This is a genomic window from Turneriella parva DSM 21527, assembly GCF_000266885.1.
GTDB lineage: Bacteria > Spirochaetota > Leptospiria > Turneriellales > Turneriellaceae > Turneriella > Turneriella parva.
The window spans coordinates 3,203,328-3,660,208 of sequence record NC_018020.1 but is presented as its reverse complement, the minus strand read 5'-3'; the positions used below and the strand labels follow the sequence as shown (position 1 = coordinate 3,660,208).

Annotated in this window: 443 protein-coding genes, 1 tRNA gene, 21 pseudogenes and 1 riboswitch (1 of these 466 only partly in view); of the genes and pseudogenes, 203 read left to right on the top strand and 262 right to left on the bottom strand. The window is 52.1% G+C overall.

Annotated elements, in window-relative coordinates:
* Positions 1 to 150: 150 nt before the first annotated feature.
* The 3 genes from TURPA_RS17700 to TURPA_RS17690 all read right to left on the bottom strand — a co-directional run bounded on the left by TURPA_RS17700 (position 151) and on the right by TURPA_RS17690 (position 2,685).
* Positions 151 to 768: a hypothetical protein gene (locus TURPA_RS17700; protein WP_014804634.1), complete on the bottom strand. Its 618-nt coding sequence runs from the start codon at positions 766 to 768 to the stop codon at positions 151 to 153.
* A 228-nt stretch (positions 769 to 996) separates the two neighbouring features.
* Positions 997 to 1,794: a hypothetical protein gene (locus TURPA_RS17695; RefSeq protein ID WP_014804633.1), complete on the bottom strand. Its 798-nt coding sequence runs from the start codon at positions 1,792 to 1,794 to the stop codon at positions 997 to 999.
* 255 nt (positions 1,795 to 2,049) lie between these two features.
* Positions 2,050 to 2,685 (bottom strand): hypothetical protein, encoded by a 636-nt coding sequence (locus tag TURPA_RS17690; protein WP_157210575.1) that lies wholly within the window; start codon positions 2,683 to 2,685, stop codon positions 2,050 to 2,052.
* Positions 2,686 to 3,129: 444 nt separating this feature from the next.
* On the opposite strand from TURPA_RS17690, the gene TURPA_RS17680 reads away from it, so the two are divergent.
* The 3 genes from TURPA_RS17680 (at position 3,130) to TURPA_RS24455 (ending at position 4,420) form a co-directional block, all read left to right on the top strand.
* The gene (locus tag TURPA_RS17680; protein WP_041948668.1) at positions 3,130 to 3,351 is read left to right on the top strand and encodes a hypothetical protein; all 222 of its coding nucleotides are present in this window, start codon (positions 3,130 to 3,132) and stop codon (positions 3,349 to 3,351) included.
* Positions 3,338 to 3,712, top strand: coding sequence for a type II toxin-antitoxin system VapC family toxin (locus tag TURPA_RS17675; RefSeq protein ID WP_041948667.1), 375 nt, complete (start codon positions 3,338 to 3,340; stop codon positions 3,710 to 3,712). Before TURPA_RS17680 ends, TURPA_RS17675 begins: the two co-directional genes overlap by 14 nt.
* A 213-nt stretch (positions 3,713 to 3,925) precedes the next feature.
* Positions 3,926 to 4,420 (top strand): hypothetical protein, encoded by a 495-nt coding sequence (locus TURPA_RS24455; RefSeq protein WP_014804630.1) that lies wholly within the window; start codon positions 3,926 to 3,928, stop codon positions 4,418 to 4,420.
* Positions 4,421 to 4,472: 52 nt separating this feature from the next.
* On the opposite strand, the gene TURPA_RS17665 is transcribed toward TURPA_RS24455, so the two are convergent.
* From TURPA_RS17665 to TURPA_RS17635, 7 genes are all read right to left on the bottom strand, one after another.
* Complete coding sequence (locus tag TURPA_RS17665; RefSeq protein ID WP_014804629.1) at positions 4,473 to 4,871, bottom strand: putative toxin-antitoxin system toxin component, PIN family; 399 nt, start codon at positions 4,869 to 4,871, stop codon at positions 4,473 to 4,475.
* Complete coding sequence (locus TURPA_RS17660; protein WP_014804589.1) at positions 4,868 to 5,137, bottom strand: AbrB/MazE/SpoVT family DNA-binding domain-containing protein; 270 nt, start codon at positions 5,135 to 5,137, stop codon at positions 4,868 to 4,870. The genes TURPA_RS17665 and TURPA_RS17660 overlap by 4 nt, the downstream gene beginning before the upstream one ends.
* 351 nt (positions 5,138 to 5,488) lie before the next feature.
* Positions 5,489 to 6,211, bottom strand: a complete 723-nt coding sequence (locus tag TURPA_RS17655; RefSeq protein ID WP_041948666.1) for a hypothetical protein — start codon at positions 6,209 to 6,211, stop codon at positions 5,489 to 5,491.
* Positions 6,212 to 6,545: 334 nt separating this feature from the next.
* A complete protein-coding gene (locus tag TURPA_RS17650) occupies positions 6,546 to 7,304 on the bottom strand; it encodes an SH3 domain-containing protein (RefSeq protein ID WP_014804627.1) in 759 nt (252 codons plus the stop codon).
* A 249-nt stretch (positions 7,305 to 7,553) separates the two neighbouring features.
* Positions 7,554 to 7,769 (bottom strand): DUF6290 family protein, encoded by a 216-nt coding sequence (locus TURPA_RS24450; RefSeq protein ID WP_014804626.1) that lies wholly within the window; start codon positions 7,767 to 7,769, stop codon positions 7,554 to 7,556.
* Positions 7,760 to 8,035 (bottom strand): type II toxin-antitoxin system RelE family toxin, encoded by a 276-nt coding sequence (locus TURPA_RS17640; RefSeq protein WP_217157593.1) that lies wholly within the window; start codon positions 8,033 to 8,035, stop codon positions 7,760 to 7,762. Before TURPA_RS17640 ends, TURPA_RS24450 begins: the two co-directional genes overlap by 10 nt.
* Positions 8,036 to 8,385: 350 nt before the next feature.
* Positions 8,386 to 8,742 carry a hypothetical protein gene (locus TURPA_RS17635; protein WP_014804624.1) on the bottom strand — a complete coding sequence of 119 codons (357 nt, stop codon included), beginning with the start codon at positions 8,740 to 8,742 and terminating at the stop codon, positions 8,386 to 8,388.
* 758 nt (positions 8,743 to 9,500) lie between these two features.
* Between TURPA_RS17635 and TURPA_RS24445 the strand changes: the two are divergent.
* Positions 9,501 to 9,978, top strand: a pseudogene (locus TURPA_RS24445) (hypothetical protein).
* Between the two features lie 509 nt (positions 9,979 to 10,487).
* Here TURPA_RS24445 and TURPA_RS24440 read toward each other — a convergent pair.
* Positions 10,488 to 10,775: a CPBP family intramembrane glutamic endopeptidase gene (locus tag TURPA_RS24440; RefSeq protein ID WP_014804622.1), complete on the bottom strand. Its 288-nt coding sequence runs from the start codon at positions 10,773 to 10,775 to the stop codon at positions 10,488 to 10,490.
* Positions 10,776 to 10,896: 121 nt separating this feature from the next.
* On the opposite strand from TURPA_RS24440, the pseudogene TURPA_RS17605 reads away from it, so the two are divergent.
* The 4 genes and pseudogenes from TURPA_RS17605 to TURPA_RS24435 all read left to right on the top strand — a co-directional run.
* Positions 10,897 to 12,169, top strand: a pseudogene (locus TURPA_RS17605) (IS3 family transposase).
* 599 nt (positions 12,170 to 12,768) lie between these two features.
* Positions 12,769 to 13,680: an SH3 domain-containing protein gene (locus TURPA_RS17590; RefSeq protein ID WP_014804621.1), complete on the top strand. Its 912-nt coding sequence runs from the start codon at positions 12,769 to 12,771 to the stop codon at positions 13,678 to 13,680.
* Between the two features lie 347 nt (positions 13,681 to 14,027).
* A complete protein-coding gene (locus TURPA_RS17585) occupies positions 14,028 to 14,618 on the top strand; it encodes a hypothetical protein (RefSeq protein WP_157210572.1) in 591 nt (196 codons plus the stop codon).
* 185 nt (positions 14,619 to 14,803) lie between these two features.
* Positions 14,804 to 15,109: pseudogene (locus tag TURPA_RS24435) on the top strand (hypothetical protein); the annotation flags it as partial.
* A 238-nt stretch (positions 15,110 to 15,347) separates the two neighbouring features.
* Here the strand turns inward: TURPA_RS24435 and TURPA_RS17570 are convergent.
* From TURPA_RS17570 to TURPA_RS17545, 5 genes are all read right to left on the bottom strand, one after another.
* Positions 15,348 to 15,611 (bottom strand): type II toxin-antitoxin system RelE family toxin, encoded by a 264-nt coding sequence (locus TURPA_RS17570; protein ID WP_014804617.1) that lies wholly within the window; start codon positions 15,609 to 15,611, stop codon positions 15,348 to 15,350.
* A 1-nt stretch (position 15,612) separates the two neighbouring features.
* Entirely contained in the window at positions 15,613 to 15,855 is a 243-nt protein-coding gene (locus TURPA_RS17565) for a hypothetical protein (protein ID WP_014804473.1), read from the bottom strand.
* 356 nt (positions 15,856 to 16,211) lie between these two features.
* Entirely contained in the window at positions 16,212 to 16,757 is a 546-nt protein-coding gene (locus TURPA_RS17555) for a hypothetical protein (protein ID WP_014804616.1), read from the bottom strand.
* A 240-nt stretch (positions 16,758 to 16,997) separates the two neighbouring features.
* Positions 16,998 to 17,618: an MORN repeat-containing protein gene (locus TURPA_RS17550; RefSeq protein WP_014804615.1), complete on the bottom strand. Its 621-nt coding sequence runs from the start codon at positions 17,616 to 17,618 to the stop codon at positions 16,998 to 17,000.
* Between the two features lie 228 nt (positions 17,619 to 17,846).
* Positions 17,847 to 18,503 (bottom strand): MORN repeat-containing protein, encoded by a 657-nt coding sequence (locus tag TURPA_RS17545; protein WP_014804614.1) that lies wholly within the window; start codon positions 18,501 to 18,503, stop codon positions 17,847 to 17,849.
* Between the two features lie 178 nt (positions 18,504 to 18,681).
* Between TURPA_RS17545 and TURPA_RS24430 the strand changes: the two are divergent.
* The 5 genes and pseudogenes from TURPA_RS24430 to TURPA_RS17520 form a co-directional block, all read left to right on the top strand.
* Positions 18,682 to 18,942, top strand: a pseudogene (locus TURPA_RS24430) (hypothetical protein); the annotation flags it as partial.
* A gap of 231 nt (positions 18,943 to 19,173) precedes the next feature.
* Positions 19,174 to 19,359, top strand: a complete 186-nt coding sequence (locus TURPA_RS17535) for a hypothetical protein (RefSeq protein WP_157210537.1) — start codon at positions 19,174 to 19,176, stop codon at positions 19,357 to 19,359.
* 273 nt (positions 19,360 to 19,632) lie between these two features.
* Positions 19,633 to 19,818 (top strand): hypothetical protein, encoded by a 186-nt coding sequence (locus TURPA_RS23690; protein WP_157210571.1) that lies wholly within the window; start codon positions 19,633 to 19,635, stop codon positions 19,816 to 19,818.
* A 428-nt stretch (positions 19,819 to 20,246) separates the two neighbouring features.
* Positions 20,247 to 20,882, top strand: coding sequence for an ankyrin repeat domain-containing protein (locus tag TURPA_RS17525; RefSeq protein WP_014804613.1), 636 nt, complete (start codon positions 20,247 to 20,249; stop codon positions 20,880 to 20,882).
* Between the two features lie 90 nt (positions 20,883 to 20,972).
* A complete protein-coding gene (locus TURPA_RS17520; protein ID WP_041948656.1) occupies positions 20,973 to 21,731 on the top strand; it encodes a DUF6602 domain-containing protein in 759 nt (252 codons plus the stop codon).
* 1,508 nt (positions 21,732 to 23,239) lie between these two features.
* Here the strand turns inward: TURPA_RS17520 and TURPA_RS17515 are convergent.
* The 3 genes from TURPA_RS17515 to TURPA_RS17505 all read right to left on the bottom strand — a co-directional run bounded on the left by TURPA_RS17515 (position 23,240) and on the right by TURPA_RS17505 (position 26,847).
* Positions 23,240 to 24,085, bottom strand: a complete 846-nt coding sequence (locus tag TURPA_RS17515) for a hypothetical protein (RefSeq protein ID WP_157210568.1) — start codon at positions 24,083 to 24,085, stop codon at positions 23,240 to 23,242.
* A gap of 237 nt (positions 24,086 to 24,322) precedes the next feature.
* The gene (locus tag TURPA_RS17510) at positions 24,323 to 25,366 is read right to left on the bottom strand and encodes a hypothetical protein (protein ID WP_014804611.1); all 1,044 of its coding nucleotides are present in this window, start codon (positions 25,364 to 25,366) and stop codon (positions 24,323 to 24,325) included.
* A gap of 791 nt (positions 25,367 to 26,157) precedes the next feature.
* Positions 26,158 to 26,847, bottom strand: coding sequence for an ankyrin repeat domain-containing protein (locus TURPA_RS17505; protein WP_014804610.1), 690 nt, complete (start codon positions 26,845 to 26,847; stop codon positions 26,158 to 26,160).
* A gap of 216 nt (positions 26,848 to 27,063) precedes the next feature.
* Here TURPA_RS17505 and TURPA_RS23685 point away from each other — a divergent pair, with 216 nt between their 5' ends.
* The 3 genes from TURPA_RS23685 to TURPA_RS23825 all read left to right on the top strand — a co-directional run bounded on the left by TURPA_RS23685 (position 27,064) and on the right by TURPA_RS23825 (position 28,239).
* Complete coding sequence (locus tag TURPA_RS23685) at positions 27,064 to 27,249, top strand: hypothetical protein (protein WP_157210570.1); 186 nt, start codon at positions 27,064 to 27,066, stop codon at positions 27,247 to 27,249.
* 464 nt (positions 27,250 to 27,713) lie between these two features.
* Entirely contained in the window at positions 27,714 to 27,968 is a 255-nt protein-coding gene (locus tag TURPA_RS22225) for an addiction module protein (protein ID WP_014804608.1), read from the top strand.
* Positions 27,934 to 28,239 carry a type II toxin-antitoxin system RelE/ParE family toxin gene (locus tag TURPA_RS23825; RefSeq protein WP_014804607.1) on the top strand — a complete coding sequence of 102 codons (306 nt, stop codon included), beginning with the start codon at positions 27,934 to 27,936 and terminating at the stop codon, positions 28,237 to 28,239. The genes TURPA_RS22225 and TURPA_RS23825 overlap by 35 nt, the downstream gene beginning before the upstream one ends.
* A 290-nt stretch (positions 28,240 to 28,529) precedes the next feature.
* Here TURPA_RS23825 and TURPA_RS17490 read toward each other — a convergent pair whose 3' ends face one another.
* Positions 28,530 to 29,177, bottom strand: coding sequence for an MT-A70 family methyltransferase (locus TURPA_RS17490; protein WP_014804606.1), 648 nt, complete (start codon positions 29,175 to 29,177; stop codon positions 28,530 to 28,532).
* Complete coding sequence (locus TURPA_RS17485) at positions 29,174 to 30,001, bottom strand: BglII/BstYI family type II restriction endonuclease (protein ID WP_217157591.1); 828 nt, start codon at positions 29,999 to 30,001, stop codon at positions 29,174 to 29,176. The genes TURPA_RS17490 and TURPA_RS17485 overlap by 4 nt, the downstream gene beginning before the upstream one ends.
* Before the next feature lie 260 nt (positions 30,002 to 30,261).
* On the opposite strand from TURPA_RS17485, the gene TURPA_RS24265 reads away from it, so the two are divergent.
* The 8 genes and pseudogenes from TURPA_RS24265 (at position 30,262) to TURPA_RS17445 (ending at position 36,702) form a co-directional block, all read left to right on the top strand.
* Positions 30,262 to 30,738 (top strand): hypothetical protein, encoded by a 477-nt coding sequence (locus TURPA_RS24265; RefSeq protein ID WP_014804604.1) that lies wholly within the window; start codon positions 30,262 to 30,264, stop codon positions 30,736 to 30,738.
* Positions 30,720 to 31,196: pseudogene (locus TURPA_RS24425) on the top strand (hypothetical protein). Before TURPA_RS24265 ends, TURPA_RS24425 begins: the two are co-directional and overlap by 19 nt.
* A gap of 15 nt (positions 31,197 to 31,211) precedes the next feature.
* Entirely contained in the window at positions 31,212 to 31,397 is a 186-nt protein-coding gene (locus tag TURPA_RS23675) for a hypothetical protein (RefSeq protein ID WP_083847899.1), read from the top strand.
* A 1,421-nt stretch (positions 31,398 to 32,818) separates the two neighbouring features.
* A complete protein-coding gene (locus TURPA_RS23670; protein WP_157210541.1) occupies positions 32,819 to 33,004 on the top strand; it encodes a hypothetical protein in 186 nt (61 codons plus the stop codon).
* A gap of 738 nt (positions 33,005 to 33,742) precedes the next feature.
* On the top strand, positions 33,743 to 34,366 hold the full coding sequence (gene merTP / locus TURPA_RS17460; protein WP_014804602.1) for a mercuric transport protein MerTP: 624 nt from the start codon (positions 33,743 to 33,745) through the stop codon (positions 34,364 to 34,366).
* The gene (gene merA, locus TURPA_RS17455) at positions 34,363 to 36,021 is read left to right on the top strand and encodes a mercury(II) reductase (protein ID WP_014804601.1); all 1,659 of its coding nucleotides are present in this window, start codon (positions 34,363 to 34,365) and stop codon (positions 36,019 to 36,021) included. The genes merTP and merA overlap by 4 nt, the downstream gene beginning before the upstream one ends.
* A gap of 9 nt (positions 36,022 to 36,030) precedes the next feature.
* The gene (locus TURPA_RS17450; RefSeq protein ID WP_014804600.1) at positions 36,031 to 36,231 is read left to right on the top strand and encodes a flagellar FlbD family protein; all 201 of its coding nucleotides are present in this window, start codon (positions 36,031 to 36,033) and stop codon (positions 36,229 to 36,231) included.
* Between the two features lie 81 nt (positions 36,232 to 36,312).
* Positions 36,313 to 36,702, top strand: a complete 390-nt coding sequence (locus tag TURPA_RS17445) for a MerR family transcriptional regulator (RefSeq protein WP_014804599.1) — start codon at positions 36,313 to 36,315, stop codon at positions 36,700 to 36,702.
* A gap of 438 nt (positions 36,703 to 37,140) precedes the next feature.
* On the opposite strand, the gene TURPA_RS17440 is transcribed toward TURPA_RS17445, so the two are convergent.
* The 3 genes from TURPA_RS17440 to TURPA_RS23665 all read right to left on the bottom strand — a co-directional run bounded on the left by TURPA_RS17440 (position 37,141) and on the right by TURPA_RS23665 (position 39,607).
* Entirely contained in the window at positions 37,141 to 37,911 is a 771-nt protein-coding gene (locus TURPA_RS17440; protein WP_014804598.1) for a hypothetical protein, read from the bottom strand.
* 245 nt (positions 37,912 to 38,156) lie between these two features.
* On the bottom strand, positions 38,157 to 39,260 hold the full coding sequence (locus tag TURPA_RS17435; protein WP_014804597.1) for a reverse transcriptase domain-containing protein: 1,104 nt from the start codon (positions 39,258 to 39,260) through the stop codon (positions 38,157 to 38,159).
* A 131-nt stretch (positions 39,261 to 39,391) separates the two neighbouring features.
* Positions 39,392 to 39,607, bottom strand: a complete 216-nt coding sequence (locus TURPA_RS23665; RefSeq protein ID WP_157210569.1) for a hypothetical protein — start codon at positions 39,605 to 39,607, stop codon at positions 39,392 to 39,394.
* 23 nt (positions 39,608 to 39,630) lie between these two features.
* Here TURPA_RS23665 and TURPA_RS17430 point away from each other — a divergent pair, with 23 nt between their 5' ends.
* On the top strand, positions 39,631 to 40,680 hold the full coding sequence (locus TURPA_RS17430) for an IS481 family transposase (protein ID WP_014801227.1): 1,050 nt from the start codon (positions 39,631 to 39,633) through the stop codon (positions 40,678 to 40,680).
* A 30-nt stretch (positions 40,681 to 40,710) separates the two neighbouring features.
* Here TURPA_RS17430 and TURPA_RS17425 read toward each other — a convergent pair whose 3' ends face one another.
* On the bottom strand, positions 40,711 to 41,700 hold the full coding sequence (locus TURPA_RS17425) for a phosphoribosyltransferase-like protein (protein WP_014804596.1): 990 nt from the start codon (positions 41,698 to 41,700) through the stop codon (positions 40,711 to 40,713).
* A gap of 173 nt (positions 41,701 to 41,873) precedes the next feature.
* On the opposite strand from TURPA_RS17425, the pseudogene TURPA_RS24420 reads away from it, so the two are divergent.
* Positions 41,874 to 42,186: pseudogene (locus TURPA_RS24420) on the top strand (hypothetical protein); the annotation flags it as partial.
* Between the two features lie 214 nt (positions 42,187 to 42,400).
* Here the strand turns inward: TURPA_RS24420 and TURPA_RS17415 are convergent.
* Positions 42,401 to 43,246, bottom strand: coding sequence for a hypothetical protein (locus TURPA_RS17415; protein ID WP_157210568.1), 846 nt, complete (start codon positions 43,244 to 43,246; stop codon positions 42,401 to 42,403).
* A 532-nt stretch (positions 43,247 to 43,778) separates the two neighbouring features.
* Here TURPA_RS17415 and TURPA_RS17410 point away from each other — a divergent pair.
* Positions 43,779 to 44,300 carry a hypothetical protein gene (locus tag TURPA_RS17410; RefSeq protein ID WP_014804593.1) on the top strand — a complete coding sequence of 174 codons (522 nt, stop codon included), beginning with the start codon at positions 43,779 to 43,781 and terminating at the stop codon, positions 44,298 to 44,300.
* Positions 44,301 to 44,399: 99 nt separating this feature from the next.
* On the opposite strand, the gene TURPA_RS17405 is transcribed toward TURPA_RS17410, so the two are convergent.
* A complete protein-coding gene (locus tag TURPA_RS17405; protein ID WP_014804592.1) occupies positions 44,400 to 45,011 on the bottom strand; it encodes a hypothetical protein in 612 nt (203 codons plus the stop codon).
* A 1,103-nt stretch (positions 45,012 to 46,114) separates the two neighbouring features.
* Between TURPA_RS17405 and TURPA_RS17400 the strand changes: the two genes are divergently transcribed.
* Positions 46,115 to 46,405: a hypothetical protein gene (locus TURPA_RS17400; protein ID WP_014804591.1), complete on the top strand. Its 291-nt coding sequence runs from the start codon at positions 46,115 to 46,117 to the stop codon at positions 46,403 to 46,405.
* 376 nt (positions 46,406 to 46,781) lie between these two features.
* On the opposite strand, the gene TURPA_RS17395 is transcribed toward TURPA_RS17400, so the two are convergent.
* The 7 genes from TURPA_RS17395 to TURPA_RS17375 form a co-directional block, all read right to left on the bottom strand.
* Positions 46,782 to 47,180, bottom strand: coding sequence for a putative toxin-antitoxin system toxin component, PIN family (locus TURPA_RS17395; RefSeq protein ID WP_014804590.1), 399 nt, complete (start codon positions 47,178 to 47,180; stop codon positions 46,782 to 46,784).
* Entirely contained in the window at positions 47,177 to 47,446 is a 270-nt protein-coding gene (locus TURPA_RS17390) for an AbrB/MazE/SpoVT family DNA-binding domain-containing protein (RefSeq protein ID WP_014804589.1), read from the bottom strand. The genes TURPA_RS17395 and TURPA_RS17390 overlap by 4 nt, the downstream gene beginning before the upstream one ends.
* A 367-nt stretch (positions 47,447 to 47,813) precedes the next feature.
* Positions 47,814 to 48,287: an SRPBCC family protein gene (locus TURPA_RS17385; RefSeq protein WP_014804545.1), complete on the bottom strand. Its 474-nt coding sequence runs from the start codon at positions 48,285 to 48,287 to the stop codon at positions 47,814 to 47,816.
* A gap of 336 nt (positions 48,288 to 48,623) precedes the next feature.
* Complete coding sequence (locus TURPA_RS17380) at positions 48,624 to 49,352, bottom strand: hypothetical protein (protein ID WP_041948652.1); 729 nt, start codon at positions 49,350 to 49,352, stop codon at positions 48,624 to 48,626.
* Positions 49,353 to 50,280: 928 nt separating this feature from the next.
* On the bottom strand, positions 50,281 to 50,859 hold the full coding sequence (locus TURPA_RS23655) for a hypothetical protein (RefSeq protein ID WP_014804587.1): 579 nt from the start codon (positions 50,857 to 50,859) through the stop codon (positions 50,281 to 50,283).
* Positions 50,860 to 51,130: 271 nt separating this feature from the next.
* Complete coding sequence (locus tag TURPA_RS24415) at positions 51,131 to 51,463, bottom strand: type II toxin-antitoxin system PemK/MazF family toxin (RefSeq protein ID WP_014804586.1); 333 nt, start codon at positions 51,461 to 51,463, stop codon at positions 51,131 to 51,133.
* Entirely contained in the window at positions 51,444 to 51,644 is a 201-nt protein-coding gene (locus TURPA_RS17375) for a hypothetical protein (protein WP_041949526.1), read from the bottom strand. Before TURPA_RS17375 ends, TURPA_RS24415 begins: the two co-directional genes overlap by 20 nt.
* A gap of 483 nt (positions 51,645 to 52,127) precedes the next feature.
* On the opposite strand from TURPA_RS17375, the gene TURPA_RS17370 reads away from it, so the two are divergent.
* Complete coding sequence (locus tag TURPA_RS17370; RefSeq protein WP_014804555.1) at positions 52,128 to 53,084, top strand: SH3 domain-containing protein; 957 nt, start codon at positions 52,128 to 52,130, stop codon at positions 53,082 to 53,084.
* Positions 53,085 to 53,442: 358 nt separating this feature from the next.
* Here TURPA_RS17370 and TURPA_RS17365 read toward each other — a convergent pair whose 3' ends face one another.
* Together TURPA_RS17365 and TURPA_RS24410 are read right to left on the bottom strand one after the other, a co-directional pair.
* A complete protein-coding gene (locus TURPA_RS17365) occupies positions 53,443 to 53,739 on the bottom strand; it encodes a type II toxin-antitoxin system RelE/ParE family toxin (RefSeq protein WP_014804584.1) in 297 nt (98 codons plus the stop codon).
* Entirely contained in the window at positions 53,736 to 53,963 is a 228-nt protein-coding gene (locus TURPA_RS24410) for an addiction module protein (RefSeq protein WP_014804583.1), read from the bottom strand. The genes TURPA_RS17365 and TURPA_RS24410 overlap by 4 nt, the downstream gene beginning before the upstream one ends.
* Positions 53,964 to 54,424: 461 nt before the next feature.
* Between TURPA_RS24410 and TURPA_RS17355 the strand changes: the two genes are divergently transcribed.
* Together TURPA_RS17355 and TURPA_RS23650 are read left to right on the top strand one after the other, a co-directional pair.
* Complete coding sequence (locus tag TURPA_RS17355) at positions 54,425 to 54,655, top strand: addiction module protein (protein WP_014804582.1); 231 nt, start codon at positions 54,425 to 54,427, stop codon at positions 54,653 to 54,655.
* A complete protein-coding gene (locus TURPA_RS23650; RefSeq protein WP_014804581.1) occupies positions 54,639 to 54,962 on the top strand; it encodes a type II toxin-antitoxin system RelE/ParE family toxin in 324 nt (107 codons plus the stop codon). The genes TURPA_RS17355 and TURPA_RS23650 overlap by 17 nt, the downstream gene beginning before the upstream one ends.
* 229 nt (positions 54,963 to 55,191) lie before the next feature.
* Here the strand turns inward: TURPA_RS23650 and TURPA_RS17350 are convergent, their stop codons facing one another.
* The 10 genes from TURPA_RS17350 to TURPA_RS17305 form a co-directional block, all read right to left on the bottom strand.
* Positions 55,192 to 55,764 (bottom strand): hypothetical protein, encoded by a 573-nt coding sequence (locus TURPA_RS17350; RefSeq protein WP_041948651.1) that lies wholly within the window; start codon positions 55,762 to 55,764, stop codon positions 55,192 to 55,194.
* A 248-nt stretch (positions 55,765 to 56,012) separates the two neighbouring features.
* Positions 56,013 to 56,420 (bottom strand): hypothetical protein, encoded by a 408-nt coding sequence (locus TURPA_RS23645; RefSeq protein WP_014804579.1) that lies wholly within the window; start codon positions 56,418 to 56,420, stop codon positions 56,013 to 56,015.
* Positions 56,421 to 56,786: 366 nt separating this feature from the next.
* Positions 56,787 to 57,143: a hypothetical protein gene (locus tag TURPA_RS17340; RefSeq protein WP_014804624.1), complete on the bottom strand. Its 357-nt coding sequence runs from the start codon at positions 57,141 to 57,143 to the stop codon at positions 56,787 to 56,789.
* A 418-nt stretch (positions 57,144 to 57,561) separates the two neighbouring features.
* Complete coding sequence (locus tag TURPA_RS22215; RefSeq protein WP_014804577.1) at positions 57,562 to 58,605, bottom strand: adenylate/guanylate cyclase domain-containing protein; 1,044 nt, start codon at positions 58,603 to 58,605, stop codon at positions 57,562 to 57,564.
* A gap of 144 nt (positions 58,606 to 58,749) precedes the next feature.
* Positions 58,750 to 59,343 (bottom strand): class I SAM-dependent methyltransferase, encoded by a 594-nt coding sequence (locus TURPA_RS17330; RefSeq protein WP_157210567.1) that lies wholly within the window; start codon positions 59,341 to 59,343, stop codon positions 58,750 to 58,752.
* A gap of 26 nt (positions 59,344 to 59,369) precedes the next feature.
* The gene (locus TURPA_RS17325; protein ID WP_014804574.1) at positions 59,370 to 60,281 is read right to left on the bottom strand and encodes a sterol desaturase family protein; all 912 of its coding nucleotides are present in this window, start codon (positions 60,279 to 60,281) and stop codon (positions 59,370 to 59,372) included.
* The gene (locus TURPA_RS17320; RefSeq protein ID WP_014804573.1) at positions 60,278 to 61,048 is read right to left on the bottom strand and encodes a sterol desaturase family protein; all 771 of its coding nucleotides are present in this window, start codon (positions 61,046 to 61,048) and stop codon (positions 60,278 to 60,280) included. The genes TURPA_RS17325 and TURPA_RS17320 overlap by 4 nt, the downstream gene beginning before the upstream one ends.
* Positions 61,049 to 61,187: 139 nt before the next feature.
* Positions 61,188 to 62,252 carry a helix-turn-helix transcriptional regulator gene (locus tag TURPA_RS22210; RefSeq protein WP_014804572.1) on the bottom strand — a complete coding sequence of 355 codons (1,065 nt, stop codon included), beginning with the start codon at positions 62,250 to 62,252 and terminating at the stop codon, positions 61,188 to 61,190.
* Positions 62,253 to 62,272: 20 nt separating this feature from the next.
* Positions 62,273 to 62,623 (bottom strand): DUF3147 family protein, encoded by a 351-nt coding sequence (locus tag TURPA_RS17310; protein WP_014804571.1) that lies wholly within the window; start codon positions 62,621 to 62,623, stop codon positions 62,273 to 62,275.
* A 16-nt stretch (positions 62,624 to 62,639) separates the two neighbouring features.
* Complete coding sequence (locus tag TURPA_RS17305) at positions 62,640 to 63,305, bottom strand: ArsR/SmtB family transcription factor (RefSeq protein ID WP_014804570.1); 666 nt, start codon at positions 63,303 to 63,305, stop codon at positions 62,640 to 62,642.
* Between the two features lie 67 nt (positions 63,306 to 63,372).
* Here TURPA_RS17305 and TURPA_RS17300 point away from each other — a divergent pair, with 67 nt between their 5' ends.
* From TURPA_RS17300 to TURPA_RS17290, 3 genes are read left to right on the top strand one after another with little or no spacing between them, the layout of a single operon-like run.
* Positions 63,373 to 63,933: a class I SAM-dependent methyltransferase gene (locus tag TURPA_RS17300; RefSeq protein ID WP_217157588.1), complete on the top strand. Its 561-nt coding sequence runs from the start codon at positions 63,373 to 63,375 to the stop codon at positions 63,931 to 63,933.
* Positions 63,921 to 64,838 (top strand): YeeE/YedE thiosulfate transporter family protein, encoded by a 918-nt coding sequence (locus TURPA_RS17295; RefSeq protein WP_014804568.1) that lies wholly within the window; start codon positions 63,921 to 63,923, stop codon positions 64,836 to 64,838. The genes TURPA_RS17300 and TURPA_RS17295 overlap by 13 nt, the downstream gene beginning before the upstream one ends.
* 46 nt (positions 64,839 to 64,884) lie before the next feature.
* Positions 64,885 to 65,628: a sterol desaturase family protein gene (locus tag TURPA_RS17290; protein WP_157210566.1), complete on the top strand. Its 744-nt coding sequence runs from the start codon at positions 64,885 to 64,887 to the stop codon at positions 65,626 to 65,628.
* 321 nt (positions 65,629 to 65,949) lie between these two features.
* Here the strand turns inward: TURPA_RS17290 and TURPA_RS24060 are convergent, their stop codons facing one another.
* Positions 65,950 to 66,798 carry a hypothetical protein gene (locus TURPA_RS24060; protein WP_041948648.1) on the bottom strand — a complete coding sequence of 283 codons (849 nt, stop codon included), beginning with the start codon at positions 66,796 to 66,798 and terminating at the stop codon, positions 65,950 to 65,952.
* A gap of 50 nt (positions 66,799 to 66,848) precedes the next feature.
* Here TURPA_RS24060 and TURPA_RS23170 point away from each other — a divergent pair, with 50 nt between their 5' ends.
* The gene (locus TURPA_RS23170) at positions 66,849 to 67,034 is read left to right on the top strand and encodes a hypothetical protein (protein ID WP_157210534.1); all 186 of its coding nucleotides are present in this window, start codon (positions 66,849 to 66,851) and stop codon (positions 67,032 to 67,034) included.
* Between the two features lie 316 nt (positions 67,035 to 67,350).
* Here the strand turns inward: TURPA_RS23170 and TURPA_RS17275 are convergent, their stop codons facing one another.
* A complete protein-coding gene (locus TURPA_RS17275; RefSeq protein ID WP_014804565.1) occupies positions 67,351 to 68,178 on the bottom strand; it encodes a hypothetical protein in 828 nt (275 codons plus the stop codon).
* 774 nt (positions 68,179 to 68,952) lie between these two features.
* Here TURPA_RS17275 and TURPA_RS24260 point away from each other — a divergent pair.
* Both TURPA_RS24260 and TURPA_RS17260 read left to right on the top strand, forming a co-directional pair.
* Positions 68,953 to 69,267 (top strand): annotated as a pseudogene (locus TURPA_RS24260) (hypothetical protein); the annotation flags it as partial.
* Positions 69,268 to 69,696: 429 nt separating this feature from the next.
* Positions 69,697 to 70,921 (top strand): annotated as a pseudogene (locus tag TURPA_RS17260) (IS3 family transposase); the annotation flags it as partial.
* A gap of 48 nt (positions 70,922 to 70,969) precedes the next feature.
* Here the strand turns inward: TURPA_RS17260 and TURPA_RS17255 are convergent.
* The 6 genes and pseudogenes from TURPA_RS17255 to TURPA_RS17225 all read right to left on the bottom strand — a co-directional run.
* A pseudogene (locus TURPA_RS17255) lies at positions 70,970 to 71,218 on the bottom strand (BrnT family toxin); the annotation flags it as partial.
* A gap of 355 nt (positions 71,219 to 71,573) precedes the next feature.
* On the bottom strand, positions 71,574 to 71,870 hold the full coding sequence (locus tag TURPA_RS24405; RefSeq protein WP_014804563.1) for a type II toxin-antitoxin system RelE/ParE family toxin: 297 nt from the start codon (positions 71,868 to 71,870) through the stop codon (positions 71,574 to 71,576).
* Positions 71,855 to 72,049, bottom strand: a complete 195-nt coding sequence (locus TURPA_RS17245; RefSeq protein ID WP_014804562.1) for a hypothetical protein — start codon at positions 72,047 to 72,049, stop codon at positions 71,855 to 71,857. The genes TURPA_RS24405 and TURPA_RS17245 overlap by 16 nt, the downstream gene beginning before the upstream one ends.
* Before the next feature lie 385 nt (positions 72,050 to 72,434).
* Positions 72,435 to 72,833, bottom strand: a complete 399-nt coding sequence (locus TURPA_RS17235) for a putative toxin-antitoxin system toxin component, PIN family (protein WP_014804561.1) — start codon at positions 72,831 to 72,833, stop codon at positions 72,435 to 72,437.
* Positions 72,830 to 73,099 carry an AbrB/MazE/SpoVT family DNA-binding domain-containing protein gene (locus TURPA_RS17230; protein WP_014804560.1) on the bottom strand — a complete coding sequence of 90 codons (270 nt, stop codon included), beginning with the start codon at positions 73,097 to 73,099 and terminating at the stop codon, positions 72,830 to 72,832. The genes TURPA_RS17235 and TURPA_RS17230 overlap by 4 nt, the downstream gene beginning before the upstream one ends.
* 362 nt (positions 73,100 to 73,461) lie before the next feature.
* The gene (locus tag TURPA_RS17225; protein ID WP_014804559.1) at positions 73,462 to 74,010 is read right to left on the bottom strand and encodes a hypothetical protein; all 549 of its coding nucleotides are present in this window, start codon (positions 74,008 to 74,010) and stop codon (positions 73,462 to 73,464) included.
* Positions 74,011 to 75,391: 1,381 nt separating this feature from the next.
* Here TURPA_RS17225 and TURPA_RS17220 point away from each other — a divergent pair.
* Positions 75,392 to 75,676 (top strand): BrnT family toxin, encoded by a 285-nt coding sequence (locus TURPA_RS17220; RefSeq protein ID WP_041949521.1) that lies wholly within the window; start codon positions 75,392 to 75,394, stop codon positions 75,674 to 75,676.
* Between the two features lie 3 nt (positions 75,677 to 75,679).
* On the top strand, positions 75,680 to 75,925 hold the full coding sequence (locus tag TURPA_RS17215) for a BrnA antitoxin family protein (protein ID WP_014804557.1): 246 nt from the start codon (positions 75,680 to 75,682) through the stop codon (positions 75,923 to 75,925).
* 314 nt (positions 75,926 to 76,239) lie between these two features.
* On the opposite strand, the gene TURPA_RS17210 is transcribed toward TURPA_RS17215, so the two are convergent.
* A complete protein-coding gene (locus TURPA_RS17210; protein ID WP_014804556.1) occupies positions 76,240 to 77,232 on the bottom strand; it encodes a competence protein CoiA family protein in 993 nt (330 codons plus the stop codon).
* A 929-nt stretch (positions 77,233 to 78,161) separates the two neighbouring features.
* On the opposite strand from TURPA_RS17210, the gene TURPA_RS17205 reads away from it, so the two are divergent.
* Positions 78,162 to 79,118 (top strand): SH3 domain-containing protein, encoded by a 957-nt coding sequence (locus tag TURPA_RS17205; protein WP_014804555.1) that lies wholly within the window; start codon positions 78,162 to 78,164, stop codon positions 79,116 to 79,118.
* 288 nt (positions 79,119 to 79,406) lie between these two features.
* Here TURPA_RS17205 and TURPA_RS17195 read toward each other — a convergent pair whose 3' ends face one another.
* From TURPA_RS17195 to TURPA_RS17180, 4 genes are all read right to left on the bottom strand, one after another.
* Positions 79,407 to 80,141 carry an SH3 domain-containing protein gene (locus tag TURPA_RS17195; RefSeq protein ID WP_014804554.1) on the bottom strand — a complete coding sequence of 245 codons (735 nt, stop codon included), beginning with the start codon at positions 80,139 to 80,141 and terminating at the stop codon, positions 79,407 to 79,409.
* Between the two features lie 258 nt (positions 80,142 to 80,399).
* Positions 80,400 to 81,122 (bottom strand): SH3 domain-containing protein, encoded by a 723-nt coding sequence (locus TURPA_RS17190; protein ID WP_014804553.1) that lies wholly within the window; start codon positions 81,120 to 81,122, stop codon positions 80,400 to 80,402.
* Between the two features lie 249 nt (positions 81,123 to 81,371).
* On the bottom strand, positions 81,372 to 81,917 hold the full coding sequence (locus TURPA_RS17185; RefSeq protein WP_041948643.1) for a hypothetical protein: 546 nt from the start codon (positions 81,915 to 81,917) through the stop codon (positions 81,372 to 81,374).
* Positions 81,918 to 82,142: 225 nt separating this feature from the next.
* Complete coding sequence (locus tag TURPA_RS17180; protein ID WP_014804524.1) at positions 82,143 to 82,811, bottom strand: SH3 domain-containing protein; 669 nt, start codon at positions 82,809 to 82,811, stop codon at positions 82,143 to 82,145.
* A gap of 276 nt (positions 82,812 to 83,087) precedes the next feature.
* Here TURPA_RS17180 and TURPA_RS23635 point away from each other — a divergent pair, with 276 nt between their 5' ends.
* Together TURPA_RS23635 and TURPA_RS23630 are read left to right on the top strand one after the other, a co-directional pair.
* Positions 83,088 to 83,273 carry a hypothetical protein gene (locus TURPA_RS23635; protein WP_157210565.1) on the top strand — a complete coding sequence of 62 codons (186 nt, stop codon included), beginning with the start codon at positions 83,088 to 83,090 and terminating at the stop codon, positions 83,271 to 83,273.
* A gap of 1,393 nt (positions 83,274 to 84,666) precedes the next feature.
* Positions 84,667 to 84,927 (top strand): annotated as a pseudogene (locus TURPA_RS23630) (hypothetical protein); the annotation flags it as partial.
* 264 nt (positions 84,928 to 85,191) lie between these two features.
* Here TURPA_RS23630 and TURPA_RS23625 read toward each other — a convergent pair.
* Positions 85,192 to 85,491 carry a hypothetical protein gene (locus TURPA_RS23625; protein ID WP_157210564.1) on the bottom strand — a complete coding sequence of 100 codons (300 nt, stop codon included), beginning with the start codon at positions 85,489 to 85,491 and terminating at the stop codon, positions 85,192 to 85,194.
* A 486-nt stretch (positions 85,492 to 85,977) separates the two neighbouring features.
* On the opposite strand from TURPA_RS23625, the pseudogene TURPA_RS17160 reads away from it, so the two are divergent.
* From TURPA_RS17160 to TURPA_RS17150, 3 genes and pseudogenes are all read left to right on the top strand, one after another.
* Positions 85,978 to 86,238: pseudogene (locus tag TURPA_RS17160) on the top strand (hypothetical protein); the annotation flags it as partial.
* A 534-nt stretch (positions 86,239 to 86,772) separates the two neighbouring features.
* On the top strand, positions 86,773 to 86,961 hold the full coding sequence (locus tag TURPA_RS17155; RefSeq protein WP_014804548.1) for a hypothetical protein: 189 nt from the start codon (positions 86,773 to 86,775) through the stop codon (positions 86,959 to 86,961).
* A 4-nt stretch (positions 86,962 to 86,965) separates the two neighbouring features.
* Entirely contained in the window at positions 86,966 to 87,631 is a 666-nt protein-coding gene (locus TURPA_RS17150; RefSeq protein ID WP_041948639.1) for a hypothetical protein, read from the top strand.
* 1,172 nt (positions 87,632 to 88,803) lie between these two features.
* Here the strand turns inward: TURPA_RS17150 and TURPA_RS17135 are convergent.
* Positions 88,804 to 89,277 carry an SRPBCC family protein gene (locus tag TURPA_RS17135; protein WP_014804545.1) on the bottom strand — a complete coding sequence of 158 codons (474 nt, stop codon included), beginning with the start codon at positions 89,275 to 89,277 and terminating at the stop codon, positions 88,804 to 88,806.
* Positions 89,278 to 89,682: 405 nt separating this feature from the next.
* Positions 89,683 to 90,000 carry a hypothetical protein gene (locus tag TURPA_RS17130; RefSeq protein WP_014804544.1) on the bottom strand — a complete coding sequence of 106 codons (318 nt, stop codon included), beginning with the start codon at positions 89,998 to 90,000 and terminating at the stop codon, positions 89,683 to 89,685.
* A 479-nt stretch (positions 90,001 to 90,479) separates the two neighbouring features.
* On the opposite strand from TURPA_RS17130, the gene TURPA_RS17125 reads away from it, so the two are divergent.
* The 3 genes from TURPA_RS17125 (at position 90,480) to TURPA_RS17115 (ending at position 92,055) form a co-directional block, all read left to right on the top strand.
* Positions 90,480 to 90,782: a type II toxin-antitoxin system MqsR family toxin gene (locus TURPA_RS17125; protein ID WP_014804543.1), complete on the top strand. Its 303-nt coding sequence runs from the start codon at positions 90,480 to 90,482 to the stop codon at positions 90,780 to 90,782.
* 7 nt (positions 90,783 to 90,789) lie between these two features.
* Complete coding sequence (locus TURPA_RS17120) at positions 90,790 to 91,224, top strand: helix-turn-helix domain-containing protein (protein WP_014804542.1); 435 nt, start codon at positions 90,790 to 90,792, stop codon at positions 91,222 to 91,224.
* A 375-nt stretch (positions 91,225 to 91,599) separates the two neighbouring features.
* On the top strand, positions 91,600 to 92,055 hold the full coding sequence (locus tag TURPA_RS17115; RefSeq protein ID WP_041949517.1) for an SRPBCC family protein: 456 nt from the start codon (positions 91,600 to 91,602) through the stop codon (positions 92,053 to 92,055).
* A 402-nt stretch (positions 92,056 to 92,457) separates the two neighbouring features.
* Here the strand turns inward: TURPA_RS17115 and TURPA_RS17110 are convergent, their stop codons facing one another.
* From TURPA_RS17110 to TURPA_RS17095, 4 genes are all read right to left on the bottom strand, one after another.
* A complete protein-coding gene (locus TURPA_RS17110; RefSeq protein ID WP_014804540.1) occupies positions 92,458 to 92,817 on the bottom strand; it encodes a hypothetical protein in 360 nt (119 codons plus the stop codon).
* Between the two features lie 6 nt (positions 92,818 to 92,823).
* Positions 92,824 to 93,372, bottom strand: coding sequence for a Panacea domain-containing protein (locus tag TURPA_RS17105; protein ID WP_014804539.1), 549 nt, complete (start codon positions 93,370 to 93,372; stop codon positions 92,824 to 92,826).
* 325 nt (positions 93,373 to 93,697) lie between these two features.
* The gene (locus tag TURPA_RS17100; RefSeq protein WP_014804538.1) at positions 93,698 to 94,267 is read right to left on the bottom strand and encodes a hypothetical protein; all 570 of its coding nucleotides are present in this window, start codon (positions 94,265 to 94,267) and stop codon (positions 93,698 to 93,700) included.
* A gap of 333 nt (positions 94,268 to 94,600) precedes the next feature.
* Entirely contained in the window at positions 94,601 to 94,999 is a 399-nt protein-coding gene (locus TURPA_RS17095; RefSeq protein ID WP_041948637.1) for a hypothetical protein, read from the bottom strand.
* Positions 95,000 to 95,096: 97 nt separating this feature from the next.
* Between TURPA_RS17095 and TURPA_RS17085 the strand changes: the two are divergent.
* Positions 95,097 to 96,321: pseudogene (locus TURPA_RS17085) on the top strand (IS3 family transposase); the annotation flags it as partial.
* 1,009 nt (positions 96,322 to 97,330) lie between these two features.
* Here the strand turns inward: TURPA_RS17085 and TURPA_RS17075 are convergent.
* Positions 97,331 to 97,798 (bottom strand): DUF7674 family protein, encoded by a 468-nt coding sequence (locus TURPA_RS17075; RefSeq protein ID WP_014804535.1) that lies wholly within the window; start codon positions 97,796 to 97,798, stop codon positions 97,331 to 97,333.
* A 353-nt stretch (positions 97,799 to 98,151) separates the two neighbouring features.
* Here TURPA_RS17075 and TURPA_RS17070 point away from each other — a divergent pair, with 353 nt between their 5' ends.
* Together TURPA_RS17070 and TURPA_RS23620 are read left to right on the top strand one after the other, a co-directional pair.
* Complete coding sequence (locus TURPA_RS17070; protein WP_014804534.1) at positions 98,152 to 98,673, top strand: hypothetical protein; 522 nt, start codon at positions 98,152 to 98,154, stop codon at positions 98,671 to 98,673.
* Between the two features lie 326 nt (positions 98,674 to 98,999).
* Positions 99,000 to 99,185, top strand: a complete 186-nt coding sequence (locus TURPA_RS23620; RefSeq protein ID WP_157210562.1) for a hypothetical protein — start codon at positions 99,000 to 99,002, stop codon at positions 99,183 to 99,185.
* Positions 99,186 to 99,276: 91 nt separating this feature from the next.
* Here TURPA_RS23620 and TURPA_RS23155 read toward each other — a convergent pair whose 3' ends face one another.
* Together TURPA_RS23155 and TURPA_RS24055 are read right to left on the bottom strand one after the other, a co-directional pair.
* Positions 99,277 to 99,528, bottom strand: a complete 252-nt coding sequence (locus TURPA_RS23155) for a hypothetical protein (protein ID WP_014804533.1) — start codon at positions 99,526 to 99,528, stop codon at positions 99,277 to 99,279.
* The gene (locus TURPA_RS24055) at positions 99,525 to 100,208 is read right to left on the bottom strand and encodes a hypothetical protein (protein ID WP_157210561.1); all 684 of its coding nucleotides are present in this window, start codon (positions 100,206 to 100,208) and stop codon (positions 99,525 to 99,527) included. The genes TURPA_RS23155 and TURPA_RS24055 overlap by 4 nt, the downstream gene beginning before the upstream one ends.
* A gap of 1,661 nt (positions 100,209 to 101,869) precedes the next feature.
* Here TURPA_RS24055 and TURPA_RS23610 point away from each other — a divergent pair.
* From TURPA_RS23610 to TURPA_RS17030, 3 genes and pseudogenes are all read left to right on the top strand, one after another.
* Positions 101,870 to 102,055 (top strand): hypothetical protein, encoded by a 186-nt coding sequence (locus tag TURPA_RS23610; protein WP_157210537.1) that lies wholly within the window; start codon positions 101,870 to 101,872, stop codon positions 102,053 to 102,055.
* 273 nt (positions 102,056 to 102,328) lie between these two features.
* Positions 102,329 to 102,514, top strand: coding sequence for a hypothetical protein (locus TURPA_RS24400; protein ID WP_157210536.1), 186 nt, complete (start codon positions 102,329 to 102,331; stop codon positions 102,512 to 102,514).
* A 524-nt stretch (positions 102,515 to 103,038) separates the two neighbouring features.
* A pseudogene (locus TURPA_RS17030) lies at positions 103,039 to 104,250 on the top strand (IS3 family transposase).
* Here TURPA_RS17030 and TURPA_RS17025 read toward each other — a convergent pair.
* Positions 104,233 to 104,712: a hypothetical protein gene (locus TURPA_RS17025; protein WP_014804531.1), complete on the bottom strand. Its 480-nt coding sequence runs from the start codon at positions 104,710 to 104,712 to the stop codon at positions 104,233 to 104,235. The pseudogene TURPA_RS17030 and the gene TURPA_RS17025 sit on opposite strands and share 18 nt — an antisense overlap.
* A gap of 246 nt (positions 104,713 to 104,958) precedes the next feature.
* Positions 104,959 to 105,723: an SH3 domain-containing protein gene (locus TURPA_RS17020; RefSeq protein ID WP_014804530.1), complete on the bottom strand. Its 765-nt coding sequence runs from the start codon at positions 105,721 to 105,723 to the stop codon at positions 104,959 to 104,961.
* 360 nt (positions 105,724 to 106,083) lie between these two features.
* On the opposite strand from TURPA_RS17020, the gene TURPA_RS17015 reads away from it, so the two are divergent.
* Together TURPA_RS17015 and TURPA_RS24250 are read left to right on the top strand one after the other, a co-directional pair.
* Positions 106,084 to 106,779, top strand: a complete 696-nt coding sequence (locus TURPA_RS17015; protein WP_014804529.1) for a hypothetical protein — start codon at positions 106,084 to 106,086, stop codon at positions 106,777 to 106,779.
* 242 nt (positions 106,780 to 107,021) lie between these two features.
* A pseudogene (locus TURPA_RS24250) lies at positions 107,022 to 107,337 on the top strand (hypothetical protein); the annotation flags it as partial.
* 219 nt (positions 107,338 to 107,556) lie between these two features.
* Here the strand turns inward: TURPA_RS24250 and TURPA_RS23600 are convergent.
* The 3 genes from TURPA_RS23600 to TURPA_RS17000 form a co-directional block, all read right to left on the bottom strand.
* Positions 107,557 to 107,841: a hypothetical protein gene (locus tag TURPA_RS23600; protein ID WP_014804528.1), complete on the bottom strand. Its 285-nt coding sequence runs from the start codon at positions 107,839 to 107,841 to the stop codon at positions 107,557 to 107,559.
* A 455-nt stretch (positions 107,842 to 108,296) separates the two neighbouring features.
* On the bottom strand, positions 108,297 to 108,800 hold the full coding sequence (locus tag TURPA_RS17005) for a hypothetical protein (RefSeq protein ID WP_014804527.1): 504 nt from the start codon (positions 108,798 to 108,800) through the stop codon (positions 108,297 to 108,299).
* Between the two features lie 332 nt (positions 108,801 to 109,132).
* Positions 109,133 to 109,549 (bottom strand): type II toxin-antitoxin system VapC family toxin, encoded by a 417-nt coding sequence (locus TURPA_RS17000; protein WP_014804526.1) that lies wholly within the window; start codon positions 109,547 to 109,549, stop codon positions 109,133 to 109,135.
* 642 nt (positions 109,550 to 110,191) lie between these two features.
* On the opposite strand from TURPA_RS17000, the gene TURPA_RS16995 reads away from it, so the two are divergent.
* On the top strand, positions 110,192 to 110,944 hold the full coding sequence (locus TURPA_RS16995) for a hypothetical protein (protein WP_014804525.1): 753 nt from the start codon (positions 110,192 to 110,194) through the stop codon (positions 110,942 to 110,944).
* A 295-nt stretch (positions 110,945 to 111,239) separates the two neighbouring features.
* Here TURPA_RS16995 and TURPA_RS16990 read toward each other — a convergent pair whose 3' ends face one another.
* The 3 genes from TURPA_RS16990 to TURPA_RS16975 all read right to left on the bottom strand — a co-directional run bounded on the left by TURPA_RS16990 (position 111,240) and on the right by TURPA_RS16975 (position 114,070).
* Positions 111,240 to 111,908, bottom strand: coding sequence for an SH3 domain-containing protein (locus tag TURPA_RS16990; protein WP_014804524.1), 669 nt, complete (start codon positions 111,906 to 111,908; stop codon positions 111,240 to 111,242).
* A gap of 315 nt (positions 111,909 to 112,223) precedes the next feature.
* Positions 112,224 to 113,423, bottom strand: a complete 1,200-nt coding sequence (locus TURPA_RS16980; RefSeq protein ID WP_014804523.1) for a HEPN domain-containing protein — start codon at positions 113,421 to 113,423, stop codon at positions 112,224 to 112,226.
* A 44-nt stretch (positions 113,424 to 113,467) separates the two neighbouring features.
* The gene (locus TURPA_RS16975) at positions 113,468 to 114,070 is read right to left on the bottom strand and encodes a hypothetical protein (protein ID WP_014804522.1); all 603 of its coding nucleotides are present in this window, start codon (positions 114,068 to 114,070) and stop codon (positions 113,468 to 113,470) included.
* 196 nt (positions 114,071 to 114,266) lie between these two features.
* On the opposite strand from TURPA_RS16975, the pseudogene TURPA_RS24395 reads away from it, so the two are divergent.
* Positions 114,267 to 114,827, top strand: a pseudogene (locus tag TURPA_RS24395) (hypothetical protein).
* Positions 114,828 to 115,343: 516 nt separating this feature from the next.
* On the opposite strand, the gene TURPA_RS16965 reads toward TURPA_RS24395, so the two are convergent.
* The gene (locus TURPA_RS16965; protein WP_041948627.1) at positions 115,344 to 116,093 is read right to left on the bottom strand and encodes a DUF2441 domain-containing protein; all 750 of its coding nucleotides are present in this window, start codon (positions 116,091 to 116,093) and stop codon (positions 115,344 to 115,346) included.
* Positions 116,094 to 116,329: 236 nt separating this feature from the next.
* On the opposite strand from TURPA_RS16965, the gene TURPA_RS16960 reads away from it, so the two are divergent.
* A complete protein-coding gene (locus TURPA_RS16960; RefSeq protein ID WP_014804519.1) occupies positions 116,330 to 116,728 on the top strand; it encodes a ribonuclease E inhibitor RraB in 399 nt (132 codons plus the stop codon).
* Between the two features lie 366 nt (positions 116,729 to 117,094).
* Here the strand turns inward: TURPA_RS16960 and TURPA_RS16955 are convergent, their stop codons facing one another.
* Positions 117,095 to 117,826, bottom strand: a complete 732-nt coding sequence (locus TURPA_RS16955) for a hypothetical protein (RefSeq protein WP_014804518.1) — start codon at positions 117,824 to 117,826, stop codon at positions 117,095 to 117,097.
* Between the two features lie 347 nt (positions 117,827 to 118,173).
* Positions 118,174 to 118,569: a hypothetical protein gene (locus TURPA_RS16950; protein WP_014804517.1), complete on the bottom strand. Its 396-nt coding sequence runs from the start codon at positions 118,567 to 118,569 to the stop codon at positions 118,174 to 118,176.
* 1,264 nt (positions 118,570 to 119,833) lie between these two features.
* Between TURPA_RS16950 and TURPA_RS24390 the strand changes: the two genes are divergently transcribed.
* From TURPA_RS24390 to TURPA_RS16925, 3 genes are all read left to right on the top strand, one after another.
* On the top strand, positions 119,834 to 120,349 hold the full coding sequence (locus tag TURPA_RS24390) for a hypothetical protein (RefSeq protein ID WP_014804515.1): 516 nt from the start codon (positions 119,834 to 119,836) through the stop codon (positions 120,347 to 120,349).
* A gap of 100 nt (positions 120,350 to 120,449) precedes the next feature.
* On the top strand, positions 120,450 to 120,680 hold the full coding sequence (locus TURPA_RS16930; protein WP_014804514.1) for a DUF433 domain-containing protein: 231 nt from the start codon (positions 120,450 to 120,452) through the stop codon (positions 120,678 to 120,680).
* On the top strand, positions 120,677 to 121,000 hold the full coding sequence (locus TURPA_RS16925; protein WP_014804513.1) for a DUF5615 family PIN-like protein: 324 nt from the start codon (positions 120,677 to 120,679) through the stop codon (positions 120,998 to 121,000). The genes TURPA_RS16930 and TURPA_RS16925 overlap by 4 nt, the downstream gene beginning before the upstream one ends.
* A gap of 313 nt (positions 121,001 to 121,313) precedes the next feature.
* On the opposite strand, the gene TURPA_RS16920 is transcribed toward TURPA_RS16925, so the two are convergent.
* Positions 121,314 to 121,493, bottom strand: a complete 180-nt coding sequence (locus TURPA_RS16920; RefSeq protein ID WP_014804512.1) for a hypothetical protein — start codon at positions 121,491 to 121,493, stop codon at positions 121,314 to 121,316.
* On the bottom strand, positions 121,483 to 121,962 hold the full coding sequence (locus TURPA_RS16915; RefSeq protein ID WP_014804511.1) for a type II toxin-antitoxin system VapC family toxin: 480 nt from the start codon (positions 121,960 to 121,962) through the stop codon (positions 121,483 to 121,485). Before TURPA_RS16915 ends, TURPA_RS16920 begins: the two co-directional genes overlap by 11 nt.
* 258 nt (positions 121,963 to 122,220) lie before the next feature.
* Here TURPA_RS16915 and TURPA_RS24385 point away from each other — a divergent pair.
* Together TURPA_RS24385 and TURPA_RS23595 are read left to right on the top strand one after the other, a co-directional pair.
* Positions 122,221 to 122,698 (top strand): annotated as a pseudogene (locus tag TURPA_RS24385) (hypothetical protein).
* Positions 122,699 to 122,713: 15 nt separating this feature from the next.
* Positions 122,714 to 122,899 carry a hypothetical protein gene (locus TURPA_RS23595; RefSeq protein ID WP_157210535.1) on the top strand — a complete coding sequence of 62 codons (186 nt, stop codon included), beginning with the start codon at positions 122,714 to 122,716 and terminating at the stop codon, positions 122,897 to 122,899.
* Positions 122,900 to 123,181: 282 nt separating this feature from the next.
* Here TURPA_RS23595 and TURPA_RS16900 read toward each other — a convergent pair whose 3' ends face one another.
* The 6 genes from TURPA_RS16900 to TURPA_RS16875 all read right to left on the bottom strand — a co-directional run bounded on the left by TURPA_RS16900 (position 123,182) and on the right by TURPA_RS16875 (position 128,765).
* The gene (locus tag TURPA_RS16900) at positions 123,182 to 123,841 is read right to left on the bottom strand and encodes a phospholipase D-like domain-containing protein (protein ID WP_014804510.1); all 660 of its coding nucleotides are present in this window, start codon (positions 123,839 to 123,841) and stop codon (positions 123,182 to 123,184) included.
* A 295-nt stretch (positions 123,842 to 124,136) separates the two neighbouring features.
* Positions 124,137 to 125,288: an MFS transporter gene (locus TURPA_RS16895; protein ID WP_014804509.1), complete on the bottom strand. Its 1,152-nt coding sequence runs from the start codon at positions 125,286 to 125,288 to the stop codon at positions 124,137 to 124,139.
* A complete protein-coding gene (locus TURPA_RS16890; protein ID WP_014804508.1) occupies positions 125,285 to 126,019 on the bottom strand; it encodes a class I SAM-dependent methyltransferase in 735 nt (244 codons plus the stop codon). Before TURPA_RS16890 ends, TURPA_RS16895 begins: the two co-directional genes overlap by 4 nt.
* Entirely contained in the window at positions 126,019 to 126,684 is a 666-nt protein-coding gene (locus TURPA_RS16885) for a GNAT family N-acetyltransferase (RefSeq protein ID WP_157210560.1), read from the bottom strand. Before TURPA_RS16885 ends, TURPA_RS16890 begins: the two co-directional genes overlap by 1 nt.
* Positions 126,665 to 127,765, bottom strand: coding sequence for a HesA/MoeB/ThiF family protein (locus TURPA_RS16880; RefSeq protein ID WP_014804506.1), 1,101 nt, complete (start codon positions 127,763 to 127,765; stop codon positions 126,665 to 126,667). The genes TURPA_RS16885 and TURPA_RS16880 overlap by 20 nt, the downstream gene beginning before the upstream one ends.
* Positions 127,758 to 128,765 carry a S66 family peptidase gene (locus TURPA_RS16875; RefSeq protein ID WP_014804505.1) on the bottom strand — a complete coding sequence of 336 codons (1,008 nt, stop codon included), beginning with the start codon at positions 128,763 to 128,765 and terminating at the stop codon, positions 127,758 to 127,760. Before TURPA_RS16875 ends, TURPA_RS16880 begins: the two co-directional genes overlap by 8 nt.
* Before the next feature lie 578 nt (positions 128,766 to 129,343).
* Here TURPA_RS16875 and TURPA_RS24380 point away from each other — a divergent pair.
* Both TURPA_RS24380 and TURPA_RS23585 read left to right on the top strand, forming a co-directional pair.
* Positions 129,344 to 129,529 (top strand): hypothetical protein, encoded by a 186-nt coding sequence (locus tag TURPA_RS24380; RefSeq protein WP_157210559.1) that lies wholly within the window; start codon positions 129,344 to 129,346, stop codon positions 129,527 to 129,529.
* A gap of 272 nt (positions 129,530 to 129,801) precedes the next feature.
* Positions 129,802 to 129,987, top strand: a complete 186-nt coding sequence (locus tag TURPA_RS23585) for a hypothetical protein (protein WP_157210558.1) — start codon at positions 129,802 to 129,804, stop codon at positions 129,985 to 129,987.
* A gap of 305 nt (positions 129,988 to 130,292) precedes the next feature.
* Here the strand turns inward: TURPA_RS23585 and TURPA_RS16860 are convergent, their stop codons facing one another.
* Positions 130,293 to 130,757 carry a hypothetical protein gene (locus tag TURPA_RS16860; protein ID WP_014804503.1) on the bottom strand — a complete coding sequence of 155 codons (465 nt, stop codon included), beginning with the start codon at positions 130,755 to 130,757 and terminating at the stop codon, positions 130,293 to 130,295.
* Positions 130,758 to 131,030: 273 nt separating this feature from the next.
* Complete coding sequence (locus tag TURPA_RS16855; RefSeq protein ID WP_041948619.1) at positions 131,031 to 131,312, bottom strand: hypothetical protein; 282 nt, start codon at positions 131,310 to 131,312, stop codon at positions 131,031 to 131,033.
* A gap of 610 nt (positions 131,313 to 131,922) precedes the next feature.
* Here TURPA_RS16855 and TURPA_RS24375 point away from each other — a divergent pair.
* The gene (locus TURPA_RS24375) at positions 131,923 to 132,045 is read left to right on the top strand and encodes a hypothetical protein (RefSeq protein WP_281054941.1); all 123 of its coding nucleotides are present in this window, start codon (positions 131,923 to 131,925) and stop codon (positions 132,043 to 132,045) included.
* A 287-nt stretch (positions 132,046 to 132,332) separates the two neighbouring features.
* Here TURPA_RS24375 and TURPA_RS16845 read toward each other — a convergent pair whose 3' ends face one another.
* Together TURPA_RS16845 and TURPA_RS16840 are read right to left on the bottom strand one after the other, a co-directional pair.
* Positions 132,333 to 132,734: a putative toxin-antitoxin system toxin component, PIN family gene (locus TURPA_RS16845; RefSeq protein ID WP_014804501.1), complete on the bottom strand. Its 402-nt coding sequence runs from the start codon at positions 132,732 to 132,734 to the stop codon at positions 132,333 to 132,335.
* Positions 132,731 to 132,949, bottom strand: a complete 219-nt coding sequence (locus tag TURPA_RS16840; protein ID WP_014804500.1) for a CopG family ribbon-helix-helix protein — start codon at positions 132,947 to 132,949, stop codon at positions 132,731 to 132,733. The genes TURPA_RS16845 and TURPA_RS16840 overlap by 4 nt, the downstream gene beginning before the upstream one ends.
* 412 nt (positions 132,950 to 133,361) lie before the next feature.
* Here TURPA_RS16840 and TURPA_RS16835 point away from each other — a divergent pair, with 412 nt between their 5' ends.
* The 3 genes from TURPA_RS16835 to TURPA_RS16830 all read left to right on the top strand — a co-directional run bounded on the left by TURPA_RS16835 (position 133,362) and on the right by TURPA_RS16830 (position 134,519).
* Entirely contained in the window at positions 133,362 to 133,640 is a 279-nt protein-coding gene (locus tag TURPA_RS16835; protein WP_014804498.1) for a hypothetical protein, read from the top strand.
* 253 nt (positions 133,641 to 133,893) lie between these two features.
* A complete protein-coding gene (locus tag TURPA_RS23580; RefSeq protein ID WP_014804497.1) occupies positions 133,894 to 134,067 on the top strand; it encodes a hypothetical protein in 174 nt (57 codons plus the stop codon).
* Between the two features lie 89 nt (positions 134,068 to 134,156).
* Positions 134,157 to 134,519: an Lcl C-terminal domain-containing protein gene (locus tag TURPA_RS16830; RefSeq protein ID WP_014804496.1), complete on the top strand. Its 363-nt coding sequence runs from the start codon at positions 134,157 to 134,159 to the stop codon at positions 134,517 to 134,519.
* A 501-nt stretch (positions 134,520 to 135,020) separates the two neighbouring features.
* Here TURPA_RS16830 and TURPA_RS16825 read toward each other — a convergent pair.
* A complete protein-coding gene (locus TURPA_RS16825) occupies positions 135,021 to 136,457 on the bottom strand; it encodes a hypothetical protein (protein ID WP_014804495.1) in 1,437 nt (478 codons plus the stop codon).
* A gap of 765 nt (positions 136,458 to 137,222) precedes the next feature.
* Between TURPA_RS16825 and TURPA_RS24235 the strand changes: the two genes are divergently transcribed.
* A complete protein-coding gene (locus tag TURPA_RS24235) occupies positions 137,223 to 137,699 on the top strand; it encodes a hypothetical protein (protein WP_014804494.1) in 477 nt (158 codons plus the stop codon).
* A gap of 1,211 nt (positions 137,700 to 138,910) precedes the next feature.
* On the top strand, positions 138,911 to 139,651 hold the full coding sequence (locus TURPA_RS16805; protein ID WP_041948614.1) for a hypothetical protein: 741 nt from the start codon (positions 138,911 to 138,913) through the stop codon (positions 139,649 to 139,651).
* Positions 139,652 to 141,932: 2,281 nt separating this feature from the next.
* Here TURPA_RS16805 and TURPA_RS16795 read toward each other — a convergent pair.
* Positions 141,933 to 143,153: a WD40 repeat domain-containing protein gene (locus TURPA_RS16795; protein ID WP_157210556.1), complete on the bottom strand. Its 1,221-nt coding sequence runs from the start codon at positions 143,151 to 143,153 to the stop codon at positions 141,933 to 141,935.
* 139 nt (positions 143,154 to 143,292) lie between these two features.
* On the opposite strand from TURPA_RS16795, the gene TURPA_RS16790 reads away from it, so the two are divergent.
* A complete protein-coding gene (locus TURPA_RS16790; protein ID WP_157210555.1) occupies positions 143,293 to 143,478 on the top strand; it encodes a hypothetical protein in 186 nt (61 codons plus the stop codon).
* A gap of 351 nt (positions 143,479 to 143,829) precedes the next feature.
* Here TURPA_RS16790 and TURPA_RS16785 read toward each other — a convergent pair whose 3' ends face one another.
* From TURPA_RS16785 to TURPA_RS16765, 5 genes are all read right to left on the bottom strand, one after another.
* Positions 143,830 to 144,747 (bottom strand): restriction endonuclease, encoded by a 918-nt coding sequence (locus tag TURPA_RS16785; RefSeq protein WP_014804489.1) that lies wholly within the window; start codon positions 144,745 to 144,747, stop codon positions 143,830 to 143,832.
* Between the two features lie 321 nt (positions 144,748 to 145,068).
* A complete protein-coding gene (locus tag TURPA_RS16780) occupies positions 145,069 to 145,419 on the bottom strand; it encodes a hypothetical protein (RefSeq protein WP_014804488.1) in 351 nt (116 codons plus the stop codon).
* A 22-nt stretch (positions 145,420 to 145,441) separates the two neighbouring features.
* On the bottom strand, positions 145,442 to 145,711 hold the full coding sequence (locus tag TURPA_RS16775; protein WP_014804487.1) for a hypothetical protein: 270 nt from the start codon (positions 145,709 to 145,711) through the stop codon (positions 145,442 to 145,444).
* 516 nt (positions 145,712 to 146,227) lie between these two features.
* Positions 146,228 to 146,446 carry a DUF2283 domain-containing protein gene (locus tag TURPA_RS16770; protein ID WP_014804486.1) on the bottom strand — a complete coding sequence of 73 codons (219 nt, stop codon included), beginning with the start codon at positions 146,444 to 146,446 and terminating at the stop codon, positions 146,228 to 146,230.
* Between the two features lie 11 nt (positions 146,447 to 146,457).
* Positions 146,458 to 146,709, bottom strand: a complete 252-nt coding sequence (locus TURPA_RS16765; RefSeq protein WP_014804485.1) for a DUF4258 domain-containing protein — start codon at positions 146,707 to 146,709, stop codon at positions 146,458 to 146,460.
* 370 nt (positions 146,710 to 147,079) lie between these two features.
* On the opposite strand from TURPA_RS16765, the gene TURPA_RS16760 reads away from it, so the two are divergent.
* Entirely contained in the window at positions 147,080 to 147,328 is a 249-nt protein-coding gene (locus TURPA_RS16760; RefSeq protein WP_014804484.1) for an AbrB/MazE/SpoVT family DNA-binding domain-containing protein, read from the top strand.
* Complete coding sequence (locus tag TURPA_RS16755) at positions 147,322 to 147,645, top strand: type II toxin-antitoxin system PemK/MazF family toxin (protein ID WP_014803172.1); 324 nt, start codon at positions 147,322 to 147,324, stop codon at positions 147,643 to 147,645. Before TURPA_RS16760 ends, TURPA_RS16755 begins: the two co-directional genes overlap by 7 nt.
* 259 nt (positions 147,646 to 147,904) lie before the next feature.
* On the opposite strand, the gene TURPA_RS16750 is transcribed toward TURPA_RS16755, so the two are convergent.
* Together TURPA_RS16750 and TURPA_RS16745 are read right to left on the bottom strand one after the other, a co-directional pair.
* Entirely contained in the window at positions 147,905 to 148,534 is a 630-nt protein-coding gene (locus tag TURPA_RS16750; protein WP_014804483.1) for an adenylate/guanylate cyclase domain-containing protein, read from the bottom strand.
* Between the two features lie 403 nt (positions 148,535 to 148,937).
* Entirely contained in the window at positions 148,938 to 149,531 is a 594-nt protein-coding gene (locus TURPA_RS16745) for an SH3 domain-containing protein (protein WP_157210554.1), read from the bottom strand.
* Positions 149,532 to 149,757: 226 nt separating this feature from the next.
* Here TURPA_RS16745 and TURPA_RS16735 point away from each other — a divergent pair.
* The 8 genes and pseudogenes from TURPA_RS16735 to TURPA_RS23555 all read left to right on the top strand — a co-directional run.
* Positions 149,758 to 150,982 (top strand): annotated as a pseudogene (locus TURPA_RS16735) (IS3 family transposase); the annotation flags it as partial.
* Positions 150,983 to 151,336: 354 nt separating this feature from the next.
* Positions 151,337 to 151,522: a hypothetical protein gene (locus TURPA_RS23570; protein ID WP_157210553.1), complete on the top strand. Its 186-nt coding sequence runs from the start codon at positions 151,337 to 151,339 to the stop codon at positions 151,520 to 151,522.
* A gap of 391 nt (positions 151,523 to 151,913) precedes the next feature.
* Entirely contained in the window at positions 151,914 to 152,651 is a 738-nt protein-coding gene (locus tag TURPA_RS16720; protein ID WP_014804480.1) for a hypothetical protein, read from the top strand.
* 216 nt (positions 152,652 to 152,867) lie between these two features.
* The gene (locus TURPA_RS16715) at positions 152,868 to 153,251 is read left to right on the top strand and encodes a hypothetical protein (protein WP_157210552.1); all 384 of its coding nucleotides are present in this window, start codon (positions 152,868 to 152,870) and stop codon (positions 153,249 to 153,251) included.
* Between the two features lie 245 nt (positions 153,252 to 153,496).
* Positions 153,497 to 153,973 (top strand): hypothetical protein, encoded by a 477-nt coding sequence (locus tag TURPA_RS24370; RefSeq protein WP_014804478.1) that lies wholly within the window; start codon positions 153,497 to 153,499, stop codon positions 153,971 to 153,973.
* A 15-nt stretch (positions 153,974 to 153,988) separates the two neighbouring features.
* Complete coding sequence (locus tag TURPA_RS16705; protein WP_014804477.1) at positions 153,989 to 154,174, top strand: hypothetical protein; 186 nt, start codon at positions 153,989 to 153,991, stop codon at positions 154,172 to 154,174.
* An 848-nt stretch (positions 154,175 to 155,022) separates the two neighbouring features.
* Positions 155,023 to 155,208 (top strand): hypothetical protein, encoded by a 186-nt coding sequence (locus TURPA_RS23560; RefSeq protein ID WP_157210550.1) that lies wholly within the window; start codon positions 155,023 to 155,025, stop codon positions 155,206 to 155,208.
* A 273-nt stretch (positions 155,209 to 155,481) separates the two neighbouring features.
* A complete protein-coding gene (locus tag TURPA_RS23555) occupies positions 155,482 to 155,667 on the top strand; it encodes a hypothetical protein (protein WP_041948606.1) in 186 nt (61 codons plus the stop codon).
* A 304-nt stretch (positions 155,668 to 155,971) separates the two neighbouring features.
* Here the strand turns inward: TURPA_RS23555 and TURPA_RS16695 are convergent, their stop codons facing one another.
* Complete coding sequence (locus tag TURPA_RS16695; protein ID WP_014804476.1) at positions 155,972 to 156,631, bottom strand: SH3 domain-containing protein; 660 nt, start codon at positions 156,629 to 156,631, stop codon at positions 155,972 to 155,974.
* A 397-nt stretch (positions 156,632 to 157,028) separates the two neighbouring features.
* Here TURPA_RS16695 and TURPA_RS16690 point away from each other — a divergent pair, with 397 nt between their 5' ends.
* Both TURPA_RS16690 and TURPA_RS23550 read left to right on the top strand, forming a co-directional pair.
* Positions 157,029 to 157,250 carry a hypothetical protein gene (locus TURPA_RS16690; protein ID WP_041948605.1) on the top strand — a complete coding sequence of 74 codons (222 nt, stop codon included), beginning with the start codon at positions 157,029 to 157,031 and terminating at the stop codon, positions 157,248 to 157,250.
* A gap of 343 nt (positions 157,251 to 157,593) precedes the next feature.
* Entirely contained in the window at positions 157,594 to 157,779 is a 186-nt protein-coding gene (locus TURPA_RS23550) for a hypothetical protein (protein WP_157210549.1), read from the top strand.
* 877 nt (positions 157,780 to 158,656) lie between these two features.
* Here TURPA_RS23550 and TURPA_RS16675 read toward each other — a convergent pair.
* The 3 genes from TURPA_RS16675 to TURPA_RS16665 all read right to left on the bottom strand — a co-directional run bounded on the left by TURPA_RS16675 (position 158,657) and on the right by TURPA_RS16665 (position 159,452).
* A complete protein-coding gene (locus TURPA_RS16675; RefSeq protein ID WP_014804474.1) occupies positions 158,657 to 158,911 on the bottom strand; it encodes a type II toxin-antitoxin system RelE family toxin in 255 nt (84 codons plus the stop codon).
* A gap of 1 nt (position 158,912) precedes the next feature.
* Entirely contained in the window at positions 158,913 to 159,155 is a 243-nt protein-coding gene (locus tag TURPA_RS16670) for a hypothetical protein (RefSeq protein ID WP_014804473.1), read from the bottom strand.
* A gap of 75 nt (positions 159,156 to 159,230) precedes the next feature.
* Complete coding sequence (locus tag TURPA_RS16665; protein ID WP_041948602.1) at positions 159,231 to 159,452, bottom strand: hypothetical protein; 222 nt, start codon at positions 159,450 to 159,452, stop codon at positions 159,231 to 159,233.
* 50 nt (positions 159,453 to 159,502) lie between these two features.
* Between TURPA_RS16665 and TURPA_RS24365 the strand changes: the two genes are divergently transcribed.
* Positions 159,503 to 159,655 (top strand): hypothetical protein, encoded by a 153-nt coding sequence (locus tag TURPA_RS24365; protein ID WP_157210548.1) that lies wholly within the window; start codon positions 159,503 to 159,505, stop codon positions 159,653 to 159,655.
* A gap of 354 nt (positions 159,656 to 160,009) precedes the next feature.
* Here TURPA_RS24365 and TURPA_RS23540 read toward each other — a convergent pair whose 3' ends face one another.
* Positions 160,010 to 160,204: a hypothetical protein gene (locus tag TURPA_RS23540; protein WP_014804472.1), complete on the bottom strand. Its 195-nt coding sequence runs from the start codon at positions 160,202 to 160,204 to the stop codon at positions 160,010 to 160,012.
* On the bottom strand, positions 160,194 to 160,655 hold the full coding sequence (locus TURPA_RS16660; protein WP_014804471.1) for a PIN domain-containing protein: 462 nt from the start codon (positions 160,653 to 160,655) through the stop codon (positions 160,194 to 160,196). Before TURPA_RS16660 ends, TURPA_RS23540 begins: the two co-directional genes overlap by 11 nt.
* 333 nt (positions 160,656 to 160,988) lie before the next feature.
* Between TURPA_RS16660 and TURPA_RS23535 the strand changes: the two genes are divergently transcribed.
* From TURPA_RS23535 to TURPA_RS23525, 3 genes are all read left to right on the top strand, one after another.
* Positions 160,989 to 161,174, top strand: coding sequence for a hypothetical protein (locus TURPA_RS23535; protein ID WP_157210547.1), 186 nt, complete (start codon positions 160,989 to 160,991; stop codon positions 161,172 to 161,174).
* A 504-nt stretch (positions 161,175 to 161,678) separates the two neighbouring features.
* Positions 161,679 to 162,137 carry a hypothetical protein gene (locus TURPA_RS23530; protein WP_157210546.1) on the top strand — a complete coding sequence of 153 codons (459 nt, stop codon included), beginning with the start codon at positions 161,679 to 161,681 and terminating at the stop codon, positions 162,135 to 162,137.
* A 15-nt stretch (positions 162,138 to 162,152) separates the two neighbouring features.
* Positions 162,153 to 162,338, top strand: a complete 186-nt coding sequence (locus tag TURPA_RS23525) for a hypothetical protein (protein WP_157210545.1) — start codon at positions 162,153 to 162,155, stop codon at positions 162,336 to 162,338.
* Positions 162,339 to 162,691: 353 nt separating this feature from the next.
* On the opposite strand, the gene TURPA_RS16650 is transcribed toward TURPA_RS23525, so the two are convergent.
* From TURPA_RS16650 to TURPA_RS16620, 6 genes are all read right to left on the bottom strand, one after another.
* The gene (locus TURPA_RS16650) at positions 162,692 to 163,351 is read right to left on the bottom strand and encodes an ankyrin repeat domain-containing protein (RefSeq protein ID WP_014804470.1); all 660 of its coding nucleotides are present in this window, start codon (positions 163,349 to 163,351) and stop codon (positions 162,692 to 162,694) included.
* 918 nt (positions 163,352 to 164,269) lie between these two features.
* A complete protein-coding gene (locus TURPA_RS16645) occupies positions 164,270 to 164,569 on the bottom strand; it encodes a hypothetical protein (protein WP_157210544.1) in 300 nt (99 codons plus the stop codon).
* Between the two features lie 1,804 nt (positions 164,570 to 166,373).
* On the bottom strand, positions 166,374 to 166,691 hold the full coding sequence (locus TURPA_RS16635; RefSeq protein WP_014804467.1) for a HigA family addiction module antitoxin: 318 nt from the start codon (positions 166,689 to 166,691) through the stop codon (positions 166,374 to 166,376).
* Positions 166,692 to 166,700: 9 nt separating this feature from the next.
* The gene (locus TURPA_RS16630) at positions 166,701 to 166,982 is read right to left on the bottom strand and encodes a type II toxin-antitoxin system RelE/ParE family toxin (RefSeq protein WP_014804466.1); all 282 of its coding nucleotides are present in this window, start codon (positions 166,980 to 166,982) and stop codon (positions 166,701 to 166,703) included.
* A gap of 858 nt (positions 166,983 to 167,840) precedes the next feature.
* Positions 167,841 to 168,797 (bottom strand): PDDEXK family nuclease, encoded by a 957-nt coding sequence (locus TURPA_RS16625; protein WP_014804465.1) that lies wholly within the window; start codon positions 168,795 to 168,797, stop codon positions 167,841 to 167,843.
* A gap of 261 nt (positions 168,798 to 169,058) precedes the next feature.
* Positions 169,059 to 169,952, bottom strand: a complete 894-nt coding sequence (locus TURPA_RS16620; protein WP_245536793.1) for a DUF695 domain-containing protein — start codon at positions 169,950 to 169,952, stop codon at positions 169,059 to 169,061.
* Between the two features lie 759 nt (positions 169,953 to 170,711).
* On the opposite strand from TURPA_RS16620, the gene TURPA_RS16615 reads away from it, so the two are divergent.
* From TURPA_RS16615 to TURPA_RS24360, 7 genes are all read left to right on the top strand, one after another.
* Entirely contained in the window at positions 170,712 to 171,893 is a 1,182-nt protein-coding gene (locus TURPA_RS16615; protein ID WP_157210543.1) for a hypothetical protein, read from the top strand.
* Positions 171,883 to 173,976 carry an NHL repeat containing protein gene (locus TURPA_RS22205; RefSeq protein ID WP_014804462.1) on the top strand — a complete coding sequence of 698 codons (2,094 nt, stop codon included), beginning with the start codon at positions 171,883 to 171,885 and terminating at the stop codon, positions 173,974 to 173,976. Before TURPA_RS16615 ends, TURPA_RS22205 begins: the two co-directional genes overlap by 11 nt.
* Before the next feature lie 55 nt (positions 173,977 to 174,031).
* Complete coding sequence (locus TURPA_RS16605; RefSeq protein ID WP_014804461.1) at positions 174,032 to 174,493, top strand: hypothetical protein; 462 nt, start codon at positions 174,032 to 174,034, stop codon at positions 174,491 to 174,493.
* Positions 174,483 to 174,692, top strand: coding sequence for a hypothetical protein (locus TURPA_RS22670; protein WP_014804460.1), 210 nt, complete (start codon positions 174,483 to 174,485; stop codon positions 174,690 to 174,692). The genes TURPA_RS16605 and TURPA_RS22670 overlap by 11 nt, the downstream gene beginning before the upstream one ends.
* A 259-nt stretch (positions 174,693 to 174,951) precedes the next feature.
* Positions 174,952 to 175,137, top strand: coding sequence for a hypothetical protein (locus TURPA_RS23520; protein WP_157210542.1), 186 nt, complete (start codon positions 174,952 to 174,954; stop codon positions 175,135 to 175,137).
* A gap of 272 nt (positions 175,138 to 175,409) precedes the next feature.
* Positions 175,410 to 175,595, top strand: a complete 186-nt coding sequence (locus TURPA_RS16595; protein ID WP_083847899.1) for a hypothetical protein — start codon at positions 175,410 to 175,412, stop codon at positions 175,593 to 175,595.
* Positions 175,596 to 176,442: 847 nt separating this feature from the next.
* Complete coding sequence (locus TURPA_RS24360) at positions 176,443 to 176,628, top strand: hypothetical protein (protein ID WP_157210541.1); 186 nt, start codon at positions 176,443 to 176,445, stop codon at positions 176,626 to 176,628.
* Between the two features lie 315 nt (positions 176,629 to 176,943).
* Here TURPA_RS24360 and TURPA_RS16585 read toward each other — a convergent pair whose 3' ends face one another.
* The 20 genes from TURPA_RS16585 to TURPA_RS16475 form a co-directional block, all read right to left on the bottom strand.
* Positions 176,944 to 177,339: a hypothetical protein gene (locus TURPA_RS16585; RefSeq protein WP_014804458.1), complete on the bottom strand. Its 396-nt coding sequence runs from the start codon at positions 177,337 to 177,339 to the stop codon at positions 176,944 to 176,946.
* A gap of 283 nt (positions 177,340 to 177,622) precedes the next feature.
* Positions 177,623 to 178,009, bottom strand: coding sequence for a hypothetical protein (locus TURPA_RS16580; RefSeq protein ID WP_014804457.1), 387 nt, complete (start codon positions 178,007 to 178,009; stop codon positions 177,623 to 177,625).
* Between the two features lie 279 nt (positions 178,010 to 178,288).
* Entirely contained in the window at positions 178,289 to 179,023 is a 735-nt protein-coding gene (locus tag TURPA_RS16575; RefSeq protein WP_157210540.1) for a hypothetical protein, read from the bottom strand.
* A 329-nt stretch (positions 179,024 to 179,352) separates the two neighbouring features.
* Complete coding sequence (locus tag TURPA_RS24355; RefSeq protein WP_425358591.1) at positions 179,353 to 179,568, bottom strand: BrnA antitoxin family protein; 216 nt, start codon at positions 179,566 to 179,568, stop codon at positions 179,353 to 179,355.
* A 22-nt stretch (positions 179,569 to 179,590) separates the two neighbouring features.
* On the bottom strand, positions 179,591 to 179,863 hold the full coding sequence (locus TURPA_RS22650; RefSeq protein ID WP_014804453.1) for a BrnT family toxin: 273 nt from the start codon (positions 179,861 to 179,863) through the stop codon (positions 179,591 to 179,593).
* A gap of 330 nt (positions 179,864 to 180,193) precedes the next feature.
* The gene (locus TURPA_RS16560; protein WP_014804452.1) at positions 180,194 to 180,844 is read right to left on the bottom strand and encodes a hypothetical protein; all 651 of its coding nucleotides are present in this window, start codon (positions 180,842 to 180,844) and stop codon (positions 180,194 to 180,196) included.
* Positions 180,845 to 181,164: 320 nt separating this feature from the next.
* Complete coding sequence (locus TURPA_RS16555) at positions 181,165 to 181,953, bottom strand: Lcl C-terminal domain-containing protein (RefSeq protein WP_041948594.1); 789 nt, start codon at positions 181,951 to 181,953, stop codon at positions 181,165 to 181,167.
* Between the two features lie 242 nt (positions 181,954 to 182,195).
* Positions 182,196 to 183,023 (bottom strand): hypothetical protein, encoded by an 828-nt coding sequence (locus TURPA_RS16545; protein ID WP_014804450.1) that lies wholly within the window; start codon positions 183,021 to 183,023, stop codon positions 182,196 to 182,198.
* Positions 183,024 to 183,276: 253 nt separating this feature from the next.
* Positions 183,277 to 184,005, bottom strand: coding sequence for a flagellin (locus tag TURPA_RS16540; protein ID WP_014804449.1), 729 nt, complete (start codon positions 184,003 to 184,005; stop codon positions 183,277 to 183,279).
* Between the two features lie 300 nt (positions 184,006 to 184,305).
* Complete coding sequence (locus TURPA_RS22645; protein ID WP_014804448.1) at positions 184,306 to 185,031, bottom strand: DUF4184 family protein; 726 nt, start codon at positions 185,029 to 185,031, stop codon at positions 184,306 to 184,308.
* A gap of 266 nt (positions 185,032 to 185,297) precedes the next feature.
* The gene (locus tag TURPA_RS16525; RefSeq protein WP_014804447.1) at positions 185,298 to 185,840 is read right to left on the bottom strand and encodes a hypothetical protein; all 543 of its coding nucleotides are present in this window, start codon (positions 185,838 to 185,840) and stop codon (positions 185,298 to 185,300) included.
* 332 nt (positions 185,841 to 186,172) lie between these two features.
* Positions 186,173 to 187,003 carry a hypothetical protein gene (locus TURPA_RS16520; protein WP_014804446.1) on the bottom strand — a complete coding sequence of 277 codons (831 nt, stop codon included), beginning with the start codon at positions 187,001 to 187,003 and terminating at the stop codon, positions 186,173 to 186,175.
* A 249-nt stretch (positions 187,004 to 187,252) separates the two neighbouring features.
* Positions 187,253 to 187,759 (bottom strand): hypothetical protein, encoded by a 507-nt coding sequence (locus TURPA_RS16515; RefSeq protein WP_014804445.1) that lies wholly within the window; start codon positions 187,757 to 187,759, stop codon positions 187,253 to 187,255.
* Between the two features lie 278 nt (positions 187,760 to 188,037).
* On the bottom strand, positions 188,038 to 188,751 hold the full coding sequence (locus TURPA_RS22200) for an HNH endonuclease (protein ID WP_014804444.1): 714 nt from the start codon (positions 188,749 to 188,751) through the stop codon (positions 188,038 to 188,040).
* A 341-nt stretch (positions 188,752 to 189,092) separates the two neighbouring features.
* Positions 189,093 to 189,917, bottom strand: a complete 825-nt coding sequence (locus TURPA_RS16505; protein ID WP_014804443.1) for a hypothetical protein — start codon at positions 189,915 to 189,917, stop codon at positions 189,093 to 189,095.
* Between the two features lie 432 nt (positions 189,918 to 190,349).
* Positions 190,350 to 190,811 (bottom strand): peroxiredoxin, encoded by a 462-nt coding sequence (locus TURPA_RS16495; RefSeq protein ID WP_014804441.1) that lies wholly within the window; start codon positions 190,809 to 190,811, stop codon positions 190,350 to 190,352.
* A 219-nt stretch (positions 190,812 to 191,030) separates the two neighbouring features.
* Entirely contained in the window at positions 191,031 to 192,182 is a 1,152-nt protein-coding gene (locus tag TURPA_RS16490; RefSeq protein ID WP_014804439.1) for an IS4 family transposase, read from the bottom strand.
* A 133-nt stretch (positions 192,183 to 192,315) separates the two neighbouring features.
* Positions 192,316 to 193,161: a metal-dependent hydrolase gene (locus TURPA_RS16485; protein WP_014804438.1), complete on the bottom strand. Its 846-nt coding sequence runs from the start codon at positions 193,159 to 193,161 to the stop codon at positions 192,316 to 192,318.
* Entirely contained in the window at positions 193,158 to 194,312 is a 1,155-nt protein-coding gene (locus TURPA_RS16480) for a BtrH N-terminal domain-containing protein (RefSeq protein WP_014804437.1), read from the bottom strand. The genes TURPA_RS16485 and TURPA_RS16480 overlap by 4 nt, the downstream gene beginning before the upstream one ends.
* 50 nt (positions 194,313 to 194,362) lie before the next feature.
* On the bottom strand, positions 194,363 to 194,986 hold the full coding sequence (locus TURPA_RS16475) for a TetR/AcrR family transcriptional regulator (RefSeq protein ID WP_014804436.1): 624 nt from the start codon (positions 194,984 to 194,986) through the stop codon (positions 194,363 to 194,365).
* Positions 194,987 to 195,181: 195 nt separating this feature from the next.
* On the opposite strand from TURPA_RS16475, the gene TURPA_RS22195 reads away from it, so the two are divergent.
* Genes TURPA_RS22195 through TURPA_RS16460 form a run of 3 tightly spaced genes read left to right on the top strand, consistent with a single transcriptional unit; the run spans position 195,182 to position 198,674 of the window.
* Positions 195,182 to 195,733, top strand: a complete 552-nt coding sequence (locus TURPA_RS22195; RefSeq protein ID WP_014804435.1) for a PaaI family thioesterase — start codon at positions 195,182 to 195,184, stop codon at positions 195,731 to 195,733.
* A 31-nt stretch (positions 195,734 to 195,764) separates the two neighbouring features.
* Positions 195,765 to 197,507, top strand: coding sequence for an acyl-CoA dehydrogenase family protein (locus TURPA_RS16465; RefSeq protein WP_014804434.1), 1,743 nt, complete (start codon positions 195,765 to 195,767; stop codon positions 197,505 to 197,507).
* A 54-nt stretch (positions 197,508 to 197,561) separates the two neighbouring features.
* Complete coding sequence (locus tag TURPA_RS16460; protein ID WP_014804433.1) at positions 197,562 to 198,674, top strand: ferritin-like domain-containing protein; 1,113 nt, start codon at positions 197,562 to 197,564, stop codon at positions 198,672 to 198,674.
* A 554-nt stretch (positions 198,675 to 199,228) separates the two neighbouring features.
* Here TURPA_RS16460 and TURPA_RS16455 read toward each other — a convergent pair.
* Together TURPA_RS16455 and TURPA_RS16450 are read right to left on the bottom strand one after the other, a co-directional pair.
* Positions 199,229 to 199,912 (bottom strand): hypothetical protein, encoded by a 684-nt coding sequence (locus TURPA_RS16455; protein WP_014804432.1) that lies wholly within the window; start codon positions 199,910 to 199,912, stop codon positions 199,229 to 199,231.
* A gap of 1,454 nt (positions 199,913 to 201,366) precedes the next feature.
* The gene (locus TURPA_RS16450; RefSeq protein ID WP_157210538.1) at positions 201,367 to 201,924 is read right to left on the bottom strand and encodes an ankyrin repeat domain-containing protein; all 558 of its coding nucleotides are present in this window, start codon (positions 201,922 to 201,924) and stop codon (positions 201,367 to 201,369) included.
* 203 nt (positions 201,925 to 202,127) lie between these two features.
* Between TURPA_RS16450 and TURPA_RS23510 the strand changes: the two genes are divergently transcribed.
* From TURPA_RS23510 to xerA, 5 genes and pseudogenes are all read left to right on the top strand, one after another.
* Complete coding sequence (locus TURPA_RS23510; RefSeq protein ID WP_157210537.1) at positions 202,128 to 202,313, top strand: hypothetical protein; 186 nt, start codon at positions 202,128 to 202,130, stop codon at positions 202,311 to 202,313.
* Between the two features lie 239 nt (positions 202,314 to 202,552).
* A pseudogene (locus TURPA_RS24350) lies at positions 202,553 to 203,030 on the top strand (hypothetical protein).
* Positions 203,031 to 203,045: 15 nt separating this feature from the next.
* Entirely contained in the window at positions 203,046 to 203,231 is a 186-nt protein-coding gene (locus TURPA_RS24345) for a hypothetical protein (RefSeq protein ID WP_157210535.1), read from the top strand.
* A 239-nt stretch (positions 203,232 to 203,470) separates the two neighbouring features.
* A pseudogene (locus TURPA_RS16430) lies at positions 203,471 to 203,731 on the top strand (hypothetical protein); the annotation flags it as partial.
* A 313-nt stretch (positions 203,732 to 204,044) separates the two neighbouring features.
* Positions 204,045 to 205,043 carry a site-specific tyrosine recombinase/integron integrase gene (gene xerA, locus TURPA_RS16420; protein ID WP_053332223.1) on the top strand — a complete coding sequence of 333 codons (999 nt, stop codon included), beginning with the start codon at positions 204,045 to 204,047 and terminating at the stop codon, positions 205,041 to 205,043.
* On the opposite strand, the gene pdhA is transcribed toward xerA, so the two are convergent.
* Entirely contained in the window at positions 205,038 to 205,994 is a 957-nt protein-coding gene (gene pdhA / locus TURPA_RS16415) for a pyruvate dehydrogenase (acetyl-transferring) E1 component subunit alpha (RefSeq protein WP_014804429.1), read from the bottom strand. The two genes, xerA and pdhA, sit on opposite strands and share 6 nt — an antisense overlap.
* A gap of 778 nt (positions 205,995 to 206,772) precedes the next feature.
* Between pdhA and TURPA_RS16405 the strand changes: the two genes are divergently transcribed.
* The 3 genes from TURPA_RS16405 to purN are packed head-to-tail and all read left to right on the top strand — an operon-like array spanning position 206,773 to position 208,833.
* Entirely contained in the window at positions 206,773 to 207,750 is a 978-nt protein-coding gene (locus TURPA_RS16405; RefSeq protein ID WP_014804427.1) for an NAD-dependent epimerase/dehydratase family protein, read from the top strand.
* On the top strand, positions 207,747 to 208,208 hold the full coding sequence (locus TURPA_RS16400; protein ID WP_014804426.1) for an acyl-CoA thioesterase: 462 nt from the start codon (positions 207,747 to 207,749) through the stop codon (positions 208,206 to 208,208). Before TURPA_RS16405 ends, TURPA_RS16400 begins: the two co-directional genes overlap by 4 nt.
* A gap of 4 nt (positions 208,209 to 208,212) precedes the next feature.
* Positions 208,213 to 208,833, top strand: a complete 621-nt coding sequence (gene purN, locus TURPA_RS16395; protein WP_014804425.1) for a phosphoribosylglycinamide formyltransferase — start codon at positions 208,213 to 208,215, stop codon at positions 208,831 to 208,833.
* 17 nt (positions 208,834 to 208,850) lie between these two features.
* On the opposite strand, the gene TURPA_RS16390 is transcribed toward purN, so the two are convergent.
* The 4 genes from TURPA_RS16390 to TURPA_RS16375 form a co-directional block, all read right to left on the bottom strand.
* Complete coding sequence (locus TURPA_RS16390; RefSeq protein WP_014804424.1) at positions 208,851 to 209,237, bottom strand: type II toxin-antitoxin system VapC family toxin; 387 nt, start codon at positions 209,235 to 209,237, stop codon at positions 208,851 to 208,853.
* The gene (locus tag TURPA_RS16385; RefSeq protein ID WP_014804423.1) at positions 209,234 to 209,440 is read right to left on the bottom strand and encodes an AbrB/MazE/SpoVT family DNA-binding domain-containing protein; all 207 of its coding nucleotides are present in this window, start codon (positions 209,438 to 209,440) and stop codon (positions 209,234 to 209,236) included. Before TURPA_RS16385 ends, TURPA_RS16390 begins: the two co-directional genes overlap by 4 nt.
* An 88-nt stretch (positions 209,441 to 209,528) precedes the next feature.
* Positions 209,529 to 210,494: an IS30 family transposase gene (locus tag TURPA_RS16380; protein WP_014801511.1), complete on the bottom strand. Its 966-nt coding sequence runs from the start codon at positions 210,492 to 210,494 to the stop codon at positions 209,529 to 209,531.
* Positions 210,495 to 210,630: 136 nt separating this feature from the next.
* Positions 210,631 to 211,500: an esterase/lipase family protein gene (locus tag TURPA_RS16375; protein WP_014804422.1), complete on the bottom strand. Its 870-nt coding sequence runs from the start codon at positions 211,498 to 211,500 to the stop codon at positions 210,631 to 210,633.
* Positions 211,501 to 211,628: 128 nt separating this feature from the next.
* On the opposite strand from TURPA_RS16375, the gene TURPA_RS16370 reads away from it, so the two are divergent.
* The 3 genes from TURPA_RS16370 (at position 211,629) to TURPA_RS16360 (ending at position 214,923) form a co-directional block, all read left to right on the top strand.
* Positions 211,629 to 212,276, top strand: coding sequence for a hypothetical protein (locus TURPA_RS16370; RefSeq protein ID WP_014804421.1), 648 nt, complete (start codon positions 211,629 to 211,631; stop codon positions 212,274 to 212,276).
* A gap of 316 nt (positions 212,277 to 212,592) precedes the next feature.
* Positions 212,593 to 214,356, top strand: coding sequence for a biosynthetic-type acetolactate synthase large subunit (gene ilvB / locus TURPA_RS16365; RefSeq protein WP_014804420.1), 1,764 nt, complete (start codon positions 212,593 to 212,595; stop codon positions 214,354 to 214,356).
* A 162-nt stretch (positions 214,357 to 214,518) separates the two neighbouring features.
* On the top strand, positions 214,519 to 214,923 hold the full coding sequence (locus TURPA_RS16360; RefSeq protein WP_157210533.1) for a hypothetical protein: 405 nt from the start codon (positions 214,519 to 214,521) through the stop codon (positions 214,921 to 214,923).
* 10 nt (positions 214,924 to 214,933) lie between these two features.
* Here TURPA_RS16360 and TURPA_RS16355 read toward each other — a convergent pair whose 3' ends face one another.
* The 4 genes from TURPA_RS16355 to TURPA_RS16340 all read right to left on the bottom strand — a co-directional run bounded on the left by TURPA_RS16355 (position 214,934) and on the right by TURPA_RS16340 (position 218,723).
* On the bottom strand, positions 214,934 to 215,770 hold the full coding sequence (locus TURPA_RS16355; RefSeq protein ID WP_014804418.1) for an alpha/beta hydrolase: 837 nt from the start codon (positions 215,768 to 215,770) through the stop codon (positions 214,934 to 214,936).
* On the bottom strand, positions 215,770 to 217,611 hold the full coding sequence (locus TURPA_RS16350) for an Lnb N-terminal periplasmic domain-containing protein (RefSeq protein WP_014804417.1): 1,842 nt from the start codon (positions 217,609 to 217,611) through the stop codon (positions 215,770 to 215,772). Before TURPA_RS16350 ends, TURPA_RS16355 begins: the two co-directional genes overlap by 1 nt.
* A 93-nt stretch (positions 217,612 to 217,704) precedes the next feature.
* Positions 217,705 to 218,202 carry a DUF3015 domain-containing protein gene (locus tag TURPA_RS16345; protein WP_014804416.1) on the bottom strand — a complete coding sequence of 166 codons (498 nt, stop codon included), beginning with the start codon at positions 218,200 to 218,202 and terminating at the stop codon, positions 217,705 to 217,707.
* 20 nt (positions 218,203 to 218,222) lie between these two features.
* On the bottom strand, positions 218,223 to 218,723 hold the full coding sequence (locus TURPA_RS16340; protein WP_014804415.1) for a DUF3015 domain-containing protein: 501 nt from the start codon (positions 218,721 to 218,723) through the stop codon (positions 218,223 to 218,225).
* Positions 218,724 to 218,854: 131 nt separating this feature from the next.
* On the opposite strand from TURPA_RS16340, the gene TURPA_RS16335 reads away from it, so the two are divergent.
* The gene (locus tag TURPA_RS16335) at positions 218,855 to 219,460 is read left to right on the top strand and encodes a hypothetical protein (protein ID WP_014804414.1); all 606 of its coding nucleotides are present in this window, start codon (positions 218,855 to 218,857) and stop codon (positions 219,458 to 219,460) included.
* 109 nt (positions 219,461 to 219,569) lie between these two features.
* Positions 219,570 to 221,138 (top strand): P83/100 family protein, encoded by a 1,569-nt coding sequence (locus TURPA_RS16330; RefSeq protein WP_014804413.1) that lies wholly within the window; start codon positions 219,570 to 219,572, stop codon positions 221,136 to 221,138.
* 146 nt (positions 221,139 to 221,284) lie between these two features.
* Here the strand turns inward: TURPA_RS16330 and TURPA_RS16325 are convergent, their stop codons facing one another.
* Both TURPA_RS16325 and TURPA_RS16320 read right to left on the bottom strand, forming a co-directional pair.
* Complete coding sequence (locus TURPA_RS16325) at positions 221,285 to 221,962, bottom strand: tetratricopeptide repeat protein (RefSeq protein WP_014804412.1); 678 nt, start codon at positions 221,960 to 221,962, stop codon at positions 221,285 to 221,287.
* A gap of 320 nt (positions 221,963 to 222,282) precedes the next feature.
* Positions 222,283 to 222,966, bottom strand: a complete 684-nt coding sequence (locus TURPA_RS16320) for a hypothetical protein (protein WP_014804411.1) — start codon at positions 222,964 to 222,966, stop codon at positions 222,283 to 222,285.
* 91 nt (positions 222,967 to 223,057) lie between these two features.
* Between TURPA_RS16320 and TURPA_RS16315 the strand changes: the two genes are divergently transcribed.
* From TURPA_RS16315 to TURPA_RS16275, 9 genes are read left to right on the top strand one after another with little or no spacing between them, the layout of a single operon-like run.
* Positions 223,058 to 225,127, top strand: coding sequence for a 1-acyl-sn-glycerol-3-phosphate acyltransferase (locus TURPA_RS16315; RefSeq protein WP_014804410.1), 2,070 nt, complete (start codon positions 223,058 to 223,060; stop codon positions 225,125 to 225,127).
* A gap of 42 nt (positions 225,128 to 225,169) precedes the next feature.
* Positions 225,170 to 225,937, top strand: coding sequence for an MlaE family ABC transporter permease (locus TURPA_RS16310; RefSeq protein ID WP_014804409.1), 768 nt, complete (start codon positions 225,170 to 225,172; stop codon positions 225,935 to 225,937).
* Positions 225,937 to 226,677 carry an ABC transporter ATP-binding protein gene (locus TURPA_RS16305; protein WP_014804408.1) on the top strand — a complete coding sequence of 247 codons (741 nt, stop codon included), beginning with the start codon at positions 225,937 to 225,939 and terminating at the stop codon, positions 226,675 to 226,677. The genes TURPA_RS16310 and TURPA_RS16305 overlap by 1 nt, the downstream gene beginning before the upstream one ends.
* Positions 226,678 to 226,705: 28 nt before the next feature.
* Complete coding sequence (mlaD, locus tag TURPA_RS16300) at positions 226,706 to 227,140, top strand: outer membrane lipid asymmetry maintenance protein MlaD (protein ID WP_014804407.1); 435 nt, start codon at positions 226,706 to 226,708, stop codon at positions 227,138 to 227,140.
* A 15-nt stretch (positions 227,141 to 227,155) separates the two neighbouring features.
* Positions 227,156 to 227,506 (top strand): phosphoribosyl-ATP diphosphatase, encoded by a 351-nt coding sequence (gene hisE / locus TURPA_RS16295; protein WP_014804406.1) that lies wholly within the window; start codon positions 227,156 to 227,158, stop codon positions 227,504 to 227,506.
* Positions 227,469 to 228,713, top strand: a complete 1,245-nt coding sequence (locus TURPA_RS16290) for a HEAT repeat domain-containing protein (RefSeq protein ID WP_014804405.1) — start codon at positions 227,469 to 227,471, stop codon at positions 228,711 to 228,713. Before hisE ends, TURPA_RS16290 begins: the two co-directional genes overlap by 38 nt.
* Positions 228,713 to 229,147, top strand: coding sequence for a hypothetical protein (locus tag TURPA_RS16285; protein ID WP_014804404.1), 435 nt, complete (start codon positions 228,713 to 228,715; stop codon positions 229,145 to 229,147). Before TURPA_RS16290 ends, TURPA_RS16285 begins: the two co-directional genes overlap by 1 nt.
* 1 nt (position 229,148) lies before the next feature.
* Positions 229,149 to 230,381 (top strand): CNNM domain-containing protein, encoded by a 1,233-nt coding sequence (locus TURPA_RS16280; RefSeq protein ID WP_014804403.1) that lies wholly within the window; start codon positions 229,149 to 229,151, stop codon positions 230,379 to 230,381.
* The gene (locus TURPA_RS16275) at positions 230,374 to 231,570 is read left to right on the top strand and encodes a hemolysin family protein (protein ID WP_014804402.1); all 1,197 of its coding nucleotides are present in this window, start codon (positions 230,374 to 230,376) and stop codon (positions 231,568 to 231,570) included. The genes TURPA_RS16280 and TURPA_RS16275 overlap by 8 nt, the downstream gene beginning before the upstream one ends.
* A 16-nt stretch (positions 231,571 to 231,586) precedes the next feature.
* Here TURPA_RS16275 and TURPA_RS16270 read toward each other — a convergent pair whose 3' ends face one another.
* Entirely contained in the window at positions 231,587 to 232,489 is a 903-nt protein-coding gene (locus TURPA_RS16270) for an alpha/beta fold hydrolase (protein WP_014804401.1), read from the bottom strand.
* An 82-nt stretch (positions 232,490 to 232,571) separates the two neighbouring features.
* Between TURPA_RS16270 and TURPA_RS22190 the strand changes: the two genes are divergently transcribed.
* Positions 232,572 to 234,029 (top strand): sensor domain-containing diguanylate cyclase, encoded by a 1,458-nt coding sequence (locus tag TURPA_RS22190; protein WP_014804400.1) that lies wholly within the window; start codon positions 232,572 to 232,574, stop codon positions 234,027 to 234,029.
* 129 nt (positions 234,030 to 234,158) lie between these two features.
* On the opposite strand, the gene TURPA_RS16260 is transcribed toward TURPA_RS22190, so the two are convergent.
* Positions 234,159 to 235,301 carry a phosphorylase family protein gene (locus TURPA_RS16260; RefSeq protein ID WP_014804399.1) on the bottom strand — a complete coding sequence of 381 codons (1,143 nt, stop codon included), beginning with the start codon at positions 235,299 to 235,301 and terminating at the stop codon, positions 234,159 to 234,161.
* 236 nt (positions 235,302 to 235,537) lie between these two features.
* On the opposite strand from TURPA_RS16260, the gene TURPA_RS16255 reads away from it, so the two are divergent.
* The 10 genes from TURPA_RS16255 (at position 235,538) to TURPA_RS24175 (ending at position 250,365) form a co-directional block, all read left to right on the top strand.
* Complete coding sequence (locus TURPA_RS16255; protein ID WP_041948581.1) at positions 235,538 to 237,394, top strand: hypothetical protein; 1,857 nt, start codon at positions 235,538 to 235,540, stop codon at positions 237,392 to 237,394.
* Between the two features lie 103 nt (positions 237,395 to 237,497).
* A complete protein-coding gene (locus TURPA_RS16250) occupies positions 237,498 to 238,247 on the top strand; it encodes a lamin tail domain-containing protein (RefSeq protein ID WP_014804397.1) in 750 nt (249 codons plus the stop codon).
* Positions 238,244 to 239,740 carry a hypothetical protein gene (locus TURPA_RS16245; protein WP_014804396.1) on the top strand — a complete coding sequence of 499 codons (1,497 nt, stop codon included), beginning with the start codon at positions 238,244 to 238,246 and terminating at the stop codon, positions 239,738 to 239,740. The genes TURPA_RS16250 and TURPA_RS16245 overlap by 4 nt, the downstream gene beginning before the upstream one ends.
* Positions 239,737 to 242,685, top strand: a complete 2,949-nt coding sequence (locus TURPA_RS16240) for a phospholipase D-like domain-containing protein (RefSeq protein WP_014804395.1) — start codon at positions 239,737 to 239,739, stop codon at positions 242,683 to 242,685. Before TURPA_RS16245 ends, TURPA_RS16240 begins: the two co-directional genes overlap by 4 nt.
* Positions 242,682 to 243,665 carry a hypothetical protein gene (locus TURPA_RS16235; RefSeq protein ID WP_014804394.1) on the top strand — a complete coding sequence of 328 codons (984 nt, stop codon included), beginning with the start codon at positions 242,682 to 242,684 and terminating at the stop codon, positions 243,663 to 243,665. Before TURPA_RS16240 ends, TURPA_RS16235 begins: the two co-directional genes overlap by 4 nt.
* Positions 243,662 to 244,813 carry an endonuclease I family protein gene (locus tag TURPA_RS16230; RefSeq protein WP_014804393.1) on the top strand — a complete coding sequence of 384 codons (1,152 nt, stop codon included), beginning with the start codon at positions 243,662 to 243,664 and terminating at the stop codon, positions 244,811 to 244,813. The genes TURPA_RS16235 and TURPA_RS16230 overlap by 4 nt, the downstream gene beginning before the upstream one ends.
* Before the next feature lie 80 nt (positions 244,814 to 244,893).
* Positions 244,894 to 248,901 carry a beta strand repeat-containing protein gene (locus tag TURPA_RS16225; protein WP_014804392.1) on the top strand — a complete coding sequence of 1,336 codons (4,008 nt, stop codon included), beginning with the start codon at positions 244,894 to 244,896 and terminating at the stop codon, positions 248,899 to 248,901.
* Positions 248,902 to 249,331: 430 nt separating this feature from the next.
* Positions 249,332 to 249,457 carry a hypothetical protein gene (locus TURPA_RS24180; RefSeq protein ID WP_281054939.1) on the top strand — a complete coding sequence of 42 codons (126 nt, stop codon included), beginning with the start codon at positions 249,332 to 249,334 and terminating at the stop codon, positions 249,455 to 249,457.
* Between the two features lie 302 nt (positions 249,458 to 249,759).
* Positions 249,760 to 249,987: a hypothetical protein gene (locus TURPA_RS16220; protein WP_014804391.1), complete on the top strand. Its 228-nt coding sequence runs from the start codon at positions 249,760 to 249,762 to the stop codon at positions 249,985 to 249,987.
* 255 nt (positions 249,988 to 250,242) lie between these two features.
* The gene (locus tag TURPA_RS24175) at positions 250,243 to 250,365 is read left to right on the top strand and encodes a hypothetical protein (RefSeq protein ID WP_281054938.1); all 123 of its coding nucleotides are present in this window, start codon (positions 250,243 to 250,245) and stop codon (positions 250,363 to 250,365) included.
* A 205-nt stretch (positions 250,366 to 250,570) separates the two neighbouring features.
* Here the strand turns inward: TURPA_RS24175 and TURPA_RS16215 are convergent, their stop codons facing one another.
* Both TURPA_RS16215 and TURPA_RS16210 read right to left on the bottom strand, forming a co-directional pair.
* Positions 250,571 to 252,463: an LTA synthase family protein gene (locus TURPA_RS16215; RefSeq protein WP_014804390.1), complete on the bottom strand. Its 1,893-nt coding sequence runs from the start codon at positions 252,461 to 252,463 to the stop codon at positions 250,571 to 250,573.
* 10 nt (positions 252,464 to 252,473) lie between these two features.
* Positions 252,474 to 253,784 (bottom strand): hypothetical protein, encoded by a 1,311-nt coding sequence (locus TURPA_RS16210; RefSeq protein ID WP_041949497.1) that lies wholly within the window; start codon positions 253,782 to 253,784, stop codon positions 252,474 to 252,476.
* Positions 253,785 to 253,903: 119 nt separating this feature from the next.
* Here TURPA_RS16210 and TURPA_RS22185 point away from each other — a divergent pair, with 119 nt between their 5' ends.
* A complete protein-coding gene (locus TURPA_RS22185; RefSeq protein ID WP_014804388.1) occupies positions 253,904 to 254,737 on the top strand; it encodes a hypothetical protein in 834 nt (277 codons plus the stop codon).
* 198 nt (positions 254,738 to 254,935) lie between these two features.
* The gene (locus TURPA_RS16200; protein ID WP_014804387.1) at positions 254,936 to 255,289 is read left to right on the top strand and encodes an Mpo1-like protein; all 354 of its coding nucleotides are present in this window, start codon (positions 254,936 to 254,938) and stop codon (positions 255,287 to 255,289) included.
* Positions 255,290 to 255,321: 32 nt separating this feature from the next.
* Here the strand turns inward: TURPA_RS16200 and tatC are convergent, their stop codons facing one another.
* From tatC to TURPA_RS16130, 14 genes are all read right to left on the bottom strand, one after another.
* The gene (gene tatC, locus TURPA_RS16195) at positions 255,322 to 256,140 is read right to left on the bottom strand and encodes a twin-arginine translocase subunit TatC (protein WP_041948579.1); all 819 of its coding nucleotides are present in this window, start codon (positions 256,138 to 256,140) and stop codon (positions 255,322 to 255,324) included.
* Positions 256,141 to 256,217: 77 nt separating this feature from the next.
* Positions 256,218 to 257,123 carry an NAD(P)H-dependent flavin oxidoreductase gene (locus tag TURPA_RS16190; RefSeq protein WP_014804385.1) on the bottom strand — a complete coding sequence of 302 codons (906 nt, stop codon included), beginning with the start codon at positions 257,121 to 257,123 and terminating at the stop codon, positions 256,218 to 256,220.
* Between the two features lie 245 nt (positions 257,124 to 257,368).
* Positions 257,369 to 257,989, bottom strand: coding sequence for a ribosome biogenesis GTP-binding protein YihA/YsxC (yihA, locus tag TURPA_RS22180; protein ID WP_014804384.1), 621 nt, complete (start codon positions 257,987 to 257,989; stop codon positions 257,369 to 257,371).
* A gap of 265 nt (positions 257,990 to 258,254) precedes the next feature.
* Complete coding sequence (locus tag TURPA_RS16175) at positions 258,255 to 258,710, bottom strand: NUDIX domain-containing protein (RefSeq protein ID WP_014804383.1); 456 nt, start codon at positions 258,708 to 258,710, stop codon at positions 258,255 to 258,257.
* A complete protein-coding gene (locus tag TURPA_RS23495) occupies positions 258,710 to 258,883 on the bottom strand; it encodes a hypothetical protein (RefSeq protein WP_014804382.1) in 174 nt (57 codons plus the stop codon). The genes TURPA_RS16175 and TURPA_RS23495 overlap by 1 nt, the downstream gene beginning before the upstream one ends.
* 209 nt (positions 258,884 to 259,092) lie before the next feature.
* On the bottom strand, positions 259,093 to 260,922 hold the full coding sequence (locus TURPA_RS16170) for a UbiD family decarboxylase (RefSeq protein WP_014804381.1): 1,830 nt from the start codon (positions 260,920 to 260,922) through the stop codon (positions 259,093 to 259,095).
* A 31-nt stretch (positions 260,923 to 260,953) separates the two neighbouring features.
* A complete protein-coding gene (locus TURPA_RS16165; RefSeq protein WP_014804380.1) occupies positions 260,954 to 261,691 on the bottom strand; it encodes a pyridoxine 5'-phosphate synthase in 738 nt (245 codons plus the stop codon).
* Positions 261,692 to 261,705: 14 nt separating this feature from the next.
* On the bottom strand, positions 261,706 to 262,701 hold the full coding sequence (locus TURPA_RS16160) for a CdaR family protein (protein ID WP_014804379.1): 996 nt from the start codon (positions 262,699 to 262,701) through the stop codon (positions 261,706 to 261,708).
* Positions 262,698 to 263,459 carry a diadenylate cyclase CdaA gene (gene cdaA, locus TURPA_RS16155; protein WP_014804378.1) on the bottom strand — a complete coding sequence of 254 codons (762 nt, stop codon included), beginning with the start codon at positions 263,457 to 263,459 and terminating at the stop codon, positions 262,698 to 262,700. The genes TURPA_RS16160 and cdaA overlap by 4 nt, the downstream gene beginning before the upstream one ends.
* Positions 263,449 to 264,249 carry a dihydropteroate synthase gene (gene folP / locus TURPA_RS16150; RefSeq protein ID WP_041948577.1) on the bottom strand — a complete coding sequence of 267 codons (801 nt, stop codon included), beginning with the start codon at positions 264,247 to 264,249 and terminating at the stop codon, positions 263,449 to 263,451. The genes cdaA and folP overlap by 11 nt, the downstream gene beginning before the upstream one ends.
* 73 nt (positions 264,250 to 264,322) lie before the next feature.
* Positions 264,323 to 265,369 (bottom strand): hypothetical protein, encoded by a 1,047-nt coding sequence (locus tag TURPA_RS16145; protein WP_014804376.1) that lies wholly within the window; start codon positions 265,367 to 265,369, stop codon positions 264,323 to 264,325.
* Positions 265,370 to 265,379: 10 nt separating this feature from the next.
* A complete protein-coding gene (locus TURPA_RS16140; protein WP_014804375.1) occupies positions 265,380 to 265,760 on the bottom strand; it encodes a T9SS type B sorting domain-containing protein in 381 nt (126 codons plus the stop codon).
* A gap of 15 nt (positions 265,761 to 265,775) precedes the next feature.
* Entirely contained in the window at positions 265,776 to 266,132 is a 357-nt protein-coding gene (locus TURPA_RS16135; RefSeq protein WP_014804374.1) for a hypothetical protein, read from the bottom strand.
* Between the two features lie 79 nt (positions 266,133 to 266,211).
* A complete protein-coding gene (locus TURPA_RS16130) occupies positions 266,212 to 268,260 on the bottom strand; it encodes an NADPH-dependent 2,4-dienoyl-CoA reductase (RefSeq protein WP_014804373.1) in 2,049 nt (682 codons plus the stop codon).
* 246 nt (positions 268,261 to 268,506) lie between these two features.
* On the opposite strand from TURPA_RS16130, the gene TURPA_RS16125 reads away from it, so the two are divergent.
* The 3 genes from TURPA_RS16125 (at position 268,507) to TURPA_RS16110 (ending at position 272,885) form a co-directional block, all read left to right on the top strand.
* Positions 268,507 to 269,985, top strand: a complete 1,479-nt coding sequence (locus TURPA_RS16125; RefSeq protein ID WP_157210531.1) for a carotenoid oxygenase family protein — start codon at positions 268,507 to 268,509, stop codon at positions 269,983 to 269,985.
* 3 nt (positions 269,986 to 269,988) lie between these two features.
* Entirely contained in the window at positions 269,989 to 272,127 is a 2,139-nt protein-coding gene (gene ppk1, locus TURPA_RS16120) for a polyphosphate kinase 1 (protein WP_014804371.1), read from the top strand.
* Between the two features lie 272 nt (positions 272,128 to 272,399).
* Complete coding sequence (locus TURPA_RS16110) at positions 272,400 to 272,885, top strand: Mpo1 family 2-hydroxy fatty acid dioxygenase (RefSeq protein ID WP_014804370.1); 486 nt, start codon at positions 272,400 to 272,402, stop codon at positions 272,883 to 272,885.
* A 5-nt stretch (positions 272,886 to 272,890) separates the two neighbouring features.
* Here TURPA_RS16110 and TURPA_RS16105 read toward each other — a convergent pair whose 3' ends face one another.
* The 8 genes from TURPA_RS16105 to TURPA_RS16070 form a co-directional block, all read right to left on the bottom strand.
* A complete protein-coding gene (locus tag TURPA_RS16105) occupies positions 272,891 to 274,003 on the bottom strand; it encodes a hypothetical protein (RefSeq protein ID WP_014804369.1) in 1,113 nt (370 codons plus the stop codon).
* 14 nt (positions 274,004 to 274,017) lie between these two features.
* On the bottom strand, positions 274,018 to 275,967 hold the full coding sequence (locus tag TURPA_RS16100; protein WP_041948574.1) for a TonB-dependent receptor plug domain-containing protein: 1,950 nt from the start codon (positions 275,965 to 275,967) through the stop codon (positions 274,018 to 274,020).
* Positions 275,968 to 276,007: 40 nt separating this feature from the next.
* Entirely contained in the window at positions 276,008 to 276,850 is an 843-nt protein-coding gene (locus TURPA_RS16095) for an LIC_13355 family lipoprotein (protein WP_014804367.1), read from the bottom strand.
* A 75-nt stretch (positions 276,851 to 276,925) separates the two neighbouring features.
* Positions 276,926 to 277,077, bottom strand: a riboswitch (adenosylcobalamin (AdoCbl) riboswitch).
* Positions 277,078 to 277,125: 48 nt separating this feature from the next.
* Positions 277,126 to 278,151: a quinone oxidoreductase family protein gene (locus tag TURPA_RS16090; protein WP_014804366.1), complete on the bottom strand. Its 1,026-nt coding sequence runs from the start codon at positions 278,149 to 278,151 to the stop codon at positions 277,126 to 277,128.
* Between the two features lie 2 nt (positions 278,152 to 278,153).
* Positions 278,154 to 278,579, bottom strand: coding sequence for a hypothetical protein (locus TURPA_RS16085; protein WP_157210530.1), 426 nt, complete (start codon positions 278,577 to 278,579; stop codon positions 278,154 to 278,156).
* A 25-nt stretch (positions 278,580 to 278,604) separates the two neighbouring features.
* Entirely contained in the window at positions 278,605 to 279,102 is a 498-nt protein-coding gene (locus TURPA_RS16080; RefSeq protein ID WP_014804364.1) for a hypothetical protein, read from the bottom strand.
* Entirely contained in the window at positions 279,099 to 280,016 is a 918-nt protein-coding gene (locus TURPA_RS16075; protein ID WP_014804363.1) for an ROK family protein, read from the bottom strand. Before TURPA_RS16075 ends, TURPA_RS16080 begins: the two co-directional genes overlap by 4 nt.
* A 6-nt stretch (positions 280,017 to 280,022) precedes the next feature.
* Positions 280,023 to 280,700 carry an acetoacetate decarboxylase family protein gene (locus TURPA_RS16070; protein ID WP_014804362.1) on the bottom strand — a complete coding sequence of 226 codons (678 nt, stop codon included), beginning with the start codon at positions 280,698 to 280,700 and terminating at the stop codon, positions 280,023 to 280,025.
* Positions 280,701 to 280,772: 72 nt separating this feature from the next.
* Between TURPA_RS16070 and TURPA_RS16065 the strand changes: the two genes are divergently transcribed.
* Genes TURPA_RS16065 through TURPA_RS16050 form a run of 4 tightly spaced genes read left to right on the top strand, consistent with a single transcriptional unit; the run spans position 280,773 to position 286,420 of the window.
* A complete protein-coding gene (locus TURPA_RS16065) occupies positions 280,773 to 281,708 on the top strand; it encodes an ATP-grasp domain-containing protein (protein ID WP_014804361.1) in 936 nt (311 codons plus the stop codon).
* 3 nt (positions 281,709 to 281,711) lie between these two features.
* Positions 281,712 to 282,959: a UvrD-helicase domain-containing protein gene (locus TURPA_RS16060; protein WP_014804360.1), complete on the top strand. Its 1,248-nt coding sequence runs from the start codon at positions 281,712 to 281,714 to the stop codon at positions 282,957 to 282,959.
* A 42-nt stretch (positions 282,960 to 283,001) separates the two neighbouring features.
* Positions 283,002 to 283,970, top strand: coding sequence for a hypothetical protein (locus tag TURPA_RS16055; protein WP_014804359.1), 969 nt, complete (start codon positions 283,002 to 283,004; stop codon positions 283,968 to 283,970).
* Positions 283,967 to 286,420 (top strand): hypothetical protein, encoded by a 2,454-nt coding sequence (locus TURPA_RS16050; RefSeq protein ID WP_014804358.1) that lies wholly within the window; start codon positions 283,967 to 283,969, stop codon positions 286,418 to 286,420. The genes TURPA_RS16055 and TURPA_RS16050 overlap by 4 nt, the downstream gene beginning before the upstream one ends.
* Here TURPA_RS16050 and TURPA_RS22175 read toward each other — a convergent pair whose 3' ends face one another.
* From TURPA_RS22175 to TURPA_RS16030, 4 genes are all read right to left on the bottom strand, one after another.
* Positions 286,421 to 287,644 carry an adenylate/guanylate cyclase domain-containing protein gene (locus TURPA_RS22175; RefSeq protein WP_014804357.1) on the bottom strand — a complete coding sequence of 408 codons (1,224 nt, stop codon included), beginning with the start codon at positions 287,642 to 287,644 and terminating at the stop codon, positions 286,421 to 286,423.
* Between the two features lie 11 nt (positions 287,645 to 287,655).
* Entirely contained in the window at positions 287,656 to 288,393 is a 738-nt protein-coding gene (locus tag TURPA_RS16040) for a hypothetical protein (protein ID WP_014804356.1), read from the bottom strand.
* An 87-nt stretch (positions 288,394 to 288,480) separates the two neighbouring features.
* On the bottom strand, positions 288,481 to 289,512 hold the full coding sequence (locus tag TURPA_RS16035; protein WP_014804355.1) for a hypothetical protein: 1,032 nt from the start codon (positions 289,510 to 289,512) through the stop codon (positions 288,481 to 288,483).
* A gap of 30 nt (positions 289,513 to 289,542) precedes the next feature.
* A complete protein-coding gene (locus tag TURPA_RS16030; protein WP_014804354.1) occupies positions 289,543 to 290,211 on the bottom strand; it encodes a hypothetical protein in 669 nt (222 codons plus the stop codon).
* A gap of 201 nt (positions 290,212 to 290,412) precedes the next feature.
* Here TURPA_RS16030 and bfr point away from each other — a divergent pair, with 201 nt between their 5' ends.
* Entirely contained in the window at positions 290,413 to 290,889 is a 477-nt protein-coding gene (gene bfr, locus TURPA_RS16025) for a bacterioferritin (RefSeq protein WP_014804353.1), read from the top strand.
* A 34-nt stretch (positions 290,890 to 290,923) separates the two neighbouring features.
* Here bfr and metG read toward each other — a convergent pair whose 3' ends face one another.
* From metG to TURPA_RS16010, 3 genes are read right to left on the bottom strand one after another with little or no spacing between them, the layout of a single operon-like run.
* The gene (gene metG, locus TURPA_RS16020; RefSeq protein WP_014804352.1) at positions 290,924 to 292,549 is read right to left on the bottom strand and encodes a methionine--tRNA ligase; all 1,626 of its coding nucleotides are present in this window, start codon (positions 292,547 to 292,549) and stop codon (positions 290,924 to 290,926) included.
* Complete coding sequence (locus TURPA_RS16015) at positions 292,546 to 292,983, bottom strand: type II toxin-antitoxin system VapC family toxin (RefSeq protein ID WP_014804351.1); 438 nt, start codon at positions 292,981 to 292,983, stop codon at positions 292,546 to 292,548. Before TURPA_RS16015 ends, metG begins: the two co-directional genes overlap by 4 nt.
* Positions 292,949 to 293,218: a type II toxin-antitoxin system Phd/YefM family antitoxin gene (locus tag TURPA_RS16010; protein ID WP_014804350.1), complete on the bottom strand. Its 270-nt coding sequence runs from the start codon at positions 293,216 to 293,218 to the stop codon at positions 292,949 to 292,951. The genes TURPA_RS16015 and TURPA_RS16010 overlap by 35 nt, the downstream gene beginning before the upstream one ends.
* 105 nt (positions 293,219 to 293,323) lie before the next feature.
* Between TURPA_RS16010 and TURPA_RS16005 the strand changes: the two genes are divergently transcribed.
* Positions 293,324 to 293,734, top strand: coding sequence for an FAD synthase family protein (locus TURPA_RS16005; protein WP_014804349.1), 411 nt, complete (start codon positions 293,324 to 293,326; stop codon positions 293,732 to 293,734).
* Positions 293,735 to 293,941: 207 nt separating this feature from the next.
* Here TURPA_RS16005 and ileS read toward each other — a convergent pair.
* Positions 293,942 to 296,716, bottom strand: a pseudogene (gene ileS, locus TURPA_RS16000) (isoleucine--tRNA ligase); the annotation flags it as partial.
* A 109-nt stretch (positions 296,717 to 296,825) separates the two neighbouring features.
* Here ileS and TURPA_RS23490 point away from each other — a divergent pair.
* The 10 genes from TURPA_RS23490 (at position 296,826) to TURPA_RS15950 (ending at position 305,791) form a co-directional block, all read left to right on the top strand.
* The gene (locus TURPA_RS23490) at positions 296,826 to 297,134 is read left to right on the top strand and encodes an STAS domain-containing protein (protein ID WP_014804347.1); all 309 of its coding nucleotides are present in this window, start codon (positions 296,826 to 296,828) and stop codon (positions 297,132 to 297,134) included.
* 114 nt (positions 297,135 to 297,248) lie between these two features.
* Entirely contained in the window at positions 297,249 to 297,626 is a 378-nt protein-coding gene (locus tag TURPA_RS22170; RefSeq protein WP_014804346.1) for a c-type cytochrome, read from the top strand.
* A 38-nt stretch (positions 297,627 to 297,664) separates the two neighbouring features.
* Positions 297,665 to 298,231, top strand: a complete 567-nt coding sequence (locus TURPA_RS15985) for a cytochrome c3 family protein (protein WP_014804345.1) — start codon at positions 297,665 to 297,667, stop codon at positions 298,229 to 298,231.
* Positions 298,232 to 298,257: 26 nt separating this feature from the next.
* Entirely contained in the window at positions 298,258 to 301,311 is a 3,054-nt protein-coding gene (locus TURPA_RS15980; protein WP_014804344.1) for a 4Fe-4S dicluster domain-containing protein, read from the top strand.
* Between the two features lie 9 nt (positions 301,312 to 301,320).
* A complete protein-coding gene (gene nrfD, locus TURPA_RS15975; protein ID WP_014804343.1) occupies positions 301,321 to 302,706 on the top strand; it encodes an NrfD/PsrC family molybdoenzyme membrane anchor subunit in 1,386 nt (461 codons plus the stop codon).
* Between the two features lie 9 nt (positions 302,707 to 302,715).
* Positions 302,716 to 303,267: a DUF3341 domain-containing protein gene (locus TURPA_RS15970; protein ID WP_014804342.1), complete on the top strand. Its 552-nt coding sequence runs from the start codon at positions 302,716 to 302,718 to the stop codon at positions 303,265 to 303,267.
* On the top strand, positions 303,264 to 303,833 hold the full coding sequence (locus TURPA_RS15965; protein ID WP_014804341.1) for a c-type cytochrome: 570 nt from the start codon (positions 303,264 to 303,266) through the stop codon (positions 303,831 to 303,833). Before TURPA_RS15970 ends, TURPA_RS15965 begins: the two co-directional genes overlap by 4 nt.
* Before the next feature lie 7 nt (positions 303,834 to 303,840).
* Complete coding sequence (locus TURPA_RS15960) at positions 303,841 to 305,040, top strand: hypothetical protein (RefSeq protein ID WP_014804340.1); 1,200 nt, start codon at positions 303,841 to 303,843, stop codon at positions 305,038 to 305,040.
* 40 nt (positions 305,041 to 305,080) lie between these two features.
* Positions 305,081 to 305,151: transfer RNA gene (locus TURPA_RS15955), tRNA-Gly, on the top strand.
* Positions 305,152 to 305,203: 52 nt separating this feature from the next.
* The gene (locus TURPA_RS15950) at positions 305,204 to 305,791 is read left to right on the top strand and encodes a riboflavin synthase (RefSeq protein WP_014804339.1); all 588 of its coding nucleotides are present in this window, start codon (positions 305,204 to 305,206) and stop codon (positions 305,789 to 305,791) included.
* Here TURPA_RS15950 and TURPA_RS15945 read toward each other — a convergent pair.
* The gene (locus TURPA_RS15945) at positions 305,779 to 306,057 is read right to left on the bottom strand and encodes a Smr/MutS family protein (protein ID WP_014804338.1); all 279 of its coding nucleotides are present in this window, start codon (positions 306,055 to 306,057) and stop codon (positions 305,779 to 305,781) included. The genes TURPA_RS15950 and TURPA_RS15945 overlap by 13 nt on opposite strands.
* Between TURPA_RS15945 and TURPA_RS15940 the strand changes: the two genes are divergently transcribed.
* Entirely contained in the window at positions 306,051 to 306,794 is a 744-nt protein-coding gene (locus tag TURPA_RS15940; RefSeq protein WP_053332217.1) for a polysaccharide deacetylase family protein, read from the top strand. The two genes, TURPA_RS15945 and TURPA_RS15940, sit on opposite strands and share 7 nt — an antisense overlap.
* On the opposite strand, the gene dprA is transcribed toward TURPA_RS15940, so the two are convergent.
* Positions 306,754 to 307,572: a DNA-processing protein DprA gene (dprA, locus tag TURPA_RS15935; RefSeq protein ID WP_014804336.1), complete on the bottom strand. Its 819-nt coding sequence runs from the start codon at positions 307,570 to 307,572 to the stop codon at positions 306,754 to 306,756. The genes TURPA_RS15940 and dprA overlap by 41 nt on opposite strands.
* Position 307,573: 1 nt before the next feature.
* Positions 307,574 to 309,736: an adenylate/guanylate cyclase domain-containing protein gene (locus tag TURPA_RS22165; protein WP_014804335.1), complete on the bottom strand. Its 2,163-nt coding sequence runs from the start codon at positions 309,734 to 309,736 to the stop codon at positions 307,574 to 307,576.
* A gap of 72 nt (positions 309,737 to 309,808) precedes the next feature.
* Here TURPA_RS22165 and TURPA_RS15925 point away from each other — a divergent pair, with 72 nt between their 5' ends.
* The gene (locus TURPA_RS15925) at positions 309,809 to 311,215 is read left to right on the top strand and encodes a UDP-N-acetylmuramate--L-alanine ligase (protein WP_014804334.1); all 1,407 of its coding nucleotides are present in this window, start codon (positions 309,809 to 309,811) and stop codon (positions 311,213 to 311,215) included.
* A gap of 26 nt (positions 311,216 to 311,241) precedes the next feature.
* On the opposite strand, the gene TURPA_RS15920 is transcribed toward TURPA_RS15925, so the two are convergent.
* From TURPA_RS15920 to glyA, 5 genes are read right to left on the bottom strand one after another with little or no spacing between them, the layout of a single operon-like run.
* Positions 311,242 to 312,474, bottom strand: coding sequence for a TraB/GumN family protein (locus TURPA_RS15920; protein ID WP_014804333.1), 1,233 nt, complete (start codon positions 312,472 to 312,474; stop codon positions 311,242 to 311,244).
* The gene (locus TURPA_RS15915; protein ID WP_014804332.1) at positions 312,446 to 313,948 is read right to left on the bottom strand and encodes an FHA domain-containing protein; all 1,503 of its coding nucleotides are present in this window, start codon (positions 313,946 to 313,948) and stop codon (positions 312,446 to 312,448) included. The genes TURPA_RS15920 and TURPA_RS15915 overlap by 29 nt, the downstream gene beginning before the upstream one ends.
* A 19-nt stretch (positions 313,949 to 313,967) precedes the next feature.
* Positions 313,968 to 314,933, bottom strand: a complete 966-nt coding sequence (gene lepB, locus TURPA_RS22160; protein ID WP_014804331.1) for a signal peptidase I — start codon at positions 314,931 to 314,933, stop codon at positions 313,968 to 313,970.
* Positions 314,930 to 315,361 (bottom strand): hypothetical protein, encoded by a 432-nt coding sequence (locus TURPA_RS15905; RefSeq protein ID WP_014804330.1) that lies wholly within the window; start codon positions 315,359 to 315,361, stop codon positions 314,930 to 314,932. The genes lepB and TURPA_RS15905 overlap by 4 nt, the downstream gene beginning before the upstream one ends.
* On the bottom strand, positions 315,358 to 316,620 hold the full coding sequence (gene glyA / locus TURPA_RS15900) for a serine hydroxymethyltransferase (RefSeq protein ID WP_014804329.1): 1,263 nt from the start codon (positions 316,618 to 316,620) through the stop codon (positions 315,358 to 315,360). The genes TURPA_RS15905 and glyA overlap by 4 nt, the downstream gene beginning before the upstream one ends.
* Positions 316,621 to 316,763: 143 nt before the next feature.
* Here glyA and odhB point away from each other — a divergent pair, with 143 nt between their 5' ends.
* Complete coding sequence (gene odhB, locus TURPA_RS15895) at positions 316,764 to 317,972, top strand: 2-oxoglutarate dehydrogenase complex dihydrolipoyllysine-residue succinyltransferase (RefSeq protein ID WP_014804328.1); 1,209 nt, start codon at positions 316,764 to 316,766, stop codon at positions 317,970 to 317,972.
* Between the two features lie 19 nt (positions 317,973 to 317,991).
* Here odhB and TURPA_RS15890 read toward each other — a convergent pair whose 3' ends face one another.
* Both TURPA_RS15890 and TURPA_RS15885 read right to left on the bottom strand, forming a co-directional pair.
* The gene (locus TURPA_RS15890; RefSeq protein ID WP_014804327.1) at positions 317,992 to 319,929 is read right to left on the bottom strand and encodes an LTA synthase family protein; all 1,938 of its coding nucleotides are present in this window, start codon (positions 319,927 to 319,929) and stop codon (positions 317,992 to 317,994) included.
* On the bottom strand, positions 319,929 to 321,500 hold the full coding sequence (locus tag TURPA_RS15885) for a PP2C family protein-serine/threonine phosphatase (RefSeq protein WP_041948571.1): 1,572 nt from the start codon (positions 321,498 to 321,500) through the stop codon (positions 319,929 to 319,931). The genes TURPA_RS15890 and TURPA_RS15885 overlap by 1 nt, the downstream gene beginning before the upstream one ends.
* Before the next feature lie 113 nt (positions 321,501 to 321,613).
* Between TURPA_RS15885 and TURPA_RS15880 the strand changes: the two genes are divergently transcribed.
* The 5 genes from TURPA_RS15880 (at position 321,614) to TURPA_RS15860 (ending at position 325,007) form a co-directional block, all read left to right on the top strand.
* Positions 321,614 to 322,384 (top strand): 1-acyl-sn-glycerol-3-phosphate acyltransferase, encoded by a 771-nt coding sequence (locus tag TURPA_RS15880; RefSeq protein WP_014804325.1) that lies wholly within the window; start codon positions 321,614 to 321,616, stop codon positions 322,382 to 322,384.
* A 24-nt stretch (positions 322,385 to 322,408) separates the two neighbouring features.
* The gene (locus TURPA_RS15875) at positions 322,409 to 322,900 is read left to right on the top strand and encodes a CBS domain-containing protein (protein ID WP_014804324.1); all 492 of its coding nucleotides are present in this window, start codon (positions 322,409 to 322,411) and stop codon (positions 322,898 to 322,900) included.
* 5 nt (positions 322,901 to 322,905) lie between these two features.
* Positions 322,906 to 323,481 (top strand): hypoxanthine phosphoribosyltransferase, encoded by a 576-nt coding sequence (gene hpt, locus TURPA_RS15870; RefSeq protein ID WP_014804323.1) that lies wholly within the window; start codon positions 322,906 to 322,908, stop codon positions 323,479 to 323,481.
* Entirely contained in the window at positions 323,474 to 323,887 is a 414-nt protein-coding gene (gene ruvX / locus TURPA_RS15865) for a Holliday junction resolvase RuvX (RefSeq protein WP_014804322.1), read from the top strand. The genes hpt and ruvX overlap by 8 nt, the downstream gene beginning before the upstream one ends.
* Positions 323,888 to 323,975: 88 nt before the next feature.
* The gene (locus TURPA_RS15860; protein ID WP_014804321.1) at positions 323,976 to 325,007 is read left to right on the top strand and encodes an MBL fold metallo-hydrolase; all 1,032 of its coding nucleotides are present in this window, start codon (positions 323,976 to 323,978) and stop codon (positions 325,005 to 325,007) included.
* 35 nt (positions 325,008 to 325,042) lie between these two features.
* On the opposite strand, the gene TURPA_RS15855 is transcribed toward TURPA_RS15860, so the two are convergent.
* The 8 genes from TURPA_RS15855 to TURPA_RS15820 form a co-directional block, all read right to left on the bottom strand.
* Positions 325,043 to 326,344, bottom strand: a complete 1,302-nt coding sequence (locus TURPA_RS15855; protein WP_041948570.1) for an EAL domain-containing protein — start codon at positions 326,342 to 326,344, stop codon at positions 325,043 to 325,045.
* 104 nt (positions 326,345 to 326,448) lie between these two features.
* Positions 326,449 to 327,414: an alpha-E domain-containing protein gene (locus TURPA_RS15850; RefSeq protein WP_014804319.1), complete on the bottom strand. Its 966-nt coding sequence runs from the start codon at positions 327,412 to 327,414 to the stop codon at positions 326,449 to 326,451.
* Between the two features lie 17 nt (positions 327,415 to 327,431).
* On the bottom strand, positions 327,432 to 328,859 hold the full coding sequence (locus TURPA_RS15845) for a circularly permuted type 2 ATP-grasp protein (protein WP_014804318.1): 1,428 nt from the start codon (positions 328,857 to 328,859) through the stop codon (positions 327,432 to 327,434).
* Positions 328,860 to 328,953: 94 nt separating this feature from the next.
* Positions 328,954 to 329,832: a transglutaminase family protein gene (locus TURPA_RS15840; protein ID WP_014804317.1), complete on the bottom strand. Its 879-nt coding sequence runs from the start codon at positions 329,830 to 329,832 to the stop codon at positions 328,954 to 328,956.
* Entirely contained in the window at positions 329,825 to 332,365 is a 2,541-nt protein-coding gene (locus TURPA_RS15835; protein ID WP_014804316.1) for a circularly permuted type 2 ATP-grasp protein, read from the bottom strand. Before TURPA_RS15835 ends, TURPA_RS15840 begins: the two co-directional genes overlap by 8 nt.
* Before the next feature lie 7 nt (positions 332,366 to 332,372).
* Positions 332,373 to 335,573 (bottom strand): transglutaminase family protein, encoded by a 3,201-nt coding sequence (locus TURPA_RS15830; protein ID WP_014804315.1) that lies wholly within the window; start codon positions 335,571 to 335,573, stop codon positions 332,373 to 332,375.
* A gap of 79 nt (positions 335,574 to 335,652) precedes the next feature.
* The gene (locus tag TURPA_RS15825) at positions 335,653 to 336,171 is read right to left on the bottom strand and encodes a hypothetical protein (protein ID WP_014804314.1); all 519 of its coding nucleotides are present in this window, start codon (positions 336,169 to 336,171) and stop codon (positions 335,653 to 335,655) included.
* A complete protein-coding gene (locus TURPA_RS15820) occupies positions 336,168 to 340,787 on the bottom strand; it encodes an alpha-2-macroglobulin family protein (protein ID WP_014804313.1) in 4,620 nt (1,539 codons plus the stop codon). Before TURPA_RS15820 ends, TURPA_RS15825 begins: the two co-directional genes overlap by 4 nt.
* A gap of 123 nt (positions 340,788 to 340,910) precedes the next feature.
* Here TURPA_RS15820 and TURPA_RS15815 point away from each other — a divergent pair, with 123 nt between their 5' ends.
* From TURPA_RS15815 to TURPA_RS15795, 5 genes are read left to right on the top strand one after another with little or no spacing between them, the layout of a single operon-like run.
* Complete coding sequence (locus tag TURPA_RS15815; RefSeq protein ID WP_053332215.1) at positions 340,911 to 341,696, top strand: class I SAM-dependent methyltransferase; 786 nt, start codon at positions 340,911 to 340,913, stop codon at positions 341,694 to 341,696.
* The gene (locus TURPA_RS22155) at positions 341,696 to 342,937 is read left to right on the top strand and encodes an HD domain-containing protein (protein ID WP_014804311.1); all 1,242 of its coding nucleotides are present in this window, start codon (positions 341,696 to 341,698) and stop codon (positions 342,935 to 342,937) included. Before TURPA_RS15815 ends, TURPA_RS22155 begins: the two co-directional genes overlap by 1 nt.
* Entirely contained in the window at positions 342,934 to 344,037 is a 1,104-nt protein-coding gene (locus TURPA_RS15805) for a UDP-N-acetylglucosamine--N-acetylmuramyl-(pentapeptide) pyrophosphoryl-undecaprenol N-acetylglucosamine transferase (RefSeq protein ID WP_014804310.1), read from the top strand. The genes TURPA_RS22155 and TURPA_RS15805 overlap by 4 nt, the downstream gene beginning before the upstream one ends.
* Positions 344,038 to 344,067: 30 nt before the next feature.
* Positions 344,068 to 345,648 (top strand): hypothetical protein, encoded by a 1,581-nt coding sequence (locus tag TURPA_RS15800; protein WP_014804309.1) that lies wholly within the window; start codon positions 344,068 to 344,070, stop codon positions 345,646 to 345,648.
* 12 nt (positions 345,649 to 345,660) lie between these two features.
* Positions 345,661 to 346,884 (top strand): MFS transporter, encoded by a 1,224-nt coding sequence (locus tag TURPA_RS15795; RefSeq protein ID WP_014804308.1) that lies wholly within the window; start codon positions 345,661 to 345,663, stop codon positions 346,882 to 346,884.
* A 6-nt stretch (positions 346,885 to 346,890) separates the two neighbouring features.
* On the opposite strand, the gene TURPA_RS15790 is transcribed toward TURPA_RS15795, so the two are convergent.
* The 5 genes from TURPA_RS15790 to TURPA_RS15770 are packed head-to-tail and all read right to left on the bottom strand — an operon-like array spanning position 346,891 to position 351,924.
* Entirely contained in the window at positions 346,891 to 348,939 is a 2,049-nt protein-coding gene (locus TURPA_RS15790; protein WP_014804307.1) for an AsmA family protein, read from the bottom strand.
* 25 nt (positions 348,940 to 348,964) lie between these two features.
* Positions 348,965 to 349,255 carry a DUF350 domain-containing protein gene (locus tag TURPA_RS15785; protein ID WP_014804306.1) on the bottom strand — a complete coding sequence of 97 codons (291 nt, stop codon included), beginning with the start codon at positions 349,253 to 349,255 and terminating at the stop codon, positions 348,965 to 348,967.
* A 58-nt stretch (positions 349,256 to 349,313) separates the two neighbouring features.
* Complete coding sequence (locus TURPA_RS15780) at positions 349,314 to 349,517, bottom strand: hypothetical protein (protein ID WP_014804305.1); 204 nt, start codon at positions 349,515 to 349,517, stop codon at positions 349,314 to 349,316.
* On the bottom strand, positions 349,517 to 351,334 hold the full coding sequence (locus TURPA_RS15775) for a DUF4178 domain-containing protein (protein WP_014804304.1): 1,818 nt from the start codon (positions 351,332 to 351,334) through the stop codon (positions 349,517 to 349,519). The genes TURPA_RS15780 and TURPA_RS15775 overlap by 1 nt, the downstream gene beginning before the upstream one ends.
* Positions 351,331 to 351,924 (bottom strand): DUF4178 domain-containing protein, encoded by a 594-nt coding sequence (locus tag TURPA_RS15770; RefSeq protein ID WP_041948567.1) that lies wholly within the window; start codon positions 351,922 to 351,924, stop codon positions 351,331 to 351,333. Before TURPA_RS15770 ends, TURPA_RS15775 begins: the two co-directional genes overlap by 4 nt.
* Positions 351,925 to 352,144: 220 nt before the next feature.
* Here TURPA_RS15770 and TURPA_RS15765 point away from each other — a divergent pair, with 220 nt between their 5' ends.
* Positions 352,145 to 353,341: a phosphoglycerate kinase gene (locus TURPA_RS15765; protein WP_014804302.1), complete on the top strand. Its 1,197-nt coding sequence runs from the start codon at positions 352,145 to 352,147 to the stop codon at positions 353,339 to 353,341.
* A 67-nt stretch (positions 353,342 to 353,408) separates the two neighbouring features.
* On the top strand, positions 353,409 to 354,581 hold the full coding sequence (locus TURPA_RS15760; RefSeq protein ID WP_014804301.1) for an aminotransferase class I/II-fold pyridoxal phosphate-dependent enzyme: 1,173 nt from the start codon (positions 353,409 to 353,411) through the stop codon (positions 354,579 to 354,581).
* Between the two features lie 44 nt (positions 354,582 to 354,625).
* On the opposite strand, the gene TURPA_RS15755 is transcribed toward TURPA_RS15760, so the two are convergent.
* The 8 genes from TURPA_RS15755 to efp form a co-directional block, all read right to left on the bottom strand.
* Entirely contained in the window at positions 354,626 to 355,768 is a 1,143-nt protein-coding gene (locus TURPA_RS15755) for an acyl-CoA desaturase (RefSeq protein WP_014804300.1), read from the bottom strand.
* Between the two features lie 99 nt (positions 355,769 to 355,867).
* Positions 355,868 to 357,841, bottom strand: a complete 1,974-nt coding sequence (locus TURPA_RS22150) for an NHL repeat-containing protein (protein WP_157210528.1) — start codon at positions 357,839 to 357,841, stop codon at positions 355,868 to 355,870.
* Positions 357,842 to 357,976: 135 nt separating this feature from the next.
* Positions 357,977 to 358,921: an alginate export family protein gene (locus TURPA_RS15745; protein WP_014804298.1), complete on the bottom strand. Its 945-nt coding sequence runs from the start codon at positions 358,919 to 358,921 to the stop codon at positions 357,977 to 357,979.
* Between the two features lie 81 nt (positions 358,922 to 359,002).
* A complete protein-coding gene (locus TURPA_RS15740) occupies positions 359,003 to 359,410 on the bottom strand; it encodes a hypothetical protein (protein ID WP_014804297.1) in 408 nt (135 codons plus the stop codon).
* 30 nt (positions 359,411 to 359,440) lie between these two features.
* Positions 359,441 to 360,496, bottom strand: a complete 1,056-nt coding sequence (locus TURPA_RS15735; protein ID WP_041948565.1) for a FecR domain-containing protein — start codon at positions 360,494 to 360,496, stop codon at positions 359,441 to 359,443.
* 37 nt (positions 360,497 to 360,533) lie between these two features.
* A complete protein-coding gene (locus TURPA_RS15730) occupies positions 360,534 to 361,004 on the bottom strand; it encodes a hypothetical protein (RefSeq protein ID WP_157210527.1) in 471 nt (156 codons plus the stop codon).
* Between the two features lie 223 nt (positions 361,005 to 361,227).
* A complete protein-coding gene (locus tag TURPA_RS15725; RefSeq protein ID WP_014804294.1) occupies positions 361,228 to 362,439 on the bottom strand; it encodes a hypothetical protein in 1,212 nt (403 codons plus the stop codon).
* A gap of 38 nt (positions 362,440 to 362,477) precedes the next feature.
* Positions 362,478 to 363,044, bottom strand: coding sequence for an elongation factor P (gene efp, locus TURPA_RS15720; RefSeq protein WP_014804293.1), 567 nt, complete (start codon positions 363,042 to 363,044; stop codon positions 362,478 to 362,480).
* A 284-nt stretch (positions 363,045 to 363,328) separates the two neighbouring features.
* Between efp and rpmG the strand changes: the two genes are divergently transcribed.
* Positions 363,329 to 363,487 (top strand): 50S ribosomal protein L33, encoded by a 159-nt coding sequence (rpmG, locus tag TURPA_RS15715; protein ID WP_014804292.1) that lies wholly within the window; start codon positions 363,329 to 363,331, stop codon positions 363,485 to 363,487.
* Between the two features lie 95 nt (positions 363,488 to 363,582).
* On the opposite strand, the gene TURPA_RS24170 is transcribed toward rpmG, so the two are convergent.
* On the bottom strand, positions 363,583 to 365,118 hold the full coding sequence (locus TURPA_RS24170) for an OmpA family protein (protein ID WP_014804291.1): 1,536 nt from the start codon (positions 365,116 to 365,118) through the stop codon (positions 363,583 to 363,585).
* 99 nt (positions 365,119 to 365,217) lie between these two features.
* Positions 365,218 to 366,258, bottom strand: a complete 1,041-nt coding sequence (locus TURPA_RS15705; protein ID WP_157210526.1) for a fibrinogen-like YCDxxxxGGGW domain-containing protein — start codon at positions 366,256 to 366,258, stop codon at positions 365,218 to 365,220.
* Between the two features lie 101 nt (positions 366,259 to 366,359).
* On the opposite strand from TURPA_RS15705, the gene TURPA_RS15700 reads away from it, so the two are divergent.
* Genes TURPA_RS15700 through TURPA_RS15680 form a run of 5 tightly spaced genes read left to right on the top strand, consistent with a single transcriptional unit; the run spans position 366,360 to position 370,025 of the window.
* Positions 366,360 to 367,127 carry a MotA/TolQ/ExbB proton channel family protein gene (locus tag TURPA_RS15700; RefSeq protein WP_014804289.1) on the top strand — a complete coding sequence of 256 codons (768 nt, stop codon included), beginning with the start codon at positions 366,360 to 366,362 and terminating at the stop codon, positions 367,125 to 367,127.
* Position 367,128: 1 nt separating this feature from the next.
* A complete protein-coding gene (locus TURPA_RS15695; protein WP_014804288.1) occupies positions 367,129 to 367,548 on the top strand; it encodes an ExbD/TolR family protein in 420 nt (139 codons plus the stop codon).
* 13 nt (positions 367,549 to 367,561) lie between these two features.
* A complete protein-coding gene (locus TURPA_RS15690; protein WP_014804287.1) occupies positions 367,562 to 368,803 on the top strand; it encodes a hypothetical protein in 1,242 nt (413 codons plus the stop codon).
* Between the two features lie 41 nt (positions 368,804 to 368,844).
* Complete coding sequence (locus tag TURPA_RS15685; RefSeq protein WP_014804286.1) at positions 368,845 to 369,354, top strand: hypothetical protein; 510 nt, start codon at positions 368,845 to 368,847, stop codon at positions 369,352 to 369,354.
* Positions 369,240 to 370,025, top strand: a complete 786-nt coding sequence (locus tag TURPA_RS15680) for a RibD family protein (RefSeq protein ID WP_342612522.1) — start codon at positions 369,240 to 369,242, stop codon at positions 370,023 to 370,025. Before TURPA_RS15685 ends, TURPA_RS15680 begins: the two co-directional genes overlap by 115 nt.
* Here the strand turns inward: TURPA_RS15680 and mutL are convergent.
* Together mutL and TURPA_RS24040 are read right to left on the bottom strand one after the other, a co-directional pair.
* A complete protein-coding gene (gene mutL / locus TURPA_RS15675) occupies positions 370,009 to 371,763 on the bottom strand; it encodes a DNA mismatch repair endonuclease MutL (protein ID WP_014804284.1) in 1,755 nt (584 codons plus the stop codon). The two genes, TURPA_RS15680 and mutL, sit on opposite strands and share 17 nt — an antisense overlap.
* A gap of 290 nt (positions 371,764 to 372,053) precedes the next feature.
* Positions 372,054 to 372,296 (bottom strand): annotated as a pseudogene (locus TURPA_RS24040) (RNA recognition motif domain-containing protein); the annotation flags it as partial.
* 220 nt (positions 372,297 to 372,516) lie between these two features.
* Between TURPA_RS24040 and TURPA_RS15665 the strand changes: the two are divergent.
* Positions 372,517 to 372,759 carry a hypothetical protein gene (locus TURPA_RS15665; RefSeq protein WP_014804282.1) on the top strand — a complete coding sequence of 81 codons (243 nt, stop codon included), beginning with the start codon at positions 372,517 to 372,519 and terminating at the stop codon, positions 372,757 to 372,759.
* 141 nt (positions 372,760 to 372,900) lie between these two features.
* Here TURPA_RS15665 and TURPA_RS15660 read toward each other — a convergent pair whose 3' ends face one another.
* The 3 genes from TURPA_RS15660 to TURPA_RS22145 form a co-directional block, all read right to left on the bottom strand.
* Complete coding sequence (locus TURPA_RS15660; RefSeq protein WP_157210525.1) at positions 372,901 to 373,623, bottom strand: uracil-DNA glycosylase family protein; 723 nt, start codon at positions 373,621 to 373,623, stop codon at positions 372,901 to 372,903.
* 26 nt (positions 373,624 to 373,649) lie between these two features.
* Entirely contained in the window at positions 373,650 to 374,054 is a 405-nt protein-coding gene (locus tag TURPA_RS15655) for a TraR/DksA family transcriptional regulator (protein ID WP_014804280.1), read from the bottom strand.
* 121 nt (positions 374,055 to 374,175) lie between these two features.
* On the bottom strand, positions 374,176 to 375,054 hold the full coding sequence (locus tag TURPA_RS22145; RefSeq protein WP_014804279.1) for a LysR family transcriptional regulator: 879 nt from the start codon (positions 375,052 to 375,054) through the stop codon (positions 374,176 to 374,178).
* 101 nt (positions 375,055 to 375,155) lie between these two features.
* Here TURPA_RS22145 and leuC point away from each other — a divergent pair, with 101 nt between their 5' ends.
* Together leuC and leuD are read left to right on the top strand one after the other, a co-directional pair.
* Positions 375,156 to 376,589 carry a 3-isopropylmalate dehydratase large subunit gene (gene leuC, locus TURPA_RS15645; protein ID WP_041948563.1) on the top strand — a complete coding sequence of 478 codons (1,434 nt, stop codon included), beginning with the start codon at positions 375,156 to 375,158 and terminating at the stop codon, positions 376,587 to 376,589.
* A 29-nt stretch (positions 376,590 to 376,618) separates the two neighbouring features.
* The gene (leuD, locus tag TURPA_RS15640) at positions 376,619 to 377,221 is read left to right on the top strand and encodes a 3-isopropylmalate dehydratase small subunit (protein WP_014804277.1); all 603 of its coding nucleotides are present in this window, start codon (positions 376,619 to 376,621) and stop codon (positions 377,219 to 377,221) included.
* Positions 377,222 to 377,241: 20 nt separating this feature from the next.
* Here leuD and TURPA_RS15635 read toward each other — a convergent pair whose 3' ends face one another.
* Positions 377,242 to 378,648: a hypothetical protein gene (locus TURPA_RS15635; RefSeq protein WP_014804276.1), complete on the bottom strand. Its 1,407-nt coding sequence runs from the start codon at positions 378,646 to 378,648 to the stop codon at positions 377,242 to 377,244.
* A 140-nt stretch (positions 378,649 to 378,788) separates the two neighbouring features.
* On the opposite strand from TURPA_RS15635, the gene TURPA_RS15630 reads away from it, so the two are divergent.
* Both TURPA_RS15630 and nagZ read left to right on the top strand, forming a co-directional pair.
* Entirely contained in the window at positions 378,789 to 378,950 is a 162-nt protein-coding gene (locus TURPA_RS15630) for a hypothetical protein (RefSeq protein WP_169314427.1), read from the top strand.
* Positions 378,937 to 380,304, top strand: a complete 1,368-nt coding sequence (nagZ, locus tag TURPA_RS15625; RefSeq protein ID WP_014804274.1) for a beta-N-acetylhexosaminidase — start codon at positions 378,937 to 378,939, stop codon at positions 380,302 to 380,304. Before TURPA_RS15630 ends, nagZ begins: the two co-directional genes overlap by 14 nt.
* 1 nt (position 380,305) lies before the next feature.
* Here nagZ and TURPA_RS15620 read toward each other — a convergent pair whose 3' ends face one another.
* A complete protein-coding gene (locus TURPA_RS15620) occupies positions 380,306 to 382,162 on the bottom strand; it encodes an LTA synthase family protein (RefSeq protein ID WP_014804273.1) in 1,857 nt (618 codons plus the stop codon).
* A gap of 53 nt (positions 382,163 to 382,215) precedes the next feature.
* Here TURPA_RS15620 and TURPA_RS15615 point away from each other — a divergent pair, with 53 nt between their 5' ends.
* Positions 382,216 to 382,905, top strand: coding sequence for a hypothetical protein (locus TURPA_RS15615; protein ID WP_014804272.1), 690 nt, complete (start codon positions 382,216 to 382,218; stop codon positions 382,903 to 382,905).
* On the opposite strand, the gene TURPA_RS15610 is transcribed toward TURPA_RS15615, so the two are convergent.
* From TURPA_RS15610 to TURPA_RS15590, 5 genes are read right to left on the bottom strand one after another with little or no spacing between them, the layout of a single operon-like run.
* Positions 382,870 to 383,160 (bottom strand): SemiSWEET family sugar transporter, encoded by a 291-nt coding sequence (locus tag TURPA_RS15610; protein ID WP_014804271.1) that lies wholly within the window; start codon positions 383,158 to 383,160, stop codon positions 382,870 to 382,872. The genes TURPA_RS15615 and TURPA_RS15610 overlap by 36 nt on opposite strands.
* Positions 383,157 to 383,591: a hypothetical protein gene (locus TURPA_RS15605; RefSeq protein ID WP_014804270.1), complete on the bottom strand. Its 435-nt coding sequence runs from the start codon at positions 383,589 to 383,591 to the stop codon at positions 383,157 to 383,159. Before TURPA_RS15605 ends, TURPA_RS15610 begins: the two co-directional genes overlap by 4 nt.
* Positions 383,592 to 383,636: 45 nt before the next feature.
* Entirely contained in the window at positions 383,637 to 385,202 is a 1,566-nt protein-coding gene (locus TURPA_RS15600) for an FAD-dependent oxidoreductase (protein ID WP_014804269.1), read from the bottom strand.
* The gene (locus TURPA_RS15595) at positions 385,202 to 386,047 is read right to left on the bottom strand and encodes an NAD+ synthase (RefSeq protein ID WP_014804268.1); all 846 of its coding nucleotides are present in this window, start codon (positions 386,045 to 386,047) and stop codon (positions 385,202 to 385,204) included. The genes TURPA_RS15600 and TURPA_RS15595 overlap by 1 nt, the downstream gene beginning before the upstream one ends.
* A 48-nt stretch (positions 386,048 to 386,095) precedes the next feature.
* Positions 386,096 to 387,973, bottom strand: coding sequence for an ankyrin repeat domain-containing protein (locus TURPA_RS15590; protein WP_014804267.1), 1,878 nt, complete (start codon positions 387,971 to 387,973; stop codon positions 386,096 to 386,098).
* A gap of 201 nt (positions 387,974 to 388,174) precedes the next feature.
* Between TURPA_RS15590 and TURPA_RS15585 the strand changes: the two genes are divergently transcribed.
* Positions 388,175 to 389,440, top strand: coding sequence for an MFS transporter (locus TURPA_RS15585; RefSeq protein ID WP_014804266.1), 1,266 nt, complete (start codon positions 388,175 to 388,177; stop codon positions 389,438 to 389,440).
* A 21-nt stretch (positions 389,441 to 389,461) separates the two neighbouring features.
* On the opposite strand, the gene tyrS is transcribed toward TURPA_RS15585, so the two are convergent.
* Genes tyrS through TURPA_RS15570 form a run of 3 tightly spaced genes read right to left on the bottom strand, consistent with a single transcriptional unit; the run spans position 389,462 to position 392,267 of the window.
* Entirely contained in the window at positions 389,462 to 390,712 is a 1,251-nt protein-coding gene (gene tyrS, locus TURPA_RS15580; protein ID WP_014804265.1) for a tyrosine--tRNA ligase, read from the bottom strand.
* Positions 390,713 to 390,760: 48 nt separating this feature from the next.
* Positions 390,761 to 391,195, bottom strand: a complete 435-nt coding sequence (locus TURPA_RS15575; RefSeq protein ID WP_014804264.1) for a VOC family protein — start codon at positions 391,193 to 391,195, stop codon at positions 390,761 to 390,763.
* 43 nt (positions 391,196 to 391,238) lie between these two features.
* A complete protein-coding gene (locus TURPA_RS15570) occupies positions 391,239 to 392,267 on the bottom strand; it encodes a glycosyltransferase family 2 protein (RefSeq protein WP_014804263.1) in 1,029 nt (342 codons plus the stop codon).
* A 57-nt stretch (positions 392,268 to 392,324) separates the two neighbouring features.
* Between TURPA_RS15570 and TURPA_RS15565 the strand changes: the two genes are divergently transcribed.
* Genes TURPA_RS15565 through TURPA_RS15550 form a run of 4 tightly spaced genes read left to right on the top strand, consistent with a single transcriptional unit; the run spans position 392,325 to position 395,091 of the window.
* On the top strand, positions 392,325 to 392,921 hold the full coding sequence (locus TURPA_RS15565) for an AAA family ATPase (protein WP_014804262.1): 597 nt from the start codon (positions 392,325 to 392,327) through the stop codon (positions 392,919 to 392,921).
* A 55-nt stretch (positions 392,922 to 392,976) separates the two neighbouring features.
* Positions 392,977 to 393,297 (top strand): exodeoxyribonuclease VII small subunit, encoded by a 321-nt coding sequence (gene xseB, locus TURPA_RS22140; protein ID WP_053332213.1) that lies wholly within the window; start codon positions 392,977 to 392,979, stop codon positions 393,295 to 393,297.
* Positions 393,294 to 394,271, top strand: a complete 978-nt coding sequence (locus tag TURPA_RS15555; protein ID WP_014804260.1) for a KpsF/GutQ family sugar-phosphate isomerase — start codon at positions 393,294 to 393,296, stop codon at positions 394,269 to 394,271. The genes xseB and TURPA_RS15555 overlap by 4 nt, the downstream gene beginning before the upstream one ends.
* Before the next feature lies 1 nt (position 394,272).
* Complete coding sequence (locus TURPA_RS15550) at positions 394,273 to 395,091, top strand: hypothetical protein (RefSeq protein ID WP_014804259.1); 819 nt, start codon at positions 394,273 to 394,275, stop codon at positions 395,089 to 395,091.
* On the opposite strand, the gene argH is transcribed toward TURPA_RS15550, so the two are convergent.
* The 3 genes from argH to TURPA_RS15535 all read right to left on the bottom strand — a co-directional run bounded on the left by argH (position 395,081) and on the right by TURPA_RS15535 (position 399,876).
* Positions 395,081 to 396,487: an argininosuccinate lyase gene (gene argH, locus TURPA_RS15545; protein ID WP_014804258.1), complete on the bottom strand. Its 1,407-nt coding sequence runs from the start codon at positions 396,485 to 396,487 to the stop codon at positions 395,081 to 395,083. The genes TURPA_RS15550 and argH overlap by 11 nt on opposite strands.
* A 48-nt stretch (positions 396,488 to 396,535) precedes the next feature.
* A complete protein-coding gene (locus tag TURPA_RS22135; protein WP_014804257.1) occupies positions 396,536 to 398,299 on the bottom strand; it encodes an iron-containing alcohol dehydrogenase in 1,764 nt (587 codons plus the stop codon).
* Between the two features lie 221 nt (positions 398,300 to 398,520).
* Positions 398,521 to 399,876 (bottom strand): MFS transporter, encoded by a 1,356-nt coding sequence (locus tag TURPA_RS15535; protein WP_014804256.1) that lies wholly within the window; start codon positions 399,874 to 399,876, stop codon positions 398,521 to 398,523.
* 210 nt (positions 399,877 to 400,086) lie between these two features.
* Here TURPA_RS15535 and TURPA_RS15530 point away from each other — a divergent pair, with 210 nt between their 5' ends.
* Positions 400,087 to 403,287 carry an efflux RND transporter permease subunit gene (locus TURPA_RS15530; protein WP_014804255.1) on the top strand — a complete coding sequence of 1,067 codons (3,201 nt, stop codon included), beginning with the start codon at positions 400,087 to 400,089 and terminating at the stop codon, positions 403,285 to 403,287.
* Here the strand turns inward: TURPA_RS15530 and TURPA_RS15525 are convergent.
* The 6 genes from TURPA_RS15525 to TURPA_RS15495 all read right to left on the bottom strand — a co-directional run bounded on the left by TURPA_RS15525 (position 403,280) and on the right by TURPA_RS15495 (position 409,166).
* A complete protein-coding gene (locus TURPA_RS15525; protein WP_014804254.1) occupies positions 403,280 to 403,648 on the bottom strand; it encodes a hypothetical protein in 369 nt (122 codons plus the stop codon). The two genes, TURPA_RS15530 and TURPA_RS15525, sit on opposite strands and share 8 nt — an antisense overlap.
* 315 nt (positions 403,649 to 403,963) lie before the next feature.
* The gene (locus TURPA_RS22130; RefSeq protein ID WP_014804253.1) at positions 403,964 to 404,425 is read right to left on the bottom strand and encodes a hypothetical protein; all 462 of its coding nucleotides are present in this window, start codon (positions 404,423 to 404,425) and stop codon (positions 403,964 to 403,966) included.
* Between the two features lie 31 nt (positions 404,426 to 404,456).
* Entirely contained in the window at positions 404,457 to 407,348 is a 2,892-nt protein-coding gene (locus tag TURPA_RS22125) for a PP2C family protein-serine/threonine phosphatase (RefSeq protein WP_014804252.1), read from the bottom strand.
* Positions 407,345 to 407,818 carry an ATP-binding protein gene (locus TURPA_RS15505; RefSeq protein ID WP_014804251.1) on the bottom strand — a complete coding sequence of 158 codons (474 nt, stop codon included), beginning with the start codon at positions 407,816 to 407,818 and terminating at the stop codon, positions 407,345 to 407,347. The genes TURPA_RS22125 and TURPA_RS15505 overlap by 4 nt, the downstream gene beginning before the upstream one ends.
* A 61-nt stretch (positions 407,819 to 407,879) precedes the next feature.
* Positions 407,880 to 408,227, bottom strand: a complete 348-nt coding sequence (locus tag TURPA_RS15500) for an STAS domain-containing protein (protein WP_014804250.1) — start codon at positions 408,225 to 408,227, stop codon at positions 407,880 to 407,882.
* Positions 408,228 to 408,251: 24 nt separating this feature from the next.
* A complete protein-coding gene (locus tag TURPA_RS15495; RefSeq protein ID WP_014804249.1) occupies positions 408,252 to 409,166 on the bottom strand; it encodes a hypothetical protein in 915 nt (304 codons plus the stop codon).
* Positions 409,167 to 409,264: 98 nt separating this feature from the next.
* Here TURPA_RS15495 and pyk point away from each other — a divergent pair, with 98 nt between their 5' ends.
* Entirely contained in the window at positions 409,265 to 410,671 is a 1,407-nt protein-coding gene (pyk, locus tag TURPA_RS15490) for a pyruvate kinase (RefSeq protein WP_014804248.1), read from the top strand.
* Positions 410,672 to 410,681: 10 nt separating this feature from the next.
* A complete protein-coding gene (locus TURPA_RS15485; RefSeq protein ID WP_014804247.1) occupies positions 410,682 to 411,248 on the top strand; it encodes a cob(I)yrinic acid a,c-diamide adenosyltransferase in 567 nt (188 codons plus the stop codon).
* Between the two features lie 30 nt (positions 411,249 to 411,278).
* Here the strand turns inward: TURPA_RS15485 and TURPA_RS15480 are convergent, their stop codons facing one another.
* Positions 411,279 to 412,031, bottom strand: a complete 753-nt coding sequence (locus TURPA_RS15480) for an exonuclease domain-containing protein (protein WP_014804246.1) — start codon at positions 412,029 to 412,031, stop codon at positions 411,279 to 411,281.
* A 100-nt stretch (positions 412,032 to 412,131) separates the two neighbouring features.
* Here TURPA_RS15480 and ilvD point away from each other — a divergent pair, with 100 nt between their 5' ends.
* Positions 412,132 to 413,976, top strand: coding sequence for a dihydroxy-acid dehydratase (gene ilvD, locus TURPA_RS15475; protein WP_014804245.1), 1,845 nt, complete (start codon positions 412,132 to 412,134; stop codon positions 413,974 to 413,976).
* Between the two features lie 7 nt (positions 413,977 to 413,983).
* Here the strand turns inward: ilvD and TURPA_RS15470 are convergent, their stop codons facing one another.
* The gene (locus TURPA_RS15470; RefSeq protein WP_014804244.1) at positions 413,984 to 414,475 is read right to left on the bottom strand and encodes a hypothetical protein; all 492 of its coding nucleotides are present in this window, start codon (positions 414,473 to 414,475) and stop codon (positions 413,984 to 413,986) included.
* Positions 414,476 to 414,478: 3 nt separating this feature from the next.
* On the bottom strand, positions 414,479 to 415,684 hold the full coding sequence (locus TURPA_RS15465; protein ID WP_014804243.1) for a Crp/Fnr family transcriptional regulator: 1,206 nt from the start codon (positions 415,682 to 415,684) through the stop codon (positions 414,479 to 414,481).
* Positions 415,685 to 415,814: 130 nt separating this feature from the next.
* On the opposite strand from TURPA_RS15465, the gene acnD reads away from it, so the two are divergent.
* From acnD to TURPA_RS15445, 4 genes are all read left to right on the top strand, one after another.
* Positions 415,815 to 418,433, top strand: a complete 2,619-nt coding sequence (gene acnD, locus TURPA_RS15460) for a Fe/S-dependent 2-methylisocitrate dehydratase AcnD (RefSeq protein WP_217157583.1) — start codon at positions 415,815 to 415,817, stop codon at positions 418,431 to 418,433.
* A complete protein-coding gene (locus TURPA_RS15455; protein ID WP_342612309.1) occupies positions 418,363 to 418,959 on the top strand; it encodes an SET domain-containing protein in 597 nt (198 codons plus the stop codon). The genes acnD and TURPA_RS15455 overlap by 71 nt, the downstream gene beginning before the upstream one ends.
* Before the next feature lie 75 nt (positions 418,960 to 419,034).
* Positions 419,035 to 420,438 (top strand): hypothetical protein, encoded by a 1,404-nt coding sequence (locus TURPA_RS15450; RefSeq protein WP_041948561.1) that lies wholly within the window; start codon positions 419,035 to 419,037, stop codon positions 420,436 to 420,438.
* 92 nt (positions 420,439 to 420,530) lie between these two features.
* Entirely contained in the window at positions 420,531 to 420,794 is a 264-nt protein-coding gene (locus tag TURPA_RS15445) for a hypothetical protein (protein ID WP_014804239.1), read from the top strand.
* A gap of 21 nt (positions 420,795 to 420,815) precedes the next feature.
* Here TURPA_RS15445 and TURPA_RS15440 read toward each other — a convergent pair whose 3' ends face one another.
* Positions 420,816 to 421,709: an AraC family transcriptional regulator gene (locus TURPA_RS15440; protein WP_014804238.1), complete on the bottom strand. Its 894-nt coding sequence runs from the start codon at positions 421,707 to 421,709 to the stop codon at positions 420,816 to 420,818.
* 169 nt (positions 421,710 to 421,878) lie between these two features.
* Between TURPA_RS15440 and TURPA_RS15435 the strand changes: the two genes are divergently transcribed.
* From TURPA_RS15435 to TURPA_RS15420, 4 genes are all read left to right on the top strand, one after another.
* Positions 421,879 to 422,727: an NAD(P)H-binding protein gene (locus TURPA_RS15435; protein WP_014804237.1), complete on the top strand. Its 849-nt coding sequence runs from the start codon at positions 421,879 to 421,881 to the stop codon at positions 422,725 to 422,727.
* 142 nt (positions 422,728 to 422,869) lie between these two features.
* Complete coding sequence (locus tag TURPA_RS15430; RefSeq protein ID WP_014801244.1) at positions 422,870 to 423,835, top strand: IS30 family transposase; 966 nt, start codon at positions 422,870 to 422,872, stop codon at positions 423,833 to 423,835.
* Between the two features lie 66 nt (positions 423,836 to 423,901).
* Positions 423,902 to 425,080 (top strand): 2-methylaconitate cis-trans isomerase PrpF, encoded by a 1,179-nt coding sequence (gene prpF / locus TURPA_RS15425; protein ID WP_014804236.1) that lies wholly within the window; start codon positions 423,902 to 423,904, stop codon positions 425,078 to 425,080.
* A gap of 111 nt (positions 425,081 to 425,191) precedes the next feature.
* A complete protein-coding gene (locus tag TURPA_RS15420; RefSeq protein WP_014804235.1) occupies positions 425,192 to 426,694 on the top strand; it encodes a YifB family Mg chelatase-like AAA ATPase in 1,503 nt (500 codons plus the stop codon).
* A gap of 39 nt (positions 426,695 to 426,733) precedes the next feature.
* Here TURPA_RS15420 and xerD read toward each other — a convergent pair whose 3' ends face one another.
* On the bottom strand, positions 426,734 to 427,627 hold the full coding sequence (gene xerD / locus TURPA_RS15415; protein WP_014804234.1) for a site-specific tyrosine recombinase XerD: 894 nt from the start codon (positions 427,625 to 427,627) through the stop codon (positions 426,734 to 426,736).
* Between the two features lie 121 nt (positions 427,628 to 427,748).
* Here xerD and TURPA_RS15410 point away from each other — a divergent pair, with 121 nt between their 5' ends.
* Entirely contained in the window at positions 427,749 to 429,074 is a 1,326-nt protein-coding gene (locus TURPA_RS15410) for a hypothetical protein (RefSeq protein ID WP_014804233.1), read from the top strand.
* Here the strand turns inward: TURPA_RS15410 and TURPA_RS15405 are convergent.
* The 5 genes from TURPA_RS15405 to TURPA_RS15390 form a co-directional block, all read right to left on the bottom strand.
* On the bottom strand, positions 429,038 to 430,342 hold the full coding sequence (locus TURPA_RS15405) for an alkaline phosphatase family protein (RefSeq protein ID WP_014804232.1): 1,305 nt from the start codon (positions 430,340 to 430,342) through the stop codon (positions 429,038 to 429,040). The two genes, TURPA_RS15410 and TURPA_RS15405, sit on opposite strands and share 37 nt — an antisense overlap.
* Before the next feature lie 61 nt (positions 430,343 to 430,403).
* Complete coding sequence (locus tag TURPA_RS15400; RefSeq protein WP_014804231.1) at positions 430,404 to 430,712, bottom strand: hypothetical protein; 309 nt, start codon at positions 430,710 to 430,712, stop codon at positions 430,404 to 430,406.
* On the bottom strand, positions 430,712 to 431,671 hold the full coding sequence (locus TURPA_RS15395; protein WP_014804230.1) for a hypothetical protein: 960 nt from the start codon (positions 431,669 to 431,671) through the stop codon (positions 430,712 to 430,714). Before TURPA_RS15395 ends, TURPA_RS15400 begins: the two co-directional genes overlap by 1 nt.
* Entirely contained in the window at positions 431,668 to 431,796 is a 129-nt protein-coding gene (locus tag TURPA_RS24165; protein ID WP_014804229.1) for a hypothetical protein, read from the bottom strand. The genes TURPA_RS15395 and TURPA_RS24165 overlap by 4 nt, the downstream gene beginning before the upstream one ends.
* Positions 431,763 to 433,313, bottom strand: a complete 1,551-nt coding sequence (locus TURPA_RS15390) for an SLC5/6 family protein (protein ID WP_014804228.1) — start codon at positions 433,311 to 433,313, stop codon at positions 431,763 to 431,765. The genes TURPA_RS24165 and TURPA_RS15390 overlap by 34 nt, the downstream gene beginning before the upstream one ends.
* 83 nt (positions 433,314 to 433,396) lie before the next feature.
* On the opposite strand from TURPA_RS15390, the gene TURPA_RS15385 reads away from it, so the two are divergent.
* Together TURPA_RS15385 and mqo are read left to right on the top strand one after the other, a co-directional pair.
* Positions 433,397 to 434,965 carry a PAS domain-containing protein gene (locus TURPA_RS15385; protein WP_014804227.1) on the top strand — a complete coding sequence of 523 codons (1,569 nt, stop codon included), beginning with the start codon at positions 433,397 to 433,399 and terminating at the stop codon, positions 434,963 to 434,965.
* Entirely contained in the window at positions 434,962 to 436,440 is a 1,479-nt protein-coding gene (gene mqo / locus TURPA_RS15380) for a malate dehydrogenase (quinone) (RefSeq protein WP_014804226.1), read from the top strand. Before TURPA_RS15385 ends, mqo begins: the two co-directional genes overlap by 4 nt.
* A 214-nt stretch (positions 436,441 to 436,654) precedes the next feature.
* Here mqo and TURPA_RS15375 read toward each other — a convergent pair whose 3' ends face one another.
* From TURPA_RS15375 to TURPA_RS15350, 6 genes are all read right to left on the bottom strand, one after another.
* Complete coding sequence (locus TURPA_RS15375; RefSeq protein WP_014804225.1) at positions 436,655 to 437,110, bottom strand: hypothetical protein; 456 nt, start codon at positions 437,108 to 437,110, stop codon at positions 436,655 to 436,657.
* 20 nt (positions 437,111 to 437,130) lie between these two features.
* A complete protein-coding gene (locus tag TURPA_RS15370) occupies positions 437,131 to 438,399 on the bottom strand; it encodes a PEGA domain-containing protein (RefSeq protein WP_014804224.1) in 1,269 nt (422 codons plus the stop codon).
* A gap of 40 nt (positions 438,400 to 438,439) precedes the next feature.
* Positions 438,440 to 440,227 (bottom strand): motility associated factor glycosyltransferase family protein, encoded by a 1,788-nt coding sequence (locus TURPA_RS15365; RefSeq protein WP_014804223.1) that lies wholly within the window; start codon positions 440,225 to 440,227, stop codon positions 438,440 to 438,442.
* A gap of 1 nt (position 440,228) precedes the next feature.
* A complete protein-coding gene (gene serB, locus TURPA_RS15360) occupies positions 440,229 to 441,128 on the bottom strand; it encodes a phosphoserine phosphatase SerB (protein ID WP_014804222.1) in 900 nt (299 codons plus the stop codon).
* Between the two features lie 7 nt (positions 441,129 to 441,135).
* The gene (locus tag TURPA_RS15355; RefSeq protein ID WP_041948559.1) at positions 441,136 to 443,784 is read right to left on the bottom strand and encodes a BamA/OMP85 family outer membrane protein; all 2,649 of its coding nucleotides are present in this window, start codon (positions 443,782 to 443,784) and stop codon (positions 441,136 to 441,138) included.
* Between the two features lie 164 nt (positions 443,785 to 443,948).
* A complete protein-coding gene (locus tag TURPA_RS15350) occupies positions 443,949 to 444,716 on the bottom strand; it encodes an alpha/beta fold hydrolase (protein ID WP_014804220.1) in 768 nt (255 codons plus the stop codon).
* Between the two features lie 75 nt (positions 444,717 to 444,791).
* Between TURPA_RS15350 and TURPA_RS15345 the strand changes: the two genes are divergently transcribed.
* Together TURPA_RS15345 and TURPA_RS15340 are read left to right on the top strand one after the other, a co-directional pair.
* Positions 444,792 to 446,042, top strand: coding sequence for a phosphoglucose isomerase (PGI) (locus tag TURPA_RS15345; RefSeq protein WP_014804219.1), 1,251 nt, complete (start codon positions 444,792 to 444,794; stop codon positions 446,040 to 446,042).
* Positions 446,039 to 446,950: a glycerophosphodiester phosphodiesterase gene (locus TURPA_RS15340; RefSeq protein ID WP_014804218.1), complete on the top strand. Its 912-nt coding sequence runs from the start codon at positions 446,039 to 446,041 to the stop codon at positions 446,948 to 446,950. The genes TURPA_RS15345 and TURPA_RS15340 overlap by 4 nt, the downstream gene beginning before the upstream one ends.
* A gap of 9 nt (positions 446,951 to 446,959) precedes the next feature.
* On the opposite strand, the gene TURPA_RS15335 is transcribed toward TURPA_RS15340, so the two are convergent.
* The 3 genes from TURPA_RS15335 to gyrA are packed head-to-tail and all read right to left on the bottom strand — an operon-like array spanning position 446,960 to position 450,804.
* Positions 446,960 to 447,793: a fructosamine kinase family protein gene (locus tag TURPA_RS15335; protein ID WP_014804217.1), complete on the bottom strand. Its 834-nt coding sequence runs from the start codon at positions 447,791 to 447,793 to the stop codon at positions 446,960 to 446,962.
* A gap of 9 nt (positions 447,794 to 447,802) precedes the next feature.
* Positions 447,803 to 448,309 carry a hypothetical protein gene (locus TURPA_RS15330; protein WP_014804216.1) on the bottom strand — a complete coding sequence of 169 codons (507 nt, stop codon included), beginning with the start codon at positions 448,307 to 448,309 and terminating at the stop codon, positions 447,803 to 447,805.
* Positions 448,306 to 450,804, bottom strand: a complete 2,499-nt coding sequence (gyrA, locus tag TURPA_RS15325) for a DNA gyrase subunit A (RefSeq protein WP_014804215.1) — start codon at positions 450,802 to 450,804, stop codon at positions 448,306 to 448,308. Before gyrA ends, TURPA_RS15330 begins: the two co-directional genes overlap by 4 nt.
* A gap of 137 nt (positions 450,805 to 450,941) precedes the next feature.
* Between gyrA and TURPA_RS15320 the strand changes: the two genes are divergently transcribed.
* On the top strand, positions 450,942 to 451,778 hold the full coding sequence (locus TURPA_RS15320) for a methylated-DNA--[protein]-cysteine S-methyltransferase (protein ID WP_014804214.1): 837 nt from the start codon (positions 450,942 to 450,944) through the stop codon (positions 451,776 to 451,778).
* On the opposite strand, the gene TURPA_RS15315 is transcribed toward TURPA_RS15320, so the two are convergent.
* The 6 genes in view from TURPA_RS15315 to TURPA_RS15290 are tightly spaced (at most 59 nt apart) and all read right to left on the bottom strand, a layout consistent with a single transcriptional unit that may run on beyond the window.
* Positions 451,765 to 452,775 carry a hypothetical protein gene (locus tag TURPA_RS15315; protein ID WP_014804213.1) on the bottom strand — a complete coding sequence of 337 codons (1,011 nt, stop codon included), beginning with the start codon at positions 452,773 to 452,775 and terminating at the stop codon, positions 451,765 to 451,767. The genes TURPA_RS15320 and TURPA_RS15315 overlap by 14 nt on opposite strands.
* Before the next feature lie 11 nt (positions 452,776 to 452,786).
* Complete coding sequence (locus TURPA_RS15310) at positions 452,787 to 454,637, bottom strand: tetratricopeptide repeat protein (RefSeq protein ID WP_014804212.1); 1,851 nt, start codon at positions 454,635 to 454,637, stop codon at positions 452,787 to 452,789.
* Positions 454,637 to 455,572 carry a 4-hydroxy-3-methylbut-2-enyl diphosphate reductase gene (ispH, locus tag TURPA_RS15305; protein WP_014804211.1) on the bottom strand — a complete coding sequence of 312 codons (936 nt, stop codon included), beginning with the start codon at positions 455,570 to 455,572 and terminating at the stop codon, positions 454,637 to 454,639. The genes TURPA_RS15310 and ispH overlap by 1 nt, the downstream gene beginning before the upstream one ends.
* Positions 455,573 to 455,575: 3 nt before the next feature.
* Complete coding sequence (locus TURPA_RS23480) at positions 455,576 to 456,070, bottom strand: hypothetical protein (RefSeq protein ID WP_157210522.1); 495 nt, start codon at positions 456,068 to 456,070, stop codon at positions 455,576 to 455,578.
* 3 nt (positions 456,071 to 456,073) lie between these two features.
* Complete coding sequence (locus TURPA_RS15295; RefSeq protein ID WP_014804209.1) at positions 456,074 to 456,385, bottom strand: hypothetical protein; 312 nt, start codon at positions 456,383 to 456,385, stop codon at positions 456,074 to 456,076.
* 59 nt (positions 456,386 to 456,444) lie between these two features.
* Positions 456,445 to 456,881 carry the final stretch of a response regulator gene (locus TURPA_RS15290; protein WP_014804208.1) on the bottom strand. It continues 586 nt past the right edge of the window, so 437 of the gene's 1,023 nt are visible here — the last part of the coding sequence; the start codon falls outside the window, past its right edge; its stop codon occupies positions 456,445 to 456,447.

Genomic DNA, 456,881 nt, shown 5'->3' with positions numbered 1-456,881 from the left:
GCATATTAAGCACCATCAATGTGGTCGGAGCGGCTCGCGGCGGCGCGCAAAAGCAAGCGTCCCGCTTGCGCGCCGTCCGCGATCCTTGCCGCGCAGACCCGAGCACGCGAGGAGCTACGGCACCGCAGCGAGCGCAGCGGGTAAATTTTGTTAGACGCCGTTTTGTGAGATAGGGAGTGATTTATCATAAAAGTCAACTCTGCCAATAAAGAGTATCTCGTATATCGGGTCTTGTGACCAATCTTGGCCCATTGATTTCAGGCTATTTGCCGCGGTTGCATCGCCACGCCAATATGATTCGGAAATTGTGCGAATAGTGTCGGAGTCCATAGAATGCCCTATTCTCATAAAATCAACCCAACTTGAATCATGCCTTGAGAAGGTGTAGCCGGCATAAGTCTTAACCTTTTTCAATAGCCGATTGCCGACGTGGGCCATATGTCTTTCTCGATATTTATTGGCCTCTGCTTCTGAGTCGAATAGAAAAATCGCCTGGAGCCTCGAAGGGTAATTCATAAATGAATGCTTTCTGTGGATTTCCAAATTATATTCGGCTATATAGCGTATTGTCAGCCCACTTTGAAATGGGCTAATGGCAGCCCGGAAATTCGGATTTGGGGTGAACATCAAGTTTTCTTGAGTATCAGTTGTGCCGGCGGAAGTAAAACTGCCAGCAAGCGTGACTTGATGCTTTGTCATGAAGTTGGTCGGATCGATCCAAACCCAGAAATCTCGTGTTTTGCTGTCTTTGAATATGTTGCTACTCATGTATGAAATCTCTTACATCACAAAATGGCGTCTAACGTTGATTTTACGCTGACGTTTTGACTTGCTGTGTCTTCACAGCAAGTCAAAATGTGGTCGGAGCGGCTCGCGGCGACGCGCGAAAACACACCTCCCGGTGTGCGCGTCGTCCGCGATCTTTGCCGCGGAGACCCGAGCACGCGACCCAACGAAGTGGTCGCGGCGCAGCGCGTAAAATTTGTTGTCGGCCGTTCATTTTGCAGAAAGATCTTGCGAGTAAAATACTATCATCATGGCTAAAATTTCGGAGCCCGATATTCTGCCGCGTCCAGGAATATCAAACATATCTGTGTGTGGGAATGGTTTACTTATCAAGATTACTAACTTATTATCAATGACTTTGGGATTCTTCTTGAAGCTTGAATAGGTTATGCGGTGGAACCTCTTAAACTCGTTTCTCGGCACCCAAAAAATACTGCCCGGTTCAAAAGATAATTCAATCCCAAGGTACTTCTCCGCCGCCAATAATGCTATGTGCTTTTGCTGAAATTTCACCGGGCAGGGATGTTTGTTAGCAGGCCAATCTGAGTCTTCAGTGCATAGGGTCGGAAAAAAAAAGAACACGGACGGATCTTCCGCATTCAGCAGGATATGCCCCATTTCTGGAATAGCTTCAGCAAAATGTGAAAGCGATTTTTCAAACCTTTGATTATGCGGCCCCCCAGAGGCGAAAGTAATACGGGGAGACAGTTTGAGGGCAGCCAATAAAGACTCGTCGCTTGGCATTTCGAGTAAGTCGGGATACCACATATCTATTAGTATAAATTTCGATTTCCCTTGCGCCCGCCTTAGAAACTCTGCTGAGGCGGTCCGAAAAGCGTGTCTAACAAGTCGATTTGTATCATACTCTTCTACAGATTTCAACCTTACTCCAACGTCTTGCGAAGTTATTTCGACGATAATTATGTCCTGAGGTTTTATGGGTTTTGCTGCTAGCGTTGAAATCATTAACGCTAACAGGGTTGGTGCTTTTAGAAAAGTTAATTTCATAAATGAATGGCCGACAACGTTGGTTTTACCTTGACGTTTTTGCTTGTGGCTTCTTAGACACAAGCAAAAATGTGCCCGAAGCGCCTGCCCGAGCCCGCCAATGCAGGCCCACTGGCCGGCGGGCGCAGGGCATCTTCGGCGCGGAGTGGCCGAGCACGCGAGGAGCTACGGCACCGCAGCGAGCGCAGCAGGTAAAACGTGTTCTCTGCTGTTGTCGCACCTGTGAGTGAGCGCAAGGATGCGCGAGCGCCCAATCTACTTTGCCAGATCTTCAGCCATGGGAAAAATAGTATTTGGCATTTCAGCCTGTTTCAAACATTTCCCAATATACCTGAGTATTGTATACTCTTCAATCGACGAGCAAGCAACACTTTCGTATACATTTTTTCGCCATGCGTGACCAATCGTAAATTCCTTACCGGAAATAACCTTGGCGCCCATACACCAGACGGAAACACTCGTAGTCGCTTTGCTTTCCCTCTGTAGAGTAACGAGAAAGTCAGCGAAGTACGGCAATTCCTTCCCATCTTTGACATATACCGGAGATGGCCAAAAGGGATCATAATGAGAACTTTCGAGAAAGACCCTTTCAATTTCGCCATTTTCTGAAATCATAGTTTTTTGCTTATTAATGGAAACTGAACCTGTCATGAGATTGGTAGTTTGACCTGTTTTATAGTCGGTGCTTTGCCGGCCTGAAAAGAATTCTGCCTCATTGGCCTCTATGCAATCATAAATCTGTTTTGGCGTCGCCTTGAAGGCCCAAGACATTGGGTTTAAACTTTTTAACGGCTTACGAACCATGGTGGCCCCACAGCCGATCATAATTAATATTGCTGTCCCATAAATGAGGTAGCATTTAGAAGATTTAAGTGTCATTTTTTCTCTCATCTGTTTTGTCGCAATAGTATGGACAGTTTATGCTATGCTACTCCTTCGGCAAGCAGCGGCACGGATGCCGCTGGGTATAAAAGGTGCGACAATAGCAGACAACGTTGGATTTACGAGAGGTTTTGGCGGCGCACTATGTCAATTCTTTAATATGGCAAGAGCATATTTAGCCGCCAAAATTTGCCCGAAGTGCTTGCCCGAGCCCGCCAATGCAGGCCCACTGGCCGGCGGGCGCAGGGCATCTTTGGCACGTAGGGCCGAGCACCCGAGGAGCTACGGCACCGCAGGGAGCGCAGCTCGTAAATCTTGTTGTGCGACGTTTTTGCGGCTGCACCTGCGGCCACGGACGGCCGCGGGTGCCTTAGACGCTGTTACCCTGTTGATAATTCACGGCCTCAACGCAGCATATGGTTGACAATCGAATTCTGGTCTATATTGTTACACATGGCCAAATACGCCTTAAACATCCGGGACGAAGCAAAGGGAAAGAACTTAGTGCTATTCCTCAAAACTCTGGATTTTGTTAAGGTTTCAGACGTTCAGCCCGCTAAGAAAGCTAAAAAACGGCTCCCTAAAGATTTTTTTGCTGCTCAAGGGGTATGGAAAGAACGAAAAATTACCGGCAAAGAGCTTCGGGAATTGGCTTGGCATCGTGGTAATCGTTGATACCGATGTCATGGTAGAATTCCTTCGGGATTCTGCTGATGCAGCCAAAGCGCTAAGGGTAATCAAGGCAGAAAATCTTGCGATCTCTGCTGTCACAAGAATGGAGCTTCTTGTCGGTGCATGGAACAATGCGGAGCTACGGAAAATTGAAAAGGCTCTGGATGCAATTCAAGAGTTTGCCATATCTGAGGATATTTCCACTAAAGCTGTTGACCTGATACGAAAGTATGCGAAGAGTCATGGTCTCAAGATACCTGACGCAATAATTGCCGCGACTGCAATGGACCAATCCTTTCAGCTCTTCACTTACAATGTTCGGGATTTCAAATTTATTAAAGGCCTAACCCTGTATTCTGTCTAGCGGGGCGGCGTCGGCACGGATGCCGACGCAGTACAAGCCGCAAAAATGTTCGCACAACGTTAGATTTTACTAGACGATTTGGGGTGTGCCGTCTTCGGCGCAAACCAAATTGTGTCGAAGGCGACTGCGGCGCGCCCGCCAATGAAGCTCAACCGAGCTGCGGGCGTCGACGCATCTTCGTCGCCGAGACCGAGCACGCCTTTCGCGTAGCGAATGGCGGCGCAGCTTGTAAAATCTGTTGCCCGCCGTGCCGACTCGCGAGCGCGACGTCGCATCGATCGGGCAGGGGCCTATTGCTCTCAAGCTCGCGATGCGTGGCCTGCGAAGCCGCAATACCGAATTCGAACAAATAGTAGGATTTCTGACGCTCACGAACCTCGATACCAGGAGGGCCCACCGAGCAGTCGTGCTTGCGCCAGCCGCCAAACTCTAATCTTCACCCAAATAGCAAGCCGCAAGCTCGACTGCACACAGTGCTTCTTCTATTTTTCGGCCACGCATAGGCATGGCGGGCAACGTGGATTTTACGCTGACGTTTTGACTTGCTGTGTCTTCGCAGCAAGTCAAAATGTGGTCGTAGCGGCTCGCGGCGACGCGCGAAAACACACCTCCCGGTGTGCGCGTCGTCCGCGATCGTCTGCCGCGGAGACCCGAGGACGCGACCCAGCGAAGCGGTCGCGCCCGCAGCGCGTAAAATTTGTTGTCTGAAGTTTCGCGACCATGTCGTCATATCGCCGAAGCCAGGGATGGCGAGGCGAAACTAATGTCCTCGGAAAACCTCTAATAGGAAGGTTGCCGGAGATACGATTTTAATAGGAAAATCGGAGATGGATAAAATATCCTTATCCCCAGATATTAGATAATCGGCGCTTGACGCCAACCCTAAGGCCAAGATAAAGTTATCATTGGGGTCGCGACAAACATCGACTGTTTGCGTAACTGCAACAAATGTTGCTCTCTTGATCAAAGTCTCCTGCCAATGAGAAGCCAACTCGGAGTTTTTGGAAAGGCGCTCAATTACCTCAACGTATTCAGCAAGTAGCTCTGCGGACAGTACGAGTTCAAATTCGCCACTAAGCCACTTCGATACTACTTGAGACGGTTTCCCAGACCAAATAAGACCGGCGACAAAGACGTTTGTATCAATAATGACTTTCATCGAGCGCGTTTAGCGCGTGAGGCTTTGATAGCCTTTTGTAAATCCTTAGGCGTCACTTTGCGGTTTTTCATAACTTCTCGGGTGCGGCGTATAAGGGCATCAAACTCGGCCTTGTCTGGTTCGTTTATCTTTTTGAGCAACAGATTGCTGCCGTCTGCTATCACAATGAATTTTGTACCCTCGCCGATAGATAATTGAGACCTAATACTCTTGGGGATTACTACCTGCCCTTTAGAGGAGACGCTCGTGATTTCAATAGTTTCCATATCACCCCTTGTAAGAATTTCTTACTAACGGTACGACATAATTTTTAGCATAACTTGGCAAGATATTCAGAGAGGTTTTGAATCGGCCATGGCTGGCCGAAAGTACAAAGCAAATTAAGCGAAATTTCAGACAACGTGGATTTTACGCTGACGTTTTTTGACGCCTGTGTCAATTATTCAATTTGTAAAGCCGATTTGCGTCAAAAAATGTGGTCGTAGCGGCTCGCGGCGACGCGCAAAAACACACCTCCCGGTGTGCGCGTCGTCCGCGATCTTTGCCGCAGAGACCCGAGCACGCGAGGAGCTACTGCACCGCAGCGGCGCAGCGCGTAAAATTTGTTGGCTGACGTTTTATGGGCCACAGCCCGCTGGACATGGGTTTCGACACTTCAAAACTTTTGGATTTATTGCTTCGATAGTTAGGGTTTTTCGGTTTAGATGCCAAGCTCGATCTAATGTGAGGTATTTTGCGAGCGAACGATCATACGAAGTGGATATGAGATAGAAATTTTCGGCCATTTTTTCTTCACCCTTGCACATCATTATGTACTTATCGCCGGGCTCATCTTCAGCCGGAAGAATAATGAAATCTAATATTCGATGAATGGAAAAACGATCTCGACAATAGCCGGTGATTATTTCAAAAGTTGCAACACCATACCGTTTACCATTAATTTGGAGATCAAATTTTGACCTAGAGAATTGTTCTCTGTCATTATAGAGATCAGAGATTGTTTCACCGCCACCTCGATCGCCCACCGTGTTTTCGAAAAAGCCCGTATATGTAGTACCTTTTAACCGATTCAAATCTTTGATAGTTATGTCCTTGAATTTAGCACAACTTGCATAATTATAGTAAATTTCGTCCTCTTTTGCATATAAAAGGTTCCCCTCAACTAGTGTTTCCAAGATTATTTGCCCATTCTTTTTGTCTTCATATCGCTGCCTTATCGGTAAAAAGGTCGTGATTGGCAGAACCACCTTTTTCGAATGGACTTTGCTCATCTTCGCGTCTGAATAGAATGCAAATTTCGCAGAAGCGCGCGGCTTAAAGCCTGTGTACTCATCAGACACACCAATTTTCTCGAGTGTAGTTACTCGACAAGAGAGAGTCATGGACAGTACGGAGATAAAAGCGCATTTGCGATAAGTTAATATTGTGCCCATAAAATGTCAGCCAACGGTGGATTTACCTGATGTCGATGGTGCGCCGCACAATAAATGCCGGCTTATTGGCTAAGCCGCTCTTGGCGCGCCATCGATGTGCCGCAGGTGGCTGCGTTGCGCCCGCCAATTAAGCTCGATAGAGCGCGGGCGTCAACGCATTTCAGGCCACCGGAGGCCGAGCACGCGAGGAGCTACGGCACCGCAGCGAGCGCAGCAGGTAAATATTGTTGTCTGAAGTGCGCTATTTCGTGACAGCGTAGTGTCGCATTCTCCCAAGTGGTCTTGGTGGAATATATTCAGCTTGCTCAGGTTTACGATCTGACGAAAGTATTTCATAATCAAACGAGCCGTCGCTCTGTTGCGTAAATCGCAATTTGAGATTATGGCGATTTCGGTCGACGAATGCCTGGGAAGCCCGCTCGTACGCATCCGGTCGCTTGTCATTCACAAACCCCGGGTTCTCTTCTGGTGCAAGGCAACTGTCATAGCACCCTGGCAGAATGGTTACATCAGCGGTAATTGAATTGTTTTCAATCTTCCAAACGCCTTTCGCAGAACCAAAATGGCATTCTAACGCCATATGTACCTTACCGCCAGGAATAAACCGAATGGCATCGCAAGTTTCGCAGCCATCGCGGAGGCAGCCACCAATGAATGCGTTAAGATTAGCACTGCTCGGCAGGACACTTAAGAGGCTTCCAAATATCCAGCCGCGCGTGCCGTTATGCTCCACTTCAAACCACCTATCTTTTTGATTTTCAATTTCAGCAAAATCCCCCATATCTACGAAATTGACTTTAGTATTTTGAGGCAATAGCGCCTTAATGGCTGAATTAACATTCGGCTCAGATCTCAAATTGGTCCCATTTTTTGGCAACGTGTAGTATATTTCATTCGATGCCTTTTTAGGGTTAGGCAACTCTGCAGTAGGCTGGATTCCGCCAGATTTTTTACAGTTCAAAATTAGTATTACGGAAAATATTATTGTGAGCAATCTCATAGTATCAAACTCCTGTAGCGCATTTCAGACAACGTGGAATTTACCTGACGTTTGGTGACGCTTGTGTCATTATTTCAGGCTGTAAAGCCTATTTGCGTCACCAAATGTGCCCGAAGCGCCTGCCTGAGGAGCACAAAACAAGCGTCCCGCTTGTGCGACGAAGGCATCTTTGGCGCGTAGGGCCGAGCACGCGAGGAGCCACGGCACCGCAGCGAGCGCAGCAGGTAAATTTTGTTGTCGGCAGTAGCCTTAGGAACCAAGGATTTGTTCAAAACTATGAAATTTTGTCTTTTTCTTGGATGCAGATTTCTCGAAATCAGCAATGACCTGTCGATCGACAAGATCCTCATAGGTGTCCATGATAGACTTCTTGATCACAGTTGATTGGTCAATATCCAATTCCGACGATAATTTTTTCAAGATTTTGGATTCTTTTTCATTGAATCTGACTGATATTACTGCCATTTTTTGTATACCTCATCCCGTTTCGCTATCGAAATAACATAGTAGTCTGCATTCTCGACATAAAAAATCGCCCTGTATTTACCCTTTCTCAACCGAAAATACAACCGCTCATCCCCAGCATCACCCTTCAAAGCCTTAATGTCAAATATGCTCAAGTCATGAGTCAATTCCAAGGCTTGAAAAGCATGGTGAAATTGTTCAAAAATGAGCTTCGGCAACTTGCCTTTTTTATAGGATTTCTTGACCGCATCTTCATATTGGATCACTGTTTGCAATGTATTACACATTGATTGGCCTGTCAACTGAAATCAGTTTCCAAGGATGTCAAAGTAATAAGGCTATTGCCGACAACGTTGGATTTACGAGAAGTTGATGACGCGCCGCACAATAAAAGCAGGCTTATTAGGAAAGCCGCATACTAAGCGTCATCAATTTGCCGAACCCACAGCGTTGCGCCGCACCGAATGCACGTCACGTGCGTGCGGCGTCAACGCTTCTTTGTGGGTGAGGCCGAGCACCCGAGGAGCTACGGCACCGCAGGGAGCGCAGCTCGTAAATCTTGTTGTCTGAAGTGGGCGATTGGGATGAGATAACGAGACATGGATGTCGAGTTAGATTAACAGAAAGGTGCATATATTGGATTTTTCTTGAGCTGTCTTCTCCGCTCCTGAGTATTGGCTTCGCGGAGACTTTCCTGCCAATCTCTATAGGCGGATTCGAAATCAGAATCATCTCGCTTCAAAAATTGTAAATATATGGGAATGTCGTCTCTGACTACAAGATACATATCTAGGCTATTTAAATGCAGCATGACTTCATGAGATATGCGATCACCGGCCAGCCAGCCCTCGTAGCTGTCTTCCCCTGGCAAACATCGGGCTGATGCCCAGCGCCAAACATCGTTCTCCGTCAGCTTTGCTTCAGTCCATTCTGTTAAGACCTGAATTATTTGGTTTCTGGCGGTTTCTGGCATTACCTAGCTCTGGGATAGATACTAACGATTCTTACGGCTTCAAGAATATTGTTATGCATTTGGCATGTAAAGCATTGCACAGTCTTGGCGAGCCATGGATGGCGAGCTCTTTTCGGAGAAAGTCTTTCGCCCATTTCAGACAACGCTTGATTTTACAAGACGATTTGGGGTGCGGCGTCTTCGGCGCAACCCAAATTGTGTCGAAGGCGACTGCGGCGCGCCCGCCAATAAAGCTCAACTGAGCTGCGGGCGTCGACGCATCTTCGTCGCCGAGACCGAGCACGCCTTTCGCGTAGCGAATGGCGGCGCAGCTTGTAAAATCTGTTGCCCGCCGTGCCGACTCGCGAGCGCGACGAAGCGTCGATCAGGCAGGGGCCAATTGCTCTCAAGCTCGCGATGCGTGGCCTCTGAAGCCGCAATACCGAATTCGAACGAATGCCAGGATTTCTGACGCACGCGAATCTTGAAGTCGGGAGCGCCAACCTAGCGGTCGTGCTTACGCAACTCGCCAAATTCTAATCTTCACCCAAATAGCATGCCGCAAGCTCGACTGCACAGAGTGCTTCTTCTATTTTTCGGCCACGCACAGGCATGGCGGGCAACGTTTGATTTTGCAAGACGATTTGGGGTGTGCCGTCTTCGGCGCAACCCAAATTGTGTCGAAGGCGACTGCGGCGCGCCCGCCAACAAAGCTCAACTGAGCTGCGGGCGTCGACGCATCTTCGTCGCCGAGACCGAGCACGCCTTTCGCGTAGCGAATGGCGGCGCAGCTTGTAAAATCTGTTGCCCGCCGTGCCGACTCGCGAGCGCGACGTCGCATCGATCGGGCAGGGGCCTATTGCTTTCAAGCTCGCGATGCGTGGCCTGCGAAGCCGCAATATCGAATTCGAACAAATAGTAGGATTTCTGACGCAGACAAGCCTCGAAGCCAGGAGCGCCAACCGAGCAGTCGTGCTTGCGCCAGTCGCCAAACTCTAATCTTCACCCAAATAGCAAGCCGCAAGCTCGACTGCACACAGTAACTCTTCTATTTTTCGGCCACGCATAGGCATGGCGGGCAACGTTTGATTTTACAAGACGATTTGGGGTGCGTCGTCTTCGGCGCAACCCAAATTGTGTCGAAGGCGACTGCGGCGCGCCCGCCAATAAAGCTCAACTGAGCTGCGGGCGTCGACGCATCTTCGTCGCCGAGACCGAGCACGCCTTTCGAGAAGCGAATGGCGGCGCAGCTTGTAAAATCTGTTGCCCGCCGTGCCGACTCGCGAGCGCGACGTCGCACCGATCGGGCAGGGGTCAATGGCTCACAAGCTCGCGATGCGTGGCCTGCGAAGCCGCAATACCGAATTCGAACAAATAGTAGGATTTCTGACGCTCACGAACCTCGATACCAGGAGGGCCCACCGAGCAGTCGTGCTTGCGCCAGTCGCCAAACTCTAATCTTCACCCAAATAGCAAGCCGCAAGCTCGACTGCACACAGTGCTTCTTCTATTTTCCGGCCACGCATAGGCATGGCGGGCAACGTGGAATTTACCCGACGTTGATGGTGCGCCACACAATAAAACCGGGCTTATTTGAAAAGCCGCATATTAAGCACCATCAATGTGGTCGGAGCGGCTCGCGGCGGCGCGCAAAAGCAAGCGTCCCGCTTGCGCGCCGTCCGCGATCTTTGCCGCGCAGACCCGAGCACGCGAGGGCCACGGCACCGCAGCGAGCGCAGCGGGTAAATTTTGTTGTGCGATGGGGGCTATTGGTATAATCTCCCGTATGTAACTTCATCGTATGCAGCATGCATTAACATTAGAGAAAGGAGCTTTCGACGGTAGTAATAGATAATTAAAGCCGCTAGGCCCCAGCAGAAGGTATGGATGAGGTTAACAGGTCCGTTGCACCAATGGACTGAGGCGAAAATAAATGCCCCGAATAAAAAGAAGAGCCATTTTCGTTTAAAATAAGTCTCAAAGAGTTTTGTATAGATGCCTCTGAAAATGGTTTCCTCATATACCCCGGCCGTAATTGAGTAAAACAAAACCATTGGCCAATTCACTGCTTCTTCATGATCAATGGGCCGCTGAAACGACCACAATTGCCAGTGTGTAGCGACCCCCTAAATCACCGGACACCTTATCCTGCTCCTAAGACATAGGAGTAGTGATATGAATAATGATAGTACTAAGGCTAAGGTAGAGTTAGTCACAACCGTCCAGCGGCGGCGCAGATGGTCGGTCGCGGAGAAACTGGAGATTCTGGTAGAGGCCGAACAGCCCGGTATGAGCATGTCGTATGTGGCCCGAAAACATGGAATCGCAGCGACGCAGATTTTCAAATGGAAAAAGCTGAAAGAGGCTGGCGCTCTGACGGCTGTTGGCAGCGAAGAGGAAGTATTGCCCGTATCGCAGGTCAGGCAGCTCCAAGAGCGCATCCGTCGGCTGGAGAGCATTTTGGGTCGTAAGACGGAAGAAGTTGAAATCCTCAAGGAAGCCGTGCGTATTGGACGCGAAAAAAAACTGATCTCGCACAAGCCATTGCGCGGCATCGAGGGTTTCGAGTGAATCAGGTAGCGGATGTATTGCGCGTATCTCGATCCAACCTCTATGAAAGCTTGAAATCCTCACGACGCGGAAATAAAACCGACCAGACGGTAGATGAACGAGTACTGCCGGAAATCCGACGCATCTGTGATGAAAGACCGACTTACGGGTATAGACGCGTGACAGCAATGCTCAACAAAACCCTTGAAAAACAAGGCTTTTCACGCGTGAATAAGAAGCGCGTCTACCGATTGATGAAGGTGCACCAGTTGCTGCTGCAAAAAGTTGCAAGCCGTCGCACCCTTGTGCATGATGGCAGAATCATCACGGCGAAAAGTGACGTGCGCTGGTGCATGGATATATTTGGCGTGCTTACCTGGGATGGCACTCACGTCTGGGTGGCGTTTGTTCTGGATTGCCACGATCGGCAAGTCATCAATCACTTTAGCAGCACCGTCGGCATCGACGGTCTGAACATTCGCGACATGCTGCTCGGTGCAGTCGAAGAGCGCTTTGGCAAGGCTGAATGCCCACACACCATTCAACTGCTCAGTGATAATGGCCCACAATTCACGAGCCGTGAAACGGTTCATTTTGCATCTTCCATCGGCTTTCAAGTCTGCACGACGCCTGCCTATAGCCCTGAAAGCAACGGTATGGCCGAAGCATTTGTGAAAACATTCAAGCGCGATTACGTTTACATAAATCGCCTTGAATCCGCGTGGAAAGTAATGCCGCAGATTTCAGACTGGATGCATGACTACAACCATCATGCGCCCCATAAAGGCTTGAAGATGCGTTCGCCGGTTGAATACAGGAACCTAATGGCAGCAGGTTAAGCTGTCCGGTTTTCGGGGGTCACTGCACAGTGCGGATTTGCTCGGAATATGTCTACTAAGGCCGAGCCAAAGCCTTTAAGTATGAAAAAGTAGTAGAACAAAAAATATAGAATGGCAAAAAATTCCTCGGTAATGACATCAGATATTCCAGGCCACCCAAGACCGGCCAAAGAAAGTCTATTACTTTTTCGGAGCCAAAATATCGTCAAAATCGGTACAACTAAATAAAAGAATTCGTCAAAATACACAACCCATTTTTTCTCATTTATATCTCCATAGATTATGAAAAAGTCGTTCACCAAGAGAGGCCAGATGATCAGGAAAATTATTTTGAATGGAGAGTTAATAATCTTAGCCCCTTTCGCACAACGTTGGATTTACCTGACGTCGATGGTGCGCCGCACAATAAATGCAGTCTTCTTAGCGGAGCTGCTCTTGGCGCGCCATCGATGTGCCGCAGGTGGCTGCGTTGCGCCCGCCAATGAAGCTCGATAGAGCGCGGGCGTCAACGCATTTCAGGCCACCGGAGGCCGAGCACGCGAGGAGCAACGGCACCGCAGCGAGCGCAGCAGGTAAATATTGTTGTGTGCAGTGGCTAATTCGGGATGATTTATGTTGACGAAATCACTGAATATATAGCCGAGGTTGAAGTGCCGATATGAAATACCTGTTTGCCTTCATGATACTTGGATGCGTAAATTTGCTGGCGGTCGAATTTCGCGCTGTGAATGCAATAGGTGGCGTAAACCTACGTAAGGAGCCACGGAAGAACGCGCCATTAGTAACAACGATACCTGACGCTGCAATCGTTAAGATACTGGATCAAAAGGAACAGGCAGCTGAAACTATTGATGGATTTGCAGGCAAATGGTTAAATGCCGAGATAGAGGGGAAGAGTGGCTGGGTTTTTTCTCGATTCCTGACTGAGTTTCCAGTCACAGAGGATTGTTTGAAATTCTTTGGGCGTGTGGAAGGGCAAGCGCACCCCGGTCAAAAGTTGATTTGTGGCCGCGGCAGAGATAGGCTATTGTTGAATGCACAATGGTTTGGCCGAAGAATGCTGGAAGAGAATATGAAATGGAATCCGGAAGGCTCCAGAACCCAGTTACGGCAACTCAATAAAATCATTCAGATTCATGAGATAGAAGGGAACCTGGCCATTGTGACTGTACCGGCCATAGTGGATGACGTGTTCACCTTTATTTCACCTAAATCCCTGTGGATTTTCAAGGGAAATTTCTGGCAACCAATGCACATCGGAAAGCGTCGCAGCGTCGCAACGATTGTGAAGGTAAACAATGACGAGTACGCGGATGCTATAGAGAGTTCAGGCTGTTGTGGGTGGGTGCGGGTTACAATCTACTTTGGCCAGAGTGACGGAAATCTGAAACAAGTATTCGAGAAGGCATTCGTAGACAACAACGAATTTAAACTAATGAGCAAGACTTGCCAGAATCTGCTGATTTCCGGTGCTGAGATTGATGCAAATAATCCGAATGAGAATCCGCGAAGAACGTATACATTTGACTGTCGAGATGGTCGCTTTGCGAATATGCCATTGAGAAAATAAGTTTCTTAGCCATTGCACACAACGTTGGATTTACGAGAAGTTGATGACGCGCCGCACAATAAAAGCAGGCTTGTTTGGAAAGCCGCATACTAAGCGTCATCAATTTGCCGAACCCACAGCGTTGCGCCGCACCGAATGCACGTCACGTGCGTGCGGCGTCAACGCTTCTTTGTGGGTGAGGCCGAGCACCCGAGGAGCTACGGCACCGCAGGGAGCGCAGCTCGTAAATCTTGTTGTCTGACGTAGTTGCTTGAATAGGCCCAGCCACGGACGGCTGGGCCGCAATCATGTATGAACACATTATGTCATTTACAAGCCAAATATACCACTTCAGGTTGGACGAGGAGATGGTCGCTAACCGATTCATTGTAGCTATAGGATGCTGCTTCTTAGGGCTTCTTTTTCCGGATAGCAATTTCTTGCGGAGTGAGGCAAAGGATTCAGGAGCTTCAAAGAAAAGTGCAAGTTTGCGAATAGCAAATGAGTCGGGCGCCTTCGAGTTTCAGGTTCCTCGGAAATTGGAACTCGTCTATTCGAAAAAGCAGACACCTTTGATGTTCTACGGCAGGAAAATGACGCTGGAATTCCATGAATACAAGTCAAACGACTTCTTGATTGGGTTTACAGAGATTCCAGGTGTACCACTAGCAGATCTATTCCGAGCTCATTGTGGAAATGAAAGGTCGGACCGGTATGTAATTCGTTCAGAGAAGATAACGAAACCAAGAAATGGCTATTTGCGTGAAAGCATATTTCAAGGAAGGCATTCGCTTATGATGTTCTTGGATGGAGGCAGAAGTTCTTATACTTTTGTAATTTCATGGCCGAAAGAAGATAACAATATCCCTTCAAAACCTGACACCTTATCCCGAAATGAAATCGAAGAGATCGGCCGTTCCCTCAAGGTGAAGAGCACCCGCAAGGATGCGGGTGGATGAGGACTTTTTTCTGCAACTATGTCAGACAACGTTTGATTTTGCAAGACGATTTGGGGTGTGCCGTCTTCGGCGCAACCCAAATTGTGTCGAAGGCGACTGCGGCGCGCCCGCCAACAAAGCTCAACTGAGCTGCGGGCGTCGACGCATCTTCGTCGCCGAGACCGAGCACGCCTTTCGCGTAGCGAATGGCGGCGCAGCTTGTAAAATCTGTTGCCCGCCGTGCCGACTCGCGAGCGCGACGTCGCATCGAACGGGCAGGGGCCAATCGCTCTCAAGCTCGCGATGCGTGGCCTGCGAAGCCGCAATACCGAATTCGAACAAATAGTAGGATTTCTGACGCCCACAAACCTCGAAGCCAGGAGCGCCAACCGAGCAGTCGTGCTTGCGCCAGTCGCCAAACTCTAATCTTCACCGAAATAGCAAGCCGCAAGCTCGACTGCACACAGTGCTTCTTCTTTTTTTCGGCCACGCATAGGCATGGCGGGCAACGTTGATTTTACGCTGACGTTTTGACTTGCTGTGTCTTCGCAGCAAGTCAAAATGTGGTCGTAGCGGCTCGCGGCGGCGCGCCCAAACACACCTCCCGGTGTGCGCGTCGTCCGCGATCTTATGCCGCGAAGACCCGAGGACGCGACCCAGCGAAGCGGTCGCGCCCGCAGCGCGTAAAATTTGTTGTGCGATGCACGGCGTTCGGCCCAGCCCTGATTGCCAAGGATGGCAATCAGGTATTTAGTATGCGTCTTTTCTTTGAACTGCGTGTAACATGAAAACGATTTGCTCGTCTTCATCAATTGAGTAGATCAGTCGGTAATCGCCTAACCGGTACCGATACAGCCCTGCGTAGTTGCCCTTCAGCTTCTTAATATTGTTTCCATAGTAAGGATTGTCCTTCAGCATGGAATAGATGGTTTTCTTGGCTTTGTCGAATCTTTGCTGTAATCCCAACGCTTTAAGCTCTTCCTCAAAGGTTTCAGTCTCAGCGATCTGGAACATTCTAAGCTACTATCTTGTACTTCTTCTTTTTAATGTCAGCCTGGGCAGATTCGATGGTTTTGCGAAATTTGGGATCCCTGGCGTACGAACTCATTTCTATGTCATCGACGAAATCAGACTCGAACAAGTGTTCAAGCAGATGCGTCTCAATATAGTTTGCTATAGATCGATTTTCCGACAGGGCGGCCGTTTTGACCTGCTTATATGTCTTATCGGGCAATCTAAGAGTTACGGTTCTCGGCATATATTCCTCGTGATTCATTATGAATCACAATGATGCATATTGTGTCAACTGCTTTCACTTTAAATGCAGAGCCGGCAAGAAATCAAAAGCTTTCAAGGACAGAGCTCGATCATGGATGATCGAGGAATTGAAAAATATTTCGCCGTGTTTCGCACAACGCGGATTTTACGCTGACGTTTTGCCTTGCTGGGTCTTCACAGCAAGGCAAAATGTGGTCGCAGCGGCTCGCGGCAAAGCACAAAACAAGCGTCCCGCTTGTGCTTTGTCCGCGATCTTATGCCGCGGAGACCCGAGCACGCGACCCAACGAAGTGGTCGCGGCGCAGCGCGTAAAATTTGTTGTGCGATGGGCTGCCGTCACCTAGGGATACAGACACGACTGTTGTATGCTATTTCTATGACAATTTGATTAAATCCCTGATTCGGCTCGATTGAAGACAATCCCTTCACTTTATCGTATTTACCATGAAACTTCAAAGTGATTGCGAGACCATAAGTAGAGTCCTTATATTTTTTTGCTTCCTCAGGAATCTTCTTCGTTGTGTCGGATAAACAGCCATAAAGGCTAACATATATAGCTTTCTTATTCGGGATCGGTGCATTTGCGACATAGGGAAACCTGTCTAAATCTTCATACACTGAAAGTTCTTCAAAAATTCTTATTCCGAGGATCGTTTTTCCCTGGAATGATTCAGCAATCTTTATTATTTTCTCTTTCGTGACATTGCCTTGTTCAAGCCAAAATGTGTTCCTGTATTCAGACAAGCCATGTGGTTTTTTCTCAAAAGGTTCCAGGGTTCTTATTTCTTTATCGAACGCCTCAAGTGTTTCCGGAATCTGCTCGACTGGGAATATATGTCCACTGAGTAAGAATGTCAAAAGTATTCCAATTTTTTTCGTCATAATAATCTAGGCAGCCTTTCCCACAACGTTGGTTTTACCTTGACGTTTTTGCTTGTGACGTCTTCGGCACAAGCAAAAATGTGCCCGAAGCGCCTGCCCGAGCCCGCCAATGCAGGCCCATTGGCCGGCGGGCGCAGGGCATCTGTGGCGCGGAGCGGCCGAGCACGCGAGGAGCTACGGCACCGCAGCGAGCGCAGCAGGTAAAACTTGTTGTGCGAAGTAGCCATTCGGTAGCATTCTCTAGTTCCAATCCTTCAAATCGGCGCACGTTTCATCTTTAGCGGTTGTCCAAATGCTTGTGGTCGTTATGCCAAATGTGCATACTAATTTGCGAAACTCTCGCCTATTCCTAAAAAAAGATTCTTTGCTTTGGCTATCACAGTACTTATTTATCGATGACATTTGTTTTTCATCCTTGGGTTGTATCGTTATCAGGCCAGTAGCCTTCAGGCACTCATAATCAAACAACGCTCTGCGCTCAATATCAGTTTGCTTAAATATTTTATTTCTCCATGAAAACACACCTTGCTTCGATTTTATTTGGAATGAACTTTGATCATTAAACGTGATTTTGGCAGGGCCATCATAAAGATCATTTTGCCAAAGGCCTTCATATACTATTCCATTTGAATATCTGATGATGCCTTTGCCGTGGCGCAAACCACGTCGAAAATTTCCTTCATAACTTGTCTCACCTTTCTCCATATGGAGTGCGCGCGATTGCGGGAATATTCTGATGCGGCCAAATCCGTCTTGACAGTTACCAGATTGGCATTCAGCTTCTTCTGCAAAAAGGGATTTTTCGGCTATCTGTGGAAAAAGGGCCGAACTGAGAAAAAGTATAGGTAATAATCTCTTCATGGCTATTTCGCACAACGTTGGATTTACCTGACGTCGATGGTGCGCCGCACAATAAATGCAGTCTTCTTAGTGAAGCCGCTCTTGGCGCGCCATCGATGTGCCGCAGGTGGCTGCGTTGCGCCCGCCAATAAAGCTCGACAGAGCGCGGGCGTCAACGCATTTCAGGCCACCGGAGGCCGAGCACGCGAGGAGCTACGGCACCGCAGCGAGCGCAGCAGGTAAATCTTGTTAGATGCCGTTGCAGCCTCGGATAAGTTTTGGGAAAGGGTCTTTGAAACAATCAAATGCGTCAAATCTCTCTTTGGGGTCTTCTTCTGGAGAAAGATAGCACCTTTCATACGTGCCGTCTTGCACTCTCAGGAATTTCAGTTTTGTGACCTTGCCTTTTGCATCTGATGCATGACCTGATTCGAAAGCCCCATTTCGGAGATTTATAGTCATTTTAGTCCGCCCAGAATCGTAACTCATTATAATAGGGCCGTGGAGTATACCCTTATCGTAATTTATCTCGTATTGGTCTAGCTTCTTATGTTTTGTCGATGTTATTCGAATAGTGCCGTCATATTCGCCTTCTCGTGTGTTACCAAAGATCAAAAAGTCCCAAATGCCCATTTCGAAACTACCAACCAAGCGCCCATTGATGAATGTACCTTTAACCCAGGCTTTATCTAGGCATTTGAATTCACCTTTCCCGTGGTATTTGCCGTTTAAGAATTCGCCTGTATAGACTTCGACATCATCGGTTTGCTGGATTCCGAAACCGTCATAGCAGTTTCCCCTTAAGCACCTAACCTTTTCGTCTGTGTATTTTTTCGCGTTTTCTACAAGGCTTGTACAGGACAAAGAGAGAAACATCGTGGTTAAGATCAGTTTTGGGGAATTCATATATTGCTGCAATGGCATCTAACGTTTGATTTTGCAAGACGATTTGGGGTGTGCCGTCTTCGGCGCAAACCAAATTGTGTCGAAGGCGACTGCGGCGCGCCCGCCAATGAAGCTCAACCGAGCTGCGGGCGTCGACGCATCTTCGTCGCCGAGACCGAGCACGCCTTTCGCGTAGCGAATGGCGGCGCAGCTTGTAAAATCTGTTGCCCGCCGTGCCGACTCGCGAGCGCGACGTCGCATCGATCGGGCAGGGGCCTATTGCTCTCAAGCTCGCGATGCGTGGCCTGCGAAGCCGCAATACCGAATTCGAACAAATAGTAGGATTTCTGACGCTCACGAACCTCGATACCAGGAGGGCCCACCGAGCAGTCGTGCTTGCGCCAGTCGCCAAACTCTAATCTTCACCCAAATAGCAAGCCGCAAGCTCGACTGCACACAGTAACTCTTCTATTTTTCGGCCACGCATAGGCATGGCGGGCAACGTTAGATTTTACAAGACGATTTGGGGTGTGCCGTCTTCGGCGCAACCCAAATTGTGTCGAAGGCGACTGCGGCGCGCCCGCCAATGAAGCTCGACAGAGCGCGGGCGTCGACGCATCTTCGTCGCCGAGACCGAGCACGCCTTTCGCGTAGCGAATGGCGGCGCAGCTTGTAAAATCTGTTGCCCGCCGTGCCGACTCGCGAGCGCGACGTCGCATCGATCGGGCAGGGGCCTATTGCTTTCAAGCTCGCGATGCGTGGCCTGCGAAGCCGCAATACCGAATTCGAACAAATAGCAGGATTTCTGACGCTCACGAACCTCGAAACCAGGAGCGCCCACCGAGCAGTCGTGCTTGCGCCAGTCGCCAAACTCTAATCTTCATCGAAATAGCAAGCCGCAAGCTCGACTGCACACAGTATCTCTTCTATTTTTCGGCCACGCATAGGCATGGCGGGCAACGTTGGATTTTGCAAGACGATTTGGGGTGTGCCGTCTTCGGCGCAACCCAAATTGTGTCGAAGGCGACTGCGGCGCGCCCGCCAATAAAGCTCAACTGAGCTGCGGGCGTCGACGCATCTTCGTCGCCGAGACCGAGCACGCCTTTCGCGTAGCGAATGGCGGCGCAGCTTGTAAAATCTGTTGCCCGCCGTGCCGGCTAGCGAGCGCTACAGAGCCTCGATCGGGCAGGGGCCAATCGCTCCCAAGCTCGCGATGCGTGGCCTGCGAAGCCGCAATACCGAATTCGAACAAATAGTAGGATTTCTGACGCAGACAAACCTCGAAGCCAGGAGCGCCAACCGAGCAGTCGTGCTTGCGCCAGTCGCCAAACTCTAATCTTCATCGAAATAGCAAGCCGCAAGCTCGACTGCACACAGTGCTTCTTCGATTTTTCGGCCACGCATAGGCATGGCGGGCAACGTGGAATTTACCCGACGTTGATGGTGCGCCACACAATAAAACCGGGCTTATTTGGAAAGCCACATACTAAGCACCATCAATGTGGTCGGAGCGGCTCGCGGCGGCGCGCGAAAGCAAGCGTCCCGCTTGCGCGCCGGCCGCGATCTTTGCCGCGGAGACCCGAGCACGCGAGGAGCCACGGCACCGCAGCGAGCGCAGCGGGTAAAGTTTGTTCTCTGACGTAGTTGCGCCTGTGAGCCCGGCTAGGAGGGCCGGGCGACTAGAGTGGAATTGTGTGGCAATTTATTAGATGCTCGGATTTAAGAATTTAGCTGACAATACGGCTTACTAAGACTGAATGTCGCATGAGAAAGATATTCTTGATTTTAGCCGCCTTATTTTCGCAGGTTCTGTTTGCGGATCTCAACGATGATTTGTTTGAAGCAGCAGGCGCAGGCAATGCTCAGCTCGTTGACTCACTTCTGAAAAAAGGGGCGAAGGTGAATGCGAAAGACAAGGATGGTTGGACAGCTCTTACCTTTGCAACACGGAATGGTCACACAGAAGTCGTTAAGGTTCTCATAAGAGCTAAGGCAGATATAAATGCGCAGGATAAGACTGTCGTATCGCCCCTTGTGTCAGCGGCATTTGATGGTCGCACAGAAATCGTTAAACTCCTGATAGAAGCTAAGGCAAACGTAAATGAAAGGGATCAGGGTGGTTGGACCCCTCTTATGCAAGCAGCTGGCAATGGTCATACAGAAGTTGTTAAGGAGCTTATAAAGGCCGGTGCTAACGTAAATTTTCAGGCCAGGAAGGGTGGCTGGACCGCTCTTATGTCAGCGGCTTATAATGGTCACACAGAAGTCGTTAGGCTGCTTATAGAAGCCAAAGCGAACCTAAATGTAAAAGGCGAGTTTGGTTTGACCGCTCTCGGGAGAGCGACAACGGAGGGTCACAAAGAAACTGCGGAACTGCTCAAAGCCGCGGGCGCCGAATAAGCGAAAACTCGCCGATAACACACTACTGTATTTATATGATATCCCGCATGGGAAGGGTTTATGCCGTATTTGAGTGATCATTTTGAGCGAGTGCGAGAAACGCTGCTTCGCAAAAGTGAAGAAATGCAACTCGCGAAACATACAACTGTTATTGGGACTGCGAGGGAACTCATATTAACGGAATTTCTACAAGCAAATTTGCCGCAAAATTGCAATTTCTTTTCAGGTGAAATCATTGACAGCAAAGATAAACGCTCAGGACAAATTGATATTCTTCTCGTACCTGATTACTCACCCCGATTTGTCTTAGCCCAGAATTACGCAATTGCCCTTGCCGACGCAGTGATTGCCGCTGTTGAGGTAAAATCTGTATTAACAACAGATAATGAGGGCAATGCTGGCTTTGACGCTTCGTTGAAAAATTGCAAATCAGTGAAGGAACTAACAGTCACTTGCGAGCCGTGGCCATGGACAAGCACCATGAGCCTTACCGGCAAGGAAGTCTTGCTGCCAAATATACCGTATATTGTTATCGCCTTCAAAGGACCGAAAATAAGCACACTGGAAGAGAAGATAACCAAAGCGCTTGCCGCTACGCCCCGAGAGAGCCTACCTGATGTCATCGTCGTACTTGAAGAAAAATACGCATTGGTAAGAAACAATGATTGGCATTTGGTAAATACTAATAAGGAGAATCCGGGATTATTATACTTCCGCTTATGGAATGGGATTGATTGCTTAAGTGATGTTTTCACGTACTTAATGAAGTGCATTCAGGCTTGGGACTACCACCGGCCACCTACACCGATGAGTAAATACTTGCCGCAACTGCCTAAGACTGGCGCGTAAGGTCAGGCAAAACAAATTCATCCTGAAACCATTGCTGCCGCTCCGTGCCGTATTGAGCACTCAACTTGCCCACTGAAGAACAGCGCCGCCACGGATGGCGGCGAAGTACAACGGCGCAACTATGTCAGAGAACGTTGATTTTACGCTGACGTGCGCCTGCGGGTGTAAAGTGTTTTGCATTTCAACCGTTGCGTTTTACGCGAAGCGCATGTGCCCGGAGCGCCTGCCTGAGGAGCACCAAACAAACGTCCCGTTTGTGCGACGAAGGCATCTTTGGCGCGCAGGGCCGAGCACGCGACCCAACGGAGTGGTCGCGGCGCAGCGCGTAAAATTTGTTCTATGTCGTTGCCGTCAAGCGGTCGCTTAGGGGCAGGGCTTTGGCGTGTTCGCAAAACCCGCACTTTACCCGACGACGCGCCAGAGGATTAATGAAAGCGGAGTTCGCGAGCTTTCGGTAATTCCCGCCGCGTACGAAAAAACGAAGGCTCGCGAACGTAGCGCAAGATGAAATCTGATCCATCGCGCCGACAACTCTTCGCGGGTTTTGCGAATACGCCTGGGTAAAACTCTTGCAGCGATCGCGGAGCGTCGCGATCTTCATCTGTAGCGGTCGTTACACAACTAGCGTTGAAGCCTGGAAGGAGCTTACAATGATGAGGCGCTCTTCGGCTTTTCTATCTCTTCGCGACGCTAGGCAATGACATAGAACGTGGATTTTACGCTGACGTGCGCCTGCGGGTGTAAAGTGTTTTGCATTTCAACCATTGCGTTTTACGCGAAGCGCATGTGCCCGGAGCGCCTGCCTGAGGAGCACCAAACAAACGTCCCGTTTGTGCGACGAAGGCCTCTTTGGCGCGCAGGGCCGAGCACGCGACCCAACGCAGTGGTCGCGGCGCAGCGCGTAAAATTTGTTCTATGTCGTTGCCGTCAAGCGGTCGCTTAGGGGCAAGGCTGTGGCGTGTTCGCAAAACCCGCACTTTATCTGACGATGCGCCAGAGGTTTAATCAAAGCGGAGTTCGCGAGCTCCCAATAATTCCCGCCGCGTACGAATGAATGAAGGCTCGCGAACGTAGCGCGAGACGAAACCTGATCCATCGCGCCGACAACTCTTCGCGGGTTTTGCGAATGCGCCTGTGTAAAACTCTTGCAGCGATCGCGGAGCGTCGCGATCTTCATCTGTAGCAGTCGTTACACAACCCGCGTTGAGGCCTGGAAGGAGCTTACAATGACGAGGCGCTCTTCGGCCTTTCTATCTCTTCGCGACGCTAGGCAATGACATAGAACGCGGAATTTACCCGACGTTGATGGTGCGCCACACAATAAAACCGGGCTTATTTGAAAAGCCGCATATTAAGCACCATCAATGTGGTCGGAGCGGCTCGCGGCGGCGCGCAAAAGCAAGCGTCCCGCTTGCGCGGCGTCCGCGATCTTTGCCGCGCAGACCCGAGCACGCGAGGAGCCACGGCACCGCAGCGAGCGCAGCGGGTAAATTTTGTTGTGTGCCGTGCTATTGTTCGACAGAAACCTTTGTGTATTTGCGCATCGCAGATGGAAGATCCCAAAAACCCGATTCTCTTCGATTTTTGGGCCTGATTTTCTGATATTTGTATGCAAAAAGCCCATTTCGCAGTTGATAGAAGCGGACAGTCGCACTGAAACCGTTTTGCCGAGCGTAATCTTCTGCGAAATATTCATAGCCTTTTTCAGCAACTTCAGCCACGGGAATATTTAGACCACCGACGCTTATTTCTTCATCCCTGCCGCAACTGTCGTAGCAGCTCGGCTTAAATTCAAATGTGGCTTCGATATATTTCGCCTGCGCACGCCAAGTACCTTCACCAAAGCCAAAATGACATCCTGAAGCGATTTCAAAGCGTCCGCCCGGAATAAAATCGATACGATCACACCCACCGCAGCCGTATTTTGACAGGCATCCGCCCTGAAAATTTTTCAAATTTGCATTTTGGGGTAGGATGCCGTAACTGCGAGAAGCAAGCCAGCCATCTCCTTGTTTAGTCTTCACCTTGTACCAAAAATAATTTCGCGCCTTGTGAACAACGTGAGGCATTGCCCGAAAGTAGACAAAGAATTTTGAATTGTCCGGAGCCTTCACCAGGGGCGTAGAATCAAAATTCGGCTTTGAATAGACCGTCTTTTCTGCTATCTCGTAAAAGTAGGCTTCATATTCAATTTTTTCATCTGCCGTGTATTCTTCAGATTTTTCGGCTGCCTTTTTCGTATTCTCTAATGTCGGGGCATTCTCAACCGATGGCTGTGGGGGTGACGATTGCCGCTGCATTTGGCATGCGACTAATATTGAGCAGAGTATTGTTACTGTGTAGATTGTTTTCATAGCATGGCACACAACGCGGAATTTACCTGACGTTTGGTGACGCAAGTGTCATTAATTCAAATTGTAAAGCCATTCTGCGTCACCAAATGTGCCCGAAGCGCCTGCCTGAGGAGCACAAAACAAGCGTCCCGCTTGTGCGACGAAGGCATCTTTGGCGCGTAGGGCCGAGCACGCGAGGAGCCACGGCACCGCAGCGAGCGCAGCAGGTAAATTTTGTTAGGCGAAGTGTCGATTCGGTCATAGATTTTGCAGAGATTCGACTTGATGGGTCTTCGGGTTCACTTTTGCTTGAATCTTTAAGCCGAGTTGCTCATCTGCAAAGATATACTTTTCTGGATCAATCATTTTTAGAGTCATCTCTGGAATTGCCCTCTTGTTATCTTCTTGAAGTTTTTGTGAGTTTGCCTTTATGAGACTGACAATCTGCTCTTGGATGGCCTGGTAATGCCGAAACATGAAATCTGCTTTCATCACAGAATTTACTGACGTACCTGCAGTGTTTATTCCACCGCCCGGTGGAGCATAAAATTTGCCGTTTACTTCAAGAATTGAATTACCGCCGGCCTTGCGAAGGTCTATTCTTTGTTGTGGAGTCAAAGAATTTTCAACGGCAATAATGCCATTAAATTCCCACCGTTTTAGCAGATGTTCAAATTCCAGCTGCACTAATTCCAGCAAAGTTATGTCAGCCCAAAGGCCATGGTCCCCAATTTTGAGAAGGTATGCGTTTTTATCATCAAAAACACAGTAAACAACGTCTTTAGTTCCCGCAACTAATACTGATCGCTTTGTATCCGGGCCCGTACCCAAGTGCATATGAAATATCCCGAAATCAAATAACATGCCGTCTTGAGCGGAAGGCTTGATAATTTGCCGGCTCATATAAGGCAGGAGATTCTTGCCAGATTCAATTGCCTTAGTTAAGCTATCCAGACCTGTCTGATACTCAGGCGGGCAGATAAACTGAGTTGATCGGATGATCTTTCTCGGCTTAGGGTCAGGAACTTTTTCTCGTATGTTATAAAGGGAATACACCTGAGCATCACGATATCTTTCTAACCATTCGGCTTCCGAGTACGTATTGTGTTTCTCATTAAAAGGCAATCCTTGACTCTTTAAATTCTCATTCTGCTTTTCTTTTCTTGCTATTTCTGCAGATTGCCATTCTTTCAGATTTGGAAATTGAAATCCGTGTTTTATTAGGGCATCAATTTCTTTCCAAATGTGTTCTACTATATCAGAATATAGATCAATTTTGACTTCAATTTCTGGGTGTATCATATGTTCGACATTTCGCCTAACGTTGATTTTACGCTGACGTGCGCCTGCGGGTGTAAAGTGTTTTGTATTTCAACCATTGCGTTTTACGCGAAGCGCATGTGCCCGTAGCGCCTGCCCGAGCCCGCCAATGCAGGCCCATTGGCCGGCGGGCGAAGGGCATCTTCGGCGCGTAGGGCCGAGCACGCGACCCAACGCAGTGGTCGCGGCGCAGCGCGTAAAATTTGTTCTATGTCGTTGCCGTCAAGCGATCGCTTAGGGGGTAGGGCTGTGGCGTGTTCGCAAAGCCCGCACTTTACATGACGAGGCGTTGGAGGTTTAAGCAAAGCGGAGTTCGCGAGGCCTCGGTAATTCCCGCCGCGTACGAAAAAACGAAGGCTCGCGAACGTAGCGCAAGACGAAATCTGATCCATCGCGCCGACAACTCTTCGCGGGTTTTGCGAATACGCCTGGGTAAAACTCTTGCAGCGATCGCGGAGCGTCGCGATCTTCAACTGTAGCATCCGTTACACAACCAGCGTTCAAGCCTGGAAGGAGCTTACAATGACGAGGCGCTCTTTGGCTTTTCTACTTCTTCGCGACGCTAGGCAATGACATAGAACGCGGATTTTACAAGACGTTTTGACTTGGAGCGTCTTCGCTTCAAGTCAAAATGTGGGTGGAGCGGCTCGTGGCGGCGCGCAAAAGCAAGCGTCCCGCTTGCGCGCCGTCCACGATCTTCGCCGCGCAACCCCGAGCACCCGAGGAGCTACGGCACCGCAGGGGCGCAGCTTGTAAAATTTGTTGTGCGTCGTTCACTTTACGTTAGTATCATAGTACTTCTGAAGCTTCTTAATAAGTCTATCGTTCTGAGTCTTTTGAATGCTTTTGCCGGGCTGCCAGATCTTCTCATCATGCATGTGAAAAATCTTCGGCTTGTAGCTCAATATCAGATCGATGAGTTTTTCGTCTCCTGTTTCAGCTGCGGCTGTCAAGATTTCACCCTCACTGATATCTATGTCGGCCCCATTTTGCATCAAAAAGGTGATGGCCTCTGAATTTCCATATCGGAGACAGTTGTGTATGACCGAAAAGCCATTTTGATCCGGAGTGTTAACATTAGCCCCATTTCTTACTAATGCCTTTATTCTTGGAGTATTGTTTGCATTGCAGTAGTTGCCATAAGTAGCTAAGCATTTGTGCTTACCTTGAGTTTCGCACAAATAGTCAAGAACCGCAATGCAATCAAAGATGAAAGTTCGCCCATACGGGTTAAACTTAATTTTCTGTACTTTACCATTTATTTCGCCGAGGTATTTGAAACCCCCAAGTTGCCCCCCTCTGGCTACTGCAGATTTCAGTTTTTCAACCGACCCCTTGTCGTCCAAATGGCATTTGTCAATTATGCTTACAATTTCATAATCTTCCGGAGTTGCATCTCTGTCTTTAGCGGACAAGAATGTGGGAATCGTGAAAAACAATACGCAAGTAGTAAGTGTTCGCACAAAAACCTCCAAGGGAATGACGCACAACGTTTGATTTTACAAGACGATTTGGGGTGTGCCGTCTTCGGCGCAACCCAAATTGTGTCGAAGGCGACTGCGGCGCGCCCGCCAATGAAGCTCGACAGAGCGCGGGCGTCGACGCATCTTCGTCGCCGAGACCGAGCACGCCTTTCGCGTAGCGAATGGCGGCGCAGCTTGTAAAATCTGTTGCCCGCCGTGCCGACTCGCGAGCGCTACAGAGCTTCGATCGGGCAGAGGCCAATCGCTCCCAAGCTCGCGATGCGTGGCCTGCGAAGCCGCAATACCGAATTCGAACAAATAGTGGGATTTCTGACGCACAAAAACCTCGAAGCCAGCAGCGCCAGCCGAGCAGTCGTGCTTGCGCCAGTCGCCAAATTCTGATCTTCACCCAAATAACAAGCCGCAAGCTCGACTGCACACAGTGCTTTCCTTATTTTTCGGCCACGCTTAGGCATGGCGGGCAACGTTGGATTTACGAGAAGTTTTGGCGGCGCACTATGTCAATTATTATATACGGTAAGAGCACATTTAGCCGCCAAAATTTGCCCGAAGTGCCTGCCCGAGCCCGCCAATGCAGGCCCACTGGCCGGCGGGCGCAGGGCATCTTGGGCACGTAGGGCCGAGCACCCGAGGAGCTACGGCACCGCAGGGAGCGCAGCTCGTAAATCTTGTTGTGTGACGTAGGTGCGACTGTGAGCCCGGCCAAGGACGGCCGGGCGAATAGCTCGATTAAGCACTTCTGTGAATTTCTTACTTTTTCCAGCTATTTATTCATGATTTCCATGCATAAAGCTGGTTTTTCTTAATATCATTGACAGTTTCAATCTTTTTGATATTTTCTTACCATGAGCGTCACGGAGCTAGTGGCTGAAATTCGGCAGATGAAAAGTGCTGAAAAACTAGATTTATTGGAAACGCTATGGGAAAATATAGCTCAAGAATATGATCAAACTGATATTCCACAACGACATCAGGATGAAATCCATAGCAGGTTTGATAAATATACGAAGGATAAAACTTCGGCCGTATCCTGGGATAAAGCCAAAGAAAGCATATTAAAACGTTATGAAGATCGAGATTATCCCAGAAGCTCAAGATGACATTCTTAACGGCATGTTCTGGTATGAAAGTCAGAAAAGCGGCTTGGGAATAGCCTTTTTCTCTGAGATTGAGAGCAACCTTTCGGTAATTTCTCAAAATCCACGGTTAGGACGAGAGTTTCGCTCGAAGTTTCGCAGGTTTGTCATGAAGAAATTTCCGTTTTGCATTTACTATATGGCAGAATCTGAAAAAATCGTGTTCTTGGGTTTTATTCATGCTCACCGTAATCCCAGCAAGATATCAGAGTGGCTTCGCAGTAGATTGCAATAAAACATCAGCCGTGGGAGCGCCGCCACGGAGGGCGGCGGAGTACAAAGTCGCATCTATGTCACACAACGTGGAATTTACCTGACGTTTTTCGACGCCTCTGACATTATTTCACTCTGAAAAGTCATCTTGCGTCGAAAAATGTGGTCGGAGCCACTCGCGCACGGCAGGCAAAATGCACATCATTCTTGCCCTGCCGGGCGCGATCTTTGTGGCGCAGACCCGAGCACGCGAGGAGCTACGGCACCGCAGCGAGCGCAGCAGGTAAATTTTGTTGTCGGCAGTAAGCGCTTCTATGAGACTTTCTTGTCAAAGAAAGGGAGCACCTTTGATTGGGAATGATTTTTATAGGTTTCCCAGTTTACTTCATAACTTTCAGATTGATTGCCCCAAACATGCCAGCCTTTCCGAGGGCCTCTTGCGAATAGTTCTAAAAATGGGCCAGAACTACATGATTCAATCAACTTATACTGCTCATCGGGTTTGCGACTGTGCTCGCGTTTCATAGATGAAATGAGATTTTCTTGACTACGTCCAGGAGCGAGCGTTCGGGCCTTTTTGCCTCGTACCCCAAATAAGATCATTTCAGTAACGTTTCGAAAATAGAAACCAACACCACGTCGATCTGGCCCACCATCTTTGCGGATTTTATACCAAATCAAATTGGTTTTATAAGTAAAACCCCAATGATCCATTACCTGTAATCCATCGGCCAAGAGAGCGTTGGGCACCCAGAGATACAAGTGTGCGGTATCAGCAGCAATCGCTTCTACAGGTAGATCTTTGATCTCCTGCAATGTCATAGTAGAATAACGTGACAAACGACGGTGTTCAGGGGCCATTTTGCCAGTTCGATTTTGAAATTGCCATGGCGGGTCAGCCAAGATCGTTGCAAATTTGGTCGAGCCTGCACTCTTTAGAAGATCATCTGAAGCATTCATTTTTTCCCTACCTTGCCTTTAGGCGGCCAATCAGATACGGCTTCTGCTTTGATGCCGATTACTAAAACGGGGCAACCGCCGTGACGCCCGGCATTCATTCTATATAAAAGTTTGCCCATCCACGTCGTACTAGCGCCCATTTTCTTAATACAAGGAACAATTTTCCCGGCTTCTTCTTTAAGAGAGCCGTCTTTATTTAGTTGGGGGATTTCTTTCAGCACATCATTCAGTTTTTCTGATCTCGTCATCAAAACGGCTGCGCTAATAATGCCACATTCATGAAACAGACGAAACGCATATAAATCTCGATCAAATGTTTGATCCTTGCTATTCCATTCCATATCAAGTGCAACTTTACCTTTTACATAATCAATCTTGTGCCCATCGATATAATTTTCTAGTTTGATGTCCTCTTTGGGGGGCAGAGTATGCTTTTTGGCTTTGCCGCCTTTAATCACCTCTTCGCTCTGCTCATATACTCGTATGATTAGGTCACCTTGAATACGGGTTTCGTACCACTTCTTAGGTCGCAAACTATCGGAGAGCTTTTTGGGTATGGTAGATTCGTTGCCACCCGGCAAGCCGATATCTTTGGTTGTTATTGAGAAATCTAAAAGAGCTTTTTCGATTTCTGCAAATTCTTCTGGAAATGAGTTTTTTAGAATGGAGGCTGCATTTCGATAGCTGTAAACATCATATTTTGCAAGGACTGCCTTATTTACGAATTTAGAAACTTCGCTGGCTGAATCTGCATTTCGACCGGGTTCTAAGGCGATGTCATCATGAGCGCCTTCCTCTTCTTGTTCTAATTCTTCGGCGGCCATATGGTAGGCCAACTCCTCAAAATGAGACATAATTTGCAACTACAAAACACTATTTAAGCGTCGCCATAATTTCAAGAAGAGAGTTTTAGCGCTTATTGCCGACAACGCTTGATTTTACAAGACGATTTGGGGTGTGCCGTCTTCGGCGCAACCCAAATTGTGTCGAAGGCGACTGCGGCGCGCCTGCCAATGAAGCTCGACAGAGCGCAGGCGTCGACGCATCTTCGTCGCCGAGACCGAGCACGCCTTTCGCGTAGCGAATGGCGGCGCAGCTTGTAAAATCTGTTGCCCGCCGTGCCGACTCGCGAGCGCGACGTCGCATCGAACGGGCAGGGGCCAATCGCTCTCAAGCTCGCGATGCGTGGCCTGCGAAGCCGCAATACCGAATTCGAACAAATAGTAGGATTTCTGACGCCCACAAACCTCGAAGCCAGGAGCGCCAACCGAGCAGTCGTGCTTGCGCCAGTCGCCAAACTCTAATCTTCATCGAAATAGCAAGCCGCAAGCTCGACTGCACACAGTGCTTCTTCGATTTTTCGGCCACGCATAGGCATGGCGGGCAACGTTGGATTTTGCAAGACGATTTGGGGTGCGGCGTCTTCGGCGCAACCCAAATTGTGTCGAAGGCGACTGCGGCGCGCCCGCCAATGAAGCTCGACAGAGCGCGGGTGTCGACGCATCTTCGTCGCCGAGACCGAGCACGCCTTTCGCGTAGCGAATGGCGGCGCAGCTTGTAAAATCTGTTGCCCGCCGTGCCGGCTAGCGAGCGCTACAGACCTTCGATCGGGCAGGGGCCAATCGCTCCCAAGCTCGCGATGCGTGGCCTGCGAAGCCGCAATACCGAATTCGAACAAATAGCAGGATTTCTGACGCTCACGAACCTCGATACTAGGAGCGCCAACCGAGCAGTCGTGCTTGCGCCAGCCGCCAAACTCTAATCTTCACCCAAATAGCAAGCCGCAAGCTCGACTGCAGACAGGGCCTCTTCTATTTTTCGGCCACGCATAGGCATGGCGGGCAACGTTGGATTTTGCAAGACGATTTGGGGTGTGCCGTCTTCGGCGCAACCCAAATTGTGTCGAAGGCGACTGCGGCGCGCCCGCCAATGAAGCTCGACAGAGCGCGGGCGTCGACGCATCTTCGTCGCCGAGACCGAGCACGCCTTTCGCGTAGCGAATGGCGGCGCAGCTTGTAAAATCTGTTGCCCGCCGTGCCGGCTAGCGAGCGCTACAGACCTTCGATCGGGCAGGGGCCAATCGCTCCCAAGCTCGCGATGCGTGGCCTGCGAAGCCGCAATACCGAATTCGAACAAATAGCAGGATTTCTGACGCTCACGAACCTCGATACCAGGAGCGCCAACCGAGCAGTCGTGCTTGCGCCAGCCGCCAAACTCTAATCTTCACCCAAATAGCAAGCCGCAAGCTCGACTGCACACAGGGGCTCTTCTTTTTTTGGCCACGCATAGGCATGGCGGGCAACGTTGATTTTACGCTGACGTGCGCCTGCGGGTGTAAAGTGTTTTGCATTTCAACCATTGCGTTTTACGCGAAGCGCATGTGCCCGGAGCGCCTGCCTGAGGAGCACCAAACAAACGTCCCGTTTGTGCGACGAAGGCATCTTTGGCGCGCAGGGCCGAGCACGCGACCCAACGGAGTGGTCGCGGCGCAGCGCGTAAAATTTGTTCTATGTCGTTGCCGTCAAGCGGTCGCTTAGGGTAGGGCTGTGGCGTGTTCGCAAAACCCGCACTTTACCTGACGAGGCGCCAGAGGTTTTATCAAAGCGGAGTTCGCGAGCTCTCAGTAATTTCCGCCGCGTACGAATGAACGAAAGCTTGCGAACGTAGCGCAAGACGAAACCTGATCCATCGCGCCGACAACTCTTGGCGGGTTTTGCGAATACGCCTGGGTAAAACTCTTGCAGCGATCGCGGAGCGTCGCGATCTTCAAATGTAGCAATCGTTACACAACCAGCGTTGAAGCCTGGAAGGAGCTTACAATAACGAGGCACTCTTGGGCTTTTCTACCTCTTCGCGACGCTAGGCAATGACATAGAACGTTGATTTTACGCTGACGTGCGCCTGCGGGTGTAAAGTGTTTTGCATTTCAACCATTGCGTTTTACGCGAAGCGCATGTGCCCGGAGCGCCTGCCTGAGGAGCACCAAACAAACGTCCCGTTTGTGCGACGAAGGCATCTTTGGCGCGCAGGGCCGAGCACGCGACCCAACGGAGTGGTCGCGGCGCAGCGCGTAAAATTTGTTCTATGTCGTTGCCGTCAAGCGGTCGCTTAGGGTAGGGCTGTGGCGTGTTCGCAAAACCCGCACTTTACCTGACGAGGCGCCAGAGGTTTTATCAAAGCGGAGTTCGCGAGCTCTCGGTAATTTCCGCCGCGTACGAATGAACGAAGGCTCGCGAACGTAGCGCAAGACGAAATCTGATCCATCGCGCCGACAACTCTTAGCGGGTTTTGCGAATGCGCCTGGGTAAAACTCTTGCAGCGATCGCGGAGCGTCGCGATCTTCATCTGTAGCGTCCGTTACACTACCAGCGTTGAAGCCTGGAGGGAGCTTACAATGAAGAGGCGCTCTTCGGCTTTTTCATCTCTTCGCGACGCTAGGCAATGACATAGAACGCTTGATTTTACAAGACGATTTGGGGTGTGCCGTCTTCGGCGCAACCCAAATTGTGTCGAAGGCGACTGCGGCGCGCCTGCCAATGAAGCTCGACAGAGCGCAGGCGTCGACGCATCTTCGTCGCCGAGACCGAGCACGCCTTTCGCGTAGCGAATGGCGGCGCAGCTTGTAAAATCTGTTGCCCGCCGTGCCGACTCGCGAGCGCGACGTCGCATCGATCGGGCAGGGGGCAATGGTTCTCAAGCTCGCGATGCGTGGCCTGCGAAGCCGCTTTACCGAATTCGAACAAATAGTAGGATTTCTGACGCACACAAACATCGAAGCCAGGAGCGCCAACCGAGCAGCCGTGCTTGCGTCAGCCGCCAAACTCTAATCTTTACCGAAATAGCAAGCCGCAAGCTCGACTGCACACAGTGCTTCTTCTATTTTTGGCCACGCATAGGCATGGCGGGCAACGTGGAATTTACCCGACGTTGATGGTGCGCCACACAATAAAGCCGGGCTTATTTGAAAAGCCACATACTAAGCACCATCAATGTGCCGTAGGCCACTCGCGGCAAAGCACAAAACAAGCGTCCCGCTTGTGCTTTGTCCGCGATCTTTGTGGCCGGAGTGCCGAGCACGCGAGGAGCCACGGCACCGCAGCGAGCGCAGCGGGTAAATTTTGTTCTCTGACGTAGTTGCGCCTGTGAGCCCGGCCATGGAGGGCCGGGCGACTATAGACGAGATCATTTATATAAAATGGCTTTTTGTGGACTCTGTACTATGGTACAGGCCATAGCTTCGACTCAACTCACTTTGTAGGAGGAGCATATACTATGCAAACAACCAGCGAATCTAAAAAATCGAAAATCCAAGTAGCGCGGCGCATTCTACTGGGTCTGCTCTGTTGCGCGATACCCCTGTCGATACATCTCAACCGCGAGACTTCAGAGAGCGGTTTGTTGCAACTATTATCGCCGCTAAAGGGGCACATTTTAGTTTTGGGGCTTTTGCTTCTATTAGTGCTCTGGCCACGTTTGAAGTCCGGGAGAAAACGATAATTTTTTTGGACTCTGTACCATACTACAATGTTTAACTTAAACCAGATCAAATTTCAAAGGAGATTCGTATGGAAGATAAATCTGCATCAAACAAAACACTTTGGGCTGCTTTACTGGTCGGGACAGCAGCCTCACTCTGCTGTCTCACCCCCGTTCTGGGCATTTTAGTGGGGATTGGCGGGATCGCCTCAATATTTTCGTGGATCGAGCCGGCGAGGCCTTATCTGATTGCGCTGACGCTTGGGATACTGGCGTTTGCCTGGTATAAAAAGCTAAAGCCCGTGAGGGGCGGGGAAATCGAGTGTGCGTGTGAAACCGACGAAAAACCAGCCTTCTGGCACAGTAAAGTTTTTCTGGCGATCATTTCAGTAGCGGCAGTGCTGCTATTAACTTTCCCGTCGTATTCGGGAATATTTTTCCGATCTGCCAAAGCGACACCGCTTATAATTGAAAAGGAAAATATTGCCATGGCAACACTTTCGATTCAGGGTATGACCTGTTCCGGCTGTGAACAGAGTGTCAATAAAGCGCTGAAGGATAAACCGGGCGTGATTGAGAGCAGCTCGGACCATCTGCGCGGCCTCGCATGGGTTAAGTATGACAAATCCCGAATCGGGTTTGAGGAATTTCGTAACGCCGTCGAAAAAACTGTTGGCTACAAGGTCATAGATATTCAAGGAGGCATGAAATGAATCATAAAAACGTTGAAGTACAGATCGCGGGCATGACCTGCGATCATTGCGCTATCTCGATTGAGAAACTGCTGACAAAACAGGTTGGTGTAGTTTCCGCGGCTGTTGAATATCCCAGCGCTCGTGGGATTGTTACTTACGACTCGGCTAAGACTGACGAAGGTAAAATCATCGAGGCAATAAACGGCACGAAAAACTATCATGCAAATGTCGCTGTGCCCGCTACAGTGCCGTCAGACGGTTCGAAAAATTTCGATCTCATCATTATCGGCGGCGGTTCGGCGGCATTCTCGGCGGCGATCAAGGCAGAAGAACTGGGAAAAGCCACTCTTATGATTAACGCGGGCCTCAATTTTGGAGGCACCTGCGTCAACGTCGGTTGTGTGCCGTCAAAAACGCTGATTCGGGCAGCAGAGTCGGTGCATCACGCGAATAGCTCCCGTTTTGCTGCTATAAAACCGCGCGGTGCGACCGTCGATTTTACTCAGCTTATTCGGGACAAAAAAGTGCTGGTAGCTCAGCTACAGAAGAATAAATATCTGGATGTAGTAGAGGATTTCGCCCGGCTGACGATGATAACTGGCTGGGCGCGGTTAATCGATTCCAACAGCGTTCAAGTCGACGGGAATCAGATTTATTCCGCGCAAAAAATCCTGATTGCGACGGGATCAACTACGAAAATTCCGGATATTTCCGGCCTTGCGGAGATTGATTATCTGACGCACAGAACGCTTTTTGATCTCGAAGAAAAACCCGCAAGTCTGACCATCATGGGGGCAGGCTATATCGGGCTCGAAATTGCGATGGCATACAATCGACTCGGAGTAAAGGTGAGGATCATCGAGTTTACCGATCGCGTGTTGAGAACTCAGAGTGAAGACATTAGCGCCGAACTTGAACAAGCGATGCGCTCAGAAGGAATTGAGATTCTCCCGAATTTCCGGGCCATAAAATTTGAGAAACGCGAGGCGGAGGTAATTATTCACTGTAAGTGCAAAGACGGCAGCATGACACAAATCAGGGAACGGGGCAGAGTTCTTGTGGCTTCTGGTACGCGCCCCAATACCGCGAAGCTCGGCATTGAGACCGTAGGTTTAGAAACAGATGCGAGTGGTCATATAAAAGTCAACGACCAAATGGGAACGAATGTTCCGCACATTTATGCTGTGGGGGACGTCGCGAACACCCCACCCTTTGTTTATACCGCCGCCTACGAAGGGCGCCTTGCCGTAGAAAATGCTTTCACCGAAACCGTAAACCGTGCTGATTACACTGCGCTGCCTTGGGTCGTTTTCACCGACCCGCAAGTTGCCGGCGTTGGTATGGACGAAATGCAGGCAGCACAGGCCGGATTACCCTACGATGTTTCAAAGCTGGAACTCACGAATCTACCGCGTGCGATTGTCGCAAATGATACCCGCGGCTTCATCAAGCTGATTCGCCACCGGGAAACGGATCGCTTGCTCGGTGGCCGCATTGTAGCATCTGAAGGCGGCGAGCTGGTGCAGTCTCTGGCGTTTGCAATCAAATTCGGCATTACGGTCAAACAATTATCCGAAGAACTCTATCCGTATCTGACGCTCAGTGAAGGGCTTAAGCTTGCCGCCATCGGTTTTCGCAAAGACGTGAAAAAGCTGAGCTGCTGTGCGAGTTAGGCAACCAGAATGATAAAGGTGAGGCGCCTGAACGGCAAAGTCTTTTACCTGAACCATAATCTGATCGAGACGATCGAGGACACACCGGATACAGTGGTCAAGCTCACAAATGGAACAAAGTACGTTGTGCGCGACGGTGCGGATGCATTGCTTGAAAGGGTTATTGCGTTTAATCGACAGATTTTTGCCGAAAAAATGCGGACAGAATAGTACCGATGGTGATGCCAACGGGTGTTATGCGGTGAAAAAATTGTTTGATTTGCCGCGCGCCTTTCACAATGGGGGATAAGTATGACGACCGGAAAATTAGCCGAGAAGTTCAAGATCAATCGCGAGGCAATACGCTTCTACGAACGAAAGGGCTTACTGCCCAAACCGGAGCGCACCGCCACGGGTTACAGATTGTACGACGTGAGAGCGGAAAAAACCTTATCGTTCATTCTAAACTCGAAAAAGCTGGGCTTCACGCTTGCAGAAATAAAATCCCTGCTATCCTTACGAATTGTAAACGGAGAGAATTGCTCGACGATCCGTATCAAAGCGCAGCGGAAGATTGAAGATATCGAAAACAAGATTCACCAACTCGGAAGTTTGAAAAGAGCCCTATCGTTGTTGGTTGAATCGTGTCTTAAAAAACAGACTTCGACTTACTGTCCAATTATAGACAACCTGGAGAACTGAAAATTGTTTTGGACTCTGCATTATAGTAGTCTGGTATATGTGCCCGCTCTGCGGATGAAGTAATCAGGTTTGCACAGGCCCGAAAGGGTCGGTGTTTATCGGCAGCTACTTCGGGAAAGCCAGATAGGTCAAGTCGAAAGACATGTGAGAAGGACATTCTTATTCGGCCGTCTAAAGTGCGCCGCCATGGAGGGCGGCGGATAACAAAGGCGCAACTATGTCAGAGAACGCGGATTTTACGCCGACGTTTTTTGACGCTTGAGTCAATTAATCTATTTGTAAAGCCGATTTGCGTCAAAAAATGTGGTCGGAGCACCTGCCCGACGAGCGCCAAACCAACCTCCCGGTTGTGCGAGGAGGGCATCTTCGGTGCGGAGACCCGAGCACGCGACCCAACGAAGTGGTCGCGGCGCAGCGCGTAAAATTTGTTGTGTGCCGTTATCGCATTCGGTCGCCAAATTCTTTATCAAACTCCTCAGAACCTATTGGATATTTGCTTTGAACAGGAAGTTTGGGTTTTGGCCTTAGTGAGGCGGCGAGTGTTTCCGGAGGAACCAGGCTCAGGCCTCTTAGGCACATCAGTAGTGCAATTATTGTAATAGCAGTAACCCCATAATTTCTTCGTTTGATGAGCATTCTGCCAATGCTCATAAGAATGGTGACGGGTATCAATGTCAATGCGGTCCATGCAATTGTGAAATAATAGTCAAATGCCGGGGGATAGTAAAGGAATGGTTTATATTCTCTTGCGTTCACTATAAATAGGAAATTAATCAGGCGAACTTCTATCTGTTGAGCAGCGCATATTTTAAACAGTTCATAAAGATAATAAACGCTGAGTAGAATCGTCGTACTTAGTAGGCAGTTCAAGAATGCATCAAATTTGGTGGTTCCTGTGAATACCTTCACAGAAAACAATGGGCCCGAAATCAAAAGGGTAATGAGTATAATTAGGCCGTTGAGTTCGTTAGAAAACAGCGCCTTGGACGCCGCAATAAAGGCAGCAGTCAGTATGACACTCAAGGATAACCAAAGTGCCGCACTCTGCCTTCTGACCTTTGCCAAATTTCGCAACAAATAGCTCATACCGATTAGAAGTATCGCTGAAAGTAGCCATTGAAATGAAAGACCCATGTATACCATTGCACTATCATCTGCAAAGATGGGAGCCGGTATTGCGAGCCAGGCGAGCTGAAATATACTTTTCATTACTACAATGTTTTTGCGATAATGGCACACAACGCGGAATTTACCTGACGTTTGGTGACGCTTGTGTCATTATTTCAATCTGTAAAGCCATTTTGCGTCACCAAATGTGCCCGAAGCGCCTGCCTGAGGAGCACCAAACAAACGTCCCGTTTGTGCGACGAAGGCATCTTTGGCGCGTAGGGCCGAGCACCCGAGGAGCTACGGCACCGCAGGGAGCGCAGCAGGTAAATTTTGTTGTACGCCGTTTAGGGCCAGTTAATATCATCTAGTTGTGCATAGAATTTGTCAGCCAACTTTGGATTCACGGATCGAACGAAATCAATTTTTCCTCGGATTTGGTTCCGAAAACCATCGATTTTATGATAACCCAGCTTTTTACAATGCTCCGCGACTCCGAACACTTTAGCATAATGAAGTTCCGCGCGAATTGAATACTTAAGTTTCTTCGGAATGGTTGGATTTGGGCCGTTTACGTTGAGTCCGGTGACAATCTTGCGGGCTCCTGGACTCAGGATTCGAGTCTTAAGTGAGTTTTTTTGAAAGCCACTTCGGTTCAGAATTTTAGAGATTTCTTGGATGAGCTTTGAAGCATCTTTTCTCGTGAGGGCATTGCCAGATATCACAATATCATCTGCGTATCGGGTGTATATCAACCCCATCGGTTGGATTAGTTGATGTATTTGGGCGTCTAGTTGCCTGCATACAAGATTTGCCAGAATCGGACTCGTGGGAGCGCCTTGAGGAAGATTTCCAATGAATTCCGGATATTGATGACGTTTGTTTTGCCATCGTGGTTTCTTGTATTTTTTTGCTTCGCGGCTAGCTAATCGGGTTGATAGCCGAGCAAAGCAAAAACATAAGTACTTTGAATAGCCAAGAGCTTTGAATTGAGTATAAACCTGTCTTTCGGAAATGCTGTCAAAAAAATTTTCAATATCGATTTTTATTAACCAATTTGCGCCGCAATGCGGTTGAGCGTTTCTCATAATGGAACAACCAGGATTGAATGCGGTGGAAGAGAAATGTGGTTGGATTTTGGAGAGAATATGCTTGTGCAACCATTGTTGGATTACCAATAATCGGGAGTCTGGAACGGATATTCGCCTAAAGCCCTCGGTTTTCTTGCGAATTTTGAAAGTCTTATATGGATACTCGGTTCGGTCGATGACGGCCCTCAAATACGAGTAATTGATGTCAGTTAATCTAGAAAAATGCTTAAGCGAGAAAATAACAGGTAGATTTCGTTGAGATAGTTGGTTGCCGTAGTCAATTAAGCGTGCGATATAAGGGATATCATATTTACGTTGAATGCCAGCTTTTTCGAAAAGATGTGGGGTCCAGAGTAACATCTGCTTCAACCTCGCGCCAGCGAGGACCAGTGTCGCTTTTCCGTAAGGCTCCGTGCGAGAAAAGGGACACTGGTGCTTGATGTAATCATAAGCTACTTCAGCGGTTGTGGAAATCCACTTCCAAATTGACTCTAAGAGTTCTTGCCAGAAGTCCTCTGAACCCCATCAAACTTTTCAGGGAAATAATCAGCGTAATTAGGATTTACCGTCAATCGTTTTACGGGCAGGGCTTTGGTTTTCGTGTGCTTTCTTGCAAATTCTTTTCCGAATTGAGATATCTTCCCTTTTGCGTCGATTAATGAGAATTGAACCAGTTTAGTTGTAATAGTTTTTACTTTATCTGACACTCTCTTAACAAAAAGGAGTGTTTATGACGACAGAACAGAAAATTATCAAGAACAAGGTTGGTCTGCTGAAACTGGCAGAGCAGCTGGGCAGCGTATCGAAAGCTTGCAAGGTTTTCGGTTACTCAAGAGACAGTTTCTACCGGTTTAAGGAGCTTTACGACAAGGGTGGCGAGCTCGCATTGCAGGAGATCAGCCGCAGGAAGCCTTTGCTGAAAAATCGTGTAGCTCCAGAGGTCGAGGAAGCGGTACGGGAAATTGCATTTCAATACCCCGCGTACGGTCAGGTTCGGGCGTCCAACGAGTTGCGCAAGATAGGTATCATCATCTCCCCTTTTGGCGTGCGCGGCGTTTGGCTGCGCCATGATCTTGCGACGTTTAAAAAACGGCTGAAATACCTTGAAGCGCGAATGGCTCAGGAAAAGGGGATCTTTACCGAGGCACAATTGGTTGCGCTCGAACGCGCAAAAGATGAGAAGGAAAGTCACGGTGAAATTGAAACGGAGCACCCTGGTTATTTGGGGTCACAAGACACGTTTTACGTGGGAAATATGAAGGGTGTGGGTAAAATTTATCAGCAGACCTTCATCGACACGTATTCGAAAGTCGCTTTTGCGAAACTCTATGATCGCAAGAATTCTCTGGTTTCAGCCGATATGCTTAACGACAGAGTCATCCCGTTTTTTGACGAGCATGAGATTCCGCTGTTGCGCGTTCTGACCGATCGTGGCAGCGAGTACTGTGGCAACCGGGAAGAGCACGATTATCAGCTGTATCTGGCCTTGGAGAATATCGACCACACAAAAACCAAGGCCAAGAGCCCGCAGACGAACGGCATTTGTGAGCGCTTTCACCGGACTATATTGAATGAGTTTTACAATGTTGCATTCAGAAAGAAGGTTTACACTTCTTTGGAGCAATTGCAGGCAGACCTTGATGAGTGGATTTACGATTACAACACGCAGCGCACTCATCAGGGGAAATATTGCTTCGGCAAAACGCCTCTGGCAACATTCAAAGACTCGCTCAGTATAGCGAAAGACAAAATGCTGGATTTGAAATTACAGACAGCATGAAAATGGGTGTGTCAGGTCAAGTTCAGACTTTTACAGTTTAGTTTGAATATTTTCGACTTGGCTCGATGTGAAATTGCCAATGTGCAAAGCCTTTTTCAATTTGTAGCCTTTTGTGAGTAGGTTCAATACCGATATTAAATTCAACTTATCTATTTCCTCAATTTTACGAAAATCGTCCAAAAGTTCTGAATATTTTTGGACATTTACGGTCTTTAGCCGAAATATATCCCAGAACGATTTTTTGCTTTCAAAAAGAGGGTACATATCTTTAGGAATTGCACGATCAGTAAAGAGCGCCATCCATTCCTTACTGTCTTTCACCAGAATACCTGGTAAATTATTGGGAGCACCGTGCTGAAATACTATGTTCGTATGGACGCCTTTGAAGCCAAGATACATGGTCGGGCCAGAGGCTCGGCTCCCATATCTTGTTAACAAATCGACCAGATCTTTATTCCCAAACTGAAATAAACCGTCCCGATTCATTACAGATATGAAGTTTTCTTGTTTCAAATATTTGTGCCGCCTTCGTACAAACGCCTCACCTTCGGTCGTGATAGCATACGATACAATAAAAATCTTGCACAATTTGTATGAAAGCCAGCTCTTAATGGTCGGCGTAATGGCCGTCTTAAGATAACCGTCTAATCGCTTACCAGACCCCACAATATCATCAACCAAGACGATATTCTTCACCTTTTGGGCCCGCATGGATTCAAATGATGGTTCGATGCAAAACCTTCGCTTATCTTGCCTATAGAGATTCTTGAACATATGCCGAATTCTTCCAGAGCTGTCTGGAAGAAAATCTGCGGCATCTTGCCTGACGACCGGAAATAATGCTGTTCTGCTCTTAACGTCTTTAGGAATACTAGTGATTTGCTCGGTGATTGCCCCTTCAAATTCTGCAAAACTAACCAGTTTGAGACTTCTTAGAAACAAGGCAGCCAAAAGGTAATCATTGCTGTTCTTGAATTGTTTCAACCAATTCTGTGTCCGGTGGTGTTCTAGTATATTCATCCCTAAATGGCGTACAACGTTTGATTTTGCAAGACGATTTGGGGTGTGCCGTCTTCGGCGCAACCCAAATTGTGTCGAAGGCGACTGCGGCGCGCCCGCCAACAAAGCTCAACTGAGCTGCGGGCGTCGACGCATCTTCGTCGCCGAGACCGAGCACGCCTTTCGCGTAGCGAATGGCGGCGCAGCTTGTAAAATCTGTTGCCCGCCGTGCCGACTCGCGAGCGCGACGTCGCATCGATCGGGCAGGGGCTAGTCGCTCTCAAGCTCGCGATGCGTGGCCTGCGAAGCCGCAATACCGAATTCGAACAAATAGTAGGATTTCTGACGCAGACAAACCTCGAAGCCAGGAGCGCCAACCGAGCAGTCGTGCTTGCGCCAGTCGCCAAACTCTAATCTTCATCGAAATAGCAAGCCGCAAGCTCGACTGCACACAGTGCTTCTTCGATTTTTCGGCCACGCATAGGCATGGCGGGCAACGCGGAATTTACCCGACGTTGATGGTGCGCCACACAATAAAACCGGGCTTATTTGAAAAGCCGCATATTAAGCACCATCAATGTGGTCGGAGCGGCTCGCGGCGGCGCGCAAAAGCAAGCGTCCCGCTTGCGCGGCGTCCGCGATCTTTGCCGCGCAGACCCGAGCACGCGAGGAGCCACGGCACCGCAGCGAGCGCAGCGGGTAAATTTTGTTGTGTGCCGTGCTATTGTTCGACAGAAACCTTTGTGTATTTGCGCATCGCAGATGGAAGATCCCAAAAACCCGATTCTCTTCGATTTTTGGGCCTGATTTTCTGATATTTGTATGCAAAAAGCCCATTTCGCAGTTGATAGAAGCGGACAGTCGCACTGAAACCGTTTTGCCGAGCGTAATCTTCTGCGAAATATTCATAGCCTTTTTCAGCAACTTCAGCCACGGGAATATTTAGACCACCGACGCTTATTTCTTCATCCCTGCCGCAACTGTCGTAGCAGCTCGGCTTAAATTCAAATGTGGCTTCGATATATTTCGCCTGCGCACGCCAAGTACCTTCACCAAAGCCAAAATGACATCCTGAAGCGATTTCAAAGCGTCCGCCCGGAATAAAATCGATACGATCACACCCACCGCAGCCGTATTTTGACAGGCATCCGCCCTGAAAATTTTTCAAATTTGCATTTTGGGGTAGGATGCCGTAACTGCGAGAAGCAAGCCAGCCATCTCCTTGTTTAGTCTTCACCTTGTACCAAAAATAATTTCGCGCCTTGTGAACAACGTGAGGCATTGCCCGAAAGTAGACAAAGAATTTTGAATTGTCCGGAGCCTTCACCAGGGGCGTAGAATCAAAATTCGGCTTTGAATAGACCGTCTTTTCTGCTATCTCGTAAAAGTAGGCTTCATATTCAATTTTTTCATCTGCCGTGTATTCTTCAGATTTTTCGGCTGCCTTTTTCGTATTCTCTAATGTCGGGGCATTCTCAACCGATGGCTGTGGGGGTGACGATTGCCGCTGCATTTGGCATGCGACTAATATTGAGCAGAGTATTGTTACTGTGTAGATTGTTTTCATAGCATGGCACACAACGTTGGATTTACGAGAAGTTTTGGCGGCGCACTACGTCAATTATTTAATACGGTTATTGCATATTCAGCCGCCAAAATTTGCCCGAAGTGCCTGCCCGAGCCCGCCAATGCAGGCCCACCGGCCGGCGGGCGCAGGGCATCTTTGGCACGTAGGGCCGAGCACCCGAGGAGCTACGGCACCGCAGGGAGCGCAGCTCGTAAATCTTGTTGTCTGAAGTAATTGCGCCTGTGAGCCCGGCTAGGACGGCCGGGCGAATTTCCATGATCAAGCCAGTCTTGAAGTCATTCGCGACACTTCAGTATCGTATTTGCACAGACAAGAACAGCCGCTCTGACGCCAATGCAAACTTTATGGCTTAGCCTAGAAAAACAATTGAAATTTCAGGGGCCTTAAGGACAGAAGGTGGAAACGCTAACGCGATTACGGGGGCAACACGCATGATAGCGAATCCGCAAGTCAAATGTGGTCTAATCGAAGTCTACAAAGCGGAACGGTAACCTGTGTGCATCAAGAAATAATGACAATAGAAAAGCTTAGCGAGATTCTGCAATCATTGGCGACTGAATGGGCGGGTCGCCACGTTAGCCAGAAGGATTGGACCAGCGAAATAAAGACAGTGCTCACAAAAGCCTGTACTTTGCCTTCGGAGAATATTGGTGTCTATGCGCATTCTGTTAATCCTGGTGTAAAAACGGATTGGGGCGAGTGGCTCTGGGATTTCGTGGTTGCGAAGCAAAAGCCACATGAAAATTTGATATCAGAGGGCTTGAATATAGTTGATAGATTACTACTCATCGCGGAGATAGAATGGAATACTAAATATCGTGAAATTGCATTAGATTTTCAAAAGTTGGTGTTTGGTCAGGCGGACCTGAAACTATATGTTTTCCCTAAGAGCACTAAGGAAAACAATGAGGCCATATTTGGATTCTGTCAATCACTTACAAAGGTTCAAGGCGCCTCTCAGCAGGATAAATACCTCGTAATTGGTATGCCGTACAATGAATTTGGCCCCGAGATTGTCTGCAGATCGTGGTAAACGACAAATCCGATAGGAATAGACTTTTCCATGATGATTGGCTGACATTGCCGGCCTTATTTCGGCAACATCAGCTATCAGGGAATGAATTTTGGAGCTTTACTCAGGTGTTTCAGTCTGAGGAGCACTCACTTCAGAAGATTGTTGTGCTGCCGGCTTTGCGGAAAGCACCTTAACTAAAAAATCACCGCTCATATTTACGTCGATTATCTGAAACTTAACTTCGAACCGACCCTTTTCTTGAAGCGTTGCGGCTACTTTGTCGGCGGTGATAGATTTTAACTTTGTCTTCTTGTCCCAGCCAATTCGGCCAATGTAGTCTGATTTTGTCAGAATGTGAAATTGATTTCTTATGCTCATGCTATCGAGCTCGCTTTCGATCGTCGAGGGCCAACATGTCAACGAAATCCCATGATAACCGCCTGAATACCAGGAGTAAACTGGGCATTCAGATGTGGTTGTATAAGTTTTGCCAATTTTGAACAGATCAAACCTGAGGTCCCACATTTTGTTCTTAACTTCCTTTGCCTTTACTGTGCGACCATCTGCCTCCATTTCCTCCATAGATTTCTTGTATTCGACAACTTGTGCTAGGGAATCAGCGAGTTGCTTTGTATTTACTATGCCGCCAGCAAGAATCGCTGAAGCAAATATCGTAATCATCAATAGCCCTAGAGCGTAGGACTGAATCCTTATTTTCATGTTTATCATAGTGGTATAGGGAAATATTTAATCAGGACTCGTCAAGAAAATTGTAGAACGACCTCACTTGACACACGGTGCGCTTGCTTTGTGCTTCTCAAATCGGAAACAATGAAAAGCCCGCTCTTGGCCGCACGGTGCCGGCACGGATGCCGGCAAATTACGAGGCGCAATTATTTCAGACAACGTTGATTTTACGCTGACGTGCGCCTGCGGGTGTAAAGTGTTTTGCATTTCAACCATTGCGTTTTACGCGAAGCGCATGTGCCCGGAGCGCCTGCCTGAGGAGCACCAAACAAACGTCCCGTTTGTGCGACGAAGGCATCTTTGGCGCGCAGGGCCGAGCACGCGACCCAACGGAGTGGTCGCGGCGCAGCGCGTAAAATTTGTTCTATGTCGTTGCCGTCAAGCGGTCGCTTAGGGTAGGGCTGTGGCGTGTTCGCAAAACCCGCACTTTACCTGACGAGGCGCCAGAGGTTTTATCAAAGCGGAGTTCGCGAGCTCTCAGTAATTTCCGCCGCGTACGAATGAACGAAAGCTTGCGAACGTAGCGCAAGACGAAACCTGATCCATCGCGCCGACAACTCTTGGCGGGTTTTGCGAATACGCCTGGGTAAAACTCTTGCAGCGATCGCGGAGCGTCGCGATCTTCAAATGTAGCAATCGTTACACAACCAGCGTTGAAGCCTGGAAGGAGCTTACAATAACGAGGCACTCTTGGGCTTTTCTACCTCTTCGCGACGCTAGGCAATGACATAGAACGCGGGTTTTACCTTGACGTTTTTGCTTGTGGCGTCTTCGTCACAAGCAAAAATGTGCCCGGAGCGCCTGCCCGAGCCCGCCAATGCAGGCCCACTGGCCGGCGGGCGCAGGGCATCTTTGGCGCGGAGTGGCCGAGCACACGACCCAGCGGAGCGGTCGTGCGCGCAGCAGGTAAAACTTGTTGTCTGACGTGATCGCGCCTGGGAGTCTGGGCACGGATGCCCAGACGATTGCGGCAAAGCCGTTTAGTACAGCTTTTTTCTATGGCTTTACGCGGCATCTGGTAGATTCTGGTGGAGGCTATTCTATTGGAATAGCTCTCAATAGAATTCTTGGCGAAGGCAGTTATTATGAATTGGGAAGATCTCCTTTTTGGGAATATAGGCAGCATAGGCTTCTACGTTGTGATCATTTTAGCCCTGGGCATACGGAAAATCCGGGTCAAACTGTTCCGTTGGTATAGTCTGCTTATTGGTGTTGCTCTTTGCTCCTTTGTCGGCTATAAGCTGCAACCAATTATTGGTATTTTGGCAGCTATCCCAGCAGGTCTAATGGGCCTTTTTGCCTCAAGCATTTTGGCATTCTTGATCGCAGGCATGGAAGAATTGAGAAAGCGAAATAATTCCCGCAATCAGGCTTAGAATTTTTGTTTTATTAGGAAGTCTGTGTGGCGGAAGCCACTCGAAAAAATTCCGGTATGAAGAACATGTGTCATTGGGAGAGTTCGCGTGCAAGGATGCACGCGGAGTAAAAGGCGCGATCATGTCAGACAACGCGGATTTTACGCTGACGTTTTGACTTGCTGTGTCTTCGCAGCAAGTCAAAATGTGGTCGTAGCGGCTCGCGGCGGCGCGCCAAAACACACCTCCCGGTGTGCGCGTCGTCCGCGATCTTCTGCCGCGAAGACCCGAGGACGCGACCCAGCGAAGCGGTCGCGCCCGCAGCGCGTAAAATTTGTTGTCTGAAGTTTCGCGACCATGTCGTCATATCGCCGAAGCCAAGGATGGCGAGGCGAAACTAATGTCCTCGGAAAAACTCTAATAGGAAGGTTGCCGGAGATACGATTTTAATAGGAAAATCGGAAATGGATAAAATATCCTTATCCCCAGATATTAGATAATCGGCGCTTGACGCCAACCCTAAGGCCAAGATAAAGTTGTCATTGGGGTCGCGGCAAACATCGACTGTTTGCGTAACTGCAACAAATGTTGCTCTCTTGATCAAAGTCTCCTGCCAATGAGAGGCCAATTCGGAGTTTTTGGAAAGTCGCTCAATTACCTCAACGTATTCAGCAAGTAGCTCTGCGGACAGTACGAGTTCAAATTCTCCACTAAGCCACTTCGATACTATCTGAGCCGGTTTCCCAGACCAAATAATACCGGCGACAAAGACGTTTGTATCAATAATGACTTTCATCGAGCGCGTTTAGCGCGTGAGGCTTTGATAGCCTTTTGTAAATCCTTAGGCGTCACTTTGCGGTTTTTCATAACTTCTCGGGTGCGGCGAATAAGGGCATCAAACTCGGCCTTGTCTGGTTCATTTATCTTTTTGAGCAACAGATTGCTGCCGTCTGCTATCACAATGAATTTTGTACCCTCGCCGATAGATAATTGAGACCTAATACTCTTGGGGATTACTACCTGCCCTTTAGAGGAGACGCTCGTGATTTCAATAGTTTCCATATCACCCCTTGTAAGAATTTCTTACTAACGGTAAGATACAATTTTCACCATAACTTGGCAAGATATTCAGAGAGGTTTCGAATCGGCCATGGATGGCCGAAAGTACAAAGCAAATTAAGCGAAATTTCAGACAACGCGGATTTTACAAGACGTTTTGACTTGGAGCGTCTTCGCTTCAAGTCAAAATGTGCCTGAAGCGGCTCGCGAGCCCGCCTAATGCAGCCCCAAAGGGCGGCGGGCGCAGCGATCTTTGCCGCGTAAGGCCGAGCACCCGAGGAGCTACGGCACCGCAGGGAGCGCAGCTTGTAAAATTTGTTGTCGGCCGTAATTGCGCGGCCCCTCAGCCACGGAGGGCTGAGGGGCCTTTTCAAAATGGTTTTCTACGTTCCTTTTCAGGATATGAAGCTTGCCTTGAAATCTCTATATGTGACTTTAGTATCTGAATCGCTCCGCGCCAATAGAATTGCATATGTTGGTAAACAGATTCCGTCGGAAAGTTACTGATCTTTAGTGCTAACCTGCCGCCATTCCTTGCGCCTTCAATTACAAACCGGAGGTACGTGAAATTTTCGGACTCCGCCGGCAAGTTCGAAAGAGAACTCAAATGCGAATATTCCAATAACCGAGGAGGGTTGAAGGCAATAACCTGACCCTTGTTTTGAAAATAGTGGTCATGGAACACCGAAATGATTATTTCATTGCCAATTTGCCAATCGGTCTGCACCGTGATTTCTGCTTTCGGTGGTGACATCCATTTTTGCATCAATGCAGGCTGCGTTAGAAATGCCCATATTTTTTCGACAGGAGCAGAAATGTCCACCTCTATCAAAATGGGTTGCATGATTAACCAGGTGAAATACTATAATCGCAGGGTAATGCAAAAATACCCTCAATCGGCCAGAAGGGCTCGCATGGATGCGAGCGTGGAACAAGCCGCAATTATGGCCGACAACGTGGAATTTACCTGAGGTTGAGTGACGCTTCGTTCAACTTTGTCCTCTGTAAAGCCATTTTGCGTCACTCAATCTGCCCGGAGCGCCTCGCGGCAAAGCACAAAACAAGCGTCCCGCTTGTGCTTTGTCCGCGATCTTTTGGCGCGTAGGGCCGAGCACGCGAGGAGCCACGGCACCGCAGCGAGCGCAGCAGGTAAATTTTGTTAGGCGACGAAACGAACCGGTTATTGTAGGTCTCGCGAATCTAATCTTTTTGATAATTGATCGATGTCAGAGTCAGGGTTGTTTGTATAGAAAAAATAGAGTGCTGAGGTAGGTTTATTGGGATTCAGCGCAATCTCAGGCTTGTCGAATCCCCCGAAGAAAAAATAGTCATTAAAACTGCTTTGAGTCGCATCAGTACGTTCATAAACCACGAGATCGAGCAATTTTGAATGAAACGGCGATGTCGCAGGCTGTGATAATAGAAAGTGGCCAATATCACGAGTGTGGCCATTTTCCTCTTCTCTTTTTTCAGTCAGAGTGGGGCCAACTATGCCATTAGCAAAATTTTGTTTCATTGCCGCATAATAGCGATCTTTATCATACCAATGACCGACCATGTTGATGCCATGAGTTGTACCAAGATTCAAATTACAGTTGAGTGTCTTTTGCCTCTTGGACGTTCGGCTTAGATACTTTAAATTTTCTGTCTGGCTGAAGTCCTTAAGATTAAAGGCTGTCCAGGTAAACAGATGTCCAAAATAATTCTCAGGGGTGGATACCTGCTTCCTAACGGTCGTAATGATTTTGCCGTCTTGCGAAAAATGACACTCACCATCCGGATGCCAAGAGAATTTAATATCATGATCTGTTATGAATGTATTTTCTTTCTGGAATAGACTTACGTCGTGTCGTCTTTGACCGTTGCCCGGCATGTTATAGTAGCCATAAAAACCCTTTATATAGGACATATCAGGAAAGGAAAGATACACATCGCCGCGACTCGAAAAAAGTATCGTGCTCAGAAAATATGTTTTGCCCTCATACTTCGCGCAAATGTTGAATCTGGATGATGTATGGGCAGAAGCATAATCTTCGTTTTGTCGCCTAACGTGCAATTTTACAAGACGATTTGGGGTGCGTCGTCTTCGGCGCAACCCAAATTGTGTCGAAGGCGACTGCGGTGCGCCTGCCAACTAAGCTCGACAGAGCGCAGGCGTCGACGCATCTTCGTCGCCGAGACCGAGCACGCCAATCGCGAGGCGATTGGCGGCGCAGCTTGTAAAATGTGTTCTAAGCCGTTGCCGTCAAGCGATCGCTAGAGAGCAGGGTGTGGCGTGTTCGCAAAACCCGCGCTTTACCCGACGAGCAGCGCGAGGTCTGCACGAAGCGGAGTTCGCGAGCTCTCGCTAATTCCCGCCGCGTACGAATAAACCAAAACTCGCGAACGCAGTGCGAGACGAAACCTGATCCATCGCGCCGAAAACTCTTAGCGGGTTTTGCGAATGCGCCGGGGTGAAATTCTGCAGCGATCGCGGAGCGTCGCGATCTTCATCTGTAGCAGTCGTTACACAACCAGCCTTCAAGCCTGGGAAGCGCTAGCAATGATGATCGGCTCTTAGTGATAATGCCATTCTTCGCGACGCTAGGCAATGGCTTAGAACGTTGGATTTACCTGACGTCGATGGTGCGCCGCACAATGAATACAGTCTTCTTACAGAAGCCGCTCTTGGCGCGCCATCGATGTGCCGTAGGTGGCTGCGTTGCGCCCGCCAATTAAGCTCGACAGAGCGCGGGCGTCAACGCATTTCAGGCCACCGGAGGCCGAGCACGCGAGGAGCTACGGCACCGCAGCGAGCGCAGCAGGTAAATCTTGTTGTGTGCCGTAGCTTTTCAGGGTTAAAAAGCATATGAAAAGCCAAGCGTGACCATTGTGCGGAAATAATCGAAAAAATTACCTGTTGTCCAATCAAGGTGGCCGCGCAATACCCAAGTTAAATTTAAAAGAACTGATTCTTTCAGTACAAACTTAATTGTTGGACTAAAGTTGATTCTAAGACCATTGCGCCAACCTGACGAGCAGTGCGGGAAGAAACAATAAACATATTCGCTACCTACAGAACTATGCAAGTTCAGGTATATTGTACTGGAAATGGAAAACACTCGGCCGAGACCAAGATTCGGTCGAAAATTCATGTTTGAGATTTCAAAAGGATTATTGTCATACTTCGTATAAAAGTATTCGAATGCAGAACCAGTGGACACATACCATCTTTCAAGAAAGAAATAGCCCAGTTCAGGATATAGTAGGGCTGTAACTGATTTGCTGGAATAGGCTTTTTCGTACCAACCAGAGAAATTGCCTGATATTTCGGTCATACCTTTCGTTCCATATGCCCAGGGAGTAGGATTAATTGGCTGAGGATTGATCGTAGTTGCCCCAAGTAGGATAGCGGCTATTAAAGGGATTGTTTTCATTTGGATAGACTCCTTTATTCTAAAGCTATGGCACACAACGTTGAATTTACACGAGGTTTTGGCTTGTCGTGTCTTCACGGCAAGCCAAAATCTGCCCGAAGCGCCTGCCCGAGCCCGGCAAAATACACCTCACGGTGTGCCGGGCGCAGGGCATCTTCGGCGCGTAGGGCCGAGCACCCGGTGGCAGCGAAGCGAACCGGGGCGCAGCGTGTAAATTTTGTTAGCTGCTGTTGCCGGTTCGATAGCCGAGACCACGGATGGTCGAGGCGAATTATTTGCACCCAAGTTTATTGCAGTATGCTGCTTTGATCTCTTGAGATTTTGCCTCAGACAGGGCTCCGACTCTATGGCGAATGAGCGAGGAGTGCAATGTATATATTTTATCAAATCGGGCAAAGCTCGTTCTCGGCAGGGTGCCACTCTTTAGGTCTGCCTGCTCAATTCGTATTGAATCGGGATGTCCCTGATTCGAGGTGACGGATAAGCAAATGAAATCGCCATTTCGGTCAGGTGACGCAATAACCACTACCGGTCGTTGTTTAGACCGGGTTAGATCAGAAAAAGGAAAGTTGATTGTGATTAGCTCAAACGGGCTTAAAGTCATTCCAGGCATCGTCCTCGTCATTTTCCCATGTACTTGAAAGGGATTCTGACTGCGCCAGCATCAAGTTGGCATCATCAATCCCGTGTTTTTTCTCTAAATACCCAATAAAATCAATTACTTCCTGGACGATTGGCTGAGGCAGCCTTTGCAATTCTTGGTATGCTAATTCTGCCAAGCTCATGAGATACCGCCGGCCCATATTTCCCGAAATATCTTGCGCTGTAAACCTTTATTGCCAGCAAGAATGCAACGGTGATGTTTGCTCAATATTTGCCGTGCCAATAGCTTGAAAACCCGGCATGGATGCCGGGAGATAGAATTTTACCAACCGGCAATTGCAGCTAACGTTGGATTTACGAGAAGTTGATGGTGCGTCGCACAATACAAGCTGGCTTATTAGGAAAGCCGCATACCAAGCACCATCAATTTGCCGAACCCACAGCGTTGCGCCGCACCGAATGCACGTCACGTGCGTGCGGCGTCAACGCTTCTTTGTGGGTGAGGCCGAGCACCCGAGGAGCTACGGCACCGCAGGGAGCGCAGCTCGTAAATCTTGTTCTATGACGTTGGCGCGGCATGCAAGCGAGGCCATGGAGGGCCGAGCGACCCATTTCGGAAGATTTTTGAATTTACGCGCGCTTTCGGACGCAGTTTCTTAACCCTTATGCAATGCTTCAGCTTATCTCGGCCAGTCTTACTAGCAGCATTTCTCTTCGTCAATATTTGCTGCCAGACGGAGCAACGGGGCAACGCGAAGCCCAAGGAAATTTTTCGAGGCGTTTTTGCCTTAGGCGGCTTGAATATTAGAGAAAAGCCTGCTCGAGATTCTGCGAAGCTCGGCTGGGCAGCGGAGAATGAATTCGTGCAAATACTACAATATTCAGATGCGATTACGGAAGTCGAAGGAATTTCAGGAAAATGGGCAAAAGTCTCATATAATTCTATAGAAGGCTGGGTTTTTGAGCCGTTCCTGGCGGCTCAAGAAACTGCAAAGGTCTGTATTCAAACAAAGAGTTACGAAAGCGCTCAATACAAGGCGCCTAATTGGACCTTAAAAATCATTTGTGGCTCAAATGACGAAGATTTATTGCTCAATGCTGCCTGGTACTATAGAAAATGGTGGCGAGATAGAGAGGGTAATTACTTGGAACAGCCGGATCGGAAACGGCAAAGAGAGATTATTAAGAATATTCGAGCAGACCTGAAGATTCAAGACCGGCGCGGTAATGTAGCTTTGGTAAAAAGAACGAGTACGGCCCTTGATTATGCTACCTTCACTGAAAACTCGGATATCTGGATTCTCAAGGATAATTCTTGGCAATTCTACGAAGGTGTTTATGGCTGGGGTAAATCTTTCTTATCAGATCTGAACAATGACGAATTGCCGGATGTGATAACAGAATACGGATGTTGTGGTAACACGCGTGTGAAAGTAATGGTCGGTGAGCCAACCATTGTTCTTAAAACAGTATTTGATCAACATTTCTCGGAAATTGGCGAATATAAACTTATTGCAAAAAAGTGCGAAGCCTTTCGTCTTAGAGGTCGTTTGACGAAACCAGAGGTTAATGCTGAATTTCGTTTTGATTGTGCTAAGAATATCGTCTTTAAATCAAAATAACAATGCCGCAACATCGCCCGCACGGATGCGGGCGGATAAGAGTGCCGCGCCAATGTCATAGAACGTGGATTTTACGCTGACGTTTTTTGACGCTTGTGTCAATTATTCAATCTGTAAAGCCGATTAGCGTCAAAAAATGTGGTCGTAGCGGCTCGCGGTGGCGCGCGAAAACACACCTCTCGGTGTGCGCGTCATCCGCGATCTTCTGCCGCGGAGACCCGAGCACGCGACCCAGCCGAAGGCGGTCGCGGCGCAGCGCGTAAAATTTGTTCTCTGACGTAGTTGCGCTTGTAAGCCCCGCCAAGGATGGCGGGGCGATTGAAAGAGTCTTATGCGGAAAATGCTTAAATAAAGGGCCTTATTCTTCGAGTCTCTTGCGCCAATAATCCGGTTCCCGGTGGCAGTGCATAATTGCCAGAATGAAAATTTCTTCATCTACCTTTGAATATATCACCCCATAAGGAAATCGGTTCGTTAAGCAAGATCGAATGCCGTCTCCTAATGGGTTCCAAGCCTCTGGGAATTTTAATATATTTTGTATAGAGTCATGAACTTCTATTGCAAAATCATAACCTAAGCCAATCTCGCGTTCTTCGTAGTAATCAATAGCGTGATTAAATTCGGCTTCAGCCTCAGGATGAAATGAATACGTCAATCGGCAAACCGCTTATGAATTTTCGCGAAAACTTGGTCGCCAGGTATTGGTTTCACCCTGCCAGACTTTAGCTCTGCTAAACGCCTCTTGGCGACAGCTGTCCATTGGGCTTCAATCTCAGGATTCGGTTGGTTTAGAGTTCTCAGCAGAGAATCTACGATCTTTGCCCTAGCTTCTATTGGTAGGGAAGAGGCCTCCTGAATCAATTCACTAATGCCTTGCATGCTTGTATATGTTACCAAGATCAAGGCATTTCGGCAACACTTTTGCGGTATTTGCCTAATGCCGCTACTTATGTTGCGCCGCCACGGAGGGCGGCGAGATATAAAGCGCAACTATGTCAGACAACGCGGAATTTACCTGACGTTTGGTGACGCATGTGTCATTATTTCAGCCTGTAAAGCCTATTTGCGTCACCAAATGTGCCCGAAGCGCCTGCCTGAGGAGCACCAAACAAACGTCACGCTTGTGCGACGAAGGCATCTATGGCGCGTAGGGCCGAGCACCCGAGGAGCTACGGCACCGCAGGGAGCGCAGCAGGTAAATTTTGTTGTCTGTCGTGTTCTGCCAACGGCCAATACCTTGATTTCACTATACAGATGTTGCAATTTGTCATTTGATAGCCCAGCAACGATCTGTAAATGAATATGGCTTTTCAGCCCTGCGGCCTGTGTGACGATAGCCTATGGGGATCGAACAGGCAATTGCAATGATAAAAAGTCAAGATTTGAGCACGGAAGCAGCTATTCTCGATGATATTTGGTTTGATTTGCAACAAAAAGTAATGAATTCGCCAATTCCGGCTGAACACCAACTTATTTTAGATGAACGGTTGGATAAGATTGAGGCCGGGCAAGCGATATTCACCGACTGGAAAACACTCAAATCGAAGCTACTGAATGCCAAAGCCCATTGATATTGTTGGTGAATGTGTCGACGAAATTGCGGTTGCTTACGAAACTTATGAAAAAATAAGCCAAGAATTAGGAATGAGATTTCTGGATGCCATTGACAGAACCCTAGAAAGTCTTATTTCTAATCCAGAAATTGGGCCGGTGTGCCATCGCGGAGCACGGAAAATTGTTCTTACCCGGTTCCCTTTTATCTTGTATTATATCGAACGTCCGTCAAACACGCAGTTGATTGCCTTTATACACGCGAAGCGTGACCCAAGATCAATTAGAACTGTCCTAACGGAACGAGATTATACCAGCAGAACATGACAGACAACGCGGAATTTACCTGACGTTTGGTGACACTTGTGTCATTATTTCAATCAGAAAAGCCGTCTTGTGTCACCAAATGTGCCCGGAGCCACTCGCGGCAAAGCGCAAAACAAGCGTCCCGCTTGCGCTTTGTCCGCGATCTTCGTGGCGGAGCGGCCGAGCACGCGAGGAGCTACGGCACCGCAGCGAGCGCAGCAGGTAAATTTTGTTGTCTGAAGTGCGGCGTTCAGACAGATAAGGCCTTGAAGAACTTGCGGCAACTTCGGATACTGCTCGTTATGAGCATTGTGGTTATGTAAATTGGCGATACGGTCATTATAATAGCCATGATGTTCTTGCCTGAGACTATCGGTATGGCAAAAGAGAAATCTGAATTGAACCAAATAAGCCACGGTGGTATACTCAATATGGCCCCAAAGGATAAGATATTGGTAAAATTGAGTTTGTAATCTATGACAAATGAATCTGATTCTTCACGGAGATCGATATCAACACGCCCGATGCCCCGGAAAATGCTGTTTCTTGGTATGACGGTAAAATAAATACCACCCCGAAAAGATATCCTGTGCGAGGGCAAGATAATGGGGTTCGTGACACCTTCGGCAGCCAAATTACTGATAATTTTCTGCTGAAGGGCGTTCAAGTCCTTGCTGTCACTTCTCGGTATTACGGTTTTTGAGCTGTATCGCATATGAACATTCTTCTCCTGAGCAATGGCTGCTTTGATGGAATATGAAATTTGTCGCCGCATTTCAGACAACGTGGATTTTACGCTGACGTTTTTTGACGCCTGTGTCATTTGATCAATTTGTAAAGCCGATTTGCGTCAAAAAATGTGGTCGTAGCGGCTCGCGGCGACGCGCGAAAACACACCTCCCGGTGTGCGCGTCGTCCGCGATCTTTGCCGCGAAGACCCGAGCACGCGAGGAGCTACTGCACCGCAGCGGCGCAGCGCGTAAAATTTGTTGTCTGAAGTGTCATGCCCATCGTTAACGCCTCTGACACGGCAAGGAGGGCGTGTCAGAGGCGCCCTCTCGGCATGAATGATCAGTTCGGTGAATACCCTTTATCCTTGCAGGTTCCGCTATCGCAAGATAAATTTGGCGTCATTGGTGTATCACAGGTTCCACTCATTTTACTATCTTTGACGCATTTCTCGATGATCGAATTGTAGCCATCAACTTTTTGCAGCAATTCTGTTTCATTTATATTTTTCTTAGAATAAATAAGGTAACTGCTCGGGCCACCACAATGTTTATACCCATAGGCTTTATACGCACAATCTTGTACGGTGATACAAGTCTTGTCAGAGATTATCGCCTGAATCTGTTTGTCCAAGTCTGAAGCACCAGGACATTCGCCAGAATTAATAGTGGTTGCAGTATTTTGCCAGCATGCACTTAGAATTAAAGCCGCTGAAATCGATATTGATCGGAATAGCTTGATCGGTTTCATTCCACTTTTTAAAGCCCAATATTGGTTTGTAAATCACTTCCCAAAAGGTGCTAACCCGCCATGGATGGCGGAGATAACCATGGGCATGACATTTCAGACAACGTTGGATTTACGAGAAGCTGATGACGCGCCGCACAATAAAAGCAGGCTTATTAGGAAAGCCGCATACTAAGCGTCATCAATTTGCCGAACCCACAGCGTTGCGCCGCACCGAATGCACGTCACGTGCGTGCGGCGTCAACGCTTCTTTGTGGGTGAGGCCGAGCACCCGAGGAGCTACGGCACCGCAGGGAGCGCAGCTCGTAAATCTTGTTGTCTGAAGTGGGCGATTGGGATGAGATAACGAGACATGGATGTCGAGTTAGATTAACAGAAAGGTGCATATATTGGATTTTTCTTGAGCTGTCTTCTCCGCTCCTGAGTATTGGCTTCGCGGAGACTTTCCTGCCAATCTCTATAGGCGGATTCGAAATCAGAATCATCTCGCTTCAAAAATTGTAAATATATGGGAATGTCGTCTCTGACTACAAGATACATATCTAGGCTATTTAAATGCAGCATGACTTCATGAGATATGCGATCACCGGCCAGCCAGCCCTCGTAGCTGTCTTCCCCTGGCAAACATCGGGCTGATGCCCAGCGCCAAACATCGTTCTCCGTCAGCTTTGCTTCAGTCCATTCTGTTAAGACCTGAATTATTTGGTTTCTGGCGGTTTCTGGCATTACCTAGCTCTGGGATAGATACTAACGATTCTTACGGCTTCAAGAATATTGTTATGCATTTGGCATGTAAAGCATTGCACAGTCTTGGCGAGCCATGGATGGCGAGCTCTTTTCGGAGAAAGTCTTTCGCCCATTTCAGACAACGCGGAATTTACACGACGAAATGGCTGGAGGCGTCTTCGCCGCAAGCCATTTTGTGGTCGGAGCGGCTCGCGCACGGCAGGCAAAATGCACATCATTCTTGCCCTGCCGGGCGCGATCTTTGCCGCGCAGACCCGAGCACGCGAGGAGCCACGGCACCGCAGAGAGCGCAGCGTGTAAAGTTTGTTAGGCGAAGTTCGGTCTGTATAGTATTTTGGCAAACACGAGGTTTGCCAAAAGTTAACCAAGTAAAGTGGATTTCGACGATATTGTAGTCTCAGCTGCTTCTGGCTATTGAAAAAAGCTCGATGCCGTCTGCTTTGCCCCGCAGTACGACTGGACCAAGGGGTGAGAATTGGTATTCCCTTTGTTTTTCCAAAGCATCTTTCAACTCGCCTGAAATCAGGAGATTCTGGCCGCATTCGCGGGTGTATGCGGCGATGCGTGCCGCCGTATTCATGACGTCACCGATGAGTGCAATCTCGCGTTTTAAGACGCCAACTTCACCGATAACCAACTCGCCCATGTGGATGCCGGTACGAAACTCAGGTGAATGACCGTAGCGCTTTTTGTAATGCTCCGAGTGCTCCTCGAAAAATTTCTGAATCAGCAGCGGTAGTTTTAAGCAGTTACCCTCGCGCAGGCCGCGAGGGACAGGCCAACTCAGGATAATTTCATCGCCGACATATTTATAGATTTCTGCATCAGTAGCAATAATCGCCTCCGTCAGGTCTGAAAATGTTTCCGACATAAAGTCCAAATATCTCTGGTCACCGAGCTTCTCTGTCAGCGTCGTTGAGGATTTCAAATCCATGAACAGGACGATACGCTTCTCATATATCGGGTGATGGTAGCGGCCGGTGATGAAATTTGCCATGACGCGAGGCCCCAAGAGCCGACTGTTTTGTAGAAGGAAATTTAGCAGTAGCGAGAAAATTAGGGCAGCGCCGAGGGCCTGATAAAAATGCTGGCGGGCGATATCTGTTCCTGTCGGCAACAAGACAAAATGCTCGTACTCCATAATAAAACGTCCGAGGGCTCGGCCAAACAGGATGAGAAAACTATAGGCGATAGAGTTCAGTATGAGGGTTCGTACAAAGCTCAATCTTGAGAAGAATCGCCGCAGTAAAACATCTGAAATAATGAGCTTGTAAGTGCTAAGAAAGCCCACGATGAAAAAACCATCTACCAAACCGTTAGCAAAACTGTGCCAACCGACATAGCCGTTGGCGCTGTAGTTTTGCCACGAACTGATACTCGTAGCAAACAAGGAAGCTATGACCGTGAGTTTTGCTGCAAGAATTGCGTTACGTTTGAGCATATTATCTGTTTATCCTCTCCAAGATTGTCACAACCAACGCCAATGTGTTTTTATCAATCTCCGGGTCTTGGGCAAAAAAATGATCGGTTTTGGGCGAAAGGATAGAAAGGCTATTTGGGCCAATGATGCCCGGCAGGACACGGGTCATTTAGCCTCAAATACCATGAAGCTCTGCAACGGTAGGTAATCCTCGGTTTGCACGATCTTGTACCCCGCCGCATCCATTTCATTCCGAATGGTCTCCGGTGGTGTTTGATGATCTTTTGAAACAAAGATGCGCAGCACCATGCCCATTTCCAGATGGTGGTCGATTACTGCAATACGCCCGCCGGGAGCAAGATGGGATTTTAATTTCTCAAAATACTTTATCTGCTCAGGCAAATGGTGGTAAACATTTACCGAGAAGATTACATTCACTTTTTGACCCTTAAGGTCGATCAGCGAACCGTCATAAACTGACGCATGCAGGTTTGGAATCTTCTCTTCCGCAACTCGCCCTTGAATCTTGGCGATGGCTTTCTCATCGACGTCCAGCGCAAACACCTGACCTGAAGGTGCTACTTTCTCTGCCAAAGCGAAAGTGAAGTAGCCACTGCCTGGGCCTAATTCCAGCACCTTATCATCTTTCTTTAAGTTAAGGGATTCGATAACCCGGTCGCGCCACTGCCAACCATCGCGCTTATAGATGCGCGAATACTGTAGTTTTGAGAAATTTGCGCACGAGATTAAAAGAAGCATAGTTGCGCATATGAGTATTCTGATTTTCATTTTGATTCCCCTTGAAGGCTCTTTGTTGGTTTTGCGTTAAAGAAAGAATTTGGTAACAATGGAGCGAAAAGCTGCCATAGCCAAAATTTAGGATAGAAGTCTTCGGTAATCCCCGGCTGAATCAATCTGTTATCCTGGGGAAGACGCAATGTTCCGAAGATAATGTCCATGAAAGTGAAAGCTCCCGAGAAGTTCGAGTTACGAAACTCCGGATCGATGGCATGGTGGGCATGATGGACCAGCGGCGTTACAACAACATAATGCATGAAGTGCGGCAGTTTTACGGCAATATTCGCATGCCCTAAGTTTCCCAGCGTATTCGAAAATATCCCGTAAGCAAAGACTAACTCCCCCGGAGAGCCCATAACGACAAACGGTAGGTTCAGAACCAGAATACGCACCATAATTTCGCCCGCATGCAATCTGCCCGATTTCAGGACGTGCATTTGTTCCGCGTTGTGGTGTAGCGCATGGAATCGCCAGAAGAAACTCCGATGGTGCATGCGGTGCTGCCAATAAAATACGACTTCTGAGATAAGGGCAACGAGAGCAAACTGCCATGCGATATGCCAGTGCGTCGGCCAAAGACCTGTGATGTTCTTCTCTGAAAGATATGCAGTGATCGAGATAGAGGCAGATGCGAGAATCAATCGCGGTATTCTTCCGGCAAACTCCGTCGAAAAAATCGCATGCAGAATGTCGTTCGGCGATTGCCAATCTTTGAAGAGCGACCACTCTTTGCGGAGTGGGATCGCTATCTCCGTCAGGCCAATCAGCACCATGTTCACGACGCTTGCGAGGAAGACGGACAACCCCGCAGAAAGCCCCACTTCGCGCAGATACACGTATGCGACGAGACTCAAAACGACGATCAGCGGATAGGCTACGTACCGAAGCACCGTTTTCATTTTGACGCTCCGATAGCGTTCTGGCGAAACCTTTCCGCATATTCCGGATGTTCTGTTCTCATCCAGTGATCCCACCACGTAAAATACAGCGCATAGTTATAGTTAAATGTCTCGTGATGCAGATCATGGTGTGTCGTCGCGGTACTCCAGAATGTGAATCGGCTTTTCACAAACCAACGGGGAAAAAGTTCATAGCCCATGTGCCCCCAGATGTTTCTGACGATCATGAAGATGAGATAAGCAAAGAGAATCGCGGGATGAAACGGAACCGTGAAAACCATGATGAGATAGAAGGAAGCCTGCACTACCGCTTCAGGTGGTGCGAAGGCATAGGCGGCCCACGGTGAAGGTTGCCGCGAATAGTGGTGAACCTTGTGGAAGAGTTTATACAAGGGCTTGGCGTGCATCAGGCGATGAGACCAGTAGAAATAGGTATCATGCAGTACCATCAGCAGAAAAAAGCTCGCATAATAATAGATAGCGCCATACTGCTCGCGATCCGTATAGATTTTCGTGTACCCGCCCGTGATGGCAAAGAACAGCGCCGTCCCGATGATCGAGAAGATGACTGCTGTGCTCAGTGAAAATGCAATTTCCCGGATATGCTGAGTCGCCCGCCAAGGCGTCGCCTGAATACGATACTTCTGTAATACTTTCCGCCCCAGCCAAACAAGGCTAAAGATGGCCGCCGCCGGGATCAGGTATCGAAAGAGATCGATAGCAAGAATCGCCAGCCAGATCTCCGTTAAGCTCGAATTTTCGTTCATAAATCCTCCCAATAACGCCGTTTGGAATGCCGTTTCAGCGGCTGGCGTCAGGGAGGTTTTAACCCGAAAAAAAGTGAAAATCTACTCCATTGCAGAATCAACTGATTGATTTCAAAATCAATCAGGAAAAAATCGTGTTTTAGGCGGATTTCTTGCGAAATTCCGTTGGCGTCATGCCTTTCCGTTCTCTAAAAGCCTTATTGAAGGGAGCAAGCGAGCCAAATCCCAAATCCATAGCTATGCGGATAATGGGGGTTGAAGCCTGTTCCTTATCTGCCAGAATGCGGGCAGCTGCCGTGATTCTGAGCTCGTTCAGGTAGTCGTTAAAATTGCGATACCCCAAACCAGCATTGATAAGTCGTCGCAGGATGTATTCCTGAGTTTCGAGAAATTTAGCCAACTCGCGAATCGATAGGCTTTCTTGCGTATAGATTTTGCCGGTATCCATTGCTTTTTCCAATTTTGACAAAAGCTCTTGGTTGACCGTCTCGCGTTCCGGGATAGCCGTGCTTTTCGTCACGATGGTGTTAACTTCGCCCAGGGTACCGCTGCGAACCGTAAACATTTTTGAAGCAAAATACCAAACTGTCGCAAGAATGCCCGCCGAGTGTAGCAGATCAAGCATTGGGGGCGCATGCTGGCCTTGATAAGCCAATTCGGAAATGAGGACAAGCAGCATATATGCACTCGTAATCGCTATAAATTTGATCCTAAAATTTCGCCGCGATTCTATCAGGTCTGCCTTTCTCTTCAGGAGAGTTTTGCCGAGCGCGACTAGAATAAATACAAGTGAAACAGTCTGTGGTAGGGCACGAAGCAATGTCAAGAAATCACCGTATTGTAAGTGGCCATCAGCTGCGTAAACCCTGAGATAAATGATAAGATAAAAATTCACAGCTTCTATGAAAACGAATAGAGCGAGATGATGCCAGCGAAAGCGAAATTTGTCTTCGAAGAGAGATTCGGTCAATAGGTAGAACGTCAGGGGTGCGACGAAACAGCCCAAGTGGACAAACCAAAGAAACCATTCGGAAACGCTTGAACCGTGGAAAATTTGACAACCTAAATAACCAGCGATTGACAGAGTAAATAAGCCGGACGCAAGAGCACGTGCCGAAAAACGGCCTGCGATGAAAAGTGTTGAAGATGAAAAAAGCAGAATGGCTATCGCTGCGATTTTTAAAAAAAATGAAATATCGTGCATATATCAGGGTTATCGGTTTCTTAATACAAATCAATGCCAAACTTTCTAAAAATCATCGAACAGATAACAAAGCTCAACACGGTGCCGATTGTGAATAGCACCATGGCTAGACTAAATCCGAAGCTGCGAAGCAGTATCGGAAATAGTAAAAACAGCGGAAGCGTAGGAATTACATACCAGAATGTATAGTAGGCATGGTTCGCAATTTTTTCTTCGGATTGATTTTCGGCAGAAAGCCAAAATAGGGTGAGAATCGTCATTAAGGGCAATGCTAAAATCAATGCGCCGAATTTGTCACTGCGCTTCGCAATTTCTGACGCCAATACGATGAAGCCAGCAGTTACCGCATATTTGAACAAAATGAAGCTCATGAATATACCGTAGTTCCTACGCGACCTGAATGGGCAGCCCTTTTTGCCGCCATTGCGGCAAACCTTCGCTTAAGCGACTCGCCTTGAAGCCGTGTCTTTCAAGTACGGCGACTGCTTCGACGGATAGGACACAGTATGGCCCCCTGCAATACGCGACGATTTCTGAACCCTTAGGCAAATTCGTAAGTTCTGCCTCAAGCTCCTTTAACGGAATTGAGCGTGCGCCTTCAATGTGGCCAGCGTCAAATTCGTCATGTGGTCTAACGTCGATAAGAACGATATCACGGTTCTTGATCGCAGTGATAATCTGTTCGGCATCGTAGCGAGAAAGCGTGTCTTTTTGATCGAAGTAAGAACGGATAATTTCACTTGCTGCGGGTGACGATTTGACAGCGGTATTTGCGAGTGCATCGGTTAGAGTCTGGGCAACTTCGGTTTGGGCGTAGTAAATAAAAATTCCCTCGCGACGGCTACGGACAAGCCCTGCGCGGGACATTGTTTTAAGATGTTGGGAAATATTGCCAATTTTCTGATTACATTTCTGGGCCAGAAACTCAACCGAACACTCCATTTGCGCCAAATAATCCAGCATTTCCAGCCGGATAGGGTTTGAAAGCGCCTTTGCTACCAAGCTGAACTCGGCAAAAAGGGCTTTTTTAATTGACGATACACCCGTTTTCATATATTCTATTATTTCATAGAATACTAAAATATAAAGGATTTGGCCAATGAAAGTTAGAGATAGTGGAATGCCGGATGAAGAATACTGGGAATCGCTCTTTGATATTGAGACCGCCATGCAACGAGTCGGCCCCCTGACCGGTGTGGTCGATGCTGTAGAATTTGGTTCGGGTTATGGCACGTTTTCTCTTCCCCTTGCAAAGAAAATCAGCGGTCAACTTTATGCGCTGGAATTGGAGACGGACCTGATTCATCGGCTAAAGGCAAGGGCCGAAAGTCAGAACGTAAACAACATTATCCTTAAACAAATTGATTTTGTAGCGCAAGGAACAGGCATTGCGGCGGCCAGCGTTGATTATGTCTGCCTCTTCAATATTCTGCATTTTGAAGAACCGGTAAAGTTAATAGATGAAGCAAGGCGCATTCTAAACCCCGGTGGCCTACTAGCCGTGATGCACTGGCGTTTTGACGATAAAACACCGCGCGGCCCCGCGATGGATATACGACCAACGCCGGAGAAAATGCGCTTATGGCTAAACACGGGGAAATTTCAAAACTCAGAATTTTTTGATCTGCCGCCATATCACTATGGTTTCATGGCAAAGAAGGAGGTCGAATGGAATTTATGATTCCGGGTCTTCTGTTTGGATATGCTTCTGCAAAGGGAAAGTTTTGTCTCAATTCAGGATTCGCTGATGCCGCAAAAGGAGATTTTCGCAAGTTTAATATCTTGCTCGTTGCGATTCTTGGGCAAATTATCTTACTCCCAATTTTCCTTCGCCTGGGATATGTGCCGCTTCATTTTTCAAGTTCTATAATAGGCATCTTGATTGGGGGATTTCTTTTCGGATTGCTCATGCCCGTCGCCGGCGGCTGTACCGCAGGTGCAATGTTTAAAGCAGGCTCCGGCGATACTGTTGCTGTGGCTTCAACCGTAGGATTTTTGGCTGCGATCGGCGTCGCTTACCATACACCGGCAAAAATCTGGCTCGGAAAACTTGAGCCGACACTTCTGCCAGCTCCGGATATAGAGATGCGGTATTTTTTTGCAGTCGGCAGCATTGTTTTCTTACTTTATCTGCTATTCCGTGCAAAGGATGCCAAACCCAACGGGGCCGACTGGTCGTGGAAAAGAACAGCTGGTTTAGTTTCTCTCGCCCTAACACTGCATGCAATTCTCTCCGGCTTGCGCGGCAAAGCCGTCGGCGTATTCTTCATTCCCGGATTTATCGATCTCTGGACTCTGAATCTTTCACCGGACTTATTCTTCTTACTCGCCGTACCGCTTGGCGCCATGCTAACACTGGTTGGCTCGCAAAAGCAGACTTGGCAGAGAATCAGCATTAGAAACCTTTTGTCACGTTTGCTGGCCGGTTTTGGTCTGGGGCTCGCGGCGGCCATTGCGGGTGGATGCAGTGTCGGATATAGCTTAGGATTATTGCCTTCATTGTCATTGCATGCTCTTGCTGCCATTAGCAGCATTTTTTTAGGCCGAATGGCTTCGTTACAGATGGGTAAATATTATGCAAAATGAACTTTTGAAATTTTTGATGATCTATAATTTTTGGCTAATACTTTTCGTGGGAATATTTATCGCAGCCGAAAAAATACTGCCAGCGCGGAATCAAAGTTTTTTCACTAGACCACTTATCGGACAGGATATCTTTTGGTTCACCTTTAATACCCATCTATTCGGATTCATCTATGCATTTCTTTGGAATTATGGACCACTGGACATATTCAGCAATTTCGAAGCTTATTTGCGGCCAAAATTGGCCTTTTTGTCGCTTGCAAACCGGCCTTTTTGGCTACAATTTCTAATTCTACTTTTCGTTCAGGATTTTCTGGAATGGGGGATACACAATCTTCTGCATCGCGTCCCCTGGCTGTGGAGTTTTCACAAGCTCCATCATAGCATTACAGAAATGGATTGGATCGGTAATTACCGTTTTCATTGGTTTGAGGTGCTTGTCTATCGATCATTAAAGTATCTGCCCTTGTTTTTGCTCAACGCAGATTATCTGGCCATTCTGGCCGTTGCTGTGGTTGCAACCGCTTTCGGAAATTTCAATCATTCAAATCTGAAAATTTCACTCGGGCCACTGAAGTATATTTTCAACTCACCAAAATTCCATATTTGGCATCATGCTAAAATAGAGAAACCACACAATTTTGCAATCGTGTTCTCGTTCTGGGACTACTTATTTCGAACCGCCCATACAGAAAATAGAACCCCTGAAATCGGGTTTATCGGAATGGAAAAATATCCTTCAAGCTTAGTGGAACGATTGATTTATCCGATGCTCGGCAAAAGCCGAAATTAGCATAATTGATCGATTTGCAAACTATGCGAACATAAGAAAGAATCGCGCCATGGAAGGCGCGAGATGACAAGAAATCTCTTCACCGAATTTCGCCTAACGTGGAATTTACCTGACGTTTGGTGACGCTTGTGTCATTATTTCACGCTGTAAAGCCTATTTGCGTCACCAAATGTGCCCGAAGCGCCTGCCTAAGGAGCACCAAACAAACGTCCCGTTTGTGCGACGAAGGCATCTTCGGCGCGTAGGGCCGAGCACCCGAGGAGCTACGGCACCGCAGCGAGCGCAGCAGGTAAATCTTGTTGTGTGCAGTGCTTTGTAGTGTCAGAACATGTAGCCTGCGGTGACACTAATTCGAATGCCGCTATACCGAATGGTTGGCATATTGTAGTTGTAGGTCGTCGATAGATTGTTCTCGTTAATGGCGTACGGAATAGACATGTTGGGCGTTGCTACAAAACCAAAATCGACACCCACAAACATAGGGTTTGCAAAGTAATAGATACCTGCCTCTATACCAGCATGAAAACTGAATTCTTTGCGCACGTCACTCGTAATTTGATAGTTACGATTTTCGTTTGGGGATAAGTATTTCGGATTACCTATTTCGACGCTGCTATATTGGCAGCCAATTACGGCATTTAACCCCAATAATATACTCCGATCACTTGCGAGAAGGTGAATACCTGGTAAAACACCGATATTGCCATACGACTCTTGTACTGAGAATTTCTGTCCGACGGCACCCGTATCACCCACGGCTGAGCCAATATTCCCGCCAACCCCAAGTGTATACATTAATCTGCCTTGCATTTTCAAGATGCGATGATATGAGCCACCCAATCTGGCTATATTGGGTACGCCCAGTACGACATTGGCCTTAATGATATTGCCAGCCTTGATTGGTTCAAAGTCTTCTTGTGTCTCGGTATCTGCACCATAGGCAACCGAGACGATTATCAGCGGTATAACAGCCATGAGGACTTTTCTTATCATTTCTCGGGCCACAAAATTTTCAAAGCATTGCACACAACGTTTGATTTTGCAAGACGATTTGGGGTGTGCCGTCTTCGGCGCAACCCAAATTGTGTCGAAGGCGACTGCGGCGCGCCCGCAAACAAAGCTCAACTGAGCTGCGGGCGTCGACGCATCTTCGTCGCCGAGACCGAGCACGCCTTTCGCGTAGCGAATGGCGGCGCAGCTTGTAAAATCTGTTGCCCGGCGTGCCGACTCGCGAGCGCGACGTCGCATCGATCGGGCAGGGGCTAGTCGCTCTCAAGCTCGCGATGCGTGGCCTGCGAAGCCGCAATACCGAATTCGAACAAATAGTAGGATTTCTGACGCAGACAAACCTCGAAGCCAGGAGCGCCAACCGAGCAGTCGTGCTTGCGCCAGTCGCCAAACTCTAATCTTCATCGAAATAGCAAGCCGCAAGCTCGACTGCACACAGTAACTCTTCTATTTTTCGGCCACGCATAGGCATGGCGGGCAACGTGGATTTTACCTGACGTTTGGTGACACCTGCGTCATTAATTGCGTTGTGTAAAACCGCATTGTGTCACCAAATGTGCCCGGAGCGCCTCGCGGCAAAGCACAAAACAAGCGTCCCGCTTGTGCTTTGTCCGCGATCTTCGGGCGCGTAGGGCCGAGCACGCGAGGAGCTACGGCACCGCAGCGAGCGCAGCAGGTAAAATTTGTTGTGTGCAGTGCAAGATTCGGCAAGATTTATTTTGAACTGCTTGCGGCATAAGTTTGTCCTGAGATAATGGAACCGGGGTGAGGGAGCTTGAAAAAATCATGGAAATCACTTAAAAAAGAATCAAGCTCATAGCGAGGTGGGGCTTGAAAGACTGGAGAAAGTATTTCAGTGCACGTGACACCCTTGCCGCCTGCGCCTGCTGGAGTTAGGGATATTAGACCTATACCAAAATGTTGAGAGATTTCGAGAAGGCGGCCCGCCTCTTTTGCGTACATAATATCAGGTCTTTCGTAGCAAGCCAGAATTGTCTGATGTGAAAAGCGCCGGTAATTACAAGCTTGCCATATTGCATAAACCGAAAATGAAAGCTTTACCTCAAATGTTGTTAATTCAATTTCATGACCGACAAAATTCTCAAATTCATAGACTTGCCACGCAATTAAGTCTGGATTCTCCCAGGATTTTCGTCGATGGTTATTGCCGATAATGGCCGCATCGGAAAAGCCATATTTTGGGCTATTTAAGGCCCAACTGTTAACGTACGGATAGAGAGACTCCTCTGTTTTTGTAGGCGACAGTAGTTTTTGAATCTCTGTTTCCTCGACCGTCTTGGCCTCTGAAATGGCCTTATCATCAATCTTTGGGATTGCCGTCTCGGGGGTCTTTAGTCGAATGCCGCCACCTCGCGCGCGATAAAGTATGACTTTATCTTGAGCAATGAGATATTCTTTTAGAACCTCAAAACCTTGTTCATCAAGACTGAGATTCTTCCGCAAAGTTTGTTGCCCGCGAGTGCCAGCTTGCAAATCTGCTACGGCTTTTGCTTCGAGTTCTTTTAATTCTTTCTCAGTCATATTACCTCTTCATCAAAAATCTATTTCTTGCATTGCACACAACGTTGATTTTACGCTGACGTGCGCCTGCGGGTGTAAAGTGTTTTGCATTTCAACCATTGCGTTTTACGCGAAGCGCATGTGCCCGCAGCGCCTGCCTGAGGAGCACCAAACAAGCGTCCCGCTTGTGCGACGAAGGCATCTTTGGCGCGAAGGGCCGAGCACGCGACCCAACGCAGTGGTCGCGGCGCAGCGCGTAAAATTTGTTCTATGTCGTTGCCGTCAAGCGGTCGCTTAGGAGCAGGGCTGTGGCGTGTTCGCAAAACCCGTACTTTACCAGTCGAGGCGCCTGAGGTTAAATGAAAGCGGAGTTCGCGAGCTTTCAGTAATTCCCGCCGCGTACGAATGAATGAAGGCTCGCGAACGTAGCGCGATGCCAATGTGGATTTAGCGCACCATGACTCTTTGCGGGTTTTGCGAATACGCCTGTGTAAAAACTCTTGCAGCGATCGCGGAGCGTCGCGATCTTCATCTATAGCAGTCGTTACACAACCAGCGTTGAAGCCTGGAAGGAGCTTACAATGACGAGGCGCTCTTCGGCTTTTCTACTTCTTCGCGATGCTAGGCAATGACATAGAACGTTTGATTTTGCAAGACGATTTGGGGTGTGCCGTCTTCGGCGCAACCCAAATTGTGTCGAAGGCGACTGCGGCGCGCCCGCCAATGAAGCTCAACCGAGCTGCGGGCGTCGACGCATCTTCGTCGCCGAGACCGAGCACGCCTTTCGCGTAGCGAATGGCGGCGCAGCTTGTAAAATCTGTTGCCCGCCGTGCCGACTCGCGAGCGCGACGTCGCATTGATCGGGCAGGGGCCAATCGCTCTCAAGCTCGCGATGCGTGGCCTGCGAAGCCGCAATACCGAATTCGAACAAATAGTAGGATTTCTGACGCTCACGAACCTCGATACCAGGAGCGCCCACCGAGCAGTCGTGCTTGCGCCAACCGGCAAACTCTAATCTTCACGCAAATAGCAAGCCGCAAGCTCGACTGCACACAGTGCTTCTTCTATTTTTCGGCCACGCATAGGCATGGCGGGCAACGGTGGATTTACCTGACGTCGATGGTGCGCCGCACAATAGATGCAGTCTTCTTACAGAAGCCGCTCTTGGCGCGCCATCGATGTGCCGCAGGTGGCTGCGTTGCGCCCGCCAATTAAGCTCGACAGAGCGCGGGCGTCAACGCATTTCAGGCCACCGGAGGCCGAGCACCCGAGGAGCTACGGCACCGCAGGGAGCGCAGCAGGTAAATCTTGTTGTGTGCAGTAGCAAGAATGTCACCAAATATATGTCCAATTCATTCCATAATACGTTTTGAAAACCAACCCTTGATTTAATTCGGAAAAGAAGAGGCTTCTGACAGAAATATATGGACTCAACAATACGTTTTCGTTAACTCGTATTTTTATTGTTGGATCGATGCTGTAGCGACCCCCTAAATCACCGGACACCTTATCCTGCTCCTAAGACATAGGAGTAGTGATATGAATAATGATAGTACTAAGGCTAAGGTAGAGTTAGTCACAACCGTCCAGCGGCGGCGCAGATGGTCGGTCGCGGAGAAACTGGAGATTCTGGTAGAGGCCGAACAGCCCGGTATGAGCATGTCGTATGTGGCCCGAAAACATGGAATCGCAGCGACGCAGATTTTCAAATGGAAAAAGCTGAAAGAGGCTGGCGCTCTGACGGCTGTTGGCAGCGAAGAGGAAGTATTGCCCGTATCGCAGGTCAGGCAGCTCCAAGAGCGCATCCGTCGGCTGGAGAGCATTTTGGGTCGTAAGACGGAAGAAGTTGAAATCCTCAAGGAAGCCGTGCGTATTGGACGCGAAAAAAAACTGATCTCGCACAAGCCATTGCGCGGCATCGAGGGTTTCGAGTGAATCAGGTAGCGGATGTATTGCGCGTATCTCGATCCAACCTCTATGAAAGCTTGAAATCCTCACGACGCGGAAATAAAACCGACCAGACGGTAGATGAACGAGTACTGCCGGAAATCCGACGCATCTGTGATGAAAGACCGACTTACGGGTATAGACGCGTGACAGCAATGCTCAACAAAACCCTTGAAAAACAAGGCTTTTCACGCGTGAATAAGAAGCGCGTCTACCGATTGATGAAGGTGCACCAGTTGCTGCTGCAAAAAGTTGCAAGCCGTCGCACCCTTGTGCATGATGGCAGAATCATCACGGCGAAAAGTGACGTGCGCTGGTGCATGGATATATTTGGCGTGCTTACCTGGGATGGCACTCACGTCTGGGTGGCGTTTGTTCTGGATTGCCACGATCGGCAAGTCATCAATCACTTTAGCAGCACCGTCGGCATCGACGGTCTGAACATTCGCGACATGCTGCTCGGTGCAGTCGAAGAGCGCTTTGGCAAGGCTGAATGCCCACACACCATTCAACTGCTCAGTGATAATGGCCCACAATTCACGAGCCGTGAAACGGTTCATTTTGCATCTTCCATCGGCTTTCAAGTCTGCACGACGCCTGCCTATAGCCCTGAAAGCAACGGTATGGCCGAAGCATTTGTGAAAACATTCAAGCGCGATTACGTTTACATAAATCGCCTTGAATCCGCGTGGAAAGTAATGCCGCAGATTTCAGACTGGATGCATGACTACAACCATCATGCGCCCCATAAAGGCTTGAAGATGCGTTCGCCGGTTGAATACAGGAACCTAATGGCAGCAGGTTAAGCTGTCCGGTTTTCGGGGGTCACTGCACTTGCGGCATAGTCTCGTTCTTCATCGGGCTCTGCCTTTCGAGCACTAAAGATACGTATGGTACCCCCATTTTGGGGCGTCAATGATAAATGGGCCACGAATAATACTTTAAGGGTCTTTGAAATACCAACAGAAACCCAGCGTTCTTCGGCTTCCGAGTGCTCCTCATCAGGTAAAGACAGGATATTCTTATCCGCGAAGATAGTCGCAGCTTCATTACAAGAAACTCCGTGTTTCTTGATATTTGCTCGATTCTTTGCCTCGTCCCACTCGAAATTCACTATGGCTTAGAGTTTAAGAACTAATCTGAGTGAAAAGTCATTATCAAAACGGTAAAAGTCACATATGAGTTTGCTTTGGCGATATTTCAGACAACGCGGAATTTACCTGACGTTTGGTGGCGCATGTGTCATTATTTCAATCTGTAAAGCCTATTTGCGTCACCAAATGTGTCCGAAGCGCCTGCCCGAGCCCGGCAAAACCAAGCTCCCGCTTGGCCGGGCGCAGGGCATCTCTGGCGCGTAGGGCCGAGCACCCGAGGAGCCACGGCACCGCAGGGAGCGCAGCAGGTAAATTTTGTTGTCTGATGTTTCTAACCCGCGATTGTAAGCCGGAGCCACGGATGGCGCAGGCGCACTAGTGGAAAGGCTCTTGCAAAACCCTTGCACCATGCCAAATCAGACCAATTTCCACAGTTTCTCCACGGACCCTGTATATAATTCGATAATCTTGAAAAATGATTTCTTTATAGTCTTTCTCAGGAAACTCCGGTACTTTTCTGCCCATTAAGGGATGCTGGCCAAGTTCCTTGACGCGCAAGTTAATTTCCCGGGCTAGAAGTCTGGCAAAAGGCGGGGAAAACTGTTCAATATACTGGCAGATAGCTTCAAAGCTTTGTATCGCCGGTTCTGACCACCTTATTCGGAAAGCCATTTAGCCATGCGCCTTTCAACTTCAACGTGATCGATACCGCCATTTTTATCCAAGTCGTTAAAAGCTGCATCTACACGAGCACGAAAATAGAGCTTTTCCATGATATCTGATACTGTAACGGAGTCAGGCAATGAATCTATCATTTTTACCACTTCTTCCTTCACTGTTACTTGTGCCATATGGCACCATAAACAGCCCATTTGATGCTTCAAGGATTTTTCAATTCTATGAAAAATGGCCAAAAACAAGGCGCTATTTCAGGGTGCGACCGCGGCATGGAGGCCGCGAGATTAAGATTGCGGGTTAGAAATGTCAGACAACGTTGATTTTACGCTGACGTTTTGACTTGCTGTGTCTTCGCAGCAAGTCAAAATGTGGTCGTAGCGGCTCGCGGCGGCGCGCAAAAACACACCTCCCGGTGTGCGCGTCGTCCGCGATCTTCTGCTGCGGAGACCCGAGCACGCGACCCAACGAAGTGGTCGCGGCGCAGCGCGTAAAATTTGTTGTCTGAAGTTTCGCGACCATGGGGGAAATATCGCCGCAGCCAAGGATGGCAAGGCGATATTAATGTTTTCGGATAATCTCCAGTAAGAAGGTAGCGGGAGACACGATTTTTATAGGGAAATCTAGAATAGACAATATATCTTTATCACCAATTATAAGATAATCGGCACTTGACGCCAGGCCTAAAGCCAAGATGAAATTGTCATCCGGGTCACGGCAAATATCGACTGTTTGGGTAACGGACACGAAAATTGCCTTTTTGATCAACATATCTTGCCAGTGCGAACCCAATTGCGGATTTTTTGAAAGGCGCTCGATCACCTCAACATACTCAACAAGCAGTTCCGCTGACAGTATGAGTTCAAACTCACCACTAACCCACTTGGATACTATCTGAGCAGGCTTACCAGCCCAAATAATGCCCGAAACAAAGACGTTCGTATCAATAATAACTTTCATCGAGCGCGTTTAGCGCGTGAGGCCTTGATTGCCTTCTGCAAATCCTTTGGGGTCACCTTACGGCTTTTCATGACTTCTCGCGTGCGGCGTATTAGTGCATCAAATTCTGCCTTATCTGGCTCATTAATTTTCTTGAGGAGTAGATTGCTGCCATCTGCTATCACAATAAATTTTGTACCCTCACCGATTGACAATTGAGACCTTATGCTCTTGGGAATTACAACTTGCCCTTTCGAGGACACACTCGTGATTTCTATAGTTTCCATATCGCCCCTCGTAAGAATTTCTTACCACTGGCAAGATACGATATTTGCTATAACCTGGCAAGATATTCTGAGGAGTTTTGAATCGGCCAAGGATGGCCGAAAGCACAACAAATTAAGCGAAATTTCAGCTAACGTGGATTTTACGCTGACGTTTTTTGACGCCTGTGTCATTTAATCAATTTGTAAAGCCGATTTGCGTCAAAAAATGTGGTCGTAGCGGCTCGCGGCGACGCGCGAAAACACACCTCCCGGTGTGCGCGTCGTCCGCGATCTTTGCCGCGGAGACCCGAGCACGCGAGGAGCTACGGCACCGCAGCGGCGCAGCGCGTAAAATTTGTTGTCAGACGTAGCCAATTCGTCCTCTACGGCTTCAGGCCAAAATTTCTTCGATATTTGGTTACATCTAAAACCGTTTCTTTTGTCAATTCAGTAAAGCCATTCTGTTTGCGCAGGTACCAACGATCATCAAGGATACAGTGAGAAATATTCATCCGTGCCTTTGGGCCTTTCTTCGTTTGAACGCGAGTCGATGCCAAAATAAGCTTCTGAAAAACCTTTACTGGGAAAATAAATATGTCCCCCTTATAGCCACTAGGGTGGCTTAAAACATAGGCTAAGAAAAGGTCTTTGCTGACCGGCCTGGAAAACTCCTCTAAGCTAAAAAAACGCCACGAGGTTAAGTCAAAATTGAGCTGTTCCCATTTTGAGCCACAATTGAAAAGGGTTCCATACTTGACCTGAACCTCAATATACTGAACCTGTTGACCTTGCCTTCGTCGTAAAATCAAATCTATTTTCTCTATATCCAGGTAACGACTATAGGGATTAAAGCCATGGTCAAAAAATTCAAATTTGGCTATTGTTTCTCCCTGAATTTCATAATGGCCGGCTTTTTGTTTTAGATTCTTCATGGCTTCATCCAAATATATTCTTGGCTATGTCTGACAACGTTGATTTTACGCTGACGTGCGCCTGCGGGTGTAAAGTGTTTTGCATTTCAACCATTGCGTTTTACGCGAAGCGCATGTGCCCGGAGCGCCTGCCTGAGGAGCACCAAACAAACGTCCCGTTTGTGCGACGAAGGCATCTTTGGCGCGCAGGGCCGAGCACGCGACCCAACGGAGTGGTCGCGGCGCAGCGCGTAAAATTTGTTCTATGTCGTTGCCGTCAAGCGGTCGCTTAGGGGCAGGGCTGTGGCGTGTTCGCAAAACCCGCACTTTATCTGACGATGCGCCAGAGGTTTAATCAAAGCGGAGTTCGCGAGCTCCCAATAATTCCCGCCGCGTACGAATGAATGAAGGCTCGCGAACGTAGCGCGAGACGAGACCTGATCCATCGCGCCGACAACTCTTCGCGGGTTTTGCGAATGCGCCTGTGTAAAACTCTTGCAGCGATCGCGGAGCGTCGCGATCTTCATCTGTAGCAGTCGTTACACAACCCGCGTTGAGGCCTGGAAGGAGCTTACAATGACGAGGCGCTCTTCGGCTTTTCTACCTCTTCGCGACGCTAGGCAATGACATAGAACGTTAGATTTTACTAGACGATTTGGGGTGTGCCGTCTTCGGCGCAACCCAAATTGTGTCGAAGGCGACTGCGGCGCGCCCGCCAATAAAGCTCAACTGAGCTGCGGGCGTCGACGCATCTTCGTCGCCGAGACCGAGCACGCCTTTCGCGTAGCGAATGGCGGCGCAGCTTGTAAAATCTGTTGCCCGCCGTGCCGACTCGCGAGCGCGACGAAGCGTCGATCAGGCAGGGGCCAATTGCTCTCAAGCTCGCGATGCGTGGCCTCTGAAGCCGCAATACCGAATTCGAACGAATGCCAGGATTTCTGACGCACGCGAATCTTGAAGTCGGGAGCGCCAACCTAGCGGTCGTGCTTGCGCAACTCGCCAAATTCTAATCTTCACCCAAATAGCATGCCGCAAGCTCGACTGCACAGAGTGCTTCTTCTATTTTTCGGCCACGCACAGGCATGGCGGGCAACGTTGATTTTATTTGACGTTTTGGCTTGTGTCGTCTTCGGCACAAGCCAAAATGTGTCGTAGGTGACTGCATGGCGCCCGCCAATTAAGCTCGATAGAGCGCGGGCGTCCATGCATCTTCGTCACCGGAGACCGAGCACGCGAGCCAACGAAGTGCTCGCGCGCGCAGCAAATAAAATTTGTTGTCTGCAGTGTTTAGCTTACGTTAGCCGCCGAAGCCACGGAGGGCGTAGGCGGACTTTCTTTGCAAAGCTCTAATAAAGCAGAGAAAAGGTGGACGGCAAGATTGGCTGTATGTACAATGTACTATATGAAGTTAGCGTTCACCTGGGACGAGAATAAGAACGCTTCCAATAAACAAAAACATGGAGTTTCCTTTGAGGAAGCCTCGACAATTTTTAACAGCAGTCCGCTAGAGATATTCGAAGACCCTGATCATTCGGATGCAGAAGATCGGTATATTGCCGTAGGGTTCAGTGATAAAGCTCGGGCACTGATTGTCGTCCATTGTGAAAATAATGTTGGTACTGAAATTCGCATCATATCAGCGAGGAAAGCTACGAATAAAGAAAGGACTGAAGTCTTTGGGGGTTGAATTATGAGAAAAGAATATGATTTTGCAAAATTGAAAAAGGCGAAGCCGAAATACCTGAAGCACCTGAAGGAACCAGTTACCATCCGTTTAGAGCCGCAAATTATCACGTATTTCAAAAGTTTGGCCGAGAAAACAGGGCTCCCGTATCAGTCTCTACTGAATTTTGTTTTGAGGGACTATGCGAATGAGCACAGGGTGCCCAGTGCAAATTGGGGCGTGCCTACCGTTAAGAGTGCCAAGTCAAAGTAGCAAAAAAGAAAACATTTTTGAAATCTTCGCTACCGACAGGGATGTCGGGAGCTCTTTCTCTTTGCTAAACATTGCAGACAACGTTGGATTTACCTGACGTCGATGGTGCGCCGCACAATAAATACAGTCTTCTTCGTGAAGCCGCTCTTGGCGCGCCATCGATGTGCCGCAGGTGGCTGCGTTGCGCCCGCCAATAAAGCTCGACAGAGCGCGGGCGTCAACGCATTTCAGGCCACCGGAGGCCGAGCACGCGAGGAGCTACGGCACCGCAGCGAGCGCAGCAGGTAAATCTTGTTGTGCGATGGGCTTTTGCATCACGGCACTTTGTCTATGAAAATGACAATATACTTGCCGGCTTTGGTTTTTTCAAATATTTCTTCAATGGTTTCTCGAAAGCGAAAAGCGCCATTTCGGCCAGCTACCTGCGCTTGACCTTCAACTATTACGCCCGGCGTCCTGGACAAGTCCAGAATCTCATTGTCACCACGGTAGTACAAATGGCGCACCTTTGAAGGAAAGTTCTGGCCTCTGAAACGGATTGGCATAAAATCAGACCGAGTATTTCTTGTAATTGGAGCCTTCGGATTTACGCTGGAATGAGTGCCTTCTAGATTCAGTAATGGCTGTTCAGCAGGCCATATATTAGAATTTTTTTGGGGGGATTTGTCAGGTTCGGGTCTTGGCGGAATTTGAAAACTCTCTGATGAACGGAACGAATCAAAATTGAATAATTGTGTCTGTGTCCCCTCTGGCAGATTGCCTTTTACAAGGGTTTCTATGTCAGATTCACTCTCAATTTTAACCTGTATGATCGGTATTCCTGATGCAATTTTCTCCTCCGAAACGGGATGTGTCACAAATATTTCAATAAAATAAGTTTGGGATTGGCCCTTTACGAGTATGTCTGGGACAAAACCAGCGTGGCGTTCTTCTATGGCGATGCTCGGTTGGCCGCTCAGGACATTGTAAGGATGCAAAGATTGCGTGTATTCGGTCGAAACGACCCGTTCTGTACCTGATTCAATATGTTGAAGTATTCCATATGCTAAAATATTGAATCCTTGCTGTGCGTCGGTTCGACGCTCTAATTCCTGGCCCAACGCGAGTTTAGCCGCCTGATGCAAATAGGTTTCAGGATCACAAGCGTTACCCTTGTGCGCAAAATGCCGCTGTCGAATTTCACCTGCCCTGAAAATTAGTCTTTGTCTGCAATTTGGGCAGGTATAGTTGCCGCCGCGTTGACCGACGTCCGTAGTAATGAGACGGCCATTCGGATCTAAGGCATGTTCATAAGAAATTTCTTTCATCGGAAATAATGACTTGCAAAAGCCTTTCGCACAACGTTGATTTTACGCTGACGTGCGCCTGCGGGTGTAAAGTGTTTTGTATTTCAACCATGGCGTTTTACGCGAAGCGCATGTGCCCGGAGCGCCTGTCTGAGGAGCACCAAACAAACGTCCCGTTTGTGCGACGAAGGCATCTTTGGCGCGCAGGGCCGAGCACGCGACCCAACGCAGTGGTCGCGGCGCAGCGCGTAAAATTTGTTCTATGTCGTTGCCGTCAAGCGGTCGCTTAGGGGCAGGGCTGTGGCGTGTTCGCAAAACCCGCACTTTACGTGACGAGGAGCCAGAGGTTTATTGAAAGCGGAGTTCGCGAGCTCCCAGTAATTTTCGCCGCGTACGAATGAACGAAGGCTCGCGAACGTAGCGCGATGCCAATGCGGATTTAGCGCGACATGACTCTTTGCGGGTTTTGCGAATACGCCTGCGTAAAAACTCTTGCAGCGATCGCGGTGCGTCGCGATCTTCATCTGTAGCAGTCGTTACACAACCCGCGTTGAGGCCTGGAAGGAGCTTACAATGACGAGGCGCTCTTCGGCTTTTTTATCTCTTCGCGACGCTAGGCAATGACATAGAACGTTGGATTTACGAGAAGTTGATGGTGCGTCGCACAATACAAGCTGGCTTATTAGGAAAGCCGCATACCAAGCACCATCAATTTGCCGAACCCACAGCGTTGCGCCGCACCGAATGCACGTCACGTGCGTGCGGCGTCAACGCTTCTTTGTGGGTGAGGCCGAGCACCCGAGGAGCTACGGCACCGCAGGGAGCGCAGCTCGTAAATCTTGTTCTATGACGTTGGCGCGGCATGCAAGCGAGGCCATGGAGGGCCGAGCGACCCATTTCGGAAGATTTTTGAATTTACGCGCGCTTTCGGACGCAGTTTCTTAACCCTTATGCAATGCTTCAGCTTATCTCGGCCAGTCTTACTAGCAGCATTTCTCTTCGTCAATATTTGCTGCCAGACGGAGCAACGGGGCAACGCGAAGCCCAAGGAAATTTTTCGAGGCGTTTTTGCCTTAGGCGGCTTGAATATTAGAGAAAAGCCTGCTCGAGATTCTGCGAAGCTCGGCTGGGCAGCGGAGAATGAATTCGTGCAAATACTACAATATTCAGATGCGATTACGGAAGTCGAAGGAATTTCAGGAAAATGGGCAAAAGTCTCATATAATTCTATAGAAGGCTGGGTTTTTGAGCCGTTCCTGGCGGCTCAAGAAACTGCAAAGGTCTGTATTCAAACAAAGAGTTACGAAAGCGCTCAATACAAGGCGCCTAATTGGACCTTAAAAATCATTTGTGGCTCAAATGACGAAGATTTATTGCTCAATGCTGCCTGGTACTATAGAAAATGGTGGCGAGATAGAGAGGGTAATTACTTGGAACAGCCGGATCGGAAACGGCAAAGAGAGATTATTAAGAATATTCGAGCAGACCTGAAGATTCAAGACCGGCGCGGTAATGTAGCTTTGGTAAAAAGAACGAGTACGGCCCTTGATTATGCTACCTTCACTGAAAACTCGGATATCTGGATTCTCAAGGATAATTCTTGGCAATTCTACGAAGGTGTTTATGGCTGGGGTAAATCTTTCTTATCAGATCTGAACAATGACGAATTGCCGGATGTGATAACAGAATACGGATGTTGTGGTAACACGCGTGTGAAAGTAATGGTCGGTGAGCCAACCATTGTTCTTAAAACAGTATTTGATCAACATTTCTCGGAAATTGGCGAATATAAACTTATTGCAAAAAAGTGCGAAGCCTTTCGTCTTAGAGGTCGTTTGACGAAACCAGAGGTTAATGCTGAATTTCGTTTTGATTGTGCTAAGAATATCGTCTTTAAATCAAAATAACAATGCCGCAACATCGCCCGCACGGATGCGGGCGGATAAGAGTGCCGCGCCAATGTCATAGAACGTTGGATTTACCTGACGTCGATGGTGCGCCGCACAAAAAATGAAGTCTTCTTAGTGAAGCCGCTCTTGGCGCGCCATCGATGTGCCGCAGGTGGCTGCGTTGCGCCCGCCAATAAAGCTCGACAGAGCGCGGGCGTCAACGCATTTCAGGCCACCGGAGGCCGAGCACGCGAGGAGCCACGGCACCGCAGCGAGCGCAGCAGGTAAATCTTGTTGTGCGATGGTTTAGCGGGGCTTGCCGAATAGATACCCCTTGCGGCATGCAGATGAACCGGGAGAAAATCTTACATTTGGAGGATCATTCTTCTGTCCGGCGATGATTTTTTCAATATTGTCAAGTTGCACATAGCTTTCGGTGTAGGGTTGTGTGGCCCAAATCACTGTAGCCACCCGGTATTTATCATACTCGCAGAAATGTGTGCATCGGATTGGTTTGCCGATTCCTTCCACACGATATTGTTTGCGCTTAGAAATTTCGATGCGGCCAGCGTTAATGCGCCAGCAACCGTGCAGACTGCAATTAGCTTTACATTCATAGCTTTCGTCCTGGTAAAAAGACCCATCAGAACATAACTCGATTTTCACATCTCGTTCAGAGATTTCAATATTCGTTTGCGCTTTGGGCTTTTCACAAATAAACTCGTCAGCAATCTTTGGGGAAATCAGCGGCGCAAACACAAACTCCTGATTTTGACCTGACTTAACTCTAAACCATGCGCCTGAATACGGTATCCCCTTGAGTGTAATAGTCTCGAAAACTTTAAGTTCTTCAATAACCTCTAAGCTTTGTCCGTAGGTTAGTTTTTGTACTATCTTGCCATGCAAACCTGGGGCATCGCGTAGCGCGGCGCCATCATTTGCCGTGACATAAACCTCGAAGGAATCAGCAGACCAGATAGCCGCAGCATAGCCGAGGAGGAGTATTAGTATTGCAATTAGAATAAAAGTCCTGTTAAACATAAATCTTGCCCCGCTAAACTTTCGCACAACGCGGAATTTACCTGGCGTTTGGTGACGCTTGTGTCATTATTTCAATCTGTAAAGCCTATTTGCGTCACCAAATGTGCCCGAAGCGCCTGCCCGAGCCCGGCAAAATCAAGCTCCCGCTTGGCCGGGCGCAGGGCATCTTTGGCGCGTAGGGCCGAGCACGCGAGGAGCTACGGCACCGCAGCGAGCGCAGCAGGTAAATTTTGTTGTGCGATGGAGCTGGGCTCACGGCTAATGCCCTTCTTCAACAAATCCTTGAGAATTGCCGGGATCTTTCGAAAAAGCGACCTTTCCGGTACATTTTGTGACCAAATACTCGCCGCCGTCAACGAAATCATAGCCTTTGACTATATCGATTGGAGTCTGTTTCGGGCAATTCTTACTGCCTATAAATAGATTGTCAATTTTCTGTGGCTTTAAGCGCAGCTTATCACCAGTTAACTCGTATGAGCCGTTCGAGACGTGCTTTAGAGTGCAGGACAAGTTGAATTCTGAAATATGTTCGATTCGATATTGAAAATTTTCTAAGAAGAACAAGCGCCAGGTAAACTCTGAGTAAGTCTTTCCGGTACAATCAAGGCCATAACTAAAGGTTCTTCCGGCGAGTAAGGTAGCTCTGTCGGATTTCAGATAATGGTCAAAAACATATCCGACCTTTCCGGCCCACCGAACTGGAATCCATTTTGCAAAATTGCCATCTATTTGCGCGGTAACCGCGTAGCCTTCACCCGTGATAACTTTATCACCAAATGGAATTAAGGCCACTTTCTTTGACGAAATTTCTGGCTTCTCTCTCAGAAAAACACCGTCTGTAGATACCACGTGAAAAATAAGGTTGGGAACCTGCAATTCTTGGGAACCGATCTCTGATGATTTTTGTGGTCTTACGCCTGCCTTTGTACAAAAGCAAATTATGCTCAAGCTCAAAATGATGGTCTTGAAAGAATATGTCATTGCCCAGCTCTTTCGCACAACGTGGATTTTACGCTGACGTTTTTTGACGCCTGTGTCATTTAATCAATCTGTAAAGCCGATTCGCGTCAAAAAATGTGGTCGTAGCGGCTCGCGGCGACGCGCGAAAACACACCTCCCGGTGTGCGCGTCGTCCGCGATCTTTGCCGCGGAGACCCGAGCACGCGAGGAGCTACTGCACCGCAGCGGCGCAGCGCGTAAAATTTGTTGTCAGCCGTAATTGCTAGGGTCTCAGCGACCGAAGGTCGGTAGCAAGGCTTTCAAAAATTTTGATTTTTCATGTGAATGCTGGCTGTAAAAAATATTGGCTTGAAAAGTTCGAAATGCAAGCCGATCACTCGGTATCCGGACAATGCGAAAATAAATGTGCGCATTTTGAGCCACGTAGTAATCATACCATTTATCTCCCTGGGGAATTGTCGCTGGCTCCCCATGAAGGGATGTAAGCTTATTTCGGACATGACCCTTGAGTTCTTCTTCGTCCCAATCAGGATTGCTGCAAGAATATGAGACTACTATCAAATGATCGTTTTCAAACCAATAAGTTAAGGCGCACCGCGCATTCAAGAGTTTGTCTTCATATGTAAGAGTCTTAATTCGATCTTTGTAATAGGTAGCTTGTCCCTTAGGCTCTGTTTCAAGACGAACAGCTTCATTCTCCTTAACGGTAGATAAAGATTGCCCCCATTCAAATTGGGGCTGTTTTCGCTGGTTGCTAGCGCAGGCGGTTAGGGAGACGAAAATGACTGTGTTCAGAATTAAGTTTCGTTTCAACATATGTTTTGCAATTATGGCTGACAACGTTGATTTTACCTTGACGTTTTTGCTTGTGGCGTCTTCGTCACAAGCAAAAATGTGCCCGAAGCGCCTGCCCGAGCCCGCCAATGCAGGCCCATTGGCCGGCGGGCGCAGGGCATCTTTGGCGCGGAGCGGCCGAGCACGCGACCCAACGAAGTGGTCGCGCGCGCAGCAGGTAAAATTTGTTGTGCGATGGAGCTGGGCTCACGGCGGATTGTTCGTTAGAATAAGCATCTTTGGGCTGTCATAAGAAGCAGCTATGGCAAGCTTCTTTTCGCATTGAGTCACTACAAAGATGCCCTCATCATGACCAGGAATGATTTCCTTCAGGCCAGACGGTAAATTCATCTTTTCGCACCCTTTGCCACCAACAATGCGGTCCGATAAGCTCGTTGCACGCAAAGTAAGTTTACCACCGAAGACGTCATAGCTACCCTCTGCTATGCGCTCTCGATTGCAAGATGTGCCCCATCCAGATATGCGTTCCGAGCGATATTTAAAGGCCGGGAGAAAGATCAAATGCCAAGTATGTTCACTGTATTCAAGCCCAGTGCAACCATTACCAAACACGAATCTTTTATGCGCCAATAGCTGACTGAGTTCATCGGTTAAGAAATAGTCAAATACGTAGCCGGTTTTTTCGCGCCAGGCAACTTTAGCCCAATTTCCGGTTCGACCGCCCACGCTAACAGCAATTCCGTCGACCGAAAGTATACTGACTTTCTCCGCAAATGGAATCAATGCGACTTTTTTAGCAGATGCATCTGGCGCACTGCGCAAGAACAAGCCGTCGGTAGAGGTTACATATAATATCGCCCCTGCTTTTGAAATTCCATTTGGGTCTTTCGAGTCAGCCTCTCTCTTTACAGTCATACTTCGACCGCAGCCCGTTGTTAATAGAAACAAGATGAGCAAAAATCGTCTTAAGAATATGTTCATTGCCCAGCTCTTTCGCACAACGTTAGATTTTACTAGACGATTTGGGGTGTGCCGTCTTCGGCGCAACCCAAATTGTGTCGAAGGCGACTGCGGCGCGCCCGCCAATGAAGCTCAACCGAGCTGCGGGCGTCGACGCATCTTCGTCGCCGAGACCGAGCACGCCTTTCGCGTAGCGAATGGCGGCGCAGCTTGTAAAATCTGTTGCCCGCCGTGCCGACTCGCGAGCGCGACGTCGCATCGATCGGGCAGGGGCCAATCGCTCTCAAGCTCGCGATGCGTGGCCTGCGAAGCCGCAATACCGAATTCGAACGCATAGTAGGATTTCTGACGCACACAAACATCGAAGCCAGGAGCGCCAACCGAGCAGTCGTGCTTGCGCCAGTCGCCAAACTCTAATCTTCACCGAAATAGCAAGCCGCAAGCTCGACTGCACACAGTGCTTCTTCTTATTTTCGGCCACGCATAGGCATGGCGGTCAACGTGGATTTTACGCTGACGTGCGCCTGCGGGTGTAAAGTGTTTTGTATTTCAACCATTGCGTTTTACGCGAAGCGCATGTGCCCGTAGCGCCTGCCCGAGCCCGCCAATGCAGGCCCATTGGCCGGCGGGCGAAGGGCATCTTCGGCGCGTAGGGCCGAGCACGCGACCCAACGCAGTGGTCGCGGCGCAGCGCGTAAAATTTGTTCTATGTCGTTGCCGTCAAGCGATCGCTTAGGGGGTAGGGCTGTGGCGTGTTCGCAAAGCCCGCACTTTACATGACGAGGCGTTGGAGGTTTAAGCAAAGCGGAGTTCGCGAGGCCTCGGTAATTCCCGCCGCGTACGAAAAAACGAAGGCTCGCGAACGTAGCGCAAGACGAAATCTGATCCATCGCGCCGACAACTCTTCGCGGGTTTTGCGAATACGCCTGGGTAAAACTCTTGCAGCGATCGCGGAGCGTCGCGATCTTCAACTGTAGCATCCGTTACACAACCAGCGTTCAAGCCTGGAAGGAGCTTACAATGACGAGGCGCTCTTTGGCTTTTCTACTTCTTCGCGACGCTAGGCAATGACATAGAACGCTTGATTTTACGCTGACGTGCGCCTGCGGGTGTAAAGTGTTTTGCATTTCAACCATTGCGTTTTACGCGAAGCGCATGTGCCCGGAGCGCCTGCCTGAGGAGCACCAAACAAACGTCCCGTTTGTGCGACGAAGGCATCTTTGGCGCGCAGGGCCGAGCACGCGACCCAACGGAGTGGTCGCGGCGCAGCGCGTAAAATTTGTTCTATGTCGTTGCCGTCAAGCGGTCGCTTGGGGGCAGGGCTGTGGCGTGTTCGCAAAACCCGCACTTTATCTGACGAGGCGCCAGAGGTTTAATGAAAGCGGAGTTCGCGAGCTCTCAGTAATTTCCGCCGCGTACGAATGAACGAAGGCTCGCGAACGCAGCGTAAGACGAAACCTGATCCATCGCGCCGACAACTCTTCGCGGGTTTTGCGAATGCGCCTGTGTAAAACTCTTGCAGCGATCGCGGAGCGTCGCGATCTTCATATATAGCAATCGTTACACAACCAGCGTTGAAGCCTGGAAGGAACTTACAATGACGAGGCGCTCTTCTGCCTTTCTATCTCTTCGCGACGCTAGGCAATGACATAGAACGTTTGATTTTACTAGACGATTTGGGGTGTGCCGTCTTCGGCGCAACCCAAATCGTGTCGAAGGCGACTGCGGCGCGCCCGCCAATGAAGCTCGACAGAGCGCGGGCGTCGACGCATCTTTGTCGCCGAGACCGAGCACGCCTTTCGCGTAGCGAATGGCGGCGCAGCTTGTAAAATCTGTTGCCCGCCGTGCCGACTCGCGAGCGCGACGTCGCATTGATCCGGCAGGGGCCAATCGCTCTCAAGCTCGCGATGCGTGGCCTGCGAAGCCGCAATACCGAATTCGAACAAATAGTAGGATTTCTGACGCAGACAAACCTCGAAGCCAGGAGCGCCAACCGAGCAGTCGTGCTTGCGCCAGACGCCAAACTCTAATCTTCACCCAAATAGCAAGCCGCAAGCTCGACTGCACACAGTAATTCTTCTATTTTTCGGCCACGCATAGGCATGGCGGGCAACGCGGAATTTACCTGACGTTTGGTGACGCATGTGTCATTATTTCAACCGGTAAAGCCTATTTGCGTCACCAAATGTGCCCGAAGCGCCTGCCTGAGGAGCACAAAACAAGCGTCCCGCTTGTGCGACGAAGGCATCTTTGGCGCGTAGGGCCGAGCACGCGAGGAGCAACGGCACCGCAGCGAGCGCAGCAGGTAAATTTTGTTGGCCGCCGTACACTATGATTAATCTCCGTCTCCATCGCCGCCACCATCATCTCCGCCATCGCCAAAATCACCAATGTCAAATACATCCCGCCAAGAGGTGCCTCTTTTCCCTTTATCTTTCGGAACCTCTGGGCCATTCTTAATAAATTCTATGATTTTTCCTTTTTCTTTAGGATCTAATCCCGAATTGCTATGCACGGCTCGAATCATTGCCTTAATTTTATCATCTTCTGTCTCTAATTCTTTAGTATGGCTCTCAGCCTTTACTGATTGTGCTAAATTTTCAGAATTTATCGATGTCTCTTTAGGCTGTGCCACGTGGGGAATTAGTAAGCTTTCGAGCTCACCCCTGTCATACCAGACTAAACTGCAATTATAACAGATGTCAACTAAGCATTCAGTCTTATCATTTATTGCGAGTCGCTTTTCAAATTCTTTAGCACACCGAGGGCAATTTCGCAAATCTTCTATTGTATCCTCTGCGTTTTTAAGTTTTATACCGGTAGATTTCGCATTCTTTAAAAGGTACAATAGGGAACCAAGCTGACCGGCACATGCGAAGCAAACCAGGCCTTTTCCATATTCAGTCTTCAGTAAAGTTAACTCTGTTCCATTACAGTTAAGGCATCTCATAGTGTATGGCGGCCAACGTTTGATTTTACTAGACGATTTGGGGTGTGCCGTCTTCGGCGCAACCCAAATCGTGTCGAAGGCGACTGCGGCGCGCCCGCCAATGAAGCTCGACAGAGCGCGGGCGTCGACGCATCTTTGTCGCCGAGACCGAGCACGCCTTTCGCGTAGCGAATGGCGGCGCAGCTTGTAAAATCTGTTGCCCGCCGTGCCGACTCGCGAGCGCGACGTCGCATTGATCCGGCAGGGGCCAATCGCTCTCAAGCTCGCGATGCGTGGCCTGCGAAGCCGCAATACCGAATTCGAACAAATAGTAGGATTTCTGACGCAGACAAACCTCGAAGCCAGGAGCGCCAACCGAGCAGTCGTGCTTGCGCCAGACGCCAAACTCTAATCTTCACCCAAATAGCAAGCCGCAAGCTCGACTGCACACAGTAATTCTTCTATTTTTCGGCCACGCATAGGCATGGCGGGCAACGTTGGATTTACCTGACGTCGATGGTGCGCCGCACAATACCTGCAGTCTTCTTAGTTAAGCTGCTCTTGGCGCGCCATCGATGTGCCGCAGGTGGCTGCGTTGCGCCCGCCAATAGAGCTCGACAGAGCGCGGGCGTCAACGCATTTCAGGCCACCGAAGGCCGAGCACGCGAGGAGCTACGGCACCGCAGCGAGCGCAGCAGGTAAATCTTGTTGTCTGAAGTAATTGCGCCTGTGAGCCCGGCTAGGAGGTCCGGGCGACAAGGATTAAATTCTCAGCACCTGGTATTCTTTGGAATTCTAAGGGCACCGATATCCGTCGATTAGAGAGAGCGATTAAAAAGAAGTTTACAAGCTTGTACTTGACAAATAATTGAAGAATCGGATAACTCCCTTGTTTTGGGGATTGTCGGGGGATATCTCTTGGACCGGCGTCTTTATAAACTTCACCCAGATGAGCAACAACGTGTTGCGAATTATTTCGAGACTGGTATGTCCGTTGATCGACTCGAAAGTTATGATGATTTTGGCGCTTGGAAAATACTAAAGCGTGGATCTGACCGCTGGCTCATGCAGCACTACAATCGGGCCCTGATGTGGGTAGATGTGGATGATGGGAAGGCTAAGTCATATGAACTCGTGATGGGTGATGCAGCCCAGGCTCTCGAAAGGCTTCTTTAAAACCATGAAAAATACGAAAGATAAATTTAATACTATTGGCCAATCAATTTCAATTATTGCGCGAAATTTGATCCCAGTGCTTGGAGTCTACTTTTTTGACTGGTCTATAGGTATATACCTATACTACATCGTTGTTGAAGTATTGTTGATTACATTGACTGCGCCGCTACGATACTTTTGGCTTTCTGACGGTATGGATCTGAGCGGTAGAATCTTGAGTGTAATCTTCCTCGGAGGATTGAACATAGCGGTAAATTTACTTCCTTGTTTCTTTTTATTTGCGATTGCGCTAGGTTTGACACCTGGTAGCAATAACAGCAAATCTTTGGACGTTTCGGATTTCCATCTTCCAATTATCGCCAACCGGTTAGAATTCATCGCCCTCATTATTTCTGTGATATGGGATCAGATTCTTTGGCGACGAAAACATAAGGATACAGCCACGTCAGGCATGGCGGAATTTATTCGATCTATGATTTTTGGCTGGGGAAGCCTCATGTTAATTATCTCGTTTGCCAGTCAATTCAGAGGGGACACTGATTTAGACGTGTTTGCCCAAGCTATGTTGTGGTATTGTGTCTGTATAATGATGTCATTTGAAATTTTCCTCACGTTTGGCGAGGATAAATCTAATCTTTTTCTAAGAAGATTTTTCCCCTCGACGTTTTAGCCCTGTATTACAACCCAAAAGTTTGCTTAAACCACCGGCCTGACGGCAAACGGTTTGCCTTTCGTCAGAATGGGAATTGGAATGGTCTACGAAATCTGTTTAGCGCCGACACGGATGTCGGCGAGGCACAAAGGCGCAATTATTTCAGACAACGTTGGATTTACCTGACGTCGATGGTGCGCCGCACAATAAATACAGTCTTCTTACAGAAGCCGCTCTTGGCGCGCCATCGATGTGCCGCAGGTGGCTGCGTTGCGCCCGCCAATTAAGCTCGATAGAGCGCGGGCGTCAACGCATTTCAGGCCACCGGAGGCCGAGCACGCGAGGAGCCACGGCACCGCAGCGAGCGCAGCAGGTAAATCTTGTTGTGTGACGTAGCGCATGGGTAAAGTAGCTAAGACGCAAATGCTATTTTTTGACCTCAATTCGCAAAATATAATTCTGAAAATATGAAATTCTAACATTCAAACCATTTCTCAATATGCTGCCACTTCGAGCCACCGTGCTCCGAAAACCAGGAGCCAAATGAAATTCTGAATATTCGAAAGTTCTGTTTTGCACCGTAATACTCTCGAGAGCGTGGCCGTGGTAGGGCATCAAACGCATATTTTCTATCGGGCCTTCCACAACATTTATAGAGCCTGACTTTAGCAGTTCGCGCATCTGTTCAAGTTGATTGTGCTCAGAGACTCTCGCTAAGGCTACAGTAATCACTATTAGGGCAGAGAATACCAAGATAAATAGCCGGATGTTTTTGGGAGTCTCTATTCGAATAGAGAACCAAATGATGCATATTGCCGCTAGCGCAAATGGTATCAATGTGTGCAGCCCAAAATATGGGGTCACAGCTTCTTGCAAGAAATCATAATACAGAGCGTACGAAGCGGTGTTCATGGTTTTCTGCTCTTAGAAGAATATCTCTTGCGCTATGTCACACAACGCGGATTTTACAAGACGTTTTGACTTGGAGCGTCTTCGCTTCAAGTCAAAATGTGCCTGAAGCGGCTCGCGAGCCCGCCTAATGCAGCCCCAAAGGGCGGCGGGCGCAGCGATCTTTGCCGCGTAAGGCCGAGCACCCGAGGAGCTACGGCACCGCAGGGAGCGCAGCTTGTAAAATTTGTTGTCGGCCGTAATTGCGCGGCCCCTCAGCCACGGAGGGCTGAGGGGCCTTTTCAAAATGGTTTTCTACGTTCCTTTTCAGGATATGAAGCTTGCCTTGAAATCTCTATATGTGACTTTAGTATCTGAATCGCTCCGCGCCAATAGAATTGCATATGTTGGTAAACAGATTCCGTCGGAAAGTTACTGATCTTTAGTGCTAACCTGCCGCCATTCCTTGCGCCTTCAATTACAAACCGGAGGTACGTGAAATTTTCGGACTCCGCCGGCAAGTTCGAAAGAGAACTCAAATGCGAATATTCCAATAACCGAGGAGGGTTGAAGGCAATAACCTGACCCTTGTTTTGAAAATAGTGGTCATGGAACACCGAAATGATTATTTCATTGCCAATTTGCCAATCGGTCTGCACCGTGATTTCTGCTTTCGGTGGTGACATCCATTTTTGCATCAATGCAGGCTGCGTTAGAAATGCCCATATTTTTTCGACAGGAGCAGAAATGTCCACCTCTATCAAAATGGGTTGCATGATTAACCAGGTGAAATACTATAATCGCAGGGTAATGCAAAAATACCCTCAATCGGCCAGAAGGGCTCGCATGGATGCGAGCGTGGAACAAGCCGCAATTATGGCCGACAACGCGGATTTTACAAGATGTTTTGCCTTGTAGCGTCTTCGCTGCAAGGCAAAATGTGCCTGGAGCGGCTCGCAGTGGCGCACAAAACAAGCGTCCCGCTTGTGCGCCATCTGCGATCTTCGCCGCGCAAGGCCGAGCACCCGAGGAGCTACGGCACCGCAGGGAGCGCAGCTTGTAAAATTTGTTGTACGAAGTGCTGGGCTTGTGGGAATATTCAATATATCCGCCGCGCCCATACTTTGCCGGAGCCAGGAGGGCGGAGGCTTGATATGCGCAACCATATGAATCTTGATTCTCTATTCTTCGCAAAGAATCTCGAAGAATAATTCATCTGGTTTGCTTTGAATAAATCTCAAAGAGTCCGCATAAACGTTCTCGACAAACCCTCCAAAGGAAGTGGAGGTAAAGTCAACGCTGTGCTCCATACTTGGCTGAATCACCTTTCTAACCTTATCGAGGATGAAAAAACCATCAATTCCAAGGATTTTGATATTTTCTCGCCTGCAAGCCTTGATAAATTCAGCAGCGACAATTTTTGTGAAAATGGGCCAACCGCCTGATGTTGTAAACGCCTGGCTAAGAAATTCTGCCTCGATTTTGCTGAGTCCTGCCATGACTTATCCGGAATTGTATTTACCGAATTAAATATTATCCCAGCCCTATGATACGTAAAGCTCATAATGATACGCCGAATGCTAAGGGTATGCCAGTTGCGGCCGACAAGGATGTCGGCCGCCTTAATGCGCGGCTCGGAAAATCTCACATCTGGTACTTTCGGAAAAAACTTCAGCCCAGCATTTCGTACAACGTGGAATTTACACGACGTTTTGGCTGGAGGCGTCTTCGCCGCAAGCCAAAATGTGTCTGAAGCAACTCGCGCACGGCAGGCAAAATGCACATCATTCTTGCCCTGCCGGGCGCGATCTTTGTTGCGGAAGACCGAGCACCCGAGGAGCTACTGCACCGCAGGGAGCGCAGCGTGTCAAATTTTGTTGTGCGATGGGCGGTGTTCGATGAAGCCTGCCTGACAAGGAGGTCAGGCAGGTATATCTTATTTACTTGACGGTGTAAAGTAAATAGAGTATATTTCGTCGTGAATAAGGCTACGCCGCATCACAGTCTTGCGAGAGTTAAAGCCCTAATAAAAGCAGGCAAAGTCAGGGTAACCAATACGGCTAGAAGATCGGCCATGACGGATTTTTCCTTAGATTTGGATGAGCTGGTAGCTGAGGTTGCAGCATTGACGATGGATGATTTTTACAAATCCATGACGACTTATGAGGATCATACTCGTTGGCATGACGTTTATCATAAGCGAGTTCCCCATGGGATGGCTTACATAAAGGTCCAGATCGACTTGGACCAAACGGTGGTAATCTCCTTCAAGGAGAAATGAGGGAATTATGAAAGAGAAAGTGTGGAAAGATTGCCCAGCATGTGGGGCGCACGGTAGCATGGTTCTACGGGGAAACCTGATTGAACGTGTGGACGGCAAAGGATATAAACCCTTTTCAGTGAAGGGGTTGGAAGGATATATCTGCCAGAAATGTCATGATGGTATTTTAACGATTAAGTCAGAAAATCGGCTCCGGGTTGAAATCATGGAAAATCGGGCACGACAGGATTCAGCTCGAATTCCAGCAAGTGCTTTGATTCCAGTCGAGGAAATTGCTAAGAGCTTAAAGGTACCTCGACAGACAGTCCACTGGATGATGCGAGTAGGCAGAATGCCCTTTGTTTACGTAGGGAAGCAAAGATTTCCTTTTAAGGATAAATCAAAGAAAATCTTCGTAAAGGGGCAAAGTCATAAAATGTCAGACCTGGCGAACATTCACTGACTTTCACCTCTGGCTTTGGCCGTGCACGGATGCACGGCGGTTTAAAAATTATCTTCACCGCCTTTCGCACAACGCGGGTTTTACCTTGACGTTTTGGCTTGCTGTGTCTTCGCAGCAAGCCAAAATGTGCCCGGAGCGCCTGCCCGAGCCCGCCAATGCAGGCCCACTGGCCGGCGGGCGCAGGGCATCTTTGGCGCGGAGCGGCCGAGCACACGACCCAGCGAAGCGGTCGTGCGCGCAGCAGGTAAAACTTGTTGTCTGAAGTAATTGCGCCTCTAAGCACGGGCATGGACGCCCGTGCGACGAAACAGGATGTACGCGCAAGAGCGCATTCAGTCTTGGTACACATTCAGACATAAAGCAAAGAAAAACACCATGACTAAATCGATATTCAAATATCAAACCGTGATTCGAACGACCCCGGAAAAACTATGGCATGCGCTGACTACTGCTGATATCATTAAAGAATATTGGTTTGATTCCAGTTTTGAGTGTGACTGGAAAGTTGGATCATCTTGGAAGGCGTATAACGACGGTAAGCTAATGGACTCAGGAGAGATTATCGAAAGCGTTGCTCAAAAGCGCTTGGTAAGAAGTTGGCTTTGCGAATGGCAGCCTGAGTTTAAGGCAGAAGGTAGCGCTCTTTCTACATACGAAATAGAGCCGATTGGGGAGTGTGTGAAGCTTATAGTCACTTATTCAATAGAACGACCCAATTCAAAGTACATCGAAGCTCTACCAGATGGAATATCTATGGTATTATCCAATCTCAAATCGTTGCTGGAGACTGGAGAGCCTGCCTTGAAAATGTCCCGTAAGCAGTTAAAGTAGGCTTTTGGGGGCTTGATTACTTCATGCAGAAATATTGGCCGCTATATTTTTTGCGATGAGTCTTTGTTAAATGCTGAAAAATTAGCTGCGAAATTGAAAATGTAGCTACGATAGGCAAGTTGTGTCGCCACGGATGGCGACAAAGTACAAAGGCGCAATTATTTCAGACAACGTTGGATTTACCTGACGTCGATGGTGTGCCGCACAATAAATGCAGTCTTCTTACAGAAGCCGCTCTTGGCGCGCCATCGATGTGCCGCAGGTGGCTGCGTTGCGCCCGCCAATTAAGCTCGATAGAGCGCGGGCGTCAACGCATTTCAGGCCACCGGAGGCCGAGCACGCGAGGAGCTACGGCACCGCAGCGAGCGCAGCAGGTAAATCTTGTTGTGCGAAGTAAATCAATCAGAAATACTGAAAGTAGAGGTGGAATTTAGGCTTCAGAAATTTCGAGGCTTTGGCGCCGTCTTGTACCTTAGCCAGCGTGGCTGGTAAAAGATTGGCTTGTTGAGTCAGTGCCCCGAGTTTGATGCCATGTGTAATACTATTCAATTCTGGATTAATGGCCTGCCAGTAGAAGACAGCCGATTCTTTCTTGATAAAAGGATGATCGCCAACGTTCAGCAAGCACGATTTATCAGGAATGTTTGCAGAGTCTGTTATGTTCACGCACAGGACTGTGCCATCATCTGGGTTAATATCTGAAATAACTAAGTAAAGATGTGCATGGCCGTTTGGGGCCCCGTAAAACGCCAGGCCTTTCATCAAATGCTAACAGTTTAGGATCTTCTTGACCTTCTGATGACTCTGCTGCTCAAAATCAATGCTCTTAACCAAAGCCTCGTCTTTTTGCAGATGTTTGAAAATCGTCTCAAAATATATCGGTGTCGAAGATCCATTCGGATTAACCCATTCCGGCAATTCATGGCAGATGTCTATGAGCTTCGTATAAGGATAATCCTTGTAAATCTCGTATACGGAGTCTATTATCTCTAAGTCTGCTGGACTAATTTCATCAACTTCTGGCTCTCTCATCAGGCGAACATCGTAACCGTCGGTACTTATGAATTGTGACCAGTAATTTGACGTCGAAGAGGCTACGCCCTTTATGTGGTTATATATTCTGCTCAAAACCGGGCCATTATCCATAGACACCGGAGTGTCACCGGTTAATGAATGGTTCCAGAGTTTTAGGGCTTCGCGATCAATAAGATACAGGATTTTGAGTAATTTAGTATAGTTGATCCGGCCCTTAGACTTCTGGATTATGTGGGCGCAAACCTGTGATACCCGCTTTTCGTCAAATTCAAAGGATACCATAGCGATAATATAGTATCGAACCGGCTATTCGGCCAGTCAAGTAATAAATCTGTCGGTATTATGTCACTCTTGTTGCAGCGAGAGATAATCTTGATTTATTTCGCACAACGCGGAATTTACCTGACGTTTGGTGACGCTTGTGTCATTATTTGTGCTGTAAAGCCAATTTGCGTCACCAAATGTGCCCGAAGCGCCTGCCTGAGGAGCACCAAACAAACGTCCCGTTTGTGCGACGAAGGCATCTTTGGCGCGTAGGGCCGAGCACCCGAGGAGCTACGGCACCGCAGGGAGCGCAGCAGGTAAATTTTGTTGTGTGCCGTAGGCCTTAGTTCCAATAGTACATTAAGCCTAGTTGAATTGACATATAATATTGCGGATAGCTAATACTAGGGCTTATTGAACTAAACGCCATAAAGTTATTTGAGATGCCTGTATTTATTGCCACCCGGGGCACAAGGATATGAGTCCAAATTAGGTCTATATTTATATATTGAATTGAAAGGTAGTTGAAACTTTTTGTCACAGTATCGTATATATTCATAAACGGCCGAAAGCCGGTTTGTAGCTTCAAAAAATCTGTCGGATTGAATTCATATGCATAACCAATCCCAAGTTGTGGCGAAAAGTGTACGAGCATTCCATCACGACCACTCTGCGAAGAAAATAGCAGATTTCCCTGGCTTTGCAAATAAAGGTTGTCGATAATGAAATAATCAATGCCGGGATTTACAATGAGATTAAATGCCTTACTGGTTGAGTCAGCATAAGCATATTGAAGGCCAACGGAACCTTGGATAGCCACAGTTCCTTTTTGGGCAAATTTCTTCTCTTCGCCAACGGCGAAGATTGATGCTCCTAAAAATGATACTAAAAGGAAAATTATTTTTATTTTCATACTTCGTTTCCTCAAAAAAATATTTTGGCCTATGGCACACAACGTTGGATTTACGAGAAGTTGATGACGCGCCGCACAATAGATGCAGGCTTATTAGAGAAGCCGCATACCAAGCGTCATCAATTTGCCGAGCCCACAGCGTTGCGCCGCACCGAATGCACGTCACGTGCGTGCGGCGTCAACGCTTCTTTGTGGGCGAGGCCGAGCACCCGAGGAGCTACGGCACCGCAGGGAGCGCAGCTCATAAATCTTGTTCTCTGACGTAGTTGGGCCTGTGAGCCCGGCCATGGACGGCCGGGCGACAACGGAAAAATACATGTTTAAATGCTTCGGTTAAATAATTCGATAGTATAAAGTCCCTTCAACGTCTCCAAATGTCTTGCCGAGTGCCAGTTTCTCTTCGGGAATTTGCAGGTATTTAGCCAGAACTACGCTCGCAAAGTATTCAGCCTCACCGTATTTCGAAATGACTGCTCTGCCCCGAGCCTCTCTGGCCAAAGAAGCGTTTCTCGTTATGCGGGCTTCTATGATGAGTCCGTTTATCTTTTCATTTTCAGTAGCCGCGCTTTGGTGTATGCTTTTTGCATTATTAAGAAAGAAGTGTCTTTCGGCTTCCATAGCCTCATTCTCTAAAGAACCTGCGGCACTGAGTAACTCAATGGCCTCTGGTGTTCGGTCCTTTGCAAGAAGACACAGTCCCTTCTGAAAAAATGCCCAATTTTTCTCTGCCATTGTCAGGTCTTGACCAAGATATTGATCGATATAGCCTGTAGCGACCCCCTAAATCACCGGACACCTTATCCTGCTCCTAAGACATAGGAGTAGTGATATGAATAATGATAGTACTAAGGCTAAGGTAGAGTTAGTCACAACCGTCCAGCGGCGGCGCAGATGGTCGGTCGCGGAGAAACTGGAGATTCTGGTAGAGGCCGAACAGCCCGGTATGAGCATGTCGTATGTGGCCCGAAAACATGGAATCGCAGCGACGCAGATTTTCAAATGGAAAAAGCTGAAAGAGGCTGGCGCTCTGACGGCTGTTGGCAGCGAAGAGGAAGTATTGCCCGTATCGCAGGTCAGGCAGCTCCAAGAGCGCATCCGTCGGCTGGAGAGCATTTTGGGTCGTAAGACGGAAGAAGTTGAAATCCTCAAGGAAGCCGTGCGTATTGGACGCGAAAAAAAACTGATCTCGCACAAGCCATTGCGCGGCATCGAGGGTTTCGAGTGAATCAGGTAGCGGATGTATTGCGCGTATCTCGATCCAACCTCTATGAAAGCTTGAAATCCTCACGACGCGGAAATAAAACCGACCAGACGGTAGATGAACGAGTACTGCCGGAAATCCGACGCATCTGTGATGAAAGACCGACTTACGGGTATAGACGCGTGACAGCAATGCTCAACAAAACCCTTGAAAAACAAGGCTTTTCACGCGTGAATAAGAAGCGCGTCTACCGATTGATGAAGGTGCACCAGTTGCTGCTGCAAAAAGTTGCAAGCCGTCGCACCCTTGTGCATGATGGCAGAATCATCACGGCGAAAAGTGACGTGCGCTGGTGCATGGATATATTTGGCGTGCTTACCTGGGATGGCACTCACGTCTGGGTGGCGTTTGTTCTGGATTGCCACGATCGGCAAGTCATCAATCACTTTAGCAGCACCGTCGGCATCGACGGTCTGAACATTCGCGACATGCTGCTCGGTGCAGTCGAAGAGCGCTTTGGCAAGGCTGAATGCCCACACACCATTCAACTGCTCAGTGATAATGGCCCACAATTCACGAGCCGTGAAACGGTTCATTTTGCATCTTCCATCGGCTTTCAAGTCTGCACGACGCCTGCCTATAGCCCTGAAAGCAACGGTATGGCCGAAGCATTTGTGAAAACATTCAAGCGCGATTACGTTTACATAAATCGCCTTGAATCCGCGTGGAAAGTAATGCCGCAGATTTCAGACTGGATGTATGACTACAACCATCATGCGCCCCATAAAGGCTTGAAGATGCGTTCGCCGGTTGAATACAGGAACCTAATGGCAGCAGGTTAAGCTGTCCGGTTTTCGGGGGTCACTGCATAGCCCAGTGCGGCATCAGCATTTGTCCCAAGGCAAATTTCAGTGTTTATCAACATAGAAAATGCCGCTTTCTCTTCCAGCGGCTTAAGTAACTGAATTGCAATAATAGTGCCTTCATAGTCACGCAAGTAGTAAAGAGCAGAAACCAGGTAGCGAAGTTTTAATCGATTATTTTTGTAATCAGGATCACGGTAAATCTCGGCTATTGCGGCCTCATAATTTTTTTCGGTGAATAGTTTCTTTATTTTGTCCATATCAAGCGTGGAGCGTCGGCACGGATGCCGACGGAGCACAAGGCCCAACTATGTCAGAGAACGTTTGATTTTACTAGACGATTTGGGGTGTGCCGTCTTCGGCGCAACCCAAATTGTGTCGAAGGCGACTGCGGCGCGCCCGCCAATAAAGCTCAACTGAGCTGCGGGCGTCGACGCATCTTCGTCGCCGAGACCGAGCACGCCTTTCGCGTAGCGAATGGCGGCGCAGCTTGTAAAATCTGTTGCCCGCCGTGCCGACTCGCGAGCGCGACGAAGCGTCGATCAGGCAGGGGCCAATTGCTCTCAAGCTCGCGATGCGTGGCCTCTGAAGCCGCAATACCGAATTCGAACGAATGCCAGGATTTCTGACGCACGCGAATCTTGAAGTCGGGAGCGCCAACCTAGCGGTCGTGCTTGCGCAACTCGCCAAATTCTAATCTTCACCCAAATAGCATGCCGCAAGCTCGACTGCACAGAGTGCTTCTTCTATTTTTCGGCCACGCACAGGCATGGCGGGCAACGCGGAATTTACCTGACGTTTGGTGACGCTTGTGTCATTATTTCAACCTGTAAAGCATATTTGCGTCACCAAATGTGCCCGAAGCGCCTGCCTGAGGAGCACAAAACAAGCGTCCCGCTTGTGCGACGAAGGCATCTTTGGCGCGTAGGGCCGAGCACCCGAGGAGCAACGGCACCGCAGGGAGCGCAGCAGGTAAATTTTGTTGTCTGCAGTAACCGGTCAGGATCGCCCTCTCTTCTTGAGTTCTTCATCAATTTCTTGATTTGTTGAGACTTCGTGCACAAACCTGGACATTATCTGTTTAGACAATTTCAGTGTCTCCTCGCCTGATAATTGTATGTATATTGCACGATCAGGATGGTGATTCCCATACAGATCTTCGAGGAATGAAACCGCAATGGCGTTTTCTAACAGGGGGAATGTTTGCAAGAGATATTCGATATGTAAAAATAGCCGCTTTAGCTTCAACATGTCTTTTCTCTTCACGAGGTCATAGCAATAATCAAGCAAAAATACTTCGAAGAAAGTGTGAACGCTTATTGTGCCAAAGCGATCAATTTTTTCATGAGCTTTAACCGGGCTGAGCTTTTCATCAAAATCTTCAATTAAGGGCCGAAATGTTTCTATCGCTTCATGAATATTATTATCTTTGCGGTCCAGATATGGGTTCTCTTCGGTTTCTTCCATATAAAACAATATTTACCGGTTATTGCAGACAACGGTGATTTTACGCTGACGTTTTGACTTGCTGTGTCTTCACAGCAAGTCAAAATGTGGTCGTAGCGGCTCGCGGCGACGCGCGAAAACACACCTCCCGGTGTGCGCGTCGTCCGCGATCTTCCGCCGCGAAGACCCGAGGACGCGACCCAGCGGAGCGGTCGCGCCCGCAGCGCGTAAAATTTGTTCTCTGACGTTGGCACGCATTTAAGCTCGGCCAAGGATGGCCGAGCGACAAAATATTGCAGTGTCGCCATGGACATATTCTTCTTTGCCAAAACTCCATTTACGGCATAGTCAGATGCCAACAAATTGGCATAAATATGGGAGCAATCTCAAAATGGTTATTTGCCCTCATGATGCTGGTATCGACAAATATTATCATTGCTGAGGAACAAAAGGAACCAAGGAAACGAAAGTGCATGATTGGCGCTGCAGTGCTAGCGGAACCAGATTGTGATGGAATCTATATGTGGGGCCCCGGCTTAGATTTGGCCGCAGCAAACGGAGGTTTCGCCCTCGGAGGCCTTATTTCCTTTGGATATGTCCATGATCGACCATTGAATTCATGGTGGTCAAATGTTGTATTCGAGTATCAGTATAATGTTTTTAGAAAACAGGATAATCTTTTTTTGGGTGCGGAGATTGCGTACAAACTCTTGGGATTAGAGGTGGCTTACCATATTCTGAAATCAGAAAATCTTCAAGGTGTTTCATTAAAGCCTTTCGTGTTCTTGGCTTATGGCTTTGTTTACTATCGATTTAACTATTTTCCACAACTAACTTACCATGAATTTGGCATATCTTATAAATTTCCGGTTGATATTTATCAAACAAAGCCATAAATATTGAGGCCCGGTATTCATAATAAGCCTCCTATCTGCCGGTAATTTGCCATCCTGGGCAAAGCTATGACAGCGCTTTCAGTCTAAGCGCCCGCATGGACGCGGGCGAAAAAGAATGCGTGGCAATGTCAGAGAACGCTTGATTTTACTAGACGATTTGGGGTGCGGCGTCTTCGGCGCAACCCAAATTGTGTCGAAGGCGACTGCGGCGCGCCCGCCAATAAAGCTCAACTGAGCTGCGGGCGTCGACGCATCTTCGTCGCCGAGACCGAGCACGCCTTTCGCGTAGCGAATGGCGGCGCAGCTTGTAAAATCTGTTGCCCGCCGTGCCGACTCGCGAGCGCGACGTCGCATCGATCGGGCAGGGGCCAATCGCTCTCAAGCTCGCGATGCGTGGCCTGCGAAGCCGCAATACCGAATTCGAACAAATAGTAGGATTTCTGACGCTCACGAACCTCGATACCAGGAGCGCCCACCGAGCAGTCGTGCTTGCGCCAGTCGCCAAACTCTAATCTTCACCGAAATAGCAAGCCGCAAGCTCGACTGCACAGAGAGCTTCTTCTATTTTTCGGCCACGCATAGGCATGGCGGGCAACGTGGAATTTACCTGAAGTTTATGGTGCGTCGCACAATAATAACCGTCTTTTCTGGAAAGCCGCGTTTTGACGCACCATAAATTTGCCCGGAGCGCCTCGCGGCAAAGCACAAAACAAGCGTCCCGCTTGTGCTTTGTCCGCGATCTTCTGGCGCGTAGGGCCGAGCACGCGAGGAGCTACGGCACCGCAGCGAGCGCAGCAGGTAAATTTTGTTGTACGACGTGGCCAATTCGGCAAATCCTTTCAGCAGCATCTTCATAATTCAGTCTCATTTGACGAGTTTATTTTTAGTCGCAACGCCAATAACCAAGCTAAGAGATTTGCAGCAATAATGCCAAATACCCAGCCCGAAAGCCAGAAAAGCAATGGCCCTTTTAGTGTGTTAGCTTCGAATTTTCGGTCCAGAGAGGTAAATAGAGCCCATGTTATTATCATCTGCACCACATTCTGGACAAGAAAAATAGAAAGAAGCCGCCACTTATTCAGAGGCTTAAAATTCCGCCAGTTTGCCAAAATTGAAAGCAGCAGGCCGACCAGATTGAAGACCACAAACAAAAAAAGACTCGTTTGCACCAAATTTTCTACGCCATGTGCCAAAATTGGGGTAGGCAAAACCCAAAAGCAGAGTGCAATAGCATGGAGAATCTTCAAAAAAATATTTTTGGGCATGTCGTACAACGTTGATTTTACGCTGACGTGCGCCTGCGGGTGTAAAGTGTTTTGTCTTTTCAACCATTGCGTTTTACGCGAAGCGCATGTGCCCGGAGCGCCTGCCTGAGGAGCACCAAACAAACGTCCCGTTTGTGCGACGAAGGCATCTTTGGCGCGCAGGGCCGAGCACGCGACCCAACGGAGTGGTCGCGGCGCAGCGCGTAAAATTTGTTCTATGTCGTTGCCGTCAAGCGGTCGCTTGGGAGCAGGGCTGTGGCGTGTTCGCAAAACCCGCACTTTGCCTGTCGAGGCGCCCGAGGTTAAATGAAAGCGGAGTTCGCGAGCTCCCAGTAATTCCCGCCGCGTACGAATGAATGAAGGCTCGCGAACGTAGCGCGAGACGAAACCTGATCCATCGCGCCGACAACTCTTCGCGGGTTTTGCGAATACGCCTGGGTAAAACTCTTGCAGCGATCGCGGAGCGTCGCGATCTTCATCTGTAGCATTCGTTACACAACCCGCGTTGAATCCTGGAAGGAGCTTGCAATGACGAGGCGCTCTTCGGCCTTTCTATCTCTTCGCGACGCTAGGCAATGACATAGAACGTGGATTTTACGCTGACGTGCGCCTGCGGGTGTAAAGTGTTTTGTATTTCAACCATTGCGTTTTACGCGAAGCGCATGTGCCCGTAGCGCCTGCCCGAGCCCGCCAATGCAGGCCCATTGGCCGGCGGGCGAAGGGCATCTTCGGCGCGTAGGGCCGAGCACGCGACCCAACGCAGTGGTCGCGGCGCAGCGCGTAAAATTTGTTCTATGTCGTTGCCGTCAAGCGATCGCTTAGGGGGTAGGGCTGTGGCGTGTTCGCAAAGCCCGCACTTTACATGACGAGGCGTTGGAGGTTTAAGCAAAGCGGAGTTCGCGAGGCCTCGGTAATTCCCGCCGCGTACGAAAAACGAAGGCTCGCGAACGTAGCGCAAGACGAAATCTGATCCATCGCGCCGACAACTCTTCGCGGGTTTTGCGAATACGCCTGGGTAAAACTCTTGCAGCGATCGCGGAGCGTCGCGATCTTCAACTGTAGCATCCGTTACACAACCAGCGTTCAAGCCTGGAAGGAGCTTACAATGACGAGGCGCTCTTTGGCTTTTCTACTTCTTCGCGACGCTAGGCAATGACATAGAACGTGGATTTTACGCTGACGTGCGCCTGCGGGTGTAAAGTGTTTTGTATTTCAACCATTGCGTTTTACGCGAAGCGCATGTGCCCGTAGCGCCTGCCCGAGCCCGCCAATGCAGGCCCATTGGCCGGCGGGCGAAGGGCATCTTCGGCGCGTAGGGCCGAGCACGCGACCCAACGCAGTGGTCGCGGCGCAGCGCGTAAAATTTGTTCTATGTCGTTGCCGTCAAGCGATCGCTTAGGGGGTAGGGCTGTGGCGTGTTCGCAAAGCCCGCACTTTACATGACGAGGCGTTGGAGGTTTAAGCAAAGCGGAGTTCGCGAGGCCTCGGTAATTCCCGCCGCGTACGAAAAAACGAAGGCTCGCGAACGTAGCGCAAGACGAAATCTGATCCATCGCGCCGACAACTCTTCGCGGGTTTTGCGAATACGCCTGGGTAAAACTCTTGCAGCGATCGCGGAGCGTCGCGATCTTCAACTGTAGCATCCGTTACACAACCAGCGTTCAAGCCTGGAAGGAGCTTACAATGACGAGGCGCTCTTTGGCTTTTCTACTTCTTCGCGACGCTAGGCAATGACATAGAACGTTAGATTTTACAAGACGATTTGGGGTGTGCCGTCTTCGGCGCAACCCAAATTGTGTCGAAGGCGACTGCGGCGCGCCCGCCAATAAAGCTCAACTGAGCTGCGGGCGTCGACGCATCTTCGTCGCCGAGACCGAGCACGCCTTTCGCGTAGCGAATGGCGGCGCAGCTTGTAAAATCTGTTGCCCGCCGTGCCGACTCGCGAGCGCGACGTCGCATCGATCGGGCAGGGGCCTATTGCTTTCAAGCTCGCGATGCGTGGCCTGCGAAGCCGCAATACCGAATTCGAACAAATAGCAGGATTTCTGACGCTCACGAACCTCGAAACCAGGAGCGCCCACCGAGCAGTCGTGCTTGCGCCAGTCGCCAAACTCTAATCTTCATCGAAATAGCAAGCCGCAAGCTCGACTGCACACAGTATCTCTTCTATTTTTCGGCCACGCATAGGCATGGCGGGCAACGTTAGATTTTACTAGACGATTTGGGGTGTGCCGTCTTCGGCGCAACCCAAATTGTGTCGAAGGCGACTGCGGCGCACCCGCCAATGAAGCTCAACCGAGCTGCGGGCGTCGACGCATCTTCGTCGCCGAGACCGAGCACGCCTTTCGCGTAGCGAATGGCGGCGCAGCTTGTAAAATCTGTTGCCCGCCGTGCCGACTCGCGAGCGCGACGTCGCATTGATCGGGCAGGGGCCAATCGCTCTCAAGCTCGCGATGCGTGGCCTGCGAAGCCGCAATACCGAATTCGAACAAATAGTAGGATTTCTGACGCTCACGAACCTCGATACCAGGAGCGCCCACCGAGCAGTCGTGCTTGCGCCAACCGGCAAACTCTAATCTTCACGCAAATAGCAAGCCGCAAGCTCGACTGCACACAGTGCTTCTTCTATTTTTCGGCCACGCATAGGCATGGCGGGCAACGGTGGATTTACCTGACGTCGATGGTGCGCCGCACAATAGATGCAGTCTTCTTACAGAAGCCGCTCTTGGCGCGCCATCGATGTGCCGCAGGTGGCTGCGTTGCGCCCGCCAATTAAGCTCGACAGAGCGCGGGCGTCAACGCATTTCAGGCCACCGGAGGCCGAGCACCCGAGGAGCTACGGCACCGCAGGGAGCGCAGCAGGTAAATCTTGTTGTGTGCAGTAGCAAGAATGTCACCAAATATATGTCCAATTCATTCCATAATACGTTTTGAAAACCAACCCTTGATTTAATTCGGAAAAGAAGAGGCTTCTGACAGAAATATATGGACTCAACAATACGTTTTCGTTAACTCGTATTTTTATTGTTGGATCGATGCTGTAGCGACCCCCTAAATCACCGGACACCTTATCCTGCTCCTAAGACATAGGAGTAGTGATATGAATAATGATAGTACTAAGGCTAAGGTAGAGTTAGTCACAACCGTCCAGCGGCGGCGCAGATGGTCGGTCGCGGAGAAACTGGAGATTCTGGTAGAGGCCGAACAGCCCGGTATGAGCATGTCGTATGTGGCCCGAAAACATGGAATCGCAGCGACGCAGATTTTCAAATGGAAAAAGCTGAAAGAGGCTGGCGCTCTGACGGCTGTTGGCAGCGAAGAGGAAGTATTGCCCGTATCGCAGGTCAGGCAGCTCCAAGAGCGCATCCGTCGGCTGGAGAGCATTTTGGGTCGTAAGACGGAAGAAGTTGAAATCCTCAAGGAAGCCGTGCGTATTGGACGCGAAAAAAAACTGATCTCGCACAAGCCATTGCGCGGCATCGAGGGTTTCGAGTGAATCAGGTAGCGGATGTATTGCGCGTATCTCGATCCAACCTCTATGAAAGCTTGAAATCCTCACGACGCGGAAATAAAACCGACCAGACGGTAGATGAACGAGTACTGCCGGAAATCCGACGCATCTGTGATGAAAGACCGACTTACGGGTATAGACGCGTGACAGCAATGCTCAACAAAACCCTTGAAAAACAAGGCTTTTCACGCGTGAATAAGAAGCGCGTCTACCGATTGATGAAGGTGCACCAGTTGCTGCTGCAAAAAGTTGCAAGCCGTCGCACCCTTGTGCATGATGGCAGAATCATCACGGCGAAAAGTGACGTGCGCTGGTGCATGGATATATTTGGCGTGCTTACCTGGGATGGCACTCACGTCTGGGTGCGTTTGTCTGGATTGCCACGATCGGCAAGTCATCAATCACTTTAGCAGCACCGTCGGCATCGACGGTCTGAACATTCGCGACATGCTGCTCGGTGCAGTCGAAGAGCGCTTTGGCAAGGCTGAATGCCCACACACCATTCAACTGCTCAGTGATAATGGCCCACAATTCACGAGCCGTGAAACGGTTCATTTTGCATCTTCCATCGGCTTTCAAGTCTGCACGACGCCTGCCTATAGCCCTGAAAGCAACGGTATGGCCGAAGCATTTGTGAAAACATTCAAGCGCGATTACGTTTACATAAATCGCCTTGAATCCGCGTGGAAAGTAATGCCGCAGATTTCAGACTGGATGCATGACTACAACCATCATGCGCCCCATAAAGGCTTGAAGATGCGTTCGCCGGTTGAATACAGGAACCTAATGGCAGCAGGTTAAGCTGTCCGGTTTTCGGGGGTCACTGCAGATGCTATACGCGCCGCCATCGTAATAGCTTGCATTAGGCTCACTCCGATTGCCAAATGTGCCAAAATTGAACTCATGATAGATAAATACCGGTATTGCAAACGCCAGGTTTTCCGATATAATAGTATAGTAGCCAATGCCTACCTTCGGGTACAGCTGCGCATAAGAGATCGTGTAATTGAAATTCTGGTGCCGCGTAGTTTGGTAGAAATAGCCAACATTTACTCCGGTGGCCGCGAACCAATGCGCTGAAAAGTAATATGCAAAAGTGGGCGCCACCTCGAAGCCAAATTGTGTGTAATTGTATTGCTGGTGAGTGGTACCACTGATACCACCGCCGATTTCCTTAATGCCGTCACGCAAAAAGTTAGCCTGCAGCTGCGTTGCCACAAAGAGCCAAAATAGGATTAAATTGGTCTTGCTTAGTAGTTTCACACGTTACTCCTCAAGATAGGTTTATTTGTCTTGCTATTGCACACAACGCGGATTTTACAAGACGTTTTGACTTGGAGCGTCTTCGCTTCAAGTCAAAATGTGCCTGGAGCGGCTCGCAGTGACGCGCAAAAGCAAGCGTCCCGCTTGCGCGTCATCTGCGATCTTCGCCGCGAAAGGCCGAGCACCCGAGGAGCCACGGCACCGCAGGGGCGCAGCTTGTAAAATTTGTTAGGCGCAGTAGGTAACCTAACGGACGAAATATTCCCCGAATGCCCAAACATAATCGGTGGCATCGACGCTAATAAGATACCAGTAATTCTCTTTCGTACCGATTCTTTCCTTTGCCTTCGTTCTGGCGTGTACAATTACCTTAGTGCCTTTTGGAAGAGAAGGCAGTCGCTCACCGTAGGGATCAACGATATACTCCCGGGTTGGTGCTTGGGAACTTGGCTTTTCCCGCAAATTCACAGTTGTGGTGCTAACCCAAACGGTATGCCCCATGGTAACAACCTCGATATTTTGCCATTTACGTTCCGCACCGGCTGGCAATATCCGTTTCGAAATAGGAAAATCAAAATCACCAACTTCGTCTTTCCCAAAGGCAGGAAATTTATTCGCAAATTTGCAGCTTAAATCATGGGAATAATCTAATGATTCTCGCGTCTCAACCACTTGGCAAACTGTGCCTTGCAGAGCCTTCTGGCATACATCGGCCGAAATCAAATCTCCGGAACAGGATTGTACATTTAGGATTGCCGTGTTGCTTTTAATCGCATATGTACCTGCCGATTCCCAACCTGTATGGCCACCGGCAAACGCGAGGGAATATTTCATGTCTTTAGTAAATTTTAATTCGAAGCGGAAAAAACCAGCCCCGGCACCCGAATAGAACTGACTTTGTGTGATTATATCTCGAAACTCCTTCTCTGGAATCACGGCCGAATTCTTAGCCTGAGGTTCTGAACAATCAATACTTAAGAAAATCAAAAATAATATCGGAAGCTTTTTCATGGGTTACCTATTGCGCCTAACGTGGATTTTACGCTGACGTTTTTTGACGCTTGTGTCAATTATTCAATCTGTAAAGCCGATTCGCGTCAAAAAATGTGGTCGTAGCGGCTCGCGGCGACGCGCGAAAACACACCTCCCGGTGTGCGCGTCGTCCGCGATCCTTGCCGCGGAGACCCGAGCACGCGACCCAACGAAGTGGTCGCGGCGCAGCGCGTAAAATTTGTTGTCTGAAGTAATTGCGCCTGTGAGCCCGGCTAGGACGGCCGGGCGACAAGGAACGATTGCGCATATCCAACCTTATATGATCTTAAACTGGGCTTTACGCCTGAGGTATTTGAAACTTTTTCGTATCGAAATTGCATGTTCGATATTACTGGAAATAGGCTGGTTGATGATCAGCTGAACGAAAACCATAGAATTTCTATGGCCCTGTATCCGCTTCGCGACCACATGCGTTTAATGGTTTTATTCACGGATTATAAAAGATATATAAATTTCACTGAACGGTCAATGAAAGAGCGTGCTTCGTTTCTAAGAAACCATGCTGAATCTAATATTCTCTCTGAAGCTGAGGCTCAGGCCTATTCTTCAACTGAGCAACATTTTGCCGATATTTATCCAGAGCGCTTCCGGAGCGCGACTCTGGCCCAGCTATTTTCCATATTCGAAAATGAATATCATAAAGTCTGTGACGTGATTCAGCAGGTCTTTGAAATTGATGTGGCAGTTTCTGATTTGAACGATAAAGGTATCTCCAGGGCAAGAAAGTATATTCGGAAAGTGTCGGGCATGAGCGACTGGGATAAGGAAGTCTGGCCTCAAATACTTGCGTATCAAGAAATTCGCAATGCTAAAGTGCATCGAAACGGCTTAATTGCCAATTATCACGAGCGAATCAGGAAGACGCCAGGGGTTGAGTGGTTAGCAGAGAATATTGTGCAATTAGGCGAAACATTTCTCCCTGAGTTCATTAAGCTGCTTGAAGGCTATCTGCCAGTTCTTAGAGATACGACAATTCATACAATTAACACGAAATTTTTCAAGTATCTTCGGTAGCTGAATCTAAGCAGCCATGTCTTGAATCAAAGTGGGAGCGCCGACAGGAGGTCGGCGAATAACAAAGGCGCAATTATTTCAGACAACGTTTGATTTTGCAAGACGATTTGGGGTGTGCCGTCTTCGGCGCAACCCAAATTGTGTCGAAGGCGACTGCGGCGCGCCCGCCAATAAAGCTCAACTGAGCTGCGGGCGTCGACGCATCTTCGTCGCCGAGACCGAGCACGCCTTTCGCGTAGCGAATGGCGGCGCAGCTTGTAAAATCTGTTGCCCGCCGTGCCGACTCGCGAGCGCGACGTCGCATCGATCGGGCAGGGGCCTATTGCTCTCAAGCTCGCGATGCGTGGCCTGCGAAGCCGCAATATCGAATTCGAACAAATAGTAGGATTTCTGACGCTCACGAACCTCGATACCAGGAGGGCCCACCGAGCAGTCGTGCTTGCGCCAGCCGCCAAACTCTAATCTTCACCCAAATAGCAAGCCGCAAGCTCGACTGCACACAGTGCTTCTTCTATTTTTCGGCCACGCATAGGCATGGCGGGCAACGTGGAATTTACCCGAAGTTCATGGTGCGTCGCACAACAAATGCAGTTTTCATTCCAAAGCCGTGGCTTGATGCACCATGAATTTGCCGAAGGTCGCCTCGTTGCGCCCGACCAAACAAACGTCCCGTTTGTCGGGCGTCAACGACTCCTGGCGACCGAGGCCGAGCACGCGACCCAACGGAGTGGTCGCGCGCGCAGTGGGTAAATTTTGTTGTGTGAAGTCGGCGGAGGGCTATTTTGCTTTCTGAGCGTCGGAGTTTAAAACCCAAGTGCAATCAGGAGGCCCTTCTTTCCACATGGTATTCTGCGCGCACGATTCAATGTAGGTAGCTTTCTTGTTACACCCTGAAACTCCCGTAGTGCGAGAATCGAGTTCAATCAATTCTATTTTTTCTTCCGCGCAGCCCAAATCAAAACTTGCTCTGCGTCTTAATTGCTCTGGTGTTGCCCCGCAACCGCCTAGTAGCACACTAAGCAGAAAGCCAATTAAAAACGTGCCTTTTTTCGATAGACTCATGCGCCGTGATTGTTTCAAATAATGACAGGGCAATTAAAATATTTGAAATATGTCATTGCCTGTTCCGTAGGTAGGTTAATTCGTCTCTCTTCTTTTCGTGTCTGTCTCTTGTCGATTTCCAAGTTTTGTACATGCAAAGTATTTTGGCCGCGAGATCAGCAAAATAGATTCACCAAATAATTCTGCCCGCCGATTTCACACAACGTTGGATTTACCTGACGTCGATGGTGCGCCGCACAATAAATGCAGTCTTTTTGCGAAAGCCGCATATTGGCGCGCCATCGATGTGCCGCAGGTGGCTGCGTTGCGCCCGCCAATTAAGCTCGACAGAGCGCGGGCGTCAACGCATTTCAGGCCACCGGAGGCCGAGCACGCGAGGAGCTACGGCACCGCAGCGAGCGCAGCAGGTAAATCTTGTTGTCTGAAGTCGGTTGCTTGTGTAAATGACCGCTTCACTATTTTGAATAATAGTCTCTCGGCGAGAAATCTCTATTTTCTATGTTGTTTGAAACGTAAAATACAGTTATTGCAAATTCCACGGTATATTTGTCTCGAAGGCTCCATTTGGCGTATTGTACATCAAAGACCTTTTTGACGGTCTGGAGAATTGTGGGTTTGAGTTTGTACAGATCTCTCCAAGCTATTGGTTCTTTGAACTCTAAGGCCTTAAGTAATTCGCTTTGAGTGCGAGATTCTAGCTTCTCGACTAAATCTACTGCATTATATGTTGAGCTTCCGAATACGCTTTCCTTAGGGTTAATGAAGGCCGTAACCACAAAGTGCAGGTTTTCATATTTTTTTGGATTTTCTGTAATCGGTATCGATATGACCGTCTCCCGGAAGCTGTGAGCCGTACGATCGCCCAGATTATCTTCCGAGATATTGTTTTCATCCTTGGATTTAAGACTCATGCAATTTAAGAAGGCTATGGGCAGAATCAGTAGGGCAAATTTGTTCATACTATGACAATGTTTTCGAAAAGGTCTCTCTTGCAACCGATTTCAGACAACGTGGATTTTACGCTGACGTTTTTTGACGCCTGTGTCATTTATTCAATTTGTAAAGCCGATTTGCGTCAAAAAATGTGGTCGTAGCGGCTCGCGGCGACGCGCGAAAACACACCTCCCGGTGTGCGCGTCGTCCGCGATCTTTGCCGCGAAGACCCGAGCACGCGAGGAGCTACGGCACCGCAGCGGCGCAGCGCGTAAAATTTGTTGGCTGCCGTGATTTGGCTAGGCGGCAAATTCTCTTCCGTTTCGCCAGGGAGGGCGAAACGGTAAGAACCTAGCGTTCAATTTTCAAGCATAGGTACATGAAAGCCTTCTTGAACAAAGTGATGATCTGTGCTCAATATGGTCCGTATGCCTTTTTCTTTCATTATCAACATTGAAGAGCAATCTGTCAGACTGTAGCCTTTGTCTTGTCGACGACGGTATAGGCTGAACGCCTTTTCAAAGTGTATCTGGCTAAATGATATGATTTTCGTTTGGCTGTTCCGTTGAATCGAGCTTATTGTATCGGCGGCAAATTTGCGCCAGAATGTACCATAATCGGAGAAATGATTGAGGAACTCGGTCAAAACAAGCTCACTCGTTAAGAGCCCAATTTGACCTATCTCTGTTCGCAATTGGAGGGCTCGCTCATTATGCTCATCCCTTTCAACAATGAGAGCGATTAGGTATGAAGTATCAAGAAAAACAGGCTTCATCTCGAATGATCGAGAAGGTGCGGTGTTCTATGCGCAGTTGAGCCGTTTTTAGGCATCTTGGCCATTTCGGATTTCGGGATTTTCCGACTTTTTTCAACCAGTTCAGACAATAAATCAGTCTTTTTCGGCGCTTTTTTTATAGATTTGGTGCCAGACGACATGCCTTAGTGTATGGAAGATCAGTGGCTTCGTCAATTATTTATTAGGGAGCGACCGACATGGATGTCGGGCGCCAATGCGGTTTTGCCAAATCATGGCAGCCAACGTTAGATTTACCTGACGTCGATGGTGCGCCGCACAATAAATGCAGTCTTCTTAGCGAAGCCGCTCTTGGCGCGCCATCGATGTGCCGCAGGTGGCTGCGTTGCGCCCGCCAATTAAGCTCGACAGAGCGCGGGCGTCAACGCATTTCAGGCCACCGGAGGCCGAGCACGCGAGGAGCTACGGCACCGCAGCGAGCGCAGCAGGTAAATCTTGTTGTCTGAAGTAATTGCGCCTGTGAGCTCCGGCAAGGAGGCCGGGGCGATGAGGGACGGATTCTCATAACTTGTTTCTTGTAATACTGAGAATCTTGCTTTACGGCCTGAAAATCGGCGGTAAAGCACGGCCTAGCGAGGGGCAACTTCTTGCATATTGAGTCTTATGCTTCTGAAAAACATTCTAATGTTGCTAATCGGTTTTACCGTATCGACTGCCATACATTACTTTCTGTTGGGAGGATATTTCTGCTTACTTGAATTGCTGACAATGCACTCTACGTTTAGAATTAGTGAATTCCGGGGTTATTTTTTGAGATTTAATGGAATAGCCCTCGCGGGGGCTGTATTGCTTTTGATCACGCTGTTATTATTCCGCAAAGATCGGTTATATCGGAGGCTGGTCAGGGATATTCCTGCCTTTCTTTGCCTGATAAACGCCATCAGCCTAATGAGTATTTCGACAAATTCTATTTTTCCTTATCAGTATCTTCCCTGGGTTATGCATTTATCTGTCCTTGCATTGACGGCCGTCTATTTCGGCATTAGTGTTTATAAGGGGTTTCCCTTCTATATGGAAAGGATCAATGTTTACTTGAAAGATCAGACACTTGATATTCCGATAATTGACATTAGGGAAGTGATGTCTCAAAATCGACAAAATAGATTTTGGGTTATTGGTATTCTCACAATCATAGTCATGATTCCTTTGATTTCTAATGCGGCTTATGATCGGAATGAAGGTGACCTGTTTCTGCTCGTTTATTCTCTAGCGTTACTTATTGCAGTGTTTGAAATGTCATGGATAAGCACCGTAATGCTAACTTCTATGATCCATAGTAGATTCGCCCCCGAGATCAGGGAGTTAATAGATGTTGACGCGAAGAAAATAGATGTCAAAAATAAAAAAGTCCTTTAAGGGCTTACTTTCGATCTCGGATCAATAAATTATGACAGGATCCCCGCGCCGACACGATGTCGGCGAATAATAAAGGCGCAATTATTTCAGACAACGTTGATTTTACCTTGACGTTTTTGCTTGTGGCGTCTTCGTCACAAGCAAAAATGTGCCCGAAGCGCCTGCCCGAGCCCGCCAATGCAGGCCCATTGGCCGGCGGGCGCAGGGCATCTTTGGCGCGGAGCGGCCGAGCACGCGACCCAACGAAGTGGTCGCGCGCGCAGCAGGTAAAATTTGTTGTGCGATGGAGCTGGGCTCACGGCGGATTGTTCGTTAGAATAAGCATCTTTGGGCTGTCATAAGAAGCAGCTATGGCAAGCTTCTTTTCGCATTGAGTCACTACAAAGATGCCCTCATCATGACCAGGAATGATTTCCTTCAGGCCAGACGGTAAATTCATCTTTTCGCACCCTTTGCCACCAACAATGCGGTCCGATAAGCTCGTTGCACGCAAAGTAAGTTTACCACCGAAGACGTCATAGCTACCCTCTGCTATGCGCTCTCGATTGCAAGATGTGCCCCATCCAGATATGCGTTCCGAGCGATATTTAAAGGCCGGGAGAAAGATCAAATGCCAAGTATGTTCACTGTATTCAAGCCCAGTGCAACCATTACCAAACACGAATCTTTTATGCGCCAATAGCTGACTGAGTTCATCGGTTAAGAAATAGTCAAATACGTAGCCGGTTTTTTCGCGCCAGGCAACTTTAGCCCAATTTCCGGTTCGACCGCCCACGCTAACAGCAATTCCGTCGACCGAAAGTATACTGACTTTCTCCGCAAATGGAATCAATGCGACTTTTTTAGCAGATGCATCTGGCGCACTGCGCAAGAACAAGCCGTCGGTAGAGGTTACATATAATATCGCCCCTGCTTTTGAAATTCCATTTGGGTCTTTCGAGTCAGCCTCTCTCTTTACAGTCATACTTCGACCGCAGCCCGTTGTTAATAGAAACAAGATGAGCAAAAATCGCCTTAAGAATATGTTCATTGCCCAGCTCTTTCGCACAACGGTGGATTTACCTGACGTCGATGGTGCGCCGCACCATAAATGCGGTCTTCTTACTGAAGCCGCTCTTGGCGCGCCATCGATGTGCCGCAGGTGGCTGCGTTGCGCCCGCCAATAAAGCTCGACAGAGCGCGGGCGTCAACGCATTTCAGGCCACCGGAGGCCGAGCACGCGAGGAGCCACTGCACCGCAGCGAGCGCAGCAGGTAAATCTTGTTAGGTGCCGTTGCGCTTAGTTAAGTATATGTTCATCAAGGGCTTCAAGTGTCCAAATTTTTCCCGCCATTAGTCCTTTTAAGAATTCAATCAAAACCGCGCGGGAAATTTGGTGACTGAATTCGAGATGGTTGGCTAATTCGGTTTGTTTTGTATTTCCATGCACGATGTTGCTCCGCTTATTATAAGCGCTCTTTACACCTTTATAAATACGTTGTCTGTCGGCGGCATCTTTTCCGCACAATTTAGCGGCGCGCATACCGAGTTTATAAGCAATCGCTTCCCCTTTTTCACCCAATAGAGCTTCGAGGGCTATCATCAGATCAATGATATCATCAGAATCGGGACTCAAGCGTTGATTTGTGCGCTGGATTCTCGCGATGGCTATCTTAAGCCGCCCAGCAAAATCTCTATTATCATTAATATACAATGGCTCGGAATTATCCAGAATCTCGAGAACATTTGTATCCGAAGCTTCGAAGACATAGGATGCGGACGGGAAATATTCTGGTCTTGCAACTCGGAGCCCAAATGTCATAGGTGGACTCGATATCCAGCCCGGTTTAATGCAAAACGTATAGATATTGTGAATATCGATGAAACCACCTTTTATCAAACGAAGAAATTTCAAAATTCTTTCGAACTCAGATGACATTTGCACACCGCCGGGATCGCTATCAAGTTGCCAGTGAAAGGGTGCCTTCGCTAATATGAATACGTCTTTATCAATGTTTTCAAAACGACCAAATATTCGCTTACAACGGAGCCATTCGGCTTCGGTCATTTTTCTGATGCTAAACTCACGCCACAGACTGATACTGTACATAGAACTTTGAAAACCTAATATCGGAGCTATTGAAATGTATTCAGCCTCTTGAGAAGATAATGATTCTACATAATTCTGTACGATTGTTTTGATTAGCGGAGAATTGCTGTCTAAACCACCAGTTTCTTCGACAATACTTTGGATAAGAGCAAAAGCCGGATTTATCATTACAGTCGGGACGATGAGTCCCGGCTTTTGCCGAGCCTTATCATATGTCCTAAGGCCGTTCTCCCAAAGAAATGTTTCTAGCCGCGCAAGTTTTGGTAGCTTGCCAGCCTTAGATAACGATTCAATTTGAAATATGAAAGGATCTTTCCCTTGTTTGCGAGGCCATATGGCCCCAATTTCCGGGATGCAATCCTTTACCTGTTCCAGAATCGTATCGATCATAAACGTTAGCCGCTTACGGAGCCAATGAACCCACGCTCATGTCTCTATTTCTCGCAGACTTTGCTTGCAACCCATTCTTTTCCGAACAGAGAATCCTCGCCTGATAACTTCAATGCTTCCGAGTACGTTTGGTTCATTTTCACCAAATCTGCCTTATTCTTGATCGTGAGCTGTGAACCATCCATATAGGTAATTTCGATCCGCTCCACCTTTACGCACCTAATTGTTGAATTATACCAAATTGTGGAAAAGGCGCCGTTGTTTTGTCGATCAAGTTCGTTATAGGCCGCGGCATCTTGCTGATCTACGTTGCGAACTGATGGTATTGGCCCGGTAAATGACAATCTGGCTTGCACCTTATTGCCAATCTCAGATGCCACGCGGTCCCCAACTGCATTATAGGGGGACAAGACAAATATGAGATACTTCATTGCTTTGGTTGATGTATTTCGAATTTGCACCGTTAAGCCAACGCCACCTGCCGAGTCTATATTCAAACGTGCAATGTCATAGATTAATGGCAGATTCTGTGCAGTTGCCTGCTGATCTGCACTCGCATTTGCCGCTTGTTTCTTTTCAGTAAAGCTGGTACACTTGGCTGAAATGCCAACCATCAAACTGGTCAATATTAGTAATTTATATCTCATAAAAGTCTCCTTAAAAAGTTTCGTGCGCAATGGCACCTAACGCTTGATTTTACAAGACGATTTGGGGTGTGCCGTCTTCGGCGCAACCCAAATTGTGTCGAAGGCGACTGCGGCGCACCCGCCAATAAAGCTCAACTGAGCTGCGGGCGTCGACGCATCTTCGTCGCCGAGACCGAGCACGCCTTTCGCGTAGCGAATGGCGGCGCAGCTTGTAAAATCTGTTGCCCGCCGTGCCGACTCGCGAGCGCGACGTCGCATCGATCGGGCAGGGGGCATAGCTTTCAAGCTCGCGATGCGTGGCCTGCGAAGCCGCAATACCGAATTCGAACGCATAGCAGGATTTCTGACGCACACAAACATCGAAGCCAGGAGCGCCAACCAAGCAGTCGTGCTTGCGCCAACCGCCAAACTCTAATCTTCACCGAATTAGCAAGCCGCAAGCTCGACTGCACACAGTGCCTCCTCTATTTTTCGGCCACGCATAGGCATGGCGGGCAACGTTGATTTTACGCTGACGTTTTGACTTGCTGTGTCTTCGCAGCAAGTCAAAATGTGGTCGGTAGCGGCTCGCGGCGGCGCGCGAAAATACACCTCCCGGTGTGCGCGCCGTCCGCGATCTTTGCCGCGAAGACCCGAGCACGCGAGGAGCTACGGCACCGCAGCGGCGCAGCGCGTAAAATTTGTTCTAAGCCGTTGCCGTCAAGCGATCGCTAGAGGGCAGGGCGTGGCGTGTTCGCAAAACCCGCACTTTACCTGACGAGCGGCGCGAGGTCTGCAAAAAGCGGAGTTCGCGAGCTCTCGCTAATTCCCGCCGCGTACGAATCAACCCAGACTCGCGAACGCAGTGCGAGACGAAACCTGATCCATCGCGCCAATAACTCTTAGCGGGTTTTGCGAATACGCCGGGGTGAGATTCTGCAGCGATCGCGGAGCGTCGCGATCTTCAATTGTAGCAGTTGTTACACGACTAGCTTTCAAGCCTGGCGGGGGCTTTCAATCAATAGGAGCTCTTAGTGATAATGATACTCTTCGCGACGCTAGGCAATGGCTTAGAACGTTGAATTTACCTGACGTTTTTCGACGGTTCTGTCATTATTTCAATTTGTAAAGCCATTTCCCGTCGAAAAATGTGCCCGGAGCGCCTGCCCGAGCCCGGCAAAACCAAGCTCCCGCTTGGCCGGGCGCAGGGCATCTTTGGCGCGTAGGGCCGAGCACCCGAGGAGCAACGGCACCGCAGGGAGCGCAGCAGGTAAATTTTGTTGTCTGTCGTGATTCACTCAGCGGCACGATTTCCAGTAAATTGCCTGAGATTTTCTGCGTCATATGAGTTAACTAATTCTATTGCGCCATCTATGAGATATTCATACTGTGGTATCTCATTAAAGGGATTGCCTTTCCAATATTGTTCAATGGCTGTTGTATCTCGATTGGTTTGATAGATCTCCAGCCATTTTGAATCTGCCCGGTGAATGCGCAAAGCGTACTTTATGCGAACTTGCAGAATCACCGGATCACCTGAATAGCCAAACATATTTGCTAACATTAATCGCCCGTCGAGCGAGTCTTCAGCCAAATATATGCACATAAGTCGGCTCGGCAGCTTGGGATTAATTTTGCGCCGAAGCTTTTCGCATGTTATTTCAAATTCTGCTATGCTATGAATCTTTTGGACTTGTTCCATAGATAGCCAGCGCGTCTCAGACTGTCCAATACCGACCTGCAGCCCATTCCGGGCCCAGCTTGACATCAGAACTCTTTTGAGTCTTGGAGACAAAAACATTTCGTATTCAGCCAGGTTGCATAGGAGGCTATCAGGATCAATTGTGTAGACAGGGTGCTCAGTTTGAAATGTTTCCCATTGCGCCAATGAGGCTGTATGCATTGACTTTGTGAAAACAAGATTATGACACGCCATCTGATCCTTCGTGTCAATACGGTGAATAAATTGTGTCTTGTGAATCATGACAGACAACGTTGGTTTTACCTTGACGTTTTGGCTGGCAGCGTCTTCGCTGCAAGCCAAAATGTGCCCGGAGCGCCTGCCCGAGCCCGCCAATGCAGGCCCACTGGCCGGCGGGCGCAGGGCATCTTTGGCGCGGAGCGGCCGAGCACGCGAGGAGCTACGGCACCGCAGCGAGCGCAGCAGGTAAAACTTGTTGTCTGCCGTTGTTGCTTCGGTAGCGAGGCCAGGGAGGGCCGAGCGCAAAATATTGTTTACTATAAATACTGCATGCCGATACAGGCCCAATCGAGGTTTAAATGTTAATCAATTACAATAAGGTTTTCGCTTTCTTGTGTCTCATATTGAGCTGCAAGGCACCAGTTAATAAGGGAATACCATTATCACCTGAAGAACGCCAGGCAACCCGGGATGCGGTTCAGCGCTTTATCGATGGGGGATCAAACGCCAACAAGCCTCATGATTTAGAGTTTATTATAGCGCTCAAACCCGATAGCAATTTAAAGCAACTAGAGGCGGACGTGAAGGCGTCAGAATTCCAGTTTTATTCTGTTGGCATTTCTAAAAAGGATTTTATCGCAAGGCGCCTGATGAAACTTGATTTCGAGGCGATTGTAAATATTGAATCGAGGCTGATGTACATTGCACAGAAGAGTAATGCTAAGTATGAAGGTTGGGGTGGGTTCGAAGTAGATTAAAGGCATAATCGTCAAGTCGAAGGAGGGCAAGCCTTGCCTAGACAGAGCAGCCACCGGTATATGCTCATGATAGCCCGCATGGAGGCGGGCCAGTAAAATTTGTCTTGCAACAATGGCAGACAACGCGGGTTTTACCTTGACGTTTTTGCTTGTGGCGTCTTCGTCACAAGCAAAAATGTGCCCGAAGCGCCTGCCCGAGCCCGCCAATACAGGCCCACTGGCCGGCGGGCGCAGGGCATCTTTGGCGCGGAGTGGCCGAGCACACGACCCAACGAAGTGGTCGTGCGCGCAGCAGGTAAAACTTGTTGTACGAAGAATCTGCCTGGTTAACAGCGGCAAAACAAGGATGTTTTGCCGACGCCCGCTTCACTTGTCACTCTTTAGATTTAGTGAAAAGAGAATATCTTCCACTTCTTTGTCTGTAAGCCGGCTCTTCTCGGGTATTGCGCCTAGGGGACCTGCGACGTGAAATACATGCGTATCCGTTCCCCTATCAAGCATGAATTCATGGTGGTATGTGAACATGTCGCCCCATTTTAAGTAATAGCCGATACCAGGCTTATTAACCTTGTTTGCCTTGAGATAGCCAAATACCATAGGGTCTTCTTTTAGGCGCCTTTGTAGATAATCCTTCAGTGTCAAATTACGGTAAATCTCATAATAGACTTCGGTTACGCCTGCTTCTGTTCCACGGACTTCTGGATGCGCCTTTAGGTGGCGAGCTAGCGACGTGTCGATAAATGAGTACCTTTCCCACGTAAGCGGAGTTTTGGATTCGGGAAACCGTTTCTGGTTTAAAGTTTGGTTTTCGATCCTAAAATCAAGGTACCCAGGAAGAGCAAATTCAACATTCGGAATCTGGGTCATGAGCCGCCATTTGGGTCGAAGAGCAGGCACCTGCACGTCCAAAGTCTGACTCTGCTCAAAATCAGCTATTGTCTTGAACTGTGGCCGATTCTCCAATTCTTTGCGAACGCTTTCTGGTAGCGGCGGAGGCCGGTACGCATGTTGCGGTATTGAAGGCGCAGCCTCCTCTTTGCATGTCGCAGGGAGAATAGATAATATCAAAAATAGGTAACGGCCATGGGTGTTTTTCATAGGATGTGCTTACTTCTGAAATTATGTTATCAACGTAAACCTATTCACAATCTCTGTGCCGACAGGAAGTCGGCATATATGAGCGTGGGAAAAAGTCTTCGCAGATTTTTCGTACAACGCTGGATTTACCTGACGTCGATGGTGCGCCGCACAACGAATGCAGTATTCTTACAGAAGCCGCTCTTGGCGCGCCATCGATGTGCCGCAGGTGGCTGCGTTGCGCCCGCCAATTAAGCTCGACAGAGCGCGGGCGTCAACGCATTTCAGGCCACCGGAGGCCGAGCACGCGAGGAGCTACGGCACCGCAGCGAGCGCAGCAGGTAAATCTTGTTGTCTGACGTTGCCAACTAAGCAAAGTAGCCATAGACAAGCAATGTGACCAAAAAGACACAGGCATTCAGGACTGTCTTTTTGAGGAATACGAAACTGGCTATTCGCAGCGGAATAATACCCACAATAAAGGCATAGACGCCGCCTTTTCCTTGAAATCTTTCATAGCGCTCAAATGTTTGCAAAAGATCATATTCATAAACACCAAGTACAAGAAGCACGAAAAAGAGCCAAATGTTAAGGCTTTGTGATTCCAGTGGTGCCTTTGGGTCACTGAGTTTTACGTTAAGCCAGCTCAGAAAGTCATTGATTAGTTTTGCCCCTATAAAGGCTGTGCCGGCAAAGACAAGTAGCACCAACCAGAACGCCCACCAGTGCTGATTGAAGGATGAATAATTATAAATGACGTCCATTGGCAACACTATGAAGAGAAAAATGGAGAATATATTGGGCCATGATTCAAGAAAGCCTGCTTGTACATCGGTTTCACCAATATTAACCGCAATTTGTCGCCCACGGAAATATAGCTTTTGGCCAAACTAAAAACCCAATCGAAATGCAAGGACAACACCCATCGAAGTTGAAAACTGAAGGCGTGTACCAAGCGTGACCGGAAGTATTGCGATAACTATCATTAGTGTAAAGGGTGTTGCCACAAACAGGAGCGTCGCCAAAAAGTCGAAGTCACGGAAGTAATTCCGCAGCGTGAAGGGGACCTGATACTTTTCGGAAATAAGAAAACCCAAATAGAAGCCGCTACAAAAAAAGGCCAAGGACGTTAAAACTATGCTCAAAAAGGCATTGAATAAAATGTCATTTTCGACCGGTATCAACTGGAAGTCTAAACGCGAAGCAAGGGCCGCCGCTATGATTAAAAAAATATCTAGCCACAAATCGCGTAAAATTAGTTTAAATGGCATACTTTGTTGGCAATGTCAGACAACGTTGATTTTACGCTGACGTGCGCCTGCGGGTGTAAAGTGTTTTGTATTTCAACCATTGCGTTTTACGCGAAGCGCATGTGCCCGTAGCGCCTGCCCGAGCCCGCCAATGCAGGCCCATTGGCCGGCGGGCGAAGGGCATCTTCGGCGCGTAGGGCCGAGCACGCGACCCAACGCAGTGGTCGCGGCGCAGCGCGTAAAATTTGTTCTATGTCGTTGCCGTCAAGCGATCGCTTAGGGGGTAGGGCTGTGGCGTGTTCGCAAAGCCCGCACTTTACATGACGAGGCGTTGGAGGTTTAAGCAAAGCGGAGTTCGCGAGGCCTCGGTAATTCCCGCCGCGTACGAAAAAACGAAGGCTCGCGAACGTAGCGCAAGACGAAATCTGATCCATCGCGCCGACAACTCTTCGCGGGTTTTGCGAATACGCCTGGGTAAAACTCTTGCAGCGATCGCGGAGCGTCGCGATCTTCAACTGTAGCATCCGTTACACAACCAGCGTTCAAGCCTGGAAGGAGCTTACAATGACGAGGCGCTCTTTGGCTTTTCTACTTCTTCGCGACGCTAGGCAATGACATAGAACGTTTGATTTTGCAAGACGATTTGGGGTGTGCCGTCTTCGGCGCAACCCAAATTGTGTCGAAGGCGACTGCGGCGCGCCCGCAAACAAAGCTCAACTGAGCTGCGGGCGTCGACGCATCTTCGTCGCCGAGACCGAGCACGCCTTTCGCGTAGCGAATGGCGGCGCAGCTTGTAAAATCTGTTGCCCGCCGTGCCGACTCGCGAGCGCGACGTCGCATCGATCGGGCAGGGGCTAGTCGCTCTCAAGCTCGCGATGCGTGGCCTGCGAAGCCGCAATACCGAATTCGAACAAATAGTAGGATTTCTGACGCTCACGAACCTCGATACCAGGAGGGCCCACCGAGCAGTCGTGCTTGCGCCAGCCGTCAAACTCTAATCTTCACCCAAATAGCAAGCCGCAAGCTCGACTGCACACAGTGCTTCTTCTATTTTTCGGCCACGCATAGGCATGGCGGGCAACGTGGATTTTACGCTGAGGTTTTGGCACCGTCTTCGTTAAAGCCGTATTTTGTCGACCATATAGAAGGTGCCAAAATCTGCCCGGAGCGCCTCGCGGCAAAGCACAAAACAAGCGTCCCGCTTGTGCTTTGTCCGCGATCTTCGGCGCGCAGGGCCGAGCACGCGAGGAGCCACGGCACCGCAGCGGCGCAGCGCGTAAAATTTGTTCTCTGACGTAGTTGCGACTATGAGCCCGGGCATGGAGGGCCGGGCGAATTTAAGTATAAACCCTAATTTACTTGTCAAATCAGCTTTCTATACATAAGTTAACAGCATGCAAGTTGATTGGTTAGGCTGCCCAGGGGTTGCTGTCAACCCCGACATCCTTAGTGGCGCTTACCGTTTCCAAGGAACTCGGGTGCCAATAGAGGCTCTTTTTGCAAATCTTGCCGACGGGGCAACTTTGGATGAATTTCTATCTTGGTATCCAGGTGTTCGTAGACAGGATGCAGAATCAGTGCTTCGTTTTGCAGCACAGATTCTTAAAACACCTCAACCCGTTTGAAAGTATTATTTGATCAGGGTGTACCTGCACCTTTGCGAACATTTTTATCCGGGCACTCAGTCGAAACAGCTTATGAAAAGGGCTGGCAGCAACTAAAAAACGGCGAGTTACTCAATGAGGCTGAGCAATCTAATTATGATATATTTATTACTACCGATCAAAACCTCAAATATCAGCAAGCTCTTGCGAACCGCAGAATTTCTATTATAGTTCTAAGCACAACCAGTTGGCCGAAAATTAGGACTCAAACATCTCTGGTTATTGCAGCAATAGATCGAGCAAAAAGCAACTCGTTCGAGGAAGTTTTATTCAACACTTAGGCTTTTGATCGACCCCAATGCGCCGGCATGGATGCCGGCGAAAGACAAGTCGCAACTATGTCAGAGAACGTTGGTTTTACCTTGACGTTTTTGCTTGTGGCTTCTTAGTCACAAGCAAAAATGTGCCCGAAGCGCCTGCCCGAGCCCGCCAATGCAGGCCCACTGGCCGGCGGGCGCAGGGCATCTTCGGCGCGGAGTGGCCGAGCACGCGAGGAGCTACGGCACCGCAGCGAGCGCAGCAGGTAAAACTTGTTGTCTGAAGTGATTTGCCACTTTGTACGCCGCATTTTTCGGCAAGGATGCCGAAAAATGGCTACTTAGCTTTTGCACTTGCTAATTCTGGTCTGTATTGCTTAAGCTTGAGGGAGGCCTTAATGTCTGCAGTCTCCAATCTCAATTTTTCGAGCAACTGTGAAGTTGTCAGACCCTTGTCGGCTTCGTAAATCTTATCCTTCCAGGCTCTGACTTCTTCTAATGACTTGTCAACTTTCATCTTCGCTCACCGCCATTGGCACCATCAGTTCCAAATGCTTTCCATAACCGCGCAACAAATTAATAGCGTTGATGGCTTGCATTCGCCTGTAGTTCGCCAAGTGTTTCATATTCCAACTTAGTAGCGCGTCAAGCTCATAAACGGTGGCTACGGCAGCATGCCTGCAGTCAACCTCGCACCGGGGAGGGAGGATTTTGGCTTCCAAATAGGCTTGAGCTAGGATTTCAACCTCTTCTGATAGATCGATAATCTGTGGCTCATATTTTTGTATCAATTCGCGAAGTAAAAGCTGCGTATTCGGATTGGCCTGACTGATTTCCCTCAATACCTCATCAGAAATAAACAACTCATACTGATTTCTGGCGTAGTTTTCAAAGAACTGCCGGGTTATATCCCTTTTTTCAGGAGCATCATCGGCATAGTAAAAGTTCCAAACCGATGTCTCTAAATACAACTTAACTGGCTTCAAATTGCTTATTCCTTGAGTAACCCTGCTTGAATTCGCTTCGGCAATGGCCCGTCAAGGATGACGGGGAGCAGGGCGAATCTGTTGGCAAATCATTTCAGACAACGTTAGATTTTACTAGACGATTTGGGGTGTGCCGTCTTCGGCGCAAACCAAATTGTGTCGAAGGCGACTGCGGCGCGCCCGCCAATGAAGCTCAACCGAGCTGCGGGCGTCGACGCATCTTCGTCGCCGAGACCGAGCACGCCTTTCGCGTAGCGAATGGCGGCGCAGCTTGTAAAATCTGTTGCCCGCCGTGCCGACTCGCGAGCGCGACGTCGCATCGATCGGGCAGGGGCCTATTGCTCTCAAGCTCGCGATGCGTGGCCTGCGAAGCCGCAATACCGAATTCGAACAAATAGTAGGATTTCTGACGCTCACGAACCTCGATACCAGGAGGGCCCACCGAGCAGTCGTGCTTGCGCCAGCCGCCAAACTCTAATCTTCACCCAAATAGCAAGCCGCAAGCTCGACTGCACACAGTGCTTCTTCTATTTTTCGGCCACGCATAGGCATGGCGGGCAACGTTTGATTTTGCAAGACGATTTGGGGTGCGGCGTCTTCGGCGCAACCCAAATTGTGTCGAAGGCGACTGCGGCGCGCCCGCCAATAAAGCTCAACTGAGCTGCGGGCGTCGACGCATCTTCGTCGCCGAGACCGAGCACGCCTTTCGCGTAGCGAATGGCGGCGCAGCTTGTAAAATCTGTTGCCCGCCGTGCCGGCTAGCGAGCGCTACAGACCTTCGATCGGGCAGGGGCCAATCGCTCCCAAGCTCGCGATGCGTGGCCTGCGAAGCCGCAATACCGAATTCGAACAAACAGCAGGATTTCTGACGCTCACGAACCTCGATACTAGGAGCGCCAACCGAGCAGTCGTGCTTGCGCCAGCCGCCAAACTCTAATCTTCACCCAAATAGCAAGCCGCAAGCTCGACTGCACACAGTAACTCTTCTATTTTTCGGCCACGCATAGGCATGGCGGGCAACGCGGATTTTACAAGACGTTTTGACTTGCTGTGTCTTCGCAGCAAGTCAAAATGTGCCCGGAGCCACTCGCGGCAAAGCGCAAAACAAGCGTCACGCTTGCGCTTTGTCCGCGATCTTCGTGGCGGAGCGGCCGAGCACCCGAGGAGCCACGGCACCGCAGGGGCGCAGCTTGTAAAATTTGTTATGCGCAGTAGCTGATTAAGCTGAATCTGCCCAGCACTCTTTGCATAATGGCTTCGCCAGCGAGCTTGGCCAATCCCTGCCACAGATATGGCAATATTTCTCTTTGTAATTTGGATCACCAAACTTTTTCCAGGCACTAAAACACGAGGCACACAGAGGCTTTTCTGGATTTTCGGCAATCGGTTCGGCGCAGCGAATGCAGAAAGCATGAGTGACGTCTTTTACAAAATTCTTGATGGAGCGGATAAAAGTGTTTAGTTTTTGGGATGCCGCGATTATTGAATCGGCCTCACGTCTCACTTTTTGGTAAAGATCAGCAGAATCAGTACTATTGAGAAGAATACCCATTTCGCGGTTATTTTCTGAGGCATCATACAGGTTCATTGACGTAATCAGCGCAGTTGATTCATTCATGTAGCATTTTGCGTGCAGGTTTTCCAAGTATTTGAGTTCAATGCCTCTAATTGAGCCAAGATTCATTTCTTGCATAAACTTTTGATTTTGGTCACGAAATACGAAAGTAATCTTCACGCGCCGCTCGGAAGCATCATGCATGTGATCGATATAGAGTGGAGAAATCTGAATGTAGGGTGAGATTAATATGATCTGTTGTTTCGCCTCGGTAATTATTGAATCAATTTCACCAGAGATTTGCTTTGCAGTTAAGAATTTCATGAAAGTTACCCCGATCAGCTATTGCGCATAACGTGGAATTTACACGACGTTTTGGCTGGAGGCGTCTTCGCCGCAAGCCAAAATGTGGTCGGAGCGGCTCGCGGCGGCGCGCAAAAGCAAGCGTCCCGCTTGCGCGCCGTCCGCGATCTTCGCCGCGCAGACCCGAGCACGCGAGGAGCTACAGCACCGCAGCGAGCGCAGCGTGTAAATTTTGTTGTGCGACGAATCTGCAAGCATCTAGACTTAAGCCACCCCCGCCACGGATGGCGGGGGTGGAGTCGGTATAAGATGTTTGTTATTCACCCTCCGCAGCTCGGAGTCTCTGTTGCGAGAAAAATTGTATCAAACCAAAGAGCAGAAGAAAGCAAAGCACAAAACCTGCTATAGAAGGTAATATGTATTTGGCGGAAATATGTTGGTACCAATAAGTGAAGATGACAGGCGCAATGAATAGACCAAAATCCGTGAAAGCTGCATACTGACCGTAGGCATTAGCAAATTCCTCTTTTGAGAAGTATGAACCGATGATGCTCTTTCCAGTTAAAAAAAGGATGGAGGCTGATATACTTTCGAGACTTATCCATAGGTAGAAGAAAAATGGATTCGTTTGCAGCGAAAAAATGCAGAAACTTAATCCCATCAGGGTAAAAGCTAAGATGAATATATTCTCGATTTTTAAGAATTTCTGGAGAATCAGGCCGAATCCTTGACCAATGATAAAAGCAATAAAGTTCACAGAGAAGAAAATCGGTGCCATTTTTGGATCTTTTATCTCATTAAGAGCGTATAACGGTAATATGGGCTCTAAGGCGCCATAAATAATTTGAGCCGTAAAGACGGGTAGTGCAATTATTACGATTCTGAGGTTAGGTGAGAAACTCAAAGTCCGTCGTGTTTCAAGCAGCATTGATGATTTCGGGAAGAAAAAGAAATAAATTGAAATCAAAATCGCGACCAACAATTGCAATTTAAGACAGCTTTCGACAGAAATGAGAAGCAGGAAATGATTCAAAATGGGGCCCACCGTCAAGCCTATGCCAACAAGAACGATTCTAAGTGAAAATAATTTCGCGGGACTCTCAGAGACACTTCGGATTATTGTATCCAGTGTTACGAAGAAAATTCCATTGATCAAGCCAAAACCTATACCGGCTAGAATGAGTTTTATAGGATGTTCAAATTCATCTATCAGCAGGAGGCTTAATAAGAATATGCCGAAAGCATTTACCATACCCGCAACTACGAATCCATACCGTGAAATTAGGGCGCCAAAAAAATACTGAGAAAAGACCCGCGATAGAACTGAAATACTAAATAGCAGGCCGATTGAGATTATTTCAAAACCCTTTGCACTGAAATAGGGGGTTAAGTTTGGGAGCATCATGCCCCAAATGAGGCTGCTAAAAAGGGAAGTGGTCATCACTACATGTATATGAAAGAGTTTCATGAACGAATAAGCTTGTACGAGCAGGCCGCTAGGTATTTTGCATTTTCACGAAATGCGCTAAAATATTCATTTAATTTCGGTCTATCAGGATGCCATTTTGAGAACAGGAAAAAATGCATATTCTCCCGCCATTCACGAAAAAAACGAGACCATGGCTTATTCCGTGGAGTCGAAATAATCTCTCCAATGGTGAACCCTGTTTCTCCATATAAGGCAAGCCAATCATCTAAGCTATATGGTTCAAATTTCTTCCCCATTAAATCGCTCATTTTCTGAATCAGAGCTTCTGGAGGCCGTTCTTTATAATAGAACTCCGTCGTCAGAAATATGCCACCCGGTTTTAAGACTCGTTTGATTTCCGAAATCCCTTTTTTTCGATTAGAGAAAAATGCAGTGGCCCCCTCGCAAATTACAACATCGTAATCCTTATCAGGTTGCGCATTCGCTTCAGCTTGCAGCACTGTGAAATTCACGTTTTGAATATTTTGCCTTTTCAAGTTCTCTTTTGCTGATGCTATCATGCCCGCACTTTCATCGATGCCTATGACCGCAGCGGCACCTCGCTTTGCAGCCATTAGTGATGTTCGGCCGACACCGCATGCGACTTCGAGTATCTTTGGAGAAGCTTGCCAATTCACCCATGACAGTAATGTCTCTGTTGCGGCCAAGCCACCGGGATGTAAGTAAGCGTGGTTGAACTTAGCCAACAGATTAAAGTAATCGGTTTGCATCAATCGCCACCAATTTGGAACGTTGCACTCTTAATGTCTGCGGACGGCATATTTTTTAACCGGGCTTTTAAATATCTTTGGTAATCGTTCCCAGATGCTTCAAATTCTGCAACGAGCTTATGATAACTCTCATCGAAAAGACTTAATCGGTACTCGTCGTAGTATTTTCCCCAGAAAAAAACCTCTTTGATGAATCGACCTTCCACAACCCAATCTATTGCCTGTAAAGCACGCATGATACTCTTTCTTCTTTCAGTCAGGTGCATTTTGATTTTTCGGTAATTCAACGTTTCAAATACATAACGCGCAGATATGTGGATTACCTCCAAAATGGCCGTGGGTTTGGCTCGCAATTTTTTTTCTAGGTAGATGCCTTGTTCAATGACCCTTGCCTTTTGACTGATATTTGAGTAATACACCAGCCCGACAGGATTTTTATTAGGATCATCATTCGCAGCAATAATAAAATAGCGAAGCGATTCATTATTCAATAAAACGTTTCTATACCAAGCAACAGTTTCAAAGACTGAATAAATGACATTACGCATCCTGTACAGATCAGCATTATCCCAATCCATCTGGAGGTTTTGAAGGAATGGCACATGCCTTTCCTCCATCGGTAGCATGCAAAGATTTGGCCCAGGTTTAATCATTTTTTCTCCCACATTGTGTGCAATTTGGATTTTTTGGGTAGGGTTCGTAATCTATTTGATTTTTTAGGAAATTGTATGTAAGCCGTTGGTTAAGAAGCTGCGATTCCTCCATACCTAAAAGGAGCTTTATAGTCTCCAAGACGACGAACGAGCTAACGATACTGTTTATCGGCCCGAAAGACGGAGCTTGAAATCGATCTTGTATGGCCTTCAGATCTGCGTTTTCAAAGTCATGAATTTTCGCTTCGGCACACATTAAGCATGAAGTTTTATCGGGAATTACAATGGGGCCCACCACACCAAGAATTTCGATATAACCTGCAAAAGCGTAGGAAATTTTTCTGCGATAAGCAAATTCATCCAGCCAGAAATGAATTTTCTCCGGTTTATCAGCACTTTGGATGATGAAATCGATGCCCGCAAAATCGATTTCGGGCAGAATTTCGTCAAGATCACCGTAGTTTTGGATTTTTTTCTCAATGCCGATGACATTGATAAAGGGATTAAAATTTCGCAGCCTATTTACGGCAACCTCTATTTTCGATTTTCCAACGTCCGATGGCCCGTAGAGTATTTGTCGCGTTAAATTACTCGTTTCAATGAAGTCTGAATCTATCAGAATCAAACGACCGACGCCACAGCATGCCAAATTGTACGCGACCCACGAACCAATCCCGCCGACACCAAGGATTGCAACAGTTGCTTTTGCGAGTTTCTCTTGATGCCAGATTGGATTCTCAGTAAATATGGAATAGAAAAGAAGGTGGCGATCATATCGAATAATTTCCTCCGTCGATAACAGTTCAGATTTGTGTTCCGGAAGCAACAACCCAGCATCAATCAATGCCCTAACTTGGAGGAAAATTTCTGCTTCTGAAATCTTATGGGCCTTAGACAGGATATCACAAATTTCCCCCAAGGATTTAGTACCGTCCAAATGGGCCAACAAAGAAAGCGTCACGTCATTTCCCTGAACCTGCTTTGCGAGAATTTCGTCATAACCTAGGGAGACAAGGTGTGGAAATTCGCTAACGTTCGAATTTTGATAATCCGATATGCGATAGAATTTCTTGAGCTGAAAGCGTTCACGCAACGACGGCCGCCTCTGTAAATGCAACGTCTTGCTTAGCAGTATCCACTTTGACATGAATGAGCTGCGGAAGAGTGAGAACTGGGTCAGAATGCCCGAAATCAACGTTTGCAATGACCGGAATTTTGTAGCGACGACCAAACCGTCTCAGTATTCGCTTCAAAGGGTATTTAGAATCAACTACTTTGTAGCCGTATGATCTGCCGAAAACGATTCCTTTTATCTTTTCAAAGACGCCAATATTCTCTAAGTGTGTAAGACATCTATCAGTTATCTGCGTCGATTGCCCTTCCTCTTCGAGAAAAAGCACTTTATCTTGCCATATTGGTTCCCAGCGCGTCGCAATCGTCATCATTAAGGTGGTCAGGTTTGCTACCAGAGAGTAACCTTCGGATTTCCCCTCGTGGCAAATTATCCAGCCGGAATTGGGCTGCATTTGTTTGGGGCGACTATCGTGCGTCCCCCAAGGCAAAAGCTCTTCGGTAAAGACCTCGCTTACTGGTAGACTGCCGATGGGAATCGGCTGAAAGGCTTTCTTAAAGTTCCGGAGAGTAAAATCGATTGGTCCGCCGAAATCACCAAATTGAGGCATTATTGCTGGCCCATAAAAAGTGACTAAATTCGTTTGTTTAGTAATTGCCATGTGCAAATTCGTAACATCACTATAGCCAACTAAGATTTTCGGATTTCTTTGAATCAGATCGTAATCAATATGGCGCAGCAATTGATTCGAATTGAAACCACCGATAGCGCTGATAATCATGCCTACTTCCGGGTTTTGAAATAGATCGTGAATATGCCTGACTCGCGCGCCGACAGTACCAGCCACATGACCGTTCTTGGCAAAAACTCGCCTATCTTCGATAACTTTGAGCCCTAAGGCTTTAAGATTCTGAATCCCTCTCTCATATCTTTGGCGGAAATTGTTTGGGGCTGGGCTAGCAGGTGCGATGGTTCCGACGGTCATGGTACCGACCCAAGCTTTTGGAAATAATCTGGTCATATATTACCTTTGATAAGTTTTGATAGTAGGTATAAAATTCAAAGACTCAGCTCGAAATCGAGCTGAGTCGGCGAAGCTAATTAATTAGCGCCGCCAGTGCGAGTAATCTTCTTGGCTGTTTTTTCGATTTTCATAAGTTTCTCCTATTGGTTTTATTGGTGCCGCAAAAACTTTCGGCATTACGGGATAGGAACCTCCAGATCACGGCGGCAATTTTTTTTTCAGATCTCCGCGAAGGCTTAAATCGCCTAAATGACAAATGTGTCATTTTCTGATTTGCGCCGTTCTAAAGTTGACACCCCCTTGAAGCCTCTTATGCCCGAATTCATGAGCCGTGCTGACAGGAGGTCAGCACAGAAAAGGAAAATTTTGCAGATTTGTCGCACAACGTTTGATTTTGCAAGACGATTTGGGGTGCGGCGTCTTCGGCGCAACCCAAATTGTGTCGAAGGCGACTGCGGCGCGCCCGCCAATAAAGCTCAACCGAGCTGCGGGCGTCGACGCATCTTCGTCGCCGAGACCGAGCACGCCTTTCGCGTAGCGAATGGCGGCGCAGCTTGTAAAATCTGTTGCCCGCCGTGCCGACTCGCGAGCGCGACGTCGCATTGATCGGGCAGGGGCCAATCGCTCTCAAGCTCGCGATGCGTGGCCTGCGAAGCCGCAATACCGAATTTGAACAAATAGTAGGATTCCTGACGCAGACAAACATCGAAGCCAGGAGCACCCACCGAGCAGTCGTGCTTGCGCCAGCCGCCAAACTCTAATCTTCATCCAAATAGCAAGCCGCAAGCTCGACTGCACACAGTACTCTGCTATTTTTCGGCCACGCATAGGCATGGCGGGCAACGCTTGATTTTACAAGACGATTTGGGGTGCGTCGTCTTCGGCGCAACCCAAATTGTGTCGAAGGCGACTGCGGCGCGCCCGCCAATAAAGCTCAACCGAGCTGCGGGCGTCGACGCATCTTCGTCGCCGAGACCGAGCACGCCTTTCGCGTAGCGAATGGCGGCGCAGCTTGTAAAATCTGTTGCCCGCCGTGCCGACTCGCGAGCGCGACGTCGCATCGATCGGGCAGGGGCCAATCGCTTTCAAGCTCGCGATGCGTGGCCTGCGAAGCCGCAATACCGAATTCGAACAAATAGTAGGATTTCTGACGCAGACAAACCTCGAAGCCAGGAGCGCCAACCGAGCAGTCGTGCTTGCGCCAGTCGCCAAACTCTAATCTTCATCGAAATAGCAAGCCGCAAGCTCGACTGCACACAGTGCTTCTTCGATTTTTCGGCCACGCATAGGCATGGCGGGCAACGCGGAATTTACCTGACGTTTGGTGACACTTGTGTCATTAATGCAGTCAGGAAAGCCGCCTTGTGTCACCAAATGTGCCCGCAGCGCCTCGCGGCAAAGCACAAAACAAGCGTCCCGCTTGTGCTTTGTCCGCGATCTTCTGGCGCGTAGGGCCGAGCACGCGAGGAGCTACGGCACCGCAGCGAGCGCAGCAGGTAAATTTTGTTGTGCGATGGACGCGGGCTACACATATTCAGACCGTATCTCTACTTTTAGAGGCTTCAATTTCTGTAGCTTATCAATGAACTTTAGTCCCTTAACAAAATCAAATGTAGAAGCCGCACTTTCGGGGTCATGGAACCATTGATTCCCTTGTTCTTTTGAGAGTTCCGGAGTTTCGGCAAAAAATAGCGTAGCGTGTAATTGGCTTATTGCGTCGTCATCTGTTTTGCTCGATTCAATAAACTGCCGCGTAATGTCAAATTCGAAGAAAGCACCTTCTCCCCAGTCATAGGTTCCCCATTGGATCAGCAGCATATCGCCGTCGGCTGATATATCAACTTCCTCAAATCGAGTATTCAAATAAAAATCGACTATTTGCTTTAGTAAGGTCTCCGGGGATAATTCGGACGGCTCCAAGTTAGAGTTCTTGATTTGTGATAAAAGCAACTTTTCTGCCTTTTTCGGGAGTAAGTCAGTTTCTTTCATATGCCGTTTCGTTCAGAATAATGTGTATTTGCCCGCGTCTTTCGCACAACGCAGAATTTACCTGACGTTTGGTGACGCTTGTGTCATTATTTCAACCTGTAAAGCCTATTTGCGTCACCAAATGTGCCCGAAGCGCCTGCCTGAGGAGCACCAAACAAACGTCCCGTTTGTGCGACGAAGGCATCTTTGGCGCGTAGGGCCGAGCACGCGAGGAGCAACGGCACCGCAGCGAGCGCAGCAGGTAAATTTTGTTGTCTGAAGTGGCGCATGGTATTAATGCATGCACCCCATTTCTTCCCACTCTGGTTCGGCCCAAGAATTGTCGTACTTTTCTTTACCGTCAACTGGATGTAAATCTGTTGTTATGAGCTGCAATTCAATGTGATTAGAGCCTCTGTCAACAAATTCGTAACGAAGACGCGTTTTCAATTCATCTTTACCGAATTTTTCAAAAAATGTCGCTTTGCAATTTTTGAGACAAGGCAAATCTTCATCATGGCATTGGTCATTGCAATAGTCTTCGCGAGATTCTGAGCTTACGGCGGTTGCGATCAAATTCCCATTTTTGACGGACCAAGTCCCATTGTAAACTGGCCCATGGCATGAATATTCTGCGTAGAATTTGCCGCCTTTCTTAAAGATTAGCTTAATATCTCCGCAATCTCTCGGCTCAGTGCAATCTGGGCCCAAGCAACCGGCTTTGAAGTCAGAGAATAGATTCTTTCCTTTTGGTTTAATGCAGTTTTCGTCATTTACGACTTCGGCTTTCTTCTCCGCAGGGTTAGTGGCTGGAGGCTGCGAGCTCTTATTACAGCCATAAAGTAAAGCCGTAATGAGTATCCAGAAAAGTACCCTTTGTCTTCGTTTAGCTCTGTGTCGCATGTGAAATATATTTTGCGCCATTTCAGACAACGTGCAATTTTACAAGACGATTTGGGGTGTGCCGTCTTCGGCGCAACCCAAATTGTGTCGAAGGCGACTGCGGCGCGCCCGCCAATAAAGCTCAACTGAGCTGCGGGCGTCGACGCATCTTCGTCGCCGAGACCGAGCACGCCTTTCGCGTAGCGAATGGCGGCGCAGCTTGTAAAATCTGTTGCCCGCCGTGCCGACTCGCGAGCGCGACGTCGCATCGATCGGGTAGGGGCCAATCGCTTTCAAGCTCGCGATGCGTGGCCTGCGAAGCCGCATTACCGAATTCGAACGCATAGTAGGATTTCTGACGCACACAAACATCGAAGCCAGGAGCGCCAACCAAGCAGTCGTGCTTGCGCCAGCCGCCAAACTCTAATCTTCACCGAAATAGCAAGCCGCAAGCTCGACTGCACACAGTGCCTCTTTTATTTTTCGGCCACGCATAGGCATGGCGGGCAACGCGTATTTTATTTGACGTTTTGGCTTGTGGCGTCTTCGACACAAGCCAAAATGTGTCGTAGGTGACTGCATGGCGCCCGCCAACCAAGCTCGATAGAGCGCGGGCGTCCATGCATCTTTGTCACCGGAGACCGAGCACCCGAGGAGCTACGGCACCGCAGGGAGCGCAGCAAATAAAATTTGTTGTCTGAAGTCGCCATCTGACTACGATGCCATATAGCCGGCCTTGTAGTCTCTGGGAGAGAGAATTTGGGTATTTTTAAACCTTTTCAATACCAGTAAATCTTGGTCACCAGTAAGAAGTATGTCTGCCCCTATTGCATTCGCGACCCAAAGCACATTGTTATCATCTGGATCTCGGCATACTTCTGGCCTTTGCCCTGTGGGTATTGCTATGTTTACCCTTTCACCCAAATGCTTCAAGGTCTCGCTAAGAGCCTCACGGGGTATTTTGAATTTTTCCGCACACTTCTGGCTGAATTCCCGAATGATCCATTCAGAAAGCCAAATTTCATGATTATTCACGGCGGAATCAAAAACTTCGGAGGAGACTCCTGGGAAAATCAGCGCAGAGATGAGTACATTTGTATCGATTACGATCTTCAAGAAATGGCCCGAAAAACATCTTCTTCACTATAGAAACCGGCTTTTTCAGCATATGGCCTTAGTTTAGCCCGTATTCGATTAGTCTCTTGTTGATAGAGATATTGATCCAGTGCCTTTTTCACGATTTCACTACGGGTGGTCTTGTTTGCCTTTACGGATTTATCCAACTTCCTGCTTAGCTCGGGCTGAAGGCTTACGGTAATCACTTTACGCATATGTAATACAGTGTATTAAAATAGGCCGGCTTCGACAAGAATATTCTCTGATGGCGATTTCAGACAACGTGGATTTTACGCTGACGTTTTGACTTGCTGGGTCTTCACAGCAAGTCAAAATGTGGTCGGAGCGGCTCGCGGCGACGCGCGAAAACACACCTCCCGGTGTGCGCGTCGTCCGCGATCTCCTGCCGCGGAGACCCGAGCACGCGAGGAGCTACGGCACCGCAGCGGCGCAGCGCGTAAAATTTGTTGTCTGAAGTAATTGCGCCTGTGAGCCCGGCTAGGAGGGCCGGGCGAAATTTCGGTCATTGATTGTAACGGAATATTTTCTTTACGCGGAATGGGTCATAGCTGTTATCAGTTTGCCTATGATCATATTTAGTAAATTCCGGAATGGCAGTAAAACGAAATGGATTTGAAAGAATACATCGGACATGCTTTGTCTATAGCAGGGATTCTTATATCGATTGCCACTGCGATTTGGGCGACAATGCAAATGCGCAGAAGTGTTGGTATTACATTCAGCCTGGATATTCGCAGAAATATTGAACGATTAGAGCGGAATAAGCAAAAGTTCAGGGAGACTGTCCCGGAAGCTTACAAAGAGTTCTTTGATGTGCAGAGTGAGCTGGAAACCGTCGACAAAAAGCTGCAGGAGATTTTCAAGCTAAGAAAAGACCCGCATTGATCGTGTACTATGCATGACGGATATTGAGTCACATGATTCTCTGTAAGATTATCTTCTGGTTCTCAACGAACCGTTGAAACTCTCGCCGTAAGCCATTGCCGGTCGACCTAAAAACAAGGTAACAAACTGAAAGCAGGAAGAGAGGAACCAAAAGACAGATCATAAGGTGAATGCAGAGAGAGACGAGCGGCGATTGATATTTCTTAATGTGCAAAAGACTTTACAACCACACCAAAGGGTGCCAAGGAGAAAAATGTTTGTTTTAGTTATTTTGATATCAGCAAGTATTCAGGCACACCCATCGGTGATTATGCACGATTTTAAAACTATAGAATCGTGTCAGGCGGCTGGGAAATTAATCGAAAAAGATTTGCCGTTAAATGAATATATCGGTGGTGAAATGACTTGGAAATGCATCCCGAAGTGACGGACGTTTAAAATGACCACGTAACCGCCCCAAAAAAACATTGTCAAATCGATTGACGCATCGAGAACATCACAGCGATAATCTACTATATGGAACGAACATTTTCAAAAGTAAGATTTGTATTGGGTATCACACTCTGCCTGGCGCCGTTCTGGCAAACTTTGTACGCTGGAGGCGGGGGAATAACGTGGAGTCCCTATCAAGGCGAAATGAAATGGAAAGAAGCTACAGAGAAATGTAAAAGCCTTGGTATGCGCTTGCCAAGTATCGAGGAACTCATAGCTGCATACAACAGCGCGGTAACTAAAGCGTGGCCGGAACAAGGTGCATATTGGTCGTCATCGAAATATGCCGGGGACTATTATTCATACTGGGGATTACATTCGAAGAATGGAATATACATGGACAATAATAAGCACTATGGTGTTCTTTACGTCCGCTGCGTGCGATAGTCAGCCAATCAGCAAGCCCGTCAGACCCGGCGGCTTAAATACACTTTAGCAGATGTACGCCTAAGACATACGAGGGTGGCCGAAGTTTCGACTTTGGCAAAATTTTTCCGCCGGCATTTCTGGGACGTGTGCTCTACACCGCTTTAAGCTCAAGCAAGTGCTGACAAAGTAGAAACCGGGAATAGAACCCGTACAGAGTAACTGCCCATAATTTAGAACTATTTTAGCAGCTATTTGCCGCGCCGACACGAGGTCGGCGGAGTACAAAGGCGCAATTATTTCAGACAACGCGGAATTTACCTGACGTTTTTCGACGGTTGTGTCATTATTTCAAGTTGTAAAGCCATTTCCCGTCGAAAAATGTGCCCGAAGCGCCTGCCTGAGGAGCGCAAAACAAGCGTCCCGCTTGTGCGACGAAGGCATCTTCGGCGCGTAGGGCCGAGCACCCGAGGAGCCACGGCACCGCAGGGAGCGCAGCAGGTAAATTTTGTTGTATGCCGTTCAGCCTCTGGGTATCTGCTTCAGCAGGTTTTGATAGTCGGTCAACTTGTGAACAACCGTAATGTCTTTTTCCTTTATTATAAAAGCAAGTAACCGAGTCAGATGAACATTTCGTGTTTTCGTTCTCAATATTTCGCAGAGGTTGCGATACCGCTTCTGAACGGTTGTCTGGTGTGCATCTGTCAGAAATTCGGGATCTGAAAATAGGCGAACAAAGATGGCAATTTCGCTATCCGTAAAAAGATCAATACATTTCTCATATATAGGTATAGCCGAAGTGCAAACGCCGTCTCGATAACCTTTCCCATTGCCAGCGTAGCAAATTGATACAACTTTTGTAAATTGATGTTTTGCAGCCATAGGTATTTGACCCGTTAGAGGCAGAGAGCTTAATAAAGATTCGGCATGGGGTAACTCATTATAGAAGTTATTGAATTCAAAGTGCGTGCTTCGCAAATTCGAAAGTTTTTCTAAGAGTTCAACACCCAGGCTATCTTCGTCTTTGTATGCAAGCCCGTCAACTAACGCCAAAAAGCGTTCGGCATTGTTCTTTCTTGTGGTATCGGCATTCTTTCTGTAATATCCATATCGACCACCAATCTCATATCGTTTTGCCTCGGAAGCGCAAGTCCAGATTCCTGAGACCAATTTTTCAATATTGGATCGGAGCCCAGTTTGGATTCTCGGATCACAATAGTTGCCAAAAACCGAGCCAAGGAAGTCGTCAATGCGTTCCGTTGGTTGTTTTGCTAGTTCGCTCTCAATAAGGGGAACATCAGTTTCCGCAATATCTTGTGTTCGCATATTGTGGATGAGCTGATACATCGTGATGACGGAATGATCTGGTTTAGCAGTAATCGCGTAACGTAGGCAGTTTTCCAAAAGAGTTAGTATTTCTAACCCAGTAACCTGATTATCGTTCGGGTGTGCGGCACTAGCATGATTACGCATATAATTCACGTATTCGAGGCGCTTGAAGTTTATGTCAGAGATGACGCCTATTCTACGACAGATTTCTAGTAGATCATGTTCAGAAATATCTTCCATGTCTTCGACAGTACTGCAATTTCTGTATTTGCTGGCGATAGTCTCCGCGATCTGAAAAAAATAAGGCAGGTCAAATTCGACGATCAAGCTTCTAAGGGCTTTTATGGTTTGATCCCAAAGATAATTTATGGCGCCATCAAATAGGCCGCTGGAAATGGCCACCGTAAACTTTGTTAGATATGTGGATTTTATGCGCTCTTCTTCGGGTAAAAGCTCTAACGTTTCGCCCAAATTAGTCAATACTTTGGACCGCTCCGCAATCGGCGAAAGTACATTTTCAGTTGGGAGGCCCAGGGATTGAATGTAATTTGCTAGTGGTTTATTCAGAGAACTGATGGATGTTTGTAGCTCTTTCGGCGAACTCTTCACTATTGACTTCTTTTTTTTCATCGGTAACTCCTATCAATGGCTGAATGGCATACAACGTTGATTTTACGCTGACGTGCGCCTGCGGGTGTAAAGTGTTTTGCATTTCAACCATTGCGTTTTACGCGAAGCGCATGTGCCCGGAGCGCCTGCCTGAGGAGCACCAAACAAACGTCCCGTTTGTGCGACGAAGGCATCTTTGGCGCGCAGGGCCGAGCACGCGACCCAACGGAGTGGTCGCGGCGCAGCGCGTAAAATTTGTTCTATGTCGTTGCCGTCAAGCGGTCGCTTAGGGTAGGGCTGTGGCGTGTTCGCAAAACCCGCACTTTACCTGACGAGGCGCCTGAGGTTGAATCAAAGCGGAGTTCGCGAGCTCTCGGTAATTTCCGCCGCGTACGAATGAACGAAGGCTCGCGAACGTAGCGCAAGACGAAATCTGATCCATCGCGCCGACAACTCTTAGCGGGTTTTGCGAATGCGCCTGGGTAAAACTCTTGCAGCGATCGCGGAGCGTCGCGATCTTCATCTGTAGCGTCCGTTACACTACCAGCGTTGAAGCCTGGAGGGAGCTTACAATGAAGAGGCGCTCTTCGGCTTTTTCATCTCTTCGCGACGCTAGGCAATGACATAGAACGCTTGATTTTACAAGACGATTTGGGGTGCGCCGTCTTCGGCGCAACCCAAATTGTGTCGAAGGCGACTGCGGCGCGCCCGCCAATAAAGCTCAACTGAGCTGCGGGCGTCGACGCATCTTCGTCGCCGAGACCGAGCACGCCTTTCGCGTAGCGAATGGCGGCGCAGCTTGTAAAATCTGTTGCCCGCCGTGCTGACTCGCGAGCGCGACGTCGCATCGATCGGGCAGGGGTCAATGGCTCACAAGCTCGCGATGCGTGGCCTGCGAAGCCGCAATACCGAATTCGAACGCATAGTAGGATTTCTGACGCACACAAACATCGAAGCCAGGAGCGCCAACCAAGCAGTCGTGCTTGCGCCAGCCGCCAAACTCTAATCTTCACCGAATTAGCAAGCCGCAAGCTCGACTGCACACAGTGCTTCTTCTATTTTTCGGCCACGCATAGGCATGGCGGGCAACGTTTGATTTTACAAGACGATTTGGGGTGTGCCGTCTTCGGCGCAACCCAAATTGTGTCGAAGGCGACTGCGGCGCGCCCGCCAATGAAGCTCGACAGAGCGCGGGTGTCGACGCATCTTCGTCGCCGAGACCGAGCACGCCTTTCGCGCAGCGAATGGCGGCGCAGCTTGTAAAATCTGTTGCCCGCCGTGCCGACTCGCGAGCGCGACGTCGCATTGATCGGGCAGGGGCCAATCGCTCTCAAGCTCGCGATGCGTGGCCTGCGAAGCCGCAATACCGAATTCGAACAAATAGTAGGATTTCTGACGCTCACGAACCTCGATACCAGGAGGGCCCACCGAGCAGTCGTGCTTGCGCCAGTCGCCAAACTCTAATCTTCACCGAAATAGCAAGCCGCAAGCTCGACTGCACACAGTATCTCTTTTATTTTTCGGCCACGCATAGGCATGGCGGGCAACGTTGATTTTACGCTGACGTGCGCCTGCGGGTGTAAAGTGTTTTGCATTTCAACCGTTGCGTTTTACGCGAAGCGCATGTGCCCGGAGCGCCTGCCTGAGGAGCACCAAACAAACGTCCCGTTTGTGCGACGAAGGCATCTTTGGCGCGTAGGGCCGAGCACGCGACCCAACGCAGTGGTCGCGGCGCAGCGCGTAAAATTTGTTCTATGTCGTTGCCGTCAAGCGATCGCTTAGGGGGTAGGGCTGTGGCGTGTTCGCAAAGCCCGCACTTTACCCGACGACGCGCCAGAGGTTTAATGAAAGCGGAGTTCGCGAGCTTTCGGTAATTCCCGCCGCGTACGAAAAAACGAAGGCTCGCGAACGTAGCGCAAGATGAAATCTGATCCATCGCGCCGACAACTCTTCGCGGGTTTTGCGAATACGCCTGGGTAAAACTCTTGCAGCGATCGCGGAGCGTCGCGATCTTCATCTGTAGCAGTCGTTACACAACAAGCGTTGAGGCCTGGAAGCAGCTTGCAAGGACGAGGCGCTCTTCGGCTTTTCTATCTCTTCGCGACGCTAGGCAATGACATAGAACGTGGATTTTACGCTGGCGTTTTTTGACGCTTGTGTCATTTATTCAAATTGTAAAGCCGATTTGCGTCAAAAAATGTGGTCGTAGCGGCTCGCGGCGACGCGCGAAAACACACCGCCCGGTGTGCGCGTCGTCCGCGATCTTTGCCGCGGAGACCCGAGCACGCGACCCAACGAAGTGGTCGCGGCGCAGCGCGTAAAATTTGTTGTCTGAAGTAATTGCGCTTGCGAGCCCGGCCACGGACGGCCGGGCGGCAAGTTGTTACTAAAATATGACAAAGAATCCGTAATCTTGGCTTGGAGGATGTTTCAAATTAGATTGACGTAGTTACAGTAAGACAAGGGAGTACGGAGTGGAAAATCGTTCCCGATCAATCTCTTTCACCAGGCTGCTGATGATTGCCATTTCTCTGGCCGGTGTAGCGAAGCTAGACTCTACAGAAGCCGCTATGTATGTCGACAAATTCAATTTTGTGATCGGGCGAAAAGCCCCGTCAAAGGATGCCGAATCAATAATAGCTATACCTTTCGGCACAAAGCTTTTCTGCCGGCCGCAAGGATCGACTGAAACAATAATGTCGATGACCGGGCAGTGGTACTATTGCAAAGAAATTAACGGTTATGTCTTTGGCCCGCTACTCTCACCAAGTCTTCAAAGTAAATCGAAATTGAAAATGCGCCTTAAAGAGGGCTTTGTTTCGGATGCACACGGTCATAGTGGGGATTTTTTCCAGCTACTTGCCAGGAATAAAATTGATTTTAGAGGTATGGAATATCTTGGCATAGCGGGGGAGCAAGAGCAGATCCCTGTTAAAGGCAAAGGTAGTTATACAATCGAAAATCATTTCTTGATCATTAAACGTTATGGTGAAAAAGCAGGCACTTATCGCTTGAGGTGGCACCCGAAAATAAATGCATTTGTCCAAGAAGAGGAATTTGACAAGGTTAATAAGATATTGCCAACTATGGAATTCGAGGAAAAGCGCTATCGAATAAATCGTGATCTGTGCGTTATAGAAGAGGTAGAAAATTGGGACGAGAAGATAGTTCGGGTCTATCTCGGTGACGGTTATTCTCTGTACTGCCCTCAGTAATGTCCAAGCAATTTAGCGAGCGAATCGCAGTACAAATTTCCGTGGCCGTAGATAAAGCCGCGTCGCCACGGATGGCGAGGAAGTACAAGAGCGCAATTATTTCAGACAACGTTGGATTTACCTGACGTCGATGGTGCGCCGCACAATAAATGCAGTCTTCTTAGAGAAGCCGCTCTTGGCGCGCCATCGATGTGCCGCAGGTGGCTGCGTTGCGCCCGCCAATAAAGCTCGACAGAGCGCGGGCGTCAACGCATTTCAGGCCACCGGAGGCCGAGCACGCGAGGAGCTACGGCACCGCAGCGAGCGCAGCAGGTAAATCTTGTTGTCTGAAGTAATTGTGCCTGTGAGCGCGGTTAGGATGACCGCGCGAATACTTGGGTTCAGTACGCATAACTAATCCTTCTAAGCTTCTCGGAATCTGGCTTTACAGCCGTAATGCCTAAGCCTAAGTGCTAACAAGTATTTGCCATTTACGTGGTAACTCAAAATGAATCAGAAGCGCCTTAAATTTAGTCGATCGATGCGTCGAATTTATCATCGGCTGTTGCTAAGATACAATGGGCGAATAAAACCTGATAAATATGGCTTGATGGTCAGGCGTTTGGAACCATTACTGTTTTTACACGTTAAGAATTCCATTTTTTGGGTAGTTTTTGTATTAACCGAATTTGTTGTGCTGACGTCGGTAGCTGGACTAGTGTTTTTTACAGATCTAGCCCTAAACTCGCCACGGGGTAACTGGCTTTTTGGCTTAGCGGCGATAATTTCACTGATCGCGTGTTTCCGAGCTTATTTTGAGCAAAGAGATATGATCATAAAAATTATGCTTCGTCACCGTTTCCGACGCGGAGAGTTTGTTCCATAGTGGTCGATTCTCAGTATCATTAAAGTTCGGGAATGCACAGTGCTGCAATGCGGAGTCCGTGCGCCGACACGAGGTCGGCGGAGAACAAAGGCACAATTATTTCAGACAACGTGGATTTTACGCTGACGTGCGCCTGCGGGTGTAAAGTGTTTTGCATCTCAGCTATTGCGTTTTACGCGAAGCGCATGTGCCCGCAGCGCCTGCCTGAGGAGCACCAAACAAGCGTCCCGCTTGTGCGACGAAGGCATCTTTGGCGCGCAGGGCCGAGCACGCGACCCAACGCAGTGGTCGCGGCGCAGCGCGTAAAATTTGTTCTATGTCGTTGCCGTCAAGCGGTCGCTTGGGGGCAGGGCTGTGGCGTGTTCGCAAAACCCGCACTTTATCTGACGAGGCGCCAGAGGTTTAATGAAAGCGGAGTTCGCGAGCTCTCCGTAATTTCCGCCGCGTACGAATGAACGAAGGCTCGCGAACGCAGCGTAAGACGAAACCTGATCCATCGCGCCGACAACTCTTCGCGGGTTTTGCGAATGCGCCTGTGTAAAACTCTTGCAGCGATCGCGGAGCGTCGCGATCTTCATATATAGCAATCGTTACACAACCAGCGTTGAAGCCTGGAAGGAACTTACAATGACGAGGCGCTCTTCTGCCTTTCTATCTCTTCGCGACGCTAGGCAATGACATAGAACGCTTGATTTTACAAGACGATTTGGGGTGTGCCGTCTTCGGCGCAACCCAAATTGTGTCGAAGGCGACTGCGGCGCGCCCGCCAATAAAGCTCAACCGAGCCGCGGGCGTCGACGCATCTTCGTCGCCGAGACCGAGCACGCCAATCGCGAGGCGATTGGCGGCGCAGCTTGTAAAATTTGTTCTAAGCCGTTGCCGTCAAGCGATCGCTTGGGGGCAGGTCGTGGCGTGTTCGCAAAACCCGCACTTTACCTGAAGAGCGGCGCGAGGTCTGCAAAAAGCGGAGTTCGCGAGCTCTCGCTAATTCCCGCCGCGTACGAATGAACCAAAGCTCGCGAACGCAGCGCAACGCGAAATCTGATCCATCGCGCCGATAACTCTTTTCGGGTTTTGCGAATACGCCTGGGTAAAACTCTTGCAGCGATCGCGGAGCGTCGCGATCTTCAATTGTAGCAGTCGTTACACGACTAGCTTTCAAGCTTGGAAATGTCTTGCAATGATGAGGCGCTCTTAGTGGTAATGCTTCTCTTCGCGACGCTAGGCAATGGCTTAGAACGTTGGATTTACCTGACGTCGATGGTGCGCCGCACAATGAATGCAGTCTGCTTACAGAAGCCGCTCTTGGCGCGCCATCGATGTGCCGCAGGTGGCTGCGTTGCGCCCGCCAATAAAGCTCGATAGAGCGCGGGCGTCAACGCATTTCAGGCCACCGGAGGCCGAGCACGCGAGGAGCTACGGCACCGCAGCGAGCGCAGCAGGTAAATATTGTTGGGCGTAGGTCGCGACGGTTGAGGCACCAAAGGAAGTAGGTAATCGCCAAATGTTTACTCTGCCTTTTTCGTCGGAGAGCGCTACAAGGTTATCAGGTGCACACACTGTTAAGTCCATGATTATGCCTTTATGACCAGTCAATTTGATCGCTTTGTCCGGGAATCTGCTGTCCCAAGCATAGAGCTGACCCGATTCATCACCAGAAATAATGCCTGTTTCATTCACATAGTCAATTGCAGAAACGGCATCTTGATGCTGGTCAAAAATTGCCTTCACTTTGCACGTATCATGCTGCCAAATGATTATCCTAGGGTCTATGCGGCCGCCAGACGTTAGAATTTCATCCGAAGCCTTAAGGAATTGGAGGTGGGTGATAAAATTGTTGTGCTTATTCAAGTGGCAGACTTTGGTAGGGTTGAAAATACTTCGCACATGGGCTTCAGTCGCATCTGAATAAGCCAGAATAGGACGACTCTTATGAAAAGCGACCCTGGGATTAATTAATGGGCCTGAAGCGTAGGTGTCCTTTTCGGCGTTCAAGGTCTCGTGCGGCTTCTGGCTCTTCAGATCAAGAACTGCGATCGCATATTGATCATATTGCGAGATCGCCAGGAATTGCTCATTGGAACTGAAATCAAAGTCAGCTGGCGGCCGCCCGGAGGGCTGCAATTCTAAAAATTTATTGTGCGTACTCGTCAACCAAATGGTGAGCATCCCAAGTTGCTGAACAGCCAGAAATTGGCCTTTGGCGCTGAATAGAACTTGATTAAAGTTAGTACCCTTAATATGCCAAGTTTCTGCCAAGTTTGGGAAGGTTCGGATCACAGCCCTATCGGATTCTACAAAAATAGCACTTTTCCCGTCCGGTGAAATCGCTTTCACAACACCTGAAATCTCTTTTTTCAGCTTCAGCTTTTCGTAATCCCATTCGGCCGTCTTTTGATTGCCGTAACTTATGAGAATTGATTTCTTTTCTGGGATGCAACGCACAGACTCAATGCTTTCATTAGTTGCAGGTATGCTCTTAAACCAATGTATTTCTGAACCAGCAAATGTAGCAGAACAAAGCAGTATTAGCACTATGATGGAACATTTTAACATATCTAATCTCCCTTCGCGACTTTCGCCCAACGTTTGATTTTGCAAGACGATTTGGGGTGTGCCGTCTTCGGCGCAACCCAAATTGTGTCGAAGGCGACTGCGGCGCGCCCGCCAATAAAGCTCAACTGAGCTGCGGGCGTCGACGCATCTTCGTCGCCGAGACCGAGCACGCCTTTCGCGTAGCGAATGGCGGCGCAGCTTGTAAAATCTGTTGCCCGCCGTGCCGACTCGCGAGCGCGACGTCGCATCGATCGGGCAGGGGCCTATTGCTCCCAAGCTCGCGATGCGTGGCCTGCGAAGCCGCAATACCGAATTCGAACAAATAGCAGGATTTCTGACGCTCACGAACCTCGATACCATGAGCGCCCACCGAGCAGTCGTGCTTGCGCCAGCCGCCAAACTCTAATCTTCACCCAAATAGCAAGCCGCAAGCTCGACTGCACACAGTAACTCTTCTATTTTTCGGCCACGCATAGGCATGGCGGGCAACGTTGGATTTACGAGAAGTTTTGGCGGCGCACTATGTCAATTCTTAAATTCGGTAAAAGCATATTTAGCCGCCAAAATTTGCCCGAAGTGCCTGCCCGAGCCCGCCAATGCAGGCCCACAGGCCGGCGGGCGCAGGGCATCTTTGGCACGTAGGGCCGAGCACCCGAGGAGCTACGGCACCGCAGGGAGCGCAGCTCGTAAATCTTGTTGTGCGATGGAACCGCGACACGCGGCAAATGCCAGGCTCGCCAAGGAAGGCGAGCCTGGGTTATTCAGTTTCATCAAAATAGTCACTATCCATTTTCTTGATTTCGTATGAGTTTGAGGTTGAAACACCTAAATTGTGATCAATCATCAGCTCAGCCAATTGACGACCGTCGATCAGTATAACCTTCGGGTCAATGGTTTCAACGTAGGCTATGGCATCTTGAGAAAATTTACCAGTTGTAATGAAGACGCCCTTTTTTGCCCGTTTGCCGTGCAGGGCACCAACAAATTTCTGGATTTCGGGCCGACCCACTGTGCCTTCCCAGCGTTTCGCCTGTATGTAAATGACATCTAAGCCTAGCATGTCCTCTTTAATGATGCCGTCTATACCTTCATCACCGCTCTGGCCAATCGATTTTCCGGCGTCCTTTCGGGAACCGCCGTATCCCAGGGAAATCATCAAATCGATTACGAGGTTTTCAAAGAATTTCGGAGTATTAGTTTTTACTTTCGCCAAAACTGCGCTGCTGAGATCGTTTCGAATGGACTGATACGCCTTTTCAAGGCTTTCCTCGGGGGTTTCTGTAGTATCTGCACTATCAGAAATGTCATCTACGGAGTCCCCTTTATCCGCTTTCGCGGTATGAAATTCTACAAACTCTGGGAATCTATTGAGAATTTTTACATCAATTCGATCATGCTTTTCATTGAGGAGTTGTACCCCGCGATCTGTAATCTTGAAGTAACCCCGGCGCGGCGCCTCAAGCACTTTTGCCTGAGTGAAATAACTTTTGGCCCAAGCTACTCGATTATCGAATTTTGATTGTTTACCGCTGCCGAGCATCTCTGCAAGGTCTGATTCTGAGAGATTCATGTTCTTGGCGATTATGGCTCTTGCCTCTGACATTGAATGCTCTTTGCCATCACCCGCAATTTCAAGAAGTGGTCTGAAGAATGATTGAAAATCTGGTACTGCCATTACTTAACTCATTGCCATACGGCTGAAGCTCGCCACGGATGGCGGGCGCAAAAATAAAAATCTTTCGCGGTTCTTTCGCACAACGCGGAATTTACCTGAGGTTGAGTGACGCTTCGTTCAACTTTGTATTTTGTAAAGCCATTTTGCGTCACTCAATCTGCCCGGAGCGCCTCGCGGCAAAGCACAAAACAAGCGTCCCGCTTGTGCTTTGTCCGCGATCTTCTGGCGCGTAGGGCCGAGCACGCGAGGAGCCACGGCACCGCAGCGAGCGCAGCAGGTAAATTTTGTTGGGCGATGTCGATGGCCGCCACGGTAAAAGCATCATGCTTTGGGTCTTATTTCGGCTAAAAGTCCCGGTATTGAAGCAACCAAAGCCTTGGCTCCACGCAGAAAAGCCACCTCTGACGAATGTACTTCATGAGCGATCAAATCACGAATTATTATTTTGCCTGTGAATTTCTCATTGGGAAAAATCAATTCTAGGCCCTCAAATACACCTCTTTTTGCGGCTTCAAAATATTCAGGATTTCGCAAATTAGGGTCGGCTATTACCTCTAATGAGGTGTTACTTGGTAGTATTTCGATCTTAATGCCCGCACTGTCGAATCTCGGCCCGAGGTGTCGTGTATAGTCATAGGACAGTACTGTTTCTATCGGTTGTAGCTGCTTCATTAGAGTAAAATTGTTTGAATACTTAGAAAGAATACCATGAAAAGTCTTTTCTTGCGCCCATCGATTTCGCCCAACGTTTGATTTTGCAAGACGATTTGGGGTGTGCCGTCTTCGGCGCAACCCAAATTGTGTCGAAGGCGACTGCGGCGCGCCCGCCAATAAAGCTCAACTGAGCTGCGGGCGTCGACGCATCTTCGTCGCCGAGACCGAGCACGCCTTTCGCGTAGCGAATGGCGGCGCAGCTTGTAAAATCTGTTGCCCGCTGTGCCGACTCGCGAGCGCGACGTCGCATCGATCGGCCAGGGGTCAATGGCTCACAAGCTCGCGATGCGTGGCCTGCGAAGCCGCAATACCGAATTCGAACAAATAGTAGGATTTCTGACGCTCACGAACCTCGATACCAGGAGGGCCCACCGAGCAGTCGTGCTTGCGCCAGTCGCCAAACTCTAATCTTCACCCAAATAGCAAGCCGCAAGCTCGACTGCACACAGTAACTCTTCTATTTTTCGGCCACGCATAGGCATGGCGGGCAACGTGGAATTTACCTGACGATTGGTGACGCAGGTGTCATTAATTCGGATTGTAAAGCCACTCTTGCGTCACCAATTGTGCCCGCAGCGCCTCGCGGCAAAGCACAAAACAAGCGTCCCGCTTGTGCTTTGTCCGCGATCTTCGGCGCGTAGGGCCGAGCACGCGAGGAGCCACGGCACCGCAGCGAGCGCAGCAGGTAAATTTTGTTCTCTGCAGTGATTTGACAATTTAGTGTAGTAGCGATTTTCGCCAAGGAGGGCGAAAATCGAGTAAAAGCCTATGCTACGGCTTGTTTTAGGTTATCCAGTACAACACTGGGGACTTTACCGTGGCCAATAACCTGTTTAGCATCAAGTATTTCTATGCCAACGAGCTTTTCGTTTGGGCCAATATTTAGCGCTACATCTTCTGACAGCTGCAATGTGCGGCATTCTACGGGCTCATCTATGAGCTTTATATACATAGTATCGTACTTTTCGTCGTATGAGATTTTCATAGGGCCTCTGGCTAAAAATAGAAAGTATATACCGTGATGACAACTATTTTTTCGTTTTCTCTAACGAAGACTGGCGCAACCTGCTTAATCTGATAAGGTTTGCCTTGCCAAGTTGCGTTGAATTCGAAGTTCTTGCGTCGCATAAATCGGCTCTTTTTGGCCGGAATTTCTTCACCTTGCTCAATAGCCACAGTCATTTCGACTTCATTGGTTCCACGTAACTCTGCTTGCTCAAGAGCATGATTTGTGAAAATTATCGTCATAATACCCTATTCTTGAGCGTTTGGCGCCTTTCGCCTATCTCCAAAGACGGCAGCGGTGGGCAAGCCCGACATGGATGTCGGGGAGCACTATGTCAATTGTCAAATCATTGCAGAGAACGCGTATTTTATTTGACGTTTTGGCTTGTGGCGTCTTCGACACAAGCCAAAATGTGTCGTAGGTGACTGCATGGCGCCCGCCAATTACGCTCGATAGAGCGCGGGCGTCCATGCATCTTTGTCACCGGAGACCGAGCACCCGAGGAGCAACTGCACCGCAGGGAGCGCAGCAAATAAAATTTGTTGTCTGAAGTTTGCGGGTTCGGAATAGAAAAACTTGACGAAGTGATTACAATGTAATTACTTGATCGGTATGATCTTGCAGATAGTAAAGGTGGGCAACTCGAAAGGGCTGCGGATCCCCAAAAGTATTTTGGAACAATACCATATCGAAGAAGAGGTGGATGTTACCTCGACGAAAGATGGACTTCTTTTGAAACCTATAAAAAGCAAGGCTCGAGCAGGTTGGGCAAAGAAATTCAAAGAGATGGCGACAAACCGGGATGATAGGTTATTAATGCCCGATTTCACAGATGCGGCAGATCGAGACTGGCAATGGTAGTGGAACAATACGACGTATTTCTCATAAATCTTGATCCGACTATCGGCCATGAGATTAAGAAAACCAGGCCATGCCTCATCATATCACCAAATGAGATGAACGGTAATATTTCCACGATAATCATCGCCCCTATGACAACCGTTTCGCGAAATTATCCGACACGAGTGAAAACAGTATTCAAAAAGAAGACCGGATATATTGTCCTCGACCAGATTCGTACGGTCGATAAAGCGCGTTTAGTTAAGAAGCTTGGTAAGGTCAATATTGAAGCCATTGGCTCAGTTAAGTCAGTGCTGAGAGAAATGCTTATAGATTAGTCCCCGCAAATTTCAGACAACGTGGATTTTACGCTGACGTTTTTTGACGCCTGTGTCATTTAATCATTTTGTAAAGCCGATTCGCGTCAAAAAATGTGGTCGTAGCGGCTCGCGGCGACGCGCGAAAACACACCTCCCGGTGTGCGCGTCGTCCGCGATCTTATGCCGCGGAGACCCGAGCACGCGACCCAACGAAGTGGTCGCGGCGCAGCGCGTAAAATTTGTTGGGCGCCCGTTTGAAAGATTTTCAGAAGTATGCTCATAACAGTTGAAATATAGAATGAGCCCCTTCAACACCTTTTCTATAAATGGAGTCAATTTGCCTCGTTTCTAAATCAAGGCCGTTCTTGGTGGTTTCACTGAGCATGATGGTCGTATCGTAATAACGGGTCTTCTCCATTAGATCTTCAGCATAGTTAACGTCAATGCCAGACGTAATAATCTGTCTGCTTTTTTCATCACCCACAGACATTAAATAGAAGCTGCCAGTATTTATGCCCGCCTTTAATGTAATATCTAACCCTTCATAAATTGGATTTTCTAGAAAATAAGTAACTATTTCTTTCGCCGCTAAGCAAGCTCGTTTTGCCGCACTTTGATTCTTGTCTTGGATAAAGAAGGATTGATTGAAGGCTCCATTCGTGCGGCCGATAAAACCATCGTAATTATGAACCACTTCGAAGATTTTCGAATGATGAATTGATGCCAGCTCTAGCAAAGTATCAACCGTAAACGCATCAGCTAAAACGGTCATTGCTTTAATGTCAATACAGAGTACCGAGCCATCGTATTCTTTGTATGCATAATCTGAGTGTAAGTTCTTGCCAGATTGAAATTCTGCGGGTAAGTCTTTGTAATAAGTAATAATGTTCTTAGATGAAATGCTCATGTTTTTAATCTTTCAAATGGCGCCCAACGTTGGTTTTACCTTGACGTTTTTGCTTGTGGCTTCTTAGACACAAGCAAAAATGTGCCCGGAGCGCCTGCCTGAGCCCGCCAATGCAGGCCCACTGGCCGGCGGGCGCAAGGCATCTTTGGCGCGGAGTGGCCGAGCACACGACCCAACGAAGTGGTCGTGCGCGCAGCAGGTAAAACTTGTTGTCTGAAGTAATTGCGCCTGTGATCCCGGACAATACCGCCTAGGCGACACCAGTGTCGTCTCACTATGGAGCATTTTGCCACCAAGCGTCGTACGGCTTGCCTAAAACGACTCTATATGTGAAAGCCCAGACCAAGATGTTCGGAATTTTCTGAGATTAAGTGTAAAGTGATTTCCAAGGCGCCCAAGGCATCTAAAATCTATCACATTCTTTCATACATGCCTGGTCTGTGTTGACTACTTTGTCGTAGCAGCGGCTATTCTCTCCATAGCAATCGCCTCTTTCGCATTTTTGCAATGCCGCCTCGCATCTCGTCATTCCCCTGTCATATCCCAGCTTACACCTTTCAGAACACGTAGGCGCTTTTACCGCCTTCGCAGCCGGTTCTTTCTCCCGCATTGCGGCGGTCATTTCTGGGGTTAGCACTTCAGAGAGCTCCCCGCTCAAGACCCACCCGTCGCATTCTATATTGCTATTTGAATTGCATTTTATGTGAGCCCATCTTCCGAGAGTACCGTATAAGTCTTTTTTTTCGACTCTCTCCTCTTTGACGTCGACCATCACCCCGAATGGAACGTCTTTGAGGACCTTGCTATTTAGAATTGGCTGCTCATAAACTTTCAAGCCAGTTTTTGCTGCGGCGTACATTATTTTATTCTCTACAGGTAGCTTATTATTTTCTACAGGCTTCTTACACATAATTGCTATGCTAAAGATACACGAAAGGACACATATTTTTTTGATAGCCTGATAACGCTTATATGCTTGCACCATGACTTCATTCAAATATTATTACTCGCGAAGGTCAAGAAGTTTTCGCACATTCATTCATAAGAAAGGCTTCTCTATATTGAGTCTTGTTGAGCAAGGAATGGTCAGCCAACATGGGATAAAATACTTTTAACGGCCATTGAATATGGCACTTAGGTAGGACTGATACGAAATCGCATCTGTAGCGACCCCCTAAATCACCGGACACCTTATCCTGCTCCTAAGACATAGGAGTAGTGATATGAATAATGATAGTACTAAGGCTAAGGTAGAGTTAGTCACAACCGTCCAGCGGCGGCGCAGATGGTCGGTCGCGGAGAAACTGGAGATTCTGGTAGAGGCCGAACAGCCCGGTATGAGCATGTCGTATGTGGCCCGAAAACATGGAATCGCAGCGACGCAGATTTTCAAATGGAAAAAGCTGAAAGAGGCTGGCGCTCTGACGGCTGTTGGCAGCGAAGAGGAAGTATTGCCCGTATCGCAGGTCAGGCAGCTCCAAGAGCGCATCCGTCGGCTGGAGAGCATTTTGGGTCGTAAGACGGAAGAAGTTGAAATCCTCAAGGAAGCCGTGCGTATTGGACGCGAAAAAAAACTGATCTCGCACAAGCCATTGCGCGGCATCGAGGGTTTCGAGTGAATCAGGTAGCGGATGTATTGCGCGTATCTCGATCCAACCTCTATGAAAGCTTGAAATCCTCACGACGCGGAAATAAAACCGACCAGACGGTAGATGAACGAGTACTGCCGGAAATCCGACGCATCTGTGATGAAAGACCGACTTACGGGTATAGACGCGTGACAGCAATGCTCAACAAAACCCTTGAAAAACAAGGCTTTTCACGCGTGAATAAGAAGCGCGTCTACCGATTGATGAAGGTGCACCAGTTGCTGCTGCAAAAAGTTGCAAGCCGTCGCACCCTTGTGCATGATGGCAGAATCATCACGGCGAAAAGTGACGTGCGCTGGTGCATGGATATATTTGGCGTGCTTACCTGGGATGGCACTCACGTCTGGGTGGCGTTTGTTCTGGATTGCCACGATCGGCAAGTCATCAATCACTTTAGCAGCACCGTCGGCATCGACGGTCTGAACATTCGCGACATGCTGCTCGGTGCAGTCGAAGAGCGCTTTGGCAAGGCTGAATGCCCACACACCATTCAACTGCTCAGTGATAATGGCCCACAATTCACGAGCCGTGAAACGGTTCATTTTGCATCTTCCATCGGCTTTCAAGTCTGCACGACGCCTGCCTATAGCCCTGAAAGCAACGGTATGGCCGAAGCATTTGTGAAAACATTCAAGCGCGATTACGTTTACATAAATCGCCTTGAATCCGCGTGGAAAGTAATGCCGCAGATTTCAGACTGGATGCATGACTACAACCATCATGCGCCCCATAAAGGCTTGAAGATGCGTTCGCCGGTTGAATACAGGAACCTAATGGCAGCAGGTTAAGCTGTCCGGTTTTCGGGGGTCACTGCAGCATCATATGTTGTTCTTCACCCTGGGCAAAATTTAACATAGAGATTTTGGGGTCTTAATTTTAGCGTTGATTTTCATAAATGATTAATTTATTTGCCTGCCCCGACACGAGGTAGGGTATCTGCAATGGCGCAATTATTTCAGACAACGTTAGATTTTACTAGACGATTTGGGGTGTGCCGTCTTCGGCGCAACCCAAATTGTGTCGAAGGCGACTGCGGCGCGCCCGCCAATGAAGCTCAACCGAGCTGCGGGCGTCGACGCATCTTCGTCGCCGAGACCGAGCACGCCTTTCGCGTAGCGAATGGCGGCGCAGCTTGTAAAATCTGTTGCCCGCCGTGCCGACTCGCGAGCGCGACGTCGCATCGATCGGGCAGGGGCCAATCGCTCTCAAGCTCGCGATGCGTGGCCTGCGAAGCCGCAATACCGAATTCGAACGCATAGTAGGATTTCTGACGCACACAAACATCGAAGCCAGGAGCGCCAACCAAGCAGTCGTGCTTGCGCCAACCGCCAAACTCTAATCTTCACCGAATTAGCAAGCCGCAAGCTCGACTGCACACAGTGCCTCTTCTATTTTTCGGCCACGCATAGGCATGGCGGGCAACGCGGGTTTTACCTTGACGTTTTGGATTGTGGCGTCTTCGCCGCAAGCCAAAATGTGCCCGGAGCGCCTGCCCGAGCCCGCCAATGCAGGCCCACTGGCCGGCGGGCGCAGGGCATCTTCGGCGCGGAGTGGCCGAGCACACGACCCAACGCAGTGGTCGTGCGCGCAGCAGGTAAAACTTGTTGTCTGAAGTAATTGCGCCTGTGAGCCCGGCTAGGACGGCCGGGCGAAACCAAGATGAGACTTATATTAAGTATGAGAATAAAAAAGAGATTTACATAGGAAGTCACCATATATCATCATTACTGATGAATACTTATCTCAGGAATGTCAGACAGAAAATCGCGTCGAAGCAGCCCAAAGTTTATATAGCACTAATAGCTTTCTTTGGCGGTGTCATTCTCGCAACTCAGACACCTGCCGCGCCGACCCAGCGGGTATGGACGTTGGAGGCTATTGAAAAAACTGGAGCACTTGCGAAATGTGAAGAGATTAGACAGCTGTACCTGAACGATAGACCGACAAAGGCTGAGGCGGTATGGAAAGAATTTAAGAAAAGAAATTCTGCACTATTTGTTAATAATAGCATTTTTGGCTCAGCACCACCCAAAACGATTCTAAGGTTAACAGGAAGATGGAGTGCACAAGTTTTCCGGACGGATTATGGATCTATTGAGGCATGTGTTTGCTCAGAGACGCTTGAATCCTGCCCAAGAGAAGCGCATTTGCCGCCTTACCACAGCTTGGCTGATATTCATGAAGGTCATTTCCATCTCAGTTATGATGATAATATGCTCCCGCATCGACTGCGTGATAGCTTCGAGCAGGCTGCTCAGAGAAAGGTCTTCTTGAAGGATGTCCACGTGGCCCCTGAAAGTTTACTGAGCGATTTCTTTGTAAAGAATGAAGGCGAGAACGAAACGTGTGATCTAAAAGTGTCTGTTTTTGGTGTAGGGCGAGGTTGGGTAAAATTAATAGATTTCAAAGTAAGCAATGAAAAGATCCCGCGACTAGAAGATTCACCGGAGAGTTCTGAAAATAAATGACAGGTATATTCTCCTGGATTGGGGAAATTCCCTTATTCATGGCGAAATAGAATCTTCAGAAGACTGGTTTCTTCAATATACAGTATGATTTTTTGTCTTTCAGAATCTGAAATCAGGCCGTATGATCTACTGACTATTGGCATTGCTGGTTTAGCTCTCGTTGCGTCTTTAATGAGTATTGTATCGAGTGCAAGGTACCAAATAAAGCTGCATATCATGAACTTGATAATCACTATGGCAAATCAAACTAATGCTTATTGGTGGGAGCACCTAAGAAAACATGCGACCCCTAATCAACGGGACCTATCAGATCGGAATGCGCATACGGTGAATATGATAATCCGAGCGATTCAAATTATTCATCGAAACCGAGAGGCGCACAGACTATTGTTAATTTTCTGCAAGCAGCTCTTTTTGGATTGTTTGTATCTTCAACTAGAATCAGAAATCAACAATGTTCTTGTAGATCCCAAGAATGTGTTGGAACCATCTTATTTGATGAAATTATTCACAGATGCAGATGATTTAGTGACACTTAAAGAACAGTTAATTCGCATTCGCAAAGAATTAGGTGCATCTTACGCTAAGTACAATAGATAAACACCGCAGTCAAAAAGATTCTGTTTGCTTGAGGTTTTATGGCGCTCGCACGAGGCGAGCGGATCACAAAGGCGCAATTATTTCAGACAACGTTTGATTTTACAAGACGATTTGGGGTGCGGCGTCTTCGGCGCAACCCAAATTGTGTCGAAGGCGACTGCGGCGCGCCCGCCAATTAAGCTCGACAGAGCGCGGGCGTCGACGCATCTTCGTCGCCGAGACCGAGCACGCCTTTCGCGTAGCGAATGGCGGCGCAGCTTGTAAAATCTGTTGCCCGCCGTGCCGACTCGCGAGCGCGACGTCGCATCGATCGGGCAGGGGCCAATCGCTCCCAAGCTCGCGATGCGTGGCCTGCGAAGCCGCAAAACCGATTTCGAAAAAATAGTAGGATTTCTGACGCACACAAACCTCGAAGCCAGGAGCGCCCAACGAGCAGTCGTGCTTGCGCCAGTCGCCAAACTCTAATCTTCACCGAAATAGCAAGCCGCAAGCTCGACTGCACACAGTGCTTCTTCTTTTTTTCGGCCACGCATAGGCATGGCGGGCAACGTTTGATTTTACAAGACGATTTGGGGTGTGCCGTCTTCGGCGCAACCCAAATTGTGTCGAAGGCGACTGCGGCGCGCCCGCCAATGAAGCTCGACAGAGCGCGGGTGTCGACGCATCTTCGTCGCCGAGACCGAGCACGCCTTTCGCGCAGCGAATGGCGGCGCAGCTTGTAAAATCTGTTGCCCGCCGTGCCGACTCGCGAGCGCGACGTCGAATTGATCGGGCAGGGGCCAATCGCTCTCAAGCTCGCGATGCGTGGCCTGCGAAGCCGCAAAACCGAATTCGAACAAATAGTAGGATTTCTGACGCTCACGAACCTCGATACCAGGAGCGCCCACCGAGCAGTCGTGCTTGCGCCAGTCGCCAAACTCTAATCTTCACCCAAATAGCAAGCCGCAAGCTCGACTGCACACAGTGCTTTCCTTATTTTTCGGCCACGCTTAGGCATGGCGGGCAACGTTGATTTTACGCTGACGTGCGCCTGCGGGTGTAAAGTGTTTTGCATTTCAACCATTGCGTTTTACGCGAAGCGCATGTGCCCGGAGCGCCTGCCTGAGGAGCACCAAACAAACGGCCCGTTTGTGCGACGAAGGCATCTTTGGCGCGCAGGGCCGAGCACGCGACCCAACGGAGTGGTCGCGGCGCAGCGCGTAAAATTTGTTCTATGTCGTTGCCGTCAAGCGGTCGCTTAGGGTAGGGCTGTGGCGTGTTCGCAAAACCCGCACTTTACCTGACGAGGCGCCTGAGGTTGAATCAAAGCGGAGTTCGCGAGCTCTCGGTAATTTCCGCCGCGTACGAATGAACGAAGGCTCGCGAACGTAGCGCAAGACGAAATCTGATCCATCGCGCCGACAACTCTTCGCGGGTTTTGCGAATGCGCCTGGGTAAAACTCTTGCAGCGATCGCGGAGCGTCGCGATCTTCATCTGTAGCGTCCGTTACACTACCAGCGTTGAAGCCTGGAGGGAGCTTACAATGAAGAGGCGCTCTTCGGCTTTTTCATCTCTTCGCGACGCTAGGCAATGACATAGAACGTTTGATTTTGCAAGACGATTTGGGGTGTGCCGTCTTCGGCGCAACCCAAATTGTGTCGAAGGCGACTGCGGCGCGCCCGCCAATAAAGCTCAACTGAGCTGCGGGCGTCGACGCATCTTCGTCGCCGAGACCGAGCACGCCTTTCGCGTAGCGAATGGCGGCGCAGCTTGTAAAATCTGTTGCCCGCCGTGCCGGCTAGCGAGCGCTACAGAGCTTCTATCGGGCAGAGGCCAATCGCTCCCAAGCTCGCGATGCGTGGCCTGCGAAGCCGCAAATTCGACTTCGAACAAATAGAAGGATTTCTGACGCTCACGAACTTCGATACCAGGAGCGCCTACCGAGCAGTCGTGCTTGCGCCAGTCGCCAAACTCTAATCTTCACCCAAATAGCAAGCCGCAAGCTCGACTGCACACAGTGCTTCTTCTATTTTTCGGCCACGCATAGGCATGGCGGGCAACGTTTGATTTTACAAGACGATTTGGGGTGTGCCGTCTTCGGCGCAACCCAAATTGTGTCGAAGGCGACTGCGGCGCGCCCGCCAACAAAGCTCAACTGAGCTGCGGGCGTCGACGCATCTTCGTCGTCGAGACCGAGCACGCCAATCGCGAGGCGATTGGCGGCGCAGCTTGTAAAATCTGTTGCCCGCCGTGCCGACTCGCGAGCGCGACGTCGCATCGATCGGGCAGGGGCCAATCGCTCCCAAGCTCGCGATGCGTGGCCTGCGAAGCCGCAATACCGAATTCGAACGCATAGTAGGATTTCTGACGCACACAAACATCGAAGCCAGGAGCGCCAACCAAGCAGTCGTGCTTGCGCCAACCGCCAAACTCTAATCTTCACCGAATTAGCAAGCCGCAAGCTCGACTGCACACAGTGCCTCTTCTATTTTTCGGCCACGCATAGGCATGGCGGGCAACGTTGGATTTACGAGAAGTTTTGGCGGCGCACTATGTCAATTATTTATTACGGTAAAAGCATATTTAGCCGCCAAAATTTGCCCGAAGTGCCTGCCCGAGCCCGCCAATGCAGGCCCACTGGCCGGCGGGCGCAGGGCATCTTCGGCACGTAGGGCCGAGCACCCGAGGAGCTACGGCACCGCAGGGGGCGCAGCTCGTAAATCTTGTTGTGCGCAGTTGGTTAATCGTAGTGTTCAAACCGTATCTCTACTCCTTGTGCCTTTTTCTCAATTACAGCATGCCCCGTCATGTATTTGTCTTGTTTGAAGCGAATAGTTTTCTCTTTTGTAACCTTCGGAAACGAAATTTTGGAGTAGAGTTCATTACAGCGTTTGACAATTAAAAACGCTTCATAAATATTAATTTCAGGAAAATAGTAGTTGTCTGCAAAATATTCATAGCCTGAGCGATGCTCTACGACTATGCCGCTCTTAAAGTAAGTCAATTTGCGAACATATTTTCCTGGTTCGGGAGAGGTCTCATACTTGGCATCAATTATCTCACTTTTTGTGACTGCGTCCCCAGGTGGTAGGAGAGATTCTACAGACGAGCAGGTAACCTTTCTCATAATGCGACCGAGATAACCACAAAAAACCCAACCCTCGCGGCCATTAGCATTGATCTTACACCAATTATCAGTAATACCATCTATGGTTTCTAGTTGATGATGTCTCTGAATGAGCTGTACAATGCTTCCAGTCGGCACATTGGTCAAGCGTTCGGATGTCTTATCAGCGCTACTTCGTAGGTTTAAACCGCTGTCGGGTAGAACCATATATTCTTGGCCCCAAAGCATTGTGTTTAGAGTAATTAAAACGATTAATCTGTTTAGTTTTTTCATGATGGACTACCTGTTAACCAATTGCGCACAACGTTGGATTTACGAGAAGTTTTGGCGGCGCACTATGTCAATTATTTAATACGGTTAAAGCATATTTAGCCGCCAAAATTTGCCCGAAGTGCCTGCCCGAGCCCGCCAATGCAGGCCCACTGGCCGGCGGGCGCAGGGCATCTTTGGCACGTAGGGCCGAGCACCCGAGGAGCTACGGCACCGCAGGGAGCGCAGCTCGTAAATCTTGTTGTGCGCCGTTGTCGTTCGGTAGCCCTTGGCCACGGATGGCCAAGGGCATGTGGCTTAGGTCAATCTGTTCTGGTATGGCTGCTTGCCACGGAGAGTCAAAGCGTAGACATCTTTCAATATGAATTGACGACTTATCAAAACTTATTTGCGAAAGGTAATGCCAGAAAAATCATTGCGGGAAATTGAAGCTGAACTGGCCAAGCGCAGGTTAGAAGAGGGAACTAGGAAAAAGTTCGAGGCGATGCTTTCTTTGATTGAAAGCGGGGCAGCTACAGGGACTGGATTTGGGAAGAGTATTGCTGATAGTGCAGACTATGATTCGGATTTGGGCTCTCTGGCTTCTCGGCTACAAGATATTGCTGACGCCAGGAAAAAGTAAGAAGTAGATTCTTATTCGGGAATCTCTACCTAATTACACCATCATGGTGAATCGCCTATTTTGCCACGCCAAGTATTCTTTTGGTGCGCCCTGAGCTGCCGGCCGACACGGATGTCGGCGAGTAGAAAGAGGTTTGCACGACAATGGCGCACAACGTTTGATTTTACAAGACGATTTGGGGTGTGCCGTCTTCGGCGCAACCCAAATTGTGTCGAAGGCGACTGCGGCGCGCCCGCCAATGAAGCTCGACAGAGCGCGGGCGTCGACGCATCTTCGTCGCCGAGACCGAGCACGCCTTTCGCGTAGCGAATGGCGGCGCAGCTTGTAAAATCTGTTGCCCGCCGTGCCGACTCGCGAGCGCGACGTCGCATCGATCGGGCAGGGGTCAATGGCTCACAAGCTCGCGATGCGTGGCCTGCGAAGCCGCAATACCGAATTCGAACGCATAGTAGGATTTCTGACGCACACAAACATCGAAGCCAGGAGCGCCAACCAAGCAGTCGTGCTTGCGCCAGTCGCCAAACTCTAATCTTCATCGAAATAGCAAGCCGCAAGCTCGACTGCACACAGTGCTTCTTCGATTTTTCGGCCACGCATAGGCATGGCGGGCAACGTTTGATTTTACAAGACGATTTGGGGTGTGCCGTCTTCGGCGCAACCCAAATTGTGTCGAAGGCGACTGCGGCGCGCCCGCCAATAAAGCTCAACCGAGCCGCGGGCGTCGACGCATCTTCGTCGCCGAGACCGAGCACGCCAATCGCGAGGCGATTGGCGGCGCAGCTTGTAAAATTTGTTCTAAGCCGTTGCCGTCAAGCGATCGCTTGGGGGCAGGTCGTGGCGTGTTCGCAAAACCCGCACTTTACCTGAAGAGCGGCGCGAGGTCTGCAAAAAGCGGAGTTCGCGAGCTCTCGCTAATTCCCGCCGCGTACGAATGAACCAAAGCTCGCGAACGCAGCGCAACGCGAAATCTGATCCATCGCGCCGATAACTCTTTTCGGGTTTTGCGAATACGCCTGGGTAAAACTCTTGCAGCGATCGCGGAGCGTCGCGATCTTCAATTGTAGCAGTCGTTACACGACTAGCTTTCAAGCTTGGAAATGTCTTGCAATGATGAGGCGCTCTTAGTGGTAATGCTTCTCTTCGCGACGCTAGGCAATGGCTTAGAACGTTGATTTTACGCTGACGTTTTGACTTGCTGTGTCTTCGCAGCAAGTCAAAATGTGGTCGAAGCGGCTCGCGGCGGCGCGCCAAAACACACCTCCCGGTGTGCGCGCCGTCCGCGATCTTCTGCCGCGAAGACCCGAGGACGCGACCCAGCGAAGCGGTCGCGCCCGCAGCGCGTAAAATTTGTTGTGCGATGCACGGCGTTCGGTTCAGCCTGATTGCCAAGGATGGCAATCAGGTGTTTAGTATGCGTCTTTTCTTTGGACTACGTGTAACATGAAAACTATTTGCTCTTCTTCGTCAATCGAGTAAATCAGCCGGTAATCGCCTAATCTGTAGCGATAAAGCCCGGCGTAATTGCCCTTCAGTTTCTTTCCATAGTAAGGATTTTCCTTGAGCATGGAGTAGATAGTCTTCCTGGCTTTATCGAACCTTTGCTGTAGCCGCAACGCTTTTATCTCTTCCTCAAAGGTTTCAGTCTCAGCGATCTGGAACATTCTAAGCCACTATCTTGTACTTCTTCTTTTTGATGTCAGCCTGGGCAGATTCGATGGTTTTGCGAAATTTAGGATCCCTGGCGTACGAACTCATTTCTATGTCATCGACGAAATCAGACTCGAACAAGTGTTCAAGCAGATGCGTCTCAATGTAGTTTGCAATTGATCGATTCTCGGACAAGGCGGCCGTTTTGACCTGTTTATAAGTCTTATCGGGCAATCTAAGAGTTACTGTTCTGGGCATATTTTGCTCCTGATTCATTGTGAGTCACAATGCAGCATATGGTGTCAATTGCTTTCACTCTGAATGCCTGACTGGCTAGAAATCAACAATCTTCATGGATAGAGCTCGATCACGGATGATCGAGGATATGAAAAAGTCTCCGCCGTGTTTCGCACAACGCTTGATTTTACAAGACGATTTGGGGTGCGTCGTCTTCGGCGCAACCCAAATTGTGTCGAAGGCGACTGCGGCGCGCCCGCCAATAAAGCTCAACCGAGCTGCGGGCGTCGACGCATCTTCGTCGCCGAGACCGAGCACGCCTTTCGCGTAGCGAATGGCGGCGCAGCTTGTAAAATCTGTTGCCCGCCGTGCCGACTCGCGAGCGCGACGTCGCATCGATCGGGCAGGGGCCAATCGCTTTCAAGCTCGCGATGCGTGGCCTGCGAAGCCGCAATACCGAATTCGAACAAATAGTAGGATTTCTGACGCACAAAAACATCGAAGCCAGGAGTGCCAACTAAGCAGTCGTGCTTGCGCCAGTCGCCAAACTCTAATCTTCACCGAAATATCAAGCCGCAAGCTCGACTGCACACAGTGCTTCTTCTATTTTCCGGACACGCATAGGCATGGCGGGCAACGTTGGATTTACCTGACGTCGATGGTGCGCCGCACAACAAATGCAGTCTTCTTACGAAAGCCGCTCTTGGCGCGCCATCGATGTGCCGCAGGTGGCTGCGTTGCGCCCGCCAATAAAGCTCGATAGAGCGCGGGCGTCAACGCATTTCAGGCCACCGGAGGCCGAGCACGCGAGGAGCTACGGCACCGCAGCGAGCGCAGCAGGTAAATCTTGTTAGCTGCCGTGATTTGATCGGCTATTATTGTTTCGCCAAGGATGGCGAAACAACTTCAACACCACGGTCTATAATCGCTTTTCGGAAGAAGTCCGATTCATGCACCTCTCGCGACATCTTTTCAGCGTATTCCTTTAAAGATAGGTGTTTATTCATATTAAATTCGCGGTTTCTTATGTCACGAACCCATTCAACGCAGTCGAAATCTTTATTCATCATAGACTACCTCTTTGGGGCTGCGAATCTCTAAGGCCTTATAGCCTTCACGAAGGTTAACGCTGTTATAGCCCATAATCCTGTTCACGTTTACTATGTGTTTAAAATTCCAACTCAGCAGTAAATCAGAATTATAATATGTTGCAGTGGCAATATGAAGTGCATCAGCCTGGCACCAGTCAGGAATCACCTTTTCAGAGACATATTTTGCGGCCAATTCAATAATCTCGGAATTAACGGAGATTTCAAGAATCTGCGGAACCGGAATATTCGTAATGATTTCCTGAATATACGGCGGAGCACCTTTAAGTTCACTCATGGTTGTATCTGAAATCACGGCTATATATTTACCCGCATGAATTTGCTCAATCAGCATCTTTGATTCGATCTCAAATTCCTTATCAAAGCAGCCGCCGATAACTGACGTATCCAAATAGATTCTCTGCTTTTTCATAGGTTCTATCCGCCGGGCGAAAACATCCTTAGATCGATGTGAAATAGTGGGTCAAGCGGCTTTCAGAATTGTTCCCCTTTCAAATATAGTGCGGTCAAGGATGACCGCATTTTTCTTCAAAAATTGTCAAATCATGGCAGCTAACGTTTGATTTTACAAGACGATTTGGGGTGTGCCGTCTTCGGCGCAACCCAAATTGTGTCGAAGGCGACTGCGGCGCGCCCGCCAATGAAGCTCGACAGAGCGCGGGTGTCGACGCATCTTCGTCGCCGAGACCGAGCACGCCTTTCGCGTAGCGAATGGCGGCGCAGCTTGTAAAATCTGTTGCCCGCCGTGCCGGCTAGCGAGCGCTACAGAGCCTCGATCGGGCAGGGGCCAATCGCTCCCAAGCTCGCGATGCGTGGCCTGCGAAGCCGCAATACCGAATTCGAACAAATAGTAGGATTTCTGACGCTCACGAACCTCGATACCAGGAGCGCCCACCGAGCAGTCGTGCTTGCGCCAGTCGCCAAACTCTAATCTTCACCCAAATAGCAAGCCGCAAGCTCGACTGCACACAGTGCTTCTTCTATTTTTCGGCCACGCATAGGCATGGCGGGCAACGTTGAATTTACCTGACGTTTTTCGACGGTTGTGTCATTATTTCAAACTGTAAAGCCATTTCCCGTCGAAAAATGTGCCCGTAGCGCCTGCCCGAGCCCGGCAAAACCAAGCTCCCGCTTGGCCGGGCGCAGGGCATCTTGGGCGCGTAGGGCCGAGCACCCGAGGAGCTACGGCACCGCAGGGAGCGCAGCAGGTAAATTTTGTTGTCTGACGTGTGGGCATCGGCTGCCAAATCATAAGCATTATAAATCAAGTGTTCCTTTCCATAGCCATATAGTGAGACAAATATTTATTAAACTCCAAAATATTAGATGATGCCATAGTAATTTGGATTCCTGCGGGCAAGCATCGCTCTGACGAGGGTATTTGGAATAAAAGAGATTTACCAAGATAACCCAAGCTAAAGAACAAACGAGAACAGTGAGAAGAACAGAAAAGAAGCTCGGATTATCGGTACTCAATATTAAGCCTGCTACAAGAGAAAAGCCGATCAAAAACACGAAAGCTACGATCAGAAAAACACCAGGTAACCACTCGAAATATTCCAGTGTGCTATCTGGTATTCTAGCAAGTAGGCTTGTGCTCGGCAGGTATGAAAAGAAAAGTATTCCCTGCAAAACCAACGGTAATGACCAAAGTACTGGAGGCTTGATAAAGAATGTCTTTTTCATGACAAAAAAACTTTTATGCCCACATGTCAGACAACGTTTGATTTTACAAGACGATTTGGGGTGTGCCGTCTTCGGCGCAACCCAAATTGTGTCGAAGGCGACTGCGGCGCGCCCGCCAATGAAGCTCGACAGAGCGCGGGCGTCGACGCATCTTCGTCGCCGAGACCGAGCACGCCTTTCGCGTAGCGAATGGCGGCGCAGCTTGTAAAATCTGTTGCCCGCCGTGCCGACTCGCGAGCGCGACGTCGCATCGAACGGGCAGGGGCCAATCGCTCTCAAGCTCGCGATGCGTGGCCTGCGAAGCCGCAATACCGAATTCGAACAAATAGTAGGATTTCTGACGCCCACAAACCTCGAAGCCAGGAGCGCCAACCGAGCAGTCGTGCTTGCGCCAGTCGCCAAACTCTAATCTTCACCCAAATAGCAAGCCGCAAGCTCGACTGCACACAGTAACTCTTCTATTTTTCGGCCACGCATAGGCATGGCGGGCAACGTGAATTTTACGCTGACGTTTTTTGACGCTTGGGTCATTTATTCAATTTGTAAAGCCGATTTGCGTCAAAAAATGTGGTCGTAGCGGCTCGCGGCGACGCGCGAAAACACACCTCCCGGTGTGCGCGTCGTCCGCGATCTTTGCCGCGAAGACCCGAGCACGCGAGGAGCTACGGCACCGCAGCGGCGCAGCGCGTAAAATTTGTTCTCTGACGTGGTTGCACATGAGAGCCCAGCCAGGAGGGCTGGGCGATTAGGTTGAGATAAGGTTTAACGTGCTCCAGCAGTTTTCAGCAAATTGACTATTTCAGAGCCTATCTGTTTATTCTTACAATAATCTCTTGCCATTGTTAGTGCTGTGCCTTTCATTTTGCTCTGAATATTAAGGTCTGCCTTGGCAGAAATTAGAATTTCAACAACACTTTTTCGACAGCCGATTGCAGCAGCCATTAAGGCTGTTTTCCCTGTTGCATCTTGTCCATCTAGTTCGGCTCCTGCCTTAACTAGCATCTTTACGATTTCGGCATGTCCCTCTCCGGAAGAACTATGCAGAGCCGAAATATCATTTATTCTGATTGTTGTATTTACGTTAATTCCTTTTTTAATCAGTATCTTCACTGTGCCCGTATGGCCAAGAGTTGCCGGCCAGAAAACGGCGTTTTCGCCGCTTTCAGAGGATTTATTAATGTCAGCCCCTGCAGCCAAGAGCAACTCTACTATTGCTGAATCTCCATTAAAAGCGGCGATAGACAATAAAGGAGCGGGAGTCGGGAAGTTTTCTGTCGTACCGAGTATGTTTGGGCTTACTTTTAAAGCCAAAATTCTCTTCACTTCGGTCGAATTGCCGGATTCAACGGCTTTGATGATTTCTTCGGTTGCAACGGCCGAAATCGCGCCCACGAGAAAGACTGCTATTGGTAATTTCATCATAAATACCGCATCAAAAGTTTAAAACATTCAGTCACTAGGTATGCGCCGCCATGGAGGGCGGCGAGAAAACATGTGCAACCATGTCAGAGAACGTTGATTTTACGCTGACGTGCGCCTGCGGGTGTAAAGTGTTTTGCATTTCAACCATTGCGTTTTACGCGAAGCGCATGTGCCCGGAGCGCCTGCCTGAGGAGCACCAAACAAACGTCCCGTTTGTGCGACGAAGGCATCTTTGGCGCGCAGGGCCGAGCACGCGACCCAACGCAGTGGTCGCGGCGCAGCGCGTAAAATTTGTTCTATGTCGTTGCCGTCAAGCGGTCGCTTAGGGTAGGGCTGTGGCGTGTTCGCAAAACCCGCACTTTACCTGACGAGGCGCCTGAGGTTGAATCAAAGCGGAGTTCGCGAGCTCTCGGTAATTTCCGCCGCGTACGAATGAACGAAGGCTCGCGAACGCAGCGCAAGACGAAATCTGATCCATCGCGCCGACAACTCTTAGCGGGTTTTGCGAATGCGCCTGGGTAAAACTCTTGCAGCGATCGCGGAGCGTCGCGATCTTCATCTGTAGCGTCCGTTACACTACCAGCGTTGAAGCCTGGAGGGAGCTTACAATGAAGAGGCGCTCTTCGGCTTTTTCATCTCTTCGCGACGCTAGGCAATGACATAGAACGTGGAATTTACCTGACGATTGGTGACGCAAGTGTCATTAATTCAATCTGTAAGGCCATTTCGCGTCACCAATTGTGCCCGAAGCGCCTCGCGGCAAAGCACAAAACAAGCGTCCCGCTTGTGCTTTGTCCGCGATCTTCTGGCGCGTAGGGCCGAGCACGCGAGGAGCCACGGCACCGCAGCGAGCGCAGCAGGTAAATTTTGTTGTCGGCCGTAGCAAGTTGTAACCCCGCCGTCTTAAGAGAAAATCGGCTATTTGCTTAATTTGGCGGTAAAACGACATTCCCAGTATCCTCTGCCAGAATAGTCCGCATTTAGATCTTTAAAGTTGATACTCTCGCCGAATATTTGTTTGCACGCCTCAAGAGTGATGGGGGTATAAACTTCTTTGTTTGCGGAAAGAAATTCCTTAGCAATTTGCGGAGCATTCTCTTTATCTTCGGCCTTAACGGCTATTTGGATTACTGTCGCCGTCCTTTGCAAAACTCGAACCTGGCCACCTAGACAGGCGGCTTGATCATGATTGTATGCGCAGCGTTCTGATGTTCTCATCCCGTCCCTTACGGAGTTAACACCCTTGCAATAATTCACAAAAAAAAGTCCTTGGAGCAGAAATAGACTTGTCCTACTCTTCATTAAGTCTTCTCCCTGAAGTATATAATGGCCTCGATCGTTTTGTCATCTTGCTATGGCCGACAACGTTGGATTTACCTGACGTCGATGGTGCGCCGCACAATAAATGCAGTCTTCTTAGAGAAGCCGCTCTTGGCGCGCCATCGATGTGCCGCAGGTGGCTGCGTTGCGCCCGCCAATAAAGCTCGACAGAGCGCGGGCGTCAACGCATTTCAGGCCACCGGAGGCCGAGCACGCGAGGAGCTACGGCACCGCAGCGAGCGCAGCAGGTAAATCTTGTTGTCTGAAGTAATTGTGCCTGTGAGCGCGGTTAGGATGACCGCGCGAATACTTGGGTTCAGTACGCATAACTAATCCTTCTAAGCTTCTCGGAATCTGGCTTTACAGCCGTAATGCCTAAGCCTAAGTGCTAACAAGTATTTGCCATTTACGTGGTAACTCAAAATGAATCAGAAGCGCCTTAAATTTAGTCGATCGATGCGTCGAATTTATCATCGGCTGTTGCTAAGATACAATGGGCGAATAAAACCTGATAAATATGGCTTGATGGTCAGGCGTTTGGAACCATTACTGTTTTTACACGTTAAGAATTCCATTTTTTGGGTAGTTTTTGTATTAACCGAATTTGTTGTGCTGACGTCGGTAGCTGGACTAGTGTTTTTTACAGATCTAGCCCTAAACTCGCCACGGGGTAACTGGCTTTTTGGCTTAGCGGCGATAATTTCACTGATCGCGTGTTTCCGAGCTTATTTTGAGCAAAGAGATATGATCATAAAAATTATGCTTCGTCACCGTTTCCGACGCGGAGAGTTTGTTCCATAGTGGTCGATTCTCAGTATCATTAAAGTTCGGGAATGCACAGTGCTGCAATGCGGAGTCCGTGCGCCGACACGAGGTCGGCGGAGAACAAAGGCACAATTATTTCAGACAACGTTGATTTTACGCTGACGTGCGCCTGCGGGTGTAAAGTGTTTTGTCTTTTCAACCATTGCGTTTTACGCGAAGCGCATGTGCCCGGAGCGCCTGCCTGAGGAGCACCAAACAAACGTCCCGTTTGTGCGACGAAGGCATCTTTGGCGCGCAGGGCCGAGCACGCGACCCAACGGAGTGGTCGCGGCGCAGCGCGTAAAATTTGTTCTATGTCGTTGCCGTCAAGCGGTCGCTTGGGAGCAGGGCTGTGGCGTGTTCGCAAAACCCGCACTTTGCCTGTCGAGGCGCCCGAGGTTAAATGAAAGCGGAGTTCGCGAGCTCCCAGTAATTCCCGCCGCGTACGAATGAATGAAGGCTCGCGAACGTAGCGCGAGACGAAACCTGATCCATCGCGCCGACAACTCTTCGCGGGTTTTGCGAATACGCCTGGGTAAAACTCTTGCAGCGATCGCGGAGCGTCGCGATCTTCATCTGTAGCATTCGTTACACAACCCGCGTTGAATCCTGGAAGGAGCTTGCAATGACGAGGCGCTCTTCGGCCTTTCTATCTCTTCGCGACGCTAGGCAATGACATAGAACGTTGAATTTACCTGACGTTTGGTGACGCTTGTGTCATTATTTCAATCTGTAAAGCCATTTTGCGTCACCAAATGTGCCCGAAGCGCCTGCCTGAGGAGCACAAAAACAAGCGTCCCGCTTGTGCGACGAAGGCATCTTTGGCGCGCAGGGCCGAGCACCCGAGGAGCCACGGCACCGCAGGGAGCGCAGCAGGTAAATTTTGTTGTCTGCCGTTTCAGCGCCCCACGGAAGCCACGGCTTCTTCTGAATATTTATGAATTCGAGTTAATACGCGACGCAACTCTTTTTCCTTTTCTTCCAGATCGAATGAATTTTGTAAATTCAGCCAAAATTGGGCTGTTGTTCCAAAAAATCTGGATAGCCGAAGTGCCGTATCAGCAGTAATGCCCCGTTTCTTATGGATAATATCGCTGATTCTCTTGGGATCAAGACCTGTATCTTTGGCCAACCGGTATCCTGTCACGTTAAGTGGCTGCATAAATTCTTCATGCAGAATATCGCCGGGATGTATATTTGGCAAATTTTTTCTCATGATGGCCTCCTAGTGATAATCGACGATCTCAACATCTTGCGCGTTACCTTCATTCCATTTAAAGCAGATCCGGTATTGCATATTTATGCTAATACTATACTGTCCCGCGCGATCACCTTCTAACTTGTGCAACCTGTTGGCTGGTGGCACCCTCAAATCTTCAACTTTGACAGCAGCATCCAACATTCTCAGCTTCATTCTTGCCTTAACCTGAATCTCTTGAGGTAATTTCTTTGAAGTTTGTCCGGACCAAATCTTCTCAGCCTCCGAATCAGCGAAAGACAGAATCACGATACAATGTATTCATTTTTCACCATGGTGTCAAATGAATATATAAATCTTGGCGCTGAAATGGCAGACAACGTTGATTTTACGCTGACGTGCGCCTGCGGGTGTAAAGTGTTTTGTATTTCAACCATTGCGTTTTACGCGAAGCGCATGTGCCCGGAGCGCCTGCCTGAGGAGCACGAAACAAGCGTCCCGCTTGTGCGACGAAGGCATCTTTGGCGCGCAGGGCCGAGCACGCGACCCAACGCAGTGGTCGCGGCGCAGCGCGTAAAATTTGTTCTATGTCGTTGCCGTCAAGCGGTCGCTTGGGGGCAGGGCTGTGGCGTGTTCGCAAAACCCGCACTTTACCAGACGAGCGCTTGAGGTTTAATGAAAGCGGAGTTCGCGAGCTTCCAGTAAATTCCGCCGCGTACGAATGAACGTGGGCTCGCGAACGCAGCGCAAGACGAAGTCTGATCCATCGCGCCGACAACTCTTCGCGGGTTTTGCGAATACGCCTGGGTAAAACTCTTGCAGCGATCGCGGAGCGTCGCGATCTTCATCTATAGTATACGTTACACAACCCGCCCTGAAGCTTGGAAGGAGCTCACAATGACGAGGTGCTCTTCGGCTTTTCTACCTCTTCGCGACGCTAGGCAATGACATAGAACGTGGAATTTACCCGACGTTGATGGTGCGCCACACAATAAAACCGGGCTTATTTGAAAAGCCGCATATTAAGCACCATCAATGTGGTCGGAGCGGCTCGCGGCGGCGCGCAAAAGCAAGCGTCCCGCTTGCGCGCCGTCCGCGATCTTTGTCGCGCAGACCCGAGCACGCGAGGAGCCACGGCACCGCAGCGAGCGCAGCGGGTAAATTTTGTTAGCCGCCTGTGCGCCCTTCGTGTTTTATCCAGTACTTCTCTATGAGTTCTAAGATCTTGTCGCGATCAAGAAACAGTACAGACCCATATCTCGTTTTAGAAATTTTTTGCGCAATTTTCTCTTTCGCATTATGAGTGAAGGCGCCGCTTATGGCAATTATGAAAACGGAAATATACCGGTCATCTTTTGAACCTAGTTCAGTATATGGCATGCTAAATGCATCATCTATCTGACCGATCAATTCATCAATCTGTGAATTAACTTCACCGCTTACGTTTCCAGCTTTTGCTTGAAGACCAAAGTGTCTGAATTCTCCAAATTGAGTGAGTTCGGAGAAGGTAAAGTCCTTTCCATACTCCATCGCCCCTTGTCTGTATCGGACGGACAAAAAGCCCATTCTGCGTAAGAGCGGGTGCAGCAGATCCGTACAGAATCGTCGCTCATTCTTTTCGAACTCAGGGAGCCAGGAAAGTCCTGACAAAGCAATTTGAGTCTGCTGCTCTAACCTTTTTAGCTCATCTACGAGGTCACCTAGGGCTTCTTCTATTTTACCCGGAAATTTGTATTCTGCTATAACAGTTAATTTTTTCCAGTCATCTTCTAAATCAAGCTCGCCTAACTCAAAACGCGGTGAAAAGCCCACTTGATCGGCAAAGGTTGATAAGTATGTAGAAAGACCCCATTTCCCTTCCCAATATTTGTTCGGATACTGGCATATGAATTCAAACCTAAGTTCTTCTGCCAGACCCCTTGAGATATTGAGTTCATGAAATAGATAGGTATCAAAGCCAGACTCATCGTGAAAATCACAGCTGCAATTTTCTGGAAAATCACCTTGTGCCCAAGTAACAAAGTCGGCTATGTTAAAGTAAATGTCTCGTTCGTCGGCCACGGTGGAATTTATATCTGTAATGGATAGAGTTGGAAATTTACGTGGCTTGGGTGAATTATTCATAAAAAATTATTTTGGGCGCATGGCGGCTAACGTTGGTTTTACCTTGACGTTTTTGCTTGTGGCGTCTTCGTCACAAGCAAAAATGTGCCCGGAGCGCCTGCCCGAGCCCGCCAATGCAGGCCCATTGGCCGGCGGGCGTAGGGCATCTTTGGCGCGGAGTGGCCGAGCACGCGAGGAGCAACGGCACCGCAGCGAGCGCAGCAGGTAAAACTTGTTGGGCGTCGTGGTCGCACAGAAGATGTTCGTTCGCGCATCTTGGGCTCAGTTCTTGCTCTTGCTCTTTTGTCCTTTTTTCAGGTTTTGGGCACCGCCAAAGTCATTGATCAGGCTTGCAAATTCTTTCCATTCGGGATCTTCATAAAAATTGATTTCTATGGGGTATGCGGGATGCTCGGTTAAAGCTTCATTAAACCGAGCCATGAACTGTTCACGATTGGCAATGTAGTAAACGAACTCTTTCAGGTTATTACCTGTCCTGCTATTGGCATGCTCGCAGAAGCCTTTTTTTTCTAACCTTTGTTCAATTGTCTCTTCAAGTCTGATCATTTGGTCGTTAACATCTTTTGAGGGCATGCCATTGTTTGAATCCCCGTCATATTTCCAAGAGATGACCGTTAACCAGGGCAGTTTACGGCGCTTCGCATCGTTAGGTATCTCATTGATGAACTTCCAAATAACAGGGCGGCCGTTCTCTGTTGTACGGCCAATTATGCCTTTTTCTGTTTTGTCAATACTCATAATATTCGCCATGACATTAAATCCAAGTATTACAAGGGCAGCTTTGGTGTGCTTTTTCATATAGAGCGCTAAAAATACAGTCTGAGCCACTTCAATACATGCATTCAAAATGCATATATTTTCTGAAGCGTAGCCCAATCCGACCATGACGCCCAACGTTGATTTTACGCTGACGTGCGCCTGCGGGTGTAAAGTGTTTTGTCTTTTCAACCATTGCGTTTTACGCGAAGCGCATGTGCCCGGAGCGCCTGCCTGAGGAGCACCAAACAAACGTCCCGTTTGTGCGACGAAGGCATCTTTGGCGCGCAGGGCCGAGCACGCGACCCAACGGAGTGGTCGCGGCGCAGCGCGTAAAATTTGTTCTATGTCGTTGCCGTCAAGCGGTCGCTTGGGAGCAGGGCTGTGGCGTGTTCGCAAAACCCGCACTTTGCCTGTCGAGGCGCCCGAGGTTAAATGAAAGCGGAGTTCGCGAGCTCCCAGTAATTCCCGCCGCGTACGAATGAATGAAGGCTCGCGAACGTAGCGCGAGACGAAACCTGATCCATCGCGCCGACAACTCTTCGCGGGTTTTGCGAATACGCCTGGGTAAAACTCTTGCAGCGATCGCGGAGCGTCGCGATCTTCATCTGTAGCATTCGTTACACAACCCGCGTTGAATCCTGGAAGGAGCTTGCAATGACGAGGCGCTCTTCGGCCTTTCTATCTCTTCGCGACGCTAGGCAATGACATAGAACGTTGGATTTACCTGACGTCGATGGTGCGCCGCACAATAAATGCAGTCTTCTTAGTTAAGCCACTCTTGGCGCTCCATCGATGTGCCGCAGGTGGCTGCGTTGCGCCCGCCAATAAAGCTCGATAGAGCGCGGGCGTCAACGCATTTCAGGCCACCGGAGGCCGAGCACGCGAGGAGCTACGGCACCGCAGCGAGCGCAGCAGGTAAATCTTGTTCTCTGATGTGGTTGCGCCCTGAGAGCCCGGCCACGGAGGGACGGGCGACTAGTGAAAGACACTTTGGTTCTATTGGAAATTTGGAACTTAAGTGCCAAATGCGGCAAAAATTGCTTTTTTATTGACAGTCAGGATATTTGAGTCAGGATTGCTGCGCAGACCGAAGTGATCTGTAGGGGCTGGTACCCGCTAAATAATTAACGCAGAGTTCAGCGACCCCGCCTGCTCATGGCCGGGGATGGTACGGCTCTGCGTGTATTGTTTCCGGGTACCACTTGTGTAGGTGGGGTGACTAAAGGCCAAGGTCAAAGGGGGTGTATTATTAATTCTAAGAATTTATGGGCTTTTTTGCTGAGCGTCGGTACCCTATTTGCAAATGAAAGTTCAGTAGAGGGTGCTACTCAGGTTCGTCGGCGAGTACTTATTCTGCCTATTGAAAACGCCTCGCAAAGCAGAGAGCACGATTGGATGCGAGAATCGCTAGCGGGGAGCCTCAAAACGCAATTGGTAAAAGCCAAGAAATTCGATGTGTTGGAGATAAGCACCGCAAAGACTATTTTGCCAGAGCTTAAAACTGACAGCCTCGATGCAATCGGTGCAGCCAATCTTGCCAAGCAGCTAAATTGCGAGGCTGTAACCAGGGGACGTTTTTTTGTAAATGGTAAGCAATTCCGGCTCGAGATGGAGGGCATAGACGCGCTGACCGGGAATATAGTCAGTGCAGAGAAATCTGATGGTAAATTGGATGGGGAGATGTTTAAGACGATTGATCAAGTTGTCGAAACCCTGAGTGCGGATATGACGCTAAAACTGCCGAATATGTCGCCGGATCAGGTGCATCGAAATCAGGCCGTCGAACAAAAACTTGGAGGCGTTGATGGAAATTCTATTCAAGAAAAGCCACAGCCTATCAAGCCGGCGCATATCGGCGAAAAAGATAAATTGGTCGCTCTAAAGCTCAATACAAACGCATATATTAGCGTAGGCCTCCCGATAGGGAAGATCGCCGAACATCTAGGTGTCCATTACGGCGTGAGAGGGACTATATGGGCGAACGCGCTGTATTCATGGTTGAACCCCCTCATTATATTGGATGCAATAAACGCGAGAGGCAAGAATATTAATGGCATGTTTTTTTATTACGCAGGTACTGGTTTAACGTATCCGATAAGCATCCAAAATGGTGTTTCGCTTATGCCTTTTGCAACTTTTGGAATTTCAGGCGGTAATTTAGATTATCAAGGTGGTTATGGTTTTACCTTACCCGCAATTGATTCAGGAGTTTTCGCTGAAATGCCCTTAACAACGGATTGGAAGATTGCCACATCTTTATCATATCGTCATGTATTCGATCAATTTGTCCCAGCGATTTCAATTCAATTCTCAGTGGGGGTGGGGTATGCTTTTTAGGAACATCCAAAAATCAGGAGACTGGCAATTACGACTAAGATTAGCCTTAGCAGTCTGCTTACTTATCAGTGCCTTTGGATGTCGCCATTATGGCGATAAGCTGCCAAATTCCGTTGAAAATGTAACAACGGCAAATGTCCCAACCTCTGCCTCATCGAAGGACTTTACATCATTTAGTATTCTAGGACAAGTTGGTACAATTGGCACAAACTCTGTGGATGTGACAGTGCCATTTGGTACGGATGTTACAAGTCTAATTGCAACCTTTGTAACTACGGGCAATACCGTAAATATCACAGGGATTCAGCAAGACAGCGGTGTCACTGCCAATGATTTTAGCACCGCTGTTATATACACGGTTGTTGCTGTAGATGGGACGACTAAGAACTTCACAGTGAATGTAACGGTAGCCGCCAACAGCGCAAAGGAGATAACAGCCTTCAGCGTTTCTGGCCAAACTGGCACTATCGGTACGAGTACCATTAGTATTACAGTGCCATTTGGAACAAATGTGACAGCCTTAGCAGCCGTATTTTCCCATACTGGGGCAAGCGTAAATATAAGTGGCGTCAATCAGGTGAGTGGTTCAACTACGAATGACTTCACAACGCAGAAGATATACACTGTTGTGGCCGCAAATGGATCAACAAAGGATTATACCGTAATAATATCGGTGGCCGCAAATAGCGCAAAGGATATAACGGCCTTTAGCATTTTGGGTCAGGCTGGCACAATTGGCACCAATACCATCGATGTGACAGTACCGTACGGAACAGATGTAACTAGCTTAATTGCTACTTTTTCGATATCTGGTGCTAGTTTGAATATTAGTGGCGCCAATCAAGTTAGCGGTGTCACAGTTAACAATTTTACCACCCCAAGAGCGTACACCGTAGTTGCTGTAGACAGCTCTACAAAGAACTATACGATTACTGTGAGCGTAGCAGCTTGTGCCATCACTTTAATGGGGGGTGCGTCAAATTGCCCGATTACTTTGAGCGCAAATGTTTCGACTTTTGCAGGGCCTGGCCCCGGCTGTTATTTTCCATACAACCCTGGCTGTCCTGAAGGTGATTTAGATGCCACCGGGACGTCTGCCCGTTTCCGCCAAATCAAAGGCGTCACAACTGATGGTACAAACCTCTATGTAGTCGATACAGGTAATAACAATATTCGTAAAATTGTAATCTCGACAGGCGCAGTGACTAAACTAGCTGGTGGCACAAGTACGGAATTTGGCGATGCGGACGGCACAGGAAGTACTGCTCGATTTCGGCAACCAAGTGGGATAACTACCGATGGAACAAATCTCTATGTTATAGATAATCAAGCCAAAATCAGAAAAATTGTCATCTCTACAGGCGCGGTCACAACTTTAGTCGGGCCTGCGGCTGGGTGTTCGGCAACACCGCCTTGTCCTCGGGGCGACACTGATGGGACAGGGACGGCAGCGCGGTTTAATGTTCCTGAGGGTATTACTACCGATGGGACAAATCTCTATGTTGCTGATTCGACTAACAGTAAAATTAGAAAAATTGTTATCAGCACGCGCGTAGTAACTACAATTGCTGGACCAGCACAAGGCTCAGCTGCGACAGGTGATACTGATGCCACAGGCAATGCTGCCCGCTTCAATAAACCAACCGGCATTACTTACGACGGTACAAACCTTTTCATTGCAGACGGAAACAACAATAAGATTCGCAAATTAGTGATCTCAACCGGCGTCGTCACAACGATTGCCGGACCATCACAGGGAACCATTACTTCTGGCGATACGGATGCCGTTGGTAATGCCGCAAGGTTTTATAGTCCCGTCGGAATTACGACCGATAGAACAAACCTATTTGTTGCGGATGGTACCGGGAACAGAAATAATAAGATTCGCAAGATTCTAATAAGTACGGGCGCTGTGACCACAATAGCAGGCCCCGCGCAAGGCTGTTCACCCGGCTGTTCTGATGGTGATGCTGATGGAACAGGCACCGCTGTAAGGTTCTCGACCCCTTGGGGGATTACTACCGATGGTATTAGTTTATTTATTTCTGACAATGTAACAAAGAAATTTCGGCGACTCCAATGAAGATCGAGACTGTGAAAATTTGAACTATAATTAAAAAGTCGGTGCGAACCTGTCTATGTTAAATTCGGCAAGAAATCAGAGCCCACTGGATGAGAGGCAGATAGAGTTTTGCCGAATAGCCTGGGAGCTGTTAACGGGAGGGCAGGGTATTCCTCTAATTACCGATGAAGCCCAACTATACGCTTCTGAAACGCGTTTTGATGAAAATCGCAATGCCGTAATCTTAGGAGCCAATGCGTATCCAGGGGTAGGCGTTAGCGCAAATGCCCAGCTGTCCATGCTCACCTGTCTGGCACATGAGCTTGCCCACGCCGAGCGTTTTAGAATGGGCTTTAGAAGACCTTTTACACAGCCCGACATGTTGCTTGATGAAGCCGAAACTAGTTTGCATGCTTCGTTTTTCACTTTAGAATTAAGCGAGACCGACCGTATCCATTTGGTCGAAGATGCAAGAGATAGATTGAATTTGTATTTAGAATTGAAGTATGCAGAAAGGGGGAGCGTTTATGAAAGTTGAGAGTAGCGGCGTGGTTATGATAGGCACATGTGAAATTAAAGGTGAAAATTGTACGGCGAAAGGCACACCTGGGGCAATTACAGCAGTCTGGCGTGCCCCTGGGCGAAATCAAGTAAATGTTTGCCACAACTGCTTGAATGAACAAATTTCAAAAGGGATTTGGGAAATTGCAGGTGCCCGAATCATGAGTAAAACATGAAAATCTGAACAGTTTAATTGCGCCCGCATGGACGCGGGCGGATAACAAAGGCGCAACTATGTCAGAGAACGCGCAATTTTACAAGACGATTTGGGGTGTGCCGTCTTCGGCGCAACCCAAATTGTGTCGAAGGCGACTGCGGCGCGCCCGCCAATAAAGCTCAACTGAGCTGCGGGCGTCGACGCATCTTCGTCGCCGAGACCGAGCACGCCTTTCGCGTAGCGAATGGCGGCGCAGCTTGTAAAATCTGTTGCCCGCCGTGCCGGCTAGCGAGCGCTACAGAGCTTCGATCGGGCAGGGGCCAATCGCTCCCAAGCTCGCGATGCGTGGCCTGCGAAGCCGCAAATTCGACTTCGAACAAATAGAAGGATTTCTGACGCTCACGAACTTCGATACCAGGAGCGCCTACCGAGCAGTCGTGCTTGCGCCAGTCGCCAAACTCTAATCTTCACCCAAATAGCAAGCCGCAAGCTCGACTGCACACAGTGCTTCTTCTATTTTTCGGCCACGCATAGGCATGGCGGGCAACGCTTGATTTTACTAGACGATTTGGGGTGTGCCGTCTTCGGCGCAACCCAAATTGTGTCGAAGGCGACTGCGGCGCGCCCGCCAATGAAGCTCGACAGAGCGCGGGTGTCGACGCATCTTCGTCGCCGAGACCGAGCACGCCTTTCGCGTAGCGAATGGCGGCGCAGCTTGTAAAATCTGTTGCCCGCCGTGCCGGCTAGCGAGCGCTACAGACCTTCGATCGGGCAGGGGCCAATCGCTCCCAAGCTCGCGATGCGTGGCCTGCGAAGCCGCAATACCGAATTCGAACAAATAGCAGGATTTCTGACGCTCACGAACCTCGATACTAGGAGCGCCAACCGAGCAGTCGTGCTTGCGCCAGCCGCCAAACTCTAATCTTCACCGAATTAGCAAGCCGCAAGCTCGACTGCACACAGTGCTTCTTCTATTTTTCGGCCACGCATAGGCATGGCGGGCAACGTTGATTTTACGCTGACGTGCGCCTGCGGGTGTAAAGTGTTTTGCATTTCAACCATTGCGTTTTACGCGAAGCGCATGTGCCCGGAGCGCCTGCCTGAGGAGCACCAAACAAACGTCCCGTTTGTGCGACGAAGGCATCTTTGGCGCGCAGGGCCGAGCACGCGACCCAACGGAGTGGTCGCGGCGCAGCGCGTAAAATTTGTTCTATGTCGTTGCCGTCAAGCGGTCGCTTAGGGTAGGGCTGTGGCGTGTTCGCAAAACCCGCACTTTACCTGACGAGGCGCCAGAGGTTTTATCAAAGCGGAGTTCGCGAGCTCTCGGTAATTTCCGCCGCGTACGAATGAACGAAGGCTCGCGAACGTAGCGCAAGACGAAATCTGATCCATCGCGCCGACAACTCTTAGCGGGTTTTGCGAATGCGCCTGGGTAAAACTCTTGCAGCGATCGCGGAGCGTCGCGATCTTCATCTGTAGCGTCCGTTACACTACCAGCGTTGAAGCCTGGAGGGAGCTTACAATGAAGAGGCGCTCTTCGGCTTTTTCATCTCTTCGCGACGCTAGGCAATGACATAGAACGCTTGATTTTACAAGACGATTTGGGGTGTGCCGTCTTCGGCGCAACCCAAATTGTGTCGAAGGCGACTGCGGCGCGCCTGCCAATGAAGCTCGACAGAGCGCAGGCGTCGACGCATCTTCGTCGCCGAGACCGAGCACGCCTTTCGCGTAGCGAATGGCGGCGCAGCTTGTAAAATCTGTTGCCCGCCGTGCCGACTCGCGAGCGCGACGTCGCATCGATCGGGCAGGGGGCAATGGTTCTCAAGCTCGCGATGCGTGGCCTGCGAAGCCGCTTTACCGAATTCGAACAAATAGTAGGATTTCTGACGCACACAAACATCGAAGCCAGGAGCGCCAACCGAGCAGCCGTGCTTGCGTCAGCCGCCAAACTCTAATCTTTACCGAAATAGCAAGCCGCAAGCTCGACTGCACACAGTGCTTCTTCTATTTTTGGCCACGCATAGGCATGGCGGGCAACGTTGGTTTTACCTTGACGTTTTTGCTTGTGGCTTCTTAGACACAAGCAAAAATGTGCCCGAAGCGCCTGCCCGAGCCCGCCAATGCAGGCCCATTGGCCGGCGGGCGTAGGGCATCTTCGGCGCGGAGTGGCCGAGCACGCGAGGAGCTACGGCACCGCAGCGAGCGCAGCAGGTAAAACTTGTTGGGCGCTGTGCCGCCGTCAGCTGAGGCCCAATTACCGTCTAATATTCCTATTTCTTACCTCTGACGTGGTAGTAGCGAATTCTCGGCGCAAGATCCCCATATACGAGTATTAGAGCAATTATATTGCGTTTTTCGATTTCAAATTTGCCAACAAATAAGTCCCCAAAGGAGAGATTGTATTCAATAAGCTCCTTATTAATTTCATCGAGTATACCATTCTCATTGTCCTTTTTAGGCTTGTATGGTGCAATTTTGGCTAATTTCTTGGCGTCTAACATCTTTTCGAGAATTACCTCAAACACTGATTCGCCATGGATTTGAATGTCCGAGCCGAAGCTACCGACGTACTGTATTTTGGGTTCCTTCGCGGTTTCCGCAAAAACAAGGCTACTCGCCAGGAATATTTGCACAAAGAGAACAAGAACAGTTGGTTTTAGCTTCATAAGGCTCGTTTGCTCCTTTTTATTTGCCGCGTCAACATCACAGCTAATAGTTAAGGCGGCATTGCGCCCAACGTTGGTTTTACCTTGACGTTTTTGCTTGTGGCTTCTTAGTCACAAGCAAAAATGTGCCCGAAGCGCCTGCCCGAGCCCGCCAATGCAGGCCCATTGGCCGGCGGGCGCAGGGCATCTTCGGCGCGGAGTGGCCGAGCACGCGAGGAGCTACGGCACCGCAGCGAGCGCAGCAGGTAAAACTTGTTGTGCGATGATGGGGCGTCATGCAGGGTCAATTACCCATGACTACCAAGAATTGATTGCTCGCACCATGGCAAACTCGTAAAGCTTGTTCGCGAATCAAGAGGGCATACTTTCGGAGCAGGTCATCATTTGTCAACTCAGTCACAGTTTCTAACTCAGCAGCAAGGTCGTCGCATTGAGGCTTGTTAATGTTGTAAGTCCCGTAAACGTCCGGGATTAAGGCCGAAAAATGCATTTGATAGGCCGAGCCAAACAGAATAAGCCGAGAAAGTATTTCCTCATGTATCCATAGGGCTTCTGGAGGTTCCTCTGCATACTGATCATCGGAAATCTCGACATTTGAAATAAATACGGCGGCTAAGACGTCATGATCTTTGAGTCTTTCTTCATCGATATAGTAGGATTTTGGTTTCATGATCTTCGTGTGAGTAATGTAAGCCCCATTTTCGCACAACGTTGGTTTTACCTTGACGTTTTTGCTTGTGGCTTCTTAGACACAAGCAAAAATGTGCCCGATGCGCATGCCCGAGCCCGCCAATGCAGGCCCACTGGCCGGCGGGCGCAGGGCATCTTAGGCGCGGAGTGGCCGAGCACGCGAGGAGCTACGGCACCGCAGCGAGCGCAGCAGGTAAAACTTGTTGTGCGATGAATCTGCTTTTTTGGTGCGGCAAAACACGGATGTTTTGCCGGATGTCTATGGCTGAAGAGCTGGTAGTTTTATCGAAAAGAGTATATATAGAACCTCGGTTGATGTTAAGCGGCTTTTCTCCGGAATTCTCCCAAAGGGTTCAACCACTTTTAACCTGTACAGGCCTGTGCCGTTTTCAAGCCATAATTCATGAATGTAGGTGAACATATCACTGATTTTCACATAAAAGCCCTTTCTGGGGACATTAATGCGTTTTACGAGAGAATAGAACATTGGGTCTTCTCTGATACGTCGTTTCGCATATGACTGAACCGTAATGTTGGGAATAATATCAAAATGGATCGTAGTTGTGCATGCCTCGGAGCCGCGATTTTCTGGATCATTCGTTATGGCTATCTCTAAGGCTGGATCTACGAACGAATATCGCTCGAGGGGCAAAGGTGCCGGGGAAAGTGAATATGGTTTTTCATTCAGCATCTGATAGTTAGATCGAAAGCTAATCGCCTTAGGAAACTCTAGCTGCACGTTTGGTATTAGACTAACCGTACGCCATTCGCCTTGGGGCTTTTCAGCCTTCTCTGAATAAAGTTCGCTCTGGTCAAAATAATGCTCGGATTTCATATCGACGGGAATTGTAACTGGATACTTGTAGTCCGGCGGTATCTGGCTCGGGCTCGGTTGACGAATCCTTTGCATATAAGTCGTTTCGGGCTCTTCTTTGCATGCTACGAAAACAAAGCCTAGCCCGAGCAAAGCCAGGTATAACTTACTGATTCTCATGAAAGAAAGCATCTTGAATTCGCCTGCTTGGTCATCGGAAGCCGTGCCGACAGGACGTCGGCATGAAAAAGTAAGGTAAAATTTTTGCAGATTTTTCGCACAACGTGGATTTTACGCTGACGTTTTTTGACGCTTGTGTCATTTATTCAAATTGTAAAGCCGATTTGCGTCAAAAAATGTGGTCGTAGCGGCTCGCGGCGACGCGCGAAAACACACCTCCCGGTGTGCGCGTCGTCCGCGATCTATGCCGCGGAGACCCGAGCACGCGAGGAGCTACGGCACCGCAGCGGCGCAGCGCGTAAAATTTGTTGTCTGAAGTTCCCGACGCCCTACGCTCGGCCATAACGTTCCACGTATTTATCTACGAGGCTATTTATCATCTTTTGGTATGGCACGCCAAGCTTTCGACTTCGTACCTTAAAAAAGTCTACACTATCTTTGCTGAGATTCATGGTAACTTTTACTGTTTTTTTCTTGAAAACCAAGTCTTCGGGCTTAGGCAAGAAGTCTTCAACTATCTCCGAAGAATTGATAGCATCCGCCATATCTTTTGGGGCGCCCGTATATTTAGCTTTTCCTCTTATATTTCGCATTGCCTTCCCTCCAGTATCCTGCACCAAATATTCTGATTTTCTCACCTCTGAATGTGAATCTCACTGTTACAACCCTACCAGCTATCTTTCCATAGCAAAAGTACCTTTTCTCAGCCTTCGTGCTGTGTTTATGGTCAATGGCAATAACGCGCTTTGGGTCGTTGAATGCGTATTGAGCTTCTTCAAAGGATAACCCGTGTTTATCTGTATTTGATTCACTCTTCGCATCATCCCATTCAAATTCCATACCTTGATATGGGTGAATATATGTATCGCGCGGACGCGCGTCAATTTAAAGTCATAGCCTCAGGGGCGTCGGGAATTTCAGACAACGTTGGTTTTACCTTGACGTTTTGGCTGGAGGCGTCTTCGCCGCAAGCCAAAATGTGCCCGGAGCGCCTGCCCGAGCCCGCCAATGCAGGCCCACAGGCCGGCGGGCGCAGGGCATCTTTGGCGCGGAGTGGCCGAGCACGCGAGGAGCTACGGCACCGCAGCGAGCGCAGCAGGTAAAACTTGTTGGGCGCCGTATTTTGTAGCGATAAAGCAGAAAAGCACAAGGATGCGCTTTTCTGAGCTTTCACAATGTTAATTTCTTTCTCTTTTTCTTGCCAACGCCTTCTTTAATCAGGTTGGTAAACATGTCGGTAATGTCAGGTTCTGGCTTCGGTTCCAAGTGGCTATGATACTGCTGGCTATCAGGCCCCCAGTCGAAATACAAACCAGAGTTGCCAGCCCTGATCTGTTCAGCCTGAGTCTTGGTCACGGTGAATCGTGTATTGAAGAGTTCAATGACGCTATTTTGATCAACGATCTTGGCAAATACACGAAGTCGGTGTTCACCCTCGCTGAATTGAAAATCTGAGCTATCTCGCGGAAGTAAAAAATGATGATTATAGGTCAGACCTGTGTCATTTACGTAGAGACCGCTGCCTCGATACATCTGCTGCTCACCATACACCCAAATGGAAAAATTTTGCTTTGATTCGCCGCGTTCCAGAGCAATATGCATGCTCTCCACCACCAATCCACGTTTAGCTGTTGCATAAAGGAGCGTTCTGAGAAAAATCTTGTTATCTCCTTTCGCATCTGCTTTTCCGTCAGGCCCAAGATAAATCACGGTAGGCTGAGTCATCCGGAGCCGTCCCCTTCGGAAGAATGTTAACCAAGCAGTGACCAATGATATGGTGACCGCAACTAGCGAGATCGCGATTGAAATCCAGTTATTCATAAGCTAATACCAGACCTTGATTTATGGCTCGCCAAGGATGGCGAGGATTTTAAAAAAATATTTCAAAATATGGCGCCCAACGGTGGATTTACCTGACGTCGATGGTGCGCCGCACAATAAATGCAGTCTTCTTAGCGAAGCCGCTCTTGGCGCGCCATCGATGTGCCGCAGGTGGCTGCGTTGCGCCCGCCAATAAAGCTCGATAGAGCGCGGGCGTCAACGCATTTCAGGCCACCGGAGGCCGAGCACGCGAGGAGCTACGGCACCGCAGCGAGCGCAGCAGGTAAATCTTGTTGTGTGAAGTCGCATGTTCAGGTCTATTACTTTTCTGAGACACACCGAACTAAGCCCAGCATGGCATAGTTTGAATAGCTGGAGGCCGTACTGCCCACTTCGAAATGCACCGAAAAGACTGTATCTCGGTACGGGGCGGGTGAACGATCAGACGTTACGTACATGTTCGGGCTTGTATTCGGGAATATCGTGGCATCTATCGTTGGATAGACTGAGCCTTTGTTACATTGTTTGAAGTTTTTCAAAAGCGTTTGGGGACCCGCCGTGCACCTGACCAACGTCTTGAGCTCTAAGGCTGTGGGCAGCCGCCAATTTTTCCTACCTGCGAAAGACTGTTTATTTAAGGCTTCGCAGGCTTCTATGAATGGGCCCTTTATGAGCTTTTCACCTTTAAAATCGCTCGCCTCGAACTCTAATGATATGCCCGAAGCCTGACCGGTGCAATACTCATCAGGTGCCTGGCCTACAGAACAACGTTGCCAGATTAGCTCTTTAATCTCAACTGTCTTTGTGTCTATGTAGCTGCCCCAAACAAGATCTTCATCAAATGTCCAGCCGACAAAATCATGCCATTTAATAACTGCCCAGTGACCCCGGCGTTTTTGAATTTCTACCATTTCATCGTTTCGGAAAAGTATTTGTATCTGAGCCTGATATGGTACGGTCGCGATTATTTGCGAATCAGCGCGCGGAAGTCGGAATAGTTTTATACCTTGTTTGGGCTCAACCCATTTAATTGAACTCTTTGGCGGAGCGGTAAAAATGGGAATAACCAAAACAAGAGCGATAAGAAGTTTGTTACAATTTGTCTTCATGCGATTTCACACAACGTTGGATTTACCTGACGTCGATGGTGCGCCGCACAATGAATGCAGTCTTCTTTCGAAAGCCGCATATTGGCGCGCCATCGATGTGCCGCAGGTGGCTGCGTTGCGCCCGCCAATTAAGCTCGATAGAGCGCGGGCGTCAACGCATTTCAGGCCACCGGAGGCCGAGCACGCGAGGAGCTACGGCACCGCAGCGAGCGCAGCAGGTAAATCTTGTTGGCTGACGTAAGCTATAGTTTAAATACCCTCTTGTGCTTCTTGCCCTTGTCATTTTTGTAGGTCAAAGTAAGGCGAGCCTTTTTCCCGAATTCTTTAATGAGAAATATTTCATCACCATTATTAAGGGTAATTGATTCCTCGTAAAAGTTGTTTTTCGTCCCCGTGAATTCTCTGAAGGTTGAGTCAATCTTAATAGGCTTGGTGGTAAACCGACTTTTCTCAAACTCGTGACCGTAAATATCCGTAAAAACTAGATCAAAAAACTTTACCGGCCCCTTATGGATTGTATCTGTTGTGACATTTGAGATTCTCGTATCAAAATCACGCTTGTCTACCGAAACAAAACCTAGCCTATTGAGTGCAGTATCAAAATCGCTTTTTAAGCGGCTGTATTGCTTCGGTAGCTTTATGGGGGAAAATTCAAATATCTTGGTTTTCCGATCAAACGCCATGGTATAGCACCAGCTTGAATAGCAGCCCACATAATGATTGATAACGTACTTGAGTATAGGGACGACGCCAAACTTGGCACCTAACTTTTCATCCCAATCTAGGCCATTCTTAATTCGCGGATTAATAGCAACACGAATTTCCCAGGATAAGTCGCCTACACAATGATAACTCCGAATTCTTAGCTTCCGGTCTTTCAGGACTTCCAAGAGGTCGTCGCAATGCAGAAACTTTATTTCTACTGCGGGTAGTTGTTTCGTTTTGAAAATTTCGAGGAAAATCGCTTTCTTCTGCTTAAGGGCGTCAAACCCTTCAAATTCGCGTAAAAGACCGAGACGATTGTTAGCGTACAACGTTCTGCATCTTGAAATTAGTCTTTTCGGAATCATATTTTCTAGCTTATGTCAGCCAACGTTGGATTTACCTGACGTCGATGGTGCGCCGCACAATAAATGCAGTCTTCTTAGCGAAGCCGCTCTTGGCGCGCCATCGATGTGCCGCAGGTGGCTGCGTTGCGCCCGCCAATAAAGCTCGATAGAGCGCGGGCGTCAACGCATTTCAGGCCACCGGAGGCCGAGCACGCGAGGAGCTACGGCACCGCAGCGAGCGCAGCAGGTAAATCTTGTTGTCTGACGTCGTCGCCTAGGGAGCCACTTTTTTATGAGTATTTCTTCTGGTTTCTATAGATTCTATACCCTGCTTAAGCGCTTGAGCTTCTTTATCGAGGCCCGTCATAGCGAATTCAAATTTTTCCGCATCTGCAGATATGTCTGCCCGCTGTTTTTTGACTCGTTCCAAAGCATCATTGAACACACCAATGGCATCTGAGCCTTGTAGAGCAGTGGAAATTGATATTTTGGCCCCAGCTTCACTGAGGCGCATGGCGCTAGATGTCATCGTAGCAAGGAAAATTCGATGGCGGGAATTCGGGGTCATATCAATTTGAAACCACATAGAGGCTGTTTTGCTTGTTCTTGCATAGTCGCCCAGGAAAAGACGCATATGCTTATACGATGAGTCTTTAGCTACCCGATCCAATTCATCGATTAGACTGGATACTGTAACTTGTGCCATCTGCCTATCAAAGGCGCTATCTGTACCATTAGTGGCTTTCAACGCAAGTACTTTCAATCGCTCTGTAATACCTTGCATTTCGGCAAGATAACCGTCAGCTACGTTCAACATAGTAATGCCTGATGCAAGATTTTCCTGCGATTGTTGAATCTGCCGAAGCCGGGCTTTCATCTGGGCTGTTACGGAAATTTTAGCTTCATCGGGCTTATTAAAGTTTGATGGTCTACTGACAGCATTCTTGGTATTGCCAACTGGCTGCGTAGCTTTTGGAGATTTGCTCAGCGCATATATTTCCATGATCAATTATCGGTCATTTCGTTAAAGTGTATTATACTCAAACCTAAGCTCTTTTCAGAACAAATAATTTGGCGACGATTTCAGACAACGGTGGATTTACCTGACGTCGATGGTGCGCCGCACAATAAATGCAGTCTTCTTACAGAGCCGCTCTTGGCGCGCCATCGATGTGCCGCAGGTGGCTGCGTTGCGCCCGCCAATAAAGCTCGATAGAGCGCGGGCGTCAACGCATTTCAGGCCACCGGAGGCCGAGCACGCGAGGAGCCACGGCACCGCAGCGAGCGCAGCAGGTAAATCTTGTTAGCTGCCGTACCGCATGCGGGGAATGCCTGCGAGTACGAGGCTTATTAAGCCTGCAGTATGTAACCAGACTATCTTGTTGCCTATTGAATGCCTATGCCCTTGATCCGGGATAAAGCACCATAAAAGCGAAAAGGTAGTAATAAAGAAAAACGCTAACGGGAACCAATATTTCCAGGGTGTTGCTTCTGCGGGCACCTCAGGGGTTGGTTGCAGCCAAAATAAGTACAGACCAAGCGCCACCAAACCTATCGCCGTTGAGAAATGTTGCGCAAACTTATATAGCGGGATACTGCCCAGTTGGGAATTACTCAGCAATGGCATCAATTTAACGAAATACCCAGATTCATGAGTAAAGCTATCCCATATTATGTGAGAAAAGCTGCCAAAAACTAACCCAAGGCAGCAAAAAAGCCATTGATTAAACCCTTTTACTTCCGAACTATATACTGAACCCAAACGTATGCGAAACCATTGAGGCATGTTGGCCAACAGTGGTTTTTTAATTACAACTTGCCACAAAATGGTCAAAATAATACCAATCGGCAGGCAAAAAATAAATTGCCCCAAAACGGTATGGCTGATTGTACTCGTAAGTTGTGCGCGCAGAAAATATTCAAAATCTGGTGTTAGACAGCCAATAAAGAGCCCCGTAACAAATGCTGCATTTCGGCTATATCGCAGCACTGGTAAAATTATTGCAGGATGTGCTATGGTCAGTGGCATGAGTTTAGTTTTGCGGTATGGCAGCTAACGGTGGATTTACCTGACGGCGATGGTGCGCCGCACAATAAATGCCGTCTTCTTAGTGAAGCCGCTCTTGGCGCACCATCGATGTGCCGTAGGTGGCTGCGTTGCGCCCGCCAATTAAGCTCGACAGAGCGCGGGCGTCAACGCATTTCAGGCCACCGGAGGCCGAGCACGCGAGGAGCCACGGCACCGCAGCGAGCGCAGCAGGTAAATCTTGTTGTGCGCAGTAGGCTGAGCATGTGCTATTTTAAAGGATTCTTAAGCCCATTAACCAGTCTTTCTCTGCTGATTTCAGGAAATCTCTTAAGCAACTCCTTGCTATCTGTATCAAATTCATTATTAATCTTGTAGTAGACTGTGCTTTGCCTAGGCATTGAGACGAAAGAATAATTGATTTGGCCGATGTATGCGATACAACCCGCACAAACGTTCCATTTGTTCTTTAATTTTGCGTAAACAGGTGGGTTCTCAAAGTCCAACTGACGCCCACCGGATAAGCCTATTGCCGAATAGTTTCCTGGTTGTACTTCAAACAGGGCTAATTGAGGCTCTAGTTCTGTCGAAAAATACATAGAGATTTTCTCGTTCTTGTCTGTGTTATGTGCTAACCAGCGTCCAGGATCGCCTGAAGTGGGGCCTAAATAACTGAAAGCAATATACCCCATTTTGTCTGACAATACAATTGGCTGTTTTTCTTGAAACGCATCCTTCTTGACTTGATAGCTTCCGCATCTCGCGAGGCTTAAGCATGTTAGAGTAAACAATAAAGCAATTCGTATCTTCATCTTGTAGTCCCCTCATTCTTAATTCTGTAAACTGATTTACGCGCCTATAGAAAGCACAAGCTTAAAGACGGCGTCAAGTAAATTGTAAGCCTATTGCGCACAACGTTGGATTTACGAGAAGTTTTGGCGGCGCACTATGTCAATTATTTATTACGGTAAGAGCATATTTAGCCGCCAAAATTTGCCCGAAGTGCCTGCCCGAGCCCGCCAATGCAGGCCCACAGGCCGGCGGGCGCAGGGCATCTTTGGCACGTAGGGCCGAGCACCCGAGGAGCTACGGCACCGCAGGGAGCGCAGCTCGTAAATCTTGTTGTATGCAGTGTGCGTGGCGCTTATTGCGAGCTTCCCATGGATCTTTGCATATCGGCTGCCTGCTTCTTGGGGAGTTTCAGCATCCCCTCCAGAAAGAGTGAAAAATTGTTCAAGAAGTCCCTTTGCTCGGGTTCTGTTTTAAGTGAGTTGAGATTAGAAAACTGACGAACGAGCTCGGGATGGGCGCGTAAATATGCGGTTCGATACGTTTCAAGGTAGTATGAGCCAAAGGAATGTTCTTTATTGGTTGGATTGACCATCGATGATCTAACCAATTCGCGTACGGTGCTCATAAATTGTTTCATGATTTCTTTTTGCTCTGGTGGAAGAGAGGTATACTGCACTGAGCCGAATGTTTCCGGAAAAATTAGCCGAACGCCGTTATTTGGTGAAACATCACTTAGCTTTCTAATTGTCCGTATAGTGTTGGATAAATGTGCAAGAAGTGCATCGTCTGATGCGGCTCGATAGTATTTTGCGGATAATCTGGCTCCGGCTGATCTACCCAGCAAATCTACCTTTTCTTGCGGTCCATTTGGGTACGCTTGAATGATCTTAGTCATTTCATCTAAGAATGCTTCATAAGTTGGCGGATCAAATTCTCTAATCGCATCCACCATGGGACGTGTCATTTCATCCTCTAGGTAAGGCTTTAATTGTGCTTTAATATCCTGTCCTTTGAAGGTTGGTAGAATAAAAGCGTTTCCCAATGCAGTGAAAACGGACATAAGTATAAGGCCTACTATCTGCGCAGCTTTCTTACGCTGCGTACCGAGTATCCGTGATGCGAGGAAGAAACCTATAAATCCTGCAACGCCGCCGATTAAAGCTGATCCTAGAATTGAATTCATTTGCTGCCCCTTATTAAAGCTTTAAGAACAAAAAATTCGCACATTGCATACAACGCGGATTTTACAAGACGTTTTGACTTGATGCGTCTTCGCTTCAAGTCAAAATGTGGGTGCAGCGGCTCGTGGTGGCGCACAAAACAAGCGTCCCGCTTGTGCGCCATCCACGATCTTCGCCGCGCAACCCCGAGCACCCGAGGAGCCACGGCACCGCAGGGGCGCAGCTTGTAAAATTTGTTGTGTGCAGTGCCGCTAGTGAGTATGCCATGCATTGAAATCTGATTCGAAGCGTAGTGAGAATAATATCTCTTTCAGAGCCTGTCTGGGATGATCAGTTTCTTCAATAAAAGAAACCATGATGTCCCCAACTAGCTGTGCTTGTAGATTGATTAGCTTAGCTTTATAGGTCTTATCTTTCGCCAACGCCTTATAGGTTTTGCCTGCGAATTTTGGTTCCAGCTTCTCTAGAATTTTCTTTGCGACTGGAGCCGAATCAACCTCCCCACCGCGGAAATGCCCGCGCATGCGTTGTTGGAGGTGTTGAGTCCGACCAACATAGAAGATCGAGCTATGGATTCTTGTATTATATTTCTGGTTAAATTGCTTTAGAGTTTTGGCTTTGAAAATATATATGCCCACCTCGCCAATTTTCGGTGCAGTTTCTTTTGAGAAAAATGAGCGCGGCTCATGCCAATCCATGAAAGTATATTCTGCTACCTCATCGTATATATTCTTGTATCGTTCAAAATCTTTAATCACAAATCTTATCCTCTTGAAAAACTTTTTGCGGCATTGCACACAACGTTGGATTTACCTGACGTCGATGGTGCGCCGCACAATAAATACGGTCTTCTTACGGAAGCCGCTCTTGGCGCGCCATCGATGTGCCGCAGGTGGCTGCGTTGCGCCCGCCAATTAAGCTCGATAGAGCGCGGGCGTCAACGCATTTCAGGCCACCGGAGGCCGAGCACGCGAGGAGCCACGGCACCGCAGCGAGCGCAGCAGGTAAATCTTGTTGTACGCAGTGCCGCATCGGTTCATTGACCAAAGTGCATTCTTCTGTGGCAGTTTGGGCATAAGGCGGTCGCGTTTGCGACTGAGTCATCGCCACCATCTATTAAGCGAATAAGGTGATGAACCTCTAAATACGGTGACCCATCTGATACGCGCTTAAACGGTGCTGGTTTCTTGCATGACTCACATCGGCCTTTGGCGCGCGCCAGTACTTCTGCGACAACATCCGGATTTCGTTGAAAAACAGTCGCTGTGGATTTGCGCTTCAAAGGCTTAATTTTGGCTTTTGCAAGGCGCTCTCGCCTCTCTTTCGCAGTAAGATTCAGAGATTTTCTAAGGTCTTTTTCAAAGGAGTCATCCTCAGGTTGAAATACGGTCGTTATGTTTCTTCTTAGTTTCGCGAGTTGTCGAAGAACCTCATCTGGTATGGATAATGTATTGTAGCCGCGGAACCTTAACTCTATCGGTTTCCATTGTATCTTTTCACGTAACTCTGGGAACGAAATAGGTGGTTCTATGCGGCGGACGAGCTTGACTCGGCAGGCATAACCCCACCTGGCATTCTCTTTTGGCTTTGAAACGAGCCGCCATTCAAGACAAATTCCTTTGCCGGTAACGTAAACCAAGGCTGTGTCACCCGGTTTCGTCTTTTTGCCACAACTCCAATTAGCACCCTCGGTCTTATTGACTAACTCTGGATTATATTCAGGCTTCGCTATAAAAAGATAAGTGGCCATAATTTTAAAATCTGATCTATCTCTGTCTACGTAAAGATGATTTTAGTAGAGGGTTTCTGATCTTGCGGCATTGCGTACAACGCGGAATTTACCTGACGTTTGGTGACGCATGTGTCATTATTTCAACCTGTAAAGCCTATTTGCGTCACCAAATGTGCCCGAAGCGCCTGCCCGAGCCCGGCAAAACCAAGCTCCCGCTTGGCCGGGCGCAGGGCATCTTGGGCGCGTAGGGCCGAGCACCCGAGGAGCTACGGCACCGCAGGGAGCGCAGCAGGTAAATTTTGTTAGCTGCCGTAGGCGCGCATACGGAACCGTCAAAACACGGATGTTTTGACGGTTAATCAGAACCATGTTTTTTTGATAAATTTTGATATTTTCAGTGCGTCAGGTTCATTAGTATTTCGCGCCTTTTCAGATGCGATCGCGTCAGCAAAAGTATCCCACCGGCCATAGACTGATCGTGCATTTTTTGGGAGAAATAGTTTTTCAAACTGAATTTCACCTATCTTCTCCATTTGATATTTCGATTTCTTAAAATCTTTTGCATAACAATATTGCAGATCAGGACTTGGCTGCATATCTTGTAAATGCCTATTTAAGCAACGCCCTTTCAGGATATCTTGGACATTCGGTTTATCGACCGAAAGAAAATCTACTGCCACCAGAAGGTTAAGACCAAACTGAGTCTGTTCTTCAGCTGCTAACACGAGCGCAGCCCCGAATCTACCATCAGTTAGCGGAATAGCCAGGCAGTCACCCTTTGCAAAAATTGCATTAACTAATTTAACAGGCTTCGGCTTTCGGGGTTTTGGATTCGGCTCTTTAATTAGTGCCAGAAAGTCTTGCATTGCTGTTTCACGCTTTTTGAGCTGAGCCTGCGAAGCTCCCAAACTCTGCCAACGTTGTAATTCAGCACCTGAGTTTATCAGATCTGTAACTTTTTCAAGTATTGCTTTATCCAGAGAACCGCAATCCCATTGAGCTTTGGCAAGAGCAAAGTAGAGTTCATTAGATTCATCAGGGTCATCAATAAGCGAACTATAGGCTGCGCTTATTTGCTTTGTAATTTCAGAGACAGGCGCGCCTTGATTAAATTTATCTAAGAATTCGCCATAAATATCTTTAAAGACATCATTCGAAGCAATCCCAGTCCCCCATACACCCATTCTAAATAGAGGCCGGCCAAGGATGGCCGGGGATGTCAATCATGTTAGCGCCTATGGCAGCTAACGTGGAATTTACCCGACGTTGATGGTGCGCCACGCAATAAAGCCGGGCTTACTTGAAAAGCCACATACTAAGCACCATCAATGTGGTCGGAGCGGCTCGCGGCGGCGCGCAAAAGCAAGCGTCCCGCTTGCGCGCCGTCCGCGATCTTTGCCGCGCAGACCCGAGCACGCGAGGAGCCACGGCACCGCAGCGAGCGCAGCGGGTAAATTTTGTTGTACGCAGTACCGCGCCTCTTCGGCTTTGCTTCTTGGTCTTCTCGCGCCCCATTTCCCGCCGGAGCCACGAGGGCGGAGGCGGGCCACCGCTTGTGCGCCCACAAGCGGTGGCATGAGTTGACGGTGTGGGTTCCCGTAAGTTGCAGGCAGAGCTCAAGTGCTTTTAGGCAGATGCCTAAGCGTTTCAATCGCGACATCCGCGTGTTTACTCATACTGAGCTCACTTGCAATCACCTGTATTACCCGACTATCTTTACCGATGACAAACGTAGCACGCCGGTTAAATAATGGCCCAAGGCGTTTTACCCCGAATTGTTTTGCGATTATTCGGTCGGGATCAGAGAGTAAAGGGAATCCGAATCTGTGCTTTTGATCGAACGTTGCCTGCCGCTCGACGCTGTCGCTACTGATGCCGACTATTGACGCACCCACTGCGTGAAAGTCTTGTGCTAAATCCCGAAAATGGCAACTCTGCGCGGTACAGCCCGCAGTCATAGCACGGGGATAGAAAAAGATTACGACCGGGCCACCTTGCAGCAAATTCGTAAGCGTCATGGGCTTGCCGAGTTGATCTGGTGCCGTAAAGTCATGAATAAGATCACCGATTTTTAGCATAAAATTATTCCTAGATTACTGTTTTGTGAAGGAATCTAGCATTTCTGGATTGCGCAAATAGTTAGCACCCCAAACCAGCAACAAAATAATTGCTTGCGGCAAATACATTTCGCCATGTTCCATGTGTGTGGCGATCGCACCGCCCATATGTGCACTTAATAATAAAACTCCTAATGATGATGTTCGGGGAATAAGAAATAAGATAGCAGCAGTGAGTCATTAGTGTTCGGCAGAAAATTCGAATCTGGCTTGCTGGGGGTTGGTTTTCGGCGGCGATTGGCCGACGACGGGCTTTCTTGGTTGAATGGATAAGACAATACGGGCTTGGAACGCTCGGAGAAATTCGGTAAATTTTGTCTTGGTGCGGACAGTTACATGGTGCATTTGCCAGAGTAAGATATAAAGAATCATTGCAAGCCAAATCTGAAGTTTCACGGCGTTTTCGGATATTCCATACATGCGTTTCACCTGGATATTTTGTTTCAGCCACTTGAAGAAAATTTCAATACTCCAGCGCTTGCGATAAATATCAGAAACTTCCTCGGCAGAGAGTTTCGGGTTGTTGGTAATTACTTTGATTTCCTTTTGGGTTTTAATATCCACAAGGCGAAATAAAAACAGATGCTCACCGAACTCACCTTTTACATCACCCAACAACGCTACTGTTTGCTTTTCTAAAACGCCGGGAACATCATGTATGATTTCGGATTTCAGTGTCGTCAGAAGCAGATTTGTTTTGGCCCGAATCACAAAAAAAGCCTTATTTTCGTGGATTTTTCGCCATAATTTGAAGTCTGTATAGGCGCGATCAAAAACGTAAATGATTCCCTTCAGAAACGAAAATTGGTGCGCCAACTTTACATCGGATCTATTCGCATTTGTGATTTTCAGATTTCGTGGAATCTCGTTCTGCTGATCGAATAGCACATGCACTTTGATGCCTTTTTTAGAAGAACGGAATTTTGCCCACTTAAAGCGGGTGTCGCTAAAAGTAATCGTTGTTGAATCCAAAACACGAATTGCTTTTTGCACTGTTCGTGGCAGCGATTTTTTCAACCGATAAAAAATCACAAAAAATAATGATCGATAGAATTCGTAAGATCGCTTCGAATTTGCTTCCGAAATTGTGCTCAGTTTGACCGATTTAAAACCCATATGGTAAAGTTTTTCAGGCATTGCATTCAATTGCTCCACAGCAAACCGCAGCGACTTAGCCTTGGTCAAAAGAGCAAACATCCAAAACGAAAAATGCCCCCAGTGGGTCAGGCGCCGCCCGGAATTTGCCTTGAAGTGTTTTTGCGCCAGTGCGCCGAACTCATGTCGGTCGAATTGTCGTTGCAGTTGTGAAAAGCTTGTATTTTGATGTCCCATCGCGTTTGATCCCCCGTTTTATTGGTTGTTTTGCAATTCCCAATAAATTTCGGACACGGGTCAAACAGCGATATTTTTACTTTCTACCGAACACTACTGAAGCACCCTTTGGCCAAAAAATGATCCATTCATATCAGGCGCTTTGCCGTTGAAGATAGTCATGGATGAGGTGTTCATCCTTGATATCGCGCGGATGAAAATCCGGCTTCAAGTATTGGACGCACGACGCCACAAACATCCGCCCAAGACTTTCTTTTTCGAAGAATAATTTGGGTATATCCTTTATCAAATCGACCCTGGTAAGCGTTGCATCCTGCTTAATGAAATGAGTTGCAATAATTCCGATTAACAGCGGTACGCCGACGGCAATAAAGCCGAGGCCAACCATGCGGGTGAAATAACTGTCGTCTACATCCTGGAGCAGGTCGAATGCCACATCTTTGTGCTCAATTTCTTCGACCGCATGCCAGAGAAATAAGGCACGGATTTCTTCCGGTACGTCGGCCAGCGCCGCACGATTCTTAAGAAAATGGGCAGCCCACGTGGCCGTCATATGCTCCGCCGCAGCGGTGACTGAAAGACCTATTTTATCCCATACCTTTTCAGTCATAAAAGGTTCGAACTCCTCAAAAACAAAATTTTCCACGCCTGCAATGAACCGCTCATACTCGTAACCATGCTGCTTCAAAAAGGTATTGAATTTTTCGTGTTGCTTACCGTGCTGTGTTTCCTGACCTGCAAAATCTTTAATGGCTTCGCGCAGCGTTTCGTCGTGCGTTTGGCTGGCGAAACGATTGACGCTCCGGATAAAAAAGCGTTCACCTTCGGGAAACATAAGGCTTAGCGAGTTCATTACATGTGTCAACAAGCCGCTTTGTTTCAGCCAATGCCGCGGCACGCCGTTAGGGTATTCGAGTTTTAGCTTCCGTACCGTAAGCTTTGTCCTGCCGGCATGTGCAATCTTTTCTAATTTTTTCATAAAATCCTCCGTTGTGTAATCTTGAATATTTCACCCGAAATCTGAAAATCAGGCACAAACTCCGTCGCCAGCAAACAGAGAATGTCGTTTGTACTTCGCTCAAAATGCCAGAGATTCTTTAGCTGCCTGCGGATCTGAGTCTTTGCGTCGCCGCGCGTAATTTTCCTGAAAGCCAACATCTTATAGAAATCTGCAATCTTGGAAAGCCTCTCGCGGCTCAAGCGAACCGACCTCTGCAAATCTGCCAGTAATTCCAGCGCTCGCCCCTGCGAGCTGAAAATTTTCTGCAAAACAGGAAAGGGAAAAACCCGATCATTTACGAGTTCATTCACAAAATCGAGATAAATCCCCCTGAACGCCCCGCCCCCCGTGCCGCGTTTTTCTATCACCTGATAAAAAAAACGGCCGCCCAGGGCGAAATCTTTGTCGTCTGCCTGGGAGGTGAAATCAGAGCTGCTTAACCACGCTTCATGAGCACGATGCCACGAAAGAAAAAAAGCCTCACCTGAAGAAGACAACTCACGGATTTGCTGATAAATAGCGCGTGAGACTGCTTTTGCACCAAGGTCGACCGTCAACTCGGGTAATGTCCCGAGATCGTAAGCCGTATACGCTCCAGCCCACATCGCATTTGAATAGGCTGTACATTTATCAAGATCTTGCGCCGAGACGACCTGTAGTTCAGCAAACGCGGTATCTGCAATGGTGTATTTTCTATCATTGTAACCACAAACGACGAACTTATGCCCGGGAAAATGCATGGGTGATTTATAATAGGGCAACCCGGCGACATCGCCTTGCAAGAGTACAGGAACACCCGCTTGGATTTTCTGCTGAATATGCGCTTCTAAATCTGTGAAAGTCTTAAACTCGATTCGCTCGAAGTCAATTTCACAATTTTTTAAGAAATTGTTTTCGAGGTCACGGCATCGCCCCATAAAAATGCCAAGCGGAATTTCGGCAGCCGCGGATTTATAATAGTGCGCCATGCCAGAAGCGAGCCCAAAACAGGCCGCTTCGCTGAGCGGCCAACCGCCATAGTTGACGACGTCTTGTAGCGAAGTGGAGCCGCAGTGACGGCCGACCGTGTGCTGAAAGCCAAGCAATATTTCTGTGTTGGTTTGCTCATTTACCTGTCGCAGCTGAACCATAGGGGCACCTATGGCATTCGATTCAGTCAGTCAATAATTTATTAAATACTCTAATTTGGATGAATTTTGTCTTGTAGAATAAAATCCACGGCACGGGGCGCCATCAGTCGCCTGTCATTGCGTACGGCCGGCGCTGAAAGACTTAGGATAAAGCTGTAGAGCATGTCAATCATCAAGGATTGCTTTACCCCCCTCCCGCTTTTCGGCGGATTTCGATCGAATGCAGCTTCTATCAGTGATCGGAAATTACCGCCATATTTTCTCGTGTAGAATACCGCTATGGTCTTAGGGGCCGAATATACAAGTTGGAATATTAGGGCGATCCTCTCCGGATAGACATCTGAATAATTCGCCAGGGTATTAAATATCGACACCAGCTCTTCCCTGAGCCCTTCAGTGCGGTTCAAATCGCGCCTGAGGCCCCTGATGACCATTAAATGCGTATAAATCAGGCATTTCTTGAAGAGGTTTTCTTTGCTTTGAAAGTGGTAGTAGATGCTGGCCTGTTCGGCGCCTGTTCGCTTGCTGAGCTCGACGAGGCTTGTGCCATAGTAACCGCGGGCGGAAAAAGCCACGGCCGCGCCGTTTAAGATTTTCATACGGGTCTTGGCTGTTCTGTTCCATACCCTCTTTTTGGGCGCGGTCGGCAGCGTTCCTTTTTTATCTCGCACCATGAATTATGCGGCAAGGTCGTGATTATTTATCCGCAGGCAAGTTCTTTAAGATTCGTCAAGATGAAGGGGTATGGGCTGGCGTTTTTTGCAGGCGCCAGAAGGGGGGAAATTTGTTGACGCCATGTTTTAATTTAGCACATACTAAAATATGAAAAAAGCAAGAACTACAGCCCGCGCCTCGCTGAGGCCGGAGAAATGAAAACCTTATTTGATATTCAGGATATTTCGGCATGCATTGCGGAATCGACACATATTCCTGATGCCATATCGCGCTTCATGTCCCACTCGACCGACTTGATTGAAAGCAGGCAATATTTTCACGAAGCCACCGGCATGCTGCTGATGGAAATGCGCATGGGCGATAACGCCGAAGGCCCGCCCGATCACGTCCACGGCGGCTTTACTTCAGCGATTCTCGACGAAGCCATGGGCGGTGCGGCTTGGTGCAACGGCTATCCCGTACTCGCGGCAAATATCAACGTCTCGCTCAGAAAATCCATCCCCCTCAACCAGACATTCTATTGCGCCGGTAAAACAGAACGCATCGATACCAGACGGATTTATACCGTAGGGCAGATATTTGACGCCGAGGGTAAACTGTATACTTCTGCGACGGCAGTCTTTATCCGCATTCCCGAAGCGCTTCTGATTCAGTCGCACCAGCGTTTTTCAAAATTTGCGTCGTTCAATAAAATGCGGCAAAATGGTCATTCGGTATCGCAAATTCTTGAAGCGGGCAAGGCATGACACAACGCTACGGGTGCCATAAGGTTCAAAAATGATCAAGGGCAATTACTTTGAAGACAATGCGGATTTACGATTTAATATTGAACATTTTGTTGATTGGGAAACTTTGATCCCGCTGCAAGAGCAGGGCTTTGTTGATGCAGCCGCATTCAAGCAAAATGGCAACAAGCTACTGGAGTTTGCCCCTGCGAGCACGGCTGAATGTCTTGAGGGGTATGCCGCCGTTTGGTCACAGATCGGCAAAATTTGTGGTGAAGAAATTTCACCTTCTGCGCGCGCGATGGAAAAGCATGGCATCCATTTGGTCAGCGGAAAAGTCAATTTTCCGCCCGATACACAGCGCATTGTCGATCTGATAGTAAAATCCGGCATGCTCGGTACCAACATATCACGCCAGAACGGTGGTCTGCAAATGAACTTGACCGGTTCGAGCGCAGTTTTTGAAATGCTGAGCCGCGCCGACGTCGCCTTCGGAATCAGTGCCAGTTGCTTTAATCTGGCCGAAGTGATAGAGCGTTTCGGTGACGAAAATATGATTAAGACCTGGGTTCCGAAAATGGCGGCTGGCGAGGTGTGTGGTGCCATGGCATTGACCGAGCCCAATTACGGTAGTGATCTGTCGCGCGTCACAACGAAGGCTGTAAAAGACAATGATGGTAATTGGACTCTTACAGGGACAAAGCGGTTTATTACCCATGCCTGCGGCTTAAACGAGCGCCCCAGTATGATACTGACTCTGGCGCGCAGTGCCGGTCCCGGCGCAAAGGGCTTATCCTTCTTTCTGGTGCACAGCGATGAAATCGAAGTCACCCGAATCGAAGAAAAGATGGGTTTGCATACTTCCCCAACTTGCGAGATTGTTTTTGAAAAAAGCAAAGCGCAGCTCATCGGTGAAGAAGGCTTAGGTCTCGTCAAATATGCGATCCAAATGATGAACGGTGCCCGCATGGGCATCGCGGTTCAGTCGGTCGGCATCGCCCAAGCCGCATACGAAGAAGGTAAGAAATATGCCGCCGAGCGCGTCCAATTTGGCAATACCATTGAAAACTTGCCGCCGGTGAAGCGCATTCTCGACGACAACGAAGCCTATGTCCACGCGATGCGAGCATTGGCGTATCGTGCCTGCGAGGTTGTGGATCACTATGATGGGTTAGTTAAAAAACTCGTCCGCGAAGGTGAGGCTGAACGAGCGATTCGTAAGCGGCCGGAGATTATCAGGCTCGATAAACTGGCAAAGTTGCTCACCCCCACGGCGAAACTGTTTAATTCAGAATCAGCCAATACAGTGGCGTACCATGCGCTACAAATTTTCGGAGGTTCCGGCTATACCGAAGAGTTTGATATTGCGCGCATCTACCGCGATGCCCGCATTACCACAATTTACGAAGGCACAACACAGTTGCAGGCAGTCGCCGCGATTGGGGCCATTGTCGAAGGTAGTCGGCTCGGGGGGATTTTGTACGAATACATCAGCGCAGAAATTGGCAAACTACCCGAAGCCGACAACCGCAAACAACTCGAGTCAGATTTTGATCAATTCATACGATTAGTACCAGTATATAAAGATCGGGCAGGAAAAGAAGCGCTCGCAATTGACGTGGTTACCGCCTTTGCTTACCTGTTCTGCAATATCCTACTGTGCCAGCAGGCACAAATTGCCGCTGAAAAACAACTCAGCATTGCGGCTGATAAAGCTCGCATAGCCAAGTACTTTTCGGCACTCAGTCGCCGCTATCTTGGTGGTGTTCAGATTGCACTATCTATCGCGGCTTAATCAATCATATGCAAGTTCTCAATTCAACAAAATTAAAAAATTCAGGAGGGATTTATGAGTTTAGCAGATGATGTAAGCGCGATCGGGGGCATGATCGGACGCAACCCGAGGGTCGCGCTTGACCTAATGCCGTCGGCGGTTGCAGGGTATGTACTTAATGGGGGGAAAAGTAATACACTTAAAATTGCATCCGGGCATGAAGTCTTTTACGACTGGACATACGAAAATACTGGCAATCCCGAATTTAAGAAACTGTACCGCCGCGCCTACAAAGCGCAATGGGATGCAGAAGACCTGCCCTGGACTGCCAACGTAGATACAGCAAATCTGGAAAAACCGATTTTTCCTGAAAAATTTGTACCGGGTTTCGGTGAGTCATTTTATCCGAAAGATAAATCAAAGCGTGAAGAAATTGTCCATTCGACGATCAGCTGGATGCTTTCACAGTTTCTGCACGGCGAACAGGGTGCACTGTACATCGCGGGTGAAACGGTTGAAGCAACGCCGTGGTTTGATGCCAAGTTATACGGTTCAACGCAGGTAGTCGATGAAGGCCGTCATGTCGAAGTATTCTCAAAGTATCTGCTTACAAAATTGAAAAAATTGTACCATGTGAACGATAACCTGTTTGTCATTTTGCGTTCCATCACAGCCGGTTCAGACTGGGACCTAAAATTTCTGGGAATGCAGATTATGATTGAAGGCCTGGCGCTGGGTGCTTTTGGCATGATCTATAAACACACGCATGAACCCTTACTCAAAGAACTGTTGAAGCTGGTGATCGCCGATGAAGCTCGCCATGTGCATTACGGCGTCGTAGCATTGCGCGATTATTTCACAAAAGAGATATCTGAGAGCAAACGTCGGGATCGGGAGGATTGGGCCTATGAAGTATCCGTACTTCTGCGCAATCGCTTCCAATTTATGGAAATCTATGAAGAATATTTCGCACACGGTATCAGCCGAAATGCGTGGTTGAAGATGGTTGATACATCCGAAATCATGCAAGATTTCAGAACTCAGCTCTTTACCCGCATGGTGCCAAACCTTAAAGAGATAGGCCTTTTATCTGATCGTATCAGACCAAAATACGAACAGTTGGGGATACTGAAATTTGAGCATGGCAAATCTGCCAATCATTTGACGGCAGAAGACCTGATCAGGTAATACCGCTCAATTTCTGCATAACCTTGTTTCGCCTGCCATGGCAAAACAAGTCTTCCGTAAAATTCCGGTTAAGCCACTCCACTGCAGAGAACAAAATTTACACTCTGCGCTTGCCTGTCGGTCGATGACCGCCAGGTTCGACTGCGGTGCCGTGGGCTCCACCGAAGACGGAGACTCGCTTCGCTCGTCGCGCGTACTCGGGTCTGCGCGGCGAAGACGCCTCCAGCCAAAACGTCGTGTAAATGCCCCGTTCGCGACCGGCATGGACGCCGGGCGCTCTTGGGGGCGCGATCGATCACATAACCTCCCGGTCTTTCTAACTTCTTACCTCTTGGCGCGGTATTGCGTACAACGTGGAATTTACCTGACGTTTGGTGACGCTTGTGTCATTATTTCAATCTGTAAAGCCAAATTGCGTCACCAAATGTGCCCGAAGCGCCTGCCTGAGGAGCACCAAACAAACGTCCCGTTTGTGCGACGAAGGCATCTTTGGCGCGCAGGGCCGAGCACCCGAGGAGCTACGGCACCGCAGGGAGCGCAGCAGGTAAATTTTGTTAGGCGCCGTGGGCATTCGGTAAAATATTCGTGTAATCTCTTAAAAGCTGCTTCTTACTCATGTCTACTGCTAACCACGTATCAACGTTATCTTCATCATAATGCTTCCCAGCAAGAATGAAATGAAAATAGGCTTTCTCTCCAGGACGCAGATTAGGTACTCGGGTTAAAAAGCCTCTTTCTGTGTATTCGGTAAAGCTACCAATGTGAATGTTTCGTGTTTGAGTATCGAAATTTAGGTATTTCGAATACCGAAAAGGCAGCCAATCTCTTGCCTTTGCTCTTTCCATTAGTACTTCACCGTCCTCTGTGCCTAAATGTATTTGGTACTTTGAGTCATTGTATGAAATCGCATCAAGATATTGACCTGAGCTCGGGCCTTGAGTAATCTCTTGATCGTGGGAATTCAATTCAAGCCGAATTTTCAATTTTTCGTAGTTTGAGTGAGACTTTTGGAAAAATAAGCACCAAGCTACTCTGTTTAAAACACTGGAGTTATTCCCAAGGTTTAAGTCAAGTAATTGTCTGAATATCGTAATCTGGTATGATCGCGAAGTGACGTTAATAACATCTTTGTTAACTGACGCGGCATCGGATGCTTTAGCATCTGAATCAGTACTTAAAATACTTATCTCAAAAGTACCAAGCGCAGTAGGAAACTCTTCTCTGAAGATCGATATCATGTTCCTGGTAAACCAAAAATATTTATGCCCATGGCGCCTAACGTTAATTTTACGCTGACGTGCGCCTGCGGGTGTAAAGTGTTTTGCATTTCAACCATTGCGTTTTACGCGAAGCGCATGTGCCCGGAGCGCCTGCCTGAGGAGCACCAAACAAACGTCCCGTTTGTGCGACGAAGGCATCTTTGGCGCGCAGGGCCGAGCACGCGACCCAACGCAGTGGTCGCGGCGCAGCGCGTAAAATTTGTTCTATGTCGTTGCCGTCAAGCGGTCGCTTGGGGGGCAGGGCTGTGGCGTGTTCGCAAAACCCGCACTTTACCTGACGAGCGGCGCGAGGTCTGCGAAAAGCGGAGTTCGCAAGCTTTCCGTAATTCCCGCCGCGTACGAATGAACGAAGGCTCGCGAACGTAGCGCAAGACGAAACCTGATCCATCGCGCCGACAACTCTTCGCGGGTTTTGCGAATACGCCTGGGTAAAACTCTTGCAGCGATCGCGGAGCGTCGCGATCTTCATCTGTAGCAGTCGTTACACAACCCGCGTTGAAACCTGGAAGGAGCTTACAATGACGAAGGGCTCTTCGGCCTTTCTACCTCTTCGCGACGCTAGGCAATGACATAGAACGCTTGATTTTACAAGACGATTTGGGGTGTGCCGTCTTCGGCGCAACCCAAATTGTGTCGAAGGCGACTGCGGCGCGCCTGCCAACTAAGCTCGACAGAGCGCAGGCATCGACGCATCTTCGTCGCCGAGACCGAGCACGCCTTTCGCGAAGCGAATGGCGGCGCAGCTTGTAAAATTTGTTCTAAGCCGTTGCCGTCAAGCGATCGCTTGGGGGCAGGTCGTGGCGTGTTCGCAAAACCCGCACTTTACCTGACGAGCGGCGCGAGGTCTGCAAAAAGCGGAGTTCGCGAGCTCTCGCTAATTCCCGCCGCGTACGAATAAACCTAAACTCGCGAACGCAGTGCGAGGCGAAACCTGATCCATCGCGCCGATAACTCTTAGCGGGTTTTGCGAATAAGCCGGTGTGAAATTCTGCAGCGATCGCGGAGCGTCGCGATCTTCAATTGTAGCAGTCGTTACACGACTAGCTTTCAAGCTTGGAAATGTCGTGCAATGATGAGGCGCTCTTAGTGGTAATGCTTCTCTTCGCGACGCTAGGCAATGGCTTAGAACGCGGAATTTACCTGACTTTTGGTGACGCTTGTGTCATTATTTCAGCCTGTAAAGCCCTTTAGCGTCACCAAATGTGCCCGAAGCGCCTGCCCGAGCCCGGCAAAACCAAGCTCCCGCTTGGCCGGGCGCAGGGCATCTTTGGCGCGTAGGGCCGAGCACCCGAGGAGCCACGGCACCGCAGGGAGCGCAGCAGGTAAATTTTGTTAGCTGCCGTTAGTGTCGCACTGTAATAATCGACTTCGGCACGGAGGCCGGAGTCGAAACTATTGGGGGTATTTTATTTCTACCTTGAAGGGCTTTTTGGGGCGCCAAACTGAATCTCATATTTTTGAAGCCTTTTCACAATTTTTCTATATTTCCGGGTAGAACCTTCTTTTAACATATAGGATTCAATTCTCTGTCGAGCAGTCATGCCAATGTCATCTGCATCAAAAGGATTCACTCCATATCGAATTAGTAAATCCACGGTTTGTTCATTCTCCCAAAAAGCTGCGCTCATTAATGCTGTATGGGAGCCCTCCTTGGATTTTAAGGACAGATTTGCGCCCTTTTCTATAAGGTATTTTGTTACACCAGAATCGCAGCGAGTAGAAATGTTCAGAATAGTATCACCTTGGGAATCAAATTGATTTGGATCTACATTCTGGGACAGTAGGGTTTTTATTCGGTCTAGGTTACAGTCATGCGCGGCTTCAGCTAGTTCTGATTGTGGTATTATTATTTCTGCGCCGCGGCACATGCAGCAAAAAAATGAAACCAAGCCAAGTGATTTGACATGAGAAAATTGCACTAAGATTTGATGCCCGCCAAGGATGGCGGGGATGTCAACATAAATCGACACTAATGGCAGCTAACGTTAGATTTTACAAGACGATTTGGGGTGTGCCGTCTTCGGCGCAACCCAAATTGTGTCGAAGGCGACTGCGGCGCGCCCGCCAATAAAGCTCAACTGAGCTGCGGGCGTCGACGCATCTTCGTCGCCGAGACCGAGCACGCCTTTCGCGTAGCGAATGGCGGCGCAGCTTGTAAAATCTGTTGCCCGCCGTGCCGACTCGCGAGCGCGACGTCGCATCGATCGGGCAGGGGCCTATTGCTTTCAAGCTCGCGATGCGTGGCCTGCGAAGCCGCAATACCGAATTCGAACAAATAGCAGGATTTCTGACGCTCACGAACCTCGAAACCAGGAGCGCCCACCGAGCAGTCGTGCTTGCGCCAGTCGCCAAACTCTAATCTTCATCGAAATAGCAAGCCGCAAGCTCGACTGCACACAGTATCTCTTCTATTTTTCGGCCACGCATAGGCATGGCGGGCAACGTTAGATTTTACTAGACGATTTGGGGTGTGCCGTCTTCGGCGCAACCCAAATTGTGTCGAAGGCGACTGCGGCGCACCCGCCAATGAAGCTCAACCGAGCTGCGGGCGTCGACGCATCTTCGTCGCCGAGACCGAGCACGCCTTTCGCGTAGCGAATGGCGGCGCAGCTTGTAAAATCTGTTGCCCGCCGTGCCGACTCGCGAGCGCGACGTCGCATTGATCGGGCAGGGGCCAATCGCTCTCAAGCTCGCGATGCGTGGCCTGCGAAGCCGCAATACCGAATTCGAACAAATAGTAGGATTTCTGACGCTCACGAACCTCGATACCAGGAGCGCCCACCGAGCAGTCGTGCTTGCGCCAACCGGCAAACTCTAATCTTCACGCAAATAGCAAGCCGCAAGCTCGACTGCACACAGTGCTTCTTCTATTTTTCGGCCACGCATAGGCATGGCGGGCAACGTTTGATTTTGCAAGACGATTTGGGGTGCGGCGTCTTCGGCGCAACCCAAATTGTGTCGAAGGCGACTGCGGCGCGCCCGCCAATAAAGCTCAACTGAGCTGCGGGCGTCGACGCATCTTCGTCGCCGAGACCGAGCACGCCTTTCGCGTAGCGAATGGCGGCGCAGCTTGTAAAATCTGTTGCCCGCCGTGCCGGCTAGCGAGCGCTACAGACCTTCGATCGGGCAGGGGCCAATCGCTCCCAAGCTCGCGATGCGTGGCCTGCGAAGCCGCAATACCGAATTCGAACAAACAGCAGGATTTCTGACGCTCACGAACCTCGATACTAGGAGCGCCAACCGAGCAGTCGTGCTTGCGCCAGCCGCCAAACTCTAATCTTCACCCAAATAGCAAGCCGCAAGCTCGACTGCACACAGTAACTCTTCTATTTTTCGGCCACGCATAGGCATGGCGGGCAACGTTTGATTTTGCAAGACGATTTGGGGTGTGCCGTCTTCGGCGCAACCCAAATTGTGTCGAAGGCGACTGCGGCGCGCCCGCAAACAAAGCTCAACTGAGCTGCGGGCGTCGACGCATCTTCGTCGCCGAGACCGAGCACGCCTTTCGCGTAGCGAATGGCGGCGCAGCTTGTAAAATCTGTTGCCCGGCGTGCCGACTCGCGAGCGCGACGTCGCATCGATCGGGCAGGGGCTAGTCGCTCTCAAGCTCGCGATGCGTGGCCTGCGAAGCCGCAATACCGAATTCGAACAAATAGTAGGATTTCTGACGCAGACAAACCTCGAAGCCAGGAGCGCCAACCGAGCAGTCGTGCTTGCGCCAGTCGCCAAACTCTAATCTTCATCGAAATAGCAAGCCGCAAGCTCGACTGCACACAGTAACTCTTCTATTTTTCGGCCACGCATAGGCATGGCGGGCAACGTTTATTCCCTGAATGGCGGGAAAGGTTGTGGGGCAAGGATTTTTTTGGGGGATCGGCGGTGGTTATGTTATTGCGACGGAAAATTGCGTGATTTGTGGTTGAGGGTGGGGGAAATGTGAAAAAAGATTGTTGTTCTATTTATGTTCTATATTGTGGCGTGATAAAATATGGGGTCGGGAATTTTGGGGGTGTTGCGGGAGGAGTTGGGGGGCGATCTGGAGTTTGCGTCGAATTTGTTTTTGGCGGGTTTTATGCGGCGGCGGGGGATAGTGCCGGGCAGTGTTGAGTTTCGCGAGTTGGCTGAATATTATAACAGTGGTGGTCGGCGGCGGGGGGTGTTTCGTGAAATGGAGCGGGATGCGCGAGATGGGGTCGATCTTGCGGCGCCGGTTGTACCGGGCGTGCCGGTACGTGAGGCCCAGAAATCCTCATTGCGGGTATGGGATGCAGACAGGTTTGAGCGGGCGTTGCGGATTAAGGATTATTCGCAGGCGACGGTGCGCAGTTATGTTTCGCGTTTAGAGCATTTTTCGCGATGGCTTGGGGGGCGAGGGCGCAGTCTGCAGAGTGTGACGGACGATGAGATTTTTCGTTATGTTGATGAGTTGGTGTCGCAGAAGAAGGTGACATCCATCTATTTGCGGGTTTTGAAGGCGGCGCTGCACGCGTATTTTTCAGAGGTTTTGGGCGAGCCGCGGCTGTTGCCGATGCTGATGGGTATTCGCAAGCGGCATGCGTTGCCGCAGGTGCTGACGAAGGGCGAGGTGGCGCGTTTGTTGCGGGTGACGACGAATTTGAAGCATCGTTCGATGCTGGCGGTGATGTACGGTTCTGGCTTACGGGTGTCTGAGGTAATCAAGCTGCGGGTTGAGGATATTAATTTTGAAAATCTGACTTTGCGGGTGCGTATGGCTAAGGGCAAGAAAGATCGTTATTCGGTTTTTTCTGAATCGATTATACCGGCGTTGCAGGAGCTTTCAGAGGGGCGGCGCGGTAATGAGATGCTGTTCTGGTCGAACCAGCGTGCGGGTAAGGCGGTGAGTGCGCGCACGTTGCAGCATGTGTTTGCGCAAGCGAAGAAGAAGGCGGGTATTCAGAAGGATGTTTCGTGTCATAGCATGCGGCACAGCTTCGCGACACATTTGCTTGAGGGAGGCACGGACTTACGGGTGATACAGAAGCTGTTAGGGCATAAACATATTCAGACAACGACGATATATACGGGCGTGGCGCGGCGGACGCTGCAGAACGTGAAGAGTCCGTTATGAGAAAACGTATTTTTTCATTTCGTCGTAAGTGAGTTCGGGAGAGGCGTCGGCGAACTGCACGGCGTCTTCAACGGTGGCGTCGATTTTCTGGTCGAGGTCAGTGAGTGCGGCGTCGCTGATGCCGAGGGTTTTGAGGCGTTCGCGGGTGGTGTCGAGCGGGTCTTTTTCTTTCATTTCTTCGAGTTCACCGGGCGGGCGGTATTTCGCGGGGTCTGACATGCTATGGCCGCGAAAGCGGTAGGTGATCATTTCGATGAGTGTGGGGCCCTGGCCTGAGCGTGCGCGCACGACGGCTTTGCGGACGGTGTCGTATACGGTTTCGACGTTGAAGGCGTCGATGCGGTGTGAGGGCATATTGAAAGCGTCGGCTTTGCGGGTGAGGTCGTATGTGGGCTGCGAGCGGTAGAGGGGAGTTCCCATGGCGTAGAGGTTGTTTTCAATGATGAAGACGGCGGGCAGGTTCCAGAGCGAGGCGTAGGTGAGGCCCTCATAGAAGCCACCGATGTTGGTGCCACCTTCGCCGATGAAGCAGAGTGTGACGGCGCGGGTGCCGCGGTATTTCGCGGCGAAGGCGTGCCCGGCGGCGACGGCGACATGGCCGCCGACGATGCCGTGTCCGCCGGTGAAGTTGAGTGCGCGCGAGAAGAGGTGCATCGAGCCGCCGAGGCCTTTGCTGCAGCCGGTGGCTTTGCCGAACAGTTCTGCCATGATTTCGCGGGGCGTCATGCCGCGCGCGAGGGCGTGGCCGTGTTCGCGGTACGTAGCGATGACGTAGTCTTGTGGTTCGAGGTTTTCGATGGCGCCGACGGCGACGGGTTCTTCGCCTATGTAGAGGTGGCAGAAGCCGCGGATCTTGCCTGTGGCATAGGCTTTGGCAGCTGCTTCTTCGAAGCGGCGAATGAGCAGCATTTTTTGGTACATAGAGAAGAGGCGGTCGGCTGCGGCGCTCATGGGTAAAGGGAGAGATGAGGATGTAGGTTGTCGAGCAGGTTCCTGGAACGGGAACCTGCTCGCTGGCGACGGAAACCGAAAAAGTGAAAAGCAGCAGAGTCGCTTGGGTATCAAGCGACGGCGCGCTTTAGCAGTCGTTTGCCTTCGCAAACGACGAGGCTTTTCACTTTTTCGGAATATTTTTCCGGAGCCTGCTTGCAAATCCACGTAGGGCAGTGCCGGCTTTTTCAGGGAAATGGGTTCATGCGTGAGAAAAATCCGCATGTTTCTGGTATTTATATTATAGATGGCTAAGAGTAAGTTGATGACGAGTGTGAGTTTGCCGGTTTCAGTGGCGCCGTATTGGCGGCGGCGGAAGCGGGAAATTCTGGGGTTTAATGAGCGGTTTTTACGTTTGGCGATGCGTGGGCGTGTGCGACGAGGAGTGACGCGGCGGTATAATCGGGCGGGTGAGGGGTTTGAGATCGTTTGCACGCGTTTTTGGCCGGGTGAGTATGATGCGTTGCATTTTGCGGCGGCGGCGCTGCGTGTTAGCGTTTCGTCGCTCGTGTATTTATTGATCAAGTTGTGGCTGAAACCCGAGCGGCGGCGTCATCTGCCCCGGTTTTGTGCTAACTATAGCATAGTGCCTGTGGTTTGGGATTCGGCGGCCGGCATATTGGAAGAAAGTCTGACTTTTTGGCGGCTCACGGACAACCTAACCGATTGCGAACTGCCCTGGATGCAGCTGACCGGGTAGAATGATTGTGGCGGTGTCTCGCTTGGCAAGACTGCACGAATGACAGGTCAGGGAAAGCACGCGCTGGTAACCGGCGGTGCGGGGTTTATTGGTGCGCACCTCGTACGCGAGTTGCTTAAGCGTGGGTATAAAATTACCGTTTGGGACAACCTGCACACGGGACGCGAATCGAACCTGGCTGAAATTAGGGGTGAGATAGATTTTGCACCTCTGGATATTCGCACTGTCACGGTTGCTGATGCGTCCGGGTTAAAGTTTGGCAAAGTGCATGTGGTGTTTAACCTGGCTTGCCCTGCTTCACCGCCGCATTACCAGAAAGATCCGGTTTATACGTGGGAGACTTCGGTTTTTGGTATCAGCAACATGCTGAAAATTGCCGAAAGCCAGGGGGCGAGGCTGCTGCACGCGTCGACTTCTGAGATCTATGGCGACCCGTTGGAGCATCCGCAGCGCGAGAGCTATTGGGGCAACGTGAATACCGTGGGCGTGCGCAGCTGTTATGATGAAGGCAAGCGCGCGGCAGAGACGCTGTGCGCGGATTATGTGCGTTATAAGAGTGTGGATGCACGGTTATTTCGGATTTTTAATACATATGGAGAGTTCATGCATCCCGATGATGGGCGCGTGATTTCGAATTTCTGCGTGGCGGCGGCGTTGGGGAAAAAGGTGCCGATCTATGGCAATGGCGCGCAGACGCGTTCGTTTTGTTATGTCTCTGACCTGGTGGCGGGAATCATGGCGTTGGCGGAGCTTGAACGTGCTAACTATGACGGCCCCGTGAATTTGGGAAATCCTCATGAGTTTTCGATACGCGAACTGGTGACAGTGCTTGAGAAGGTTTCGGGCAAGAAGCTCGATACGGAAAACCACCCTCTGCCATCTGACGACCCGAAGATGCGGCGCCCGGTGATCGACCGCGCTGAAAAGCTCTTGGGCTGGAAACCCAGGGTCGAGCTCGAAGAGGGGTTAACGCGCACGCTGGCGTATTTTGCGGCTGAGGTGAAGAACCGGGCATGAGCGAGCCCTGGAAAGATTTTTCGGTGGTGGTCGAGACGGTCGTGCGCTGGCGCGATCTCGACGCGTATAACCATGTGAATAACAGTGTGTATTTGAACTATTTCGAAGAGGGACGTATCGCGTATTACTTTAAGCTCGCCGAACTGGCGGGTATACCTGCGGAGAACGCCGAGGTATTTGACGGTTTTTCGACGGTGCTCGCGAACACGAATATTGAGTTCAAGGGGCAGGGGCGGCTGCACGAGACGCTGATGATTGGCATTCGTTACACGGCGATTCGCAAAATTTTTCTCGAGGCCGAATATGGTATTTTTAACAAGGCGACGGGGCAGCTTTTGGCGCGCGGTAATTCGACGCAGGTGGCTGTCAATCTGAAGACGAATAAGCCGGTGCGGGTGAGCGGTGAGTTCACGGCGATGGCGAAAAAGCTCGAGGGCGACCGGCTGGTGGTTGTCTGATTCGATGCGCACCCTGAAGGATTTTTTTCGTTCAGATTCCGCGCGGTTGAAGAAGCCGCTGCGTCGTATCGCAATCTTGATTTCGGGCCGTGGCAGCAACATGCAGGCTCTGCTGCAGAAAATACGCGAGGGTAAGCTTAAGGCTGACTGCGTGCTGGTCGTGAGTGACCGTGAGGCGAAGGGTATCGAGGTTGCACGCGGTTTTGGTGTGCGCGCCGAGGTGATGCTTCGAGCGAAGGGCGAGGCGCGCGAGGCATTTGATACGCGCCTGGCGGCCAGGCTCAGAGAGGCCGGGGTTGAAGTTGTTGTTTGTGCTGGTTATCTGCGTATTTTATCAGCGCCGATGCTGAAGGCGTATGCGGGTAAGATTCTGAATGTGCACCCTTCGATATTGCCGGCGTTTCCCGGTATGAACGCGCAGCAGCAGGCGCTGGAGTATGGCGTGAAGCTAACGGGGTGCACGATTCATCTGGTCGATGCGGGTGTTGACACGGGTAAGATTCTGGCGCAGGCAGCGGTCGAGGTGAAGCCAGGTGATACAGTGGGGGCGCTCAGCCGGCGCATTCTGGCGGCCGAGCATGCGCTCTATTGGCAGACGCTGCAGAAATTTTTAACAGGTTTCTGAAAAAGGAACCTGTTAGGTCAGTTTCGCTGATTCTTCTTCGGTAAGAACCGCACACCTTCGAGCGTTTCGAAGTGTGCATCTTGCGTCCAGAGTGTGCAATTCTCTAAGCGGGCGGTAGCATAGATCAGGGCATCGGCCATGGGTAGCTTGTGCAGCTTGCTGAACTTGGCGGCTTCGAGTGAGACAGTGAGGTTCACGTCAATGACTCTGTCGAGTTTCATGTGCGCAGCGACTTTGAGCGCCTGCTCTTCGCCGGCTTCAGTGAGCAGCTTCTTGAAGACTTCATAGATCGTGATGACTGGCACGACGAGCTTATTCGTTTCTTCAATAAGCGGCGCTACCACGTCACCGGTCGCGCTTCCCGAAAGGTATTCGAGCCAGCACGAAGAATCGACGATGTTCACAACCGGTCAGATTCTCGATCGATTTGCGTATTCAGTCCAGGTAAGCTGGCTTTAAGCTGTTTGATAGGCTTAATCGGTACGAGTTCTATACGGCCATCGTAGGCAAAGATGTCCATTTTGGAGCCCGCTTTGATGCCAGAATCTTCTCTGACTTGTTTCGGAATCACAACCTGAAATTTAGGTGAAACTTTCACGATAGCCATGCCACCTCCATCGATCGATCTATCGAAAAACGATGTAGTAATCGATATTGCGTCAACCAAATTGAGGGGTGTCTAAGAAATCTCAACCTTACATTCCAAAACGAAGTGCGATAGGGCTGCGAAAGTAGACCTCGGCCGGGGTTCGGTAATTCAGCCGCTTGCGTGGTCGGTTATTTAGTAATTTAAGCGCTGCGTCAACCTGTTCCTGGTCGATGCGCCGAAAATCTGTGCCTTTGGGAAAAGACTCGCGCAGCAGGCCGTTCGTGTTTTCGTTCGTACCTCTCTGCCATGGCGAGCCGGGGTCACAAAAGTAGATGCCGCAGTTCAGCACTTGCTGCAGGTCGCGGTAGCCACTCATCTCGGTGCCCCGATCGTAAATGATACCCCGCAGCCGTTCGTTATCGATGTCGGCGAATAGGTCGCGCGCTGCAGCGTTAAACTGTGTCACCAATTTGCGCTCCAGTTTCGCCGCGAGCAAGTAACGCGAATGCCTTTCGACGAAAGTTGCAATCTGCCCGGTGCCCATTTTACCCTCGACCAAATCGCCCTCCCAGTAGCCGGGTTTGCGTCGCGTCAAAGCTTCGGCTGGCAGGTCGTGAATGCGAAAAAACCCTTTGTTTTCAGCCTCAATCCTCACTTTGCGCTTGTATGGTTTGCCTTTGCGGCGCAGGCACAGGCGATAAAAATTCGATGTGCCGGATTTCTTGCGCACATGATTGTAAATCGTCTGCATGCAGACACCGTCGAAACGTTCTAGGCGCATGCGGCCTGCGATCTGTTCTGGTGACAGCGTCGACTTGAGCGATGCTCCGATCTCTGACCAAAGCTCTGGTGTAACCTTCGCGGCGTTGGTATTAGTCTGGCGCTTTCGCGCCTCGTCTCTGGCGCACCGCGCGCTGTAATGTCGTGGCATTGAATTACGCCGAATCTCTCGAAAAATAGTGCTCGGGTGTCGCTTAAGATTTCTGGCGATTTGGCTGGCCTTGAGGCCCTCAGCAAGGCTTTCTTCTATACGCAGTCTTTCATCATTTGATAGTTGAACGTAGGGTCGCATCCGGGGGCTCCGTGGTCGTTTTTCGCAAATCAACCTCGAAACCCGGGAGCGGCCTTACATTACTTTATCCCTTTCGCACTTCGTTTTGGAATCTGCCAACCGCCTCGAGCATGAGTGGCTATTGTTTAGACAATCCCTATTTACGTCGCTTTTTCGCCGGTTTTGGCTTCGCAGCTTTCTTCGGCTTTTTGGGCTTGGTGACAGCCGCGCGGGCAGGGGATTTTTGAGCTACCTTCGCGGTGGCCTGCAGAACCTTGCCGTTCGCATCTTTTACGGGCACTGGTTTCGGGTCTTTCGCTTCTTCAGCGGCGATGAGTTCGGTGATGCACTCGATGCCTGCAGGGCCCATGAAGAGGTTTGCATGGCCTATCTGGGCGAGTTTGACGTCGTCGAAGCGGCCGGGAATGTTCAGCTTCTTTAAGAAGAGTATTTCATCGAAGCGTGCGAACACGGCCTGAATGCTCGAAAGAGTGCGGTATTTATCTTTCGTTTCGCGCATGAAGGGAGAGAGCGGGTTCATCTGCAGCGTTGCAAAAGTGACTGGAAACAGAAAGGTGAGCGGGTGGCCGCGAAACGGGGTGCCGAGCGTAAAGATCTTGCGCGTACGGTCGCGCCCGCGGTAGCCCATGTGTGCGGCGACAAGCCCGCCCATAGAGTGGCAGACGAGGTAGACGTCGCTGAGATTATTCTCTTCGAGAAAGCGCTGCAGCTTTTCGCTGTAGCTACGCAGGTTGCCAAACTGAAAGCCGAGGCGCACGACGTAGACGGGGTGCCCCTGCGCGGCGAGCGCGGCGCGGCATTTAAGCCAGGTGAGCGGCGAGCCGAAAAAACCCGAGACGAGCACGACGGCGCGTTTGTCGCCCTCGGTAATGTCGCCGGGGCGCACGAGCAGGCCGGGTATGTAGAGCACGAAATAGATGATGCCGTAGATAATTTCGAACAGAATCTGAACCACCACATTGCGCGAGGGTGATTTTTCAGGCAAGAACGTCAGGTGGTCGGCCATGCTGTCCCTGATCGGGCCCACAGCAGAGACGTAAAGGCTTTTGGGCCGGTGTGTCCCCTTGGTTTCAGGAGGATTTATCCCCGAAACGGCTTGTCCCGGCAGATGGTGGGCCTGACGCGTCTCGTAATATGGGTTGTCCACCTGATCCGGCGGATGTTTCGATCTGGAGGTCGGGTGAGCGAATTGCCTCGCTGCAAGAGCGTTATGACGCGTTGCGGCATGAATATGCCGCTGCGGCAGAGCTTGCAGTAGCTATGGAAATCCGCGGCTATGCGCCACCTGGCAATTGGCCTGCCGAACGCTTCACGACGCGCACCGACGTTCACCCGAATGAATTTGACCAGTACGCCGACATTGCCGCGCAGAGCGATCTGGAACGCAATTATGAAAAGCTGGTTAAGGCACTCGAAAATGCGCTGTGTGGCCTGCGCACGCAGATTCTGGCGCGCCGGGGTGAGGTGGGTGCGGCGATCAGGCTGCTCTTTGCACAGGTCGAGGCCGACCATTTGCGACACCGTGAAGACGACCGTCAGACTGCTATTGATTGGCTAAAGAACAGGCGTGAAATCATTAAGGGAGCGCTGGCGATGGCCGACGAGCCACATTTGGTGCTCGACCGCGGGGCGGCTGAAAAGTTACTGAGAGAGATCAACCAGCGCATTCGCAGCCTCAGTCGGGTGAAGGTGGAGAGGCTCGTGAAAGAGCGGGCGTTGACTCATATTGATGAGGGGCGGTATGTTATACCGTATCAAGAAGACGAAGTATCGACGAGTTGAGCAGGTGTTTAATGACATGAGCCATTGCAGTGGCACTTGTCAGGCACCGGCTTGAAGATGCCGAAAATGCCGCCGGGCCTCGGCATTGGCCAAAAAGGCGCAAGAAAACCACAAGCCTCGGAAATCGCTTCGCGATTTCCTGCTAAAGCGGCCGAAGCGGCCTGCTTTTGGTTTTCTTTTCGGCCGTCCGGGCCGAATGCGCGCCTTTTCGGCCAACGCCTGCTAAAGCGCTGCGCTGCCCGTCGGCATTTTCGGAGCCGGCACCTGACAAGTGCACTGTTATTGACGCCCTGTCTTTCTGGCAATAGAGAGAGCTATGGCAGACGGGGCGAAGACTAAGATTGAGGCGAAAACGACTGAGAAAAACGGTTCTCAGGTGATGCTCGACGTGCTGCAGAAAAACGGCGTCGATATCTGCTGGGGTTATCCCGGTGGGGCGATTCTGCCTTTTTACGACGAGGTACACTCGTCGAAGATCAAACATATTCTCGTGCGCCATGAGCAGGGCGCTGTGCATGCGGCTGAAGGTTATGCGAAAGCGACCGGTAAGCTCGGCATGTGTATTGCGACGTCGGGCCCGGGTGCGACGAACCTCATCACCGGTATCACCGACGCCAAGATGGACAGCGTGCCGCTTCTCGCGCTGACGGGCCAGGTCGCCACGGGTGTTATCGGCACCGACGCGTTTCAGGAATGTGATACGTATGGTATGACGATTCCGATCACGAAATACAATGCGCTCGTTCGCAGCGCAGACGATGTTGCGCGTGTGACGCAAGAGGCGATTACGGTCGCAACGTCGCTGCGCCCCGGGCCGGCGCTGATTGATTTTCCGAAAGATATACAGGTGGCAAAAACGAAGGTCTTTAAGCCTGAAATGCGCCTCGCGGCTCGGCACTACCAGAAACCCAAAATCAAGGGGGATTTCGACCGTCTTGTCGATGCAATCGCTCGCGCAGAGAAGCCGCTTTTATACGTCGGCGGCGGTGCAATCACCGGCAATGCATACAAAGAGATACGCGAACTCGCCGAAAAGGCAGAGATTCCGGTCTATATGACACTGATGGGGCTCGGCGCTTTTCCCGCAGAGCACAAACTCTCGCTCGGCATGGCGGGTATGCACGGCACCGCGTATGCGAACAAGGCAATTCTCGAATGTGATTTCATGCTCGCACTCGGCGCGCGCTTCGACGACCGCGTTGCCCTAAACGCGCAGGACTTTGCGCGCAATGCAACGCGGGCGATGATCGATATTGACGAGGCGGAGATCAATAAGCGCATACCGGTTGACATTCACATTGTGGGTGATCTGAAAGATGTCTTGCTTGAACTCATCAAACGCGTCAAAAAGCAGACGCGCAAAAACTGGGTTGAACGTATCACAAAACTGAAAGAAGAGAACCCGCTGCGCTTCAACGTCGAACCCGGGTCGATCAAGCCGCAGCAAACGATCTACGAACTCTGGAAAAAGACGCGCGGGCAGGCGGTAATCACGACCGACGTCGGCCAGCACCAGATGTGGGCTGCACAGTATTACACATTCAATGAACCGCGCAACTGGATCACTTCGGGCGGTCTCGGCACGATGGGCTTTGGCTTTCCCGCTGCGATTGGCGCGAAGCTCGGCCGGCCCGATAAAGACGTGTTCGTGATTTCGGGCGACGGCAGCTTTCAGATGTGCATGCAAGAGCTGGCGACGCTCGCGATGTACCAGATACCGGTAAAAATTCTGCTCTTTAATAATGGCTTTTTGGGCATGGTGAGGCAGTGGCAAGAGCTGTTTTACGAGAACCGCTTTTCGCAATCTGTGATGAACTATAATCCGGATTTTGTAAAAATTTGCTCGGGTTATGACATTCCGGCGCGGCGCATCGATAAGCAGTCCGAACTCTCGGCGGGGCTCGACTTTCTGATCAACAGCAAGACCTCGGCGCTGCTCGAGGTGACAATACCCGAGCAAGAGAAGGTTTACCCGATGATCGCTTCGGGCGCGCGCTATGACCAGATGGTCGACTTCAAGACGAAGTCAGACAAGGGTTCAGAGATGCTTGTCCACCTGAACCGCGTCGAGAAACGCTGAGGCGCAGCGCGATTTGTTTCGGGGCATCACAAGGCCGAAAGCAGGCGTCTTCGCCGCTTTAGCAGCAACTTTGCTCGGCAAAGTTGCGAGGCTTTCGGTTTTGTGATGCGATCGAGACGAGTCAAAATAATGATATTGCCCCAAACAAATCGCGCGGCCTTTATGCGCCCATTCGTTGTGTTGTTGGCTTTGACACTGTTCTCGCCTATAGCCGCTGCGAAATCGCAATCGCTCTATGAAAAATTCTTCGGCACGGGCACGCACGACGATAAACTTTTTAAAGAGATTGTCGCGAAGCTGAACCTGTTGCCACATTACAGATTTATCGAGGCATATCGCAGCGACACCGCGTGGGCGTTCTATTCTGAAAAGAACCGCGTCGTCTGCTGGCTGAAGCGCTACAGCGACGATGAGATTGCGAACACGATTGCCGAAGAATCTACTGAGTCACGCACTCCGCTCTTTCGTTATGGCAATATCGTCGGTTTTTGCCTCGGCGGCGATATCGAGCACCTCGCAGCGCAGGTGCGCTATATTCTCGTCGGCAGTGGTGAATGGAGGGAATAACCCGAATGGGTTATTCCCTCAGTCTATTTAACAGTTCGCTACGCAGTTTACCATAGTCTTTGTGCCAGGTGTCGAGGTGCTTGCCGCCTTCGATGATCCACAGCTCTTTTTGCATCTCAGCCGCGATGCGTTTGCCGTGTTGTAAGGGCACAACCGGGTCGGCGCTGCCATGAATCAGAAGTACCCGATGGGGAGTGAAGAGCGACAAGCGGCCTTCTGGCGCGTGGTTGTCGGTGACGAGCACCCATGCAAGCCATTGCAGCGGCCAGAGAAACCATTTGTTCGCGAGTGCAGTGCGCGCAGCGCGCTGGTAAGAGGCGAACGTGCCTTCGAACACATAGAGCTCCTCATTTTTGAGGCCTTCGTCGACGAGCGCGCCCATCAGTACCGCGCCGCCAAGGCTCTGGCCATAGAAGATGCGGCGTTCATTCGGGTATTTTGCGCGCAGGTGGCGAATGTAGGTAATCGCGTCTTCGTGCACGCCGTCGCGTTCGCTGAGGCCGTCAGATTCGCCATAGCCGCGGTAGTCGAACGTCGCGAGTGAATAGCCTTCCCCGAGCATCCACGCAAGAAACTGGTAGTGTGCGTTCATGTTCTGCGCATTGCCGTGAAACTGAATGATGATACCTTTATTGACATCTTTGCGCGGTGTCGGGCAGAACATCGTCATGAGCTGCGTGCCGTCGATGGAAAGAATTCGGGTGCGCGAGCAGCTGATGTTAAACTTTTCGGGCGGGCGCCACGTTTCGTGGTCACCTTGGTAAAAGACTGAGTTGCAGCCGATAGCCAGCGTGAGCAGCGTCGCGACCGACAAACTTCGAATCGGTGTAGAAGAGCCCTTACGCATCAGAAATACGTCTTCGCAAGTGCGGTGACGCGCAGATAGTCGCTGGTGATTTGTTGCGGGCGCGCGAATGCATAGAGCAGATCGACTTCGAGCACCCAATTGCCCCAAACACCGATCGCATTCTTAAAGTCGATGCGCTGAAGGGCAGTTGAATTCGAGATGATGCCATAATCGATTTCATACGCCAGCGAACTTGCGAACCGCGTAGACCAGTTTGCTTTAAAGCCGGTTAAGATGCCGGGTGCTATGCGCAGCGTGTTCTCCCAGAGGCTGCCGACCTGCGCGGTTGCCTGCGCCATGCCAAACCAGCCAAAAGTATTCAGAAAAGGCAGAGTGAAACCCGCGCCGGCTGTCGAGTCCCATGAGAGGGTTGAATCCGTCTGTTTTAAAAACTCATCGTGGCGAAAGAGGCCTGTGCGTAAACGGTACGATAGCTTTTTGACATGCGCCTGCCACGGCGCGAGCGCGAGAATGTCGACGACCGTGAAATCTTCGAGCCTCAATAGCTGTGTCTGCGGTGTGTACGACAGCGAAAAACCCATGATCTGAATCTGCGACCAGGGTGAAAAGCCGCGTGAGACATCGTGCAGTTCGCGCAGCGCGGGTCGAATGCCGAAGATCGCAGAACCGGCATTATCTGCCTGAAAATAGCCGCCGCGAATTTCGGTCGATTTAAAGCCGCTCAGCGGGTTTTTGTCAGGGTCGGCCTTCACGAGCGCTTCAAGTCCAGAATCTTGCGGCGCTTTGGCGCGCCAGGCGAGCAGCGACTGGTAGTGCTCTGCATCGGCAGGCAGCCAGTTCGCCATGTTGTAATCGTTGCTGTATTTGTAGAACTCGAGCAGCATGTCGACAGCGACAACGTCGTCGGTCTGGTTGCCTGTAGGCAGCGTGCGTGTGTCGCGAATCGATCTGAAGGTTTCGCGCGCGATAGGCGACGCGTTCTCAAAGAATGTAAAGTAACGGGTAAACACCGCTGCACGGTAGCGGCCCTCTTTGGCAATGAGACCGGCTTCTTTCATGGTGTGCAATGTGTCAGTAGGAGTCACAAAGAGCGACCAGCGGCTCGTGAGGTTGAGGCCCGGGCGCGTGGCTTCAAGCAAGGTCAATAACTGGTAAGAGCAGTTTTCATCGAGGTAATAATAGGGAAAAAATGCCGAGCTGAGCTCCCACAGGTGCGCCTGCATAAAATCGAGTTCGTCGGGCGTCACATCGAGCGGAAACTCCCACAGGTCGCGGCTTTCCATGTCGTTGTACTCGTTGATTTTGACGTAATAGGGGTGCATCGAATATTGCCCCATGAAGCCGCCGGTCATGCCGAGCCATGCGTAGGCGATGGCGTTACCTTCTTCGGCGATTGCGGCGTAATTAAAAGATGCATCGAGCAGCGCACTTCGGTCTTTGTTATGGAATCGTAAAAAAGTATGGCCAAACATCGATGACGGGTTGCCCATATAGAAGCTGGCAAAAACGACACTCACCGAATTGGCCGACATTGAGGCCCGCCAATCTTTATACTTGATACAATTCACGGGTGGCAGCTTCGTTTTATCGATACCCAGGGCTTTAACGAGAAAGATCTCGCGCGCGGGATACCGGCAGCGGGCCGGTTCCGGTTCTTTGAGATCGGTGAAGAGCGCCATAATTGTCGCGTCGAGTTCAGCTTCGGGGTCGGTTAAGCCCTTTTCTGAGGCGAAAAATTCGCCTGCAACCTTGTCGCGCGCTTCGCTGCGCGTGCGGCCGAGAAAGCTATCGTAATGCACAAGCCTGCGCCAGGCAGTACTTTCGGCTGTTTTGAGGCTATGCGCCTTGTAGATGAGTTCTTTTGCGTAGAGTTCCCGCAAGACACCCTGAATCGGGTGCTGCGAAAAAAGCCCCGCCGCCGGGCTTATGCCGGCGACGAGTGCAAAAATCAGCGTTTTATTCAGTCTGATTTCTTAAAGTGCTGAGCACTGTGAAGCAACTGCTGCATCTGACTGCACAGCTGAACGTACGCGCTCGAGCATTGCGTCAGAATCTACAGACTTATCTGAGAAGATAGCCGAGTAGTTTTTCTGTGCTGCTGCACCGAATGCATCAACTGCTTTTGCATCGCAGCCCATGAGGTATGCGAGTGTCTGCAGTCTTTCGCCACGCCCCTGCGCAATTTCTTTCTGCAGCTGGCCGAAGTTGTTGTACGCATAAACTTTCTGCTCTGCCTGAACTTTTACCACGCCGCCACCGCACTCAGAAGTGCCTGTGGTGATGCCGAAAGTCTGGCTGTAGAAAGTCGCGTTTGTTGTCGCAGCGAGAACCTGAATCATGCCGGGTTTTGAACCAAACACGATGGCACCGAGACCGCAGCCTGCTGCGCCGTAGCCGCCTGCTGAAATCGCCGCGGGTGCTGCCATTGAAGCAGCAAACAGAATAGCAATAGTTGTTGTAGATTTTTTCATGTGTTTACCTTACCTTTTGCTTAGAGCGCTGAGCACTGAGCCGAGAGCACTGCGTCTGATTTAGCCGCTGCGCGCACGCGATCAAGCATCACGTCTGAATCTGTCGTTTCACCGGCGAAAATGGTGCCGTAGTTCTTCTGTGCAACTGAGCTGAAGCTTTCAACTGTTTTAGCGTTGCAACCCATGAGGTATGCGAGCGTTTGCAGTCTTTCGCCACGACCCTGTGCGATTTCTTTTTGCAGCTGGCCAAAGTTGTTGTAAGCGTAGATTTTCTGTTCTGACTGAACTTTTACCACGCCGCCACCGCACTCAGACGTACCGGTAGTGATACCGAATGTCTGTGAAGCGAATGTACCGTTTGTTGTAGCCGCGAGAACCTGGATCATACCGGGTTTCGAACCAAAAACAACCGCTCCCAAACCGCAACCTGCTGCGCCGTAGCCACCCGCTGAAACTGCGCTGGGCACAGTGAGCGAGAGAACTGCTGCTGCAGCCAATGAAAGAGATAGAGATTTCTTCATTTTTCCTCCTGAAGTCAGCCTGGCGAAAGTTCGCTGGCTGCCGAGTGGCATTGAGCAAATGTATGCGGTTACGCCAATCATAAAATTAAAGGCGCGTTGCCGTGGTGTCAGGTTCTGCAATTTAGGCCATTATGCACCGAACAAAAAACTCTACCAGCGCGTTCGCGCTGTTCTCTTTAGTACTCGTAGTGGCGTGTGGTTCGCCGCGGGCGTACTACAAATTTCAACTGCAAAAGGTCAGTCAGGGCGATTCGTTAAGCGACGTTTCAGCGCGCATTGCTAAGCCGCTGACTTTTGAAAATGCGGATTTCAAAATCGATTGGAGCCCGGGCCCGCTGACGTTCTATTTCCGCATTTTTAACAAGTCAACCAAAGAGCTGACAATCAACTTCGCGCGTTCTTACCTTATCAGCCCTGCCGGCAATGCCTTTGACCCTGTGCACCCCGGTAACGGTGCCATTGCCAAAGGCGATGACTTTATTCTTGTGCCCCCGCAGGTCGGCGTCGACAGTTGGATTCGCCCGGGCCAGCAAAAGGGTGATAACTCGGGTGGCATTGCAGGCCAGCTCTCGCCTGGCTTTGACGGCGGCGGCTTTTTCGCCGAGGCCGGCGATCTCGAAGAAGTGAAGAAGGCGCATGCCGGCAAGACGGCGCAGGTCGTGTTGAATATAAGCCAGGGCGCGAAGGCGCAAACCTACCACTTCGCGCTTCAGGTAGCAGATATTACGGCTGAGTAAAAGCGGCCGGTTTCGGAGTTCTGCTTCGCTTCGCCCGCCTGCAGGTTTTCGCAACGCATCTGCGGGCTAATTTGACTTGTAAATTTCGTCGCCTTTAGAACACTGCGCTATGCTACGAAATGTTCTGCTGGCGGCGCTGTGTTTTGCCGCACCGCTCTTTTCCCTTACGGTCGATGAAGAAGAAGTCAAGACCAAGTCTGGCGTTAAGTTCATTAACAATCCGCAACAAGCGGGGGGTGATTCGGTTTCGGCAATTCAGGGCATCGGTACCTCACTCGCTTCGCAGGGCAAGTTTGGCAGTTATTCGGTTATCCATGCGACCGGCGCAGGGGACGACAAGTTTGACGCCGACATCATAGTCATCGGCAAAGATGCGCGCGTCGACCATATCAAGAACGTACGCCGCATTATCGCAGCGTATCTGCAGCAGCGCTATTCGTACAGCGCAGAAGATGCAAAATCACTCGCGGTGTTTATAACCTATTATAACGGGTTTTACCGCAAGAATCTGGGCTATTTCAAAGAACACTACAAGAGTGCAGTGCTGAAGCACCTCTCGGCTTCGAATGCCGGTCTCGACCTCAGCTACAAGGGCTGGCCGGGTAAATCGCGTATAGTGATTCCGCTTTCTGACGATGCTAAACCTGACGCCGGCAAAATCGGCGAAAAAGACGTGATGGATAAGGTGCGCAAAGACGAAAAGGACAAAGGCGTCAAAGACCGCGAAAATATCACCAAACTACAAGACAAAGAAGTCAAAAAGAAAGAAGAGCGGCTCGAAAAGAAAAAAGAAGAACTGACAAAACGCCGCGACGATATCAGTAAAAAAGAACAGCGGCTGAACGAAGAGAAGAAAAAGAACGCTGAAAATCCCGACCCGAATGACAAAGCGAAAAAAGATGAAGAATTGAAGAAGAAAGAAGACGAGCTCGCCAAAGAGAAAGATAACCTGAAAAAAGACGAAGAGAAGACAGCGAAAGAAGAGAAAAAGGTAGCCGAGAAAAAGAACGAAGTTGCAGAGAACAAAAAATCAGTACAAGACGACAAGGCCGCAAATGCAACGCGCAAGAATGAAACGGCTGCGCAAAAAGAGGCGCGCCTCGACTCGAAAGAACAAGAACTGAAAAAACGCGAAGAAGCGCAGAAAAACAACCGCAAAGAAGACGGCGTTTTCGGCGGCAAAATGTATTATCTGCGCGTGCGCGACTATTCGACCGACGGCAAATACCGTAACGATTTCTACATTATTGACCCGAAAGAGCGCAAGGTGAAGGTGAAATCACCGTTTGCGGGAATTGTCGGTAAGAAATACGACGTGGTAGACAAAGATGTTGTTGTCATTGGCGAGAAAAGATCTGCGACAACGACCTCGCACTACCTGGTGAAACTCGACGGTGAGACTCTCGTCGACAAGCAGTACGGATCAGACGAGATCTTCTGGCGCGGCTTCGTCGAAGTGCGCGAAAACGAGATTTATGCAATTCTGAACAAGAACGGCACGTTCTACCTCGGCAAATTCGACAAAGAGCTGAAGCTGCTGCAACGCTCCGAAGTCGCGCTGCACGAAGACACGTTCTTTTCGTTTCACGAAGACACGATCTACGTCAACGGCGCCGACCGCAAGATCGAAGTGCTGAACCGGTCTGATTTAAAATCAGCGGGAAATATAGTTCCCTAGTGGGGATTGCCTAAAACGCCGCGAATTCGGCCAACGGCCGAAAAAGAATTGCAAGCAGGCCGTTTCGGCCGCTTTAGCAGGAGATCACCTGCGGTGATCTCCGAGGCTTGCGTTTCTTTGCGCCTTTTAGGTAAGCCCGAATAAATTTACTTCAGTTGCCGGCTTAATCTTTCTGCACGGTTAAGACAGGTCTGGTATTCAACGCTCGTTTCGGGATAGTAGCGCATCGCCTCCCGGTAGGCCGTGCGCGCACGCGCGGGAAAGTTGTGGAGTTCAAAGAGGCGTGCGCGGTTAAAGTAGAGGGCAGGGCTTTTCGACTTCAAGCGCTCTGCCTGTCTCAGATTTTTCTCTGCAGCAGTGATTAGCCGAACGTCGAGCTCGGTTTCGAAAAGTTTGAGTTCAATCGCCGCAAGATTAATGTAGAGCGACGCCTCGTCGGGCTTAACCTCGAGGGCGACCCGATAATCTTCCCGGGCGGCAGCGAGCTCCCCTTGTTTCTGCAGGTATTGGCCGCGGTTGTAGCGTGCCGCGAATGAGCGGGGCGACACGCGCACGGCTTCGTTGTAGAATTTCAGCGCGAGTTCGTCTTTATGCCAGGCCTCGTAGACGATTGCCAGGTTGATCGCCGCTGAAACCAGCGTGCCGTCAAGCTGCAGAGCCCTGGCGTAGTGAAACTCAGCTGCCTTTAGATCGGCGCGGTTGTGCGCTGCTAAACCGTGTTCGAAATGCGACACCGCAGAGCCGGTGACGGTCACTTTGGCCGCAGTGTTTTCTGGCAGGCAGACAAGATAAAAAAGCAGCAGCGTAAGGTATCGCGCGCGCATGCCTGTTCTAAGCGTCGGTCGTGCAGCGCGGATTCACGAGCCATTTTCAGTACGGGGGGGTGACCAGGCGGGAACTCGCTGAAGCGCATTTTCTTGCCCATGCGAACTGCTAATCAAAGCAAATTCCTCCGCGAATCGAAGCGATTCGCTATGCGAGGGGCGCAAAGCCGCCCGAATTTGCACTGATTTGCCGCCCCGGCATCGCAATTCGCATAGCCAAGAAAATGCGCCTTGTGTGTTATGCTTCGCGAGTTCCCGCCTGGCCACGACGAAAATCCGCCTGAGCGCCTTTATGGCCTGTAAGGGTCGACGCCCCTGTATCAGCGTTGTTCGATAGAGTAGGCTTTCGTATATTCAGTAATGATTTCAAGAATGAAGCGTTTCCATGAATCCCGGTCTTCGGGGTTGATCGCAATATTGCGCATTCGCGGAATAACCGGGTGGGGCTTAATCTGCGTGTGCATAATCTCGAGCATGCGGATATAGGGGTCGGTGCGGGCAATCAGCTGATAAAAAGCCATTTCTTCTTTAATGCGCTCTGGCTGCGGGGGTATGTAGCCGACGACTGCAAGTTTGGGAAAAAGCGCCTTGTTGTAGAGTGCCGCAAATTCTTTGAATGAATCTACCCGGTCGATAAAGGCTTCGTACGCACCGCCGCCAATGTTCATGACCTGCGTGACAAGATCCATGGAAAACTGAATACCTACAGGGGTACTCATGTCGGATACCAACACGATACCTTCGTCGGGCTGAAACGTTCTGATCTGGTGCTCGGGTTTGAAGTGGCGCTTGAGCAGCATCACCTTCGAGATATCGATGTCGCTGCCTTTGGGTATAATGACTTCACCCGAGGCAACCTTGATGTCTTCGCGGCAGATGATGAACCGGCGCTTTTTGACGTTCAGGTTAATCGTGCGCAGCGCCTTAACCTTTTCTTCGAGTTCGACAAGCGTGCTTGAGCCGATTCTGAGAATATTAGACGAACGTATCTCGCCGGTCGACATAGGAGGGTAAATCCCGCTCATGGCTTGGCGGTGTCAATCAATGGGCAATTTCTCTTGACTTGTCCCGTCATTTTTTATCTGCTTCAACGCTATGTCTAAAGACCCAAAAGAGCATGCACTCGACGGCGGCACTTACGCACCCTGGCAGCGCGAATTCTTCAAAAATATAGATATCTTCATGCAGAATGGCATGAAAGAAGACAAGGCGCGCGAAATGCTGATTCGCTACCTGAAGCTTTCGGTAGAAACCCCGGTGCCCCGGGTCATTGAAACATTTTCAGACGAAAGTAAACTCGCTGAAGTGGGTGTATTTACCAAACGCGATGATTCGATTCGCGACTTTATGATCGAGTTTCTTTCACCGATGCTGAAAAAGTTTCATATCGAAGGCGAAGAGAATCTCGCAGAAATTCTGCCACTACTGGGTAAATATCCCGTCACGATCGTCTCGAACCACCTGAGCCATTTTGATACGGCGGCGATCTATGGCCTGCTTTACAACCATAGCAAAGAGGCGCGTAAGCTCGCCGACTCGATGGTTTTCATCGGCGGACGCCTGGTGTTTCTTGCCGACTTTACCCGCCTCGGCCTTTACACCATCGAAAGCCTGCTCGTCTGCTCAAAACGCGACATGACCGACAACCCGGGCATGGCCGACGTCATGACGCGCATCAACATGCGCTCTTTCAGACAGGCAGCCGATCTACAGAAGCAGGGCAAGGTCATTTGTATTTTTCCCGAAGGTACCCGCTCGCGCACAGGCCGGCTCATCACGTTCGTCGATACCGTTTATCACTATGTGATGAATAAAGTCATTGTGCCGATCTCGCTCGTCGGCACCGACAAGATTCTGCCTGCAGAAAGTTTCTTGTTTCAGCAGGCGACGGGCAAGCTTGTGATCGGCAAACCGATTCTCGTCGGCAAACTGCACGGTGACGGTGCAGAGAATTTTCCAGCGTCGATTCCGCGGCTTGAAATTCCCGAGGTCGAAAACAAGAAACAGTTCGTCATCGACAGCCTCGCGCTGCTCATCGGGCAAAATCTCGACCGCCACATGCATGGCACCTACCGCAACCTCTATCTCGATGACGGCAAGACCAAGAAGAAAAATATTCTTATCAAGGCAGGTTCAACCCCGCACGCCGAGGTCGGCATCATCGGCCATAGCCCGTATGCGACCGCGATGGCTGCGGTGCTCGCGAATAAGCAGGTGAATATTCGCATCTTTTTACCCGACGCAGAAAAGGCGCGCACGTTCAACGAAGTGAACACCGACGTGACGAATTTTCCGCTCTTCAAACTGCCGCCGAATATCGCGTTCACCTCTGAACCCAAAGACCTGCTGAAATGCTCTATCTATATTCAGGGAGTAAGGCCCTGGGAGATTGAACAGTACTACGAACTGATGACGCCGATTCTGAACCAGAGCTTTGCGACAATCGTCGGCATCGTGAAAGGTTTTACCGGCTCAAAGTACGGCCTCATTTTTGAGGATCTCGAAAAGATACATAAGATCAACCCGGCCCGCTTCGCGGTCTTGTCTGGTGCCAATTACCCTGAACAGATTCTCGAACGCAAGCCCGGCGGCTTCGAACTCGCAGCGATCAATACCTCGCTCGTGAACGATCTCATCGACTTTTTCACGACCGGCTACGTGTTCACAAGACCGGCGGTTAACCCATACGACGTGCGCGGGGTGCAGTTAGGCGGAGCTTTAAAGAACATCTACGCCCTCGGCGTAGGCCTCGTCGACGGCTATTACGAAAAATACCTGGGTGGCAATAACGACAGCACGCTGTTTCACCTCGCGCACCGCATTTCAGCTGAAATGGCCAACATGGTCGTCGAGATGGGCGGCCGCAAGTCGACCCTTGCGGGGGTTGCCGGCATTACCGACCTGATGCTCAGCTGTTTCGGCCTCGACAGCCATGACCGGCAATACGGGCACGACTATGTGTTCGAATCGCATGACAAAAAAAAGATGCTGAGCGGTGTCTATGGCATTAAAGCGCTGCCGCGGCTCGTGAAGCTGCGCGAAGAGAAATACCCCATCGCGAAGGCGATTCACGACGTTATCGCCGACGATAAGAATCTCGAAGATGCTATCGAACGCATCGCGCTGACCTTTGGCCAGTCGCGTTCTGTGCAGTTTCGGGATTGAAAAGGCTTTTCGCCCGAAAGCGCGATTAGCCTGCTACCGACGTTGCAGCCGCTCAATATCATCACCGGTACGCTTGTCGAGGCCGGTTCTGTCGCGATCTTCGTCGTGCGCTCTTTTCGCGGTATCTTTCAGCGCCCATTTCGTCCGCAAAAAATATCGTTTGAAATCTATACGATTGGCTGGCAATCTGTCGCGATCGTGCTTTTCACCGGCTGCTTTACCGGCATGGTTCTGGGCCTGCAGGGTTACCACACCCTCAAGCGCTTTGGCGCCGATGGCTTTCTCGGTTCACTGATTGCCAAGAGCCTGCTGGCAGAACTTGCACCGGTTCTGACGGCGTTGCTCATTGTCGGCCGTGCCGGCTCAGCCCTCTGCGCCGAGATCGGCGTCATGCGGCTTTCAGAACAGATCGAGGCGCTGGAGTGTCTGGCGATCGATGTCTATAACTATTTGATATCCCCCAAGATTGTCGCGGCGCTTGTCGCGATGCCACTGCTGGTATTCATTTTTGCCGCCAGCGGCATTATCGGTGGTTATGTATCAGGGTGCCTGATTTTGGGCGTCAGCCCCGGTGATTATTACCAGAGCATGCGCGATGTGGTCGACTACGCGACGGTGCGTATGGCATTCGTCAAATCTGTGGTCTTCGCGCTGTATGTTGTGGCGGTTTGCGCGTTTCGCGGGCTCTATGTACATGAATATGCGGGCAGGGGGGCTCTCGCGCTCTCGCGCACGACCACCTTTGCGGTCGTGATTTCATCGGTTGGTGTTCTGCTCATCGACTATCTTTTGACGGCGGTGCTCATCTGATGGCGAAACAGCAACCCGCGTACGCTATCGAACTGAAGGGAATCACCAAAGCACTCGGTGGTCAGGTCGTGCACCGCAATCTCGACTTTGCGCTCGAACAGGGCAAGACGACAGTCGTAGTCGGCTCGAGCGGGGCCGGCAAGAGCGTGATGCTGAAATATATTCTCGGGTTTATACGCCCCGATGAGGGCGAAGTCATCGTCGAGGGCAGAAGTATACTCAGCGTCAGCGAATCTGAAATGAAAAAAGTGCGCTCGCGCTATGGTGTCGTGTTTCAGGGCGCTGCGCTCTTCGATTCACTGAGCGTTTTCGGAAATGTCGCCCTGCCGCTGCGCGAAAAAACCAAAATGACAGCTGCTGAAATTGAAGATAAGGTCATGGCTTCGCTCGCAGAAATGCGGCTCAGCGACGCGCGCCACAAGATGCCGGCAGAGCTTTCGGGCGGTATGCAGCGCCGCGTGGCGCTCGCCCGTGCGTTACAGCTCGAACCGCAGATTATGCTGTTCGACGAACCGACTACAGGCCTTGACCCCGAAACCTGCGAAAGTATTTACGATCTTTTTAATGAGATGCAGGCAAGGCTCAAGTATACAGCTTTGATTGTCAGCCATGACATTCCGCGTATTTTTCGCGCAGGGCACCGCATCGCTGTGATGCACGGCGGCAAAATCGAAACGGTGGTTGACGCGGGCAAAGTCGGCAAAGCGGGCGGCTGGCTGAAGAGAATTTTATCCGCATGATATCTTTAAATGTACTTTGAGAGGAAATATGAAACGTACTGAATTCTACACGGGGCTCTTTCTGGCGTTTGGGCTTTTCTGTTTCGCCTACGTTGCGCTCTCGATTGGGGGGCTGCGGATATTTGGCGATAGCAGGTATGTGCTCTATGCCGATTTTCAATCCACCTCGGGCCTGAAGCCGGGCGCCACGGTAGAAATTGCGGGTGTACAGATCGGCAATGCGACCGACATCGTGCTCAAAGAGAACCGTGCGCGTCTGGTCTTGCGCATCGATAAACATGTGGGAATCCCCGCCGATTCAATAGCGGCGATCAGAACCCGCGGGCTGATCGGAGAAAAATTTGTGAAGATTACTCCCGGCGCCGACGACGCGGTGCTCACGAACGGCCAAGAGATCAGCGAGACCGAGTCGGTCGTCGATCTCGAAGAAATGATCGGCAAATTCATCTACGACAAGAAGTAGCGGAACGGCACTGGCATGAATACCCAATTTCTCGAATCGCTCGAAAATCTGCTCAAACAGCGTTTTGACGAGCGTCCGGCGGGTTCTTACACCACCAAACTCTTCGAATCAGGGCCGCAGAAGATTCTGCAGAAAGTCGGTGAAGAGGCAATTGAGTATATATTAGATGCCCAAATTGCCGCAAGTAACGCCCTCCATGGCGACGGCAAAATTAGCGACTCCGAGTCGCAAAATGCCGATAAACAAAGGGCAATCTATGAAGGCGCTGACTTACTTTATCACTTTTTGGTGTCGCTCGTCGCACAGGGCTGGTCGCTCGGCGATATCATTGCCGAACTGGAGCGGCGCCATCAAACTGGCAAATAGAACCCTCATAGGTCTGCTGGCAGTCGTGCTCGTCGTCGGGCCGGCTGCTGCAAAAAAGAAAGCAACTGCCGCGCCGGTCCCTGCCAGTGTGCCCACTGCGCCCTCTGTTGCCGGCCAGGCCGCCCCTTCGGCTAAACCTGCCGCAGAACCTGCAAAGAAGGCTGAGAGCCCCGGTGCTGCACAGCCGCAATCGCCTGGTGCATCTGCGCCAGCCCCGGCAGCTGGAAACCAGACCGTGAACCATGACGCGCTTCTATTGCGCATTCGCGAGGCGCTGAAATTTGGCAACTCGCAGCAGGTGCGCGATGCGCTGAATACGCTGACGCGCTTAAACACTGCCGAACAGAAATCGCTTCTGCCAGAGCTCAAAAAAACCTGCTCATCGCCTGACCCTCTCGTGCTGCGCAAGATGGCCGAATTTATCGGCGGCGCCCCGTTTAACGACCTCGACGAAGAGCTCACGCGCTTTCTCGGCGACAAGAATAACGAGCAGCTCTTCTTCTCAACTGTCGGGGCGCTCGCGAAAAAGAAACCCGCATCGGCGCTGCCAGCAATCATTAAAGAAATCAAAGAGCAGGATTTCTCAAAGCCCGGTAACCGTTTACCTGACGCAGTCCATTTGCTGACAATCTACAAAGACAGCTCGCTACAGCCGTTTCTGATGGAGAAACTCAACGCCGCTGACACCTATGCCGATTACCGCAGCGGTATTCTGAAATACCTCGGTGAAACCAAACCCTGGAGCGAAACCACCAAATCGCAGGTTCTGAAACTCTATAAAGACGAAGCCGAGCCGCTGACCGTACGCGGTTCGGCGGCTTATGCTCTCGGCAAAGCGGAAATTGCTGAAGCAAAGCCCATTCTCAAAGAAACACTTACGAAAATAGAAGAACTCAAGAGCTCTGATGAAAAAAAGCGATATACCCGCTTTCGTATGCAGATCATCGCAAGCCTAATTCTGCTCAAAGACAACGAGGTGCGTGAAATTCTGTATGCGATGGCGCGAGACGACGACGAGTTGGTGCGCGTGCGCGCTATTCACCAGATCGGCCAGCTGAAAATTGCCGAATCGCGCGAGCTGCTCGAATATAAATCAAAGTTCGACCCATCGATGAAGGTTCAGAAAGAAGCAAAAAAGGCGCTCGCGCTGCTCGACGGCGATAAGTCCGTGCCGACCTCAACACCCGAAACCGAAAAGGAAAAGTAGTGCGCATTCTGCTGCTCGGTTTTTTTTTGAGTTTCACCGGCCTCGGCGCATTTTTCGCTCCCGGTGATGTGACACTCGAAAAAGCCGCGGCCGAACAGAGTAACGCAGCAGCGCTCTTTTTGAAATTCATGGCGACCGATAACGACTATCTGGTCTTTTACGATGCCGATGGTTCAATACTTTTTTTGCGCTACCGCCAAGACAGGTGGGACTATGATAACGATCGCCTGCGCGATTCATTGCAGCAGGGCATCACGTATCAGGTAAAAATGAAGGCGATAACCCGCCTCGCCGAAGGCGAGTTGCCCAGAGGGGCAAACGGAGCGGGCTTGCCCAAACCCGTGACGTTGCGCAAGATTCGCAAAATTCGCGATTCATTCGTCGCAGAGCTCGCGGCCATCAACGAAGCAGCGCTGCGCGATCTGCGATATTAGCATGTTCGCGCTGCTGATCATCGTGCTCACGCTGCTCAGCGCCTTTTATTCGGGCAGCGAAGCCGCCATCTTCTCTCAGGATATCGGCCGTCTGCAGCGCATCGGTGGCGAACGGTTTCACCATAAGCTGCGAAAGAATATTATCGCGTGGCTCAAGCGCCCCGAACGCATCATTACCGGCCTCTTGCTCGGCAACCTGATCGTCAACATTGCCATGACGAATCTTGCGGAGACGATCATAACCGCGGAATTCGGCAATTTTGCGCACCGCGAGATTGTGCTGTCGCTCGTGATCACACTCTACGTGCTCACGTTCGGCGAAGTCATACCCAAGATCATCGCCCTCATCTTTAAGGATACCTGGGTGAGAATTTTGCACCTGCCGCTCAGGGTCTGGTTTCGTTTCACGGGGCGGGTCACGATACCCTTCGACAGGCTGACGGCGGCGTTGGTGAAACCCTTGAAGCCGGTGAAGAGCACACTCAGCGAAAGCGAGCTCGTCGAAGCGGTCAGGTTCGCCGAAGACCACGGCCTTTTGCGGGCAGAAGAGATGCTGATGCTCTCGCGCTCGATCGCGTTTTACCATAACGACATCTACTCGGCGATGATTCCGCGTTCGCAGGCGCTGATGTTGCCCGAAGGCACGAGCGTCGTGCAGGCACGAAAGGCCTTTATCGGTTCACCGCATAATTTTGCCGTCATCTACCGCAAGAACTCGGTAGAGATAGAAGGTGTGGTATACCTGCGCGGGGTTGTACAGCTGCTGCTCGCCCGCAAGAAAGACCTCAGCGACAAAATGCATCCAGTCGAGTTTTTGCCGGCATCATTCTCGCTGAGCGAGGCTCTTTCGGCGCTTATGCAAAACCGTCGCGACCTCGCCGTTGTCGTCGATGAAGCGGGCGCGTTCATCGGTGCTGTGACGCTGCGCGGCATTATCAACCACATTCTGGGCGCGAGTTTTACCGCGACACCCAAAGATCAGTACCTGACGCAGCTTGATTCGCGCCGCTACCGGGTTTCGGCGCAGATGCCGCTCGACCGGTTCAATGAAATTTTTCGTTCGAACCTCAACGCTGAAATCAGTGAAACAATCGGAGGCTTCATTCTCGAGCGGCTCGATGGTTTCCCTCATGGCGATAAAGAAGTCGAGATCGGCTCACTCATCTTTAAGTCATTTCGCGTCGAAGAGCACCGTATTCGCGACTTCGTATTGGTAGTAAAAAAGAATGCTTAGCATCGCCATCTTTATCGCCTGCCTGATTGTTGCCGCTTTTTTCGCCGCGACCGAAGTGGCTTTCTTCAGCTTGTCGGCACTGAATGTCACGCGGGGCAACCGCGCGCGCCTCGAAAAGCTGTTCTTGCAGAAGAATGACATTATCGCGATGCTGCTCACGGGCAATAATCTTGCGATAGTCATCGGTACGCTCGCGCTCGATTCGTTGCTGCCACCTGAACGCGAATGGCAGTACAAGGCTCTTGTTTTTTTGATGGAGCTTGCGCTGTTCTTTCTGCTTTCAGAAGCATTGCCGAAAGCCATCGGACGGCGCAAGAACCTGCTCTTGCTTGAGAAATCCTACTTTATTATCTGGATGTTCTACTACCTGCTGTTACCGCTGAGCTATGTCTTTCTCAAGATTTCACGCCTCATTGGCAAAGTCGGCACTGAAAAGCACGATGACGCCCGCCTCGAAGTGTTTCGCTTTATATCAGAGCATACGGGTGAAAGCAAATTGCCGCTCACCGAGTCGCTCGCGACGTATTCAAGCACGACGATTCGCGAGATCATGACGCCGATGAGCGAACTCTATTCGCTGCCCGCGAGCGCGACACTTGCCGAATGCGCCGAGGGGCTTGAAAAAAGTTCTTATTCGCGCTACCCGGTCTACGAAACGATACCGGCAGAGATTGCAGGGTACATCGACCTGCGCGACCTGCTCGACAAGACCGGCAGCATGCGCGTGAAGCAGGTGATGCGGCCCGCGCATTTTTTTCCGTATTCTCTCAAAGTCGAGCAGTTGCATTCAGAGATGCGGCAGCTCGGCGAAGCTATGGTATTCGTCGTAAATGAATATGGTCTCATTCTCGGCATGGTAACAGAAGAAAATCTCGCCGAAGAACTTGTGGGTGATATTTTCAGCCATGACCAGAAGCTCGAGACGCATTATATGGAAGCTGCAGAAGCCGGGGGCTTTACCGTCGACTGCCTTATGGACATCGACGATTTCAGCAAAGCATTCAACGCCTCGATTCAAAAAGAAAACTTCGAAACTCTTGCAGGTTATCTGCTCGCAGCCTGCGGCAGAATACCCCTCAAAGGTGAGGAGCTCGATCTCACACCCGGCAAATTCACCATTCTCGAAGCATCACGCCGTGCCGTGCGTCGTGTGCATTTTAAGCCCAGACGTGCATTTGCGCGCCAGTAATAATAGGCATGGCCGCTCACCCGGCAGCCAGATTCTTTTCGCGTAAAAACTCGGCTATCCAACTCGTAATCTCTTCAGAATGCTCAAGCACTGCATTGTGCGTGCCGGCCGGTATCGAGAAATACCATGACGCGGCGACTGCCTGGTGAACGCGTTCTGAATGTTGCGGCAGCGCGAAGAGGTCGGCTTCGCCGGAAATTATGAGGCAAGGCGCCTTGATGCGATCGAACTGGCCTTCATTCGTGTGGTGGTGAATGGCGTGCGACATATGCAAAATGTATTCAAAATCGAGCTCTGCAAGCTGGTCGAGAAACGGCCGCAGTTCGGCTTCGTTCACGCGGTCGGGGTTCAGCAGAGTGCCCTTGCCGAGAGCGAGGCGTATCGCAAAGGGCAGGCGGTGCGCCGTGCGCCAGGTGCGCTTGAGTATCGGCTTCAGAAAAGGGAATGCATGGTAGGTAGCATTCAGCATCGGTGCGAAGATTTTCGTGTTCAGAAAAGAGTCGAAGATGTTTCCATAGATACCTAAAAGCAGCACGAGGCCGATGACGCGCGTGTTGTCGCGGTAATTCCATTCGACGGCGAGCTGGCAGCCCATGCTGTAACCGAAGAGCAGCACCGGAATTCTGCCTATATGCTCGTGCAACGCGTCGATGTCGTCGAGCACTGCGTCGATCGAGACTTTCTTGTAACGTTCGCGGTAGGCGAGCCCCTGACCGCGATAGTCGAATGTCACGATTCGATAGTCGACACCCAATGTGGCGACAACCTTGGCAATATTGTACTGGTTACACGTGAAGCCATTCAGAAACAATATCGTGTGCGAGGCTTTGAGATTGCCGTACTCAAACCAGGGCAGCTGAACACCGTCTCGGGCGGTGAAATACCCCTTCGGTACCGGATAGCGTTCAAAGCTGTACATTCAGTTTGTCTTCAGTACATTATCTGTTCGTCAAGAATTACTTGAAGGTGCCTCTCGACCTTTTTTTCTGCACGCGGCCGGCATGCGCATTCCCGATTTACTCAAACGTAAGCTTTTGCTGGCTTCGGTGATTTTTGTCGCCGTGATGCCGATACTCGCCTCGGCGCTTTTTATTACCTACCGCTCGTTTCAGCAGGCTAAACTCGATGCAGTCGACCGCGCGAAATCGCTGCTTTCGCACATTGCCGAAAAACAAGATGAGCTCATTGCGCAGACGATGCAGTCCATGCGCATTCTGGTGTTGCTGCCCGAAGTACGCAATGCGGGCAAAGATTGTCCTGCATTTATGTCCCGGTTTATTGCCAGCAATCCGGTTTATGACAATGCCGGCGTAGTTCGGCCCAATGGAGACATCGTCTGCTCGGGGCTGGCGCACAAAGCCAAAGTGAATGTCGCAGAACGCGAATGGTTTCAACTCGTCGTGCAAACCCGTTCGCCGCAGATCGGCGGACTGCAATTCGGCAAGATCAGCGGCAAGCCCGGTATCATCGCCGCCATGCCGATCATTAACAGCGACGGCGAACTCGCCTCGGTGCTCTACCTTTCAGTCAGTGTCGAATGGCTCGAAGACGTGTTCGCCGAATATACCCTGCCCGAAAAATCAGTGATTACTGCGCTCGACACAAAAGGCGTCGTGCTTTTTCAACATCCGCTGAAGCTCGACAATGAACCTTCGCTGATGGGCAAACCATACCCGAATGAAAAAATCTGGCAGCACATCAAAAATGCCGGTGAATCCATTTCACCGGCGAGGGTGCGCGAATCGGATAAACGCTATGTCTATACCTTTCAGCGTATTGAATCAGAAGATCGCGCGGCGATGTATATTTCGCTGCGGTTTCTGGAATCAGCAATCTACCGCGACGCCTACCACAACGCGATCACGCTGATTCTCGGGCTCTGCCTGTCGCTGGTTGCGACTTTCTTGCTCGCCTACGTCGCCGGCAATTACATATTTTTAAGACCCGTCGAACAAGAGATCGAAAAACTCAACGACGTCGCCGAAACAGACCCGCTCACGCAGATTCTGAACCGTCGCGGCTTCGAGCGCCTGGCCGAAATTGAACTTGCGAAAGCGTCAGCAGGCGACCATCATTCGGTGCTACTGATGGATATCGACCATTTCAAAAAGATCAACGACGAGCACGGCCATGCCGTCGGCGACGAGGTGCTGCGCGAAACCGTGCAGCGCATTCGCGGCGTCTTGCGCGAAAGCGAAATTTTCGGACGCATCGGCGGCGAAGAATTTGCCATCTTTATACCGCAGGTGCATCGGGAAAACGCCATTCTGCTTGCCGAGCGCGTGCGCGTCGCGGTCGACAGCCTGCCTTTCGAAACGGCGACCGGTAAACTTAAGGTGACTGCCTCAGTCGGCGTCAGTTACGCCACAAACCGCAGCCCACTGGAAAAGTTTCTCGACCGGGCTGATAAGGCGCTGTATAAGAGTAAGAGAACAGGGAGAAATAAGGTCTCGATTTAACCTTCGCCAGCCTCGCGCTTGTTCCCGAAAACGCGCAGGCCTCGTAGTTCGCAGGGCGAACTACTGCTAAAGCGCTTCGCTGCCTGCCCGTTTTCGGGGCGCGAGGCTGGCGCTGTTCGGGAAACGACGTTAGTCGTTTCCCGAACTTCCCAATAATGGCTCATCAAAAGAGCGCACATCGTCGTTCGGCAGACCCTGTGGGTATTCGCTGCGAATCGCTTCGACGGTGCGGATTGCTATTTCAAGGTGCTTTTCTTTGCTGTTGGCATAGAACGCCTGTGCCTCACCCGAGAGTTTTGGCCGGCCGTGCAGCGGCTTGTCGCTCACACACAAAAGCGTTGCGTGCGGTATGCGGTAGCGGTAGCCATTGGCTGCAATCGTCGCCGATTCCATGTCGACCGCAATCGAACGAGACATCTTCATCGCGTCGATGGTGCGGCGCTGGTTGAACTCCCAATTGCGGTTGTCGGTGGTGTAGACCGTGCCCATTCTGTATGGAATGCTGCGGTCGGCGAGCTCGCGGCGCAGGTATGAGTTGATCAGAAAATTCGGAATCACGGGAATTTCGTTCGGCAACACTTCTTCCATCACGCGGTCGGCTCGCATGTACGAAGATGCTAGCACATAGTCGCCGATATCCTGGTGGTTACGTAATCCACCACAATGGCCCACCATCATCATCAGATCGGGACGCAGCACCGCGACGTGGTCTGTGATCGTCTTCGCGTTCGCCGGGCCGACACCGATGTTGATGAGCGTAATGCCCGCGTTGTCGGGCAGCACGTGGTGGTAGGCTGCCATCTGCGCACCGGGGTTCGTCGGCTTCACGCAGTTGGGGTAGAGCGACAAAAACGCGTCGACGTGCATGCGGTAGTTGGTGAAGAGAATGTACCGTTGAAAACCGGTAGCAGGTGTGGATGTATAGTGGTGCAGGCGGTTCAGCGAGAGTTCGATGCGTTCGGCCGTGAAGAGAAACAGTTTCTTTTTACGCAGATCCCATGCATCTTCGCTGAGGCTTTCGAAAAGTTCTGGGTCGAAGAGGTCGCGGCGGCGGCGTGATTCAGAAATTCGGATCTCCGCACCGCGTGACAGCAAACCCTCAAACTCGCGCTTCAGATACCATGAGAGTGCTTTCGGCTCGGCGAATTCGCCGCTGATTGTCGGGTTAAACTTCGACCAGGGGCGTGTCACTTCAACCAGAGAATAATTGCCTGCATCGTGGAGAGCAGACATTTCTGCGATGAGAGTAGCGGCGCGATCTGCGGCAGACATTTTCGCAGCCGTGCGCAATTGCAAGCGACGTCAAGCGAATTGCAATGGCGCATTCTCTAATGCTTTGAGTATACAAATGATCACTGCATTATTACTCCATTTACAAATAATGGCATTGACGACTCGTCGTCGTCCATCTAGTTATAGTAACGCTCTTTACAACACTTCGGCATCTGACGAAATGACAGAGGTGCTGAATTGGCAAGTAGCTTGCTATAAGACTCCACACTCAACTCATGGAAAATAAAATGAATAACTATTTCTCTCCGCTCATCGCGGTGCTTTGCCTGGGCTCAATACTGGGAAGCCCGGCGCTCATAGCGCAAGCACCGTTTCCTGAGATTCCGAAATTAGAAGACGAAAAAGAAGAGCCTAAGCAAGAGAAAACCGAAAAGCCGAAGGCAGATGAAAAGGGCACCCCGACAGAAGTTAAAAAAGAAGGTGAGAAGAAAGAGGCAGACAAACGCGCACCGACGCGCGACAACCAATTGTCTGAAGCGGCGATCGACCGCACAGGCCAGTGGATCTATGAATTCGAGCGCCAGTTTGCCGTACGCAAAGATAAACCTGAGTTTGAGTTTCTCTGGGGCTTCAACATGCTGCAGGAGTTTCACTCATACAACAACGCCGACCTGAGAAAGCTCAACAGCACAAACGACTTTCAGATTCGCACGACCGACGACCAGCAGGGACTCGCCTTGACGCGCGCGAAGTTTGATACCTCGTTCATGTTTCCGAAGCAGCGCGTGGGCGTCGAGATGTCGTTTGGCTTCGACGGCGTCTGGGGTAGCTTTCAGCTGCAGGGTAACGGAAACCCCGGCACGCGCATTGCGCGCGCGAATATTTTTTGGGAATTCTTTAATCTGAACGGACTTGTCGCCGATGTCGTGATGGGCCGACAGTTCTTCAGCGTCGGCGGCATACAAAACGACTATATGCTGCGCGACGTGCTCGACGCAGTCGTCTTCAATGTGCACTGGAAAGATAAGGTTGATATAAAAATTCTCGGCGTCGACGTCTACTCGGGTGCCAATAGTTATGGCGCCGGCGAAAATGACCGCTGGAACGATGAATTTCAATACTTCTCGCGCGACACGACCAACAAGCTCGCAGGCCTCAACGGCGATGTTTCGACGTACCGCACTGGCATCGTGGCCTCGGGTGAACCCTTCATGAAGAAACTCATGAAATTCAAACTTGACCCCCGTGTGTACGCGTTCTATGCGCGTGTACGCGGCACGAAAGGTGGCTCTGACTATTCAGAAAATGGCCGCATTGGCAATTTTTCTGACAACGACTGGTCGGGCCTATTTGGTGCCCGTCTGGCTGCCCACCTCAACGAACAGGTGCCGATCTTTAGCCAGCTGATCGTCTATGTCGATGGTGCCATGTCGACCGGTTCTGATCTTCGCCGCCAGGGCCAGCCGGTTGCAGACTACACAACTTTCGGTTTCGGTGGTGGTACAACTGCCCGGCTGAAAACCCTGTTTGGCTGGCTTGCTCCCCTGGGTGAAGTGGACTTTTTCTACGCGCAGGGCCCACAGTACGACAAGAATGGCAACATGATTTCTCACGGCTTTATTTCGATGCGTGGTGACCGCATCGGCGGTACACTCATGCGCCGCTATTGGGGCGTGCGCCCCTCAGGCTACGTCGGCTACAACGGTATCGACGACACCCCATTCGACGCAAACCGCAAATCGGGCGTGCTGATGCTGCACGCAGGCTTCGGTGTCGAGATGTCAAAGAAATACGTGGTGCGCGCCGACATCTGGCATGTGCAAGATACCGCCTCGACTGCGGTCAACTTCAGCCCAAACAACCTCGACCTCATCAACAACCCATACGTTTCACGCGCCGAACTCGAAGCGCAGCAACGTTTCGGCAAAGCCCTCGGGCAAGAGATCAACCTGACGCTCCAGTACTTTCCCAATACACTGCTGATGTTTCAGCTGACGGCGGCGATGTTTATTCCGGGTTCTTTCTTCAGTACCCCGATCGAAGACATTGTCAGCAAGAACGGTGTTCCCAAAGGCGGCCCGGCCGACGCCGACTTTATGGGTATCTTCTTAAGGAGCACAATATCTTTCTGATGGGCAAAGCAACCTCACCCCGGCTTGCGGCTTTGCTTCACAAAGCCTTCAGCCCCCCCTCTCCTTTAGGAGAGAGGGTAGGGGGGTGAAGTGCGCAACCAGTATGCTCGCAGCCTCAATATTATTATTCGCTAATTGCACCTCTTCCGTAACCGAACTCTGGCCGACAGCAATCAACGTCGACCGCAAACGCGGTTGCGCCGAGATTCGAGAGGTCAACTGGGCGGGTTCCATGAAAAACGATGGAACATATGACGGCGACGATGATTTTATCGAGATTCAGAATACGGATTGCAATAAGCCGATTGACATTGCCGATTGGCGCATAGAGCTCACAGGCGATGTAAAGAGAATATACTATGTACCGAAAGTCGGTAACACCACAATTCAGCCCGGAAAGTTTGCGGTGATTATCGCCAAATCAGGTGGTGCATTTCGCGACCAGGGTAATGCCGATTATACGCCTGTGGTGCTTGAAGGTCTTTCAATTCCCGAACGCAACTGGTCGATCACAACACGCACGGCCGAAAACTTTCTCATGGAAAGTGGCATCAACACCACCGAAGCAGACGATGCACAGAGCCGTAACTTTCCGCTTTCAGGGTCGGTTGATGGTTTTACGACACGGTCGATGGAAAGAACAGAAGACCAGTTTGAAGAAGAGGGCGGTTCGGTCTCAACCTGGCATGCATCGACGCCGTGCAACGAGACATCCCCCTCACAAATTACCACGCTCTACGGCACCGGCTGCGGCACAGGGCAAATCGGCATCAGTGGGCGTTATGTGCACCCCGATTACTCGCAGCGCACGTTCGCAACGCCCGGCGAAAAAAACACACCGGATTACAAATGAAACAGACGCGCGTACATATTTCTCTGGTGCTCACGTTGAGTCTTTTTTCATTCATGCGCGGTACCTGCGCGACCACGACTAGTGACCCCGAACTCAGCACGCAGTCGATGAACTACTATATCGGGCTCGGCGGCAACGCGAAAGCCAAAGAGAAGCTGCTGAGCATTATCGCATCTGCAAAAACCGAAGTTGTGGGTGTTTTCAACGATCTCGCCGATACCGAGATTAGCAGCGCACTCATCGACAAGGCGAATGCAGGTCTTAAGGTTGCGGTCGGCGGCGACAGGCGCAACGAAAACAATGCGGGCTTTGCCGCGCTCAAGAACCAGCGCTCTGCCAATAAATTTCTTGATTATGCAACCGCGACTTCGACGGCCGCAGCCGAGCCCAACCAGAATCTGAAAAACAAGATTCTTGCGACCCGTCTCAATTTTAACCGACTCAACCGCAGCCTCAAGTACAACGCCGAGCCTTACGACGGCCGGGTAGAGTATAACTTCGTCGTCGCTGACAAATACAACTGTTGGATCTCAACCGGAGGCGCGAACAGTGAAACGTTCTCCACTGGGTTTTCGATAGTCTTCGTGTTTCAGTCATTCGACATCTGCAACGATTTTTATAACGAAGCGCAACAACTCGTCTACGGCGGTCTTTTTGGCGATGAAGGAGTGCCCTCGTTCGGTAAGTTTCGTAATAGTAAAACCATTACCGACCCCAACACGCGCTTTCGCCTCGGCGATCTGATCTTCAATATCTATTTCGCCCCGCAAGAAAGACCACTGGTTGCACTCGTCACCGAACTCTTGCGTGCAGAAAAATCGATTAAATTTGCTTCGCGCGCCATCACGCAGGATATCATCGCCGACATGACAAACCATAACAGCAACCGCAGCCATGTGCTGAATGCGCTGCAGTACAAGGCGCGCATACCGCAGGTGTTTGGGCAGGCCTTTTCTGTGAAGGGCGTTGTCGGCACCGAGGTGGATGGTTCACCCACCGCGATACCCTCACCGTGGACTGCCTACAATGCGCCCTATAATGCACTCGTCTCAGGTTCATGCCCGACCCTGAACACGACGACGATCAACATACCCTTCAAAGACACCAACGGGACAGCTGTATTCAACAACGCCAAGATAAACTCCATCTCGATCCACTGCGATCTCAAGACGCTGCAAGACGCGATTGCCAGCACTTCTACGGCAGAGTTTCGCAAGCACCCATCAAACCTGCCTTTTAGCGTGTTCATGACAGACGTAGGCGCGCGCAAGCCGCGCCTGATCGTCATGTCATCAGACCTGCGTAAGCGCTATTATTACGACGACGGCCAAAGTCAAGATGCAGAACCCAAGCGCACACAAGACGACCTCTACACGATTACCGATGCATTTGTCATTATGGTCGAGCCTGCCGGCACAGAAACCAACATGAAAATCTTTAATGACTTCAGCACTCTCGTCGACCGACTTTTCAACGCAGGGGGCGCGTTATGAAATACCGCATAGCACTGGCGGCTTTAACGGCGCTGGTTTTCAGCACCTGCAGCAAGGTGAACACCACCGAAGAAGACAAAGACGGCCGCTTGTTCGAGCTTTATGTAAACTACCCGGGAATCAAACCGGGCGGGCATAAACCGCCTGAGTTCGATATCCGCCTGGCCAGCCTCATCGACAACGCGCGCAAAGAAGTTTATTGGGCCATGTATGGTTTTTACCGCGCATCGATTAAAGACTCGGTCTTACGGGCAGTGCAGCGCGGACTCGACGTGCAGCTCGCAGGTGATGCAGGCACCTATGCATATGGCGAAATTGGCTATATCCAGTTTGAAGACCTTCTGCGCCGCTACCCCAACGCAAAACTGCTCTCAGGTAATGCGCAGTCGATTCAACACAACAAATTCTGCGTAATCGACCGCCGCTATATTATGACCGGTACCGGAAACATTACCGACTCAGAGATCGACCGCAACTACAACGTGTGGATGATCATCGAATCGAAAGAAATGGCCGAAGACTTTATCAACGACCACCAGCAAATGATGGCGGGCCGCTTTGGCCATGCGAAAGCACGCTTAGATTACAACAACGTATTTAGTGTCGGGCAGGTACGCGTCGAGGCTTACTTTTCGCCGCAAGAAGATGCGATGAGCAGATTCTTGCAGGCCGTGGCCGAGGCGCAGCAGAGCATCAACTTTGCCATTTTCGCGTTTACACACGACCAGCTGGGGCGCCTCTTTATTCAGAAACACAAACAGTTCACTCAGCAAAATAACCAAGACGGCGGCTCACGCTCTGTGCGCGGCATCATGGATCGCTCGCAGCTGACACATAACCAGTATGTCGAGGTATACCGAATAGCCACATCGTGCGGGCATACCTATGGATTCGAGCAAGGCTCAGGCAATGCGAACGGCGGTAATGCAAATCCGTTTTTCCCGAATGGCACCAACACCTGGGATACCCCAACACAGGCGAATACGCGCTGCTATTCGCCATTTGACCTGAAGATCGACGGTAACGAGAACAACAACTATATCGGTGACTGGCAGGCAGGCGGCGGACGCCTGCACGACAAGACGATTGTCATCGATGCAGGCACGCCGAATGCAAAGCTGCTCTTGGGATCGTTCAACTGGTCGCCGAATGCGAACAACAACAACGACGAGAATCTAATCGTGATACATTCGCAGGCAATTGTCGATCGCTACATGCAATTCTGGCAGGGCATCTATAACGACGCCGTGCCGATGAATAAGCGATTTCCGACCAACCAGGAGATGCAGCAGGGAATCGTGACCTACCAGCCGCGCGAAACCGGCGATTACCAAAAAATCGTCATTTCAGAGGTGAACTACGCTGGCACAAGCCGCAAGATTGGCAGCAACTATTTTGCATATGACGGTAACGAATTTATTGAACTCTATAACCCGACTGATCGCGCCATCGACGTATCTTTTTGGTCGCTGTACTTTCCCGTAATCGACAGTTATACCGACCCCGGCGTCTACACCAGCGGTTGGCCCGGTTACGAATCACTCGCGAAGCGTGGTCTTGTGGGCCTTCCCGGTGGTACCTTCATACCCGCAAAAGGCTTTCTCGTCGTCACGCAGTCAGACCAGCGCAACGACCTCAACGCCGACGGCTACTTTTTCCCAGCGTCTGTGCTCTATGACCCGGCAAACTCCGCGTCATTCACCAACAAGATTACCTATTACAATCCTGTGAATGGACTCTCGAACTTCTTCACGCTGTTCGACCGCCGCACCAGCAGCACGGGCCGGGCGAACGTGACGACGTCGTCATTTACAGACCCATACAGCGGAAAGTTCTATGCGAGCAACAGCAGCATACTGACGTTTGTCTATCCGTCATTTGACGAAGGTGGCCGCTGCCGCTCAGCATGGGATGCAATAGTCGACCGATTCAGCGGCTCTAACTATTTTAATCCATACCACATTCATGCAGGTAACGAGGCGACCTACACGCATTTGACGTCGCTCTGGGTTGAACTGCGGGATAATCGCGGTAACTTGGTCGATATCGCCGGCGGCAACCGCACGGGGGCAGCGGTGAACAACGCCACGGGCATTTCTCAGGCCCCGACAGCTGGCGCAACCGCTCATGATCAGGTCAGATACTTTAAGGGCGGCTTTCACGGCATTTTGTACCGGGCTGGCACCTTATCAAATGGTACTGCGACAGTAACAGGCATATCTTCTACTGCAAGCCTGCAAGCGGGTATGTCGGTTTCTGCACTGGGCGTGCCCAATGGCACTACAATTCAATCCATTGATTCAGCATCGCAAGTGACTTTAAGCGCAAATGCCACGGCATCAGGTGTCCGCAGCTTAATGCTCCAATTCACGCTAGTCGGAAGTGGTACTTTTGGTACAACTGCAGCAGTCGATACGACGGACCTGACGCGAACCGAACTTAATTCTGGCAGCAATGTGTTTCCAATGATTTCAACAGATAATTTTCCAGCTACAAAAACGGCGCAAGGTTCTCGCACCAGTGGTAGCGCAATAATCACAGGATTACCTGCTGCCTTTGCCACTACGTATCTGCGTGTTGGCTATGGGGTTTCTGGTTCAGGCATTCCCGCAAGTACAACCATACTGAGTATAGATAGCGGGACGCAGATAACCTTGTCGCAAAACGCAACCTCAACCGGAAACAGCTTCTATGCTTTTTCACTTGAAAATCACGCGGAATTTGTCTGCAATACAGCCGGCTTTGAAACCCCTTACATGGTTTCAATGGAGCGTATACCGACATACGGCGCCGGTACTTCTGCAGCGAGCTGGGTACATGCGACCAAAAACATGACCGATAGCGGCGGTAACGGTGGTAAAGGCACGTACATCAAAGCTGATTATCGCGACAGAACAATTGCCACACCTGGCGAAATTAATTCACGCTGGAGCGCGCTGCCATGAAGAGGCTGAATTTGATTCTACCTGCATTGGTGCTGCTCGCTGCCTGTACCTCGGGCTCTGAATATGAGCAGCGCAACAAAGACATTTTTGATGAAGCCAAGGGAGCAACTTACCCTGCGTTTTCGACTACCCCCATCGCCTTCAACGGCTCTATCAGTACTCTGGTGACGACAGTCAATGCACTGGCTGCAAGCGGCACCGCCGATAGCCCGATTGCCGACGCGCCGATTGAAGGCATTGTATCGATTCCGTCAGATTATGGTTTTGCGACAGGCACCAATGGCTGCACCGCGGTGAATACCGTATTTGCGCGGTCGTTTGTATTGAATGATTCATCCTCGGGCATTCTTGTTGCCTATGGGCAGGAACCGCCTGTGCAGGATATTGCGAAAAACACGAGCATGAAATACATTAGCAATGCGCGAACCGCAAACATGGCAGTTTTTGGTGACCGCATTCGCCTCACCGCAACGCGCGCGCAAAAATACGGTTCAGGCGCAAATACGATTCCAGTCATCACTGATTTTAAGAATATTCAGATTATTTCAAGCCGCAATTCGGTTGGTTATGTGAAGCAGACAGCGGCATTGGTACGTGCAACCGATCTCTATCAGGTGCGTCAGATCGAAGGTTACGTCACGACTTCTCCCTCGTTTGTCGAGTGCGTCAGCGGTGAAGCCCGAGAGTTTCAATTTAACTTTCAAACAGGATACAAAGGGACTATTTGTGTCGGTGCGACGAGTGTAACGGATGCGCAGACGTGCACTGGGCTCAAGGTACCGATCAGGTTTCAGCTGAGCAAAAACCTCGGTGCAGGCACCTTATCGGGCTTCGACACAGGCGACATGTTCAGCTATACGATAGCAAAAGACGCAAAGGTGCGCCTCACTGGCCCGGTTTTTCCACCCGAATACAATCAAACCGATGCAAACCTCTTAATCATGCTCAGCCAGAAGCTGCAAGTGGAGACGCTACGATGAAAAAGTATTTTTTCGCAGCTTTGGTTTTGATTGCGCTCGGACTCGCAGCATGCGCGACTAACACCCAAGGCGACTCGCTGGAAATCGCGAAGAACATTAGCGACGACGGCTGCACGGTAGTGAGCAATGATCACCGCGGCTTTTGGATAGGAGTGAACTCGTGTCAATCTGATACGGCGCTCAAGACGACATTGCACAACAAGATTAAGAATCACCGTGTAATAAAATACCAGGAAAACGGAATAGCCCAACCGACCGGTTATACGTTTACATATATTGGTGACAGCATCTCATACCTGAATAATTTCTCGCTGCCTGTGAACGGCCGGTTTGATATGTGGGATGCATATATCGCCTATGCGATCCGAGGCATAAATCCTCTGCGAACTGATTGCACCTCGCGACAGATTACTGATTGGTACAATTCGGTCTGCCGAACCGTTCCGGGAACAAATATTGCCGAACTTTTTGCGAGCAGCGGCGGCGATCAAGACCCTGGCTCAGGCTCGAATAAATATAATCGTGAGCACAGTTGGCCCAAAAGCTGGTATGCGGCCGGAGCTACGCCCGTTAACGACTCGGCCTCAGGTAGTTATTGCTATAATGCAAACAATGAAGGTGCTAACGATTATCCTACTAAGAATTGGGATTACCGGGCATACGCTGACATGGTTCATGTGATACCGACAAACCGTGATGCAAACACAATTAGGAGCGATAATCCTTTTGGTGAGGTGAGCGGTGCTGGCACATGTGGGGCAACCTGCAACCCTTCGCTTTCGGGCGCTCCCGACGTGGCAGCGATCACTCCGGCAACGCCGACCTGCCTTGACGGGGACGATTCGCGTGTGCCGTGCACCGGCCTCACAGTCTTCGAGCCGCCCGCGGGAATTAAAGGCGATATTGCGCGCATCTATTTCTATATGGCAACCCGTTACTACCTTGAAGACACCTGCTGGCAAAACGTTGCCGCGGCGAACAAGGCGAACATAAAAGGCTGGCAAGAAACCATGCTACGCAAGTGGCACAACGACGACCCGGTCGACGACGTCGAACGCGCGCGCAATGATCTTATTCACCGCATTCAGGGAAACAGAAATCCATATGTCGACCATCCTGAATGGGTTGCGAAAATTGCGGATTTTTAGAGTGGCAATTGTGCACTGTGTAAAAGCTGGCACTTTTGTTGCTCCGGTGGTAATAGTGTAGTAGAGCATTGGAGAAACAAATGAAAAAGCTGCGACATAATCTGGCTATGGTGCTCGTCATCGCGCTCTTTGCAGCGTATTGTGGTGGGCGTACGGACAATGCGAATAATGCGGAAAGTGGTATTACAGGATCGGGCATCGTCAATACGCCGAGCAATGATACGACCTCGCCGACGGTATCGAGCTATTCACCCGTGAACGGCGGAACTCTGGCTGCTAATGCTGTGCTCATTTCGGTCACCTTCAGCGAACCTATGAATGTTGCTAACGTCACGACGTCTTCATTTCATGTAAAAAACGGCAACAATTGCACGGGCACGCAGCTCACTTCGGCAGCGCCTGTAGCCTCAAACAGCAATCAGACTTTCACCATAACTCTCAATGCCAGCCAGCTTATCGCAACACAACAGTACTCGACTTGTGTGACTGGCGCGATCACTGACGTGGCTGGCAATGCACTGACGGCTGCCCTAGTCAGCTGGACAGCTTCGGCAGTAGATAATACCCCGCCAGCGAACGTGACAGGTTTTACCGTACAACCTGCCCTCGGGCGCCTTGTGCTCAGCTGGACTAATCCTGCCGATTCAGATTTTGCAGGCGTGCGAATTTTACGTAAGACGACAAACGATATCACCGACCAGAGCGACGCCACGGCAACCGTTGCCTGCAGCGGCAACCTCGCCACACCACAGGCGACGTGCAATGATACGGGCCTAACAGACGGTACAACCTATTACTATAAGATATTTACATACGATGCCGTACCCAACTATAACAGTGGTGTGAATGGGAGTGGTACGCCGGCCTGTGGTACGATTGAGGATATAAAAACGCAGCAGGGTTCGCCGACGACAAATAACACCAGGTATTCGCTCTCCGCATGTACGCTACCTCAGGTGACGGTGACCTCGGTTCATCGTGACGGATCGAACATGGGGTTCAACATACAACAAACTCAGTCAGGCGCAGGTATCTTTGTCTTCACGGGTTCTGTTAATCCCACGACGACATTGAATCTGACACCAGGTGACCGTATCACTTTCGCTGGCGCAGTATGGGCCAATCTGTGCGTGGCATCATTCAATCAGCAGCTACAAATTGTTAAGAAGACGGCGGGCAGTATTTGCGACGGCTCAATCAACGGTTTTGTTTCTGAACCATTCACCGCAGGTGATTTTACCGAAGGGTCTGCAAATGCAAATTATCTCGCAAATCTGGGGACAACCGTAAGCGGAAATGTCACATTTAGCACCGACTTCGTGAACGGAGCGGACGGAAGGCTCTATGTCTTTACCACCCCTGTGACAATCACTGGAGCCTTAGCCTCTGGTGTTTACCCTGCCAGCTTCGGTGGCAGTACGACGATTAATGTCACAAATACAGCTCTTGCCGCAAGTTTGCTTGCTAATGGCATTGTCTTTACACCCGGCCGGGCTGTAATGGGGCGCTTTAGCAACAACCTTGAGTTGCGCATCTATGGCACAGGTGCCGGGGGAACAACGAATTATGACGGTGTAACATCTGGTGGTGGAGAGAATGGCTTTGGCATTAAGAATCTGACCTATACCGTAGCTCCAACGATCAGTTTCTTCAGCCCTGCGAATGGTGGTGGCTTTAATACTGCATCAACTCAGGTTTCCGTTGGCTTCGACCAGGCGATAACGACGGCGACAGTCACGTCGACTTCATTCAAAGTGGTGGCCGGCACTGATTGTGCAGCCGCAGCTCTGGCAACTACAGGAGGCATTACAAACAGCAATGCACAAAAGACGTTCACACTCACATTGACCGGTGGACAATTGGTTGATGGTAACCAGTACACAACATGCGTAACGACAGCAGTACAGAACACATCCTCGCTCGCACTTGCAACAGCTTCATCTGCATCATGGCGTGCATCCACGCAGACGAGTAATTTTGCCAACTTTGAGTCGTGGGCGACGGCGAACCAGCCAACGGGTTGGGTCTATGGGACACCACCCAGCGGCGGTGGGGGCGTTACGGGCTCAGCTTCGACAAATATCACACAGGATACGACTTCGCCAGTCGAGGGTACCCGTGGAGCAAACATTACGACCGCAGCCACATCGGCGAATGGCAACGTGCTCTCTTACGCGACGAACGCTACACCGCTTGCGGGTACATGCTCACGCCTTAGCCTAAAAGTGCGTGGCACGAGCACGGGCCGATCTTTTGCTATTCAGCTGCAAACTGCGGGCGGTACCGCAGCCAATTATTGCAGCATCGGCAATGATCAGTTGGCTACGAGCATTTCAACGGCGACAACTATTGAGCCTGCGAGCGCCAGTTATACTCAGACAGATATCAACACCGGTGGTGCCTGGATGACGGCAGTATGCCGTATCGACAACCTTGCGGGCGGTTCCATGGATACTTTTCGGATCCGCTGGGGTAACCCTGCAGCGTATAACCTGACCTTCGATGACATACAGTTTCTGGATAATGCCAATAATCCGTGCGTACCGATCGACACTGCGCCGCCGACTGTGAGCACAGTGGTGCCTGCAAGTGCAGCGACTGGCATAGCCTTTGCGCCCAGCGCCAGCGTGACGTTTAACAAAGCCATGAATGTCGCGAGTGTCAACGGCGCGTACACGGTCAAAGAAACAAATTGCAGCGGAACAACCGTTTCAACCGGTACGCCGACCGCCAGTGGTGGCAATACCATCTTCACATATGCATTAACCACTCTCAAGCCATTGACAACATACGCGCATTGTGTAACGACCGGCGCCACAAGTTCCGCCGGGACAGCGCTCGCCGCTGACTACAGCGCTACCTGGACAACGACCGCACTCACTGAGCCAACCGGCGTAACGGCAACCCCCAGCAACACGCAGGTCTCAATCGCGTTTACGGTCGGCAATGGCAACGGTGGAGTTAAAATCGTGGGCCAGACCGGCAGCTCACCCGCAGACTGCACGGGTACGGCACTCTACACCGGCAGCACTTCGCCTTATGTGCACACTGGCCTCACCAACGGCACGCAGTACTATTACCGGGTGTGCTCGACACATAACACCGGTGCTTATCTCAGCACGGGCGTGACAGCGACCGCAACACCATCCGATGCGTTCAATGTAAACTCTGCGGTATCAACAGGAAATACAACGGCGACGGTCACCTTTAGTGCTGCGCCAAATCAGGCTGAAGCCGAGACACCAGGCAACTATGAGGTTGTTTTGGCTGCCAGTTCTTGCGGCACCGGCGCAGTCGTTGCAGTCTCTGCAGCATCTCGTGCCGGCAGCGTCGTTACATTGACCACGGCGGCGCAAACTGCAAGCACCTCGTACAAAGTTTGTGTTTCAGGTGTAACGCGCAGTAGTGATGGCGCGCTGCTCGCGACAAGTCCCGGCGTGGCTACGTTTACAGGTACGGGGGCAGGGCCGACACCAATCGCTGCGGACACCGATATTACGTACTTCGGTTTTGCAACGGCGGCGTCACCACCGACCTCTGTGCAGGCACCTTGTGCGACAAGTGGTTTTTCAACCGCGAATCAGGCCAGCGCCGTCACCGGAATAAATTCAATTTCTTCTCTGACTGCGAGTGGCATAACTTTAGGTTGTGTTTTGGGCGTATCTGCTGCACAGGCACTACCTGCAGCTTCCACCGCTGGAAATTTTTCGGCTGGCGTAACTGCTCTCGATGGTACAGTGGGGCCAACAGTGAAGTACCTGCAGTTTGTCGTTGATATATCTGCGGGTTATTCGCTGAAACTGAAAACATTTCGAGCCGCCGTGCGTGTATCGGGCACTGGCCCAGGAAATCTTAGTCTTTACTACAGCGTTGACGGATATGCATCGGCAATCGGGAGCATTAGCAGCATAGCAAACACTAATTTTAATCAATGGACTTCTGATTTGTCCGCAGTACCTACTATTGATGGCCCGGCAACAGTCACGTTTAGGGTCGCACCAACAAATACCACTTCGCAAGCCGGTGGCACCATTGCTTCAACAGGGGTGCTACGATTAGATGAGTTAAAAATCATAAGCGGCCCGTAGCGCAAAGGTCATGCCAACCACCGCTGCGATGCTAAACAAAGATATTTTGCCGAAACTTTCCCTTTTGCCCCCGAATTGATTCGGGGGCAAAAGGAAGGCACCTCACCGCGTGACCCGCTCCTAAAGGAGAGGGCGTCCCCGAAGGGCGGGGGATATAACCTCACCCCAGCCCCTCGCCACGATGTAGAGAGGGGAGCCAGAACGCATTTTGCCGATTCGCGTAACCTGTCTTTCTCCTCCCTCTCCACATAGTGGAGAGGGAGGCTGGGAGGGTGAGGTGCGCCAATCTTCCAGCTATGGGCTTAAGCCCATAGCTGAAAGGCATTGCCGAATTCATTCGTGGGCAAAAAGGAAAACACAGCCCTCGACCGCCGTTTCGGGGCTTAGGCAAATTCTTGACAGGTCTGATAAATCTTGTTAGATTGCATACATGAGCGTGCTGGCAACTATTGCTTTTCTCATAACCTTCACCGGCGCCGGTTATTTAATTGCCGTTGGTATGTCGCGGCTAATCGCTGAACAAGTAGCAAGCCGACTCAATCGTGATAACAAGTGAATTCACGAATTCTGTTATTGATCGGATTCGCAATTTTGGCTTGCGGAGTCTTGCTTTTACAAAGCTACAAAGAATACGCGAAGACCGTTGAGACTCTCATTACCCTTCTTGCACTGACCACATCGTTGGTGGCGATCTATGACTTTATCAAGAAGAAATAGAGATCTATGCTATTTGTGGCCCCAACTCATTTAGCTATGGGCTTGGTTCGACAAGCTCACCACAAGTAAGCCCATAGCTGAATACATACCCGCCACGGTATAATAGTGGCCGCCAGGCCACAGCCTGATTATCTTACACTCATGAAATCCCCCAACTTCACTTATCTGATCATTGGAGCCGTTATCATGGCGCTGTTACCGTTCGGTGAAACTCCGCATCTGTGGCAGAAGCTACTGCTGCTCAAAGACGGCTATCTGCACCAGCCAATGGATTGGTTCGATTTGCTGCTGCACGGTGGCCCGCTGGTGGGGGTTGCGGTCTTGCTCGCGACTCGTGCGTTGAGGTCGCGAACACAGCGGGCGGCTTAGCCAATTTCTTGACGGGGCTGATAAATCTTGTTAGAATGTGCGCAGGAGCCCATTGGCAACGATTGCGTTTCTCGTCACGTTCACTGGTGCGGGATATTTAATCGCCGTCGGCATGTTGCGCCTGATAGCTGAACAGGTGTCTAACCGATTACGTCGGGATAGTAAATAGATTCACGGCCATAAGTCAGGGGAGAGAGCCTGAGAATTGCCGCAAAATCATTTGCCAGACAGTCTTCGTGTATGTAGATTGTTCATGTGAGCGATCTTTATTTTTACACGATGTTCGTCATCGCCATGGCCAGCGCGTTTTACCTCATTGCTCGTGGTATCGCCGCAGTAGTTTCACACAATATTGAAAAAAGTCGCCATGCCAAATAGGCTTTGGGCACCCCGGGCCCCTCAATCCTTTAGCTATGGGCTTAAGCCCATAGCTAAAGAAGGCCTTCGGGAATGAATAGCCCCTTTCGCCGCTTCAATTAGATTTCCTTTCATGCTATATTCTGATCTGCGAATATTTCTCTGCTTCACAATCTTTTTGCTATGGGCTTAAGCCCATAGCAAAAAGAAAACGAAATCAGTGTAATCACCGCCCACGATATTTCATATACCAATCACGCTGCGTCTGCCGGGCCTTCAGCGCTTCGGACCTGAGCTTTGCGGCGATGTCGAAGCGTTTGGTGATAAGGTCGTGCTTTTCGTCGGGGTCTGCTGCGAGATCGTAGAGTTCTTCGCGGTTTTCTGTCGCCCGATAGATGTACTTGAAGTTACCGTCACGCAGGCCCGAGATGTCATTTTCCCAGTCGGTGTGAAAATATGCAAGGTTAGGGCGGTGCGCCCTGACGAGTGACACTCCCATGAACGAAGGGGGAGCTTTAATGCCAGCGAGATCAAGCGCCGTGGGGGCGACGTCGATGTTACGCGAGATGCCAGGGTAGACTTTTTTTTCGGCAAACAGCTTTCGGTTATAGATAATAAACGGTATCGCGACATTTTCTTCATAGAGCTGCAGCGCGTGCAGATAGTTGCCGGCATGCTGGTAAAAAGCTTCGCCATGGTCGGCGAAGATACAGAGCAGGGTGTCGTCGAGTTGGTTGGCGTTTTCTAGCGCCCTCACAAGTTCGCCGAGCGTCGCGTCGGCATAGTGCAGGCCATTCAGGTATTCTTTGAGCAGACGCTCGCTGCGCGACGGCGTTGCTTCAATTTCTGCGGGCGAATAGAGTTCATATTCTGCAAACGGAATCGTGTAGGGGTGGTGCGGCATCACCGGAATAAACGTGATAAACCACGGCTTCTCTTTTGAGTCAGCGATAAACTTCATCGCGGGAGCGATATAGGCCCGGTCGTCGATTGAAAAACCGCTGGTTTTGACGACACCCGGGCCCGCCAGCGTGACCATGTCAGCCTGGTAGTCGATGCGGCGGTTCTTTAGAAAGTCGCGGTAGCTCCAGTTGTCGAGGCTCGCGGTGTGCAAGACCGCAGTTCTGTAGCCGGCGTCTTTGAAAACCTCAAACACCGTCGGCGCGGGAAAGTTCGGTTCGCTCATCGGCAGCCAGTTTTTATTCGGCGGATTGTACGCCGACATGAGGGCGTTATACCGCGCGTTCACTGAAAGCGGAAACTGCGAGTAGTGCCGCCGCGTCACGAAGGCCTGCTTTCTCAGGTTTTGAAAGACCGGCATCACCTGTTTGCCTTTGACGACCATCGAGGTGTACTTCGATGAAGTCGATTCCATGATATAGAAAATGACGTTATAATGCTTACGCTTGACCTGCGTCGCCGGTATCTCTGCGGAATCGAGCACAGAACGCGAGCGCCAGAGTTCGCCCGCAGCCGCGACGGCCTCTTGCGGCGGTGCATCCACCTTTTTACGGGAATAAGATTTTAGCAGCGCATAGACAAATGGGTTCGTGTGTTCGCTGCCTTGCCAGCGCGCGGCCTCGCGTGTCGGCGCCTCGGGAAAAATCATGAGGTTGTGCGAAACCAGAATTGCGATCACCGGCAGAGCGAGCGCGGCGCCGCCAAAATGCAGACCGAGCCTGCGGCTGTGGTGCCGCGCGATGATGAGCGCCCATGAAAGCAAGAGCCCAACGGCAAACGTGGCAATTTCGGGTGAAATCTCTTTGAGCGCCGAGTGAAAGAACTCGGCGGCGATCGTGCCAAGGCCCGCGCCGACTGTCGCGAACTCAGCGGGTTTTTCAAAAATCTGAAAATATCCCGTGACGAAAATGAATCCTAAAACCAGGGTTCCGAACAGCAAATAAGACGCAAACCGGCCTGCACGTTTCGACCAGCGATCGATCAAAAGCAGCGCCCCCGTGAGAATCGTGACGAACACCAGATCTGATACAAACCCGTTCTTGAAGAATGCCCAGCCGTCGCTCGCAAACCCGCTCTGGCGAATCACGCCGCTGAAAACGAACCGCCAGCAGAGGTGCCAGAAAAACAAAAGCGCGAACGTGCGGATTGCGAAAGACATGAATCGAGGGTTATGCGGGCGGCCTGAGCAGTAAAATGGTGCTGCCGCTGCCGAGCCCCGCGACTTCACGCGCGGCAGGGTTTACGGCAAAAATTGCCGGGTGTATATATTCAGCCGAATGGTCTTCTGAGACAAAGAGTAATTTGCCGCCACGGATATTGGCGATGAGAAATTTTGCACCCGAGAACATGCCACCCACGGCAAGCGTGTCATTGCCGATAACCTGTATGCTGCCTGCGTCAAAAAGCGTGCTGTGAAATATCTCACGCCGCGTCGCGAGGCCGAATGCATAGAGCTGCACATAACCGCCTTCAAAACCAGCAGACAGAAAAACGGTTTGGCCATCGCCAGATATGGCGAGGTGGCGGCTCGTTTGGCGGTCTTTGGTCTGCATATCATCTGAGCTGCTCAGCGGCGTGAAGACGACAGTGCCGGCACTCTTCGCTTCGGCAAGCGCGGTACGCTGGTTCTGCGCCATTGCGGCAGGTTCGATCTCGTGCACGCGGCCATGCGCGGTGCCGAAAATGAGGCTCTTCTTGCGCGGGTTATAGGCATAGGGCAGTTGCATGTGCCCGATTTCGAAACCGGCAGGTTGATCCCAATTGGCAGTCTGCGGGTCGGCGACGATTTGCACGTCGGCGCTCTTTTTGCCTGAGACCTCATAGATCACGAGGCGACGGTCGTAGAGGTTCGGGCCTTCCATATTGTTTTTATACGAGGCGACGATGCGGCGGCCGCCTTCGATAAAGCGCGCGCTGTCGATCGACATCAGCCAGTAGGCGCCTCCGGATTCGAGGTGCTCTTTTGCCGCAGCGGCACCGGGAAAACGGTGGTCTTTGTCAGCCCGCACACTGTAAAAGGTCGAATTCTCAGGCGCAAAGGCCTTCACCACCGAACCATCGGCGCACGATCGAATGACCAGGTAGCGCTCTGAAGCCTGTACGTCAGGCCGTGTCTGTGCATTGCTGGCGAAAGTTCGCCCGTCGGGTGAGACGTCAAAAATCTCCGGGCCATCGAATTCTTTCTGGTACATCATCTTTGCCGGCTGTTTCCAGAGTTGTACACCGTCTGCGGCGTTGACCCTGAAGAGATAAAAATCCGTCGTTGAGATCAGCAGCGATTTGCCGTCAGGCAGGTATTTAAAGCTGTAGATATTCTGCCCGTCGATCTGAGGTTTTACCCGTGCAGCGACACGCCACGCCGATGCGGGATCGACCGCATTTGAACCATTGCGGTTAACAGGGGGAAATTTCAGCGAACCTGAGTTGGCACCCGTGGCAAGAGTGAGGGCAAGTACGGAAATAAAAAACAGCTTTCTCATTGCGTCATATTGCTGCATGAGCCGGGTTGGCAAGTAAAGCAGAATTGCCAGGCGGATTGATATCGAGACTACATAAGGATTCAGGTTGACTATATGACCGACCGTTCATAAAGAGCCACATGAACGATCGGTCATATATACCTCGGGATGCCGATACCGCCGTGCCCAGACTTTTGATTCCAGTGCGTGTTCTTGGCAGAGGGTTCGAAATTCCGATTATCTGGAATATCTTTGGCAGCCATGTAAAGCGGCTTGGGTTTACGCGTGTGGCTTTTGGTGGCACCTGTATGTACCTCAGTTTGCCGTTCTTTGTTATGATTCACGTCACAGGGCTTATGCTGCTGATTCAATATTTTCTGAATCCTGTTTATGCACTCAGCCGGCGCGCCATCGCCGATTACGTGATTATCGACCGCTACCGCATAGCGGGCTTAACCTTCATGGACAAGGTCAACTGCGCATTCTGCGGATACGCCAATGGCAGCGTGCATTTCTTGAATTGCTGGCTCGACGAAGTAGCCGCAGCAGCGCCACGCATTACGCTGCGCCAGAAGCTGATCGCGCTGCCGTTCTTGCTCATGTACATTCCGGTGCTGGTCATCGCACAGTGGGTAACACTGCACATCATCTATGAGCTGCTGGTCGCAACGCCCTTAGGCCTGCGCAATCTACCCGCAAACGCAGCCCGGCAGCAGCTCGATGAATTACCGGCCTATGCAGACACCCATAGCTGGTTCATGCGCGTCGTGCGCTTTGAGAAGCACTTCATCATTCGCCTGGCATACGCTCTCAGCCAGATTGAAGCAGGCTGGTGTCCGCTGAAGCACCTCGAAACCAGGCCCGGTGTGGAGTATCCAGAACACCACCGGCATTTCTACCAGGCAGATGAAGTCGAACTGATGCTGGCGACAATTGTTGACCATGGCAGCGTGCTGCCTGAAAACAAAATCTAACCCGTGCCGACTTGCGGCGGCCGTAGCCTTCTGCCTGCCGCTTTTGCCCTGCTCTGGCGATGTGACATAAGATACCTTATGGGAAGTCATGCATAAGCAGGATTCACAGGGTTGTCGCCATATTCTCCGTAAATTCCGATTTCAACCCCTCGCGCCCACAGTCGCTTGACAGCCCCTGAGGCATCGGCAGCAAAGTGCATGCTCATTACTCCCAATCTTATCCGCTGGCAATATGAGGGCTATGCGAAGTACCATGCAAACCGAGTGAATTTGTTCATCCATATACTGACAGCGCCGATCTTTTTTGCCGCAACGGTATCTCTTACCGTTCACCTTGCATTGGTCGAATGGCCTGTGGCCGCAGCGTCGTTTGGCGCCATGGTGTTTGTACTGTTGGTACAGGGATTCGGGCACAAGCGGGAAAAAGTGCCGCCTGAGCGATTTCAGTCTCCGTTAGATTTTATCGCCCGCTTCTCCATGGAAAACCTATTCACGTTCTGGCGGTTTGTCTTTTCGGGCAAATGGCGCCGGCAGTTGAACTCACCCGAATGACTCGCAGATCGCGGTCAACCCGGCATTCTGCTTCATGCCCGCCGTTCAATCATGCGCACCAGCAGCGCCGATAGAAAATACAAACCGAGCATCGGCACCATAAGCGAGAGCATCGCAAAGACGTCGGGTGGCATCACGACAATCGAGAAAACACAGAGAATAACGATCGCGTGGCGCCAGAAACGGAAGAATAAACCGCTTGAGATAATACCCATCGAGCCCAGAATCACAGAGACAATCGGCAGCTGAAAGCTGAGGCCGAACGCAACATGAAAGCCGGTGAAAAATGAGAGGTAGTCGCCAACCGTCAGGTTGATCTCGGGCCGAATTGTTTCGGTGGCTGAGATGACGAGCGCAGGCGGCAACCATTGAAAGACCAAGAAATCCGCAACGGTTTTCCAGGTGACAAGGCGCGCGAACAGCACGCCGCACCAGAAGAGCGATACCGATGAGATCAGAATCACGCTGCCCCAGCGGCGAATGCCAGCCGTGAGGGCGGGCGTGATGAACCGCCAGATCTCGAAAAGAATCATCGGAAAGCCCGCGATAAACCCCGAAAGCAGCAGCACCTTGAATTCGATCGCGAAGTTATCGCCGAGGCGTGTGGTCATGATCTTGACTGCCGGCATGCCAGGTTCGCGCGATTTGCGAATGAGGTCGGCGACCGGGCCCATGATGAACTGCCAGACTTCGCTGTAGAAAATGTAGCTCAAGGCAGCAAAAGCCACGATCCAGAGCGCGGCGCGCATGAGGCGGTTTCTGAGTTCGCCAAGGTGCTCGGCCATCGGCATGTAGCCCTGCTCTTGCCGCAGTTTTTTGATATCAGAATTCGCTGCCGCTACGCCGTCCATGGCTGCGTCAGCCCCGCCACCTCGTGGGGCACGGGCTGCCGCTGCACTATTCTCTCCGTATTGCTGATCCAGCGGCATTATGGTAGCCCCTTTTTGACTTGCTGGTAATCGTCTGCCATGCTGGTGATGATGTCGCCTGCCGGACGGATATCTGAAATCTGCGCGACGCCGTGACCCGCAGACCAGACTTCTTTCCATGATTTCGCATCGACGTTTAGACCAGTGTCTGGCTTGAAGTCAGGGTCTAGTTTATCGATCGAACGCTTGAGCCAGTTCGCGGGTATGCCTGAAATCTTCGGTGAATAGATAATTTCTTCAGGCGCAGAATCAATCAGCATCTGTTTGTATTCGTCGTATGCGTTCGCTTCGGGTGTCGCGATGAGGCGCGTCCCCACATAAACCGCGTCGGCGCCGAGCGCAAGTGCCGCTGCCATCTGCCTGCCGTTTGAGATCGCGCCCGAGGCGACGACGGGTAGATCGGGCAGCTCTTGTTTGAGGTATGGTATGAGCGCGAAGGGGCTGATCGCGCCAGCGTGCCCCCCTGCCCCCTGCGCTACGGCGATCAGCGCGTCGGCGCCCGACTTGGCGACGATGTTCGCGTGTTTCAGCGTCGTGACGTCACAGAAAACTTTTGAGCCAACGGACTTAGCTTCTTTCACGATGCTACGAGGCGAACCGAGCGACGTGATCAGAAGTTCAACCTTGAACTCGAGGCATACCTGAAACTGTTCGGCCCATTTCGGGTTATGCTCTTTGTGCAGGATAAGATTGATGCCTATGGGTTTTGAAGTGCGGGCTCTGATTTCGCTGAGGCCTTTGCGCAGTTCGTCGGTTGTGCGGTAGTTCAGAGCGGGCATCGTGCCGATACCGCCCGCATTCGAAACCGCGCAAACGAGATCGGGGTACGACACCAAAAACATCGGCGCGCCGATAATCGGCAGGTCTATGCCCAGCATGCGCGTCACCGCGGTTTCAATCTGCATGCGAACGAATGTGAAGGCGACCTGCGCCGTAAATCAGCTTAATGACTACGCGGGAACTGGCGAAGCCAAATTAAGCAGCGATTCTTCCCGGAATTTTCGGCGTGATTTCGCCGCTAGGCGAAAAATCGGCGCAAATTCCAATAGCTTGCAGAGCGAATCGACAACGATTCGCGGGGGAATTTGCGGTGATTAGCGTCGAAAATTTCGGAGAAGGATCGCGCCAGCGAGTTCCCGCGTAGTCACCATCAGGTTCCCGATGAGAGAATAAACGTGCGCAGGTAATCGAGATTCTGCCGTTTAGCCGCCGAAACCGCGAGAATTTCAAAGAATGTCTTGTTACCCGCCCAGGTTTTGGTAAGCGCTGCGAGTTCTTTCTGGTTCAGCTGGTCGACCTTGTTTAAACATAGTAATAAGGATGTATGCCTCTGCCGTGCGATTTTCGCAATTTCAAGCTCTTCTTCTTCGGGCATGCGCCTTGAGTCCATCATGAGGCAGAGCGCGCGAACGTTACGTTTACTCTGCAGATAGTCGAGCAGCATTTCAGAAAAACGGGCGCGAAAGACCGCCGAACTTTTCGCATAACCGTAACCGGGAAAATCCACAAGCATGAGGCCATTCTGATTTTCAGCGTCGTTGCCCAGTCGATATGCATGCATGAGCCGAGTGCTGCCAGGTTTCGCCGAAACCTGCGGCATCTTGTCGGCGTTGATCAACGCCCGAAGCAGCGAAGACTTGCCGCTGTTCGAACGGCCGATAAAGGCAATTTCAGTCGCGGCTGGGGGTAAAAGTTTTGCTTCGCTGAATTTACCGAGATAAGTTGCGCGAATGCGATCACCGTCATTAAAAACTTTCTTGCCGGTGATCATGAACGATTAAACTGCAGAACCGGCCCGCCGCGACAAGCGCTGCAGCGAATCTCACCCCAGTGACTCGGCGGGAACTCGCGAAGCTATAACATCGGGCGATTTTTTTTGTAATTTTCGGGGCGATTTCGCCGCGAGGCGAAAAATCGGCGTGAATTCTGGCGTCTTCGCCACTTGCAGAGCGAATCGTTACCGATTCGCGGGGGAATTTGCGCCGATTAGCGCCGAAAATTGCGGAAAAAAATCGCACCAGCGAGTTCCCGCCGAGTCACCCCAGCGGCGGCAATTTACCCGATTTTCTGAAACGGCGATAGTCGCTCAGAATTTCCGCATGGTCAAACGCCAGCGCGGGCGGCAAAGCGTTCAGCGAAAAGAGACCGAGATTTTTCGCATCGTCTGCCGCCTCGGGTTTGCCTTTTGCAGACGCTAAATAGACTGCCGAAATGGTGTGCCTACGTGGGTCGCGGCTGGGCTTCGAATAAACACCCAACAGCGATTTTAACCTCACATCAAGGCTCGTCTCTTCTTTAGCCTCCCGCCGTGCGGCGTCTTCAAGGCTTTCGCCATAGTCAACGAATCCGCCGGGAATCGCCCAGCCGAATGGCTCATGGCGCCGTTCGATCAGCACAATCTTACCGCCGATTTCAATAATGATGTCAACTGTCGGTACAGGGTTGCGGTGCGTCTTAGGGGTGCGAAAGGCGCCGAAAAGGTTTTTTAGCATCAGGTGTGCGCCGCGTTTTGCTGCGCACCGAGCCGCAGCCAAATCTTGAACTTACCGGCCTTGTCTTCATGCCATTCAACACCCGAGTCGCGCAGCTTCAGCTTCAACCGGTATTTATCCAGATCGAGCAGTTTGTCTTCCATTTGATCGTTGGTGTTGTCTGTGGCTTGCATACGCTCTCCGCATACAAGTATCGACAGGCATTGGGTGTGAAATTGAAGATTCAGGAAAACGTTATGTCACTAAAGGATGTCTTAAAGGTCGCGAACCGCGCTGAACAAGCGCGGCGCTCTGGCGGAAACCGGCCTGAATAGGCCGTTTCGCGTGTATTTGCCGCTGGTAAATGCAGCGTTTTCGGCTGAGCGGTGACTTTTAAGACTCCTCAAAGGGAGAACTTACCCAGTGAGGCATCGCGGCGAAAGAACCTTTCGATACGCTGCGTCACCTTAGGGTCTTCGGTCAAAACACCTGCGTGGTGGTGCTTCACCCGTGCATCGATGATGAGCGGCGCCTTACAGCCCCAGTGTTTATGCTGCACGTTCGCTTCAACACCGTAAATATCGCGCGCTGGGTCTGAGCGCGTAAACGTGACCCAGAGAAAATTATCCAGCGACTGCGCGGCAAATTCTGCATCGTCGACGAGCACCACGAGGGCAATGCCCGCCTCGGCGAGCGGCCGCGCAGCCGATGCAACTGTGCGCATTTCGAATTCACTTCCCTTGTAGTCTTTAAAGGCGGTCGTGCGCACCGCGAGAACACCGGGCATTGCCAGTTTCACGTCGCGAAAATTGTATCGGCTGATCGAACGTGCCGGAATTTCGGTGGCGAGTTCGCGAAGTTTGGGCCCATACGCAGCCAGCACGAGCTTTGAGCCTTCGTTTAGGCTACCACCCGAATAGTCGAGCGTATCCATCGTTGTGCGTGTCTGAAAGTGCAGATCGCGTGAGAAGTCGAGACGCTCGAGTACGTAGCGCAAAAACTCTTCAACGCGGTGCACCGAGAGGCGGGCTGCACCTTCTTCAGCCGCGATGAACAGATATTTCGCGAGCGACATCTGGTTGAACCCCAGAATCGCATTTGCCTGCGTCAGAATTTCACGAGGTTGCGGAGCCAGATATGGCATGTACCGCTCAGAACCGACTGCCAGAAGCAGCGGGTGCACACCCGCTGCATCGACTGCGTGCACTGCGCGCACTCCCGGTATCTCATTTTCAATCAGACCGTCTGTCAGTTCGTGAATAAGTCTACCAAACGCTGAATCTTCTTGCGGGGGCCTGCCGACCACCGTAAACGGCCAGATCGCATGACGCCTGCGCGCCAGAATCTTTTTGACGCGCAATACCGGAAAATCATGCGTCAAGCTGTAATAACCGAGATGGTCGCCGAACGGCCCTTCGGGCAGCGTCTCATTGGGTGAGATCTCGCCGTGAATAAAAAAATCCGCCTGAGGCGAAAGAAGATAACCCTGGCGGCGCCGGTACCTGAACATGCGCCGGCCTAACATCGAGGCAAAGATGAGCTCTGAAATTGTTTCAGGTAGCGGCATTACCGCCGCGAGCATCAGCGCCGGCGGGCCACCGACAATCACCGTCACCTTGAGCGGCTGCTTCATTTTCGCCGCCGCGGTGTGGTGAATGCCAATACCGCGGTGCAGCTGGTAGTGTATCCCCATCGTCTGATCGTCGCTGTAGCTGTTGCCACTCGTTTGCACGCGGTACATACCGAGATTCGAGCGCATAACGCCGGGGTGTTCCGGGTGCTCGGTATAGACAAGCGGCAGCGTGACAAAATTGCCACCGTCTTTGGGCCACGACTTGGTGACCGGCACCCGCGTGATCGACACGGGGTCAAAGCTGCCCGCAAAGATTGCGGGGCGTGGCAGCGCAAGCACGCCGATCTTGATCGCGCTGAAAAAAGTACGCGGATTCAGAACCGACATCGGTCTTTTTCTGAGTTGCAGAACTTCGCGCACGGCCGAAAATGAATCACGAAACAGAAAATGCGAACGCTCGCCCGTACCGAAAAGGTTCGATACCGCGGGAAAATCCCTGCCCTTGATATTCTCAAAAAACAGCGCGGGGCCCTGCTGCGCATTGATGCGCCGGTGCACGGCGGCCATCTCTAAATCGCTGTCGATCTCTTCACTGACGCGAATCAGCCGGCCGTGTTTCTCGAGGTCTCTTACGGTATCATAAAGAGTCGCGTAGCCCATAATCAGTTGACGCCGCGCCGTCTGCCTGGCATTACCGGCTCATCGCCGTGCGCATTTCAAAGATTGCTTCGTCTAACCCTACGGCCAGACTGCGCGCAATAATCGCATGGCCGATATTGAGTTCGGTAATACCTTCAATCGCAGCAATTTCGGTGACATTAAAATAGTTCAGGCCGTGGCCGGCGTGTACTTCGAGACCAAACTCGAGCGCGGCAGTGGTTGCCGATTCAAGGCGTTTCAGCTCATTCTTGCGCTGCGGCAGGTGGGTGAAAGAACGTGCATAAGCGCCGGTATGGAATTCGATACCACGCGCCCCTGTCGCTGCGGCGGCTTTGACCGAAAAAATGTCGGGCTCAATAAAAAGAAACACTTCGATGCCCTTTGCCTGCAGGCGCTCCGTGAAGCTCTTTACCGTGTCGGCAAACTGGCCGACATTGAGACCTCCCTCAGTCGTAATCTCTTCGCGCCTTTCGGGCACAATGCATGCGGTCGAGGGTTGCAGTTTCAACGCGATCGCGAGAATTTCTTCTGAGAGTGCCATTTCAAAATTCAGCGGTACTTTCAGGTGTTTCTTGAGATCAAAGACGTCGGCGTCACGAATATGCCGCCTGTCTTCGCGCAGATGCACCGTGATAAGGTCGGCACCCGCATTCTGCGCGATGAGCGCAAGTTCAATGAGCGCCGGGTCGTTTTCTCCTCGTGCATTGCGCAGCGTCGCGACATGGTCAATATTCACGCCGAGTTTTATCATCGCATTTTCAAAAGGCATGTCGGGGGTTTCCTTTAAGGGTCTTTCTTTGCATATTCGGGTTTTACAGAAAAACGAATGTTGACCCGGTCGGGCGTGATGCTCAAGATCTGCACCTTGCGCGAACCGTTCAGAATTCGGCCTTTGACCGGCACACCCGATTCATTCGCGTAGGGCAAGATACTGCCGGTGCGGCTGTTGTAGCGTGTGTCTTCGGCGTTGACGTATATATAAATATCGCTGGGCTTGAGTTTCTTAACCGCTGCGCTCTCACCCTGAACCTGAACCTGCACGGTCTGGTCTGAGAGCGCTGCGTTGAGGGCAGCGTCAAGATTCTGCACCCTGACCGAAATCTGGTCGAACTGCTGCTCTTCGCTGTACGTCTTTGGTACAAAGTCGATGCGCACGTTCACGCTGCGCACTTTGTCGGTTGAAACCTGATCGGGTATGCGCAGGTTTATTTTGCGTGTAATGGTTTTAGACGCGCCTTCGATGTCGACCGCTTCGGTATCGAGCGCCTGCAGAGACGACACCACAGCTTCAGGCCCGTCGATTTCGATCTGCTGCGGATTCGCGCCCGCCTTCTGCAATTTAAATGCTGCATCAGGATTTCCACTCGTCACGACTTTGACCGGCACAACCTTCGATGCGCCCGCTTCCAGGCCGACGGTAAGCGTGTCGGGTTTCGATGCGACCTCGACACGTTCGGGCAACTGCCGTGCGTCAAATATCAATGGATAGTTCGCATCGCCGCCGCGCGCATTGGCGAGATTCACCTCGGCCTTGATGCCCGTCGTCGAAAATTTCAGAAATTCATCACGACCCCTGACCGTGATCTTCACGAAACGTGCCTGCCCCTGCTTCAAATAAAGGTTTGCCGGCTTTTTGATATATTCGACCGGAATGTTCAGCGAAGTCTGCGTCACGCGCGCAACCTCGACATAAAACCACAGGCCACAACCGATAACGAAGCACACAATCTTCGCCACGTAATCTTCGATAAAGATATAGTACAATATGCGGCGTATCATTTCGCTTTCCACTCTTCAGCGAGCGTGTTGAGGTTAAAGGCATTGAGCAACCGGCGCAGCTCGGCCAGGTCGACGTTCTCTTTCATTTCACCGAGAAACGCGAGCGCGATTTTGCCGTTGGTTTCAGAGATCACGATCACGAGCGCGTCAGAATCTTCGCTGAGGCCCAGAGCGGCGCGGTGCCTGGCGCCGTAAGATCTTTTGATTTCAGCCGAGGCCGTCATGGGCAAATAGCACGCGGCCGAAATCAGCGTCTGCCCTTCAAGAATCACCGCGCCGTCGTGCAGCGGGTTCTTGCCGTGAAAAATCGCTGCAAGCAGTTCGCGCGAGACACGGCCGGCGATCTGCACCCCCGACTCGCTGTATTGCCTCAGCCCTACTTTGTGCACAATCGCAATCAGCGCGCCACAGCGGGTTTCGCCCATTTGTTTGCATGCGGCGATTATTTCGTCTACCGGCACCTGCTGCACCTGAATCAGCGTTCTGTACCAGCGCGCCTGGCCAATCTGGTAAAACAACCTGCGGAGTTCGGGCTGCAAGACAACCAGAATCGCAATCACAAAATACGCCGAGATAGAATCGAAGAGCCAGCTCAGGGTTTCGAGCTGACCGCGGTGGCTTAGAAAAGTCAGCGCCAGAAAGAGCGCCACGCCACCCAAGATCGGTACGGCACGGCTTTGCCTCACGAGCCGGTAACCGTAATAGACGACCAGTGTGACGAGAACGATGTCAACGATGTCTCGCGGGCTAAAGTTCATAGTGCTGAATCGCTGAAATCACCTTTAGTGTTTCGGCCATCTCTTTCACATCGTGAACACGCAGAATATCGAGGCCGCGTAAAGTTAAATACGTTTGCACGGCCAATGTACCGATCAGCCGGTCAGCCGGGTCACTCTTGCCTGTAAAGTGGCCAATAAACGATTTTCGCGAAACTCCCGCGAGCAGCCTCACACCGTGCGCCGAGAATATTTCATGCCGGGCAATCAGTTCAAGATTATGCTCTGCAAGTTTACCAAAACCAATGCCGGTATCCCAGATGATCTGTGTCCTTTTTGCGCCGGCCGCGGCGAGCTTCTCAGTGTGCTCTTGCAGGTATGCCAGCACTTCGGCTGTGGCATTGCCATAGGTTGCCGCCTGCTGCATCGTCTTCGGGTCGCCTTTGGTATGCATCAGTACATAGTCGCAGCCGCTCTTGCCCACGAGCTCGTAAATCGCGTCATCGCCGCCGCTCACGTCATTGATCGTCGTGACGCCCTTGTCGAGGCAGGCACGCATCACGGCAATATCGCGCGTGTCGACAGAGATTCTGCTGAGATTGTTCTGCCCGTGAACTGCGGCAAATTGATCAATAAAGGGGAAAAGTACGTTCAGCTGGTCGGTCGCTGAAATCGTCTCAGCCCCCGGCCTCGTGCTCTCGGCGCCGACGTCGATTTTGGCAGCACCGTCGGCAAGCATCTGCGCAGCGCGGTTCAGCGCACCTAAACCCTCAGCGCGTGAACCCGCAAAAAACGAATTGGGCGTAAGATTGATGACTCCCCAGAGCTGCACTCGCTCCCCCCTACCGCCCTTTCCCCGCACGCGGGGTGAGGAGCCCGCAGGGCCGAGGGGGGACAGAGAGCTATCAGAATGCAAAATTCAATTCGCCAAAATACTGGAACTCGCGACCGAGTACGTCACGGTTCGCAGAGATGGCCATCTGGAAAGTTTTGCCGATATTTGCGCCGAGGCCAATCGCCGGGCGTGAACCGTTGAGGCCCAGCATCGCGTACATGTATTTATTGAATCCATAAGCCATGCCCATGTTGAGCCTGACGCCGTCGCCTTCGGGTTTATCGAGGTTTGCCGTAAAGCCAAGCACGAGCTTGAAGTTTGAATTCGGCGGCGGTGCCTGAATCTGCATCGAGAAGCTGAAAAGCGTATCGAGCTTACCGACTTCTTTAAAGCCTGAGTTGGTACGGCTTTGTATGGCGCCGAGATTCTTGATATCTGCGGCGACGGCGAGAAGCGGCGGCAACACGACGACCTGCGCACCGACGTTCACGCCGGCACCGTTGACAGCGCCCCCCGCAAGGTCTTCGCGCACGGCAAAACCGCTGAGGCCCAGCCTCACGGGGCCAGAACCCCAGCCATAGCCGAGATAACCCGCATATGAATTGTTTGCTGTGCTGCCAGTCGCATTACCCGCCGCATCGTAGGTCGATATCGACTGAATTCGCGTTCCACCGACACCTGCTGCAAGCCCGCCGCCCAGCGCTGAAACACCCGCCGCGCCAAAGTACATGAGGCGCCCGTTTGAAAGGTAACCCGCTGAAGTGTTCAGCTGCGCCTGAAAGCCACGTTCGGTGATTTCGACTGTTTTTGATTCTTTGCTGCCCGAAGTGTTCTGGTCTTCGAGTAATTTGTTAAACTCTTCGTCGTCGCCCGCTGGCTTTTCAGCCGTTTTAGGGGCTTCGATTGTCTGCGTCGTACGCTTTTCAGAATATATCTGCGCGAGGCCTGCTGGGTTCCAGTAGACGGCTGACGGGTCTGACACGACCACGCCGTACGCATTGCCGAGTCCGACGCTCTTGGCGCCGAAGCCCTGTTCTAAGAATTCTGCCGATGAGGTTCGGGCTTCGAGCACCGTTGCTGAAAGCAGCGCGAGGGTCAATATTTTGATGTATTTCATAGATCCTCAGTTATTGTACGATCAGCTTGAACATGCTGTCGGCATTCGTGACAGTCGTTGCACTCGTCGTGATGACTTTCACATAATAGACACCCGGCGCAACGCGCGTACCGCCTGAATCGACGCCACCCCAGACAAGTTTCTTGTTGGTACCGGTATCGATCGGGGCAATATTTGCCCGGTAGACTTCGGCGAGGTTGAAGTCGTAAATGATGAGGTCGTTCTGTGCGGCAAACGCCGATCCGTCAGTGCGCTCGATCGTGAGCACTCCCGCTGTCGGGTTGTAAGGGTTTGGGTATGCCTTGATGATATTGGCGTCGTCTTGCGGCATGTTGCTGCACCCGGCTTGCAGCGTGACCGCCGCGATAATTGCATAGCGAAGAAATTTCATAGTGCTCCTGTGGTGTTAACGGATAAGCTGCTTTGCGGCGTTCTTCTGAACCTCGCGGGCAACATCTTTGATAGATTCTTCAAGAAACTCGAGAACGTACTTAAGGCTTTTGTCATCCATCGGGTGAAACGCATCGAGGCCACGGTGTTCCTGGTAGCGCTGGTAGCCCATGTTGATCTGCGTGATATAATCAGCAGGTTTCATACCAATGATGCCGATTTCAGTCTTTAACTCGCGATAGAGTTTTTCGAACTGGTGAATCTGCGCCGGACTGATGGTGCTGTGAAACTGATTCAGAAAAGCCTCGTTGAGCGGGCGTTTGCCCGCGATCAGCAACGGCTCTTTCGCGTCGTATAACAGCTTATCTGACATGACTTTATGTATCCCCGTCGTTCACAGCTTCTGTTCGGGCCAGCCTTAAACGTAACATTTCAAGTATCGGCCAGTCTGTCTACAATCTTGCGCCCAACTCTGCCCCTTCGGCGATGGCACGTTTGGCGTCGAGTTCGCCGGCTTCTTTGGCGCCGCCAATAATGTGAACGTTGATGCCGGCGTCTTTCAGAGGCGCTTCGAGTTCACGGTTGGGTTCCTGGCCCGCGCAGACGACTACCGTGTCGCAGGGCAGAACTTTCGTTTCGCCCTTGAGTCCGTAATGCAGGCCTTGGTCGTCGATTTTTTCGTAGGTCACGTTTGAAACCTGCGCAACGCCGCGCTCTTCGAGGGTGATCTTGTGCACCCAGCCGGTGGTCTTGCCAAGCGTTGAGCCGAATTTGCCCTTGCTGCGCTTGAACATGGTCACGCTGCGCGGAGATTTCTTGTGCTCGGCTGATTTTTCTTTCAGGCCGGCACGCGTCGAAACGGTGAGGTCAAAGCCCCATTCTTTCGCAAATTCGTCAGGCTTTGCCCAGGTCGCATGGCCCCCGTCGGTGAGGTAGAGCGCCGTATCGTAACCGATACCACCGCCGCCCACGATTGCGACATTTTTGCCGACAGGCTTTTTGTCGCGCAGCACATCGAGATAGCTCAGCACGCGTACCGAATCACCACCGGGAATCGCAAGCTTACGCGGAATGATGCCCGTAGCCAGAATCACCTCTTGAAAGCCGCCGGCCACAAGTTCGGCTGCCGTCACCTTCTTGCCGAGTTCGACGTGCACGTTGTGTTCTTTCAGCATGTTGCCAAAATAGCGAATCGTTTCATCAAATTCGGTTTTGGAGGGTATTTCTCGCGCAACATTCAGCTGCCCGCCGATTTTGCTGGCGGCGTCAAACAGGGTCACGTTGTGGCCGCGCTCGGCTAGCACCGTGGACGCAGATAGACCTGCCGGGCCTGCACCGACAACCGCGATCTTTTTCGGCGCCGCTGTCTTGACATAGTTCAGATTCGTCTCGTTACACGCGCGCGGGTTCACGAGGCAGCTCGTGAGTTTGCCGCCAAATGTATGGTCGAGGCAGGCCTGGTTACACGCGATGCAGGTGTTGATCAGGTGTCCCTTATCTGCACGGGCCTTGGCGACAAATTCTGCGTCCGCGAGAAAGGGACGCGCCATCGAGACGAGGTCGGCATCGCCGCGCGCAATGATCGCTTCGGCAAGCTCTGGATTATTGATGCGGTTCGATGTCACGACCGGTAGTCTGACTTCTTTCTTGAGCTTTGCCGTGACGGCGCTGAAAGCACCGCGCGGTACGACCATCGCAATCGTCGGTATGCGTGCTTCATGCCAGCCGATGCCGGTGTTGATAATCGTTGCCCCGGCTGCCTCGATCGCTTTACCGAGTTCGACAACCTCTTCCCAGCTTGAGCCGCCATCGACGAGATCGAGCAACGACAAGCGATAGATGATAATGAATTTTTCCCCGACGGCTTTACGCACGGCCTTCACAACTTCGATGGGAAACCGCATGCGCTTTTCGTAACTGCCGCCCCATTCGTCGTCGCGATTGTTGGTGCGCACGGCGGTGAACTGGTTAATGAGATAGCCTTCGCTCCCCATAATTTCGACGCCGTCATACCCGGCCCGCTGCGCGAGTTTGGCACAGGTCGCGTAATCGGCGACCGTTTGCCAGACCTCTTCGCTCGTCATCTTTTTCGGCTTCACAAAATTAATCGGCGCCTGAATTTCAGACGCACCCACGGCTTCGCGGTGGTAACCGTAACGCCCGGTATGCAGAATCTGCATCGCGATGAGCCCGCCATTGGCATGGACTGCCTCGGTTATAACGCGGTGCTCGTCAGATTCATGCTCCGTATCCATCTTGGCGGCGCCGGTAAAAACCCGCCCCGCAGGGTTCGGAGCTATACCGCCCGTGACGATGAGCCCTGCCTCGCCCCTCGCCCGCTCTGCATAGAAGGCTGCCAGCCGTTTAAAGCCCCCTTCAGTCTCTTCAAGCGCAGTGTGCATAGACCCCATAATCGACCGGTTACGCAGGCGCGTGTACCCCAGATCGAGAGGTTCAAGAAAATGCGGATAACGAGAGTGCTGCGAGGCCATGTCAGACATGGGGACTGATTGCAGAACAGAAACAGAGGTTCAAACAGTTCTTGGGCAGATGTGGCATGAGGCCTAAAAATCCCACCTGCGTGAATTATGAAATGACTCGACAGCGACGGTCGCCCCAACATTTCGTCAAATCACGAAATGTTGGTTTCTGGCAAGGACACCTCTGGCGCTTCTGCCGCTGAAAACGAGCAGCGTTTCGTCGGTAAATCAATCGACGTGCCGAAGGCGAATTCGCACGCGAAACGCATGCCGACAGCACCCGCCAATCTTTTTCTCGAAGGTAATTTTGCTCCTTTGCGACATGAATTTAATCTGGCGAAGACCCGGCAATTCGAGATTCGGGGCAAGGTACCGCGCGACCTCAACGGAAGCTTCTACCGCAATGGCCCCAACCCGCAGTTTGAGCCGGGCCCGTTTTACCATTGGTTTCTCGGCGACGGCATGCTGCACGCCTTTCACCTGCAGCGCGGTGAAGTCTCGTATCTGAACCGCTATGTTGCCACGCCGACGCTTGAGCTCGAACGCCGCGCGGGGCGTAATCTCTTTCTCGGGCAACGCACGAATATGCTTGCGAATCTGCAGCTCGTCGGCGGTAACCTCATTTCATTGATCTCCGGTCTGATCCGTGACAAGAACGCCGATGCCTACACGCGCCTCATTGCCAAGGCAAACACTTCAGTACTCGCGTTTCGCGAAGAACTTTTCGCTCTGGTCGAAAGCAGCCCGCCAATTCGCCTGCAGCCCACAACCCTCGCGAGCGAAGGTTTTGAGAAATTCGACGCGGGGTTTATGGCACCCTTCACGGCGCACCCGAAGACTGACCCGCAGACGGGATACCTGTATGCTTTTGGCTACCGGGTCGCGGGCGGGCCCAGACTCGAATATTACGTGATTAATCCCCATGGTAAACTTGTCAGCCGCACGGCAGTCGAAACCGATTACGCGGCGATGATTCACGATTTTGCCATTACGCGCAATTATGCTGTTGTGCCGGTTTTTCCCGCAGTCACTTCGCTTGCCTCGATACGCAGGGGCCGCATCGCCGAATGGCAGCCCGAAAAGGGAGCATCTGTCATCGTCATGAACAAAGATGGCGATACCGCGTCGCTGCGCAGGTTCGAACTGCCGGTGGGTTATGTGTACCACTACGCCAACGCATACGAAGACGGCAAGGCGATCGTTGTGGATGCAATTCGTTACGAGCGGGTACCGCTGATGGGCAGCGACACTGAAATACGCGCCGAGCTTTTCGAACAGGCAAACAACGGTTACCTGACGCGCTTTCGCATCGATCTCGCTTCGGGCAAAACCGAGACGCAGGTTTTACACAGCGAGCACTATGCAGAATTTCCCGTGATTGATCCCCGCCTCGTGGGCGAAAAATACGAGCACAGTTTTGCGGCCAGCGCGTCGGGCAATAACAGCTCGGCCGCGGGTATTTTCGACGGTCAGGTGAGCTACGAGCTCAGCCGGGGTAAGGTCAAAGCAGATATTCATGATTTTCCGCGCGGGCATTTTGGCGGGGAGCCGATTTTTGTTCCCACGGGCAAACCGGGCGAGCGCAAAGGTTACCTGCTGAACCTTATTTACTCAACCGAAGACAACCGTTCTTACCTTGCGGTTTTCGACGTAGCAAAACCCGATAAAAAGCCGCTCTGCGAAATCTGGCTGCCGCACCGTGTTCCCTATGGTTTTCACGGCACCTGGCGGCAGCACCGCAACTGAGAAATGGAAAAACCACCGCGCATCGACTTTGCTCCGGAGCACTATATCAACCGCGAGCTGTCATGGCTCAAATTTAACGAGCGTGTACTCGAAGAGGCGCTCGATGAATCGAACCCGCTTGTCGAGCGCCTGCGCTTTCTTCTGATTACGGAAACGAACCTCGACGAATTCTTTATGGTGCGGGTCGCGGGCCTCAAGCAGAAGCTCTTTAACGACATCGATGTCGAAAACGCCGACGGCATGCAGGTGCACGAGGTGCTGAAAAAGATTCACACCGGCGTCGCGGATTATTTCGAGAATGCCTACCAGCTAATGAACAAGGTGCTGCTACCTGCTTGCGCCGAACGGGGTATTCATCTGAAAAGCGCAGAGCACCTGACTGCCGCCGAGATGGGTGCCGTCAGGCGATACTTTGACACCGAGATATTTCCGATTTTAACCCCTCTGGCAATCGACATGGGGCACCCTTTTCCGAGGCTTGCGAACCGCTCGGTCAATCTGGCAGTGACTCTGAGGCGCAAGAACAAGGCCGACTCTCCCGACTATTTCGCCGTCGTGCAGATACCCTCAGTGCTGCCGAGGCTGTTTCTCGTTAGCGAAAAGCCGAACGAACGACACTACCTTTACCTCGAAGACATCATTGAACTCTTTTCGCACCGCATGTTTAAGGGTTTCGAAGTCGTCGAAACGCATGCTTTCAGGCTTACCCGCGACTCAGACCTCGTGATCGAAGAAGACGAGGGAGAAAGTCTCATGAAGATCGTTCAGCTTGAGTTGCGCCGCCGTGAAAAAGGTGCGGCGGTTCGCTTAGAGGTGCGCGACACCATGCCGGCAGAAATCGTCTCGAGGCTCACCGAAGCACTCGAGCTCGAAGCTGACGACGTCTATACCTGCCATGGCCAGCTGCCTTTTGCGGGGCTGAAGGCAATTCTCGATGACCCGCTCGTGGCAAATGAAACCTTCAAGCCCTTTACACCGATAGCGCCATTCAAATACGACCGGCCGGCCGATTTATTTTCGCTGATTCGCGCGGGCGATGTTTTGCTGCACCATCCGTTTCATTCGTTCGCGCTCGTTGAAGATCTCATTCAGGCGGCATCGGACGATGCAACCGTGCTTGGTATTAAAATTACCCTCTACCGCACCGGCGTGAAATCGCGAATCGTCGACGCGCTGATTCGCGCCGCGCGCAATGGCAAACAAGTCACCGCGCTGGTAGAGCTGAGAGCCCGCTTCGACGAAGAGACCAACATACAGTGGGCCAAACGCATGGAAGACGAAGGCGTTCATGTGGTTTATGGCCTCATCGGTTTTAAGACGCACTGCAAAGTCGCGCTGATTGTGCGCAAAGAAGCGAACAAGATCGTTCGCTACGTGCACATGTCGACGGGTAACTATAACTCCGCCACAGCGAGAATATACACCGACCTCAGCCTTATTACCGTCGACAAGGCGATCGCGCAAGATGCTACCCATCTTTTTAATTCGATCACCGGATACTCAAAATTGCCAGCGATGCAAAAGCTCTCAACAGCGCCCGGTAACCTCAAGGCGCTTGTGCTCAAAATGATACGCCGCGAAATCACGCATGCGCAAGGCGGCAAAAAAGGCCGTCTGATTGCCAAGATGAATTCCCTCGTAGACCGTGAGGTGATCGACGAACTCTACCGCGCTTCGCAGGCGGGAGTTCAGATCGATCTGGTCGTGCGCGGCATCTGCTGCCTGCGACCCGGTATCGCGGGAGTCTCTGAAAACATCAGGGTGCGCAGTGTCGTGGGCCGGCTGCTCGAGCACAGCCGCATTCTCGTCGCGCAGAATGGCGGCGACCCGCAGGTCTATCTGATGAGCGCCGACTGGATGCCCCGAAACTTTATTCGCCGCGTTGAGATTGCTTTTCCCATTGAGAACAAACATATTAAAGAAAAAATAATTCAGAATATTCTTCAGGTCTACCTCAACGACAACGATTCAGCCCGGGTTCTCGATGCAACCGGCAATTACAGCCGCCTTCGCCCTGAGGCTAAAGATGCAGTCAACGCGCAGCGCGTGTTTATCGATGAATGCCGGTCATCGCAAGAAGAGCAGAAGGCCGCCCTGGCGAAAACCAAGCACCTGCGCAAAGTCAAGAACCCGCGCAAGTAACGCTTCCCGTGACTCGGCGGGAACTCGCTGGTGCGATTATTTTCCGCAATTTTCGGCGCTAATCGGCGGAAATTCCCCCGCGAATCGGTAGCGATTCGCTCTGCAAGTGGCGAGGACGCCAGAATTCTCGCCGATTTTTCGCCTCTCGGCGAAATCGCGCCGAAAAGTGCGAAAAAATATCGCCCGTTGTTCTGGCTTCGCGAGTTCCCGCCGAGTCACCCCCGCTGCCCCAATTTGATTTGACGCTGAGCTTTGGCTCGGCAACATCGGGCATGAAAACAATCGACCAATGGCTTGAAGAATATGGTGAGAGCCACCGCAATAAGACCAACAAGCTGATCCATTGGATCTGCGTGCCGACGATTCTGTTCTGCGTATTGGGCCTGCTGGCGGCAATACCCACGGCAGGGCTCTTTAACTGGGCGCCTGAAAGCATTCAGGTGTTCGCGAACTGGGCAGGGGTCGTCGTCCTGCTCGCCGGGCTTTTCTACCTGCGCCTGTCATTCATGATGTTTTTGGGTATGACGGTAATTTCGGTGGCGATGCTCTTTGGTGTGCGCGAGGTTGCCAAGATCGAGCTCGCTCCGCTTTGGGTAACCTGTCTGACGCTCTTCGTCATCGCCTGGATCGGCCAGTTCATCGGCCATAAGATCGAAGGCAAAAAGCCGTCATTCTTTAAAGACCTGCAGTTCTTGCTGATCGGGCCTGCCTGGTTGCTCGGCTTTATTTTTCGCAAAGTCGGCATCAAATATTCATAGATCGCTCAAGGCACTTCTTCCAGGCTCAGCGGCGGCAAACCGACGCTGAGCGCCTTGGTCGTGAGCTCATTGAGCGAGACCCCGTCGAAAATACGAACGCCCGGCTGAAAAATATTGCGGTCTGCCAGGTAGACATTGCCGTTTGAGTGCAGCAAAAAGCCCGCAAGGTAACCACCATTATTGCGATTCAAGAACGCGGCGACACCCGTTACCGCCGGCGTGGTCGTGTTGAACGAACCAAAGATGCTGTTTAACCCTGCATCGTAGCCAATGAAAATTCCCTGACCGCCGGCAGTTAATTCACAATCCGCAATCTCGTAACCTGCCTGCGCTTCAGATATCAGCGGAGCGAGCAGAGCACCCGAAGCCACCGAGAATTCCAGGCAGGCACCATCGAGCTGGTAGTTGGCGGCGAATCTGCCCGCGGCGGCAAAGATGATGGAATTGCGCGCAGCATTGTAATGCAGGCGCGAAATCGGATTCGTATGCGAGAGCGTTGTGGCCACGACTGCATAGTTTGAGACGTCAATTTTCAATAGGTAACTTGTACCTTCGGGCGGCCAAAGCGCATCGGTTGCATTTCGCGCAAGCCTTTGTACCGCTACGTATAAGAATCCCGCGTGGTAGAGCATGTCGCCGGCTTCGGCATACCCGTCGCCGTCGGCATAAGCCGAAATACCGATCTGTGCTGATAGCGCGCCAGAATTTCGGCTGCGAATGTCGATGTGGTTCGCATTAAAGTAAGAAACAGCGAAAAGTCCACCGGGCAAGAATGCAATACTTTGAGGATTCAGCTTTGAACCGAGTGAAACCTCATATTGAATCATGTACCCTGAACTATGGTCCACGCGCATGACTGAATCTGCTCCGAGGCGTTGCAAGACGAATGACGCCACAGAAGCAGAATCGTAGTGCACGCCTGAATCCTGGTAAATGGGTACGATATCCCGGTACGCTTTCGAGCCTGCAGGGTCGACCGCGCTCAGAAAGCCCGTAGAAAAATCGGAGCCGACCGCAAGCACAACGCCGCTCGCCGGCGCATCGGGCTTCTGCGGGCGCTCAAAATCAGCGCATGCCCCCAGAAAAATCAGCACAGCACACGCGAAATTATTGACCATTCTGCGCCTTTGCATCAGTATTGAGCCGTCCATCTTACAAGATAATACCTGCCGGGCAGCGGGTAGCCGATGAAGTCGGTTTCGCGATCATCGGTGATATTCTTAACGGTAAAATTCAGAATATGCGTCGCACCTGAGCTCAGCGTATAGTCGATACCGCTGTCGACGAGTATCTTCGACGGCAAATAGAAACCATAACTGTTGTAGCGATCGCGAAAGACTGCGCCCCGAAATTCGGCCGACGTAATCGATCGCAGCTGGCCAAAGAGCAGCGTGAGCGTCGCCACTGCGTGGTGCCTCGGTCTGAACGGCAGGTATTTATCCTGATAATAGGGTATGCTGCCATAGTCACGCGCATCGAGATAGGTGTATCGCAGCGAGAGCAAGAATTTCTCAGGCAGGTGAAGCTGCACTTCGTTTTCGAGACCCGCGATCTGCGCGCTCGACGCGTTGACCGCGATAAGCGTACGCGACGAGTTCTGTGTGAAAAGAATAAAGTCTTTCGCACCGGTAAGCCACGCTTCGCTGCGCCATGAACAGATGATACTCGCCGGACAATTTAGAGCCCCGCGCACACCTGCGGCATTCGTAATTGCACGCTCGCTGCGCAGAAATTCAGAGGCCGTAACGAACAGTCCGTCGCCGAAGCGCTCATAAAGCGTCGGGCTTCTAAAGGCACTCGTGGCCTGGGCATAAACTTCGAGCGCGCTGCGGTCAGCCGAGGCGTCAAAGAGGGCCAGCGGACGCAGCGCAACAAAGCCCGAGGCGCTGACACCCGTTGTGCTAAAAACGGTCTCACGCGATGCGTAAAACGCATTCTGCGCGGCGTTGTCCTGGGTTGCCGTAAAACCCGTCTGCGCGGCGACACGAAAGAGACTTGTATCATAGGCGGCGTTTGCTGTGCCCTGCCCTTCATGGCGCGCAGCGATATTGCCACGATCGACCGCGATAGACTGGTACTTGGCCCGGGTGTGCACAGCGGCATCGACTGTGTTGGTGCGAAATGCCAGCGAAGCCCCAGCGAGCAATTGCGGTGATTCAGACAGTTGACGGGTAGCCGCGATGAGTTCGCGCTTTGGGTCGGTCAGTTCAGAGCGGTCGAACGAGGTTGTAGCGATGAGCTGCACGTTCAGGGTTTCGCTGAGCGGTCGTGCGGCCTTTACCGCGCCGCTCATGCGCTGCTCGCTGCGCCGGGCCGATTCTATCGGCAAATTCTGCACGCCGGGGATTCCCCGGTCGCTATGGTAGAAATCAGCGAGGCCGGCAATTTGCCATTTACCTGCAGCAAGCGTGCCAAAACCCGTATAGCCCGCCCGCGTAAAATCTTCATTGAGCCGCTGCAAAACACGGTCGTCTGACCGGTTCTCAGGGGTACCATTGTTAGAAACGTATTCGTAGCGATTGCGGCTCTGTTCGAACGAAACAAAGTTGAGCGAACTGCCTGTCTGCCGGGCCGCGATAACAGAGGTGCCGAGCAGTGAATTCTGTGATACCTGCGTCAGATAGCGTGCCGACTCGCCTTCAGGCCGCAGCAGCCGAAAATTCAGGGCTCCGCCGATATTGGCACCGGGCAAATGCGACGGCACAAATGACGGATAGATATCGACGGCTGAAAAAAGCGGCAGCGGCAGCATCTCGAGATTTGGCGGCGTCGCGAGTGGCCTCGGCAGCGGCACACCTTCAATGAAATATTCAACCTGATCGGGGCTCATGCCCCTGATCGCGAGCACGCTCTGCGTACCGGGCGCCCCGGCACGGTTCACCTGCACTCCCGTTTGCTTTTGCAAAACATCGGAAGCCCGTTCTGACAGCGGCGCTTCAGCGGCGGTTGCAAGAGGTATCTCCCGGTAACTGCCGGCTGCCCGCGCATCCGATGAGGATATCAGACGAATCGGTTTAATGCGTTTGAGTTTCGCCTGCACCCGCAATTCTTCTGCTTCATCGCCGTGAACGTTCTGGCTCAAGGATACCAGCGCAAAGAGCAGGCAGCCGGCCGTTGCGCTTCTATTCAACGGATCGTGCTACCGCGCCATCGATGTCTGGCCCAGACGAAATTGCATCGGTCACGAAAGCCGCACCCGTGTCGGGGTTAATCCTTCTTGCGGCTGAAACCAATCGCAGATAGCGAAAGCCATTACTGCGTAACTCATCGCGCAGCGGCGTTGTGCAGCCTGTAGCAAAGGCGTTGCTGTCTGAGAGATTGTCGAGATCAAACAGATCTCCACCACCGACATCACCCTCACCGTCTGCATCCGCGTCGGTAAAGAGTTCTGCAGCCGTAAAATTATTGGCAGAATTCGTAACATTGTAGACCACAGGCGCCTTGCCCGCAAAACGCAGCCAATGCCCGGGGTCGTTGGAATAAGTCGTTTCGGGTGTGTTCGTGAAGTCTGGTGCAAAACCGCAATAGTTCACATTGTCATTGCTGACCTCTGCAAACATCGGTTCCATGAACCGACCGGGCCCCGGGGTTGAATTGAAGGCGTTCTCATAAACGGCAAAGTCGGCGCCCGCTACATTCTTGACCTTCTTGCCATTCCAGGCGAGCACGATGTGCGTTGTCGCACCGGTGTTCTCGAGCGAATAGACGTCGAGTCCGCCGGCTGTGAGGCCGCTGCCGCGTACGCCGTTGATCACAAGGTTCGTGTTGCCAAAGCCCGTGCCGGTATTGCCCGGTGCTTCGACGACCTGGTCAGCCAGGTAAACACCCGGCTTGGCCGCACTTGTCGCGACAGAATTGCTGTTGCCATTGCCGCTATTGGTGTCTTCTTTCTCGATCTGCGCGCAGTGCACCGTGAATGCGATGAGGGCGCTACCCACCATTAGAAAAGAGATTCGATTCTGCATTTGCTGCCCCTGTTGGTTGTATTATCAACCCCATAGAGCCCGCTGGCTTCTGAAATGCTGGATTTTTCAAAAGCTTTTCGCTGCTGCACCCGTGTCCTCGGGGTGCAGCAACAAGAGTTCCCGACTTAGGATAATCTTGTTTGGGGCCTGCGGCCCCAAACAAGATTATCCATTACGGTTGCGGGTCAGCGCCGGATTTTCACCGGACTTCCTCTTTTTTTGCGATGCGTAACTTACGCATCGCTTACGTTACGTATCGCTGATTTGACATGCCGTCAATCAATCATCAGAACTATCTTGCCGGTCGAGGCCCTGCTTTCGAGCAGGTTGTGCGCTTCACCTATCTGGTGCCATGACATTTGCCGCGAAACGACCGCTTTAATTTTTTCGGCTGCAAACATTTCCATGATCTGCTGCATTTCATGCTGCAACAGTTCAGGGTTCTCTTTCGCGACACGCAGCATGTTGACTCCGTAAAAACCCTTGCTGTTCAGCATCAGCTCGATCATCGAAAGCGTCAGCATGCTGACAACCTGCGGAATCAGCGCCGGCAGTTTGAAGATGTTTCGCTCTGAAAAGGCAGCGGCGCCGAATGCCACGACACGCCCGTGGGGCCTCAGCAAGTTGAGATCCTTCTTAAAGTATGAACCACCGACGGAATCGAGCACCACATCTAACGGCGCCGGGCCGGCGATGCGTTTGACTTCGCGTTCAAAATCTGTCTGCTGGTAGTTGATCGGGTAGTCGACCTTGAATTCTTGCAGAAGTTCGATCTTCTTTGCCGAGCCGGCCGTGGCAAAAACCGTGCAGCCGCGATTCTTCGCCATTTGTATGGCTGCAAGGCCCACGCCGCCAGCACCTGCATGAATCAGCACTTTCGCCCCGGGGCGCAGCGTGCCAGTCTCAAAGAGCGAATGGTAGGCCGTGGCGAAGTTTACGGGTATCGAAGCTGCATCGGCAAAACTCAGGTATGCAGGTTTTTTGACGACCGCGCGTTCGTCTGCAACCGCAAGTTCGGCGTAACCGCTGAAGAGCGTAAACGCAATGACTTCATCACCAGACCGAAAGTTTTTCACATTCTTGCCGGTTGAAACGACAACACCTGAAACCTCATAGCCCGGCACAAAAGGGAATTTGGGTGCGTCGTTGTACTGGCCTTTGCGCGCAACAATGTCGGCAAAGTTCAGACCGAACGCCTTAACCTGAATGAGAATCTCGTTGTCTTTCGGCTCGGGGTTCGGCCATTCTTCGACACGTAGAGTGTCGGCATCACCTGCTCTGTGAAATGGTATTGCGCGCATTCTTAACCTCGTTTTTGCTGTAATTTGCCCTTGCGGCGTGAAACCAGCTTTTTTCGTTTTTCATTCGTGATCTTGATGATTTCAAACAGCGCAGCTGTCGCGACCGCCGGCCCCTGTTCGGCGCTGAGCCCGGTGTAGATGCCCGCGAGTTGAAAGAGCTGCCGCGGGTTGGCACCGATGAGATGAGCCAGCAAGGTTTTGATTTCGCCGCCTGGCAACTGGTGCCGCCTCATTCCCCGGTAGCCATGGCTGATCATGAACCAGAATGAGCTCTTCTTGCGGTATTTCTTGAGCACAAAGGCAGTGATGAAAAACTCGGGCCAGCGGGGGTTTGCGGCGCGGCGTGAGAGAATGCCATAGCCCGCCCCGACGAGTCGCGGCAGCGACCATTGAAGAAATTCTGAATTTGTGCGGTTGCCGGCTCTCATGCTCTTTCTGCGCATCGCTGTTTCTCTACTCTGGCAAGCACGTCAAATGCAAAAAGTAATCATGCGTTTTGTCGTGGCGCAGAAAGATCGCCGAAGGTTCAAGTTCATCGAGGCTGAATTCTACACTGCGTAAATGATTCACCTTGTGTTCAAAGCGGTAAAGAGTCTGGCCAAGGCTTGTGAGACGCGATTCGAGAAACGTGAGCTCGTACCGCTTCAAAAAGCTAAACTCGTGTCGTACGGGTTTTAGCAATTCCAAATGCCATTGGCTGCTTTCGACTTTGCGAAAATACACATACGATGCAAGCGGTGCCTTTTTGAATATCCGGTGCAATTTTTCATCGACCATCCAGACGTCTTTACGCTGGTCATACCCAACGGGAAAGTTAAAGTGTGCCTCAAAAAAATTGATATCGCAGCGCAGGCGGTCGCTGACGGTGCGGAGCTTTGAGGTTTCAGGCATCGCGGCGAAGATTAGCCCGAACGGGGCGAAAAACAGCAGCAGGCGGATATATAGCCTCATGATTCTTCGGCCTCCAGAAAGAGTGCCGCCGCACCCAAAATGCCGGCGTTCTCATCACCCCGGGTAAAGATGAGTTGAAACGAATCATGAAAAACCCCGAGCGTCTGCTGCAAATACGCTGCCCGCAGCGTGGGTGTGAGCAGGGGCTCTGCGACTGCGACACCACCTGTCAGAACGAATTTTCGCACATTCAGAAGTTGCGTGATCGCCGCCATCGCAAACCCCAACGCCCTGCCCGCGGTTCTGTAACATTCGATCGCAGCGCCATCGCCGCCCATGGCGAGGGCAGATATATCTGCCGCAGACCTGCGCTCGCCGGTCTTAAGCTCATAAGATTTCGCAATACCCGTTGCCGAAGCATACGCTTCGAGGCAGCCGTCGCTGCCGCAGCCACAGCGCCGTGGCTCGTCGGCAAAAATGCCGGCAACATTCACGTGACCGACTTCGAAGAAATTTCCCCTGAACCCGCGCTGAAGTTTACCATTGAAGACGCAACCGCCGCCGACACCGGTGCCGAGCGTCAGCACTGCAAAATCACCCAGATTCTTACCAGCGCCGAAATATTTCTCGCCGAGCGTTGCGGCATTGGCGTCGTTTTCGAGCCTGATTTGTTTTCGCGGATATAACGCGCTCAATTCAGCGACGAGCGCCAAGTCTTTAACGCCTGGCATATTCGCCGAGGTGATGATCTTGCCGGCTTCAAGGTCAAGCGGCCCAGGTGAACCAATGCCAACCTGGTCGATATCAGAGAATTCGGGGCGCGCGATGACCGACGCGAGTTGTGCGACGAATTGTTCATTGCCCGCCGAGGCGACGGGCAATGCCCCTCTATGCGCGACGCTGCCCTCAGGCGTCACGGCGGCAAACTTCACCGTTGTGGCGCCGATATCGATGCCGAGAATGCGGCGCTGCATTGGCTGCTAACGCACTTTGCCGGCAACCGGAAAAGTCATCTTGAACGGATCAATCGCAACGGCGATGCGCGGGCCGTGCGACATTTCGTGGTAGTCGGGAAAATCTTTTGAACCTTCAACCCGGTCGATGAAACAAATGCGCGCCGAACCCCGACCATCGAGTTTTGTCTCGAGGTAGAAATCCTCACCCTCAGAATATTGTGGCTCTTGCTTCTGCAACAGGTTCCAGGGCAAGAGCGAAGTTGTGATCGGAAAAGAAAAAAATCGGGGGGATAGTGAAACCGAATAGATGCTGTTGCCCGTTTTCGGCTGGCGCACGTCGATGTGCCATTCTTTTTTACCCTGTCGCCAGTCAAAATCGGCGAGTTCTTTGGGTATCGCCCAGTTGCGGCGGCCCCATTCAACCGAAGCCTGAGAAGAGACGTAGATTTTCGTAATACGAAGGTAAGTCTTGTTGTTATGTTCGAAAAAGCCGGGTATATAAAGAAGCTCATCGTATGGCCCACAGTTGGCGTTTTCATAGTGCACCAGCATCACGGCGCCCATGCCCCCGCGAAAGCTCTGTTTGTTTTCAGCCCCGATGAAGGGCGATTCGAGCACATTCTTTTTATGCGCGGGAAAAAATATCATGACGCCTGTGCCGGTAAGCGTCCACGGAGCGGGAAATTCAGATTTTTTTGCCATGGCTCAGTTCTTCGTTCTGCATCAGCCTGAATAACTCTTTTCGCATTGTAGAGCAGTTTGACCCTACCGCACGTGGCGCTCCACTCTCAACCCAACAGCAATCCGTTGTCGATTCATATTCTCTCGAATGCGCGCACGCTCTACTCGACGCGCCGCTTCTTTGAAGAAGGTTACAAGCGCGGGCACAAGATGCGGGTATATCCGCCGATGCAGATGTCTGCATATTTAGAGCGTAATGCACTCGAACTCTATTACCAGGACCAGAAGATTGAAACGCCCGATTGTATCATCCCGCGTCTGGGGCAAAAAAAGCCCGAGCATACGCTTGCGATTATCCGTCAGTACGAGATGATGGTGAGGCCAGGCTCATCGTCGCTGCACGTTAAATCACTGAACGGCAGCCTGCCGATGATGCGCTGCCGTGACAAATTCGTCACAATGCAGATTCTCGCGCAGAATAAAATTGCCGTACCGCGCAGCGTGATCATTGACGATCCGCTGCATATCGACAATGCTTTTGAAAAAATCGGAAATCCGCCTTATATTCTGAAAATACCCACCGGTTCGCAGGGCACCGGGGTTATGATCGCCGATTCGAAATCGGCCGGCCGCAGCTTCATCGAAGTTTTGCTCGACCAGGGGCTGCAGGTGATTGTGCAAGAATTCATCGCCGAAGCGCAGGGCGCAGATATTCGTGCGATTATTCTGCATGGCAACCTGATCGCCGCGATGCGCAGGCAGGCCACAGGTTATGATTTTCGCTCGAACATTCACCGGGGTGCGCTTTCCGAGAAGGTTGAGCTTTCGATTGAGGCCGCGCGCACGGTAAAACTCGCGGCACGCATTCTGGGGCTGAATTTTGCAGGCGTCGACCTCATCGAATCGAAACGCGGCCCGATGATTCTCGAAGTGAATGCATCCCCAGGCCTTGAGGGTATCGAAGCCGCAACGGGAGTTAACATCGCTGAAAGAGTGATTGACTACCTTGAAGAATCGCGCAAAGCGTGAGCGATGCCAGGCCAGGCGCCGCACCCGAATCTGAATCGCCAGCAGACCGAGGCTGCGACCAAGCTTTGGTCAACTGGCCTCAAGGCTCTTCAGGTTGTCGCCGGTGCGGGCAGCGGCAAAACTTCGACGTTGATTGCGGCCGTCGAATCTGCTGTCGCGCACGGCTTAGCCGCCGAAGGCATCGCGATTCTGACTTTTTCGCGCCGCGCCGCCCATGAGCTGAAAGAGAGGCTCGAAGCAAAAGCGATTCGCGTCGGTTTCTGTGGTACAATTCACGCGCTGGCATACCGCCTGCTCAAAAACAGCGGCCGCGAGTTTCGTATTCTCAGAGAAACAGCGAAGCTGCGCGCCGACTGGCTGCGGCAGCGGCACCCCCAGTTTCGTCATCTGCCCGACCGTGTTCTCGCGCGTGCTGAATTTCTCTCAGAAGCAGACAGCGATGATTGGCGAAATTTTTTCGCGGGCCACCAGGCACAAAACCAATACCTCGATTTTGACACGATGATCGCCGAGGCCGCAGCATTACCCGAAATTGCCGGGCGGTACCAGGCCGTTTTTGTCGATGAATTTCAAGACACTTCACCCGACCAGGCAGGCTTCGTTCAGGCCCTGAAGGCAGAGAAATACTTCGTGGTCGGCGATGACTGGCAGAGCATCTACGCGTTTCGTGGTGCGGATGTAGCGCTCACACGCAACTTTCAATCTGTCTTTGCAAATTCTCACCGTGTTTTTCTGCTGCATAACTACCGCAGCGCAAAAGAGATTGTCTTACTCGGCAACAAGGCGATAAGGCTTTCGTCTGACTATGTTCGCAAACGACTCAACGCAACCCGCTCCCGTGAGAACAAACCCGTTTTCTTCTTTGGCCAGGCCGAATCTGCAACGGCAGCCTGGCAACGCTTCTTAACGCAATACCCGAAGCTGCGAAAAGTGCCAGATCTGGCAACTATCACCGTTTTAGTGCGAACCAATGCACAGCGGCGGCTTCTCGAACGCGCTGCGCCACAAGGTTTGCAAGTGATGACGATCCACAAAAGCAAGGGACTCGAATTCGATCACGTCGTCGTGTTCGGCATCGCCGAGAACAGCATGCCCCACCGCGACAATCAATACGACGAAGAGGTCAGACTGCTCTACGTGGCTCTCACCCGGGCGCGCAGGTTTCTCGGCTTCGTCGGCTGGGAAACCGGCCAGGCGCGCTCAAAGTTTATTCCGTTTCTGATGCGGCACTGCCGGCTTGTTTACCTCTGACAACAGTTTACGTGTCCTCTTTGTTATGCACCCTGCCCAACGGTGGAACAAGGCTATTCGCAGGCGATAGCAGACGAGATACTCGGCGGCAACTTTCCGCGGGCGGCCGGGCTTGCAGAGATGTGGCTGCGCGAATTGCCGGCAATGACAAGCCGAGATGCAACCCCCGAAAAAGCCGAAGCCGACGAAGCTTATGAACTCACCCGCTACCTCGCGCACCGCCACGAACGACTGACAACGCTCAGCCCCGGTATTGAACGCGCGCGCGCTTTTGAAGAGATTCTGCACTTTCTGTTGCAGAACCGCTACGCGACGCTGGTGCGTCGCGCTGCAATCATGCTCTGCCATGCACAGATCGCCGATAACTTTGCACGTGACTTTGCCGGGCAGAAAAACTACCAGCTGAACCCGAAAGACATGCTGCAGCTCGCGTATTCATTGCTCATGATCGGCAATGTGACTTCGGCGCGCGAGGTGCTGGCGTTCATGCTGGCGAACCACCCGGGTCAGGCAGCGGCGCATTACCTGTCGGCACATGCTGCGAATGTCAGCGGCAATGAAACGGCATTCTTCGAGCACTACCGCGACGCGCTTTATCTAAGGCCCGAGGTTGTTTCTGAATACCCTGAGTTTTTGCCGGCAGGTATATTTCAAGAACTCTACAAACTCGTTCACGACGAAGAATACGGTGAGGGGGTGCGCGACCGCATCTATGCGCTCTTGCTTGAAGTGAACGGGGTCTACAAACACCGCCGCAAACTTAAAATCGACGAAGCGCGCGCGATTGAAGCTGAATACCGCAAATTGCACAATGAATACGCGGCAGCGCGCGTGCACAAGAAAGCATTCGAGCCACGCCTCTTACAGCTTCTGGCGATGCTGATTATACACGCGCAACAGATGCAGAATTTTGAAAAGTTTGAGCAATACCGCTCAGATATGCTGGCAATCGACCATTCGATCTGGCAGACTTTTCAGCAAAACAATCTCGCTACGGGAACCCCTACATGAAACTGAATGCCTTGGCAAGCAAAGCGAACCCGATCATCTTGTTTCTTTTCGTTGCCGCCGCGATCACGCCGGCAGCGCGCGCGCAGAATGAAAAATCCGCGACAGCGAAAACAGAGACCAACGCTGCCCCAGATCTCGCAGAATTTTCTGCCGCAAAGGGCGTTCCGCAATTACCCGGCTCAGCCTGGAAATTTGACCGCGAATCAGCGATAAATCTGCCGAACGGCGGGCATGTTGCTTCGATACTCGAATTCTTCTATCTGCCTGCGGTCATGGCGAACACCGATACCGGCGGTTTTTCAAGGCCTGAGAATGTTCAGATTTCGCAGCTGGGTGAATCGTACAAATGGCAGCGCTGGTATTTTGCCGGTGCCGATATTTCAAACCCGTCGAATCCCGGCGAGCCGCTGGTCTATATGCCGCTCGCCGCGCTGTCGGGTTTCAGCGCAGAAAAATATGGTGTGTCAAACACGCAGAAGAACGGCTACCACATGCAGCCGCTTGCAGCGCCAGATCAAAAATCAGAAGTTGCACTCTCGATGCCATTGCAGGTCGGCGGTTTTGCCGTGATACCCCGTGCGGTTGCTGACCGCGAACCGGCGAGCGACTGGGGTGCCCCCGAAAAGGCGCGCGGTTTTGAGCCCGGTAGTTTCGAGGCAAGGGCAAGTTATGCTTTCAAAACGGGTGAATCGAATGCGCTCATCTTTGCCGATGGCTACCGCAAGAGCCGTCATTTCAACAATCTCGCTTCACCCGAAACGGCTGTTGAATCGACGCTCATGGGTATGTTCAGGCCGGGTTTCGTCGCGGGCGATGAGCTGCACACGACGCTGCAATACCGCTCGCGCACGAACCTTGGGGCAGAATACTGGTTTGCAGAATCACAGACGCTGAAAAGTGATCAGATTTCAGGTGTCGCCAATTACCGCTTTTCGACCGCGAAAGCAGAGGGAACGCTCGCGCTCGGTTATGCGAATCGAAACACGACGCTGAACAGCGCAGCCCTGCAACGGTCTGCGGTTGATTCGCTGATTCAGGCACCAGCATTTCTGCCAACGGCCACCCACACGATGTTCTTCGACGCATCCGGGTTCAAGAAATTACCGGGTGAGTCGTACGATCTTGAATACGGCATCAACTCCCGCGTTGAGTTCGAACACCGCCGCGTGGCGCCGCCCGCGAACCTGCTCAGCGAAACTTTCTACAATGCGCCGCTGGCTGTCACACAGTATGAATCCGCATCTGCCGAGGCAAATTACCTCATGCGCTGGCAGCCGTTTGTGCGCGCGCAGAAAAAATACGCGCGCAGTGAATTTCTCGCCGGCGCCAACGCGCACATCGACTGGGGCTTCACCGACGCCGGTTCTAAAATCGGCTTCGTGCACCCGGCAGCGCTCATCTCGGGCAAAACGATGCTCGGCAGTTCAGGCTATTTTGTCTCAGGGGGATTGCAACACGACACCTTGGGTTTCACCCTGCAAGAAGTCTCTTACCTCAACCGCGACGGCCTCAGCGGTACGCGCTACAATTGGGCCGACACCAATGGCAACGGGGTAGCTGACGCAGGCGAGCTCTCGCTGCCGTCTCGCACCGGTGCGAGATACAGCACTGGCCAAAAGGGCCTCGAAGCGCCGCAGAAAGAAGAGCTGAATCTTTCTGTGGGTTATGCCGGCTTCAAGGGCTGGCTGCTTGAGTTCAATTTGAATGGCCGCATCTACAGAAAACTTTTCGAAGTGCGCTACGCCGACGGCACCTCACCGCAGTTTGCGCCAAGTTCTGCCGGCGGCACAGTCGCCGTCTACGACAAGACCGGCACAGGCAATGAAATTTATGAGCTGCGAAACGCCGAAAAAGATGCCTATTACGCACACACCGAAATCACGCTCGCACAGAGCGACAGGCGCAGCGACTGGATCATTCGCGCGTCGATCGGCGGTTACTTCGGCGCCGGCTACACGCCGCAGGGCATGGGCATGTTTTATAACGACGTCGGTGTCTATAACGAGTCGACGGCCGACCCGAATTTTCGCGAGAACCGCTTCGGGCGACTTGACAACGACCGGGGTTATATCGGCAAAATTATCTTCGGCCGCCGTTTCGCGAAAGCCTTTACCGTGATGAATGTACTCCGTTACCGCGACGGCGAATCGCTCGCTGGCTACCGCCGCGTCACCGGCCTTTCGCAGGGCCCGATTCTCGTGCCGTTCGAAGAGCGCGGCGGTGGTCTCACCGGCGTGGGCCGCTACACCTACTCGCTCGCGTGGGACTTAAGGCTGCGCTATGAGACCGTTTTTTCCGGCAACCCGGCATGGGCGTTTCTCGACGTTTACAACCTGATCAACTCGCGCACCGAACTCACCGAATATCCACTTGAGGGCACTGCGTTTCGCGACCCGGTCGAACAGGGCATTGCGAGAACGCTGCGTATCGGACTGGGCATGAATTTTTGATCACCTCACAAAAAACGTCTTCATCTCGCCCTTGCCCTTAATGATTATCTTGCCGCGCTCTTCTATGGCAAATTCTCCACCAAGCCCCGCAACCACCCGCTCAGTGACGTGAATCTTGCCCGGTTCGCCATGGCTTTCCATGCGGCTGGCGGTGTTGACCGTATCACCCCAAAGATCAAAAATAAACTTTTTGGTACCGATGACGCCAGCCGTTGCTTCGCCGACATCGATGCCAATGCGCAATTCGAGCGCATTCATGGTCTTCACCATTTCAAGCATCTCTTTGGCAAAACCTAGTATACGCCCGGCGTCGTCATGGCGGCTTTTGGGAATTCCCGCGACTACCATGTATGCGTCGCCAATGGTTTTTATCTTCTCGACGTCGTATTTTTCGACCAGAATATCAATCAGTGAAAAGACTTCGTTCAGCCGTCGCACGACTTCATCAGGCGTGGTCTGCGACGAGAGCTGCGTAAAGCCCACAATATCGGCGAACAATACATAGACTTTGGGGTAATGGTCGGCGATCGTGTTTTCTCCGTTCTGCAGACGCTCGGCGATTTCTGCTGGCAGAATATTCAGCAACAGCCTTTCAGAGCGGCGTTTCTCATGCTGCAGCCGAATTTCAGTTTCGCGTGACAATTTGAAGAAAAGCCGCACAACCATAAAGACAACACTAAAACTCGAAGCAAAGGCGATCAGAAACAGTCCATCGTACATTGCAGGCGTCACCGCGACGAACTGGAGATTGTATTTTTTCACGGCAAAACTCGCGCCGAACCCGAGAATGCCCGTTAAGAAGGCATAGGCAATGCCGAAACGGCTTTTATGGAACAGCACATAGGGCAACGCCGGCAATGCAAGATAAAACAGATAGTTGCCAATCTGCCAGCCTAAGAGCAGCGTAAACACGAAGATATGTCCCTGCACGAGTGTCGTAAAGATGAGGCGCGATGCCAGTGGTTTGCGGAAATAGACCAGAGCGACACAAAACGCATAGCCGATAAAGAGCGAGCCATTGATCACATGGTTCAGCCCCACGTGCGTGATATTCAGAACAAAGTATGGGATCGTCGCGTAGACTACTGTAATCGCGAGCGTCAGCGCGAGCATAAAGTTGAATATATAATGCGAGCGCTTCTCAAAGTCAGCCATACCTGGCTCGACCCCAAGATTACGATATGCGGTAAGCTGGCGCCTGAAGAAATTCAGAACTGACGCCATAACAACCGGCCTCAGCTTTCAGGTTTTACACGCAGAAAATACTGCGGATATCTCAGAGAAAAGATCAAGAACGCCACGATCAGCAGCGTGATAATACACGAATCTGCATAAAAATGGCGAATATCGCGCGTCGCATAGGCGATGAGTCCATATAAGTTGATGAAGGTTATGATACCGAAGAACATTAGAAACGCGGTTAATCCCCCGTTCTTCTTCATCTCGCTGTTGGCGGCAATGACCGGACGCGTTTCCATGAAAAGCTTCACATAATAGGCGGCGTTGTGTATCATCGCGACGCTGAAGATCACATCGATAAAGCTCGGTTCACCGATATAGAAGAACTGGCGCGGATCGCGCGGCATAACCTGAGGCGCAACGAGGTTGATGAGGGGAATCAGAATCAGCACGAATAATCCCGGCAGAAACGCGAGTTGCGTGCGCCGGTTAGCCTGAAATTTTTCATCACCGGTGGCTTTGTAAAAATAGTAAACCCCCGGGCCAATCAGAAAGTTTGCCCCTACGAAAATATAGTTCACCCACTGCACTTTGAAGAATATTGTATTGAGGTTAAACCATGCATAGAGCTGCGTGACACCCATCACGAAGCAGAGCAGCGTCAGGTAGGGCACTGAGCGCCGCGGATATTTCAGCGCCAGCGTCGCGAGCCCCAGCACAAAACAGAGAAACGCCCCGCCGCTGATGAGCGCATTAAAGAGCACGTTCAGATAAGGATTCGAAAGAATATCCATACCCCAGTCAGCAGGTGGCGCGGCGTCGGTCAACTGAATTTGCCCGGGTTGGCTCAGCTGATGCCAGGTTTTGTACGAAGGATTTCGTTAATTTTTTGGCGCCGACGCCTTCAGGTCTTCCCACGCCTTCATCATCTGGTCGGCCTCTGACTTGGAACCCAAGAAGCGCAGCAGATAATTGTATTCCCCCACAAAGTGCGGGTATTCGGGCGCAAATTCAGCGAAGCGAATCTGCCTGAGGTATGAAAGCTGGTCGCGAATGCGCTTATCGCGGGCACTGAGGTGAGCCAGCGCATAAAGTGCATGATCGCGCGCGAACGCATCAGTTTCGCTCTTGGCCAGGTCGCGAAAACTTGAAATGCCGAGGGGCGAATTGCCGGAGCGCGTATAATAGACGCCCTTGGCAAAGGTAGCGAGGCTCGCACCATACGCCGTCTTGATCAGCTCAAAATCAGGAGTTTCCCGGTTAAGGCCTGCCTGCATCAGGTGCCAGGCTGGCAGCTTTTTCGCCGGTGAATTCGGCTGCACCAGCTGTTGCGCGCTTTCCCACCACGGTTTGCCGCCCAGAAGATAGACGTCGACTTCAGCTTCTGCGAGTTTTTGCGAGAGTACTTCGGGTAAACCCAGTGCCCGCGCCCGCCGGCCCGTCAATAGCGCGCGCTGCCAGATTTCCTGGTCGAACGCTGCCGAAAACTGCGGTCTGCCGATAAAATCCCGAAACAGCAGCGCAAGTAAAGCCTGGTTCTGCTCTGCAATCTGGCGGCGCAGAATCTCGTCCAGGAGCGTCGCCTCGTGAAAATGCAGAATCGGGTCTTCGCGGTGGTCTTTCTGCAACGACCGCGAAAGATCCAGAAAATCTGCCACATCGCCCTGCGTCAGGGTGTCTTTTGCCTTTTTGACGCTCACCGGCAGCGCCTCAATCGCCTGAGCGTGCAGCCGCTCAATTTCTGAATACTTGTTTTCCCTGAAGTAATAAAGAATACGGGGGGAGTTCAGAACGACATAGTAGATAAACGCTGCCAGCGCAGCAACAAGCAAGATAATAAAAGCATAGCTGAAGTAACGGCTTTTATCCCGTTTTACAGTTTTATTGTGCGCGCTGAAATCATAAGACCGCATGCTCTGATGAAACGCCCTAACGGGCGGTTTTTAACCAACCTCGGTTCTGAAAGTTTCCAGTACCTTACGGATGCTTTCTGTTTCTTCCATGAACAGTAAAGCAACGGGCTGATTCGTGCGAAACGTCAAAGCAATACAGTTGGGGTAAAATCCGATAGTCTTCAGGTTTTGTAATGGAAATCTCTCCTGCCCGCTGTTGTGGTCAAAATAGAAGCCAAAACCATCATACGAAAACACTCCCCGGCCGAAGCGGCGAATGCCATTCACTTCGCTGAGATCAAACGATGCAACCGAACCGGTTCCGTCATAAATATTGCGTGCACTCGAATCCAGATAAAGATATGCGAACTTTTCAAAAAGCCTTGGGTTGGCTTTGCCGACGCTCACCGCGACTGAAGGGGTTGGTGGCGAGGTGGGCTCTGCGGGTGCATCCTGCACAAACTGAAACGGCCCGGGCACCGTCTGCTGAACCGGTGCTGCGTGTGAGACTACTGTCGAGGCCACTTTGGGCGCCAGGTCTTGCGAGGTCAGCGTGGTTTTCAGCATGCTCATGCGTTCTGGCGCCGTAGATTCTGTCGGCCGGGCGTAGGCCTCGAGGGGCGACAGGCTGCCGCGCTGCCTTTCGTTCGCCTGCAACATGATGCCGGCGGCGACCAGCAATACGCCGATTCCGAGAAACAAGAATGCTATGTACTCCACCTTCTAATTATCGTGGAGTTATGTCGTTTCTTTGATACCTTTTTCGCCCCTCGGGCTGCGCGACAGGTCGCTTTATTTGAAATTCGTCGTTTTGCGACCTGCCGCGCAGCCTCGTTATTTGAAGGCAATTCTCAGTCGCAGATGCGGGGGCAGAATCCACTTTTTTCTGTTCAGGGCCGCAACGCTTCTGAGGTTAGCAGCATGAAAGGCGACAAAAAGGTCATCGAACTGCTGAACTCCCATTTAAAGAACGAACTCACTGCCATTAATCAGTATTTTCTACATGCCAAGATTCTCAAGAACTGGGGCATGGAAAAACTAGCCTCTTACGAGCACAAAGAATCGATCGACGAGATGAAGCACGCAGACACAATTATCGAGCGCATTCTGTTTCTCGAAGGCCTGCCCAACCTGCAAGACCTCGGGCGACTGCGCATCGGCGAAACAGTTGAAGAAATACTCAAAGCCGACCTCGCGCTCGAGCTCGATGTGTTGCCGCAGCTGAAAGCAGCTATTTCGTATTGCGAGACGGTCAATGACTACGTCACGCGCAAGGTTTTCGCCGACATTCTCGAATCAGAAGAAGGCCATGTCGACTTCATCGAAACCCAGCTGGGCCTGATCGAACGCATGGGCCTGCAGAATTACGTGCAATTGCAAACTCCGGCTGCGGAGTAACCTCACCCCCTCCGCTTCGCTCCTCCCCCTCTCCTTAAGCAGAGGGGGTTGGGGGGTGAGGCGTCTCCAACTCCATCCGCATAAACAACATAGGCCAGGTATCGAGCTTCTGCTCTGGAAATTTCACTTCAACCAAAGACTCAGGGTAACTTTGTTCGGTCGTCACACCCAAGAGCGGCAACAGCGCTTCGGTCTTTTCAGGTAGAACCGGCTTTAGATAGATGAGTACCACACTAATCGCCCTGAACAGCGTGTTGAGCAGCAACGCACACTCTGCCATGTTCTCTTTTGCAAGCGACCAGGGTTTGTAGTCGTCGACGACCTTGTTGAGACTGCGGATAACCGTGAACACCGCTTCGATTGCATTGTGGAATTCGAAGTTCTCGAAGTACTTTATGTAATCCGCCTTCAAGGTTTTTAGCGAGGCATCGATACCCGCAGCGCTCGCATGTGGCGCCGAGGCAGGGTTTGGGCCGCACTCGTATTTTTTGAGCATTGAGAGCGTGCGCTGCACGAGGTTGCCGAGATCGTTCGCGAGGTTGGCGTTGAGGCGGTTGATCATGATCTCTTCAGAGAAGCGCGCGTCAGAACCGAAATTCATTTCGCGCATCAGAAAAAAACGCAGCGCATCGTTGCCGATCTTGCCCGCCAGCTCGAGCGGGTCTTTCGCGTTGCCCAGGCTTTTCGACATCTTCTGGTCGGCGAAGCCGAGCCAGTAGCCGTGCACTGAGAGGCGCTTATAGACCGGGATGCCCGCGGCGATGAGCATCGTCGGCCAGTAGACACCATGGGGTTTCACGATGTCTTTGGCGATCATGTGGTATGAGTTAGCCCACAGCTCATTGAATGAATTTCCCGCGGCGCCCTTCGACGGGCTCAGGACGACCGCGGAGTCTTTGTCACCCTGAGCTTGTCGAAGGGGGACTGGATATCCTGCAGCAGTCACATAGTTGATCAGCGCATCGAACCAAACGTAGGTGACATAATCTTTGTCAAACGGGATCTCGATTCCCCACTCCAAACGCGTCTTGGGGCGTGAGATCGAAAGATCTTCGCCGTTCTTGATGAGTTCATCTATAGTGCCCAAAACTTCGTTTCGAAAGCCCTGTGGTTCCACGTGAGAGGGGTTTTGTTGAAGCTCCGCCTTCCAGATGGGCAGGTACTTCTGCATCCGAAAGAAGTAGTTTTTCTCTGAAATGACCTGCGGCACGGCCAGGTGGGTGGCGCATTCGCCCTTCTCGTTCAGCTCTTTGTCTGTGAGATAGCGCTCGCAGCCGAAGCAGTATTTGCCGGTGTACTCACCGGCATAGATGTCACCCGCGTCGTAGATCTTCTGCAGAATCTGCTGCACGACTGCCTTGTGGCGCGGTTCGGTGGTGCGAATGAAGTCGTCGGGGGTGAGCCCCAGCTTCTGCCAGGCTGATTTGAACGCACCCGAAATTTCGTCGCAGTACGCCCCGGGAGTTTTGCCCTCGGCTGCAGCAGCTTTGACGATCTTGTCCCCGTGCTCGTCGGTGCCGGTCAGAAAGAACACTTCTTTCCCGGCGAGGCGCTGGTAACGCGCCCACGTGTCGCAGGCGATTGTCGTGTACGCATGGCCGATATGCGGCCGGGCATTCACGTAGTAGATCGGGGTGGTGATAAAGATTTTCTGTTTCATTTTGATTCCAATGTTTTGAGTCCGAGGGATTTAGCGATGAGGTTCAATTTCTTGTCATGTGAGATCACCATGACCTCTTTGTCCAGCGCCCTGCTCCAAAGCTGGGCGCTCGCGGCATGGAGGGCGTCCAGCGTCTTCATCGGGGCAACGAAACGCTGTTTTGCCAGAGCAATTACATCTTCTTTAACGGGAATTTTTTCCATTGAATCCCACAGGTCCTGCAGCTGGCTGGCGGCGGCGGCGTATTGTTCCGGAGTCATTTTTCTCTCATTGAGCAGCCGCTCCAGCGTTCGGCAGCATTCCACCTCAAAAAGAACACTTGAACCCGCGATATCCCATTCGCCAAAGCCGGCAGTGGTATCCGGTGTGTTCAGAATCCAGCGCAGGGCTGAAGACGCGTCAAGGTAAACGGTCTTCGCGATCTTCAATGACATATTGCGCCGGGTCGATATCCAGCTTTATTCCTTTGGGTCTGATATCGCGAAACTTTTTCTTTTTGGCGGGAATAATTCCCAACCGGTCTCTCAATGACTCCTTCTCTATTGGTACCACTCTCGCAATCGGCCGCTTATGGTCGAGAATCGTGATCTCGTCGCCATTCTGCACGTGGCGCAAATATTCGCTTAAGTGTGCTTTGAATTCAGATACCGCCGCAGTTGAATTCGCCATCCTGACAGTTTAGGTCATATTGGTCAGATTGTCAATCGTATTTACCACAGGCATTTTTACAAACCAAATCGGTTTACTGGCCATTGCGACCTTCAACTACAAACCATGAAACGCATCATGGTCGATATGTCGGCCACACTGATACACCATGGCCACGTGCGCCTGCTGAAAAAAGCGAAAGAACTGGGACACGTGGTCGTTGCCCTCACAACGGACGACGAAATTCGTACCAAGAAGGGATACGACCCCGAACTACGATTTGAAGAGCGCAAAGAGGTGCTCGAGGCACTGCGTTACGTGGACGAAGTGGTACCCAGCCCCTGGCTGATTGAAGAGTCATTTCTCGACCAGCACAAGATTGACCTTTTGGTGCATGGCCACGACAACTCCAACAAGATCAGCGAGAGACGGCTGGCGATACTGCCGCGCACACAGGGTATTTCGAGTACCTTGCTCAGAAGCCGCACTTTGCAGGCTGTTGCTGCCATCATGCAGCGCGACAGCAAAGACCTGTAGCCGCCCGGCCATCGCCTACGCGTTAACGACTGCGTCGCAACGCTCGCACAACCCGCTGGCCCTGAGGTCGCGGTGCAGCCAGCAGCGCGGGCACTTAGGCTTGGCGGATTTACGCACCTTCAGGGCGCTGGCGCCGGTCTTGACGCTTGATACCCCAAGAAAGCGCAGCAGCGTGCCCTCTTCGGCCTGTTGCGGTATTTCGACCTCAACTTCAACGTCTGAGCCCACTTCGCCGGCCTTGCGCATCGGCTCAATCGCAGTATTGACCTCGGCACGAACCTGCTTCAGCTGCTCGAATTCTTTGATGAGATCTGCGTTGGCAAAGCGCGTAAGATCGGGCCATGCGTTCTCGAACACGCTATGGTTCGGCGTCAGCACGCGCTGCGTCTCTTCAGCGGTGAACGACAGCACGGGCGCCAAAAGCGTCACCAGCGTTTCGGTCAGGATCTGCAGCGTGCGCAGCGTGGAGTTGCGGCGTTCGGACGCGGCAACGAGCTCCCCCTCCCGGCCTCCCCCGCTTGCGGGGCGCTCCGGCGGGCGGAGCCGGCGGGTGCCAGTGGTGGAGGGGGACACCGGAGTTGCATCACAATAGAGGCTGTCCCTCACCATGTCGAGGTACAGGTTCGACAGCGTCACGGTACAGAACTGGAGGGTACGGTGGTAGACGAGGTGGAACTCCGACTTGTCGTAGGCGTCGGTCACCTGCTTCACCAGCTCGGCCGCTTCGGCGAGCACCCACTTGTCCAGTTTCTGGGTAATCAGTTTATCGAGCTCGATTGCTGACGCCGAAGATGACGTCGTGTCAGGCGTCAGCCCTTGCGCTCCAAGCGCACTGGACGCCGAAGATGACGTCGTGTCAGGCGTCAGCCCTTGCGCTCCGAGCGCACTGGACGCCGAAGATGACGTCGTGTCAGGCGTCAGCCCTTGCGCTCCAAGCGCTTTGCCATCCTGCGTATTGCCCAGCAGGTAGCGCAGTGTATTGCGTATCTTGCGGTACGCGTCGCCGAGGTGGTTAATCATCTCGGGGCCGATCTTGTTGTCGGTGCGGTAGTCTTCTGAAGACACCCACAGGCGCAGAATGTCGGCGCCAAACTTGTTGATGATGTCGGCGCGCGGGCTCATACCATTGCCCAGGGACTTCGACATCGCCCTGCCCTGCTGGTCGAGAATATAGCCGTGCGTGACGACCTTTCTAAAGGGTGCTTTGCCAGTAAGGGCCAGTGCCGGCCAAAGAGAAGATTGAAACCAGCCACGGTGCTGATCCGAACCCTCAAGATATACATCCGCCGGGAAACCCAGCTCAGGGTTCTGCTTCAAGACTGCATACCAGCTGACACCGCTGTCAAACCAGACGTCTAAAATGTCGCTTTCTTTTTCAAAGTTGGACGAACCACACTCACCGCACTTCGTACCCTGGGGCAAAAGTTCAGCCGCCTGCTTTTCATACCAGACTTCGACGCCCGATTTTTCCACCAGATCGATCACATAGTTAAGCCCACCCTCATCGAGGTGTACATGGCCGCAGTCTTTACACTGGAATGCCGGAATCGGCACGCCCCAGTAGCGCTGGCGGCTGAGGCACCAGTCGGGCCGGGTTTTGACTGCCGCGGTGAAACGGCTTTCGCCCCATTCAGGAATCCACTCGACTTTTTTTATTTCTTCGAGTGCTCTGTCACGCAGCGGGTCGATCTTGAGAAACCACTGCGGCGTGGCACGCATGATCAGAGGCTTGTGCGAGCGCCATGAGTGTGGGTACTGGTGTTTAAATGTTGAAGCCTGCAGGAGCAACCCCAGACCTTTGAGTTTTTCAATGATGAGTGGATTGGCTTCGAATACGCTCTTGCCTTCCATTTCGGCGAATTCTTTCGTGTAACGCCCGCGGTGGTCGACGGGCGACAAAACATCGAGGCCATACTTGAGACCAACGACATAGTCATCTTGTCCATGGCCGGGGGCGGTATGGACGATGCCGGTACCGGCTTCGACCGTCACGTGGTCGCCAAACAAGACTTTCGATTCGCGGTCGATGAACGGATGGCGGACGTGCAGCGCCTTGATTTCGTCGATCGACACGGGTTTGCGCGACTTGGCCGATAGCCCGGCGACCTCGAGCACCTTGGGTGCCAGTTCAACCGCGAGCACGAGGCGGCCCTGCTCGGTTTCGACAATTTCGTATTGGATCTTTTCCCCAAAGCTGACCCCGAGGTTGGCCGGTAGCGTCCATGGCGTGGTCGTCCATATCACGACATACAGTTCTTTCTCACCCTGCACCGGAAATTTCACATAAACCGAGGGAGATTCATGCTCTTGATATTCAATCTCTGCTTCAGCGTGCGCTGAGGCGGTCGTCGCGTCCCAATACACCGGCTTCTTTCCTTTATAAATCAGGTCTTTCAGAAACAGATCCCGGAAGGCTTTGAGAATCGAGGCCTCGTATTTCGGCGACATGGTAGCGTAGAACAATGCGGATTCATTGTTCTGCGCAGTCTTTACATCAGAATCGTCCCAGAAAACCCCAAACCGCGTCTGGTCTTCTGCCTGAATTTTGATGTATTCAGCGGCGTATTCGCGGCATGCCTGACGAATGCGAATCGGGTCTTTGTCGGAACCGTCTTTCTTATTGGCGAGCTTCTTGATAGCGGCAAGTTCGATCGGCAGACCATGGCAATCCCAGCCAGGAACGTACGGCACGCGCTTACCGCGTAGCAGGTTGTATTTATTGAAGATATCTTTCAGTACCTTATTCAGGCCGTGGCCGGTGTGAAACTCACCGTTGGCGTAGGGAGGTCCGTCGTGCAACAGAAAGAGCGGCGCGTTTTCGGCTTTGCGCTTCGCGTTGATCTTCTGGAACAGGCTCTCTTTCTTCCAGATTGCCAAAATGTCGTTCTCGCGCTTGGCGAGATCTGCGCGCATAGGGTATGTTGTCTGCGGCAGCGCAATCGTGTGCTCCCACGGATTCTTCTGCTTCGTTTCTTTTTCCATGTGTCTGTTAAGGAAGAAAACGGAAAAAGAAACAGGCTGCACAGCCAAACTTGCTTTACGCGCCGCGCGCGACGGGGCAAACGGGCGGTCGCTCACACACCCGTTACTTATGGCAGAAAAGCTCTATTTCGACGTCCGCTATAATGGAGGATTAATCTCTGCCACGGCCAATGGCATGCTGGGCTTCTTCACGGCTCCCGATTTCAAGAATAGAATCACTGCCTGGATTGAACCTGGCGTCACCGGTATACATATCGACCTGAAATTGCTCACGCACATCGATTCGGCGGGCATCGCCGTGTTGCTGCAGACGGTTCGAAGCTGCGCCGATCAAGAGATCGAATTCAAACTGCTGAATCCTCCGGCTGCTCTGCGCACGATATTCGAAAAAAGCGGATTAACAGCTTCGCTGGGTTGAATGAGAACGCGCGGCCCGGCTTGTCATCAAATTGTCAAAAAAAAATCGACGCTCTATTTCAAAAGCAAACTTGAGCCTACTGGCAGAACGAGAGTTTTCGCCAAGGAGAAACCCATGAAAAAGCAATATATCTTCCTCACTATGGCTGCGCTAGCCATGGCAGCAACTGCCTGCGGCAAAAAGCCTGAAGCTGATGCGGCACCTGGTGCAGCTGCCGCGATCTCTGGCGAAACCGTCTACAATGAAAAAGGTTGCGTCACCTGCCACGGCGCTCAAGGTAAAGGCGATGGCCCGGTGGGCGCTGCACTGAAACCCAAGCCCCGTAACTTTGCCGATGCAAAGTGGAAAAACGGAACCGACCTCGCTTCAGTCATCAAGGCGATTGAAACTGGTATAGCGGGTTCTGGCATGGCACCTTACAAAGGCGTTCTCTCAGATGAAGAAATCAAAGCCGTAGCTGAGCACGTGCGCAAGCTCGGTGGCAAGAACTAAATCCCCCTTTTTTTTCAATTAATCAGGAGCACCCCCGGATGGATCCACGACTCTTCAAAGCAATAAAGTACGGAACTCCCGTCGTTCTCGTCGCGCTGGCGGCGTGGATTATCTGGGCCCCCCCGGCCCGGGTCGGTTACGCGCCTGAGCAGCCGATAGCCTATAGCCACGCAAAACACGCGGGTGAATATGGCATTGATTGCCAATATTGCCACACCGGCGTCACAACCGGCAAAAAGGCCGGCGTGCCCAGCATGAACACGTGTATGAACTGCCACGTTTCGGTTGGCTACGGGAAACCGGGTGTCGAGAAGCTCAAGAAATTCTACGAAAAGAAGCAGCCGCTCGAGTGGGTTCGCATTCATAATCTGCCCGATCACGTGCGCTTTCCGCATGCGCCCCACATTAAGCAGCTTCTGAAAGACGGCCAGCCGACCAAAACGGCCTGCACGCCGTGCCACGGTGATGTTGCCAACATGAAGGTGGTTGAACAGGTTCAGTCGCTCAACATGGGCTTCTGCGTCAACTGCCACAAAGATTACCGCAACGATGCAGAATACAAGAACCACGGTGTGAACATTAACTGTAACACCTGCCATTACTAAGAGAGATAACCGTGAAGGATACAGTCATGTCAAACGAGACAACAGCCCAGACCAAAGTTTTTCGCTCATTTGAAGAAGTGGGCGCAACGCCAGAAGAAGCGCAGCAAGATCTGGCGCTCTGGAACGGCAAAAGCGAATTTCCCTCGAACATCGAAGAGATGATCGAGCGCGGTGTAAACGCGAACCTCGACCGCAAGAGCTTTCTCACCTTTATGGGCGCCTCGATTTCGATGGCGACGCTGGCTGCCTGCCGCGAGCCCGTTGAAAAGATTGTGCCCTATGTCGACCGCCCGATGGAATACCAGCCCGGCCAGGCGCGGTATTTTGCCAGCACACGCATCAGCAATCGCGGCATCACGCCTATACTGGTTAAAACCCGCGAAGGCAAACCAATCAAGATCGAAGGCCTTGCGGAGCACCCACTTTACAAAGGTGCTACGACTGCAGATACCTTCGCCTCAATCTGGGATCTCTACGACCCAGACCGTGTCAAGTCACCGCTGAAAAAAGACGGCTCGTCATTCAAAGCCGCCAAATGGGATGAAGCAATTGCCGAAGCGGCTGCCCTGTTGAAGGGCAAAGCACGCGTCATCGCCAGCCCCACTTTCTCACCTGCTGAAGAGAGCGCCCGGGCTCGCCTCGGTGCGGCTGTGGTTTATGACGCTACGGGCACGCTCAGCGAAGTCGTGGCCGGCAATAAGGCGAGCTTCGGCAGTGCCGCGATACCTGCCCACCGATTCGACGAAGCTGACGCCATTCTCGCAATCGAAGCTGATTTTCTGGGTACATGGCTGGCTTCTGACCTCTATACTAAACAGTTCGCGTCGCGCCGCGACCCCGCTGGCAAGATGAATCAACTGTTTGTGGCTGAATCAGCGATGTCGCTCACCGGCAGTAACGCAGACCGCCGCCTGGCGCTCGTTGCAGGCTCACACACTACGTTTGCTCTCGGGCTTGCCAATCTGCTGCTGCCGGGCTCGGCGCTTGCAGGTGATGGTAATGTGCGCGCGGCAGTGCAGGCATATACTCCTGCGGTAGTTGCTAAAGTTACCGGCCTCGAAGAAAAACAAATTATAGCGCTCGCAGAAGATCTCAAAAACTTCAAAGGCCGTTCGCTGGTTGTGGGCGGTGGCGTGAACGCACGCACCGCGCTCGCGGGCGAGCTGCAGATTGCAGTCAACCTGCTGAACGCCATTCTTGGTAACGAAGGCAAGACAGTTTCAACCAAAGCTGCCCTCAAGGGCAACCTCAACATCAGCGACGCCGCTCAGCTCGAGGCACTCATTGCCGACATGAAGGCCGGCAAGGTAGAAACTCTGGTCGTCGATCGCTGCAACCCGGTCTATGATCTGCCCGTCGCTTCGGGTTTTGCAGAGGCGATAAAATCAGTAAAGAATGTTATCTTTATCGGTGACCACCTGAATGACACGGCAGTGCTTGCAACGCAGGTGTTGCCGGTGAGCCACTTTCTGGAGGCCTGGTCAGATGCAGCGGCTCATGGTGTTTACGGAATCGTTCAGCCGGTAATTCGCCCGCTGTCAGACACGATGCCAGTGCTCGAAATTTACGGCCGCCTGACAGGCAATAATACCTCGGCATACGAACAGGTCAAGAAAAGCCATGCTGCAAATGCGCGTGGCCAGTCGTGGAACTCCACACTTGCTTCTGGCTTTGCGGTTGTCGAGCAACCGGGTGCGGGCGCTGCGCGGGCCTTTCGCTCAGCGGCGCTCAAAGATGTAAAACCCCCGGTTGAAGCTCAGGTGGGCTATCGCCTGAACCTCATCGAAAGTGTAGGCCTCGGCGATGGCGCGGGCGCCAACATCTCGTTTCGCCATGAACTTCCAGACCCGGTGACCAAAATCACGTGGGATAACGTTCTTCTCATCAGCCCTGCTGACGCGAAGACACTGAAAATCAAGACGCAAGACCTGCTGCGGGTCAGCGCCGGCAAAGTTACATTCGAGATACCTGCGTTTGTGCAGCCGGGCATGCGCCGCGGTTCGCTTGCACTCGCGATCGGTTTCGGCCAGAGCCACATTGGCAAAGTCGGCGCAGGCGTCGGACAGAACGGTTACGCGCTGCAGACCTACAATGCTGGCCAGATCGGTTCGTCAGGTATCAGCGTTACCCTAGAGAAGATTGGTAAGTATGATATGCTGGCTTCAACGCAACGGCATTATGAGTTCGCAGTTATTCGGGGCCTCGCACGCCAGGTTGACCTCAAGACCTTTGAAAAAGCAGCCCGCGAGAAAAAGCCAGAACTGCTGCACGAGCACGAAGAAAAGCCATTTGGGGGCAAAGCGAAAGGCCTCTACGACAAGCATAACTACGAAGAAGGTTATCGCTGGAACCTGAATATTGACCTCAACAAGTGCACAGGCTGCTCGTCGTGCGTTATGGCATGCTATTCTGAGAATAACATTCCAGCAGTCGGTAAATCAGAGATCAACCGCGGCCGCGAAATGAGCTGGCTGCGCATCGATCGCTATTACATCTACGAAAACGACGCGGCAGAGAAAGCAGATGCCGACCTTGTAAACCCCGACGTGTTCTTTCAACCAGTCATGTGCCAGCATTGTGAAAATGCACCGTGCGAAAACGTCTGCCCGGTTGGCGCGACAGGCCACAGCTCTGACGGCCTCAACTACATGGCTTACAACCGCTGCATCGGTACCCGCTATTGCTCAAACAACTGCCCGTACAAAGTGCGCCGCTTCAACTGGTTCGAAAACTGGGAAGATAAGCTGCGCGACCCGCAGCAGTACGCTCTGAACCCCGATGTAACTGTGCGCTCGCGCGGTGTGATTGAAAAATGCTCATTCTGCCAGCAGCGTATCTCTGAGAAGCGCCAACTCGCCAAAGTTGAGGGCCGCGCGGTACGCGACGGCGAAATTCAAACGGCATGCCAGCAGGCCTGCTCGGCCGGCGCGATTACGTTTGGCAACATTAACAGCGCTGATACGCAGGTGAAGAAGGCAAACGATAACATGAGAACCTACAAGATTCTCGCGCAGATTAACGTTGAACCTTCGGTAAAATACATGGTGCGCGTCAAAAACCGCCCCGAAGCAAAGGCATAAGGTAAAAGAATGGCAACGGAAAAAAATATTTACCACATTGGCAAGCCGTTCGCGGCGATGGACGACGATGTCATGCGTCCGATTGAAGCTTTCCCGACCAAACTCTGGTGGGGAGCTTTCGGTGTTTCGATAGCTGCCGCCGTTTTGGGCATTGCGACGATTCTCTACTCTTGGTTCGTTGGTCTCGGTATCTTCGCGATCAACAATCCGGTCGGCTGGGGTTTCTTCATCGTGAACTTCGTTTTCTGGGTAGGCATCGGTCACGCGGGTACGCTCATTTCAGCGATTCTGTTTCTGTTTCGACAGAAATGGAGAACATCGATTAACCGCGCAGCTGAAGCGATGACGATTTTTGCCGTTATTGTTGCGGCGATTTTCCCGTTGATCCACATTGGTCGGCCATGGTTTGTTTACTGGGCTTTCCCTTACCCGAACGAACGGGGGCCACTGTGGGCAAACTTTCGTTCGCCGCTGCTCTGGGACTTATTTGCCATTTCAACATACTTTTCAGTTTCATTGATCTTCTGGTACATGGGCCTTGTACCCGACTTCGCAACACTGCGTGACCGCTTTGAACGCTACAAGGCGAACAGCAAAATCGGCGCCTTCTTACTTCAGGTAAAATCCATCTCATACCGCGTGCTCGCGCTCGGCTGGGTGGGGTCAGCAAAAACATGGCACCACTATGAAAAGATGGTGATGATTCTGTCGGCGCTTGCAACACCGCTCGTGCTTTCTGTACATACCATCGTTTCATTTGACTTTGCTACCTCGGTTATTCCAGGCTGGCACGCTACGATCTTTCCACCTTACTTCGTGGCCGGTGCGATCTATTCAGGTTTTGCGATGGTGATGACCCTCATGATCATCACACGCGAAGTTTTTAAGCTGAAAGAATATATCACAATCAAGCACCTTGAGAATATGGCGATTGTTATTCTGGTAACCGGCATGATGGTCTCATTTGCCTACACTGTAGAATTCGTTATGGCCGCTTATTCTGCGAGCCACAATGAACAGTATGCCTTCATCAACCGCATGACCGGGCCATTTGCCTGGGCGTTCTGGATTATGTTTACGTGCAACGTTGTATCTCCGCACTTTCTGTGGTTCAAGAAACTGCGCACGAACATCAAAATGCTCTTTGTCATATCGATCGTGGTCAACATCGGTATGTGGTTTGAGCGCTTCGTGATTGTCATTATTTCGCTGCACCGCGACTACCTGCCTTCAAGCTGGGATTCTTACGATCCGACCTGGGCAGACTACGCCGTACTCATCGGCAGTTTTGGTATCTTCTTCACGTTGTTCTTAATGTTCATTCGCACGATACCATCGATAGCGCTCGCTGAAGTCAAAGCTGACGAGGCGAATGCTTCGCTGAGCCACCACTAAAGAGGAAACATGTTATCCATTGCAGAAATAAAACGCGGTCTCTTCTCTTACGACGAAGTATCAGGGGGCTATGTCGCCTCTCTGAAAACACCTGCCGACCTCTTGAAAGCGGCTAAGCAGGCCAAAGCGGCGAACGTCAAACTTTTCGACTGCTTCACGCCGTGCCCTATTCACGGACTCGATACGGCGATGGGCTTGCACCGCTCGTGGATTCCGGTACTCACGTTTGTCGGTGGCATCATGGCTGCGATACTGGGTCTCACGTATATCACGTTTATCGACGTTTTTAACTGGCCGATCGTTTTCGGCGGTAAGCCCTTCTTCTCCTGGCCAGCTTATATTCCGATTCTGTTTGAGCTGACCATTTACTTTGCAGCGGTATTCACCGTAGTAGCGGTTCTGGTACTCGGCAGACTGGGTTTTATTAACCGCAAGGTACCGGCTCAGGGTGTGACATCAGACGTCTTTGCAATCTGGATAGGCGACAAAGGCATATCTAAAGCCGACGTAGAAAGAATTCTTTCGGGGCTGAACGCCCAGATTGAAGAGGTAAAGGCATGAAAAGTTCTTTTGCATCAAAAGCCGGCCGCGGCATCGCGCTGGTAATAGCAGCCATCGCGGTAACGGCCTGCGCTGAAACGCGTCGCGAATACAAATACTTTCTGGATATGCACTATTCACCCGCGGGTGATACGGCAAAATTTGACGGTATCGGCAAGCGCCAGTACGACATGTACGAACCTGAAAATACGATAACATACAATGGCTCGCCGGCGTATCCGTACAAGAAAGACGTCGATGTCGAAACGGCGGCGCGCGAGCTCAAGACCCCGGCGACGTTTGATCTGAAGAAAGGCGCGAAAAAGTATGAAATCTATTGCGCACCATGCCATGGCGCTCAGGGCTATGCAGACGGCCTCGTGGCGAAGAAGTTTGCCGGTGTGCGTCCGCTGGCAACAGCACCGGGCAAGGCTGCTGAGCGGGCCGAAGGCTTTTCTCTCGCCAAGATTTATCACATAGCCACCGCGGGTCAGGGTGCGATGCAGGGTTATGCCCCGCAGATTCAAGAACAAGACCGATGGAATGTCGCAGCGTACGTAAAAAACGAGCTGCAGAAAAAGAAATGAGGCTGATATGAAATTTGCACTCCCCGAAAAATACACCAAGATACTCTATGGCATGATCGCCATAGGTGTGCTTTCACTGGCGGGCGGTTTTATTCTCGCCGCTGACCGGGCATGGCTGGCGCTGCTTTCCGTCGGCTATTTTATCATGACGATTTCACTCGTCGGTCTGCTTTTTGCCACGATTCAGTTTATCGCCGGCGCAAAGTGGTCGATCGTGCTGCGACGGATTCCTGAAACTTTCGCGGCTCCGCTGGTGCTTGCCGCAGGCATTATTGCCGTCGTGGCAATCGGTACTGCTCTGCACCTGAACCATGTTTACGAATGGGCAGATGCCAAGATCGTGGCCTCAGACGAAATTCTGCAGCACAAGCAGGGCTACCTCAATGTTCCTTTCTTTATCGTTCGTTTGGTCATCTATTTCTCGGCATGGCTCTACTTAGGCCACCAGATTCGCAAGACCTCAGCCGCTCAAGACAGCGCCAAAGACGCTGCAACTAAATCGAAGCTCGTAAAATTCTCTGCGATTTATACGCTCTTCTTTGCCTACTCGTTTATGCTCGCGTCGATCGACCTGGTAATGTCGCTGCAACCACATTGGTTCACAACGATGTTTCCGGTTTATTGCTTTGCAAACGGCTGGTTTGGGGCAATTGCTTCGATCATCATTATTCTCGTGACCATTCAGAAAAATGGCGGTCTCAAAGACGTGAACGAAGAGCACCTGCATGACCTCGGAAAGTGGCAGTTTATGTCGGTGGTTTTCTGGGCTTATATCGGTTTTAGCATGCATATGCTGACCTGGTATGCCAACATGCCAGAAGAGACATACTTGCTCGAACTGCGCCTCAAGGGAGTCTGGAAAGGTTTTACTATCGGCCTCTGGATGCTGCACTTTGTAATTCCGTTCCTCATTCTGCTGTCGCGCGACATTAAGCGCGCCCCGCAGCGGTTGGTGAAGGTTGCCTGGTATATTCTGTTTGTCAGCTTTCTCGATGTGGTCTGGGTTGTTTACGGTTCGGCGCTCGGTCATGCCGGTGCTGAAAATAAGGTTAACAGCTTTCCCGTAGGCCCGCTTGAGATCGGCGCTTTCATCGGCGCGGTGGGCGCATTTGCCCTGCTGTATTTTAAGGCGTTTGCCAAAGGTAACGAAGCTCCGACGGGCGATGTCGATTACGAAGAGTCGCGCCATTTTCACCAGACGTTTTAACGTCCGGTGGTGGCGTGGCTATCGTCACATATTGTATCCCGCGGGCATGGTGTAACGGTAGCACAAAAGCCTTCCAAGCTTTTAGAGAGGGTTCGAGTCCCTTTGCCCGCTCAATCACAATTCGGGGGATATCCCCCTTCTCTAATTATACAACAAAGCGCAAATGTTCACCGGCCTGATTGAAGAAGTGGGAACGGTGCTGTCAGCCGAAAAGCACCCCGATGGTGTGCGTTTTGTCATCGGCTGCAGCCGCATTCTCGCCGACATGAAGCGTGGTGACAGTATCGCGGTCAATGGTGCCTGCCAGACCGTTGAGGTCTTTGATGCGGCTTCGTTCACCATTTTTTCGATTCCTGAGACGCTGGCGGTCACGAATTTTTCAGAGCTGCTGCCCGGCACACGCGTGAACCTTGAGCGCGCGCTGAAACTCGGCGACCGAATCGGCGGGCATCTGGTACAGGGGCATGTCGAGGGCACGGCTGAAATTCTGCGGGTAGAGCGCGGTAAAGGCCTCGATATCATTATACGGTATGACAGCGCCTACATAATTCCGAAAGGATCGGTGACGCTCAATGGAATCAGCCTCACGGTAATGGAGAAAATTTCGCCAGATACTTTCAGAGTGCAGATAATCCCTGAAACCGAAATGAATACGAATATTGGCGACTGGAAAGCCGGCTCGCGCGTCAACATCGAAGTCGACTACATCATCAAATCACTCGATTATGTTCGCCTGAATCAGGCGCGGTAGCTCTGCAGCGTGCCCGGGTCGGGTATGAGCAGTCGCACGCGCATGCTGCCTGGGTTTGCGTAATAGCCGGGGCTTAGAATTTCGACGTAATCGAGATGCCCGAGCTCTTTCTCAGCCATTCGCCGCAGAATGTAGTTGCCGATACCGTGTACCACCTCGACTTCTGGGGTGCCCGCGAAGAACAGGCTTTCAATCTCGTTCAGCAGTTTTGTTCTTGCCTCTTCGTAGCGCATCTGGCGGATATAGATTTGCGGAAGATATGTCATACCGGTTTCTGCCAGGCCTCGCTCTGAGCCTCAGTCTCGCCCTCTGCTGTAAACCCAAAGTAGAATTTATGGTGGGTGTGAGCCCCGACGCAGTCATACTCTGCTTTCACGATATCGGCCGGGTCGGAAGGTACGCGATTACCTTCGATACTTTTTCGGGTATTCTCGACGACCTGAAACCCTATGAAGTTGTTTCGGCCGGCGAATGGCTGCGTACGCCTGACGCGAATACCACCCGCAAACAGGTGGTGCTGACATTCGATGATGGTTATGCGTCGCACCGAGATATCGTTTTGCCCGAACTCAGAAAGCGTGGTTATGGGGCAACTTTCTTCTTTTATAACGAGCAATTGCTGGGTGACAAGAAATGGCGGGCCGCGTTGAAACAACTACCTGCAGCGTATGATATCGGCAGCCATTCATGGTCGCACAGTTCGCTCGGCGAGGCCCCTGGTGCAGAACTTTTTCGGGAGCTCTATCTCTCGCGCGAACATCTCGCGCAGCTTGCGGGCAGACCCACGCAATTGTTTGCCTGGCCCTATGGCAGCTGGTCTGAGCCGAGCGCCGGGGCAGCACGGGCGGCAGGGTTCAGCTACCTGTTCTCCGTTGACTATCGCGTCGCCCGGGCCGCCGATATAGCGAAGATTATTCCGAGGTTTACGGTTATGGGTTCTGGTTCGCGCGAGCAGGTGCGGTCTATTCTGGCAGAGTTTGAGCGCAGAATGCCCGATCGGTGACGTCGATAGCTCCTTCTGCAATGAGTTTCTCACCACCCGCATTGGCCAAAAGGTTTGGATGCCGAAGCGCGGCGACATCACGCCCCTCGCTGAGCGCAACACCGACTGTGATCATGGCACCACTCTTCAGCGGGCCTTCGACGAAAACCGTCAGGTCAGAGAGGCCTGCGATGATGCGGTTGCGCCTCACGAAATGGTGCTTCATCGGCTTTTGGTCGGGCAGATATTCGGACACGAGCAGAATTTGCCGACCTTCGCGCGCCTTTTCATAAATATCCCGGTTTTCAAGCGGATAAAGATGGTTGTGGCCATTCGGCAAAACTGCAATTGTTGAGCCGCCAGCTTCGAGCGCTGCGTGGTGACACAACGAATCGATGCCGCGCGCGATGCCCGAGACAATGGTTTTGCCAGAGCGCGAGAAATCGCGCGCGAGCGCAATTGCCGCTTCGCGCCCCGCGGCCGACGGTTCGCGCGTGCCGACCATCGATACCTTATCGCGCATGAGTAAAGACCTGTCTCCCTTTAAGAACAGCGCAAACGGAGCGTGCGCAGTTTCCCGCAAGAGATGCGGATAGTCTGCGTCGTGCGGGGTGAGAACCGACGCCGGGCTGATATTCGCTAGAATTTTTTCAGCGGAAGCAAGCAGCGCCGAATACCTTTGCCCGAGCTGAATGCGCGTAAACTGTTCGAATCCCGGCGTCAGCTCAAGCTGCCGCCGAATGGTTTCGGTCAAAAAGCGGTTACCGAGATGCAGCGCAAGGCAGAGGGCCGCCGTCATGTCACTTTGAGGTCATGACGTATTCACCCGACCAGGCCACAGGTGGTGGATTTACCCTGTACTCGGCTATTCGGTGCAGAAAGAGATCGCAGGCTTTGTCGACCTTTTTGGCTTTGGCATTTTTGAAGTATTCTTCGGCTTTGTCCCAGCTGCGCTTGCGGTATTCTTCAAGGCCCGATTCGAAGAGCGAAATAAAGGTCAATGTCGTCGTATCGACGCTGCCCTTTTCACCGACGAGTTCATAAATACGGATCGCTTCGTTCTTGCCCTTTACCGCGACAAAATCGAGCAGGCGGGTCACGAACTGGTTGCGAATCAGCTCTTGCGTTTTTTCGCCGACGATAATACGCGTGCCGTAGTATTTGTTGATGCCTTCGAGGCGGCTGGCAAGGTTTACCGCGTCACCGATGACGGTATAGTTCAGGCGTTCTGCTGAGCCCATATTGCCGACGATAATCTCGCCCGTGTTGAGGCCAATGCGGGCCCTGAAGACAGGCCTGCCCTCGCCCTGCCATTTGGCTTCGAGTTCAACGAGGCGCTTCTGGCATTTAAGCGCGGCACGCGCAGCCTTAACAGCATGGTCGTCGACCGGCTGCGGGGCACCCCAGAATGCCATGACTGCGTCACCGATGTATTTGTCGACCGTGCCGCTCTCTTCGGCGATAATGCGGCTCATCTCGCCGAGGTATTCGGCCAGAAGTTCGACAAGTTCTTCGGGCTTCAGCGATTCAGAAACGGTTGTGAAACCTTCGATATCAGAAAAGTGCACCGTGAGTTCGCGTTTTTCACCCTGCAGGTGCGCATCGCCCTCTTGCGCGATCAACTGGCGCACAATGTCAGCCGGTACGAATTTACCGAATGATCTAAGCCCCTGCCTCATCTTGTAGAATGAAAGCACCATGTTCTGCACGTCGGTGATCGATGAAACAATGGTTTTCTCTGACTGCAGATCAAACTGCTGAATCTTATCCATTTCCCGGGAAAGATCGCTCAGCGGTTTCGCGAGGCGGCGCGAAAATATGTACCCCATGACGATGGCGAGCAGAATCAAAACAGATGAGGCCGCCATAACAAGCCGTGTGTTGCGGCGCACGAAAAAGAAAAACTCATCTTCGGGAATAATGACGCCTGTCTGCCAGTCGAGCCCTGTGTAAGCCGGAAAAGGCGCAAAGATACCGACGTAGCGATTGCTGTTGAGTTTGAAATCAAAGTAAAATGGTTTCTTGCTCTTGAGCCATTTTTTGTTCTTCTGCAATTTCTTGAGCTTCTTGAGCATTGCCGTGTGCGCCGCCTGAATTTCGGGGTTCACGAACTCCGTGATATTTTTCAGAGTGAGCGTGCTGGCCCCCTCTTTGATGAAGGGCGACGAGTCGCGTGTTTCTTGCGGCGCCGCCAGCATGTGCATCGTTTTGTCTGCGATGAACGCCTTGCCGGTTTCACCCACCTTAACGTCGCCGATGAAGAGCGACAGATCGCCGAGCGTAATGTCGACACACACGCCGCCTGCGGCTGCTCCCCGTTGCAGATTGTCTGCCGAGCAGAAGGTGAACCCCGGCGCCCCGTTTACGAATGTCTTGTGAACGGGAGTAATCTGTTTGTTACCCGGCTTTGAGGGTGCTGCCCAGGGGTAAGGCGACAAATTGCCGAGTGGCCTTTCTTCAAACTGGATATCCAACTTTTTTTTCTCAGCCTCTTTCTGATCGTCGATCTCTTCGAGCAGGTTCTGGTGGTTGCCGGTCGGCACAGACTTGTTGACGGCAACGAGCACCCGACCATTACGAATCAGATAGGCGCTGGAAAGATAGGGTTCTTCTTCGAAAATGTCTTTGAGCTCTTCTTCAACCTGCTGCCGCTGCGAGGCAACGTTCAGCTTCGCAATCGCTTCGCGGGCATCGCCGGCGAGCGAACGCGCCTCGCCGAGAAATTGCGAAGCCTTGTCGATAAAACGGTAAGCCTTGTCTTCCATGAGCGTGTCGACCAGAAACTGCGTCGACTGGCGGCCGCCGAGATACGAGACGAGAATAATGAGGCCTGCAGATAAGACGATGAGCAGCGTCAGCAGCGAGACAATGCTCCAGCGCATCGACAGTTCGATACGCGGCACTTTAACTCCGCTCACATCGGTTACCTGCTGAAGTTCGGCAGTTCTGCTTTTACGGCTCATGGCCTTATGTATCAGGCACACGTACTCAAGCAAGAGTTTTTCACCCTGTGCGGCCGGTGAGTCGTGTCCGCGATGGTAGAACCTGCGGCGCAGAAATCAATTTATTTTATCGGCATTGGCGGCACTGCGATGGCTGGCGCTGCCGTCATGGCTCGCCAATTGGGCTTTGAGGTTCGTGGCGCCGACGCGAACGTATATCCGCCGACACTCCATGAACTCGAAGCCGCAGCGATTCCATTCAGGCAGCCTTACGCTGCAGAGAACCTCTCTGACCGGCCTGACCTGGTAGTTCTTGGCAACGCCATCAGTCGCGGAAATGTCGAGCTTGAAGCGGCGCTCAATGCCCGCCTCGAAATTCTGTCGCTGCCCGAATTTATTGCCCGGTTTGTGATAAAACGCCGGGATTCCATCGTGATCGCCGGCACGCACGGGAAAACGACGACCACATCGCTTGTGGCGCACATTCTGCGGAGCGCCGGCATAGACGCGGGTTATATGATTGGCGGCGTTGCCCCTGATTTTGCGCGCAGCGCCGATCTCGGCACGGCAAACAACTTTGTTATCGAGGGGGATGAATACGATACATCGATCTTCGACCCCAGGCCGAAATTTCTCTCTTACCGTCCTTCGCATGTGCTCATGAACAATATTGAGTTTGACCATGCTGATATTTTTGCCGATTTTGCGGCGGTTCAGGCTGCCTTTGCACGCCTCGTCAAAATTATACCCGAAAACGGCTTATTGGTAACGAATGCCGACAACGCCGCGTGCATGCAGCTTGCGGCGACGGCACGTTCGCAGGTTCTGACATTTGGCCGCAGCGAATCTGCTGATTACAGGTTGCTTCACCACGACGCGTCAACCAATCGTGTCACTTTCTCTCACGCAGGCAAAGAACATACTTACCAGTTCGCCCTGCCAGGTGAGCACAATGCACTCAATCTGCTCGCAGCCATAGCGCTACTGTCGGCGCAGAAGTTGCCAGAAGCGGCATTAGCTGCAGCGCTGCAGAATTTTAAAGGCGTCAGGCGCCGGCTCGAAAAACGATATGAAAGCGATTCGCTGACCGTTATAGAAGATTTTGCGCACCACCCCACGGCGATACGCGCCAACATCGGGACTTTAAGACAGCGCTACGCCGGCAGGCGGCTGATGCTGCTCATCGAGCCGCGCAGCAACACTATGGTGCGCAATATATTTCAGAAAGAGCTGGCTGAAACACTTGCGCTCAGCGACGAAACGCTGATCACCCAGATCTATCGCCCCGAGAAGTATGCGGCATCAGAGCGATTGAATCTGGGTGAGCTGATTGCAGATATTCGCGCAGCTGGCAAAGCCGCCGATGAACTGCCCGCTGAATCGCGCCTGAAATTCTTGCTCTCGCATATTCGCCCAGGTGACGTGGTCTGCTTTATGACCAACGGCAGCTTCGGCGGATTAATCGACGAAACCGTCGCTGCGCTTGCCGCGCGGGAATAAAACGACTCTCGCAAAGCGCTGGCAGGTTATTTCACGTACCAAATGAAGACCCAGTAGCCCAGCATGCTCGAAAACTGGCCGAGAAAGAACACCATAAATATACGAAAAATACGGTTGCGGTAGAAACTCTTGAACCGTGTGGTCGCTTCGGGCATCGATTCGAAGTCGGTTACCTCGGGTTTACGAAACATGGCTTCGAGCAACGCCGCTACCCAGCCTGATTTAATTACTGGTAAAAACGTACTCACTGGCGAGACGATAATTCCCGCCAGGTATGCCAGAATATGCGGAGACCAGATAATGGTGACGACTGCCGTCACCGAGCACTTGATGATGATCCAAGCTTTGAGGGTGGCCGCGATGTCGAGCGTCTTGTTGCCGCTCAGAGTGAAATAGGTCAGCAGCGCGACGATAATCACGATCGGCGCAAGAAACGCGACGAGCGAGCGCCAGAGCCTGGCTTCTTTAATGTAAGTGAGCGTATTGAGGTTGTGCTCGATTGAGAGCGCCTCTGTCATGCCCCGCAGGTGACCTGCCCCGATCACGACGAGTACCTTGCGCGGGTGTTTTTTTCCGTGCAGCACCGAATCACGGACCTTTTGCGCCATGTATTGGTCGCGTTCGTCGATGATAATTTCCCTGATCTTTCTGAAAGTCGGCGGCAGTGAATCGAGCAGAGATTGCAGCGCATCTTTTTCTTTGAGCTTCTCGATGTCGTCTTTTTGCATGTCTTCGCTGACGAAAAGTGAAGCGATGAGCTCGCTCATGAGCCGCAATTTGCCCCAAAAGCCGACGCTCTGCCAGGCGCGCTTCAGCGTAATACGAATTTCACGGTCGATAAATTCGACGGAGATTTTTTTGGCTTCGGCGACTTCGATCGCTTTTTTGAATTCAGCCCCAGGAGCAGAGGTGAGGCGGTCGCCCATCTTTTTCTGAAAGATCGAGAGCAGAATCGAAGAAAACAGCAGGTAGATTTTACCCGATTTGATGACCTGCACGATGTCCATGTGCTTCCAATGGTCGGGGTCGCGCAGGTTCTTTGCCCTGCCCTCGTCGAGTTCGATCAGCACCCGGTCGGGTTTTTCAAGCGCGATCGCGCGCTCAACGTCTGCGACACTCTCTTGGCTAACGTGCGCCGTACCGAGCAGAACAACATCGCTCTTGCCGAGTTTAACTCTGGTGAGCTCAATCGAATATTTTCCCTTGCGGGCAGAAGGTGTTGAGGCTCTCTTAGTTTTCTTCGTCCGGGTCTCTTTCATACGTTGCCGCGCTTTTTCTGAATATAAGTTTAGTTCTGCCGAGACTGATTTCGTCGAAGTCGTTCAGTTCTTTCGGACGCAGCAGTTTCTTGCCGTTGAGGTAGGTACCATGTTCTGACATGAGGTCGTACAGGACAAATTTCTGTTTTTGCCGCTCAATTTTGGCATGCCGCGCCGACACGGTGCTGTCGTCGATCACGATCGAATTGTCTTCGGCAAATCCGATGCTGATGTTATGCCAGTTGATGCGGTATTTTCGACCGGTATGGGGCCCTTCTTTTTCGACCAGCCAGCCATGGTGGTAGTCGAGCGGCAGCTTTGCCTTGGTCTGCGGCAGCTTGCGCGCAGGCAAAAGCGACATGTCTTCGGGCGCTACATACGCCGGAGGATTCGAGTTCTCGACTTTGACATTGATCTCTTGGCGCCTGAAGAACAGCATAATGATCACTGCGATCAGCAAAATGACGATCAGCGATAATAAGATTTCGGGCATGTGACTCCTGATTTGCGTAGGCCAGTGTAATGTTTCAGATTGTTCGCTCTCGTTTCTACTTTCGCCGGCCCCCAGTGACGCCGCGGGGTTATGCGGCAGCGTATAAGAGCGCACGAGGCTTGCCGCCGAGAGAGCCGATTCGATTTCGATATCGAGAGCCGCACCGGGTTTCTGGCGCGTGGCATAGGTGAGTTTGAAATCCTGCGTTTTGAGGCGGCTGAGATAGCGAAAAACCTTATCGAGGTCATGGCTGTTCTGCGCCCTGAAAGCATCACCGCCCGAAATTCTGGCGAGTCGAATCACCTGCTTCAGCGAGAACGAACGGTATCGGCCCGCGACGAAAAGCGGTACCGGATTCGCGGTGAAAAGTTCGATCAGATCGCCGATGACAACGCGCGAGGCATTTTCTTTGCCATCGGTATAAACAACGATCGCGCGCTGTTGCGGCACATCGCGCAGCAGCTTGTGCGCCTCGAGAATCGCGTCATAGAGCATGGTGCGCGATCCCGTCTGTTTGAGTTGGCGTATTTTGTTCTTTAAGAGTTCGCGGTCAGAGGTGAAATTTGCCTGGCGAAAAACGCGGCGGTCGAAGGTGACGAGTGCAACCTGATCGCCCGGCTTCAGGCGATCGACAAACGCGAGCGCAGCCTTTTTGTAATCGGCAAATTGGCGCCTGTGCAGCGAACGGCTGAGGTCGGCGAGCAGCACAGTACGGGAACCGCTTTCGCTTTCTGCTTTTTCAACTTTCAGCGAATCTTGCGTGACACCGTTTTCTTTGAGTTTGAACGTTGCAGCGACGTCATTCGCCGATTCAGCGGCATCGCCCGTGGTGGCGGCCTGAACGCGCGCTTCGATGCGGCCGTCGCCGAGCTGTTTCAGTGAAGTTATGCGGGCATTGTGGTAGCCCTGCGCCGATAAAGCCAAAGCTCCACCCGCAATGAGACATAAAACGATCTGCCGCGGAGTGCCTTTGGCCAGCATGCTTCTTTATTATCGGTTTTTAGTAGATTCTTCTAAAAACTCTCTCCCACCTTACGTAGACTCCCGAAAAGCGCCCGGTGATGGTGTACCAGAGGTTAATGATTGGATTGAGTTCACTGTTGCCGCCAGTGCCCCAGTTCACAGACAAATACGACAGATAAACCTTTCCATGAATCTGGTTTGCATCGATGAGCCCCCAGGTTTCACCCTGCGCGCGGTCATAGATTCGCTTGCAATCCTTCGCGGTTTTTTCGTTCGAATACGTGTCGTACATACAGTCGTTGAACTCTTTGCAGGCCGAGCGCAGTTTGGTTTCAACCATATCGCAGGCGCGCCCGTCAGAGCTGTGGTCGCGGTTGTCACCCATCATCAGGTATTTTCCCGGCGGTATCACCCACTTGCGGCCCGGGGTCGACATCAGCGTATCGGATGCGCGCTCGCGCGATTTCATGATGTAATGAGTGACGACCTCTTTGCCGGTTTTGGCATCGATCATCTTTTCTTCGTAGAGCCTTTCGCGCTCGCCGGTCAGGCCGTCTGCAAGCGTCTTGAGCAGCGGTTCGTTCATGACTGGCCGCGTCGGGTATTTGACGCCAGACACTGTAACTTCATGGTCGGTGACTTCGATCGTGTCACCCGGCACGCCGACGACGCGCTTGACAAGAGTCTTATTCACGTACGACATGGAATCTTGCGGCGGCGTAAACGTGACGATGTCACCGCGCTCGGGGTATGCGATGCGGAACAGGTGTATGTTGGTATAGGGTAAATCGAACGTGTAGCGCATCTTATTCACGAACAGAAAGTCACCGATCATCAGTGTCGGCTCCATCGAAGGCGAAGGAATGTTGTTCGCATCGAGCACGCTCGTTTTGATCGCGAATACAAAGGCGACAAGTCCACCGAGTGAAACCACGCTGCCGGCGATGCGATTGCCTTCGAGGTAATGCCTGATGCGAAAATAGCGTTCGTAGAATCTCTTCATTTTTTTTCCTTCTGTAGTGTGTTGTGGCATGCCTGGCAACTGGTGAGAATCTTGCCGAGCCCCACATTGACCCGCGCCCAGTCGGCGTCGGCTAGTTTACCGCGTGCGGATAGATAACCGCGCAGATTCTGCGCCTCTGTCTGAACCTGCCGGCCGAATTTGATCACGTTCTTATTCTCCCACTTGCCAAGCACTTCACGAAATGCCTTACCGTATTCGGGGTGGTCTTTCATTTGCCAGGCTGCGAGTCGCTGCAGCACGTCGTCGAGCACTTTGCGGTCACCGATCGCTATGGCACTGGCGAGGTTGCGCACCGAAATATCCATCTCGATCATTTCGCGGCGAACTGCAATCTGCTGTGCGTCGGCGGCAACTAGCGCTGTGACAAGAACGACGGCGCACGCGGCCGAAAAACCGAAAAGTCTCATGGCAACAGGCGAAAGTTTTTCATCGGGAAGCGGGCGCAGAGCGCAGCAACCCGCGTTTTTGCCGCCACTATCGCCGCGTCAGAGCCTTTGGCCTCGAGCACGTCAGCAATAATGTCTGCTGTTTCGATAAACTCGGGTGCATCGAAACCGCGCGTTGTGAGCGCAGGCGAACCGAGGCGAATACCGCTCGAAACGGCCGGCTTATTTTTGTCGTAAGGCAGCATGTTCTTATTGGTGGTAATGTTCGCGGCCTCGAGCATTGCCTGCGCGTCTTTGCCCGTAATGCCCTTGGTATCAAACGTGTTTACAATCATCAGGTGGTTGTCTGTACCACCCGAAACGAGCGTAAAGCCGCGCTCCACGAGCCGCGTGGCAAGAGCCTTTGCATTTTGCAGAATGCGTTTCTGGTAGGTGACGAATTCGGGCTGCAGCGCCTCACCGAAGGCCGCGGCCTTCGCGGCAATGACGTGCATGAGCGGGCCGCCCTGAACACCGGGAAAAACGCGCGAGTTGATCGTCTTGATAATATCTTCGCTGTTTGTGAGAATAATGCCCCCGCGCGGCCCCCTTAGCGTCTTGTGCGTCGTCGATGTGACGATGTCAGCATGTTCGATCGGTGAGGGGTGCAGCTTTGCCGCCACAAGGCCCGCAATGTGTGCCATATCGACCATGACCTTTGCACCGACCTGGTCTGCGATGTTACGAAAGCGTGCGAAGTCGATGATGCGCGGGTAAGCTGAAGCGCCGACGATGATCATGCGCGGGCGGTGCTCGTGCGCCAGCTTCTCGACCCTGTCGTAGTCGATGAGGTGTGTCTTCTCATCGACGCCGTACGCCACGGGTTTGTAGTAAAGGCCTGAAAAATTCACCGCGCTGCCGTGTGTCAGGTGGCCACCATGCGCGAGATCCATACCGAGAAACGTATCGCCCGGCTGCAGCACTGCATAGAATGCGGCGAGGTTTGCCGAGGCACCTGAATGAGGCTGCACGTTGGCATATTTCGCGCCGAAGACCTTTTTGATGCGCTCGATCGCCAGCGTCTCAACCATGTCTGACGGGCCGCAGCCGCCATAATAACGTTTACCGGGATAACCCTCGGCGTATTTGTTCGTCAGCGTCGAGGTATAGGCCTCGAGCACGGTTTTCGAAACGAAATTCTCTGAGGCGATGAGTTCGAGGTGCGACTCTTGCCTGTCATCTTCGGCCTTGAGGGCCGCCGAAAGTTCAGGGTCTTGCGAGCTAATTAACGGATAAGACATAGCAGCAGAAACCATTTTCCCGACACGCCGCAAACGAAAATACAGGCGCAAAACCCCTCCCGCGGGGGCCAATGCGCCGAACGCGGTAACAGCTGATATCGATCTATTCTTGACGCGACAGGTCAAAGATTGGCCACCCAACCATGGCAGACGTCGAAGTTAAGGTACCGGCAATGGGTGAATCGATCAGCGAGGGCACTATCTCGCGCTGGTTCAAGAAAGAGGGTGAGGCCATAAAGGCAGACGAAGCACTCTTTGAGATTGAGACCGATAAAGTCACACAAGAAATTTATGCCCCGGTCAGCGGCGTCGTGAAGAAACTGCAAAAAGCGCAGGGAGCCAATGCGGCTGTCGGCGAAACCGTCGCCGTGATCGATTCTTCAGCCAGCGCAGCGGCTGCACCGGCGGAGAAACCTGCTGCCCCCGCAGCCGCAACAGCACCAAAACAGCAACCGATGGCTGAGACACTGCCGCCTGCCGCAAAAAAACTAGCGACCGAAAAGGGTGTAGACACTTCAGCCATCGCAGGCTCAGGTAAGCATGGCCAGGTAACCAAAGGTGACGTACTCGAAGCGGCCGCACAAAAACAGGCGGCCCCTGCCCCGGCTCAGCCGGCACGCGTCGTAACTGTGGCGCCAGGTGAACGCGAAACTGTTCAGCCGATGTCGCGCCTGAGGCGTGCAATCGCCGAACGCCTGGTTTCGGCGCAGCAGACGGCGGCGATTCTTACGACCTTCAACGAAGTCGACATGAAACCCGCGATGGATCTGCGCGCCAAACACAACGAAGACTTTCAGAAGAAATATGGCGTGAAGATCGGCTTCATGAGCCTCTTTACGAAAGCTGTCGTCAGCGCGCTCAAAGAAGTGCCCGCGATTAACGCTGAAATACGCGGCAACGACATCGTCTACAAGAACTATTACGATATCGGCGTGGCAGTCGGTGGCCCGCGTGGTTTGGTTGTGCCGATTGTGCGCGGCGCAGACCAGCTGAATTTTTCTGAGATTGAGATTGAGATCAGCCGTCTCGCGGCACGCGTCAAAGAAGGCAGCATTACTTTACCCGAAATGGAAGGCGGCACCTTCACGATTTCGAATGGCGGCATCTATGGCTCGATGATGTCGACCCCGATATTGAATCCGCCGCAGAGCGGCATTCTCGGCATGCACAATATCGTGAAGCGAGCCGTCGTGGTGAGCGAAGGCAACACCGATAAGATCGAAATCCGCCCGATGATGTATATTGCACTCTCGTACGACCACCGTATCGTTGATGGTAAAGAGGCCGTGACCTTCTTGGTCAAGGTCAAACAGGCGATTGAAGATCCGGTGAGATTACTTCTGGGCGTCTGATATATTGCCAAAGAAAGGCTCAACAGCCGTTCTTCTTGCAGTAATTGTTGTAACCCTTGATCATGCCCGGCTGAGAGTTGTAGAATTTCTGCAGCGCCAGGTATTGTGCACCTGAAGTTTCGCAGGGAAGCAGGTTCTGCTCTGCCGGGTCTGCGGCGAGGTTAAAGCTGCGGCAGCCCTTGGTCGAATAGAGAATCTGCACTTTTTGCAGATCGCGCGCCACAGCAGTTAACGTGTTCTCGTTGCCATAGGTAAAGACATACTTTCTGCTGAGTTCTGCGCGCAGCAACGATTCACCCTGAAAGCGGTCGCGGCGGTAGGCGATACCCAGCGCGTCGAGCAGCGTCGGCACAATATCGGCGTGCACCGTCGGCTCGGTGATGGTTGCCGGCTGCAGCAACTTCGGCGAATAGATAATGAGCGGTGAAGCAATGTTCTCGTTGTAACTTTCGCCCGAGTGCACACGATTGCCCGGGTGCTGGTAAAAAGCCTCGCCGTGATCGCCGACAATGACCACGATCGAGTTTTCGATGCGGCCCGTCGCCTCCAGATTTTCAACAATCTGCCGAATCAGCTGGTCTTGCGCGTAAAGGTTATTGACGTAACGATCGCGCGACGATGCAGGCTGAATGATGCGGTGTTCGGGCCCGATGTCAGGGTAAGGCCAGTGGCCGACAAATGTGTAATAGACGCCGACAAAGGGCTGCGGCATTTTCGCCACGCGGGCATTGAAGTGCGCCACCGCCTCAAATTCATCGCGCGCGGGTGTCGGCCCCGCCTTGTATTCTCTGAGCTGCTTGAGGCGGTTATAATCTTCGAGGTCGGTAAAGCCCCGGTTCTTAAACCACGCTCGCGGAAAATACCAGTTTAAGTCGGCCGGTGTTACCAGAAAACCGGAGTAACCCTTGCCCAAAAGGTCGATCAGGTGAGGCACCTGCAGATCGTTCTCCATCGAAAAAAAACGCGTCTCAGGGCTTTCGTAAAGACCAGAGAAAATAGAGAAAATCGAACGCGGTGAACTGTTGTTCGATGCAAAATGCCTGCTGAAGTATAGCGATTTCTGCGCGAGCGCCCATAGATAGGGCATCGGCATCTTGCCGCCGGCGTATTTTCGCGTATCGAATATATACTCGCGCGCCGTGCTTTCGAGAATGATAAAGATTACGTTCGCATCGGCGCGGGGCCTGATCGCCCTCGCCTCAGGTGAGGATTTAGACCGATAAAAAACCGGGTCGTCTATCGCCAGATTCACGCCCGTTACCGGCGCGCTCGCGCGCCCGCGCGAGGCTGTCAGGCTTTTCCACGCATCACCCAACAGGTAAAGGTGCGGGCTTTGCACGAGTTCACGCGGTGCCGAACGCGCCGGCGTCGCTTCGGCAAGAGTCAGAAAAAGCCCTCCCATTGCCGCCGCGGTCGCGCCCATACGCAGCGTGAAACGGTATCCCGCGGCGAGCAGCAGTATAAAGGCAATCTGGGGTAACACCATCGCCAGGTAGTCTTTAAGACCCAGTAGCGCAAAAAAATCTTTGAAACCGAGCACTGTCAAGAATTCGACGAACATCGACCAGGTGAAACCGGTATTCATCGTGAATAACAGGTTCAGATGCGAACCCAGCACGACCGAATGCCACAGCAGAAGCGCTGCGAACGCCACGCGTGCCGCAAGGCCTGAACCCGATGCCCGCTGTTCCGTTGCCTTTGCGCGCAGTAGATGCCAGATAATTCGAACCGCGACGACAACTGCAATGAGTACCAGATCATAGGCCAGACCCGAGAGAATCGCTGCTGCCGACCAGAAGCTGCGCGCGGCCCCCAAAGGGGGTGATTCTGAGACAAACAGGGCAAGCACCAGAATAGTACGGTAGAGAATGCCCACACCGAAAAATACCTGCAAGAAGGCCCGAAACGCGCGATCGGTAAATGGAGCCTGAATAGCTGATGAGACTCGGGTAAGCATCACGGCAGATCAGAAATAAGGAGCGTCACATCGTCAGAGAATTTTTCCGTACCGGAAAATTCGACGACACGGCGGTAAACTTCGCTCAAGACCAACGCCGGATTCTCATTTCTGAGCTCCGCGAGCACCGATTCAAAACGCGGCATGCCAAATTCTTCGCGCGCGGCGTTCTTTTGTTCAACAATACCGTCGGTAAAAAGAATCAGTCGCGTGCCCGCCGGGTAGGCAATCTTCTTGAAATCGTACGGCGCTGAAATGAACGAACCGATGACAGTACCGGTTGCCTCGAGCGGCAAGAACGAGGCTTTGCCGCTCTGCAACAGGCACGGTATATGCCCGCCGTTTGCAAATTCAATGGTGCGGGCCTTGGGGTCGATCAGCAGCACAACGCCGGTCAGGTAGTGGTTCGTCGTCACCTGCTTCATTGCCTCAGATAATTTTTTGAGAATGTCGCCGGCATTGGTTCGCGTGAAATCCTGACTGCCGAGCGACATCTTGCACATGGCACCGACAAGCGCGCTCGGCACGCCATGCCCCGAGATATCGGCGATGAAGATAAAGATGCGTCCATCGGGAAGTTCGGCGTAGTCGTAAAGATCGCCCGAGACCTCATGGCATGGCCGGTAAAGCGTTGCGAATTGCAACCTGTCGAGCGCCGTGCTCGCCGGCAGCATCGCCTGCTGCACCTCGGTTGCAAGTTCGAGCTCGCGTGACATCGTCTCTGACTTGGCTTTGATTTCTTTCGTGCGGTCTTCGACCATGTGCTCCAGATTCTGCGCATAGGCCTTGAGTTCTGCGTGCGCGCGTTCGAGGTCTTTCTCAAGATTCTCCAGTTTTTTGAAAATATCGAGGCTGCCCCGGTTCAGGTTAAGGTCTTCTTGCCGGCGAAAGCGCCTGATGAAGAAAGCCAGCATTGGCACGAGCAGCAGCAAGATACCGGTTTTGAAAATTGCGTGCCCCGTAACGTTGTTGGAGAATGCCTCAGGGCGAGTAAGACCGATGTAAACGATCGAATCAAACATCATGATCAGCCAAAGGGCGATGAACATATTGATCCACAACGGCATTACCCTGAGGCGGTTGACCAGAAACTGAAACAACACCACTGCGAGAAAAAGGTCGAAAATCGTGTTCATCACCGAAACGGCAATGTTGAACACCCGTGGTTCGAGCACCTGGTTCGTCAGCGCCCAGTCGCTTGCCGGCAAATAGAGGGCTTTCGCATTAAATAGAAATACCTGTGTAAAAATCAGCAGCAGCTGGCAGCCGATGGAAATCATGATTACTTTTCGTGCTTCGTTGATGCCTTCGGCTATATACACGAACAGCAATGCGGCAAAAATCACCGTGTAGACGCCCGAAGAGAGGCGAAATTTATACGCGACTTCACCCAAAGTGATGCTGGTTGAAAAGTTCAGCCCGCCGATAAAAAACGACAGAAACCAAAGAAATGCGATATAGACCAAAAACGGTTCACGAAAGCCGCGGCCACGCAGAATCTGCAACGGCCAGATAGGCAGTACCACCGCGACCATCGTGGCAAAAAATACGATAAGCGTTACTGCATCCACGCCGCTCAATCTCAGACGGTGCGCACCGCGCAAAGTATAAAAGCCCTGAAGATGCATGCGCCCGGGTATTCATTCTGCTTGACGCGATTTGCGAGTCATGAACCTTGCGGTAAGTGAGCAAGATCGCTAAACCAGATGAACGCACCCGGCAATCTGCCGAGTGGCTCGCACGCAATCTCAAATTTTTGCCCGATTCGCTGTTCGACGTGCTCGCCTCGTATTTTCGCCTCGAGGTCGAAGGCATTGAAAACCTGCCCGACAAAGGCCGCGGCCGCATGCTCGTGGTGCCGAACCACTCGAATGCGATCGGCTTTGACGCCTTCATGATGGTGATGGCGCTCAAGAAATTCACACGCCGCGTACCGCGGGTCATGGGGCACAACTTCTGGTTCAGCAACGGTTTTTCGGCAGCCTTCAGCCGTCGGTGGGGTGTGTTTCCCGCTGACCTCAAAGAAGGCCTCAATAACCTGCGCGACGGCCACATCGTCGTCATTTTTCCCGAAGGTGCAGAAGGTAACTTCAAGGTTTCGTCGAGCATGTACAAGATGGTCGACTTTAACCCGGGCTTCGTACCGCTGGCTATCATGCAGCAGGCACCGGTTGTGCCGGCGGCGATTATCGGCGCTGAAGAGAGCAACATTAACCTCGCCAAAATCGACTGGTTCAAAGAACTGATCGGTGCGAGCATACCGCTGCCGCTCAACTTTATTCCGTTTCCCGCCAAGTGGAAGATCAAGTTCTTGAGCCCGATAGATTTCAGCAAGTATAACAAAAAAGACATCAAAGATGCGCGCTTTGTCAAAGAGATCAACCAGAATATTCGCTACCGCATTCAGCACGAACTTAACAACGAAGTGATGAAGCGCAGCGTAGCGTTTCGATAAATTGGCAGAACAACAGAGGCACCCGTGAGTGAAGAGATTTCTGAGATTAGCACGACCGAAGAAAAGAAGTTGAACGCGCTGCACCAGCGGCTTTCACGCGTGCGCAATACGCGTGTCGGCGACGTCATGAAACGCGACGTGATCACTCTCGACGCCAATGACCTGCTCGCGACCGCCGCGCGCACGCTGATCGAGAACAAGATTCACGGCGTGATTGTGATGAAAGACGGCAAGCCGTGGTCGGTTTTGAGCGCATTCGACTTGCTGCACAAGAGCTACGTCGAAAGTTTTTCAGACAAGATGGATTACCTCAGGTCGTCGCTGTCGAGCCTTATTGAGAAGCCGCTCTTGCACTCGCTCAAACCTACAGACTCGCTCGACTCTGCGGCGCGCCTCTTTACCGCCTATGGCCAGCGCACGATACCCGTCATCGAGGGCGACACTCTTGTTGGCGTTATAGCGATTGCCGACCTGATTCGCGCCTATGGCCGCCTCGTGGGCGAAACCGGCATTTGAATTTTATGGCCAACAGCTACCAACCGGTTCCGCCGCTCATCGGCAAAGAAGACATTGAAAAACGCATCGGCGAACTCGGCCGGCAGATCACGGCTGATTATGCGACCCAAAGCCACCTGCGGGTCATCGGGGCGCTGCGCGGCTGTTTCGTATTCATGGCCGATCTGATTCGGGCAATCGAAATGCCCGTTAAGGTTGACTTCATGGAAATTTCGAGTTATGGCAGCGCCACCACTTCATCGGGCAACATCAAGATTCTCAAAGACCTGAGCGACGACGTGCACGGCGAGCATGTGGTCATCGCCGAAGATATCATCGACACAGGGCTGACGCTACAGAGCATGATCGATCTGCTTAAAGGCCGGGGGGTTACATCGGTTGAGGTTGCGACCCTGCTCATTAAACCCAAGAACGTCGCGCTGCAGCGTAAGCTCATCTACCCGGTGAAATACCGCGCATTCGAGGTCAGCGACGAATTCGTCGTCGGCATGGGCATGGACTACAAAGGGTATATGCGCAACCTGCCCTATATCGCGCAGGTGACCGACGCACAGCAGCTGAAACTTTTCGACGGTGAATAGCGCCGAACGCATTCTCTGCATCGACTTCGGCCTCAAATTCATGGGGCTCGCGGTGGCTGACTATCCGGGTATTACCGCGCGCGCGCTTGAGACGATTCGGCCAGACAGAACTGATGCGCTCGCAGCGATCGCGCGTGTGATCGAGGCAGAAAAGGTCACGCGAATTTTGCTGGGTTTTCCCTTCTCAGATGTCGAGGGGGATATACACCGAAACATACACTCTTTTCGGGAAAGTCTGGCGGCTCGCTTTCAGAATGTGCCCATCGACTATGTCGATGAGTCTTACAGCAGTGCAGAAGCAGACGAACTCGCGCAGACAACCGGTATCGGTAAGAACCGCAAGAAGCGCACACAAGATTCACAGGCAGCGAAAATTGTTCTGTTGCGCTATCTTTCAGACGCGTGATTTATCGGTATCTGCCTGCCGAAGCTCCTGATAAATCAATTTAATTTACGGCGCGTAGCGAAAGCCTTTCACGGTGGTAGTGCCTGCGATGACTTACGAGATCCTCAAATTGCCCCAATACCACACGAAGCACCACAACGGCCGGCGGTTTCGAAATATCTGGGGGCCACACAGCGATTCTGACGCGACGCGCTTCGACGAGGCGAGCAGCGACATCAGGCACCGCGCTCTCGACGTCGCCAGCTGGATCTTTCGCAAAGGTCTGGGCGGGCAGAAGTCGGGCAAGGTGCCTGCGGTGCTGCCCCTGACGAAAGCAGACCTCGAACAGCCCGGCGATTTGCCGCGCACCGTCTGGCTGGGGCATGCAGCGGTGCTGATTCAGCAGGGTGATCTGAATATCATTACCGACCCAGTCTTTGCCGACCGCGTATCGCCTGTAAAATTTGCGGGGCCGCGCCGCCTTTGCGGGCGCGCAATTGAGACCCATGACCTGCCGCGTATCGATGCGATAGTTCTTTCGCACAACCACTACGACCACGCTGAAGCGGAAACGCTGGCAGGTCTCGCGCGCCGCGATAACCCGGCGGTTTATGTGCCGCTGCGCGTTGCAGCGCTCATGCGGTCGCTCGGTTTCACGCGCGTTTTTGAACTCGACTGGTGGCAGGCGGTCGAAACAGAAAGCTATAAAGTGACCTGTCTGCCCGCGAAACATTTTTCTGGCCGCAGCGCGACCGACCGCAACGAAACACTCTGGGCTTCTTTCATGATTTCGCTGTGCGAAAGCAACAAGCACATCTATTTTGCAGGCGACACGGCCTACTCGCCGCACTTCACCGAAATTGCCGACGTCTTTGAGAGCATCGACCTGACGCTGATGCCGATTGGTGCGTACCTGCCCCGCTGGTTCATGCGCGAGGTGCACGTTTCGCCCGATGAAGCCGTTCAGGCCTTTCTCGACCTAAAGGCGACCAGAATGCTCGGCATTCACTGGGGCACGTACGATCTCGCCGATGAAGATTTGGATCAACCACGCTTAGAGACGCTAGCGGCGGCCGAGCGGCACGCAATAGACAAGAGCCGGCTGCACATTACCGACGTCGGCGCTCACTTCACCTTTTAGTCTCGGCAGCCTTTAAGAAACCACCGGCAATAGAGTCAGATTTTTCTGTGCCAGAGCGGGTTGTGAATGTGCGCGACTGAAAAGTCGAGGCAGAGCAGACAGTCGTCTCCGTATGAGTGCACGAGCGTTACAATCGGTTCGCTCGATTTGATATCGCGGTAAACTTCTGAATAATTTCGCTGAGTGCCGTCTGACTCGCGCCTGGCCATAAATTCGAGAAAATAAGGGCGCCATGACCAGTCTTTCTGAGAATAGTTATGGTCTTGCTGCCAGCGAAAACCGTCGTCGTCGCGCAAGAGGCGGTAGTTGGGGCTGATCTGCACACCGTGCGCGTTCAAGAAGTATACCAGACGCAGATGGTCGCGCAAAAATGCGGGAAAACTGTGCGGTTCGATTGGCCTGAAGAAGCTTTCGCCGTCTTTCACCTCAGGCAAGAAGAGCTCTTTTAGGTGTACGTCAAAATATTCTGATGTGATCGATTTAAAATACATGAGACTCTGCATGTGCGTGAGCTTGCGCGCGGTAAAATCGCGCATATAGTCGTGCAGAATCTGTTGCAGTTCGTCGAGGTTCGAAAAACTCGCTTCAGGAAAGCCAAGAAAGTAGCCCTGCAAATAGCGCGCACCGATGTCGAGTGCGCCGTAGACCTCTTCTTCGTGCTCGATGCCTTCAACAAGCAGCACAGCCCCGATTTTTTCTGATAGAAAAGCCAGCGAGTTAAGAATCTCTTTGTAGACGAGGTCAGAAAAACCCTTGCGAATCAGGTGCAGGTCGAGCTTGATGAACTTCGGCCTCATCTGCCCGATGCGGCTCATGTTCGAATAACCGGCGCCAAAGTCATCAATAGCAATATCAAAGCCGTGGTTTTTGAGCTCATGAATCGCGCGCGTCATCACGTCGGGGTGCTGCAGGTATTCGCCTTCGGTGATCTCAATGACCACGTTCTCTGGCTTGAGGCGGTGCTTTGCGACCTGCTGCAGCAGTGGATTGATCACGTCGCTCAGGTCGTCGCTGTAGGTATAGTTCAGCCAGCGCGGCAGAATATTCACAAAGAGCCGCTTGCCGAATGCAATCTGCGATTCGCTGTACTGTTTGAAGGCGAGATCTCTGATGTAGAGGTCGAGCTCGATGGCAACCCGGCTATCCGCATATTTTTCGAACATGTAGCCGAGCGAAGTTATGTTGCCCAGAGCGTCGCGGCCACGCGCCAAAACCTCGTAACCGACAACGCGTTTGTCTTCGATTGAGATGATCGGCTGAAAATACGGGAAAGGATTGCCCGCCAGTGCGGGGTCAAGTCGCGAAAGTTCGATATTTCCCCCCTCTGTAACGAGCACTACAAAATTTTCGGAAAATCGACCATGCATTGTAAAGTACAAACGTGCACAAATTCTGCTGAGGGCAGATTTTTTTTGGCACTGAAATTCTTTGTACGCTGCTTTTATGCGGCGCTAAAGTACGTGTTGCTGATCTCGATACCAATTTCATTGAGCCTGACCTGTAGATTATCGAGATAGCCGTTGAGCGACGGCCCGACAAGAGCGGCGACATCGACATGCCGCGTCTCGAGCAACAACCGCTGTACCTTTTTTTGCGCCGTATTGATGAAAAAACCTTTCTGCTCGCCGGCAAGGCAGCGCAGCGCATATTCAATCTGCAACAGAATCGCAATGATCGCGCGCGGAAAAGTGCGGTTCAAGAGCAGAAACTCGAGAATATTCTCTACGGTAATTTTCGCGTAACTCTGGCTGAACATTTCGTGCGCGCTCGTTGCCCGAAGCAATGCCAGACCGAGAAATATCTGGCCTTCGCCAAACTCTACCTGCGTTTCATGCGAGAGCATATAAGACTGCAGGTCGAGAATGCGAGTCGTTTTGTCGGCGCGCTCGATCGCCCGCCCCAGCAGCGCGAAAAAATACGTCTCGTCATGGTTGAGTGTACCGTCTGAAATGCCGTAGAATGCATGGCAGCTGCGGCGAATGTCGCGAAAAAATGCGTTCAGCCCCGCTACACCCGAAATCGCCGATGCACCACCCTGATTTGCCGCGGTCGCAACCTCGTTATAGAGTTCATTGATCGATTCCCACATGTCTTTTGAAATTTTCTCGCGTATCGAACGGGCATTTTCTTTTGCGAGATATAGGCATGAAAGAATCGAATTCGGATTTTTGCGGTTAAAAGTCAGGTATTCGATGACATTCTGCTGCCCGATCTCGGCATAGGTCTCGTTAAAACCCGCCGTGTCAGCCGTCGATTCGACGAGCGCGAGCCACAACGGGTCTGCAACCTCGGCGTTTTCTACGGATATCTGCTGGTAGGTCTCGATCAGCCGCGCGTAATTTTCAACCCGCTCAACGTAACGGTTGAGCCAGTAAATTGAATCGGCAACGCGGCTGAGAATGTGCATGTTTCACACCGGCTGAATCAGGTGTCTAGCACCCAGGTGTCTTTGGTGCCGCCGCCCTGTGATGAATTTACCACGAGCGAGCCTTTCTTAAGCGCGACGCGCGTGAGCCCACTCGGCAGTACATAACAGTCTTTGCCGAAGACGATGTAAGGCCTCAGGTCGATATGCCGTGCTTCGATTTCGGTGTCGATCATCGTCGGTGCCGTTGATAATGAAATCATCGGCTGCGCGATGTAGCCGCGCGGGTCGGTGAGAATTTTCTCTTTAAATTCGCCGCGCTCGGCTTCGCTCGCGTGCGGGCCAATCAGCATACCATAGCCACCTGCCCCGTTTGCCGCCTTCACGACCATTTTGTCGAGGTTCTCGAGCACATATTTTCTGTCGCTGTCGCGAAAGCAGAGATACGTCGGCACGTTGCTGATAATCGGCTCTTCGCTGAGATAATAGCGAATCATCTCGGGCACATACGCGTAGACGACCTTGTCGTCTGCCACGCCGGTACCCGGGGCGTTGGCGAGCGCGACATTGCCCTTGCGGTACGCCTTGAAAATGCCCGGCACTCCGAGCAGAGAATCTTTTCTGAACGCCTGGGGGTCGATAAACGTGTCGTCGGTGCGGCGGTAGATAACGTCGACCTGCTTGAGGCCCCGTATGGTTTTCATGTACACTTTGTCAGACTCAACCACGAGGTCTTTGTTTTCGACGAGGGAAATCCCCATTTGCTGCGCAAGGTATGAATGTTCGAAATAGGCGGAGTTATGGATTCCAGGGGTCAGAAGCGCGATCGTCGGGTTTGACTTCTCGCTCAGGTACGCGAGCGCCTGCCGCAGCCTGAACGGATAGTTCGAAACCGGTTTAATGCGCAGATTCGCGAACAGCTCGGGAAAGATCTGCTTCATGACCTCGCGGTTTTCGAGCACATAGCTGACGCCCGAAGGGCAACGCAGGTTGTCTTCAAGCACCATATATTTGCCGTCTTCGCCGCGAATCAGGTCAGTACCTGAAATATTTGTAAAAATGCCTTTCGCCGGCTTAACATCGTTGCACTGCGGCAGGTATCCGGTGCTCGATTCGACAACCTCGCGCGTGATAATCTTGTCTTTGATAATCTGTTGTTTGCCGTATATGTCGTTCAAGAATGCATTCAGGGCAAGGGTGCGCTGCACGAGGCCGCCTTCGAGTGAAGCCCATTCGTCGCTGCGAATGATACGCGGAATAATATCGAACGGGAGAATGCGGTCTTCAGCGCCCTTGTCACCATAGAGCGTGAATGTGATGCCCGAAGAGAACAGAGCTTTTTCGGCGCGCGTTTTGCGCTTCACGAGCTCGGGAACGCCGAGTGTCTGCAGGCGCGAACCTAAACTTTCGTACTGCGGCCGCACGCCCCCGTCTTTCGTCACCATCTCGTCGAAAGCCTTGGCCGGGCTGTAGCGTTGCATTAACATGATTCCACCTTGAGCAGGTTGCTCAAGTTAAATCAGCAAAATTCATGCCAAGTTAAGATTTGGCTCCGCTGCCTGCGCCTCGCAGGCGGCTGAGTCAACTGATTCGATGTACATCCACCTCGACTTTAAGCGTGTGCTTGCCGCCGCCGAAGATGATGCCCTTGAGCGGCGAGACGTCGCCGAAGTCGCGGCCGCGCGCGGTGACGATGAATTCTTCGCCAATCGCCTTGCCGTTCGTCGGGTCGAAATCAAACCACCCCTGACCGGGAACGTAAATCGCAAACCACGCATGGCTCGCATCGCTGCCGCGCAGTTTGGGTTTATCTTTCGGCGGGAAAGTTTCGATGTAGCCGCTGGTATACTGCGCCGCAAGCCCGATCGACCTCAGCGCCGCGATGCAGAGGTGGGCGAAATCCTGGCAGACACCGGTGCGCTTCTGGTAAACTTCAGTGAGCGGGGTGAGAATGTTCGTCGATTTCTGCTGGTATTTGAATTCGGCGTAGATGCGGCGCGTGAGATCGAGCGCGGCGGTCAGCACCGGTTTTTCAGGCGTGAACGTTTCGCGCGCAAAACCGGCAAACGTTTCTGACAGTGGCACAAAGGGCGAAGGCAACAAAAATTCCTGAGCGCGAATATCTGCTTCGCCCTGCGGTGACTTCAGCGCCTCGACGGCTGCCTCCCATGGCGGCGAATAGAGTTCTTCAACTGGGGTGAGTGCTGACGTGACGACATGTGTTTTGCCAATGACCTCAAGCGCATTGTGCGCGTCTTCGACCGAAAAATAATAATACTTATTGCCAAAGTAGTCCTGGTGCTGGTTCAGAATCGTCGGGTACGGGCTGACAAAGACCGAGGAGTTCTTGCAGGTCTGCCGGTTGTCGCTCTGCGGCGTCAGGTACGCAATGTTCTGGCAGTGCCCGACCTTCTCGCTGTAATTATAGCGGGTGGTGTGCGTGACTTCGTACTCAGCCATTCATCTCTCCGATACGTACCTGCTCTTCAACGTATGTGAAGTAGGTTTCGGTAATGCTGCGGTGCAGTTCTTCGAGACCAGACGACAGGGTGTCTAACCATGGGGCGAGCTTTTCATTGGCGTTCTCTGTCGAAAAGATCTCGCGAATATCGGTCACGCGGTATGCAGTGTAGAGTTTGAGCGCCGCCTTTTCGGTTGCAGGCCTTGAACCTTCACTGCGCGCCGGCAGCATCGGCACCGCATCGCGTATGCGGGCGAGCTGGTAGCCGAGGGAACGTGGGTTCGTCTCGTCATAGAGCAGAATATCCAGCACCGAATCGGTTTCAATGCGGTGGCGATAGCGGCGCGTGTAGGTAATACGAATGTCGTTGATGTTCAAGAGGTTTTCGACCATGAATTTGTCGTATAAATTGCCAAGCGCAAGGTAGGCTTTCAGTATTCGCAGCGAGAACGTAGCGCGCTCGATGCGTCGACCAAGCTCGAGAAAGTGCCAGCCGACTTCACGGCTCATGTTTTCTTGTGAAAGGCCCGAGATCGATGACAGATAGATCACAACATCAAACAGGTGCGCATGCTGCACCGACAGCACCATCGAGGCATAAGGTGGCGATTCGAGCTGTGAAATAATACGGCGCATATCATCTGAGAGGCTCTCGCGCAGGTTTCGCGAAGCCCGAATCATCGCAAGAACATTGTAGCGCACGCTACCATGTACAGAGCTGTCATAGATCAGTCGGTTCAGCTCTTGTTCAGGCTTGCGCAAGAGGTCTGCGGCATCGTCGCCCAAAAAGCCCGGATATTCAGCCGTAACGTGGGTGACCATTTTCAAGAGTTTGGCAATATCTTCAGTGCCCGCACTGTCTTCGATCTGCGTGATGCGCGCGATGACATTCTTCAGCAGGCGTGACAGGTTTTCAGCCCGTTCGGCGTAGCGCGCCATCCAGAAAATATTGTCTGCTATGCGGCTCGGTACGCCGCCCGAAGATTTGCGCGAAATACGCGTTTCGGCGATGTTCTGCCTCAACAGCGACACGTCTTTCTGCGGCTCTGAGGCCAGAATCCATATGTCTTTGCTGCCTGCGCCGCTTTGGTTGGTAACGATGAGCTCGTCGGTGCGGGTTGATACCCGCGCCAGGCCACCCGGCATCACCTGGTAACCCGACTCGGTTGCGACCTGAAATGTGCGTATGACACATTTGCCTGCGACCATGCGGTTGTTCTGGTCGAGCACGGGTATCGATGAGCCCGGCACAATCTCCTGCGCGATGTAGTTTTCGCCGTGCGAGGCGATGCGACTTACCAGATCTGCGAGCTCTGAGCGGCTAAGCTGCGCCGGATAAATATGGCGCGTGTTACCCGTGCGGGCACTGGGTTTGACGACAAAGCGGTTCGGCTCACGCAAAACTTCTGCGCGGTGCTGCGCGTCGCCGAGATAATACGTCTCGGTATTCGGCAAGATCAATTCTTCGCCGAAATAAAATTTGCACAGCGCAGGAAAATAAGCCATCAGCGAGCGGTTTTCGAGCACGGCAGAACCCAGCGGATTCACCACCGACACGTTACCAGAACGCACTGCTTCAATTAGCCCTGGCACGCCCAATAGAGAATCGCCTTTGAGCTCCAACGGGTCTAAAAATAGATCATCGGTACGGCGAAAGATGACGTCAACCTGCTGATGCCCTTCGACTGTTTTGATAAAAACGCGGTTATTGCGCACGGTGAGGTCGGTCGCCTGTGCGAGCGTATAGCCGAGGTATCCGGCGAGATAGACGTGCTCAAAATACGTTTCGTTTTCGGGGCCCGGCGTCAGCAGCACGACCACCGGCTCCTGGTTCGGGCTGTTGCGCACCAGCGTCGCGAGGGTTTTGCGCAGCGATCTGAAGAAAATCGCGACGCGGTGCACCTCGCTGTCACGATACAAACTCGGAAAAACGCGCGAAAGCACAATGCGGTTTTTGAGCGAATACCCGGTACCTGAGGGGGCCTGCGCGCGATCGCCAATAACAACAAAAGTACCGTCTGCCCTGCGCGCCAAATCGCTCGAGAAGAATTGCAGCTCCCGGTCGCGCGCCTGATAGAGGTTGTGGCACTGCCGCAGAAACCCCTGAGCACCATAAACAACTTCGGGCGGCACTATGCGGTCGAAAAGCAGCCGGCGCGGCCCATAAAGATCTTTGAAGAGCGCGTTCAGAAGTTCACCGCGCTGCAAGAGGCCGCGCTCGAGGCTGCTGAACTCGCTGCTTTCCATCAGAAACGGCATGAGGTCGAGCGACCAGAGGCGTTCGGTCTCTTCAGGACTGCCGTAGACATTGTAGGTGACGCCGTTTTCGCGCAGCAGCCGGGTCAGCTCTTTGCGGCGCAGCGCCATTTCGGCTTCGCCAATCTCTTCGTATGAATTCAGAATGAAGCGGTATTTTTCGCGCGGAAAACCCTTCGCATCGAGCAGCTCGTCGTACGAACCTTCGATCGGTGTATAACCTGCGAGCGGGCTGGTTGGTCGGTTTTCGACAGACATCACGGTATCGGTTTGCATAGCCGGCTCAGGCCCACCGCAGGTCAAGCGTATGCGGATATTCGTCTTGCGCCAGCCGGCGCGGCGGGTGCGTCGGATAATCGGCCTGCTCTGAAAAACGCGAAAGCCGCCTGCTCTCTGCTTCGTATGAATTCACCGGATACGTATCGTATGACCTGCCGCCGGGGTGCGCCACGTGGTAGCCAAAACCCGCAATGTATTTCTTTGCCGCACGGTCATAGACCGAGAAGTTGAGCGGCGCATGCACGGGTATCGTTGGGTGCAGCGTAAACGGCGGCGCCCAGGCCTTGAACACGACGCCTGCGACATGGCAGTGCAGATGTGCGACATGGACCAATGGCACCTGAAAACCATTACAGACGACTTCGAACCGCGTGCTATCGAACCCTTGGGCCTTCAGCTGAACGCGCTCAACGGCGCTGTCGACAGAACGCGACACGCCGCCATTGACCATTTCTTCACCGAGCACATGCCAGGGTTCAAGCGCCATGCGCAGTTCAAACTGCATGCCTTCATAGGCATAACGCCCATAAAGAGGAAATCGGAATTCATAGAACGGCTCAAAGAAATAATCGCGAAACGCAAAACCCGCGCGGTCAAGTTCACTAATGACGCGCCGCATATCTTCTTCGATGTAGAGCGGCATCAGCCATTTGTCCCGCAGGCTGCCACCCCAGCGAATAAGTTCGTGCCGGTATGGCTCTTTCCAGAATTTCAAAAGTAGCGCAGCTACGAGAAACTGCTGCGCGACACTCATGCGGTAGTGCGGCGGCATCTCGAACGCCCTGAGCTCCACCAAACCCAGGCGCCCCGTTGCCGAGCCGGGAGCATAAAGCTTATCGATTGATATTTCAGTACGGTGCGTGTTGCCCGTGATGTCAACGAGCACGTTGCGCATTGTGCGGTCGATCTGCCAGGGGGGATGTTTCTCGTGCCGCCGCAGCTCTTTCAGTGCGATTTCGGCTTCGTAAAGGTTTGAATCGCGCGCTTCATCGATACGCGGGGCCTGCGACGTCGGCCCGATAAACATGCCGCTGAACAAATAAGACAACGAAGGATGGTTCTGCCAGTACGCCACGAGCGACGCCAACAGGTCGGCGCGCCGCAAGAATGGGCTGTCTGCGGGGTTCAGCGCGCCGACAGTGATGTGGTTACCGCCGCCGGTAGCAGATGGCCTGCCATCGAGCATGTACCTGTCTGTGGTGAGCCCCAGCTTTTCGGCTTCGTCGTAGATGACCTGCGTCTTCGCTGCGGCCTCTTTCATCGAGCTCGACGGGAAAAGATTCACTTCGATAACACCGGGGTCGGGGGTGATGCGAAAGAAACCGAGACGGCCATCTTTCGGCGGCTCATAGCCTTCAAGATGCAGAACGAGCGACAATTTTGCCGCAACACTTTCTGCGAGCTGGACCAAAGTGATAAACTCATCGAGAGTATTCACCGGCGGCAAGAATACCCAGAGTTTAGCGCTGCGAATTTCAGCGCAGAGAATCGTGCGAATCGGCTCTTCGCGAACCTCACCTTTCGCCGCGACCTTCGTCTTTGTGCGCGCAAGCGGGTCTTGAACCGCATCGATTTCATGGGTTTCAGTGATCGAAGCGAGCGGCAATCTGAGCCCCATCGGCGAATCGCCCGGTATCAAAGACAAAAATCCCCGGCGAAATTCTATTTTCGCGCTCTGCCACAGCCCTTTCGTCGCATTGTACTTCAGCGGCAGGCAGAAGCCGACAGCTTTTCCCAACCCCCGGTCGAGCACCGCGAGCAACCGTCGCCGTTCAATCTCGTCGAATGAATTGCCGGTAATTAACGTGTCAAACTCAGGCGGCAGTTTCGATTCAGCCGTGATATAGTGCGCAGGGTCTTCGTACGCAGCCTGCACACAGGCGGTCGGCAACCCGAGAGATTCGGCGAATGCCTCGGTAAACTGCTTCGCTTGCGAAACCTCTGCCGATTTCGGCTCTGCGCCGCCGATGCCGAGCAGCTTAAGATTGTTCCAGAGAGCTGTACCGTCTTTGAGCCAGAAACAATCGAGAGACCAGCGGGGCAGCGGCTCACCCGGATACCATTTCCCCTGCGAGCGCAAGATGATGCCACCCTGGCAATAGATGCTGTAGAGGCGTTCGAGCAAGGCTTCACTGAGCCGGTATTTGTCTTCGCCGAGCGCGTCAAAGTTCCACTGGCGGCTCTCGCGGTCAGTTGCCGACACAAACGTCGGCTCGCCCCCCATCGAAAGCCGCATGTCAGATTTCGCCAGAACCTTATCGATCTTTTCGCCGACAGACAGAATTTCATGCCAAACGGCTTCGGTGTAAGGTTTGCTGACCCGCGCCGTTTCGGTGAGACGCTCGACATGCATCTCGAAATGCAGCTTCGAATTGCACGGGTCGCTGAAACCGTGTATGGCCGCGGCGCTTTCAGGTTCGGGAGTCGCCGCAAGCGGAATATGGCCCTCTGCTGCGAGAAGGCCCGAAGTCGCATCGAGGCCGACCCAGCCTGCCCCGGGAACAAACGCTTCGGCCCATGCATGCAGATCGGTAAAATCATTCTGCGGGCCTGCCTCGCCGCCCGCCGCCACGGTGTCGGCTTTAAGCTGAATCAGGTATCCTGATACAAATCTGGCGGCGATGCCAAAGAGGCGGAGCAGCTGCACGAGCAAAAATGCGCTGTCGCGGCATGAGCCCGATGTTTTGGTCAAGGTCTCGCGCACCGACTGCACGCCGGGTTCCATGCGAATCACATAGCCGACCTTCTGCTTCACATGGTTGTTGATGCCCACAAGAAAATCAACCATCGTGAGCCCGTCGCCGCGAAACCCCTTGGCAAATTCTGCGAGCTCAGGGGCATTGTCTGATATAACGAGGTAAGGCTGCAGCTCGTGCGCGAGCTTCGGTTCATATCTAAAGGGATAATTTTTCGCGTACTCTTCGGTAAAAAAGTCAAAAGGGTTATAGACCTTGATATGCGCGACGAGTTTCACGCGCACGCTCAGCTTCTTCGTCTTCTCGGGAAAGACCAGCCTGGCCTGCCAGTTGGCAAATGGGTCTTGTTGCCAGTTAAGAAACTGCTTTTCGGGCGAAACGCTGAGTGCATAAGACTCAATATGTGTGCGCGTGTGCGGCGCCGGTCGCAGCCTTATCACATGCGGCGAAAGTGCAACGGCCCTGTCATAAGAATATTCCGTCAGATGAGTGAGACTGACGCGTATCAAGGTTTAATCCTCATGCAAAGTTGATGCCAGAATTGCGGAGCACAGCCATGTATTTCGAAATCCCCCCGAGGGGCAAGCCTTAACGTGCCCGGCCCAGGTAGAGGCGCAGTCGGCGCACGAGTTTCTGTTCTTCGGCGCTGAGCTGCCGGCCTTCGATTTCTTTGAGTTTTGCGCGTGCTTCGGGCAATAGGCCCGCGGCAGCGTCGGCAATGACCGCCTCGATCGCCTCAGAATTGGCAGAGCGCTGCGGGCGTCTCTGTGCAAGAACGCCGACATAAGCCCGGCGGATTTCGCGCTCTGCTTCGGCTGGCCTCTTGTCGCTTATGCAGCCGTGGCCTGCGAGACTGCCCGTGGGTGAAAAAAGGTACCAACTCGATTCGGCGCATACGGGTGTGGGCAGCTGCGGCTTCTCGCGGTAGAATGGCTCTGGTTTTTGTGCTTTGAGCTCAATCGGCGAGAACCTGCGCATGAGAAAGGCGCGCGTTTCGGCAGCGATGCGGCCCGTCGCCGTCACGACGACGAGTTGCGCATCGCCCGTTTCAGCCGACAGCGCAACCGTCGCGATCAAGAGACCAAAAACTCTTGGGCTAAATCTCATTCACTGATCGTGATCACGTCAGAACCCGACCAGGCATATGTCTCCGGGTAATACATGAGGCCACCCTGTGCAGGCATCGCCTGGTATTTTCCTGGAAAAACCGCTCGGTAAAAAGCTCTTGGTGCAAAACGTTCGTTGCTCAGATAGGTCTTGGCAAGCCCCACCCGGTCATCGAGGCGCTCGACTGCAGCGGGTGCATCGGCGTAGTTGTCGTAGCGCAAATTGCCCAGCAACGACAGTTCAGCGTTATTCAGAGGCTCAAAACCTGCAGGTATCATATCTTCGACGAGCAGGTATTCGCTGCCCTTGGCGGCTGTCAACGCCACTTCAGTCATGACCAGATCGCCGGCTTTGAATGCATAACGCGCCTCACCTCGGGTGTAATTGTTACCGCTGCGAGCGACCGGAAAATAGCGCCGCGACAGCCTGAAGCTGCCTTCGCGCGGCACGATCAGCGGCTTGTTCAGGTAATGCTTCCATTCGGCGCGCGCGATAAAAAAGCCCTTGCCGCTGCGCGAAATATCCACCTTTGCCTCGCGGCTGCGTGTTTTAAAGACCATGGGTTCAAGGCCTGCCTGCTTTTTGGCATTATAGACGACGTCGCGCCTTTCACCGTCAACTGAGGCGGTCACTTCGACAGCATTGGGTTTCTCACCGGTCTTGATTGCATAGGCCGCAAACGCCCGCGTAACGAGCGCGCTGACTTTGGTGCTGCGCCAGCGCCGCTGCTTTTTCTGCGTCATGAGATGCGTAATCATGCCGCGCGTCATTTGCGGCCATTCACCCGATGTTTCTGACACGACTGCATTCAATACCTGCGCCGTAATTTCATCGCGGTCGCTGTACCAATAATAAGCCTTTTGCTTCGTGTTTTCAAACCACGTACCCTGCGCCGAGGTTTTTGCCTGCGCGGTGAGTTGCTTCAATGCGTTCTGCTGCACGTCTTTGAACTTGCGTAATGCCGCCGTTTCGGCGATCAGCGCCAACTGCGTGGGCTCAGCAGAGTTGCTGTTCAAGAGTTCATTCCATTCGGCCCTTATCTTTGCGTCGGCCGGCGAAGCACCCTGCAGCTTTAAGAGAACTGCCTGCGTAAATACCACGCGGTGTCTGGCGTAGCTGTCTTTAAGATCGCCCAGCGTAACCGTGGCCAGTTGCTCGCCGAGATACTTCAGCCCTTTCTTAATGACTGCCTTGTCGACAGCAACGTTCGATTTCTCCGCTTCGCTGAGACCCCAAAGAGTGTAAGCCGTCATGTACGCATCGGTCGGGTCGTCAGCCCACCAGCCCCAGCCGCCATCATTGTGTTGGTAGCCGTAAAGCTTCTTGAGCCCGGCTTCGGTGATGTCTTTGATCTGCGCGGTCTTGACGGGCAGTGCGAGACCGAGCTTCTGCGCCGCCTGCCCCGCCCAGATCGCAGGCAAAAAGGTCGATAGCGTCTGCTCGACGCAGCCATAGGGATACTGAATCAGGTACGGCAATGTTTCGACAATCGACGGTATCACGCCTGCGGTGAAACTGATCTGCATTTCAGCCAGTTCGCTGCGCGCATCGGCGTCTAGCTTAAGTTTTGTCGTCCACTCGCCTTGGCTGTCGGCAAATACCTTCTGCTCTGCCACAAAGTTTTCGACGCCGTAAGGCAGAACCGGCAGCGCCAATTCGAGACCGTCGTTGTCTTTTTCGGCGCGGGCGATAAACTGCAGCTTCGCCTTGCCGTCAGCCGGATAAAACGGGGCTGTTACCGTGAAGTCGACATAACGCTCTTCGCCGGCGGGTATCGAAAGTTCTTTCGCGAATGGCTGGGTGAGTTTCAGCGATGTCAGGTTCGCCTCAAAGCGGGCAACCTGCGGTTCTTTGAGCTGGTTAGAGACCAAAAGGCGCAGCTTCGCCTCGTCACGCTCGCGCAAAAAGCGTGGCTGTGCAAGGCGCAGCGCGAAATCTTTCGCGACCACGAGTTTACCACGTTCGCTACCCGAAAGGCCTGCGGTCGTGTGCGCATGCGTCGTGATACGCCATTCGGTCAGGTTGTCGGGTAAAGGCACGCGCACGCGCGCAATGCCGTCGGCGCCGGTTTTGCCGGTGGCTGTGAAGAACGCCGTATCTTTAAAATTCTTGCGGATCTTCACCTGCGGCGATTCGCCTTTGCGGAGCGCAGCCGCTTCGGCCATTTGTTCACGGTAGAGCGCGTAGAGGCTCTTTTCAGCGCCGTAGCCATAAAAACTGAACGCAATCGAGTTGTTCGTGACAACCGAAGACGAGATGCGTGGGTTCAAAACGAGCGGCAACGAAGTTAGCGAATCTTCGCGCAGGCTGTATATGGCTTCGTCGACAACAGCAAGCGAAAACTCGGCCGCCACCGGGTTTTTCTTGCTGTCGAACGCCCGCACGATAATGTTCGCCTCTTCACCGGGACGGTAACGATCGCGGTCGGCGACGGCTTCAACCTGCAGAATACGGTGCTTCGGCGGCAGTACAATCTGCGCCGAACCTGCATAAAATTGCGGCGAGCGGTCGAAGCCGATCGCTGTGACATGTAAGTCGAAGTTGGGGCTCAGTTCAGAAAGCAGCTCTTGTTTGTGTATGAACTCCGCACTGTCGGGACGCACCAGGCTGTACTTACGCACCCGGTCGTTTTCAACGGTCACGAGAACGGGCAGCCGTTTCTGCGTTGGTAATCTCACGGCAAATTCTGCCGTCTCATAAAGTTCATATTTCTTTTTGCCGGGGCTGACGGTCACGGGTCGCTGGCTGTCTTCACCGAAGCCGGCATAGTCAGAGCCTGCATACACATAGGTTTCGGTAAGTTCAAAGGTCGAGCGCCCTTCGGCGACCGCAGACACGCGAATCAGGTAAGTGCCGCCCACTTTTGCCGCCGCGAATTCGGCATTGGCTTCGCCTGCTGCGGAGATGTCGATGGTTTTCGTCTGCACAACTGAGTCATCGTATTTTTGGGTCTTGCTGTTGTACTGACGATAAATCAGCTCTGCCTTGACCTGGGCTGCGACGGGTTTATTATCGGTGACACGCGCTGCATTCACCCGGAAACCGATGGCGCTCGACGCGGCATAATACCAGCGGTCTTGCGAGAGCCGCAGCGAGACGGGCGCACGATAGACCTTGAACCGCACGACTGCAGCCGTTTCTTCGCGGTTCTGCGCTTTTACAGCTGCGCGCACACGGTATGTATAATCGCCATCGGCCTTACCGTCAGTGGCGACTTCAACCCTGAGTTTGCCCGCAACGTCGAGATCGGCTGTGAAGTCTTTGACGAATTCCCACGACGCATAGTCATAGCCGTCGCCATAATACTCTTCGTAACCAAGGCCATACCACCACGGATAGCTGATGCGCGATCTTTCAATCACGATTTCTGTTTTCGATTTCGACAGCGGTTCGCCTGAATAGTAAGACGCCGAGAGCACAACCTGTCCATTCTCGCCGCTCAGCACAACGGGTCTTTCGACCGTAAACGTGGCGCGCGTTTCGGGCTTCTTGTACTGCTCGATATAAAAGCTCCCGTAGTGCGTCTCATTTTCGAGGGTCATCTGCAGCGAATAACGTCCGGGTTTTAATGATGAGGATTTATAGGCAAACGAAAGGCTGCCCGCCGGCGACAATTCTGCCTCGCCGCTGTGCAGAATCTCATTGTCTGAACTCTTGATCTGGTATTTGACCTTACCATGCGCCGCAGCTGCCTGGTTGCGCACAAAGACCGCACGCACCTGAACGGTATCGCCTATGCGGTAAACCGGCCGATCAGTATAAATGGCCGATTCAAAAAGCGACTTACCCGCTTCTATCGCATAGAGGTCTGAAAACGCATAGTGGCCACCCTGCTGCAGCACGTAGAGGGTTGACTCAGCGCCGGCGAGGTAATCCGTTTTATCAGAGAATGCGAGGCCATTCTTCAGATTGAAGGTCGCCTTGCGCTGGTACTCGTTTTTGACACGCGTATAGGCGGTGACAGTTGCGTCGCTCAACACCTCGCCCGTTTTAAGATTCACCGCATAGATCAACACGTTGTGCGGTGATGTTTTGGTGACCATCGCCACGTCTGATACCACAAGGGGGGCATGCGCAATGTGGCGCCCCTGCGATGCTTCGAGCAAATAGTAACCGGGCTTCATTTCAGAAAACGTGTGGTGAACCGCCCGCCAGTGTCTCGCGCGCACGGGAATCGCGGTTTCATCGACGATCGGTAATTTCAAAGGGGCAAACAGATTGATTTCGGGAAACCTGTCACGAAACGGAAACGCATAGGGTTTCAGTCCCAGGTCGGTGCGCAGCCTCTCGCGATAGTCACCGCGCATATAGCGGCGCGCGAACTGGTGCATCGCATACTCCATATTTTCGATAACACTCGACCAAAGAAAATAGCCCGGTTGCATCAGGCGTTCGTTTTTCTCGGTGACCGTATGCGCATTCGCCTGGCCGCTGAGGTAGGCGTGCACGTCGTCGATGCGGTAGAGACGCAGATAGAGTGTACCTTCGCCCGAAGCGTACAAAGTCGCAACGGGCTTTTCACCCGTCGTGAATGCTCGGTTCAGGTAGATTTCGAGGGCAGATAGGCGATGACCAAACACAACCAGCAGCAGAATTGCCGCACGCAATAAACGCATGATGGTGGGTTTTTGACGCCCGCGCGCCGTCAATGATAAAGCTTGTAGAGTGCGAATTTGATTTTCAACCTGTCATCGCTACCGTTTAGAGTAAGGGTGTCTTGTCCGATCTGCCAAGGCCCGGTGGCGCCACTCAGCGACCGCCGGTTCGCCGTTTGCCCTGCCGAAGGGGTCGTGATTAACCTCGCGTACGAATTTCGCCGCTACGAACACGACTACTTTGAAAAAGAATACAAGAACCAGTACGGGAAGAGTTACACTGCCGATCGCCAGTCGATTCTCGAACGCAACCACAAGAGATTTCAGCACATCGCGCACCTCGTCTCTCACCGCTCGCACCCGCAGGTGCTCGAAATTGGCTCTGCCGCCGGTTATTTTCTGAAAATCATGCAAGACCATGGCTTTTCGGTACACGGTTGGGAAATCTCAGCCGCGATGGCAAAATACGCCAATGCACGAGGGCTCAAAACCACCCAACAGGATTTTCTCAAGGGTGCCCGCCAGCACCAGGCACGCAAGCGTAAGCCTTTCGACATCGTCGCGATGTTCTATGTACTCGAACACCTGCCCGAACAGGCCGAAGTCTGGCAGCACCTCTCGGCGCTGGTCAAAGCCGGCGGTTATCTGTTGCTCGCGCTGCCTTCGGCAGCCGGCCCGATGTTCAGGTTTCACCGCAGCGAGTGGTACGCCTCTCACCCGACGGACCACAAGATCGACTATTCGCCCGATTCGCTCAGCACTACAGCGAAACGTTTCGGCTTTGTGAGCGTCGCCACGTTTTCTGAAGGTATACATCCGCATCGTTTTCCGCTCGGCCGTTTTGCCCCTATGGCGCGTCTTTACCGAAAAGTTCTTGAAGCCGCGCCGCTCGCCGATACCATCTATGCAGTTCTGAGGCGCGAGGGCTGATGCAGGCATATGACATTCTCCATAAAGTGCACGGGCTTCTCGGCGAAGGCGAGGCCCGCACGCTCTTAGGGTGGGAGCTCTACTGGTATGCACCCGCAACTCAGCAAAAACCAGACCTGGCCGACGACCTGAAACGCGAGACTCTCAACCTGAAGCTACAGGTATCGCCCGAAGATTTGTCCCGGCTGCAGTTAAGTTTTCCCGAAGCAGTCATGACCGAAGGCGATCTGCAGCTATCGCTGCCACCCCATGGCAGGCAGCCCGCACAGATTCGTTTCACGACGAAGCCGCTGCAGCAGTTGCCGACAGCAGGTGTGCGCGTTGCCGGTTCTGAAATTGATCTTTCGGGCACCTTGTCGGCGAGTGATGTGCTCAGCATAGCACGCATAGCGGCGCGCTACCCCCAGCTGATTCTATACACCGAAGGTGCAGACCCCGTAACGCTCAAGAGTGCCGACGATCTGCCGGCTTCGCAGCGCCGCCACGCATTTCGAGGCATTATTCTCGGGCGCAGGCCCACTGCAGGTTTTCGACTGCTCGACAGCCTCGGGCTGCTCGATATTTTTTTGCCCGAGGTGACTGCGGGGCGCGGGCTTTCGCAGAACCGCTTTCACGCCCACGACATCTTCGAGCACCTGCTGCGCGCCGCCGATGGTGCGCTTGACCTCAATGAGCCGGTGCGCTGGTCTGCGCTGCTGCACGACATCGGTAAAGTGCCTACCCGCGTCGAACAAGCCGATGGTGAATCGACTTTTCACAATCATGAGATGTATTCGGCGCGAATGGTCGTGCCGATCATGAAGCGCCTCGCCGTGCCGATATCGGTTGGGCAGAAGGTGAAGTTTCTTGTGCGCAACCATATGTTTCATTATACCGACGAATGGTCTGACAAGGCGGTGCGTCGGTTTGTCAAAAAAGTACCGCTCGGTGAACTGCAAGACCTGATTTCGCTGCGCCTCGCCGACCGCAAAGGTTCTGGCAAAAAGACTGCTTTTCCCAAAGCGCTGCAAAAGCTGATGGGCCATATCGACGAACTGATCGCCAAAGAGCAGGAGTTCAAAATTAAAGACCTGGCGATCGACGGGCACACGCTGATTGAACTCGGCATGCCGCAGACCCGTGCGATGGGTGACATGCTGAAGTACCTGTTTGAAGAAGTGAAGGCCGGCCGCGCCGAAAACAACCGCGAAACCCTGCTCGCTCTCGTCGAAAGCCGCCGGGCAGCAGAGGCATCGACATGAAAGCGCCAAAGCGAAAAAAAGCCCGGCTGGCAGAGCCCCTGAAAGGCCCGGCGGCCGGTAAGACGATAATTATCGCGGCCGGCGGTACCGGCGGCCATATCACGCCCGGCATCAGCATCGCGCAAGACTGGCTGCGCCAGGGCGGTAGTGTCATTTTGGCAACGCTATCGAAGAATCTTGAATACCCCGACATAATTGCGCTCGCCCGCAACGAATCGGTCTCGATCGTCGCATACGATGCGCCACGCCTGCCCAAGAATCCTTTGAAGATTTTGGCGTTCGCAAAGCAGTTCAAATCGGCATACCAGCTGATTCGCCGTGTCGGCAATGAACTCAATGCAGTGGCAGTCGTCGGCATGGGAGGCTACAGTTCGTTTCCGCCGGTGCTTTATGCTGCCATTAACCGCAAGAAACTCTATCTTTGCGAACAAAATGCTGCCTGGGGCCTTGTCACGCGCTATATGCGCCGCTTTGCGAGCAGAATTTTTCTCGCTTTTGGCACTGACGAGAAACTTTCAGCGAAGTACGTGGTGACGGGTAATCCATTGCGGGCAATGTTCGGCAAGCCTCCGAAAATCACGGGGCGCGCAAGAGGCAAAAAGGCGCATATCTTCTTCATCGGCGGCAGTCAGGGCGCGACAGATATCAATTCTCTCTACTCGGCCTTCAGTTCCGATGCGGCGGCCAAGAACTACGTCTGTACCGTTGCGGCAGGCGCAAAAGGGGCCGATGCTCTCAAAGCCAGCGCGCGCAAAGCCGACGCAATTTTACCCTTTGTTCACGACATGCCGGCTGCACTGGCAGCCGCTGATTTTGTCGTGGCGCGCTGCGGCAGTGGCACGCTGTTTGAACTCGTCTGGGCGGCGAAGCCTGCGTTTCTGATACCCTACCCATACGCGGCAGACGACCACCAGAAAGCGAACGCCGTCGCAATTCGGGCTCATCTTGCGGCCACGATATTTGACGTGCGCCCGTTCGCGGTGAACGAGGCGCTGGCGGCGCTCAAGAGTTTTCTGCAGAACCCGCCAAAGGCCCAAACCGATCGACAACATACTGCTGCTGAGCAGAAAATTACCCGATATATATTAAAGGATCTCTAAACCCACACAGGCATGCACCCACACCGCACTATGACCACAACATTAACGGGGGCAATCCGCATGTTGCCACTGGCGCTGCTCATCTTCGCCGGCAATCTCAGCGCCGAACGCTGGCTGATTCTGCCGCCCCGCATCGAGGGTGGCTCTGCGGCGATGCCTGCGGCCGACCTCGCGAGGGGCATGGCGCTTTACCTGCGTGCGAGCCGCGTCAATGAAATAGCAGGCGTTACCGAGGCAGAGGCATGCCTCAAAGAAGCGGGAGTGAACACGGCGCAGCGGGTGCAGCCTGAATCGCTGAAACAGGTTGCCAGAAGCTGCAATGCCGAACGGCTGCTCCTGACCCGCGTGCGCCTGCGATCAGACAGAGCCGAAGTTACCAGCAAAGTCTATTACAGCGAAGCGGGCCAGGTTACCGACACGCTGACAACCGAAGGCCCTGCTCTGCTCGATGCAGTCGGCAAAAACCTGCACGAGCGTTTCGGGCGCACGCCGCACGCCGACAAAGGTGAAGGGGCCGACCTGATGGTTGCAGGCGACCTTTTCGGCGCAGGCTATTTCGAATGGCAGCGCTTGCAGAATGACCTGCCGCAATTCGACGCTGTGCGCACAAGTTATTGCCTCGTCGATAAGAATGGCTCGGTGCAGCAGGCATTTTTCGCAGGTGAAGCAGCCAAACAGCGCGAATACCTTAAGAAGCTGCGGCATGAAGGCCAGGGTGATTTTGCGATTAATTCGCAGATGTCAGAGTGTCTGGCGAAAGGCCTCGACGCGGCACGGTCTTCGGGCCGGCGCGCGACGGTTCTGCTCGTGGTTTCGGCTCACCCCCAATCGAACGGCGCGCAGATTTCAGCCAGGGCATCGCTGCGTAAACTCGCCAGAAACACGCGGCTCGTTGTTGCACCGGCAAGTTCGCTGGACATAGCCGCACAGAAGTTTTGGGTGCAGATTGTGCGCGAACTTGGCGATGCGGCCACTTTACGGCCCATGGCGCAGCACGTTCGCGTCGGCCTCTCATCGGGACAGGAGTGGCATATTTTTCGCGCGACCGGCCGCATCTATGAGCTGCGTAACGCCAACCCCGACAGGCTGCAAGGCGGCATCGCGATTCCTGAAAAATATTCCGACATGGCATCACCCGCAGATCTCGTGAAGCTCTATGGACTGCTCTCGGGCAATAAGGTCGTCTCTTCGACGCCTCCCGAAATTTATGCCGAGCCGTTATTGCAAACGCTGCGCAGCACCTACAAACCCGGCGCAGCGAGTGGCGCTGTGCTGTGGCGCGTGTTGCTCGAACAGGCAGGCCAGCGTTACTATCTGAGTCTCACGGCAAACGACGCACAGAAACTGGCAGTAGGTGAACCGGCGCGTATCTTTGCAGAACTCAAGAGTTCACATACCCGCGATGTGCTGCAAAACAGCGCGACGCCGCTCATTGTCATGAAGCGCGCAGATGAGAGCGCAGCGGCATTCGAGCTCAATGTGAGCGAATACATTCGAAATCCGCAGCGATATCTGCGGCAATCCCTTGCGGGCCGTTCGTTCTATATTTTTACAGGAAAGGTCTTGCAGATACTGCCGCCTGAGAGCGATGCAATCGAAGACGGCTTTTAGCGACGCCTGCAAATGAGCGCCAACCTTCATCTGCTTTCGAACAGAAGCTTTCTGTATTTTATCGGCTTTCGTACCTCGATGGTGCTGGGATTTCAGATCGTCGGCACGATCGCGCACTGGCAGGTTTACGCAATTACCCGCGATTCGATCTACATCGGGTATCTGGCACTTTCAGAAGTTTTACCGGCGATCGCGATGAGCCTTTTGGGAGGTTACTGGGCAGATACGTTTAACCGGCGCATCATCGCGCTCATCGGCACGGCGTTCACGATTCTCAGTACATTACTTCTGTTACTGGCGGCCTCAGCAGATAACCTGACGAATATCTGGCCGCTCTTCGTCGCCGTGGTAATCATTGGCATCGGGCGCGGCATCATCGCGCCGGCGAGCTCGGCACTGCTCGGCGAAATTGTACCCCACCATTACTTTGGCCGGGCTGCGGTCTTCAATTCGATCGGCTGGCATATTGCACTCATTACCGGGCCTGCTTTTGCCGGTATCATGTATGAAAAATACTCTGCGGCTCTCTGCTACCGCTATGCGATGGCGCTGACACTCGCCTCGGGCACTTTTTTGTTTCTGCTGAAGGCGCCGAAACGCGAAAAGAAGCCGCGCGAGAAGATTACCGTGGCAATTGCCAAAGGATTTCAATTTCTGCTGAAGAACAAGATTGTGCTGGGTGCTATGAGCCTCGACATGTTTGCCGTGCTGTTTGGGGGAGCTATTGCATTACTGCCGGCATTCAGCGACCAGATTTACATGCGCGGCGCTTCAGGTCTCGGGTACCTGCGCGCAGCCCCGGCGCTCGGTGCGGCGATCATGGGCCTCTTGCTCGTGGTTTTTCCGATACGCAGGCACGCCGGCAGAATTCTGCTCTGCGCAGTCGGCGCATTCGGATTCGCGATTATCGCCTTTGGCCTCAATACGCATTATTATCTGGCGATTGCTATTCTGGCGTTCAGCGGCCTGGTCGACAACATCAGCGTCGTTCTGCGCTCGACAATTCTGCAGACACACACGCCCGATGCGATGCGCGGCAGGGTTGCCGCCGTAAATTCTATCTTTATTGCGTCATCGAATGAAATCGGCGCATTCGAGAGCGGTTTCACGGCCAAGTATATGGGGCTTGTACCGGCCGTGGTTTTTGGCGGCAGCATGACGATTGTTGTTGTGGTGATCATCGCTATAGCATTGCCAGAACTGCGGCGCCTGCAATTTACCGACTCGCAGAAGTAGCGACGATCACCAATTCTTCACATAACACGCCGAGCTGAAGACATCGCCGCGACAGGCAAAGGGCAGGTTATAATAATCGCCCTCGCGCAGGTTTTCGATGCCCATGTGAAGCGGATTCGCCACATTCTCAACAAAGCTCGAACGAAAGCGAAAGTTGAGCGTCGCCTTGCCCTGCCCACCTGAGGCGGCTTCGGCCCGCATGCTGACGTCAAATTCGCCCGCATCGAAACTGAGCTTTTTCAGGCTAACCGCACCGGCGTTGAAACTCGCCTCAATCGCAGCAGATTCAAATTCGGTATCTGAGAATTTTTCTTCGAGTTTATGCAACGGGCCATTCAATATTCCCTTTTGCAAGAAGCTGTCTTTGATCTTTCCACGGCCAATCGCTGCGATTAACGAGCCGGTCACATTCTTCTTGATCGCGTCGAGATTCTCACCGGCAAATACCAGATCGCAGCGCCCGTCGAGCACGGCGAAAACAGTTGCCTTGAGCTTCAGCGCTTCGCTTAGGTCCTGCGTTTTGATTTTGCTGAGGGTTAGGCGCGCAGCATGGCGTTCGGCGGTCGTATCATAGGCATATGACCCGGTAATCGTGCCGCGCGAAAAACCCGTGGAGATTTTTTCGAGACGAATACCTGCCGGCGTGCGCATAAACTGCGCCGAGAAAGGTGCGAATTCTATTGCCGCACCCGTGCCCTTGTCGCCCGAAAATAACTGGTTCGGCTTCAGCACCTTAAAGTCGACGTTGCCGCTCGCGACCGGCGTACCGCCCGCAAACTGGATATTCGCACTCGCCTCGAACGGCTGCCCGCCGAGCTGAAGCTTTTGCTTGCTGAAGGCTATGTTTTTTCCCTGCAGGCTGGCATTCAATACCTCGGCGCTGACGGCAGGCAGGCCGCCGCGCTGTACCGAAAGATTTGTTGCCTTGAGGTACGCGCTCGGTACTGAGTTCTCGTACTTACCGGAAAGATGCAGGCTGCCCTTGATATTTGCCGCACCGGAGATTTTTCCGGCCAGGGCTGAAAGTTCGGCGGCGAGGGCGAAAAGAACTTTCAAATTTTGTTTTTGGTCAACACCTAATTCAGAGTATTCGAGGCTAAGACCGGGGCCGGTGAGTTTGCCCTGCCCCGAGGTTAAGGCTAGCTTGACGATATCAATCCCCACTTCGCCGGCCCACACGAGATCTAAGCGCAATGGCTGCAGCACGCCAATAGTAGCCGTTTCAGATTTCAGCGTGATCACCTGCCCCGACGATTTTACGGCGAGGCTGCCATTCAGCGTTTGCAGGCGCGAATCGAAAACACCCAGATTGAGGCCGGTACATTTCAGCGTGCCGCTGGTTTTGTGGGCCTCACCCACCGTCTGGCCCGCAGCAATTTGCCTGACAAAGCCAATGAGGTTAGCGCTCTCAATATCAAGGTCAGCGTCAATACGCGACGCATCGGCAAACTGCATCGCTCCGGTCAGTCGCTGCCGCTCAGCAGCATAGTCGAGCTTTGCTTCAAAGCTCGTCTTGCCTAAGGGTATCGGCAAGACCCTCACTTCATGCAATATCGCCCCATTGGTCACGCGCAGCGATTTGAGCCTGAAACGTGCGTCGCTGCCAGAGCGCTGCGATTCACCGATATTCGCTTCTGGCGCGACATTTTTGCCCTGCCAGCTGCCAACATCGGTCTTCGTACCTGCAGGCCGTTCGGTGAAGAAGTTCACCTCAAGGCGATCGAAGTGCGCACCGCGTACCTCTACCTGTTTCTTTAAGAGTGGCGCAAGCGCAAGATCGAGCGAAACTATGTTCGCCGAGACGAAACACCTGTCTGAAACCATGCGCGGGTTCTTGAGACAGATGCGCCTTAGGCGCACATCGCCTGACCAGGTCAGGTCAACTTCATCGACTGTGAGTGAAAAACCACTGTATTTCTGGGCGAGAGCAGAAATCTCTGCCTTTATTTTTTCCGATGAGAAGTTCTTTCTCAGATACCAGACACCCGCTACCGCTGCCATCAGCAGCAGAGCGAGTGCGACCAAGAACCATCTGAGAAGCGTACGCCGCCGCACGGGCGTACTCGAAGCGGGAGCGTCTTCAGCCAACGATTGCGGCAGCAATGATGATGGCAATGCCGAGCATCATGCAGCCGAAAACAATCGCCATTGCCCGGTTCTGTTTATCGGCAATTTCGCCCCAGATATCCCGCGGGTGCACCCAATCGATGATCGCAAAAGACAGCACCATCACCACAATGCCAATTACCGAATAGACCAGAACAGCCAGTACATGCTCAAGGTCGAGCAAGGGCAATTTGGTGCGCACGGGCTCAGCCGCCTGTGCAAACGCCGCGCCGGCGAGCAGCAGATAGAACATCAATTTTTTCATGGTGACCTCTTCACTTTCAGATTCTCTGACAAAATTTTATAATTCAGTTTTTTCATGGTTATTTGCCGCCACCAGAGAGTATGCGCGGCATGTAGACAGACCTGAACGACGTCGGGTTAGCCCGTATATTTTTAACATTCAGGTTTTGCGCGGTCATGGGCTCTTTGCCGCCAGCCTGCGTCAGCATGCGGTGCGCCGACCAGACAAACATCATGAGCGAAAGCGGCAGAAAGACGTACATTTTCAGAATGTCTTTCAACATTATCTTTCCCCTTCTTTCATGCGGTAACGAATGTAATAATAGATCAGAAAGCCAATAAGCGTAAAGACAAAAAGTACGGCCGAACCGACCGAAGCGACGTCACGCTTGGCATTCATGGTAATTGTCAGCTTGGGCGCAAATGCCCTGCCGGGAAAATCCATCGGCAGAAGTTTACCCGTCTTGCCCGCTGCTGCCGGGGCAGCAGCCTGCGGCGGCGCTGTGCCGGCCGCTGCCGCTGCGGGTTCATATTTGGCCTGCAGTTCAGCAACGAGCTGCGCTTCGCGACCCTTGTAGGTTCTTAGCAGCGCATCAGTCTGCGCAGCTTTCGCCGGGTCGTACTTTTTGAAGAGGGCAATTATGCGCATGCGCGCCTCGGCAGGCGACAGCTTCAGCGGAGCAGCGCTTGCCCCAGCAGTCTTGCCAGGTTGCGCCTTGCCGAGCATGCCCGTAGCCGGCACGGGCGGCGCATCGATGCGCTGTCCGTAACGCAAGAGCGAAGTCTTGAATTCAGCCACGCCGACATTGGTTGCTCCGGCGACAAAGAGGTAATACGTGCCTGCGGGCATCTTTTCCGTTTCGAATTCGGTATCGTTGCTGCCTTCTGACCAGGCGTCTTCTCCGCTGCCGCCGTAGTAACGCGAAAGCTCCCCATCGTAAATATAACCCGCGCCGGTCGCCTCATTGATCATGAAGACATTGAAACTGATCCATTGCTGGCTCAGCGAAGATGAAAATCTGAATTCGACGTTCGTTTCTTTCGGCAGCTCAATCTCGCCGGGTTCAAAATTGAATTCGAGATAATCGGTCGCACCTTCGGTTTTGTATTCAAACTCTGCGGAGTTCAGAGACAGCGTGCGGTTCAACACAGGCTTGCTTTCTGCACGCCCCGATACAATAGAACACGTGACTGTTGTCGCCAGAAACAGCATCGCCGACCATGCGAGGGCAAACAAAAACCGCCGTTTCGCCGGGTTGGGCTCGCACATGCCAAACCCAACTTTCGCGGGCATTTCTTTGAGGTCGAATGCAGCCTGAATCTCTTCGGGATATTTATATTCGCCGATAGACCAGTTACTTTCGGTCAGACGCCGGTTCTGCGTTATTTCGTTCAGCTCTTCGCCGCGATCGGCGTTGCTGCGCTTCGCCTCGTTCGCCAGATCTTCGAGTTCTTTCTTGCTGTATTGTTTACCATTCTTGTCGACATAGGCATACACTACTTCGCACGAAGCCTGGTAAGGGGGATTTATATATTCAGTGACTTCATTTTCTTCGCCCAGAGATGCCTGCCACGGAAACTCGCCGACGATACTCTTAACGGTCGCATCGTAATGTGTGAAATATTTGAGTTTTTTGCCGGCGAGCTGAATCTTGCCGGTGGGGCCGGTCATGCCCGGTCTGCCAGAGGAGTCGAACCCGAGGCCGGGTTCTGAACGCACCAAAGTCCAATGGCCAGAACTTTCTACGAGGTAGCGATACCCATGGTACGGATTAAACAGCAAGTATTCGCTCCACTCGCCACCGTCGTCGTCGCCACGTACGACCATGCCGACACACTTAAACTCGACGCCACCCAACCTGCCTGTGGCCCCGAGGGGAATCCACATACGGTATTTGAGCTTTTCGTTGTACTTATCGCGCAGCACGAGCACGTCGTGCTCAGGCTCAAGTATTGAACTGCAATAAGGGCAGCGGACTGTCTGCGATTTGCCCGGCAGTTCAAGATTTACCGGGCCGCCGCAGTTGGGGCATTTAAATCCTTTAGCCTCTACGGGCGCCGATTCTTGCGGCGCGAGGCTATCGTTCACGCGTTCGCTCATGACGCGACCTCGGCGGCCGAAGCCTTGAAACCATAAACCGAACGAATTCGCGTTAAATTCAGATCGCTGAAAAGCAGCGGCCGGCCGATAAACACCAGCGGGGCACCTGCGGTGAGCCCGGTCGAACCGTCTTCGCTGAAATCGATCGTTGCAAACGTGCCGTCGTGGCGTACCAGATCGACGACGGGCGCTTCATACGCTGTCTCGAACGGAAAGGGAAGTTCACCTTCGCCCGAAACCACCTTACTTGTCTGCATGTCTTTGACAAAAAATTCTTTGCCGTCGATCGTTACGGGCGCACCCGCATAAAGATTGGCAAATTCAAGATTCTCGGGTATTTTTGCGTCTTTTTTTAGCCGCGTATAAAAATAAAGTCCGCTCGCTTCACCGAGCCAGGCATCGTCACTGTCAATCGAGATATACCATTCGTTCCAGAAGCCGAGCCCAAACTGGTACTGAATGCGGCCCACGATCTTGAAAGTTTTGCCATCGATTGTGCCTGTTGTGCCGAGCTGCAGGGGTGAGCCATCTTCGACGAGTGCGGCGGTTTTGCCGACTTCTTTGAGCGCATCTTCTGTCTGTACGGACATGGTACGGCAGTACTTGCAAACGGCATAAAGACTGTGCGCATTTTCGAAAGTGAGCGGGGCACCGCATGAAGGGCAACTCGATTGCTTCACGGCGGACAATCTGGCAAATGGCGTTTAGATTGTCATGCGAAAAAGCCTTGCAACAGGCTCGTGATTCTGATTTTTTCAGAACTGCCTTAAATGATTTACTGCTCCACTTGATTTTTGGTATGTTCTGCAAATGCCATTGCCCTCGATTGAACAGGTTGACGTTACCGGTAAAAAAATTCTGCTGCGCGTCGACTTTAACGTACCGCTCGATAAAACCACCGGGGCGATCAGCGATGACACCCGCATTGTCAAGAGTCTGCCGTCGATCGAGCTGATGCTCTCACGCGGTGCAGCTTTGGTCATTATTTCACACCTCGGCCGACCCGAAAAAAAGGGCGACCCAGCGCTTTCGCTGAAGCCCATCGCCGAGCGCCTCGGCAAACTACTGCCGGCAACCAGCGTGCATTTTTCACCTGAGGCGGTCGGTCCGGTTGCCGAAGAAAAGGCCGCGAAACTGCAGCGCGGTGAAATACTCGTACTCGAGAACATCCGCTACTATGACGAAGAAACTGCAAAAGACGAAAAGGTTCGTAACGATTTTGCCAAAAAGCTCTGCAAACTTGCAGATATCTATGTAAACGACGCCTTCGGCGCGGCGCACCGCGCGCATGCCTCAATCTACGAGTGTGCAAAACTGCTGCCGGGCTACGCAGGGCTGCTGCTCAAGAAAGAAATCGACATTCTCGAGAAACTCGTGACGAACCCACCCCGCCCGTTTGTCGCAATTATTGGCGGCTCAAAGGTCTCGAGTAAACTTGCTGTGCTCGAAAACCTGATCACCAAAGCCGACTCGATTCTCATCGGCGGGGCGATGGCGTATACTTTTCTGAAATCACGCCTGATCGAAGTCGGTACATCGATGATCGAAAAAGATTACCTAAGCCAGGCTTTTCAGATTATCGACAAGGCTGCCTACAACAAGCGCGAGCTGCTGCTGCCCGAAGACCATATTGTGTCATCTGAATTTGGCGAAAAGGGCAAGATTAAAACCGTGAAGCGTTCAATCCCCGACGGGTTTATGGGCATGGACATAGGCCCCAAGACTGCAGACCACTATGCCAAAGTGATCAAGGGTGCCAAAACCGTTCTTTGGAACGGCCCAATGGGTGTCTTCGAAATGAAGAAATTTGCTTCGGGCACGCTCTCCATTGCCAAAGCAATGGCGAAGGTTAAGGGCACCACGATTGTCGGGGGCGGCGATTCGATTTTTGCCTTGTCGCAGTCGGGCCTTGAAGACAAAATCACGCACGTGTCTACCGGCGGTGGTGCAACGCTCGAATACCTCGAGGGCAAGAAGCTGCCAGGCGTTGAAGCGCTGATGAAATAGGGCTCTCTTCGGCAGAGAGACTCTGGTAGAATCGTAATCCTCACGTGACTGAAGGCCCATCATCAGCATGATCGACTGGCAAGACAAACTTTCATCGGTCGTGCAAGAGCTGAAGCCTTCGGGTATTCGCCAGTTCTTCGACATCGTCGCAACGCGCAAAGACTGTATCTCGCTCGGCGTGGGCGAACCCGATTTTGTTTCACCGCAGGTCGTGATCGACCATTCGATTCAGGCGCTCAGAGACGGATATACCCATTACACGGGTAACGCGGGCCTGTTGTCGCTGCGCCGTGAAGTGTCGCGGTATCTCGAAAAAGAATACGGGCTGAGCTACAACCCCGAGAAAGAAATTCTGATTACCGTCGGTGTCTCGCAGGGAGTCGATCTGGCATTCAGGGCCATTCTCAATGCCGGCGACGGTGTTCTGTATCCTGAACCCTGTTATGTATCTTACGACCCAATGATTCGCCTTGCGGCCGGCGTGCCGCAGCTGGTGCACGCGACTGCTGAAAATGATTTCTCGCTCAAAGCGCGCAACATCGCTGAAAAGGTCGATGCGCATGGCGCACGCAGCAAGGCGCTCTTTCTCAACTATCCTTCAAACCCGACCGGTGCGTCGATCGGCAAAGACGAACTCCTGAACATCGCCAAACTCGCCGAAGAAAAGAACCTGATCGTTATTTCAGACGAAATCTACGGCGAGCTCAGCTACGAAGAGAAACATATTCCTTTCCCTACTTTGCCCGGCATGAAAGAGCGCACGCTGCTTTTGGGCGGTTTCTCGAAAGCCTTTGCGATGACGGGCTGGCGCATCGGTTATGCCTGCGGCGATGAGAATCTCATCAAGGCAATGACGAAAATTCACCAATATTCGATGCTGTGCGCGCCGACGCTTGCGCAAATCGCAGCCGAAGCGGCGCTGAAATATGCGCTCGGCGAACGCGACAAAATGCGCGACGAATACCGCTTGCGGCGCGACCTGATCGTGAAAGGCTTCAACGACATGGGCCTCAAATGTTTCATGCCGCAGGGCGCGTTCTACGTTTTCCCCGATATTCGCGGGGCTGGCAGAACCTCGATGGATTTTGCCAAAGAACTGCTTGAGGCGCAGAACGTTGCCGTTGTTCCGGGCACCGCTTTCGGCGCGTCGGGCGAAGGGTTTATCCGCTGCTCTTATGCAACAGCCCGCAGGGAAATCGAAGCCGCTCTCACGAAGATTGCGGCTTTCGTCAAAGGCTAATCCCTCGCGGCCTCAGGCCGCGCGGTAATCTTTAGCAATCCACCTCACGAACGCGCACGACGGCGCAGCAATTTCCATTGTATCGCCGTTTCTTCAACGGCATCTTGCAGGCGTGCATAACGCTCTTGCATCAGCTCGAAACGGCGCTGGGTGGCCTGCACGGCATCGGTCTTCATGCGGTTGCGGATTTCATTCATCACCGTAGCACGCCGCCTGAATGCAGCAAAGGTCTCATCGAGCTGCGCACGAAAGAGCTGCTGGCGCTCTTCGGTCCAGCCCCATTTCTCCAGTTTTGAGAGCAGCTCGCCCTTTTGCATCTGCATGCGCCGCTGTTTGATGGTTGTGTCGGGCACGCGCTTGAGATTCGAAGCAAGGCGCAGATATGACAAGAGCTTAATTGCCCATTTTCCCGGATCGTACTGGTACCAGCGCACGCCGTTGCGGTAGTCGTTCGCGAATTCGTGGTGAAAGTTGTGGTAGCCTTCGCCCCACGTGAAGAATGCGGTGATCGCGTTGTCGCGTGCGGTGTGCTTATCGCTGTATGGCTGCGAGCCGGCAATATGGCAGAGTGAATTGATAAAAAAGGTGGAGTGATGCGTAAAGACGAGGCGCAGAAACCCGGCGATGAGAAATCCCCCCCATATGTCGCCCCAGAAGATACCGGCGATGGCCGCAGGCAGAACAAAGTTGGCGGCAATTGCCAGCGGCATGAAGTAGCGGTGCTGAAAAAATACGAATTTGTCACGAAAGAGGTCGGCATTGTGCGATGGCCGCCAATCGCGTGCCCTGGTTTTGAAGATCCAAAGCATGTGCGCAAACCAGAAGCCTTTGGTGATGCTGTACGGGTCTTTGTCGCGGTCGACAAACTTGTGGTGCGTGCGGTGGTCGAGCGACCACTCGAGCGCCGAACCCTGCAGGCCCAGGAGACCGATGAGCAGCATAACGATGCGCACCGGCAAAGCTGCTTCGTATGAACGGTGCGAAAACAGCCGGTGGTAGCCGGCGGTTGTGCCCATGCCAGCGACGGTGGCAATCACCAGCGCCAGCACCAGCGTCGCTGAAGTAAGCGTACCGGTAGTCATGAAATACGCAAGCGAACCAAAGCCAATGACCGGTGATAGGCTAAGAAACGCGATCGATACCCATTGGGTTCGGCCGACGGGCGGCCGTTTAACAGCAAGTTTCATCAGTAGTGAGATGCCTGAGTATCTTCCCCGGTTGCAAAATAATGACGCCACTGTCAGTATATAGTGCGGCGCATTAACGGGACTTGCGAAATTCTGCAGTCAGCGCGGAAAGAAAAGTACGCGATGGTTCAGAGAATCGGCAATGTATAGTCCTGTTTGGTCAACGTCGAGCCCAGGAGGAAAGTTCAATGAACTTGCCGATAGTCCCCCATTGTTCGCGGTGTTTGCCGTAAAACTGCCGCCCTGCCCCCATACGCGCGTGGCCACAGTGGCCTCTGGAGCGAAATAGAGCACGCGGTGATTGTTGTAGTCTGCCACATAGATACCACCTGCGAAAAAGCGAATACCCCACGGAGAATTTAACGAACCAGCTGTTGTACCCGCCGTATTCGACGTAAAGTCTGGCTGCCCATAAACACGGCTGGCGGTCGTCGACGTACCGGGAAAGAAAACTATTCTGTTGTTCCCCGTATCTGCAACATACAACCCGTCGGGCGCAATCGCCAAACCACGTGGACCGTTGAGGCTTGTAGCCGAAGTCCCTGCCGTATTCGTGGTATAGTTTGGCTGGCCATAAACACGATCTGCCGTGGTTGATGTGCCCGGGTAATGCAATATGCGATTATTGAAAGTGTCTGCCACGTAAACACCTGTCGCATCTGCGGCAGTGGAATCGGGATTGAATAGCCCCTGGTCTGTAGTAGAGGACGCAAATGTCGCGTAATTGCCGGCCTGTCCGTAGACGCGACCGCCCAAACCCGACGCCGCATCAATATTTGTGCCCGCGAAGTAGAGAATACGACTGGACTCAATATCGTTCAGGTACACGCCAGAATTATCCGCAAAGACTGATGGTACATTGCCATATGTGCCCTGGCCACGACAAGTCTGCGAATTCGGAGTGCCACCAAAAATCCGCGTGTTAAAATTACCACTTTGGCAGTAGACACGCGTGGCACTCAGAGAAACCCCGGGAAAGTACAGGGCGCGATTATTGTATTGATCGGCCACATAGATGCCATTGTCAGAGACCGAAACCGTAAAGGCACGCTCAAAACTCCTGTCGTTGGGCGTGGCCCCACCAGAGACGCAGCCCGAGTTATTGTTGTTGATCACATTACAGGTGAATGAACCATTCTGTCCATAGACGCGCGTGGCCGTTAGTTGCGGCTGTGTCCAGGCCGCATAGGCAGCTGACCCCGAAGCGGGTCGCGAGCTCAGGGTTTCCCAAAGTGAGCCGGCGTTCGAGCCTTCGAGTACGAAAAGATCCTGCTTTGTATCGCCAGCTTCACTGCCTGAGAGAAACACCAATTCGCCAGCTTTCGCGGCTGCATGGAGTACGCTCAGAGATTTCACATTGACCTTCGCATTCTTGAAGACCGCCGCAAGCTGCGTCAGCTCTGCGCCCTGAGCGCCGTGTGACACACTCACGACAGCGCCATTCACGAGCGCAAGAAATGCGTCCGACTGGCCCGTCGTGTCCGCTGATACGTGGAGCACAGCTGTTGCATCGGTGCTGGCTGATATGCGCGTCATGCCCCGGGTATTCTGCATCGGCTCAAAATAAAACGGTTGCGATGCAGACGCATGTTTGGCGAACAGTTTGCCCCCGGTTGCGTCGATACCCAGAAGCGTTGAACGCGCCAGAGTCGCCTGGGCGATCGATGACAACGCCGCCACATTATAAGGCGTCGCCGTCGGTGTTAGCTCGGCGTATTGTATTATACCGGCATTAGCCAGATAAATGCGCAGCAGTGCGGAGCTCTTCGTTGCGACAAAACTCACTGCGGTGGCCGAATTGAGCGGCGTGCCCCCCACAGTAAATACCGTCGGCGTGCTGAAAGCAGGCAGCCTGGCGTCGTCGTTGTATGCAGCCAGAGACCGCGCCACCAGAATGTTGTGCGTCCCGGCGGTACATCCGCCACAAGAGCGGTCAGAACCGAAAACAAGCATGAGAAAACCATCTGGCATTTTCACGACGTACGGATTATACTCCGTTGTGGCGGATTGTGAAATGGGTGAGCCATCGGCGAGGCGCAGAGATGCGTTGCCGCTAAGTTTGGCAGGAGACACATCGCCTTTGCAGGCCATCAGCCCCAAACACATTGAAAATCCAGCCAATAACTTCATTCCTTTCATTGTAACTCCTAGTGTCCCCCACCGCCCTGCGGGCACCTCCCCCGCTTGCGGGGGAGGACGGGAGGGGGATCAAAACACCAACGTCAAACTAACAATATGCGCCTGCCTCAGCACACGCCCATCTGAACCATCGGCGGCAGTGGTCGGGTAAGCCTCGCCGGGTTTAAACACTCCAAAACCATAGAAGAACTGCAGGTCGCTGCGCGCAGTGACAGTAAGCCCTACATCACCCGCCATGCCGACATCAGATGACGCCTCGGTCGCGCCGGAATCTGAAATACCACCGGTAGGCGAGCTTTTACGGTAGAGCGAATACTTCGCCTGCAGGCCGACGTTGCGCCCCCAATACCAGAATTTCAGCGGCCGCAGCGCAAAACCGCCGCGGTAGATCTGTAAATTCGTGAGTCGGGGCTTCAGCGCAAGTCCGCCCGAATAGGCCCCAAAGCTTTGAAACGCATTATAACTGCCTGCCGTGTTCGACTGCGAAGCCGTGCCAGCACGAGCTGCATCCGCATCGCCCGAGCCCATCGCAAATTCGCCGCTCAGCCGGGTGTCAGTCGAGGTCAGCACCGGCAGCGAATAATCGAGCCGCGCAAGCACCGCTGCAGCCATGATGTTTGTCTGCAGCGATTCACCATTTGAAGTGAGATTATACGCATTACCGCCCTGGTAGATACCGTCGACACGATACTGCAGTTTTGCATTCACAATGTAACCCAAAGCGCCCAGCCCCGCGTAATACGGATTGTATTCATAGCGCGTGACGACCGCAGAACTTTCTTTGATCAGGTCTTTGCTGTAGACGCCGTAGGCCATCGCCGTGGTATTCAGCGGTCCAAAATCAAAGGCGCGGCTGGTGTACTCGAGCGTCGCAAAGATGCGCTGGCCCGAACCGGTGACCGAGGCATCGGGCTGCAAGCCGGGTATCGTGTTGAACGGATTGGGATCTCCCCCGCAACCGTTGATATTGATGTAGCAGGCACTCTTGCCGTAGTCTGCTGAATAGAGCGCCATTGCTTTGACCCTGCCGAACGCGTAATCGCCCGAATATGCCGCCCCATCGGCAAAATTCGCGAACAGAATGCCCTGCTCTGTTTAGTAGAAGCTGCGGCCTGCAGTGACGCTGTGCCTGCCGAAATTGCCTTCGAACGAGGTGATTTCGAGAATGCCGACCGCATTTACCTGACGCTCGACGCTCGCCGGTTTTTCGGGGTAATACTTCAGCGCGAGATTGCCGCGCACCATGAAGCTGTATTTTTCGTTATACGCGTAGTTTGCAAACGGGCGGTAGTTGCCGTTCACCAGGCCTTGCTTCAAGACCTGATCTTGATAATAGGTCGTGGTCGCCAAAAGACCTGCCCGAAAAAAATGATCGGCACCGGCTGCTGGTGCCTCAAGCGGCCCGGTCGCGGCGGCAGGCTTTGCCTCTTCAGCCTGCTTCGGCTGTGCTGTTACCGCGCCGGTTACAGCCGCAATAGTCATTGCGCAAATCAACTTCTTCATGAAAATGGTGCCCCTGGTTTTTTGCTACGCTCAGAGCTTTTTGAGCGTAGGCAACCCCGTCGACGTCGGTTGCGTGACTGAATTAACGTTATTGTAGATCTGCTGAAAGTCGCTGCCCACGCCGACCTTTACGTCGCTCTGCTGCGTGAACTTTTCTTCGCTGCCTGTCTGGCCGACAGTCGTGAGATTTGCCGGGCGCACTTTCTTTTTTTCCGATTCGAGCGGTGGTATGATTTCTCCCTCTGCAGCCGCCGAATCACCCTCTGCAATTTTTGTGGGCTGACTTTTTTCGAGGCTTTCAATCAGTGCCTTCTCTTCAGCCGCAATTGCCGCTAGGTCAGCCTTTGCAGCCGCCAGTTTTGTCACGGCTGTCGCCTCGAACTGCTCCATCTTTTTCAGGTCTGCCGAATAGATCGCAACATTGTTCGAGTAAAGATTGAGCATTCGAATTGCCTGGTTCAGCCTGGCCGCATTGCGGGGTGAGTTATCTGCCTCGAGCGTCTTTATTTCATCTTTAAGCTGCTTAACGTATTCTTCTGTAGCCTTGACGCGCGCCTGCTGGTCGGCCAGATTCTTGCGTGCATTGGCAAGTTGCAGTTCAGCAGAACGAATGCGCGATTGCTGCCGGCTCATTTCAATCTGCGCAGCCGACTGAATGGCGCTTACCGTCAGCGTCTGGCCGACAAGGCGCCCGGCAATCAGCGACCCCCGTACACCCGCGACGGTCGTGGGTGATCGAATGCGAAATGCGTTTCGCGCACCTTCGGGCCCTTTCTTGACAAATGCGCTCAGCTGCCCATGGTCGATCATCATCTCACGGTCGGTGCCTGCCCCCCCCGGATTATCAAAGATCGTCACGCGTGTGTTTGGGCCGATGGCGAGCTGACCGCCCTGCGGATAGATGACCACCGCCTGGCTGCGGTACGCGGTCTGTATCATCGCTCCTGATGGTAATTTTGTCTGCGCGGTCGCATTGACCCATTTCTGCTTTTCATAAATTTGCACCGTACCTTTGAGAGATGCAAACCGTGCTTCGGCCTGAAGTGAAAAAACCCAGGTGAAAAAAAGCAGCAGCGTAAAGATCATCCCGCGCGGCGGCAAGAAACCTTTTTTCATAGAGAACCTACTTTTTGTTTTTTGTCGGCTCTTTGCCGGTCTCGGTCATCTTTTCGTAGGCTTTATTGATTTCTTCATATGAATTGCCGCCGAAAGGCTCGTATGGATTTACGGGCTTCTGCCATTTGCTCTTCGCCTCGGCCTGATCGAATGCAATTTCAAATATTGCCAGCAGCTCTTCGCCGGAAAGTTTTTTGTAGTGAGCCGTCCGCGCTTTGACAAGCCCCAGGTGTTCGGCCGATTGCACCGCATACCACTCGAGCCCGGTCAGGGCGAACATAAAGGACTTTTCGAGGCCATGCGCATTGATGGCTGCTTTACTCGCGGCACCCGCCGTCACCGGCATAATAAGGGGGATATCCCCTTTACTGAATTCATAGATTTTTTGCGCGGCAACGGCCTCACACCGACTGGCGGCCTGCGGATACTTTTCAAGTTCGCCACGCTGAATCAGTACGATGTCGCAGAGATCGCGCATGGTGGCCGCAGGAGAAACCGCTACACCGCGCAAAATTTCGAGTTCTAACGCACCCGCCCCGCCTTCGCTGTGAACGGGTTGAACAAATGCGGCCAGCAAAGCTGATACAAAGAATAACGAGAATGCCCGCGCACCAACCTGCATGGGGGGCGAAACAATACAGAGCCAAAGGCCTGCAATCCTTTTTGCAGGTATACAGGTACATCTATATGGGCTCAACATCCTATCGCCAGACGCGCAGAGCTTCAACGTAGATTGCCTGCTGCGCGCCCACAAGCCCTTTGAAACGACCATAGACCTGCACTGTTCGTTTGCCCTGTGTTTCAGAACGAGTTTCTTCTTTAACAATTTCGCTGCGGTACGCGTGGATACGGTACTCTTCGCCGTTTTCGTTGGCGATAAACTGGTAAAGCATACCCTTACCCTCGGCGATCGCATCGCGCAATTCACCGCCGATGACAACAAGGCTGTCACGCCGCAGCCTGATATCTTCGAACAGGTCTTTCAGGCGCAGATTGTCGTTGAAAGCCGCAAAATCTGGTTCGGGAATAAAGCCGACAAACAGGCGCGATTTTTCGCGCGTCTGAAAATCCGCATTCGAATGCAACAGGCGCAACAGCAGGTACCGTGTCTGGTTGACTTTGTTCGCCTTGAGATTTGCTTTGGCCCTGTCGAAATCAGCGATGATGGCCTCTCGGGTTTTATAGCGGTACAGTATCTTTGCCGGGTCGACCACCGGCATCACCGCGGCTGAATCGGCGACCTGCAATTGCGGCACCTGCGGCTCGGCAGCCCGTGCGCTGCGGTAGCGGTGGTAAAAATAACCGGTGGTGGCGACCGACATGAATGCCAGCGCGATCATCAGTCGCCACCACGAAAACGCCGCGAGCCGAATCTGCGGCAGCTTCAGTTGGCGCGGTTTGGCGTATTGCCAACCTGTCGATTCTTTCTGCGGTAGAATTGCCGGTAGCGGAGATTTCGCCGGTAGTGGTCTTTTCGGCGGCGGCAGAGTTGCAGGCAATACCACGTAGTCGGCCGCATGAAACGCGGGATTCGTGATCTCTTTGACTTTGCGAAATTTCTTGATCAGTGACCTCGCGAGCCAGCCTTCTGGCTGATCTGCGATCTGCAGGTAGTGCCACAGCGCCTTCTCGACGTCGCGGGCCAGCAGCGCATGCCATGCCTTCAGATAGTGCAAATACAGCGGGGCATCGGTTTCGTGCGGGCGGCCGGGCGTGTGCAAGAGCGCCGCTTCGAACTCGGCGAGATAATTTTCGAATTCTTTGAGGTCGGGCTCGAACGCAGCACTGATCGCCGCAAGGTAATAAGCCCAGATATTCTGCGGCTCATCTGCCAGAATTTGCTGAGCTGCGGCCTTGGCTTCAGCGAAAAGCCCGCCGCGAAACAGATCGAACGCCGCGGCTAAACCGGCCATAACGAGTACGACCAATCAAAAGTAATTGCGGCAGGCAATTACTTTTGATTCACTCTCTCAACGTAGGTCATATCGCGCAGGTCGATCTTGATCATGTCGCCTGTCTTGACGAAGAGCGGGGTTTGAATCTTGCCACCGCCTTCTACGGTTACTTCTTTGTAGGCGGTCGTCGCCGTATCGCCCCTTAGCCCCTCTTCTGCGTATTCGACCTTCGCGACAATAAAGTTCGGCGGAATCACGCTCACGGGCTTGCCCTCGTACAGCAGAATCTGGAACTCCATTCCGTCGCTGATAAATTTTAGCAGGTCTTCGAGGTCAGATTTATCGACGTGAATCTGGTCATACGTTTCACTGTCCATAAAGACCAGCTGATCGCCATCTTCAAAGTTGAAGGTCACGTTGCGCTTTTCGAGTTCAACGTCTTCGAGCATCTCGCCCGAACGCCAGGTACGCTCGACAGTCGTGCCCTTACTCAGCGACTTGATGCGTACGCGCACAATCGCCGCGCCCTTGCCCGGTTTATGGTGTTCAAAGCTCTGGATAACGACGAGGTCACCATCGACCTTGAGGGCCATGCCACGCTTGATGTGGTTCGAATTGATCATGTGGAGGTCTTTTTGCGCGAAACAGGCTGCAAAGCCTGTTTTGCGCAATAAAAAACCCGTTTACTCCGCTGGATTTTTTTCTTTCGGAGTAAACGGGCGAGAAGACGCCCACAGCAGGTTGTTTTAACCCGCCATGGCCAAACCTCCACTGGGGGGAAGTTCTCTACTATCAGCTTCGACTTTAGCCGCCGCAGACTTAAAGGCCCAATCGAAAAAAACATGTGCCATGGCCTGCCCCGGCCACAATAGGCTTTACACCCTGTTTTGCCACTCGCGCCTGACGCATGCGCGAAATCGTCAAACTCGAATCCACTGCAGGTACGGGCTTCTTTTACACCACTACCCGCAACAAGAAGGCGCAGGGCGGCAAACTCGAAGTCATGAAATATGACCCGAAGATTCGCAAGCACGTCAAATTCGTCGAGAAAAAAGCCTCCAAGTAGCGTCAGACTGAGCCCGTCGAAGTATGGCGCCGGTGGTCACCCTTCGACAAGCTCCGAGGCTGAGACCCGTAACGGGTCGCAGGGTGACAAGATTATCAATTCTTCTCTATCGACAGAATCGTCAGCTCAACGCGGCGGTTCTTCTTCTTGCCTTCAGCTGTCGCGTTCGATGCCACCGGATTCGATTCGCCATACCCGACTGCTTTGATATTTGCCCGGGGTAAACCCTTGTCGATCAGATAGTCCATCACGGCACGGGCACGGTTTTTTGACAGTTCCATATTGGCCTTTTGATTGCCGGTGTTGTCTGTGTGACCGCCGATTTCAATTTTAATCCCTTTGTAGTTTCGTAAGATTTTCGTGAGGCGGTTCAGCTCGGCATAGGAGTCTTTCGACAATTGGTACGAACCTTGTTTGAAGAAGATATTGTTGATCGGCATTTTCGCGCCCGGTTTCATCTGGGTCATTGTCAGTTCGATCGGGGTCTCTTTGGTGAAACCGTCACGCAGGTTGATGTTTGTGCTCTGCGGCAGATAACCGCCCGATTCAGCGTGAATGCCGTAAACTTCACCGATCGGCAGGTTCATCTTGAACTCCCCGTTTTCACTCGTTTCAGTGCGCGCGAGTAATGCCCCGTCGCTGAGGCGCTCAAACACAACACGCGAGGCGACACCCTGCCCGTCTTTACCGACGACCTTGCCGAAAACGATAACCGATTTTTCGGGACGCAGTTCTTCGGGCAGCGTGATGCGGTAGAGGTCTTTTCCCTTGCCGGGAGTGTCAGACGAAAAGATGGCATAGTCACCAGTCGGAGCGATTACGTAATTGATGTCGTTTCCCGTCGTGTTGATTTTGGGGCCAAGGTTAACCGGCTCGCTCCAGTGTGTCCAGGTGTTATCTTGCCGCCGTGACATGTACATGTCGAATTGGCCCGTACCGCCGGGACGATTCGACGCGAAATAGAGAGTTTTGTTGTCAGACGCGAGAAAAGGCGTTACCTCCATAAACGCTGAATTGATTTCGTTGCTCAGGTTCATCGGCTCAGACCACGAATCGTCTGGCTGCAGAAAGCTGACGTAGAGGTCCATGCGCCCCACGGTATCTTTGCGTTGCAGGTTCAGTATGAGAGTGCGTTCGTCAGCAGAGAGCGAATAGTTCACCAGGTTGGCATCGTTGTAGAAGTTCTGAATCCGCAATGGTTCGGGAAACGACCATTTGCCTTTCGAGAACCGTGTCTTTGATACCCCCGGCACCACACTGCCGTCTTTGTTATAGACATTGCCGATGTAGAGCGTCAGGCCATCGGCCGAAGTGCCAATCGGAAAATCGTATGTGCGCGAATTGAATGCGGCTTTAAGGTGTTCGGCGTCTGTCCAGGTTCCGTCAGGGCGTTTGCGGCTCATCCAGATATCCTGATCGTCACGCAGTGCGCTCGCGCCGTCGACGATAGTTCTGACGCCTACGTTGTCAGGGTGACCTTCGCGGCAGAAAAAGATGGTGTTGCCGTCTGGCGAAAGCACCGGTGCCAGCTCGTCATAACGCGAGTTCACGGTATTGCCGAGCGAGGTGATTTTCAGTTCGGCGAACACGGCCAGAGGAAACAACAAGAACAGGCTTAAGGTAAGGCGCATAGAGTATAATCGCAATTATGCGTCGCTTCGTCTTTCAAAAAACGCGACCTGCCAGCTGGTGCTGGTATGATTAAGATCGTTCTGCGCCATGAAGCATTGTTATCGTAACAATACTTCAAAATTAATCCCTGAAGCAACACTGTTATTCCAGTTCGCAATGCCGGTGTGCGGGGTGAAATGGAAACCCGAGCCATTGCCACAGGTCTGAAAGACGACCTCAGGATAAGGCTCGCCTCCGGGGACGCAGGTTGCCGTCACTTGCGACGTGGCAACGCCAGAACCCCGAATCCATGCCAGATCTACTTTGCTCGCAACATTCATTCCGGGAAAAATATTCACAGCAGAGCCCACACCGGCATAACTCAGCAAGGCGACCTGTGGGGTGCCCCGGCGGCTGATGAGATAATGCGTTGTTGAACCACTTTGCCGAAAAGCAATCTGTTGACCGCCTTTCGAGAGCGGCTCCATGCGCGAATAGGCCATAAACGCCTTCTGATTCGGGCCCGGCGAGACGACTGTGGCCATGGTGTCTGTATGCAGGAAAATACCCTGGTTGTCGTTATAGGCGGCAATGAGGGTCCAGCCGCCGGCGGTGTCGCCATCGGTAAAAGTCATATCACAGTAGGCCTGAAATGGTGCGTTTGGGCCTGCCCCATCGGTATCGAGATTATAGGTGCCTGAGGAATATGCGGGAAACAACTGGTGCAGCTCTAAACAACTTCGACGCGGCAACGATGGATTCATATCGATGGGTACAGTGAATGAACCGACAGGGTTTGGCGCATATTCACTATATTGGCCGGCCTCGCTCTGCAGGCGCACCCTGTAAAAATATGTCGTATTGACGGCCAAACCCGTAAACGTATAGGTGGTTTCTGATAATTGCCCTGAAGAAAAACCTATCGACGAGAATATTGCGTTGGTACTCAGCTCAACAGTGCTTTTTCCGGGCGGTACAACGTCCCATTTCAAGGTGACCGAAGTCGTATTCAGGCTGATTAGGCGCACGTTCTGAACGCGCACGGTTTCGATAAAACCTAAGTTCAGCATCGATCGTGTATCCGTTCTTGTACAAGCTATAAGAAAAGCCAAACAGGCAAAAAAGACATTGCTTGCGCGCGCACAGCTCCGGTGAACCATTGACCCGATTCTGTGGGTTAAGCCATCAAGTCAACGGAGAATTGTACCTGGGTACATACTCTGAAAACTTTACGCCGTCTGCGCGAGTCCCGTTGTGCCTTATGCGATACCGTCTCTTTATAGTGGCATCGGTCACGATGCTCTCTGCGACCTTGCTGCTGAATGCGCAGCAACCACCAGCGGCTGGTCAGGCACCGGCTGCAGCAACACCTGTCCCGGCAGCTGAAGCTGCCCCCGCGGCAGCCAATACGCTTGCCGAAGCCGGGCGCTGGCATTTTGGTTCAGACCCGACAGTCTGGGTCATGATCTTCATCTTCAACCTGGCGCTTTTTGTCGTGCTTGAACGCGTCTATGTGCTGCGCAAAGTGCGTGGCGACAGCGCGGGCCTCGTCGAATACCTGACCGCAGCACTGCACAAAGGTGATGCAATAGATAAGGTAGCCGAAAAAGCCGCTGAATCGCAATACGGCCTCGAAGGCCGTGTGGCAGCCCTCTCGCTCAAAGGCTGGGACAAAGGCGAGCATGCGATGAAAGAATACGCTGAGGCGGCGCTCATTGCCGAACGCCGCTCGCTTGAAAAGAGACTCGTCATTCTGTCGACACTCGGTAACAACACGCCGTTCATCGGTCTCTTGGGTACTGTTCTCGGTATCATGAAAGCCTTTCGCGACCTCGCCGAAATGGGCGACTCGGGCCCTTCTGTCGTGATGCGCGGTATTTCTGAAGCCCTGATCGCGACGGCGATGGGCCTTGCGGTGGCTATTCCCGTGGTGATCGCCTATAACGCATTATCGCGTATCGTACAAGATAAACTATCGCAGGCTGAAGAGATTGCAACCCTGATTCGGGCAATTCGCCTGAACAAATAATATGGCCGGCTCGTCGCAAAAAGGTTCTGGGCCGATCAGTGATATCAACGTCACACCGCTCGTTGATATCATGCTCGTGCTCGTCATTATTCTGATGGTCACGGCTGAATTTACCCGTTACAAAACGATACCTGTCAATCTGCCGAAAGTGAACGCGGCGGCGGTAAAAAGCGAGCCGCACCGGTTGACCGTGACGATTAAGAAAACCGGCGACCTGTTTATTCAAGATAAGCCGGCGCTAAACCTCGACGACGTGTTCGACCAGGTCAAAGCGGCGAAAGAGACCTACCCCGACCTCGCTGTGATTCTGCGCGCCGAAGGCGATCACCCGTATCGCAAGGTGCTCACTGTACTCGATAAGATAAAGGCTGCAGGCGCATCTAAGGTCGGCCTTGCGGTTGACGCAGACAAGACATACTAAAACATAGAAACCGATGAAATCGGCCGCCGGCATCTTTCTTGAACGCCGCGCGGCTCTAGCCTGGCACGACAAAGTTGAAGCGCGCGTCAGTATCGCGCTGTTATTGTTGGTCTTTCTGGCAATACCCACCTTCCTCTTGCTGATTCAGAACAGCATATTCATTGTCTATTACCTGATATATCCCCCTATATGCGCCAGCGGCATTTACCTCATGTCGCGCGGTAAGCCCTACCTGGGCAGCATCGTCGTTGTTGCGAGCGTCTACATGGTCGTGGCATTCATGTCATGGCTGATCGGCTTTGGACAGGTGCACCAGCTCAAATGGTGGATCATTGCGCTACTGCCCTGGGTGATGTTCTCTGAATCGCGCCGCGTGACGATCATCGTCATGACATTGATTCCGGTTTTTTTCTCTCTCGTGCTGCGCTATTTGCCGCAATGGGAAAGCCCATTGCTTCCCGCAGAGCGCGATTTTATCAGGCATATTCTCAGCATGTCGGTTGCGCTCGGTGGCTTCACCGCGCTCTATTTCATGCGCCGGCAGTATTTCGCGACTGAAAGGCTACGGCGGCTGGAAAACGAATTTTACTCGAACACGCTCGACAGCATTCCGCTGCCGATCATCATCAAAGACGGCATTACGCTCGAATATGTGTTCTTCAACAGCGCCGCGCAGCTGACCTATGACCTGCGGCCCGACGCCCGCAATTCGAACATCACGACTTTTTCTGAAACATCGGCCACAGCTGTCTCACGCCTCGACCAGGAGGTGCTGCGCAGCGTGACCTACCATATCGAACCCGACGAAAATCTCGTGCACACGACCGGCATACACTGGCACTTTCGCACGTATCGCATACCGCTCGAACTTGAGAGTTCTGGCAGAAGGCTCTTGATCACGATCAGCGAAGACCTGCGCGCGCTGAACCTGGCGATTCGCCGCGCCGAAGAAACCCGTGAACTCACGGCGAGGGTATTTAGTACCCTTTCGCCGCTGGTCGCCCGCTACGATATTAAGGCAAGGCGCGTGACGGTTCTGAATCCCCCTGAATGGCTGAACGCCTGGGCACAGCTTGAATCTGACATGAAAGCCTACCTCGAGTTTAATCTGGCTGCGAAGAACTTCTCTGAGCCGGGGTTAAGGCGCTCTGAGCAGTTCGTTCTTGCAGGGCGCAATTTTGAACTTTTTCTGCTCGTTGCAGCGCCGGCAAACGATGTGACCTGCATCGTGTTCGAATCAGGGCGGCCTCAATGATTAATTATTGACACTGCCCGGCGTAACGAGGCTTTTCCCTCATGCTTGACGTCGGCGAAGAGATACGCATTCAGAAAAACTCAGGGCCCACGAGCCTTTTTCTTCACCTGCCTTATCTGAACTATATTTTCTTTTTCTTTCAGGGCCGCGGAGCCTACAATATCATCAAGAATCTTTACCAGCACAAGAAACAGGTACCCGGTCTTTTTCAGTCAGCCTGGCTCACGATCAAGTTCGCGATTGTCAGCACCATCGCATCAACGGTACTCTACAGCCTGCTTCTGGCGATTGGGTATAACCCGTTCGGCAAAGTGCTTGCGAAATACATTTATTTCTGCGGCAGCCTTATCGGCGGTCTTTTGCCGGTAGGCCAGCTGGCGGTGCTTTTTGGCGAGGTGCCGGGCAGCCTGCTTTTCCCTTCGTTTACAGCGCCGACATTTATCGCGATCGGTTCGATCACCTTTGCGACCTATTTTCTTTTCGGCATGGCCGGTGCGCTGCTTGCCATTTTCAATATCAAGGCCGATATTCGTCGCGCCCAGTTCTTCTGAAGCCCACGCTGCGACTCAACATGGCCATGACGTTAGATGGCCATGTCGCCCACCCGACTGAAGCCTGGAACTTCGGCAGCAGCGAAGACCGCCGCCGTATGGATCGCCTGCGCGAATGGGCTGACTGTCTCATTGTCTCGCGCAAAACCCTCGAACACGACAATATGGATCTGCGGGTGCGCACGAAACCGCACAGCCGTTCGCATCCAAGACCCGTGATTGTTCTGAACAGCGCCGAGCCTCTCAAAGCGGGCCTAAAGGTCTTGCAGCACAGCAAAATCGAAGGCGAAGTGTGGATTTCAGAAACTGCTAAATCCGCAACGCTGGCTGAAATCTGGCCCGATTTAACCCACCCATGGCAGCTCAACCGGTACAAAGACGTGCGCGACATCGTCGCTTCGCTCTATGGCCGGGGTTTTCAGAAACTGCTGCTCGAAGGCGGCCCGAGCCTCAATGGCCGTTTTTTTTTCCACAGCCTCGTCGATGAGTTTTTTCTGACTCTATTGCCGCTGCTCTGGGGTGGCAAGACTACCGACCGCAGTGTCGTCAGCGAAAATTCTCTGCCGCTCGAGCGCTTTCGCCTGCGGCGGGCTGAAAAACGCGGCGACGAAATGTTCTTTCGTTATGTGCGCAGGCAGCGCCCGACCCCAAAGGTCAAACCTGTCTCTTGAAATAAGAAAAGATTTCGCGCTCGTCGATGCGCACAATTGTCGGCCTGCCATGCGGGCATCTGAGCGGCGATGCACACCGGCGTAGCTGATCGATCAGCTCGGCAAAATCGGTTAATGAGGCTGTTTCGCCCTTGCGAATGGCATGCCGGCATGAAAGGTCTTTCGCCAGTTGGTCAAATAGCACTGCAGAGTCGGCCTCTTCGTCGTGCTCGATGATCGCGACCGCTTTCTGCAGCGCATCGCCCTCTTCACCCGGGTCAAGGTATGAAGGGACGCTGGTCAGCGCCAACCCCGCAGGGCCGAGGTCTTCGAGCATAAACCCCATTACTGCCAGGGTGTCCCGTTTTGCGAGAATGCGGCCGCGGTCGGGCGCCGCGATACCCAAAGCGACGGGCGTCGCCAGCTGCTGCGCCATGTCGCGCTTTTCAGCGAGTCGGCGCAGAAAGCGCTCATAGTTGATGCGCTCATGCGCCGTGTGCTGGTCGATCAGAAACAGGCCCTCGTCGTTGGTAGCCACAATGAACGTATTGAAGATGCGCGAATGCAGCACCAGGTTCTGCGGCACCGCAGGCCGCGCCTGAGCGCTGGCAGATAATTCGGCGCCCGCTTCGGTAAAATTTTCGGGCGCTTTCTCGAACAGAGGCAGGTGAAATGCCGTTGCATCGCGCTGATCGGGCGGTTCTTCCCGCGATAATCCCGCGGTCGCCGGCATGTTACCTGGCATTCGCACCATCGAGTGCGCGGCAATACCACCCCCCTCTGATATCGTGCGGTGAAATGCGTCGCGCAGCAGCGACAGCACGCGCTTCTCGTCGCGAAATCTGACTTCGCGCTTCTGCGGGTGCACATTGACGTCCACCTCGGTTTCGGGTAGACTGAGAAAGAGCGCGGCAAACGGGAATCGCCCCTTCGGCATCAGTTCGCCGTATGCATTTCTGAGCAGCATCACGAGCGGCTTATAGACGACAGGGCGACGGTTCACCCAAAAACGCACATCAGAGGCATGAGTGCGGTAAAAATAGAACCGGGAAATATAACCTTCGAGCGCGATGCCGTTGACCTCGTGGTAAAGCGGCATTACATCTTGCGCGATCTTTTCACCCCAGATGCCCTGCATGCGGCCGATGACAGCTGCCTGCCGGGACAGTACCACCGGCTCATCGATGGCGTTATCGTAACGAAACGCGACGCCCGGCGATGCCACCGCGAGGGCGATAAACATCTCGCTCAGCTGTTTGCGTGTTTTGGCGACATTCTGGTAATAGTCACGGCGCACAGGTACATTATAAAACAGGTCACGGACGACAACGCGCGTGCCCGCGTCGATAGCCGCCGGTGCGATCTGCCTGCCGTGCTCGTCGACCTGAATCGACGAGCCATGCTCTTCGGCCTTCGACCGGGATTCGATCGTGAGCCGGCTTACCGAAGCAATTGAACCCAGCGCTTCACCGCGAAAGCCCATAGTGCGCGCCTTCAGCAGGTCTTCGAGCGAAGAAATCTTGCTCGTCGCAAAACTTGTGACGGCGAGCTCGAGATCAGCTGCAACAATACCCGTGCCATTATCGCGAACCTGTATTTCATCGAAACCATCGCCCAAGACGCGGATATCAATCGACGTTGCACCTGCGTCGAGCGCGTTTTCGACCAGCTCTTTCACAATGGCTGCGGGCGATTCGATGACTTCGCCGGCGGCAATCTGCGCGATCAGCGCTGCGTCGAGTTTTTGAATACGGGACATGAATTATTTTTAACTGCGTTTAGCTGTAAAAAAAAGAGGGGACGCATGTCCCCCCTTTTTTGTGTTTAGCCCGCACAGACCTGGGCCTTGCGGGCAAGTGGTAGAATCTACCAGACGTTTTCGTCACCGCGGTCACGGCGAAAGTTTCCGCCGCCGCCACGGCCACCACGACCGCCGCCACCGCTGCGACCACCGCCGCCGCCATAACCGCCGCGGCCACCACCGCCGCCGCCGCCATAACCACCACGGCCGCCGCCGCCACCGCCGCCAAAACCACCGCCGCCGCCCTGCTCACGCGGACGTGCTTCGTTGACGACCAGATTTCTGCCCTTCAGGTCTTTGCCATTCATCTCAGCCACTGCATTCTGCGCGCCTTCGCCATCTTCCATCTCGACGAATGCGAACCCGCGTGAGCGGCCTGTATCGCGGTCACGCACGATTTTCACCGACGTTACCTGACCGAATGCCTCAAACGCTGAACGCAGCTCTTCATCAGTGGCGTTGTACGCCAGATTTCCCACATAGATATTCATTTAGTTTTGATCTCCCAGTTCTAGACTCTCAGCGCGCCGACGACAATTGACCTTCGAACACTCTGAAAAAATTGAAATCCTGCCGGATTCCGCCGCCAAAATTGTCCGATAATCCGGTTTGTCAACGTATTATTATTGACGCGTGATTTGAGGCTTGTTCGTGGGCGCGCGCCCATTGGCAAACCCTCTGATCGCAAACATAAGTCTTTAGGAGAACATAATGCTTAAAAAATTATTGGCATTGCTGCTCGCTTTCACACTCTTTGGTGGCGTTGCAGTAGCACAAGACGCTGAACCTTCAGCTGAAGAACCAGCGAAAGAAGAACCAGCAAAAGAAGATACCAAAAAAGGTAAAAAAGGCAAGAAAGCGAAAAAAGCTAAGAAAGCCAAAAAAGGCAAGAAGAAGCGCAAGAAAGCTAAAAAAGCAGAAAGCGAAGCTTCAACCGAAGAAACAGGCGGTTAATCTGCCTTGCATCGGGGGTGTCCAAAAAATCGCGTACCGCGCTGCACATGCGCGGCGCTCGGGCGGAAACCGGCCTGAATAGGCCGCTCGGCGTGTGTTTGCCGCAGGCAAATGCAGCGTTTTCGCCTGCACGGCGATTTTTTAAACACCCCCGATGATTTTTTCTTTAAAGGTGGTCAGCGCGGCAAAAATCTTCTGCCGTTCAGCATCGATGGCCTCTTTCGCAAAACCCTTCTCACGCATATAGACGAGCCTGCCGGGCCCCGCACAGACGGTGGTTGCCACGCCCTGCCATTCGAATACCTGCCCCTGCATGCTTTCGAGTTTTGCTTTGTCGGGAAAAACAAGGCTCGCAGCCTTGCCGAACAGCAAAATGCCCTTTATACCGTAGTGTTCAATGTCGGCACGCAGGTGCGAGAAACAGTTCTGTAATAGATCCGCATTGGTCAGGTGCTCGGCTGCAAAATGGCAGCGCAACACCTCGCGCACAAGAGCCTCAGCCGGGGCGAAACCGAGCACACGCTCGACCATGCGGCCGAAGAGGCTGTCTTCTTCGCTGTTCTGATAGATGCCGCCCCGGGGGCCGAGAAAATCGTTGTGTACGAGCATCAGGTAGGGCTGCGACGGATGCTGTGGACTGAACTGGCCCCGCTTGTACGAGATACGCTGCGTGCAGAGAACGCAGGCATTCTTGTCGAGCGTGCGTTCGACCAGTTTTTCTGACACGACCGGCCGAAACGAAAAATCGACCCCTTCAGGCTCGCTTTCGTGCTCTCCGCGCCAAAGAAAGAAGCGCCTGCCCGCGACGAGGCCCTTCGCGGCCGCGAGTATTTCTAGAAATTCAGGATAGAGATCGACACGCAACCAGGTTGCCCCGCAGAACAACCACGTCAGTCGAGATCGGGCATGCGCTGCATGGTTTTCTTTTTGCGCATCTGCCTGTCGTACGCCTCTTGCGCCGCGAGGGTTCTGAGCGCTTCTGGCACCGCTTTGAGACGGGCTTTGTTGATTACTTCGCCCGTATCGACGCAGATGCCATAGGTTTTTTCTTTGATGCGATTGAGCGCTGCATCGATTTCTTCGAGGCGCGAACGGTCGACCTCTGAGAGAGACATGTTTAGCTCGCGCTCGATCAGCTCGGTAGCGAGGTCTGCCATGTCGCCGACTTCGTCTTTTTCTCCGCTGGTGAGTTCAGCTTCTTTGCCTTGAATCTCTTTTATCAGGTGCTCTTTTTTTTCGAGCAGCTGGTCTTTGAACTCGGTGAGTTCTTTTGCAGAAAACGGAGATTTAGCCATTGCCGGAACTTACCATTTTGGTAAATGACCGTCAAGTTTTTTTGCATTGAAATATGCGCGGTGTTTGGGCTGTTTTTTGGCACAAAACAGGGAACCACAACGAGAAAACCCGGGTTAAGCTCTACCTGCGGGCTATTTGCGCGTCGGGTGTCGCGTTTGCCAGAATTGCCTCGACTATTGGCAGCGCACGCTCGTGGTTTTTACGGTAGCTGACGTAGAAACGGCGCCTGCGCACCAGCGCCGGCACACGAATCGGCGTCAGTCCTGGCTTCAGCGAAAGTGCGGATATAAAACCGATACCAAGCCCTGCCTCGAGACAGTGTACCGCGCCCGCGACACTACTGAGTTCCATAACGATACGCGGGGTAAATTTTCTGTCGACACCCGAGAAGATGGCATCAGAAATTTTTCTGATCGCAGAGCCCGGTTGAAAGAGTATCCAGTCGCGGTGCCGCATTTTCTCCCATTCGGGACGCGTCGCGAGCGCATCGTTGGCCTGCACGACCGGTAATATCTCGTCTTCGAGAAGATAGCGGTTGGTGTAGGCCCTGTCGTCGATCATTTCGGGTGAGAGCGCAAAATCCACCTGGCCTTCGCGCAGCGCAGTTTTCATTTCGGTCAGGTTGCTCTCGCGCACCCGAAACCGCGTTTCAGGAAAGCGGACTTTGAGTTTTTTCATGAGCGCAGGCACAAAATGCGCTGCGAGGGTTTCGCCGACCGCGAACGTCACTTCACCGGGTTCCGCTTTGGGCCTCAACGTCGTTTCGAGGTCGGTAATCTGTGCCAGTATCAGAGCGGCGCGTGGCGCAAACGCTTCGCCCGCCTCGGTCGCGGTCATGCCTTTTCGCGAGCGATCGAAAAGCCGGGTCTTCAGCTCGCGTTCAAGCAGCGCGATCTGCTGAGAAAGCGCTGGCTGTGTCATCGAGAGATTTTCGGCCGCGAGCGACAGACTGCCCGTGCGGTAGACTTCGGCGAAGTATCTGAACTGGCGTATTTCCATTTCTGAAAGCGGAGCGCTTCGCTCTATGGCATAAGAAATTATTATAGATAACATATCAATTATTTATTTGACTTATGGAAAATATGTGGTATGTTCATGGTATGGCAAAAACGCTTTTTGAAAAAGTCTGGGATGCACACCTCGTGGGTATCTATTCAGCGCCGGGTGCGCCTAAGCGCGAAGAGAACAAGAACCTCATCTACATCGACCTGCACCTCATTCACGAAGTCACGAGTCCACAGGCATTCGACGGCCTGCGCATGGCAAAGCGCAAGGTACGCCGGCCAGACCTCACTTTCGCTACGATGGACCACAACGTACCGACTAAAGATCGGGATAAGCCCGTGAAAGACCCGATCAGCGCCAAACAGATGGATTTTCTCAAGCGCAATTGCGCCGAATTTGGCATACCCTGCTTCGACCTTTCAAGCTATAATCAGGGCGTCGTGCATGTGATCGGCCCCGAACTGGGCTTGACTCTGCCGGGCAAAACCGTCGTCTGCGGCGATTCGCATACCTCAACGCATGGAGCGTTCGGAGCGCTTGCGTTTGGCATCGGCACCTCTGAAGTCGAACATGTGCTCGCGACACAGTGCCTCGTGCAGTCAAAGGCGAAAACGATGCGCGTCAATTTTAAGGGCAAACTCAACCCCGGCGTTTATGCGAAAGACATGGTGCTTGCGCTGATCGGCAAAATCGGCACCGCCGGAGCCACAGGTTTTGTCCTCGAATACGCCGGTGAAGCGATCGAAGCGCTCTCGATGGAAGGCCGCATGACGATCTGCAACATGTCAATCGAAGCTGGCGCGCGTGCAGGCATGATAGCACCAGATGACAAGACATTTGCGTATCTCGAAGGCCGCGAGCATGCGCCAAAAGGTGAGGCCTGGCAAAAAGCCGTGGCGTACTGGCGTACGCTCAAGACCGACCCGGGCGCAAAGTTTGACGTTGAAGTCGAAATCGACTGCAACACCCTCGCACCGCAGGTAACCTGGGGTACTTCACCGGGAATGGTCGTCGATGTCACGGCAAACATGCCCAGACTCAGCGACGCCAAAGACGACGTAGAACGGGTCGGCATCAAGAAGGCTCTCGAATACATGGATTTTGCCGAAGGTACCGCGATCGGCCAGATCAAACTCGATAAGGTTTTTATCGGCTCATGCACCAATTCGCGCATTGAAGACCTGCGCGAAGCGGCGAAAGTCATCAAAAACCGCAAGGTTGCCGGTTCGATTAAACTCGCGATGGTCGTGCCCGGCAGCCACCGCGTCAAAGACCAGGCCGAAAAAGAAGGTCTGCACGAAATATTCAAATCGGCCGGTTTCGAATGGCGCGAGCCAGGTTGCTCGATGTGCCTGGCGATGAATGACGACGTGCTCGAACCCGGCGAGCGCTGCGCATCAACATCGAACCGCAATTTTGAGGGTCGTCAGGGCAAAGGTGGACGCACTTATCTCGTGTCACCCGCTATGGCTGCACTAGCGGCGATTCACGGTCACTTTGTAGACGCTCGTTCAGAGATCACTGCGTGATCTTTGAACGAGCTTAAGGAGAAACAACAATGGAAAAATTTAAGACTGTAACCTCAAAAGCTGCCCCGCTCGACATGCCCAACGTCGACACCGACCAGATTATACCAAAGAACTTTCTGAAGCGCGTCGAACGCACGGGCTTCGGCCAATTCTTATTCAACGACTGGCGCTTCAAAGACGACGGCAGCGAAAATGCGGATTTTGTACTCAATAAGCCGGCTCACAAGGGTGCGGAGATTCTGCTGGCCCGCGACAACTTCGGCTGTGGCTCATCGCGCGAGCATGCACCCTGGGCGCTCGCCGACTACGGTTTCAAAGTCATCGTTGCTCCGTCGTTCGCCGATATCTTCTATAACAATTGTTTTCAGAACGGTATTCTGCCATTGAAACTCGATTCGGCAGAAGTTGAAAAGCTGTTTCAGGCTGTTGCCAAAGACGCGAGCACTGAATTTACCATCGACCTCGGGAAAAACGAGCTCTCTTTCGGTAATGAAAGAATATCTTTCAGTGTGCCCGAAGCTCTGCGGCAAAAGCTGCTTCTCGGTCTCGACGACATCGGCTGGACATTGCAGTTCGGCGATGCCATCTCGGCCCACGAGAGCAAAATGGCTGCCGGTATGGCGATTGGCTGAAAGCGCATAAAGGCTTTCGGTCAGAATCTGAGCGTCGTCGCGAGGGTCGCACCGGCGAAAAGCGCCGGACTGCTGTTATCAAAGACGTACTGTGCGTGCGTGTTCAGAGTAAAACCCCAGGTGGGTGAAACGAAATAGCTGACGATGAGGCCAGAGCCTGCCGCAGGCAATAGTACGTTAAAAACTCCGGCGACTGCCTTAATTTCAGCAGCGAAAATGCCGCCCAGGGCATAGGGTTGCACGGCGAATTTTCCTGATGAGAAGGTGTAGCCGAGGCCAGCCATTGCACTGCCACCGAGCATTTGCGAAACATTCTCTTTCTTAAAGCCATAGTAAGCCTCTACCTGCAGGTGCGGCTCGAAATAGCGGTGAATGCGCCATGAGGCATGAATATTGAGGCCGGTCATCACTCCTAACCTGTCGCCCGAAGAGAGAAACCCCTTGCTGACCGCAGCGCCCCAGTGTAATGCGACGTTGCCGACGCCTGCGTCTTTGCGAATTTCGACCTTGGCGCGCACCTTTTCTTCTACCGCCGCAAGCTGCTTGGCGCGTTCTTCGGGCGAGGCATTGACCGCGTACGAGACCTGCGCTGATTTTGCAGCGCCAATCGCGGTAATGTTGACCTTATTTTCAGTGACGAGAACAATCATCGCATTGGTGACACCATAATTTTCAAGCCACAGCTGCAGCTGCGTGCGCTCGCGGCGTTTTGCATAGCCGAGCGAAAGTTGCTGCTCCTTTTCGACGACGTGGTATTCATCAAAAAATTCGAAAATAGTGAGGTACCGCCCGGGTGTTTTCGCCTGCAGCTCCACTTTCAGCGATTCAAGCTCTTGCTTCGCCTGCGCTTCTTCTTCGCTGGTCGAGTATGATGGTACGAGCACGAGCAGCTTCAGCTTGCTCTTCTTGCCACTATCCTGGCTCGACTGCAGTGCAAATTTATAGATTTCAGCCACGATACCCGCGGCCATCTGGTCTATGTTCTTGAATATCTTGGCGTTGAGGGGGGTGCGGTTTTCGACCCGGCCGATCACGCGTTTGCCGGCTGCATTGTAAATGATTGCATCGAGTACGAGTTCGTCGGCTTCGGTATCAGGGTAGAAATTGCCGTAAATTAATATATCCGCCTGCGAGAGGGTTGAGATTTTCTCAGCGTCTTCACGCGAATAACCGGTCGGGCCCGGCTTTACCTGTGAAGCAGCCGACTGCACCTTGTCTTCTTCAAGCCGCTGGTATTCGAACCGGGCCTTCATCGAGGTATCGATCGCATCGGGCAGACTCTGCTCAACCCAACCAAAATCTTCACTGCCGGTGTTATTGATGAACTTGACGATACCCACGCGTGCGAGGTCGTTTGCGGGTTCTGCCGCATAAGCGGGCGCCTGGGCAAGAACGAGCGCGCAAAGACCGTAACGGAGAGTTCGCATGGATTTTCAGCCTAGTTGACCTATCTTGAACAATCTGTCAAGAGGCAACCGCATCCTTTTGTTGGACGCGGGCGCAGCGAAAAATGCGACTTTTTTTGCGCTTTTTTGCTGCCCTGCGTTTGGTCAGTTGCCCGAATCTCTTGCTTGAAGCGGGCGAAATGAAAGCGTATTCCCGCGGCATCGGCCTTAGCGATTTTGCCCTGTTTTTAGCCGGCCGCCGGGTAAATGCCCGCATCTGGACTAAAGACAAGAAACTGCAAGCGCTACTGAGCTATGGGGAAACATTCGATGCGAAAAAGTAAGAAATCAATTCTGGTGATTCTGGTTGGCCTCGCCCTGGGCGCCGGCCTCTATGCTCTGTGGAAATTTCTGTACCTGCCGCAAAAATACAACCGACTTACCCAGAAGATTCTGAACGGCGCCTTCGCAGCGTTGGACGATGCGGCACTCGCGGGCCAGCCGATACATATCGCGATACCCGGCACCGAACTGACCGAGCAGAACCGCAAGATTATTACCGAGCTCAAACCGGGCGGCATTATATTCTTTGGCTTTAACCTCGAAGACGCGGCGCAGATCAAGAAGCTGACATCTGATCTGCAGCGACTCGCATCAGAACTCGAAATACCGCCGTTTCTGATTTCAACCGACCAGGAAGGCGGGTATGTGAGGCGCGTGCGCGACGGTGTCTTGCAGACACCGCCTGCGATGAACCTCGGCGAAACCGGCGACAGCGAGCTCTGCCGGGCAACCGGGTATCACGTGAGCCACGGCCTCGGGCAATTGGGCATCAATGTGTTCTTCGCCCCCATCGTCGATATCAATAACAATCCGAATAACCCGGTGATTGGGCTGCGCAGCTTCGGGTCGACGATTAAGGCCGTCGTCGACTGCGCCCTACCGTTTGAAGAAGGCGCAAGGCTTGCGCATCTTGCCGGTGGATCTCTACCCGTCATAAAACATTTTCCCGGCCATGGCGATACGCACGTCGACAGCCACTGGGCTCTGCCGGTGATCGACAAACCCCTGCAAGAGTTGCGGGCCTTTGAGCTGGTGCCTTTTGAAAAAGCGATTCAGGCGGGTGCACAGGCGGTGATGACCGCGCACATTTTGTACCCACAGGTTGATAAAGACGCGCCGGCGACGCTCTCAGCAAAATGGCTGACGACGACACTGCGCGGCGATCTGAAATTTCAGGGAGTCGTGTTTACCGATGCGATGGAAATGAGCGCACTCAGCAAACACTACTCTCACATCGTGCGGCCGGTTGCCGCAATCAAGGCCGGTGCCGACGTGATGCTCTATACTTCGTGGCAAGAAGAACCGCCTGAAGCGAAAGCGAAAATTCTCGAAGCCATTAAGAACGGGGATCTACCCCGAATATCGAATGGCGACGGCGAGCGCTCAGCCCTTGAACGCGCAGTCATGAACCAACTGACTGCGAAACTGCCCTACATCGATGCGGGCAAATACCTCACGCCAGAAGAAGCTGCCTGGTACCGGCAATATGGCGAAGAGCGGGTGGCGAAAAAAAAGAGCGCCAGGGTACTCTACGATACCGAGGCGCTGCAACAGAAATACGCGAAAATCAAGTGGTCACCTTCGAAAAAGAAGGGCGGGCCCATCTGGCTCGCTGGCCGAAAGAATAAGGGTTAAATTACTGGTCCTGACTCGCGGGGTTGAAGCGCGTGAGCTCGTAGTTGCCGTATTTTTTGTAATAGGCTTTCTTTTGTGCAAACGCTTTGGCGGTAAGGCTGCGGTAGAGTTCGGCAACCGCCGGCTTTACTGCGGCGATGTTCTGCAACTCTTTGGAATCTGCAAGCAAATCAAAAAGTTCTTCGCCACCCGTACCTTTGCGTATGTATTTGAACCGACCATCGACGATGCCTGAAAACTCGTCTTGCCAATAGGCCTGCAGATGCGCAAGACTTTGCCGGCCCGCACGCAGCATCGATTTGCCGTTGTGCATCGGACTCACCCGGTGGCTCAGTTTCAACAGGTCGAGCACCGTCGGTAAAATATCGACGTGAGACGTGACGCGGTCAATTTTTTGCGGCTGGGCCCCGTCGATGCTGATTATCAGAGGCACATGAATATTTTCTTCATAGAGAAAAAAGGGATGGTTATAGTTGCCTGGGTGCTCGTAAAATGCCTCACCATGGTCGCCCACAACAATAAGAACCGAGTTCTTGAGAATGCCCTGATCTTTCAGCGCTGATAAGATTTCACCGAAGGCCATATCGGCAAAGTGCAGAGAATTGAAATATCTGATCTGCGATTTTTTGAGATCAGGGTCGCCTGTGATGAAGGGCGTGATGCCGTCGGGCGCATTATAGGGGTGGTGGGGAGCGAAAGCGAACATCACAGCCAGAAACGGCGACATGGGCTTCGCTGCGGCAAAGGCCTTGAGAGGTCGAATCATCGCTCGTTCGTCAGCTGCACCCCACGGCCCCATGCCTTCGGCGTACGGCGGTTTCTTGAGCGTTTCGGCGTCGTGCATTTCGGTGAAGCTGCGTTTCTGCATGAACCGCTTTTGTTTCGCATAGCCGAGATACCCTGCGTGCAGCGCGATCGAGCGGTAACCTTCGGCGGCGAGAATTTCTGAGAGGCATGGAACATTAAAGTCGGGCAAAGAGAGCGATATCCACGCGCCGTCGGGCAAAGCATACGCGCTGCAAAAAGCATTGTAGAACGCATTGATGCTGAGCGGAAAATTGGCGTAATGCCGCGTGAAATAAAGAGAATCTGCTGCAAGGCGGTTGAGGTTCGGCGTGACCTCTTTACCCTGAATGCGTTTGCCGATGACACTCGCCGGCGTCGACTCGAGAAAATAAAGAATGACGTTTCGCCGCTCGGCCCTGGGCGCATCCACTGCGGCGAATCTTTGCAAGCCTTCTGGCGATTCGAGCGCAGGCACCAGATCGTTATCCCGCAGCTCAACGTCTGCCTGCAAAACCCGCTGCTTTTGCGGAGCAAATGCCGCAAGCAACGGATTTGCCATAAGAGTGGGATATCCCCACCAATAGCTGCATGCCGCCACGACGACGATTGCACCGAGCGAAACGCCCAGGGTGCGGCGCGCAGACGAAACTGTGGCGTAGGTAACCGATCTCGCTGCCCAGACAAGCGCCGAGGCAAGACCGACCGCAAGCAAAAGATGTGCGGTGCCGAGTTCATAGAGACCCGAAACGATATTCTCTTTCCAGATCGAGGCCGTATCGGTGCGCACGAAACCAAAGGCAAAGGGCCGCTCATAAAGCCGGGCAAAACCAAACGCGACAACCATTAGCAGCACCAGGGCCGAACCCAGCGCGATGTAGAGGCCGCGTGCAACTGCCAGCCGCCGCCGCAGCAGCGCAGGTGTCACCTGCCCAAACAGCAGCGAAAGTGCTGCCGCAGCCACAGAAGTGCGCAGAATCTCTATCAGACCTGCCCCCCCCGCCCCCACGAAGGCCAGCAACAATGCATGATAGAGCGCAAAAAAGAAGACAAAAGGCAAAGCCATGCGAACCATTGCTTAAAGCCTGAATTTGTCACGCGTTGGCAATTTGAATCCGATATGTAAGTATGCGGTACAAGTGGCAGAACATGAAAAATCCCTCATGGGAATACCCCGAGCTCTACTCAACGGTGACCGTGCATTACGACCAGGTAAAGGTCGAGGCGAACCGCGCCAGCGGCCAGGTTCGCCTTGAGGTAAAGACGCTGCGCGGTGAGCACTACGAGAGTATTATCAAGCACGGCGTGGTGCTGCGCGAAAAAGACCTGAAATCGGGGGCGCTGACCGACCTCACTGACATTCTGAATATTTACCGTAAAGATTTCAGCTCGCTGCCCGACACTCCGATTCTGGCGCTGATTGGCGGCAACTATGGTATCATGACTGAATTTCTTGGCACGGCCGAGCGCATTATTGTGCGCGACCGTAACCTGTTTGCCCGGCTGAAGCGCCTCGTTAAAGGTATTTTGCCGTGGCTTCGCGCCCTCGGACGCCGCACGCTGGCGAATGCCAGTTACTATTCGGCTGCGGCCCGCCCGGCAGATTTTGTCGACATGGCGATTATCGGCACCGCGACGTATGCCGCGTTTACGTACAACTTCGATTACCTGAGCGCTGGCTTCACCCTTTGCACGATGGCGATGCTGACGGGCATTGCCGATTGGCTGATACGAAAACGCGAGCCATGGCTCATGAAAATTTATGCGTCCGTGGGGCTCGCTTCAGTTGCCGTCTACCGGGGCTACTTCTTTCAGTGAATTGCGCCGCGCGTAGATAAGTTTTAAAAATAGGATTGCCGACACCAAAACCAGCGTCACGGCATTGGCAATGATGATCGGCAGGCTCATGATGAGGCTGCCATAGATCAGCCAAAGAAGAACGCCAAAACTCAAGAGCGCCATCGTCCACACAGAGATGTCGCGGCCTGACTTAGTCTTATAGACGCGCACAACCTGGGGTAAGAACGAAACTGTCGTGGTGAAACCTGCAAGAAAACCGAGATAGTCGATCACACCCGCCGCCCCACCAATTTTTTGCGCGCACCGATGGCAAACGGCGCCCAACACGCGGGGTTCACACACTGCTTGTTTTCGCAGAGGTTATGCAGCCGCTCGCGTTTGCCGAGCTGCCTGACATAAATCTCGTAAGCAAAGCGGTGCGCCTTTACGACTTTGGTGTCATTCACCCAGAACTGCGCATAGCCGTCGGTCGTGTGCGAGCCCTTCCATGACCAGCACCTTCGGCCTTTCTGCAGATAGCCTTCGAAGCGGCGCTTGACAGCAGCCGGCACCGGCAGTTTGCTGCGCTTTAGAGTCTTTTTCTTCTTGGGCTGTGCCTGAATGGGCTTAATCTCAGCGGGCAACTTTGTTGAAGTCTGCGTCTCGCTGAGCTGCAGCGCAACCGCAATTGCGGGTGTAGACTTTTTGCGTGACCAGAGAGCCATCGAAGGGAAAAGCTTGCGCTGTGAGACAGGCCGAAAATAAAATTTTTAGCCCTTCAGTACGCGTTGGGCCGCTGTGACACCCTGAAACTGTGCTTCTTCAAAATTGCTCATGCCCGAAATATCAGAATGCGCTCCGTAAAAACCGCGCGCAATTTCCCTTAGACTTTTTCTGCTCATGGAAGTTTGAAATCCGACGGATGGTCTTACCATCGCATGCGCCCAGCGGTAGACGCCCACCTCTTCGACAAAGTCTGCTATTTTTGGGTGGGGCTTTGTAAGTTCAGCGAGTGCAAAATTGCAGGCGTCGCGCGCCGACATCGCAAGCAAGTGGCGCCGGCTGGCGAGTGTATCATCGGCGTCGAAAGCATGAAAAAACGTGAGGCTTCGCGCATGCGGCAATTTGCCCGCGCGTTGGTGCTCCGCAACCACGTAACCCAAAGAATGCGAGCCATAGGTGACGTTATCCCAGGCTGGGTCGAGCTCACCAAAATGGTTCACGAGCAGATTGACGGTGAGCCACGGTGAATAGGTGAAGCTTTGTGCCGCTGCTTTTTTTTTCGCGTCGAGCGCGGGATAAACATAAGGCAGCGTGAATTTGGGAGCGGCAAAAATAACATTGTCGGCGACAACGGTTTCGGTTTGCCCGGTATGGTGGTTTTGGAAAAGCAGCCGGTACCCTCGCCGTTGCTGCTCGACATGCCGAAGCGTCGTGGCAACTTGCAGTTTGTCTTCGATCTTTGACCGCAGGTATTCGGTAATGCGGCCATTACCCTCTGGCCAAACGAGGTTGTGGGCATGGCTTCGACTGCTGAAATAGTGCAGCATCGCCCAGGCGCTCGTATTCGTGCGGTTCGCGCCATATTCATCACGGAGCACATAGTCAATATACCAGAGAAGGCGAATCGAAGTTATACCAAGGTTTTGCAGAAAGTTGTCTGCAGAAATGCTGTCAAAAGCGGTGAATCTTTCGTCTGCAGAACTTAAGCTCGCAGGTATCGTGAATGCCCGGCGGCCGTCTCTGCCGCGCAGATCACGGTATTTTGCCATCTCGCTGAAGAAGCGCTCAATTTGCGCGCGGTCAGTCTCGCGCGCGCCCATCAGCGGCACTAACCCGGGCTGCCAGTTGTTATAGATGAAGAGTCGTTCTTCATTTTCGTGTACCAAAAACTCTTCGCCATACTTGCCATTGACGAAGACGCCCATCTCGGCCAGCAGCTCACGTACATATACCGCATCGTCACCGGGGGTCGGCAGATAGTGGGCCCCCCAGGGATAACGCCCGACACGGTTTTGCCCCCATGCCGAATTGCCACCCGCACGGTTTTCAAGCTCATAGAGCCTGAAATTACCGTAACCCTGCTTCTGCAAATACCACGCCGCCGAAAGTCCGCTGGCCCCGGCGCCTATGATTGCCGTACCGATTTTGCTTGTCGACGCTGCGGTATGAGGATTCAGCGGCGTTCTCATCGCATGCCCGCGCGCCAAATCTGGCCCCTTCAGTTCTGCAGTGATCTCCCGGCGCCTGACGCCCAACCAGAGAAAACCGAAGAATGCCGCACCTAAGGCAGCAATGTAAGCCAGAAAGCTGCGCCGGTTGAGGTCGCCCTGCATCACATACCCCAGTCGCGGGGTGTGCGAAATTCACGGCCAATCGTAACAGAAGAAATTTTCGCGATGAGGGGCATCTGCCGCTTGTAGGCATTGCGCTCGACGCGCCGCAGTACCTGCTCGACCACAGCCACGTCAGCGCCCGCTGCCTGCACCAGTTCTTTGAGCGCGGCGACGCTATAACTGCGCTCGAGCCAGTAATAGAGAATCGTGTCAGCGAGCGCATAACTAAAACCCATCTCGCCCTCATCGGTTTGACCCGACCAAAGGTCAGCGCTCGGGGCTTTCTTTAAGATTTCATCGATAACGCCGAGATGGCGCGAAAGCGCGAACACCTGGTATTTGTACAGGTCACCCAAAGGGTTCACCGCCGACGCCATGTCGCCCCACAGCGTTGAATAGCCGAGCAATATTTCTGTCTTGTTGCTGGTGCCGATCACGAGCGAGGCGTCGCGCGCCGAAAGGTCATAGAGCACTATCATGCGAAGCCGCGCCATCACGTTGCCCTTGCGCGTACCCGACATCTCACCTTCGCGTGCAAAATACGCGTCGGCCATCGGCGTAATTTCTACCCTTTCGGCCTTCACGCCAAACTTTGCGCAGAGTTTCTCTGCATCACCCAGAGAATCAGGGTTACTGCTCTTATAGGGCATCATGACCGCTGTCACGTTCTCTTTGCCTAGGGCGCGAATCGCAATCGCGAGCGACAGGGCCGAATCGATGCCGCCCGAAACCCCGAGCACGGCCTCGCTCAGGCCCGTTTTTTTGACCTCAGAGCGCACGATTTCAGCGAGCGCGTTTGCGATGAATTCATTGTTGAATGTGGGTAGTTCGGGTAACTTCGCCATAACAGAGGCTGAATCTGCGGGCCCGACTCACGCTGTCACGCGTTCAGTTTAGCGCGCAGCCTGAATTGCCTGCGCGATTGGCAAGGCCCCCTGCTGCGAGGCGATATCGGCCGCTGTCATCATGCTGCTGTTCTTGAGGCGGGTCTTAGCCCTGGCATTGATGAGCAGCCGTGCAGTCTCTGATTGCCCGGCGAATGCAGCGAACATCAGCGGGCTCCAGCCGTCTTTATCTTGCGCATTCAGATCGGCTTTCGCAGCGAGCAGCCGCTCGACGACCGCAGTGTGGCCTTTCCAGGCGGCGAGCATCAGCGCGGTGCGACCTAGCCGGTCTCTTGCGTCGAGCGTTTTGCGGTCTTTCAGTAACAGTTGCACAAGCGCCGCATCGCCCTGCGCAGCCGCGACCATGAGGGGTGTGTATCCCTCTCGTGAACGCTGGTCTGCCCTGCTGCCGCTTTCAATCAGAAGTTTAGCCACGGCAGTCGCGTTCGCATTCAGCGCATAAAAGAGCGCCGAATGCCCCTCAAAATCTGCCATATCGATATTCACGCTTGGTGAGCGCAGGGCTTTTTCGGCTCGCACAACATCGTTCGTGAGCGCGGCTTCGGCAAGTTCGCGGTTAAATACGGGGTCCGCAGCCCCGGCGCGCGTGAGCAAGGCAACGATCTCATCGTGTTTACCGAGCGCAGCCCAGTACGCTGCCGTGCCGCCGCCCGATGCGATTGCATTCACATTGGCTCCGCTGCGAATGAGGCGCTCGACGGCCTTCTGCTGCCCGCGCAATGCGGCGACATGGAGGGGCGTGAATCCAAACCGGCTCTTGAGATTAACTTCGGCGCCAGCACCCACAAGCTTTTCGAGCACCCGCATATGACCTTCTTGCACGGCATAGAAGAGAGCCGAATAGCCGTCGCGGTCGACCGCATTGACGTCGACTTTCATATCGAGCAGAATCTGCGTGATCTCGGCATTGCCATACGCTGCCGCGACAATCAGCGGTGTGTTGCCATTCTTATCGGCGAAGTTTGGGTTCGGGCTTTCGTCGAGGGCGCCGTAAAACCGCGGCTGGTTATTCTCCGCGATTGCAATCAGCATGCGCCTGCCTGCCGCAGCATCGAGCGCGCCATGCTCGCGCAAGAACTGTATCAGTTGCTCGTCGTGTTGCTCAACGGCATAGGTTAGCGGCGAATTACCGTCTGCGTCGATAATGTTCACGTCGGCCTTTTGTTCGACTGCACGCCTGACACCGGGCAGATCGCGGCCCTTAACGGCAGTCAGCAAGTGTTTGGTCGCAGCCGGGTTGGGTGGCAGCGATTTTTTGGCAGGCTGGGCTGCCAGTACCTGAGGTTTTTGGGTCGGTTTGGCTGTGGGTACAGATATTGCCTCTGCCCGTGTGGATTCAGCACGTTCTGCATCCGCACCTATTTTGCCGTCTGCAAACCCAAAAGACAGTAATGAATTCTCAAACGCTGATTCAAATCGCCGGTAACTCTTCGCGGTTGCGATACAGAATATTTTGAGCACACGGTCTTCTGTTTTGATGAACGAGGTCACCAGTTTGTACTGCGTCTTACCGCGGTACGCAGTCCAGACCTGGCGGCGAACCTGCTCGCGGCTGAATGCAGGCGATGCGCTCTGCAAATACACTTTGTCGAATGCAACGGAAAGCCGTGCACGTTGTTGCAACAACAGATGGTCGAGGTTGGCGTTATCGGCGCGGTATGAATAGACTTCGATCGATGCATGCCCATCATTATCTCTGGTATGAAACGACGCATAGCGCGAGGCCTTGCGCAGGCCTGTATAACTCTCCCACCCCGGGGGCACATCGAACTGAAAATCGAGATCGGCCTCGCCCGAACGCGTCTTGTACGTTAATGCGGCCAGGTTGAGCAGGGGAATAGCGATCGTCAGCAATAGAATACGCATGTTGACTAAATACTGAACAGATGTTCGCCTATTGCAGACAACTTAAGCCGACAAGCTTTTTGTACAGCTGTGTCATTAGTTGTGCCTCAGCAGCCAAAGGCTCAACGGGATTGTCAGGGTTTTCGCCGCAAAAGGGTCTGTTCATTATGGCAGCGATACAATTATCCTTTTCACCAAGTGCCGAATTGCGGGCCTAGAAAGATGTCTGGTATTTCGCGCGCCGCCAAAGCGGCGATTCTCGTTTCAGCCCTAGGCTATTTCGTCGATATCTACGACCTTTTGCTCTTCGGCATCGTGCGCGTACCGTCGCTCAGAACCCTCGGCGTGCCCGATGCGGCCATGAAAGAAGTCGGAGCTACCCTGTTAAACTACCAGATGTTCGGCATGCTGCTCGGCGGCATTTTCTGGGGCGTGCTCGGCGACAAAAAGGGCCGGCTCTCGGTACTCTTCGGATCCATCTTTCTCTATTCGGTCGCGAATCTCGCGAACGCATTCGTCGACCGCACGGGCTCGGTTGAAACGGGCCTCTTGGCGTACCAGTGGCTGCGCCTCATTGCCGGCATTGGCCTTGCGGGTGAACTTGGCGCGGGAATCACGCTTGTGAGCGAACTCATGCCCGCAGACAAACGCGGTTACGGCACCATGGTCGTCGCCGGTTTCGGAATTCTCGGCGCGGTTGCTGCGACCCTCATCGGTGATATTTTTCCCTGGCAGACGGCCTACATCATCGGCGGCGTGATGGGACTCATGCTGCTCATCATGCGCATCGGCGTCTATGAATCGGGCATGTACGAACAAACCGCCGAGGCCAATGTCAAACGCGGCGACTTTTTGTATCTGTTCACGTCGGGTGAACGGTTCATGAAATACCTGCGCTCAATATTGATCGGCGTACCGCTCTGGTTTGCGGTCGGCATTCTGATTATCTTCTCCAAAGAATTCGGCGTCGCACTCGGCGCGACTTTCACCGTAAACCCCGGCTATGCCATCGGCTTCATGTATGGCGGATTATCGCTGGGCGACTTTCTCACAGGTTACCTCAGCCAGAGACTCGGCAGCCGGCGCATGGTGGTATTTGTCTGCCAGCTCATTAACGTCGCGCTCATTACGGTCTATCTGCTCTCACGCGATTTCGGCCCGGTCTACTTCTACACACTCTGCGTCGTGCTCGGCCTCGCGAACGGCTACTGGGCAGTTTTTGTAACAATCGCCGCCGAACAGTTCGGCACCAATCTGCGCGCTACAGTCGCCACCACGGTACCCAACTTTGTACGCGGATCGGTGCCGCTTTTAACCACTGCTTTTTTATACCTCGATAAAGAAGTTTTCGCTCACGGCGCCGTGAACAGCGCGCAGGGCATGGTACCCGCGGCGTTTATTGTCGGCGGCATTGCGCTGGCGCTGGGTGTTTGGGCGATTCTCACGATGCCTGAAACGCATGGGAAAGATTTGAATTATCATGAGTAATCTGCGCGTAGCGCAAATTACTCATGAAACAAGTTTTACGAACTTGCGTTTACCGGCGCGCAAAATAAAATCTTCGCTAACCGGCATCTTGAAATCTGTCAGCACCATTTCACTGCCATCTGCTTCGACACGGTAGATCGATTTCTGCTCAACCATGCGCCGCGCTTCTGAATTTGAGGGAGCAAGGCCTGCATCTTTGATGATCTGAGTGAGCTGGCTGCCTTTGCTGTAACGAAATTCAGGCATGTCTTGCGGCACACCCCGTTCTTTCGGGTTATGGACCTTATTCCATTCATCGGCGGTTGCGGCCGCGATTGAGTCTGAAGTAAAGCGCGCGGTGATTTCGCGCGCGAGATCAGCTTTTGCCTGTTTGGGGTGCAGGCTGCCATCGGCGAGGCCGGTTTTGATGCGTGCGATATCCTCAATTGACCTGTTCGAAAGCAACGTATAATAGTTGAGCATCAGCTCATCGCTGATACTCATCAGTTTTCCATAGACATCGGCAGGTGCTTCTTGAATGCCAATGTAGTTGCCGAGCGACTTCGACATTTTTTTCACGCCGTCGAGACCGACCAAGAGCGGCGTCATCATGACGCACTGCTGTGCCTGATTGTATTGCCCCTGCAGGTCGCGGCCGACGAGCAGGTTAAACTTCTGGTCGGTGCCGCCGAGTTCGATGTCACTCTTGAGCGCGACCGAATCGTAACCCTGCATGAGCGGATACATAAATTCGACGAGCGAGATCGGCTGGCCGGCAGCGTAACGCTTCGAGAAGTCGTCTCGCTCGAGCATACGCGCAACGGTATATTTGCCGGTAAGGTGCAGCATGTCTTCGAGCTTCAGCGTGTCCAGCCAGGCAGAATTAAAAACAATCTCTGTCTTTTGCGGGTCGAGAATTTTAAACACCTGTTCTTTATAGGTGAGCGCGTTCTTCTCAACCTCTTCGCGGCTCAAGACCTTGCGCGTCTCTGATTTGCCCGTTGGGTCACCAATCATCGCGGTGTAATCGCCAATGAGAAATAAAACGTGGTGCCCAAAGTTCTGAAACTGGCGCAGTTTCTGTATCAGCACCGCATGGCCGAGGTGCAGGTCGGGCGCGGTGGGGTCGAACCCCGCCTTTACCCGTAGTGGCACCTTTTTGGTGTAGCTATCGAGCAGTTTTTTGCGAAACTCATTGACCGGCAAAACCTCTTCAATGCCGCGCGTCAGCTCTTGAAACTGCGATTCAAGCTCTGCGGGTAATTCAATGTGTGCGGGTGCGGGTGCTGCCATTCGCTATATTCTGCTCTGCCGACACGGCGAAAAGACGAATGACGCTATCTACCAGTTATCCATGCGGTCGCGCCGCTCTTGCCTGAAGTTCGTGATCTCGAGCCTTAAACCATCAGGGTCGGTGAAGAAGATTGCATAGTAATCTGGCGCGTACTCACGGTGATAGGCCGGTATCGACACAGTAATGCCCGCCTGGCGCATCGCCGCCGCTGCCCGGTCGACATCCTCTTCATTATTGACGCGCAGGCAAAAGTGGTGCAGCCCTGCGCTTTCGCTGTTGAAATCGCCCTCGGCCCTGGCCTGGCGAATCACGAAGCCGAAATGGCGGTTGAAATATTGCACATGCGGATTTTTATTGAGGTGAAAAGAGTTTTTGCGAAAGCCCAGAATCTCGCCGAGCACCGTGTCGTAGTACGCTTCTGAAATTTCGAGTGAACGCACCGAAAAATAAACGTGATCGATACCAATAACTTCAGTGGGCATAGCGCATTCGCCCGGGCGCCAACCGATTGTAAATGCGATTTAGTCAAGAGGCGCAAATAAAATTTGAACCTTCGGTATAACCGTTTTCATTGAGCGACGTGACGATGGCTTCGCGGGCGCCGCGCGAAGACACGTAGACGACAACAAATTTCTTCGGCCCGGCGAAAAAAGACTCGGGTGAGACGACTTGAACCCCCTGTATCACCTGCCCCACCCGACGCGGATGCACGTCGATGAACTGGTCGATCGTGATAGCGTGCGCCCTCAACGCGTCGATGCGCCTGCGTGTGCGGCGGCCCCCCGACCAGACAACCACTTTGTTTAGCCCCCGCTGCCTAAGCCACTCGGCGAGAAAACCTGATTTGTGTATGTAGAATTTCTCAATGTCATAGCGCGCATCAGTGCGTGATGCTCGCGCGCCGTGGTCACGCCAGTGGAGCACCGGCTCTGCAACCGTGCTAAAAGACAGGCCTGCCTGCAGCAGGCGAAGCCACAGGTCGTAGTCTTCGGGAAAATCGCCGTGGCGGTAAGGGTCAGCCCTGAGCACTTCGCGACGGAGCATAACCGACGGATGCGCCACAGGAGATTCAATGAACCGCCGGTCTGCAAAATCGTTGCTTGTCTGAAAAGTGTTCAGCCAGTCGACATAGCGCGCGTAACCCGCATTGAGTGCCGCATCGCCCAGGTAGACGATCTTGCCCGTGACGAGAGCTATATGCGCATGCCTATCGAGAAAGTCTGCCTGCAGCTCGAGCCGTCGCGTGGGCATGATGTCATCGGCGTCCATGCGCGCGACATAGCGACCGCGCGACTCGGCGATGCCGTAATTCAAGGCGGCGACGATGCCCTTTTGCGGGGAGCGCATAAGCCGAATGCGTGAATCGTCTCTGGCGGCGGATTCAAGAATTTCATAACTCTTGTCGCTGCTCGCATCATCGACTGCGACGAGCTCAAAGTCGGCCATTGTCTGGCTCAGAATGCCCGAGCAGGTTTCACGCAGCCATTCAGCGGCATTAAAAACCGGCATCACAACGCTCACCCGGGGCGATTCGCTGTTTACATCGGCATGCACGCGTCAGGTTTGCCAAACGCCCCGTGGCGCAAACATTTCATCACCCGGCAGGTATTCATGGCAGACAGAAGTTTTCGTGTGGTTCTCACCGGTGGCCCTGGCGGCGGCAAGACGACTGCGGCCGACCTCTACCGCCGGGAAATCGGCGAGGGCGTTGTGATTGTTCCCGAAGCGGCGACCCTGCTCTACACCGGCGGGTTTCCCCGCACGGGTGAGAGCGGCGTGCGCAAGGCGACGCAGCGGGCCATCTATCATGTACAGAAGAATCTTGAAGAGGCACAGGCTGCGCATTACAAAAGCCGGGTTCTGCTCTGCGACCGTGGCACGGTTGATGGCGCCGCGTACTGGCCCGATGAAAATGACGGTTTTTTTGAGCACGTGGGCACGACGCTCGACGAGGAGCTACGCCGATACGATGCCGTAATCTTCTTTGAAACGGCCGCCGTTGGAGGTATCTCGATTGAGGGCGGCAACCCATCGCGCATAGAATCGCTCAAAGATGCACTTGCACTAGACCGGCGGCTGCGGGCGCTCTGGTCCCGGCATCCGCATTTTGTCTTTGTGCCGCATAACGTTTCGTTCATACAAAAAGTCAACGCAGGTCTTGCTGAACTTGCATCCCTGGTGGCGAGCTACCAGAACAGGGCCCGGTAATCGGGCGTTCTTCAAGCTGATTGACGCGGCGTTTTTATGAACAAGTATGCTCGCCATGGCCGCCAAAAAGTCTGCATCCGCCTCTGCTGTTGAAAGTTCGGCGACCAGCCTGCCTGCCGACATGACCTTTGAAAAGGCCCTGGCAGATCTCGAAGAAATTACTGAAAAACTCGAAGACGGCAAAGAATCGCTCGAAGAGTCGATGCGGCTTTACGAGTATGGCCTTCAATTGAAAGAATTCTGTGAAGTGAAACTTAAAGAAGCAGAAGGCAAATGGCTGATGCTCAAAAAGGCTAAAGACGGCAGCGTCACAGCGCATGAATTACCCAACGATAAAATTCCTGAACCCAATGAACTACAGGGGCAAATGTTTTGAAAAACGATCTCAAAGCAGCCATCGCTGATACCTTTAAGGCGGCCGAAACCTCATTGAACGCGAATCTCTCAAACCCGACGTTTATCGGGCAGGTCGCCTCCGCCGCCGCGGTGATGGCAGAATCGAAAAGCCGCATTCTCACCTGCGGTATGGGTAAGTCTGGCCTTATCGCGCGCAAGGTCGCCGCGACTCTCACCTCGACTGGCTCACCTTCGGTATTCTTGCACCCGGCCGATGCATTGCACGGAGACATCGGCAATCTGCAGGCAAAAGAGGTTGTGCTGGCTTTTTCAAACTCGGGCGAAACCCGCGAGATTGTCGAACTGATGCCGCACATCAAGCGGCTGCAGGGTAAACTCATCGCTGTCACACAAAAAGCCGAGAGCACGCTCGCGCGCGACGCCGATGCCGCAATAATCTATTCGATCACCCGCGAAGGTTGCCCCCTCGAACTTGCCCCCATGGCATCGACCACGATGTCTCTGGTGATAGGCGACGCGATCGCGACCGCGCTTATTAAACTGCGCAAATTCAGGCGTGAAGATTTCGGCAAATACCATCCGTCGGGTACACTCGGCAAGAAGCTGCTGACCCGGGTCAAAGACGTGATGCAGCCCATTGACGGTGTGCTCATTGCCCGCTCATCGCCGTTTAAGACATTCTTGCCGAAGATGATTGCGGCCAACCTTGGCTGTATGGTCATTACCGGCAGCAAAGGCCACCTGCGCGGTATTCTCACCGATGGCGATATCAAGCGGCTGCTCGAATTTTATACCGCCAGCCCGACAAAACTCTTCAACGCCACGGCAGGCGACATTATGACCGAAGACCCGATCTTTGTACGCGACGCGGCGCTCGTCGACGAGGCTTTTGCGCTGATGCAAGAGAAAAAAACGTACATTCTGCCCGTTGTGAATGCACAAAAGAAACCCGTGGGTGTGGTGCGCATGCATGACCTCATGGTGACCAAGTAACATGCAAGAAAACAATCCCACACCCAATTCAAAAATAGAGAAGGCAGTCCGTAAACTGCAGCGCGACCGCATTGTCGTGTTTCGCATCAACGCGCTAACCCGCATCGGCCGCGAAGAGCTGATGAATATTTTCGTGCGCATATTCGAAGAATTTCAGCTGAACCCGGCGATGCTCTTTAATCTCTATTCAGCCGTCGTTGAAATCATTTTTAACGCCATTAAAGCCAACGCCAAACACGTCATCTTTAAGTCAGAAGTGCGCATGAAGCTGTTGAAGCAACAGTTCGACGATATTGACTCGCTGATTGAAATCATCTTTCATGAAGAAATGTTGCGCGACTTCATGACCCGGCATATTATACCTGAGAAGCTGAAAAAACGCGTCAATAACGTGCTGCAGCTGACTGAAAAGAAACGGACGGGCCGCGCAGCAACGCTCACCACCAAAGACATTCAGCAATTAATGGAGTTCAACAAACTGCTTGAAGAAGAAGAGGTATTTATTCATTTCACGATGGCAATGACCGATGAAAAGATCGTATTCAACGTGGTGAACGACATACCAATTCTTTCCAAAGACATGGAACGCATTCAGCAGAGCCGGCGCGTGCACCGCAAACTTTTCGACGAAGGTCGGTCGACCGACTATTTCGGGCCTGACTTTATCGACGTGACTGAATCCGCAGGGTTTGGCATCGCTATGGCTGACGAGATCTATTACGAGATGCAGTTAGACCCGCTTGAGTTTTTTACGATCAGCGCATCTGAAGGCGCTACCCGTGCGGTGATGCACTTTCCCAGGGCAAAGTTTACGCTTTAGCTGTTGCTTCAAGAACGAACCTGTCAGCAGCAGCGATCTGCTCGCCGACTGCCTGCGGGTTTGTAGAACCTTCGCCCTGGCGGCGCGCGATCGATGCGAGCGGCGTGAAAAAACCTTCGGGAAAATCGATTTTGTAGCCTGCGATTTTTTGCCAATCAGCTGCTGTGAGGGTTTCGAGGCGTTTGCCCTGCTCTTCTGCAAGTTTCACGGCAGAACCTGCGACGGCATGCGCATCTCTGAAGGGAACCTGGCGCTCGCGCACGAGATAGTCTGCGACGTCGGTTGCGAGCGCAAACCCGCGCGACAGGTTTTCGAGCACCCGGCTTTCATTAAAACGAATATTCTGCAGAATTTCAAGCATGCCCTTGAGACCCTGACGCGCCTGCTGAATGCTGTCGAACAGGTATACCTTGTCTTCTTGCAGATCACGGTTATAGGTCATCGGCAGACCCTTCAGATTTGTGACGAGTGCCTGCAGGTTGCCATTGACGCGGCCGGCTTTTCCGCGTAAGAGCTCCGCAATGTCGGGATTCTTCTTCTGCGGCATAATCGACGACCCCGTGGTCACCGCATCGCCGAGCGTCACGTAGCCGAATTCGGTGGTGTTATAAATAATGATGTCTTCGCAGAAGCGCGAAATGTGCAAATAAAGGCGCGTCACCCAAAAATGGTAATTTAACTGGTAGTCGCGGTTGGCAACCGCGTCCATGCTGTTCGGGTATGGCGCGGCAAAGCCCAGCTCTTTTGCCGTCATCTGCCGATCGACGGCATAATTGGCGCCGCCCAGCGCGGCCGAACCGAGCGGCGAAAAGCGCAGACTTTGCAGCGTAAAATCGAGCAGCTCCAGGTCGCGCGCAAATTGCCAGAAATAGGCCATGAGGTAGTGGCCCAGCAAAACCGGCTGCGCTATCTGCAGATGCGTATAGCCCACCCAGACGGTTTTCAGGTTTTGTTTGGCCAGATTCAAGAATGCTTTCAGCAGCTCTGTCAGGTCGGCGCGGTGCGCCTGCAATGCCTCGCGCGTGTATAGGTGTGTATCGACTGCCACCTGGTCATTGCGCGACCGCCCGGTGTGCAGTTTCTTGCCGGTGTCGCCGATGACTTCGGTCAGCCGCGACTCGATATGCATGTGAATATCTTCAAGCGCCGCAGAATAAGTAAACTTACCCGACTCGATTTCACTCTCGACCTGTTTGAGGCCGCGTTCGATATCGTTGAACTCGGCGGCTGTCAGCACGCCGATGCTTTGTAGCATGCGCGCATGCGCCAGCGATGCGCGGATGTCGACTTTATACAAGACCTGATCGAACGAAATCGACTCGGAAATTTCTTCGGTTATTTTTGAAGGCGGAGCTTCAAAGCGCCCGTGCCATAATTTATCTGTTTTATCTGCCATTTCGGGATTATCGTGCAGACGCAGCTTGCTGCGTCTGCACAAAAACGACTAGAGGGCCAATTTCGCCAGATCTCTTTCCCGCAGGTATTGCGGATAGAGTTCGTACAGCGGTTCGAGCAGCGGCAACAGCCTCATCGCGCGCGGCAGGTTGCCCTTGGGGCTGACTTCTTTGCGCGCGAGAGCCTGCATGAGGTTCACCTGCCCATGCCAGAAATAGTGCGCGACATCGGCAGAAAGTGTGAACTCCACTTCGGGCGAAAACGCCCGAGCGGCGTCGCCGGTCAGAACCTGCTTCGACTTGTCGTCGGTCGAGCCGTCGAGCGCAATTGACCCGTCTGGCGCGCTGTAGTTGAAACGAATCTTGAGTCCCGAGTTCTTGAGCGGCGCAAAGAGTTTGGGGTCGGCCTGAATTTTCAGAAAGTAGTTGCCCAGAATATCGTAGAGACCCGCCTCATCTTTGAAAATTGCCTTGAGCTTCTTCGCCGCGCCCGCAGTGCGTGCAGCTTTAAGTTCAGATTTCGAAACCGCAATCGGCTTCAGATTCTGCTCATACGCCGTCTTGACGATTTCCCGCACCGCTTCACCGGTTACGGCCTGCGGGTTGTTCAGCATCGCTCCGTCTTCGAGCGCCGTGCGCACAACCTGGTCTAGCTTCGCGAGGCCGTCTTTGACGCCCGCGTCGCGCAGGTTCAGCGGATGACCGCAAAGCGCGTTCAGTTTTTGGTTCATCGCGCGCAGTTTACCGGCAAGGCTCTGCGCCCGCTGTTTGGTAAGCCACTCATCAACGAGGCCGAGCTGCGTCACCGCCTGGTTCACAGCAAAATTATCGAGGCGTGAGACGATCTGGTTCAGCTCTTTTACGGGATAGAAACCGCTGTCGCCGAATATTTGCGCGATACGCGCATAACGTGCCGCTGAACTTTCCATATTGTGCTCAACGCTGAACGGCAGAATGATGCTGTTGGCAAGACCGTGTGGTATGTGGTACACCCCGCCCAACGCATGGCTGATTCCGTGCACAATGCCGACGCCGCCGTGGTTAAAGGCCACTGCCGCGAGAAACGACGCCGTCAGCATCGCGCCGCGCGCATTGAGGTCATTCGGCACCGCGACCGCCTGCAGAATGTTTTGCACAATCAGTTCAATCGCATAGAGAGCCAGCGCGTCAGAAACCGGGTTCGGGTTCTGACCCGCATAGCATTCAATCGCATGCGTCAACGCATCCATACCCGTTGCCGCCGTCACTTTGCCGGGCATCGTCGCGGTCATCTCGGGGTCAAGAATCGCGATGTCGGGCAGAAAGTGGTCTTCTGCAAATGGCAGCTTCACCGAGTTCGCATCGTCTGAAACCATCGCGAACTGCGTCACCTCTGAGCCCGTGCCCGATGTGGTGGGGATAAATACCGAAGGCAAAATTCTTTCTTTGAGCAACTGTGCGCCCATGTGCTGCTGCAGTGGCCCGCCCTTGACCATGAGCAGGTTAATGACTTTCGCCGAATCGAGCACCGAACCGCCACCGATTGCAATTACCATGTCGCACTTATTTTTGACGCCAAGCTCTGCTGCTTCGGTCACCACCTTGAGTTCGCTGTTGGGCGGTACGTTATCGTATGTGGCAGCAATCGTAATCGCAGAACCCTGAAGGCCTTCGATGACTTTCTTAGCAAGACCGGCCGCCACGATCACCTTGTCGGTGACAAGCAGTGCACGTTTACCGGGAAAGCCGGCAAGCTCTTCGCCCAGCCTCGACGCCAGGCCAATGCCATAGCGCACATTCGTCGGCAGCGAAAACTGGTAATAATCAGGTAGCATGCACTATAATGGGGCTTTGAGAGTCGGCGGCAACTAATTCATGAGTTTAGATACATGCGTACACTAAAGCCGTTTCCTTCGCAGGAAACGGCGAACAGGCGCCGGAAACCGAAAAATCGAAATGCAGCGAAGCGGCTCTTGCCGCGTAGCGCTTTAGCAGTCGTTTGCGCCTGCAAACGACGAGGCATTTCGAATTTTTTGGGAATTTTTTCCGGCGCCTGTCAATCCTCCGAGCGGTTTTTGGATTTCAAATAGTCAGAAGCCGAAACAACCGACAGAAGAACGATAAAGGTCATACCGAAATAGATGTTGCTATAACTTTCAGCCTGCGGCAGATCACGCTGCCACACCAACGCGGTCGCAGAAAGCGCGACGCCGAATGCGCCGCTGAAAAACTGCATGAGCTGAAAGAGACCAAGGCCTGAGCCGATCTGCGCAGGTACCAGAAGGCGTGACATCTCGTTTGAGACAGCGCTCGTAATAAACGTAAACGCCACGCTCACGAGAATATACGCAAGCGACAGATAAAGATAACCATCTTTCGCAAAAAGCGCCAGAAGCAGCGTACCAGCGGCCATGAGCCACGGCAGTAGCCGCAGAATGCCGGTGTTTCCCCTGCGGTCGATGGTTTTACCAGTCACTGGTGAAACCAGCATCGCCATGATTGAACCGGGAAATATGGCGAGACCTGCATGGATCGCGCTGAGGCCATGCAGCTTCACGAGCATCTGCGGCATAATGAAGAGCAGTGCAAAACTCACGATGTAAGCGGCGACACCCACCGCTGCGAGCTTTAGATAGTTTCGGTTGGTAAAGAGCGTGGGCAGAACGAAGGGTTCGCGCGCCGATCTGATACGCCAGACAAAAAGGAGTACGCTTATAGATCCCCCTAACAACGCGGGGATTGACTTTTGCGTGAGGGCCATCAGCAGTGCGGTGATGCCCGTCGCCGCGAACACAGCGCCGATCACGTCAAAGGTGCCGTGGCGGACCTCTTCTTGCGGTACGAGCACCGCAAAAACCGGCACGAGCAGCAGCGCCGATGCGGTCAGCAAAAAGAGATAGTGCCACCCTGCATATTCGACAATCGCGCCGCCCACGACGGGACCAAGCCCCAGCCCTAACCCGACGGCTGCCATGACGCGCGCCATGGCCCGCCCGCGCCTTGCGAGAGGTATGTGCCTTGAGATAAAAACGAGTGCTAAACCCGGTATTGAACCTGCGCCTGATGCCTGCAGCACACGCACGCCTATCAATATGTAGAAGTCATGAATAAAGAAGCCGGCGATCGCGGCAACACCGAGCGAGCTAAGCCCGATCAGAAACAGGCGACGAATCGGTATGAAGTCTGCGAGGCGGCTGTACGTGATCGATGCAATCGCGAACATGATCGAATACGCGGTGACGATCCACGAGGTTTCGGCGGCGTTCAGCTGAAATTCGAGCGCCACTTTAGGCAGTGCGAGGTTGAACATCATCGTGTTCATGATGACCAGCACGACTGCGACGCCCATGAACAGCACCATGAGTTTTTCGCGCCGTGAAACGGGCTTCTCGGTATCGGTAACGCCTTGCATCGGCTAAAGATCGCATCAATCTGCCGCAGCGCCCAGATTTATGGGGCTGCGCGACAGGTCGCAGAACGACGAATTTCGAATATGGCGACCTGCCGCGGCCCCTTATGGCAACGGCGTGGAGAATAGGTCTTTACGCGCCCACGTCACTTTCCGCTTTCCCAAAGGCGCTTATGGGTAATTTACCCGGTGCCATCACTGCCCTGTAAACGCATGAACCTCATCGCCACATCGATTGTTCGCCCCGTGTTCGCGTGGATTCTCATGTCGGCTCTCATTATTTTCGGCGCGGTTGCCGCCACGCAATTGGGCGTCAGCCAATTGCCCGACATCGACTTTCCCATTTTGACGGTCAATGTCGCGTACGAAGGGGCTACACCCGAGGTCGTCGAATCGACGCTGCTGATACCGATTGAAGAGCGCCTGCTCGGCATCGAGGGTCTCAAACAGATGCGCTCGAATGCCCGCCAGGGTTCGGGTCAGGTCGTGCTCGAACTTGACATGCAGCGCAATGTCGACGTGGCGCTGCAAGAGGTGCAGGCCGCGCTCAGCCAGTTGCGGCTTCCGCTCGGTATCGATCCACCCGTGATTTCAAAGACGAACCCAGAAGATCAGCCATTTATGTTCATTGGCGTCTTTGCGGATAAACCGTTGCACGAACTCTTGGTCTGGGCTGACGTCTTTTTACTCGATCAGTTCCGATTTATTCCCGGCATAGGCGAAGCCTCGATCGCGGGTTACCCTGAACGCAACCTGCGTGTCTGGCCCGACATGGCAAAAATGCGCCGGTATGACATCACAGTCTCTGACCTGGTAACGGCGATTGAGACGCAGCACCTGGAAAGCACTGCGGGCCAGTTCATCAAAGGCAAAGACGAGCTGCGCGTGCGCTGGCTGGGTGAAGCCGGTTCACCCAAAGACCTCTCGCGGGTGCGCATTCTGCGGCGCGGCGGCGAGAATATTTATGCTTCGGGTGCATCGCCCACGATCGGCGACGTGGCGCGCGTCGAAGATGCGCTGAGCGACCAGCGCCGCATCGCGCGCCTCAACGGTTCTGACCAGCAGGGCATCGGCATCGGCATTCGCAAGCAGCGCGGGCAAAACGAAGTCGAGCTTGCAGACGCGGTACACAAAAAAGTCGCCGAGTTGCAGAGCCAGTTACCCGAAGGTTATACGCTGCAGGTCAACATCGACTTTTCGCGCTCGACGAAAGCCACGGTGTTTACGACGTACGAGAAACTAATGATCGCGGCGCTCGTCACGATTCTCGTTTGTTTTGCGTTTCTCGGCAGCTGGCAGGGCGCGCTCAACATTATCTTTTCGATACCGACCTCAATCGTCGGCACGTTTCTGATCATCTATTTCGCGGGCTTTACGCTCAACCTTTTCACGCTGCTCGCGCTGACTCTGGCGATCTCGATCGTGGTCGACGATGCAATCATGCTGCTCGAAAACATCGTGCGCCACTACCGCATGGGCAAGAACGCCGCTCAGGCAGCCTACGACGGCTCGATGGAGATTCTGCCTGCTGCGACAGCGGCGACGCTCGCCGTTATCGCCGTTTTTCTGCCGGTCGTCGTTATGGACGGCGTCATCGGCCGCTTCTTCTTTCAGTTCGGCATCGTCATGTCAGCCGCTGTGCTGTTATCATTGGTCGAAGCCGTTACCATCACACCGATGCGCTCGGCGGCATTTTTGGGTACGTCGCCAAAACCGGCGAGGCTTGAAGTTTATCTCGAGCACCGGTTCGAGAGCCTGAATGCCTGGTATGGCCGGCTGCTCGCGCGCACGCTGAAACATCCCAAGCTGATCAGCGTCGCATCGATGCTGCTCTTTCTGGTTTCACTGCTGCTCATTTTTCAGGTGCGGCAAGAATTTGTGCCGCTGCAAGATCAGGATTTCGTCATCATCAACGGCCAGGCGCCGCCGGGAGCATCACTCGCCTACACCATCAGCCGCGCCAAAGAGATCGAGGCCATTCTCGGCCAGCACCGCGACATCGAACGTTTTTTCACCAGCGCGGGCGCCGGCGGACCATCAGCTGAAATTAACCAGTTCTTTATGCTGGTGAAGCTGAAGCCCAGAGCCACACGAAAAAAGGGGCACGTGGCGATCATGAATGAGTTAAGGGGGAGTTTCAAGAAGGTCGAAGGCGTTCGCGCTTCGCTCAGAGATTTTTCATCACGCGGCCTCACCTCGGGTCGCCAGTTTCAGGTCTCATTCAATATTTTTGGCAGCGACCTCGAGGTGCTCGACACCAAGGCCAAAGAGATTATCGACCGCCTGAACGCCGAAGGTCTCACACAAGACCTCGACACCGACTTCAAACGTAATTTTCCCGAGCTCTTGATCGTGCCGAACCGCGAGGCGATGGCAGCGCGCTCGGTTTCAATTCAATCGGTAGCCACCACCCTCGGTGCGACGGTAGCGGGCCAAAGGCAGGGACGCTACACCGCAGACGGCAGGCGATACGACATTCGCATAAAGCTGCCCGATGAGAAAATTTCATCGGCAAAAGACATCGGCAACATTCTCGTGCGTAACGCCGCCGCAAACACTGTGCCGCTCAGCGAACTTGTGACGTTTACGGAGAAAAAAACGTTTCAATCGATCACGCGAGTCAACCGCCAGCGGGCGATTGGTATTTTCGGCAGCGTGGCACCCGGCAAGTCGCAGGCGATGGTACTCGAACGCGCCCGAAATATTGCAGCCCAGATTCTGCCTCAGGGATACTCGTTCGCGCTCGAAGGTGGCGCCGCCGGGTTGGCAGAATCTTTTAAGAGCCTTAACCTCGCGCTGCTTTTAGGCATTCTCATTGCGTACATGATTCTGGCAGTGCAGTTCAACTCATTTGTCCATCCGCTGTCTGTACTGGTGGCGCTGCCGTTTAGTGTCACCGGCGCTCTCATCACGTTGTGGGTCTCAGGCGTGTCGCTGAATCTCTTCAGCTTCATCGGACTCGTGGTGCTCATGGGTATTGCGAAGAAAAACTCGATTCTGCTCGTTGAGTTCACGAACCATGTGCGCGCAGCCAACAAGAATGCCTCTGTGCTCTCGGCGCTCATTGAGGCCTGCCCGGTACGCCTGCGCCCGATTCTCATGACGTCGACGGCAACCGTGATTGCGGCATTACCGCTCGTGATCGGTAACGGCATCGGGCAAGAAACACGAACTCCGATCGGCCTCACCATTATCGGCGGCACGATAGTCTCCACAGTCTTTACGCTGTTCGTGGTGCCCTGCGTCTATCTGCTGCTGACGCGGTTTGAAAAACATAAAGCTTCGCAGCTATTGGTGCACTCGCCAGAACCAGCTGCGCAGCCTTACGAATCTGCAGACGAATCATTTCGAGAAGCGAACGCGCCGGTGCAAGTTGCCGGGAAACCCCGTAAACGCAGACGCGCGGTTACCTGACCGCAGGGGGTTCGTTGCCGGTAACGGGCGCTGCCGGCACCGGTTGCGGAGCAGCATCGGGTGCGATCGCCGGCTGCCCCTGCGGCGTCGGTGCATTGTTGCCAGTGCGCGCACCGTTTCCGTGGTGATGCCTTTGCCCCTGAGGTCGCGGGCGATGCCCGATACCACCCCGATGGTGGCGCCCGCCCCGGTTACCGCCGCCACGGCCATGCGCGAGCAAGACCGGGTTCGCATCTGCATCGTTTCTGAATTCAGGCATTGGCGTCTCGCTCGCCACGAGATTAAAGCCTGCGAGCGCCGCCGCAATCAGCAGCGACGCGCAGATCTCGACGACCAGGGTCTTGAATGTTTTCGACACCATAACCAGTTAGACGGGCGAGGCGCCTGAGCGAACGACAAAAATAACTTCGCGCTGTGGTGACTCGGCGGGAACTCGCTGGTGCGATTTTTTTCCACAATTTTCGGCCCTAATCGGCGCAAATTCCCCCGCGAATCGGTCGCGATTCGCTCTGCAAGTGGCGAAGACGCCAAAATTCACGCCGATTTTTCGCTTCTCGGCGAAATCGCGCCGAAAATTGCGAAAAAAAATCGCCCGTTGTTCTGGCTTCGCGAGTTCCCGCCGAGTCACTGCGGGTTCGGCAGCCGAAGCTGCGAAAATTGTTGTCGTGAAAATGTGCTACGCGAGCTTTTGCAGCATCGCTATTGCGCGGGCAACTTTCGCCTCTTTATCTTCTTTTTGTTGCCTGGCTGGTATGCCCGCATCGGGCGAATTGGACTGCCTCACACGGAATTCATCTTCTGATGCTATGGGTGCAGCTTTCGCCTTCGCCGGCGCAGGCTGAGCCGGCACCGTAGATTTCTCTGGCTCTGCGCCCGGTTCATATAGCAGGCATTTCAGCGCGAACACAAAACCTTCGCCGATCTTGTCGAGCATCGGGCGGTGGTTGGCGTTGCGATAGAAGCCATACGCCACGAGCGGCATTTCTTTTTCAAAATAAAACAGGTCACCCAGGCGAATGAGGCCGGTTTTGTAGCCTACTGTCGTGAACACCCTGCCGGCATCAAAGTAGCGGCCTTCGTTAAAAAGGGTATTTCCCCGGCGAATGAGTTCAGCCTTCTGTTCATTATTCAATGCCATACTCTATTCTCGGCAAGATGCGCCGTGCCGGTTATATATCCCCCTGTCTTTTGAGGCACACCAGCGCAATGTCGTCGCTGAGCGCGCTCGGCCCCGGCTGGTCGAGGCGTGTTCCAGTGAACTTTTCAATCGCGTTGGCGAGCGCTGCGAGCACCGCGTCGGGCGCCTGGCCCTGCAGACTCTGAAGTTCTGCTTGCATGCGTTCGTAGCCGAACTGCTCGCGTTCGGGGTTCATGGCTTCGCTGAGGCCGTCGGTATATTGCAGAAATGTATCACCCGGGGCGAGTTTCACTTTCTGCAGCTCAATCGTTGTCGCGAAGAAATCGTTGTCATCCATGCCGAGCGGCATGCCGCCCGCTTCGAGGTATTTCGCTTTGCCCGCTGCAGTCATGAAGAGCGGCTTCGAGTGCCCGGCAGAGACGTATTGCAGTTCGCCCGTCTTGAGGTTGTAGAGCGCCAGAAAAAACGTCACGAAAATATTTGCCGGCGTTTCTTCGTAGAGCTGCTCGTTCAGCTTCAGCAATATCTGCTTCAGCGAGATTTCTTTTTCACGCAGCGCGGCGTGCAGCTGCGAGCGAGTCATCGCCATCACGAGCGCCGGCCCGACGCCATGGTTAGAGACATCGCCCATTGCGATCGCAACAAAGTCAGAGCCGAGACCGATATAGTCAAAGTAGTCGCCACCGACACCGGCCATCGCTTTATAAAAGCCGGCGATGTCTGCCCTGCCCTTGAGGTTCTTCGGCACCTCTGATGGCAAAAGCCGCTTCTGAATCTCTTCGGCGGCCATGAGTTCGCCACGCATCTCTTCTCGCTCGCGCAGCCCTTCGACCATGCCATTGAGGCTTTTACCCAATGTGGCAAGTTCATCGTAACCCTTGGCATTAAATTCGACCTTCAGGTTGCCGTCGCGCACCAGCGCCGAAGTGGCGCTGAGCGACGCAATGCGGCGAACGGCAACGCCAGAAAAATACCAAGCGGCGAAGATCGCGAGCACCGCAATAATCGACAAGAAGATGAGCAATGTCTGCGTGGCTTTACGAATTCGCTCGAACCCTTCTTCTTTATTGATAATTGAAATATTAAAGCCAACAACGTTTTCGCGCAGCAGCAGGCGCGCAAGCCCGCTTTGTTCGGTAATCGCAATGGTGTCGAGGTCGTGCATATAATCTTCGGCTTCGGTGCGCGAAACGGCGAGCACTCCACCGGCAAGCGGCGACACCTGGCCGCGCGGCACTTTGAAATCAGTCTCGCTGCGCGCCTCGTAAACAAACTGCCGCAGCATGGCAAATTCGCGGTCACGGTTTTTTCGGCCAGACGCTGTTTTCAGCACGCTGTCGAGCGCACTCTGCTCCGAAACGAGACTCAGCCTCGTGCGTGCGAGCAACGCCGCATTTCGCAGCGAATAGAGAGCTTCAATCACCTCGAGTTCGGCATTACCACCGATACCCGTTTCGACCAACGCGAGCTCTTGCATGCTGCGCTCGGCGTCGTCGAGGTTTTTTTTCTGTTTTTCGAGCGCTACTTCAAGCTCTTCGCTGCTTTGACCCGCTTCAGTTTTTTTCTTTTCTGCGCTTTTTAGCTGCGCTTCAATATTCTTGATTTCTTTTTCTGCGGCGGCTCGGGAGTTGCGCGCTTCTTTCAGCCGCTGCGCTGTCGCATCCAGGTATGCCTTTTCGAGCTCTTTGTAATTCGTCGCCGCCAGAAGCTCCGCATCGCGTTTTTCGGCGAGCTTGCGGTACTCAGCCGAGAGATTCATGAACTCAGCGTCTTTATAGGGGGGGATTGATTTCTCCCTGAGAACCTTTAGCCGTTCGCTCTTGCGATCAGCAGCTTCTTTGAGCAACTTAATGTATTTTTGATCCACTGCTGCAAACTTTTCAAGCAGATCGCCGCTGCCTTTTGCCTGGTACGCGAGAATCTTTCTCGCTCGTTCCACAACCGGCCGGTTCACATAAATCGGCGAAAACCGTGCTTCGTGCGGCTGTGACCGGTATGTGAATTCGGCGCTCTGCGCGGCATTCTGTTCGCCGCTGAAAAAAGCCTCGCGGTACGCCCTGAAGCTCTCTTGCGGAAAAAGCGCCTCTTCTTGTTTGCGCTCGCGGGCCATCTGCCTGAAAAACGAAGCCGTATCGAGCATGCGCGGAGCCTGGCGGTAGTCTTTGTAATCCTCATTGCCATAACTCAGAATACGAATCGTGCCGGGCCTGAAACTTGCCTGTTCGAGCCGACTCACAAACAGCGGTTCAAAGGGTTTTCTCAAAAGATCGATCAGCTGCCCGCGGCGCGTCGACACGAGAGACTGCAACCTTTTCTCTTCTTTTTTCTCAGCTTCTGACTTCTGGTCTTCGGCTTTTTTGTAAGCTTCGAGACGCTGTTCGATTTCGGCGACCCTCGCTGCTGCCGCGCGCAGACTATTGAATTGCTTCGCCGAAACGGTCGTGTTCAGCGTGAAGTCGATGAATGATTTGAGTAATGTCTCAAATTCTTTCAGGTTCTTCTCGGTCAGATATGAACTGAAGTAAGTGTCGAATCGCTGCGCTTCGTAGGTGTATTTGACATTGCCGCCAAAAGTTTTTACGAGATTGCGCCAGCGGTTGCCGATCGTCTGCTCTTTGACCATCACCGTTTTTTTGAACCTACGCGCCTTTTCTGCACTCTGTTTGCGGCGCAGATTGAAGATTTCGATCTGTATCAGGCCGTCAGCGATGCGGTGCAGTTCGCCGACATTGTGCGCCACCATGTTGAGCGGAACCTTAACTTCGTTATCGAGTGACTTGCTGAGTTCATTCTTTTGCGTGATGTAACTCAGCAAAAAACTCAGCACGAGCAAGGCGCTCACAAAAAACAGCGTGAAGAACGTGAGCTTCAGCCGAATACCTGGTGAAATAGCCGGCAAGATACGCTGCCAAAGGTTTTTCATGATTTCTCTCCGCCGGCCTTGCCCCAGTTGCGGCGCAGCGTTAATATGTTATGCTTGTCGTCGATGCGCCGGTAGCTACAATCGAGTGTCGTCAGAGTAATCAGCCCCACTCCGTTCTCGAGCCCCTCTTCGTAATAGAACTCCGTGTCGCTCTTGTGCTCCAACGGATTGAATGCAACTCCGTTGTCGCAGATTTCAAATTCAACGTGTTCAAGCGTTTTGCGCATCGTGAGTCTGATCTGCGCCTGCGCCAGGGCAGCCGCGTCGGGAAACCCATGCTCGATGATGTTGGCGACAGCCTCGTCGATTGCCAGAATTATGCGGCTTTGCTGTATCGAGTCGAGCCCTTCGGTCGCATCTTCTGCCAGATCAATGCGTCTGGTCGAATCGAGAAAGGCACGCACAGCTTCGCGCACGCCCTTCAGCTCGCTGACGTCACCTGAGATAGTGAGTTGAATCTCGGTGCGCAACTTTATAGGTCGCCGCCCCCGACGGCGTCCATGCCGGGCGTCGACTTCGCAACCTCGTGTTTCATAAATTCTTCTCGCCCTCGGCAAGATTGTTGTAGACTGCCACGCGTTTGGTGAAGAACATCAGATCCATCGTGTCGCGAACCTCTTTGGTGAGCGACGATAAAATGAGTTTGCCACCTTTGTCTTTCAGTGCCTTGAGCGTGGCGTTCAGAGCTCCGCACCCTGCCGATGAAATATATGTGAGCCGCGCCATGTCGATGAGCAGAGCATCGGCGCCCGAGGCGACGACGGCATCGAGGCGGGCCTTGAGTTCAGGGGTGGTTTTTGCATCGAGTTCGCCTGTGAGCTGCAGCACAGCCTTCTTGCCTGTAATTTTTTCTTCAATCTTTATCTGTGCTTCTGCCATGTTACCTCATTTCTGCAATCTATCTCAAGCCTTTTTGATGAACTTCCACAAGTCTTTCTTGGTGATGACATTGTAGAGCATACGTTCAAGGCGGTCAATTTCATAATAATAGCGTATATTCGGATTTCCCTCGAAGATGTGGGCATATTTTCTGATCATTCTGACTGCGGCTCTGAGGTCACCTTTCATGATACCCTGAGAGATGCGGTAATAGAGATCGGTCGCGAGCAGCGCATTTAATGACTCTTCGAATGTTTTATCGCGGGCTTTGAGCGCATCGATGACCTTACGCACGTCTTTTTCGGCGTAATCTTCGGCGTCGCTGTACTCGATCATGTAGCGCGAAAGTAATTGCCCCGCACGCTTGTAGTTATCGGCCCGCGACGCGATCAGAATCTGCTGGTACAGGCGCTGTATTTCAGCGTTGATGCGTGCCCGCTCTTCGGTAACACCGAGCTTCACAGGCTCAAGCGCTTCGGCGATCTGCGCGTCTTGCATGTTATTGAGTTCGCGGTCGAAAAGGTATGCGCTGCGCTCGTCTTGCTCTTTTTGCCAAACACCCAGCGGCCCTTTCAGAATCGACATGAACTCCGCAGACTCTTTGGCCTCGCCCACCTGCGGAATAATCTGGATAACTTCGAGAAAGAACAGCACCGTGTCGCCGAATACCGACAGATTCTCGGCCATGGCGGCGCCAATCATGCGTTTGCAGTTCGGCGCGAGCGTATTGCGGTAAGCAGGGTTTTTGAGCTCGGCTCTGAGGTGTTCGAGTGTCTTTCGCGCATCGGCGGCTCGTCTTTCCCATGCGGCCTTGTAAAGCGGGTCGTAGACGAATTTTTTGAAGTTATTCTTGCCCGACTGCGCAAGCAGGCGCACAAGACGGTTCATCTCTTGCGCCTGTTCTGAGCGAGAAGGTGTCAGCGTATAGAGGTCTTCCATGGCAGGCGGTCAAGGTAATGCCGCAGCCGCCGACAGCACGGGCAAGAAGAAATTGCCTTTTCAGACGCAGACTCTCTCGCTCTAAGGTCTTAGCCCCCATGGAATACCGAAAAACCAAAATTATCTGCACAATTGGCCCCGCCACCAACACCCTCGATAAAATTCGGGCGCTCGCTGCATCGGGCATGAATATTGCGCGCATCAACATGTCTCACGGCGAACACAAAAGTCACCTCGAGGTGATTCAGAAAATCAAATCATACAACAAGACGGCTGCGATGCCAATCGCGATTTTGCTCGATACGCAAGGGCCTGAAATTCGCACGGGCGACCTGCTGCAGAACTTCACGCTGAATGTGGGCGACGTCATCGAAATTACCGCGGGTGGTGAAAACTCCGAGAGCCAGAGTGTGATCACCGTCAACTACCGCGACATGCTCAAAGACATGAAGCCCGGCGACCGTATCACGGTAGATAACGGCATCATCAACCTCGACGTCGTTGAAAAAACAGATTTCGGCCTCAAGTGCAAAGTTGTCGACGGCGGCGTCATGAAGTCCCGGCGCCATATCAACTTACCGGGCATTCGCGTGAATCTGCCGTCGATCACGGCGAAAGACGTACAAGACATTATGTTCGGCATTAAAAACGATGTCGACTTTATCGCACTCTCGTTCGTACGCACCGCGGCCGACGTCGAAGAATGCAAGCGCATGATCGAACGCTATAACGGCCATGCGCAGGTCATCGCCAAGATCGAAGACTCGCAGGCAGTGACCAACTACAAAGAAATCATTGCGGCCTCGCACGGTGTCATGGTTGCGCGCGGCGATCTCGGCGTCGAAGTGCCAATCGAAGAGCTGCCGATTATACAGCGCCGCATCGTCAAAGAGTGCGCGCTGCAGGGTAAACGTGTCATCGTCGCGACGCACTTGCTCGAATCGATGATTGAAAACCCGATACCAACTCGCGCTGAGGTAACTGACGTCGCGAATGCAGCCTATGAAGAAGTCGATGCCGTCATGCTTTCAGGTGAAACGGCAGCAGGCAAATTTCCGCTGAAGGCGGCCGAGACTCTCGACAAGATACTGAAACGCATCGAACGCACCGGCGGTATCGGCTGGTCGCGCGATTTCAAATCTGACGACGTAAAAGGGGCCTTCGCCGAATCTGCAGTCGAGCTCGCCGACCAGCTTAAAGCCGATGCAGTCGTCGTCTTCACGCGCCGCGGTCTCACCGCTGATTTCGTGACAGCATACAGACCCAAGTTCGCGACAGTTTTTGCCTTCACCAACATGTCACAGGTGAGGCGCAAGCTCTTGCTGAACCGCGCCTGTTATCCGTTTAGGATTGATTTCTCTTCTGACCCCGAACGCACGATAAAGACAGCTTTCAGCACCTTGTCGAAAAAGAAACTTTTGCCGTCGGGCAGCAGAATCGTTATAGTGTCTGATATTATAGCGGGCAATGAACGCGTAGAATCGATACAGGTGCGCACGCTATAACCTGACTCCCATGAAAATCTATACAAAAACAGGCGACAGCGGCGAAACGTCGCTCTTCGGCGGCGGACGCGTGCAAAAGAACGATAAACGTGTCACGGCTTATGGCGAGATTGACGAACTCAACAGCTTCGTCGGGGCATTGCTCGCCAATCTCGGCGACAAAAGCGGCACTCCTCATTATGGCGCGATGGTCGAAATTCGCCATTTGTTAGAGGCACTGCAAAACCGACTATTTGATTTGGGTGCAGAATTAGCCGTGGGTGACCAGAAGTTTCTGGCCAAGCTCGCCCGCCGCATTGCAGAACCCGATATCGCGGCGCTCGAAGCGGCGATCGATCGTATGCAGGCGCACCTGAAGCCGCTCACGAATTTTATTCTTCCCGGCGGTTCACCTGCGGCGGCACATGCACATATTTGCCGCAGCGTCTCACGCCGCGCCGAGCGCGCAATGATCGCCGCAGCTGTTCAGGAGCCGTTGCTGCTCTCATTCATTAACCGCCTATCGGACTATTTTTTTGTGCTCGCGCGCTACCTCAACCATTTGAATGGCGTCGCCGAACCCGAATGGGAGAAATAGATTCTGGCCGTTTTCTGAAAACGATAACTGCTACCTTTTCAGGTAGTGCTGCAGGCTGTAGACCCAATCACCTTCGTCACCACTTTTGAGTTTTTGCGCGAGCAGCCACTCGAGGTAACCGCGGTCGGTTTTGGCAAGATCAGCGAGGCGATGGTCACGGTATTTGCCGAAATTGATTTTGCGAAACAGCATCGGCTGCTCTGAGATTCTGATCATCTGTTCAATCGCTTCAGCCTCAGAGCCTGTTTCTGAACTCAAAAGCCGCAACAGATGTTCGAAAACGCCGCGCAACACTTTGACATCCCCCTCGGCGTCGTGGGCTGCGGCTTCAATTTCTAACCCAAAGGCATAACGCAGGTATTGAAGGTTATATTCGGGCAGAGCATCGTTACGGTCGAGCGCGAAGGCCACGCGATAGGTACAGATGAACCGGTTAACCTGAACTCCTTCTGCGACCAGCATGCTGATATCAAACGGGGCGTTATGCGCAACGAGAACACCTGTCTCAAGGCGCGCCTGCAAGTCACGTTGCATTTCGCTGCCAGCAAAGGGCGGCTTGCCCTCGACCATCTTGTTGGTGATGTGGTGAATGCTCATCGCCTTCACAGGAATCGCGAACGGGGGCTTGAAAAACTCAGTGCGCAGAGTTTCGCCATCGATGAAACATACCTGACAAATCTTGTCTTTGCCGGGTTCGGTGCCGGTCGTTTCCGTATCCAAAAATACAAGGTGCGGTAGCGACTTTGTTGCCACGTCGGCATCGCCAAAGAGAAGTTGTTCCATTGCGGCTAGAGCCGGTTAAGGTGTATTCGCTGCGCGCACGAGCCTTTTTCGCTTATAAACTTTGCGTGCCAATTCGCCTTTTGGTTTTGTATATTACAGTATGCCAGTTTACCGCTCCAGAACCACAACCGCCGGCCGCAACATGGCGGGGGCCCGCGCACTATGGCGCGCCACGGGCATGAAAGATGCCGACTTCACCAAACCGATCATTGCCGTCGCCAATTCATTCACGCAGTTTGTGCCAGGCCACGTGCACCTGAAAGATCTCGGGCAGCTCGTTGCGCGCGAGATTGAAAAGGCCGGCGGCGTTGCGAAAGAGTTTAACACGATTGCCGTCGACGACGGCATTGCGATGGGCCACGACGGCATGCTCTATTCGCTGCCGAGCCGCGACGTCATTGCCGACTCGGTTGAATACATGGTCAATGCGCACTGCGCCGATGCAATCGTCTGCATCTCGAACTGCGACAAGATCACACCCGGTATGCTCATGGCGGCGATGCGCCTCAATGTTCCCGTGGTCTTCGTTTCGGGTGGCCCCATGGAGGCCGGTAAGACGCGCCTTGCCGGGCACAAGCTCGACCTTGTCGATGCCATCGTCATCGCAACCGACGAAAATGCGAGCGATGAAAAAGTTGAGGAGTACGAACGTTCTGCCTGCCCCACCTGCGGCTCATGCTCGGGCATGTTCACCGCCAATTCGATGAACTGCCTCACAGAAGCTTTGGGCCTCAGTCTGCCTGGCAACGGCTCAGTGCTTGCTACACATGCAGACAGAGAGCAGCTCTTTCTGAAGGCAGGTCGCCTCATCGTCGACATCACGAAACGTTATTACGAGCAGAACGATGAGAGTGTGCTACCGCGATCGATTGCCTCGTTCAAGGCTTTCGAAAACGCCATAGCACTCGATATCGCGATGGGTGGGTCAACCAACACAATTCTGCACCTGCTCGCTGCAGCACAAGAAGGCGAAGTGCCCTTCACGATGGACGACATCGACCGGCTCAGCCGCAAGGTGCCGCAACTCTGCAAGGTTGCACCGAACACGCAAAAATACCACATGGAAGATGTGCACCGCGCTGGCGGCGTCATGAGCATTCTCGCCGAACTTGCGCGTGGTGGTCTGTTTGATACCTCGCTGCCGACGGTTCACAGCCGCACGTTTCAAGAAGCCCTGGATAATTGGGACATCATGGTGACCAAATCTGAAGCGGTGCAGACATTCTACAAAGCAGGCCCCGCAGGCATACCGACGCAGGTGGCATTCAGCCAGGCGACGCGCTGGCCGAGCCTCGACGATGATCGCAAAGACGGTTGCATTCGTTCGGTCGAGCACGCCTACAGTAAAGAAGGCGGTCTCGCGGTTCTCAGGGGCAACATCGCACTCGATGGCTGTGTTGTGAAAACCTCGGGTGTTGACGAAAGCTGCTGGGTGTTTGAAGGCCCGGCTCACGTCGTCGAAAGCCAGGACACTGCCGTCGCGCACATTCTTGAAGGCAAGGTAAAAGAAGGCGAAGTCGTCGTCATTCGTTACGAAGGCCCCAAAGGCGGCCCGGGCATGCAAGAGATGCTCTACCCCACGAGTTACCTGAAAGCCCGCGGCCTCGGCAAGGCCTGCGCGCTCTTAACCGATGGTCGTTTCTCGGGCGGCACCTCGGGTCTCTCGATCGGGCATGTTTCACCCGAAGCTGCTGCAGGCGGCGCGATCGGCCTCGTGCAGAACGGCGATATCATTCAGATTAATATTCCCAATCGCACGATCAACGTAAAGCTGTCTGATGCCGAACTCGCAGCCCGGCGCAAGAATGAGGATGCAAAAGGTGCTGCCGCCTGGAAACCCAGCGAGGTTCGGCCGCGCAAAGTTTCCGCTTCGCTGAAGGCATATGCTCTGCTCGCCACCAGCGCCGACAAAGGTGCGGTGAGAGATTTGAGTAAACTCGATTAAACGGGCTTTATCTAAATACCGAAACCCCACGCGAGAGCAAAACCCCAAAAACGAGCATCAGCAGCGAAAGTAAAAAAACCGTCTGCCCGATAATTCGATTCGACCTGCGATGGCTTTCTCGCATCAGAACCCGGTTACCTTCACTCACGAAACTTTTCGGCCCAAAGACAAAGTCATGGAATAGCTGCAGCGCCATTAGGGCTGTGAAGAGCACCAGTTTAGCGAGGGCCATCTTCCCCGTTGGCGTCTGCCATAATTGTGCGTTCAGCATTCCGCGGTTTTCAACCAGATAAAGACCCGAGAGCAGAATCAACGTGAAAAGTACATACGTCGCGAGGCGATAAGCCATCACGTATGCATAGATGATTTTGCCCCGTAGCTCGGCGAATTCAGCACGCCGGCTCAAGAGCCTAATGAGGCTTACAAAGAACACATTGCCGCCTATCCAGATTGCGGTGCAGGTGATGTGAACAATAAGCGCGGCCAAATATAGCGCCATGTGCTACTTTGTCTCGGCAATCACCTGACCCGTGCGGGCGCGGTAAAATGAAATCTGGTCGGCGAGCTTTTTGCGACTGCGAATCGTGATTGCGTCTTCTTCGATCAGCAGATTCTCGTTAGAAAGAAACTGCGCTTCGCTCTCGCCTTTGAGCTGCAGAACGCCGCAAAGCGATTTTAACTGAGCATAGGTAATCTCAAACCGGTATGGCCGATCGCCCGTGTCTCTTTCTTTGGTGCGCAGGTTCTGGTTGCGCATCAGATTATAAAGGTAGGCATACAGGCGCATCTGCGGGTCGTCAATGCGAAAGATTGTCAGGCGCTGGTGGGCAAACCAGATACGGCGCGCCGTATTTTCGAATATTTTCTGCAAAACGCCGACCGCAACCGCCGACACCAGCTGTTCGGGGTTGATGCGAATGATCTGCGCATCGCTTACGGTAATCGCCGAGCCCATGCGGGGTGCCTTCTCGATAAACGCCATTTCACCGAAGAGTTCACCTGCCCCCAAAACATCGATCACGAACTCGTGCCCACGCGCGAACCGCACGAGCTTCACCGTGCCTTGTAAGATTACGTAAATATCCTGGTCGATTTCGCCTTCGGCGAAGATCATAGTGTCGGCTGCCACATGGGTCGCCTTGTGGCCAAAGTGAACCTGACGCAACTCGCCCTTGACCTCTTCAAATTCTTGCCGGGCTTCTGCGAGCTTTTGCCCGCCATGCTGCCCGGCCCATTCAATGTAAACCTTCAGCGCATGCGCTGTGTGGTGCGTTTTGCCAGCCTCGCGGTAGCGGGCGGCGACCGAATAGAGCCTTTCGGGAGAAGCATCGCGGTCACCTTTGAAATCCAACTTTGCCAAATGCTGCTGCAGCGTGCGCAGCTCACGTGAGTAGAGGCGCAACACCTTGACGGCGAGCGTCGGCTCGGGCCTGATATATTCGCCTATTTTGGCTATCGGAACTTCAGCGACCTCGGCATCGGTTTCGGCATAGATCGTCACAAGAAAATGGTGGCCGGTGAGTGCCGAAACCAGGCCAAAACTGTCACCGGGTTCAAAGCGCGAGAGCACCTTGTCGCTGAGGCGGTGTTCGGTGTCGATCGCGAGCCGCCCCTTGCGCACAATATAAAAAAGGCCGGGGTTGGGTGCGTTTTGTACGACCACGCTCGCCCCCGCACGGTAGGTCTTGTTCTGCACGGTGTTCTGCATGGCTTATTCGTTTATCGGCACTGCGCGCGCCAATCTTTGCCCGTAGCAGACTATTAAACATCGAATAATATGGCCTCAGATTAGGCCGATAAGGATTTTCGCTGTGTCGAAGGCCACAAATCTGGCCCATATGCATTCCCAAATGAACACCAAGTACCGCAAAAAACTACCGGGCACCAACCTCGAATACTTTGACGCCCGCGAAGCCGTAAACGCCATCGAACCGGGTGCTTATGACAAGTTGTCGTACACCGCACGCCTCTTTGCCGAAAACCTTGTGCGCAAGGCAGAACCCGAAAACCTCAAAGACTACCTGAGCCAGCTCATCTACAACAAGCGCGACCTCGACTTTCCCTGGTATCCGGCGCGCGTCGTCTGCCATGATATTCTCGGCCAAACTGCGCTCGTCGACCTTGCTGGCCTCAGAGACGCGATCGCGCAAAAAGGGGGAGACCCGTCTAAGATTAACCCGGTGGTGCAGACCCAGCTGATCGTCGACCACTCGCTTGCGGTTGAACACGGTGGTTTTGAAAAAGACGCGTTCGCAAAAAATCGGGCCATTGAAGACCGCCGCAACGACGACCGATTTCACTTCATTAACTGGACAAAAGAAGCATTCGAAAACGTCGATGTGATTCCCCCAGGCAACGGCATCATGCACCAGATCAACCTCGAGAAGATGTCGCCGGTTGTGCATGCGAAAGACGGCGTGGCTTTTCCCGACACCATGGTCGGTACAGACAGCCACACGCCGCACGTCGATGCCTTGGGTGTGCTTGCGATAGGGGTCGGCGGCCTCGAAGCCGAAAGTGTCATGTTGGGACATCCATCTTATCTGCGCCTGCCCGACATCATCGGTGTTGAACTGACCGGTAAGCCGCAACCCGGCATTACGGCCACAGACCTCGTGCTTTACCTCACAGAATTCTTGCGCAAAGAGAAAGTTGTCTCTGCGCATGTGGAGTTCTATGGTGAAGGTGTGCAGCACCTGACTTTGGGTGACCGCGCGACGATCTCGAACATGACTCCCGAATACGGAGCAACCGCTGCGATGTTCTTCATTGACCAGCAGACTATCGACTATCTCAAACTCACCGGCCGCACCGACGAGAACGTCAAACTCGTCGAAGTGTATGCAAAAGAAGCGGGTTTCTGGGCCGACAGCCTGAGTACTGCCAAATATGAGCGCGTACTGAAGTTCGATCTTTCGTCGGTGCAGCGTACAATGGCTGGCCCGTCGAACCCGCACAAGCGCGTGAGCACCACTGACCTCGCGAAGAATGGCATCGCCGGCGCATGGACCGAAGAAGCGGGCAAAATGCCCGACGGCGCAGTCATCATCGCAGCGATCACGAGCTGCACGAACACTTCTAACCCACGCAACGTGATCTCTGCTGCGCTACTCGCCCGCAATGCAAACGCAAAGGGCCTCGTGCGCCGCCCATGGGTGAAAAGTTCACTGGCACCGGGGTCAAAAGTTGTTCAGACATACCTCGAAGAAGCTAAACTTTTGCCCGAACTCGAAAAACTCGGTTTTGGCATCGTGGCGTTTGCCTGCACGACCTGTAACGGTATGTCAGGTGCACTTGACCCGAAGATTCAGCAAGAGATCATCGACCGCGACCTGTACGCGACCGCTGTGCTTTCGGGTAACCGTAACTTCGACGGGCGCATTCACCCGTACGCGAAACAGGCATTTCTCGCGTCGCCGGCGCTTGTCGTTGCATACGCGATCGCTGGCACTGTGCGGGTCGACATCGAAAAAGATCCGATTGGTAAAGACCAACAGGGCAATCCCGTTTACCTCAAAGACATCTGGCCTTCCGATGCAGAGATCGATAAGATTGTCACCGAGAGCGTGAAGCCAGAGCAGTTTCGTGCGGTCTATGACCCGATGTTTGCGCGCGGTGCAGCTTCGACGAAAAAGATCAGCCCGCTCTATGACTGGCGCGCGCAATCGACCTATATTCGCCGCCCACCGTATTGGGATACCGAAGGTGTTGGCGCCCTCGCCGCCAACCCACGCACGCTGAAGAACATGCGACCGCTCGCAATATTGCCCGACAACATCACCACCGACCACCTTTCACCTTCAAACGCTATCTTACGTAGCAGCGCTGCGGGCGAATACCTCGAGAAGATGGGCCTGCCCGAAGAAGACTTTAACTCATACGCCACGCACCGCGGTGACCACCTCACCGCGATGCGCGCAACGTTTGCAAACCCACAGCTCTTGAATGAGATGTGCCTCGACGATAAAGGCCAGGTGAAAAAGGGTTCACTCGCACGCGTCGAACCCGAAGGCAAAGCCATGCGCATGTGGGAGGCAATCGAAACCTACTTGGGCCGCAAACAGCCGCTGATCATCGTCGCTGGCGCCGACTATGGCCAGGGCTCGTCACGCGACTGGGCGGCAAAAGGCGTGCGCCTCGCCGGTGTCGAAGTCATCGCCGCAGAAGGTTTTGAGCGCATCCACCGCACGAACCTCGTCGGTATGGGTGTGCTGCCGCTCGAATTCAAACCGGGCACCACGCGCAAAACGCTGAACCTCGACGGTACAGAGATCTATTCTGTTGAGGGTAAGATCACTCCACGCGCTGACTTAATTCTGGTAATCGAGCGAAAGTCAGGCGAGATCGTAAAGGTGCCAATGACGTGCCGTCTCGACACCGCGGCAGATGTTTCGGTCTACGAAGCGGGCGGCATTCTGCAGCGCTTCGCAAATGACTTCTTCGCGTCAGAAAAATAATTCTATTAGGCAGGGGGCTAGCCCCCTGCCTAATAGAATCCAACTCCGCGTCAGCAATTCGCCAAAACACGGCCGCGGCGTTTATGCGACGCAGGCAATCCCCAAAGGCGCGAAAGTCATTGAGTACGTCGGCAAACTTGTACCTGTGAAAGAAAGCGAGGCTCTGGCCGAAAAGCAGATGCAGCGCGCGGGCAAAAGCGGCACCGGGCATGTGTATCTCTTTACTCTCAACCGCAAGTACGACATCGACGGCAATGTGCCCTACAACAAGGCAAGGCTGATCAACCATTCGTGTGACCCGAACTGCGAGGTGCAGATTATTCAGGGCCGCATTTGGATTCTGTCTCGCCGCCTGATCAAGGCGGGTGAAGAGCTGACCTATGATTATGGCTTTAATATGGATTACTGGCAAGACCACGTCTGCCGCTGCGGTACAAAGAAGTGTCTGGGTTATATCGTCTCGGCCTCGCGGCGCGGGGCGCTCGCGAGGGTGCTGAAGAAGCACAAACCGGCGCGCGCGCTTTGAGCTGGGGCAACACCGCAGCCAATCGGAAAAGACTTCTCACTTGGCGGCTTGCTTCTGCAACTGCCCGGTGACTGGATGTGGCTGATGCGGTATCTGACGTTTACGCTTTACTTCTTTGGGTTGCAGGCGACCGCCGTCGTTTTTGCCGAAGCAGGCACCCGGGCAAAAACTATGCGTAACGAAACGCAGCGGCGCCCGAAACAACAGGATGCGGCGCCTGCCCGGCAGAACTATTCGTACCCCGCGGCAAATGATGCACCTTCCAGTGCACCGGCATTTCAACCCCGCGATTCGAACCGGGTACCGTCTGCAGCGAAGCTGCCGCCCGTAAAAGAAGCTGACCCTTCTCGTCTGTGCGAGCATTGCGTCAGCGAAGAATTTCCTGTGCTGCTCGATAACCAGGCGCTGCACGAACAAGAGGTGCGCGAAAAAGGTATGCAGACAAACGGGCTCTCCGTCAATTCACGATTTGCGCTCACCAGCTGGAACTTCAACTTCAGCCCCGCGATCAGCTACGCAAGCACCTTCTTTCCGACGTTCGAGCTGGATGTCAGCTATCTCGGTCTGGACTTCTCGTACATGACGACTCTTGCGCCGCAGCCGTCAGACCTGTTTCGCGACCTATCGATTATTGGCAGCGAGCCAGCGCGCCAGTCAGCCATGGAGTACCTGCGGCTCGGAGCGCTGCCGCTGGTGTTTCTCAAAAACCCGTTGCTGCGCGATCTGATTGCCATTGATTTTCGCAAGACGACGAAATCGACGACGATAGTCGCCAACCAGAATCTTTACTATTTCCCTTACGAGACCCAGCCCGGTCTCACCGCGCAAGACTCAGACCTGGGCACGATTTACTATGAGCAGAAATCAGCCGGTTCGAGGCTCGCGTACAATATAGCGGAGCGCGACTGGCTCTTCACTATTGGCTTTATGGTGTTTCGCACCGGCTATTTTGACGTCAGCTATGCGAAACCCTACCAAATGGACGCGGATATCTATGCAGGCAATGTACTCATCGACCGACGGGTATATCTGTTTGAGGGGCAGGCCAGCGGCCGCGGGCTGATGATCAGCCTGCAAAACTTGTACTTTCCGACCTGGCAGACGAAGCGCTTCTACTATGCTAATCAAGAACTTTTGGCTCGCGGCTTTTTCTGGGGCGTGAAGGAGCTAGGCCTCTACTGGGGGTCGGGCACCATTCGGCTGCAAAACGGCATCGACCTGGTAGAAAAATACCGCGCGTTTTATGCCGGCGAAACGGGACGTGACCCAACGGTTGTGTTTTCGCGCCAGGTCGCGCATTTCGTCATGGGGTACCGTTTCACCAACAATCTGCTGTTTGCAGTCGAATACCGTTACTCAAACTACTCGCTGGCGTTGCGAGACAGCTACGACGATGCGGAATACAACTACTTTCTGAACCACGCGATCAACCGCGATACAGTGCAGCAGCTTGCGGTAAACCTGACCGTAACCTTCTAATTCTCATTAATCGGTCTGTTTGTTTTCGGACAAGCGAAAAGGATTGACCCTTTGTAGCGCCCCATTCTCCTCCGTGAACCACCGGAGGTACCATGAAAAAAATTGCCGTCGCCATTCTCGTTATCTTCAGCGTCTCCATGCCGCTCATTGCCAAAAAGCGGAGCTCAGGCTCTAACCGCGGTACCGCGCACCGCATGAACAAGACCCATGCAAACCGAACTCATACGAGCGGTAACAAATCTTGCCAGGTTTGCGAGACCAATTTCTCCACCTGCATGCAGAATGCAACGAACGCCCAAATGAAAACCATGTGCTCGCAGATGAAAGAAAAATGCCGGGCCAGCAACAAATGCTGATGGCGAAGTCGCGCGGCGACGTTACTTACCGGTAAGGTCAAGCGTCGGTGCTTTGCCGCGCACCCGCTTATACGCCTTCGAATAAGCGAACGCAGAAGAGTAACCCACCCGGCGCGCAGCGGCGTCGAGCGTCATACCCGGCTCTGCCAGCGCCACGCGGCCTTTGTCGATGCGCAGCTCTACCAGGTAGTGCATCGGTGTTGTACCGAGTGCAGACTTGAAACGGCTGGCAAGCGAGGCACGCGAGAGCCCCACGCTTGAGGCAAGGTTGGCGAGCGTCCACTGGTGCTCTGGCCGCCGGTGCAGGTTTTCGAGAGCAGCCCTGACTTTCTCATCGGCCAACGCGCTCCTCCAGCCTGGGCGCTGATTGGTTTCGCTCGCGAGGTGCAGGCGTAAGACCTGATAGAGCAGAATATCTGCCAGCTTTTGCAGTATCAGGTCAGAAGCAATGCCCTGGTCAATTTCTGCCGAAACGAGCTGCATCACTGAATGCAGGGCATGGTGAGCTGCAACCTGCTTGCCGCGTATCAGAATAAAATCGGGCAGGTCGACAATCAGTGGGTGCATCGGCCCTGTGGGGATTTCGTAACGAATCGACAAAAGGGTCGTCGCGGGGGTATCGCCGGGTTTCGCTTTCTGGCCAATTCGGCCGAACTCTTCGACATCCACCGCTTTGACCCCGCGGGCCGAACTGAGTTCGTGAATCTTACCGCGCGCCACAAATATCACGTCGCCCGCCTGCAAGTGCAGGTCGGTGCCCTGCCAGCGCACAAGACAATCCCCCTGTGTGACTGCGTGAAACGCCGCGCTGCGCGCGCATGGAAATCGCAGTCCCCAGGTACCAAACAGGGCCCGCCGGCTCATCATGTCGCCTGTCCAGCGTGCACCGGCCAGAATTTCTGACAGAATATCCATACGCACAGTATAATGCCTGATTAGCCATGTGTCTAGCTATTTAGACTTTTGGATATGTGTAATTTATCCGGCGACATGGCCGCGTGCCGCGCGTTTAACCATCTTGCAGGCAGATGCAGTGCTCATAGCGGGCATTCGCGGACAGAATAAAAGTTACACAGGAGATTTTATGAAGATATTCGTTTATGGAGCGACTGGCAACGTCTCAGCCCCGCTCACAGACAAACTGCTGGCTGCCGGGCATACCGTCGTCGCCGGCACTCGCCACCCGGAAAAAATGGCACCACGGCCCGGCCTCGTGCCTGTCAAAGTCGAATCGCAGAAACCACAAGAAGGTGTCGCAGCCCTGAACGGTGCAGATGCGGCTTTTTTGATAGGGCCGCCTTTGGTAGCAGATTCATTTTCCGCTATCGCGCCGTTTATTGAACAGGCGAAAAAACTCGGTTTAAAAAAAGTCGTGCTCATGACGGCCTGGGGCGTCGAGTTTGCCCCCCCCGAAGTTCCCCTGCGAAAGCTTGAACTTCTGCTCGAATCGTCTGGTCTCAGCTACAATATTCTGCGCCCGAACTGGTTCATGCAGAATTTTCATAGTTTCTGGATCGGCGGCATTTTGAGCGACCAGGCGATCTACTTTCCCGGTGGGTCTGCGCGTGCAAGTTTTGTTGACGCACGCGATATCTCAGCTGTCGCGTATGAGCTGTTGGTCTCTGACAAGTTTGCCAACCGAGCCTTCATGGTCTCGGGTCCGGAATCTCTGAACCACGACGATGCTGCAGCCCGCATTTCTGCGGCGACCGGAAAGACGATCGTCTACCGCGATGTTACGGCCGAAGCCTTTAAGGATTCCCTTCACAAAGCAGGTCTGCCGGCCGATTATGTCGGAATTCTCGGTAACATCGCTCAGACGCTCAAAGACGGCCACGCTGCTGCGGTCTCTGACGACGTGAAGCTGGTGACGGGCAAAGACCCCATTTCATTCGCCCAGTACGCGCAGGACTACCGCTCGCGCTGGCTCTGAAGCTCCCCAAGGCTGCCTGCCCTCAGTTAGCTATATTTCACCTGGCTGTAGATTCCAAAACGAAGTGCGATAGGATAAAGTAGTGTAAGGCCGCGCCGGGGTTTCGAGGTTGATTTGCGAAATACGACCACGGAGACCCCGGATGCGACCTTACGTTCAACTATCCAATGAAGAAAGACTGTGTATAGAAGAAAGCCTCAGGCAGGGCCGCCATGCCGGACGTATTGCCAGAGACCTGAAGCGCCACCCGAGCACCATTTATCGTGAAATCCGCCGCAATTCAATGCCGCGGCATTACAGCGCCCGCTGCGCAAAAGATGCAGCGCGCAGGCGCCAGACGAATACCAACGCCGCAAAGGTGACCCCGGAACTCTGGTCACAGATCGGCGCATCGCTCAAATCGACGCTGTCACCGGAGCAGATCGCGGGGCGTATGCGGCTTGAACGCTTCGGCGGGGTTTGCATGCAGACGATCTATAATCATATCCGTAAGAAATCCGCCACATCGAATTTCTATCGCCTTTGCCTGCGCCGCAAGGGAAAACCATACAAGCGCACAGTGCGGATTGAGGCTGAAAACAAAGGGTTTTTACGCATTCACGACCTGCCAGCCGAGGCTTTGACGCGGCGAAAACCTGGCTATTGGGAGGGTGATTTGGTGGAGGGAAAAATCGGCACAGGACAAATCGCAACCTTTGTCGAAAGACATTCGCGCTACACCAAGGCGGCAAAAATCGAGCGCAAACTCGTTGAGCAGTTCAACGCGGCTGCACGCGACCTGTTCGCAGACGTCGATAATTCTCTGTTACGGGGTGTGATTTATGATCGCGGCACAGAAATGAGCGGATACCGGGACCTGCAACAGGTGCTGAATTGCGGAGTGTATTTCTGCGACCCAGGATCGCCCTGGCAGCGGGGAACGAACGAAAACACCAACGGCCTGCTGCGCGAGCCATTTCCGAAGGGAACGGACTTTCGGGAAATCGACCAGGAACAGGTTGACGCGGCGCTCGAATTACTGAATAATCGGCCACGCAAGCGACTGAATTTTCGGACGCCAGCCGAGGTCTACTTTCGGAGGTCGATTGCACTTCGTTTTGGAATGTAAGGGCCGTGGTCGCGACCCGGCCGGTGAAATCCTTTCCCGCATGTCTCAAACTCCCGCTCTGCACCCATGAGCAGTGTTCCCCAGGTCAAAATTCCCGCCACATACATGCGCGGCGGCACGAGCAAAGGCGTCTTCTTTCGCCTGCAAGATTTGCCGGTGTCTGCACAGGCCCCTGGTACGGCACGCGACGCGCTGCTACTGCGCGTGATCGGCAGCCCCGACCCGTATGAGAAGCAGATCGACGGCATGGGGGGAGCTACCTCGAGTACGTCGAAGACCGTCATCGTGGCGAAAAGCACGCAGGCTGATCACGACGTCGACTACCTGTTCGGCCAGGTTTCGATCGACAAGGCATTCGTCGACTGGAGCGGCAACTGCGGCAATCTTTCAGCAGCAGTCGGGCCATTCGCCATCGCGGGCGGGCTTGTGGACAAAGCGAAGATCCCCCAGAATGGCCTGTGCACTGTGAAGATTTGGCAGGCGAACATCAAGAAGACGATCATCGCACACGTACCGATCACCAACGGTGAAGTGCAGGAGACCGGGGATTTCGAACTCGACGGAGTGACCTTTCCGGCGGCCGAAGTGCAGCTCGAATTCATGGATCCGGCTGACGGCGAAGGTTCCATGTTCCCGACCGGCAACGTGGTAGACGACCTCGACGTGCCTGGTGTGGGCAAATTCAAGGCCACCCTCATCAACGCGGGAATTCCCACGATTTTTTTGAACGCCGAAGACATTGGCTATAAGGGCACCGAGCTGCAGACCGACATCAACAGCGATGCAAAAGCGCTCGCGATGTTCGAGACCATTCGCGCGCACGGCGCGATCAAGATGGGCCTTATCAAGACAGTCGAAGAGGCCGCGAGCCGGCAGCACACGCCGAAAGTTGCGTTTGTCGGCAAACCCACCGACTACAAGTCCTCCAGCGGCAAAGACGTGAAAGCGTCGGAGATCGACCTCAACGTACGTGCGCTCTCGATGGGCAAGCTGCACCACGCGATGATGGGTACGTGCGCGGTCGCGATTGGCACCGCGGGGGCCGTACCGGGCACACTGGTGAACCTCGCTGCGGGCGGCAAAGACCGCGAAGTTGTGAACTTCGGCCATCCATCGGGAACGCTGCGCGTTGGTGCCAAGGCCGCCAAAGACGGTAACGAATGGGTCGTCACCAAGGCGATCATGAGCCGCAGCGCGCGCGTGCTGATGGAAGGGTTCGTGCGCGTTCCGGGCGACGCCTTTTGATCGCTTAGGAGTTGGCGCTTGCGCCAACTCCTAAGCGAAAAAAAAAAAAATATATCCTCGTGAGAAAAAATGCCCGTTTTTGGGTATTTAATATATAGAGGATAACTATCTATGTTTGCACGCATTTACACCAGCGCACGGGTGGGCTTTCATGCGACGCTGATTTCAGCCGAGGCAGAACTTTTGCCCGGGCTGCCCAATGTTTCGGTCATCGGCCTGCCCGACCATTCGCTGCGCGAAAGCCGCGACCGCATCCGTTCGGCAGTCCATAACAGCGGCTTTCGCTTTCCCGCACGCAACATTGTCATCAATCTTGCGCCCAATGACACACCTAAAGAAGGGGGATTGATCGAAGCGGCGATGGCGGTCGCCGTGCTTGTGTCGAGCGGACAATTGCCACAAGAGGCTTTCGCCGGCACAGCGATTTTGGGTGCACTTTCGCTCGACGGCTCGCTCGTGGCGGCGCGCGGTATATTTGCATCGGCAATTTTTGCGGCGGGCAATCAGCAGATTCGGCGACTGATCGTGCCTGAACAGGTCGCCGGGTCGCTCACGGTGCCTGAAGGTACAGAAGTTTACGCCATCCGCACGCTGGGCGAGTTACCGCTCTACTGCTCGGGTGGCATGACGCCGCGCTCGGGGCTCAAATACGAGCCGAATTACGAACACACAGAGATCGCGATCGAGCATATTTTCGGCCTGGGCGTTGCCAAGCGTGCACTCGCGATCGCGGCGGTCGGCCGCCATCATGTATTGATGGCCGGTTCGCCGGGTACAGGCAAGAGCCTGCTCGCGCGGGCGTACCGACATATTTTGCCGCCGTTGAATTTTACCGAGGCAGCTGAAGTGACGCGTATCTGGTCGCTTGCGGGCCTCACGCAAAGCGAACTCGTGACGACCCGACCTTTTCGCTCGCCGCACCACACAACGTCAACGCCGGCACTTGTGGGCGGCAGCAGCAACGCGACACCCGGAGAAATCAGTTTTGCACACCACGGCACCCTGTTTCTCGACGAATTGCCGGAGTTTCGCAACGAAGCATTGCAGAGCCTCAGGGAACCGCTCGAAGAGCAGACAATCACCGTCTCGCGTGCAAGGGGACACATCACCTACCCCGCCGATTTTCAGCTCATCGCTGCCGCGAACCCCTGCCGCTGCGGGCTGCTCTTCTCTGAAGCCGAGCGCTGCACCTGCCCGAAGCGCACGAGCTTCGCGCAGTTCAATAAGATCGTCGGGCCGTTTCTGGATCGTGTCGCGATCGAACTCAACCACAATGATTTACCCGAAATTATTTTCGCCTCGCACGAGATGACAACCGAGAGCCTGCGCCAGCGCATTGCCGCTGCCTGGCAGCGTTCGCGCTACGACAACGGCGGCCCTCTTAACCGCGACGCCGACGCACAGCTTGTGTATAAATTTTTCGCCGCGCTAAAGCCTCATCGTCTTTACGAATCTTTCGCCGCAGCGGAGAGACTCTCGATGCGCTCATGGCTGAATGTTCTGCGGGTCGCTAAATCGATCGCTGATCTTGAAGATGAACCGCCGGGTGAGCAGCACCTCTATGAGGCGCTGCGCTACCGCTTCGTACGCAAATGGATGGCGCGCGCAGCTTAAGGCCGTTCTGCACAGACATCGAAGCAGAACTTTCGGCTGCTAAGCGCGGGTGTGAAATTCCTGATGGGTTTTCTTGAGTTCGTTGTTCGCGAGATGCGTGTAGATTTGTGTGGTTGCGATATCCATATGACCGAGAAGCTCTTGTACCGAGCGCAGGTCAGCTTTGTTCTGCAACAGGTGTGTTGCGAATGAGTGCCGCAGAGTGTGAGGAGTGATGTTGCGGCCGATACCAGCACGCTTCATGTATCTCTTGAGCAACCGCCAGGCGCTTTTTCGCGACAGCGCTCCGCCTTTTTTCGAGACAAATACAAACTCTGATTCATACTGGTTGAGTATTTCAGTGCGTGCCCGGTCAAGATAGTCTGTCAGCAGCTTTGACGCCACTTCACCGTAAGGCACCAGGCGCTCGCGGCCACCTTTGCCTTTGATCGTCAGCACCTGATTCTGGCGATCGATGTCGGGCATCAGCAGCGAGCAGGCTTCTGAAATTCTGAGGCCGGCTGAATAGAGAAATTCAAACATTGTTTTGTCGCGCAGCTCGAGCAGATTCTCTTCTTTGAACACCTGAAAGAGCTTACGAATCTCGTCTTGTGTCAGAAAATCAGGCAGCGCCTTTTCGATCTTCGGGGCTTCGATTGCCTGCATGGGGTTGGTTTCGATCAGTTTGCGGTTTTCAAGGTAACCATAGAACTGGCGCAGCGAGGCGACCACCCGCGCACGCGTACGGCTCGATAATTTTTTGCGCGACTCTTCGCGCAGAAAATTGGTGATATCTTTTTCAGAACTTGACTGCAGCTGCTTCTTTTCTTTGGTCAGGTACTTTTCAAGCTTCTGCACGTCAGAGACGTAGGAGAAAATTGAGTTCTCCGAAAGACCGCGTTCTATGCTGAGGTATTCGCGGAAGTTATTGACAAAGTTACGTTTAGCGGCCATTCGTTCTCCTGAATCTGACGAGCGGTTCCGGTTTCCGGCGCGCTCTATATTCATTTTCGACGAATGGAATTTTTATTTTGATAAAAAAATTATGTCCCACAAGAGAAGACATAAAACCCCAATGAAATCTGCCTTTTCAGCCAGAATTATGGTCATATTGGCCGGTGCGACGCTGTATTTTACCGTGCCAAAAGCCACGCATGCGCAAGAAAGCGGATTACTCATGGGCGGGTTATATTCCATCGGCGACGATGGGGCGGCAGAAGCCGGCGAAAACCCGGCATATCTCGCCAGCGCAAAGCATAAGGCGGGCAGATCGGTTCATGCCAGAACCGCCGGCTTTCATTCGGGTAATGTAGTGCTTTCGAGCCTGCCGCTCAAAAGCGCCTCGCAGCAGACAGCGTCAGCTGACATGGCGATCGCCTGGCGCAGCATTGCGGGCGGCCGATGGTCGGCAGGTTTTGCAGTTTCTGATGTGCGGGCGCCACTCTACCAAAGGCTTGCGCTTGAAGGTTCGCAGGCGAGTACGGTTTCGGGACTCGATATTTCGATAAAGACGCAGAGCGTCGATCAGCAGCACGGTTTCGCCACGGGCATTGCCTGGCAGCTCTCGCCGAAAGAATCGCTCGGGGCCCGTATTCGTTATACGCACCGGTATTTTCGCGAAAAGGAGAATCTGAGCGCGCCGCAGAGCACGACCGTGACTTTTTCGAGCGAGTTGGTCACCGAACAGCACGTGCACCAGCTGCACGGCACCCTCAGCTATCTCTACAGCACGCCATCAGCCGATTTCACGCTGATTGCGGGTAATTTTGGCAGTCAGCAGAACATCGGGGCGTTCGCCTACTCATCTGTCATATCGACGAGCGCAAACCCGGTATTTGCGGCAACGCAAGATTCTTCTGCCTACGCGAACTCAACCACTCTGGACCCGTTCTTTTTGGTCGGTACCCGCAAACGGCTGTTTCAGGCGCTCAATATCTTTTTCGAGGCCGGTGCGCAGCCAACGGTTCGCCAGAATACTTCGGATAATTTCTACCGCAAAGATGGTTCGCAAAAGGCAACGATTCGCCGCGACATCACGCGCGAGGGCGAAATTGCAACAGCGCTGGGCACGGGTATTGCGCTGAATCTGTCTGACAGCCTTACCTGGCATGCAGGGGCACGCTACCAGACGAGCCGCATACGCATCAGTATGCTCGCCGCCGATAACCTTTCACGTTACCTCGAAAATACGACCGTCCGATTCTTGCAGGCTGCCACGGGAATCAGCTGGCGACGGAACAATTACACCTGGCAGTTCGGCGCGACCTACCAGTACCAGAATGTCGAACTCGAAAAGCGTTCGAGTTATGCCGATACGGGCGGCGATAAGACCTCACAATCGAATCTCGCAGTCGAAGTGAATGCCTACGGCGCTTTTTTTGCCGTTGCAGCTGATTTCTGAACGGGACACTTGAGCGCTGCCAACTGGCAGGTTGCCTTGAAGACGTCGGCGACATGGCGAATTTTGATTCCCGGCCGCCTGACGGGCCCAAAAAGCAATGCCACGGTTTTCATGTCTTCACGCTCGGGCAAAAAGCCATGCGTATGGCCCGTTGCCTCGGGATCGAACGCGGTGCCTGCAAGCGAAGCGTTCAGAATGACGCGCTCGCGTGAAACGAGAAAAGCCGCCGCATTCGCAGAGTACTGGCTTCGTAAGAGTTTGAAATCCTCATGGGTTTTGTCGACATACACGATCGTCGGGCAGGCCGCTTCAATCTCTTTCTTTGCAGCTTTGTGGTCGAATTCGAATTTTGAGTTGTTGTCGACAAGGCGCGCGACACCGCCCGCCGTATCGAACCAGTAATCCCAGATCTTTTTTGCAGGGTCGACAAAACCCAATTTCTGTAAAATCACGTTCGGATAACACTTGCCCTTAAACGTCATGAAGCCATGGTCTGATACGATCAGAATCGAGGTGTCACGACGCTTCGCGTTCAGCTTCAGCATTGCCTCGATCTGGCCGCCCAATGCTGCAAGATGTGCAAACGCCGCCGGAGTGTAAGCGCCTTGCGCATGCTCCAGCGAATCGAGTCCAGGCTCATAAAAGTACATGATGTCGGGCTTTTTGGTCTGCCAGATATATTGCGCAGCTTTGAACCGGTCAACGTCTGACGAATATTCGGTGAGCGCGATACCGGTGTGCTTTTCGATTTCACGGTGCAGGCCCGGCGTGCTGAGCACACGCATCAGCTTGACTTCTTCGGGGCCCTTAGCCCTGTCGAATTGCGGCAGATGATAACGAATGCGCGCCGTTTCGGTCATCGTCACCGGCCACATCAGATTCGCGACGCGACGGTTTTGCGTTCGCGCGATATCCCAAATGGTTTTGGCGGCCACATCTTGCAGGTACCATGTCCACGCGCCCTTGGAGAGGTTAAACGGGTCAACAGGGTGATTCGAGCGCAGGCCGTGCACGGCAGGCGGCACGCCGGTCACCATTGTCGTGTGCGCCGGATAAGTCACCGCCGGGTAAGTGGTTTCGACGCTATCGAAAACCTGTGCGCGTTTCATGAGTCGCTGCCACACGGGCAGGCGCAGAAATTCCGGGTGGCTGAGATATCCCGCGGCAAAGCCGTCGATCGACCAAACGATAAGGCGCCGCGGCTTAGCAGCCGGCTTTGCGGCCAGCGCCATGGTTGCAACGAGCAGGCCGACAAAGAGAAACTTCATGCGAAGTGAAAATCTATTTCGCGATAGTGGCCGGGCGCGCCAGATGCCTGCAGGCTCTCACTCACGAGTCGTCAGACCACGAATCATCACGGTCATGGTCATGGTGACGGTCATGGTAGCGCTCGTTTGCCCGGTGTGTATGCGAATCGTCTTCGTCGCGAATGGCGAGCCTGAATTCATTGTAGAGCCGTTTCGCCTCGCGTGCATCGGCAGTGCGGCGAATGCGCTTCGCGTAGTCACGCGCGAGCGCAGCATTCTCTTCGTCGCCCGAATTTTCGAAGCGGTCGGCAAAACACTCAACCTCGTCGGCCAGTTCGGCCGGGTCGTCTGAACCCGTAAAAAATCTTTTGATCGCTGAGAAAAAACCCATTAGCCATCCTCCTTACGGGCAGCGAAATAGCGTATCGCCCAATCGCGCATTTCGCCCTTGCGTCCCCGACTCAACCACTGACCTATTTTGCCCTGTAAACCGCGTTTTCGCCTGCCCCAGCGCCAAAGCCCATTGGCGTCACGTTCAATGTCGCGCTCAGGGTCGAAGTCGAAAGCTGCGAGCTCGCGGTTGCGGTCGACGTAACGCCGGTTTTCGGTTTCACCGTGCCACAGGTGAAGCAGCCTGCCCGGCACAACGCCGATTCGGCCACGCACCTGTGGATAAACCCTGCGCGCCCATTTCTGAAAGTGGGCGATGTGCCGTGGGTTATTGCCCAGAATGCGGTAGATACAGGGCGAGGCAAAATCGCCGGCGAATGCGTGCGCCATCACGTGGTCGCCTGAGCCGGCGATCATCGCATCGTAGAGACCATGCTCCTCGAGAATTTCACGCCGCGCCGCCCAGGCGAACCCCGTATGGCCGTGCGCGGCGAAATCGCCTTTCAGCAAGAGCTGCGGCGCTCTCTGGTAAACTTCGGCAAATGTATCGAAGTGTTCCGAAGCTTTCACATAACGTCCCGCGCCCCGCGGCAGCCGAATTGCTTTGCTGAAGGGTTGCACCACGGCGTAAGTCTTCAGCATCTTCGCGGTCTGCCGAAACCAGCCAGCATTCTCAAAGATCACGTCGGCGTCGCACCAGATAACGCCGGTGTATTTGGTATCGAGCTTTTGGATCAGCAGGTTCAGCAGCGATTCTTTCTGCCACAAAACTGCCTCGCACTCGACTGTCATGACATTGGAAAAACGCGCGAGCGAAGACTTTTGTCCCGGGAAAAGCGCTTCGACCACGTAGAGCGGAACCTTCTGCTTCTTTAATCTTGCGGCAAAAACTTCGAAGTTCTTCAGCCGTGACTGCACACCCAGTGCATTAAAATAGCAGGTGATGACCGCAGCCTTCACCGGTCTTTGCGCAGCGAAAAGTAGAGGCTCACGGTAAAAAACACGGTAACGGCAGTCACCGAGACGCACATGACTATCCAGCCGCCGGTCGTCACCTTAGCCCCCTTGCCTTGTCGGTCTGCCATTTCTTAACGGCGAGGTGCGTCAGCAAAAGAAAGAGCATAATCGACCCCAGCAGAAACAATACGGTGATCTGCGTCACGGTGTTTTCCTGAATTTTTTTCACCTGCACGGGCAGATTCTGGTAGCACCACATGATAAAGATCAGCGCAAGAAATGCCGGACACACATACTTAATAATGAATGGCAAAATGCGCGGAATGCGCATGCGTGAACCTTCGGCGGCTTCTTTGAGCACGTTGTCGACGCCGAATAGCCAGCCCGCGACGATTACCTGAAACAGCGCGAGCACAAAAATAAAGAATGTGCCTGCCCAGAAATCCATCGTGTCGAGTGCCTCGAGGTTGCCCGAGTAATACACAACAAAGAGTGTGCCGAGAGATGTGAGCAAAAGAAGCCCGGCAGAACTTTTTTTGCGGTCGAGGTGCAGGCCTTCTTCGAGAAATGCGATACCCGGCTGCAGCATCGACACCGAACTCGTGATCGCCGCAATAAAGAGCAAAAAGAACCATAAGAAGCCAAATAGCTGACCGAGCGGCATATGCGCGAAAACGGCTGGCAAAGAGACAAAGCCCAGGCCAAAGGTACTGCCCACACCTTGTAATCCTAAAAAAACAAAGGCTGCAGGCACAGTGATGAGCCCCCCCAACGCTACCTCGGCGAATTCATTGCCCGCGGCTGCGGTTGTCGCCGAAAGCATGATGTCGTCTTTTTTGCTCAGATAGCTTGCATAATTGATGATGACGCCGAAGCCGACCGAGAGCGAGAAAAATATCTGCCCCGCGGCATCCATCCACAAGCGGGCGTTCAGCAACGATTCGCCGAGTCCGACATTCTGCGGCGGGTTCCACAGATGCCCGAGGCCGTTCAAGACATTGCGCTCAGGCAATTCGGGGTTGGGAGTACCGAGTGTCATCACACGCACCAGCACGATGAGCCCGGTCAAGAGCAGAATCGGCATGCCATAACGGCTGATGCGCTCGATACCCGCAATACCCCGGTAAACGAAAAAGAAATTAAAAATGTAACAAACCGCAAGCGAAATCAGCATCGGCGAGACGCCCGCGAAAAGGGTGCCGTTGCCCGTGCTGCCGGTAAAGGCATCAAAAAAGTTGCGGTAGCCGGCGACGTCTGTACCTAAATTCAGCGCGCCGCTCAGATATCCCCATGCGTAATAGAGGCACCACGATTCGATCACGACGTAGTACATGTAGATACCGACCGGCACGATGAGGCCAATCACACCCAGATAAGGCGAGATGCGGCGTGGCCAGAGCACGCTGAAGATACCGGGTGCGCTGTGGTAGCCGCGTGAGCCGCCATAGCGGGCAATCGACCATTCGATGTACGCTATCGGCAGACCGAGCAGAATAAACGCCGTGAAATAAGGAATCATGAACGTGCCGCCGCCATATTTTGCGGCGAGCCCGGGAAAGCGCAGAAAATTGCCGAGCCCTACGGCAGAGCCCGTCACTGCAAGAATTATGCCGAGTCGACTACCCCATGCGTTGCCACCAGACATCAACGGAAGAACGAATAGCAGAACGCGAGGGTCAAGCTAAACTCCTTTACGCGTATGATTTAAAACGCAACGCTGCCCCTCTGATGCAGCGTATTTCTGAACTGTGGGAGGCATACCTGAACTCGGGCAGCCGGCATTTTTCGACGCCGACCGAGCTCAAGCACAACCGCGTGCTAAACCTGTTGTTCTCGCTCACGTTTCTGGCCAACGGTTATCTCATCGTCGCCGAACTCGTGATTCTCGCCGTGCTGCTGCAGCGTGACTTCGATCGCTACATCGCCTATTTCTGGCCGTTCGCACTTTTGAATGTGGCCTTTCCCGTTTTGATCGGCTGCATCATTTACCTGAAGAACCACTACGGCACTTTCAAGGTCACTTATCTCAGCACTCTCACCTATTCTGCATATTGTTTTGTGCTGAGCCTGTTTCTCGGCGAACGCATCGGTATTCACCTGATTCTGCTGATCGTCATGCCGATCGTCTTCATCATGTACGATTTTGGCCGCTGGAAAGAGATCGCGATCCACTCCATCATCATGGGCTCAGGGCTCGCGGCGGCGCTCGCGAGCTACCGCCTGACGCAGCCGCTTTACCCGCTGCCAGACGACATCACCATGATTGCGGGCCACCTCTGCTGGGTTGCCGCGCTCGGGCTCTTGTTCGTCTATTCGACCTATAACTGGCGCCAGGTGCACCTCACAGAAAAGCAGCTCGCGACCGAAAAAGCACACAGCGAAAATCTGCTGCGCGAAACGATTCCCAGGCTCGAAATTGCCGAGGCCAAATACCGCCATCTGGTCGACGATTCGAGCGACATGATTTTCCAGATGAACGAATCGGGTGAAATTCTGAGCATGAACAAAACCGCACACGCGATGCTCGGTTTTTCTCCCGAAGAAATGGTCGGCAAACGGCTCTACGATTTTGTGCCCGACGGTTTAGAGGGGGATATAGAGCTCAACCGCAATATCGTTCGTGAACACGTTCGGCTCTTTCTTGAAGAGAAGACTCTCGTAAACTTTCGCACGACACTCAGAAAGAAGCACATGTACGAGCCTGTCGACCTCAATGTCACGCTGCAGAAGAACCTGATTCACTGGCAGGTCGAAATTCTGGGCAAGGCCTCACGCATTCAAGAAGACATCTCGCAGCGTTTTCTCGAAAAAGAAAAAGGCCAATACCGCATCACGAATAACGTGACCCATGCCGAAATTCTGAGCCAGAAGATCTGCGAAAGACTAAACCGCTATTTTTCGTATCCGGTCGTCAATACGATTCGCATTTGCTTTCGTGAGATACTCATTAATGCGATCGAACACGGCAATCTGGGCATCACCTTCGATGAAAAAACCCGGGCGATCGAGAACGGCGATTATATGGATTTTCTGATTTCAAGGCAAAAAGACCCGAAATTCGCGCGCCGTGGCGTACTCGTCGACTACCTTATCAACGGCAAAGTGCTCATGTTTCGCATCACCGACGAGGGCGAAGGCTTTGACCACGGCGGATTCATCACCCGCGCCGAAAACGACGAATATATGGCAATGCTCGAGCACGGCCGGGGCATTATCATGACACGCAATGTTTTTGACTCAGTCGTCTTCAACGAAAAAGGTAACCAGGTCATCTTGACCAAACGAATTCCCCAATGAAAAAGAACCAACAGACACCACCCGACGCGATCATGATCGGGGCGGGTATCATGAGCGCGACAGTCGCGATGATGCTCAAAGAGCTCGAACCCGAAACCACGATCACCGTCTATGAGCGCCTGGGCGAGGCGGCGCGCGAAAGCACCGACGCCTGGAACAATGCCGGCACCGGACACTCGGCGTTCTGCGAGCTCAACTACACCCCGCAAAAAGGGCGCGGCAAGGTCGATATTTCGAAGGCCACACGCATCGCCGCTGAATTCGAAGTCTCTCGCCAGTTCTGGGCGCACCTGGTCGAAAAGGGTTATGTCAAGAACCCCGAGCGTTTCATTCGCCAGGTACCCCATCTCAGCTTTGTCACGGGCAAAGATAATATCGCGTTCTTGAAAAGGCGCTTTATCGCTCTCAAAGATTCGCCGCTTTTTAAAGGCATGAAGCTCACGACGAAACCGCGTGATCTCGCTGCCTGGGCGCCGATCATAATGCAGGGGCGCGCCCCGAAAGCCGAAATCGCGGCGACGCGCATGGAATGCGGTACCGACCTCAATTACGGTGAACTCACCCGCGCGATGTTCGCGTGGCTCGAAAAGCAGCCCGGCGTCAATATTCTCTACAACCACGAAGTGCGCGACATTGACCGCGACGAAAACGGCCAGTGGAACCTCACAGTCGTCGACACGAAAAAAAAGAAAAAGTTTCATATCGATTCAAACTTCATTTTTATTGGCGCGGGCGGCGGCGCTCTGCCTCTGCTCGAGAAGTCAGACATCGCAGAAGCCAAAGGTTATGGCGGTTTTCCGGTGAGCGGCCAGTGGCTGCGCTGCAAAAACCGAGATGTGATCGAACGCCACCACGCAAAGGTCTATGGCAAAGCAGCCGTCGGCACGCCGCCGATGTCCGTGCCACATCTCGACACGCGCTTCATCGACGGCAAAAAAGAACTGCTGTTCGGCCCTTATGCGGGTTTTTCGACCAAGTTCTTGAAGAAGGGTTCATACCTCGACCTCATGAAGTCACTCGAGTTCACGAACATTATTCCGATGATTTCGGCGGGACTGCATAACCTCTCGCTCACCAAATACCTGATCGAGCAGGCGACGCAGTCTCATGAAGAGCGCATGCAGGCGCTCAGGGAGTTTATGCCCGAAGCGAAGTCAGAAGACTGGGAACTTCTCACCGCAGGCCAGCGGGTGCAGGTCATTCGCGCCGACGAAGAAGAAGGCGGAGTTCTCGAGTTCGGCACTGAAATTATCGCCGCGGCCGATGGCTCGCTGGTGGCGCTGCTCGGCGCCTCGACATCTGCCGCAGTGGGTCTCGATATTCTGCAAAAGTGCTTCGAGAGCAAAATGGAAACGCCCGCGTGGCAGAAGCGGCTCAAGAAGATGATACCTGCCAGTGAAGCCGCGCTGCAAAAGAGCGCCGCGCTGGTTCAGCGCACCCGCAAGCGCACCGCGAAGATTCTTAAATTGAAATAGATCGAGCGGATTGGCACGAAAGGTTAAGTGCGCAGCGGTGTGCTTTTTAGCCAAGATGAATTTAACCACGGAGGACGCGGAGGTACACGGAGGAAAGATTTAGAAAACTTCTACCTCTGTGTTACTCCGTGTCCTCTGCGGTTTACAATTCTTTATGCCGGCGATTTTTGAGCCTTGGCCTACATACATGACCCGAGTATCAAATGCATAACAGCTAAAAGGTAACCTGACGCTGCGCCGAAGAGTGGGTTAAATTACCGTATTGATCGTAACCCCAGACGGCCCAATAATAGTTGTTATTTCCTGGGTCACTAGCGGCCGCGTTGAAGTCTTTTGTGGTCTGGTTGTATGAATGTAATGAAGCGCGCGTCTGCGATCCTCTCACAAAATCCGAAAGTCCATCGCGACTGCCCGCCACAAATGCACCCGGATTTGTAATCGTCTTGCCCGACGTCGTGATTTGAGCATTGAAAAGACCGAATACTACGAATTTGACCTCGCTGGGGACACTGTAGGTCATCGCAGTACCGATCGTGCCGTTGTTTAGAGGCAAAGTCAGCGATATCTCTTTCGTGCCTTCAAAGATCGGGGTCTTGGGCTGCTCTTCTATCTGGTTGCAGGCGGGCAAAAACAGCGCGCCGGTGAAAATGAGTGCAATTGTCTTTTTCATGTTATCAATCCTCCTGACTTTCAGAAATTCAGACGCGCGCCGCCGCCGATCGAGAAATTCGTGAGATTCAGATCGCTCGTCGTCGACGTCGGTTCGCCAAGAATGCCCTGGCTCACGAAAGTTGAGCGCTGAATCGCGCTGGTAAACGCGTTATACCGACCTTCGAGAAACAGGCTCACGCTCAACTTCGGCATGATCTCAATGCCCGCTTTGACGCCCAATTGCAATAGATCATAAGAGGCAACGCGCTCGCGTTCATCATCGCTGCCTTTGAAACGATAATCGTTCACAATCGTATAGCCGCCGAAGACGCCCACGTAAGGCGACACGTATTGCCCAAGCGAAAAGGGTTCAACGGCGATGCCCAATAAAAAAGAACTGAGCGTGTATTCTCGTTTTTGCGAAAGCGTGCCGAACGGCGTCGCATAGGTATAGGTGTGGTTCCAGCTGTTGTTGAACGCAAAGGCGATGTCGGCAGTCCAGCGGCCAAAATTGACGCCGAGCTGGCCTGAGAACAAATTGCCTGCCTGCAGCGCAGCAGCTGACGGAAAAACACGCTGGTAGCCGAAGCCCATGAACATCTGCACGCTCTCGCGCGCGGGTGCGAGCGTTTCGCTGATGCGTTCGGTAGCACCTGCGCGTATGGTAACATTCTTCTCTGCCTCTTGATAACCCGACTTGCGCACAAACAGCGTGTGCTGGCCGGCTGTGACCTTGTATTCAACGAGTGGGGTCTTGCCGGCGACGATGCCATCGACAAGCACCTCGGCTCCATCGGGGGCACTCGTGACGGTGAGAAGGCCTGTCTTGCCGCCGGCAATCGCGGCCGCCATTGCAAGCGAAGTCTGCCCGCACTGTTCAAGAATGTCTGATAGCGGCGCAGACACGCTGCGCCCTTCAAGCACTACTCCCGTTGCGACATCGACGGCCTTGAGCGTGACGGTAATTCTTTCAGGGTTTCCTGAGAAGCTGCCCATGAGCAGCACGTCGGCGCGGGCAAGTTTTCCCGCGCGCGCCACCTCGCCCGTGTTCACGACCCCACTCTGCTCGAGTTCTATTTCTTTGAGTATGTTTGTAAGTCCGCTGCGCTCGACGACGCGCACTTCGCGCGACGCGCTCAGCGAACCACTGATCGATTCGGGTAACGCAGTCTTCAGATAGTTGAGACCTGGCTGGCCGGCGCTGTTGACGAAGTTAACAACGGCCACTGTCTTTTGTTGTTTCTGCGCCGCTAGCGGCGAGACACCCAACGCTGCCATGAAGGCAGCAAAGGCGGTTAAGCGAAACATGCAGCAGGTTGCACAGCCGAACCGCAATCGTAAAGCGTTTTCAGGCGCCGAAAACCTTTCGTGCCCAATGCCTCGCCTCGCGCGCGGCCTGCGCCATAGCGCGGTAGAACTCGGGTGCGTTCACCTCTTCGCCCTGTTCGGTGATCTTGAGAATCAGCGCCTGCTGTGCGAGTGCCGCAATGTCCTTTGCCTGCCTCAGGTTTTTGAACGCAGCGTCGTTGGCGTTCAGCTTCTGCACGGTTTTCTGATCGGGCATAAGCACGCGGCTCAGGTTTTCATTTTCGCGCATAAGGCGCATGATCATGGTAAAATCTACAATCAGTCGGGATATATCACGAACCTGCCCCGGCCCGCGTGGCGCAATTTTGCCCACCGGGTTTTCACGGGGCTCGACGCCAGTAAGTGCAGTCGGCAAATCGACATGTTCAAAACCCGCGATTTCTGCACCGTCATGCGTTGCGTTAATCAGCCGCACCGGTTCGTTCTTTTCGGCGGCACGCGCCGCAAACCATTCGAGAAAGATCTTGAGTTTGGCATTCGTCGCAACCTTTGCCTGCCTGATGCCCTTCACCCAGAGCACCGGCAAAGCGCGCATCTGCCGCAGGTTGTGCTGCTCCATGGCGTTCAGGCGGTGCGAGCGCGCATAGACCTGCGCCTCCAGTACTGCTCCCTTGCAGTGTGCCTGCCGGTTCGGGAAAGACAGGTCTTGACCGACGAGAATGAGTCTCGCGGGCGCAGATGCGTCACTACGGGTACCCAGCCAGCGCAAGGCAATATCAAACGCATTTGTCGATACCGAACCGCCATGGGCCACGTCACCGCGATCGACACTGCGCAGCAGGCGATCGCTTAAGAAGACATTGTTCCAGAAAAAAAGTTTTGCGCCGCGATCGACGAGAGCGCGCGGTATCTGCGGGCAGACAACCGGGTCCATCACCCACGCAGGGCGCGCTGCATCTGCGGTTTCGGCGAAATGGTGGTTAACCCATTGCGGGTCGGCGGCAAATGCCAAATCGGGATAGAGACCTGCCTTCGCGAGCGGCACGACTGCGGTGTCTGCGGCCATGAGCAAGAAGCGGCTGCGGTGCTGCCTCAGGTCGTCGAATGAACTCGCGAGTGAGGGCCCCGCACCCGCGAGCACGATTGCCTCGGGTGCACCGGTCTGCAGCAAATCATTCAGCGTGCCTGCACTGTGCATCACACGCTGGTTTAGAAATATGTTCTTGTTCCACAGCCGCTGAAATTTGACAATTGTCGCCTGGTTGACGCTGCGCTTCTCGAATAACTGAACCACACGCTCATAGGCACGCGTGTAGAGCGATGGCTCTGCGGCCCGTGCCGCCGGGTGCACGTAAACAATCGTCTGCTTGAGGTTCTTGCCCTGAAGCCACGGCAGAATCGTCTCAAGCGCGTCGGCTGCCGCAAGCGTATCTGCAACGAGGGTGATGCGCGCGTGGCATTTCTTGAATTCGCCCGCGAGCAAGAGTGCGGCCACGCAAAAAGGGTTCGGCTCAATTATCAAGACAGAGCGCAATGCTGCAGGCAGGTGCGCCAACAAATAGCCTGCACCCACTGAAACGCAGACAATCGCCCGGGCCGAACCGAAGGCTGCGGCCGCGCGCGCAGCCTCGCGGCCTGCATCGCGTTCTGAATGCAAGAGCTTGCCGCTGAGTTGCCAGCGGCGACTCACCACACCTTCGGCAAGAGCATCACGCTCGGGCGAACTCAGGCTCTGAAAAATGGATGCCGGGTCTAACGTGCCGACCAGCTCGTGGTGTGTTTTGAAATGCTCAAGATGAGACGTAAGAAGCGCTTCGAGATCGGCCATGTCAGGCGAATGCAAGCTCGGCCACAAAACGCAGGTCACGCTCGAAAATCGCAGCATTGACGGCATTCACCAGTGCAGGCTTCGCGCAGAAGGCGACGCCCATGCCGCTTTCGACCGCCATGTCGATATCATTCGCGCCATCGCCGACTGCAACAGTCTCGGCGATCGATACACCGTGCTGAGTTGCCAGCTCTCTGAGTAGTTCTGCCTTACGTTGCCGGTTCACAATGGCGCCCAGCGTCTTGCCTGTGAGGCGGCCGTCAACGATTTCGAGTTCATTTGCGAAATCGCCCGTGAGTTTGAGGTCGCGGCGAAATGCTGAGGTGAAGAAGCTAAAGCCCCCCGAAAGCAGATAGGTGAAAATACCGCGCGCATGCAGGCTTTCGACAAGCTCAGATGCACCGTGAGAAAGAGAAAGGCGGCTGCGCTTAATTTCGGGCAACACCTCTGCTGAAACGCCTTTGAGAAGCAAAACGCGTTCTGCCAGAGCCTTATTGAAATCGAGTTCGCCGCGCATTGCCCGCTCGGTAATTTCGGCTACTTCTTTCTTAAAACCGGCGAAGGCGGCGATTTCATCGATGACTTCCTGGTTGATGAAAGTTGAATCGGTATCGAATACGACAAGTCGTGGTGAAACCTTATGCGCGGCCTTGAGCGCGTATGCGACCAGATTCGCACCCGAATGTGCCTGCATCACTTCGCGAATCGCCTGTTCTGCCCCGGCGTCCACAGCCGCGATCGGTACGCTCACCCGGTTGAAGCTGCTTTCGCCGACGGTACACATTGTACCCGAAAGGGCCTCTTTCTTTGGCTGCCAGTCGACTTTTACGGCCGAGGCTACTGCCGAAAGTAACTCAGAGAGGTTTTCCCGCGCGATAAGAACGAGGCGGCGAGATTCCATGACGATATCAGAAACGGCGGTCGCCGATACCGAAGACGAATTCAAAGCCGCTTTGGTTCGGGTAGTCTTTGAACCAACCGAGGTCTTGATCCCATAGAAGGCGTTTGGCGAGATATATTCGCAGCGGCAGAATTGGAATCTGCAAGCGAAAGCCAAAACCCCAGCTGTAACGAAAGTAGTTAAGAGAAAAATTCTGCTGCGTGAGCGCCGCTGAGTTATACGCATTGATTGTCGCCGCCGGAGTCGTCGAGCTAAAACTATATTCAGCCTGATTCTGGTAGAGCGCACCCGCATCGAAGAACAGCACGAGCCAGAAAAGCGAAGGCTCAACCGGTACGCGAATCTCGCTGCCGAACAGAATGCGGTGCGAACCGCCGTTACGCCAGGTGCTGCCTGCGGGGGTGTCGCCATAGAGCGGGTCAAAGAGTGTCCAGCCGCGTAAGCTCTCGTAACCACCGAGGTAAAGGCGGTCTTGAATTTCGACATAAGGGTTTTCGGCGTTATCTTGCGAACCCCAGAATGGTTTAATCGGCTGTGTGAAAGTCGCAGAGGCACGCACCTCGTTCACCACGCGCCAGCGCCGCAGAACGTTCTTGCGTATCAGGTTAAAGAAGGTGTAATCCATCATCCACCAGAAAAAGTCAAACTGCGGATAGTAGCGCATGAAGTGGTCTTGGCCGCCCAGGATATTGCCGACAAAGTCATGCGAGAATTCGAAACGCGTGCCGCGTGTTGTATTAAAGATATTATCGCGGTTGTCATAGAAGATGCCATTGGTAATGGTGTTCTTGACCTGCCAGCCCCGCTGAACGAGAAGAAATACGTTATCGTCGACCATACTCGAGGCGCTGTTCGCGACCGAAAGCTGCGGCGAATAGCGGTGGTAGTGCCCCCAGTTAATGAAGAGACGGTGACCGATGCCGATTGTGGTACCCACAGTATCGAGGTTGTACGTCGCCGATTCGTCATTGGGCGCAATGCTGATCGAGCCTGAAAGTACGCGCCGGCGCACATAAAAGCCCGTCAGAGTCAGCGACCAGGGCGTATCGAAGAGCCAGGGCTCGGTCCACGAGGCTTCGAGCGCCGTTCTTAATGGACCAAATTCAACGCGACCCGAAATGCGCTGTCCGGTACCGTTGAGGTTGTTTTCTGCTACCTCTGTAAAAATAGAAAAACCGGTATTCGTTCCATAACCACCGCCGAGAGAGATCGTGCCGGTGGGCTGTTCTTCGACATCGATCACAAGGTTCATCTTGCCTTCGCTCGAACCCGGCCGCGCGTCAACGTTCACTTCTTTGAAGAATTGCAGGTTGTGCACGCGCTCGCGTGAACGTTGCACAAGTTCTGAATTGAAAAGTTCACCCTCATGAATGATGAGCTCCCGGCGAATTACCTTATCGAGAGTCTTCTTATTGCCCTTGATGATGATGTTTTCGATAAAACCCTTGTCGCCTTCGGCAATGACGAACTTCGTATGCACAAATTTTTTGCCTTTGAGCTCTGGGCTGCTTTCCAGTATGCGCGAGAGTCGCTTTAGGTTATAATAATCGCCACCCTTTTGCTCCGATTCTTTTTGCTGAACCGAATTGCGTTTTTCTTCGATCGCTTCTTTCGTCAGCGGTATTACAGTACGTTCAGGCTGAACGCGCGCATAGATGTAGCCTTCTTGTGAATACAGGTAGTTGACGATACCGCGGTCACGGTTAAACTTGCCGTTATCGAGCACCGAACCGACATCGCTGGTCGTATATTCAAAGAACTCTTCGACTTTGTCCCGGCTAAAGAGCTGCTTCTTGGTAGTTGGGTTAAGAAAGCGTTCATCCCACGCGATGTCATAGCCATTGTAGAAATACTGGTCACCTTCTTTTACCTTGTATGTAATGACAATGACCCGTTCTTCTTGTGTTTTGGGATTTTTCCAGCGATAGTCGTAACGGGCATCTTCTAGCTCGACGTCGAGAAAACCCTGATTCTTGTAAAAATCCAAAATGCTGTTCTTGTCTTTTTCGAAGGTGTCGCTCTTAAAAGTGCCGTCAGCGATGAAACCGTCTTCTTCGAGTTCAAGCACCGAGAGAACATCTTCGGGGTCGGCTTTGGTGACACCCAGTAGGTTGATTTTGGCGATTTTGATATTTTCGCCCTCATCGACCACGAACGTGATGTTGATGGTATTTTTCTTGTCATCAACGTCACTTTTGCGCACACGCACGCTCGCGTTGAAAAGCCCCTTCTCGCGGTACTTGGCGAGAATGCGCTGTATCGAATCTGAGACCTTGCGGTCGGTGAAAATATCATCTTCTTTCAGCGGAATTGCCTGCTGTACGTCGGTTGCCGAAAGCTCGTCGAGGCCAAGAAAGCTGATATCTTTGACGCGCGGGCGCTCTTGAACGTAAAAGGTAAGGGCCACGCCGTCGTTCAGGTCTTCGCCCTCAACACGGGCGTAGGCGAAAGAACCTTCGCCAAAGAGCGCCTTGATGTCGCCGTTTAACAGCGGCACGGTGAGTGTCTGCCCTTCTTTCATCTGTATAATATCGTTGTAGATCGTATCGCGGGAAACATTGATGTTGCCCTTGAACTCTATTTTGCGAATTTTCTTGCCGATGTAGCGTTCGGCCTGAGCATGAATATAATTGTGCGTCGCAACAGCGAACGCCACGGCTGTAACGATCGCGGTAAACGGTATAAAAGAGCGGGAAACAGAAGAGATGTGACGTCGCAAAAGGGTAACCTTAACCCTTAGACGAAACCGGTAGTTCACAGAGGGCGTCAATCGCGATGAAGCACCGCAGCAAGCGCCAGATGGCCAGGCGGGTAAGGCGGTCAGACCCGCTGCACAAACGCCGAGATCAGCCTGGTGACCTCGTCACGGTGGGTGTGGTGCAGCCAGTGCGCCGCATCGGGTAAATCGTGTGACTCGAGCAGCGGAAAGGCGGCGCGCATTCGGACTATATCCTCATTGGTGACGTAGTCTGACCTGAGGCCGCGAATCGACAGCACGGGGCCACGAAAGAGCGGATTTTCATAAGGCGGAAACACCGTGCGCGATTTCGAATCTTCGATCGCAGCAATGTTGTTCTGCCAAACGAACTGGCCGGTTTCATCGCGGCCGATGTTCATCTGCAAGAATTGACGCACCACTCTGTCAGGCAGAACCTTCTGCATCACATCGTCGATATCTTTGCGCGTCGCCATGGCGCTCACCATGATTTTCTGTGCGGCAATTTCTTTTTCATGCCCCAGCGGGTAGGTTCGCGGCGCGATATCGAGCACGACAAGCGCCCTGACGGTGTCTCCCCTTCGCCTTATGTAATCCATCGCGGTGAGGCCGCCCAGCGAATGGCCGATCAGAATAGGATTTTTAATCTGCTGCTCGGTGATAAACTCAGCAAGATCTTCGCTGAGCTCGTTCAGGTTATGCGTCGCCGTGTGGTGCGAAAGCCCATGGTTACGCGCGTCGTATGCATAAACAGTAGCATACGGCGTCAGCGCGGCGGCGACTGAAGAGAAGTTTTTTGCCGAACCAAAGAGTCCGTGCAGAATAATCACTGTTTTGTCCCTCTGCCCTTCGTAACGATCGTATCGCAGCATTTTGGGATACTGTATTAACGCCCGATGCCGCGTAATATTCTTTACACAATCAGTTAGCAGGCACTCTCTACCGCCATGTCGCATGAGGTTCGCTTTTCCGCCAACAAATTCTGGATGAACTGGCAGTCAATGGGTCGGGCGCAAGAACTCGACGCGCTGATGCACGCCGGTTTTAGAAAATGGCCGGCCGCTTTTTCTACAGACTACATGAAGACCAGCGAACTGGCACCGCTCGAGAAATGGGCGGCAGAACTGAGGCAGCTCGACGCACAAACCCTTATCGTCATCGGCATCGGTGGCTCATCTCTCGGCGGCATCGCGCTCAAGGCGCTGATCGACGCACACAGCGACCGCCTGATTTTCTGGGAGGGCCCGCACCCGTCAAAGATGCAGAAAATTGCGCAGATTGCCGAGCAGAAACAAACGGCAGTTCTGGTGGTGTCGAAGTCGGGCACAACTCTTGAAACCCGGGCAAATCTGTCGCTCTTTCGCCAGTTTTTTCCCGGTGTGCCCGAATATTTCGTGACGAGCGAACCGGCGGCGATCAAAGATTTGGGAGCAAACTCAAAAAATACCTTCTTAATACCCAAAGATCTCGGCGGCCGCTTCAGCATCGTCTCTCCCGTCGGTATGATGCCGGCGATGTTCGTCGATTACAACGTGAAGGCTTTTCTCACCGCATTCGATGAGGCCAACGCTGAATGGGAGATTTCGATTCCCGTGGCCGAAAATGTCGCCAAACAAACGGCAATCCACTTTTATAATCTTTTCGCCGCGCGCTTCACCGGCGTCGCGTTTTGGGTTTATGCCGCCGACCTCGTCGACTGGGGCCGCTGGCTCGTGCAGCTCTGGGCCGAATCGCTCGGCAAAAAACCCCACATCGCCGCGCTGCCCATGATCGTGCAGGGCCCCGAAGACCAGCACTCGCTGCTGCAATATTTTATGGAGGCTTCAAACCGCCACCTGCACTGCTTCGTACACACGCAGAGTTACGGGTCACGCGACAGCCTCATCAGCTCTGAAATTCGCGGCGACTTCGCCGACAAGTCGATGAGCCAGATTCTGAATGCGCAGATGAAGAGCATTGAATCGGCGCTGTCGGCGAAAGAACGGCCGGTAGCCGAATACATGCTCAGCGATCTTTCTGAAACAGAAATGGCGCGCTGGTTCTGTTTCTGGATGCATGTTGTATCGTATCTCGGCTACCTGTGGGAGATCAATCCGTTCGATCAGCCAGGCGTCGAGGCCGGCAAAATTATCTGCAAGAAGCTGCTGCGCGGCGAGAACGTCGAAGAAGCGGTGCAGCCGGTTTTCGACCTGCGATGATTTTCGCCGGTGCGGCGGCCCTTGCCGCCACGATTTATCTCGCCTTCAGGTCTTACCGCCACCAGCCCAGGAGTTTCGCAAGTTACTTTACTGATTTCAAGCCGATGGTCGCCACGCACCGGGGTCATGGCAAAATGGGCGCCGTCGCCGAGAACACGCTGGCGGCGTTCAAAGCCTCAGAAAAGCTCGGGTTTCGCGCGCACGAACTCGATGTGCGCATGAGCCGCGACAAGAAGATCGTGCTGCTGCACGGCCCCACACTCGCACACACGACAAATGGCAAAGGCCGCGTCGAAGAGCGCAGCTACCACGAAATCGCCAGGTTGAATGCAGCGCATTATCTGAATCCGGCGGGTACTTCAAGAAAAAATCAGCAGGCGCATGAGCCGGTACCCCTGCTCTCTGAAGTGCTGCGCAATATTCAGAAAACTTCGTTCGTCAACGTTGAAATCAAGCGCGACCGGTTCGATTTTAATACGAAGCTCGAGCCGCTGGTCGATCAGGTCGTCAACGAAACGGGTGCGGCGCCGCGCGTCTGCTATTCAGGCTTTCACTTTCTCACGCTTTGGCATATGAAAAATACCGGCACGCGATGCCCGGTCGGATTGCTCATCGAACCGGGTATTTTCGCCCGCTTCAAGTGCTGGCTCTATCGTCACGTTCTATTGCCCGACAACATTCACCTGCACCACTCCACGGCAACGGCGAGCCTGTTGCAGGCACTGAAGCGCCGCGGTTATGGCATCGCCATCTGGACAGTCAACGATGCCGCGCGGGCGCGCGAACTCTTTGCCCAGGGCGCCGATATGGTCATTACTGACAATATGAGTTTTATAGAAGATTTCGCCGCCGAACACCGGGCAAAAAAAAGCAAAAAGCCAACGGCGAAGAAACGCCGGCGAAAGTAGGCCTCGGCTTCACGGGCCACGGCTGACAAGAAAATCATCGCGAATCGACTGCGCCTGTGCATAATAAGCGCTGCCGAACAGCACGGCATGTGTCAGCAGTGGGTAAACCTGATAAACCTGCTGCAATAGCTCTGAATCTTCACGCGGCGGCAAGAGCGAGAAATAGCTTGCATAGAACGCCTCACCCAACCCGCCAAAGAGCCGCGACATCGCAATGTCGACGAGGCCGTCGCCAAAATAACATGCCGGGTCGATAAAGACCGGCCCCGTCTCGCCGTAGAGCAGATTGCCCGGCCACAGATCGCCGTGAAGCAGCGAAAATTCGTTCACCTTACCGAGATGCGGGCGCACCGTTTTGCCAAAATCGCGCCAGAGATTCAGCTCTGCGCTCTCAAGATCGAGCCTACCGAGCATCGGGGCAAGCCTATGGTCAAGATAGAAATCAGCCCACGCAGACGCGGGTGCGTTGGGCTGCAAGAAGGTTGCCAGATACGTGTCTTGTTGAAATCCGCATTGTGGGCTGCGGGTGTTGTGCAGGTGCGCGAGCGCTTCGCCAGCCGCTGCCTCAGCGACTTCACCCGGCGCGATATAGCTCATGAGCAGAAAATCTTCGCCTGCGGTTATGATTTCGGGTGTAGGCACGCCGGCAGATTTCAGTGTTTCGAGGCACGCTCTTTCTGAGGCGAAAAAACCATCTGGCGGCGTCTTGTGTTGCTTGAGCACATAAGGGCCATTTACAGCGTCAATGCGCGAAATAGAGGCGATGCTGCCGCCCTTAAGTTCTGAAACCTTCAGCCATGGGCCGGTAATTTTTTCGATTGCGGCGCGGCTGGCAGCGTGCATTGCCCAAAATCAGATTTTTTCTTTGAGCAGAAGCGCGGGTGACTGCCGCGAGTAGATAACGGCGAAAATACCAAAACTTGCCACGAGCAAAATACCCAGCGCAAACTGGCCCGCAATCACCCTCTCGAAACTTGCGATCGGCATACTCTTTTGAGAGAAGAAGTTGCTCAAAATGAGATCAGTTGAAACTGCGGGCAAGAGAGCCAGCAGCGCCACAAATATATTCTGCATCGAATAGTAGCTGAGTATCTTGAGGCGGGTAAAGCCCAGCATTTCAAAGTTGCCAATTTCATAGCGCAGCGAGCGGCACAAGATGGCCTGCACCATGAGCACGCCAAAGGCAAAGCCGAGCAGTAGCAGTCCGAAAGCGTAAAGCAGCAGCGTGTTGCTGGTGCTCAAAAACTTCTCGTACCGAATAAAGACGGCAGTTTCAATATAGGCAATGAGGTAGAGAATACCCGCCAGCACCCACATCACGGGTGCGCGCTTCAGACCCAACCGCCAGAATTGTATCATTTGGTTGTGGTCTCGGGTATATAGACAGTCATGTCTGCAACTTTATCGCCCGCTGTGATATCGACGACACGCACACCCGAAGCCGTTCGTCCCTGCAGCGCAATTTGTTTCACTTCGCTGCGCAGCACCATGCCAGAGAGAGTTGTGACTATGACTTCTGCGTCTTCGGTTACAGTGCGAATCGCGACAGCTTTACCCGTTTTGTCTGTCGATTTGAAGAACGCCATGCCTTTGCCGCCACGCCCTTTTGAACCAAACTCGTCATATTTCACGCGTTTGCCATAACCACTTTCGCTGACGACCAGCAAGAATGACTTATTGCCTCTCACAACATCGAGTCCGCTCATGTAGTCCTGGCCTTCGAGCGTCATGCCGATGATACCCGAGGCGGCGCGGCCCTGTGGGCGCATCTTGCCGAGATTGGTTCTCAGGCCCGCCCCTTCAGCAGTGGCCATAAAGATATCGTCTTTGTCGTCAACAATCGCAACATCGACCAGATAGTCCTTTTCAGACGCCTTAAACTGCATCGCCATCACTCCACCCTTTTTGGCGTTCGAGATCTGGCTAAGTTCGAGTTTCTTGATGATGCCGAGCCGGGTCAGCATGAGCAGGTATTTCTTTTCGCTGAAGTCGGTGACCGAACGAATGACCGTGACAACCTCGTCGGCACCCAGGCTGAGAAAGCCCTTGATGTGCTTGCCTCGCGCGTCTTTGGTCGCTTCGGGCACTTCATACGCCTTCATGTAGAAGACTTTGCCGCGCGTTGAGAAGAACAGCAGATAATCGAGGCTCTGGCAGAAATGAACATGCTTTAGTGCATCTTCTTTTTTACCGCCCGAAATCACGCCCTTGCCACCGCGGTGCTGGCGCTTGAAGGTGTCGAGCGGCATGCGGCGAATGTAACCACCCTCAGAGATGGTAATCACTTCGTTCTCATTCTGAATGAGATCTTCGGTGTCCATTTTAAGTGAATCGGCGTCGACGAGCGAGACTTCAGATGCCCTATCGATGCCGTGTTTTTGCGTCACGACGCCGAGTTCGCTCTTGATAATACCGAGCATTTTGCTCTCTGATTTGAGAATCGCCTTGAGCTCGCCGATCAGCTTTTTGATCTCGTTTAACTCTTCGAGAATCTTTTTCGATTCGAGTGAAGTCAGTTTTTGCAGTCTCATCTCGAGAATTGCATTCGACTGTATTTCAGAGAGCTTAAAGCGCTTCATGAGCGACGAGCGCGCGATATCGACTGTTTCACTCTTGCGAATGATCTTGATGACTTCGTCGATAAAGTCGAGCGCGATCTTGAGGCCCTCGAGAATATGAGCGCGCTCTTCGGCCTTTCTGAGGTCATACTTGGTTCTGCGTTCGATCACCTCGCGGCGGTGCGTCAGGTAGTGCTGCAGCATCTGTTTGAGATTCAAAAGCTTCGGCTCTTGATTGACGAGCGCGAGAAAGATAATGCCGTAGTTGATCTGCAGCGCGGTATGCTGGTACAGCTGGTTCAGAACAATATTCGCCTGCGCCTCTTTGCGCAGTTCGAACACGATGCGCATGCCAGTGCGGTCAGATTCGTCACGAATCTCTGAAATGCCTTCGATCTTCTTGCTGTTCACCAGATCGGCGATGCGCGCGAGCAAGTCGTTTTTACGCACTTCATAGGGTATTTCAGTGACAATGATGGCCTCGCGCCCGCGCGAGTTTTCTTCGATATTTGCGACGGCACGAATTTTAATCGAGCCGCGCCCTGTGGTGTACGCCGATTTCAGGCCGTCTTTGCCGATGATGATACCCCCGGTCGGAAAGTCAGGCGCCGGTACCTTTTTCATCAGCTCTTTGATGCTCACGTCGGGGTTGTCGATAAGCAGCTCGAGCGCTGAAACGACTTCTTTAAGATTATGCGGAGGTATCTTCGTCGCCATACCGACCGCGATGCCCGACGAACCGTTGACGAGAAGATTCGGCCACGCTGCGGGCAATACCTGCGGCTCACGGCGCGTGCCGTCGAAGTTGTCGTTGAAGTTGACGGTCTCTTTGTCGATGTCGCGCAGCAATTCTTCAGCCATGCCCGTGAGGCGGGCCTCTGTATAGCGGTATGCCGCCGCGGGGTCACCGTCGACCGAGCCGAAGTTACCCTGACCGTCGATCAGAACCTGTCGCAGTGAAAATGGTTGCGCCATGCGCACCATGGTGTCATAAACTGCTGAATCGCCATGCGGGTGGTAGTTACCGATTACCTCACCCACAATCTTGGCTGACTTGACGTAGGCCCTGTCTTGCCGCCATGCACGCTCGTTCATCGCGTGCAGAATGCGGCGGTGTACGGGTTTTAGACCGTCGCGCACGTCGGGCAGAGCGCGCCCGACAATGACGCTCATCGCGTACGCCAGGTACGACTTTTTCATCTGGTCTTCGATCTCGACCGGAATAATCTCTTTTGCAACCGTGGTAGGCAATTTTTCGTCTTGCTCGCCTTTGCCTTTACCCTTGCCCTTCGCCATGTGACATAATAGAGGAGGATTTCATACGGTCGAGTACAATGATGAGACCAGATCGGGCTATTGCTCCGGCTTATTAAAATCGGATTCGCAAGATTCGGGTCGCCGACCGCGCCCACCTTTATGATATTGCGTTTTCCATGCAAGACAACCACTATGAAACCATGGCGCGCATCATTGAATACGCTGACTCGGTCTACCCGAAGGTTCCCGAAACCGTCGAGCTGCGCGCAGCCTCAGGTTTGTCGGATTTCTACTTCGATCGCCTGTTTTCACACTATGTTGGCGTGCCGCCGAAGCGTTATCTGCAATTCTTGCGCCGGGAATATGCCTTGACCGTGCTCGAATCGAGCCGCGATCTTGTCGAGGCAGCCTTTCACCTCGGGCTCAGCGGCACCGGCAGACTGCACGATCTTTTGGTGACCACAGAAGCGGTGACGCCCGGCGAATGGCGTTCAGCCGGTGCAGGCCTTGAAATCCGCCATGGCATTCAAGATACGCGGTTTGGCAAAGTCTTCATCGCCGAAACCGACCGCGGCATCTGCGAGCTGCAGTTTCTGCAAAATGGCCCAATCGCGGCGCTGGTGTCGAATCTGCGGCGCAGGTTTCCGGCGGCGCGGCTACGGGAGGTTGAAACGCCAAACGCCGACATCGCGGCATACCTCGATCACGGTGGCCAGAAACCCGATTTGTATCTTTGCGGCACAAATTTTCAGCTGAAGGTGTGGCAGGCGTTGCTGCTCGTACCCGAGTCGACTCTCGTCACCTATGACCAGCTCGCTACCGCTGCCGGTTCGCCGCGGGGTGTGCGCGCGGCGGCTTCTGCAGTTGCGAAAAATCCGATTGCGTGCCTTATACCCTGCCACCGGGTCATTCGCAAGACAGGTGCCTTCAACCAATATCGGTGGGGCGCGACGCGCAAGAAAATGCTGATTGCGCACGAGGCGGCGCGCTCAGGCCTGCTCATGGGCCAGTAGAGAGGCAAACGAACTGCGGATAAATCTGCTGCACCGCGCGAATCGCAGCCGGCAGCGAACCTGTTGCCTGGTAGCGCTCCAGCAAGACCACCATGAGGCTGGCATCGTCAAAATCGCTGAGATATTCCAGCGGAGTGAGTGTGTTCTGCGCCGGCAAATCATGCAGCGACAGGTTCTCCCCCTGTGCAAGGCACGCGCTGTGCACATAGAGCGCTGTATTCAACTGCGGCATGGCGTATGCACCATCGCTGAGGTTAAGGCAAAGTTTCCCACCCGCAACCGACCCGTGCCCGCGGTAGACGACGAGCTGCCACTCCCGCATCTCAAGTGCCGATTCAACGCGCCGCTGGCTCAACTGGCCGTAGACATGGCGAAAGCGAAAACCCTGAACACCCTTCGACCAGAATGGCAGCGCGTGCTCGAGCATCGGCAAAGCGCTGCCCGAAATATTCGTGAGCACCAGCACGTCTCTGATTTCACGGCGAAACCGGGTTCTTCGGGTCAGCGGCCTTTCGCCCTGTAGCGTGATGCCCGTGGCGAGTTTCAGCCGGTAGAGCTCGCTTAGTTCTGCCATCGAATCAGAAACGAGCGTCACACGAAAGCTGCCTAGCACCTGTTGTATTCGCTTCAGCTCGCTTCTAAGGCGGATGATGCTACGGTCGAAAGCCAGAGCTGACAACAGGCCTTCACCGCCAACATGCAGCACAAATTTTTCCGCGACGCCGTGAATGCGCACTTCACTCTGCGGGCTACCGGGGCGGCGTGCCGCTTCGATAAATGGCCGAAACTCCGCTGCGGCCAGCGGGTGTTCGCCGTTAGCGCGAAACCTGATGCGCACATCAACCGGCACCGAGTTCTTGCGGCGAATCCAAGGCGTCAGGTTTTTGCGGCGGCGCAGGTCTTCGATGCGTAAAAGGTGTGTAAAGTCATCGCTGACGATCGCGGCAATGCCCGAGGCTCTGCTTTTCTTGCGGGCGGCAGCCGAGCTTTCAGTCAAGAGCAGATATTTCAGAACTTAGCCCCCTTCGCATACGAGTCGCACTTTTTGAGCGCAACGACAGCCCGGTCGAAATTCGGGGCCAGCTCGAGCGCCAGTGCAAACGAGGCACGGGCTTCTGCCAGCTGCCCGGTGTTGTAATAGACGATGCCGTCTGCGTAGGCCTTCATCGCGCGGGGCGCAATCGGAATATCCGATTCGGCCCACTTGGCGCGGTTGATACGCCCTTCGATACGGGCAAAAAGCGCGCGCGCTTTCGCGTTATCGGGGTCTTCGGCCAGAAGCTGCCGCAGCACCTGCAACGCCGCCTCGGGGTCGCTCTGCGATAATAGCAAAGCCTTTTTATACAGGGCTTCGAGAAATTCTGCGGGCTGCACCGATTTTTTCAGCAGCTGCGTCTTTTCGGCGAGCTCGCGTTCGAGCTGCGGTATCACGGGATTTTTCGGGTCTATGAATTTCAGAATCTCGAAAAAGCGCCGGGCTTCGTATGCATTGGTATCTTTCGTGCGGTAGATCGTATCGATCAGATCTTGAATGATGCCGTCTTTGCGTTCGGGGTTCAGAATAATCGTGCATGAAAGAATGTACTGGTTCGATATTCTGTTTTTGGGAAATATCTCTACAATCGCCCCAAAATGCTGCTGCGTGGCAATACAGTCCCGGTTTTTGTAGCTCGTCATGCCCAATGAAGTTAAAGACTGTACGAAATTAAAGTAAGGCGAGTCGCGCGTGATGAACTCGTCGTCTTGCCGCAGCATCGCCTCTTTCGCGCGCTGCAGCAGCTGTTCGGCGTGTTTTTTCGTTTCGTCTTGTTTAAACTGCGTCGCAATCGAAATCACAACCTCTAGGTCTTCAATCGCCGCCGGATAATTCTCGAGCAACAGCTGCAGCATCGCTGACTGGTAGCGGCGCTCGAGTTCTTTGAGCCGGTCGGTGTAGAGATTTTCTTCCTGGGCTTTTTTGGCGGCCATCGCCTTTTTGATCAGTTCATCCCAGTTGGCAAGCTTCGGGTCGAGCGCCTGACCGACACGGTAGTGCTCGATCGCCAGGTTGTAGTCTGTTTTACGAAACGCCTCATTGCCGCTCAGCAGGTATTCTTTCGCGAGGTTTTTGCGCTCGCCTTTGCCGAGCTGCTGTTGCATAAAATCGATGAGCGCCGCCCTGCGCTCTATAGCCTGACTGTTTCGGGGTTCGATGCGCAGAATCTTGTCGTATACCGAAACAGCCTGCGCGAAGCGGCGGTCCTTTTCATGTTTCTCGGCCTGGCGAAAGAGGCCTGCGACCTTTTGATCGCCGTCTTCTTGGTTGAGCAACCGTTCCGCTTCGGCGTACCCCATTTTGGCATCGAGCGAATCGGGTGCGATTTTGAGTGCACCGCTGTAAAAGTGCATAGCCTCGGCATACTTCGAGGCATCCATCGCCGCCTGTGCCTTTTGCATCTGCTCTTCGTAAGCCTTGCGCTTGGCTTCGGGCATCTTCAGCAAAATCTGCTTCGTATTATCAGCACGCTTCTTTAAGAGCAGTTCGCGCAGTTCGGGAATGCGTAAATGCCCGGGAAACGTCGCTTCGGCTTCATCGAGTTCGCGCTCCGCGTTTTCGAATTTTTCAAACGCTATCAGTTTGACTGTGTTGCGTATGTGCAATTCTGCAATGAGCAGGTCGGCATACGCTTTGCCGTGGTGCAGCACAGTGGGTCTCCAGGTCGAATCAAAATCGAGTGCATTCGCGAGCATCTGGCGCGATTCAGAAAGACGCTTCTGGTTGTAGGCTATGATACCCTGTTTGGTGAGCGCCAACACCTCGTCATAAGTCTGCGCCGCCAGAGGCAGAGTCGCAAGAAATATGCAGAGCAGAAAGCGCATTACGAAGCGGTGAGCAATTCTTTGGGGAGCTTGAAAATCACGTCTTCTTCTTTCAGGCGCAGCTCACTGACAGTCATGAAGCCGAATTCATCTTTGAGCCTTGCCGTCACCTGCTGCACCAGAACTTCGGGCGCCGACGCGCCGGCAGTGAGGCCCACTGAATCTGCCCCCGCCAATTGCTCCGTTGAAATATCATTCGCGTTATCGATAAGAAATGCCCGGGTGCCCTCTGATTCGGCGAGTTCTTTGAGGCGATTCGAATTGCTCGAATTGCGCGAACCGATCACGAACATTACTTTTACCTTCGGCGCAATCGCCGAAACGGCCTCTTGCCGGTTCGTCGTCGCATAGCAGATGTCGCTCGAGCTCGGGCCTTCGATCTGCGGAAAACGTTCGCGCAGGCGCTCGATCAGCCCACGCGTGTCGCGCACAGAAAGTGTCGTCTGTGTCAGGTAGGCCAACTTCTCTGTGGGTGAAAATGCCAATAAATCAATGTCGGCAAGCGTCTCGACAATCGTCATCTGGTCTGGCGCCTCGCCATAGGTACCACGCGCTTCGATATGGTCTTTGTGCCCGATGAGCACAATCTTATAGCCTTCGCGCGCATAGCGCCGGGCCTCAATGTGCACCTTCGTCACCAGCGGGCAGGTGGCATCGAGAATTTTGAGATTCTTTTCTTTCGCGAGGGCGACGACGGCAGGCGAAACACCATGCGCGCTGAAGATAACGGTCTGCGCGGCTGGTATTTCATCGATCGTATCGACGAAGACGACACCCTTTTCGCGCAGCCCCGCGACCACGTGCTTGTTGTGTACGATTTCATGGTGAACATAGAGAGGCGCCCCATAAACTTCGAGTGCCTTTTCGACGATCGAAATCGCGCGATCGACGCCGGCGCAGAATCCCCTGGGCGCTGCGACGATAATCTCTTTCATCGTTTACATTTGCTCGCGAACCTGCCGCGTCAAACCATAAGGCACCTGCCTGCAACTGGCTTCCATTGCCAGGTGCAGAGGCTCGGTGCCGGTCTTTGCCCAGACGTTCAGCTGTTGAAATAACAATCGGTCACACTCTCTTTGCGCGTCGCTATTTTGCGTTTTCCCGGGCGTATCGAGTACGTAAGTGAGGTGTTTCACCGCAGCACCCTCTTGCCCGCCAGCCCCGGTGACCAGGTGCACCCTGCGGTATTTATCATGAGGATTCAGATCATTTCTGCCCTCTATCATCGTGGTGAACCTTGCGCCCTTCGCCTCAAGATAGCGTACCAGCAACCTTCGGCGGCGCGCAGCACCCCAACCGTCGCTACCGCCCTGGTACTCAGGGCGTCGAAAAGCGTCGCTGAGGTCATTCAGCCCGCTGTGATTTCGGCTGTCACAGCCGATGAAGATGAAAATCGAAAGGCAGACTGCTCTGAATACTGATGCGTGCCGCACTTCTCAGTAATCTTTGCGTTTGCGGCCGTTATTGATCTTGCTCAGCAGCAGCACGCTCGTGACACCACCAATCAGCGCCGCAATGATGTTCACGTTGCTGATACCGAGGCCGTTTTGCATACCGTCGATGATGAATTTGAGCGGCTTTTGCAGAAGAAAGGCTCCCAGAATTGAACCGATCAGCGCGACAACCGCGGCACCGAGAAACCCGCCGAAGAGGTCGAGACGCCTCAGGTAGAAAAAGAACCAGCTGATCGCTGCGCCAAGCCCAATGTAGACCAGAAAATCGATAAGATACTTAGCTATATCTGACATGTTGAATACCTGCTGAAAGTTTTGAGAGTGGAGTCACGAGGCAGAGCACTATTTTATTTTTATCCCGCTGCGCTGCGCTTTTTTTTGGCACGGCTTTTTGTCTCCCTGTACAGGCTCGCCGGCCGGCTGGACGCTTTGAGCTCAACCGCCTCAAAATGGGTGACGCGCTTCTCAGCTTTTTTTGCGGCCTTTTTCGCCACAGACGCCAGTTGCGTCAGCTGAAGAAAATCCGCCACCGTATCTTTCGTGATGCCGTCGAGCACCGCGGTCGAAAGCGTCAGCAGCGGAAAAAACCGAAACTGGCCCTGCCTGTCGCTGCCGCGGTAATGGCCATTTTTCAGTTCGTCTGCAGTGAAAAATGCCTTCGCCGCGGCGGCAAATTGCTCTTCGAGTTTACGCGTCGCGATGCGCACCTGCGTCTTGCCCCCGAGCAAAAAGAAGTCATCGCCCCCGAGGTGGCCGATGAACAGGTCTTCGCGGGTTGCCTCGCGCCGCA

Excerpts from the sequence above, each read along its gene's own strand:
- TURPA_RS17700 (WP_014804634.1), bottom strand. The coding sequence starts at position 768 with ATGAGTAGCAACATATTCAAAGACAGCAAAACACGAGATTTCTGGGTT.
- TURPA_RS17695 (WP_014804633.1), bottom strand. The coding sequence starts at position 1,794 with ATGAAATTAACTTTTCTAAAAGCACCAACCCTGTTAGCGTTAATGATT.
- TURPA_RS17690 (WP_157210575.1), bottom strand. The coding sequence starts at position 2,685 with ATGAGAGAAAAAATGACACTTAAATCTTCTAAATGCTACCTCATTTAT.
- TURPA_RS17680 (WP_041948668.1), top strand. The coding sequence starts at position 3,130 with ATGGCCAAATACGCCTTAAACATCCGGGACGAAGCAAAGGGAAAGAAC.
- TURPA_RS24455 (WP_014804630.1), top strand. The coding sequence starts at position 3,926 with ATGGCGGCGCAGCTTGTAAAATCTGTTGCCCGCCGTGCCGACTCGCGA.
- TURPA_RS17665 (WP_014804629.1), bottom strand. The coding sequence starts at position 4,871 with ATGAAAGTCATTATTGATACAAACGTCTTTGTCGCCGGTCTTATTTGG.
- TURPA_RS17660 (WP_014804589.1), bottom strand. The coding sequence starts at position 5,137 with ATGGAAACTATTGAAATCACGAGCGTCTCCTCTAAAGGGCAGGTAGTA.
- TURPA_RS17650 (WP_014804627.1), bottom strand. The coding sequence starts at position 7,304 with ATGAGATTGCTCACAATAATATTTTCCGTAATACTAATTTTGAACTGT.
- TURPA_RS24450 (WP_014804626.1), bottom strand. The coding sequence starts at position 7,769 with ATGGCAGTAATATCAGTCAGATTCAATGAAAAAGAATCCAAAATCTTG.
- TURPA_RS17635 (WP_014804624.1), bottom strand. The coding sequence starts at position 8,742 with ATGCCAGAAACCGCCAGAAACCAAATAATTCAGGTCTTAACAGAATGG.
- TURPA_RS24440 (WP_014804622.1), bottom strand. The coding sequence starts at position 10,775 with ATGGTTTTGTTTTACTCAATTACGGCCGGGGTATATGAGGAAACCATT.
- TURPA_RS17590 (WP_014804621.1), top strand. The coding sequence starts at position 12,769 with ATGAAATACCTGTTTGCCTTCATGATACTTGGATGCGTAAATTTGCTG.
- TURPA_RS17585 (WP_157210572.1), top strand. The coding sequence starts at position 14,028 with ATGGTCGCTAACCGATTCATTGTAGCTATAGGATGCTGCTTCTTAGGG.
- TURPA_RS17570 (WP_014804617.1), bottom strand. The coding sequence starts at position 15,611 with ATGTTCCAGATCGCTGAGACTGAAACCTTTGAGGAAGAGCTTAAAGCG.
- TURPA_RS17565 (WP_014804473.1), bottom strand. The coding sequence starts at position 15,855 with ATGCCGAGAACCGTAACTCTTAGATTGCCCGATAAGACATATAAGCAG.
- TURPA_RS17555 (WP_014804616.1), bottom strand. The coding sequence starts at position 16,757 with ATGACGAAAAAAATTGGAATACTTTTGACATTCTTACTCAGTGGACAT.
- TURPA_RS17550 (WP_014804615.1), bottom strand. The coding sequence starts at position 17,618 with ATGAAGAGATTATTACCTATACTTTTTCTCAGTTCGGCCCTTTTTCCA.
- TURPA_RS17545 (WP_014804614.1), bottom strand. The coding sequence starts at position 18,503 with ATGAATTCCCCAAAACTGATCTTAACCACGATGTTTCTCTCTTTGTCC.
- TURPA_RS17525 (WP_014804613.1), top strand. The coding sequence starts at position 20,247 with ATGAGAAAGATATTCTTGATTTTAGCCGCCTTATTTTCGCAGGTTCTG.
- TURPA_RS17515 (WP_157210568.1), bottom strand. The coding sequence starts at position 24,085 with ATGAAAACAATCTACACAGTAACAATACTCTGCTCAATATTAGTCGCA.
- TURPA_RS17510 (WP_014804611.1), bottom strand. The coding sequence starts at position 25,366 with ATGATACACCCAGAAATTGAAGTCAAAATTGATCTATATTCTGATATA.
- TURPA_RS22225 (WP_014804608.1), top strand. The coding sequence starts at position 27,714 with ATGAGCGTCACGGAGCTAGTGGCTGAAATTCGGCAGATGAAAAGTGCT.
- TURPA_RS23825 (WP_014804607.1), top strand. The coding sequence starts at position 27,934 with ATGAAGATCGAGATTATCCCAGAAGCTCAAGATGACATTCTTAACGGC.
- TURPA_RS17490 (WP_014804606.1), bottom strand. The coding sequence starts at position 29,177 with ATGAATGCTTCAGATGATCTTCTAAAGAGTGCAGGCTCGACCAAATTT.
- TURPA_RS17485 (WP_217157591.1), bottom strand. The coding sequence starts at position 30,001 with ATGGCCGCCGAAGAATTAGAACAAGAAGAGGAAGGCGCTCATGATGAC.
- TURPA_RS24265 (WP_014804604.1), top strand. The coding sequence starts at position 30,262 with ATGGCGGCGCAGCTTGTAAAATCTGTTGCCCGCCGTGCCGACTCGCGA.
- merTP (WP_014804602.1), top strand. The coding sequence starts at position 33,743 with ATGGAAGATAAATCTGCATCAAACAAAACACTTTGGGCTGCTTTACTG.
- merA (WP_014804601.1), top strand. The coding sequence starts at position 34,363 with ATGAATCATAAAAACGTTGAAGTACAGATCGCGGGCATGACCTGCGAT.
- TURPA_RS17450 (WP_014804600.1), top strand. The coding sequence starts at position 36,031 with ATGATAAAGGTGAGGCGCCTGAACGGCAAAGTCTTTTACCTGAACCAT.
- TURPA_RS17445 (WP_014804599.1), top strand. The coding sequence starts at position 36,313 with ATGACGACCGGAAAATTAGCCGAGAAGTTCAAGATCAATCGCGAGGCA.
- TURPA_RS17440 (WP_014804598.1), bottom strand. The coding sequence starts at position 37,911 with ATGAAAAGTATATTTCAGCTCGCCTGGCTCGCAATACCGGCTCCCATC.
- TURPA_RS17435 (WP_014804597.1), bottom strand. The coding sequence starts at position 39,260 with ATGTTACTCTGGACCCCACATCTTTTCGAAAAAGCTGGCATTCAACGT.
- TURPA_RS17430 (WP_014801227.1), top strand. The coding sequence starts at position 39,631 with ATGACGACAGAACAGAAAATTATCAAGAACAAGGTTGGTCTGCTGAAA.
- TURPA_RS17425 (WP_014804596.1), bottom strand. The coding sequence starts at position 41,700 with ATGAATATACTAGAACACCACCGGACACAGAATTGGTTGAAACAATTC.
- TURPA_RS17415 (WP_157210568.1), bottom strand. The coding sequence starts at position 43,246 with ATGAAAACAATCTACACAGTAACAATACTCTGCTCAATATTAGTCGCA.
- TURPA_RS17410 (WP_014804593.1), top strand. The coding sequence starts at position 43,779 with ATGACAATAGAAAAGCTTAGCGAGATTCTGCAATCATTGGCGACTGAA.
- TURPA_RS17405 (WP_014804592.1), bottom strand. The coding sequence starts at position 45,011 with ATGATAAACATGAAAATAAGGATTCAGTCCTACGCTCTAGGGCTATTG.
- TURPA_RS17400 (WP_014804591.1), top strand. The coding sequence starts at position 46,115 with ATGAATTGGGAAGATCTCCTTTTTGGGAATATAGGCAGCATAGGCTTC.
- TURPA_RS17395 (WP_014804590.1), bottom strand. The coding sequence starts at position 47,180 with ATGAAAGTCATTATTGATACAAACGTCTTTGTCGCCGGTATTATTTGG.
- TURPA_RS17390 (WP_014804589.1), bottom strand. The coding sequence starts at position 47,446 with ATGGAAACTATTGAAATCACGAGCGTCTCCTCTAAAGGGCAGGTAGTA.
- TURPA_RS17385 (WP_014804545.1), bottom strand. The coding sequence starts at position 48,287 with ATGCAACCCATTTTGATAGAGGTGGACATTTCTGCTCCTGTCGAAAAA.
- TURPA_RS17380 (WP_041948652.1), bottom strand. The coding sequence starts at position 49,352 with ATGTCCTATATAAAGGGTTTTTATGGCTACTATAACATGCCGGGCAAC.
- TURPA_RS23655 (WP_014804587.1), bottom strand. The coding sequence starts at position 50,859 with ATGAAAACAATCCCTTTAATAGCCGCTATCCTACTTGGGGCAACTACG.
- TURPA_RS24415 (WP_014804586.1), bottom strand. The coding sequence starts at position 51,463 with ATGACTTTAAGCCCGTTTGAGCTAATCACAATCAACTTTCCTTTTTCT.
- TURPA_RS17375 (WP_041949526.1), bottom strand. The coding sequence starts at position 51,644 with ATGAGCTTGGCAGAATTAGCATACCAAGAATTGCAAAGGCTGCCTCAG.
- TURPA_RS17370 (WP_014804555.1), top strand. The coding sequence starts at position 52,128 with ATGCAATGCTTCAGCTTATCTCGGCCAGTCTTACTAGCAGCATTTCTC.
- TURPA_RS24410 (WP_014804583.1), bottom strand. The coding sequence starts at position 53,963 with ATGCAAGGCATTAGTGAATTGATTCAGGAGGCCTCTTCCCTACCAATA.
- TURPA_RS17355 (WP_014804582.1), top strand. The coding sequence starts at position 54,425 with ATGGGGATCGAACAGGCAATTGCAATGATAAAAAGTCAAGATTTGAGC.
- TURPA_RS23650 (WP_014804581.1), top strand. The coding sequence starts at position 54,639 with ATGCCAAAGCCCATTGATATTGTTGGTGAATGTGTCGACGAAATTGCG.
- TURPA_RS17350 (WP_041948651.1), bottom strand. The coding sequence starts at position 55,764 with ATGACACAGGCGTCAAAAAACGTCAGCGTAAAATCCACGTTGTCTGAA.
- TURPA_RS23645 (WP_014804579.1), bottom strand. The coding sequence starts at position 56,420 with ATGAAACCGATCAAGCTATTCCGATCAATATCGATTTCAGCGGCTTTA.
- TURPA_RS17340 (WP_014804624.1), bottom strand. The coding sequence starts at position 57,143 with ATGCCAGAAACCGCCAGAAACCAAATAATTCAGGTCTTAACAGAATGG.
- TURPA_RS22215 (WP_014804577.1), bottom strand. The coding sequence starts at position 58,605 with ATGCTCAAACGTAACGCAATTCTTGCAGCAAAACTCACGGTCATAGCT.
- TURPA_RS17330 (WP_157210567.1), bottom strand. The coding sequence starts at position 59,343 with ATGCTTCTTTTAATCTCGTGCGCAAATTTCTCAAAACTACAGTATTCG.
- TURPA_RS17325 (WP_014804574.1), bottom strand. The coding sequence starts at position 60,281 with ATGAAAACGGTGCTTCGGTACGTAGCCTATCCGCTGATCGTCGTTTTG.
- TURPA_RS17320 (WP_014804573.1), bottom strand. The coding sequence starts at position 61,048 with ATGAACGAAAATTCGAGCTTAACGGAGATCTGGCTGGCGATTCTTGCT.
- TURPA_RS22210 (WP_014804572.1), bottom strand. The coding sequence starts at position 62,252 with ATGCACGATATTTCATTTTTTTTAAAAATCGCAGCGATAGCCATTCTG.
- TURPA_RS17310 (WP_014804571.1), bottom strand. The coding sequence starts at position 62,623 with ATGAGCTTCATTTTGTTCAAATATGCGGTAACTGCTGGCTTCATCGTA.
- TURPA_RS17305 (WP_014804570.1), bottom strand. The coding sequence starts at position 63,305 with ATGAAAACGGGTGTATCGTCAATTAAAAAAGCCCTTTTTGCCGAGTTC.
- TURPA_RS17300 (WP_217157588.1), top strand. The coding sequence starts at position 63,373 with ATGCCGGATGAAGAATACTGGGAATCGCTCTTTGATATTGAGACCGCC.
- TURPA_RS17295 (WP_014804568.1), top strand. The coding sequence starts at position 63,921 with ATGGAATTTATGATTCCGGGTCTTCTGTTTGGATATGCTTCTGCAAAG.
- TURPA_RS17275 (WP_014804565.1), bottom strand. The coding sequence starts at position 68,178 with ATGACTGAGAAAGAATTAAAAGAACTCGAAGCAAAAGCCGTAGCAGAT.
- TURPA_RS24405 (WP_014804563.1), bottom strand. The coding sequence starts at position 71,870 with ATGGCTTTCCGAATAAGGTGGTCAGAACCGGCGATACAAAGCTTTGAA.
- TURPA_RS17245 (WP_014804562.1), bottom strand. The coding sequence starts at position 72,049 with ATGGCACAAGTAACAGTGAAGGAAGAAGTGGTAAAAATGATAGATTCA.
- TURPA_RS17235 (WP_014804561.1), bottom strand. The coding sequence starts at position 72,833 with ATGAAAGTTATTATTGATACGAACGTCTTTGTTTCGGGCATTATTTGG.
- TURPA_RS17230 (WP_014804560.1), bottom strand. The coding sequence starts at position 73,099 with ATGGAAACTATAGAAATCACGAGTGTGTCCTCGAAAGGGCAAGTTGTA.
- TURPA_RS17225 (WP_014804559.1), bottom strand. The coding sequence starts at position 74,010 with ATGAAGAATCTAAAACAAAAAGCCGGCCATTATGAAATTCAGGGAGAA.
- TURPA_RS17220 (WP_041949521.1), top strand. The coding sequence starts at position 75,392 with ATGAAGTTAGCGTTCACCTGGGACGAGAATAAGAACGCTTCCAATAAA.
- TURPA_RS17215 (WP_014804557.1), top strand. The coding sequence starts at position 75,680 with ATGAGAAAAGAATATGATTTTGCAAAATTGAAAAAGGCGAAGCCGAAA.
- TURPA_RS17210 (WP_014804556.1), bottom strand. The coding sequence starts at position 77,232 with ATGAAAGAAATTTCTTATGAACATGCCTTAGATCCGAATGGCCGTCTC.
- TURPA_RS17205 (WP_014804555.1), top strand. The coding sequence starts at position 78,162 with ATGCAATGCTTCAGCTTATCTCGGCCAGTCTTACTAGCAGCATTTCTC.
- TURPA_RS17195 (WP_014804554.1), bottom strand. The coding sequence starts at position 80,141 with ATGTTTAACAGGACTTTTATTCTAATTGCAATACTAATACTCCTCCTC.
- TURPA_RS17190 (WP_014804553.1), bottom strand. The coding sequence starts at position 81,122 with ATGACATATTCTTTCAAGACCATCATTTTGAGCTTGAGCATAATTTGC.
- TURPA_RS17185 (WP_041948643.1), bottom strand. The coding sequence starts at position 81,917 with ATGTTGAAACGAAACTTAATTCTGAACACAGTCATTTTCGTCTCCCTA.
- TURPA_RS17180 (WP_014804524.1), bottom strand. The coding sequence starts at position 82,811 with ATGACTGTAAAGAGAGAGGCTGACTCGAAAGACCCAAATGGAATTTCA.
- TURPA_RS17155 (WP_014804548.1), top strand. The coding sequence starts at position 86,773 with ATGTCCGTTGATCGACTCGAAAGTTATGATGATTTTGGCGCTTGGAAA.
- TURPA_RS17150 (WP_041948639.1), top strand. The coding sequence starts at position 86,966 with ATGAAAAATACGAAAGATAAATTTAATACTATTGGCCAATCAATTTCA.
- TURPA_RS17135 (WP_014804545.1), bottom strand. The coding sequence starts at position 89,277 with ATGCAACCCATTTTGATAGAGGTGGACATTTCTGCTCCTGTCGAAAAA.
- TURPA_RS17130 (WP_014804544.1), bottom strand. The coding sequence starts at position 90,000 with ATGGCAGGACTCAGCAAAATCGAGGCAGAATTTCTTAGCCAGGCGTTT.
- TURPA_RS17120 (WP_014804542.1), top strand. The coding sequence starts at position 90,790 with ATGAAAGAGAAAGTGTGGAAAGATTGCCCAGCATGTGGGGCGCACGGT.
- TURPA_RS17115 (WP_041949517.1), top strand. The coding sequence starts at position 91,600 with ATGACTAAATCGATATTCAAATATCAAACCGTGATTCGAACGACCCCG.
- TURPA_RS17110 (WP_014804540.1), bottom strand. The coding sequence starts at position 92,817 with ATGAAAGGCCTGGCGTTTTACGGGGCCCCAAACGGCCATGCACATCTT.
- TURPA_RS17105 (WP_014804539.1), bottom strand. The coding sequence starts at position 93,372 with ATGGTATCCTTTGAATTTGACGAAAAGCGGGTATCACAGGTTTGCGCC.
- TURPA_RS17100 (WP_014804538.1), bottom strand. The coding sequence starts at position 94,267 with ATGAAAATAAAAATAATTTTCCTTTTAGTATCATTTTTAGGAGCATCA.
- TURPA_RS17095 (WP_041948637.1), bottom strand. The coding sequence starts at position 94,999 with ATGGCAGAGAAAAATTGGGCATTTTTTCAGAAGGGACTGTGTCTTCTT.
- TURPA_RS17075 (WP_014804535.1), bottom strand. The coding sequence starts at position 97,798 with ATGGAAGAAACCGAAGAGAACCCATATCTGGACCGCAAAGATAATAAT.
- TURPA_RS17070 (WP_014804534.1), top strand. The coding sequence starts at position 98,152 with ATGGGAGCAATCTCAAAATGGTTATTTGCCCTCATGATGCTGGTATCG.
- TURPA_RS23155 (WP_014804533.1), bottom strand. The coding sequence starts at position 99,528 with ATGAAGATGCTGCTGAAAGGATTTGCCGAATTGGCCACGTCGTACAAC.
- TURPA_RS17020 (WP_014804530.1), bottom strand. The coding sequence starts at position 105,723 with ATGAAAAAGCTTCCGATATTATTTTTGATTTTCTTAAGTATTGATTGT.
- TURPA_RS17015 (WP_014804529.1), top strand. The coding sequence starts at position 106,084 with ATGTTCGATATTACTGGAAATAGGCTGGTTGATGATCAGCTGAACGAA.
- TURPA_RS23600 (WP_014804528.1), bottom strand. The coding sequence starts at position 107,841 with ATGAGTCTATCGAAAAAAGGCACGTTTTTAATTGGCTTTCTGCTTAGT.
- TURPA_RS17005 (WP_014804527.1), bottom strand. The coding sequence starts at position 108,800 with ATGAACAAATTTGCCCTACTGATTCTGCCCATAGCCTTCTTAAATTGC.
- TURPA_RS17000 (WP_014804526.1), bottom strand. The coding sequence starts at position 109,549 with ATGAAGCCTGTTTTTCTTGATACTTCATACCTAATCGCTCTCATTGTT.
- TURPA_RS16995 (WP_014804525.1), top strand. The coding sequence starts at position 110,192 with ATGCTTCTGAAAAACATTCTAATGTTGCTAATCGGTTTTACCGTATCG.
- TURPA_RS16990 (WP_014804524.1), bottom strand. The coding sequence starts at position 111,908 with ATGACTGTAAAGAGAGAGGCTGACTCGAAAGACCCAAATGGAATTTCA.
- TURPA_RS16980 (WP_014804523.1), bottom strand. The coding sequence starts at position 113,423 with ATGATCGATACGATTCTGGAACAGGTAAAGGATTGCATCCCGGAAATT.
- TURPA_RS16975 (WP_014804522.1), bottom strand. The coding sequence starts at position 114,070 with ATGAGATATAAATTACTAATATTGACCAGTTTGATGGTTGGCATTTCA.
- TURPA_RS16960 (WP_014804519.1), top strand. The coding sequence starts at position 116,330 with ATGTTAATCAATTACAATAAGGTTTTCGCTTTCTTGTGTCTCATATTG.
- TURPA_RS16955 (WP_014804518.1), bottom strand. The coding sequence starts at position 117,826 with ATGAAAAACACCCATGGCCGTTACCTATTTTTGATATTATCTATTCTC.
- TURPA_RS16950 (WP_014804517.1), bottom strand. The coding sequence starts at position 118,569 with ATGGACGTCATTTATAATTATTCATCCTTCAATCAGCACTGGTGGGCG.
- TURPA_RS24390 (WP_014804515.1), top strand. The coding sequence starts at position 119,834 with ATGGCGGCGCAGCTTGTAAAATCTGTTGCCCGCCGTGCCGACTCGCGA.
- TURPA_RS16930 (WP_014804514.1), top strand. The coding sequence starts at position 120,450 with ATGCAAGTTGATTGGTTAGGCTGCCCAGGGGTTGCTGTCAACCCCGAC.
- TURPA_RS16920 (WP_014804512.1), bottom strand. The coding sequence starts at position 121,493 with ATGAAAGTTGACAAGTCATTAGAAGAAGTCAGAGCCTGGAAGGATAAG.
- TURPA_RS16900 (WP_014804510.1), bottom strand. The coding sequence starts at position 123,841 with ATGAAATTCTTAACTGCAAAGCAAATCTCTGGTGAAATTGATTCAATA.
- TURPA_RS16895 (WP_014804509.1), bottom strand. The coding sequence starts at position 125,288 with ATGAAACTCTTTCATATACATGTAGTGATGACCACTTCCCTTTTTAGC.
- TURPA_RS16890 (WP_014804508.1), bottom strand. The coding sequence starts at position 126,019 with ATGCAAACCGATTACTTTAATCTGTTGGCTAAGTTCAACCACGCTTAC.
- TURPA_RS16875 (WP_014804505.1), bottom strand. The coding sequence starts at position 128,765 with ATGACCAGATTATTTCCAAAAGCTTGGGTCGGTACCATGACCGTCGGA.
- TURPA_RS16860 (WP_014804503.1), bottom strand. The coding sequence starts at position 130,757 with ATGAAAGAAACTGACTTACTCCCGAAAAAGGCAGAAAAGTTGCTTTTA.
- TURPA_RS24375 (WP_281054941.1), top strand. The coding sequence starts at position 131,923 with ATGCGTGGCCTGCGAAGCCGCATTACCGAATTCGAACGCATAGTAGGA.
- TURPA_RS16840 (WP_014804500.1), bottom strand. The coding sequence starts at position 132,949 with ATGCGTAAAGTGATTACCGTAAGCCTTCAGCCCGAGCTAAGCAGGAAG.
- TURPA_RS16835 (WP_014804498.1), top strand. The coding sequence starts at position 133,362 with ATGGATTTGAAAGAATACATCGGACATGCTTTGTCTATAGCAGGGATT.
- TURPA_RS23580 (WP_014804497.1), top strand. The coding sequence starts at position 133,894 with ATGTTTGTTTTAGTTATTTTGATATCAGCAAGTATTCAGGCACACCCA.
- TURPA_RS16830 (WP_014804496.1), top strand. The coding sequence starts at position 134,157 with ATGGAACGAACATTTTCAAAAGTAAGATTTGTATTGGGTATCACACTC.
- TURPA_RS16825 (WP_014804495.1), bottom strand. The coding sequence starts at position 136,457 with ATGAAAAAAAAGAAGTCAATAGTGAAGAGTTCGCCGAAAGAGCTACAA.
- TURPA_RS24235 (WP_014804494.1), top strand. The coding sequence starts at position 137,223 with ATGGCGGCGCAGCTTGTAAAATCTGTTGCCCGCCGTGCTGACTCGCGA.
- TURPA_RS16785 (WP_014804489.1), bottom strand. The coding sequence starts at position 144,747 with ATGGCAGTACCAGATTTTCAATCATTCTTCAGACCACTTCTTGAAATT.
- TURPA_RS16780 (WP_014804488.1), bottom strand. The coding sequence starts at position 145,419 with ATGAAGCAGCTACAACCGATAGAAACAGTACTGTCCTATGACTATACA.
- TURPA_RS16775 (WP_014804487.1), bottom strand. The coding sequence starts at position 145,711 with ATGCGACGTCGCGCTCGCGAGTCGGCACAGCGGGCAACAGATTTTACA.
- TURPA_RS16770 (WP_014804486.1), bottom strand. The coding sequence starts at position 146,446 with ATGAAAATCTCATACGACGAAAAGTACGATACTATGTATATAAAGCTC.
- TURPA_RS16765 (WP_014804485.1), bottom strand. The coding sequence starts at position 146,709 with ATGACGATAATTTTCACAAATCATGCTCTTGAGCAAGCAGAGTTACGT.
- TURPA_RS16760 (WP_014804484.1), top strand. The coding sequence starts at position 147,080 with ATGATCTTGCAGATAGTAAAGGTGGGCAACTCGAAAGGGCTGCGGATC.
- TURPA_RS16755 (WP_014803172.1), top strand. The coding sequence starts at position 147,322 with ATGGTAGTGGAACAATACGACGTATTTCTCATAAATCTTGATCCGACT.
- TURPA_RS16750 (WP_014804483.1), bottom strand. The coding sequence starts at position 148,534 with ATGAGCATTTCATCTAAGAACATTATTACTTATTACAAAGACTTACCC.
- TURPA_RS16720 (WP_014804480.1), top strand. The coding sequence starts at position 151,914 with ATGAATACTTATCTCAGGAATGTCAGACAGAAAATCGCGTCGAAGCAG.
- TURPA_RS16715 (WP_157210552.1), top strand. The coding sequence starts at position 152,868 with ATGAACTTGATAATCACTATGGCAAATCAAACTAATGCTTATTGGTGG.
- TURPA_RS24370 (WP_014804478.1), top strand. The coding sequence starts at position 153,497 with ATGGCGGCGCAGCTTGTAAAATCTGTTGCCCGCCGTGCCGACTCGCGA.
- TURPA_RS16695 (WP_014804476.1), bottom strand. The coding sequence starts at position 156,631 with ATGAAAAAACTAAACAGATTAATCGTTTTAATTACTCTAAACACAATG.
- TURPA_RS16690 (WP_041948605.1), top strand. The coding sequence starts at position 157,029 with ATGCCAGAAAAATCATTGCGGGAAATTGAAGCTGAACTGGCCAAGCGC.
- TURPA_RS16675 (WP_014804474.1), bottom strand. The coding sequence starts at position 158,911 with ATGTTCCAGATCGCTGAGACTGAAACCTTTGAGGAAGAGATAAAAGCG.
- TURPA_RS16670 (WP_014804473.1), bottom strand. The coding sequence starts at position 159,155 with ATGCCCAGAACAGTAACTCTTAGATTGCCCGATAAGACTTATAAACAG.
- TURPA_RS23540 (WP_014804472.1), bottom strand. The coding sequence starts at position 160,204 with ATGATGAATAAAGATTTCGACTGCGTTGAATGGGTTCGTGACATAAGA.
- TURPA_RS16660 (WP_014804471.1), bottom strand. The coding sequence starts at position 160,655 with ATGAAAAAGCAGAGAATCTATTTGGATACGTCAGTTATCGGCGGCTGC.
- TURPA_RS16650 (WP_014804470.1), bottom strand. The coding sequence starts at position 163,351 with ATGATGAAATTACCAATAGCAGTCTTTCTCGTGGGCGCGATTTCGGCC.
- TURPA_RS16645 (WP_157210544.1), bottom strand. The coding sequence starts at position 164,569 with ATGAGAACATCAGAACGCTGCGCATACAATCATGATCAAGCCGCCTGT.
- TURPA_RS16635 (WP_014804467.1), bottom strand. The coding sequence starts at position 166,691 with ATGAGAAAAAATTTGCCAAATATACATCCCGGCGATATTCTGCATGAA.
- TURPA_RS16625 (WP_014804465.1), bottom strand. The coding sequence starts at position 168,797 with ATGAATAATTCACCCAAGCCACGTAAATTTCCAACTCTATCCATTACA.
- TURPA_RS16615 (WP_157210543.1), top strand. The coding sequence starts at position 170,712 with ATGGCCGGGGATGGTACGGCTCTGCGTGTATTGTTTCCGGGTACCACT.
- TURPA_RS22205 (WP_014804462.1), top strand. The coding sequence starts at position 171,883 with ATGCTTTTTAGGAACATCCAAAAATCAGGAGACTGGCAATTACGACTA.
- TURPA_RS16605 (WP_014804461.1), top strand. The coding sequence starts at position 174,032 with ATGTTAAATTCGGCAAGAAATCAGAGCCCACTGGATGAGAGGCAGATA.
- TURPA_RS22670 (WP_014804460.1), top strand. The coding sequence starts at position 174,483 with ATGAAAGTTGAGAGTAGCGGCGTGGTTATGATAGGCACATGTGAAATT.
- TURPA_RS16585 (WP_014804458.1), bottom strand. The coding sequence starts at position 177,339 with ATGAAGCTAAAACCAACTGTTCTTGTTCTCTTTGTGCAAATATTCCTG.
- TURPA_RS16580 (WP_014804457.1), bottom strand. The coding sequence starts at position 178,009 with ATGAAACCAAAATCCTACTATATCGATGAAGAAAGACTCAAAGATCAT.
- TURPA_RS16575 (WP_157210540.1), bottom strand. The coding sequence starts at position 179,023 with ATGAGAATCAGTAAGTTATACCTGGCTTTGCTCGGGCTAGGCTTTGTT.
- TURPA_RS24355 (WP_425358591.1), bottom strand. The coding sequence starts at position 179,568 with ATGGCGGATGCTATCAATTCTTCGGAGATAGTTGAAGACTTCTTGCCT.
- TURPA_RS22650 (WP_014804453.1), bottom strand. The coding sequence starts at position 179,863 with ATGGAATTTGAATGGGATGATGCGAAGAGTGAATCAAATACAGATAAA.
- TURPA_RS16560 (WP_014804452.1), bottom strand. The coding sequence starts at position 180,844 with ATGAATAACTGGATTTCAATCGCGATCTCGCTAGTTGCGGTCACCATA.
- TURPA_RS16555 (WP_041948594.1), bottom strand. The coding sequence starts at position 181,953 with ATGAAGACAAATTGTAACAAACTTCTTATCGCTCTTGTTTTGGTTATT.
- TURPA_RS16545 (WP_014804450.1), bottom strand. The coding sequence starts at position 183,023 with ATGATTCCGAAAAGACTAATTTCAAGATGCAGAACGTTGTACGCTAAC.
- TURPA_RS16540 (WP_014804449.1), bottom strand. The coding sequence starts at position 184,005 with ATGGAAATATATGCGCTGAGCAAATCTCCAAAAGCTACGCAGCCAGTT.
- TURPA_RS22645 (WP_014804448.1), bottom strand. The coding sequence starts at position 185,031 with ATGCCACTGACCATAGCACATCCTGCAATAATTTTACCAGTGCTGCGA.
- TURPA_RS16525 (WP_014804447.1), bottom strand. The coding sequence starts at position 185,840 with ATGAAGATACGAATTGCTTTATTGTTTACTCTAACATGCTTAAGCCTC.
- TURPA_RS16520 (WP_014804446.1), bottom strand. The coding sequence starts at position 187,003 with ATGAATTCAATTCTAGGATCAGCTTTAATCGGCGGCGTTGCAGGATTT.
- TURPA_RS22200 (WP_014804444.1), bottom strand. The coding sequence starts at position 188,751 with ATGGCCACTTATCTTTTTATAGCGAAGCCTGAATATAATCCAGAGTTA.
- TURPA_RS16505 (WP_014804443.1), bottom strand. The coding sequence starts at position 189,917 with ATGGGTGTATGGGGGACTGGGATTGCTTCGAATGATGTCTTTAAAGAT.
- TURPA_RS16495 (WP_014804441.1), bottom strand. The coding sequence starts at position 190,811 with ATGCTAAAAATCGGTGATCTTATTCATGACTTTACGGCACCAGATCAA.
- TURPA_RS16490 (WP_014804439.1), bottom strand. The coding sequence starts at position 192,182 with ATGGGACATCAAAATACAAGCTTTTCACAACTGCAACGACAATTCGAC.
- TURPA_RS16485 (WP_014804438.1), bottom strand. The coding sequence starts at position 193,161 with ATGAAAAAATTAGAAAAGATTGCACATGCCGGCAGGACAAAGCTTACG.
- TURPA_RS16480 (WP_014804437.1), bottom strand. The coding sequence starts at position 194,312 with ATGGTTCAGCTGCGACAGGTAAATGAGCAAACCAACACAGAAATATTG.
- TURPA_RS16475 (WP_014804436.1), bottom strand. The coding sequence starts at position 194,986 with ATGGTGCGAGATAAAAAAGGAACGCTGCCGACCGCGCCCAAAAAGAGG.
- TURPA_RS22195 (WP_014804435.1), top strand. The coding sequence starts at position 195,182 with ATGAAAACCTTATTTGATATTCAGGATATTTCGGCATGCATTGCGGAA.
- TURPA_RS16465 (WP_014804434.1), top strand. The coding sequence starts at position 195,765 with ATGATCAAGGGCAATTACTTTGAAGACAATGCGGATTTACGATTTAAT.
- TURPA_RS16460 (WP_014804433.1), top strand. The coding sequence starts at position 197,562 with ATGAGTTTAGCAGATGATGTAAGCGCGATCGGGGGCATGATCGGACGC.
- TURPA_RS16455 (WP_014804432.1), bottom strand. The coding sequence starts at position 199,912 with ATGATATCGATCTTCAGAGAAGAGTTTCCTACTGCGCTTGGTACTTTT.
- pdhA (WP_014804429.1), bottom strand. The coding sequence starts at position 205,994 with ATGAGCGCCGCAGCCGACCGCCTCTTCTCTATGTACCAAAAAATGCTG.
- TURPA_RS16405 (WP_014804427.1), top strand. The coding sequence starts at position 206,773 with ATGACAGGTCAGGGAAAGCACGCGCTGGTAACCGGCGGTGCGGGGTTT.
- TURPA_RS16400 (WP_014804426.1), top strand. The coding sequence starts at position 207,747 with ATGAGCGAGCCCTGGAAAGATTTTTCGGTGGTGGTCGAGACGGTCGTG.
- purN (WP_014804425.1), top strand. The coding sequence starts at position 208,213 with ATGCGCACCCTGAAGGATTTTTTTCGTTCAGATTCCGCGCGGTTGAAG.
- TURPA_RS16385 (WP_014804423.1), bottom strand. The coding sequence starts at position 209,440 with ATGGCTATCGTGAAAGTTTCACCTAAATTTCAGGTTGTGATTCCGAAA.
- TURPA_RS16380 (WP_014801511.1), bottom strand. The coding sequence starts at position 210,494 with ATGCGACCCTACGTTCAACTATCAAATGATGAAAGACTGCGTATAGAA.
- TURPA_RS16375 (WP_014804422.1), bottom strand. The coding sequence starts at position 211,500 with ATGGCCGACCACCTGACGTTCTTGCCTGAAAAATCACCCTCGCGCAAT.
- TURPA_RS16370 (WP_014804421.1), top strand. The coding sequence starts at position 211,629 with ATGGGTTGTCCACCTGATCCGGCGGATGTTTCGATCTGGAGGTCGGGT.
- ilvB (WP_014804420.1), top strand. The coding sequence starts at position 212,593 with ATGGCAGACGGGGCGAAGACTAAGATTGAGGCGAAAACGACTGAGAAA.
- TURPA_RS16360 (WP_157210533.1), top strand. The coding sequence starts at position 214,519 with ATGCGCCCATTCGTTGTGTTGTTGGCTTTGACACTGTTCTCGCCTATA.
- TURPA_RS16355 (WP_014804418.1), bottom strand. The coding sequence starts at position 215,770 with ATGCGTAAGGGCTCTTCTACACCGATTCGAAGTTTGTCGGTCGCGACG.
- TURPA_RS16345 (WP_014804416.1), bottom strand. The coding sequence starts at position 218,202 with ATGAAAAAATCTACAACAACTATTGCTATTCTGTTTGCTGCTTCAATG.
- TURPA_RS16340 (WP_014804415.1), bottom strand. The coding sequence starts at position 218,723 with ATGAAGAAATCTCTATCTCTTTCATTGGCTGCAGCAGCAGTTCTCTCG.
- TURPA_RS16335 (WP_014804414.1), top strand. The coding sequence starts at position 218,855 with ATGCACCGAACAAAAAACTCTACCAGCGCGTTCGCGCTGTTCTCTTTA.
- TURPA_RS16330 (WP_014804413.1), top strand. The coding sequence starts at position 219,570 with ATGCTACGAAATGTTCTGCTGGCGGCGCTGTGTTTTGCCGCACCGCTC.
- TURPA_RS16325 (WP_014804412.1), bottom strand. The coding sequence starts at position 221,962 with ATGCGCGCGCGATACCTTACGCTGCTGCTTTTTTATCTTGTCTGCCTG.
- TURPA_RS16320 (WP_014804411.1), bottom strand. The coding sequence starts at position 222,966 with ATGTCGACCGGCGAGATACGTTCGTCTAATATTCTCAGAATCGGCTCA.
- TURPA_RS16315 (WP_014804410.1), top strand. The coding sequence starts at position 223,058 with ATGTCTAAAGACCCAAAAGAGCATGCACTCGACGGCGGCACTTACGCA.
- TURPA_RS16305 (WP_014804408.1), top strand. The coding sequence starts at position 225,937 with ATGGCGAAACAGCAACCCGCGTACGCTATCGAACTGAAGGGAATCACC.
- mlaD (WP_014804407.1), top strand. The coding sequence starts at position 226,706 with ATGAAACGTACTGAATTCTACACGGGGCTCTTTCTGGCGTTTGGGCTT.
- hisE (WP_014804406.1), top strand. The coding sequence starts at position 227,156 with ATGAATACCCAATTTCTCGAATCGCTCGAAAATCTGCTCAAACAGCGT.
- TURPA_RS16280 (WP_014804403.1), top strand. The coding sequence starts at position 229,149 with ATGTTCGCGCTGCTGATCATCGTGCTCACGCTGCTCAGCGCCTTTTAT.
- TURPA_RS16275 (WP_014804402.1), top strand. The coding sequence starts at position 230,374 with ATGCTTAGCATCGCCATCTTTATCGCCTGCCTGATTGTTGCCGCTTTT.
- TURPA_RS16270 (WP_014804401.1), bottom strand. The coding sequence starts at position 232,489 with ATGTACAGCTTTGAACGCTATCCGGTACCGAAGGGGTATTTCACCGCC.
- TURPA_RS22190 (WP_014804400.1), top strand. The coding sequence starts at position 232,572 with ATGCGCATTCCCGATTTACTCAAACGTAAGCTTTTGCTGGCTTCGGTG.
- TURPA_RS16260 (WP_014804399.1), bottom strand. The coding sequence starts at position 235,301 with ATGTCTGCCGCAGATCGCGCCGCTACTCTCATCGCAGAAATGTCTGCT.
- TURPA_RS16255 (WP_041948581.1), top strand. The coding sequence starts at position 235,538 with ATGGAAAATAAAATGAATAACTATTTCTCTCCGCTCATCGCGGTGCTT.
- TURPA_RS16250 (WP_014804397.1), top strand. The coding sequence starts at position 237,498 with ATGCTCGCAGCCTCAATATTATTATTCGCTAATTGCACCTCTTCCGTA.
- TURPA_RS16245 (WP_014804396.1), top strand. The coding sequence starts at position 238,244 with ATGAAACAGACGCGCGTACATATTTCTCTGGTGCTCACGTTGAGTCTT.
- TURPA_RS16240 (WP_014804395.1), top strand. The coding sequence starts at position 239,737 with ATGAAATACCGCATAGCACTGGCGGCTTTAACGGCGCTGGTTTTCAGC.
- TURPA_RS16235 (WP_014804394.1), top strand. The coding sequence starts at position 242,682 with ATGAAGAGGCTGAATTTGATTCTACCTGCATTGGTGCTGCTCGCTGCC.
- TURPA_RS16230 (WP_014804393.1), top strand. The coding sequence starts at position 243,662 with ATGAAAAAGTATTTTTTCGCAGCTTTGGTTTTGATTGCGCTCGGACTC.
- TURPA_RS16225 (WP_014804392.1), top strand. The coding sequence starts at position 244,894 with ATGAAAAAGCTGCGACATAATCTGGCTATGGTGCTCGTCATCGCGCTC.
- TURPA_RS24180 (WP_281054939.1), top strand. The coding sequence starts at position 249,332 with ATGAGCGTGCTGGCAACTATTGCTTTTCTCATAACCTTCACCGGCGCC.
- TURPA_RS16220 (WP_014804391.1), top strand. The coding sequence starts at position 249,760 with ATGAAATCCCCCAACTTCACTTATCTGATCATTGGAGCCGTTATCATG.
- TURPA_RS16215 (WP_014804390.1), bottom strand. The coding sequence starts at position 252,463 with ATGTCTTTCGCAATCCGCACGTTCGCGCTTTTGTTTTTCTGGCACCTC.
- TURPA_RS16210 (WP_041949497.1), bottom strand. The coding sequence starts at position 253,784 with ATGAGAAAGCTGTTTTTTATTTCCGTACTTGCCCTCACTCTTGCCACG.
- TURPA_RS22185 (WP_014804388.1), top strand. The coding sequence starts at position 253,904 with ATGAACGATCGGTCATATATACCTCGGGATGCCGATACCGCCGTGCCC.
- TURPA_RS16200 (WP_014804387.1), top strand. The coding sequence starts at position 254,936 with ATGCTCATTACTCCCAATCTTATCCGCTGGCAATATGAGGGCTATGCG.
- tatC (WP_041948579.1), bottom strand. The coding sequence starts at position 256,140 with ATGGACGGCGTAGCGGCAGCGAATTCTGATATCAAAAAACTGCGGCAA.
- TURPA_RS16190 (WP_014804385.1), bottom strand. The coding sequence starts at position 257,123 with ATGCAGATTGAAACCGCGGTGACGCGCATGCTGGGCATAGACCTGCCG.
- yihA (WP_014804384.1), bottom strand. The coding sequence starts at position 257,989 with ATGATCACCGGCAAGAAAGTTTTTAATGACGGTGATCGCATTCGCGCA.
- TURPA_RS16175 (WP_014804383.1), bottom strand. The coding sequence starts at position 258,710 with ATGCTAAAAAACCTTTTCGGCGCCTTTCGCACCCCTAAGACGCACCGC.
- TURPA_RS23495 (WP_014804382.1), bottom strand. The coding sequence starts at position 258,883 with ATGCAAGCCACAGACAACACCAACGATCAAATGGAAGACAAACTGCTC.
- TURPA_RS16170 (WP_014804381.1), bottom strand. The coding sequence starts at position 260,922 with ATGGGCTACGCGACTCTTTATGATACCGTAAGAGACCTCGAGAAACAC.
- TURPA_RS16165 (WP_014804380.1), bottom strand. The coding sequence starts at position 261,691 with ATGCCTTTTGAAAATGCGATGATAAAACTCGGCGTGAATATTGACCAT.
- TURPA_RS16160 (WP_014804379.1), bottom strand. The coding sequence starts at position 262,701 with ATGATACGCCGCATATTGTACTATATCTTTATCGAAGATTACGTGGCG.
- cdaA (WP_014804378.1), bottom strand. The coding sequence starts at position 263,459 with ATGAACTTTAGCCCGCGAGACATCGTTGACATCGTTCTCGTCACACTG.
- TURPA_RS16145 (WP_014804376.1), bottom strand. The coding sequence starts at position 265,369 with ATGAAATACATCAAAATATTGACCCTCGCGCTGCTTTCAGCAACGGTG.
- TURPA_RS16140 (WP_014804375.1), bottom strand. The coding sequence starts at position 265,760 with ATGAAATTTCTTCGCTATGCAATTATCGCGGCGGTCACGCTGCAAGCC.
- TURPA_RS16135 (WP_014804374.1), bottom strand. The coding sequence starts at position 266,132 with ATGTCAGATAAGCTGTTATACGACGCGAAAGAGCCGTTGCTGATCGCG.
- TURPA_RS16130 (WP_014804373.1), bottom strand. The coding sequence starts at position 268,260 with ATGTCTGACATGGCCTCGCAGCACTCTCGTTATCCGCATTTTCTTGAA.
- TURPA_RS16125 (WP_157210531.1), top strand. The coding sequence starts at position 268,507 with ATGCCGACAGCACCCGCCAATCTTTTTCTCGAAGGTAATTTTGCTCCT.
- ppk1 (WP_014804371.1), top strand. The coding sequence starts at position 269,989 with ATGGAAAAACCACCGCGCATCGACTTTGCTCCGGAGCACTATATCAAC.
- TURPA_RS16110 (WP_014804370.1), top strand. The coding sequence starts at position 272,400 with ATGAAAACAATCGACCAATGGCTTGAAGAATATGGTGAGAGCCACCGC.
- TURPA_RS16105 (WP_014804369.1), bottom strand. The coding sequence starts at position 274,003 with ATGGTCAATAATTTCGCGTGTGCTGTGCTGATTTTTCTGGGGGCATGC.
- TURPA_RS16095 (WP_014804367.1), bottom strand. The coding sequence starts at position 276,850 with ATGCAGAATCGAATCTCTTTTCTAATGGTGGGTAGCGCCCTCATCGCA.
- TURPA_RS16090 (WP_014804366.1), bottom strand. The coding sequence starts at position 278,151 with ATGCGCGCAATACCATTTCACAGAGCAGGTGATGCCGACACTCTACGT.
- TURPA_RS16085 (WP_157210530.1), bottom strand. The coding sequence starts at position 278,579 with ATGAGAGCCGGCAACCGCACAAATTCAGAATTTCTTCAATGGTCGCTG.
- TURPA_RS16080 (WP_014804364.1), bottom strand. The coding sequence starts at position 279,102 with ATGAGGCTATATATCCGCCTGCTGCTGTTTTTCGCCCCGTTCGGGCTA.
- TURPA_RS16075 (WP_014804363.1), bottom strand. The coding sequence starts at position 280,016 with ATGCAGCGCCGCATTCTCGGCATCGATATCGGCGCCACAACGGTGAAG.
- TURPA_RS16070 (WP_014804362.1), bottom strand. The coding sequence starts at position 280,700 with ATGGCAAAAAAATCTGAATTTCCCGCTCCGTGGACGCTTACCGGCACA.
- TURPA_RS16060 (WP_014804360.1), top strand. The coding sequence starts at position 281,712 with ATGCCAGGCCAGGCGCCGCACCCGAATCTGAATCGCCAGCAGACCGAG.
- TURPA_RS16050 (WP_014804358.1), top strand. The coding sequence starts at position 283,967 with ATGAAACTGAATGCCTTGGCAAGCAAAGCGAACCCGATCATCTTGTTT.
- TURPA_RS22175 (WP_014804357.1), bottom strand. The coding sequence starts at position 287,644 with ATGGCGTCAGTTCTGAATTTCTTCAGGCGCCAGCTTACCGCATATCGT.
- TURPA_RS16040 (WP_014804356.1), bottom strand. The coding sequence starts at position 288,393 with ATGGATATTCTTTCGAATCCTTATCTGAACGTGCTCTTTAATGCGCTC.
- TURPA_RS16035 (WP_014804355.1), bottom strand. The coding sequence starts at position 289,512 with ATGCGGTCTTATGATTTCAGCGCGCACAATAAAACTGTAAAACGGGAT.
- bfr (WP_014804353.1), top strand. The coding sequence starts at position 290,413 with ATGAAAGGCGACAAAAAGGTCATCGAACTGCTGAACTCCCATTTAAAG.
- metG (WP_014804352.1), bottom strand. The coding sequence starts at position 292,549 with ATGAAACAGAAAATCTTTATCACCACCCCGATCTACTACGTGAATGCC.
- TURPA_RS16015 (WP_014804351.1), bottom strand. The coding sequence starts at position 292,983 with ATGTCATTGAAGATCGCGAAGACCGTTTACCTTGACGCGTCTTCAGCC.
- TURPA_RS16010 (WP_014804350.1), bottom strand. The coding sequence starts at position 293,218 with ATGGCGAATTCAACTGCGGCGGTATCTGAATTCAAAGCACACTTAAGC.
- TURPA_RS16005 (WP_014804349.1), top strand. The coding sequence starts at position 293,324 with ATGAAACGCATCATGGTCGATATGTCGGCCACACTGATACACCATGGC.
- TURPA_RS23490 (WP_014804347.1), top strand. The coding sequence starts at position 296,826 with ATGGCAGAAAAGCTCTATTTCGACGTCCGCTATAATGGAGGATTAATC.
- TURPA_RS22170 (WP_014804346.1), top strand. The coding sequence starts at position 297,249 with ATGAAAAAGCAATATATCTTCCTCACTATGGCTGCGCTAGCCATGGCA.
- TURPA_RS15985 (WP_014804345.1), top strand. The coding sequence starts at position 297,665 with ATGGATCCACGACTCTTCAAAGCAATAAAGTACGGAACTCCCGTCGTT.
- TURPA_RS15980 (WP_014804344.1), top strand. The coding sequence starts at position 298,258 with ATGTCAAACGAGACAACAGCCCAGACCAAAGTTTTTCGCTCATTTGAA.
- nrfD (WP_014804343.1), top strand. The coding sequence starts at position 301,321 with ATGGCAACGGAAAAAAATATTTACCACATTGGCAAGCCGTTCGCGGCG.
- TURPA_RS15970 (WP_014804342.1), top strand. The coding sequence starts at position 302,716 with ATGTTATCCATTGCAGAAATAAAACGCGGTCTCTTCTCTTACGACGAA.
- TURPA_RS15965 (WP_014804341.1), top strand. The coding sequence starts at position 303,264 with ATGAAAAGTTCTTTTGCATCAAAAGCCGGCCGCGGCATCGCGCTGGTA.
- TURPA_RS15960 (WP_014804340.1), top strand. The coding sequence starts at position 303,841 with ATGAAATTTGCACTCCCCGAAAAATACACCAAGATACTCTATGGCATG.
- TURPA_RS15950 (WP_014804339.1), top strand. The coding sequence starts at position 305,204 with ATGTTCACCGGCCTGATTGAAGAAGTGGGAACGGTGCTGTCAGCCGAA.
- TURPA_RS15940 (WP_053332217.1), top strand. The coding sequence starts at position 306,051 with ATGTCATACCGGTTTCTGCCAGGCCTCGCTCTGAGCCTCAGTCTCGCC.
- TURPA_RS15945 (WP_014804338.1), bottom strand. The coding sequence starts at position 306,057 with ATGACATATCTTCCGCAAATCTATATCCGCCAGATGCGCTACGAAGAG.
- dprA (WP_014804336.1), bottom strand. The coding sequence starts at position 307,572 with ATGACGGCGGCCCTCTGCCTTGCGCTGCATCTCGGTAACCGCTTTTTG.
- TURPA_RS22165 (WP_014804335.1), bottom strand. The coding sequence starts at position 309,736 with ATGAGCCGTAAAAGCAGAACTGCCGAACTTCAGCAGGTAACCGATGTG.
- TURPA_RS15925 (WP_014804334.1), top strand. The coding sequence starts at position 309,809 with ATGGTAGAACCTGCGGCGCAGAAATCAATTTATTTTATCGGCATTGGC.
- TURPA_RS15920 (WP_014804333.1), bottom strand. The coding sequence starts at position 312,474 with ATGAAAGAGACCCGGACGAAGAAAACTAAGAGAGCCTCAACACCTTCT.
- TURPA_RS15915 (WP_014804332.1), bottom strand. The coding sequence starts at position 313,948 with ATGCTGGCCAAAGGCACTCCGCGGCAGATCGTTTTATGTCTCATTGCG.
- lepB (WP_014804331.1), bottom strand. The coding sequence starts at position 314,933 with ATGAAGAGATTCTACGAACGCTATTTTCGCATCAGGCATTACCTCGAA.
- TURPA_RS15905 (WP_014804330.1), bottom strand. The coding sequence starts at position 315,361 with ATGAGACTTTTCGGTTTTTCGGCCGCGTGCGCCGTCGTTCTTGTCACA.
- glyA (WP_014804329.1), bottom strand. The coding sequence starts at position 316,620 with ATGTCTTATCCGTTAATTAGCTCGCAAGACCCTGAACTTTCGGCGGCC.
- odhB (WP_014804328.1), top strand. The coding sequence starts at position 316,764 with ATGGCAGACGTCGAAGTTAAGGTACCGGCAATGGGTGAATCGATCAGC.
- TURPA_RS15890 (WP_014804327.1), bottom strand. The coding sequence starts at position 319,929 with ATGCTTACCCGAGTCTCATCAGCTATTCAGGCTCCATTTACCGATCGC.
- hpt (WP_014804323.1), top strand. The coding sequence starts at position 322,906 with ATGGCCAACAGCTACCAACCGGTTCCGCCGCTCATCGGCAAAGAAGAC.
- TURPA_RS15860 (WP_014804321.1), top strand. The coding sequence starts at position 323,976 with ATGACTTACGAGATCCTCAAATTGCCCCAATACCACACGAAGCACCAC.
- TURPA_RS15850 (WP_014804319.1), bottom strand. The coding sequence starts at position 327,414 with ATGCACATTCTCAGCCGCGTTGCCGATTCAATTTACTGGCTCAACCGT.
- TURPA_RS15845 (WP_014804318.1), bottom strand. The coding sequence starts at position 328,859 with ATGTTAATGCAACGCTACAGCCCGGCCAAGGCTTTCGACGAGATGGTG.
- TURPA_RS15840 (WP_014804317.1), bottom strand. The coding sequence starts at position 329,832 with ATGGCTGAGTACGAAGTCACGCACACCACCCGCTATAATTACAGCGAG.
- TURPA_RS15835 (WP_014804316.1), bottom strand. The coding sequence starts at position 332,365 with ATGCAAACCGATACCGTGATGTCTGTCGAAAACCGACCAACCAGCCCG.
- TURPA_RS15825 (WP_014804314.1), bottom strand. The coding sequence starts at position 336,171 with ATGAGATTTAGCCCAAGAGTTTTTGGTCTCTTGATCGCGACGGTTGCG.
- TURPA_RS15820 (WP_014804313.1), bottom strand. The coding sequence starts at position 340,787 with ATGCGTTTATTGCGTGCGGCAATTCTGCTGCTGGTTGTGTTTGGTCAT.
- TURPA_RS22155 (WP_014804311.1), top strand. The coding sequence starts at position 341,696 with ATGCAGGCATATGACATTCTCCATAAAGTGCACGGGCTTCTCGGCGAA.
- TURPA_RS15805 (WP_014804310.1), top strand. The coding sequence starts at position 342,934 with ATGAAAGCGCCAAAGCGAAAAAAAGCCCGGCTGGCAGAGCCCCTGAAA.
- TURPA_RS15800 (WP_014804309.1), top strand. The coding sequence starts at position 344,068 with ATGACCACAACATTAACGGGGGCAATCCGCATGTTGCCACTGGCGCTG.
- TURPA_RS15795 (WP_014804308.1), top strand. The coding sequence starts at position 345,661 with ATGAGCGCCAACCTTCATCTGCTTTCGAACAGAAGCTTTCTGTATTTT.
- TURPA_RS15785 (WP_014804306.1), bottom strand. The coding sequence starts at position 349,255 with ATGAAAAAATTGATGTTCTATCTGCTGCTCGCCGGCGCGGCGTTTGCA.
- TURPA_RS15780 (WP_014804305.1), bottom strand. The coding sequence starts at position 349,517 with ATGTTGAAAGACATTCTGAAAATGTACGTCTTTCTGCCGCTTTCGCTC.
- TURPA_RS15775 (WP_014804304.1), bottom strand. The coding sequence starts at position 351,334 with ATGAGCGAACGCGTGAACGATAGCCTCGCGCCGCAAGAATCGGCGCCC.
- TURPA_RS15770 (WP_041948567.1), bottom strand. The coding sequence starts at position 351,924 with ATGTCCGTACAGACAGAAGATGCGCTCAAAGAAGTCGGCAAAACCGCC.
- TURPA_RS15765 (WP_014804302.1), top strand. The coding sequence starts at position 352,145 with ATGCCATTGCCCTCGATTGAACAGGTTGACGTTACCGGTAAAAAAATT.
- TURPA_RS15760 (WP_014804301.1), top strand. The coding sequence starts at position 353,409 with ATGATCGACTGGCAAGACAAACTTTCATCGGTCGTGCAAGAGCTGAAG.
- TURPA_RS15755 (WP_014804300.1), bottom strand. The coding sequence starts at position 355,768 with ATGAAACTTGCTGTTAAACGGCCGCCCGTCGGCCGAACCCAATGGGTA.
- TURPA_RS15745 (WP_014804298.1), bottom strand. The coding sequence starts at position 358,921 with ATGGCGCTCTATTCAGCAGACTACGGCAAGAGTGCCTGCTACATCAAT.
- TURPA_RS15740 (WP_014804297.1), bottom strand. The coding sequence starts at position 359,410 with ATGAAGAAGTTGATTTGCGCAATGACTATTGCGGCTGTAACCGGCGCG.
- TURPA_RS15735 (WP_041948565.1), bottom strand. The coding sequence starts at position 360,496 with ATGATCTTTACGCTGCTGCTTTTTTTCACCTGGGTTTTTTCACTTCAG.
- TURPA_RS15730 (WP_157210527.1), bottom strand. The coding sequence starts at position 361,004 with ATGCGCGATCTCTGCGACATCGTACTGATTCAGCGTGGCGAACTTGAA.
- TURPA_RS15725 (WP_014804294.1), bottom strand. The coding sequence starts at position 362,439 with ATGGCCGGTTTAGCCGCGGCGTTCGATCTGTTTCGCGGCGGGCTTTTC.
- efp (WP_014804293.1), bottom strand. The coding sequence starts at position 363,044 with ATGATCAATTCGAACCACATCAAGCGTGGCATGGCCCTCAAGGTCGAT.
- rpmG (WP_014804292.1), top strand. The coding sequence starts at position 363,329 with ATGCGCGAAATCGTCAAACTCGAATCCACTGCAGGTACGGGCTTCTTT.
- TURPA_RS24170 (WP_014804291.1), bottom strand. The coding sequence starts at position 365,118 with ATGCGCCTTACCTTAAGCCTGTTCTTGTTGTTTCCTCTGGCCGTGTTC.
- TURPA_RS15705 (WP_157210526.1), bottom strand. The coding sequence starts at position 366,258 with ATGGTTCACCGGAGCTGTGCGCGCGCAAGCAATGTCTTTTTTGCCTGT.
- TURPA_RS15700 (WP_014804289.1), top strand. The coding sequence starts at position 366,360 with ATGCGATACCGTCTCTTTATAGTGGCATCGGTCACGATGCTCTCTGCG.
- TURPA_RS15695 (WP_014804288.1), top strand. The coding sequence starts at position 367,129 with ATGGCCGGCTCGTCGCAAAAAGGTTCTGGGCCGATCAGTGATATCAAC.
- TURPA_RS15690 (WP_014804287.1), top strand. The coding sequence starts at position 367,562 with ATGAAATCGGCCGCCGGCATCTTTCTTGAACGCCGCGCGGCTCTAGCC.
- TURPA_RS15685 (WP_014804286.1), top strand. The coding sequence starts at position 368,845 with ATGCTTGACGTCGGCGAAGAGATACGCATTCAGAAAAACTCAGGGCCC.
- mutL (WP_014804284.1), bottom strand. The coding sequence starts at position 371,763 with ATGTCCCGTATTCAAAAACTCGACGCAGCGCTGATCGCGCAGATTGCC.
- TURPA_RS15665 (WP_014804282.1), top strand. The coding sequence starts at position 372,517 with ATGCTTAAAAAATTATTGGCATTGCTGCTCGCTTTCACACTCTTTGGT.
- TURPA_RS15655 (WP_014804280.1), bottom strand. The coding sequence starts at position 374,054 with ATGGCTAAATCTCCGTTTTCTGCAAAAGAACTCACCGAGTTCAAAGAC.
- TURPA_RS22145 (WP_014804279.1), bottom strand. The coding sequence starts at position 375,054 with ATGGAAATACGCCAGTTCAGATACTTCGCCGAAGTCTACCGCACGGGC.
- leuC (WP_041948563.1), top strand. The coding sequence starts at position 375,156 with ATGGCAAAAACGCTTTTTGAAAAAGTCTGGGATGCACACCTCGTGGGT.
- leuD (WP_014804277.1), top strand. The coding sequence starts at position 376,619 with ATGGAAAAATTTAAGACTGTAACCTCAAAAGCTGCCCCGCTCGACATG.
- TURPA_RS15635 (WP_014804276.1), bottom strand. The coding sequence starts at position 378,648 with ATGCGAACTCTCCGTTACGGTCTTTGCGCGCTCGTTCTTGCCCAGGCG.
- nagZ (WP_014804274.1), top strand. The coding sequence starts at position 378,937 with ATGCGAAAAAGTAAGAAATCAATTCTGGTGATTCTGGTTGGCCTCGCC.
- TURPA_RS15620 (WP_014804273.1), bottom strand. The coding sequence starts at position 382,162 with ATGGTTCGCATGGCTTTGCCTTTTGTCTTCTTTTTTGCGCTCTATCAT.
- TURPA_RS15615 (WP_014804272.1), top strand. The coding sequence starts at position 382,216 with ATGCGGTACAAGTGGCAGAACATGAAAAATCCCTCATGGGAATACCCC.
- TURPA_RS15605 (WP_014804270.1), bottom strand. The coding sequence starts at position 383,591 with ATGGCTCTCTGGTCACGCAAAAAGTCTACACCCGCAATTGCGGTTGCG.
- TURPA_RS15600 (WP_014804269.1), bottom strand. The coding sequence starts at position 385,202 with ATGCAGGGCGACCTCAACCGGCGCAGCTTTCTGGCTTACATTGCTGCC.
- TURPA_RS15595 (WP_014804268.1), bottom strand. The coding sequence starts at position 386,047 with ATGGCGAAGTTACCCGAACTACCCACATTCAACAATGAATTCATCGCA.
- TURPA_RS15590 (WP_014804267.1), bottom strand. The coding sequence starts at position 387,973 with ATGCGTATTCTATTGCTGACGATCGCTATTCCCCTGCTCAACCTGGCC.
- TURPA_RS15585 (WP_014804266.1), top strand. The coding sequence starts at position 388,175 with ATGTCTGGTATTTCGCGCGCCGCCAAAGCGGCGATTCTCGTTTCAGCC.
- tyrS (WP_014804265.1), bottom strand. The coding sequence starts at position 390,712 with ATGGCAGCACCCGCACCCGCACACATTGAATTACCCGCAGAGCTTGAA.
- TURPA_RS15575 (WP_014804264.1), bottom strand. The coding sequence starts at position 391,195 with ATGCCCACTGAAGTTATTGGTATCGATCACGTTTATTTTTCGGTGCGT.
- TURPA_RS15565 (WP_014804262.1), top strand. The coding sequence starts at position 392,325 with ATGGCAGACAGAAGTTTTCGTGTGGTTCTCACCGGTGGCCCTGGCGGC.
- xseB (WP_053332213.1), top strand. The coding sequence starts at position 392,977 with ATGGCCGCCAAAAAGTCTGCATCCGCCTCTGCTGTTGAAAGTTCGGCG.
- TURPA_RS15550 (WP_014804259.1), top strand. The coding sequence starts at position 394,273 with ATGCAAGAAAACAATCCCACACCCAATTCAAAAATAGAGAAGGCAGTC.
- argH (WP_014804258.1), bottom strand. The coding sequence starts at position 396,487 with ATGGCAGATAAAACAGATAAATTATGGCACGGGCGCTTTGAAGCTCCG.
- TURPA_RS22135 (WP_014804257.1), bottom strand. The coding sequence starts at position 398,299 with ATGCTACCTGATTATTACCAGTTTTCGCTGCCGACGAATGTGCGCTAT.
- TURPA_RS15535 (WP_014804256.1), bottom strand. The coding sequence starts at position 399,876 with ATGCAAGGCGTTACCGATACCGAGAAGCCCGTTTCACGGCGCGAAAAA.
- TURPA_RS15530 (WP_014804255.1), top strand. The coding sequence starts at position 400,087 with ATGAACCTCATCGCCACATCGATTGTTCGCCCCGTGTTCGCGTGGATT.
- TURPA_RS15525 (WP_014804254.1), bottom strand. The coding sequence starts at position 403,648 with ATGGTGTCGAAAACATTCAAGACCCTGGTCGTCGAGATCTGCGCGTCG.
- TURPA_RS22130 (WP_014804253.1), bottom strand. The coding sequence starts at position 404,425 with ATGGCATTGAATAATGAACAGAAGGCTGAACTCATTCGCCGGGGAAAT.
- TURPA_RS22125 (WP_014804252.1), bottom strand. The coding sequence starts at position 407,348 with ATGAAAAACCTTTGGCAGCGTATCTTGCCGGCTATTTCACCAGGTATT.
- TURPA_RS15500 (WP_014804250.1), bottom strand. The coding sequence starts at position 408,227 with ATGGCAGAAGCACAGATAAAGATTGAAGAAAAAATTACAGGCAAGAAG.
- TURPA_RS15495 (WP_014804249.1), bottom strand. The coding sequence starts at position 409,166 with ATGGAAGACCTCTATACGCTGACACCTTCTCGCTCAGAACAGGCGCAA.
- pyk (WP_014804248.1), top strand. The coding sequence starts at position 409,265 with ATGGAATACCGAAAAACCAAAATTATCTGCACAATTGGCCCCGCCACC.
- TURPA_RS15485 (WP_014804247.1), top strand. The coding sequence starts at position 410,682 with ATGAAAATCTATACAAAAACAGGCGACAGCGGCGAAACGTCGCTCTTC.
- TURPA_RS15480 (WP_014804246.1), bottom strand. The coding sequence starts at position 412,031 with ATGGAACAACTTCTCTTTGGCGATGCCGACGTGGCAACAAAGTCGCTA.
- ilvD (WP_014804245.1), top strand. The coding sequence starts at position 412,132 with ATGCCAGTTTACCGCTCCAGAACCACAACCGCCGGCCGCAACATGGCG.
- TURPA_RS15470 (WP_014804244.1), bottom strand. The coding sequence starts at position 414,475 with ATGGCGCTATATTTGGCCGCGCTTATTGTTCACATCACCTGCACCGCA.
- TURPA_RS15465 (WP_014804243.1), bottom strand. The coding sequence starts at position 415,684 with ATGCAGAACACCGTGCAGAACAAGACCTACCGTGCGGGGGCGAGCGTG.
- acnD (WP_217157583.1), top strand. The coding sequence starts at position 415,815 with ATGCATTCCCAAATGAACACCAAGTACCGCAAAAAACTACCGGGCACC.
- TURPA_RS15455 (WP_342612309.1), top strand. The coding sequence starts at position 418,363 with ATGTTTCGGTCTACGAAGCGGGCGGCATTCTGCAGCGCTTCGCAAATG.
- TURPA_RS15450 (WP_041948561.1), top strand. The coding sequence starts at position 419,035 with ATGTGGCTGATGCGGTATCTGACGTTTACGCTTTACTTCTTTGGGTTG.
- TURPA_RS15445 (WP_014804239.1), top strand. The coding sequence starts at position 420,531 with ATGAAAAAAATTGCCGTCGCCATTCTCGTTATCTTCAGCGTCTCCATG.
- TURPA_RS15440 (WP_014804238.1), bottom strand. The coding sequence starts at position 421,709 with ATGGATATTCTGTCAGAAATTCTGGCCGGTGCACGCTGGACAGGCGAC.
- TURPA_RS15435 (WP_014804237.1), top strand. The coding sequence starts at position 421,879 with ATGAAGATATTCGTTTATGGAGCGACTGGCAACGTCTCAGCCCCGCTC.
- TURPA_RS15430 (WP_014801244.1), top strand. The coding sequence starts at position 422,870 with ATGCGACCTTACGTTCAACTATCCAATGAAGAAAGACTGTGTATAGAA.
- prpF (WP_014804236.1), top strand. The coding sequence starts at position 423,902 with ATGAGCAGTGTTCCCCAGGTCAAAATTCCCGCCACATACATGCGCGGC.
- TURPA_RS15420 (WP_014804235.1), top strand. The coding sequence starts at position 425,192 with ATGTTTGCACGCATTTACACCAGCGCACGGGTGGGCTTTCATGCGACG.
- xerD (WP_014804234.1), bottom strand. The coding sequence starts at position 427,627 with ATGGCCGCTAAACGTAACTTTGTCAATAACTTCCGCGAATACCTCAGC.
- TURPA_RS15410 (WP_014804233.1), top strand. The coding sequence starts at position 427,749 with ATGAAATCTGCCTTTTCAGCCAGAATTATGGTCATATTGGCCGGTGCG.
- TURPA_RS15405 (WP_014804232.1), bottom strand. The coding sequence starts at position 430,342 with ATGAAGTTTCTCTTTGTCGGCCTGCTCGTTGCAACCATGGCGCTGGCC.
- TURPA_RS15400 (WP_014804231.1), bottom strand. The coding sequence starts at position 430,712 with ATGGGTTTTTTCTCAGCGATCAAAAGATTTTTTACGGGTTCAGACGAC.
- TURPA_RS24165 (WP_014804229.1), bottom strand. The coding sequence starts at position 431,796 with ATGGCAGACCGACAAGGCAAGGGGGCTAAGGTGACGACCGGCGGCTGG.
- TURPA_RS15390 (WP_014804228.1), bottom strand. The coding sequence starts at position 433,313 with ATGTCTGGTGGCAACGCATGGGGTAGTCGACTCGGCATAATTCTTGCA.
- TURPA_RS15385 (WP_014804227.1), top strand. The coding sequence starts at position 433,397 with ATGCAGCGTATTTCTGAACTGTGGGAGGCATACCTGAACTCGGGCAGC.
- mqo (WP_014804226.1), top strand. The coding sequence starts at position 434,962 with ATGAAAAAGAACCAACAGACACCACCCGACGCGATCATGATCGGGGCG.
- TURPA_RS15375 (WP_014804225.1), bottom strand. The coding sequence starts at position 437,110 with ATGAAAAAGACAATTGCACTCATTTTCACCGGCGCGCTGTTTTTGCCC.
- TURPA_RS15370 (WP_014804224.1), bottom strand. The coding sequence starts at position 438,399 with ATGTTTCGCTTAACCGCCTTTGCTGCCTTCATGGCAGCGTTGGGTGTC.
- TURPA_RS15365 (WP_014804223.1), bottom strand. The coding sequence starts at position 440,227 with ATGGCCGATCTCGAAGCGCTTCTTACGTCTCATCTTGAGCATTTCAAA.
- serB (WP_014804222.1), bottom strand. The coding sequence starts at position 441,128 with ATGGAATCTCGCCGCCTCGTTCTTATCGCGCGGGAAAACCTCTCTGAG.
- TURPA_RS15350 (WP_014804220.1), bottom strand. The coding sequence starts at position 444,716 with ATGCTGCGATACGATCGTTACGAAGGGCAGAGGGACAAAACAGTGATT.
- TURPA_RS15345 (WP_014804219.1), top strand. The coding sequence starts at position 444,792 with ATGTCGCATGAGGTTCGCTTTTCCGCCAACAAATTCTGGATGAACTGG.
- TURPA_RS15340 (WP_014804218.1), top strand. The coding sequence starts at position 446,039 with ATGATTTTCGCCGGTGCGGCGGCCCTTGCCGCCACGATTTATCTCGCC.
- TURPA_RS15335 (WP_014804217.1), bottom strand. The coding sequence starts at position 447,793 with ATGCACGCTGCCAGCCGCGCCGCAATCGAAAAAATTACCGGCCCATGG.
- TURPA_RS15330 (WP_014804216.1), bottom strand. The coding sequence starts at position 448,309 with ATGATACAATTCTGGCGGTTGGGTCTGAAGCGCGCACCCGTGATGTGG.
- gyrA (WP_014804215.1), bottom strand. The coding sequence starts at position 450,804 with ATGGCGAAGGGCAAGGGTAAAGGCAAAGGCGAGCAAGACGAAAAATTG.
- TURPA_RS15320 (WP_014804214.1), top strand. The coding sequence starts at position 450,942 with ATGCAAGACAACCACTATGAAACCATGGCGCGCATCATTGAATACGCT.
- TURPA_RS15310 (WP_014804212.1), bottom strand. The coding sequence starts at position 454,637 with ATGCGCTTTCTGCTCTGCATATTTCTTGCGACTCTGCCTCTGGCGGCG.
- ispH (WP_014804211.1), bottom strand. The coding sequence starts at position 455,572 with ATGAAAGAGATTATCGTCGCAGCGCCCAGGGGATTCTGCGCCGGCGTC.
- TURPA_RS15295 (WP_014804209.1), bottom strand. The coding sequence starts at position 456,385 with ATGTCAGATATAGCTAAGTATCTTATCGATTTTCTGGTCTACATTGGG.